General features: G+C 62.3%; 385 protein-coding genes, 1 tRNA gene, 4 pseudogenes and 1 riboswitch (1 of these 391 running past the window's edge). Of the genes and pseudogenes, 209 read left to right on the plus strand and 181 right to left on the minus strand.

The annotated features are described in order from the left end of the window. From AC1RQ5_RS08050 to AC1RQ5_RS08150, 21 genes are all read left to right on the plus strand, one after another. Window positions 1-175, plus strand: the final stretch of a protein-coding gene (locus AC1RQ5_RS08050; protein WP_493198120.1) for an ABC transporter ATP-binding protein. It extends 587 nt beyond the left edge of the window; 175 of the gene's 762 nt are visible here — the last part of the coding sequence; its start codon lies off the left edge, out of view; its stop codon occupies window positions 173-175. A 7-nt stretch (window positions 176-182) separates the two neighbouring features. Then, a complete protein-coding gene (locus AC1RQ5_RS08055; RefSeq protein ID WP_398480237.1) occupies window positions 183-899 on the plus strand; it encodes an ABC transporter ATP-binding protein in 717 nt (238 codons plus the stop codon). Window positions 900-926: 27 nt separating this feature from the next. Then, window positions 927-1,682 carry a 2-amino-5-chloromuconate deaminase CnbZ gene (cnbZ, locus tag AC1RQ5_RS08060; RefSeq protein ID WP_398480229.1) on the plus strand — a complete coding sequence of 252 codons (756 nt, stop codon included), beginning with the start codon at window positions 927-929 and terminating at the stop codon, window positions 1,680-1,682. 52 nt (window positions 1,683-1,734) lie between these two features. Next, on the plus strand, window positions 1,735-2,439 hold the full coding sequence (locus AC1RQ5_RS08065; protein ID WP_493198122.1) for a TetR/AcrR family transcriptional regulator: 705 nt from the start codon (window positions 1,735-1,737) through the stop codon (window positions 2,437-2,439). Between the two features lie 128 nt (window positions 2,440-2,567). Then, entirely contained in the window at window positions 2,568-3,050 is a 483-nt protein-coding gene (locus AC1RQ5_RS08070) for a DUF2852 domain-containing protein (protein WP_493198124.1), read from the plus strand. Window positions 3,051-3,615: 565 nt separating this feature from the next. Continuing rightward, a complete protein-coding gene (gene tolQ, locus AC1RQ5_RS08075; protein WP_398483919.1) occupies window positions 3,616-4,326 on the plus strand; it encodes a protein TolQ in 711 nt (236 codons plus the stop codon). 37 nt (window positions 4,327-4,363) lie between these two features. Continuing rightward, complete coding sequence (locus tag AC1RQ5_RS08080; RefSeq protein ID WP_398483917.1) at window positions 4,364-4,837, plus strand: biopolymer transporter ExbD; 474 nt, start codon at window positions 4,364-4,366, stop codon at window positions 4,835-4,837. Between the two features lie 40 nt (window positions 4,838-4,877). Continuing rightward, window positions 4,878-5,921 (plus strand): cell envelope integrity protein TolA, encoded by a 1,044-nt coding sequence (tolA, locus tag AC1RQ5_RS08085; protein WP_398483915.1) that lies wholly within the window; start codon window positions 4,878-4,880, stop codon window positions 5,919-5,921. A 47-nt stretch (window positions 5,922-5,968) separates the two neighbouring features. After that, entirely contained in the window at window positions 5,969-7,321 is a 1,353-nt protein-coding gene (gene tolB, locus AC1RQ5_RS08090; protein WP_398483921.1) for a Tol-Pal system beta propeller repeat protein TolB, read from the plus strand. A 185-nt stretch (window positions 7,322-7,506) separates the two neighbouring features. Then, on the plus strand, window positions 7,507-9,840 hold the full coding sequence (locus AC1RQ5_RS08095; RefSeq protein WP_398483913.1) for a putative bifunctional diguanylate cyclase/phosphodiesterase: 2,334 nt from the start codon (window positions 7,507-7,509) through the stop codon (window positions 9,838-9,840). 162 nt (window positions 9,841-10,002) lie between these two features. Continuing rightward, window positions 10,003-10,743, plus strand: a complete 741-nt coding sequence (locus AC1RQ5_RS08100) for an N-acyl amino acid synthase FeeM domain-containing protein (protein WP_398483911.1) — start codon at window positions 10,003-10,005, stop codon at window positions 10,741-10,743. Between the two features lie 278 nt (window positions 10,744-11,021). Continuing rightward, window positions 11,022-11,519, plus strand: coding sequence for a peptidoglycan-associated lipoprotein Pal (pal, locus tag AC1RQ5_RS08105; RefSeq protein ID WP_398483909.1), 498 nt, complete (start codon window positions 11,022-11,024; stop codon window positions 11,517-11,519). A 179-nt stretch (window positions 11,520-11,698) separates the two neighbouring features. Next, the gene (gene ybgF / locus AC1RQ5_RS08110) at window positions 11,699-12,709 is read left to right on the plus strand and encodes a tol-pal system protein YbgF (RefSeq protein ID WP_493198127.1); all 1,011 of its coding nucleotides are present in this window, start codon (window positions 11,699-11,701) and stop codon (window positions 12,707-12,709) included. 207 nt (window positions 12,710-12,916) lie between these two features. Further along, entirely contained in the window at window positions 12,917-13,957 is a 1,041-nt protein-coding gene (tilS, locus tag AC1RQ5_RS08115) for a tRNA lysidine(34) synthetase TilS (protein WP_493198128.1), read from the plus strand. A 196-nt stretch (window positions 13,958-14,153) separates the two neighbouring features. Next, window positions 14,154-16,070 carry an ATP-dependent zinc metalloprotease FtsH gene (ftsH, locus tag AC1RQ5_RS08120; protein ID WP_493198129.1) on the plus strand — a complete coding sequence of 639 codons (1,917 nt, stop codon included), beginning with the start codon at window positions 14,154-14,156 and terminating at the stop codon, window positions 16,068-16,070. A 205-nt stretch (window positions 16,071-16,275) separates the two neighbouring features. Beyond that, a complete protein-coding gene (locus AC1RQ5_RS08125; protein WP_493198130.1) occupies window positions 16,276-17,520 on the plus strand; it encodes a glycosyltransferase family 87 protein in 1,245 nt (414 codons plus the stop codon). Window positions 17,521-17,569: 49 nt separating this feature from the next. Next, window positions 17,570-17,790: riboswitch (cobalamin riboswitch) on the plus strand. A 118-nt stretch (window positions 17,791-17,908) separates the two neighbouring features. Beyond that, the gene (locus AC1RQ5_RS08130; RefSeq protein ID WP_493198132.1) at window positions 17,909-20,836 is read left to right on the plus strand and encodes a ribonucleoside-diphosphate reductase subunit alpha; all 2,928 of its coding nucleotides are present in this window, start codon (window positions 17,909-17,911) and stop codon (window positions 20,834-20,836) included. Window positions 20,837-20,992: 156 nt separating this feature from the next. After that, on the plus strand, window positions 20,993-22,117 hold the full coding sequence (locus AC1RQ5_RS08135; protein WP_493198133.1) for a ribonucleotide-diphosphate reductase subunit beta: 1,125 nt from the start codon (window positions 20,993-20,995) through the stop codon (window positions 22,115-22,117). A gap of 165 nt (window positions 22,118-22,282) precedes the next feature. Then, window positions 22,283-23,023, plus strand: coding sequence for an AzlC family ABC transporter permease (locus AC1RQ5_RS08140; RefSeq protein WP_493198135.1), 741 nt, complete (start codon window positions 22,283-22,285; stop codon window positions 23,021-23,023). Continuing rightward, window positions 23,020-23,337 carry an AzlD family protein gene (locus AC1RQ5_RS08145; RefSeq protein ID WP_493198137.1) on the plus strand — a complete coding sequence of 106 codons (318 nt, stop codon included), beginning with the start codon at window positions 23,020-23,022 and terminating at the stop codon, window positions 23,335-23,337. Before AC1RQ5_RS08140 ends, AC1RQ5_RS08145 begins: the two co-directional genes overlap by 4 nt. 173 nt (window positions 23,338-23,510) lie before the next feature. Beyond that, window positions 23,511-24,185: a TetR/AcrR family transcriptional regulator gene (locus AC1RQ5_RS08150; protein ID WP_398483746.1), complete on the plus strand. Its 675-nt coding sequence runs from the start codon at window positions 23,511-23,513 to the stop codon at window positions 24,183-24,185. Window positions 24,186-24,207: 22 nt separating this feature from the next. Here AC1RQ5_RS08150 and AC1RQ5_RS08155 read toward each other — a convergent pair whose 3' ends face one another. Then, window positions 24,208-24,603: a c-type cytochrome gene (locus AC1RQ5_RS08155; RefSeq protein ID WP_398483744.1), complete on the minus strand. Its 396-nt coding sequence runs from the start codon at window positions 24,601-24,603 to the stop codon at window positions 24,208-24,210. 183 nt (window positions 24,604-24,786) lie between these two features. On the opposite strand from AC1RQ5_RS08155, the gene AC1RQ5_RS08160 reads away from it, so the two are divergent. From AC1RQ5_RS08160 to AC1RQ5_RS08175, 4 genes are all read left to right on the plus strand, one after another. Continuing rightward, window positions 24,787-26,280, plus strand: a complete 1,494-nt coding sequence (locus tag AC1RQ5_RS08160) for an FAD-linked oxidase C-terminal domain-containing protein (RefSeq protein WP_493198138.1) — start codon at window positions 24,787-24,789, stop codon at window positions 26,278-26,280. A gap of 166 nt (window positions 26,281-26,446) precedes the next feature. Continuing rightward, a complete protein-coding gene (locus tag AC1RQ5_RS08165) occupies window positions 26,447-27,685 on the plus strand; it encodes an FAD-binding protein (protein ID WP_493198140.1) in 1,239 nt (412 codons plus the stop codon). Next, the gene (glcF, locus tag AC1RQ5_RS08170; RefSeq protein ID WP_493198142.1) at window positions 27,682-28,995 is read left to right on the plus strand and encodes a glycolate oxidase subunit GlcF; all 1,314 of its coding nucleotides are present in this window, start codon (window positions 27,682-27,684) and stop codon (window positions 28,993-28,995) included. The genes AC1RQ5_RS08165 and glcF overlap by 4 nt, the downstream gene beginning before the upstream one ends. Window positions 28,996-29,138: 143 nt before the next feature. After that, entirely contained in the window at window positions 29,139-29,828 is a 690-nt protein-coding gene (locus tag AC1RQ5_RS08175; RefSeq protein ID WP_493198143.1) for a hypothetical protein, read from the plus strand. Between the two features lie 309 nt (window positions 29,829-30,137). Here the strand turns inward: AC1RQ5_RS08175 and AC1RQ5_RS08180 are convergent, their stop codons facing one another. Genes AC1RQ5_RS08180 through AC1RQ5_RS08190 form a run of 3 tightly spaced genes read right to left on the minus strand, consistent with a single transcriptional unit; the run spans window position 30,138 to window position 32,280 of the window. Continuing rightward, window positions 30,138-31,127 carry a saccharopine dehydrogenase family protein gene (locus AC1RQ5_RS08180; protein WP_493198145.1) on the minus strand — a complete coding sequence of 330 codons (990 nt, stop codon included), beginning with the start codon at window positions 31,125-31,127 and terminating at the stop codon, window positions 30,138-30,140. Next, on the minus strand, window positions 31,124-31,525 hold the full coding sequence (locus tag AC1RQ5_RS08185; RefSeq protein ID WP_493198146.1) for a VOC family protein: 402 nt from the start codon (window positions 31,523-31,525) through the stop codon (window positions 31,124-31,126). Before AC1RQ5_RS08185 ends, AC1RQ5_RS08180 begins: the two co-directional genes overlap by 4 nt. 11 nt (window positions 31,526-31,536) lie before the next feature. Next, the gene (locus AC1RQ5_RS08190; protein ID WP_493198148.1) at window positions 31,537-32,280 is read right to left on the minus strand and encodes an SDR family NAD(P)-dependent oxidoreductase; all 744 of its coding nucleotides are present in this window, start codon (window positions 32,278-32,280) and stop codon (window positions 31,537-31,539) included. 131 nt (window positions 32,281-32,411) lie between these two features. On the opposite strand from AC1RQ5_RS08190, the gene AC1RQ5_RS08195 reads away from it, so the two are divergent. The 3 genes from AC1RQ5_RS08195 to AC1RQ5_RS08205 all read left to right on the plus strand — a co-directional run bounded on the left by AC1RQ5_RS08195 (window position 32,412) and on the right by AC1RQ5_RS08205 (window position 36,078). Then, window positions 32,412-33,287 (plus strand): AraC family transcriptional regulator, encoded by an 876-nt coding sequence (locus tag AC1RQ5_RS08195; RefSeq protein WP_493198150.1) that lies wholly within the window; start codon window positions 32,412-32,414, stop codon window positions 33,285-33,287. 334 nt (window positions 33,288-33,621) lie between these two features. Further along, window positions 33,622-34,635 carry a TorF family putative porin gene (locus AC1RQ5_RS08200; RefSeq protein WP_493198151.1) on the plus strand — a complete coding sequence of 338 codons (1,014 nt, stop codon included), beginning with the start codon at window positions 33,622-33,624 and terminating at the stop codon, window positions 34,633-34,635. A gap of 126 nt (window positions 34,636-34,761) precedes the next feature. After that, on the plus strand, window positions 34,762-36,078 hold the full coding sequence (locus tag AC1RQ5_RS08205) for a chloride channel protein (protein ID WP_493198153.1): 1,317 nt from the start codon (window positions 34,762-34,764) through the stop codon (window positions 36,076-36,078). Here AC1RQ5_RS08205 and AC1RQ5_RS08210 read toward each other — a convergent pair. Further along, window positions 36,075-37,805 carry an ABC transporter ATP-binding protein/permease gene (locus tag AC1RQ5_RS08210; RefSeq protein ID WP_493198155.1) on the minus strand — a complete coding sequence of 577 codons (1,731 nt, stop codon included), beginning with the start codon at window positions 37,803-37,805 and terminating at the stop codon, window positions 36,075-36,077. The genes AC1RQ5_RS08205 and AC1RQ5_RS08210 overlap by 4 nt on opposite strands. 279 nt (window positions 37,806-38,084) lie before the next feature. Here AC1RQ5_RS08210 and AC1RQ5_RS08215 point away from each other — a divergent pair, with 279 nt between their 5' ends. Next, the gene (locus AC1RQ5_RS08215) at window positions 38,085-39,758 is read left to right on the plus strand and encodes an L-lactate permease (RefSeq protein ID WP_398484472.1); all 1,674 of its coding nucleotides are present in this window, start codon (window positions 38,085-38,087) and stop codon (window positions 39,756-39,758) included. Between the two features lie 364 nt (window positions 39,759-40,122). Beyond that, window positions 40,123-40,527 (plus strand): META domain-containing protein, encoded by a 405-nt coding sequence (locus tag AC1RQ5_RS08220; RefSeq protein WP_493198156.1) that lies wholly within the window; start codon window positions 40,123-40,125, stop codon window positions 40,525-40,527. Window positions 40,528-40,680: 153 nt separating this feature from the next. Here the strand turns inward: AC1RQ5_RS08220 and AC1RQ5_RS08225 are convergent, their stop codons facing one another. From AC1RQ5_RS08225 to AC1RQ5_RS08235, 3 genes are all read right to left on the minus strand, one after another. Next, window positions 40,681-41,889 carry a hypothetical protein gene (locus AC1RQ5_RS08225; RefSeq protein ID WP_493198158.1) on the minus strand — a complete coding sequence of 403 codons (1,209 nt, stop codon included), beginning with the start codon at window positions 41,887-41,889 and terminating at the stop codon, window positions 40,681-40,683. 339 nt (window positions 41,890-42,228) lie between these two features. Continuing rightward, window positions 42,229-43,881, minus strand: a complete 1,653-nt coding sequence (groL, locus tag AC1RQ5_RS08230) for a chaperonin GroEL (RefSeq protein WP_493198159.1) — start codon at window positions 43,879-43,881, stop codon at window positions 42,229-42,231. Between the two features lie 172 nt (window positions 43,882-44,053). Beyond that, a complete protein-coding gene (locus AC1RQ5_RS08235; protein WP_398484553.1) occupies window positions 44,054-44,350 on the minus strand; it encodes a co-chaperone GroES in 297 nt (98 codons plus the stop codon). A gap of 322 nt (window positions 44,351-44,672) precedes the next feature. Here AC1RQ5_RS08235 and AC1RQ5_RS08240 point away from each other — a divergent pair, with 322 nt between their 5' ends. Further along, on the plus strand, window positions 44,673-45,209 hold the full coding sequence (locus AC1RQ5_RS08240) for a hypothetical protein (protein ID WP_398484551.1): 537 nt from the start codon (window positions 44,673-44,675) through the stop codon (window positions 45,207-45,209). A 167-nt stretch (window positions 45,210-45,376) separates the two neighbouring features. Here AC1RQ5_RS08240 and AC1RQ5_RS08245 read toward each other — a convergent pair whose 3' ends face one another. Further along, on the minus strand, window positions 45,377-46,159 hold the full coding sequence (locus AC1RQ5_RS08245; protein WP_398484557.1) for a protein phosphatase CheZ: 783 nt from the start codon (window positions 46,157-46,159) through the stop codon (window positions 45,377-45,379). 296 nt (window positions 46,160-46,455) lie between these two features. Here AC1RQ5_RS08245 and AC1RQ5_RS08250 point away from each other — a divergent pair, with 296 nt between their 5' ends. Next, window positions 46,456-47,262, plus strand: coding sequence for a L,D-transpeptidase (locus AC1RQ5_RS08250; protein WP_493198160.1), 807 nt, complete (start codon window positions 46,456-46,458; stop codon window positions 47,260-47,262). A gap of 261 nt (window positions 47,263-47,523) precedes the next feature. On the opposite strand, the gene AC1RQ5_RS08255 is transcribed toward AC1RQ5_RS08250, so the two are convergent. The 6 genes from AC1RQ5_RS08255 to AC1RQ5_RS08280 form a co-directional block, all read right to left on the minus strand. Then, window positions 47,524-48,378 carry a DUF2076 domain-containing protein gene (locus tag AC1RQ5_RS08255; protein WP_493198162.1) on the minus strand — a complete coding sequence of 285 codons (855 nt, stop codon included), beginning with the start codon at window positions 48,376-48,378 and terminating at the stop codon, window positions 47,524-47,526. 272 nt (window positions 48,379-48,650) lie between these two features. Next, window positions 48,651-49,493, minus strand: coding sequence for a ChbG/HpnK family deacetylase (locus tag AC1RQ5_RS08260; protein ID WP_493198164.1), 843 nt, complete (start codon window positions 49,491-49,493; stop codon window positions 48,651-48,653). Next, a complete protein-coding gene (locus AC1RQ5_RS08265; RefSeq protein WP_493203350.1) occupies window positions 49,490-50,563 on the minus strand; it encodes a glycosyltransferase family 2 protein in 1,074 nt (357 codons plus the stop codon). The genes AC1RQ5_RS08260 and AC1RQ5_RS08265 overlap by 4 nt, the downstream gene beginning before the upstream one ends. Before the next feature lie 196 nt (window positions 50,564-50,759). After that, window positions 50,760-51,734: an ATP phosphoribosyltransferase gene (hisG, locus tag AC1RQ5_RS08270; RefSeq protein ID WP_398477005.1), complete on the minus strand. Its 975-nt coding sequence runs from the start codon at window positions 51,732-51,734 to the stop codon at window positions 50,760-50,762. Then, on the minus strand, window positions 51,731-52,858 hold the full coding sequence (locus tag AC1RQ5_RS08275) for an ATP phosphoribosyltransferase regulatory subunit (RefSeq protein WP_493198167.1): 1,128 nt from the start codon (window positions 52,856-52,858) through the stop codon (window positions 51,731-51,733). The genes hisG and AC1RQ5_RS08275 overlap by 4 nt, the downstream gene beginning before the upstream one ends. 88 nt (window positions 52,859-52,946) lie before the next feature. After that, window positions 52,947-53,705, minus strand: coding sequence for a 16S rRNA (uracil(1498)-N(3))-methyltransferase (locus AC1RQ5_RS08280; RefSeq protein WP_493198169.1), 759 nt, complete (start codon window positions 53,703-53,705; stop codon window positions 52,947-52,949). A 202-nt stretch (window positions 53,706-53,907) separates the two neighbouring features. Here AC1RQ5_RS08280 and AC1RQ5_RS08285 point away from each other — a divergent pair, with 202 nt between their 5' ends. The 6 genes from AC1RQ5_RS08285 to AC1RQ5_RS08310 all read left to right on the plus strand — a co-directional run bounded on the left by AC1RQ5_RS08285 (window position 53,908) and on the right by AC1RQ5_RS08310 (window position 59,448). Beyond that, window positions 53,908-54,615, plus strand: coding sequence for a hypothetical protein (locus AC1RQ5_RS08285; protein ID WP_398477020.1), 708 nt, complete (start codon window positions 53,908-53,910; stop codon window positions 54,613-54,615). Continuing rightward, window positions 54,612-55,544, plus strand: a complete 933-nt coding sequence (gene ubiA / locus AC1RQ5_RS08290; protein WP_493198170.1) for a 4-hydroxybenzoate octaprenyltransferase — start codon at window positions 54,612-54,614, stop codon at window positions 55,542-55,544. Before AC1RQ5_RS08285 ends, ubiA begins: the two co-directional genes overlap by 4 nt. A 234-nt stretch (window positions 55,545-55,778) precedes the next feature. Further along, the gene (locus AC1RQ5_RS08295; RefSeq protein ID WP_398476996.1) at window positions 55,779-56,321 is read left to right on the plus strand and encodes a thiamine pyrophosphate-binding protein; all 543 of its coding nucleotides are present in this window, start codon (window positions 55,779-55,781) and stop codon (window positions 56,319-56,321) included. Then, a complete protein-coding gene (locus AC1RQ5_RS08300; protein WP_493198173.1) occupies window positions 56,309-56,905 on the plus strand; it encodes a thiamine pyrophosphate-dependent enzyme in 597 nt (198 codons plus the stop codon). Before AC1RQ5_RS08295 ends, AC1RQ5_RS08300 begins: the two co-directional genes overlap by 13 nt. 96 nt (window positions 56,906-57,001) lie before the next feature. Then, entirely contained in the window at window positions 57,002-57,994 is a 993-nt protein-coding gene (locus AC1RQ5_RS08305) for a Bug family tripartite tricarboxylate transporter substrate binding protein (protein ID WP_493198175.1), read from the plus strand. 17 nt (window positions 57,995-58,011) lie between these two features. Then, complete coding sequence (locus AC1RQ5_RS08310) at window positions 58,012-59,448, plus strand: FAD-binding oxidoreductase (RefSeq protein ID WP_493198177.1); 1,437 nt, start codon at window positions 58,012-58,014, stop codon at window positions 59,446-59,448. 141 nt (window positions 59,449-59,589) lie between these two features. Here the strand turns inward: AC1RQ5_RS08310 and AC1RQ5_RS08315 are convergent, their stop codons facing one another. Next, on the minus strand, window positions 59,590-60,117 hold the full coding sequence (locus AC1RQ5_RS08315) for a DUF6101 family protein (RefSeq protein ID WP_398476988.1): 528 nt from the start codon (window positions 60,115-60,117) through the stop codon (window positions 59,590-59,592). A 274-nt stretch (window positions 60,118-60,391) separates the two neighbouring features. Between AC1RQ5_RS08315 and AC1RQ5_RS08320 the strand changes: the two genes are divergently transcribed. From AC1RQ5_RS08320 to lpxK, 6 genes are read left to right on the plus strand one after another with little or no spacing between them, the layout of a single operon-like run. Next, entirely contained in the window at window positions 60,392-61,783 is a 1,392-nt protein-coding gene (locus AC1RQ5_RS08320; protein ID WP_493198179.1) for a TldD/PmbA family protein, read from the plus strand. A 34-nt stretch (window positions 61,784-61,817) separates the two neighbouring features. Continuing rightward, entirely contained in the window at window positions 61,818-62,570 is a 753-nt protein-coding gene (locus tag AC1RQ5_RS08325) for an inositol monophosphatase family protein (protein ID WP_493203353.1), read from the plus strand. A 59-nt stretch (window positions 62,571-62,629) separates the two neighbouring features. Then, entirely contained in the window at window positions 62,630-62,875 is a 246-nt protein-coding gene (locus tag AC1RQ5_RS08330; protein ID WP_398476984.1) for a DUF4170 domain-containing protein, read from the plus strand. Continuing rightward, window positions 62,872-63,585 (plus strand): lysophospholipid acyltransferase family protein, encoded by a 714-nt coding sequence (locus AC1RQ5_RS08335; protein ID WP_493198181.1) that lies wholly within the window; start codon window positions 62,872-62,874, stop codon window positions 63,583-63,585. The genes AC1RQ5_RS08330 and AC1RQ5_RS08335 overlap by 4 nt, the downstream gene beginning before the upstream one ends. Beyond that, window positions 63,545-64,882, plus strand: coding sequence for a 3-deoxy-D-manno-octulosonic acid transferase (locus AC1RQ5_RS08340; protein ID WP_493198183.1), 1,338 nt, complete (start codon window positions 63,545-63,547; stop codon window positions 64,880-64,882). Before AC1RQ5_RS08335 ends, AC1RQ5_RS08340 begins: the two co-directional genes overlap by 41 nt. Next, on the plus strand, window positions 64,875-65,882 hold the full coding sequence (gene lpxK / locus AC1RQ5_RS08345) for a tetraacyldisaccharide 4'-kinase (RefSeq protein ID WP_493198185.1): 1,008 nt from the start codon (window positions 64,875-64,877) through the stop codon (window positions 65,880-65,882). The genes AC1RQ5_RS08340 and lpxK overlap by 8 nt, the downstream gene beginning before the upstream one ends. 96 nt (window positions 65,883-65,978) lie before the next feature. Here the strand turns inward: lpxK and AC1RQ5_RS08350 are convergent, their stop codons facing one another. Together AC1RQ5_RS08350 and xseA are read right to left on the minus strand one after the other, a co-directional pair. Then, complete coding sequence (locus tag AC1RQ5_RS08350; protein ID WP_398476976.1) at window positions 65,979-66,197, minus strand: DUF2093 domain-containing protein; 219 nt, start codon at window positions 66,195-66,197, stop codon at window positions 65,979-65,981. 80 nt (window positions 66,198-66,277) lie between these two features. Then, window positions 66,278-67,882 (minus strand): exodeoxyribonuclease VII large subunit, encoded by a 1,605-nt coding sequence (xseA, locus tag AC1RQ5_RS08355; RefSeq protein ID WP_493198187.1) that lies wholly within the window; start codon window positions 67,880-67,882, stop codon window positions 66,278-66,280. Between the two features lie 82 nt (window positions 67,883-67,964). Between xseA and purD the strand changes: the two genes are divergently transcribed. Both purD and AC1RQ5_RS08365 read left to right on the plus strand, forming a co-directional pair. Next, window positions 67,965-69,248, plus strand: a complete 1,284-nt coding sequence (purD, locus tag AC1RQ5_RS08360; RefSeq protein WP_493198189.1) for a phosphoribosylamine--glycine ligase — start codon at window positions 67,965-67,967, stop codon at window positions 69,246-69,248. A gap of 70 nt (window positions 69,249-69,318) precedes the next feature. Then, window positions 69,319-69,573 (plus strand): DUF6894 family protein, encoded by a 255-nt coding sequence (locus tag AC1RQ5_RS08365; RefSeq protein WP_493198191.1) that lies wholly within the window; start codon window positions 69,319-69,321, stop codon window positions 69,571-69,573. Here AC1RQ5_RS08365 and AC1RQ5_RS08370 read toward each other — a convergent pair. Beyond that, a complete protein-coding gene (locus AC1RQ5_RS08370; protein WP_493198193.1) occupies window positions 69,544-69,990 on the minus strand; it encodes a nucleoside deaminase in 447 nt (148 codons plus the stop codon). The genes AC1RQ5_RS08365 and AC1RQ5_RS08370 overlap by 30 nt on opposite strands. Before the next feature lie 146 nt (window positions 69,991-70,136). Here AC1RQ5_RS08370 and AC1RQ5_RS08375 point away from each other — a divergent pair, with 146 nt between their 5' ends. The 3 genes from AC1RQ5_RS08375 (at window position 70,137) to AC1RQ5_RS08385 (ending at window position 73,358) form a co-directional block, all read left to right on the plus strand. Next, a complete protein-coding gene (locus tag AC1RQ5_RS08375) occupies window positions 70,137-72,308 on the plus strand; it encodes a pseudouridine synthase (RefSeq protein ID WP_493198195.1) in 2,172 nt (723 codons plus the stop codon). 3 nt (window positions 72,309-72,311) lie between these two features. Beyond that, the gene (gene rsmD, locus AC1RQ5_RS08380) at window positions 72,312-72,866 is read left to right on the plus strand and encodes a 16S rRNA (guanine(966)-N(2))-methyltransferase RsmD (RefSeq protein ID WP_493198197.1); all 555 of its coding nucleotides are present in this window, start codon (window positions 72,312-72,314) and stop codon (window positions 72,864-72,866) included. Between the two features lie 105 nt (window positions 72,867-72,971). Then, window positions 72,972-73,358: a VOC family protein gene (locus AC1RQ5_RS08385; protein WP_493198199.1), complete on the plus strand. Its 387-nt coding sequence runs from the start codon at window positions 72,972-72,974 to the stop codon at window positions 73,356-73,358. A 107-nt stretch (window positions 73,359-73,465) separates the two neighbouring features. On the opposite strand, the gene mutL is transcribed toward AC1RQ5_RS08385, so the two are convergent. From mutL to AC1RQ5_RS08440, 11 genes are all read right to left on the minus strand, one after another. Then, window positions 73,466-75,286 carry a DNA mismatch repair endonuclease MutL gene (gene mutL / locus AC1RQ5_RS08390; protein WP_493198201.1) on the minus strand — a complete coding sequence of 607 codons (1,821 nt, stop codon included), beginning with the start codon at window positions 75,284-75,286 and terminating at the stop codon, window positions 73,466-73,468. A 219-nt stretch (window positions 75,287-75,505) separates the two neighbouring features. Beyond that, entirely contained in the window at window positions 75,506-75,901 is a 396-nt protein-coding gene (locus AC1RQ5_RS08395; protein WP_493198202.1) for a VOC family protein, read from the minus strand. Window positions 75,902-75,935: 34 nt separating this feature from the next. Further along, window positions 75,936-76,352 (minus strand): alternative ribosome rescue aminoacyl-tRNA hydrolase ArfB, encoded by a 417-nt coding sequence (gene arfB, locus AC1RQ5_RS08400; RefSeq protein WP_398477015.1) that lies wholly within the window; start codon window positions 76,350-76,352, stop codon window positions 75,936-75,938. A 264-nt stretch (window positions 76,353-76,616) separates the two neighbouring features. Continuing rightward, a complete protein-coding gene (locus AC1RQ5_RS08405; protein ID WP_493198204.1) occupies window positions 76,617-77,522 on the minus strand; it encodes a ketopantoate reductase family protein in 906 nt (301 codons plus the stop codon). After that, window positions 77,522-78,883, minus strand: coding sequence for a M16 family metallopeptidase (locus AC1RQ5_RS08410; RefSeq protein ID WP_493203355.1), 1,362 nt, complete (start codon window positions 78,881-78,883; stop codon window positions 77,522-77,524). The genes AC1RQ5_RS08405 and AC1RQ5_RS08410 overlap by 1 nt, the downstream gene beginning before the upstream one ends. A gap of 2 nt (window positions 78,884-78,885) precedes the next feature. Then, window positions 78,886-80,271, minus strand: coding sequence for a M16 family metallopeptidase (locus tag AC1RQ5_RS08415; protein ID WP_493198206.1), 1,386 nt, complete (start codon window positions 80,269-80,271; stop codon window positions 78,886-78,888). A gap of 151 nt (window positions 80,272-80,422) precedes the next feature. Next, a complete protein-coding gene (locus AC1RQ5_RS08420; protein ID WP_398476952.1) occupies window positions 80,423-81,079 on the minus strand; it encodes a hypothetical protein in 657 nt (218 codons plus the stop codon). A 162-nt stretch (window positions 81,080-81,241) separates the two neighbouring features. Next, window positions 81,242-81,739 carry a signal peptidase II gene (gene lspA / locus AC1RQ5_RS08425; RefSeq protein ID WP_493198208.1) on the minus strand — a complete coding sequence of 166 codons (498 nt, stop codon included), beginning with the start codon at window positions 81,737-81,739 and terminating at the stop codon, window positions 81,242-81,244. A 163-nt stretch (window positions 81,740-81,902) separates the two neighbouring features. Then, entirely contained in the window at window positions 81,903-84,887 is a 2,985-nt protein-coding gene (gene ileS, locus AC1RQ5_RS08430) for an isoleucine--tRNA ligase (protein ID WP_493198210.1), read from the minus strand. Between the two features lie 314 nt (window positions 84,888-85,201). Beyond that, entirely contained in the window at window positions 85,202-85,777 is a 576-nt protein-coding gene (locus AC1RQ5_RS08435) for a sugar O-acetyltransferase (protein ID WP_493203357.1), read from the minus strand. After that, complete coding sequence (locus AC1RQ5_RS08440; protein WP_493198212.1) at window positions 85,774-86,745, minus strand: bifunctional riboflavin kinase/FAD synthetase; 972 nt, start codon at window positions 86,743-86,745, stop codon at window positions 85,774-85,776. The genes AC1RQ5_RS08435 and AC1RQ5_RS08440 overlap by 4 nt, the downstream gene beginning before the upstream one ends. 240 nt (window positions 86,746-86,985) lie before the next feature. Here AC1RQ5_RS08440 and AC1RQ5_RS08445 point away from each other — a divergent pair, with 240 nt between their 5' ends. Continuing rightward, on the plus strand, window positions 86,986-87,381 hold the full coding sequence (locus tag AC1RQ5_RS08445; protein ID WP_398467578.1) for a response regulator: 396 nt from the start codon (window positions 86,986-86,988) through the stop codon (window positions 87,379-87,381). A 196-nt stretch (window positions 87,382-87,577) separates the two neighbouring features. Here AC1RQ5_RS08445 and AC1RQ5_RS08450 read toward each other — a convergent pair whose 3' ends face one another. The 4 genes from AC1RQ5_RS08450 to AC1RQ5_RS08465 form a co-directional block, all read right to left on the minus strand. Beyond that, complete coding sequence (locus AC1RQ5_RS08450) at window positions 87,578-88,432, minus strand: TIGR01459 family HAD-type hydrolase (RefSeq protein WP_398476944.1); 855 nt, start codon at window positions 88,430-88,432, stop codon at window positions 87,578-87,580. Between the two features lie 15 nt (window positions 88,433-88,447). Then, window positions 88,448-89,905, minus strand: a complete 1,458-nt coding sequence (locus AC1RQ5_RS08455) for an EAL domain-containing protein (RefSeq protein WP_493198214.1) — start codon at window positions 89,903-89,905, stop codon at window positions 88,448-88,450. A 140-nt stretch (window positions 89,906-90,045) separates the two neighbouring features. Then, window positions 90,046-91,134 (minus strand): YihY/virulence factor BrkB family protein, encoded by a 1,089-nt coding sequence (locus AC1RQ5_RS08460; RefSeq protein WP_493198216.1) that lies wholly within the window; start codon window positions 91,132-91,134, stop codon window positions 90,046-90,048. Continuing rightward, entirely contained in the window at window positions 91,134-91,727 is a 594-nt protein-coding gene (locus AC1RQ5_RS08465) for a phage holin family protein (RefSeq protein ID WP_493198218.1), read from the minus strand. The genes AC1RQ5_RS08460 and AC1RQ5_RS08465 overlap by 1 nt, the downstream gene beginning before the upstream one ends. Before the next feature lie 148 nt (window positions 91,728-91,875). Between AC1RQ5_RS08465 and hisS the strand changes: the two genes are divergently transcribed. Beyond that, window positions 91,876-93,372, plus strand: a complete 1,497-nt coding sequence (gene hisS, locus AC1RQ5_RS08470; RefSeq protein ID WP_493198220.1) for a histidine--tRNA ligase — start codon at window positions 91,876-91,878, stop codon at window positions 93,370-93,372. Window positions 93,373-93,518: 146 nt separating this feature from the next. Further along, on the plus strand, window positions 93,519-93,734 hold the full coding sequence (locus AC1RQ5_RS08475; RefSeq protein WP_233024874.1) for a tautomerase family protein: 216 nt from the start codon (window positions 93,519-93,521) through the stop codon (window positions 93,732-93,734). A gap of 173 nt (window positions 93,735-93,907) precedes the next feature. Here the strand turns inward: AC1RQ5_RS08475 and AC1RQ5_RS08480 are convergent, their stop codons facing one another. From AC1RQ5_RS08480 to AC1RQ5_RS08490, 3 genes are all read right to left on the minus strand, one after another. Then, window positions 93,908-94,699 carry a thioesterase family protein gene (locus AC1RQ5_RS08480; protein ID WP_493198222.1) on the minus strand — a complete coding sequence of 264 codons (792 nt, stop codon included), beginning with the start codon at window positions 94,697-94,699 and terminating at the stop codon, window positions 93,908-93,910. A 185-nt stretch (window positions 94,700-94,884) separates the two neighbouring features. Beyond that, on the minus strand, window positions 94,885-95,409 hold the full coding sequence (locus tag AC1RQ5_RS08485) for a DUF3617 domain-containing protein (protein WP_493198224.1): 525 nt from the start codon (window positions 95,407-95,409) through the stop codon (window positions 94,885-94,887). A 202-nt stretch (window positions 95,410-95,611) separates the two neighbouring features. Next, complete coding sequence (locus AC1RQ5_RS08490; protein ID WP_493198226.1) at window positions 95,612-95,914, minus strand: hypothetical protein; 303 nt, start codon at window positions 95,912-95,914, stop codon at window positions 95,612-95,614. A gap of 170 nt (window positions 95,915-96,084) precedes the next feature. On the opposite strand from AC1RQ5_RS08490, the gene AC1RQ5_RS08495 reads away from it, so the two are divergent. From AC1RQ5_RS08495 to AC1RQ5_RS08510, 4 genes are all read left to right on the plus strand, one after another. Continuing rightward, window positions 96,085-96,549, plus strand: a complete 465-nt coding sequence (locus AC1RQ5_RS08495; RefSeq protein WP_493198228.1) for a hypothetical protein — start codon at window positions 96,085-96,087, stop codon at window positions 96,547-96,549. 116 nt (window positions 96,550-96,665) lie between these two features. Then, complete coding sequence (locus AC1RQ5_RS08500; RefSeq protein ID WP_398476924.1) at window positions 96,666-97,352, plus strand: ribonuclease T2 family protein; 687 nt, start codon at window positions 96,666-96,668, stop codon at window positions 97,350-97,352. 150 nt (window positions 97,353-97,502) lie between these two features. Continuing rightward, window positions 97,503-98,363, plus strand: a complete 861-nt coding sequence (locus AC1RQ5_RS08505; protein ID WP_398477009.1) for a 23S rRNA (adenine(2030)-N(6))-methyltransferase RlmJ — start codon at window positions 97,503-97,505, stop codon at window positions 98,361-98,363. Between the two features lie 247 nt (window positions 98,364-98,610). Then, complete coding sequence (locus tag AC1RQ5_RS08510; RefSeq protein WP_398476922.1) at window positions 98,611-98,826, plus strand: cold-shock protein; 216 nt, start codon at window positions 98,611-98,613, stop codon at window positions 98,824-98,826. 220 nt (window positions 98,827-99,046) lie between these two features. Here the strand turns inward: AC1RQ5_RS08510 and AC1RQ5_RS08515 are convergent, their stop codons facing one another. Further along, entirely contained in the window at window positions 99,047-99,676 is a 630-nt protein-coding gene (locus AC1RQ5_RS08515) for an outer membrane protein (RefSeq protein ID WP_493198231.1), read from the minus strand. 405 nt (window positions 99,677-100,081) lie between these two features. Between AC1RQ5_RS08515 and uvrC the strand changes: the two are divergent. From uvrC to AC1RQ5_RS08545, 6 genes and pseudogenes are all read left to right on the plus strand, one after another. After that, window positions 100,082-102,028, plus strand: a pseudogene (uvrC, locus tag AC1RQ5_RS08520) (excinuclease ABC subunit UvrC); the annotation flags it as partial. A 110-nt stretch (window positions 102,029-102,138) separates the two neighbouring features. Next, on the plus strand, window positions 102,139-102,750 hold the full coding sequence (pgsA, locus tag AC1RQ5_RS08525) for a CDP-diacylglycerol--glycerol-3-phosphate 3-phosphatidyltransferase (protein WP_398476918.1): 612 nt from the start codon (window positions 102,139-102,141) through the stop codon (window positions 102,748-102,750). Beyond that, a complete protein-coding gene (moaD, locus tag AC1RQ5_RS08530) occupies window positions 102,747-102,998 on the plus strand; it encodes a molybdopterin converting factor subunit 1 (protein ID WP_398476916.1) in 252 nt (83 codons plus the stop codon). The genes pgsA and moaD overlap by 4 nt, the downstream gene beginning before the upstream one ends. A 13-nt stretch (window positions 102,999-103,011) precedes the next feature. Beyond that, complete coding sequence (locus tag AC1RQ5_RS08535; protein ID WP_493198233.1) at window positions 103,012-103,473, plus strand: molybdenum cofactor biosynthesis protein MoaE; 462 nt, start codon at window positions 103,012-103,014, stop codon at window positions 103,471-103,473. Continuing rightward, window positions 103,473-104,522, plus strand: coding sequence for a 50S ribosomal protein L3 N(5)-glutamine methyltransferase (gene prmB, locus AC1RQ5_RS08540; protein WP_493198235.1), 1,050 nt, complete (start codon window positions 103,473-103,475; stop codon window positions 104,520-104,522). The genes AC1RQ5_RS08535 and prmB overlap by 1 nt, the downstream gene beginning before the upstream one ends. Before the next feature lie 168 nt (window positions 104,523-104,690). Next, the gene (locus AC1RQ5_RS08545) at window positions 104,691-106,088 is read left to right on the plus strand and encodes an MATE family efflux transporter (protein ID WP_493198237.1); all 1,398 of its coding nucleotides are present in this window, start codon (window positions 104,691-104,693) and stop codon (window positions 106,086-106,088) included. A gap of 159 nt (window positions 106,089-106,247) precedes the next feature. On the opposite strand, the gene AC1RQ5_RS08550 is transcribed toward AC1RQ5_RS08545, so the two are convergent. Next, a complete protein-coding gene (locus AC1RQ5_RS08550) occupies window positions 106,248-107,360 on the minus strand; it encodes a branched-chain amino acid aminotransferase (protein WP_493198238.1) in 1,113 nt (370 codons plus the stop codon). Between the two features lie 241 nt (window positions 107,361-107,601). On the opposite strand from AC1RQ5_RS08550, the gene AC1RQ5_RS08555 reads away from it, so the two are divergent. Genes AC1RQ5_RS08555 through AC1RQ5_RS08565 form a run of 3 tightly spaced genes read left to right on the plus strand, consistent with a single transcriptional unit; the run spans window position 107,602 to window position 110,247 of the window. Next, on the plus strand, window positions 107,602-108,138 hold the full coding sequence (locus AC1RQ5_RS08555; RefSeq protein WP_398476905.1) for a MarR family winged helix-turn-helix transcriptional regulator: 537 nt from the start codon (window positions 107,602-107,604) through the stop codon (window positions 108,136-108,138). Then, window positions 108,135-108,857 (plus strand): response regulator, encoded by a 723-nt coding sequence (locus AC1RQ5_RS08560; RefSeq protein ID WP_398476903.1) that lies wholly within the window; start codon window positions 108,135-108,137, stop codon window positions 108,855-108,857. The genes AC1RQ5_RS08555 and AC1RQ5_RS08560 overlap by 4 nt, the downstream gene beginning before the upstream one ends. 1 nt (window position 108,858) lies before the next feature. Then, a complete protein-coding gene (locus AC1RQ5_RS08565; RefSeq protein WP_398476901.1) occupies window positions 108,859-110,247 on the plus strand; it encodes an ATP-binding protein in 1,389 nt (462 codons plus the stop codon). A 140-nt stretch (window positions 110,248-110,387) separates the two neighbouring features. On the opposite strand, the gene proC is transcribed toward AC1RQ5_RS08565, so the two are convergent. The 3 genes from proC to AC1RQ5_RS08580 form a co-directional block, all read right to left on the minus strand. Further along, a complete protein-coding gene (gene proC, locus AC1RQ5_RS08570) occupies window positions 110,388-111,215 on the minus strand; it encodes a pyrroline-5-carboxylate reductase (RefSeq protein WP_493198241.1) in 828 nt (275 codons plus the stop codon). A gap of 68 nt (window positions 111,216-111,283) precedes the next feature. Beyond that, window positions 111,284-111,715, minus strand: coding sequence for a GNAT family N-acetyltransferase (locus tag AC1RQ5_RS08575; RefSeq protein ID WP_493198242.1), 432 nt, complete (start codon window positions 111,713-111,715; stop codon window positions 111,284-111,286). Continuing rightward, window positions 111,712-112,212 carry a type III secretion system chaperone family protein gene (locus AC1RQ5_RS08580; protein WP_493198243.1) on the minus strand — a complete coding sequence of 167 codons (501 nt, stop codon included), beginning with the start codon at window positions 112,210-112,212 and terminating at the stop codon, window positions 111,712-111,714. Before AC1RQ5_RS08580 ends, AC1RQ5_RS08575 begins: the two co-directional genes overlap by 4 nt. Window positions 112,213-112,579: 367 nt before the next feature. On the opposite strand from AC1RQ5_RS08580, the gene AC1RQ5_RS08585 reads away from it, so the two are divergent. Then, entirely contained in the window at window positions 112,580-113,083 is a 504-nt protein-coding gene (locus AC1RQ5_RS08585) for a 6,7-dimethyl-8-ribityllumazine synthase (RefSeq protein WP_493198245.1), read from the plus strand. Window positions 113,084-113,242: 159 nt separating this feature from the next. Here AC1RQ5_RS08585 and AC1RQ5_RS08590 read toward each other — a convergent pair whose 3' ends face one another. The 5 genes from AC1RQ5_RS08590 to lgt form a co-directional block, all read right to left on the minus strand. Further along, entirely contained in the window at window positions 113,243-114,196 is a 954-nt protein-coding gene (locus AC1RQ5_RS08590; protein WP_398476891.1) for a ribose-phosphate pyrophosphokinase, read from the minus strand. Between the two features lie 166 nt (window positions 114,197-114,362). Further along, on the minus strand, window positions 114,363-114,971 hold the full coding sequence (locus AC1RQ5_RS08595; protein WP_493198246.1) for a hypothetical protein: 609 nt from the start codon (window positions 114,969-114,971) through the stop codon (window positions 114,363-114,365). A gap of 187 nt (window positions 114,972-115,158) precedes the next feature. Then, window positions 115,159-115,929 carry a peptidoglycan editing factor PgeF gene (pgeF, locus tag AC1RQ5_RS08600; protein WP_493198248.1) on the minus strand — a complete coding sequence of 257 codons (771 nt, stop codon included), beginning with the start codon at window positions 115,927-115,929 and terminating at the stop codon, window positions 115,159-115,161. Beyond that, a complete protein-coding gene (locus AC1RQ5_RS08605; RefSeq protein ID WP_493203360.1) occupies window positions 115,926-117,041 on the minus strand; it encodes a class I SAM-dependent methyltransferase in 1,116 nt (371 codons plus the stop codon). The genes pgeF and AC1RQ5_RS08605 overlap by 4 nt, the downstream gene beginning before the upstream one ends. 2 nt (window positions 117,042-117,043) lie before the next feature. After that, complete coding sequence (gene lgt / locus AC1RQ5_RS08610; RefSeq protein WP_493198250.1) at window positions 117,044-117,889, minus strand: prolipoprotein diacylglyceryl transferase; 846 nt, start codon at window positions 117,887-117,889, stop codon at window positions 117,044-117,046. Window positions 117,890-118,064: 175 nt separating this feature from the next. Between lgt and AC1RQ5_RS08615 the strand changes: the two genes are divergently transcribed. From AC1RQ5_RS08615 to ychF, 6 genes are all read left to right on the plus strand, one after another. After that, a complete protein-coding gene (locus AC1RQ5_RS08615; RefSeq protein WP_398476881.1) occupies window positions 118,065-118,316 on the plus strand; it encodes an accessory factor UbiK family protein in 252 nt (83 codons plus the stop codon). A gap of 41 nt (window positions 118,317-118,357) precedes the next feature. Continuing rightward, entirely contained in the window at window positions 118,358-118,675 is a 318-nt protein-coding gene (locus AC1RQ5_RS08620; RefSeq protein WP_493198252.1) for a BrnT family toxin, read from the plus strand. Continuing rightward, on the plus strand, window positions 118,629-118,946 hold the full coding sequence (locus AC1RQ5_RS08625) for a BrnA antitoxin family protein (RefSeq protein WP_493198254.1): 318 nt from the start codon (window positions 118,629-118,631) through the stop codon (window positions 118,944-118,946). The genes AC1RQ5_RS08620 and AC1RQ5_RS08625 overlap by 47 nt, the downstream gene beginning before the upstream one ends. A gap of 156 nt (window positions 118,947-119,102) precedes the next feature. Next, window positions 119,103-119,810 carry a 50S ribosomal protein L25/general stress protein Ctc gene (locus tag AC1RQ5_RS08630; protein WP_398476875.1) on the plus strand — a complete coding sequence of 236 codons (708 nt, stop codon included), beginning with the start codon at window positions 119,103-119,105 and terminating at the stop codon, window positions 119,808-119,810. A 21-nt stretch (window positions 119,811-119,831) separates the two neighbouring features. After that, a complete protein-coding gene (gene pth / locus AC1RQ5_RS08635) occupies window positions 119,832-120,455 on the plus strand; it encodes an aminoacyl-tRNA hydrolase (RefSeq protein WP_398476873.1) in 624 nt (207 codons plus the stop codon). A 9-nt stretch (window positions 120,456-120,464) separates the two neighbouring features. Beyond that, the gene (gene ychF / locus AC1RQ5_RS08640) at window positions 120,465-121,562 is read left to right on the plus strand and encodes a redox-regulated ATPase YchF (RefSeq protein WP_493198256.1); all 1,098 of its coding nucleotides are present in this window, start codon (window positions 120,465-120,467) and stop codon (window positions 121,560-121,562) included. 176 nt (window positions 121,563-121,738) lie between these two features. On the opposite strand, the gene AC1RQ5_RS08645 is transcribed toward ychF, so the two are convergent. Next, window positions 121,739-122,038, minus strand: coding sequence for a DUF4282 domain-containing protein (locus tag AC1RQ5_RS08645; RefSeq protein ID WP_398476869.1), 300 nt, complete (start codon window positions 122,036-122,038; stop codon window positions 121,739-121,741). A gap of 159 nt (window positions 122,039-122,197) precedes the next feature. Here AC1RQ5_RS08645 and AC1RQ5_RS08650 point away from each other — a divergent pair, with 159 nt between their 5' ends. The 3 genes from AC1RQ5_RS08650 to AC1RQ5_RS08660 all read left to right on the plus strand — a co-directional run bounded on the left by AC1RQ5_RS08650 (window position 122,198) and on the right by AC1RQ5_RS08660 (window position 123,434). Then, the gene (locus tag AC1RQ5_RS08650; protein WP_493198258.1) at window positions 122,198-122,656 is read left to right on the plus strand and encodes a MaoC family dehydratase; all 459 of its coding nucleotides are present in this window, start codon (window positions 122,198-122,200) and stop codon (window positions 122,654-122,656) included. 1 nt (window position 122,657) lies between these two features. Next, complete coding sequence (locus tag AC1RQ5_RS08655) at window positions 122,658-123,140, plus strand: MaoC family dehydratase (RefSeq protein ID WP_493198259.1); 483 nt, start codon at window positions 122,658-122,660, stop codon at window positions 123,138-123,140. Between the two features lie 150 nt (window positions 123,141-123,290). Then, window positions 123,291-123,434 carry a hypothetical protein gene (locus AC1RQ5_RS08660; protein ID WP_398476862.1) on the plus strand — a complete coding sequence of 48 codons (144 nt, stop codon included), beginning with the start codon at window positions 123,291-123,293 and terminating at the stop codon, window positions 123,432-123,434. Between the two features lie 366 nt (window positions 123,435-123,800). Here AC1RQ5_RS08660 and AC1RQ5_RS08665 read toward each other — a convergent pair whose 3' ends face one another. The 4 genes from AC1RQ5_RS08665 to AC1RQ5_RS08680 form a co-directional block, all read right to left on the minus strand. Beyond that, window positions 123,801-124,250: a hypothetical protein gene (locus tag AC1RQ5_RS08665; protein WP_398476860.1), complete on the minus strand. Its 450-nt coding sequence runs from the start codon at window positions 124,248-124,250 to the stop codon at window positions 123,801-123,803. Between the two features lie 158 nt (window positions 124,251-124,408). Continuing rightward, the gene (locus AC1RQ5_RS08670; protein WP_493198260.1) at window positions 124,409-125,260 is read right to left on the minus strand and encodes a hypothetical protein; all 852 of its coding nucleotides are present in this window, start codon (window positions 125,258-125,260) and stop codon (window positions 124,409-124,411) included. A 156-nt stretch (window positions 125,261-125,416) separates the two neighbouring features. Then, window positions 125,417-125,848, minus strand: a complete 432-nt coding sequence (locus tag AC1RQ5_RS08675; RefSeq protein WP_493198261.1) for a nuclear transport factor 2 family protein — start codon at window positions 125,846-125,848, stop codon at window positions 125,417-125,419. Between the two features lie 174 nt (window positions 125,849-126,022). Beyond that, on the minus strand, window positions 126,023-126,298 hold the full coding sequence (locus AC1RQ5_RS08680) for a hypothetical protein (RefSeq protein ID WP_398476854.1): 276 nt from the start codon (window positions 126,296-126,298) through the stop codon (window positions 126,023-126,025). A 151-nt stretch (window positions 126,299-126,449) separates the two neighbouring features. Between AC1RQ5_RS08680 and AC1RQ5_RS08685 the strand changes: the two genes are divergently transcribed. Together AC1RQ5_RS08685 and AC1RQ5_RS08690 are read left to right on the plus strand one after the other, a co-directional pair. Further along, window positions 126,450-126,629 carry a hypothetical protein gene (locus tag AC1RQ5_RS08685; protein WP_398476852.1) on the plus strand — a complete coding sequence of 60 codons (180 nt, stop codon included), beginning with the start codon at window positions 126,450-126,452 and terminating at the stop codon, window positions 126,627-126,629. A 34-nt stretch (window positions 126,630-126,663) separates the two neighbouring features. Beyond that, window positions 126,664-126,969, plus strand: coding sequence for a (2Fe-2S) ferredoxin domain-containing protein (locus tag AC1RQ5_RS08690; RefSeq protein ID WP_493198263.1), 306 nt, complete (start codon window positions 126,664-126,666; stop codon window positions 126,967-126,969). 128 nt (window positions 126,970-127,097) lie between these two features. Here AC1RQ5_RS08690 and AC1RQ5_RS08695 read toward each other — a convergent pair whose 3' ends face one another. Beyond that, window positions 127,098-128,417 carry a dicarboxylate/amino acid:cation symporter gene (locus AC1RQ5_RS08695; RefSeq protein ID WP_398476848.1) on the minus strand — a complete coding sequence of 440 codons (1,320 nt, stop codon included), beginning with the start codon at window positions 128,415-128,417 and terminating at the stop codon, window positions 127,098-127,100. Between the two features lie 965 nt (window positions 128,418-129,382). Further along, the gene (locus AC1RQ5_RS08700; protein WP_493198265.1) at window positions 129,383-130,009 is read right to left on the minus strand and encodes a hypothetical protein; all 627 of its coding nucleotides are present in this window, start codon (window positions 130,007-130,009) and stop codon (window positions 129,383-129,385) included. Between the two features lie 291 nt (window positions 130,010-130,300). Here AC1RQ5_RS08700 and AC1RQ5_RS08705 point away from each other — a divergent pair, with 291 nt between their 5' ends. Beyond that, window positions 130,301-132,430 carry a response regulator gene (locus tag AC1RQ5_RS08705; RefSeq protein WP_493198267.1) on the plus strand — a complete coding sequence of 710 codons (2,130 nt, stop codon included), beginning with the start codon at window positions 130,301-130,303 and terminating at the stop codon, window positions 132,428-132,430. Between the two features lie 120 nt (window positions 132,431-132,550). On the opposite strand, the gene uvrB is transcribed toward AC1RQ5_RS08705, so the two are convergent. Continuing rightward, entirely contained in the window at window positions 132,551-135,463 is a 2,913-nt protein-coding gene (gene uvrB, locus AC1RQ5_RS08710; RefSeq protein ID WP_493198268.1) for an excinuclease ABC subunit UvrB, read from the minus strand. Between the two features lie 150 nt (window positions 135,464-135,613). Between uvrB and AC1RQ5_RS08715 the strand changes: the two genes are divergently transcribed. Continuing rightward, the gene (locus AC1RQ5_RS08715) at window positions 135,614-137,140 is read left to right on the plus strand and encodes a hypothetical protein (RefSeq protein ID WP_493198269.1); all 1,527 of its coding nucleotides are present in this window, start codon (window positions 135,614-135,616) and stop codon (window positions 137,138-137,140) included. Window positions 137,141-137,362: 222 nt separating this feature from the next. Next, window positions 137,363-139,660: a TonB-dependent siderophore receptor gene (locus tag AC1RQ5_RS08720; protein WP_493198270.1), complete on the plus strand. Its 2,298-nt coding sequence runs from the start codon at window positions 137,363-137,365 to the stop codon at window positions 139,658-139,660. A 27-nt stretch (window positions 139,661-139,687) separates the two neighbouring features. Here AC1RQ5_RS08720 and AC1RQ5_RS08725 read toward each other — a convergent pair whose 3' ends face one another. Beyond that, the gene (locus AC1RQ5_RS08725; RefSeq protein WP_493198272.1) at window positions 139,688-140,452 is read right to left on the minus strand and encodes an anti-sigma factor; all 765 of its coding nucleotides are present in this window, start codon (window positions 140,450-140,452) and stop codon (window positions 139,688-139,690) included. Beyond that, the gene (locus tag AC1RQ5_RS08730; protein ID WP_398479737.1) at window positions 140,449-141,027 is read right to left on the minus strand and encodes a sigma-70 family RNA polymerase sigma factor; all 579 of its coding nucleotides are present in this window, start codon (window positions 141,025-141,027) and stop codon (window positions 140,449-140,451) included. Before AC1RQ5_RS08730 ends, AC1RQ5_RS08725 begins: the two co-directional genes overlap by 4 nt. A 168-nt stretch (window positions 141,028-141,195) precedes the next feature. Here AC1RQ5_RS08730 and AC1RQ5_RS08735 point away from each other — a divergent pair, with 168 nt between their 5' ends. From AC1RQ5_RS08735 to AC1RQ5_RS08750, 4 genes are all read left to right on the plus strand, one after another. After that, complete coding sequence (locus AC1RQ5_RS08735) at window positions 141,196-141,969, plus strand: DUF4394 domain-containing protein (RefSeq protein WP_493198275.1); 774 nt, start codon at window positions 141,196-141,198, stop codon at window positions 141,967-141,969. 182 nt (window positions 141,970-142,151) lie between these two features. Then, on the plus strand, window positions 142,152-142,862 hold the full coding sequence (locus AC1RQ5_RS08740; RefSeq protein WP_398479741.1) for a glutathione S-transferase N-terminal domain-containing protein: 711 nt from the start codon (window positions 142,152-142,154) through the stop codon (window positions 142,860-142,862). Window positions 142,863-142,917: 55 nt separating this feature from the next. Next, window positions 142,918-143,613 (plus strand): glutathione S-transferase family protein, encoded by a 696-nt coding sequence (locus tag AC1RQ5_RS08745; protein ID WP_493198277.1) that lies wholly within the window; start codon window positions 142,918-142,920, stop codon window positions 143,611-143,613. A 99-nt stretch (window positions 143,614-143,712) separates the two neighbouring features. Further along, window positions 143,713-145,194, plus strand: coding sequence for a sensor domain-containing diguanylate cyclase (locus tag AC1RQ5_RS08750; protein WP_398479745.1), 1,482 nt, complete (start codon window positions 143,713-143,715; stop codon window positions 145,192-145,194). 62 nt (window positions 145,195-145,256) lie between these two features. Here the strand turns inward: AC1RQ5_RS08750 and hemN are convergent, their stop codons facing one another. The 3 genes from hemN to AC1RQ5_RS08765 all read right to left on the minus strand — a co-directional run bounded on the left by hemN (window position 145,257) and on the right by AC1RQ5_RS08765 (window position 149,151). Then, window positions 145,257-146,609 (minus strand): oxygen-independent coproporphyrinogen III oxidase, encoded by a 1,353-nt coding sequence (gene hemN, locus AC1RQ5_RS08755; protein ID WP_493198280.1) that lies wholly within the window; start codon window positions 146,607-146,609, stop codon window positions 145,257-145,259. Between the two features lie 82 nt (window positions 146,610-146,691). Further along, entirely contained in the window at window positions 146,692-148,692 is a 2,001-nt protein-coding gene (locus AC1RQ5_RS08760) for a lytic transglycosylase domain-containing protein (protein ID WP_493198282.1), read from the minus strand. Between the two features lie 234 nt (window positions 148,693-148,926). Next, window positions 148,927-149,151: a cysteine-rich CWC family protein gene (locus AC1RQ5_RS08765; protein WP_493198284.1), complete on the minus strand. Its 225-nt coding sequence runs from the start codon at window positions 149,149-149,151 to the stop codon at window positions 148,927-148,929. 122 nt (window positions 149,152-149,273) lie between these two features. Here AC1RQ5_RS08765 and AC1RQ5_RS08770 point away from each other — a divergent pair, with 122 nt between their 5' ends. Both AC1RQ5_RS08770 and AC1RQ5_RS08775 read left to right on the plus strand, forming a co-directional pair. Further along, entirely contained in the window at window positions 149,274-150,740 is a 1,467-nt protein-coding gene (locus AC1RQ5_RS08770) for a DUF1800 domain-containing protein (RefSeq protein ID WP_493198286.1), read from the plus strand. Continuing rightward, entirely contained in the window at window positions 150,737-151,960 is a 1,224-nt protein-coding gene (locus tag AC1RQ5_RS08775) for a DUF1501 domain-containing protein (protein WP_493198288.1), read from the plus strand. The genes AC1RQ5_RS08770 and AC1RQ5_RS08775 overlap by 4 nt, the downstream gene beginning before the upstream one ends. A 96-nt stretch (window positions 151,961-152,056) precedes the next feature. Here AC1RQ5_RS08775 and AC1RQ5_RS08780 read toward each other — a convergent pair whose 3' ends face one another. The 3 genes from AC1RQ5_RS08780 to AC1RQ5_RS08790 all read right to left on the minus strand — a co-directional run bounded on the left by AC1RQ5_RS08780 (window position 152,057) and on the right by AC1RQ5_RS08790 (window position 154,815). Next, entirely contained in the window at window positions 152,057-152,998 is a 942-nt protein-coding gene (locus AC1RQ5_RS08780) for an aldo/keto reductase (RefSeq protein WP_493198290.1), read from the minus strand. A gap of 168 nt (window positions 152,999-153,166) precedes the next feature. Next, on the minus strand, window positions 153,167-154,012 hold the full coding sequence (gene olsA / locus AC1RQ5_RS08785; RefSeq protein ID WP_493198292.1) for a lyso-ornithine lipid O-acyltransferase: 846 nt from the start codon (window positions 154,010-154,012) through the stop codon (window positions 153,167-153,169). Between the two features lie 209 nt (window positions 154,013-154,221). After that, window positions 154,222-154,815 (minus strand): PAS-domain containing protein, encoded by a 594-nt coding sequence (locus AC1RQ5_RS08790; RefSeq protein WP_493198294.1) that lies wholly within the window; start codon window positions 154,813-154,815, stop codon window positions 154,222-154,224. A 208-nt stretch (window positions 154,816-155,023) separates the two neighbouring features. On the opposite strand from AC1RQ5_RS08790, the gene AC1RQ5_RS08795 reads away from it, so the two are divergent. After that, complete coding sequence (locus AC1RQ5_RS08795) at window positions 155,024-155,377, plus strand: DMT family protein (protein WP_398479763.1); 354 nt, start codon at window positions 155,024-155,026, stop codon at window positions 155,375-155,377. Window positions 155,378-155,510: 133 nt separating this feature from the next. Here AC1RQ5_RS08795 and AC1RQ5_RS08800 read toward each other — a convergent pair whose 3' ends face one another. The 4 genes from AC1RQ5_RS08800 to AC1RQ5_RS08815 form a co-directional block, all read right to left on the minus strand. Beyond that, entirely contained in the window at window positions 155,511-156,674 is a 1,164-nt protein-coding gene (locus AC1RQ5_RS08800; RefSeq protein WP_493198296.1) for a PQQ-dependent sugar dehydrogenase, read from the minus strand. A gap of 102 nt (window positions 156,675-156,776) precedes the next feature. After that, window positions 156,777-156,950, minus strand: a complete 174-nt coding sequence (locus AC1RQ5_RS08805; protein WP_493198298.1) for a hypothetical protein — start codon at window positions 156,948-156,950, stop codon at window positions 156,777-156,779. A gap of 139 nt (window positions 156,951-157,089) precedes the next feature. Beyond that, window positions 157,090-157,743, minus strand: a complete 654-nt coding sequence (locus AC1RQ5_RS08810) for a glutathione S-transferase family protein (protein ID WP_398479767.1) — start codon at window positions 157,741-157,743, stop codon at window positions 157,090-157,092. Between the two features lie 174 nt (window positions 157,744-157,917). Continuing rightward, window positions 157,918-159,144: a glycosyltransferase family 87 protein gene (locus AC1RQ5_RS08815; RefSeq protein WP_493203362.1), complete on the minus strand. Its 1,227-nt coding sequence runs from the start codon at window positions 159,142-159,144 to the stop codon at window positions 157,918-157,920. Window positions 159,145-159,353: 209 nt separating this feature from the next. Between AC1RQ5_RS08815 and AC1RQ5_RS08820 the strand changes: the two genes are divergently transcribed. The 8 genes from AC1RQ5_RS08820 to AC1RQ5_RS08855 all read left to right on the plus strand — a co-directional run bounded on the left by AC1RQ5_RS08820 (window position 159,354) and on the right by AC1RQ5_RS08855 (window position 167,007). Then, entirely contained in the window at window positions 159,354-160,556 is a 1,203-nt protein-coding gene (locus AC1RQ5_RS08820; protein WP_398479769.1) for a pyridoxal phosphate-dependent aminotransferase, read from the plus strand. A gap of 118 nt (window positions 160,557-160,674) precedes the next feature. Further along, window positions 160,675-161,199: a DUF992 domain-containing protein gene (locus tag AC1RQ5_RS08825; protein ID WP_398479771.1), complete on the plus strand. Its 525-nt coding sequence runs from the start codon at window positions 160,675-160,677 to the stop codon at window positions 161,197-161,199. A gap of 191 nt (window positions 161,200-161,390) precedes the next feature. Beyond that, window positions 161,391-161,861 (plus strand): DUF992 domain-containing protein, encoded by a 471-nt coding sequence (locus AC1RQ5_RS08830; protein ID WP_493198300.1) that lies wholly within the window; start codon window positions 161,391-161,393, stop codon window positions 161,859-161,861. Window positions 161,862-162,089: 228 nt separating this feature from the next. Then, window positions 162,090-164,153 (plus strand): elongation factor G, encoded by a 2,064-nt coding sequence (locus AC1RQ5_RS08835; RefSeq protein WP_493198302.1) that lies wholly within the window; start codon window positions 162,090-162,092, stop codon window positions 164,151-164,153. A 31-nt stretch (window positions 164,154-164,184) separates the two neighbouring features. Further along, a complete protein-coding gene (locus tag AC1RQ5_RS08840) occupies window positions 164,185-164,691 on the plus strand; it encodes a P-loop NTPase family protein (RefSeq protein ID WP_493198304.1) in 507 nt (168 codons plus the stop codon). A gap of 32 nt (window positions 164,692-164,723) precedes the next feature. Next, window positions 164,724-165,374, plus strand: a complete 651-nt coding sequence (locus AC1RQ5_RS08845; protein WP_493198305.1) for a YoaK family protein — start codon at window positions 164,724-164,726, stop codon at window positions 165,372-165,374. A 65-nt stretch (window positions 165,375-165,439) separates the two neighbouring features. After that, a complete protein-coding gene (locus tag AC1RQ5_RS08850) occupies window positions 165,440-166,309 on the plus strand; it encodes a shikimate dehydrogenase (protein WP_398479781.1) in 870 nt (289 codons plus the stop codon). Between the two features lie 68 nt (window positions 166,310-166,377). Continuing rightward, window positions 166,378-167,007, plus strand: coding sequence for a hypothetical protein (locus AC1RQ5_RS08855; RefSeq protein WP_493198308.1), 630 nt, complete (start codon window positions 166,378-166,380; stop codon window positions 167,005-167,007). Window positions 167,008-167,082: 75 nt separating this feature from the next. Here AC1RQ5_RS08855 and AC1RQ5_RS08860 read toward each other — a convergent pair whose 3' ends face one another. Next, window positions 167,083-168,219 carry an alpha-hydroxy acid oxidase gene (locus tag AC1RQ5_RS08860; protein ID WP_493198310.1) on the minus strand — a complete coding sequence of 379 codons (1,137 nt, stop codon included), beginning with the start codon at window positions 168,217-168,219 and terminating at the stop codon, window positions 167,083-167,085. A gap of 112 nt (window positions 168,220-168,331) precedes the next feature. Here AC1RQ5_RS08860 and AC1RQ5_RS08865 point away from each other — a divergent pair, with 112 nt between their 5' ends. The 10 genes from AC1RQ5_RS08865 to AC1RQ5_RS08910 all read left to right on the plus strand — a co-directional run bounded on the left by AC1RQ5_RS08865 (window position 168,332) and on the right by AC1RQ5_RS08910 (window position 179,958). Beyond that, window positions 168,332-168,517 (plus strand): hypothetical protein, encoded by a 186-nt coding sequence (locus tag AC1RQ5_RS08865; RefSeq protein WP_493198312.1) that lies wholly within the window; start codon window positions 168,332-168,334, stop codon window positions 168,515-168,517. Between the two features lie 230 nt (window positions 168,518-168,747). Beyond that, window positions 168,748-170,094, plus strand: coding sequence for a phosphoglucosamine mutase (gene glmM / locus AC1RQ5_RS08870; RefSeq protein WP_493198314.1), 1,347 nt, complete (start codon window positions 168,748-168,750; stop codon window positions 170,092-170,094). Window positions 170,095-170,368: 274 nt separating this feature from the next. Continuing rightward, complete coding sequence (locus AC1RQ5_RS08875; protein ID WP_398479791.1) at window positions 170,369-171,208, plus strand: outer membrane protein; 840 nt, start codon at window positions 170,369-170,371, stop codon at window positions 171,206-171,208. Window positions 171,209-171,357: 149 nt separating this feature from the next. Continuing rightward, window positions 171,358-172,185, plus strand: a complete 828-nt coding sequence (locus tag AC1RQ5_RS08880) for an outer membrane protein (RefSeq protein WP_398479793.1) — start codon at window positions 171,358-171,360, stop codon at window positions 172,183-172,185. Window positions 172,186-172,280: 95 nt separating this feature from the next. After that, window positions 172,281-172,634: a hypothetical protein gene (locus AC1RQ5_RS08885; RefSeq protein ID WP_493198316.1), complete on the plus strand. Its 354-nt coding sequence runs from the start codon at window positions 172,281-172,283 to the stop codon at window positions 172,632-172,634. Window positions 172,635-172,877: 243 nt separating this feature from the next. Next, on the plus strand, window positions 172,878-173,114 hold the full coding sequence (locus AC1RQ5_RS08890) for a hypothetical protein (RefSeq protein WP_493198318.1): 237 nt from the start codon (window positions 172,878-172,880) through the stop codon (window positions 173,112-173,114). A gap of 120 nt (window positions 173,115-173,234) precedes the next feature. After that, entirely contained in the window at window positions 173,235-174,407 is a 1,173-nt protein-coding gene (locus AC1RQ5_RS08895; protein ID WP_398479799.1) for a phosphoserine transaminase, read from the plus strand. 116 nt (window positions 174,408-174,523) lie between these two features. Further along, window positions 174,524-176,113 (plus strand): phosphoglycerate dehydrogenase, encoded by a 1,590-nt coding sequence (gene serA, locus AC1RQ5_RS08900; RefSeq protein ID WP_493198320.1) that lies wholly within the window; start codon window positions 174,524-174,526, stop codon window positions 176,111-176,113. Between the two features lie 197 nt (window positions 176,114-176,310). Then, window positions 176,311-177,990 carry a methyl-accepting chemotaxis protein gene (locus AC1RQ5_RS08905; protein ID WP_493198322.1) on the plus strand — a complete coding sequence of 560 codons (1,680 nt, stop codon included), beginning with the start codon at window positions 176,311-176,313 and terminating at the stop codon, window positions 177,988-177,990. A gap of 279 nt (window positions 177,991-178,269) precedes the next feature. Continuing rightward, window positions 178,270-179,958 (plus strand): methyl-accepting chemotaxis protein, encoded by a 1,689-nt coding sequence (locus AC1RQ5_RS08910; RefSeq protein WP_493198324.1) that lies wholly within the window; start codon window positions 178,270-178,272, stop codon window positions 179,956-179,958. Window positions 179,959-180,065: 107 nt separating this feature from the next. Here the strand turns inward: AC1RQ5_RS08910 and AC1RQ5_RS08915 are convergent, their stop codons facing one another. The 5 genes and pseudogenes from AC1RQ5_RS08915 to AC1RQ5_RS08935 all read right to left on the minus strand — a co-directional run bounded on the left by AC1RQ5_RS08915 (window position 180,066) and on the right by AC1RQ5_RS08935 (window position 185,760). Further along, on the minus strand, window positions 180,066-181,421 hold the full coding sequence (locus AC1RQ5_RS08915) for an esterase-like activity of phytase family protein (protein ID WP_493198326.1): 1,356 nt from the start codon (window positions 181,419-181,421) through the stop codon (window positions 180,066-180,068). A 288-nt stretch (window positions 181,422-181,709) separates the two neighbouring features. Further along, window positions 181,710-181,999, minus strand: a pseudogene (locus tag AC1RQ5_RS08920) (GIY-YIG nuclease family protein). 139 nt (window positions 182,000-182,138) lie between these two features. Continuing rightward, window positions 182,139-183,047: a Bug family tripartite tricarboxylate transporter substrate binding protein gene (locus AC1RQ5_RS08925; protein WP_493203363.1), complete on the minus strand. Its 909-nt coding sequence runs from the start codon at window positions 183,045-183,047 to the stop codon at window positions 182,139-182,141. A gap of 210 nt (window positions 183,048-183,257) precedes the next feature. Then, entirely contained in the window at window positions 183,258-184,757 is a 1,500-nt protein-coding gene (locus AC1RQ5_RS08930; RefSeq protein WP_493198327.1) for a sensor histidine kinase, read from the minus strand. A gap of 94 nt (window positions 184,758-184,851) precedes the next feature. After that, window positions 184,852-185,760, minus strand: coding sequence for a DMT family transporter (locus AC1RQ5_RS08935; RefSeq protein WP_493203365.1), 909 nt, complete (start codon window positions 185,758-185,760; stop codon window positions 184,852-184,854). Window positions 185,761-186,126: 366 nt separating this feature from the next. On the opposite strand from AC1RQ5_RS08935, the gene AC1RQ5_RS08940 reads away from it, so the two are divergent. The 4 genes from AC1RQ5_RS08940 to AC1RQ5_RS08955 all read left to right on the plus strand — a co-directional run bounded on the left by AC1RQ5_RS08940 (window position 186,127) and on the right by AC1RQ5_RS08955 (window position 191,792). Beyond that, window positions 186,127-187,833 (plus strand): methyl-accepting chemotaxis protein, encoded by a 1,707-nt coding sequence (locus tag AC1RQ5_RS08940; protein ID WP_493198329.1) that lies wholly within the window; start codon window positions 186,127-186,129, stop codon window positions 187,831-187,833. A gap of 235 nt (window positions 187,834-188,068) precedes the next feature. Beyond that, window positions 188,069-190,321, plus strand: coding sequence for a TonB-dependent siderophore receptor (locus AC1RQ5_RS08945; RefSeq protein WP_493198331.1), 2,253 nt, complete (start codon window positions 188,069-188,071; stop codon window positions 190,319-190,321). A gap of 137 nt (window positions 190,322-190,458) precedes the next feature. Next, window positions 190,459-191,604 carry a PepSY-associated TM helix domain-containing protein gene (locus tag AC1RQ5_RS08950; protein ID WP_493198333.1) on the plus strand — a complete coding sequence of 382 codons (1,146 nt, stop codon included), beginning with the start codon at window positions 190,459-190,461 and terminating at the stop codon, window positions 191,602-191,604. Next, window positions 191,601-191,792, plus strand: a complete 192-nt coding sequence (locus tag AC1RQ5_RS08955) for a hypothetical protein (protein WP_398479453.1) — start codon at window positions 191,601-191,603, stop codon at window positions 191,790-191,792. Before AC1RQ5_RS08950 ends, AC1RQ5_RS08955 begins: the two co-directional genes overlap by 4 nt. 10 nt (window positions 191,793-191,802) lie before the next feature. On the opposite strand, the gene AC1RQ5_RS08960 is transcribed toward AC1RQ5_RS08955, so the two are convergent. The 4 genes from AC1RQ5_RS08960 to AC1RQ5_RS08975 form a co-directional block, all read right to left on the minus strand. Further along, on the minus strand, window positions 191,803-192,108 hold the full coding sequence (locus AC1RQ5_RS08960) for a DUF3551 domain-containing protein (RefSeq protein WP_493198335.1): 306 nt from the start codon (window positions 192,106-192,108) through the stop codon (window positions 191,803-191,805). 104 nt (window positions 192,109-192,212) lie between these two features. After that, entirely contained in the window at window positions 192,213-192,686 is a 474-nt protein-coding gene (ybaK, locus tag AC1RQ5_RS08965; RefSeq protein WP_493198337.1) for a Cys-tRNA(Pro) deacylase, read from the minus strand. 18 nt (window positions 192,687-192,704) lie between these two features. Then, window positions 192,705-193,229 (minus strand): carboxymuconolactone decarboxylase family protein, encoded by a 525-nt coding sequence (locus tag AC1RQ5_RS08970; protein WP_398479447.1) that lies wholly within the window; start codon window positions 193,227-193,229, stop codon window positions 192,705-192,707. Window positions 193,230-193,276: 47 nt separating this feature from the next. Next, window positions 193,277-193,939: a glutathione S-transferase family protein gene (locus AC1RQ5_RS08975; RefSeq protein ID WP_493198339.1), complete on the minus strand. Its 663-nt coding sequence runs from the start codon at window positions 193,937-193,939 to the stop codon at window positions 193,277-193,279. Between the two features lie 96 nt (window positions 193,940-194,035). Here AC1RQ5_RS08975 and AC1RQ5_RS08980 point away from each other — a divergent pair, with 96 nt between their 5' ends. Beyond that, on the plus strand, window positions 194,036-194,953 hold the full coding sequence (locus tag AC1RQ5_RS08980; RefSeq protein WP_493198341.1) for a PhzF family phenazine biosynthesis protein: 918 nt from the start codon (window positions 194,036-194,038) through the stop codon (window positions 194,951-194,953). A gap of 25 nt (window positions 194,954-194,978) precedes the next feature. On the opposite strand, the gene AC1RQ5_RS08985 is transcribed toward AC1RQ5_RS08980, so the two are convergent. After that, window positions 194,979-196,859 (minus strand): CHASE2 domain-containing protein, encoded by a 1,881-nt coding sequence (locus AC1RQ5_RS08985; RefSeq protein ID WP_493198343.1) that lies wholly within the window; start codon window positions 196,857-196,859, stop codon window positions 194,979-194,981. 5 nt (window positions 196,860-196,864) lie between these two features. Next, window positions 196,865-197,389, minus strand: coding sequence for a FecR domain-containing protein (locus tag AC1RQ5_RS08990; protein WP_493198345.1), 525 nt, complete (start codon window positions 197,387-197,389; stop codon window positions 196,865-196,867). Window positions 197,390-197,817: 428 nt separating this feature from the next. On the opposite strand from AC1RQ5_RS08990, the gene AC1RQ5_RS08995 reads away from it, so the two are divergent. The 3 genes from AC1RQ5_RS08995 to AC1RQ5_RS09005 all read left to right on the plus strand — a co-directional run bounded on the left by AC1RQ5_RS08995 (window position 197,818) and on the right by AC1RQ5_RS09005 (window position 201,789). Continuing rightward, complete coding sequence (locus AC1RQ5_RS08995; protein WP_493198347.1) at window positions 197,818-199,110, plus strand: adenylosuccinate synthase; 1,293 nt, start codon at window positions 197,818-197,820, stop codon at window positions 199,108-199,110. Window positions 199,111-199,164: 54 nt separating this feature from the next. Continuing rightward, complete coding sequence (locus tag AC1RQ5_RS09000) at window positions 199,165-200,691, plus strand: hypothetical protein (RefSeq protein WP_398479432.1); 1,527 nt, start codon at window positions 199,165-199,167, stop codon at window positions 200,689-200,691. Window positions 200,692-200,823: 132 nt separating this feature from the next. Beyond that, window positions 200,824-201,789: a VOC family protein gene (locus AC1RQ5_RS09005; protein WP_493198349.1), complete on the plus strand. Its 966-nt coding sequence runs from the start codon at window positions 200,824-200,826 to the stop codon at window positions 201,787-201,789. Window positions 201,790-201,814: 25 nt separating this feature from the next. Here the strand turns inward: AC1RQ5_RS09005 and AC1RQ5_RS09010 are convergent, their stop codons facing one another. After that, the gene (locus AC1RQ5_RS09010; RefSeq protein WP_398479428.1) at window positions 201,815-202,039 is read right to left on the minus strand and encodes a hypothetical protein; all 225 of its coding nucleotides are present in this window, start codon (window positions 202,037-202,039) and stop codon (window positions 201,815-201,817) included. A gap of 167 nt (window positions 202,040-202,206) precedes the next feature. Next, window positions 202,207-202,440, minus strand: a complete 234-nt coding sequence (locus AC1RQ5_RS09015; RefSeq protein ID WP_398479426.1) for a hypothetical protein — start codon at window positions 202,438-202,440, stop codon at window positions 202,207-202,209. A gap of 403 nt (window positions 202,441-202,843) precedes the next feature. Here AC1RQ5_RS09015 and AC1RQ5_RS09020 point away from each other — a divergent pair, with 403 nt between their 5' ends. Further along, complete coding sequence (locus AC1RQ5_RS09020) at window positions 202,844-204,055, plus strand: class I SAM-dependent DNA methyltransferase (protein ID WP_493198351.1); 1,212 nt, start codon at window positions 202,844-202,846, stop codon at window positions 204,053-204,055. Here the strand turns inward: AC1RQ5_RS09020 and AC1RQ5_RS09025 are convergent. The 3 genes from AC1RQ5_RS09025 to AC1RQ5_RS09035 all read right to left on the minus strand — a co-directional run bounded on the left by AC1RQ5_RS09025 (window position 204,052) and on the right by AC1RQ5_RS09035 (window position 206,663). Next, window positions 204,052-204,753: a DUF1045 domain-containing protein gene (locus AC1RQ5_RS09025; protein WP_493198353.1), complete on the minus strand. Its 702-nt coding sequence runs from the start codon at window positions 204,751-204,753 to the stop codon at window positions 204,052-204,054. The genes AC1RQ5_RS09020 and AC1RQ5_RS09025 overlap by 4 nt on opposite strands. A 78-nt stretch (window positions 204,754-204,831) precedes the next feature. Beyond that, the gene (locus tag AC1RQ5_RS09030; RefSeq protein ID WP_493198355.1) at window positions 204,832-206,016 is read right to left on the minus strand and encodes an alpha-D-ribose 1-methylphosphonate 5-triphosphate diphosphatase; all 1,185 of its coding nucleotides are present in this window, start codon (window positions 206,014-206,016) and stop codon (window positions 204,832-204,834) included. 2 nt (window positions 206,017-206,018) lie between these two features. Next, a complete protein-coding gene (locus AC1RQ5_RS09035) occupies window positions 206,019-206,663 on the minus strand; it encodes an LbetaH domain-containing protein (protein WP_493198357.1) in 645 nt (214 codons plus the stop codon). A gap of 186 nt (window positions 206,664-206,849) precedes the next feature. Here AC1RQ5_RS09035 and phnC point away from each other — a divergent pair, with 186 nt between their 5' ends. The 4 genes from phnC to phnE (AC1RQ5_RS09055) all read left to right on the plus strand — a co-directional run bounded on the left by phnC (window position 206,850) and on the right by phnE (AC1RQ5_RS09055) (window position 210,657). Then, window positions 206,850-207,665, plus strand: a complete 816-nt coding sequence (phnC, locus tag AC1RQ5_RS09040; protein ID WP_493198359.1) for a phosphonate ABC transporter ATP-binding protein — start codon at window positions 206,850-206,852, stop codon at window positions 207,663-207,665. Window positions 207,666-207,782: 117 nt separating this feature from the next. Next, the gene (gene phnD, locus AC1RQ5_RS09045; protein WP_398479413.1) at window positions 207,783-208,721 is read left to right on the plus strand and encodes a phosphonate ABC transporter substrate-binding protein; all 939 of its coding nucleotides are present in this window, start codon (window positions 207,783-207,785) and stop codon (window positions 208,719-208,721) included. A 206-nt stretch (window positions 208,722-208,927) separates the two neighbouring features. Next, window positions 208,928-209,812 carry a phosphonate ABC transporter, permease protein PhnE gene (gene phnE, locus AC1RQ5_RS09050; protein WP_493198361.1) on the plus strand — a complete coding sequence of 295 codons (885 nt, stop codon included), beginning with the start codon at window positions 208,928-208,930 and terminating at the stop codon, window positions 209,810-209,812. Then, window positions 209,809-210,657 (plus strand): phosphonate ABC transporter, permease protein PhnE, encoded by an 849-nt coding sequence (gene phnE / locus AC1RQ5_RS09055; protein WP_493198363.1) that lies wholly within the window; start codon window positions 209,809-209,811, stop codon window positions 210,655-210,657. Before phnE (AC1RQ5_RS09050) ends, phnE (AC1RQ5_RS09055) begins: the two co-directional genes overlap by 4 nt. Window positions 210,658-210,769: 112 nt before the next feature. On the opposite strand, the gene AC1RQ5_RS09060 is transcribed toward phnE (AC1RQ5_RS09055), so the two are convergent. Further along, complete coding sequence (locus AC1RQ5_RS09060; RefSeq protein ID WP_493198365.1) at window positions 210,770-211,414, minus strand: glutathione S-transferase C-terminal domain-containing protein; 645 nt, start codon at window positions 211,412-211,414, stop codon at window positions 210,770-210,772. A gap of 95 nt (window positions 211,415-211,509) precedes the next feature. Between AC1RQ5_RS09060 and AC1RQ5_RS09065 the strand changes: the two genes are divergently transcribed. The 7 genes from AC1RQ5_RS09065 to AC1RQ5_RS09095 all read left to right on the plus strand — a co-directional run bounded on the left by AC1RQ5_RS09065 (window position 211,510) and on the right by AC1RQ5_RS09095 (window position 216,623). After that, complete coding sequence (locus tag AC1RQ5_RS09065) at window positions 211,510-212,160, plus strand: TetR/AcrR family transcriptional regulator (RefSeq protein ID WP_493198366.1); 651 nt, start codon at window positions 211,510-211,512, stop codon at window positions 212,158-212,160. Between the two features lie 92 nt (window positions 212,161-212,252). Then, window positions 212,253-212,618, plus strand: a complete 366-nt coding sequence (locus AC1RQ5_RS09070) for a YciI family protein (protein ID WP_493198367.1) — start codon at window positions 212,253-212,255, stop codon at window positions 212,616-212,618. Beyond that, the gene (locus AC1RQ5_RS09075; protein ID WP_493198368.1) at window positions 212,615-213,883 is read left to right on the plus strand and encodes an RNA polymerase sigma factor; all 1,269 of its coding nucleotides are present in this window, start codon (window positions 212,615-212,617) and stop codon (window positions 213,881-213,883) included. Before AC1RQ5_RS09070 ends, AC1RQ5_RS09075 begins: the two co-directional genes overlap by 4 nt. A 111-nt stretch (window positions 213,884-213,994) precedes the next feature. Further along, on the plus strand, window positions 213,995-214,387 hold the full coding sequence (locus tag AC1RQ5_RS09080; protein WP_493198370.1) for a DoxX family protein: 393 nt from the start codon (window positions 213,995-213,997) through the stop codon (window positions 214,385-214,387). A 24-nt stretch (window positions 214,388-214,411) separates the two neighbouring features. Beyond that, entirely contained in the window at window positions 214,412-214,831 is a 420-nt protein-coding gene (locus tag AC1RQ5_RS09085; protein WP_398479397.1) for a VOC family protein, read from the plus strand. A 73-nt stretch (window positions 214,832-214,904) separates the two neighbouring features. After that, window positions 214,905-216,104 (plus strand): multidrug effflux MFS transporter, encoded by a 1,200-nt coding sequence (locus AC1RQ5_RS09090; RefSeq protein WP_493198372.1) that lies wholly within the window; start codon window positions 214,905-214,907, stop codon window positions 216,102-216,104. A gap of 45 nt (window positions 216,105-216,149) precedes the next feature. Then, window positions 216,150-216,623: an anthrone oxygenase family protein gene (locus tag AC1RQ5_RS09095; RefSeq protein ID WP_493198373.1), complete on the plus strand. Its 474-nt coding sequence runs from the start codon at window positions 216,150-216,152 to the stop codon at window positions 216,621-216,623. On the opposite strand, the gene AC1RQ5_RS09100 is transcribed toward AC1RQ5_RS09095, so the two are convergent. Beyond that, window positions 216,620-217,423 (minus strand): SDR family NAD(P)-dependent oxidoreductase, encoded by an 804-nt coding sequence (locus tag AC1RQ5_RS09100; protein ID WP_493198375.1) that lies wholly within the window; start codon window positions 217,421-217,423, stop codon window positions 216,620-216,622. The two genes, AC1RQ5_RS09095 and AC1RQ5_RS09100, sit on opposite strands and share 4 nt — an antisense overlap. A 157-nt stretch (window positions 217,424-217,580) precedes the next feature. Between AC1RQ5_RS09100 and AC1RQ5_RS09105 the strand changes: the two genes are divergently transcribed. Then, window positions 217,581-218,228, plus strand: coding sequence for a glutathione S-transferase family protein (locus tag AC1RQ5_RS09105; protein WP_493198376.1), 648 nt, complete (start codon window positions 217,581-217,583; stop codon window positions 218,226-218,228). Window positions 218,229-218,322: 94 nt separating this feature from the next. Beyond that, entirely contained in the window at window positions 218,323-218,736 is a 414-nt protein-coding gene (locus tag AC1RQ5_RS09110; protein ID WP_398479387.1) for a YciI family protein, read from the plus strand. A gap of 6 nt (window positions 218,737-218,742) precedes the next feature. On the opposite strand, the gene glgA is transcribed toward AC1RQ5_RS09110, so the two are convergent. The 5 genes from glgA to AC1RQ5_RS09135 form a co-directional block, all read right to left on the minus strand. Further along, complete coding sequence (gene glgA, locus AC1RQ5_RS09115) at window positions 218,743-220,161, minus strand: glycogen synthase GlgA (RefSeq protein WP_493198379.1); 1,419 nt, start codon at window positions 220,159-220,161, stop codon at window positions 218,743-218,745. A gap of 199 nt (window positions 220,162-220,360) precedes the next feature. After that, entirely contained in the window at window positions 220,361-221,752 is a 1,392-nt protein-coding gene (locus tag AC1RQ5_RS09120; RefSeq protein WP_398479383.1) for an MFS transporter, read from the minus strand. 201 nt (window positions 221,753-221,953) lie between these two features. Continuing rightward, a complete protein-coding gene (locus tag AC1RQ5_RS09125) occupies window positions 221,954-223,357 on the minus strand; it encodes an MATE family efflux transporter (RefSeq protein ID WP_493198380.1) in 1,404 nt (467 codons plus the stop codon). After that, window positions 223,354-223,857, minus strand: a complete 504-nt coding sequence (locus AC1RQ5_RS09130) for a winged helix-turn-helix transcriptional regulator (RefSeq protein ID WP_493198382.1) — start codon at window positions 223,855-223,857, stop codon at window positions 223,354-223,356. The genes AC1RQ5_RS09125 and AC1RQ5_RS09130 overlap by 4 nt, the downstream gene beginning before the upstream one ends. A gap of 500 nt (window positions 223,858-224,357) precedes the next feature. Next, window positions 224,358-225,920: an AMP-binding protein gene (locus AC1RQ5_RS09135; protein ID WP_493198383.1), complete on the minus strand. Its 1,563-nt coding sequence runs from the start codon at window positions 225,918-225,920 to the stop codon at window positions 224,358-224,360. A 186-nt stretch (window positions 225,921-226,106) separates the two neighbouring features. Here AC1RQ5_RS09135 and AC1RQ5_RS09140 point away from each other — a divergent pair, with 186 nt between their 5' ends. From AC1RQ5_RS09140 to AC1RQ5_RS09150, 3 genes are read left to right on the plus strand one after another with little or no spacing between them, the layout of a single operon-like run. Then, window positions 226,107-226,715 carry a LemA family protein gene (locus AC1RQ5_RS09140; protein WP_493198385.1) on the plus strand — a complete coding sequence of 203 codons (609 nt, stop codon included), beginning with the start codon at window positions 226,107-226,109 and terminating at the stop codon, window positions 226,713-226,715. Window positions 226,716-226,722: 7 nt separating this feature from the next. Then, window positions 226,723-227,604, plus strand: a complete 882-nt coding sequence (locus tag AC1RQ5_RS09145) for a TPM domain-containing protein (protein ID WP_493198387.1) — start codon at window positions 226,723-226,725, stop codon at window positions 227,602-227,604. Further along, window positions 227,604-228,101 carry a TPM domain-containing protein gene (locus AC1RQ5_RS09150; RefSeq protein WP_493198389.1) on the plus strand — a complete coding sequence of 166 codons (498 nt, stop codon included), beginning with the start codon at window positions 227,604-227,606 and terminating at the stop codon, window positions 228,099-228,101. The genes AC1RQ5_RS09145 and AC1RQ5_RS09150 overlap by 1 nt, the downstream gene beginning before the upstream one ends. A 3-nt stretch (window positions 228,102-228,104) precedes the next feature. Here AC1RQ5_RS09150 and AC1RQ5_RS09155 read toward each other — a convergent pair whose 3' ends face one another. Beyond that, complete coding sequence (locus tag AC1RQ5_RS09155; RefSeq protein WP_493198391.1) at window positions 228,105-228,716, minus strand: glutathione S-transferase family protein; 612 nt, start codon at window positions 228,714-228,716, stop codon at window positions 228,105-228,107. Window positions 228,717-228,886: 170 nt separating this feature from the next. On the opposite strand from AC1RQ5_RS09155, the gene AC1RQ5_RS09160 reads away from it, so the two are divergent. From AC1RQ5_RS09160 to AC1RQ5_RS09170, 3 genes are all read left to right on the plus strand, one after another. Continuing rightward, window positions 228,887-229,798, plus strand: coding sequence for a hypothetical protein (locus tag AC1RQ5_RS09160; RefSeq protein ID WP_493198393.1), 912 nt, complete (start codon window positions 228,887-228,889; stop codon window positions 229,796-229,798). Window positions 229,799-229,941: 143 nt separating this feature from the next. Further along, a complete protein-coding gene (locus AC1RQ5_RS09165) occupies window positions 229,942-231,438 on the plus strand; it encodes a hypothetical protein (protein WP_493198394.1) in 1,497 nt (498 codons plus the stop codon). A gap of 13 nt (window positions 231,439-231,451) precedes the next feature. Further along, window positions 231,452-231,610 carry a hypothetical protein gene (locus AC1RQ5_RS09170; protein WP_398481408.1) on the plus strand — a complete coding sequence of 53 codons (159 nt, stop codon included), beginning with the start codon at window positions 231,452-231,454 and terminating at the stop codon, window positions 231,608-231,610. A 240-nt stretch (window positions 231,611-231,850) separates the two neighbouring features. Here AC1RQ5_RS09170 and AC1RQ5_RS09175 read toward each other — a convergent pair whose 3' ends face one another. Together AC1RQ5_RS09175 and putA are read right to left on the minus strand one after the other, a co-directional pair. Then, entirely contained in the window at window positions 231,851-233,056 is a 1,206-nt protein-coding gene (locus tag AC1RQ5_RS09175) for a CaiB/BaiF CoA transferase family protein (protein WP_398481410.1), read from the minus strand. Window positions 233,057-233,313: 257 nt separating this feature from the next. Then, a complete protein-coding gene (gene putA / locus AC1RQ5_RS09180; RefSeq protein ID WP_493198397.1) occupies window positions 233,314-236,301 on the minus strand; it encodes a bifunctional proline dehydrogenase/L-glutamate gamma-semialdehyde dehydrogenase PutA in 2,988 nt (995 codons plus the stop codon). 99 nt (window positions 236,302-236,400) lie between these two features. On the opposite strand from putA, the gene AC1RQ5_RS09185 reads away from it, so the two are divergent. Continuing rightward, entirely contained in the window at window positions 236,401-237,033 is a 633-nt protein-coding gene (locus AC1RQ5_RS09185; protein ID WP_493198398.1) for a hypothetical protein, read from the plus strand. 176 nt (window positions 237,034-237,209) lie between these two features. On the opposite strand, the gene AC1RQ5_RS09190 is transcribed toward AC1RQ5_RS09185, so the two are convergent. The 4 genes and pseudogenes from AC1RQ5_RS09190 to AC1RQ5_RS09205 all read right to left on the minus strand — a co-directional run bounded on the left by AC1RQ5_RS09190 (window position 237,210) and on the right by AC1RQ5_RS09205 (window position 242,008). Next, complete coding sequence (locus tag AC1RQ5_RS09190; RefSeq protein WP_398481417.1) at window positions 237,210-237,410, minus strand: cold-shock protein; 201 nt, start codon at window positions 237,408-237,410, stop codon at window positions 237,210-237,212. A gap of 287 nt (window positions 237,411-237,697) precedes the next feature. After that, window positions 237,698-237,937: a hypothetical protein gene (locus AC1RQ5_RS09195; RefSeq protein WP_493198400.1), complete on the minus strand. Its 240-nt coding sequence runs from the start codon at window positions 237,935-237,937 to the stop codon at window positions 237,698-237,700. A gap of 127 nt (window positions 237,938-238,064) precedes the next feature. Then, a pseudogene (locus AC1RQ5_RS09200) lies at window positions 238,065-239,797 on the minus strand (adenylate/guanylate cyclase domain-containing protein). Between the two features lie 126 nt (window positions 239,798-239,923). Continuing rightward, entirely contained in the window at window positions 239,924-242,008 is a 2,085-nt protein-coding gene (locus AC1RQ5_RS09205; protein WP_493198402.1) for a methyl-accepting chemotaxis protein, read from the minus strand. Window positions 242,009-242,322: 314 nt separating this feature from the next. Between AC1RQ5_RS09205 and AC1RQ5_RS09210 the strand changes: the two genes are divergently transcribed. Next, window positions 242,323-243,918, plus strand: coding sequence for a glycosyltransferase family 39 protein (locus AC1RQ5_RS09210; protein WP_493198403.1), 1,596 nt, complete (start codon window positions 242,323-242,325; stop codon window positions 243,916-243,918). A gap of 58 nt (window positions 243,919-243,976) precedes the next feature. Here AC1RQ5_RS09210 and AC1RQ5_RS09215 read toward each other — a convergent pair whose 3' ends face one another. After that, window positions 243,977-245,005, minus strand: a complete 1,029-nt coding sequence (locus AC1RQ5_RS09215; RefSeq protein ID WP_493198405.1) for a YcjF family protein — start codon at window positions 245,003-245,005, stop codon at window positions 243,977-243,979. Beyond that, complete coding sequence (locus AC1RQ5_RS09220; RefSeq protein WP_493198407.1) at window positions 245,002-246,465, minus strand: YcjX family GTP-binding protein; 1,464 nt, start codon at window positions 246,463-246,465, stop codon at window positions 245,002-245,004. The genes AC1RQ5_RS09215 and AC1RQ5_RS09220 overlap by 4 nt, the downstream gene beginning before the upstream one ends. Before the next feature lie 240 nt (window positions 246,466-246,705). Between AC1RQ5_RS09220 and trhA the strand changes: the two genes are divergently transcribed. Beyond that, window positions 246,706-247,410, plus strand: a complete 705-nt coding sequence (gene trhA / locus AC1RQ5_RS09225; protein WP_493198408.1) for a PAQR family membrane homeostasis protein TrhA — start codon at window positions 246,706-246,708, stop codon at window positions 247,408-247,410. 31 nt (window positions 247,411-247,441) lie between these two features. Then, a complete protein-coding gene (locus tag AC1RQ5_RS09230) occupies window positions 247,442-248,236 on the plus strand; it encodes an SDR family oxidoreductase (RefSeq protein ID WP_493198409.1) in 795 nt (264 codons plus the stop codon). A gap of 237 nt (window positions 248,237-248,473) precedes the next feature. On the opposite strand, the gene AC1RQ5_RS09235 is transcribed toward AC1RQ5_RS09230, so the two are convergent. From AC1RQ5_RS09235 to AC1RQ5_RS09265, 7 genes are all read right to left on the minus strand, one after another. Next, on the minus strand, window positions 248,474-250,840 hold the full coding sequence (locus tag AC1RQ5_RS09235; RefSeq protein ID WP_493198410.1) for a molybdopterin guanine dinucleotide-containing S/N-oxide reductase: 2,367 nt from the start codon (window positions 250,838-250,840) through the stop codon (window positions 248,474-248,476). A 27-nt stretch (window positions 250,841-250,867) separates the two neighbouring features. Further along, window positions 250,868-252,478 (minus strand): benzoylformate decarboxylase, encoded by a 1,611-nt coding sequence (mdlC, locus tag AC1RQ5_RS09240; protein WP_493198412.1) that lies wholly within the window; start codon window positions 252,476-252,478, stop codon window positions 250,868-250,870. A gap of 269 nt (window positions 252,479-252,747) precedes the next feature. Next, a complete protein-coding gene (locus AC1RQ5_RS09245; protein ID WP_493198414.1) occupies window positions 252,748-253,146 on the minus strand; it encodes a hypothetical protein in 399 nt (132 codons plus the stop codon). Window positions 253,147-253,295: 149 nt separating this feature from the next. Continuing rightward, window positions 253,296-254,147: an HTD2 family dehydratase gene (locus AC1RQ5_RS09250; protein WP_493198416.1), complete on the minus strand. Its 852-nt coding sequence runs from the start codon at window positions 254,145-254,147 to the stop codon at window positions 253,296-253,298. Between the two features lie 24 nt (window positions 254,148-254,171). Then, window positions 254,172-255,269, minus strand: coding sequence for a CaiB/BaiF CoA transferase family protein (locus tag AC1RQ5_RS09255; RefSeq protein WP_493198418.1), 1,098 nt, complete (start codon window positions 255,267-255,269; stop codon window positions 254,172-254,174). Between the two features lie 193 nt (window positions 255,270-255,462). After that, window positions 255,463-256,638: an acyl-CoA dehydrogenase family protein gene (locus tag AC1RQ5_RS09260; RefSeq protein ID WP_493198420.1), complete on the minus strand. Its 1,176-nt coding sequence runs from the start codon at window positions 256,636-256,638 to the stop codon at window positions 255,463-255,465. 29 nt (window positions 256,639-256,667) lie between these two features. Next, on the minus strand, window positions 256,668-257,951 hold the full coding sequence (locus AC1RQ5_RS09265; protein WP_493198421.1) for a cytochrome P450: 1,284 nt from the start codon (window positions 257,949-257,951) through the stop codon (window positions 256,668-256,670). Window positions 257,952-258,172: 221 nt separating this feature from the next. Between AC1RQ5_RS09265 and AC1RQ5_RS09270 the strand changes: the two genes are divergently transcribed. From AC1RQ5_RS09270 to AC1RQ5_RS09280, 3 genes are all read left to right on the plus strand, one after another. Continuing rightward, window positions 258,173-259,345, plus strand: coding sequence for an isovaleryl-CoA dehydrogenase (locus AC1RQ5_RS09270; RefSeq protein ID WP_493198422.1), 1,173 nt, complete (start codon window positions 258,173-258,175; stop codon window positions 259,343-259,345). A 693-nt stretch (window positions 259,346-260,038) separates the two neighbouring features. Next, entirely contained in the window at window positions 260,039-260,857 is an 819-nt protein-coding gene (locus AC1RQ5_RS09275) for a lytic murein transglycosylase (protein WP_493198424.1), read from the plus strand. A 223-nt stretch (window positions 260,858-261,080) separates the two neighbouring features. After that, window positions 261,081-262,316 carry a GGDEF domain-containing protein gene (locus AC1RQ5_RS09280; protein ID WP_493198426.1) on the plus strand — a complete coding sequence of 412 codons (1,236 nt, stop codon included), beginning with the start codon at window positions 261,081-261,083 and terminating at the stop codon, window positions 262,314-262,316. A gap of 3 nt (window positions 262,317-262,319) precedes the next feature. Here the strand turns inward: AC1RQ5_RS09280 and AC1RQ5_RS09285 are convergent, their stop codons facing one another. Then, a complete protein-coding gene (locus AC1RQ5_RS09285; protein WP_398483507.1) occupies window positions 262,320-262,832 on the minus strand; it encodes a PAS domain-containing protein in 513 nt (170 codons plus the stop codon). 173 nt (window positions 262,833-263,005) lie between these two features. Between AC1RQ5_RS09285 and AC1RQ5_RS09290 the strand changes: the two genes are divergently transcribed. After that, the gene (locus AC1RQ5_RS09290) at window positions 263,006-263,527 is read left to right on the plus strand and encodes a DUF4112 domain-containing protein (protein ID WP_398483505.1); all 522 of its coding nucleotides are present in this window, start codon (window positions 263,006-263,008) and stop codon (window positions 263,525-263,527) included. A 41-nt stretch (window positions 263,528-263,568) separates the two neighbouring features. Here AC1RQ5_RS09290 and AC1RQ5_RS09295 read toward each other — a convergent pair whose 3' ends face one another. The 6 genes from AC1RQ5_RS09295 to AC1RQ5_RS09320 all read right to left on the minus strand — a co-directional run bounded on the left by AC1RQ5_RS09295 (window position 263,569) and on the right by AC1RQ5_RS09320 (window position 267,599). Next, window positions 263,569-263,847 (minus strand): hypothetical protein, encoded by a 279-nt coding sequence (locus AC1RQ5_RS09295; RefSeq protein WP_493198428.1) that lies wholly within the window; start codon window positions 263,845-263,847, stop codon window positions 263,569-263,571. A gap of 237 nt (window positions 263,848-264,084) precedes the next feature. Then, the gene (locus AC1RQ5_RS09300; RefSeq protein WP_398483501.1) at window positions 264,085-264,465 is read right to left on the minus strand and encodes a hypothetical protein; all 381 of its coding nucleotides are present in this window, start codon (window positions 264,463-264,465) and stop codon (window positions 264,085-264,087) included. A gap of 143 nt (window positions 264,466-264,608) precedes the next feature. Beyond that, window positions 264,609-265,022: a peptide-methionine (R)-S-oxide reductase MsrB gene (msrB, locus tag AC1RQ5_RS09305; protein ID WP_398483499.1), complete on the minus strand. Its 414-nt coding sequence runs from the start codon at window positions 265,020-265,022 to the stop codon at window positions 264,609-264,611. 42 nt (window positions 265,023-265,064) lie between these two features. Next, window positions 265,065-265,778 (minus strand): peptide-methionine (S)-S-oxide reductase MsrA, encoded by a 714-nt coding sequence (gene msrA, locus AC1RQ5_RS09310; RefSeq protein WP_493198430.1) that lies wholly within the window; start codon window positions 265,776-265,778, stop codon window positions 265,065-265,067. 204 nt (window positions 265,779-265,982) lie between these two features. Further along, a complete protein-coding gene (locus tag AC1RQ5_RS09315; protein WP_493198432.1) occupies window positions 265,983-266,378 on the minus strand; it encodes a BA14K family protein in 396 nt (131 codons plus the stop codon). Between the two features lie 111 nt (window positions 266,379-266,489). Then, window positions 266,490-267,599: an ATP-dependent DNA helicase gene (locus AC1RQ5_RS09320; RefSeq protein ID WP_493198433.1), complete on the minus strand. Its 1,110-nt coding sequence runs from the start codon at window positions 267,597-267,599 to the stop codon at window positions 266,490-266,492. Between the two features lie 164 nt (window positions 267,600-267,763). On the opposite strand from AC1RQ5_RS09320, the gene AC1RQ5_RS09325 reads away from it, so the two are divergent. After that, window positions 267,764-268,150: a DUF4345 domain-containing protein gene (locus AC1RQ5_RS09325; protein WP_493198435.1), complete on the plus strand. Its 387-nt coding sequence runs from the start codon at window positions 267,764-267,766 to the stop codon at window positions 268,148-268,150. 40 nt (window positions 268,151-268,190) lie between these two features. On the opposite strand, the gene thyX is transcribed toward AC1RQ5_RS09325, so the two are convergent. Both thyX and AC1RQ5_RS09335 read right to left on the minus strand, forming a co-directional pair. Next, complete coding sequence (thyX, locus tag AC1RQ5_RS09330; RefSeq protein ID WP_493198436.1) at window positions 268,191-268,994, minus strand: FAD-dependent thymidylate synthase; 804 nt, start codon at window positions 268,992-268,994, stop codon at window positions 268,191-268,193. 2 nt (window positions 268,995-268,996) lie between these two features. Then, entirely contained in the window at window positions 268,997-269,779 is a 783-nt protein-coding gene (locus tag AC1RQ5_RS09335; protein ID WP_493198438.1) for a dCTP deaminase, read from the minus strand. A gap of 112 nt (window positions 269,780-269,891) precedes the next feature. Here AC1RQ5_RS09335 and AC1RQ5_RS09340 point away from each other — a divergent pair, with 112 nt between their 5' ends. Beyond that, window positions 269,892-270,047, plus strand: coding sequence for a hypothetical protein (locus AC1RQ5_RS09340; RefSeq protein WP_493198440.1), 156 nt, complete (start codon window positions 269,892-269,894; stop codon window positions 270,045-270,047). Window positions 270,048-270,105: 58 nt separating this feature from the next. Here the strand turns inward: AC1RQ5_RS09340 and flbD are convergent, their stop codons facing one another. The 8 genes from flbD to AC1RQ5_RS09380 form a co-directional block, all read right to left on the minus strand. After that, window positions 270,106-271,491: a sigma-54-dependent transcriptional regulator FlbD gene (gene flbD, locus AC1RQ5_RS09345; RefSeq protein ID WP_398483486.1), complete on the minus strand. Its 1,386-nt coding sequence runs from the start codon at window positions 271,489-271,491 to the stop codon at window positions 270,106-270,108. Window positions 271,492-271,663: 172 nt separating this feature from the next. Beyond that, window positions 271,664-272,005, minus strand: a complete 342-nt coding sequence (fliN, locus tag AC1RQ5_RS09350; protein ID WP_398483484.1) for a flagellar motor switch protein FliN — start codon at window positions 272,003-272,005, stop codon at window positions 271,664-271,666. A gap of 19 nt (window positions 272,006-272,024) precedes the next feature. Continuing rightward, window positions 272,025-272,645 carry a FliH/SctL family protein gene (locus AC1RQ5_RS09355; protein WP_398483482.1) on the minus strand — a complete coding sequence of 207 codons (621 nt, stop codon included), beginning with the start codon at window positions 272,643-272,645 and terminating at the stop codon, window positions 272,025-272,027. Further along, window positions 272,645-273,736: a flagellar motor switch protein FliG gene (fliG, locus tag AC1RQ5_RS09360; RefSeq protein WP_493198443.1), complete on the minus strand. Its 1,092-nt coding sequence runs from the start codon at window positions 273,734-273,736 to the stop codon at window positions 272,645-272,647. Before fliG ends, AC1RQ5_RS09355 begins: the two co-directional genes overlap by 1 nt. 5 nt (window positions 273,737-273,741) lie before the next feature. Continuing rightward, the gene (fliF, locus tag AC1RQ5_RS09365) at window positions 273,742-275,358 is read right to left on the minus strand and encodes a flagellar basal-body MS-ring/collar protein FliF (protein ID WP_398480056.1); all 1,617 of its coding nucleotides are present in this window, start codon (window positions 275,356-275,358) and stop codon (window positions 273,742-273,744) included. Window positions 275,359-275,528: 170 nt separating this feature from the next. Next, window positions 275,529-275,804, minus strand: a complete 276-nt coding sequence (gene sciP / locus AC1RQ5_RS09370; RefSeq protein ID WP_002714638.1) for a CtrA inhibitor SciP — start codon at window positions 275,802-275,804, stop codon at window positions 275,529-275,531. Window positions 275,805-276,184: 380 nt separating this feature from the next. After that, window positions 276,185-276,910 carry a flagellar hook assembly protein FlgD gene (locus AC1RQ5_RS09375; RefSeq protein WP_398480054.1) on the minus strand — a complete coding sequence of 242 codons (726 nt, stop codon included), beginning with the start codon at window positions 276,908-276,910 and terminating at the stop codon, window positions 276,185-276,187. Between the two features lie 10 nt (window positions 276,911-276,920). Then, window positions 276,921-278,429, minus strand: a complete 1,509-nt coding sequence (locus AC1RQ5_RS09380; RefSeq protein WP_493198446.1) for a flagellar hook-length control protein FliK — start codon at window positions 278,427-278,429, stop codon at window positions 276,921-276,923. A 321-nt stretch (window positions 278,430-278,750) separates the two neighbouring features. Here AC1RQ5_RS09380 and mnmA point away from each other — a divergent pair, with 321 nt between their 5' ends. The 4 genes from mnmA to AC1RQ5_RS09400 all read left to right on the plus strand — a co-directional run bounded on the left by mnmA (window position 278,751) and on the right by AC1RQ5_RS09400 (window position 282,805). Further along, a complete protein-coding gene (gene mnmA / locus AC1RQ5_RS09385; RefSeq protein WP_398480050.1) occupies window positions 278,751-279,947 on the plus strand; it encodes a tRNA 2-thiouridine(34) synthase MnmA in 1,197 nt (398 codons plus the stop codon). Between the two features lie 17 nt (window positions 279,948-279,964). Then, the gene (locus tag AC1RQ5_RS09390) at window positions 279,965-280,603 is read left to right on the plus strand and encodes a class I SAM-dependent methyltransferase (RefSeq protein ID WP_493198448.1); all 639 of its coding nucleotides are present in this window, start codon (window positions 279,965-279,967) and stop codon (window positions 280,601-280,603) included. A gap of 232 nt (window positions 280,604-280,835) precedes the next feature. After that, window positions 280,836-281,201, plus strand: a complete 366-nt coding sequence (locus tag AC1RQ5_RS09395; protein WP_493198450.1) for a hypothetical protein — start codon at window positions 280,836-280,838, stop codon at window positions 281,199-281,201. A gap of 365 nt (window positions 281,202-281,566) precedes the next feature. Next, complete coding sequence (locus tag AC1RQ5_RS09400; RefSeq protein WP_493198452.1) at window positions 281,567-282,805, plus strand: glycosyltransferase; 1,239 nt, start codon at window positions 281,567-281,569, stop codon at window positions 282,803-282,805. A gap of 144 nt (window positions 282,806-282,949) precedes the next feature. Here AC1RQ5_RS09400 and AC1RQ5_RS09405 read toward each other — a convergent pair whose 3' ends face one another. After that, window positions 282,950-283,369 (minus strand): hypothetical protein, encoded by a 420-nt coding sequence (locus tag AC1RQ5_RS09405; protein ID WP_493198454.1) that lies wholly within the window; start codon window positions 283,367-283,369, stop codon window positions 282,950-282,952. 134 nt (window positions 283,370-283,503) lie between these two features. After that, entirely contained in the window at window positions 283,504-284,121 is a 618-nt protein-coding gene (locus AC1RQ5_RS09410; protein ID WP_493198456.1) for a TetR/AcrR family transcriptional regulator, read from the minus strand. Window positions 284,122-284,380: 259 nt separating this feature from the next. On the opposite strand from AC1RQ5_RS09410, the gene AC1RQ5_RS09415 reads away from it, so the two are divergent. From AC1RQ5_RS09415 to AC1RQ5_RS09450, 8 genes are all read left to right on the plus strand, one after another. Beyond that, entirely contained in the window at window positions 284,381-285,583 is a 1,203-nt protein-coding gene (locus tag AC1RQ5_RS09415; RefSeq protein WP_493198458.1) for an efflux RND transporter periplasmic adaptor subunit, read from the plus strand. A 6-nt stretch (window positions 285,584-285,589) separates the two neighbouring features. Further along, entirely contained in the window at window positions 285,590-288,739 is a 3,150-nt protein-coding gene (locus AC1RQ5_RS09420) for an efflux RND transporter permease subunit (RefSeq protein WP_493198459.1), read from the plus strand. 54 nt (window positions 288,740-288,793) lie between these two features. After that, a complete protein-coding gene (locus AC1RQ5_RS09425) occupies window positions 288,794-289,681 on the plus strand; it encodes a LysR family transcriptional regulator (protein WP_398480034.1) in 888 nt (295 codons plus the stop codon). 236 nt (window positions 289,682-289,917) lie between these two features. Then, window positions 289,918-290,913, plus strand: coding sequence for an NAD(P)H-dependent flavin oxidoreductase (locus tag AC1RQ5_RS09430; RefSeq protein WP_493198462.1), 996 nt, complete (start codon window positions 289,918-289,920; stop codon window positions 290,911-290,913). Next, window positions 290,913-291,896, plus strand: a complete 984-nt coding sequence (locus AC1RQ5_RS09435) for an NAD(P)H-dependent flavin oxidoreductase (RefSeq protein WP_493198464.1) — start codon at window positions 290,913-290,915, stop codon at window positions 291,894-291,896. Before AC1RQ5_RS09430 ends, AC1RQ5_RS09435 begins: the two co-directional genes overlap by 1 nt. Before the next feature lie 241 nt (window positions 291,897-292,137). Then, window positions 292,138-293,715, plus strand: a complete 1,578-nt coding sequence (gene ggt, locus AC1RQ5_RS09440) for a gamma-glutamyltransferase (RefSeq protein ID WP_493198466.1) — start codon at window positions 292,138-292,140, stop codon at window positions 293,713-293,715. Window positions 293,716-293,936: 221 nt separating this feature from the next. Beyond that, window positions 293,937-296,027, plus strand: coding sequence for a VTT domain-containing protein (locus AC1RQ5_RS09445; protein WP_493198468.1), 2,091 nt, complete (start codon window positions 293,937-293,939; stop codon window positions 296,025-296,027). Continuing rightward, window positions 296,024-296,782, plus strand: a complete 759-nt coding sequence (locus tag AC1RQ5_RS09450; RefSeq protein ID WP_493198470.1) for an endonuclease/exonuclease/phosphatase family protein — start codon at window positions 296,024-296,026, stop codon at window positions 296,780-296,782. The genes AC1RQ5_RS09445 and AC1RQ5_RS09450 overlap by 4 nt, the downstream gene beginning before the upstream one ends. On the opposite strand, the gene corA is transcribed toward AC1RQ5_RS09450, so the two are convergent. The 12 genes from corA to AC1RQ5_RS09510 all read right to left on the minus strand — a co-directional run bounded on the left by corA (window position 296,747) and on the right by AC1RQ5_RS09510 (window position 309,265). Next, complete coding sequence (corA, locus tag AC1RQ5_RS09455) at window positions 296,747-297,769, minus strand: magnesium/cobalt transporter CorA (protein WP_493198472.1); 1,023 nt, start codon at window positions 297,767-297,769, stop codon at window positions 296,747-296,749. The two genes, AC1RQ5_RS09450 and corA, sit on opposite strands and share 36 nt — an antisense overlap. Before the next feature lie 28 nt (window positions 297,770-297,797). Then, window positions 297,798-298,673 carry a Rossmann-fold NAD(P)-binding domain-containing protein gene (locus tag AC1RQ5_RS09460; protein ID WP_493198474.1) on the minus strand — a complete coding sequence of 292 codons (876 nt, stop codon included), beginning with the start codon at window positions 298,671-298,673 and terminating at the stop codon, window positions 297,798-297,800. A gap of 31 nt (window positions 298,674-298,704) precedes the next feature. Then, a complete protein-coding gene (locus AC1RQ5_RS09465) occupies window positions 298,705-299,871 on the minus strand; it encodes an alpha/beta hydrolase (protein ID WP_493198476.1) in 1,167 nt (388 codons plus the stop codon). A gap of 69 nt (window positions 299,872-299,940) precedes the next feature. Then, window positions 299,941-301,164 carry a class I SAM-dependent RNA methyltransferase gene (locus tag AC1RQ5_RS09470; protein ID WP_493198478.1) on the minus strand — a complete coding sequence of 408 codons (1,224 nt, stop codon included), beginning with the start codon at window positions 301,162-301,164 and terminating at the stop codon, window positions 299,941-299,943. Then, window positions 301,157-301,912: a TlyA family RNA methyltransferase gene (locus AC1RQ5_RS09475; RefSeq protein ID WP_493198480.1), complete on the minus strand. Its 756-nt coding sequence runs from the start codon at window positions 301,910-301,912 to the stop codon at window positions 301,157-301,159. The genes AC1RQ5_RS09470 and AC1RQ5_RS09475 overlap by 8 nt, the downstream gene beginning before the upstream one ends. A gap of 2 nt (window positions 301,913-301,914) precedes the next feature. Further along, entirely contained in the window at window positions 301,915-302,457 is a 543-nt protein-coding gene (locus AC1RQ5_RS09480) for a nucleoside 2-deoxyribosyltransferase (protein ID WP_493198482.1), read from the minus strand. A gap of 202 nt (window positions 302,458-302,659) precedes the next feature. Next, a complete protein-coding gene (gene dxs, locus AC1RQ5_RS09485; protein ID WP_398480009.1) occupies window positions 302,660-304,606 on the minus strand; it encodes a 1-deoxy-D-xylulose-5-phosphate synthase in 1,947 nt (648 codons plus the stop codon). Between the two features lie 314 nt (window positions 304,607-304,920). Further along, window positions 304,921-306,228 (minus strand): hypothetical protein, encoded by a 1,308-nt coding sequence (locus AC1RQ5_RS09490; protein WP_493198484.1) that lies wholly within the window; start codon window positions 306,226-306,228, stop codon window positions 304,921-304,923. 111 nt (window positions 306,229-306,339) lie between these two features. Continuing rightward, entirely contained in the window at window positions 306,340-306,591 is a 252-nt protein-coding gene (locus tag AC1RQ5_RS09495) for an exodeoxyribonuclease VII small subunit (RefSeq protein ID WP_398480005.1), read from the minus strand. 87 nt (window positions 306,592-306,678) lie between these two features. Beyond that, the gene (locus AC1RQ5_RS09500; RefSeq protein WP_398480003.1) at window positions 306,679-307,620 is read right to left on the minus strand and encodes a histone deacetylase family protein; all 942 of its coding nucleotides are present in this window, start codon (window positions 307,618-307,620) and stop codon (window positions 306,679-306,681) included. Window positions 307,621-307,725: 105 nt separating this feature from the next. Continuing rightward, complete coding sequence (locus tag AC1RQ5_RS09505; protein WP_398480001.1) at window positions 307,726-308,535, minus strand: DUF2927 domain-containing protein; 810 nt, start codon at window positions 308,533-308,535, stop codon at window positions 307,726-307,728. Window positions 308,536-308,650: 115 nt separating this feature from the next. Then, on the minus strand, window positions 308,651-309,265 hold the full coding sequence (locus tag AC1RQ5_RS09510; RefSeq protein ID WP_493198486.1) for a L,D-transpeptidase: 615 nt from the start codon (window positions 309,263-309,265) through the stop codon (window positions 308,651-308,653). Between the two features lie 254 nt (window positions 309,266-309,519). On the opposite strand from AC1RQ5_RS09510, the gene AC1RQ5_RS09515 reads away from it, so the two are divergent. After that, window positions 309,520-311,064: an acetolactate synthase large subunit gene (locus tag AC1RQ5_RS09515; protein ID WP_398479997.1), complete on the plus strand. Its 1,545-nt coding sequence runs from the start codon at window positions 309,520-309,522 to the stop codon at window positions 311,062-311,064. An 82-nt stretch (window positions 311,065-311,146) separates the two neighbouring features. Here the strand turns inward: AC1RQ5_RS09515 and AC1RQ5_RS09520 are convergent, their stop codons facing one another. Then, window positions 311,147-311,500 carry a hypothetical protein gene (locus tag AC1RQ5_RS09520; protein ID WP_493198488.1) on the minus strand — a complete coding sequence of 118 codons (354 nt, stop codon included), beginning with the start codon at window positions 311,498-311,500 and terminating at the stop codon, window positions 311,147-311,149. 234 nt (window positions 311,501-311,734) lie between these two features. Between AC1RQ5_RS09520 and AC1RQ5_RS09525 the strand changes: the two genes are divergently transcribed. From AC1RQ5_RS09525 to AC1RQ5_RS09555, 7 genes are all read left to right on the plus strand, one after another. Beyond that, window positions 311,735-311,965: a hypothetical protein gene (locus AC1RQ5_RS09525; RefSeq protein WP_493198490.1), complete on the plus strand. Its 231-nt coding sequence runs from the start codon at window positions 311,735-311,737 to the stop codon at window positions 311,963-311,965. Between the two features lie 172 nt (window positions 311,966-312,137). Further along, entirely contained in the window at window positions 312,138-313,724 is a 1,587-nt protein-coding gene (locus AC1RQ5_RS09530; protein WP_493198492.1) for an ABC transporter substrate-binding protein, read from the plus strand. 101 nt (window positions 313,725-313,825) lie between these two features. Next, complete coding sequence (locus AC1RQ5_RS09535) at window positions 313,826-315,412, plus strand: ABC transporter substrate-binding protein (RefSeq protein WP_398479989.1); 1,587 nt, start codon at window positions 313,826-313,828, stop codon at window positions 315,410-315,412. Window positions 315,413-315,501: 89 nt separating this feature from the next. Beyond that, window positions 315,502-317,088, plus strand: coding sequence for an ABC transporter substrate-binding protein (locus AC1RQ5_RS09540; RefSeq protein ID WP_493198494.1), 1,587 nt, complete (start codon window positions 315,502-315,504; stop codon window positions 317,086-317,088). Then, window positions 317,085-318,104: an ABC transporter permease gene (locus AC1RQ5_RS09545; protein WP_398484709.1), complete on the plus strand. Its 1,020-nt coding sequence runs from the start codon at window positions 317,085-317,087 to the stop codon at window positions 318,102-318,104. The genes AC1RQ5_RS09540 and AC1RQ5_RS09545 overlap by 4 nt, the downstream gene beginning before the upstream one ends. 13 nt (window positions 318,105-318,117) lie before the next feature. Further along, window positions 318,118-318,948, plus strand: coding sequence for an ABC transporter permease (locus AC1RQ5_RS09550; protein ID WP_398484711.1), 831 nt, complete (start codon window positions 318,118-318,120; stop codon window positions 318,946-318,948). 3 nt (window positions 318,949-318,951) lie between these two features. Next, complete coding sequence (locus tag AC1RQ5_RS09555; protein ID WP_398484713.1) at window positions 318,952-320,601, plus strand: dipeptide ABC transporter ATP-binding protein; 1,650 nt, start codon at window positions 318,952-318,954, stop codon at window positions 320,599-320,601. A gap of 37 nt (window positions 320,602-320,638) precedes the next feature. Here the strand turns inward: AC1RQ5_RS09555 and AC1RQ5_RS09560 are convergent, their stop codons facing one another. Next, complete coding sequence (locus tag AC1RQ5_RS09560; RefSeq protein ID WP_493198497.1) at window positions 320,639-321,619, minus strand: Bug family tripartite tricarboxylate transporter substrate binding protein; 981 nt, start codon at window positions 321,617-321,619, stop codon at window positions 320,639-320,641. A 267-nt stretch (window positions 321,620-321,886) separates the two neighbouring features. Here AC1RQ5_RS09560 and AC1RQ5_RS09565 point away from each other — a divergent pair, with 267 nt between their 5' ends. Next, window positions 321,887-323,401, plus strand: a complete 1,515-nt coding sequence (locus AC1RQ5_RS09565; RefSeq protein WP_493198499.1) for an acyl-CoA synthetase — start codon at window positions 321,887-321,889, stop codon at window positions 323,399-323,401. Window positions 323,402-323,499: 98 nt separating this feature from the next. Here the strand turns inward: AC1RQ5_RS09565 and AC1RQ5_RS09570 are convergent, their stop codons facing one another. Further along, window positions 323,500-324,984, minus strand: coding sequence for an aldehyde dehydrogenase family protein (locus tag AC1RQ5_RS09570; protein ID WP_398476172.1), 1,485 nt, complete (start codon window positions 324,982-324,984; stop codon window positions 323,500-323,502). 267 nt (window positions 324,985-325,251) lie between these two features. Between AC1RQ5_RS09570 and AC1RQ5_RS09575 the strand changes: the two genes are divergently transcribed. The 3 genes from AC1RQ5_RS09575 to AC1RQ5_RS09585 all read left to right on the plus strand — a co-directional run bounded on the left by AC1RQ5_RS09575 (window position 325,252) and on the right by AC1RQ5_RS09585 (window position 327,585). Beyond that, window positions 325,252-326,103, plus strand: a complete 852-nt coding sequence (locus tag AC1RQ5_RS09575) for an SDR family NAD(P)-dependent oxidoreductase (protein ID WP_493198501.1) — start codon at window positions 325,252-325,254, stop codon at window positions 326,101-326,103. A 19-nt stretch (window positions 326,104-326,122) separates the two neighbouring features. Then, window positions 326,123-327,103 carry an aldo/keto reductase gene (locus AC1RQ5_RS09580; protein WP_493198503.1) on the plus strand — a complete coding sequence of 327 codons (981 nt, stop codon included), beginning with the start codon at window positions 326,123-326,125 and terminating at the stop codon, window positions 327,101-327,103. Window positions 327,104-327,402: 299 nt separating this feature from the next. Then, entirely contained in the window at window positions 327,403-327,585 is a 183-nt protein-coding gene (locus AC1RQ5_RS09585; RefSeq protein WP_398476007.1) for a hypothetical protein, read from the plus strand. Window positions 327,586-327,591: 6 nt separating this feature from the next. Here the strand turns inward: AC1RQ5_RS09585 and AC1RQ5_RS09590 are convergent, their stop codons facing one another. The 3 genes from AC1RQ5_RS09590 to AC1RQ5_RS09600 form a co-directional block, all read right to left on the minus strand. Then, on the minus strand, window positions 327,592-329,253 hold the full coding sequence (locus tag AC1RQ5_RS09590; RefSeq protein WP_493198505.1) for an ATP-binding protein: 1,662 nt from the start codon (window positions 329,251-329,253) through the stop codon (window positions 327,592-327,594). A 32-nt stretch (window positions 329,254-329,285) separates the two neighbouring features. Beyond that, on the minus strand, window positions 329,286-331,859 hold the full coding sequence (locus AC1RQ5_RS09595) for an HWE histidine kinase domain-containing protein (protein ID WP_493198506.1): 2,574 nt from the start codon (window positions 331,857-331,859) through the stop codon (window positions 329,286-329,288). Between the two features lie 156 nt (window positions 331,860-332,015). After that, a complete protein-coding gene (locus AC1RQ5_RS09600; protein ID WP_493198508.1) occupies window positions 332,016-332,228 on the minus strand; it encodes a hypothetical protein in 213 nt (70 codons plus the stop codon). A 383-nt stretch (window positions 332,229-332,611) separates the two neighbouring features. Here AC1RQ5_RS09600 and AC1RQ5_RS09605 point away from each other — a divergent pair, with 383 nt between their 5' ends. After that, on the plus strand, window positions 332,612-333,313 hold the full coding sequence (locus tag AC1RQ5_RS09605) for a Crp/Fnr family transcriptional regulator (RefSeq protein WP_398476015.1): 702 nt from the start codon (window positions 332,612-332,614) through the stop codon (window positions 333,311-333,313). 128 nt (window positions 333,314-333,441) lie between these two features. Here the strand turns inward: AC1RQ5_RS09605 and AC1RQ5_RS09610 are convergent, their stop codons facing one another. Continuing rightward, complete coding sequence (locus AC1RQ5_RS09610; protein WP_493198510.1) at window positions 333,442-333,573, minus strand: hypothetical protein; 132 nt, start codon at window positions 333,571-333,573, stop codon at window positions 333,442-333,444. Between the two features lie 75 nt (window positions 333,574-333,648). Between AC1RQ5_RS09610 and AC1RQ5_RS09615 the strand changes: the two genes are divergently transcribed. Further along, complete coding sequence (locus tag AC1RQ5_RS09615) at window positions 333,649-333,891, plus strand: DUF6894 family protein (RefSeq protein WP_493198512.1); 243 nt, start codon at window positions 333,649-333,651, stop codon at window positions 333,889-333,891. A 27-nt stretch (window positions 333,892-333,918) separates the two neighbouring features. Here the strand turns inward: AC1RQ5_RS09615 and AC1RQ5_RS09620 are convergent, their stop codons facing one another. Further along, window positions 333,919-334,206, minus strand: coding sequence for a hypothetical protein (locus tag AC1RQ5_RS09620; protein WP_493198514.1), 288 nt, complete (start codon window positions 334,204-334,206; stop codon window positions 333,919-333,921). 776 nt (window positions 334,207-334,982) lie between these two features. Here AC1RQ5_RS09620 and AC1RQ5_RS09625 point away from each other — a divergent pair. Continuing rightward, window positions 334,983-335,183, plus strand: a complete 201-nt coding sequence (locus tag AC1RQ5_RS09625) for a hypothetical protein (RefSeq protein WP_493198516.1) — start codon at window positions 334,983-334,985, stop codon at window positions 335,181-335,183. A gap of 70 nt (window positions 335,184-335,253) precedes the next feature. On the opposite strand, the gene AC1RQ5_RS09630 is transcribed toward AC1RQ5_RS09625, so the two are convergent. Further along, the gene (locus AC1RQ5_RS09630) at window positions 335,254-335,379 is read right to left on the minus strand and encodes a hypothetical protein (protein WP_493198518.1); all 126 of its coding nucleotides are present in this window, start codon (window positions 335,377-335,379) and stop codon (window positions 335,254-335,256) included. Between the two features lie 321 nt (window positions 335,380-335,700). Between AC1RQ5_RS09630 and AC1RQ5_RS09635 the strand changes: the two genes are divergently transcribed. Beyond that, entirely contained in the window at window positions 335,701-336,978 is a 1,278-nt protein-coding gene (locus tag AC1RQ5_RS09635; RefSeq protein ID WP_493198520.1) for a tyrosine-type recombinase/integrase, read from the plus strand. A gap of 135 nt (window positions 336,979-337,113) precedes the next feature. Here AC1RQ5_RS09635 and AC1RQ5_RS09640 read toward each other — a convergent pair whose 3' ends face one another. Continuing rightward, window positions 337,114-337,428 (minus strand): hypothetical protein, encoded by a 315-nt coding sequence (locus AC1RQ5_RS09640; protein WP_493198522.1) that lies wholly within the window; start codon window positions 337,426-337,428, stop codon window positions 337,114-337,116. Between the two features lie 124 nt (window positions 337,429-337,552). Between AC1RQ5_RS09640 and AC1RQ5_RS09645 the strand changes: the two genes are divergently transcribed. Both AC1RQ5_RS09645 and AC1RQ5_RS09650 read left to right on the plus strand, forming a co-directional pair. Then, window positions 337,553-337,951, plus strand: coding sequence for a BLUF domain-containing protein (locus tag AC1RQ5_RS09645; protein ID WP_493198524.1), 399 nt, complete (start codon window positions 337,553-337,555; stop codon window positions 337,949-337,951). Window positions 337,952-338,420: 469 nt separating this feature from the next. Further along, a complete protein-coding gene (locus tag AC1RQ5_RS09650) occupies window positions 338,421-338,669 on the plus strand; it encodes a hypothetical protein (RefSeq protein WP_493198526.1) in 249 nt (82 codons plus the stop codon). Between the two features lie 315 nt (window positions 338,670-338,984). Here the strand turns inward: AC1RQ5_RS09650 and AC1RQ5_RS09655 are convergent, their stop codons facing one another. The 8 genes and pseudogenes from AC1RQ5_RS09655 to AC1RQ5_RS09690 form a co-directional block, all read right to left on the minus strand. Beyond that, the gene (locus tag AC1RQ5_RS09655; protein ID WP_493198528.1) at window positions 338,985-339,329 is read right to left on the minus strand and encodes a hypothetical protein; all 345 of its coding nucleotides are present in this window, start codon (window positions 339,327-339,329) and stop codon (window positions 338,985-338,987) included. A gap of 386 nt (window positions 339,330-339,715) precedes the next feature. Next, a complete protein-coding gene (locus AC1RQ5_RS09660) occupies window positions 339,716-339,910 on the minus strand; it encodes a hypothetical protein (protein ID WP_493198530.1) in 195 nt (64 codons plus the stop codon). Beyond that, entirely contained in the window at window positions 339,907-340,194 is a 288-nt protein-coding gene (locus AC1RQ5_RS09665) for a hypothetical protein (RefSeq protein ID WP_493198532.1), read from the minus strand. The genes AC1RQ5_RS09660 and AC1RQ5_RS09665 overlap by 4 nt, the downstream gene beginning before the upstream one ends. A gap of 1,652 nt (window positions 340,195-341,846) precedes the next feature. Further along, complete coding sequence (locus AC1RQ5_RS09670) at window positions 341,847-342,500, minus strand: outer membrane protein (RefSeq protein WP_493198534.1); 654 nt, start codon at window positions 342,498-342,500, stop codon at window positions 341,847-341,849. Window positions 342,501-342,685: 185 nt separating this feature from the next. Next, window positions 342,686-342,979, minus strand: a pseudogene (locus tag AC1RQ5_RS09675) (DNA cytosine methyltransferase); the annotation flags it as partial. Window positions 342,980-343,897: 918 nt separating this feature from the next. Beyond that, window positions 343,898-344,596, minus strand: coding sequence for a hypothetical protein (locus tag AC1RQ5_RS09680; RefSeq protein WP_493198536.1), 699 nt, complete (start codon window positions 344,594-344,596; stop codon window positions 343,898-343,900). A gap of 302 nt (window positions 344,597-344,898) precedes the next feature. Continuing rightward, window positions 344,899-345,036 (minus strand): hypothetical protein, encoded by a 138-nt coding sequence (locus AC1RQ5_RS09685; protein ID WP_493198538.1) that lies wholly within the window; start codon window positions 345,034-345,036, stop codon window positions 344,899-344,901. A gap of 67 nt (window positions 345,037-345,103) precedes the next feature. Next, entirely contained in the window at window positions 345,104-345,262 is a 159-nt protein-coding gene (locus tag AC1RQ5_RS09690) for a hypothetical protein (protein WP_493198540.1), read from the minus strand. Window positions 345,263-345,658: 396 nt separating this feature from the next. Between AC1RQ5_RS09690 and AC1RQ5_RS09695 the strand changes: the two genes are divergently transcribed. Further along, the gene (locus AC1RQ5_RS09695; protein WP_493198542.1) at window positions 345,659-345,946 is read left to right on the plus strand and encodes a hypothetical protein; all 288 of its coding nucleotides are present in this window, start codon (window positions 345,659-345,661) and stop codon (window positions 345,944-345,946) included. Here AC1RQ5_RS09695 and AC1RQ5_RS09700 read toward each other — a convergent pair. Beyond that, a complete protein-coding gene (locus AC1RQ5_RS09700) occupies window positions 345,943-346,149 on the minus strand; it encodes a hypothetical protein (RefSeq protein WP_493198544.1) in 207 nt (68 codons plus the stop codon). The genes AC1RQ5_RS09695 and AC1RQ5_RS09700 overlap by 4 nt on opposite strands. An 84-nt stretch (window positions 346,150-346,233) precedes the next feature. Here AC1RQ5_RS09700 and AC1RQ5_RS09705 point away from each other — a divergent pair, with 84 nt between their 5' ends. The 3 genes from AC1RQ5_RS09705 to AC1RQ5_RS09715 all read left to right on the plus strand — a co-directional run bounded on the left by AC1RQ5_RS09705 (window position 346,234) and on the right by AC1RQ5_RS09715 (window position 349,582). Further along, entirely contained in the window at window positions 346,234-346,446 is a 213-nt protein-coding gene (locus AC1RQ5_RS09705; protein WP_493198546.1) for a hypothetical protein, read from the plus strand. A gap of 271 nt (window positions 346,447-346,717) precedes the next feature. After that, window positions 346,718-349,123 carry a flagellin N-terminal helical domain-containing protein gene (locus AC1RQ5_RS09710; protein ID WP_493198548.1) on the plus strand — a complete coding sequence of 802 codons (2,406 nt, stop codon included), beginning with the start codon at window positions 346,718-346,720 and terminating at the stop codon, window positions 349,121-349,123. A gap of 102 nt (window positions 349,124-349,225) precedes the next feature. Further along, window positions 349,226-349,582, plus strand: a complete 357-nt coding sequence (locus AC1RQ5_RS09715; protein WP_493198550.1) for a flagellar biosynthesis repressor FlbT — start codon at window positions 349,226-349,228, stop codon at window positions 349,580-349,582. Window positions 349,583-349,820: 238 nt separating this feature from the next. Here AC1RQ5_RS09715 and AC1RQ5_RS09720 read toward each other — a convergent pair whose 3' ends face one another. Then, window positions 349,821-350,306 carry a MarR family winged helix-turn-helix transcriptional regulator gene (locus AC1RQ5_RS09720; protein ID WP_493198552.1) on the minus strand — a complete coding sequence of 162 codons (486 nt, stop codon included), beginning with the start codon at window positions 350,304-350,306 and terminating at the stop codon, window positions 349,821-349,823. A gap of 341 nt (window positions 350,307-350,647) precedes the next feature. Between AC1RQ5_RS09720 and AC1RQ5_RS09725 the strand changes: the two genes are divergently transcribed. The 3 genes from AC1RQ5_RS09725 (at window position 350,648) to AC1RQ5_RS09735 (ending at window position 353,558) form a co-directional block, all read left to right on the plus strand. Continuing rightward, a complete protein-coding gene (locus AC1RQ5_RS09725; RefSeq protein ID WP_493198554.1) occupies window positions 350,648-352,153 on the plus strand; it encodes a porin in 1,506 nt (501 codons plus the stop codon). An 885-nt stretch (window positions 352,154-353,038) separates the two neighbouring features. Further along, window positions 353,039-353,299 carry a ribbon-helix-helix domain-containing protein gene (locus AC1RQ5_RS09730; protein WP_493198556.1) on the plus strand — a complete coding sequence of 87 codons (261 nt, stop codon included), beginning with the start codon at window positions 353,039-353,041 and terminating at the stop codon, window positions 353,297-353,299. A gap of 16 nt (window positions 353,300-353,315) precedes the next feature. Next, a complete protein-coding gene (locus tag AC1RQ5_RS09735; protein WP_493198558.1) occupies window positions 353,316-353,558 on the plus strand; it encodes a ribbon-helix-helix domain-containing protein in 243 nt (80 codons plus the stop codon). 213 nt (window positions 353,559-353,771) lie between these two features. Here the strand turns inward: AC1RQ5_RS09735 and AC1RQ5_RS09740 are convergent, their stop codons facing one another. Beyond that, window positions 353,772-354,602 (minus strand): outer membrane protein, encoded by an 831-nt coding sequence (locus AC1RQ5_RS09740; protein ID WP_493198560.1) that lies wholly within the window; start codon window positions 354,600-354,602, stop codon window positions 353,772-353,774. Between the two features lie 1,148 nt (window positions 354,603-355,750). On the opposite strand from AC1RQ5_RS09740, the gene AC1RQ5_RS09745 reads away from it, so the two are divergent. Continuing rightward, window positions 355,751-355,996 carry a hypothetical protein gene (locus tag AC1RQ5_RS09745; RefSeq protein ID WP_493198562.1) on the plus strand — a complete coding sequence of 82 codons (246 nt, stop codon included), beginning with the start codon at window positions 355,751-355,753 and terminating at the stop codon, window positions 355,994-355,996. Window positions 355,997-355,998: 2 nt separating this feature from the next. Beyond that, window positions 355,999-356,241 carry a hypothetical protein gene (locus AC1RQ5_RS09750; RefSeq protein WP_493198564.1) on the plus strand — a complete coding sequence of 81 codons (243 nt, stop codon included), beginning with the start codon at window positions 355,999-356,001 and terminating at the stop codon, window positions 356,239-356,241. A gap of 372 nt (window positions 356,242-356,613) precedes the next feature. On the opposite strand, the gene AC1RQ5_RS09755 is transcribed toward AC1RQ5_RS09750, so the two are convergent. The 3 genes from AC1RQ5_RS09755 to AC1RQ5_RS09765 form a co-directional block, all read right to left on the minus strand. Continuing rightward, window positions 356,614-356,925, minus strand: coding sequence for a hypothetical protein (locus tag AC1RQ5_RS09755; protein WP_493198566.1), 312 nt, complete (start codon window positions 356,923-356,925; stop codon window positions 356,614-356,616). Between the two features lie 934 nt (window positions 356,926-357,859). Beyond that, the gene (locus AC1RQ5_RS09760) at window positions 357,860-358,267 is read right to left on the minus strand and encodes a VOC family protein (RefSeq protein WP_493198568.1); all 408 of its coding nucleotides are present in this window, start codon (window positions 358,265-358,267) and stop codon (window positions 357,860-357,862) included. A 93-nt stretch (window positions 358,268-358,360) separates the two neighbouring features. Continuing rightward, a complete protein-coding gene (locus AC1RQ5_RS09765) occupies window positions 358,361-358,741 on the minus strand; it encodes a GFA family protein (RefSeq protein WP_493198570.1) in 381 nt (126 codons plus the stop codon). A 165-nt stretch (window positions 358,742-358,906) separates the two neighbouring features. Between AC1RQ5_RS09765 and AC1RQ5_RS09770 the strand changes: the two genes are divergently transcribed. The 8 genes from AC1RQ5_RS09770 to AC1RQ5_RS09805 all read left to right on the plus strand — a co-directional run bounded on the left by AC1RQ5_RS09770 (window position 358,907) and on the right by AC1RQ5_RS09805 (window position 366,167). Beyond that, window positions 358,907-359,137: a cysteine rich repeat-containing protein gene (locus AC1RQ5_RS09770; protein ID WP_493198571.1), complete on the plus strand. Its 231-nt coding sequence runs from the start codon at window positions 358,907-358,909 to the stop codon at window positions 359,135-359,137. Between the two features lie 258 nt (window positions 359,138-359,395). Next, window positions 359,396-360,325 (plus strand): acyl-CoA desaturase, encoded by a 930-nt coding sequence (locus tag AC1RQ5_RS09775; RefSeq protein ID WP_493198573.1) that lies wholly within the window; start codon window positions 359,396-359,398, stop codon window positions 360,323-360,325. 692 nt (window positions 360,326-361,017) lie between these two features. Beyond that, window positions 361,018-361,329: a hypothetical protein gene (locus AC1RQ5_RS09780; protein ID WP_493198575.1), complete on the plus strand. Its 312-nt coding sequence runs from the start codon at window positions 361,018-361,020 to the stop codon at window positions 361,327-361,329. 227 nt (window positions 361,330-361,556) lie between these two features. Beyond that, complete coding sequence (locus AC1RQ5_RS09785) at window positions 361,557-361,985, plus strand: hypothetical protein (protein WP_493198577.1); 429 nt, start codon at window positions 361,557-361,559, stop codon at window positions 361,983-361,985. Window positions 361,986-361,992: 7 nt separating this feature from the next. Continuing rightward, window positions 361,993-364,089: an AAA family ATPase gene (locus AC1RQ5_RS09790; RefSeq protein WP_493198579.1), complete on the plus strand. Its 2,097-nt coding sequence runs from the start codon at window positions 361,993-361,995 to the stop codon at window positions 364,087-364,089. Between the two features lie 403 nt (window positions 364,090-364,492). After that, on the plus strand, window positions 364,493-365,092 hold the full coding sequence (locus AC1RQ5_RS09795; protein WP_493203367.1) for an HGGxSTG domain-containing protein: 600 nt from the start codon (window positions 364,493-364,495) through the stop codon (window positions 365,090-365,092). Further along, the gene (locus tag AC1RQ5_RS09800; protein ID WP_493198580.1) at window positions 365,089-365,442 is read left to right on the plus strand and encodes a hypothetical protein; all 354 of its coding nucleotides are present in this window, start codon (window positions 365,089-365,091) and stop codon (window positions 365,440-365,442) included. The genes AC1RQ5_RS09795 and AC1RQ5_RS09800 overlap by 4 nt, the downstream gene beginning before the upstream one ends. Window positions 365,443-365,525: 83 nt before the next feature. Beyond that, the gene (locus tag AC1RQ5_RS09805; protein ID WP_493198582.1) at window positions 365,526-366,167 is read left to right on the plus strand and encodes a recombinase family protein; all 642 of its coding nucleotides are present in this window, start codon (window positions 365,526-365,528) and stop codon (window positions 366,165-366,167) included. Window positions 366,168-366,222: 55 nt separating this feature from the next. On the opposite strand, the gene AC1RQ5_RS09810 is transcribed toward AC1RQ5_RS09805, so the two are convergent. Further along, entirely contained in the window at window positions 366,223-366,795 is a 573-nt protein-coding gene (locus AC1RQ5_RS09810) for a hypothetical protein (protein ID WP_493198584.1), read from the minus strand. A gap of 398 nt (window positions 366,796-367,193) precedes the next feature. Here AC1RQ5_RS09810 and AC1RQ5_RS09815 point away from each other — a divergent pair, with 398 nt between their 5' ends. From AC1RQ5_RS09815 to AC1RQ5_RS09845, 7 genes are all read left to right on the plus strand, one after another. Then, window positions 367,194-367,700 (plus strand): hypothetical protein, encoded by a 507-nt coding sequence (locus AC1RQ5_RS09815; RefSeq protein WP_493198585.1) that lies wholly within the window; start codon window positions 367,194-367,196, stop codon window positions 367,698-367,700. A gap of 153 nt (window positions 367,701-367,853) precedes the next feature. Continuing rightward, window positions 367,854-368,357 carry a hypothetical protein gene (locus AC1RQ5_RS09820; RefSeq protein WP_493198587.1) on the plus strand — a complete coding sequence of 168 codons (504 nt, stop codon included), beginning with the start codon at window positions 367,854-367,856 and terminating at the stop codon, window positions 368,355-368,357. Between the two features lie 117 nt (window positions 368,358-368,474). Further along, on the plus strand, window positions 368,475-371,492 hold the full coding sequence (locus AC1RQ5_RS09825) for a hypothetical protein (protein WP_493198589.1): 3,018 nt from the start codon (window positions 368,475-368,477) through the stop codon (window positions 371,490-371,492). A gap of 233 nt (window positions 371,493-371,725) precedes the next feature. Next, complete coding sequence (locus AC1RQ5_RS09830) at window positions 371,726-373,471, plus strand: hypothetical protein (RefSeq protein WP_493198590.1); 1,746 nt, start codon at window positions 371,726-371,728, stop codon at window positions 373,469-373,471. 56 nt (window positions 373,472-373,527) lie between these two features. Beyond that, window positions 373,528-373,800, plus strand: a complete 273-nt coding sequence (locus AC1RQ5_RS09835) for a hypothetical protein (RefSeq protein WP_493198592.1) — start codon at window positions 373,528-373,530, stop codon at window positions 373,798-373,800. 70 nt (window positions 373,801-373,870) lie between these two features. Beyond that, window positions 373,871-374,842, plus strand: a complete 972-nt coding sequence (locus AC1RQ5_RS09840; protein ID WP_493198593.1) for an AAA family ATPase — start codon at window positions 373,871-373,873, stop codon at window positions 374,840-374,842. 8 nt (window positions 374,843-374,850) lie between these two features. Further along, the gene (locus AC1RQ5_RS09845) at window positions 374,851-377,190 is read left to right on the plus strand and encodes a S8 family peptidase (RefSeq protein ID WP_493198595.1); all 2,340 of its coding nucleotides are present in this window, start codon (window positions 374,851-374,853) and stop codon (window positions 377,188-377,190) included. Window positions 377,191-377,216: 26 nt separating this feature from the next. Here AC1RQ5_RS09845 and AC1RQ5_RS09850 read toward each other — a convergent pair whose 3' ends face one another. The 7 genes from AC1RQ5_RS09850 to AC1RQ5_RS09880 form a co-directional block, all read right to left on the minus strand. Further along, on the minus strand, window positions 377,217-377,939 hold the full coding sequence (locus tag AC1RQ5_RS09850; RefSeq protein ID WP_493198596.1) for an SOS response-associated peptidase: 723 nt from the start codon (window positions 377,937-377,939) through the stop codon (window positions 377,217-377,219). 240 nt (window positions 377,940-378,179) lie between these two features. Further along, on the minus strand, window positions 378,180-378,362 hold the full coding sequence (locus AC1RQ5_RS09855) for a hypothetical protein (protein WP_493198598.1): 183 nt from the start codon (window positions 378,360-378,362) through the stop codon (window positions 378,180-378,182). Window positions 378,363-378,463: 101 nt separating this feature from the next. Next, window positions 378,464-378,910 (minus strand): hypothetical protein, encoded by a 447-nt coding sequence (locus AC1RQ5_RS09860; RefSeq protein WP_493198600.1) that lies wholly within the window; start codon window positions 378,908-378,910, stop codon window positions 378,464-378,466. Between the two features lie 9 nt (window positions 378,911-378,919). Further along, window positions 378,920-379,363: a hypothetical protein gene (locus AC1RQ5_RS09865; protein ID WP_493198602.1), complete on the minus strand. Its 444-nt coding sequence runs from the start codon at window positions 379,361-379,363 to the stop codon at window positions 378,920-378,922. 303 nt (window positions 379,364-379,666) lie between these two features. Then, window positions 379,667-379,741, minus strand: a tRNA-Val gene (locus AC1RQ5_RS09870). 165 nt (window positions 379,742-379,906) lie between these two features. Continuing rightward, window positions 379,907-381,166 carry a hypothetical protein gene (locus tag AC1RQ5_RS09875; RefSeq protein ID WP_493198604.1) on the minus strand — a complete coding sequence of 420 codons (1,260 nt, stop codon included), beginning with the start codon at window positions 381,164-381,166 and terminating at the stop codon, window positions 379,907-379,909. 106 nt (window positions 381,167-381,272) lie between these two features. After that, window positions 381,273-381,851 (minus strand): DUF1134 domain-containing protein, encoded by a 579-nt coding sequence (locus AC1RQ5_RS09880; protein ID WP_493198606.1) that lies wholly within the window; start codon window positions 381,849-381,851, stop codon window positions 381,273-381,275. Window positions 381,852-381,964: 113 nt separating this feature from the next. Between AC1RQ5_RS09880 and AC1RQ5_RS09885 the strand changes: the two genes are divergently transcribed. Further along, window positions 381,965-382,453, plus strand: a complete 489-nt coding sequence (locus AC1RQ5_RS09885) for a YHS domain-containing (seleno)protein (protein WP_493198607.1) — start codon at window positions 381,965-381,967, stop codon at window positions 382,451-382,453. Here the strand turns inward: AC1RQ5_RS09885 and cysQ are convergent. Beyond that, window positions 382,450-383,280, minus strand: a complete 831-nt coding sequence (gene cysQ, locus AC1RQ5_RS09890; protein ID WP_493198609.1) for a 3'(2'),5'-bisphosphate nucleotidase CysQ — start codon at window positions 383,278-383,280, stop codon at window positions 382,450-382,452. The two genes, AC1RQ5_RS09885 and cysQ, sit on opposite strands and share 4 nt — an antisense overlap. 154 nt (window positions 383,281-383,434) lie before the next feature. On the opposite strand from cysQ, the gene chpT reads away from it, so the two are divergent. The 6 genes from chpT to AC1RQ5_RS09920 all read left to right on the plus strand — a co-directional run bounded on the left by chpT (window position 383,435) and on the right by AC1RQ5_RS09920 (window position 390,151). Further along, a complete protein-coding gene (gene chpT / locus AC1RQ5_RS09895; protein ID WP_398476036.1) occupies window positions 383,435-384,082 on the plus strand; it encodes a histidine phosphotransferase ChpT in 648 nt (215 codons plus the stop codon). Between the two features lie 208 nt (window positions 384,083-384,290). Next, on the plus strand, window positions 384,291-387,023 hold the full coding sequence (locus tag AC1RQ5_RS09900; protein WP_493198611.1) for a hybrid sensor histidine kinase/response regulator: 2,733 nt from the start codon (window positions 384,291-384,293) through the stop codon (window positions 387,021-387,023). An 11-nt stretch (window positions 387,024-387,034) separates the two neighbouring features. Then, window positions 387,035-387,511 carry a chemotaxis protein CheW gene (locus tag AC1RQ5_RS09905; RefSeq protein WP_398476041.1) on the plus strand — a complete coding sequence of 159 codons (477 nt, stop codon included), beginning with the start codon at window positions 387,035-387,037 and terminating at the stop codon, window positions 387,509-387,511. 123 nt (window positions 387,512-387,634) lie between these two features. Next, window positions 387,635-388,000: a response regulator gene (locus AC1RQ5_RS09910; RefSeq protein ID WP_398476043.1), complete on the plus strand. Its 366-nt coding sequence runs from the start codon at window positions 387,635-387,637 to the stop codon at window positions 387,998-388,000. Between the two features lie 100 nt (window positions 388,001-388,100). Then, window positions 388,101-389,276 carry a protein-glutamate methylesterase/protein-glutamine glutaminase gene (locus tag AC1RQ5_RS09915; RefSeq protein ID WP_493198614.1) on the plus strand — a complete coding sequence of 392 codons (1,176 nt, stop codon included), beginning with the start codon at window positions 388,101-388,103 and terminating at the stop codon, window positions 389,274-389,276. Then, on the plus strand, window positions 389,273-390,151 hold the full coding sequence (locus AC1RQ5_RS09920) for a CheR family methyltransferase (RefSeq protein ID WP_398476046.1): 879 nt from the start codon (window positions 389,273-389,275) through the stop codon (window positions 390,149-390,151). The genes AC1RQ5_RS09915 and AC1RQ5_RS09920 overlap by 4 nt, the downstream gene beginning before the upstream one ends. A gap of 150 nt (window positions 390,152-390,301) precedes the next feature. Here AC1RQ5_RS09920 and AC1RQ5_RS09925 read toward each other — a convergent pair whose 3' ends face one another. From AC1RQ5_RS09925 to ctrA, 4 genes are all read right to left on the minus strand, one after another. Continuing rightward, window positions 390,302-391,459, minus strand: a complete 1,158-nt coding sequence (locus AC1RQ5_RS09925; protein WP_493198616.1) for a glutathionylspermidine synthase family protein — start codon at window positions 391,457-391,459, stop codon at window positions 390,302-390,304. Beyond that, window positions 391,459-391,881: a hypothetical protein gene (locus tag AC1RQ5_RS09930; protein WP_493198617.1), complete on the minus strand. Its 423-nt coding sequence runs from the start codon at window positions 391,879-391,881 to the stop codon at window positions 391,459-391,461. Before AC1RQ5_RS09930 ends, AC1RQ5_RS09925 begins: the two co-directional genes overlap by 1 nt. Further along, a complete protein-coding gene (locus tag AC1RQ5_RS09935) occupies window positions 391,878-392,288 on the minus strand; it encodes a DUF350 domain-containing protein (RefSeq protein ID WP_493198618.1) in 411 nt (136 codons plus the stop codon). Before AC1RQ5_RS09935 ends, AC1RQ5_RS09930 begins: the two co-directional genes overlap by 4 nt. Window positions 392,289-392,431: 143 nt before the next feature. Further along, complete coding sequence (gene ctrA, locus AC1RQ5_RS09940) at window positions 392,432-393,133, minus strand: response regulator transcription factor CtrA (RefSeq protein ID WP_068737116.1); 702 nt, start codon at window positions 393,131-393,133, stop codon at window positions 392,432-392,434. Between the two features lie 459 nt (window positions 393,134-393,592). On the opposite strand from ctrA, the gene fliI reads away from it, so the two are divergent. From fliI to AC1RQ5_RS09960, 4 genes are all read left to right on the plus strand, one after another. Continuing rightward, window positions 393,593-394,918 carry a flagellar protein export ATPase FliI gene (fliI, locus tag AC1RQ5_RS09945; RefSeq protein ID WP_398476055.1) on the plus strand — a complete coding sequence of 442 codons (1,326 nt, stop codon included), beginning with the start codon at window positions 393,593-393,595 and terminating at the stop codon, window positions 394,916-394,918. A gap of 109 nt (window positions 394,919-395,027) precedes the next feature. Beyond that, window positions 395,028-395,447: a flagellar export protein FliJ gene (fliJ, locus tag AC1RQ5_RS09950; RefSeq protein WP_211912366.1), complete on the plus strand. Its 420-nt coding sequence runs from the start codon at window positions 395,028-395,030 to the stop codon at window positions 395,445-395,447. 181 nt (window positions 395,448-395,628) lie between these two features. Continuing rightward, complete coding sequence (locus AC1RQ5_RS09955; RefSeq protein WP_398476058.1) at window positions 395,629-396,177, plus strand: sigma-70 family RNA polymerase sigma factor; 549 nt, start codon at window positions 395,629-395,631, stop codon at window positions 396,175-396,177. Next, entirely contained in the window at window positions 396,177-397,049 is an 873-nt protein-coding gene (locus AC1RQ5_RS09960; protein ID WP_493203369.1) for an anti-sigma factor, read from the plus strand. Before AC1RQ5_RS09955 ends, AC1RQ5_RS09960 begins: the two co-directional genes overlap by 1 nt. Window positions 397,050-397,349: 300 nt before the next feature. Here the strand turns inward: AC1RQ5_RS09960 and AC1RQ5_RS09965 are convergent, their stop codons facing one another. Then, window positions 397,350-397,550, minus strand: coding sequence for a hypothetical protein (locus AC1RQ5_RS09965; RefSeq protein ID WP_398476060.1), 201 nt, complete (start codon window positions 397,548-397,550; stop codon window positions 397,350-397,352). 491 nt (window positions 397,551-398,041) lie between these two features. Beyond that, the gene (gene flhA, locus AC1RQ5_RS09970; RefSeq protein ID WP_398476062.1) at window positions 398,042-400,192 is read right to left on the minus strand and encodes a flagellar biosynthesis protein FlhA; all 2,151 of its coding nucleotides are present in this window, start codon (window positions 400,190-400,192) and stop codon (window positions 398,042-398,044) included. A gap of 377 nt (window positions 400,193-400,569) precedes the next feature. On the opposite strand from flhA, the gene AC1RQ5_RS09975 reads away from it, so the two are divergent. Next, window positions 400,570-401,877: an MFS transporter gene (locus AC1RQ5_RS09975; protein WP_493198622.1), complete on the plus strand. Its 1,308-nt coding sequence runs from the start codon at window positions 400,570-400,572 to the stop codon at window positions 401,875-401,877. A gap of 3 nt (window positions 401,878-401,880) precedes the next feature. Here the strand turns inward: AC1RQ5_RS09975 and AC1RQ5_RS09980 are convergent, their stop codons facing one another. The 4 genes from AC1RQ5_RS09980 to AC1RQ5_RS09995 all read right to left on the minus strand — a co-directional run. After that, window positions 401,881-402,804 carry a cation diffusion facilitator family transporter gene (locus tag AC1RQ5_RS09980; RefSeq protein WP_493198624.1) on the minus strand — a complete coding sequence of 308 codons (924 nt, stop codon included), beginning with the start codon at window positions 402,802-402,804 and terminating at the stop codon, window positions 401,881-401,883. Between the two features lie 61 nt (window positions 402,805-402,865). Then, window positions 402,866-403,258 carry a hypothetical protein gene (locus tag AC1RQ5_RS09985; RefSeq protein WP_493198626.1) on the minus strand — a complete coding sequence of 131 codons (393 nt, stop codon included), beginning with the start codon at window positions 403,256-403,258 and terminating at the stop codon, window positions 402,866-402,868. A 205-nt stretch (window positions 403,259-403,463) separates the two neighbouring features. Next, a complete protein-coding gene (locus tag AC1RQ5_RS09990) occupies window positions 403,464-404,627 on the minus strand; it encodes an autotransporter outer membrane beta-barrel domain-containing protein (protein ID WP_493198628.1) in 1,164 nt (387 codons plus the stop codon). A gap of 17 nt (window positions 404,628-404,644) precedes the next feature. Further along, a partial coding sequence (locus AC1RQ5_RS09995; protein WP_493198629.1) for a hypothetical protein occupies window positions 404,645-404,876 on the minus strand: 232 nt, incomplete at its 5' end.

Consider the following 404,876-nt stretch of genomic DNA (forward strand, 5'->3'; position numbering starts at 1 on the left):
CGTGATGATCGAGCATCTGATGAAAGTGGTGCTGAATGTCTGCACGCGCATCGCGGTGCTGCATAACGGCCGGCTGATCGCCGACGGCGCGCCGCGCGACATCATCAAGGATCCCGCTGTCGTCGATGCCTATCTCGGCCAGCAATATGCACAACGGAATGCCGCCCGTGGCTGATCATCCGATGCTCGAACTCAAAGAGGTCTGCGCCGGATACGGCGAGATTCAGGTGCTGTGGGGCATCGACATGGTGGTGCGCTCCGGCGAGATCACCGCGCTGATCGGCTCCAACGGTGCCGGCAAGACCACGCTGATGCGCGCGCTGTCCGGCCTGATCAATCGGCAATCGGGCAGCTACGTCTCCGAAGGCGTCGATCTCTCGAACGCATCGGCCGCAGCAATCCTCGCCCATGGCATCGTCCACGTGCCCGAAGGCCGCCGCCTGTTCGGCGCCATGAGCATCGAGGATAATCTCCTGATGGGCGCCTATTCGCGCAAGGCGAGTAGCGTCGAACTCAAGCGCGACATCGATCGCGTCTACACGACATTTCCCAAGCTGCGCGAGCGTCGCAACCAGGCGGCCGCGACACTCTCGGGGGGCGAGCAACAGATGTGTGCCATCGGCCGCGGCCTGATGAGCGCGCCGCGCCTCTTGATGATCGATGAACTCTCGCTTGGTCTGTCGCCATTGCTGGTCGAGCAGCTCGTGGCAGCACTGCGCCAGTTGAATTCCGAGGGCATGTCCATCCTGCTGGTCGAGCAGGACGTCACCACCGCGCTCGATCTCTGCCATCACGCCTACATCATGGACATGGGCCGCATCGTGCGGGCCGGGCAGGGCGCCGAGCTTCTCGCCGATCCCATCATCCGCGACGCCTATCTCGGCGTTCTCGAAGACTGACCACCGTTTCATCCGAAAGAGGCCATCATGACCGCAACTGTCGAAGCTCCCAATAGCGGCTACCGCTACATGCCCGGCGTATTCCAGTATTCCTGCGGCGTCGGCGCGCTGCCGGGCTTCACGCTGGAGCGCGTCCGCTTCTCGAAAGTGGTGCCGCTGAAGGAGGGCTTTGCGAAGATCGCCGAGATCATCAAGGCCGCAGGCCGGCCGCTGACCTCCTTTGCAGCCTGCGAACTCCGCTCGCCCGCGCCCTTCACCGAGCAGGGGTTTATCGATTTCAACGAGATCTACATCAAGACGCTCGAAGACTGGGGCATCATGAAGGACCGCGTGAATCCGATCGCGCGCAGCAATGTCTGTCCGAAGATCGATCCGCCGTCGGCGCCGGGCTTCTACGCCTTCTCCTTCACGACCGTGGCACCGGATGCGCCGCCGTCCTTCGTCATCGCCGGCAGCGGCGAGGCGACCGAAGGCAAGGGCAATTATCGCGACCACACGGTGCGGTTCGGCGACACCAGCCCGTCCGGCATGCTGGAAAAGGCGAAGTTCGTGCTGAACGAGATGGAACGCCGGATGAGCGCCTTCTCCGGCGACTGGAGCCAGACCACGGGCGCCCAGCTTTATACGGTGCAGGACGTGTACCCGATCCTCGAAAGCGAGCTCGGCCGCCGCGGCGTGTTCCGCCACGGCCTGACCTGGCATTTCAACCGGCCGCCGATCGAAGGGCTGGAATATGAAATGGACTGCCGCTGCGTTCATAACGAACGCGTGGTCGAGGTCTGACGATCGTCTTTCCGGATGACCTTGTGATCCGGCTCATGTAAAAGCCCTTCACATGAGCTGGCACAAGGACCGTCGCGGCGAACGCGGCTATCACCACGGCAATCTGAAGGAGGCGCTGCTGCAGGCAGCGCTTGGGCTGATCGCCGAGAAGGGGCCGGCAGGCTTCACCTTTGCCGATGCCGCGCGCACGGCGGGCGTGAGTGCCGCCGCGCCATATCGCCATTTCCGCGACCGGGACGATCTGCTGGCTAATATCGCCCAGCGCGGCTTCGAGCAGTTCGAGCAGACGCTGGCGCAGGCCTGGGATGACGGCCGGCCGAACACGGTCACGGCCTTCGAGCGGTTGGGAAAGGCCTATCTCGCTTTCGCCCGCAATGAGCCCGCTTTCTATTCAGCCATGTTCGAGTCCGGCATTCCCGCGGATTCCAGCCCTGAATTGACGGCTGCCGGCGAACGCGCCTTTGGCGTCATCCGCGCCGCGGCCGAGCGTCTCGCAGCGCTTACGCCGCCTGGCGTGCCGCGTCCACCGGCGCTGATGATGGCGTTGCATATCTGGTCGATGTCCCACGGTATCGCCTCGCTGTTCGGCCGCGGCGATGCCGCGCGCCGCAAACTGCCGATGTCACCGGACGATCTGCTGGAAGCGGGTGCGCTGATTTATTTGCGCGGACTGGGTTTCCCGACCGACCAAAAGCCGTCCGAAAACGACAAAGCATCAGTGCCGAAATCCGGCCCCTGGGGCGCGGCGCCCAAATAGTCGCAGGCCACCTCTCGATTATGTGAGCGGCTGGCCCGGTGCCCGCCTTGACAAAAACGGGCCGTGCTTTACGTATGTAAATGTTATTTACATTCACAAGCGGCATGGTGCCGCTGATGGAGAGGAAGATGTCCGACACCGCAGATCTCAATCGCTGGGGCCGTCGCCCTTACGATGAGCGCGTGACCTATGGCCTTCGTTCGCCATGGAGCATCGTGCTGGTTGTTCTTGGTTTCATCGTCTGGTGGCCGATTGGCCTCGCACTTCTCTTCTTCAAACTCGGGAGCAGAAACATGGGTTGCTGGGATCGTCAGGGTCGTTTCGAACACAAGATGCAGCGGATGCAGGACAAGATGGAGCGCATGCGCGGCCGCATGGAGAGCCGCGGTTTTGGCGGCTTCGGCTTCGGCGAGCCGACCTCGGGCAACCGTGCCTTCGACGAATATCGCGTCGAAACGCTGCGCCGCCTCGAAGAGGAGCAGCATGAGTTCAAGAGCTTCCTCGAGCGCCTGCGTCATGCCAAGGACAAGGAAGAGTTCGACCAGTTCATGGCCCAGCACCGTCAGCGTCCGACCCCGCCGCCGGCGGACAACAACCAGCCGCAGGGCTGATGTAAGCAGGATCAACATACCGGAGCGGGGCAGTTCGCTGCCTGGTTCCCCTCGAGCCGCCCGCCTGTCCCCCACAGGCGGGCGGTTTCGTTTAAAAGCGCCTCGTGTTGAAATGGCGTGCGCTCCACGAACTCTCCCTCGTGGTGAGGAGGCGCGCAGCGCCGTCTCGAACCATGAGATGGCCGGGCTCTGAGCCTGCAGCCATGGTTCGAGACGCGCGCCAATGGGCGCGCTCCTCACCATGAGGGCAGGGGCTCAATCAAAAAAGGCTCCAGATGTCACGTGGTGTTCACGAACAAGCGAACGGAGCTTCATTTCTCTGCGAAACAGCCCGTGGTAACGCAACATTAACCATAGCCGGGCTCTGGTAAGAGCCGCAGAAATGCGCGCGAAGCCCTTGTTTTGACATGTTGGCAGGGAATTGAGGGCCCGGCCTCGGACGGGTCATCCATGCACTGAACAAGGATATGCCCAGGCGCTATCGCGCCCGGTTCAGCGCGTGACTGCATGATCGATTGGCGGGATGTCGGTCGACAGGGGAATTTGCGTTGAGAGGATACTACTCATGAATCCGGATGTCGCACAGTCAGCCATGCCGCTGGTGTCGACCGACGTGTCGCTGATCGCTCTGTTCCTGCAGGCGCACTGGATCGTCAAGGCTGTGATGCTCGGCCTGATCGGTTGCTCGGTCTGGGTCTGGGCCATCGCGATCGACAAGATTTTTCTCTATTCGCGTACCAAGCGCGCCATGGATCGGTTCGAGCAGGCCTTCTGGTCGGGCGAGTCCATTGAGGATCTCTATCGGGCGCTGTCCGCCAAGCCGACCCAGTCGATGGCCGCCTGTTTCGTCGCCGCCATGCGCGAGTGGAAGCGCTCCTTCGAGAGCCAGGCGCGGTCCTTCACCGGCCTGCAGATGCGCATCGACAAAGTGATGAACGTCTCCATCGCCCGCGAGGTCGAGCGGCTGGAGCGGCGGCTTCTGGTGCTGGCAACCGTCGGGTCCGCCGGTCCGTTCGTCGGCCTGTTCGGTACCGTCTGGGGCATCATGTCGAGCTTCCAGGCGATCGCTGCCTCGAAGAACACATCGCTTGCCGTGGTCGCGCCGGGCATCGCGGAAGCGCTGTTCGCCACCGCCATCGGCCTTATCGCCGCCATCCCGGCGACCATTTTCTACAACAAATTTACGGCAGAAGTGAACCGGCAGGCCCAGCGCCTGGAGGGATTTGCCGACGAGTTCTCGGCCATCCTGTCGCGCCAGATCGACGAGCGCGCTTGATGGATAGTGAATTGAACCTTGCGATGAGCGCCCGATCATGGGGATGAATGCAGCAGCAGGCGGTGGGGGCGGTGGCCGGCGGGGACGCCGGCGTGCTGCTGTCATGGCCGAAATCAACGTCACGCCGATGGTCGACGTGATGCTGGTGCTGATGATCATTTTCATGGTCTCGGCGCCGCTGATGACCTCGACCATCGATATCGATCTGCCCATCGCCAGCGGTGGCAAGTCGATGTCGCAGAACACGCCGCCGCTCACCGTTTCGGTGAAGCGTATCGGCGGCAGCTGCAATTCGGCCGTCGAAACCTATATCGGCGACGCCCTGGTGCCGCAGAGCGAACTGGCTGCGAAGATCACAGCACTCCGCACGACGCGTTCGGAAACGGATAACACCGTATTCCTGCGCGGCGATCGCGACGTTTGCTACACGGATATGATGAAGCTGCTCGGCACCGTGCGTGCCGCCGGTTTCAAGGCCAATATCGTGATCTTGCCGGAGCAGGGATCGTAAGATCGTGGAGCAGCAGGAGACAAGCAGGTTCAGGGATCTGATGGCGAGAGTCGACAAGACGCTCATCGCATCGATCATCCTGCATGCGCTGGTGTTCGGCTGGGGCCTGTTCACCTTCTCCTCCAAGGCGCTCGAAGTGATGCCCGAGGATTCCGTCGCCGTTGACGTGATCTCCGACGATCAACTGGCCAAGGCCATGGCTGGCGCCAAGACCGGCAAGAAGGACAACCCGAAGCCGAAGGTCGAGAAGATCGCCGAAGCCAAGCCGCCGGATGATGCGGTGGGCAAGATCGATGACAAGAAGGCGCCGGTGATTACCGAAGTCGCGCCGAAGGAACAGCCGAAGACCGAGGACAAGGCCGCTGCCGAAGCAGCAGCCAAGGCGGAGGCGGCTGCCAAGGCCGAGGCTGCAGCCAAAGCTGCGGCAGATGCCAAGGCCAAGGCGGAAGCGAAGGCCGCTGCTTTGGCCGAGGCCAAGGAGTTGGCTCAGGAAAAGGCCGAGGCCGACGCGAAGGCTGCTGCGGAAGCCAAAGCAAAGGCTGAAGCGCAGGCCAAGGCAAAAGCGGAAGCCAAGGCAAAGGCCGAGGCGAAAGCCAAGGCCGACGCGGAGGCTAAGGCCAAGGCGGAAGCAAAAGCTAAGGCCGAAGAGGCGAAGAAGGCCGAGCGGGTGTTCGACCAGTCGAAGATCGCAGCCTTGATTGACAAGCGCGATCCGACCCGGACGTCGGCGACGGGTTCCGACCTCAATCCGAACGAGGCGCTGGGGCTTGCCAAGGGCAATGCCGCGAGCAACGTCGCCACTTGGGGCGCGATGTTCAAGTCGCAGGTCGATCGCTGCTGGAAGAAGCCATATGGTGGCGTCGAGGCCCAGATGGTCGAGGCCGAATTCAGCATTCGGCTCAAGCAGGATGGCACTCTGGAAGCTACGCCGACGGCGATTGGACGCCCTTCGACGCCGTATCAGCGCGTCTATCAGGAGAGCGGCTTACGTGCGATCATCGATTGCCAGCCCTACAAGCTGCCGCCGCAATTCTTCAACGAGTGGAAGTCGTTCAACCCGTATTTCACCGAAAAAATCACGTGACCCGCGCATTGCAATTTGAAGCCCGCAACATGAAAAACCCGGTAGAGATGACCTCAGATAACGAATTTCGGGAGACACTGTTGCGCCCAAGCCGCCGCCAGATCCTCACGGGCATCGGATCGCTCGGCCTGCTCGCGGGCACCGGCGCGCGCTCAGCCTTCGGCCAGGCCCGCGTCACCATCACCGGCGGCGACGTCGCGCCGATGAAGATCGCGATCCCGACTTTCAACGCCGGTACGGGGTCCGACAACGAAGTCAGCAACGGCGTCTCCCAGGTCATCACCAACAACCTGAAGCGCAGCGGCTTGTTCGCGCCGATCGATCCGGCAGCCTTCGTCGAGAAGACCGTCAATATCGACGCGCCGCCGAACTTCCAGAACTGGAAGACCGTCAATGCGCAGGCGCTCGTCACCGGCCGCATGACGCGACAGGGCGACGGCCGCCTCAAGGCTGAATTCCGCCTGTGGGATGTGGCCACCGGCCAGCAGCTCGCCGGCCAGCAATATTTCACCTCGCCGGAATACTGGCGCCGCATCGCGCATATCATTTCCGATCAGATCTATGAGCGCCTGACCGGCGAAAAGGGCTATTTCGACAGCCGCGTCGTGTTCGTCGATGAAAGCGGGCCGAAGGAGCGCCGCGTCAAGCGTCTGGCGCTGATGGATCAGGACGGCGCCAATGTGCGCTACCTCACCCGTGGTGCCGATCTGGTGCTGACGCCGCGCTTCTCGCCGTCCACGCAAGAGATCACCTATATGGAGTTCGGCCAGGGCGATCCGCGCGTCTATCTGTTCAATATCGAGACCGGCCAGCGCGAGATCGTCGGCAACTTCCCCGGTATGTCGTTCTCGCCGCGCTTCTCGCCGGATGGCCAGCGCGTCATCATGAGCCTGCAGCAGGGCGGCAATTCCAACCTGTTCGTCATGGACCTGCGCTCAAAGTCCACCACGCGCCTCACCGATACCCCGGCGATCGATACCTCGCCGTCCTATTCGCCCGATGGCGCGCGCATCTGCTTCGAGTCAGATCGCGGCGGCAAGCAGCAGATCTATGTGATGGGCGCCACCGGTGGCGGCGCGCAGCGCATCTCGTTCGGCGAAGGCAGCTATTCGACGCCGGTCTGGTCGCCCCGCGGCGACTATATCGCCTTCACCAAGCAGGGCGGCGGCCAGTTCGCCATCGGCATCATGAAGCCGGATGGGTCGGGCGAGCGCATTCTCACCTCCGGCTATCACAATGAAGGCCCGACCTTCGCGCCGAACGGCCGTGTCATCATGTTCTTCCGCGATACCGGCGGTGGCCCGTCGCTCTATACGGTGGACGTCTCCGGCCGCAACGAGCTGAAGGTCCCGACCCCGGGCTTTGCCTCCGACCCCGCCTGGTCGCCCCTGTTATCGTAAAGGCTTTGTTGAAAGCCTTATGCGGATTGCCGGTGTTTACCGGCAATCTTTGCCCACTGCGCTGAATCTACAGGCAGATTCGCTGTTTATGCCGAGCCGTAAACAGTTCGCTAAGGATGTTCCCTCAGAAAGAGTTCATCAGGACCCGGTACCAATGTGCGCTGAAATGGACGCGCCAACTCCCGATGCAGCTCGCCGATCATAGCCGGACGAATAGCAAGTCGATGTCGCCGTCGATCTATACGGCGCTTGTCGACTCCCTGTTCGAAAATCCCATCCCGATGCTGGCCGGCGCCGTCTGTGCCGGCACTGGCGCCGTCATGACTGCGGTCAAGACCGGCAACCCCCTGCTGTGGCCATGCGCCGGGCTGATCATTCTCATCGGCGCGCTGCGCGCGTTGCAACTCAGCAAATACGAGAAGCGCGAAACCGCGCTGACGCCGGACGAGGCGGTCCAGTGGGAACGCAACTACATGATCGGCGGCTCGCTCTATGCGGCGTCGCTCGGCCTGTGGTGCTGGGTCGTGTTGCTCGGCAGCGACGATCCGGTCGCGCATATGCTCGGTACCGCCGTCACCGTCGCCTATATCGCTGCCGGTGCAGGCCGCACCTATGGACGTCCGAAGATCGCGCAGCTGCAGGTTCTGCTCGCCTGCGGACCGATGGCCGCGGCGCTGATCATCCATGGCGACTTCTATTATGTCGGCTTCGCCTTCCTGAATGTGCTCTTCTTCATCGGCCTACGCCGCATCACGCTGCGGCTGCACGACGTCTATGTGAAGGCCCTGCTGGCGACGGAACGGGTGGGCTCGATCGCCAGCCAGTTCGACACCGCGCTGAACAACATGCCGAACGGGCTCTGCATGTTCGGTCCGGACGGCCGCCTGGCCGTGCTCAACAACCGCTTCGCCGAGATGATGGAGATCACCGGCAATCTCGCCGTCCGCAGCGGCATCAGCATGCGCGAAATGGTCTCGCTCTGCGTCAATGCCGGCACCGTCTCGGCGGCGAGCGGAATGACCATCGTCGCCGAAATCGAAAGTTCGAAGGCGGCTGAGATCACCACGCTCGATCATGCCCATGATCTCGAGCGCGCGCTGTCGTGGAAATTCCAGCCGATGTCCGGCGGCGGCACCGTGGTGCTGCTCGAGGACATCACCGAGCGCCGCAATTCGGAAGCCCGCATCAGCCACATGGCGCGCTTCGACGAGCTGACCGGCCTGCCGAACCGCATGAGCTTCCGCAACGAGATCGGGCGCTTGCTGAAGATGGGCGACAGGGCGACCATGTCGGCGCTGCTGTTCGTCGATCTCGATCAGTTCAAGCAGGTCAATGACACGCTCGGCCATCCCTGCGGCGACCAGCTGCTCTGCATGGTGGCGGAACGTCTGCGCGAAATGCTGCGGGCGGACGATTTCGTCGCGCGTTTTGGCGGTGACGAATTCGTCGTGTTCCAGCGCAACATCAAGGCCAATCACGACGCGGCGGATCTCGCCATGCGAATCGTGGAGCGGCTCAGCGAGCGCTACGAAATCGACAATCACCAGGTCGAGATCGGCGCCAGCATCGGCATTGCGCTCACCGAACCGGGCGTCAGCGCCGACCATCTGCTCAAGAATGCCGACATGGCGCTTTATCGCGCCAAGGCATCCGGCCGCGGCACCTTCTGCTTCTTCCGCGACGAGATGGCCCAGACGGTCGAGGCGCGCCGCGTGCTTGAGCTCGATCTGCGCAAGGCGCTCGCCGACGAGGAATTCGAGATCTACTACCAGCCGCTGGTCAATCTGAAGTCCGGCCGTATCTCGACCTGCGAAGCGTTGCTGCGCTGGAATCATCCGGTGCGCGGCACGGTCTCGCCGGCAGATATCATTCCGATCGCGGAAGATATGGGCCTGATCGTCGATCTCGGCCGCTGGATCCTGCGCAAGGCCTGTATCGAGTGCATGAAGTGGCCGGACGCGGTCAGCGTCGCCGTGAACTTCTCGTCGCAGCAATTCCATCAGCGCGATGTGCTGAGCGAAGTGCGCTACGCACTGGAAGTGTCAGGCCTGCCGGCTCATCGCCTGGAAATCGAGATCACCGAATCGTCGCTGCTGCGCAACACGCAGTGGACCCACGACGCCCTGTCGCAGCTCCATGCGGCCGGGTGCCGGATTTCGCTCGACGATTTCGGCACCGGCTATTCCAGCCTCAGCTATCTGCATAACTTCCCGCTGCAGAAGGTGAAGATCGACCGCTCGTTCCTGGAAGGCATCGATACCCAGCGCCCGTTGACGCTGCTGCGCGGCGTCGCGCGCCTCAGCACCGATCTCGGTATGACTGTGGTGGTCGAGGGCATCGAAACCAACGAGCAGCTCGAACTGATCAGCGCCGACGGAACCATCAGCGAGGCCCAAGGCTATCTGTTCAGCCGCCCGGTGCCTGCCGCGCGCATCCGCCAGTTGCTGGACGCCTCGCATGGACGCCGCGTCGAGCAGGAACCCGAGCTGAACGCCGAGACCGCCCGCACCACGGCCTAAAATTCTCCAAGCACAGATAAAGCCGGCACGATTCATCTCATCTGCCGACCGTTGGTAAAAGGTTAACCAAGTTACGGCAGAACCTTTGACAACTTTTAAGAAAGCTTTAATCTTTACCTTACTCAAATACTGGTGGCGTTTCGTGCGCGTGGAGATGGAATGATGGCTGCGGCCGATCAAGTGACGGAAATTTCCTCGCGCCATCAAGATATTCTGGACAGGGTCGACTACCGCCTAGCCGAAACCGAGGCCGAAAAAGAAGCGATCTATAGCCTCCGCTACCGGGCCTATCTGCACGAAGGCGCCATCGAGCCGCGGACCGAGCGTCGGCTGAAGGACCGCTTCGACGACATGCCGAATTCCTGGACGTTCGGCATCTATATGGACGGCGAACTGGCGAGTTCGCTGCGCATCAGCGTCGGCTCCCCGGACAATCCGGACACTCCGGCGGTGGACGCCTTCGGCGATATGCTGCGTCCGCAGATCGAGGCGGGCAAGACCATCGTCGATCCCAACCGTTTCGTGGCCGATCCGTCCAACCGCACCAAGTTTCCAGAACTGCCATATCTGACGGTACGCCTTGGCTACGTCGCCTGCGCCTATTTCAATGCCGATATCGGCACCGCGACCGTTCGGGCCGAGCACCGGGCCTTTTATCGCCGCGTGTTCCTGCAGACGCCGCTCTGTGAGCCGCGGCCTTATCCGACGCTGGTGAAGCCGCTTTGCCTGATGGCGGCGGATTTCAACATGGTTCGCGAGAAGATCTTCGAGCGTTACCCGTATTTCCGCTCCAGCCAGTTCGAGCGGCGGGCGCTGTTCGAGCGCCAGAGCGAGCCGCTCGCGCCGGATCTGCACAGCTCCGAGTTCCAGCTCCGCCACGCCACGTCGGCGCATCAGCAGTAAACGACGCCTGCCACGGATCCGGTTGTCGACACCAGGCGGTCGCTACAGAGATGTGGCGGCCGTTTTTCGTGAATTCTCGCGAAAAATCAGACGCATCCGCTTTCGCTTCACCGTCGCGCCATATTTCCAAAGCATTAACCACGTCGGTGCTTTTTGGCGGCCTGTGGCTTTTGATCGGTTTTGGCAACACCTCGTCAAGGTTGACGGAACGTTCGCTTAACCAACGCCCTGTAGACCGAATGACAGTTGGTTAAAGCGTGAGCGTGGAGGCTCCGGGAATGGTTCAGCAAATGCGTATCCTCCAGGGATTGAAACTGGCTGCCGTGTTGGTTGTGGCGCTCTCGATGGGTGCCTGCGCCAACAAGAACGGTCTCGGCGGCGCCGATGGTGCGATGGCAGGTAATGCCGCGCCGGGCAGCCAGCAGGATTTCGTGGTCAATGTCGGCGACCGCGTGTTCTTCGAAAGCGATCAGACCGAATTGTCGCCGCAGGCCATGGCCACCCTCGACAAGCAGTCGCAGTGGCTGCAGCAGTACAACCGCTATTCCTTCACCATCGAAGGCCATGCGGACGAGCGCGGCACCCGTGAATACAACATCGCGCTTGGCGCCCGCCGCGCCCAGTCGGTGCGCAGCTATCTCGCCTCGCGCGGCATCGATCCCGGCCGCATGCGCACGATCTCCTACGGCAAGGAACGTCCGGTGGCGGTGTGTAACGACATCTCGTGCTGGTCGCAGAATCGCCGCGCGGTGACCGTGCTCAACGCCGGCGCGTAACGCTGCCGGATGTGATATCAATGACGGCGTCTGCCTGATCGGGCAGGCGCCGTTTTTGTGTCTGGTTATTTGTGTCTGTAGGCGGCTTTGTCGCTGCCCTCAGTCACAATTCTGGCGTAGTGCAGCACTCATCGTTTTGAGCGCCAATCAGGCGCGTTTCAGTCATCGCTCAGGCCAAGATGTCATTCAAATTCCAGTCGCTCGCCGGTGCCGCGTTTGTCGCTTCAATCCTTGCTTCGGCGTCGCCGGTCTCGGCGCAGTTCTGGGGACAGCAGCAGCAGGAACAGCGGCAGCCGCAGACCTATGGCCAGCAGGATGGCGGCGTCGATCCGGAAATGCGGATCGAGCAGCTCGAAAACCAGTTGCGCAAGCTGACCGGCCAGAACGAAGAGCTGCAATATCGCAACCGTCAGCTCGAGGATCAGCTGCGCCAGTTGCAGGCCGGCGGCGGTGCGCCGCCTGCCGGGGGCGCCCGTCCGAATATCGCCGCAGCGCCGGTCGCGCAGCCGGGCCCGCAGCAGATCGCGCCGCAGGGTGGTTACGCGCAACAGCCGCCGATCGCTGCTCCCGCTCCGATCGCACAGGACCCCGCGCCGGCGCCGCGTGGTGGCCGTCGCAACGATGCATTCGATCCGGGCGCCAATCCGAATGCGCCGGGCGTGCCGCGCGCGCTCGGCGGCGGACAGCAGCCGATGCAGGCCAATGCGCCGGCTGGCGTGCCCGGTGGGCGCGAAGCGGGCGAACCGCTGCCGCTTGGCAATGCCGGGCAGGGCGCCGCGCCGGCTCTGACCACGCTGCCGCCGGGGGCGACGCCCAAGGACGAATTCGATCTCGGCCTCGGCTATATGCAGCGCCGCGATTATGCGCTGGCCGAAGAAACCATGCGCAATTTCAGCCAGAAATATCCCAACGATCCGATGATCGCGGATTCGCAATACTGGCTCGGCGAAAGCTACTTCCAGCGCCAGAAATATCGCGATGCCGCCCAGTCCTTCCTCGGCGTCACCAGCAAATATGACACCTCAGCCAAGGCGCCGGATGCGCTGCTCCGCCTCGGCCAGTCGCTGGCCGCGCTGAAGGAAAAGGAAGCGGCCTGCGCTGCCTTCGGCGAAGTCGCCCGTAAATATCCGCGCGCCTCCACCGGCGTGAAGCAGGGCGTGGACCGCGAGCAAAAGCGCAACAAGTGCTAATGCTCGTTCTGCAGAGCTGAGGAGATGCGGCGGCGCTCGTTCACCTCTCCCCACCGGGGAGAGGTCGGCGCGCAGCGCCGGGTGAGGGGGCTTCCGCAAGCGACGTCATGCGTGGCGCCCCTCACCCGCCCGGCTTCGCCGGTCGACCTCTCCCCGGTGGGGAGAGGTGACGATCACCTGCTCTTTGGTGTCGCTGGATCGTGCTTGATGTCCGATGACGATCATCTCCCCATTTCTGCCCTTCAGGCGAAGCAGTTATTCGCCCCCTGGGCAAGCGCGCCGGCATTGGTTCTCGCCGTATCGGGCGGCCCGGATTCGGTCGCCCTGTTGTGGCTCGCCGCGCGCTGGCGGCGCAGCCTGAAGCGCGGTCCCGTGCTGACGGTCGTGACGGTCGATCACGGATTGCGCCCGGAATCGGCACGCGAGGCGCGCGACGTGAAGCGCCTCGCGGCGTCGCTCGATCTGCCGCATCGGACCCTGCGCTGGACCGGCGACAAGCCCAGGCGCGGAATTCCGGCCGCAGCGCGCACGGTGCGTTATGCGCTGCTCGCCGATGCCGCGCGAAAAGCGGGGGCTGCTCATGTGATGACGGCACATACGCGTGACGATCAGGCCGAGACCGTTTTGATGCGGATGGCCCGCGGCAGCGGCCTGGCCGGTCTTGGTGCCATGAGCGTGGAAACCGAGCGCAACGGCATCCGCATCGTGCGTCCGCTGCTGCAGGTGTCGAAATCCCAACTGATCGCGACGCTCGGCAAGGCGAGGCTTGGCTTCGTCGTCGATCCCACCAATGCAGATCCGAGCTTCACCCGGCCGCGGCTGCGGGCGCTGATGCCTGATCTTGCCGCCGAAGGCATGGATTCCCGCACTCTGCAGCGCCTTGCGACGCGGATGGCGCGCGCGGATGCCGCGCTCGACCTGATGACCGATGGGGCCGAGCGCTTTCTGGCCCTCCGCAATCCCGGCCGCTCGCCGGAGGCCATCGATGCGGAGGCGTTTCTGGGCCTTGCGGAAGAAATCCGGGTCCGCTTGTTGCTCCGCATGCTCAATGAGGTCGGCCATGAAGGGCCTGCCGAGCTTGGCAAGGTCGAAAGCCTGTCATTGGCCATGGAACAGGCGATGCAGCAGGGCGGAAACGGTATTCTGCTGAAACAAACCCTCGCTGGTGCGGTGATTTCGCTCACTCGCACGCGGCTGAAGATTGCGCCGGCGCCGCCGCGGCGCGTGGTTGCGCGCAATAGGCCTTAACCACCTGCGAAGATGAGGGCCGCCGCCGCCATCATTTCAACCGGAAATAGGCCTAGATGCGCTAAATAGTCCGTCCCAGTTCCCTTGGCATCGGCGCCGGTCGCACTTAAATTGCATCAGACTGACCCAGGGTGATCGCCTTGTGGCGTATCACGGGAAGAGAGCCGCGCATTTCAGCGGTGACGAAGGAAGATCGATGAACGCGAATCTGCGCAATTTCGCCCTCTGGGTCATTATCGTGCTGCTGTTGCTGGCGCTGTTCACGCTGTTCCAGAATCCGGGCCAGCGCGCTGCTTCGCAGGATATTCCGTTCTCGCAGCTCCTGACCGATATCGATCAGAACAAGGTGCGCGACGTCGTCATCCAGGGGCCGGAGATCAACGGCACCTATGTGAACGGCTCAACCTTCCACACCTACGCGCCGTCGGACCCGACGCTGATCAAGCGCCTGTATGACGCCAAGGTCTCCATCACCGCGAAGGCGCCCGGCGATAACGTGCCGTGGTTCGTCTCGCTGCTCGTCTCGTGGCTGCCCTTTATCGCGCTCATCGGCGTCTGGATCTTCCTGTCCCGGCAGATGCAGGGCGGCGCCGGCAAGGCCATGGGCTTCGGCAAGTCGCGGGCGAAGATGCTCACGGAGGCGCATGGCCGCGTGACGTTCGAAGACGTCGCCGGTGTCGATGAAGCCAAGCAGGACCTGCAGGAGATCGTCGAATTCCTGCGCGACCCCGGCAAATTCCAGCGCCTCGGCGGCCGCATTCCGCGCGGCGTGCTGCTGGTCGGCCCTCCCGGCACCGGTAAGACCCTGATCGCGCGTGCGGTCGCGGGCGAAGCCAATGTGCCGTTCTTCACCATTTCGGGTTCGGACTTCGTCGAAATGTTCGTCGGCGTCGGCGCCAGCCGCGTCCGCGACATGTTCGAGCAGGCCAAGAAGAACGCGCCCTGCATCATCTTCATCGACGAAATCGACGCCGTCGGTCGTCATCGCGGCGCCGGTCTTGGCGGCGGCAATGACGAGCGCGAACAGACCCTCAACCAGCTGCTGGTCGAGATGGACGGTTTCGAGGCGAATGAAGGCGTGATCCTGATCGCCGCCACCAACCGTCCCGACGTGCTGGATCCCGCATTGCTGCGTCCGGGCCGCTTCGACCGTCAGGTCGTGGTGCCGAATCCGGATGTCGTCGGTCGCGAGCAGATCCTCAAGGTCCATGTCCGCAAGGTGCCGCTGGCGCCGGATATCAACCTCAAGACCATCGCCCGCGGCACCCCCGGTTTCTCCGGCGCCGACCTGATGAACCTCGTCAACGAAGCCGCTCTGACCGCCGCGCGCCGCAACAAGCGCATGGTGACCCAGAGCGAGTTCGAAGAGGCCAAGGACAAGGTGATGATGGGTGCCGAGCGCAAGTCGCTGGTGATGTCCGAGGAAGAGAAGATGCTGACGGCCTATCACGAGGGCGGTCACGCCATCGTCGGCCTCAATGTCCCCGCCACCGACCCGATCCACAAGGCCACCATCATCCCGCGCGGCCGTGCGCTCGGCATGGTGATGCAGCTGCCGGAACGCGACAAGATGTCGATGTCGCTGGAGCAGATGACCTCGCGCCTCGCCATCATGATGGGCGGTCGCGTGGCTGAAGAACTGATCTTCGGCCGCAACAAGGTCACGTCTGGCGCTTCGTCGGATATCGATCAGGCGACCCGTCTGGCGCGCATGATGGTGACCCGCTGGGGTCTCTCGGAGGAGCTCGGCACGGTCTCCTATGGCGACAACAATGACGAGGTGTTCCTCGGCATGCAGATGAACCGCACCCAGGCCGTCTCCGAAGCCACCGCGCAGAAGATCGACCAGGAAGTCCGTCGCCTCGTCGAGGATGGCTACAAGGAAGCGACCCGCATTCTCACCGAGAAGCGCGGGGATCTCGAAACGCTGTCCAAGGGCCTGCTCGAATTCGAGACGCTGTCCGGCGACGAGATCAAGGACCTGCTCGACGGCAAGAAGCCGAATCGCGAGTCGGTGCTGGAGCCCTCCACCCCGCGTTCGTCCGCCGTGCCTCCCGCCGGCAAGCAGCGCCCGCGCCCGGACGGTGGCCTGGAGCCACAGCCGCAGGCATAAGCTTGCAGCGAACAGACATGCAAAACGCGGCCGAAAGGCCGCGTTTTTTGTCTGTAGGATGGGTTGAGCGAAGCGATACCCATCACCACAAGCACATGCGGTGATGGGTATGGCTTCGCTCAACCCATCCTACGTTCCCCACTTAAACCTTCCTCAAACTTCCCTCGGCAATGTCCCTCGCAACTTCACCCGTCGCGGGGACCGCATGACGCCGTTACATCTGACGCCCTCTGATCGCGGCCCGATTCCACCGGCGCTGGTGATGGTGTGCGCCATCCTCGCGATCCTGCAGATCGCGTTCTTCCCGCTCTATTACGGCCATGGCTGGATTGTCGAAGGCAACGGCCTTGGTGTGCCCACCGACTTCATCAATGTCTGGTCCGCCGGCCGCCTTGTGCTCGATGGCCATCCGGCCTCGGCCTATGACTGGGACATCCAGAAGCAGGTGCAGGTCGGCGTGCTCGGCCAGACCTATCCCGGCAATTTCGCCTGGCACTATCCGCCGCCATTCCTGTTCGTCGCGGCGCTACTTGCCAAGCTGCCTTATGCGGTCGCCTTTGCAGGCTGGGCGTGTATCAGCGTCGTGCCTTATCTCGCCGCCATGCGCGCGATCGTCGGGCGCCCGTTCGGCATGCTCCTGGCGCTCGCTTTCCCGGTCGTCTTCACCAATGTGCTGGTCGGACAGAACGGCTTTCTCACCGCATCCCTGATTGGCGGCATGCTGGTGTTGCTGCCGACACGGCCGATCCTGGCCGGCATTTGCCTCGGCTTGCTCAGCTACAAGCCGCAATATGGCGTGCTGTTTCCCCTGGTCCTGATCGCTGCTGCGCAATGGCGCGCTTTTGCCAGTGCTGCCGTCACGACGATCCTGCTCGCTGTCGCCTCATGGCTGGCCTTCGGCACTGAAAGCTGGGTCGCTTTCTTCAAATGGATGCCGATGTTCTCGCAGGCGTTCCTGGTCGAAGGTCGCGCACCGTTCGGCAAGATGCAGAGCATCTTTGCGCTCGTCCGCTATTTCGAGGGCGGCGAGACGCTGGCCTGGACGCTGCAATGGATTCTCGTGGCTGCTGTCGCGGTGTCGCTCGTCGGGCTGTGGCGTAGCCGCACGCGCTACGAATGGAAGGCCGCCGGGCTTGCCATTGGCGCCTTGCTCGCAACGCCCTATCTGTTCCTCTATGACGTGATGGTCTTGGCGATCGCGGTCGGCTTCCTCATTCGCGTCGGACTGTCCGAGGGCTTTCTCGGTCACGAATTGCCGGCACTCGGTCTCGCAGCGGTCATGCTGGTCAGCTACCAATTTATCGGGCCGGTGCCGACGGGATTCGGCGCCACATTGCTGGTCGCCGCCCTGATCGGCATTCGCATCCGTGAGTCCTGGCCCGCCAGGTCCGTTGCGGCCACGCAGCCGGACGCATCGGCAGTTGTCCACGGTACTAACAGCCTGATCTGATTTCTCGCCGGGAACAGCAAAGCGCGCTTGACACTTTGCCGCGGGTCACACCAAATGTAGGCGTCACGGTCCGCCATGTCGCAAGATTTGGTGGCTAAGAGGGAAGCCGGTGAGAGCTGCGCGTAACTGCGCTTGATTCCGGCACTGCCCCCGCAACTGTAAGCAGAGAGTTTGTTTCGATTGACGTCACTGGAGCTTCACCGCTCCGGGAAGGCGGAAACAAGCGCTTGATCTGCGAGTCAGGAGACCTGCCGCGACACCAGAAACGTCCATGGGCGGGGTGTCCCAGCGGTCGCTTGCAGGCTTTGCCGCGCGTTCGCTCGGCATCGTTGCTCGCACCTTCGGCCCCAGCCCCCTTTAGCTTGATGCATCACACGGGGTCCTGCCGATGCCTTCCACGTCCCACGCTCTCTCCAACGGCCATGATGCCGTGCTCGCCCACCCATCCGAATCGAATGTCGTGCCCGCGCACGCGCCGTCCATGCAGGTGATCCGCCGCAATGGCACGGTGTCGCCTTTCGATGCCGGCAAGATTTCGGTGGCCATGACCAAGGCGTTTCTCGCCGTCGAGGGCAACACGGCAGCGGCCTCGCGCCGTGTCCACGAAGCCGTCGAGCAGCTGACCGGCGAGGTTTTCGCCGCACTGACCCGCCGCATAGGCGAGGGCCGTACCTTCCATATCGAGGATGTGCAGGATCAGGTTGAACTGGCGCTGATGCGCAGCGAGCACCACAAGGTGGCGCGCGCTTATGTGCTGTATCGTGAGGAGCGGTCCCGCCGCCGCGCCGAAGAAGCTGCCGCCAAGCCCGCCGCCGTGCCGAGCGTGCCTGCGCTCCATGTCACGCTGTCAAACGGCACGCGCGTGCCTTTGGATGCCGCACGCCTGGCGCTGATCGTCAATGAAGCCTGCGCGGGCCTCGATGGCGTCGAGGCAGCACCCGTGCTCGAAGAGACCAAGCGCAATCTCTATGACGGCATCACGCTCGATGAACTCGCGCTGGCCGGCATCATGGCCGCCCGCACGCTGGTGGAGCAGGAGCCGAACTACACCTATGTCAGCGCCCGCCTGCTGCTCGACAAGCTGCGCACGGAAGTGCTGACCTACGTGCACGGCGTGCCAAGCGCGGCCTCGCAGGCCGATATGGCGTCGCGCTATGCGGACTATTTCGGCGCCTATGTGAAGGTCGGTATCGAAGCCGAACTGCTCGATCCCGAACTCGCACGCTTCGATCTGAAGAAGATCGCCGCAGCATTGAAGCCGGAACGCGATCTCCAGTTCCAGTTCCTCGGTCTGCAGACGCTCTATGACCGCTACTTCCTGCACGTACAGGGCAACCGCATCGAGCTGCCGCAGGCCTTCTTCATGCGCGTCGCCATGGGCCTCGCGCTGCGCGAGATCGACCGCGAAAACCGCGCCATCGAATTCTACAATCTGCTGTCGTCCTTCGATTTCATGGCCTCGACGCCGACGCTGTTCAATGCCGGCACCCAGCGCCCGCAGCTGTCGTCCTGCTTCCTCACCACGGTGCCGGACGATCTCGACGGCATTTTCAAGTCGGTGAAGGACAATGCGCTGCTGGCCAAATATTCCGGCGGCCTCGGCAATGACTGGACCCGCGTCCGCGGCCTCGGCGCCCACATCAAGGGTACCAATGGCGAGAGCCAGGGCGTGGTGCCATTCCTGAAAGTCGCCAACGACACGGCGATCGCCGTCAATCAGGGCGGCAAGCGCAAGGGCGCCGTCTGCGCCTATCTCGAAACCTGGCACGTGGACATCGAGGAATTCCTTGATCTGCGCAAGAACACCGGCGACGACCGCCGCCGCACCCATGACATGAACACCGCCAACTGGGTGCCGGACCTGTTCATGCAGCGCGTCGAGCAGGATGGCGATTGGACGCTGTTCTCGCCGGATGAAACGCCGGACCTGCACGATCTCTATGGCAAGCCCTTTGCCGAGCGTTACGCCGCCTATGAGGCCAAAGCCGCACGCGGCGAGATGCGCGTCTACAAGACGGTGCGCGCCACCGATCTGTGGCGCCGCATGCTCACCATGGTGTTCGAGACCGGCCATCCCTGGATCACCTTCAAGGACCCGTGCAACCTGCGCTCGCCGCAGCAGCATGCCGGCGTCATCCATTCATCGAATCTCTGCACCGAGATCACGCTCAACACGTCCGATGACGAAGTCGCCGTCTGCAATCTCGGCTCGGTCAACCTGCTGCATCACGTGACGGAGCAGGGCATCGATCACGCCCGCCTGCAGCGCACGGTGACCACGGCGATGCGCATGCTCGACAATGTCATCGACATCAATTTCTACACCATCCCGGAAGCGCGCCGCTCGAACCTCAAGCATCGCCCGGTCGGCCTCGGCCTGATGGGCCATCAGGACGCGCTGCATACGCTGGGCCTTGCGATGGCCTCGGATGCGGCCGTCGCATTCGCCGACACCAGCATGGAGGCGATCGCCTATCACGCCATCTCGGCCTCGGTGGATCTCGCCGCCGAGCGCGGCCGCTATCCGTCCTTCGACGGCTCGCTGTGGAGCCGCGGCATCCTGCCGATCGATTCCATCGACCTGGTGGCCGATGCCCGCGGTGGTCTGGAGATGGACCGCGCGCAGACACTCGACTGGACCGCATTGCGCGAGCGCGTGAAGACCACCGGCATGCGCAATTCCAACGTGATGGCGATCGCGCCGACGGCTACGATCTCGAACATTTGCGGCGTCGCGCAGTCGATCGAGCCGGCCTATCAGAACCTCTATGTGAAATCGAACATGTCGGGCGATTTCACCGTCGTGAACGCGTTCCTGGTGCGTGATCTCAAGAAGCGCGGGCTGTGGGATGAGGTGATGGTCTCGGATCTGAAATATTTCGACGGCAGCGTTGGATCCATCGACCGCGTGCCGAGCGATCTCAAGGCGCTCTATGCGACCTCGTTCGAGATCGACAGTGCGTGGCTGATCGAGGCGGCCTCGCGCCGGCAGAAGTGGATCGATCAGGCGCAGTCGCTCAATCTCTACATCGCCAATCCCTCGGGCAAGAAGCTGGATCAGCTCTATCGCCTGGCCTGGGCGCGCGGGTTGAAGACGACCTATTACCTGCGATCGCGCAGCGCGACCCATGTGGAGAAATCGACGCTGAAGGGCACTGACGGCAAGCTCAATGCGGTGTCCGCAGGCGTATCGGCAGCGCCGGTGAAAGCGAGCGCGACGCCGATTCTGGTGAAATCGTCGGATCTCACGGCACCCGAGCTCGATGTCGCGATGGCGTGCTCGATCGACAATCCCGAATGCGAGGCGTGCCAGTAAGGCGCACCCTCCGTCCCCTCACTCCGTCCCTCATCCTGAGGAGCCGCGCAGCGGCGTCTCGAAGGATGGCGCCAAGCTCCCATGGTTCGAGACGCCGGCCAAGCGGCCGGCTCCTCACCATGAGGGCTGAGATTGATCTTCGAAGGAACTATAAAAATGCTCGACTGGTCCGACACCGCCTCCGCTCCAAAAACCCCCGCCTTCATCCCGCTCCCCGAAGCGCCCACCGACGCCACCGGTCTCGGCACCATCGACCGCACCGGCGGCCGCGTCTCCGTCGATGAAAAGCGCATGATCAACTGCCGCGCCGACGTCAATCAGCTGCTGCCGCTGAAATACAAATGGGCCTGGGAGAAATATCTCGCCGGCTGCAACAATCACTGGATGCCCACCGAAGTCTCCATGCAGGCCGACATCGCGCTGTGGAAGTCGCGCGACGGCCTCACCGAGGACGAGCGTCGCGCCATCAAGCGCAATCTCGGCTTCTTCGCCGCGTCCGAGTCGCTCGTCGCCAACAACATCGTGCTGGCGATCTATCGCCACCTCACCAATCCCGAATGCCGGCAATATCTGCTGCGCCAGTCCTTCGAGGAGGCGGTGCATACGCATACGTTCCAGTACATCGTCGAGAGCCTCGGCCTCGACGAGGGCGAGCTGTTCAACATGTATCGCGAGGTGCCGTCGATCACCGACAAGGCGGCCTGGGCGCTGAAGCACACCCAGCATCTCGACGATCCCGACTTCAAGACCGGCACGCCCGAAAACGACCAGGCTTTTGTCCGTGACCTCGTGGCGTTCTACGTGATCTTCGAAGGCATGTGGTTCTATACCGGCTTTGCGCAGATCCTGTCGCTCGGCCGCCGCAACAAGATGGTGGGGATCGCCGAGCAGTATCAGTACATCCTGCGCGATGAATCGATTCACCTGAATTTCGGCATCGATGTCATCAACCAGATCAAGATCGAGAACCCGCATCTCTGGACCCGGCAGTTCCAGGACGAGATCCGCACCATGATCCGCGAAGCCGCGGAGCTCGAAGCCTCCTATGGCCGGGACACCATGCCGCGCGGCTTCCTCGGGCTGAATGCAGCGCTGTGCGAGACCTATATGCATTTCATCGCCAATCGCCGCTGCGCCCAGCTCGGCCTCGCGCCGGTGTTCAACGAGACGGAAAACCCGTTCCCGTGGATGTCGGAGGCGATGGACCTGAAGAAGGAGAAGAACTTCTTCGAGACCCGCGTGATCGAGTATCAAAACGGCGGTGCACTCAGCTGGGAATGAGCATGATCCCGAAAAGTGGAAGCCGGTTTTCGGACAGGATCATGCGCCACTACAAAGATCTCAGCCTTTCGTCTCACGCGCCGCTGCATGGCGCGCATGAGGCGGCGATGACTTGACCCGGTCGTGTGATGGCAGCACCCATGCTGCCAAAACACGGATCGCGCCATGCACGCCACCCATATCCCGAAAGCACCGGCCTACTGGTCACGCGCCGCCATTCTGCCCGGCATCGTGGCCATCGGCCCGATGTTGCCGGGTACGCTGGCTTTCGGCATGGCCTTCGGCGCGCTGTGTGCGCAGAAGAGTTTCTCGCTGGCCGAAGTGGTGGTGATGGCGGGCACCGTCTATGGCGGCCTGTCGCAGTTTGTTGCGGTGCAGTCGTGGCCAGGTGTGCTGACGCCCGGCGCCATCGCGACATTGGCACTGCTCACGCTCACGGTGAACATTCGCTTCTTCCTCATGAGCGCGACCCTGCGGCCGTGGTTCGGCACGCTGCCGGCCTGGCAGGCCTATCCGGCGATGCTGCTGGTTACCGATGGTGGCTGGCTCGCGGCCATGCGCTATCGCGATCACGGCGGTGCCGATGCGATGTTCTATCTCGGCGGCGGCGTCGTGCTGTATTTCACCTGGATGGTCGCGGCGGTGCCCGGCTTCCTGCTCGCCGAGCAACTCGCCGATCCCCGTAAATACGGCGTCGATCTGGTGATGCCCGCCTTCTATGCCGCCATGCTCGTGCCGGCCTGGAAGGGGCCCCGCCGTGCGATCCCGTGGGTCGTTTCCGGGGTCGTCGCACTCATCGTTCACTGGTTGGCTGCCGGCTGGTGGTTCATCATCGCTGGCGCATTGTCGGGGGCGATCACGGCCGGCTTCATGGATGAGCCCGAGACGCCGGGAGCAGCGGCGTGACTGACCTTTTACGCAGCGACGTGATGCTCGCTTTCGCCGTCATGACGGCGGTCACGGTGGCTTCCCGCCTCGGCGGCTACTGGCTGATGGGCTATGTGAATGTCACGCCCCGTGTCCGCCGCATGCTCGACGCGTTGCCCGGCTCGATCATCGTCGCCGCCGCATTGCCGGTGGCCGTAAATGGTGGCCCCGTCGTCATTTTCGCCATTCTGGCCGCCATGGCCGTCACCATCATCCGCCGCAACGATTTCATCGCCGTCATCGTCGGCATGGCTGTCGCGGCAGCGGCCCGCGCGCTGGGATTCGGCGGCTGAAAGCCCCCCGAAAAGTTGAATCCCGCTATGCGCAAAATGCCTTGTCAACGACTCTGAACTGGTGTTCATCTCTTCTCGCGGCCGAGCACTCGAATCCGCGCAAAACCTTGAACTCACGGTTTTTCCTTGATCGGCCTCGGGCCAGACAGGGATGCCGGACGCGGGACAAGCTCATGGTCTATCGACGTACCCAGCAGGTCGTGAAGCGGCTTGCGGCTCGGCGCAACGCCATTCTGGCGGCGGCGCGGGAGACCTGCGCCGAAGGCGGCATGGCGGCGGTGCAGATCGCGCCGGTGGCCGTCCGCGCCAATGTGGCCGCAGGCACGGTCTATCGCTATTTCCCGTCCAAGGCTGACCTGATCTCCGAACTGATCGCCGACGTGTCGCGGGACGAACTGACGGCGATCCGCCGCGCTGCCGATGCAGCGCCAGGGCCGTCCTCAGCACTGGCGGCGGCCGTCACCACGGTGGCCGTTCACGTCGTCTCCAACCGCAAGCTGGCCTGGGGCATCCTGGCCGAGCCGGTGGAAGTCGACGTCACTGAATCCCGACTCACCAGCCGTCGCGAGATCGCCGGCGAGATCGAAATGCGCATCGATGCCGCGATCCGCGCCGGCCATCTGCCGGCGCAGGACACGGCATTGGCCGCGGCCGCCTTGCTCGGCGCGCTGCATGAAGCGCTGGTCGGCCCCATGGCGCCCGACAGTTTCGATGATCCCAACAAGCTGCGCGACGCTGTGCAGACAGTCACGCTGCTGGCCCTGCGCGCCGTCGGCGTCATGGACGCGCGCGCCCGCGGCCTCGTGGTGCAGGCTGTGCTGCCCACCAAGATGGCGGCGACCGTCTGATCGCCGCCGCGCCTGATGGCGCTTATTGCTTGATTTTGCCGTCGGCGCCAAACTGCGCCAGGAATGCCCAGAGATCGTTGATCTCGGATTCCTTCTTGATCCCCGCAAAGGCCATCTTGGTGCCGGGGATCTTTGCCTTCGGATCCTTGATGTAATCCTTGAACGTCGCTTCATCCCAGGTGAGGCCGGAATTCTTGTTGGCGTCCGAATAGGAATAGCCGGCAGCGGCGCCGGCTTTGCGGCCGTTCAGCCCGTTCAGTTCGGGGCCGACCTTGTTCTTCGCATTTTCGCCCACCGCGTGGCAGGCCAGGCATTTGTTGAAGGAGGATTTGCCGGCGGCGACGTCCTGCGCGAGGGCAAATGAGGAGATGGCCGAGGCCGTGACGGCGATCAAGGCGCCGAATGTCAGTTTCGTCATGGATGGCTCTTCTTGTTGGCTTTCCGTCCACGATGTTCGCATACGCGTTGCAGGCTGCACAAGCGGATACCGCCCGGCATGGCCCTCATGCTTTCGTTACCTGTTCAAAGCCACGCGGACGTGATTGATTCCCCCCCAAGCGGACAGCGGTTTCATATCGCGGTTGCGAAAGGGAAACGCTCGATGACGATCATGATGCCGGCAAGGGATGAAGCCGTGCTCGCCAGACGCGATGCGATCATCGCGGCCTTGCGAAAGCTGGTGCCGGGCGAGGGCGTGATCTCCAGCGCCGCTGAAATGCTTCCCTACGAGTCCGATGGCTTCACCGCCTATCGGCAGCCGCCGATGGTTGTCGTCTTGCCGGATACGACGGAGCAGGTGTCCAAGGTTCTGAAGTATTGCCACGACAACGGCATCAAGGTGGTGCCGCGCGGTTCGGGCACCTCGCTCTCCGGTGGCGCATTGCCGCTGGCGGATGCGGTGCTGCTTGGCCTCGGCAAGTTCAAGCGCGTGCGCGAGATCGATTTCGATAACCGCGCTGTCGTCGTCGAGCCCGGCGTCACCAATCTCGCCATCAGCCAGGCGGTCGCGCATGCGGGCTTCTACTACGCGCCCGATCCGTCGTCGCAGATCGCCTGCTCCATCGGCGGCAATGTCGCGGAGAATTCCGGCGGCGTGCACAGTCTCAAATACGGCATGACGACGAACAATCTGCTCGGTTGCGAGATCGTGCTGATCAATGGCGAGGTCATCCGCATCGGCGGCAAGACGGCGGAGCCGTCGGGCTATGATCTGCTTGGTATCATCACCGGCTCCGAAGGCCTGCTCGGCGTGGTCACTGAAGTCACTGTCCGCATCCTGCAGAAGCCGGAGACGGCGCGTGCCTTGATGATCGGCTTTGCCGAAGTCGAAGCCGCCGGCCAATGCGTGGCCGATGTGATCGGCGCGGGCATCATTCCCGGCGGCATGGAGATGATGGATCGGCCCGCGATCCACGCGGCGGAAGCCTTCGTTCATGCCGGCTATCCCCTCGATGTCGATGCATTGCTGATCGTCGAACTCGATGGTCCCGCGGTCGAAGTGGACGAGCTCATCAAGCGCGTCGAGGCGATCGCGCTGAAATGCGGCTCGACGACGTGCCAGATTTCGGAGTCCGAGCAGCAGCGTCTGCTGTTCTGGTCCGGCCGCAAGGCGGCATTCCCGGCGGTGGGCCGCATCTCGCCGGACTATCTCTGCATGGACGGCACCATCCCGCGCGCCGCATTGCCGCTGGTGCTGCGCCGGATGAAGGAGATGTCGGCCAAATACGGCCTCGGCGTCGCCAACGTCTTCCATGCCGGCGACGGTAACCTGCATCCGCTCATCCTTTATGATGCGAACAAGGAGGATGAGATGGAGAAGGCCGAAGCTTTTGGCGCCGATATTCTGCGGCTGTGCGTCGAAGTCGGCGGCGTGCTCACCGGCGAACATGGCGTCGGCATCGAGAAGCGCGACCTGATGCCGGAAATGTTCAACGAGATCGATCTCAACCAGCAGCAGCGCATCAAATGCGCGTTCGATGCGCAGGGGCTGCTCAATCCCGGGAAGGTGTTCCCGACGCTGCATCGCTGTGCGGAGTTGGGTCGCGTGCATGTGCATGGCGGGAAACTGGCGTTTCCGGATTTGCCGCGGTTTTGATGATGGCTTGCTGTTCAACTCTTTCTGTCGTCACCCGGCTTGACCGGGTGACCCAGTACACACCGCCGCTGTTGAGTTTACTGGATCGCCCGGTCCTGGCGCGCTCGCGCGCGCGGCCGGGCGATGACAACAGAGTTTGTTGCTGCGCGATCTTTTCGAGGCCATCGTGGACACACTGAAAGTCAGAGACGCCGCCGACGTCGAGCAAGCCGTGCGTGCGGCCATTGCCAGCGAGCAACCGCTCGAAATCATCGGCCACGGCTCCAAGCGCAGCATCGGTCAACCGATCGCGACCAATGCGTTGCTCGATCTGTCCGCGCTCAATGCCGTCACATCCTACGAGCCGAACGAACTCATCCTCACCGTGCAGGCGGGCGCCCCATTCGCCGATGTGCTGTCACTGCTCGATACCAAGAACCAGCAATTCTCCTTCGAACCGATGAACACGTCGCGCCTGCTGGGCACGCCCGATGTCGGCACTGTCGGCGGGACCATCTCGGCCGGCCTCGCCGGTCCACGGCGTATCCAGGCCGGCGGCGCGCGCGATCATCTGCTTGGCGTGCATGCGGTGTCCGGCTTCGGCGAAAGCTTCAAGGCCGGCGGTCGCGTGGTGAAGAATGTCACCGGCTATGACGTCTGCAAGCTGATCACCGGCGCCTGGGGCACGCTCGCCGTCATGACCGAAGTGACGCTCAAGGTGATGCCGCGCGCGGAGGCCGAGCGCACGCTGATCCTGCGCGGGCTCGATGACATCGCGGCCAACAGGACGATGACCGCGGCACTTGGTTCGCCCTATGACATCTCCGGCGCCGCGCATCTGCCGGGCTCGGCCCTGCGCACCGTGCAGGGGCCGCTCGGCGAGATCGCGGCCGAGGATCAGTCGGCAACGCTGATCCGTCTCGAAGGCATCACCGCATCGGCATCCAGCCGTGCGGCGTCGCTGAGCACGCTGCTGCAGTCCTATGGCACAGCCGAGATCATCGAGGACAGCCAGTCTTCGGCACTCTGGGCCGACATCCGCGACGTCGTCCCCTTCGCTGCCAGCGGTCCGCGCGCCATGTGGCCGGTGTGGCGGATCGTCTGTCCGCCGGCCTCGGGCGGCAAGCTCGGGCAGGAGATCGCCAAACGCTCGCAGGGCGAGGTGGTCTATGACTGGGGCGGCGGCCTGATCTGGGCGGCGCTGCCGCCATCGGCCGACGCGCAGGCAGCGCAGCTGCGAAAACTCGTCGATGCCGCCGGTGGCCATGCGACGCTGATCCGCGCGTCCGAAGACATCCGCCGCGCCATCGATGTGTTTCATCCGCTGGCACCCGGCGTCGCCGCCCTCGGCGACCGCGTGCGCAAGAGCTTCGATCCAAAAAGCATTCTCAATCGCGGCCGGATGGCGCGGAGTTTCTCGACATGAAAACCGAATTCTCGCCGACCCAGCTGGCCGATCCCGATATCGCGGAGGCCGACAAGATCCTGCGCAAATGCGTGCATTGCGGTTTCTGCACGGCCACGTGCCCGACCTATGTGCTGCTCGGCGACGAGCTCGATAGTCCGCGCGGCCGCATCTATCTGATCAAGGAGATGCTGGAGAAGGACCAGAAGCCGACCCAAGAGGTGGTGAAACATATCGACCGCTGCCTGTCGTGCCTGGCCTGCATGACCACCTGTCCGTCCGGCGTGAACTACATGCATCTGGTCGATCAGGCGCGGGTCAAGATCGAGAAGGACTATGTGCGGCCGCTGCCCGAGCGGCTGCTGCGCGACGTGCTGGCCTTCGTGCTGCCGCGCCCGGCGCTGTTCCGTCTCAGCATGACGGCGGCCCGGCTGGCGCGCCCGCTCGCGGCGCTGCTGCCATCCACGCAAAACCAACCCAGCCCGAACATCTTCAGCCGCGTAAAGGCGATGCTGACCATGGCGCCGGCGCAATTGCCGCCGCCTGGCCCCGCCGGCGGCAGCGTATTCCCGGCCATCGGTCCCCGCCGTGCCCGCGTGGCACTGCTGCAGGGCTGCGCCCAGCAGGTATTGGCACCACGCATCAACGATGCCGCGATCCGGCTTTTGACCCGGCACGGCGTCGAGGTCGTGCTGGTGCGGGACGAACAATGCTGCGGTGCCCTGACGCATCATCTCGGGCGCGATGGCGATGCGCTGGCGCGGGCCAAAGCCAATATCGGCGTCTGGCTCGGCGAGGCCGATCGCGGCGGGCTCGATGCGATCCTGGTCACGGCGTCCGGTTGCGGAACCGTCATCAAGGACTACGGCTACATGCTGCGCGAGGATGCGGAATTCGCAGCCCCTGCCGCCAAAGTGTCATCGCTGGCCAAGGATATCAGCGAGTATGTGACAGCGCTCGACCTGCCGATACCTGAGCAGCAAAGCAATCTCGTCGTCGCCTATCACTCGGCCTGTTCGCTGCAGCATGGGCAAAAAATCACACAGGCCCCCAAAGAATTGCTTTCCAAGAATGGATTCGTGGTGAAAGATATCCCGGAGAGCCATTTGTGTTGCGGTTCGGCGGGGACTTACAATCTGCTCCAGCCTGATATCGCGAGCCGTTTGCGTGACCGGAAGGTCGCCAACATCGCGAGCATCAAGCCGGATGTCATCGCTGCCGGCAACATCGGCTGCATGGTCCAGATCGCCGGCGGGACGGATGTCCCGGTCGTACACACGATTGAGCTTCTCGATTGGGCGACGGGCGGTCCCAGGCCAGGATTGAACTGATCGATCCAATCCGACGAGAGATGGTTGTTGCGGACGCATCGCGCCCGTATCCGCTCGCGTTGATATCATTTGGTCTATGGCCCCGCCTGGCGCGGAGACGTGAACGCCGATCCTGATGGGTCGGTGGCAACAGGAGCACCACGATGGCTAAAGACAAGAAACCGAAGAAGGACAAGAAAGACAAAAAGAAGCTGAAAAAGCTCAAGCAGGCTGAGACGGCTGCGAAGAAGGTAGCCAAGAAGGCGTCGAAGAAGACCGCCAAGAAAGCTGCAAAGAAGGCGGCTCCCAAGAAATCCGTGACGAAGGCCGCTAAGAAAGCGCCGAAGAAAGCCGCCAAGAAGGTCGCGAAAAAGGCTGCCAAGAAGGCCGTGAAGAAGGCGGCTGCGAAAGCGCCGGCCAAGAAAACAGCCAAGAAAACGGTCAAGAAAGCTGCGCCGAAGAAGGCCGCCAAAACTCCGGTTGCGAAGACACCGGTAGCCAAGGCGCCTGTCGCCAAAGCGCCAGCCAAGAAGGCGCCGGTGAAGAAGGCCCCGAAGGCCAAGGTTACCGTCTCGAACGAATTGCTGACGAGTGCGGCGATCGCGCCGGTCGTGCTGGACGCTCCGGCGCCCGCAGCATTGCCGCCGAAGCCGCCGCGCAAGCCGCGCGCGCCGAAGCCGAAGGCCGAGCCGAAGCCGCTGGCACCGCAGCTGCCGCTTGCGGAAGACAGCAGCCCGAGCTGGACGCTGCCGAGCCCATCGCCGGCGTCCGAGCCGGAGCCCGATCCGGTGGAAGGACATTCGTCCGGCGAGACCCCTGCGGTCGAGTCCCCCGATCAGGACGAACCGAAGTAACGCTGGACCTTTAGGTCCGTGACAACAAAAGGCCGCAGCTCCGTCTGCGGCCTTTCTGGTTTTCGTGGCTCTAGGGTTTGACTGACACAGATGGAAAGCGAGCAACGACGCGCAGACACCTCTCCCCCGGTGCGAAGCTTTGCTTCGCTAGAGGGGAGAGGTCGCGCGCTTTTGCGCGCGGGTGAGGGGGCTCTTTGCTCTGGAGTGCGTGGCTCCCCTCACCCGCTCCGGCTTCGCCGGATCGACCTCTCCCCGGCGGGGAGAGGTGTCCGCGCGTCGCTGCTCAGTTCTATCGTCGTGGATCCAGCTCTATCCATCCACAATCCGCGTGTCCGCGATCGTCTCGGCAAATCCGCGGCCGAACAGGCCGGCGGGCGTCTGAAAGCCCGAGCGAGCGTCCCCGGCGAGGACGCGCCGAGCCGCCTCCGCAGCTGCGATGGCCGTAAACGTATAGCCGTTCACGGTGTCGAGCACCGAGCGCGTGATCGCGCCATCGGCGCCCACCACCTCGACAGCCGCCTGATATCGGTTGGCCGCACGCTCTTCCGCAGAGGGCCCATCGGGCAGGGCGGAAAGCGCGCCTTGCGGAAAGGCATTTCCGGAGACGTGGACGAAGCTCTCGACGTCGGGAATGGCAAGCGTGTGTCCGATCGTTATGAGATCGGGCAGGGTCACCGGGAAACAGGGCACGGCTCCCTGACCGTTGCCGAAATCGAAGAGCCGCGTGTCACCCGATGTCCGTTCGGACAGTTGATCTCCGATCCTGACCAATGTCTTCGTCGTGACGTTCTCGCTCGCACTGACCGCGGAGCCGCGTGACATTCCCCCGGTGACATGGAGTGCGATGCTCACCTTGCGCGGATGCCTGACACGGGCGCCGGCGTGGCTGGCGAGGCAGCCCAGCATCGCGACGCTTCCGCCGCTGCCTGGAAGCAGCATGACGCCGGCGGATGTCGCAGCTTCGTGCAGGCTCTCGGCCAGCTGATAGCTGTCCAGCTCCGCTGCGATGTCGAGATAGTGCACGCCGTTGCGGATCGCCGCCTGCATCAGCGGCCGGGCCGTTCGTGGAAACGGGCCGGCGCAGTTCAGGACGACCGCAACATCCGCAAGTGCCGCATCGATGACCGTGTCGTCATCGAGGGCGAACGTCCTGAATTCGGCATCAAGCCGATGCGCAAGTGCGGCGAGAGGTCCGGCGGAACGGCCTGCTACAATCAGTGGCAGCCTGCTTTGCCGGGCGTGCTCTGCCGCCATGCGCCCGGTGTAGCCGGTCGCGCCATAGATCATCACTTTCGTCATGGTTGGTGCTGCCAGTCCTTGTAGACGAATTCGAGACTATGCCCGTCGGGGTCGCTCACCTGGGCTGCGTAGTAGCGGGAGTCGTAATGAAGCTGGGCGCCGGGCGGATGGATCTCCGTGGCACCGGCAGCGAGCGCAGCCGCATGGGCGGCACGCACCATCGCTTCGGAACTGGCGACGAAGCCGACATGCACCGAGCCTTGCGAAGATGGGCCGGAGCGAAGCCAGAAGAACATGCGGCCATGGGCACCGAATCCCTTCAGGTCGGGGTGTCCGGGCGGACCGTCCTTGCCGTCGTAATCCACGCGCTGCGTGATCCCGAGCGGCGCGAGTATGCGCGTGTAGAAAGCGATCGATCGCGCGATATCGCCGACCGTGAGAAAGATGTGGTCCAGCATGTTGCCTCTCCTCAGATGATGTAGCCGCCGGCGACTTCGATGTTCTGCGCGTTGATCCAGCGATTGTCGTCGGACAGCAGGCTGGCGATCATGCAGCCGACATCGTCGGGTTCGCCGACGCGTCCGAGCGCGGTCTGGCCGGCCAGCATGGCCTCGAATTCGTCATTGAGGCCGCCGCCCAGTTCGGTCCTGATGGCGCCCGGTGCAATCGAATTTGCGCGGATGCGGCGGTCGCCGAACTCCTTGGCGAAATAGCGCGTCAGCACTTCGAGGCCGCCCTTGAAGGACGCATAGGGGGCAACGCCAGCCGTTGCGACGCGGCTCGTGGCGCTGGTCACATTGATGACATGACCGCCATCGGCCATCACCGGCAACAGGGCCTGGGTGAGAAAGAACGGGCCCTTGAGGTGGACCTTGAACAGGCCGTCGAACTGCTCTTCCGTGACGGTCTGGATCGGGCCGTAGATGCCATAGCCGGCATTATTGACCAGGAAGTCGAAATCACTGCGGCCCCAATTGGTCATCAGGGTCGCGCGAACCTCCTCCGCAAAGGCTGCAAAGCTTCCGCTGTCACCGACATCGAGCTTCAGCGCGACGGCCTTGCCACCCGTGCCCGCGATGGCGCTCACGATGTCGGCCGCGGCTGCGGGATTGTTGTTATAGGTGATGATGACGCCCATGCCGCGCCTGGCGCATTGGATGGCGGTGCTGGCTCCGAGACCGCGGCTGCCCCCGGTGATGATGACGATGCTCATGTTGTCTCTCCGTGACTGGATGATCATGAGTAGCCATGGACGCCGCGGGACCGCGCGCTCGATCCTCTCCCAATCTTGCCTATTCCTGCTTTGCGGTTGAGGTGCACGCGGGTGCGTGAAACAGTGGCGGGATGGAAGACCAACTGCGAAAACTGAGACAGCTGGCCGCGCGCGCCGAGAATCGACGCACCGACACCGGTGTTCCGCGCGTCGCCATGGTGCAGGGAGCGATTCCGGAACATCAGCTCGCAGCCGTCTACGAGCCCATGGTGAACCTGATCCTGACCGGATCGAAGACGATGTCGGTGGGAGACCGCACGTTCCGATACGATCCGGCGACCTATTTTGTCATGTCGGTCGATCTTCCCGCAGTGGGCGCCGTGCATTCCTCGGAGGCCGGCGATCCCTATCTCGCGATCAGCCTCACGCTGCAGCCGACGATCGTCGCCAATCTCCTGGCCGATCTGCCCAAACCTGCCGGAGGCGATCTGGACAGTTCCGGATTCTCGGTCGCGCCGGTGACGCCCGAACTGCTCGATGCGTGGCTACGCATGCTGCAGCTGATGGACCGGCCGGGGGAAATTCCCGCTCTCGCGCCGGCCTATGAGCGCGAGGTCCTGTTCCGCGTGCTGCAGGGGCCGCTCGGCTGGATGCTGCGCGATATCGCGACCCCGGATACGACGCTCTCCCGTGTCAACGTGGCGATCCAGTGGATCCGGGAGAATTTTGCCAGGCCGCTTCGCGTCGAGGCGCTGGCGGATATGGCGGCGCTCAGCGTCTCGACATTCCATCGTCACTTCAAGGCCGTGACGGCATTGAGCCCGTTGCAGTACCAGAAGCATGTGCGGCTGTTGCATGCGCGCACCCTGCTGATCGCCGGCGAGGGCAACGCGACGTCGATTGCGTTCGGTGTCGGCTACGAAAGCCCGACCCAATTCAGCCGTGAATATGCCCGCCAGTTCGGGCTGCCGCCGTCGAAGGACGCTGCGCGCATCAGGCACGCGTGAGTGCCCCTCCGTCCGCGACTCGATTCGGAAGAGGATTTCGATCGAGCAGCCAGATACCGAATTTTGGATCGGCTCGGGGCGGCTGCGGGAAAATGTCATTCCGCCCTGCGGTTGAAAACTACCTGGAAACCCTCAAAAAGCGTGCTGGTTTTGCAACACCGCGCTACAACCGCTCACGGAAACGTGCAATCGCCCAAATAGGCGGCATTTGCTCGTTTTTTCTCCTTCACCGTGTACCGCTTACGTCTCAAAGTTGCGTCAGGTTTACGGATTTCGCGGTTTCGCCGTCTTGTCGACACGAAGCTGCTCGGTTTCATAAGTGATGGGGAATGTCATGAAGAAGGTAATTGTTGCCGCTTCCGCGGTTATGGCGATGGGGATGACCACCGCTTCGGCAGCTGATCTGGGCGCCAAGATGTACAAGAAGGCGCCGCCGATCGTGGCTGCCTATGATCCCTGGGATGTCGCCTTCGGCGCCTCGATCACCAACAACTACCTGTTCCGCGGCGTGTCGCAGTCGAACAACAAGCCGTCGGTGACCGCTTACTTCGAGCCGCGCTTCAACGTGAACAAGGACCTGCAGCTCTACATCGGTACCTCGGCCTCGAGCATCTCCTTCACCAACCGCGCCGCTCTCGAAATCGACGGCTACTTCGGTATCCGCCCGACCTTCGGCGCGGCCGCCTTCGACTTCGGCTTCTGGTACTACGGTTATCCCGGCGGCGAGTGCATCGACGGCGTGGTCGGCGGCGGTGGCGTTTGCCCGGTCGGCTCGAATGCCGTTGGTCCGGCCTTCAACGTCATGAAGCGCGACGTGTCGTTCTACGAAGGCTATGCCAAGTTCAACTACACCTTCAACGACTACTTCACGATGGGCGTGTCGGACAACTACTCGCCGAACTTCCTGAACACCGGCGCATGGGGCAACTACGCTGCCGTGACCGCCAAGGCGATCGCGCCGAGCACCTGGTTCGGTTCGTCGGGCGTCGGCATGTACGCGTCGGGTGAGTTCGGTCGTCAGTGGCTGGGCACCTCGGATGCCTTCTACGGCACCGGCTTCACCAATCCGGGCTTCGCTGGTCCGTTCCCGGGCGGCATCAAGTATGCCGACTACAACACCTGGAACATCGGCATCGGCTTCACCTACAAGGTCTTCACCCTCGACCTGCGCTACTCGGACACCAACCTGTCCAAGGGTGATTGCAACGCCTTCACCTCGGACTTCACTGCTTCGGGCACCACCAACATCACCGCGATCAATCCGGGCGGCGCTGGTTCCAGCTGGTGCGGCGCGACCGGCATCGTCAAGCTGTCGGCTGACCTGACCGCGATGCAGAACCTGAAGTAAATCTTTCCGACCATCGGTTGGATGCGAACGGGCAGCGAGCAATCGCTGCCCGTTTTTCTTGGCGCAGATCTGCCCTCTCATTGCCGCCATTGCCGGGGAAGGTCAGACCTGCAACACCCCCGTGCAATGAAAACGCGCCGCTATCTCGCTCATTTCGGCCTGCGCTCCCGCCTCGCGCGCAAGCGCTGGACTCGCCACATGCTGTTCCTGGCGGGAGGGATTTGTGTCGGCCTCGCCGCCATCGCGATGGCCTGGCTTGCCGACCATGCCCAGCATCTGTTCGGCACATTGCTGATGCGATGGCCCTATGCCGGCCTGTTCGTGTCACCGATCGGCTTCGGCATCTGCATGTGGCTGGCCATCGCGGTCTTTCCCAACGCACAGGGCTCCGGCATACCGCAGGTCATCGCGGCCTTGCGGCTGCCGCAGCAGCGCCGCGGACCGCTGGTTTCGCTGCGCGTCGCCCTCGGCAAGGTCGTGGTCATGTCGCTCGGCCTGCTTTTCGGCGCCTCGACCGGGCGCGAGGGACCGACCGTCCAGGTCGGCGGCGCCATCATGGCAGCGCTGGGTCGCTTCGCGCCCTATCGCCAGCCGGGCTTCCTGCTCGCGGGATCTGCAGCCGGTGTCGCGGCGGCGTTCAACACACCGCTCGCGGGCATTGTTTTCGCCATCGAGGAGCTCAGCCGTTCCTTCGAGATGCGCAGCCTGAGTCTTGTCATCGGCGCCATCGTTGCCGCCGGCCTGACCTCATTCGCGCTGCTTGGCGAGTATCACTATTTCGGCTCGCCGTCCGCCGTGTTGCCGCTCGGTGCGGCGTGGGTCGTGGTGCCGGTCTGTGCGATCCTTTGCGGTGTGCTCGGCGGCGTCTTCAGTCGCATTCTGATCCGCTTCGCGCTGGGACTTCCCGGCCGCTTCGGCCGCGCCATCAAGACGCATCCGGTCATCTTCGCAGCCGCCTGCGGTCTCGGCGTCGCGCTATGCGGTCTGGCCAGCGGCATCCATGTCTACGGCACCGGTTATGAGCAAGCACGCGCCATCATCGATGACGGTCCGGCTGCCGTGGCCCATGGTTTTGGTGCCTGGAAATATGCGGCCACGATGCTGTCGGCGATCTCCGGCATACCCGGCGGCATCTTCGCGCCATCGCTGGCGATTGGCGCAGGTATCGCGTCGGATCTGGCGCCTCTGCTTCCACCGGTGCCGCTCGATGCGCTCGTTCTGATCGGCATGGTCTCGTATCTGACCGGCGTGGTGCGCGCGCCGATCACCGCTTTCGTCATCACATCGGAAATGACCAACAACCACGCCATGGTCATTCCGTTGATGGCTGCAGCGCTGATCGCCAACGGGGCATCGCAGCTTGTGCTCAGCGAGGGCCTCTATCATGCCCTCGCCAGGATTACGCTGGCGCGCTTTGCCGTCGATGAACCAAAGCCGTCCTAGCTGGTCGCCTCGGTCAGCGCGAAGCTCTCGCCGGCCTTCGCCAGCGTCACGTTGCGCTGATGGAATGCGTGCAGCGTGCCGCGATGGCCGATGGAGATCACCGTCGTATCCGGCAGCCGCGCTTCGATCAGCTGATACAGCGCCGCCTCCGATGGCTCGTCGAGCGAGGCGGTCGCTTCATCCAGGAACAGATAGTCCGGCCGGTGCAGCAATGCGCGGGCGACGCCGAGGCGTTGCTGCTCGCCGAGCGACAGCATCCGGTTCCAGTGCGCGTCCTCATCGAGCCGCCCGGCCAGCGCCGGCAGCCCGACAGCCGTGATCGCCTCGGTCATCGCTGCAGCATCGAACGCGTCATGCTGGCCGGGATAGGCGATCGCGTCTTGCAATGTCCCGACCGGGAAATACGGCCGCTGCGGCAGCATCATCAGCGACGCATCGGCGGGCAGGGCGACCTCGCCCTTGCCGAACGGCCAGATCCCCGCAATGGCGCGGAACAGCGTCGACTTGCCCGCACCCGACGGCCCCGTCAGCAGCGTGCGCTCACCCTTGCGGAAGCTGAAGCCTGCCGTCTGCAGCAAGGGCGCGCCGTTCGGCAGCGCCACGGTGAGATCGGACAGCGCAATGGTGCCATCGGCGCTCGCCGCCGTGTGGATGATATCAGGCTTGGTCACGAGCGCCTGGCCATTGGCGATCGCCTGCTCGAACCCGTCGAGACGCGCCACCACCGACTGCCATTCCGCCAGCGTGCGATAGGCGGTGACGAAAAACGACATCGCCTCCTGCACGCTGCTGAAGGCCGACGACGTCTGCGTCACGCTGCCAAGCTGCACCTTGCCGGCAAAGTAAGCCGGCCCGATCATGATATAGGGAAACAGCACCGCAGCCTGATTGTAGCTGCCGGTGAAAGCCGTGAGCTTCTTGGTGCGGTTCATCAGGTCGAGATAGTTGCGCACCACCAGCCCGAAGCGCGCCGACAGCCGTTGATGCTCCGCAGGCTCGCCCTTCAGCAGCGCGATCTGCTCGCCATTCTCGCGCGTGCGCACGAGGTTGAAGCGGAAGTCTGCCTCGAAGCGCTGCTGGCGAAAATTCAGCCCGACCAGCGGCCAGCCGATCAGATGCGTCAGCAAGGTGCCGACGATCGCATAGATCAGCGCGGCCCAGATCAGGTAGCCGGGAATGTTGAGGTCGATGCCGAACAGATGCAGCGGCGCTGCTGCCGACAGACCCCACAGGATCACCACAAAGGATCCGATGGTCACCACCGAACTGAGCAGGCCGACGCCGAGTGCCAGCGTCTGATCCACGAACAGCTGCGCATCTTCCTCGATGCGCTGGTCGGGATTGTCCGCAGTCTCGCCCTGCAATTGCATGCGATAGTGGTTGGCATTGGCGAGCCAGCCGGTGAGATAGTGTTCGGTCAGCCAGCGCCGCCAGCGGATGCGCAGCCACTGGTTCAAATAGAGCTGATACACCTGCACGACGACGGACATCGTCGCCAGCACGGCGAAGTAACCGAGCAGGTAGGTGAATGATGAGAGATCGCGCTCCTGCAGCGCGTTGAAGAAATCGCTGTTCCAGCGGTTCACCAGCACGGTGATGGCGACATAGCCGAGCTCCAGCGCAATCACCGCCGCCAGCAGGCCGCGCCCCGCCCATTTGTCCTCGGAATTGAAATAGGGCAGCGCGATCCGCCAGACGGCTTTGAGGGTGGAGCGGATATTGTTCACAGCAGATCTCCGGGAGAGGGGCGCTAAGCCCTTGAGGCGAGAGAAGTTTGAAGCGTTTAGACGAAAGTCGCTGACAAGATGACGTGCGACGCCTTGTCGCGAAACTGTGATTCACCCTAGCATGCGGTAAATGGGGGTGGAGGCTGCCGGCTGTCGCCCGATGCTGTCGGCTTTGGCCGATCACAGCCACCCCCGCAAGTGAACAATCAGCAAGTTGCCGATCCCTGCGGGGGGCGGTCGCACCACACGCTGCTAACAAGAACAACAGGGGAAACGGCCATGTGGAATCAGGTCTACAATCCATTCAACAATGCGACGCTGTCGACGCTGGTCGCCGCCATTCCCGTGGTCATCCTGCTGGTGCTGATCGCCACCAACAAGGTGAAGGCGCATATCGCCGCCGTCATCGCCTTGGTGCTGGCCAATCTCGTCGCGATCTATGCCTTCACGATGCCCGCCAATATGTCGATCCGCGCCTCGGCGCTCGGCATCGTCACCGGCTTCTTCCCGATCGGCTGGATCGTCCTCAACGTCATCTTCATGTATCGGCTCACCGTCGATAGCGGCCGCTTCGAGATCCTGCAGCGCGCCATTGGCGGTGTCACCAATGACCGCCGCCTGCAGATCCTGCTCATCGCCTTCTCGTTTGGTGCCTTCTTCGAAGGCGCCTCGGGCTTCGGCACACCCGTTGCCGTCACCGGCGCCGTGCTGATCGGTCTCGGCTTCTCGCCGCTGGCCGCCTCCGGCCTGTCGCTGATCGCGAACACCGCGCCCGTGGCTTACGGCGCATTGGGCACGCCGATCCAGGGCCTCGCCACCGTCACCGGTTTCGATCCGTTCATCCTCGGCGCCATGGTCGGCCGTCAGTTGCCGGTGTTCTCGATGATCGTGCCGTTCTGGGTGGTGTGGGCCTTTGCAGGCTGGAAGGGCATGAAGGAAGTCTGGCCGGCGATCCTGATTACTGCGTTGTCCTTCGCGATCCCGCAATTCGTGATCTCGAACTACATCAATCCCTGGATCGTCGATATCGGCGCCTCGCTGATCTCCATGGCCGCACTGATCCTGTTCCTGAAGGTCTGGCAACCGAAGACGATCTGGACCTCGGCGAAACTGCGCCAGCGCGACGACAGCGCCGCCACCGCACCGCCGGCCAAACCGTTCGACACCACGCCGCTCACCTCGGCGCAGGTCTGGAGCGCGCTGACGCCATGGATCATCCTCTGCGTCATCCTGCTGATCTGGGGCACCAACTGGTTCAAGGGGATCGTCAATCCGATCTTCACCTGGAATTATCCGGTGCCCGAGCTGCACAACATGATCAACAAGGTGCCCCCGGTGGCGGCCAAGCCGACGCCGGAAGGTGCCGTGTTCGCCTTCACCTATGTGTCCTTCACCGGCACCGGCATGCTGCTCGCCGCCATCATTTCCGGCTTCGTGATGGGCTTCTCGCCGATCAAGATGATCAAGGAATATGGCAGCACCATCAAGCTCTGCGCCTATTCGCTGATCACCATCTCGGCGATGCTGGCCATCGGCACGCTGACGCGCCTGTCCGGCGTCGATGCCACGCTCGGTCTCGCTTTCGCCGCCACCGGCGTGCTTTATCCGTTCTTCGGCACATTGCTCGGCTGGCTCGGCGTCGCGCTGACCGGTTCGGACACCGCATCGAATGTGCTGTTCGGCAATCTGCAGAAGATCACGTCGGAGCAGCTCGGTCTCAACCCGATCCTGATGAGCGCTGCAAACTCGTCCGGCGGCGTGATGGGCAAGATGATCGACGCGCAGTCCATCGTGGTGGCGTCCACCGCGACCAACTGGTTCGGCCACGAAGGCTCGATCCTGCGCTTCGTGTTCTGGCACTCCATCGTGCTGGCCTGCATGGTCGGCGGCTTCGTGATGCTGCAGGCCTACGTCTATCCGTTCACCGAAATGGTGATCGCCGCGCCGAAGTAGTTCTCAACCTCTCCCCGTTCTTTACGGGGAGAGGTCGCCGCGTCTTCGCGGCGGGTGAGGGGCATGGCACGCGCGTGCCTCATGCGCGCGCCATCGAATCTCTCCGATAAACTCTCAGAGCTTCCGACGTTCGTCGATCCGAGAGCTGTGTGCTCGGCACTTGCCGCGTGCCATGCCCCTCACCCGATCCGGCTTCGCTGCGCTTCGCCAGATCGACCTCTCCCCGCAAAAGAGCGGGGAGAGGTTAAGACCGCCGCGATTTTCTTCACCCCGCCACATTGTGTCCCGACCTTTCTGGTCAAGTCCCGCCGCCTCGCCTAGAACGCGCGAGGGCCGCTGACATCCATCCACGCCGGGACCTCACATGATTTCCAAGACGACATCTTTGCGCGCTTTCATGGCTGGCGCAGCACTCCTCATTTCGCTGCCGGCGCACGCCGCCGATGATTTTCCGTTCGGGATGGAAATGACGCTGGATGCGCAGCGCATGCCGGGTAACAAGCGCATCCCCAATCTCGAAATCGGCGATGCCGGCGAGGCGATGGTGGAGCTGTGGTGCAAGGGCGGGAAGGGGCAGTTCTCGATCGCCGGCAACACCGTGGTGTTCGTGCCGGGCGTGATGGCGACCCGCAGCTGCACCGATGCGCAGGTGGCGCTGGACGATCAGCTGCTGGCGGATCTCGGCGCGGCCACCAACTGGCAGCGCCGCGGGGATACGGTGACGTTCATCGGGCCGAAGTCGCTGCGGTTTCGGTTGAATACGAATTGAGAGGCATTCACATTCTGTCGTCGCCCGGCTTGACCGGGCGATCCAGTAGACACCATCAGTCGTGATTGAACAGATCCGTCGCCGTGTACTGGATCACCCGCTCCAAGCGCGCAATTGCGCGCCAGGGCGGGTGATGACAACGGAGAGTGTATCTCACTTCCACCCCGTCTTCTCCGCATCCCAGCGCTGCGCCTTGAATTCCGCCGCCACGGCCGCCACCGCGCCATTGTCGTCGCGCGGGTCGCTCTCTTCATCCGTGGCCGGCGTTTCCGCCAGTGCCAGCTTCGCGCCCGAGGCTTCATCCACCGTCGTCACCGACGGTGTCGAGATCCACAGAATGAGCTTGTCGGTCGTGCCCGGTTTGTCCGGCGACACCACGGCGCTGACCTCCACATTCTCCGTCAGCTCCAGCGCCGGCATCACCTGGCTCGGGCGCTTGAAGGTGAGCTTCAGCTTGCCGGTCTCGTCATCCCACGCGGTCGTGGCGACCTTTGCCGACATCGCCTTGGCGAGCACGGCAGACAGTGCATTCGCGACCTTGCTGCGATCGATCTTGTCGCCGCTCTTCCAGTCCGTCGCCGCAAAGCGCACGGTGCGCTCCATGTCGATGGCGCCTGCCGTCCAGCCGACAGTGACGACGCCGGGATAGGCCTTCGCCTTGGCCACGAAGTCCGCCGCGCGTTCCGGATCGACCGCGAGATTGATCACCTGTTCGCCGGCGCGCAGCGCGTCGCAGCTCACCGACAGGCTCGACAGGGAGACCTCGACATTCTGCCCGCGCAGCGAGCGCACGAAATCGAGCGCGGCTTCCAGCTTGATCTTCACCGCGATGGATTCCGGCGAGACTTCGCTGAAATCTTTTGGCGCGGCGGCGATGCTCTCATCGCTGCCCTGGTTCTCCTGGAATTCCTTCTCGCTCTGGTCGGCATTGTCCGCCGAGGTCAGGCTGGTGGTGGTCTGGCCGACGATCACCTGGCCCTTGAATTCGAATGTGTCGCCGGTGGGCCGGCGATTGATCTTCACGGTCACCGGCAGCTTGTCGATCTGCGTCTGCGTCGCGCCGGAAAGCGTCGTGCCGCTCACGGTGAGATTGGCAACGAAGCGATCCTTGCGGTCGCTGCCCTTCTCGGCGGGATAGCAGACATCCAGCGTTGCCGCGGTCACCGTCTTGCCCTGCCGCGTTTCCTTCAGGATCACGTCGGCATTGCCATCCATGAGGCCGTCGATGGAGGTGAAGTAGCGAATCTCGGGGCCGGCTGCCTGCGCTTTCGGCGCGGCCTTCATTTGCGCAGTGGCGACATTGATGGTGGCAACGGAGGCCGTTGCTGCGAGGCCGAGCAGGCCGAGGGAAAGCGCGCGCATGGAAATGCCTTTGGACGTGTCTGGAAACAGTGACGCGGAAGAATGATTCCGATCACCGGAGAATAGGCGCGGATTGAATCAGAACTATGCCAAAGGGGGAAGAGCCAGGATCGATGCTCTGTCTTCACCTCTCCCCGCCGGGGAGAGGTCGCCGCGCCTTCGCGGCGGGTGAGGGGGCTTCCACAAGCGGCGTCACCTGTGGCTCCCCCTCACCCGAAATCTGCGCTGCGCTCCGATTTCGACCTCTCCCCGGTGGGGAGAGGTGAAGCAAGCAAAGCAAAAAAGAAGGCCGCCCGGAGGCGGCCTTCGATGTCTTGGTGATGTCGGTGAGCGCCGGGCTTAGAAGCCCATGCCGCCCATACCGCCCATGCCACCCATACCGCCGCCGGCCGGCATCGCCGGGGCTGCTTCCTTCGGCAGCTCGGCGACCATGGCTTCGGTGGTGACGAGGAGGCCGGCAACCGAGGCGGCGTCCTGCAGTGCAGTGCGCACCACTTTGGCCGGATCGATGATGCCCTTGGCGACCATGTCGACATAGGTTTCGTTCTGGGCGTCGAAGCCGAAGGTCTCGGACTTCTCTTCCAGGATCTTGCCGACCACGATCGAGCCTTCAACACCGGCATTCTCGGCGATCTGGCGGATCGGAGCTTCCAGCGCCTTGAGCACGATGTTGATGCCGGCCTGCACGTCTGCGTTTGCATTCGTGATCTTGCCGACGGCCTTCTTGGCGCGCAGCAGAGCGGTGCCGCCGCCGGGGACGATGCCTTCCTGAACGGCCGCGCGCGTTGCGTTCAGCGCGTCATCCACGCGGTCCTTCTTTTCCTTCACTTCGACTTCGGTCGCGCCGCCGACCTTGATGATGGCAACGCCACCCGCAAGCTTGGCCAGACGCTCCTGCAGCTTCTCGCGGTCGTAGTCCGAGGTGGTTTCCTCGATCTGCGCCTTGATCTGGCCGACGCGGGCTTCGATCGCCGGCTTCTTGCCAGCGCCGCCGACGATGGTGGTGTTTTCCTTGTCGATCACGACCTTCTTGGCGCGGCCGAGCATGGCGAGCGTCACGCTCTCCAGCTTCATGCCGAGATCTTCCGACACCAGCTGGCCGCTGGTCAGGATCGCGATGTCTTCCAGCATGGCCTTGCGGCGGTCGCCGAAGCCCGGCGCCTTGACGGCCGCAACCTTGAGGCCGCCGCGGAGACGGTTCACGACGAGGGTGGCGAGGGCTTCGCCTTCGACGTCTTCCGAGATGATCAGCAGCGGCTTGGTCGACTGCACCACGGCTTCGAGCACCGGGAGCATCGCCTGCAGGCTGGAGACCTTCTTCTCGACCAGGAGAATGTAGGCATCCTCGAGCTCGGCGGTCATCTTCTCGGCATTGGTCACGAAGTAGGGCGACAGGTAGCCGCGATCGAACTTCATGCCTTCGACGATGTCGACTTCGGTCTCGAGCGACTTGTTCTCTTCGACGGTGATGACGCCTTCATTGCCGACCTTCTGCATCGCCTGGGCGATCATCTTGCCGATGGCGGCATCGCCATTGGCCGAGATGGTGCCGACCTGCGCGACTTCAGCCGAGGAGGCGACCGGCTTGGCGCGCTTCTCGATATCCTTGATGACGGCGGCGACGGCGATATCGATGCCGCGCTTCAGGTCCATCGGGTTCATGCCGGCGGCAACCGACTTCGCGCCTTCACGCACGATCGCCTGGGCGAGCACGGTGGAGGTGGTGGTGCCGTCGCCGGCATTGTCATTGGTCTTCGAGGCGACTTCGCGCAGCATCTGCGCGCCCATGTTCTCGAACTTGTCCTCGAGCTCGATCTCCTTGGCGACGGTGACGCCGTCCTTGGTGATGCGCGGGGCGCCGAACGACTTCTCGATCACGACATTGCGGCCCTTCGGACCGAGCGTGACCTTGACGGCGTTGGCGAGGATGTCGACGCCGCGCAGCATGCGGTCGCGTGCGTCGCCGGCGAATTTAACGTCTTTGGCTGCCATGTGAGATGACTCCTGAATGGGGAAACTGGAAGGTTGCGCTCTCACTGTCGTCGCCCGGCTTGACCGGGCGATCCAGTACACGGCGCCGCTGCGGTTCAATCACCGGCGACAGTGTCTACTGGACCACCCGCTTTCGCGGGTGGTGACAATCAGAGAGTGGGGAAAGTGAGCCTCAGCCCACCACGCCCATGATGTCCGACTCCTTCATGATGAGGAGTTCTTCGCCGTCGAGCTTGATCTCGGTGCCCGACCACTTGCCGAACAGGACCTTGTCGCCAACCTTGATGTCGATCGGGATCAGCTTGCCGGCTTCGTCGCGGCCGCCCGGGCCGACGGCGGTGACGAGACCCTCGGAGGGCTTTTCCTTGGCGCTGTCCGGGATGATGATGCCACCCTTGGACTTTTCTTCAGCGGTGATGCGCTTGACGACGACGCGGTCGTGCAGCGGGCGGAACTTGGTCTTGGCCATAGGGAAATCCTCTGGTTGGTTGTAGTGTACACGGCCTTGGCGAGGGCGCCTTAGCAATCCCGCGCCGAGAGTGCTAATCAGGCGGCTCGGAAATATGGCCGAACGCCGGATGAGTCAAGCAAGGCCCGCATCGGCCTCAGGCCTTAAGCCTCTGGCGAATAAAGAGGGTTAAGGCCTTGGTGAGGCCAATATGCAATGGTCTGGAAACCATGTCGGCATTACGCCGTAATGACAGTGCGGTCCGGTGAGATCGCTGTTTTGACAGGTATTTTACGCTTCGCTGCTTGGGACGGGCAGTCGGGGATGTTGTTCAGGGGATGATATGATCAAGTCACGCACCACCCGCCCGGTCGCCAAGCTGGCGGCCATTGCCGCCATGGCCCTGATGCTGGGTGCCTGTTCCACCGGCGGAGGCATGGGTGGCGGGTTTGGCGGCATGTTCGGCAGTTCGGAACCGCCGCCGCCGGCAGAACCCCCGCCGGCACCGGAACTGCCGGCCTCGATCCGCTCCGAGGAGATCGTCGGCCGCTGGGGCCTCGCCTCCTACATGAACCCGAACGACCGCGTCCGCACCGAAAACGCCGCCCGCGGCCAGTGCAAGAATCCCTATATCATCGGCGCCGGCGCCTCCGGCGGCGTCATGATGCATCTCGCCGACGAAGCCACCCCGCAGGAACTGCGCCTCAAGGGCTCGCCCAGCGGCAAGAACTATATCGGCCCGCCCGGTCCCGCCGCCGGTCCGCAGGACCGCGAGATCGTCTCCTTCGATGGCCGCATCCTGGTGACCAAGTTCATCGACAAGGATGCCGCCGTTCGTTACGGCAACATGGTCTATGTCCGCTGCGCGCCGCGGGCGTAAGCGCAGGATGTAGGATGGGTTGAGCGCAGCGATACCCATCACCACATGCGCCCGTCGTGATGGGTATCGCTGCGCTCAACCCATCCTACGAATGCCGCGCCCATTCATGGCGTCAACGCAAAACGCCGGGCCCTGGGCCCGGCGTTTTTTGTTTCGGCTCCGCGCCCTTAATTGAACAGCGCGTCGATATCGTCCTGCGAGGCGTGGCCGACATCGCCGTCGAGCTTCGGGCCGTTGAGCAGCTTGTCGTCGTCGCTGCGGTCATCGACCTTCGGCGGCGCATGCGCCTTGATCTCGTCGACGCCACCCCAGATGTCCATCATCGCGGTGATGCGATTTTCGATGAACTTCATGGTGGTCATCACCTTGCTGATGCGCTGGCCGGTGAGATCCTGGAAGTTACAGGCCTCGAAGATCGACACGACATTGTCGCTGATCTCTTCCAGCAGCTGCTTCTGCTGCTCGGGCGAATTCACCTTGCCGGCGGCCGCCGCGGCATTGTCGATGGCTTCGGCCGCAGCCAGGATCTGCTGGGTGGCTTCCTCGGTGCCGCCGACGACCGCGCCGAGTTCGCCATTGACCTTGGCCATTTCGTCGCCATCGAAGCTCTTGCCATGCAGGACAGCAATTTCCTGCTTGGTGCGGGTGATGGCGTCGTGGATCAGGTCGAGCTCGATCTTCAGCTTCTCGCACTGCTCGATCTGCGCGCGATAGGTCGCGAGCAAAGCCTGTGCTTCTTCGATCTGTTTCTGTGCGGCAGCGCCGACTTCTTCCGTCACGGCATTATGTCCCGATGCAGCGGCGGGGGCTGCCATCTGTGCGCGGATGGCGCGCAGTTCGGTCATGATTTCGCGATGCATCGGCATCGGCTCACCACCGTCATTCTCAGCAACGGGTGAAGGCGTGCCGAATACTTCTTCAATACGAAATCGCTTGCGACGAACAGACATCATGTCCCCCAACTCAACAAATATTCCAACTGTCTTATATCAACGAGTTTTAACGCGGAGTTCACGCGGAACATCTGGTTGTGTAGTTCGGATCACCGCGCGCGAACCACTGATTAACCATGGCCGCCCGGCATTCATGCAAAAGTAACGCTACGGACGAGAACCGCTGCCATTGGCGACGTGGTGAATCCAAACGGCGATTCCGTTTACCAAAGCGAGGCGATTTTAACCTTAACTCGCCGCGTGACAGGCGCCGCTCCGGTGAGGGCGCACGACGAAACAGTAAGAGTACGTCGATGTTCAGACAGTTGACCTGCGCGTTCCTCGCGAGCGCATCCTTTGTCGTTGTGAATGCAACTCCCGCGGCGGCGATCGATGCCGTCACGCCCTATGCCCAGCCCGAAGTCATCTATGGCGCGCCCGCACAGCGTCCTGCTCCGCAACGCGTCGCTTCGGCGCAGCGCGGCGGCAATATGGGCGGCGGCTTCATCGAATTCCTGTTCAGCGATGGCGCGCAAGGCTCGAACTATGGCCCGAGCTATCGGCAGTCGGATGAGCGATCCTATGATCCGCGCCGCCGCATGCTGCCGCCGATGGAGCCCGAGCAGCGCGCTGCCTATCAGCGCGACGAGCCGATCGATCCCGCGCGTCCGGCGATGGATCCGAAATTTCTGCCGCAGACCGTGGCCTATGACGGCAAGGAAGGCGCCGGCACCATCGTCGTCGATACGTCGAACAAGTTTCTCTATCTGGTGCAGGATGGCGGCAAGGCGATGCGCTACGGCATCGGCGTCGGCCGTCCCGGCTTCACCTGGCAGGGCGTGAAGACGATCACGGCCAAGAAGGAATGGCCGTCATGGACGCCGCCCAAGGAAATGCTGGCGCGCCGTCCGGACCTGCCGCGCTTCATGGAAGGCGGCGAGTCCAATCCGCTCGGGGCGCGTGCGATGTATCTGGGCTCGACGCTGTATCGCATCCATGGCTCGAACGAGCCGTGGACCATCGGCACCAACGTGTCGTCGGGCTGTTTCCGGATGCGGAACGAGGACGTGATCGATCTGTATGGCCGCGTGAATGTCGGCGCGAAAGTCGTGGTGATCTGAGGATAGACGCAAAAGGCTCCATCGTCCCATCTCCCGCTTGCGGGAGAGGGGCGCATATGAGCGCGTATGCGGATAATGCTCGGCCTGCATGGTTCGAGACGCCCGCTTTGCGGGCTCCTCACCATGAGGGTCTTCTACAGAGCTACACTCAACCCTCATCCTGAGGAGCGGCCTTCTTGGGCCGCGTCTCGAAGGATGGCCACAGGCTGCTCACGAAATCACATGCGCTAGCGCTGCCCGCAAAGAGCGGGCAGAGCCGCCTCACGCATAATCGCCGTCGTCCGAATCCATATCCATGTCGTCATAGTCGTTGCCATTGTCGGCATACTGGTCATGACCGGAATACTGGTCGCCGTCATTCTGCGGCTGATCGAAATTGCCGGCGCCCTGTTTGTTCGACGAGCCGATATCGTTCAGCCCGGCCTGATTGGAGAGGCTGTCATTGGAAGATGAATTTGAATCGCCGCCCCACGGGCTCTTGCCGCCGGCATTGGCCGCATCGGTGAGGCCCTGCTGATGGTTGCCGCCCATCATGCCTTTGATGCTGTTGAGCAGCAGCGAACCGCCGACCACGCCGGCCGCAGCCGCCGCCGCGGTGCCGAGAAACGATCCGCCACCGCCGGCCTGCGGAGCCTGCTGGCCCATTGGCGGCTGGCCGTAGCCACCCTGCGCAGGGCCGCCCTGACCATAGCCACCCTGCTGGCCATAACCGCCCTGACCGTAACCACCCTGCGGCTGGCCGATCACCTGGCCCGTATTCCAGGCCGCACGGCTGGGCTCGCTCGGGCGTACATTCGGCACCGAGCCGCGCGGAGCATTGGGATTCTGGCCCTGCGGGGCGCCGCCAAACAGCGCATCGCGCATGGAATCCAGGAAGCCGCCCTGCGGCGCCTGATCGGGTGCGCCGCCATGCTCCAGTTCCTGGATACGGTCATGGGCGCGCTTCAGCGCCTCGTCCTGCAGCAGCACGGTCTGCACCAGCGCGTAAAGCGCATTGGGGGCCTTGCGCTGGCCCTGGGCAATGGCGTCCGCCGCGTCGGGATCACGTGGTCCGCCTTCGACCTTGCTGAGCCGGTCAAAGAGTTCGTCAACCAGTTGGCGTTCTTGCGGTGTCATGGCGTCCTCTGTCCTCGCGCACGCATCCTTGGGGTGCGTGGAGGATGTAATGACGCTTTGTGTCGGCAATAGTGCCCGCCGGATTAAATTTAGTTATGCGACTTTTCACCTCTCCCCGCTTGCGGGGAGAGGTCGCCGTTCACATGCGAAGCATGTGGGCGGCGGGTGAGGGGGACTCTCCGCGAACTCCGTCGCCAGAGGAGAGTCCCCCTCATCCGTCCCGGCTTCGCTGCGCTACGCCGGGCCACCTTCTCCCCGCAGGCGGGGAGAAGCTAAGAGAGCGTCACCTTCGTCTCATCCAGCAACTGCACGAACGCGTCGCTCGCCAGATACGCATATTCGCGCTCGCGCTGGTCGGTGAACGGATCGAGATCGATCAGCACCTCATCCACATAGCCGGGATGACACATCACCAGTCCGCCATCGGGCAGGCCGTCGAGAAACCGCGCCATCAACGCGCCGAAGTCCGGCGCCCTGGTGAAATCATACGCCCCGGCAAAGCCCGGATTGAACGCCACGCCAAGCTTCGCCGCACGCTTGCGAAACGTCGCGCTCAGCGTATCCAGCAGCAGTGCCTTCGGTGCATCGAGCCGCTTCGAGAGCGGATGCACGCGGCCGGACTGCCGCACCCAGGCATCGGGCGCGCCGCGCTTCACCGCGCGCAAAAAGGGATCGCGCACCTGCGGAAAGGTCTGCACATGCTGATGGCCATCCACATAGGCGGGCGCCTGCCCGAACAGCGTAATGAACTTTGCGATCTGTGCCGACACTTCGCCCTCGATCATCTCGGCATCGAGCCGGCGCAGCGCGCCCGCACGCAGCATCTTGCCGAGCGGCAGAAACAGGCCGTCCAGCAGCGGACGATAATGCATGGTCAGCGGATGAAACGGCGCCGTCAGCGTCACATGCAGCCCGATGGCGCAATCGCGATTGAGTGCGACGGCGCCCTGCAGCGCGCTCACATCCTCGCGGGTGATCGCAGATCCCACCACCATCACCGATGTCGCATTCAGCCGCTGGCGCGCGATCAATTCGCGGATGCCGCGATTGACGCCGGGGCTCATGCCGTAATCGTCGGCGCAGAGCGTGATTTTTCGCAGGCTGCCGCCGCTCATTCGGCGGCGGTCCGATCAGGCGCAGGCGTAGCTGCGCCGCCCGACGTCGGCGTAGCCGCCGCCTCGGGAACTGCATGCTTCACACTATGCTCGGCGATGAAATAGACCGGGCGTCCTTTCAGCTCCGACAGGATCTTGCCGATATACTCGCCGAGCACGCCGATCATGATCAGCTGCACGCCGCCGATGGTCATGATGCCGACCATGAGCGAGGGATAGCCGGGCACCGACTTGCCATCGACCAGTGTCTCCCACAGGATCGAGATGCCGAACAGGAACGCGGCGCCCGCGAACAGCAAGCCGAACAGGCTGGCGAGGCGCAGCGGCGCGACGGAGAACGAGGTGAGGCCTTCGATCGACAGGCCGATCAGCGCCTTCGGATTGAACGACGACACGCCATGGGCACGCGCCTGCGGCTCGTAATCGACGCGCAACTGGCGGAAGCCGATCCAGGTGGCGAGGCCCTTGAAGAAGCGATTGCGCTCGGGCAGTTGCCGCAGTGCTGCCGCGGCGCGGGGCGAGAGCAGACGGAAATCGCCGGCATCTTCCGGAATCTTCGTGCGCGCGCCCCAATTGATCAGCGAATAGAAACCGCGCACCGCGAGGCGCAGCGGGAAACTCTCATTGTCGCGATGCGCCTTGGCCGTGAACACCACGTCATAGCCATCGACGATCCAGTGATGCACCAGCTTCTCGACGAATTCCGGCGGATGCTGGCCGTCGCCGTCCATGAACAGCACGGCGCCTTTCCTGCAATGATCGAGGCCGGCCATCAGGGCGGCTTCCTTGCCGAAATTGCGCGACAGCGAAATCACCTGCACGTCGATCTCGTCGGCGGGAAGCGTCTGCGCAATCTTCAGCGTGTCGTCGCGGCTGCCGTCATCGACATAGACCACCTCGCAAGCGAGGTCGTAACGCGCCTTCAGCGTGCGGGCGAGATCGACGAGCTTGTCATGCAGTGCGACAAGGCCCGGCGCTTCATTATAGCAGGGCACGACCAGTGACAGGCCCTTTGCGGCGGCTGTCTTGGAGTCCGTGGAGAGGTCGGAAACGTCGCTGCCCAGCATCATGAAGTCGGAGTCCCAATCAATCCAGTATGCCATCTACTCTGTCTGTCATCCCCGCGAAAGCGGGGATCCAGTAAACACGAACTGCAGTGATAGACTGCTCTTCCAGTGTTTACTGGATCGCCCGGTCAAGCCGGGCGATGACAACTGAATGTGTTGCCTCGCTTCACTCCGCGCAATGACGAGCTGCTGCTTCGTCTTACCGCAGAAACGCCTCGAGCTTCGCAAACAGCGGATTCTCGCGGTCCAGCACATAATCCAGCGATGCAACCGACACCGTATCCGCGCCATGATTGCGCAGGAAGCTGCCCAGCGCATAGATCTGCGCCGGCGGGCAATGCAGCGTCACCATGCCGGACGACGTCGGCCCGCCGAACGGCGACACCACACCGAAGCGATTATGCGCTTCATCAAGCAGCGCCTGGTTGCAGCCGGCAAAGCGCGTGCGCACTTCCTTGTATTTGCTGGCGCGCGCACGCGCGGCGATGTGATCGAGAATGACGCGCGCTGTTTCGCGCGCGGCGGGCGACCAGTCCGCGCTGCGCGAGGCGACGAGATTGGCCTGGCTGCGCAGCATCACGCCGTCATCGAGCACCTTGAGGCCATTGGCCGCCAGCGTCGCGCCAGTGGTGGTGATGTCGACGATCAGTTCCGCCGCACCGGTGGCCGGTGCGCCTTCGGTGGCGCCGGCGCTTTCGACAATGCGATAATCCACCACGCCATGCGCTGCGAAATAAGCGCGCGTGAGGTTGATGTATTTGGTGGCGACACGCATGCGGCGATTGTGCTGCTCGCGAAAACCGGTGGCGACGTCGTCGAGATCGGCCATGCTGCGCACGTCGATCCAGGCCTGCGGCACGGCGACAACGACATTGGCATTGCCGAAGCCGAGACCCTGGATAATCGCTACACGCTTGTCGGTATCGACGATGTTTTCGCGCAAGAGATCTTCGCCGGTGATGCCGAGATGCACGGCACCGCGCGACAGGTTCGCTGCGATCTCGCTCGCCGAGAGATACGCGATCTCCACATTGTCGAGGCCCGCAATCGAGCCGCGATAATCACGCGCACCGCCGGCCTTGGTCAGCGTCAGGCCGGCGCGGCTGAAGAAGGCTTCGGCATTTTCCTGCAGGCGTCCCTTGGACGGAACGGCGACGACGAAAGGAGTGCTCATGACGCGGCTCCCGCGCGGGTGGAGAACGCGTCGATCCAGATCGAGAAGCCGACGGCAGGAATGGGATTTGGTGCGCCGAGTTGCGACAGCAGGCGATCATAGCGCCCGCCCGCCACTAGCGGCGGTTCGACGCCGTCGCCGATGCCATGCAGTTCGAATTCGAAGCCGGTGTAGTAATCGAGCCCGCGGCCGAAGGCGGTGGCGAATTTGATCGCGGACGTATCGATGCCGCGCGCAGCCATGAAGCCGATGCGCTGTTCGAATTCATCGATGGCCGATGTGAGATCGAGCTTCGCATCGGACGCAAGCTTGCGCAGTTCAGCGACGGCTTGATCCGGCGTACCGGAGATCGCGAGGAAGCGCTTGATCAAGGCCAGCGCATCCTTCGGCAGTGCGCCGCCCTTGAGCGTCGACTGCTCGAGGAAGCGATCGGCGATTTCTGCGACCGAGCGACCGCCGAGATTGGTGGCGCCGGCAATCGACATCAGGTCGGTGACCAGCGCCAGCGCGGCCTTGCGGTCGGAGCCGGCGAGGGCGGCGAGTACGCCCTCATATTCGTTGCGCACCGGCGACTCGGCGAGTGTGAGCCGATCGAGATCTTCCGCCAGGTTCGCCTGACGGTTGAAATCCTTCACCAGGCGACGCTTCCAGACCGGGTAGAGATCCAGCGCATCGATCAAGGCCGCGAACAGCGCGACGTCGCCCGTCTTGATTTCGACGCTGGGCTGCCCCAATGCGGCCGCTGCATTCAGTGCCAGAACCAGCATTTCTGCGTCAGCAGCCGCGCGATCGGTGCGGCCGAAGGACTCGATCCCGGCCTGCTGGAATTCACTCGGTTTTCCATGACGATAGCGGAAAACCGGGCCGAGATAGCTGAACCCCGCGGGCTTTCCGGCTGCTTTGGAAGCAAGGTAATCGCGCGCCACCGGGATCGTCAGATCCGGCCGCAGGCACAATTCCTCGCCCGTGAGGTCCGTGGTCAGATACAGGCTCTTGCGGATGTCCTCGCCGGAGAGGTCGAGAAACGGCTCGGCCGGCTGTAAAATCGCCGGCGACGCATGGACATAGCCTGCCTCGGCAAACGAGTGCAGCAGGGTGTCCGTCCAGGCGGCGGGTTTGGTCATCTCGAAGTCCAGCGATTCCAAATGAGGGGCGATGGCGCAGCCCTTAGCATGGCGCTTGCGACGTTTCGACCACCTTTGGCTAAGTGACTTAACGGTTCCCGCGGGCCCAATCGCCCAAAACAGCCTGAATCACCGCCAAAGCCGCCACCGCCGCCGTATCCGCCCGCATAATCCTTGGTCCCAAAGCTAATCGGAGGATGCTCGGCTGCTTCAGCAGCAGCGCCCGTTCCTCCTCGGCAAAGCCACCTTCAGGGCCGATGATCACGTCAATTCCGCTCCCGGCGGCTTCCCGAGCCCCACCCAACGCTGCGATGGGATCAGCCACGTCCGCGGCCTCATCGCAGAAAACCAGCAGCCGCCGGCCGTCGCGCTGATCGAGAAACTTCTGCAAATTCAAAGGCTCAGCCACTTCGGCAATGCTCAAAATCCCGCATTGCTCGGCCGCCTCCACCACATTCGCCCGCATCCGCTCGGTATTCACCCGGCTGGTCTGCGTATGCCGCGTCACCACCGGCTGCAGTTTTGCGGAGCCCATCTCGATGGCCTTCTGCACCATGTAATCCAGCCGCGCATGCTTCAGCGGCGCGAAGGCGTAAGTGATATCAGGCAGTTGGTCCTGCGGGCGCATCTGCTTGAGAACCAACAGCTTGTCGGCCCGCTTGCCGGCCGCCACCGCAGCCTGCCACTCGCCGTCGCGGCCGTTGAACACCAGCACGGGATCGCCGGCTTCGAGGCGCAGCACATTACCGAGATAATTGCTCTGGCTGCGATCGAGGGCGATCGTCATGTCGATCGCAAGGCTTGCATCGACATAGAGGCGAGGGCTGCGGAAATCGGATTGCGGCATGGTTCAGGTCCCGTTCAGAGCCGGTGATTTAGCGTAGATGCGACGAAAAACCATGCGCTAACGCGACCCAGCGCCGCGCTAACGCCAAAATCCGGGCCTTATTGGTGGGTTGTTAAGGCTTGGCAGGAATCGTAGAAGTGCCTGAATTCAGGAGAGCTTCTGCTCCGTTTACGGGGCACATGCTGCCGGAGGAAAATCTGTGATCAGCCGTCGTTTCATTGCGCCACTCGCCGTGGCCGCCTTCGCCGTGCAAGTGGCCGGTGCCTTTGCGCAGGGCGCATTTCCCGCGCCATTGCCGAACCAGAGCGCCGCGCCTGCGAGTTCGTCGCCGTTTCCGCCCGTGAATGGCGCACCTGCGGCCGCATCGCCATTCCCGCCGGTGGGCGGCGCGCCCGTTGCGGCCGCGCCCAGTGCTTTTCCCTCGGGTGGCACAGCGCCGATCGGTGGTGGTGGCTTCGGCGCACCTCCGCCGCAACAGGCGGGTCCTCCCGGCGGCGACGACTGCATGAAGGGCTTTCTGCCGCTGCGTCAGGAAGCCGAAAAGCGCGGTGCCGCCATCAAGGCCGCGAGCGATCGCAAGGCGCCGCCGGATGAAGCCTGCAAACTGATCTCGGCCTTCTCGCAGAGCGAAGTGAAGATGCTCAGCTACATCAAGGCCAATGCCACCAAGTGCGGCATTCCCGACAATGTCGCCTCGCAGATGCAGGCCGGCCACAAGAACACCGAAGGCATGCGCCAGAAGGTCTGCGCGGTCGCACGCGGCGGGGGCGGTGGCGGCCCCGGCCCGGTTGCAGCGCCGCGCCTCAGCGACGTGCTCGGCTCGTCCGCGTCGCTGCCTGACGCATCCGCTGCACGCAAGAGCGGCGGCACCACCTTCGATACACTGAACGGCAACGTTCTCACCCGATGAGCGACGCGGCTGCCCGCGTTGCCGACGCGACCGCAAATAACTGGGTCGATCGCGTCGCGCCGCTCTGGACGCGTCCCTATCTGAGGCTGTCGCGATTCGATCGCCCGATCGGTTCGTGGCTGCTGCTGATGCCATGCTGGTGGTCGGCGGCGCTGGCCTCGGGGGCAGCGCAGGATCTCCATCAGTTGCCGAAGATGATCGCGCTGTTCTTCATCGGCGCCTTCGTCATGCGCGGCGCCGGCTGCACCTGGAATGACATCACCGATCGCGATCTCGATGCCAAAGTCGAGCGCACGCGTTCGCGGCCGATCCCTGCGGGTCAGGTAACGGCCAAGAAGGCGCTCGCCTGGCTGGTTCTACAGGCGCTGATCGGCCTCGTGGTGCTGCTGCAATTCAACAGTTTTGCGATCACGACAGGCATTGCCTCGCTGGTGATCGTCGCGGCCTATCCCTTCATGAAGCGCATCACTTATTGGCCGCAGAGCGTGCTCGGTCTCGCTTTCTCGTGGGGCGCGCTGATGGGCTTTGCCGTCGTGTTCGCTCGCATCGATGCGACGGCGTTGCTGCTTTATGCCGGTGCGATCTGCTGGGTGATCGCCTATGACACGATCTACGCCCATCAGGACACCGAAGACGACGCGCTGATCGGTATCAAATCGACGGCGCTGCTGTTCGGCGCGCGCACGCAAACCGCGCTGGTCATCTTCTATGGCCTGGCCGTGTCGCTGATCAGCGTCGCGTTGCGACTGTCTGATGCAGGCTGGCCGGCCTGGATCGGCCTGATTGTCTTTGCCGGACATCTCGCCTGGCAGATCACGCGCATCGATATCAAGGATTCCGCGCTGTGCCTGCGGTTGTTCAAGTCCAATCGCGATGCAGGCTTGCTGCTGTTTGCCGGTCTGTTGCTCGACGCGATTTTGCGGGCGTAGGATGGGTTGAGCGAAGCGATACCCATCACGGCCAGGCGCGTGCGGTGATGGGTATCGCTTCGCTCAACCCATCCTACAAAATCGAACCAACGCATTCCTGCATGCGGGATATCCGCAGCTCTGCTGCACTGCGCACAATAAATCTCGGCATACCTCGTCACACAAATCGACACGCGATGGATCGGCTCGTCTAGGTTACGCTCTGACAAGCGCAATCAACGAGCGGAGACTTGGATGAGCGATGCGGGGGAGGGGCCTGGCGCCCAGACCGGGTGGCGGCAGGATGTGTTCGACATCCTGAAGGCCGCAGACGTCAAGCACATCGTCTATGTGCCAGATGCCGGACACTCGACGGCGATACGCCTTGCCAACGAAGACAATGCCATCAACTCGGTCGTGCTCACCACTGAGGAAGAAGGCATCGGCTATCTCGCCGGTGCGTGGCTCGGCGGTGAGCGTGGCGCGCTGCTGATGCAGTCCAGCGGTGTCGGCAACTGCATCAACACACTCGCTCTGCAGACCTGCACGCGATTTCCGCTGCTGATGGTCGTGACCATGCGTGGTGACTGGGCCGAGTTCAACGGCTGGCAAAATCCCATGGGACAGGCGACCGAGCGTGCGCTCAATCTGATGGGCGTGCTGACCTGGCGTGCCGATGAACCGCAGGATGTCGCGCCGCTGCTGCGCGGCGCCGCCTCGATGGCGTTCAATGGGGATGCGGCCTGCGCCTTGCTGCTCGGACAGCGCCTGATCGGAGAGAAGCAATGGGTGAAGTGAATGCAGGCGGCGCGCTCGATCGCCGCGAGGTCGTGAAGACGTTGCTGGCCGGGCGCGAGAAGCTCCTGGTTGTCACAGGACTCGGCTCGCCGTCTTACGATGTGATGGCGGCCGGAGATCACGACAACAACTACTATCTCTGGGCGGCAATGGGCAGTGCTGCCATGGTCGGCCTGGGTCTTGCGACGGCGAAGCCGGGTCATTCCGTACTGGTCGTCACTGGCGACGGCGAGATGCTGATGGGCCTGGGCGCGCTGGCGACTATCGCGACGCGCCGGCCGGCCAATCTCACCATCGCCGTGCTGGACAACGGGCATTTCGGCGAAACCGGCATGCAGGTGAGCCATGCCGGCATGGGCGTCAATCTCGACAAGGTTGCCCAAGCCTGTGGCTTCGGCTGGACGAAGGAAATTCGTGACATGGCCGGTGTCGAGGACCTGCGCATGCGCCTGTCCGCGCGCGATGGCGTCAGGCTCGCCACCATCAAGGTGAAAGCGGAGAACCCGCCGCGCGTGCTGCCGCCGCGCGACGGCGTCTACGTCAAGAACCGTTTTCGTGCGGCGCTTGGCCACGCACCTCTTTGAACAAGACGAAGGGGCGCCGCGGCGCCCTTTTGCAAGATAACCGGCGGACATCGGATCAACCGATGCCGACCTTCAAAAACATCAGGGATGGAAACAATGACGACAGGACTCACGCGTCGACATTTCGGCACGACCGCCATCGCCGCGGCGGCCATGCTCTCGTTGCGACAGGGCGCATGGGCGCAGGAGGATCTCCCGAAAGGGCCGATCACCCTCGTCGTGCCCTTCGCGGCCGGCGGCGCGACCGATGTGGTGAGCCGTCATGTGGCGAAGAAGGTCTCTGAGCAGATCAACCAGACGATCATCATCGAGAATGTGACAGGCGCGGGTGGTGTCGTTGGTGCAACGCGCGTGGCAAAGGCCAAGCCCGATGGTCAAACGCTGCTGATGGGCACGATCTCGACCCACACCATCAATCCGCTGATGGCCAAGCAGTCGCCTTACGATCCCGTCGTCGATTTCACCGCGGTTTCGATGATCGTCACTGTGCCGAACGTTCTGCTGGTGCCCGCGCAGTCGAAAGCGACCAATGTCGCAGAACTGGTTGCCATGCTGAAGGCCGAGCCCGGCAAATACAGTTATGGTTCTTCGGGCGTCGGCACACCGCCGAATCTCTCGGGCGAACTGTTGAAGTCGATGGCCGGCGTGAAAATGGAGCATGTGCCCTATCGCGGCGGTGCGCCGGCGATGAACGATCTGATCGGTGGGCAGATCCCGATCCTGTTCGACGTCCTCAGCGGCGCGGCGCCTTTCATCAAGGCCGGAACGGCGCGGGCACTTGCCGTCACCACCAAGAAGCGCGCAGGCTCCTTCCCCGATATTCCTACAGTGGCGGAGTCGGGGTTGCCCGATTACGAGACCTATACATGGAATGCGATCTTTGGTCCGCCCGGCATGGCACCGGCGATGACGGAACGCTTGAGTGCCGAATTTCGCAAGGCCACGCTGGATCCCGACGTGAAGCAGCGGCTGATCGAGCTCAGTGGCGAGCCGGTGGGATCGGCACCGGCTGAACTCGCGGCGCAGGTCAAGGCCGAGATCGCCAAATGGGGGCCGGTGATCCAGGCCGCCGGCCTCAAGGCTGAATGACACGAAAGGATTTTTGCGTGCCTCTTCCGGAATCAGACCGCGCCGCTTTTCGTCGCGCATTGGCTGACATCATCGGCGAAAAATATGTGCGCACCGGCGTGGATGCAGAGCCTTATGAGCAGGACTGGCGTGCGCGCTATCGCGGCGATGCCGTGGCGGTCGTACTGCCCGGAAGTACGGAGGACGTGTCTGCGGTCGTTCGTCTCTGTGGTGAACGCGGCGTCGTCGTCGTGCCGCAGGCTGGCAATACCGGCCTGACCGGAGGGGCCATCGTGCCGGATGGTGTCGCAGGGCTGATCGTCAATGTGTCGCGGCTCAACAAGGTGCACCAGGTTGATCTGCTCAACAACACGATGACGGTGGGCGCCGGCTGTATTTTGGCGGACATGCGCGCGCTCGCCGATGAACATGACCGGCAGTTTCCGGTGCTGCTCGGCAGCGTCGGAAGTTGCGAGATCGGCGGGCTGCTCTCCACCAATGCCGGCGGCACCGGTGTGCTCCGCTACGGCAATATGCGAGAGCAGGTGCTAGGGCTCGAAGTGGTGTTGCCCGATGGCCGGATCTGGAACGGGCTGAAGGCGCTGCGCAAGGACAATACGGGCTACGATCTCAAGCAGCTCTTCGTTGGTGCAGAGGGAACGCTCGGAGTCGTGACCGCTGCAGTGCTGAAGCTCTATCCGAAGCTCGCCGTATCGGCGACGGCGATGGTGGCGCTGGAGCGCGTCGATCAGGCGATTGCACTGTTGCGCGAGTTGCAGCGCGTGACGGGCGGGCGCGTGGAAACATTCGAGCTGATGTCGCGCAGCCAGCTGCAGATCGTGTTGCGCCATGGCATGTCGAGCGGCAGTCCGATGGCGGAAGATGCGCCGTGGTATGTGCTGCTGGAACTGGCGGACAGTTCGCCGGACTGGAATGCAAATGAGAGCATGGAGATAGCGCTGGGCGCGGGGATGGAGAATGGCCTCATCCTCGATGCCGTCATCGCCAGCGATCAGGCCAAAGCCGAGCGTATCTGGACGCTGCGGCATACGATCTCGGAATCCAACAAGCGCGAAGGTTTTACGGTGTCGAACGATACCTCGGTGCCGGTGTCGGCCCTGCCGGAGTTTCTCGATCGCGTGACTCGGCGACTGGAGAGCAGCCTGCCGACAGCCCGGGTGGCGCATTGCGGCCATGTGGGCGACGGCAATGTCCATGTCATTGTTATCTTCCCCTATGGCATAGGCGACGCCGCGGTGCGCGAAGCAGCCGCACATGAGGCCAATACGATCGTGCATCAGGAAAGCGTCGCCTGCGGCGGCAGCATCAGCGCCGAGCATGGCATCGGCCGCATGCATATCGATCGCCTGCCGCTTTATACGTCGGAGGTCGAGATGGATCTGATGCGGCGGGTGAAGCTGGCGATTGATCCGGAGCGGATCATGAATCCGGGCAAGGTGTTGCGATTGCCGTAAGACGAGTTTGGCTTTCCACGAACTCACTTGTCATCCCCGCGAAAGCGGGGATCCAGTAAACGGCAGCGGTGCGGTTTTATTACTGAAGTCGGTGTCTACTGGATCGCCCGGTCAAGCCGGGCGATGACAGTGAGTGGCCGCTCAATCTCTTGCAATAATCTCGCGCTCGCCCTTGTAGCTGCCAGCCTCATTCAGCAACGCACCGACGCGCCGGCGCATCAAAAACCGCGGGCGACGCGCACGAATGGCATTGCGGCGACGGCGACGCTGGGCCGGCTCGATTGCTTTCTCTTCCGGCAATTGCGGAAGGGCAAAAATTTCGCTCCACATCGGCCAGGCCATCTCGATCTCCTCGATGTCCGAACTCACGAGCAGCGGGATCGACAAGGACGGATCGCGATGCTTCAAAACGAGCATCTTGCCGTCATCGAGCCCGCGCAACGCAACGCCCATGAAATCGCTGACGCGCACATTGATCGACATGCGCATGCCGCTGACGGCACGGTGCAGGACGACACGTTCGCGATGCAGTTCGACGCGCCGGACGCTGCCGTCGGCGCGGGTATCATGCGCCTCGAAACGAAGCGGAAGTGAGTGGGGATCGAGTCGCACATTGCTGCTCGATCCCAAGGTCGAGGCCGAAGCCTCAGCTGCTGTTTGATGCCCCACGGCTTTTTATCTCCCCGCCGGACTTATGCGTCCGGTCGATGGGAGGACCTTGGCAGAGCGGGTCCCGAATTGGCTTAAAAAGGCTGGTTAAGAGAATCCGACCCGAATCGCATGCTTGACGAAAGCCAAAAAGAGATGCTTGACGACTCCTTGCCGGCAGCGCGAAAATTCGACGCAACTGGTGCGGCAAATGCTTGAAATCCCTGCAAAACAGGCACATCTGTAGAGCTTCGCCGCAGCCGCCCGGACCGGGTCAAATTCAGGGATTTTGTTTGTGATCTCTTCACCAAACGCGACCGTTACCCGATCTGATAATTCCGACCTGCTCGATCAATCCGCATTGTCCAATCTGGCGCAGCGCCTCGTCGAGGCCGCGAAGCGCGCGGGTGCCGATGCGGCGGATGCGGTCGCGGTGCGCGGCGTCTCTCATGGCGTAGAGGTGCGCGACGGCAAGGTGGAAGCGTCGGAACGTTCCGAGGGTGATGATGTCGGCCTGCGCGTGTTCGTTGGCCGCCGGCAAGCGGTGATCTCGACCAATGACATGTCGGGCGACAATGCCGCGCAACTGGCCGAGCGCGCGGTGGCGATGGCGCGTGTGGCGCCGGACGACAAATATGTCGGCCTCGCCGATCCTGAATTGCTGGCGACAAATTTTCCTGATCTCGATGTGCTCGATCCCGTCGTACCGTCGGTGAGCGAACTCGAGCGTCGCGCGATCGAAGCGGAAGCTGCGGCACTTGAAGTGAAGGGCGTCACCAAGTCCGGCGGCGCATCCGCCTCGACGGGCATCGGCGGCATGGTGCTGGTGACATCGACCGGATTCCACGGTTCCTATCTGCGCTCCAGCCACGGCGTGTCCATGACCGCCATCGTCGGCGACGGCACCAAGATGGAGCGCGACTACGCATTCACGTCAGCGCTGCATGCATCCGACCTGGAAGCACCTGCAGCGGTCGGTAAACTCGCCGGTGAGCGCACGGTGGCGCGCGCCAATCCGCGCAAGGTCGCCACTTGCAAAGTGCCGGTGGTCTATGATCCCCGCGTGTCGAACTCGCTCGTCGGTCATGTGATCGGCGCTGCGAATGGCGCGTCTGTGGCGCGCAAGACGACGTTCCTGAAGGACAGTCTCGGCAAGCAGCTGTTCAACAGCAATATCCGCATCATCGATGATCCTCTGCGCGTGCGCGGCCTGCGTTCGCAGAGCTTTGACGCCGAGGGTGTTGCGACGGTGAAGCGTGCGCTGATCGATGACGGCGTGCTGACCACCTGGCTGCTCGATTGCGCCACGGCTCGCGAACTGGGACTGCAGACGACGGGCCATGCGCATCGCGGTGTGTCGTCCTCGCCGTCGCCGGGCGCGTATAACCTGCATATGGAAGCGGGTGATGTCTCGCCGGAAGATCTGATCGCCGACATCAAGGAAGGCTTTTACGTCACCGACCTGATCGGCTCCGGCGTCAATGGCGTCACCGGCGATTACAGCCGCGGCGCTGGCGGGTTCTGGATCGAGAACGGCAAGCTGACTTATGCGGTGAGCGAAATCACCATCGCGGGGCATCTGTTCGAAATGTTCAAGTCGCTGACACCGGCGAATGATCTCTCGTTCAAATACGGCGTCAACGCGCCGACCGTGCGCGTCGAGGGGCTGACGATTGCCGGGCGCTGACACATCCCATCAATTGGCGCGTGACTTCGCGCTGATGGAGGCGACCGTGCGCGAAGCCGGTACGCTCGGTCTGTCGATGTTCCGCACGGCCCTGCGGACATGGACCAAGGGCGAATCGTCACCGGTCTCGGAAGCTGACATTGCGGTCAACGACCTGATCGAGAGCAGGCTCCGCAGTGTCACGCCGGATTATGGCTGGCTGTCGGAGGAAAGCCTCGATGGCGATGCCCGGCTCGGCAAGCAACTGACATGGATCATCGATCCCATCGACGGCACCCGCAGCTATCTGGCCGGCCGCGAGGACTGGTGCGTTTGTGTCGCACTCGTGGAAGACAACCGGCCGATCATGGCCGCGGTCTATGCGCCGTCCACAGATGAATTTTTCCTGAGCCGGCTGGGGCAAGGCACCACCTGCAATGGTCGGCCGGTGCGGGCCACCACGGGCACCGAACTCGATTTCACGCGGATTGCCGGCCCGAAACCTCTGGTGGAGCGTCTGCCGCATCTGGAAGAGCTGGTGCTGCATCCGCGAATCGGGTCGCTAGCGCTGCGGTTGTGCTGGATCGCCAATGGTCGTCTCGATGCCGGCTTCGCCGGCGGGCAGAGCAAGGACTGGGATCTGGCGGCTGCGGATTTGATCGTGCATGAAGCGAATGGTAGAATGAGCGAGCTTTCGGGCGATCCCATTCTGTATAATCGCCGGGAAGTCACGCACGGGTTGCTGGTAGCAGCGGGGGCCGATCGTCATGCCCATATCGTTGAGCAGTTCCGGACCAACCGGGCGTAACCAGCCGCACCACCATTTTCTGGACATCTGATCGCAGCCGGCCGCTGAAGGAAAAACCTATGCCCGACACTCAACAGCAATTGCTTCATCTGGTCATCGGCGGCGAACTCACCGACCTGAAGGGCTTTACCTTCAAGGATCTCGATCAGGTCGATATTGTCGGTGTTTATCCGAACTATGCGTCCGCGCTGGTGGCCTGGCGGGCCAAGGCGCAGTCGACCGTCGATAACGCGCATATGCGCTACTTCATCGTCCATCTGCATCGGCTGCTCGATCCCGGCCAGGACGCGAAGTCCGGCACTTGAAACGTCTGCTGAGAAACACGCTGCGCAGCAGTGGGGTGCAACGAGCCGCGGGATTTCTCGCGGCCGAATTTTTGCGCCTGGTGTGGAAGACCAACACCTTCACGTTCGATCCCGTCGATGTCTATGACATCGTCGAGCCGGAGATGCCGGTCATCCTCGCCTTCTGGCATGGCCAGCATCTGATGACGCCCTTCATCAAGCAGAAGGACTATCGCGGCGCGGTGCTGATCTCCAAGCATCGCGATGGCGAGTTCAATGCTTTGGCGGCGGAGCGGCTCGGCATCACCACCGTGCGCGGCTCCGGCGATCACGGCGGCGCGTTCCATCGCAAGGGCGGCGTCGGCGCCTTCAAGGAAATGGTGCGGGTGCTGGAGAGCGGCGTCAATATGGCGCTGACCGCCGACGTGCCGAAGCGTTCGCGCATCGCCGGCCTCGGCATCATCATGCTGGCGCGCGAAAGCGGGCGGCCGATCATGCCGTTTGCGATGGCGACCAGTCGCTTCTACCAGCTCGATAACTGGGACCACACCACCATCAATCTGCCCTTCGGCCGCGGCGTGCTGGTGGGCGGAGAGCCGATCAGCGTGCCCGCCGATGCCGACAGTGCCATGATGGAAGAACTGCGCCAGCGGCTGGAAGCGACGCTGAACGACGCCACGCAACGGGCCTATGAAGCTGTCGGCCGCCCGGATGGCAACCGCCATGCCTGAGACCCTGCCGCTCACGCTGCGCGCCTATCGCCGCCTGTCGTTCGCGCTGACGCCGATGGTGCCGCTGCTGATCAAGCGGCGCCTGCGCAACGGCAAGGAGGATCCGCAGCGCGTGGATGAACGGCGCGGCATCGCCGCGATCGAGCGTCCGGCCGGGCCGCTGGTCTGGGTGCATGGTGCGAGCGTCGGCGAAGTGCTGGCGGCGGCGACATTGATCGAGCGGCTTCGCGCCGCTGGCATGCGCATTCTGCTGACATCGGGGACGGTGACTTCGGCAGGCATCATCGCCAAGCGATTTCCGCCCGATATCATCCATCAATATATCCCCTATGACTCGCCGCGCTATGTCGCGCGCTTCCTCGATCACTGGCATCCGAGCCTGGCGCTGTTCATCGAGAGCGACCTCTGGCCAAACCTGATCCTGTCTGCGGCGAAGCGGCGGGTGCCGATGGCGCTGATCAATGCGCGGATGTCGCAGCGCTCATTTCCACGCTGGCAGAAAATGTCGAAGACGATTGCCGCTTTGCTCGGCCGCTTCGAGATTTGCCTCGCGCAGTCTGACACCGATGCCGAGCGCTTCGGTGCGCTTGGTGCGCGCAGCGTGCTCGTCACCGGCAACCTGAAATTCGATGTTCAAGCACCGCCGGGCGATGCAGCCAGGCTGGAAGCGTTGAAGTCTGCGACGCGTGGGCGACCGATTGTCGTGGCGTCATCGACGCATCCCGGCGAAGAGGAGATCATCCTCGAAACGCACAAGGTGCTGGCTAACTTCTTCCCATCGCTACTCACGGTGATCGTGCCGCGCCATGCCCATCGCGGCGAAGCCATTGCGGACATGGTCAAGACAAGCGGCACCAGCGCCGCGCTGCGCTCGCGTGCGGAAATGCCCAACGCGACGACTGATGTCTATGTCGCTGACACCATGGGTGAGCTTGGCGTGTTCTATCGCCTCACGCCGGTCGTTTTCATGGGCGGCTCGCTGGTGCCGCATGGCGGGCAGAACCCGATCGAACCGGCCAAGCTCGGTGCGTCCATCGTGCATGGTCCTCACGTCTTCAATTTCACTGATGTCTATGAGGCGCTCGATCGCGCCGGCGGCGCGCGGCAGGCGAATTCCTCCGAGCAGCTCGTCAAGCAACTGGGCCAGATGCTTGGCGACGTCGCGGCGCGCGATGCGGCCATCGATGCTGCGGGGCAGGTGGTGACGCGCCTCGGCGGCGCGCTCGATCGTACGCTTCACGCGCTCGAGCCTTATCTCATGCAGTTGCGTTTCGAGATGGGCGGCCATCATGCGTGAGCCGGCGTTCTGGCAGCAGCGCGCGAGCTGGCTGTCACGCCTGCTGACGCCGCTTGGCGCCGTCTATGGCGAGATTGCCGCCGCGCGGATGATGCGGCAGGGAACGGTGGTCGGCATTCCCGTGATCTGCGTCGGCAACTATCACACCGGCGGTGCCGGCAAGACGCCGACGACTTTGGCGCTTGTGAAGCTGCTGCGCGAACTCGGCGAGACCCCGGTGGTGCTCAGCCGCGGCCATGGCGGCAAATTGCGCGGGCCGGTGAAGGTGGAGCCGGGCAGGCACAGCGCTGCCGATGTCGGCGACGAGCCGCTGATGATGGCGCGCGATACGCCGGTGGTGATTGCGCGCGATCGCGTTAACGGCGCGGCGCTGGCCCGCTCCACCGGCGCCAGCGTGATCGTTATGGATGACGGTTTCCAGAATCCGGCGATTGCCAAGGATCTGTCGCTGATCGTCATCGACGGCAATCGCGGCCTCGGCAATGGCCGCATCTTTCCGGCGGGGCCACTGCGCGCGCCGCTCGATCGCCAGATCCCGCGCACCGATGCGCTGGTGGTGATCGGCGATGGCATTGCGGCCACCGGCGTCGCCGCATTGGTGCATGGTCGCGGTGGCAAGGTCTTTACGGCGCGCTTGAAGCCGGACGCGACGTCGGTGCAGGCGCTACAGGGCAAGCGCGTACTCGCTTTCGCAGGGATCGGCGATCCCGGTCGCTTCTTCCGCACGCTGCGTCATGCAGGTGTGGATGTGGTCGTCGAGAAAGCGTTCGGCGATCATCATCCGTACACGACGCAAGAGATCGACGCGCTAGTCGTGCAGGCGGGAAGCGCGGGGCTGACATTGGTGACGACAGAGAAGGATCTGGTGAAGCTGCGCGGCATGCCGGCGGCAGCGGAGATTGTCGGCTTCGCCGTCGTACTCGATGTCGAGGATAAAGATGGGCTGCGCAGTTTGGTGCGCGAGAGCGTCAATCGGGCGAAGGCGGGGATCAAGCGCTGAGCCGTAGGGCGGATTAGCGAAGCGTCATCCGCCGGCCGAGTTTATGTGGCGAAGATCGGCGGATTGCGCCTTCGGCTCATCCGCCCTACGGTCGGACTACTTCACCTGTTCCGGATAATGCCGCTTCAGCACCGCCGTATGCGTGGCATAGGCTTCCTGCCGATCAACGCTCCAATATTTCAGCTCGTCCAGCGGGATGCGTTCGCCGGAAATGGCGCAGGTCACATAAGTGCCGGGCGCGATCACGCGAAAATCGCCGTCGAGATATTGCAGCTTGGCTTCGCCATTGCCGGATGGGCCGAATTTATTGAGCACGGCTGGTCTCCTGGATCGATGTCGTCATTTCAAAGCATAAATAGGGCCTCGGCGCCACGAATGGAAGCGCCACCCGTGGACTAGAACAGGTCGCCCTGATCCACCTTGGCCTTGCGCTTCGGTATTGCGGGCTTGGGGGCCGCCTTCGTTTCACGCAGTGTCGCTGGAATGTCGCCATCCGCCAAGACACCCACGCTGCCATCGGCAAATTCGATGGTTAGCCGGGCACCGGCATTGATGCCGGCCGCTGCATGCAGTGCCGCGCCCTGTTCGTCGCGCACCAGCGCAAAGCCACGGGCGAGCACGCTGCGATAGGAGAGGGCGGCGAGCAGCTTGTTCGAGGCCTCCACGCGCGCTTGCTGGCGCTGCAGCAGTGTCGTCAGTGCGCGGCGGGCGCGTTCGATCAGACGCAGCGTGCGTTCGCGATCCCTTGTGATCGCATTGCGCTGCGCCTGCGCATTGGCGGATTTCGACGTCTTGAGGCGCAATGCGAGATTGGCAAAACGGTCGCGGCGCTCGCGCAGCAGTGCGCGGGCCGCGAGTCTCAGGCGCTCGCCGTACACCGTCTCGCGCTGCGTTGCATGCGCGATCTGTGCGCGCAGCACGCGGAGCGTCAGGCCGGAACTGGCCTCGACGAAGCGGCGATGATGCGCATGGGTGTTCGCCTTCAGCGCGCGCGGCAGTGAGGCGCCGGCACCGTCGAGGCGCTGGCGCGGAATGGCAAGCAGGTCACCCGCATTCGGCAGAGCGCGTGCGGCAGCGCGCAGCTCGTTGCGGCGGGATTCCTGCGCGCGCTGCCAGCACAGCATCACGCGGCGTTCGAAGGTGCCGATCTCGACAAGCAGTTCCGCACGCACCGGCACTGCCATTTCGGCTGCCGCAGTCGGCGTTGGCGCGCGCTTGTCGGAAGCAAAGTCGATCAGCGTGATGTCGGTCTCGTGGCCCACGGCGGAGATCAGCGGGATCATGCTTTCGGCCGCAGCGCGCACCACGATTTCTTCGTTGAACGACCACAGGTCTTCCAGCGAGCCTCCGCCGCGGGCGACGATCAGGAGATCAGGTCGCGGAATCTTGCCGCCAGGCTCCAGCGCGTTGAAGCCGTGGATCGCGGCTGCGACCTGTTCCGCGGAGCCTTCACCCTGCACGCGCACGGGCCATACCAGCACATGCCGTGGGAAGCGGTCTTCGAGCCGATGCAGGATGTCGCGAATCACGGCGCCGGTCGGCGAGGTCACCACGCCGATCACTTCCGGCAGCCATGGCAGCAACTGCTTGCGCGCGTCGTCGAACAGGCCCTCAGCGCCGAGCTTGCGCTTGCGCTCCTCCATCAGCGCCATGAGCGCGCCGACGCCGGCCGGCTCCAGCGCCTCGATGACGATCTGGTACTTTGACGAGCCGGGATAGGTGGTCAGCTTCCCGGTCGCGATGACCTCGAGACCCTCTTGCGGCCGGAACCGCATCCGGCCGTGGACGCCCTTCCAGATCACGGCCTCGATCTTGGCGCTCTCGTCCTTGAGCGAGAAATAGCAGTGGCCGGAGGAGTGCGGACCGCGAAAGCCGGTGATCTCGCCACGCACCCGCACATTTCCATACGCATCCTCCACCGTCCGCTTCAGCGCCGAGGACAGCTCTGAGACGGTGAATTCGGTGGAATTCGTGAGGGGAGCAGCGGCAGTTTTAGGCATCGGGGTCTCGGGCTGTTGCGGCAGCGGATTAGCATGCTAAACGCTGGCAAAACCATCCAAAACCCGGCCAGGCAGTCATCCCATGAACATTCTTCTCATCGGTTCCGGTGGCCGCGAGCACGCGCTGGCATGGAAGCTGGCGGCGTCACCGTTACTGACGAAGCTCTGGTGCGCGCCCGGCAATGCCGGCATCGCGCAGGAAGCCGAATGCGTGGCGCTGGATGTCGCGGACCATGCGGCGGTAATCACATTCTGCCGTGACAACAAGGTCGATTTCGTCGTGGTCGGCCCGGAAGCGCCGCTGGCCGCCGGCATTGTCGACGATCTCGCCGCTGTCGGCATCAAGGCGTTCGGGCCAAGCAGGGCAGCAGCCCGACTCGAAGGCTCCAAGGGATTCACCAAGGATATCTGCAAGGCGAACAATATCCCGACCGCTGCCTATGAGCGCTTCAGCGATGCTGACAAGGCCAAGGCCTACATCCGCGCCCAGGGCGCACCGATCGTGATCAAGGCCGATGGTCTCGCGGCCGGCAAGGGCGTGGTGGTGGCGATGACGCTCGCTGAGGCCGAGGACGCCATCGACATGATGCTCGGCGGCGGGTTTGGCGCGGCTGGCGCGGAAGCCGTTGTCGAGGAATTCATGGTCGGCGAGGAGGCGTCGTTCTTCGTGCTGTGCGATGGCGAGAATGCGCTGCCGCTGGTGGCTGCGCAGGACCACAAGCGCGCTTATGACGGCGACAAGGGGCCGAATACCGGTGGCATGGGCGCCTATTCACCGGCACCGGTTTTCACGGATGCGATTCAGAAGCGCACCATGGACGAGATCATCCTGCCGACGCTGAAGGCCATGAAGGACATGGGTTGCCCCTATAAGGGCGTGCTGTTCGCGGGCCTCATGATCACCGACGAAGGCCCGAAACTGATCGAATACAATGCCCGTTTCGGCGATCCGGAGACCCAGGTGCTGATGGTCCGCCTGATGTCGGACCTGCTGCCGGCGCTGATCGCCTCGGCCGATGGCCAGCTGAAGAATTTCGACTTGCGCTGGTTCCCGGACCCGGCGCTGACGGTTGTCATGGCGGCCAAGGGCTATCCCGGCGATTACGACAAGGGCACCCGCATCGGCGGCATCGACCGCGCCGAGCAGATCGAGGGCGTCGAGGTGTTCCATGCCGGAACCAGGGCTTCCGGCGACTGGATCCTGGCCAATGGCGGTCGTGTGCTCAATGTCACGGCCTCCGCCAAAACGGTCGGGGAAGCCCAGCGCCGAGCTTACGAGGCCATTGGCCTGATTAACTGGCCGGAGGGCTTCTGCCGCCGCGATATCGGCTGGCAGGCCGTGGCGCGCGAGCGCAAGGGCAAGTGACGGTAGCCGGAGGTTCTGCCTTCTGCGGAACCAAAGGTTGTGTGCGGCGTTGAGGGCCAAGAGGTTCCTCATGGCGCATTATTATTTTGACCTGAAGAACGGCATGACTGAGCGCGATCACGCAGGGCGTGACCTCGATAACGACGCTCAGGCCATTGCAGAAGCCTATGCAATTGCTGATGAAATCTCATCTCGGCCACCAGCCAATCGCGAGCATGCGCGCCACGTTTGCGTTGTTCACGAAAATGGCCACGAGGTCATGCGCGTGCCGGTGATTACGCGGATGCAGCGAACGTCAGCGGCGGGCGCGAAAAAAATCTCGTAAAATCTTCGCAGATTCCATTTCGCCTACGGCGGAATAGACCTCCGGCGCGTGATGGCAGGCCGGGGAGGCGAAGAACCTGACCCCGGATTCGACGCCGCCGCCCTTGGGATCCGCTGCGCCATAATACAGCCGGCGGATGCGGGCGAATGAGATCGCCCCGGCGCACATGGTGCAGGGCTCCAGCGTGACATAGAGATCGCAATCCACCAGCCGCTCGCTGCCAAGCTGGGCGGCGGCCTGCCGGATCGCCAGCACTTCGGCATGCGCCGTAGGGTCTTTGTCGGTCAGAGTGCGATTGCCGGCGCTGGCAATCACCTCGCCGTTTCGCACGATCACGCAGCCGATAGGTACTTCCCCCGCCTGACCAGCGGTTTCGGCGGCTTTCAGGGCCAAATCCATGAAAGAAGGGGCGGTCAAAAGCTCGTTTCCTGCGCAAAACTCTGCTACGGAGTGGCCTTCAGCAAAAGCGGTCCTGTTTCGCCTTGATGCGTCGCCTGTCGGCGACCCTGCGAAACCGTCTCCGTGCTCAACCCAATTCAGCTTCCGCTGCAGCGAGACCTTTCATGCCCCGCGATAACGATAAAAACAACGGCCCCTCGCGCGGCCGGCCGCCCGGCGGCAAGGGCCCGGCCAAAGGTGGCCGTTCCGGCGCGGCCCGCGGCCCGGAGAAGAAATTCGCCAAGCGTGATGGCACCTACACGCCGCGCCCGCCGCGGGACGGTGATGGCGAGAAGCGCCCTTATGCCGGCAAGCGTGACGGTGAGCGCGCGCCGCGCCGTGACTTCGGCGATGCGCCGCGTCCGCGCTTCAATCGCGACGAGCGTCCCGCGCGCAGCGACGGCGATCGTCCGCGCGGCCCGCGCAAGGATTTTGGCGGCGGCGAAAAGCGCAGCTACGCGCCGCGCGGCGATCGCCCGGATTTCAAGCGCGATGATCGCGCACCGCGTGGTGACCGCGGTGATTCACGTCCGGCGGGCCGTTTCTCCGACAAGAAGTTTGGCGACAAGAAGCCCTATGCATCGCGCGATGGCGGCGGCGAGAAGCGCAGCTATGCACCGCGCGGTGATCGCCCGTTCAGCGCGCGTCCGCCGCGCGATGGTGATCGTCCCCGCGGTGACCGCCCGTTCGGCGACAGGAAGCCGCGTGATGGTGACGGCGAGAAGCGCGCTTACGCGCCGCGCGGCGATCGTCCGCAGGGTGATCGGCCGTTCAGCCCGCGTCCGTCGCGGGACGGCGACCGTCCACGTGGTGATCGGCCGTTTGGCGACAAGAAATTTTCGCGTGGCGCACCGGATCGCGGCGGTCCGCGCAAATCGTTCGGCAAGGATCGCGATTTCGAGCGCGGCCCCGACCGCAGCGACGAGAAGCCGTGGCAGAAGCGCGAAGGCGGCGATGACCGCAGCAGCCGTCCGGCGCGTGCGCCGCGCGATGGCGAGCGCAAGTTCGACCGGCCGAAATTCGACAAGCCGCGCTTTGAACGTTCGCGCGATGATCGCCCCGAGCGCAGCGGTGATGGCGAGCGTCCGCGTTTTGAACGCGCGCGCGAGGACCGTCCACAATTCGAGCGCTCGCGCGAGCCGCGTGGCCGGTCGGACTGGCAGGAGCGTCCCCGCCGTGGCAGCGAGGGCGACGAACGCCCGCGTCGCGAGAACGAGGACGACAGCCAGATCTTCCGTCAGCGTCCGGCTTTTGGTGGCCGCGGCGAATATCGCCCGCGCGATCCCGATGCGAAGAAGGCGCCGCGCAAGCCTGTCGAGAAGAAGGGCGCCGAACGTGTCGCCAAGGTCGTGGCGCGCGCCGGTCTCTGCTCGCGCCGCGATGCCGAGGAGTGGGTGACACAGGGCCGCGTGTCCGTGAATGGCCGCGTGATCAATTCGCCGGCGCTGGACGTGACCAGCAATGACGTGATCACCGTGGACGGCAAGCCGTTGCCGGCACGCGAGCGCACGCGGTTGTTCATGTATCACAAGCCACGTGGCCTGATGACGACCCATGCCGATCCGGAAGGCCGCCCGACGGTGTTCGATCATCTGCCGGAAGACCTGCCGCGCCTGATCTCCATCGGCCGTCTCGACTTCAACACCGAAGGCCTGTTGCTGCTCACCAATGACGGTGGTCTCGCCCGCACGCTGGAACTGCCCGACACCGGCTGGCTGCGCCGCTATCGCGTTCGCGCCCATGGCAATGTCACCCAGGCGCAGCTCGACGAGTTGAAGAACGGCGTCGAGGTCGATGGCGTGAAATACGGTGCCATCGATGCGACGCTGGAGCGCGACCAGGGCGCCAATGTGTGGCTGGTGTTTGCGATCCGCGAAGGCAAGAACCGCGAAGTGCGCAACATCTGCGCCCATCTCGGCCTTGAGGTAAATCGCCTGATCCGCATCTCCTACGGCCCGTTCCAGCTCGGCGAGCTGGAAGAGGGCGAGGTCGATGAGGTGAAGACGCGCGTGTTGCGCGAGCAGCTCGGCGAGAAGATCGCGGAAGCCGCCGGTGCCGATTTCGGCCGTCAGCTGCCGAGCAAGGGCGACACCTCGCTCGATCCGGTGATCGTCAAGAAGCCGGTGCTGAAGCGCTCGACGGTGGAGGACCGCAAGGGCCGCCGCGTCGTCGTGCAGCGATCCGGCTCCGAGGACACCCGTGCGCGCAAGGAAGCCGATGCCATGTTCGGCGGCCCGAAGAAGCCGCCGAAGCGCGGCTACAAGGGCAAGCGCGATATCAAGCCGCGGGACGCGTAGCCGATGCGCGTGATTGGTGGCCGGCTGAGGGGCCGCAACATTGCAGGCCCCTCGACGCAAGCGATCCGTCCGACGCAGGACCGGCTGCGTGAGTCGCTGTTCAATATCCTGATGCATGCCTACGAGAATCCGATGCTCGATGCGCGGGTGCTCGATCTCTATGCGGGCACCGGCGCGCTCGGCATCGAGGCGGTGTCGCGTGGCGCCAAGTTCACGCTGTTCGTGGATAATGGCTCCGAAGCGCGTGCGCTGCTGCGCGACAATGTCGAGAGCCTCGGCCTTGGCGGCGTCACCAAGGTCTATCGCCGCGATGCCAGCGATCCCGGCCCGGCGCATCCGGTGGAGCCGTTTGCGCTGGTGTTCATCGATCCGCCCTATCGCCAGAAACTCGCGGAGAAGTCGCTAGTCGCCTTGCGGGATGGCGGCTGGCTGGTGCCGGACGCGCTGGTGGTGGTGGAAGAGGCGAAGGATGCCGAGTTCTCAGCGCCCGAGGGCTATGAAGAGCTCGAGCGCCGCGCCTATGACGACACCGAGTTTACGTTTTTGAGATTCCGATGAGGCGTAGGATGGGTTGAGCGGAGCGAAAACCCATCGACCACATGCGTGAAAGATGATGGGTTATCGCTTCGCTCAACCCATCCTACAAAAAAGAGGAAATTTCCGATGACGCTCGCCTGCACCTGGGATCACGTCCATATCCGCACGCCCGATGTCGAAGCCACCGCACAGTGGTTTGCGGACAAGCTCGATGCCGAGATCCTGCGTGCGCCCGGCCGCGTCGATATCAAGCTCGGCGGCGCGTTGATCTTTCTGGCACCGGTCACACCGGAGATGGGCGTCAATCCGCCGCCGGTGACGCCGTATCAGGGCCTCGATCATTTCGGCCTGAAGGTGAAGGACATCGATGTGGTCGCCGCCGATCTCAAGGCCCGCGGTGTCGAGTTCACCAAGGAGCCGCATACGTTGAAGCCGGGCCTGCGCATCGCCTTCATCCGCGCGCCGCAGGGCGTGTCGATCGAGATCCTGGAACGCGATCCGAAATATACGTGAGATGAGACTTCTCAAACGTCATTGCGAGGAGCGCAGCGACGAAGCAATCCAGTCTTTCTTCACTTGGCTTTCTGGATTGCTTCGCTGCGCTCGCAATGACGGCGCATTTATCTCCGCCCGAACAGATTCTCGATATCGTTGAGCTTGAGCTCCACATAAGTCGGGCGGCCGTGATTGCACTGGCCGGAATTCGGCGTCTCTTCCATCTCGCGCAGCAGCGCGTTCATCTCTTCTGCGCGCAAACGCCGCCCGGAACGGATCGAGCCGTGGCAGGCCATGGTGGCTGCCACATGCATCAGGCGGCGCTCCAGCGGCAGCGCTTCGTCCCATTCGGCCATGTGCTCGGCGAGATCGCGCAACAGCGAAGCCGCATTTGTCTTGCCGAGCAGCGACGGCGTCTCGCGCACGGCGATGGCGCCGGGGCCGAATGAGTCGATCGCAAGCCCATAGCTCGCCAGCTCTTCGGCGCGCTCCACCAGCTTCTCGACGGTGGCTTCGTCCATCTCGACAATATCGGGGATCAGCAGGATCTGCCGCTGCACGCCATTCTTCGCGAGCGACGCCTTCAGCTTCTCATAGACGATGCGCTCATGGGCGGCATGCTGATCGACCACGATCATGCCATCGCGGGTCTGGGCGATGATGTAGTTCTCATGCACCTGCGCGCGCGCCGCACCCAGCGGTCGATCGAGCAGGTCCGCCTGCGGGGCTTCCTCGAACCGCACATCGGCGGTCGGCGTGCCGACATCGAAGGCGGCCTGTGGCGCTTCGGCAAACGCGGTCGCACCGCCGAACGCGGGCGCAGGCGCCACCGGATAGGACGGTGACCGTTGCCAGTCCCAATTGGCATTGCGCGACGTAAAGCCCGGCGCGCTGTTCGGCCGGAACGAGGACAGCACCGCACCGGCATCATTGTTCGCCGCCGTGCGCTTGCCCTCGCGCGCGAGGCCGTCCTTCAGCGCATGCACGATCAGCGCGCGCACGAGGCCGGCATTGCGGAAGCGCACCTCGGTCTTGGCGGGATGCACGTTGGCATCGACCTCCTGCGGGTCGAGGGTGACGAACAGCGCCAGCACCGGATGGCGGTCGCGCGGCAGATAATCGGAATAGGCGGCCCGCACCGCGCCGACGATCAGCTTGTCGCGCACCGGGCGGCCATTGACGAACAGATACTGGCCCAGTGCATTGGCCTTGGTGAGCGATGGTGAAGCAGCGAAGCCTTCGACCACCACACCTTCGCGTTCGCTGCGCACGGCAATCGCGCTGGCGCGAAACTCCGCGCCGAGAATATCGCCGAGCCGCGTGAGCTGGCCGGGCGCGCCGGGCAGCGCTGCGGCCCAGGTGATCGGTGCGCGCTCTTCACCGGACAGGGTGAAGGCGACATCGGGCCGCGCCATGGCAAGCCGGCGGACCACTTCGCGGATCGCCTCCGCTTCGGTGCGGTCGGTCTTGAGGAATTTCAGCCGCGCCGGTGTCGCATAGAAGAGATCGGCGACCTCAATGCGGGTGCCGTGGCCCAGTGCCGCCGGCATGATCGGTTCCTTGGTGCCGGCATCGACCGTGAGCGACCAGGCATGCGGCTCGCTGGCATGGCGCGTGGTGATGCCGAGCCGTGCCACCGAGCCGATGGACGGCAGCGCCTCACCACGAAAGCCGAGCGTGCGGATCGCCAGCAGATCCTCATCATCGAGTTTCGAGGTGGCGTGACGCTCCACGGCCAGACCGAGATCGGCATGGGTCATGCCATGGCCGTCATCGGTGATGGCGATCTTCCGCCGGCCGCCGCCATCGCTGAAGATCTCGATCCTTGAGGCGCCGGCATCGATGGCGTTCTCGACGAGTTCCTTGACCACGCTTGCCGGTCGCTCGACCACCTCGCCGGCGGCGATGCGGTTGACGATGGTTTCTGGCAATTGGCGAACGGGCATGGGTCTCGGCGCGCGGTGGATGAGTCGAGGATATGTAGGGAACTTAGGGCGCCATTCTAAGCCCCGTAAGGCGATGTGTCCCGATCGGATCGAAGCTGTCCCCGGCTGGATGAGCCGATTCGTAGGGCGGATGAGCCAAAGGCGTAATCCGCCGGCCGAATTCATGGTTGAAGCTCTGCGGCGGATGACGCTGCGCTAATCCGCCCTACGGCGGCGCACCTATGCGAATCGGCCGCCCTTTTCGATGACCTCGATCTTGTAGCCATCCGGGTCTGTGGCGAAGAAGAAGCGCGCCAGCGGCTTGCCGTCATGCTTGAGCTCGCGGAGCGGGCCGGGTGCGAGCTTCTCCTGCTCGAACCGCGCATGTTCCGCCGCCAAGTCATCCACCACCACGGCGAGATGGCCGTAACCATCGCCGAGCGCGTAAGGCTCGGTGCGGCCTTTGTTCACCGTCAGCTCCAACTCGAAGGGCGAGGAGGGGTGGCGCAGATAGATCAGCGTGAAGTCGTCGAAGGCCAGCCGTTCGGCAATCTCAAGTCCGAAAGCGCGCTTGTAGAAATCAAGTGAACGGGCTTCATCGATTACGCGAATCATGGAGTGAACGGGTTTGGCCATGGGGCAGTCCTTGTAGTCGTGGTGGCAGGTGGAATCAGTCGGTGAAGCGGCCGCTGCGGCCAGCCTTGACGTCGCCACGGCGCTTCTTGCCTTCCAGGCGGCGTTTCTTTGAACCGAGCGTCGGCTTGGTCGGCCGCCGCGGCGGCTCGCGATAGGCGGCTTCCTTGATCAGCTCCACCAGCCGTTCGATGGCATCGGCCTTGTTGCGCTCCTGGGTGCGAAAGCGCTGGGCGTGCATGACGATCACGCCGTCCTTGGTCATGCGCTGGCCGGCGAGGGTGCGCAGGCGGATCTCCATGTCCTCGGGGATCGTCAGCTTCTTGCTGTCGAAGCGCAATTGCGCGGCGGTGGAGACCTTGTTGACGTTCTGGCCGCCGGGGCCTGACGCGCGTACATAGACGATCTCGATATCGTCTTCCTCGATGGCGATGGCGCGGGTGATCCGGAGCAGCATGCTGGGTTCGTAGCATATCAATTGCTCGTCGTCCCGGCGAGCGCCTGGACCGTCGCATATGGCGTTTGAGCGATGGGGGATAGTGCTCGGCCTGCATGGTTCGAGACGCCCGCTTTGCGGGCTCCTCACCATGAGGATCTTCTACAGAGCCACGCTCGGCCCTCATCCTGAGGAGCGGCCGCTTGGCCGCGTCTCGAAGGATGGCTGCGGTGCGGTATGCTCCTCGCGATTCATATGCGGTAGCCCTGCGGCGAACGGAGCCTAGCGCCCCTGCCGCGACCCCGAGCGCTCCACCAGCTTCACCATCACCTGCAGCGCATGATTGGTCGGCGTGGGAATGCCGTGTTCGATTCCCTTGCGGACAATGAAGCCGTTGAGGAAGTCGATTTCCGAGGGCTTGCCACGGCCGAGATCCTGCGAGGTCGAGGATTGCTGGGCCGGCATCGACGCAGGGAGGCCGAGGGTCTTGTCGAGCAGGTCGCCCGGCAGCGACACGCCGCAGGCTTTCGCTACTGCAAGACATTCGGTGACGGCATTGGTCACGATCTGGCTGGCGCCCTCGACCTTGACCATCTCGCCATAGGCGATGCCCGCCACCGCGGATAGCGCGTTATAGGCGCAGTTATTGATGAGCTTCGACCATTGCACCGCATCGATATCATTGGCCACGGTGGTCGGCACATGGGCTTCGGAAAGGAGCCTGGCCAGTTCAGCGCTGTGCGGCCCGGCGCCGATGATCAGCTCGCCACGGCCATTGTGTTTCACATGACCCGGCCCGGGCATCTCGGTCGCGACATAGACGGCTGCAGCGATCACCGGCTGGCTCAAGATCTTGCGCAGGCGCTCGGGATTATCGACGCCGTTCTGCAGGCTGAGCACGATCGAGTCGGGATTGAGTATCGACTTGAGCGTCCTTGCGGTTTCGTCGGTGTCGCCGGATTTGACAGCGAACAACACCAGATCAGGCGGCGTCAGCTCTGCGATCTCCGTCACGGCCTTCGCCGGGATGAAGCCGGTGAAAGCCGCGCTCTCGAAATGGAGGCCATGCGCATTGATGGCCTCTGCATGGGCGCGACGTCCGACCAAAGTGACGTCATGGCCCGCGCGCAGCAGCATGGCGCCGTAATAGCAACCGACGGCGCCGGCACCGATGACGGCGACCTGCATCAGTTCGCTTTCGGCGCCGGAGCCACCGGCGCTGCGGCGGCCTGCGGCGCGCGGCCAACCACGACGCTGAGCAAGCCATCGGCCCAGAGCCGCTTGGCGGCTGCCTTGGCCTGATCCAGCGTCACTGCATCGACGATCGAATTACGCTTCTCGATATAATCGATCGGCAAGCGGTCGAGCTGATACTGCAGCAATGCGCTGGCGAGCTTCGACGAGGTATCGAGTGCCAGCATCTGCGAGCCCTTCAGATAGGACTTGGCTTCGTCCAGCTCCTTCTGGCTCGGGCCTTCGTCGGCAAGGCGCTTCACCTCGGCAGTCACCGTGTCGATGGTCTCGGTGGCGCGGTCGGCGCGGGTGGCGGTATTGCCGATCCACAGGCCGGAGCGCTGCATCCAGATCAGCGAACTCGAGACGCCATAAGCGAGGCCGCGCTTCTCGCGCACTTCGTGATACAGCCGCGAGGACAGCGTGCCGCCGCCGAGGATGTGATTGACGATATAGGCGGCCATGAAGGTGGGATCGTCACGCTTGAGGCCGGGGGTGCCGAACGTGATCACGGTCTGCGGCACGTCGAGCGTGACGAATTCTTTCTTCGGCGGCTTGGTGACGGTGACGTCGGGTATCGTCACAAGGTCGGCCTTGGCAGGCAGCGCGCCAAAGGTCTTGTCGAGGAGCTTGGCGAGCGCGTCCGGATCGATGTCGCCGACGACGGCGATCTTCAGCGTATCCTTGGCAACGATGCGGTTCTTGTAGGCCTTGATGTCATCGACGGAGATCTTCGGCACGTCGACCAGATTGCCGTTGGACGACCGGCTGTAGGGATGATCGCCGAACGCCACTTCCAGGAATTTGCGCGTCGCCAGCGCATTCGGATTCGTGGTTTCGCGGCGCAGGCCGGACAGGATCTGCGTGCGGATGCGCTCGATATCGGGCGCATCGAAACGCGGCGAGGTCAGAGCGAGACGGGCGAGATCGAAGGCTTCGTCGCGATTCTCCTTCAGCATGCGCAGCGAGCCGCGCAGATAATCGCGCTGGGCGTTGAAGCTCAACTCGATGGCGCGGCGCTCCATGCGTTCGCGGAATGCTGCGGAATCCAGATCCCCGGCCCCTTCATCCATCAGGCTGGCGACCATGTTGGCGGTGCCGGACTTGTCTTTCGGATCCTGCGCCGCGCCACCGCCAAAGGCATATTCCATGGCGATGACGGGGACGGTGGCATCCTGCACGAACTGCGCTTCGATGCCGCCCGGTGTGACCAGCCGCTGCACCTTGGCTGCGGCGAATGAGGGCGTTGTCATCAGCGCGACAAGCGAGACGGCGGTGGCGACGGCGATGCCGAGACGGCGTGCGTTAAAGATCATGCTCACGACCGCTTCTCCTCGCGCTTCGCCGTAGTATCTTTGATCAGGTAGCCGGTAACCGAGCGCTTCTTGTCGAGCCAGGTCTGTGCTGCGGCACGGACCTGTTCGGCGGTCACCGCCTTGATGCGGTCGGGCCAGCTGCGAATGTCCTCGACGCTGAGGCCGGTGGTGAGTGCTGCGCCATACCAGCGCGCCAGTGCGGCCTGGCTGTCCTGCGCGTAAACCGCTTCGGCGACGAGCTGCGTCTTGACGCGTTCGAGATCGGCGGCCGGCACCGGATTGGCGGCGACGTCGGCGATGACGGCATCGATGACCTTCTCGATGTCAGCGAATTCAGTGCCGGGCTTCGGCGAAGCCGAGATCATGAACTGTGCGCTGTCGAGGGCGGTGCCCTGATAGCCTGCACCGGCATTGACCGCGAGCTGCTTGTCGATGACGAGCGCACGATAGAGGTACGAATTCGGACCGCCGCCGATCAGTTGCGCCAGCACGTCGAGCGCCTGGCTTTCGCCGGCCGCGGCGGTGGTGGCCGAAGGGACAAAATAAGTGCGGCGCAGGTTGGTCTGCTCGACGCGCGGATCGGCGAGCGTCACCGTGCGCGGTGCAGCAGGTGTCGGCTCTTGCGGGCGGATGCGGCGCTCGGGGATCGCGGGCTGCGCCGGGATCACGCCATAGGTGCGCTCCACCATCGGGCGGATTTCCTGCGGATCGACATCACCGGCGATGATCAGCGTCGCGTTATTCGGGGCATAGAAGCGCTTGTAGAAAGCGAGCGCATCCTCGCGGTCGAGCTTCTCGATCTCCTGATGCCAGCCGATGATCGGGCGGCCATAGGGATGATTGAGATAGAGCGCGGCCATGATCTGTTCGCTCAGCCGTGCCTCGGGACTGTTAGCGACGCGCATATTGTATTCTTCCAGCACAACATCGCGCTCGGGCAGCACGTTTTCGTCTTTCAGCACAAGGCCGGTCATGCGGTCGGCCTCGAATTCCATCATGCGGCCGAGCTGGTCCTTGGTGACGCGCTGATAGTAACCGGTGTAGTCGGTGGAAGTGAAGGCGTTCTCCTCGCCGCCGACGCGCTGCACGGTCTGCGAGAATTCGCCGGCCGGATGTTTGGCCGTGCCCTTGAACATCAGATGTTCGAGGAAATGCGCGAGGCCGGATTTGCCGGGCGTCTCATCCGCGGAGCCGACCTTGTACCAGATCATCTGCGTGACCACCGGCGTGCGGTGATCCTCGATGACCACGACCTGCATGCCATTGTTGAGCTTGAAGGTGGTGGGCGGCTTCGGGCTGTCGGCCTGCGCTTGCGCTGCGAAACTGCCGGCGAGCAATAGAGCGGCGACGGTGGCAGAGCGCGCGGCACGGGCGAATGATGTTGTCATGGCTGGGCTAGCTGCTCCTTGGCGCAGGCGAGCAATCGCGCCGGCTGCAGTTGCAGCCGGCGCGATGCGATAAAACAGTCTTTGAAAAATGGCGAAGCGCGATGTGCGCTGCAAGTTAAGTCGCGGTAACGTGGCAACCGCGGCGCCGCGATCAATACTTACCCGTCATCGGGTTGATATTGTATTCGTTGCGCATGACTTCCTTCGGGCCGGTGCCATAGGCATAGCCCTGCGCCGGGGTCTGGTAGCCGACTGGCGGTTGGGTCAGCGAATCGCGCGTCGGTTCGCCTTCGAACTTGGCGACCTCGCCCTTGTTGCCGCCGAACATGTTCTTGAACATGCCGCTGGAGACACCAAGCTGCGACGGGCTCAGCACGATGTTCTTGTTGGGATCGCCGGGATGCGAGTTATCGACGCCCGAGGACGACACCCGCGCGCGCTTCGGCGCCATTTCGGACGGCGTGAGCGGACGCGAGGCTTCCAGCACTTCTTCCGGCCGACCACGCTGGGAAGCAGCGGCGGCTTCGCGCGCGCGCTTGACGTCCGGGTCCTTCGGCCAGTTGGCGACATTGGAGGTCTTGCTCGTAGCAGCCGGCTGCGGCAGGTCGATGCGCGGCGGAACCACCAGCGGCGAGCGCTCGCGATAGTCGATGCCGGAATTTTCCATATTGGTGCCGCCGAGGCCGGTCATGATCGACTTGATGGCCTTTTCCTCGAAGGTCAGGTTGTCATCGTCATCGTCGGCGGCATGGGCAATCGTCGCGGACATCGCAAGGCCGAGGCTGAGCGCGACTGTGGCCAGTCGCAAAGAGCGCTTCAGAGCGCCCGATGAAAGGTGCAGAGCCCAACCGGTCCCGGTCTCGCGCATCGTGTTCATCCTGTTCAAATCTCTGGCGGCAAATCTGTGCCAAAACGCCCAAACTGGCGCAGTTCCACCCGCATCGCCCATGGCCTCGCGTATCGGCTGGGATCAGGGCGCTTTTACGGCGGGTGCGCCGAAGAAGGAGTCATACAGCAAGGCCGCCACACCGGCAACGATGGCGACATCGGCAAGGTTAAACACGTACCAGTTGTAGGTCTTGCCGCCGAATTCGGCGTGAAGCAGCGCGAAATCGACCACGGCGCCATAGGCGAAGCGATCGATGGCATTGCCGATGGCGCCGCCGATGATCAGGCCGAGTGCAATTGTCGCAACGCGCGTCTGCGCGCGGACCATCCAGACGGTGAGGGCGATCACGGCCACGATCTTGAAGCCGATCAGGAGGATTTGGCCGGTCGGCCCGGAATCCGAAAACCAGCCGTAGCTGATGCCCGTGTTCCAGGCGAGGATCAGGTCGAAAAAGGGGAGTACCTTCACAAGTCCACGCCGGCCAAGATCGAAGCCGTGGAGCAGCCACAGCTTCGAGGCCTGATCGAGGATCAGGGTGCTAACGGCGACGATCAGGCCGGAACGGGCGGCGGGGGTCATTGGAGCACCGTCCGCTGATCCAAACGCGATGTCGTCCCCGCGAAAGCGGGGACCCATAGCCTCGGTCGGAAGTGTTTGGCTGAGTCGAAGGGCATGGCGACCTTAGAGCGCATCATGGAGTCGGAGGGTATGGGTCCCCGCCTTCGCGGGGACGACAACTGAGTTATCCGACTCCCAGCGCCTTCCATTCCCGCAACGCCTGCGCATCGCGCGGGGTCACGTCCGGATACTCCTTGTCCTCACCGACGGTCGGCAGGATTTTCCAGGACCGCGCACACTTGGTGCCGACGGCCTTCTCCACCACTACGGCAACGCCGGGGACGTCGCTCAGCGTAAATGCGCCGGCCGGTGCATCGCCATTGGTCAGCATCGCATTGGACGTGATGCAGATCTCGGCGAGATCGATATCGGCGAACAGCATGAAGACCGCCTTATCGCTGACATGCACCAGCGGCGACGCTTCCAGTGACGAACCGATATTCTTCGCAGCGCGCTCGACTTCCAGCGCGCCGGTGACGACGCGGCGGACATCGCGGATGGTCTCCCACTTCGCGGCGAGCGCGTCGTCCCTGAACTGCGCGAGCCCTTCCGGAAACACCGTCAGATGCACCGACGGCTCCGCATCCGGGCGATACATCCGCCAGGCTTCGTCCATGGTGAAGGAGAGGATCGGCGCCAGCCACTTCAGGATCGCATCACAGATCGTGTCGATCGCCGTCAGTGCCGCCTTGCGCGCGAGCGAGGAGGGCGCGTCGCAATACAGCGTATCCTTGCGGATATCGAAATAGAACGCCGACAATTCGGTGTTCATGAAAGTCGCGAGCGAGGCCACCACGGTCTTGTAGTCGAAGTCCTTATAGGCCTGCTGCACCTTGGTATCGATCTCGGCGAGCTGATGCAGCATCAGCCGCTCGAGCTCGGGCATGTCCTTGAACGCGACGGCATCGGTCTTGTCATAGTGATGCAGCGTGCCGAGCATCCAGCGCACGCTGTTGCGCAGCTTGCGATAGGTCTCGATGGTGTTCTTGATGATCTCCGGGCCGATGCGCTGGTCGTCGGCATAGTCCGTGGCGCAGACCCACAGGCGCAGGATGTCGGCGCCGGAATCCTTGATCACCTTCTGCGGCTCGATGGTGTTGCCGAGCGACTTCGACATTTTTCGCCCGTTCTCGTCGAGCGTAAAACCGTGGGTGAGCACGACGTCATAGGGCGCGCGGCCGCGCGTGCCGCAGCTCTCCAGCAGCGAAGAGTGGAACCAGCCGCGATGCTGGTCCGAGCCTTCGAGATACATCACGGTATCGGTGCCGCCATCGACCTTGCGCTTGATGCCGGCAAGACCCGGGAAGTGCACGGGGTCTTCCAGCACGAAGGCGTGGGTCGAGCCCGAGTCGAACCAGACGTCGCAGATATCGTCGACTTTCTTCCACGCTTCATTTGCCAGCGAGCCGAGGAAGCGCTCGCGCGCGCCCTCCGCATACCAGGCGTCAGCGCCTTCCTTTTCGAAAGCATCAGCGATGCGCTTGTTGACGTCGGCGTCCTGCAGGATCTCCGCCGAACCATCGCCGGTCTCGCGCACGAACACGGCGATTGGCACGCCCCAGGCGCGCTGGCGCGAGATCACCCAATCGGGCCGCCCCGAGATCATGCCGGTGATGCGGTTCTGGCCGGCGGCCGGCACCCATTGCGTGACCTTGATGGCGTCGAGCGAGCGGGCGCGCAGCGTATCGCCGGGCTTGGCCTTGCCGTCGTCCACGATGTCCTTGTCCATCGCGATGAACCATTGCGGCGTGTTGCGATAGATCACCGGCTTCTTCGAGCGCCAGGAATGCGGATACTGGTGCTTGAGACGTGCACGCGCCACCAGCGCGTTGCGCGCGATCAATTCCTTGATCACGGCCTCGTTGGCGTCGCCCTTCTCGCCCTTGTCGTTGAGCACGCGGGTGCCGGTGAAGCCCGGCGCCTGCTCGGTGAGCGCGCCGTTTTCATCGACGGTGTAGGGGATCGTGGTGGCGATGCCGCGTTCGGTGAGCTGGCGGCCATTCACCATCCAGATGTCGAAGTCGTCGCGGCCATGGCTGGGTGCGGTATGCACGAAGCCGGTGCCGGCATCGTCGGTGACATGATCGCCGTTGAGCAGCGGCACGATGAACTCATAGCCGCCGGCAAAACCCTTCAGCGGATGACGGCATTCGAGATCCTCGAGGATGTCGGAAGACAGCTCGCTGCTCTTCTTGAACGAGGTCACGCGCGCCTGCTTGAACACGCTCTCCGCCAGCGCATCGGCGAGGATCAGCAGATCGCCGGTCTTCAACCAGTTGTCCTCGGGCGCGTCGGTCACCTCATAGAGGCCGTAAGAGATCTTGGAGGAGAACGAGATCGCGCGGTTCGCAGGCAGCGTCCATGGCGTGGTGGTCCAGATGACGACCGATGCCTTGGCGAGGCGACCGAACTCCGCGGCGACCGGGAATTTCACCCACACCGCATCCGACGTGTAGTCCTCGTACTCGACTTCCGCTTCGGCCAACGCAGTCTTCTCGACCACGCTCCACATCACCGGCTTGGAGCCGCGATACAGCGTGCCATTGGCGGCGAACTTCATCAGTTCGCGCGCGATCTGCGCCTCGGCGAAGAAGTCCATGGTGGCGTAGCGGCCGGCCCAGTCGCCGACGATGCCGAGGCGCTTGAATTCCTCGCGCTGGATGTCGAGCCACTTGCCCGCATAGGCGCGGCATTCCTGGCGGAACGCGATCATCGCCGCGCCGTCCTTGAAGTTCGGCTTGGTCTTGCCCTTGGAGCGGTAGTTTTCTTCCTCGATCTTCCACTCGATCGGCAGGCCGTGGCAGTCCCAGCCCGGCACGTAGTTGGAATCGAAGCCCAGCATCTGCTGGCTCTTGGTCACCACATCCTTGAGGATCTTGTTGAGCGCATGCCCGATATGGATGTTGCCGTTGGCATAGGGCGGGCCGTCATGCAGCACGAATTTCGGCTTGCCCTTCGCGGTCTCGCGGAGCTTGCCGTAGAGGTCGATCTCCTTCCAGCGCTCCAGCATCTTGGGCTCGCTGGTCGGCAGACCGGCACGCATCGGGAACTCGGTCTGCGGCAGATACAGGGTCTTGGAATAGTCGTTGGTCGCGGGCTTATCGGACATGAGATGGGACTCGGGGGCTCTGGCTAGCTCGAATGGCGCAAATACGCGTCGAAAACGCGATGAAACAGGTCAGTCCCGGTCTTGCGCCGAGCAAAGCTCAGGCGGAAGCCGGGCCGATAATGCTTATGATGGGGCGCCGTGCAGACATCGGCCATTCCATAGCAGGGGGAACAGGGATCGCAAAGGGGGCGTCTCGGAACTCGCTTACCGTAGCCGTCACCCTGAGGTGCCGGCGCGAAGCGGAGGCCTCGAAGGGCGGCGGCGGGCACTCCCGAGCCTGTGTCCATCCTTCGAGGCTCGCGAGGGCTCGCACCTCAGGATGAGGCCGGAGATTTAGGCGGCAAAGTTTTGGCCGGATTACCCACCACGGTGGCTCCCTCTGGAACATCCCGGGTCACGACCGCCCCGGCACCAATCAGTGCCCCATCGCCGATCGTCACTCCCGGCAGGATGATCGCCCCACCGCCGATCCAGACATCGGCTCCGATGTGCACCGGCCGGCCGAATTCCAGCATCGTCCGCCTCGTGGCGGCGTCGCGCGGGTGATCCGCCGCCAGGATCTGGACGCCCGGCCCGATCTGGGTGCGGTCGCCGATGGTCACGCTCATGATATCGAGAATGACGCAGTTGAAATTCATGAAAACGCCGTCGCCGACGCTGATATTGTAGCCGTAGTCGATGAAGAACGGCGGACGGATCACGACGCCTTTGCCGACATGCTTGAACTGCTCGAGCAGCAGCGCGTGCCGCTCGGCATTGGTCGCATTCATGGTCGCATTGTAGCGCGCCATCCAGGCCTTGGCGGCGGCCTCGTCCGCGGCGATTTCGGCATTGCCGGCGGGATTGTAGAGTTCGCCGGCAAGCATCTTCTGTTTTTCGGTTTTGGTCAGGTCACGTCTCCCAGCTTCGGAAACGCATCCGGCGCAGCTGCCAAGGCAGCGCGCGCGTTCGCGCTGTCATTGTTCATCTGAACAATCAGCGCGTCGACTCCGTCGAATTTAAGTTCATCCCTGATGAAGGCGATGAACGCGACATCGAGCGTCTGCCCATACAGATCGCCCTTGAAGTCGAACAGGAACACTTCCAGCAGCGGCGCGCCGTTGTCGAAAGTCGGGCGGCGACCGAATGACGCCACGCCATCAAAGCGCTCGCTGCCGCGGCCGACGCGCACGGCATAGATCCCGTGGCGAAGCCCACAACTGGCCGGCAGGCGGATATTGGCGGTGGGATAGCCGAGGTCGCGGCCGAGCTTCTTGCCGTGGATCACTTCGCCGGTGATGAACCACGGTCCCTGCAACATCTCGGTTGCCTCAGCGATCTGGCCCTCGGCAAGCGCCATGCGGATGGCGGTGGACGACACCGGCCGTTCGTCGATGTCCACATGGGGCTGGATATCAACCTCGATGCCCAAACGCGGCATCTCGGTGGCGAGCAGGCTCGGGGAACCAGTGCGGCCCTTGCCGAAATGGAAATCGTAGCCGACCGCGATGCCGCTGATACCGAGGCGCGCAATGAGATCTTGGTGAATGAAATCATGCGCCGTGGTGCCGGCGCGGCCCTTGTCAAATGTCATCACGACAGCTCCGGCAAGGCCGGTTCCGGCTAGCAGCCGTAGCTTCGCAGCTTCGTCCGACAGCCGGAATTGCGGCGTGTTCGGGCTGAAAAACAGCCGCGGATGCGGCTCAAAGGTTACCGCCAGCGCGCGGGTCTTGTGCAGTTCCGCCATGCGCAGCGCCGCACCGATCACGGCGCGGTGGCCGAGATGCACGCCGTCGAAATTACCCATCGCCACCACGCATCCCCTCGGGATGTCGCTCGCGGCGGTGGTGTCGCGGATCACGGTAAAGCCAGACGTCATGATTGGATTCGTTGATGGTTTTCAATGCGTGCGGGACCGTGACGCGGCGATGGCAGGGGAGTCAAGCCAGAGGCAAGCTCCGCCGCGTATCGGTATTCCATTCGAATTTGACGGATTTACCGCCGCCTCCCGGTTAACGGGAAATTTAACCGATGCTGCTAAATCTCAACCCGGATCGGTTTGCCGTTCGGCGAACATCATTTTTTGCAATGCGCGTATCGTGCCTGAGGGGGACTGAAGATGGCGGTTGATTTGTCGATGTCGGTGCTGGTGGTGGATGATTACAACACCATGATCCGCATCATTCGCAATCTTCTGAAGCAGCTTGGCTTCGAACATATCGACGATGCCAGCGACGGGTCGATGGCGCTCGAGAAGATGCGCCAGAAGAAGTATGGCCTCGTGATCTCCGACTGGAACATGGAGCCGATGACCGGCTACGACCTGCTCAAGGAAGTCCGTGCCGACCCCAACCTGTCGCAGACCCCGTTCATCATGATCACGGCGGAATCGAAGACCGAAAACGTGATCGCCGCCAAGAAGGCCGGCGTGAACAACTACATCGTCAAGCCGTTCAACGCGGCGACGCTGAAGACCAAGATCGAAGCCGTGTTCCCGGACGCCGTGCCGGCGTAAGAACTGATTTCAGTCGAGAGAGTTTTGCGAATGCCCGGCCGATGTGCCGGGCATTTTTGCGTTTAAAGAGCTAGATCCGCTTGTCATCCCCGCGAAAGCGGGGATCCAGTACACACAGGCCTTTCAAAAGAAACGCTGACGTTCGTGTTTACTGGATCGCCCGGTCAAGCCGGGCGATGACAAAATGAGCCTTTGATCACCACTTCAACTCCCGCATCAGCGCCTTCGGCGGATGCCCGAACAATTCCTTCACCTCAGCCGCATTCATCTGCTCCACGCCGTCAAAATCTCCGGCATGGATGCCGCGGGTGACGAACAGCAGGTCGATGCCGTAGCCATGCGCGCCGGCGAGGTCCGTGCGCACGCTGTCGCCGATCGCCAGCACGCGGCCGAGCTCCGTGTCCTTGCCGCGGCTCGCCTTGGCCAGCGCCATCGCCCGGTCATAGATCGGCCGGTGCGGCTTGCCGTAGAAGATCACCTCGCCGCCCATCTCGCGATAGAGTTCGGCCACGGCACCGGCGCAGTAGATCAGCCGGTCGCCGCGCTCGACGATGATGTCCGGATTGGCGCACACCATGGTGAGCTTTTTCGACAGCGCCTGCTGCATCATGTCGCGGTAGTCTTCGGCGGTTTCGGTCTCGTCGTCGAACAGGCCGCTGCAGACGATGTAATCGCTCTCCGTGAGCGGCACGAGCTTCACATCCAGGCCGCGATGGATCGACGAGTCGCGATCGGGGCCGATCAGGTGCATGGCCTGGCCCGGCCGGTCGGCGACGAAATTGCGGGTCAGGTCGCCGGACGAGACGATGGCGTCATAGCAGTCGTCGGGCACGCCCAGCTTGCGCAGCTGCCGCTGCACCGAATCCGCCGGGCGCGGCGCATTGGTGATCAGCACAACGGTGCCGCCCTGGCCGCGGAACGTATGCAGCGCTGCGCAGGCATCCGGGAACGACTCCAGCCCGTTATGGACGACGCCCCAGATGTCGCTGAGAACGACATCAACCTGGCCGGTGAGGTCGCGCAGACGCTCGGCGAAACGCAAAGTGGTCATGGATTAAGGTGCCGATCAGTTCGGACCGGTGGCGCGGCGGGCCAAGGCAGCGAGGCCGCCATTGCGCGGCGGTTCGCCCCGTGGGGCGGCGCTGGCTGGCCGTGCCGGGCTCACGGTTCCCGTGGGAGCCTTGGCAGGCGAAGTTGCCGCGGCTCCGTTAGCAGCCGGGGTTTCCGGGCGCAACGGCCGCGGGGCTGCGAACAGGAAGCCCTGGCCGAAGCGGACGTCGAAATCGAGCAGGTCCACCACGGCGCGCTCGCCCTCGATGCGGTCGGCGATGAGGTCGATGCCGAAGCGGCCGAGCAGATCGGAGAGATCGCCGGCATGGATATCGGACAGCGAGGCCTGTTTCGGATCCAGCAGCAGCGCCGCCGGCACCTTGATGAAGCGGACGCCGCGCTCGGCCAGTTCGCGCGGCTCGATGCGCAGGTCGGTCACATGATCGATGGAGAAGCGGTAGCCGCGCTGGGACAAAGCGGCGAGGTGCTCGCTTTCCACCGCGCCGAGATGGCGGAACGTGCTGTGCTTGAATTCGAGGATGAAGGAGGGCGCCAGCGCGCGATTGGCATCGAGGAAATCGATGAACTGCGCGAAGGCCACCGGGTCCGACAATGTGGACTTGGCCACATTGCAGAACACGCCGACATCCTTGTTGCGCACCATCAGGCGGCGCAGCACCTGCATGCTGCGCAGGAGCACGCTGTGGTCGATCTCCTGCATCAGGCCGGCGGCTTCCGCCGGGCCGATGAAATCGTCGGCGACGATGATCAGGTCCTGCTCGTCGCGCAGCCGCGAAATGGCCTCGTAGAAGCGCACCTTGCGTTGCGGCAGCGTCACCACGGGCTGCAGATAGATGTCGATACGGTTCTCGTTGATGGCGCGGCGGATGGTGTTCGCGAACTGGATGTCGTCCTGCGATGGCGAGGTCACGGCCGGCTTGGCCGCAGGCGTCACTGTATCTTCGGCAACCTCGACCGCGAGCGGCATGGGGGGCGGCGTATTGATCACCTTCACCGGCGGATTCGGTGGCGCGATGGCTGTCGGCATCGGTTCTGGTGCCGGCGGGATCGCGGTCAGCATGTCTTCATGGGTGGCGACCGAATGGGCGAGCTGCCGCATCATCGAACCGAGTTCGCCGATCTCGCCCATCACCCCCTGGATGCGGTCCTGATGGGCCGTATTCGACGTGTTCAGCTTGGCTTCGAGCGCGGCAAGACGGCGACCATATTCGGCGACCTGGCGGGCGAGGTCGGTGGTGCCGCGGGAGAGGTCGGAGATCTGGCCCGAGGCCTCTGCGCGGTCTTTGATGCGCAGCGACACGGCATTGTAGAGGATCATGATGGTGAGCGCGGCGAGGCTGGCGATCGCCGCCTCCTGGCCGGAGACCTTCGCGACCATATGCAGCACGGCGCCGAGCGAAGCCGCGATCAGCACCATGCAGATGCCGACGAATATCGTAGAGATGCGAATCATGACGCGCGCGGCACCCTGGTCCAAATGTCCTTGTGCGGCAGGCGCGCTCGATGGCCGCCGCTAAATATTGGACCAGCTTACCATTATTGCTGATTCGGACACGAGGCCCCGCCGCCATGCCGCGGGTGCTTTTGCACCGCTTAAGTGCTGGCCCGGCCCAGCGTATCCGCCATGGTGGCGCCGCGGGCGCCCATCGGGCGGCCTGGGCCGACGGTGGTGTCCGTGGCGGTCTGATGCTCGATCTCGGCATTCAGCTCCGCCCCGCACAGCACGATGATGGCCGACATCCACATCCACATCATCAGGCCGATGGCCGCGCCGAGCGAGCCATAGGTGGCGTCGTAATTGCCGAAACTGGACAGGTACCAGGACAGTAGCAGCGAGCCGGCGAGCCACAGCACGGCGGCGGCGATGGTGCCGGTGCCCAGCCATTCCCACCGCGCGCCGGGCCGGCTGGGCCCGAACCGGTAGAGCAGGCCGAGGGCAAGGATCACCACCAGCAATAGCAGCGGCCAGCGGGCCAGGCTCACCAGCAGCTTGCTGTCCTGCGCGAGGCCGATGCTGTCCATCGCCAGCGGGAAAGCGACCACGGCGCTGATCATCAGCAGCAGGGCTGCGATGCCGCCGGCGGTGAAGGCGAGGGACAGCGCATTCAGCTTGATGAAACTGCGCTTTTCGCGCTCGTCATAGACGACGTTGAGCGCATCGATGACAGCCTTTACCCCGGCATTGGCGCTCCACAGCGCCAGCGCGATACCGAGCAGGAAGGTAAAACCGAGGCTGGCCGGCCCCTTGGCCAATACGCGCGCGATCTGGTCCTGCACGATCTGGAACGAGCCGGCGGGCAGCACCATGGCCAGGGTCTGCAGGTTGTCCGAAATGGTCGAGGTGTCCGCGAACAGGCCGTAGCAGGAGACCAGTGCTGTGATGGCGGGAAACACGGCGAGCAGGCCGTAGAACACGACGCCTGCGGCGATGGCGAGCAGGCGGTCCTCGTTGATCTGCTCATAGGTACGCCACAGGATGTCCGTCCAGCCGGCGCGGGGGATTTCGAGGGGGGTGGTGGAATCCCGGCCGCGACCGGGTTGCGCGAGCTCGACAGGAGCGGGCGGCGGTTGGCGATCGCGGCGCGATCGTCGTGGCGCCGTCAGGCTCTGCACAGCCAGCACCGTGGCCGTGGTGGCGGCGACCAGCCACAGGCTTTCGGCATCGATCCGGCGACGGCGCATCAGCTGTCTGCTTTGGCCTGCTTGCGCGGCGGGGTGATGTCCTTGGCGAGCTGGTGACGGCGGGTCAGCGCCCAGCCTGCCAGTGTCGCGGCCAGAAGGAGCCCTGCCTTGACCGGGCCATTACCGCCGGCCGTGGCCACGCGCGAGCGCGGCTGCGTGCTCGGCTTGAATTCGGCAGGCTGGTTCGCCCGCTGCGCAGGTGACCCAGATGGCCGTGCGGGGGTCGCATGGACGGCCACGCGCAGCCGGCTGCCCAGCGTGGGAAACTGCCGCGCCGGCTTTTTCAGCCGGGCGGCGGCTAATCCGGCGAAGATCGCAGCGAGCAGGAGCAACAATCCTCCCGTGACGCCAAAGGCCGGAAACAGCCCGTATTTGATCTCCACCCAGCGAAACAGCGCGGCAGCGCCCACCAGCAGCGTGGCGATCAGGAAAATTCCTGCGGCGGCATAGAGCCCGGCCGCGGTGGCATAGGACACGGCCATGCTCGTGCCCTGTTCGCTCCGGTCGCGCAGATAGGACGATGTCGCGCGTTTGACCTGATCGAGCTTGAGCGTCAGGCCGGTACGGGCGAGCGCGCTGACGAGCGGTGACATGGGGATGGCCTCGTTGCTGGCCCGGCCGATGCAGCCGGTATCCAAAAAGGAACTAGGACCAAAAAGGATGGTTCCGCCGCCTGCATGGCTGCCAATGCGTCGCATGCCGGTTCTTGCCGGTTCCTGCCCGCGCTGGTACCACGCGCCCATGGCTGACAAACCCAAAAAACCGCAAAAACTCCGCGCGCGCCTGCCGCGTGGCCTTGGCGACCGTGGCCCGGCAGACATCGCTGCCACGCGCCGCATGACCGACACCATCCGCGAGGTCTATGAGCGCTACGGCTTCGAGCCGGTCGAGACGCCGACCATGGAATTCACCGACGCGCTCGGCAAATTCCTGCCCGATCAGGACCGGCCGAATGAGGGCGTGTTCTCGTTCCAGGACGATGACGAGCAGTGGATCTCGCTACGTTACGATCTGACGGCGCCGCTCGCGCGCTATGTCGCCGAGCACTGGGACGCGCTGCCAAAACCATATCGCAGCTACCGCGCGGGTTACGTCTATCGCAACGAGAAGCCGGGTCCCGGCCGCTTCCGTCAGTTCATGCAGTTCGACGCCGATACGGTGGGCTCCGGCTCGCCGGCAGCGGATGCCGAGATGTGCATGATGGCAGCGGATGCGATGGAGAAGTTGGGCATTCCGCGCGGCTCTTATGTGGTGCGCGTGAACAATCGCAAAGTGCTCGACGGTGTGATGGAGAGCATCGGTCTTGGCGGTGACGATCAGGCCGGCCGTCGTCTTACGGTGCTGCGCGCCATCGACAAGATGGACAAGTTTCCCATCGACGAGATCAAGAAACTGCTCGGCCCCGGTCGTTGGGATGGCGGTGAGGAAGGCAAGGGCGACTTTACGAAGGGCGCCGGGCTTTCAGCAGACGATTCCGAAACGGTGTTGCGCAGTCTCGACGCGACGAGTGCGCCGACCGCAAAGCTCGATAGCTCCGAAGCCTACAAGCAGGGCCGGGCTGAACTCGACGAGATCGCAAAGCTGATCACCGCAGCCGGCTATGGCGAAGATCGCATCAAGATCGACCCCTCGGTTGTACGCGGTCTCGAATACTATACCGGCCCCGTCTACGAAGTTGAGCTCACGCTCGAGACCAAGGACGAGAAAGGGCGCCCGGTGCGCTTCGGCTCGGTCGGCGGCGGTGGTCGCTATGACGGCCTTGTCTCGCGCTTCCGCGGCGAGCCGGTGCCCGCCACCGGCTTCTCCATCGGCGTCTCGCGCCTGCAGGCCGCGCTGACGCTGCTCGGCAAGATCGACACCAAGCAGCAGCCCGGTCCCGTTGTCGTCACCGTGTTCGGCGGCGAGATCGCGGATTATCAGGCGATGGTCGCAAAACTGCGCAATGCCGGCATCCGCGCGGAGCTGTATCTCGGCAATCCCAAGCATGCGCTTGGTCAGCAGATGAAATATGCCGACAAGCGCAACTCACCGCTCGCGATCATCCAGGGTTCGGATGAGCGCGCCGCGGGCAAGCTGCAGATCAAGGACCTGATCGCCGGCGCCGGTCTCACCGAGATCAAGGATCGCGAGGAATATCTTGCGAAACAGGCCGAGGCGCAGATCGAGATCGCGGAAACGGATCTGGTCAGCGCCGTTCAGACGCTGCTTGCCAAGCATGGCGTGAGCTGGAGCGCGTAGGGCGGATGAGGCGACTTGTCCGCCATAGCTCGAAGAGCGACGGCGTAAGCCGTCATCCGCCGGCCGAGCTTGTGGGACGAAGGGCGGCGGATTACGCTTCGCTCATCCGCCCTACGATGAGCGTGAAATGAAAAAGGGAGACACCAATGCCTGAGATCACCGTGAGCATGGCCGCCGGCCGCACCGACGAGCAGAAGAAGGGCATGATGCTCGACATCACCCAGGCGCTGGTCAAAAATCTCGGCGTCGCCGCCGATGCCGTCACCATCCAGATCAACGAAGCGCCGCTACATCACAAGATGAAGGGCGGCAAGACGTTTGTGGAACGCGCCGCAGAAGCTGCAGCAGCGGCGAAGAAGTAGTTTTGGTCGTTGCGCTCTTGTGTGAGCGCCTGCATTCATCTCGAAATGTCATCCCTGCGAAAGCAGGGATCCAGTAGACACCAGCGTCTCGGCTTGAAGCGCTGGTGCTGGTGTTTACTGGATCGCCCGGTCAAGCCGGGCGACGACAGGTTGAGTGTCGTCGCTCGCCCCCATCACCCGAACACGGCGACATTCTGCCGGCTCGCCATGATCGGCGTGCCGCTGCGATTCCACAGCGTCATCGCCTGGCTCGAATAGCCACTCGCGATCTGCTCGGCCACGTTATGGATCAGCCACCAGCCATCGTCAGTCGCGATTTCGTCCGTCAGCATGTCGATCGCCCAGGTCATGGTGGAGATCGGCGACGGCGTTTTTGATCGCGCGGAGGCGGCCGGCGGTGGCGCATCGGCGAGCGCCAGCAATGCCACGAGCGATGGCGCGATGCCCGCCTCCTTGTGGCGCAGCCAGAGCGACATCTGCGGATCGTCGCTGCCGCTGAAGGGCGGCGAGCCCGAGACGAAACGCCCATCGATATGCTGCGCGAAGCTCAGGCTGGCCGGCGCGTTGCGGAAGAAGTTCGGGCAGGTGTCGGGATCCTTCAGCTCCGGCGTGCCAATGGCCACATGCTTGAATGCGGACTCGCGCGCGGCGCCAAAACAGAACATCGCGCGCGTCGCGAGGCCGGCTTCACCAATGAGATCGACGCTCGCGAACAAGGTCGATTTGCCCCGGCGCAATACGCTGGCCTTGAGCTGCAATGCGCCCGCGGCCGGGCCGATAAATGCAATCTGCGCCGAGCGCAGCGGCGGCACAGCACCGAATTCATTGAGTGCGGCCTGCATGCAGAGCGCAGAAGCGAGTCCGCCATAAACGGTGCGGCCCTGCAGCCAGTCGTCGCTGACGCTGACGGTCCAGCCGTCGCCGGCGCGCGCCATGCCGGCCATCAATGCGGTAAATTCAGTCATGCGTCGTTTCCCCGACCGTTCCTTGTTGGATGATTGCCATCATCTATAGCGGGGAATGCGGGGAGGGGGAATATGGCAGAGGTCGTAGGGCGGATGAGCGAAGCGTCATCCGCCGTTCTTCGCCACATACAGTCGGCAGGCGGATGACGGCTTCGCCTCATCCGCCCTACAAATCCGCAAGCCGCTTACTTCGGCTGCCCCGCGCGCATCTTCTGCATGTCCGAAATGTTCATCTTCATGCCGCCGGGCATCACGATATCGCCGGGCTTCTGGTCGGCCTTGCAGGCGCTGATCCATTTGGCCTGGATCGTGGTCACCATGTCCGGCGGCAGGTTGCCGCCGGTGGATTTGGCGGTGGTCTTCACCGTATAGGCAGAATTGAAATCACCGGTGGCGTCGATATGGCTGGTCACGGTGGCGTCGCCGATCGTGCAGACGCTGTCGCCGATATAGCTGTTGCCGGACTTCGTCATCTCCTGCCTGGAGCATTTCGCCGCGTCCGACGACATCCTGTTCATCTGCCGATCGACCGTCTCATCGGTGCATTGCTGCATCACCATCGGCGGTGTCACGGTCTTCGACACGCCGGTGATCTGCGTGGTCAATTCCCACAAGCCCGCTTTGCGGATCGGCATTTGAACGCTGTCGGCAAATGCCGGCGCGGTGCTGCACAAGAGGGTGAGAGCGATCAGGCTTGCGCGCTGAGTCATGGGATGCCTCCGATATCCTGTTGCGATGACGCATGGGACCGGCTTTACGGCATCCGATTATGTCTTTTGTGTTATCGCGCGTTTGTACGCGTTGTACTTGCAGGACTTGTAGGATGGGTTGAGCGTCAGCGATACCCATCACCGCAAGCGTCCGGCAGCGATGGGTATCGCTTCGCTCAACCCATCCTACAGCCGCGGAGTTTTAGTACTTCACGCTGAGCGGACGCTCGTTTGCGCCATAGGGCACCCAGCGGCAGGAGAACGAAAAGTAGCCGCCATATTCGTTCTGCGCGCCGAGGAATTTAACGACCTTGCCGTAGCGCGCACAGTGATCGATGGCGAGCGCACGAATGTCGGTCTGGTTGATCAGCGAGGTGGAGATGATGCCGCCGGTGTCGTTGCCCTTGAAGGAGGGCACCCATTGGGCCGAAGCACTGCTAACGGCCGCGCCGCTCATCGCTGCAGTCACGCCCATCGCCAAAATCGCCAGCCGAATCGTCCGCATCACCGTCTCCTTATTCTCGAAGCGGCACCTTAGAGCCCCAAGGCGACGGTGGAAAGAACGCGCGGCATGATCTGACGGAGTTGTGCGCAGGGTGTTGCAGCGGTGCACTTGACCCCGCACGGCCTTCGCGGCACGGTCCCGGAACCTTTTATCCAGCCGGCGGATTCCCCATGCGCACCCTCAACTCGATCCTGAAGAAAGCTGCTTTCGCCGCTGTCGCCGGCATGGCGTTGTTCAGCGCCGCGCCGAGCGCCCAGGCTGCCAACCTGCTCGAGATGAATTTCGGCCTGTTCGGACCGAATTACGAAGGCAAGGTCGGCTCCTGCGAATCCGCACTGTGGAAGATCACCTACCAGTTCAAGGACAAGGAAGCGGATTTCTGGAATTCCTCGCTGCAATTCACCGGCTTCACCCATGTGCGCGAGACCGCTTTCCGTCCGTGGGCCTCCGATAACATTCCGCGTCGTTTCTGCAGCGCCGATGCCACCTTCACCGATGGCAAGCAGCGCCAGGTGCATTATTCGATCATCGAGGACGGCGGCTTTGCCGGCTATGGCGATGGCGTCGAATGGTGCGTCACCGGCCTCGATCGCGACTGGGCCTATAATCCGAAGTGCCGCGCGGCGAAGTTCTGAGATTTCGTATTTGGCCCGGATGGCGCGGCCGTCCGGGCTATTTCTTTCGCACTATTGTTCTTGAATTGTTCTTGAGGCCTGACTAGGCTCGCGCCAGTACAGGGGTGGGGCGCGTCATGGTTCAGGCATTTCGGTCGGTCGTTTCGCTCGGCATTTTTCTGCTGATCGCACTGGTGGGCAGCAACGCGTCGGCGCAAGACCGGCGGCAAAATGCCCCCGGCGAATTCGACTTCTATGTCCTGTCGCTGTCCTGGTCGCCGTCCTTTTGCGAAGCGGCGCAGGAGCGCGGGAATTCCGGTCGCAATCAGCAGATGCAGTGCGGCGGGCGGCCCTATGCTTTCGTGGTGCATGGCCTCTGGCCGCAATATGACCGCGGCTTCCCGAACTATTGCGAGCGCCCGGCGCCGAGGTTGCCGCGCAATATCATGACCTCGATGCTGGACCTGATGCCGGCGCCGGGCCTGATCTTCAACGAATGGGACAAACACGGCACCTGTTCCGGCCTCGGCCCTCGCGCCTATTTTGAAACCACGCGCAAGGCGCGTGCGGGCGTGAAGATCCCGGATGAGTTCATCGACCTGCAACAGGCCAAGACCATCGCGCCCGAGGCGGTGGAAGAGGCCTTCATCAAGGTCAATCCCGGCCTCAGCCATTCCGCCATCGCCATCACTTGCGAGCGCAATCGCCTGCAGGAGGTGAGGATCTGCATGAGCAAGGATCTCCAGTTCCGCGCCTGCGAGGAAACCGACCGCCGCGCCTGCCGCCGCGACAAGGTCGTGATGCCGCCGGTCAGGGGCGGGTAGGTCTTTTCCTGTCGTTGCCCGGCTTGACCGGGCAACCCAGTAAACACCGGCAGAAGTGCTTGAGCCGCGCATTCGGTGTCTACTGGATCCCCCGCCTTCGCGGGGGATGACAAGTTGAGGGTTGGCGTGACATGGCGTACTCCATCTCCCATGAATTATCGCCACGCCTTCCATGCCGGCAATTTTGCCGACGTCATCAAGCATCTCGTGCTGGTCCGCATCCTGACCCATTTGCAGGAGAAGGCGACGCCGTTCCGGATCATCGACACCCATGCAGGGGCCGGCCGCTATGACCTCACCGGCGATGAGGCGACGCGCACGGTCGAATGGAGCACCGGCATCGCCCGCATGATGCAGTCGAGCTTCTCCGAGGCGGCCGAGAAACTGATTGCGCCCTATCTGGACATCGTCCGCTCCTTCAATCCCGACAGCGATCTCACCACCTATCCCGGCTCGCCGCTGATCGCCCGCGCCTTGATGCGCCCGCAGGATCGGATGGTGTGCTGCGAACTCGAGCCAACCGCGCGCAAGCAGCTCATCTCGGCGCTGCGCCATGACGAGCAGGCGCGCGTGGTGGATATCGATGGCTGGGTCGGCCTGCCCGCTTACGTGCCGCCGAATGAGCGCCGCGGCCTGGTGCTGATCGATCCGCCGTTCGAGGCGAAGGACGAGTTTTCGCGGTTGGCGACGGTGTTTGCGCAGGCTTATGCGAAATGGGCGACCGGCATTTACATGCTGTGGTATCCCGCCAAGAGTCGCCGCGGCACCGACGATCTCGCGCGCAGTGTTGCCGCGACCATTGCGTCATCGGCAACACCGGGCAAATGCCTCCGCCTCGAATTCAGTATCGCGCCGCAAACCGCCGATGGCCCGTTGACCTCCACAGGGCTCTTGATCGTCAATCCGCCGTGGAAACTACAGGACGAGTTGCGGGTGATCCTGCCGCAGCTGGAAAGGCCGCTCGGCGTTGGCGGCGTGGCGCGCTTCCGGCTCGAAAACGTCAAGGCCTAGCTACGTCCTCAACTACCCAAACGACAACTCTCAGGCCGCGTTTCCAAAAACGGTAGTCACCTCAATGGAACCGTACTAAGCTGGTTGCATGACTGGCTTTACGTTCCGCTTCCGCGAATGGTTGCGGCGGAGTGACGTGGCCCAAAAGACCATAATAAGAAACGGCCAAGTTTTCTGAGGGGTGAATGTCCGGTCGGTCGCGGTGCAAGTGCACCGCGGCGGAGCAATGCGGGGAGGGAGTTTCCCGATGGGCATGAGTGGTACGGTCAAGTTCTTCAATGGCGAGCGCGGCTACGGCTTCATCAAGCCGGATGATGGTGGACGCGATGTGTTCGTCCACATCACCGCCGTCGAGCGCGCGGGATTGAAGGATCTGACTGAGGGACAGCGGATCACATTCGAGGTCGAACCCGACAAGAAGGGCAAGGGCCCGAAAGCGGTCGACCTGGTGATAACAGGGTGAGGCGCGCAGCGCGTAGGATGGGTTGAGCGTAGGCGCGCAGCGCCGGAGCGACAACCCATCGGCGGAGACAGCCACATCGTAAGGCAGATGGGTTTTCGCTTCGCTCAACCCATCCTACGGTCGCGTGACGGCAAGAAAAATCCCGGCCGCAGAGCGGCCGGGAGTGGGTCGTCATGGTTTCTTCTAACTTGGAGCTTGCGCTCCGATCCGTGCGTTCGGATCAGAAGTGATAGTTCACGCCGATGCGGACGGTGCCGAAGGACAGAGCATTGTCCGTGGGCAGGGTACCGGTGAGCGTGTAGGTGTTCTTGGACAGATCGACATAGAGATATTCGATCTTGGCGGTCCAGTTCTGATAGATGCCGACTTCGGCGCCGACACCGGCGGTCCAGCCGACCGAGGTCTGCGACTGCTGCAGGCCGTTGGCTTCCGCCTCCAGGCTGCCGAATGCGAGACCGGCGGTGCCGTACAGCAGCACATTGTTGAAAGCATAACCGAGGCGGCCGCGCACGGTGCCGAACCACGGATTGGAGAATTTGTAGGTCGCGAAACGGTCATCGGCGCCGGTGGCAGAAATGTCGCCTTCGAGACCGAACACGACCGCGCCGCTCTGCATGTTGTAACCGGCGGTCGCGCCGCCGACGATGCCCTTCGGCTTGGTCGGGCTGTTGGAGACGCTGCCCCATTCATAGCCAAGGGTGGCACCCAGATACGGGCCAGCCCAGCTATAGGCGTTCAGCGGCTGCTGCACGGTGTACGGCGCGCGCGACCGGTAAGGCAGGTCCGCCGCCTGTGCCGCCGTCGTGCCAGCCACCATGACCGCGACTGCCGCGAACGCAAACTTGCTCATCTCAACTCTCCAACACGCGTTACTGCCGTACCCCAGCGGTGCGCTGCACAAAGGCTTAGGGTTACGAAATTCCATCATTTATCGAGACGATTTATCGAGAGTTTTAGATTAAGCGGGTCTTAACGCGTGTGGCCGGCGCTGTATTGGCGTTAAAAAAGTCTTACTTGGGGCAATCGGCGTGGTCGCAAGACTGCCGCAAGTCTGCCCCCGTGCTGCCGCACCAAATGCCGCCGCATGCTGGCAGCAGGCCGCCGTAACGCTTAGATTGGCGGCATGATTCAAGACCCCACCGATCCCCTGACGGCGCCGGATGAGGCGGTGACCGAGCCCGGTTCCACGCCTGCGGACAGGCTGCAGGTCCAGTCCGGCCTGCAGGCGCCGCCGGATGTGGAAGCCGATCCGGCAGAGGATGAGGACGAGGCAGCACTTCCCGACGAAGCCGAGGAAATCGCAGAAGAAATCGTCGAAGGCACGCTGGCTGTCGGCCGCGCGGCCATCGAGCAGGCCGTGCGCCTGGCGCCGACCTCGCCGGGCGTCTACCGCATGCTGAATGCGGCCCATGACGTGCTTTATGTGGGCAAGGCCAAGAACGTCAAAAAGCGCCTGTCGTCCTATGCGCGCCCGACCGGTCAGGTGATGCGCATCGCGCGGATGATTGCCGCGACGTCGGTGGTGGAGATCATTTCGACGGCGACGGAGACCGAGGCGCTGCTGCTCGAAGCAAACCTCATCAAGCAGCTTCGTCCGCGCTTCAATGTGCAGCTCCGCGACGACAAGTCGTTCCCTTATATCCTGATCACCGGAGATCACTGGGCGCCACAGATCGTCAAGCATCGTGGCGCGCAGTCGCGGCCCGGTCGCTATTTTGGTCCGTTCGCCTCGGTCGGCGCGGTGAACCGCACCATCACCGCCTTGCAGCGCGCGTTTCTCGTGCGCTCATGCACGGACTCGTTTTTCGAGAGCCGCACGCGGCCGTGCCTGCTCTACCAAATCCGCCGCTGCTCCGGTCCCTGCACCAACGAAGTCGATTTCCCCGGCTATACCGAGCTGGTGCGCGAGGCGACGGACTTCCTGTCGGGCAAGAGCCGCGCGGTGAAGAAGCTGCTCGCCGACGAGATGGAGAAGGCGTCGGAGGACCTCGCCTTCGAGACCGCGGCGCTCTATCGCGACCGTCTCGCCGCGCTTTCGGCCATCCAGTCGCAGCAGGGCATCAATCCGCGTACGGTGGAAGAGGCGGATGTGTTCGCCATCCATCAGGAGGGCGGCTATTCGTGCGTGGAAGTGTTCTTCTTCCGGACCGGCCAGAACTGGGGCAATCGCGCCTATTTCCCGAAGGCCGAAAAGTCCTTCACGGCGGAGGAAGTACTCGGCTCATTCCTGGCGCAGTTCTACGAGGACAAGCCGCCGCCGAAAATGGTGCTGCTGTCCCATGTCATCGAGGAAAGCGATCTGCTCGCCAGCGCGCTCAGCGTCAAGGCCGGGTTCAAGGTCGAGGTGATCACGCCGCAGCGCGGCGAGAAGAAGGAGCTGATCGTCCATGCGCAGACCAATGCGCGCGAAGCGCTCGGCCGCAAACTCGCCGATACCGCGACGCAGACGCGCCTGCTCGAAGGACTGGTGACGTCACTTCAACTACCGAAAGTGCCGCAGCGCATCGAGGTCTATGACAACAGCCACATCCAGGGCACCAATGCCGTGGGCGCGATGATCGTCGCCGGGCCGGATGGTTTCATCAAGAATCAGTATCGCAAGTTCAACATCAAGTCGGCCGAGACCACGCCGGGCGATGACTTCGCGATGATGAAGGAGGTGCTGCAGCGCCGGTTCAAGCGCCTGCTCACGCCGCCCGCGGAAGGCGAGGCGCCGAAGCGCAAGGATGACGATGTGCCGCTGTGGCCCGACCTTGTCATCATCGACGGTGGCCGCGGCCAGCTCAATGCGGTCAAGGAAATTTTCGACGAGCTGAAGCTGACAGATGTCACTTTGATGTCAGTGGCCAAGGGGCCGGATCGCAATGCCGGTCGTGAGACGCTGTTTTTGCCCGGCCGCGAGGCCATCAAGCTGGAGCCGCGCGATCCCGTCCTTTATTTCATCCAGCGGCTGCGCGACGAGGCGCACCGTTTCGTGATCGGTTCGCACCGCACCCTGCGCAAGAAGGACATCAGGGAGGCCGGCCTGCAGGAAATTCCGGGCATCGGCCCGACCCGCAAACGGGCGCTGCTGCATCACTTCGGTACCCTGAAAGAGATCGAGCGGGCGTCCGTCGGCGATCTCGGCAAGGTTCCGGGCATTTCGACCGAGAATGCGCGCAAGATTTTCGACTTCTTCCATCCCCAGCCGGGCGCCCGATAAGCATGGCGCTCTCCAGGACGTGGCATCTCGTACGCCCTGTTTTGAGGTAAACTCGCCTGCACCGCTTCGCACCGGTTGACCTTCGGGCACCGGCAGTATTGGTAAGACGCATGACAGTGACCACACGACGGGCCGCGACCAAGGCGATGACCCTGCCGAACATCCTGACCTATTCCCGGATTGCCGCCGTCCCGGTGGTGGTCGGCTGTATCTATTGGCAGTCGTCGATGGATGGGCCGCTCTGGCTGCGCTGGGTGGCTGTCGCCATTTTCATTGCGGCGGCAATCACCGATTTCCTCGATGGCTATTATGCCCGGATCTGGAATCAGCAGTCGTCCTTCGGCCGCATGCTGGATCCGATTGCCGACAAGCTGCTGGTGGCATCCTGCCTCTTGATGCTGGCCTCCGACGCCACCATCAACCGCTGGACGCTATGGGCGGCCATTGTGATCCTGTGTCGCGAGATTCTCGTCTCGGGTCTGCGCGAATATCTCGCAGGCCTGCGCGTCAGTGTCCCCGTGACGCAGCTGGCGAAATGGAAAACCGCGGCACAGCTTGTGGCGATCGGCTTCCTGCTCGCCGGCGAGGCGGGCGATGTGCTGTTCGGCTATGTGACCTTTACGGGCATCGTGCTGCTGTGGATCTCGGCGATCGTCACGCTCTATACCGGATATGACTATTTCCGCGCAGGCGTCCGCCACCTCTTCGAGGAGGATGCATGAAGCTGATGTATTTCGCCTGGGTCCGCGAGCGGATCGGCAAGGCCGAAGAAGTGATCGAGCCGCCGGCGACGGTAAGCACTGTTGGTGATCTGATCGCCTGGTTGTCGTCGCGCGGCGAGGAATATGCCCATGCCTTCGAGACGCCGAAGGTGATCCGTGCGGCGATCGACCATACCCATGTGCAGCCGGGCACGGCGATCGCCGGCGCGCGCGAGATTGCGTTCTTTCCGCCGATGACCGGCGGCTGATGCCGATGTCGTCATGACCGACAACGTCACCATCCGCATCCAGACCGCCGATTTCGACGTCAACAGCGAGATCGCTGCACTCACGGCCAGCCGCACCGATATCGGCGCGGTCGTGACGTTCAGCGGCATCTGCCGCGGCGGCGGCAGCGATGCGACGACGGCGCTGACGCTCGAACATTATCCGGGGATGGCCGAAGCCGAGATTGGCCGCCATGCGGCGGAGGCGATGACGCGCTGGCCGCTGACAGGGGTCACCGTCATCCATCGCACCGGTCGCATCCTGCCGGGCGAAAATATCATGGTGGTGCTGACCGCTTCGGCGCATCGCCAGGCGGCGTTTCAGGCCGCTGAGTTTCTGATGGACTACCTCAAGGCGCATGCTCCGTTCTGGAAGCGCGAGGAAACCGCCGGTGGCAGCGACTGGGTCGCTGCGAAAACCGACGATGACGACGCTGCGGCGCGCTGGGACAAATAATGGCTAGGAAGACTGTGCAGACCGTTGCGAAGAAGGCGAGCAAGACGCCTGCGAAGAAGACGACGGCAAAGGCCAAGACGAACGCCAAGGCTTCGGTGAAGAAGCTCGCTGCCGCAACGTTGCCAAAGGTCGGCGCAAGCGAACTGGTGACGCTGCTGGATTATGTGCGCTACGCCACCAGCCGCTTCATCGAGGCTAAGCTGGCTTTCGCGCATGGCACCACCGATCCCGTGTCGGAAGCGGCCTTCATCGTGTGCGAACTACTGCATCTGCATCCCGACCAGTTCGAGAGCTTTGCCATGGCGCGGGTGACCGTCGCCGAGGGCAAAAAGATCCTCGACGTGATCCATCGCCGCGTGACGACGCGGAAGCCGGCCGCTTACCTCGTCAACAAGATCTATATGCGCGGCCTGCCGTTCTATGTGGATGAGCGCACCATCGTGCCACGCTCTTTCATCGGCGAATTGCTCGATACGCATTTTGCCGGCGATGACGGCGAAGGCGCTTCGCTGATCGACGATCCCATGGAGGTCGAGAGCGTGCTCGATCTCTGCACCGGCTCTGGCTGCATCGCGATTCTGGCTGCGCAGTCATTCCCGAATGCCCAGGTCGATGCCGTCGATCTGTCGCCTGCAGCGCTCGCCGTCGCGATGCGCAATGTCATCGATTACGGGCTCGATGAGCGTCTCACGCTCTACAAGGGCGATCTGTTCGAGCCACTTGGCGACACCACCTATGACCTGATCATCACCAACCCGCCTTATGTCGATGCGCAGGGTATGGCCGATCTACCGGATGAATGTCTGGCCGAGCCGTCGATGGCCTTCGATGGCGGCTTCGATGGTTTGGATATCGTGCGAAAAATCATCGATCAGGCCGGCAATCACCTCAATCCGCATGGCGGCTTGCTGTGCGAGGTTGGCCGCGGGCGCGACAATGTCGACGCAGCGTTTCCGGATCTGCCGCTGATCTGGCTGGATACCGAAGACTCCGAAGGCGAGGTGTTCTGGATTTCGGCGGCTGCGCTGCAGGGGCGGGGCGGGGTCTAACATCGCGCTTGCGGCGCCCCTCACCCGCCGCGAAGACGCGGCGACCTCTCCCCGGTGGGGAGAGGTGAAAGCGACGGCGCTTCTTCTTACCTCTCCCCACCGGGGAGAGGTCGGATCGCTTTTTTGCGATCCGGGTGAGGGGGCTCTTCATTCAAGGTTTTTACACCCATGCTGCCCGCCGAGCAGAACACATCAGCACGTCACCTCTGGCTCGCCGAACTCCGCGCCACGCTTGCGCTTGGCTGGCCGCTGGTGCTGACCAATCTTGCGCAGATCGCGTTGACCACCATCGACGTGATCGTGCTCGGCCGCGTCAGCGCGGAGGCCCTTGCAGCATCCGCGCTTGGCGTGAACGTCTATTTCGCGATCCTGATTTTCGCGATCGGAATTGTCACTGCGACCTCGCCGATGATGGCCGAAGCGATCGGACGCAAACTGCATGCGGTGCGCGATGTGCGCCGCACATTCCGGCAGGGCCTATGGTCCGCCGTGATCATCGCGATCCCGGCCTGGATCGTATTGTGGCACACCGAGGATATTCTGCTGCTGTTCGGCCAGCAGGCGCAGGCGGCTGCCGATGCGCAACGCTTCATGCGCATGCTGCAATGGGGTTTTCTGCCGGCGCTCGGCTTCATCGTGCTGCGCTCCTTCGTGGCCGCTGTGCAGCGGCCGCTATGGGCGCTGCTGGTGACAGCGGTCGCGATCCTGTTCAATGCCGCGGCGAATTGGGTGCTGGTGTTCGGTCATCTCGGCTTTCCCGCAATGGGACTGGCAGGCTCGGGGCTTGCGACCACGCTGTCGAACACGTTCCTGTTCATCATCTTCGTCGCTGTGGTGCTGTGGCATCCGAAGTTTCGGCGCTATCGCCTGTTCGGCAATTTCTGGCGCGCCGACTGGCCGCGCCTTGCAAAATTGTGGCAGATCGGCCTGCCCATCGGCGCCACGCTCGCTTTCGAGATCACCGTGTTCAACGCTGCGGTGTTCCTGATGGGACAGTTCGGAACGGCAGCAATTGCAGCGCATGCGATTGCGATTCAGATCGCGTCGATCTCCTTCATGGTACCCATGGGATTGAGCCAGGCGGCCACCGTGCGTGTCGGCCTTGCCAGGGGCGCTGCCGATGGCGATGGCATCACGCGCGCTGGCTGGACGGCTTTCGTGCTGGCGGTTGGCTTCATGGCCTCGATGAGTTTGCTGCTGCTGGCGGTGCCGCGTGTGCTGATCGGCGCCTTTATCGATCTTGGCAATCCCGCCAATGCCGTCGTCATCGACACGGCGATGTCGTTCCTGTTTTGCGCGGCGGTGTTCCAGATCGCCGATGGCGCGCAGTCGGTGGGCGCCGGCATGCTGCGTGGCTTGCAGGATACGCGCGTGCCGATGATCATCGCCGGATTGGGCTATTGGGGCTTTGGCATGGGGTTGAGCTTGTTGTTCGCGTTCAAGCTCGGTTTTGGTGGCGTGGGAATCTGGATCGGGCTTGCGGCGGGGCTCGCAGTGGTCGCGCCGGTGATGCTGTGGCGCTGGACGCAGCGGGAGCGACTGGGGCTGGTGCCGAAGGGGCTCTGACTGTCATCTCCGCGAAAGCGGGGATCCAGTCAACACCTGCGTCACGGTTCTAGAACTGCTGCCAGTGTCTACTGGGTCACCCGGTCAAGCCGGGTGACGACAAGTGATGGCAGGAGCAAGCCCATTAAAAAAGCCGCAGCTGCCAGCTGCGGCTTTTATTTAGAACACCTTGCGGATCCAGTTTTGCGGATCCGGCGCGCGACCATACTGGATATCCACGAGCTGCTTGCGAAGACCCATGGCGACCTTGCCGGCTTCGCCGCCATTGATCAGGAATTCACCCGACGTGGTGCGCACCTTGCCGATCGGCGAGATCACTGCGGCCGTGCCGCAGGCAAAGGCTTCCTTGAGCTTGCCGCTGGTCGCATCGGCGCGCCACTGCTCGAGTGAATACAGCTCTTCACGCACGGTCACGCCGGCGGCCTTCGCGAGCGCGATGATGGAGTCGCGCGTGATGCCGGGCAGGATGGTGCCGAGCGGCGGCGTCGAGAGCGAGCCATCGTCGAACACGAAGAACACATTCATGCCGCCGAGCTCTTCGATATATTTGCGCTCGACCGCATCGAGGAACACGACCTGATCGCAGCCGTGATCCATCGCCTCCGCCTGCGCACGCAGGCTGGCCGCATAATTGCCGCCGCATTTCACGGCGCCGGTGCCGCCGACCGCTGCGCGGGTGTAGTTCTCCGACGCATAGATCGAGACCGGGGCCGGACCGCCCTTGAAGTACGAACCAACCGGCGAGGCAATGACGCCGAAGATGTATTCCGACGATGGCTTCACGCCGAGGAACGTCTCGTTCGCGATCATGAACGGGCGCAGATAGAGGCTGCCTTCACCGCCGGGGATCCAGGCGCGGTCGATGCGGACAAGCTGCTCGACGGCTTCGATGAAGACCGGCTCCGGCAGCGGCGCCATCGCCATGCGGGTGGCCGAATTCCAGAAGCGCTTGGCGTTCGCATCGGGGCGGAACAGGTTCACGCCGCCGTCTTCGCGGACATAGGCTTTCAGGCCCTCGAAGATTTCCTGGGCGTAGTGCAGGACGGCGGCGGCCGGATCGAGCTGGAAGTTCGAACGTGCCTCGACGCGTGCGCTGTGCCAGCCCTTGTCCTGGCTGTAGCGCACGGTCGCCATGTGATCGGTGAATACACGGCCGAAGCCGGGGTCCTTGAGCTTGGCCACGCGCTCCGCCTCGGGAACCGCGTGGTGGCTGTGGTGGATCTCGAAATCCAGCCAGATTGCGCCATCGACCTTGTCGAATGAAACGCCCATGGACCTTACTCCTGCTTGGCACCCGCCTTGCGTCGGCGACCGCGTGTGCTGTTCTACGTCGTGTCCGGATCGGCCGCAAAAGCTGATTTCGCCTGGCGGCCGGTTACCCCATGCTGGGCTATGGCCGTCTGCGGAAGTCCGGTATGGTTCTCAAATCGGACCTATATGGTCCAGCCCGGCAAAGTTATAAAATTTCGTCGGGATGGCCAAGTTTGTAAGATTGAACCCAAAATATGTCAATATGGCTGACGTAAATTTCAATGCTGCCATGTCGCGGCCGGTGGAGGCGCCCGAGCGGGCGGCTGCTGCACCGCTGCGCTGGGACATCATCGAGCTGCTGTTCTTCGCCTATCGCGATTTCGTCGGTGATCCCGACCATGTGCTGGACCAGTTCGGCTTCGGCCGGGCGCATCACCGGGTCGTGCATTTCGTGCACCGCTATCCCGGGCTGAAAGTGGCCGACCTGCTCGATGTCCTGCGCATCACCAAACAGTCGCTCGGGCGGGTGCTGAAGCAATTGCTGGACGAAGGCTATATCGTGCAGAAGTCTGGCGAGGTGGATCGTCGGCAGCGGCTTCTTTTCGCCACCGCCAAGGGCGAAGCTCTGGTGGCGCAGATGGCGGGACTGCAGACCACGCGCATCGAACGTGCATTAAAGGATTTTTCGCCGGGTGACGTCGCAGCGATCAAGCGCTTTCTCGGCGGCATGATCGATCGCGACGATCCGGACAAGGTGCTGCAGGTGATCCTCGGCACGGATAACGGGACCAACAGATGATACTCGCCCAGGCCGCCAAGAAGATTCCGGTGCAGCCGGCGGATGATGCGCCGCATCTGCTGCTGGTGGATGACGATCGCCGCATCCGCGATCTCCTCTCGCGCTTCCTCGCCAGCGAAGGCTATCGCGTCACGACCGCGCCCAGCGCGAAGGAAGCGCGGGCAAAACTGCTCGGGTTGCATTTCGACCTGCTGATTCTTGATGTGATGATGCCTGGCGAGACCGGCTTCGATCTCGCGCGCTTCATCCGCACCTCGTCGCATGTGCCGATCGTGATGCTGACCGCGCGCACCGAATCGAATGATCGCATCGAAGGCCTGCAGATCGGCGCCGACGATTATGTGTCGAAACCGTTCGAGCCGCGCGAGCTGGCTCTGCGCATCGCCAACATCCTGAAGCGCAGCGCGCCGGTGGTGGTCGAGCGCGCGGAGCAGCTGCAATTCGGGCCTTACATCTATCATCTCGCCCGCGGCGAGTTGCGGCAGGGCGAGGAGATCATCCATCTCACCGACCGCGAGCGCGACATGCTGCGGGTTCTCGCCGAGACGCCGGGCGAGACGGTGCCGCGTGGCGCACTGACCGGCGATGGTACGGTGAACGAGCGTGCGGTGGACGTGCAGATCAATCGCCTGCGTCGCAAGATCGAGGTCGATCCGGCCAATCCGCTGTTCCTGCAGGCCGTGCGCGGGATCGGCTATCGTCTGGTGGCATCGCCATAGCATGAGCAGCTTCGACACAGGCATGACCGTGTTGCGTTCCGCCTCCGAGCGGATGGCGTCGGCCAATCGCGTGATGGGCCGGCGCTTCAACGAGCTGATGCCGAAGGGCCTCTATGCCCGCGCGCTGCTGATCATGATCGTGCCGATGGTGATCCTGCAGTCGGTGGTGGCTTTCGTGTTCATGGAGCGCCACTGGAACACGGTGACGCGGCGACTGTCGGCTGTCGTAGTGCAGGACATTGCGGCGCTGATCGATGTCTACAAGACCTATCCGCAGGACAAGGATCGCACCCAGATCAAGGCCATTGCGCAGCAGCGCCTCGGCCTCGTGGTGGACTTCCTCCCGCTCGGCGACATGCCGCCGCCAGGGCCAAAGCCATTCTTCTCGCTGCTGGATCAGACACTGTCGGTGCAGATCGGCCGGCAGATCCCGCGGCCGTTCTGGATCGACACCGTCGGCCGATCGAATCTCGTCGAGATCCGCATTCAGCTCGACGATGCCGTGATGCGCATCTTTGCGCAGCGCAGTGCGGCCTATGCGTCGAATTCCGAAATCTTCCTGTTCTGGATGGTTGGCACGTCATCGATCCTGCTGATCGTCGCCATCCTGTTCCTGCGCAATCAGATCCGGCCGATCCTGAAACTCGCCGACGCGGCCGAAAGCTTCGGCAAGGGCCGCGAGGTACCCAACTTCCGGCCGCGTGGCGCGCGCGAGGTGCGGCGTGCGGCGAACTCCTTCATCGAGATGAAAGCGCGCATCGAACGCGCCATGGAGCAGCGCACGGCGATGCTCGCCGGTGTGTCGCACGATCTGCGCACGATCCTGACGCGCTTCAAGCTCGAACTGGCGCTGCTCGAGGACGGGCCGGAAGTGGAGGGCATGCGCAAGGACATCGACGAGATGCAGGCGATGCTCGAGGCCTATCTCGCCTTCGCGCGCGGCGACAGTGGCGAGCCGTCGCAGCCCACCGACATGTCCTCGGCGCTTGAAGAGCTGCGCAGCGACGCCGAGCGCAACGGCCACAAGGCGACGGTGACATTCCATGGCTTGCCGATCGTCACCGTGCGGCCGGCGGCGTTCAAGCGTTGTCTCGGCAATCTCGTCAACAATGCCGCGCGCCACGCCCATGACATCGCCATCACCGGTCATCGCGATCATCGTTATCTCACCGTGACCGTGGACGATGACGGACCGGGTATCCCGATGAACATGCGCGAGGAAGTGTTCAAGCCGTTCCTGCGGCTCGACGATGCGCGCAATCAGGACGAAGGCGGCACCGGCCTTGGCCTCGCCATCGCACGCGACATCGCGCGCTCCCATGGCGGTGATATCACGCTGGCGGATAGTCCGATGGGTGGGCTGAGAGCTGTGGTGCGGGTGCCGGTGTAACTATTGGTCGTCCCCGCGAAGGCGCGGACACCGTAGGCGTAGTCCAGGTTCGAGAAGAGCCAATCTGGCGTTGCCATGATCTCAGACGTCCGTGTGTATGGGTCCCCGCCTTCGCGGGGACGACACGGAGTATGTTGCGCTTACTTCGCGAGCTCTCGCGACCTCGCAGTTGCCGCTGCAATCGCCTTCGTCAGCAGTGGTTCGAAACCGTCCTCTGCCATCAGCACATTAAGCGCGGCCGCCGTCGTGCCGCCCGGCGAGGTCACGTTCTTGCGCAGGGTTGCCGCATCGAGGTCGGACTGGCGCAGCAATTCGCCCGAGCCGGAGACCGTCTCGCGCGCGAGTTTCATCGCGAGCTCCGGCGGCAATCCGGCCGCGATGCCGGCGCGGGCCATTTCTTCGGCCAGCAGGAATACATAGGCCGGTCCGGAGCCGGACACGGCGGTCACCGCGTCGATCAGGCTTTCATCCTCGACCCATTCAACTGAGCCCGTAGCACGCAGCAGCGCGTCGGTGAGATCGCGCTGGCCCGACGTGACGTCGCTTGCCGCAACAGCGACAGTGATACCGCGCCCAATCGCAGCCGGGGTGTTCGGCATCGCGCGCACGATCTTGCCGCCGCAGGCCTTCGCGATGCCGGCGATGGTGGTGCCTGCCATGATCGAGACGACCAGCGAGTCGCCGGCGATAGCACGTAGCGTCGGGCCAACTTCGGCGAACATCTGCGGCTTCACGGCGAGGATGAGGGCGGCGACCTTGCCGATCTCGTGCACGTCCGGGTTGAGACGCGCGCCCTTGGCGGTTAGCGCCTTGATCTCATCCGAGAGATAGGGATCAAGCACCACGACACGCTTGGGATCCAGCCCGCCAGCGAGCCAGCCCATCAACATTGCGCCGCCCATCTTGCCTGCGCCGGCGAGGATGATGTGGCCGTCGAGGGAGTGGAGGGCTGATGAATTGGTCGTCATGGTTGAGTCCCGGCTGTCTTGGAGGCGCAGGACATTAGCATCGGGTGCCTCGGGCGCAATGCAGCCGATCAGGCCAAACTCTTTTTCAGAAAATACCTTGGCCCGCCCTGCGGATAGTCCGGCAGTTCGCCGAACACTTCATAGCCCTGCTTTTCGTAGAAGCTGCGAGCCTGAAACCAGTAGGTATCGAGCCAGAGCCCGGTGCAACCGCGCTGTCGCGCGATGTCTTCCGCAAGCTTCAAGACCTTGGTGCCGATGTCCTGGCCGCGGAATTTTTCCGGCACCACGAACAGTTCGACGAAGCACCAATCATAGGCGGTCTTGCCCCAGATGCCGCCGGCGGGCTCGCCGGTCTCGGGATCGTGGATCAGGATCGACAGCGGTTGATAGTTGCTCGGCCCAACCGACTTTTCGTTATAGGCAAGCAGCGCATTCCAGACCGCGAGGCGCTCGGTCTCGCCGGGCGCGTCTGGAACAGTGATCTGTGGCGTCGCGCTCACGCTTCGCCTGCAGTATCGAACATCGCGGCGCTCATCGCTTGCTCGGCAGTCTTGCCGGCCCAGACGACGAACTGCATGGCCGGGTAATAGCGTTCGCAGGCATGGATCGCGGACACGAGCATGGACTCGCATTGCGCTGTCGTGGCGGTCATGCCGTCCGGCAGCGGGATCGCCTGCCGGTACATGATCATGCCGGATGCCATCCAGATATCAAAATGGCCGACCCACATCTGCTCGTTCACCGCAGCGATCAGGCGCTGTACTTCGCTGCGACGTGCGGCTGGAATCTTCATGTCGAAAGCGCAAGCCAGATGCAGCGCTTCGATTTCGCCCATCCAGGTGAAGGAGAGTTGATAGTCGGTCCAGTCGCCCTTGGAGACGATCGTGACTTCGTCTTCGCCCGAGCGCTCGAACGCCCAGTTGTGATCGGCAGCAATGTCCTCCACGACCGCGAGCGGATTGGCGCGTGAATCGATGGTGCCTTCGAGAAGTGACATGCGGTCGCGACCTTGCCTTGGGAGTCTGTGATGCAAACGACTGGCCGGGTACGCGAAATGTCGGAATGCCGTTGCGGGGCTTTAGACTTAAATCGTCCAGAACTTGCGAGACCGAAGTGATGTGATTTGCGGAATCCGCGCAACGCCGCCCTGACTCAGTCCACAGACAATGGCTCTTTCATCCACAGGTCATCACGTCGCAACGAGAACAAACCGGAATCGGATTCCCGGAATGCGAGTCTGGCGGAATCCGATGCGCGCAGGGAGAGTCCGGCGACGCGGTTCGGCCTCAATTATTAACGGCCGCCCGCCCTTGCTGGCGTCCAGGTGCTTCGGCATAGTTTGGCAACACACGGAAACAGCCATCATGACCGAAGCGTCCCAGCCCATCAGCCATCCAGTATTCGCCAAGCCGCAGCGCGTGGCCTTTGTACAATCGTCCTGGCATCGCGACATCGTCTCACCGTGTTGGGAATCCTTTCACGCCGAACTCGCCGCGCGCAACGTTGATGCCTCGCAGATCGACCTGTTCGAGGTGCCGGGCTCGTTCGAGATTCCGCTGCATGTGCAGGTGCTGGCAAAGACCCGGCGCTACACGGCCATCGTGGCGGCTGGGCTCGTCGTCGATCATGGCGTGCACAGCTATGTCGCCGATACGGTGATCCGTGCGTTGATGGATGTGCAACTCCGGACCGAGATCCCGGTGTTCTCCGCGGTGGTGACGCCGAATGATTTCCGTGAGACGGACGAAGGTGTCGCGTTCTTCCGCAAGCACTTTGCGCAGAAGGGGACCGAGGTCGCCGCAGCGTGCGCGGAGACCCTGTTCAGCCTCGAGCGGCTGCGCGGTCAGGTCGCGGCGGGGATTGTTTAGCTCTCTTCCCCTCTCCCCTTGTGGGAGAGGGTGCATCGAACGCGAAGCGTTCGAGACGGGTGAGGGGTAGCCGCAAGCTCCGAGCCCAGCATCGCCCCTCATCCGTCTTCGCTTCGCGAAGCCACCTTCTCCCACAAGTGGAGAAGGAAGATGCGGCGTTTAGTCGAACAGGCTCGACACCGACTCTTCCGCTGCCGTGCGCTCGATGGCTTCGCCGATCAGGCTCGCAATCGAGAGGGTGCGGATGTTCGGCGTGTTGATAACTGCCTCGGTGGGCTGGATCGAATCCGTGATCACGAGCTCCTTCAGCTTCGATCCGCCGATGCGCGCCGCGGCGCCGCCGGAGAGCACGCCGTGGGTGAGATAGGCGTAGACATCCTTGGCGCCATTGGCGAGCAAAGCGTCGGCCGCGTTCACCAGCGTACCGCCGGAGTCGACGATGTCGTCGATCAGAATGCAGGTATAGCCGGCGACGTCGCCGATCACGTTCATCACTTCGGACTCACCGGCGCGTTCGCGGCGCTTGTCGACGATTGCCAGTGGCGTGTTGATGCGCTTGGCGAGGCCGCGGGCGCGGACCACGCCGCCGACGTCGGGCGAAACCACCATCACCTTGGTGAGATCGAATTTCTCCTTGATGTCACGCACCATCACCGGCGAGGCAAAGAGATTATCGACGGGAATGTCGAAGAAGCCCTGGATCTGGCCGGCATGCAGGTCGAGCGTCATGACGCGATCGACACCCGCATGGGTGATCAGGTTGGCGACCAGCTTGGCCGAGATCGGCGAGCGCGATCCGACTTTGCGGTCCTGGCGGGCATAACCGAAATAGGGGATCACCGCAGTGATGCGGCGGGCTGATGCGCGACGCAGCGCGTCGGTGATGATCAGCAGCTCCATCAGGTGGTCATTGGTCGGGAACGACGTCGACTGCAGCACGAACACGTCGGAGCCGCGGACGTTCTCCTGAACCTCGACGAAAATCTCCATATCGGCGAAGCGCCGGACGCTGGCTTTGGTCAGCGGCAGCTTTAGCCAGTCGGCAATCTCCTTGGCGAGGGCTGGATTGGAATTGCCTGCGACGAGCTTGATGGATCCGTTTTTGCCCGACATCGACGCGTCTCCCCGCGGTTTGGTGGATACAACGTTCAGCATATCGGGTTACCCACAAGAACTAGTCTAGCTGAGCGAGGTGATATCGCGGGGATGTCACAGTTTGCAACCCGCAGATGACGGTTTTCCTGCGCAAAATCGGGTCGCTGCTTAACGCGCGCTAAAATCAGCGCACGTCCGCGAAGGCAGTGGCCTGCGACGGCAACTCATCGGTGCTGGCCATGGCTGGACCGCGTTGCACAGGAGCTGGCTCAGGCGCGCTTTCTCCGGGCGCTGTGCCGTTGATCATACCGCTGAGGCCGGTGAGGCCCGCCTGTGCGATTCGGCGCAAAGCGAGGTCGTCCGCCGTGCCCCAGGCGTCGCGGCTGCCGCCTTTGCCGGTGGCTTCTTCACCGCTGAGGCGGAAGGCGCGGTTCTGGTCGCGGTCATAGACGTCCCAGACCCAGGCAATGGAGGTGTTGTGCCCGCGGACCTGTGCCGACAGATAACTGCGGATCCGGAAGGCGGCGCTGTCCTTGCGCGAGACGATGGCCAGGCTGCGCAGCTTGGCTTCGCTGTCGAGGACGTTGACCATGCGCTCGAACACCTGCGGCGGCGGACCGTCGATGGATTCGAAGGCGACGGTCGGGCCGCTGGCGGGCGACATGCTGGCCTGGGCGTTCATCGGGCCGCCGCCGGAATTGCTGACGCAGCCCCCGAGGCCGAGCACGACACCGAGCAGCAGAACTGCCGGCAGCAGCTTCGATCGCGAGGCAGGAACGGCAGGAAATCGCATGCGAGAGCGTCCGACGTGAGGCGGCAGCGCGTCGGCTGCCGGACACAGGAGCGATATCGTTAAAATGCGTTAAGGTCTAGGGCGGGCGCGCCGCAGATCTTACCAAGGTGCATGCACCGATGCCGCGTTTCTTGCAATTTGCCTTAAATTTTAGAGGGTTACGCCAGCGGTAGAATGGCGGCTATGGTTAATCGCCGAGCACGATGGCGTGGATCTGGCGGCCGTAGTCGCCTTCCTTGCGATGGACAGTCCGGCGATACGAGAACAGTTGTTCGTTCGGATAGGTGTCGATTCCCGTGTCGTTGACCGCCGTGATGCCGGCGCGTTCAAGCCTCATGCGGATGAAGCCGGCGAGATCGAACATCGAATGATGCTCTTGCGCCGACGGGATGAAGAAGCGCGCGAAATCCGGATCAGCATCGACGAAGCGGGTGACGAACTCGGCGCCGACTTCATAGCTCGGCTGGCGGATCAGCGGGCCGATGGCAACGGTGATGTCGGGTTTGGTGGCGCCGAGCTTTTCCATCTCGGTAATGGTGTTTTCGAGCACGCCGGTGAAGGCGCCCTTCCAGCCGGCATGTGCTGCGCCGATCACCCGTGCTTTGGGATCGGCAAACAGGATCGGGCCGCAGTCTGCCGTCGTGACGCCAAGCGCGATGCCGGGTGTCGCCGTTACCATCGCATCGGCGCGCGGGCGCGTCTCGACAGTCCATGGCGTGGTTGCGACCGCAACGTCGGGCGAATGGATCTGATGCACCGTCAGGAAATGATCGATATCGACCCCGATGGCCTCGGCCATGCGCCGACGATTCTCGGCAACATCGGCTGGGTTGTCATCAGAGCCAAGTCCGCCATTGAGGCCGGCATAGATGCCTTTGGAAACTCCGCCATCGCGGGTGAAAAAGGCATGGCGCAGCTCGGGAAGCGCAGCGAGAGCAGGGGAGGTGAAGGTCTTCATGAAGGCATCTCCGGCGTATCGCTGAGTGCCACCAGCGTTTCGATTTTGGGATCGGAAATGCCGATCACCTTGAACATCGAGCCCATGCCGCCGCGGCCGCTATCGATCAGGCGCTTCAATGCGCTCGATACGGTGTCTGACACTTGCGGCGTGGCCTTGGCCATCAGCGTGAGCGCGCGCGTCTCGATGCCGAGGCGTTTGAGGAATTCGCCTTGCGTGACTGGTCCGTGAACGCGCGCGCCGACATCCTCGGCTGCGCGGGCCAGCGCCTGGAAGTCTACATGCGCGGTGATATCCGCATGGCCCGGATTCTTCAGTGGATCGGTGTAGCTGTGTTTTGCGACGGCCTGGAATGTATCGCCGGCATCGCTGCGCACATGGCCGTAATCGATGATGACGGCCGCGCCGCCATGGTCGCGCAATCGGCTGGCGATGGTCATCATCTCGCTGTCCGGCCGCCATTCGAAGATCGCGCCCGTCGGCGCTGCGCGCACCAGAGGTGGTAGGAGCAATTCGAACCGCGGGATCGGCTCGGCGGAAGCGCCGAAGATGAGTTGATTGTCCGCGCCGATATCGACGGTGCGCTCATGCCAGCCGCCGTCGCGCTTGATGGCCTGATGGATCGGCAGCACGTCGAAATATTCATTGGCGAAGATCACGCTCGGGCCGTCCGGCACGGTGGCGAGGCTGTCATGCCAGGTGAGATTCCGCAGCGCCGGCAGCGAGGCCTTTTGCTTCTCGCGCAGCACCGGATTGATTTCGACCAGATGCACATGGAGCGCCTGATACAGATCCGGCAGCACGCGTATGGCGCGCAGGGCATCGGACATCATGGTGCCACGGCCGGGGCCGAGTTCGATCAGGTGCAATTCCGATGGCGAGTCCATCTCGCGCCAGACCGAGGCTGCCCACAGGCCGAGCAATTCGCCGAACATCTGGCTGACTTCCGGCGACGTTGTAAAGTCGCCCTCACGGCCGAGCGGATCGCGCGCGATGTAGTAGCCATGGCGCGGATGCGTCAGACACAATTCCATATAACGCCACACCGGCATCGGGCCGGTGGCGCGGATCAGGCGCTTGATCTCGTCGAGCAGGGGCGAAGTGTCGGTCACGGTCATGCCTTACCCGGAGTGAGTTCAGTGCGGTCCGGCAGGCGCGAGGCGCGCACGATCAGCACGAGGCCAACGACGATCATCGGCACCGACAGCAACTGCCCCATGGTGACCTGGCCAATGACGAAACCGGTCGGTGCGTCGGGTTCGCGGAACAGTTCGCCGACAATTCGCGCGCAGCCATAGACGATGGTGAAGGCACCGAGGATCAGGCCCGGGCGTTTCAGCGCATTCATGCGGACCATTACCGCGAGGACGACGAACAGCAAAAGGCCTTCGAGGCCGGCTTCATAAAGCTGGCTCGGATGCCGCGGTTGCGGACCGGCATGCGGGAAGATGACGGCCCATGGCACGCTGTTGTCGGTGACGCGGCCCCAGAGCTCGCCATTGATGAAATTGGCGACGCGGCCAAGAAAAATGCCGATCGGCGCGACTGCGCAAGTGAGGTCGCCGAGCGACAGGATCGAGATGCGCTGCGACCAGGCGAAGGCCATGACGGCGACGACGCAGCCGAGATAGCCGCCATGAAAGGACATGCCGCCATTCCAGAGCTGGAAGATTTCCAGCGGGTGTGCGGCGTAATACGGGAAATTCCAGAACAGGACTTCGCCGGTGCGTCCGCCGATGATGATGCCGAGCGTCACCCAGAGAATGAAATCGTCGAACTGGATCAGCGAGACCGGCGCCGGGCCGCCCCAGAGCTTTTCGCGCTTGATCAGCGCGCGGGCATAGACCCAGCCCAGCACGATGCCGGCGATATAGGCCAGCGCATACCAGCGAATGACGATCGGGCCGATCGCAACGGCAACGGGATCGAAGTTTGGAAATTGGATCGCGAGGAATGGCATGGCGTGGGCTTACGGCTCCCGATCACGGCAGTAAAGCACAAGGCCATGACGAATTAAGGGATATTCGCGTTTGTGACTGTGGAAGCCAAGCGAGGCTTGAAGTAAATGCGCGGGATCGCCATTGTTTGCCGCGCCGCCCTGCGGCTCTTGAGTTTATCCGACCGGAGTTCTTGCCATGACCCAGACCAACAATCGGTTATTCGACGAGATCGGCCGCTTGATGAACGAAGCCGCCGGTGCCGCCCAGGGCGTCAAGCGCGAGGTGGATACGGTTGTCCGCACCCAGGCCGAGAAGATTCTCCGCGATCTGGATCTGGTGAAGCGCGAGGAATTCGAGGCGGTGAAGGATATGGCCCGTCTTGCCCGGGAAGAGAACGAGACGCTGAAGGCGCGGATCGCGGCGCTGGAGGCCAAGCTCGGCGGCTAATCGGCGCCTCAAGTCGATAATTTATGTAAATACGCTAATGCTTGACGGAAGTCATTTATGTATTTACGTTTATAGCTGTGAAGGTCACCCTCGACCCGCAAAAGCGCCTGAAAACGCTCCGGGAGCGAGGGATTGATTTCGCGGTCGATGCGGAGAAGGTGTTTACTGGCAACCACCGGACCGTCCGTGACGATAGATTTGACTACGGTGAAAAGCGGTATTCGACAATTGGTTGGCTAGGAAACCGGATGGCGGTGGTGATCTGGACACCGCGTCCCACTGGTCATCACATCATTTCGATGAGGTTTTGCCATGGGCGGGAAATCAAGAAGTTCAGCAAGCGCTTCGGCGAAATCTGAGGCTTCGACATCCGAGCCTTGGGTCGATCCGGATGATGGTCCGGAATGGACCGAGGAAATGTGGCAGCGTGCTGAAATCCGAGAGGGTGACAGGATCATTCGTCCCGGCCGCCCTCCGCTTGATGAACTCCTGAAGAAATCCACCGTCACCATTCGCCTCGATCCCGACGTAGTAGCGTCCTACAAGGCCCTCGGAACCGGTTGGCAGACCAAAATCAACGACGATCTCCGCAAAGCCCGCAAGCTCCGCCCCAAGCGCAAGACCGCCTGATCCCGGCCTTTTTGCCTGACATTTCCTTGTCATTTCGGCCCTTTGGCGCTACAAGCCCGGCACGTCCGCAGCCCCCGCACCCCTGGAGGCTTGCTGCAGCGTGACCAATGAGGCCGCCTAGCGGCCTTTAATTTTTCAAAAACAAGGACTTAGACAATGGCGACCGTGAAGGAATTCAAGGCGACCGCACGTCCGGTGAGCGGCAAGGGGGCCGCACGGGCAGAGCGACGCGCCGGCCGTATCCCGGCTGTGATCTATGGTGACAACAAGCCCCCGCTGGCGATCTCGGTGGACGACAAGGAACTGCGTCTGCGCATTCAGGCCGGCCGCTTCCTGACCACCATTTTCAACATCGATCTCGATGGCCAGAAGCACCGCGTGATTCCGCGCGACTATCACCTCGATCCGGTCAAGGATTTCCCGATCCACGTGGATTTCTTCCGTCTCGGCGAAGGCGCGACCATCCGCGTCAATGTCCCGCTGCACGTGAACGGCGCTGAAACCGCGCCGGGCGTGAAGCGCGGCGGCACGATCAACATCGTCGCTCACACGATCGAACTCGAAGCCGAAGCCGACAGCATTCCGCAGTTTCTGGAAGTTGACGTCTCGACCCTCGATATCGGTTCGTCGCTGCACATCACCGACATCAAGCTGCCGAAGGGCGTGAAGACGCTGGCGCGCGATGCCGACCTCACGCTGGTCACCATCGTGCCGCCGTCGGGCTACGGTGAAGAAGCTCCGGCTGCTGGTGCAGCGCCTGCCGCTGCTGCTCCGGCCGCTGGTGGCAAGGCTCCCGCCGCAGGTGCCAAGGCTCCGGCTGCTGGTGCCAAGGCTCCGGCCGCCGCTCCGGCGAAGAAGAAGTAAGCCAGCGCGGGAGACCGCGTCATGCGCCTCTTTGTTGGCCTCGGAAACCCTGGTGCGAAATACCAGGGCAACCGGCACAATATCGGGTTCATGGTTCTCGACGAGATCGCGCGGCGTCACGGTTTTGCACCGTGGCGCCGTCGCTTTCAGGGCGAGACATCGGAAGGCACGCTCGCTGGCGAGCGCGTCATTCTGCTGAAGCCCATGACCTTCATGAACGAATCCGGTCGCTCCGTGCAGGAGGCAGCCTCGTTCTTCAAGATTTCACTCGGCGACATCGCCGCGTTTCACGACGAACTCGAACTGCCTTTCGCCAAAGTGCGCGTGAAGGTCGGCGGCGGCATTGCCGGGCATAACGGCCTGCGCTCGATCTCCGCCCATGTCGGCAACGACTATCGCCGTGTTCGTCTCGGCATCGGACATCCCGGTGCCAAGGAGCTGGTGCATAATCACGTGCTGGGCGATTTCGCCAAGGCGGAACGCGCGCAGCTTGATGCGTTCAACGATGCGGTGTCCGACCATGTCGGACTGCTCATCGGCGGCAACGACTCGTCGTTCCAGAACAAGGTGCATCTGACGATGCAGGCCAAGGGTTTCACGTCGAAGGACGACAACGGCTCCGCTGAGAAGCCGTCGAAGAATTAGGACAGGGTCATGGGATTCAAATGCGGGATCGTCGGGCTGCCGAATGTCGGCAAATCGACGCTGTTCAATGCGCTCACCGAAACCGCTGCCGCGCAGGCGGCGAACTATCCGTTCTGCACCATCGAGCCGAATGTCGGTGAAGTCGCGGTGCCGGACAAACGGCTCGACAAGCTGTCCGAGATCGGCAAGTCGCAGCAGATTATCCCGACCCGCCTGACCTTCGTGGACATCGCCGGCCTCGTGAAAGGCGCGTCGAAGGGCGAAGGCCTCGGCAACCAGTTCCTCGCCACCATCCGCGAAGTGGATGCCGTCGCCCATGTGGTGCGCTGCTTCGTCGATGACGACATCACCCATGTGGAAGGCAAGATCGATCCGCTCGCCGATATCGAGATCATCGAGACCGAGCTGATGCTCGCCGACCTCGATTCCTGCGAAAAGCGCATCGACAACCTGACCAAGAAGGCCAAGGGCAACGACAAGGACGCCAAGGAGCAGCTTGAGCTCGTGCAGCGCGCATTGGTGCTGCTGCGCGACGGCAAGCCGACCCGCTTCCTGGAGCGCAAGCCTGAGGAAGAACGCGCATTCAGCATGCTTGGCCTGCTGACGTCGAAGCCCGTCCTCTATGTCTGCAATGTCGAGGAAGGTTCGGCCGGTGAGGGCAACGAGTATTCCAAGCGCGTGGCCGAACACGCCGCGAAGGAAGGTGCTGTTGCGGTCGCCATCTCGGCCAAGATCGAATCCGAAATCGCGACCCTGTCACGTGCCGAGCGCACCGAATTCCTCGAGACCCTCGGTCTCGAAGAAGCCGGCCTCGATCGCCTGATCCGCGCCGGCTACACGCTCTTGCAACTCATCACCTATTTCACGGTGGGCCCGAAGGAAGCGCGCGCCTGGACCATCACCAAGGGCACCAAGGCGCCGCAGGCTGCAGCGGTCATTCACACCGATTTCGAAAAGGGCTTCATCCGCGCCGAAACCATCGCCTATGACGACTATGTCAGGCTGAATGGCGAAGCCGGCGCCCGCGATGGCGGCAAGCTGCGGCTGGAAGGCAAGGAATATGTCGTCAATGATGGCGACGTGCTGCACTTCCGGTTCAATACGTAAGCTCTTGCCTTACACTCCGCCCTCATGGTGAGGAGGCGCGAAGCGCCGTCTCGACCATGAGTTGGCCTGGCTCGGAGCTCCGCCATCTCATGGTTCGAGACGCGCGCAAGATGCGCGCTCCTCACCATGAGGGATTGGGCGCGCGGCACGAAACAAGGGTTTCATCGCCGCCGCTACTACAAGCCCCGCTGCTCGCCCTGATCGCGGATCGCGCCCAGGTGCTCGTTGATCCGGAATACGATCAGCACGAACTCCGCGCTGATGCGCGCCGCGATGATGCCGACCACCACGCTGGCGAGGCTCGACAGCAGGATGATGAAGCCGCCGAACGGGCTGATCGCCATCGTCGCAAGCCCCGAAAAGATGCCGGAAATCCCGAACAGGATGATCAGGGCAATCACCAGCCAATAGAAGGTCTTGATGATGGTGGGCGTGATGAAGCGGTCCCACTGGAACAGGTCGCGGAATTCGAACATTTGGAAAATCTCCCCCGGCAGTCAACGTGACGTTCAATGTCGCTGGCGTCCAGAGCCTGTTCCCCTTCCCGTCAGTGACGGGCAAGCCATGCAAGCGACCGGGTTGAGATTGCCGCAAATAACGGCCACAATCAGGCTCCTTTGACGGCATTCCCCAACATGACCCTGACATTCGAAGACTTTCAGCCGGGCCATTTCGGCAGTTTCGGGCCGCGCCTGATCAGCCGCGATGAAATCATCGCCTATGCCAAAGAATACGATCCGCAGCCCATGCATCTCGATGAAGAGGCCGCCAAGGCCTCGATGCTGAAAGGGCTCGCAGGTTCAGGCTGGCATATATGCTCGCTGATGATGCGCATGATCTATGACGGCTTCCTGCATAAGACCACGTCTTTGGGATCGCCGGGGGTCACTGAGATGAAGTGGCTGATGCCGTTTCGGCCCGGCGACGAGCTGACGCTCGATGTCGAGGTGCTGGAAGCACGCGCCTCGCAGTCGCGTCCATCGATGGGCGTCGTGACCTTTCGCTGCAGCACGCGCAACGCGAAGGGACAGACGGTGTCCGACATGACCGTGCCGATCATGATCGGTCGCCGCGCGACTGCGGAGCAGGTGTGACATGCCTTTTCTCGACGACATGAAAGTCGGCCTCCGCCGCGAGCTCGGCACCTTCACCTTTACGGCCGAGAATATCAAAACCTTCGCGCGCGAATTCGATCCACAGCCGTTCCATCTCGATGAAGAAGCCGGCCGCAATTCCATCTTCGGCGGTCTTGCGGCATCCGGCTGGCATGTTGCATCGGTCTGCATGAAGCTGCTCGTTGCTGCGGGCGATCGTGCGCGTCAGGAGGCCGAAGCGCGGGGCGAGGAATTTGGAACAGGCGGACCTTCGCCCGGTTTCCGCGATCTGCGCTGGCTCAAACCGGTTCTCGCCGGCGATACATTGACCTATTCCAGTGAAGTCGTCTCGGCGCGCGCTACAGCATCGAAGCCTGGTTGGGGTATCGTTCAATCCAAGAATATTGCGGTCAATCAGCGGGGCGAGGAGGTCTACTCTTTCCTCGGCTCGGTATTTCTGCCACAGCGCAGCGACCGCAATTAACCCAATCCAATTTTGTCGGTGGAACCGACCCAACGTTAATGTGTTTTGAACTTTGTGAGCGTGATGTGCGACTCACGCTCAACGAATGCTTAGGCATCTCAGGCTCGCGCGAGCGAGACCGCCTAAGACGAGAGATCACTGGGGACTACAATGGCTGATCGCGCCGGATTGAAATTTGTCGGGTTCATCTTTGCGAGCATCACGCTTGCGGTGATGTTCGGGACCTGCATGGTTGTGAAGGGATATGCCGACGGCGCCTATACGCTGGATAACAGCGTGGCCGTTAGCGAGTAATTGCTTACGAGGCCCTCGCGCCAGATGCGCGAGCGGCAGACGAGATCGCCGAGCGATCGGCCGTGAAAATCAGCGGCTCCAGGCGAAGGCCATCAGGGCTACCGCTACCAACAGCAAACCTGAAAATCGGACGATGATGGTGCCCATTTTGGGCGCTGACGCGCGTGCCGGAATCGGCGCGGCGGTACTCGGACGAATCGTTTGCACGGATGTCTCCCCAGACCCCAGACAGTTTTTTCTGCCTGTATCCTTGGTCAGGGACAGGTCGTTAAAGTTCAATTGAAATTTTGTCGAAGAATCTGAAATTTCAATGAAAAACGCCGCCCTGGGCCAGGGCGGCGTTTGAAATCACTAGCTAATTACCGATCAGTCGTGGCGGAGGTTGTCCGCGGCGCGCTTCCACTGCGCGACATTGTCGGCAATCAGGCGGGTTGATTTCATGGCCGCCTGGCTCAGCTGCGCGTAGCCCGAGATCTCGCGCTGGACGCGCTGGCCTTCGGCATGAAGCAGATCGCGCAGGCTTTCCAGCTCACCGATCAGCTTCTCGATCTCGGCCAGCGAGGTGCCGGCGACGCGCTGGATCAGCGAATTGACGCTGTTCACGGTCGCCTCGGTCGAGGAATCGAGCGGAGCCGCTGCATCGGTGGTGGCAGCAGGCGTTTCGGCCGTCGCGCCATTCGCGCCGGGACGACGCAGATAGGCAATGTCATTGCGGACGAAGTCGCGGATCCCGGCTTCGACTTCGGAGACGGCAGCGAGGTTGCTGTCTTCGGCGGTGGCGGCGGTCTCAGTCTGCTCGGGGCGAGTCGCGTTCATAGGTTTTCTCCTGATCGACGCATGACGCGCGGACTGTCCCCCGCACGGCGTAACAACATTGTCATCTGCGCAGTCGATTCTGACAGGATAGCGGCCAATATGCGGCGAGTGGTCGTTCTTTGCCTGAAATTCGCGGATAAAGTGTACGCAAACTTAAGCTACCAGCTGTGCTTAAAGCCCGCGGTAAGACTCTTGTTCGTCACGCCGGTCGTTGTCTCGCTGAGCGAGCCGGTGACATTGATACCGCCGAACAGCTTCTGCTCGGCGCCGAACTTGCGCAGCCATTTGTCGTCGGTCGTCGCCAGCGTCTGGCCGGCAAGGAAACTGGTGCCGGTTTCCGAGATGTTGAAGCGCGCCAGCTGATCCGTCTCATAGCTGCGCGTCGGACGGCCGTTATAGCCGACCATCGGAATGCTGCCCTGCTGGATGACGTTGTAGCCACTCTGCAGCGTCAGCGAATATTGATTGCCGGCGAGCGGCACCGACTTGCTGATCGAGGTGCCGAACTTGGTCTGGTCCGAATACGGATCGACGCGCGCTTCGATGGCGGTCTTGTCCCAGATCGAACCGACACCGGGCGCTGTCATTGCTGCCCATGCGGTGCCGTTCGATGTTGCCTGCGTGCCATCGCCGAACTGGTTGCGGTAGGAATCCTGCATGCTGGTCGGCCCGCTTTGCCGCGCGACAGTCATGTCGGCGCCGATGCGCGTATCCCAGAATGGCAGCACCGATTGCTTGACCGAGACGGCGGACGCGCCGTTGCTGTCATTGGCCGTCCAGGACGAGCTTTGCTTGCCGACGATCAGCGAGGATTTGCGTTCGCGCAGCGAGCCTTTTGCTGTTGGCGAGTCATTGGCGCCGAGCGAACTCCAGTCGGGTTCCGCCGGATTTTTCTGCGCCATCGGCGACGTATCGACCGGTTCGATCTCGCCAGGCGGCGGCGCGAGATCGTGGGTTTCGACATCATTGATGCCGGCCCACGGATTTTGCGCGGTAGCCGGCGACGCCAAGACGCCTGCGCAAACCGTCGCAGCGAAGCAAAGTCGAAAAAAAGGAACCGTCATCGCAGCCATCATGCCCATGCCCAGCAGATCGCGTTGGTCCGCAGATCATACCGTCGCGACTGGCAAAATTATGGCATTGCAGCAATCAGCCGCAAATGACGATCACGCGATCTTCGGCAGATGGATTGCGCGGCCCAATGCCTGCTCGACCAGATCGAACGTATCGACGACAACGCGCATGCTTGTCAGCCGACCGCCGCGGAATTGCGCGAATTGTGCGAGACGCAGGCTGATCGGCCGATTGGTGTCGAGCGCCGTCAGCGAGAAGCGCATCATCGCCGAGCCGGAATCCTCGCTCAGCAACACGTTCTCGCGCTCATAGCGATGCACGCGCACATTCTGCGCGATCTGCCTGCAGACCTCGAGAACGGCAGCCTTGCCGTGCCGAGCGCCGAGAAATGGAAACATGTCGATCGGACCGAACACGGCCCACTCGATATTGTCGTCAATCATGGCGGCGAGATCGTCGAAATGCTGATCGTTGATCGCGCGGTGCAACGCGCGCGACAAACGCCAGAGGCAATGCTCTGTCATTTGATATGGATCCTGGATGGCTGAAACTCAAAAGCCCGGGCAGCAAAATGGGCCCGGCAAAGTCGTGTAATCAATTGAAGCTTAAAGTAATATAATTTCGCGTGCATTGCAATGAATATTTTTGCAATGCACAAATGCTGATTGACTCATCAATCGCGCCAATTGCTGGCGGCCCTAGCGGGGGAGGGTATCCCGCTCCCGATTCTGGAGATGTTCGACGCTGAGCTCCACGGGACGGGATGCAGCGATACCGAACAAGATGGCCCCGGCGACCGCGCCGAGCAAGGCGCCGATCGGCATGAAGGTGAAGAACACCAGCATGGCGCTATAGCCTTCGAAATTCGTGGTCTTGAAGAATTCGACCCAGGCGACACCGGCACCGATCCCAAGCGCGCCGCCGCCGAGCAGTCCGAGGACCAGGCCCAGCAGGATCAACAAGACAACTTTCATGCAAATTCCCCGACCACTCAAATTGCGTCAAATCAACGCGACTGAAGGTTCAAAGGTTCATCGCTTTTTGGCGGTGGCGATCACGGGAGCCAAATGTCGGAACGTGGCTCATCGCGCAGCGTTGATTCCGCGTTCACGAACGGAGGGTCTGATGACCAAACACATCCAGCCGGTGCCGCCAGAGAACCGCAGCGACAAGGGGCCGTGGAACGTGCCGAAGGTGCAACTCGACGACACCAAGGGCCATCGCGACGACGAGAAGCACAATATCCGCGAACAGGCCGCGCACGGCAATCTCGTGCAAAATACGTCCAACCGCCGCTCCGGGTGATCGCAATCGGGAGCCGGGCGTCTATATAGACGTGATGGCTCCCAAACCCGTCATTTCCGCAAGATTGCGCCGTGCGCCGCCGATCCTCGTCTGCAAGAAATGCCTCGGCCGCATCGATGACGGCAAGAAGCTGCGCAAGGCGCTGAAGTCGGATTCGAAAACCCGCAGCCGGAACCAGGATGTGAAGCCGCCGCGCGTGGTGATGACGAGCTGTCTCGGCATCTGCCCGAAGCGGGCGGTGGTCGTTGCAAGTGCGGCGACACTGCAGGACGGGAAGTATCTGTTGCTATCGGAGGCCGAGGCAAGCGGCGAGGCGATTGAAACGCTGATGCCGGATTGATTTGTCGTTCCCGCGAAGGCGGGGACCCAGAACCACCGTCGATGTATTTGAAACGGTGGCACTGATAGGTGAGTGCGATTAGATCGACAGCGTGTATGGGTCCCCGCCTTCGCGGGGACGACATGAGTTCATGCCGCCGGCTTCACCGGCTCTTCATCCAGCGGCACATGCTCCATTTCCTCGCCGAACGAAATCGGATGCGCCATCGCCTCGTGCAGCTTGTGGGCATCGAGTTCGCCCTCCCAGCGGCTGATCACGATGGTGGCGACACCATTGCCGATCAAGTTGGTCAGTGCGCGGCATTCGCTCATGAACTTGTCGATGCCGACGATGATCGCGAGCGACGTGATCGGGATATCGGGAATGATCGACAGCGTGGCCGCCAGCGTCACGAAGCCCGCACCCGTCACGCCCGAAGCGCCTTTCGAGGTGAGCATGGCGACGCCGAGGATCGCGGCCATCTGGCCATAGGAGAGATCCGTATTGGTCGCCTGCGCCAGGAACAGGATGGCCAGCGTCATATAGATATTGGTGCCGTCGAGATTGAAGCTGTAGCCGGTCGGGATCACCAGGCCGACCACGGGCTTCGATGCACCGAGCGCTTCCATCTTGGTGATCATGCGTGGCAGCACGGTCTCCGACGATGAGGTGCCGAGCACGATCAGCAATTCATCCTTGATATAGGCGATGAAGCGCAGGATCGAGAAGCCGAAGGCGCGCGCGATGCCGCCCAGCACCAGCAGCACGAACAGCAGCGATGCCGCATAGAAGGTGACGATGAGATAGCCGAGATTGACCAGCGCACCGAGGCCGAACGAGCCGATGGTGAAGGCCATCGCACCGAACGCGCCGATCGGCGCCAGCTGCACGATCATGCCGATGATGCGGAAGAACATTTTTCCGGCGAGGTCGATGCCATGCGCAATGGCTTCGCCGGGCTTGCCCATATGAGAGATCGCAAAGCCCGACAGGATCGCCACCAGCAGCACCTGCAGCAGATCGCCCTTGGCCAGCGAGTCGAAATAGGAGGTCGGGATGATTGCCATCAGATGGCTGACAAAGCTCTCTTCCTTGGCGCGCGTCACATAGCTTGCGACCGACTTCGCATCGAGCGTGGCGGGATCGATATTGAAGCCCGCGCCGGGCTGCAGGAAATGACCGACCAAGAGGCCGATCAGCAGCGCCACCGACGACACCACTTCGAAATAGAGCAGTGTCTTGCCGCCGATGCGGCCGACCTTGCTCATATCGCCGATGGAGGCGATGCCATGCACCACGGTGCAGAAGATCGCCGGTGCGATCATCATCTTGATGAGCGCAATGAAGCCATCGCCGAGCGGCTTCAGCGCCTTGCCGGCATTGGGATAGAAGTAACCGAGCGCCACGCCGATGATGATGGCGATGATCACCTGGATATAGAGGATCTTGTACCAGGGTTTTTTGGGCATCGTCGTTTCCATCCCACTAGAGGCGCTTGATGTCAGGCGCGTGCGTGCGGCCCGCTGCCTGCAACACTATCCGGTTTAACTGCGACGGAACATCGCAGCTTGTACAGGCCTATGATAAAAATCAGGCGCAGCCCCGCCATGTGCGATGCGCATGCGGGAGCCAACTGTGCAGGTGTCGCGGTGCCGCAAATGTGAGTTTGTCAGGCAAGGCGTGTCCGAACCTGTAGGATGGGTTGAGCGCAGCTGCGCAGCGCCGAAGCGATAACCCATCGGCGGAGCAACCCGCAGGCGACGGCCGATGGGTTTTCGCTGCGCTCAACCCATCCTACGGGCCGGCGTTTGCCGATCGACCATGTCAAACAGCCACGTCCTGGAAATTTCTTGCGCGCACGCGCCGTCCTTGTCGCGTCCGCGGCGCGAGGTGGAGGTCCCTGGTTTCCCCCTCGACAGGTGAGGGGAATGACGCGCCAAGAAGCGCAATTTGGGTAGTCCATGCGATGTGCTCGGGCTGAAACGTCAGCCTCCGCCCATCGCAACGCCTCTCGGCGCGCCATCACGGGACTTTTGGCTGGAGGACCATTCTTTTTATGCACCGGCGCGTCCCTTACTCCCTGCCGTAGCAGGTTTCGGTTTCGCTGATCCCGACGGATTTCTCCGCCGTTCGCCTGTGCCGTCTCAGCCGAACTATCGGCAGCCCCTCGTAATGGGGGCGGACGGTGACCCCCGGCCTCCCGAGTCCTGCTTGCGAGGCAGGCCGCGGGCTCCGTATCCTGCCCCACCGCTCAAGACGCCCTCGAGAAGCGCCCCTCGTGAACAGGACGGGAAGAGGTATATTATCCGTTAGGAATTATGTCAAGCGCCTGTCACTGCCGTGCACGCAGGCGATCAAGTCTTAATATCGCGCGACTGTCTGCATGGCTTCGTCGCTGCGCTTCTCGCAATGACGACCGTGTGAGAGCCATCGACTACTCGGCGTAACCGATGCTCCAACTCACCAGCACCGGCTTCACGGCCAGCAGCTTCGCGTCCGATGACGACAACTTCTTCTCGCCGATCAGTCCCGCATGTTTCTTCGCGTCCAGCGCCATGCCGGGCGAGAAGCGGAGCATCAGGCCGCAGCCGCCGGGGAGGCTGGCGAGCTTGCCTTTGAGATCGACGACATAGCCGCCATAGTCCCATTCGAATCCGTTCAGCCTGAACGGCTGGCCGTTGAGTTTAGCGACCTCGTCCAGCGTCATGCCGATGCGGATGCCTTCGGGGCCGGTCCAGGTCGAGGGCTTCTTCGCGCTCGCGGAGGAGAGACCGCTGCGCTTCTTGTCGTCGATCCATGTCACTTCGAGACGGCGCGACGGATCCGCGCGATAGAGCACGCTGGCTTCGAACGTCTCGCCCTCGGCGCCGTCAACTTTCTGGATCGCAACATTCGGCGCGCCAAAGGCCTGCTGCAGTTTGGCGTGCGAGGAATCTTTTGCGAAGGGGCCGCTGCAGGCGAGGGTGAGCGGCGCGGCGCTGGAGAGCGGTGCGGATTGCTGGGCATGTGCAGCGGTGGTGGCGAGCAGGAGCGCGGGCAAAGCGAGCAGGCGAAGCGACATCAGGGTTCCCCAAGATTGGTATCTGCATCTGTCGCGGAACTGGGCGTTTATGTTCAATTCCGAACAGCGACGCGCACTGGTTTCGGGCAGTGTCGCGCGTGACGCGGTTTCGCTGCGCATGGGGATCAGCGAGCGCCGCGGCGGGCGTTGCGGGTTCAGCCGCCGCCCGCCGTGGTCGTCGCGTGTCCGTGAATGGAACTGCGGGTTCCTGTGTCCTGTCGTGTAGCCAGCCTGTTGCCGGTAGCGTAACGTGACTGCACCGGCTGCGAGCCGATCGCTGCAAAGGACATCATGGACATCGACCATATCGCGCGCGCGCAATTGCTCGAAGGCATCGAGGCGCTGGCGGGAGCGCGCAGCATCGACGCCGTGGTCGACGTGCTGCGCCGCTATGCCCGCGATATCGCCGGGGCCGATGGCATCTGCGTGATCCTGCGCGATGGCGATCTCTGTCACTACGCCGCCGAGGATGCCACGGGGCCATTGTGGACCGGGCAGCGCTTTCCCATGGCCACCTGCGTGTCCGGCTGGGTGATGCTGAACCGGCAGGCGGCGATGATCCCCGACATCTATGTCGATGATCGCGTGCCGCATGATGCCTATCGGCCGACATTCGTGCGCAGCATGCTGATGACGCCGGTAGGATCGCCCGAGGTGACGGCGGTGATCGGCGCCTATTGGGCGGAAACGCTGACGCCGCAGCCGGCGACCATCGAACGGCTGGAGACCCTGGCGCGCGCCGCCGCCATCGCCTTCGAGAGCGCAAAGCTGCTCGACGCGCTCACGGTCAGCGAGCGCCGCTTCGAGGGCATCGCCGACAGCATCGACCAGATGATCTGGTCGACGCGGCCGGATGGTTTCCACGACTACTACAACAAGCGCTGGTACGACTACACGGGCATGCCATCGGGCTCGACCGATGGCGAAGCCTGGAACGGCATGTTCCATGCCGAGGATCAGGAGCGCGCCTGGGCGCGCTGGCGCCACAGTCTTGCGACCGGCGATGTCTATGAGATCGAGTACCGGCTGCGGCACTGGAGCGGCGAATATCGCTGGGTGCTCGGCCGCGCCTGGCCGGTGCGCGACGATCACGGCGTGATCACGCGCTGGTATGGCACCTGCACCGATATCAACGAGCTGCGCATGGCCCAGGACGATCTGCGCGAGCTCAATGCCTCGCTGGAAAGCCGCGTGGCGGAGCGCACCACCGAATTGCAGCGCCAGATCGACGAGCGCGAGCGGATGGAGACGACGCTGCGGCAGATGCAGCGGCTGGAAGCCGTGGGCCAGCTCACCTCGGGCGTGGCGCATGATTTCAACAATCTGCTCACGGTGATTCTCGGCAATCTCGAATTCCTGCAGCGCGACGCCGGCCAGACCGCCGATCCGAAATTCGGCCGCCGCGTCGCCAATATGAAGCAGGCGGCCGAGCGCGGCGCCAAGCTGACCGCGCAACTGCTCGCCTTCTCGCGCCGGCAGCGGCTGGAGGCGAAGCCGATCGATCTTAACGACACCGTGTCGAGCATGCAGGATCTGTTGCGATCCTCCATGGGCGGCAGTGTCGGCATCGAACTGGTGCTGCATCCGCAATTGTGGTCGGCGCTGGTGGACCAGACCCAGCTCGAACTCGTGATCCTCAACCTCGCCATCAATGCGCGCGACGCGATGCAGGTCGGCGGCGCGCTGGCGATCGAGACGGCCAATGCCACCGTCGGCCCGCCGCAGCGGCCGGAGGAGCCGGCGGCCGGCGATTACGTCGTGGTGTCGGTGGCCGATACCGGCAGCGGCATGTCCGAAGCGGTGCTGGCGCGGGCATTCGAGCCGTTCTTCACCACCAAGGAAGTCGGCAAGGGCTCCGGACTCGGCCTCGCGCAGGTGTACGGATTTGCAAAGCAGTCCGGCGGCGGCGTGCGGATCGAGACGCGGGTCGGCGAGGGCACGGTGGTGAAAGTCTATCTGCCGCGCGTCATCGACGCCTCGCCGGCGCTGGCTGTCGATGATGGCGCGATGCTGGACCTGGTGCCGGGCTCGACGCGCGTGCTGGTCATCGACGACGACAGCGCGGTGCGCGAGATCACGGTCTCACTGCTGCAGCAGATGGGCTGCAGCGTCGAGGACGCCGGCAGCGGCGGCGCCGGGCTCGATCTGCTCGCGCGCTCCGAGGCGGCATTCGATCTGGTGGTGCTGGACTTTGCGATGCCGGGGATGAACGGCGCGGAAGTGGCGCGCGAGATCGCGAAGGATTTTCCCGAGCTCCCGGTGCTGTTCGTGACCGGCTATGCGGATCTTACGGCGCTGCGTGAGGTCGGCGAGGATCGGATTGCGCAGAAGCCGTTCGATCACGCGGAGTTCGCCGCGAAGGTGAAACGGCTGCTGGGTGTGGAAGCGGGCGCGAGCAATGTGGTGGCGATGCGGCGGTAGATGCTGTCGTCCCCGCGAAGGCGGGGACCCATAGCCTCCGACGATGCAATCGAAACGGCAGAGCCTATTTCAACTATCTCGACAGCGTGTATGGATCCCCGCCTTCGCGGGGATGACAAACTACTTCTTCTTCCACCCGCCCCGTTGCCCCGGCGCGCCAGCCGTCGATCGCGGCGATGGCCCGAATTCCGGTCCCGACTCCCGCGAGTTCTTCGGCTGGAAGATCTTGCTCTCCATGCCCGGACCCATTTCATCCAGCGTCGGCTTGCGCGCCTTGCTGCTGAACTTGCCGCGCGCCTTGCCCTGGGCGGCCTTGTCGAGCTGGGCCGGCAGATTGGCGGCGCTGCCGTATTTCTTCTCGCCCTTGTAAGCACCGCCGCGTGCGGCGACGCCACGCTGCTTGATGGTGGGATCGTCCACGACAGCGAGCTCGGTGGCGCGCAGACGCTTCACCTCGTCGCGCAGGCGCGCGGCTTCCTCGAAGTTCAGGTCGGCCGCAGCCTCGCGCATGCGCACTTCGAGATCGGCCAGCACCGCCTCGAAATTGTGGCCGATGGCAATGGCATCATCGGCCATGCCACCACCGCCGATATCGACTAGCACGCGGTCGCCTTCATAGACCGAGCCGAGAATGTCGCCGATCGACTTCTTCACGCTTTCCGGCGTGATGCCATGAGCGGTGTTGTATTCGACCTGCTTCTCACGGCGGCGATCGGTCTCGGCAATGGCGCGCTGCATCGAGCCGGTCATCTGGTCGGCATAGAGAATGACGCGGCCATCGACGTTGCGCGCGGCGCGGCCGATGGTCTGGATCAGTGACGTTTCCGAACGCAGGAAACCTTCCTTGTCCGCGTCGAGGATCGCGACCAGCGCGCATTCGGGAATGTCGAGGCCTTCGCGCAACAGATTGATGCCGACCAACGCATCGAACGCGCCGAGGCGGAGATCGCGGATGATCTCGATGCGCTCGATGGTGTCGATGTCGCTGTGCATGTAGCGCACGCGAATGCCCTGTTCGTGCAGGAATTCGGTGAGGTCTTCGGCCATGCGTTTGGTCAGCACGGTAATCAGCGAGCGATAGCCCGCCGCGGAGGTGGCGCGGACTTCGCCGAGGAGATCGTCGACCTGCGTGCGCGCGGGACGGATATTGACGGGCGGATCGATCAGGCCGGTGGGACGGATGACCTGCTCGGCAAACACGCCGCCGCTTTCCTGCAGCTCCCAGCCCGACGGCGTCGCCGAGACGGCCACGGTCTGCGGGCGCATCATGTCCCACTCCTCGAAGCGGAGCGGGCGGTTGTCCATGCAGGAGGGCAGGCGGAAGCCGTATTCCGCCAGCGTTGCCTTGCGGCGGAAGTCGCCTTTGAACATGCCGCCGATCTGCGGCACGGTGACGTGGCTTTCGTCGGCGAAGACCAGCGCATTGTCCGGCACATATTCGAACAGGGTCGGCGGCGGCTCGCCGGGGCGGCGGCCGGTGAGATAGCGCGAATAGTTCTCGATGCCGGCGCAGGCGCCAGTGGCTTCCATCATTTCGAGATCGAAGGTGGTGCGCTGTTCGAGCCGCTGCGCTTCCAGCAGGCGGCCCTGATTGTTGAGCTGGTCGAGCCGCCACTTCAGCTCTTCCTTGATCGACTTCATCGCCTGGATCAGGGTCGGGCGCGGCGTCACGTAATGCGAATTCGCGTAGATCTTCACGAATTCCAGCTCGTCCTGCTTGTGGCCGGTGAGCGGGTCGAATTCCTCGATGCTCTCCACGGTGTCGCCGAACAGGTTCACGCGCCAGGCACGGTCTTCGTAATGCGCCGGGAAAATGTCGATGACATCGCCGCGCACCCGGAAGGTGCCGCGCGTAAAATCGTGCTGGGTGCGCTTGTATTGGAGCGCGACGAGGTCGGCGATCAGCTGGCGCTGGTCGATGCGCTCGTCCTTCTTCAGCGCGAAGGTCATGGCGGTGTAGGTCTCGACCGAGCCGATACCATAGATGCAGGACACCGAGGCCACGATGATGACGTCGTCGCGCTCCAGCAGCGCGCGCGTTGCCGAATGGCGCATGCGGTCGATCTGTTCGTTGATCGACGAATCCTTCTCGATATAGGTGTCGGTGCGGGGGACGTAGGCTTCGGGCTGGTAGTAGTCGTAGTAAGAGACGAAATATTCGACGGCGTTGTCAGGGAAGAAGTTCTTGAACTCGCCATAGAGCTGGGCGGCCAGCGTCTTGTTCGGCGCGAGGATGATCGCCGGGCGTTGCGTTGCCTCGATCACCTTGGCCATGGTGTAGGTCTTGCCGGAGCCGGTGACGCCGAGCAGTACCTGGGTGCGGTCGTTGCGGTCGATGCCCTCGACCAGTTCCTTGATGGCGGTGGGCTGGTCGCCCTTCGGCTCATATTGCGATTTCAGCTCGAAGCGCACGCCGCCTTCGGATTTCTCCGGGCGTGGCGGACGGTGTGGCGTCCAGACTTTCTGGTCCTTGAATTCCGGGCGGCCATCGCGCACCAGCGCTTCCAGCGCATCGGCGGTCGCCTGCACGCCGAGCGCTTCCATCTTGTTGCGTGGCGGGCGTGCCGTCAGCGCTTCAGCGTCTTCCTCCTCGGTGGTGAAGCCGAGCTGCTTGGCCAGTTCCGGATCCAGCGTCGGGATCGAGGCCGAGGTGTTGTAATTGGCCTGCGGCGCCTCCTCCAACCCCTTCTGCTCGCTCAGGCGTGGCGCATAGGGCGCGACCACGGGCTGCGGGAACGGTTGCAGCGGCGTCGGGCGCATGCCCTGATCGCCTTCGAATTTCTTCGGCGTTGATTTGCGGGCGCGATGAACCGCGGCCTCACCGCCGGAACGACGCTCGAAGGAATTGCTCGGCGGCGGCTGCAGGCCGGTGCCCGAGCCCATGCCGGCATCGCCGCGATTGATGGCGGGATTCAGCAGTTCCGCCAGCGCCGGTCCGATTGGTTTGACCTCGGGACGTCCGGCGCCCGGCTTCGCCTTGGGCGTCTTCGTTGATTTAGCGGGCTTTTTCGGAGTGTCGGGTTTCTTCGCCATGGCCGGAATATGGGATGGCAGAGGTGGCATGACCAGTGTCAGATCAAGATGCAATTTTAGATTGAATGATAGTTATCCTTCGTCTTTACTGGGGTCTTTCAGGGAGGTCGGGATGGCATTTTCGCCGACATGAGCCCGACATTTTTGGTCATGGCCGATTTTCAGATCACCAAGGCTCCGCCATTGCGTTTCGATGGCGATTTTCAGCTGAAGCCGAATGACGGCTACGAGCCCAGTGACGCCGAACGACAATATGTCCAGCGCGTCCGTGGCTTTCTCGATCGCCTTGCACTGGAAGACGGTGCCGACAGAGCGGCCAACTACCCAAAGCCGCCACTGACGGTTCGCATTGATGCGCGCAGGGCCGCTGCGGCGGCGCTCGAAGCCGACGCGGAGAAATTCGTCAGCGGCATGAATTCCGCGGGTGATGGATCACGTCTGGATGCGATTGCGACCGCCTATGATGCGACGGTTCCCAAATTCGGATCAGCCGATCCTGCCGTGCCGCGATTCGAGGGTGACTTCGACCTCATCGTCATTCCGGGCTATCAGCCCACCCAGGATGAGGCTGCGTTCTTCGATAGTATCAAGCGCGCGGGGCAGGAGTTCGCTGCGGACAAGCGTCTCGATCCCAATGGCGGGTTCACGCAGAACGTGATCAACGCCAGGGAAATACAGCGCAAGTCGAGTGCCGACGCCTTGCGGCGCCAAGTGGACACCTATTGGAGCAATCCGCTGTTGGCAAAGGATGCGGCTGAAAGCGTGATGCTCCTGCGCGGCCGCTATCAGGCGCGTCGCGACCGGCTTACACGCTTGCTGTTCAATGTCCGGCTGACGCCGGATGTCGATCAACCGATCGACGAGACGACGGAACGGGCCCTGGATATCAGCCTGTTCGGTGGTCTTGCGGCGCCACAGGACAAGCCTTCGGCGGAGAAGCAGGAACTCTACGTCCAAATTCACAAGACCAATACCGTCATCCGCACCGTGTGCGAACGTCTTCGCGAGCGCGCGCAGACGGGATTGCGTGCCCGGACTTTCGGTGCCGACAGCGGGGCGGAGCGGCGCGCGCGCATGCTGATGAACGAATTTCTCGTGAAGCTTCACGGCATCGCCGTTATCGGCCTTGAACTCGAATTTCCGGAGCTCGCGAAGCTGACCTTGGCCGAACTGCAGAATGAGTTCTACACGCTTGAAGCCGGCCGCATCAAAAACATGTATGTGCGCCGGCTGGGTCTATGGGCAGGTGCCGCGGCGCTATGCTTCATCGGCTACTATGTCTTTCTTCAGTCGCGAGCCGAAAGCTGGCCGTGGAGCTATGATCACAAAAGCTTTTTGCTTGCAGCATGCGGAGCCGCCATCGGGACGTGGGCATCGTTCTCGGTACGTCGGGACAAATTTGCGTTCGATGATCTCGTGATGGCCGAAGAAAACGCACTCGATCCTCCGCTGCGGATCGCATTCGTCACCGTGCTGACGATGGCCGCGTGCCTGCTATTCTGGAACAACGCGATCAATCTCGAAATCGGTGGCCTCAAGACTCATCCGGAGCACTTCAAGCTGGCCGGCTCGGTGGCGCTATTGATTGGCCTGTTTTGCGGGCTCTCGGAGCGCGCGCTGGCCACGGCGATCGCCGGCCGCGCGGCGTCCTTCGTGAAAGGCGTTGGCGGAGGCTGAACACGAAACAAAGGTGCGTCGGATTTGCGCTCGGACATTTCTGCGAAGGATATGTGCGCATCACTGTCGGACGAAATATCGGTGTCGAACCAAGTTGCAGGATTGTCGGGAGATAATTCGCGGTTGCTAATTCTGGACTAATTCCAGTTCACCAAGCTCTCTGGCCGCTTCTGGCATTTCAGGTGTCCAGATACTCTCTCTCGTTCTTGGGGAGAGTCTGGAATGCAATCGAAATTTGTGTGGGCTTTATCGACGACCGCATTGGTCGCCATCGGCGCGTCAGCTGTCGTCACCGCCGGCCATGCGCAAACAGCACCCGGGACGGTGCTGCCTGGCGTGACAGTGGATGCACCAGCGCCGCGGCGTGCTGCAACGACCGCGAGACCTCGGTCGCGCGATGCGCAAGGCCCGCAAAGCACAGCAAATCGTCGCCCGGCAACGCCGCCTGCGCCCGCGGCGGTACCGGCGCCCATGCTCGAGCGCGCCGATGGTCCGGTCTCCGGCAATGTCGCCACCCGTAGCGCGACCGGCAGCAAGACCAATGCGGCGATCATCGAGATTCCGCAGACCGTCAATGTGGTCACCGCCGACCAGATGCGCTCGCAGGGTGCGCTCAGCGTCAGCGAGGCACTGCGCTATACGCCGGGCGTCACCGTCGAGCCCTATGGCGCGTCGGGCGTCTATGACGTGTTCACGCTGATCCGTGGTTTCCGCGCCGATCTCTATCTCGACGGGTTGAAACTGCCGAAAGGCGTGGTCGACGGCCTGTCGAGCTCGGTTGTCGATCCCTGGATGCTGGAGCGCGTCGAGGTGCTGAAGGGACCGGCGTCGGGGCTGTATGGCGCGGGTTCGCCGGGTGGCATCATCAATATGGTGAGCAAGCAGCCGACGACGGAGCCGATCCGCGAAGTCGAATTGCAGGGCGGCAATTTCGGCCGCGTGCAGGGGGCGTTCGATCTCGGCGGTCCCATCGATGCGCAGAAGGAATTTCTGTATCGCGTCACCGGCGTGGTCGGCCGCGCCGATGCGCAGACCGATTTCACCAATAACGAGTATTACTGGGTCGCGCCGTCGCTCACCTGGCGGCCGAGCATGGATACCAAGTTCACGATCAGTGGCGGCTACAAGCATGACGAGGGCGTGTGGTCGTTCTTCAACTATCTGCCGGCGCAAGGCACCATCACGCCGATCAACGGTCGCAAGATCTCGACCGATCTCTTCACGGGCGAGCCGAGCTTCGATCGCCGCCGCTCCGACCAGGGCTGGATCGGCTATCATGTCGAGCACCGCCTGAACGACACCGTGACCCTGACGCAGAACCTGCGTTTCAACAGTTCCGAAAGCCACATTCGCGCGGCCGCCACCGGCCGCTTTCCGCCCGATGTGGATGGCAGCCTGACGCGACTGCCGATCGATGTGGCGTCCAACACCACGACCTTTGCGATCGACAACCGGGCGACCCTGAATTTCACCACCGGACCGCTGCAGCATGACGTGGCGGTCGGCATCGACTATCTGCGCGAGGACATCGACTACAAATTCAAGGCGAGCTTCGACACGCTGCCGCTCAATCCGTTCGCGCCGGTCTATGGATTGCCGGTCAGCACGCCGGACATGTTCGTGCAGAATTTCGCCTCGACGCTGGACCAGGTCGGCATCTATGCGCAGGATCGCATCCGGCTTGGCGGCTGGCTGCTGACGCTGGGCGGCCGGTTCGACAGCGCGACGTCGCAGATGCGCGATCGCGGCGATGGCACCACCGATCCGGTCCGGACCACGCAGAATGATACGGCTTTCACCGGCCGCGCGGGGCTGACCTATCTGTTCGATAATGGCGTCGCGCCCTATGTGAGCTATTCGACCTCGTTCCAGCCGGAAAGCGGCATCGACGGCGTCACCGGTGTCGCATTCCGGCCGAGCACCGGCCAGCAGATCGAGGGCGGCATCAAATATCAGCCCTTTGGCACCAAGACGATGCTGACCGCGGCCGTGTTCGACCTCACGCAGCAGAACCGGCTGACCACGGACACCAGTTTCCTGCAGCGGCAGATCGGCGAAGTGAATGTCCGCGGTGCCGAATTCGAGGCGAAGACGGAGATCGCGAAGAATCTCGATCTGATCGCATCCTATGCCTATCTCGAACCCTATATCACGCAGAGCGCAAATCCTGCCGAAGTCGGCTTCCGGCTGAGCACGATCCCGACCCATCAGGCCGCGATCTGGACGAACTATCTGTTCGACGGCGGCGCGCTGGCGGGCCTCAGCCTCGGCGGCGGCGTGCGTTACAATGGCAATACGACAGATACGGCCAATGTGGTGCCGGTACCGTCCTATACGCTGGTGGATGCCCGCATCGGTTATGATTTCGGCTATCGGACACCGCAGCTCAAGGGCGTTCGGTTGGCGCTCAATGTCAGCAACCTGTTCGACAAGACCTATGTCAGCCAGTGCGATGGCGAGCTGATGTGCACCTATGGTTCGCGGCGTCGGCTGCTGGCGACGCTGAGCTATCGCTGGTAGGACCGTCAGATGGCAAGAGAGAGGCGGTTAAAGCGCCCGCGCGGTATTGCCCTTGAACAGGATCGGCCCCGTCGGCCGGCCGATGGGTGAGCCGCCTTCCGGCTCCAGGGTGATCTCGAACAGCTGGTCCACCACTGTCTCTGGAAGCGTATCGAGGTCGAGTTGCAGTGTGCGCGACTGGCCGGTCAGCCCGATGGACTTTGGTCCGATCGCACGATCCCACAAGGTCCAGACCTGCAGCGTGCGGCCGGCGGGGACCTCGATGTTCTGCAGCGGGATCAGTTCGACACGGCCGTTGGAGAAAGCATTGACGATGGCGCCGGCCTCCTTGGTCGTGTCATTGACCAGCACGGCGACATAGACGGGCTTGCTCTGCGCCAGCGCGATCAGTTCGTTGCGGAGCTGCCGCGAGGTGCCGAGCGCGCCGATCAGGATCACGGCGAGCAGCAAAGCGGCGAAGGCGCTGCCGATGCCGGCGCCGCGCCAGAAGCGGATATTGTGCCACAGCGTGGCGCCACCAAGCGCGGCACGCGCGCCGGGCAGCGGGATGGCGGGTTTCACTTTGGTGGAGTCGGCGATGCGGCCCCACAGGTCCGAGCTTGGTTCGAGTGCCTCGGCTGTTGCGTCGAGATCGGAAAGGCGCTCGCGCCAGACATTTACGGCTTTGGCAAAGACGATGTCCGTCGTCATGCGCTGCTCGGCGGTGGCGAGCTCGGCGCCTTCCAGCAGGCCCATCACATAATCGGCAGCGAGATCGTCGTCGGGGCGCGCGGTGTCGTCGTGCATGCTCATCCCATGCACTCCTGCAGGGAGAACAGGCTGCGGCGCACCCAGCTCTTCACGGTGCCGAGTGGCACCTTCAATCGCCCGGCGAGTTCGCCATGGCTCATGCCATGTGCATAGGCCAGCACCACGACGTCGCGTCGCGGCCGGTCGATGCGTTCGAGGCATTTGCGCAATGCGGATGTCTCCGGCATCTGCGTCATGGTCGCCTCGCAATCGATATCGAGGGCGCTTTCGTCCGAGGCATCATAGCGATGTTCGTTGCGGTGGATGCTGAGCGCGCGGTTGCGCACCACCGCATAGAGCCAGCCGCGCGCCGCGCCGCGATGCGGATCGAACGAGGCAGCGCTGCGCCAGATCCGCACGAAGGCGTCGTGAACGGCTTCTTCGGCCAGATCCTGCCGGAACAGGATGCGCCGGGCGACGCCGATCATCCTTGGCGCTTCGCTGGCATAGATCATCTGCAAGGCGGCCCGATCGCCTGCGGCGCAGCGCGCCAGCGCGGCGGCGAGCTGCGCTTCGCGTGCGAACGCATCGTTCGCCTCGTCGCGCGGCACCTCGGTGATGGCTGCAGTCCCGGTCATGTTCATGCTCTTGCATAGTCACTCTACCGTGGCTGTGCGGCATTTGGATGCACCGGTCCCGGATTTATTCGCAAAAATTATTTTCGGGCGCGTGCATCCGTTTGGCCGGTGCCGCCGGTAGTCCTTGTATCGGTCCCACCGGGATCGCGGAAACACAGGGAACACGACATGACATTTCGTTCGCTTTTCGCCGCCTCCGCCGCATTGCTGATGACCACCGCCGCCGCCAATGCCGCGCAGGTGGCTGCCCTTGTCGGTGGCGACACCATCGCCACGGTCGATACCGCGCAGAAGAAGGCCACGGGGTCCGTCAAGGTCACCGGTATTTCCGGCGCACTGGTCGGCATCGATGTGCGTCCGGCCGATGGCCTGCTCTATGGCCTCGTCGATGACGGCACCGTGGTCACCATCGCCAAGGACGGCAAGGCGACCATGAAATCCAAGCTCGAAACCACGCTGGCCAAGGGCGTCACCGCCACCGTCGATTTCAACCCGGTCGCCGATCGTCTGCGCGTGATGGGCTCGGATGGTGTAAGCCTGCGCGCCAATGTGGATGACGGCAAGGTCACCAAGGATGGCGATCACAAATATGCGGAGACCGACATGTACAAGGGCGAGAAGCCGAATGTCATCGCCGGTGCCTACACCAATTCGGTGAAGGGCACCAAGGAGACCGCGCTGTTCAATATCGACGGCACCATCGGCGCGCTGGTCAAGCAGGCACCGCCGAATGACGGCATTCTCGGTGCTGTCGGCAAACTCGGCATCAAGCCGACGGCAGCCGCTTTCGACATCTGGTCGGATGGCACCAAGAACGAAGCCTGGCTGATGTCCGGCGATACGCTGTATTCCGTCGATCTGGCCACCGGCAAGGCGACTGAAGCTGCGAAGATTGCGGGTGTCACCGGCAAGGTGACCGATATCGCGATCCTGGGCATGTAACCGCCAATCGAGCTCTCCATGACAAAGAATGCCGCGCGAAGTTCTGCGCGGCATTCGCTCGTTGCAGGGCGGCCCTGCATGGGGTGGCAGCCCCGCGATTGACTTGCATCAGCGTTCTGGCGAACGTGTCCCATCCGCATCGCCAGCGGGACGTCAATCCTATTGATGAGCAGGACCGCCGCATGATCGATCTCTACTATTGGAGCACGCCGAACGGTCACAAGATCACAATCTTTCTCGAAGAGACGGGGCTGCCCTACAAGATCGTGCCGGTGCAGATCGGCAAGGGTGAACAGTTCAAGCCGGAATTTCTGGCGATCGCGCCGAACAACCGCATTCCGGCACTGGTCGATCATGAGCCGAAGGGCGGCAGCAAGCCGATCTCGATGTTCGAATCCGGTGCAATGCTGGTCTATCTTGCCGAGAAGACCGGCCAGTTCCTGTCCGCCGATCTCTATGCGCGCTATGACGCCATCCAGTGGGTGTTCTGGCAGATGGGCGGTCTCGGGCCGATGGCCGGGCAGAACCATCACTTCCGCAATTATGCGCAGGAGAAGATCACCTACGCGATCGATCGCTATGTGAACGAAACCAACCGCCTCTATGGCGTGCTCAACAAGCGCCTCGCCGATCGCGATTTCATCGCGGGGGAGTATTCGATCGCGGATATGGCGAGCTATCCGTGGATCGTGCCCTTCAAGAACCAGGGGCAGGATATCGACGATTTCCCGCATCTGAAGCACTGGCTGGAGCGCATCGCCCAGCGGCCGGCTGTGCAACGCGCTTATGCGCTGGCGAAAGAGGTCAATCCGAATTTCGGACAGCCGCCGGTCAGGACCGACGAGGAACGCAAGATCCTGTTCGGGCAGACGTCGAGCGTGGTGAAGAGCTGAGAGATCGCGGCCCATCATCGCTGCGTAAAGATGGCTAAGGCTTCGGAGGACATCAATGGCCCTGCAACTGTTCGAACTCGTCGGGACCGAGGACGATCGTCCCTTCAGCCCCTATTGCTGGCGGACGCGGATGGCGCTCGCGCATAAGGGGCTTGAGGCGACGTCGATTCCGTGGCGCTTCACCGAGAAGGACGCACTCGCTCGGCATCAATCGGAGAAGGTCCCCGTTCTGATCGACGGTGAGCGTGCGGTAAACGACTCTTGGATGATCGCCGCCTATCTCGAGGATGCCTATCCGGATCGTCCGTCGCTGTTCGGGGGTGACGGTGGCCGGGCGATGGGCCGGATGATCAATTGGTGGGGCGATGCCGTGGTCATTCCAGGTCTGGTCCCGCTCATCATTACGGACATTCACGCCCATCTGCGGCCGGCCGATCAGGCCTATTTCCGGCAATCGCGGGAAGCGCGTTTCAAGAAGACGCTGGAAGAGGTCGCAGCCACGCGCGAGCAGGATGTATTGACATTCCGCAAGTCGCTCGATCCGCTCCGTCTGACGCTGCGATCGCAGCCCTTCATCGGCGGCGAGCAGCCGAACTATGCCGATTACATCGTGTTCGGGCCATTTCAATGGGCTCGCGCGATTTCCAGGTTCCCATTGCTGCAGTCGGACGATCCCGTTTACGCCTGGCGCGAAAAGTTGCTCGATGCATTTAATGGCATGGCGCGGAAGTCGGCAGGTTACAACGTATAGGCTCAAAGCAGCGCTGCAGAGTGCATCGGTTGTTTTTTCGCGGGGGCAGTTGAACTAAATTACCGCTGAAATTCACGCGATTCTATTCGGCAGGATGCCATGACTTCTCAACCCATCGTCGATAGCGACGCCCTGATGTTCGACCTCGCCCCGGTCTCGCTATGGATCGAGGACTTCAGCGACGTGAAGGCGTTGTTCGAGCAGTGGCAGAATCAGGGCGTCGATGACATCGAGACATTCCTGCTCGCCAATCCCGAGCGGGTGCGGCAGTGCTCGCAATCGATCCGCATCCTCAAGGTCAACCAGAAGACGCTGTCGCTGTTCGGCGCACGCGATCTCAATCACCTGATGGTCAGCCTCAGCCTGGTGATGCGCGACGACACGTTCAAGAGCCATGTCTCCGAGCTGTCGCAGCTCTGGAGCGGCAAGACCTCGTTCTCCAGCCACACCGTGAACTACACGCTGCAGGGCGAGCGTCTCGACGTGCAGCTGCATGGTCGCGTGTTGCCGGGCTACGAAGACAGCTGGAAGCGCGTGATGATCTCCATCGAGGATGTCACCGAGCGCGAAAGCGCGCGGCGTCGCCTGGCGGTGAGCGAGAATTACGCGTTCGGCCTGTTCGCGCATTCGCCGGTGTCGCTGTGGGTCGAGGATTTCGGCGGCGTGAAGCGCCTGATCGACGAGGTGCGTGCGCAGGGCGTCGAGGATTTTCGCGTGTTCACCGATGTGCATGCGGAATTCGTCGAGCGATGCATGAGCGAAATCCGCGTGCTTGACGTCAATGCCCGCACGCTCGACCTGTTCGGCGCGCCGGACAAGCAGACGCTGTTGCTCAGCCTGTCCGATATCTTCCGCGATGAAATGGGACCGCATTTCCGCGAACAGCTCATCGATCTCTGGGAGGGGCGCCTGTTCCAGCAGCGCGAGGTCGTGAACTACGCGCTGGACGGCACCAAGCTGCATCTGCTGCTGCAATTTTCCGTGTTGCCCGGCCATGAGCGGGACTGGTCGCAGGTGCAGGTGGCGCTCACCGACATCACCGCGCGCAAGAAAGCCGAGGCCTATCTCGAATTCCTCGGCACCCATGACGTCCTGACGCGGATCTATAATCGCGCCTTCTTCGTCGATGAGCTCAATCGCATGGAGCGACGCCGCAAGAGCTCGCATCCCGTCACCATCATCATTGCCGATCTCAACGGGTTGAAGGCGGCCAATGATCAGAGGGGGCACAATGCCGGAGATGCGCTGCTGCGGCGCGCGGGCGAAGTGTTCACCTCGCTGGTGGAGAAGCCGGCGACGGTCGCCCGCGTCGGTGGCGACGAATTTGCCGTGATCCTGCCGCTCACCGATGCCACGGGTGGCGATACGGTGCTGGCGACGCTGGCGGAACTGATCGAGCTCAACAACCAGTATTACACGGACACGGCGCTCACGATGTCGGTGGGCATCGCCACCAGCGCCGACGATGAAAAACTGGAAGAGGTCGTGAAGCGCGCCGACATCCAGATGCTGCATGCCAAGCGTGGCTATTACGAGCAGCCCGGCCGCGATCGCCGCAGCCGCACCTCGCGCAATCTGTAGCTTTGTCTTTTGAGCATGATCTGATCCGAAAACCGGAAGCCACTTTTCGGGATCATGCTCTGTCAGACGGCGCGGCTATGCACCGCCGTCGATCGCGCCAGATGGGCATCGAAAGCGGATGCCACGCTGCGGACGAGGAATTCGGCGCCGCTGCTGACTGACAGCCGGTCGTCGAGAAGCATCACAGCGCCGTCCGCCACGAGCCTGTCGATCCGCGCGCGATCGATGATCGCCGAATGTGGATCCTTGCCGTGCAAACGGGAGACCTGCGGCAGATCCACCGCCATGTCGCACATGACGCGCTCGATGAGATCGGCGCGGAAGCGATCGTCTTTCGTCAGGAGGTAGCCTTTCACTGTTGAAAGCCGGCCTTCGGCAATGCGCGCGAGATAATCCCGCACCGGCACCGCATTCTGCACGAATCCGTCAGGCATGCGTCCGATGGCGCTGGCGCCGAGACCGATCAGTATGTTGGCGCTATCGTCGGTATAGCCCTGGAAATTGCGATGCAGACGTCCAGCCTGCTGGGCGATGGCAAGATTGTCTTCGGGCAATGCGAAGTGATCGAGGCCGATGCGCATATAGCCGGCATCGATCAGGGCTTCGGCAATGGCTTCGGATTGCAGGTGTCGCTCGGGACTATCAGGCAGCGTGTCGTCCGCGATCTTGCGCTGATGCTTCTTGAAGGAGGGGATATGCGCATAGCCAAACACCGAGAGGCGATCGGGCCGCAGCGCGATGCATTTGGCAACCGTGTCGAGGCATGAGTCCACGGTCTGCAGCGGCAGGCCGTAGAGCAGATCGAAGTTGATCCTGCCCATGCCGGCATCGCGCAGCGATTGGACGGCGGCGGCGGTCTGTTCAAAACTCTGCAAGCGGTTGATGGCGCGCTGCACGGCGGGATCAAAGCTCTGTATGCCCAGGCTGGCGCGGTTGACACCGCACTGTCCGAGCGCCTCGGTCATGTCAGCGGTGAGCGTGCGCGGATCGATCTCGACGGCGATCTCGGCGTCGGGCTGCACGGCATAGGAAAAACGCAGCGCGCCCATGAGATCAATGAAGGATCGCGGCGACATGATCGTCGGCGTGCCGCCGCCAAAGGCGATATGCGAGATCGGCTGCCGATGGCCGATGGTCTGTGCCACGATCTCGGCCTCGCGGCGCAAAGCGGCCGTGTAGATGGCGATCGGCTCGTCGCGCTTGGTGAGCGATGTGTGGCAGCCGCAATACCAGCACATGGCGCGGCAGAACGGGACATGCGCGTAAAGCGACGCCGGCTGCGAGGCCGGCAGTGCCGCCAGCCAGTTTGCGTAATGCGCCTCTGTGATCGACGGGGAGAAATGCGGCGCTGTTGGATAGCTCGTATAGCGCGGCAGCCGGTCCTGCCCGTAGGCTTTCGCCCAGTCTGATCGCATGGTGTTCGTCCTCTTGCTGAGGACAGCCTAGAACCGGTCGAAGGACGGGGCTTTGCGATATCTCAATTGCTCAGCCTGATGCCTATCCCTGTCGGCCCCGCATATGCGCCTCGATCGCCAGTTCAGGAGTGCCGAAGCGGGCACGATAGACCTGCAGGTTTTCCAGCACGCGTTGCACGTAATTGCGTGTTTCCGCATAAGGAATGCGCTCGACCCAATCGACGACATCGACATTGGGCCGACGCGGATCGCCGTAACGCTCGATCCACTGTCGCACGCGGCCGCGGCCGGCGTTGTAGCCGACGAAGGCGAGCACATGATTGCCGTCATAGTCGCTGAGCAGGTTGGCGATTTCCGCCGAGCCGAGTTGCAGATTATAGGCGGGATCGTTGTGCAGGCGGTCATTGCTGAAGGTGAAGCCCATGCGCCGCGCCAGCGTCTGGCCGGCGGCGGGTGTCACCTGCATATAGCCGGTGGCCAGCGCGCCGGAGGTGATGCGCGGATTGAAGGCGCTCTCGGTGCGGCTGATGGCATAGACCAGGCTTTTGTCGGTCTTTGCGCCGATCGGGGCAAAATCGGGCAGGCCGGTGGCGGGAAACGCGTAGCTGTCGAAAGCGAGCCCACGATTGAGCGCGGCGCGGCCGACGGACAGCATGGCGCCGGGATCACGGTGCTTTCGCGCGGAATCGCCCACCATGGCCAGCAAGGCGATGTCGTTGCTGCGCTGAAGATCGCCAACGAAGGGCACGACGAGGCGGCGGTTGCCGGACGCATAGAGAAGCTCGACGGCGCGCAAGAGCTCGCGACTGGCAGGCGTGGCGGGCTGAGACTGAGTGATCGTCGGCGGGCTGCGCAGCCGGGTATGGCGGCAACCGATCCTCGCACAAGCGAGCTGGCCGTAATAGGTGGTGCCGTGCTGGGCGGCGAGGGCGTAGTGCTGCTGCGCAGACGCGCGATTGCGGCCGGTGTCAGCAGCGCGGCCGAGCCAGTATTGCGCTCGTGCGAGCGCGGTGGGGCCGCTTGTGAGCGCCGGGATCTCGTTGAAGTGACGCGTCGCCGTCTGGTGATCGCGCAGGAAGCGCAGCGCGATCCAGCCCGCCATGAAAGCGCGATCGACGCGATAGGTTTCCTTCTCGGGTGCTGCATCATGCGCCAGGCGATAAGCGAGCTTCGCCTTGCCATCGTCCAGCAGCGAGCGCACGAGCGCGCGGCGTTCGACCCACCAGATGTCCGGGCTGTTGATCACGCTCTGATCGCGCGGCGCCGACAGCATGAGCTGCGCCGCCTCGCTGTCACGGCCGCTGCGGCGCAGCCACTGGATACGGGTGAACTGATAGGCGGCATCGCTGCGGACATTGGCGGGTACGGCGGTGAGCAGCGCGGCGGCGTTGGGCTTCTTGCCGATCACCGCGGCACGTGCCGACACGATGGCGACAGCGCCAGGACCGAGATGTTTTGCGGCGCGCATCGCGGTGCCGAAGTCATTGGCATAGAGCCGGCTATGCATGCGGGCAGCGTGATCAGCCTGAGTCAGCCGCGATCCGAACAGTTTCAGCACCTCGGCTTCAGTGCTGGTGGAGAAACCCTCGCTGCGCCAGGCCAGGCTCGCATGGCGCACGGCTCGGGCATCGCCGAGCGATGCAAGTGCGCGGGCCATGGCCAGTTGTCCAAGCGCGGTGCGTGGTTCGCGCCCGCTGAAGAAGGTGCGCACGGTGGTCGCGTCTGAACGCTCGATCCACAGCCGCGCTTCGGCGCGCCGCTGCATCAATGTCATGCCGGGCCAAACCGGATTGGCGTGGATGAAATTGGCGTAGCGCGAGAATTCGGTGCCGCCATCGGCGCGCAGGATCACCCATTCCGCCAGCTTGCGGCCGAGCGGATCGCGGATGTGGTCGCGCGCCGTCGTCGCCGCATCGAGCTTGCCGGCATTGGCGAGGCGCGTCGCTTCCGACACGGCTTTCAGATCGTCGCGCGACAGCAGATGTTGTGTGGCATGCGAGGTGCGCGCATCGGCGGCGAGGAAGATGCCGACAGCGATGGTCGCGAGAAGCGCGCGGCGAATGGAGACAGGCAGATTGATCACAGGGCTTTCCGATGCAGGCGGATGACATCCGCACGTCTGGCTTTCGCTCAACCTCGACGGAAAACCTTCATGAAATGCAAAGCATCCGACGCCGCAATGTCAGCCAAGATGGGGGATTTGTAATGTTGCGTCGTGGTTGGAAGATATGGCCGCGCGGCGCGTCATGACACGCAACATTTTGCGGTGGTCCCTGCGCGCGCAGCGTCGATATGTCCGATCACGGACGAGGCTGGATCACGCCGATGTGGCGCGCGCATGCGCGGCCGCGGCCTTGCGCAGGCAGTCGCGGCACAGGCAATCGCCGCCGGTGGTCGGCATCGGCAGTTTCGCTGGCTCTTCGGCACACCAGCAATTGCCGGAGAGGTCGCAGCCGAATTCGGTGCCGCAGGCCGAGCAGGTCAGGCTGCGGCTCAGCGCGGCATCGCCGGGCAAGCTGTCGGTTCCTGTCCGATTTGTCATGCAAACGGCCTCAATTTCCGTGCGATCTTCATGTGGCATTCATGTGCCGGAACCGCATATCCGGATCAGACCATCGCCGCCACGCCTGCATCATAGGGCGGCGATGCGCGAAGGAAACCCCGATGGCTCGCGACCCGCGAGGCGCGTTGATTGCGCTTAATCGTTTCGGCTTCGGCGCCCGTGGCGGGGCATCGGGCGATATCGTCAATGCCGCGTCCGATCCGCGCGGTTATGTGAAGGCGGAACTGGCGCGCCCGCAAGCCGCGATGCTGGAACTGCCGGGGCTGCAGGCCACGCCGGAACTGGCCCAGGCGATGTTTGCCTATCAACTGGAAGTGCGCACGGCGCGGGAAGCGGCTGCCAAGGCGGCTCCCGTCGAGGCGGAGAAGAAACCGGAAGCGCCGGCGATGACCGGCAACACGACCATGACGGTGCAGCCCGATGCGCCAAAGCCTCCGCCGGCACCGATGCCGCAGAATGTGGTGCAGAAGACGTATCGTGCCGAGGCGCTGGCCCGCATCCAGCGCGCAACGATTGCGGAAGGCGGCTTCGTCGAACGGCTCGTGGTGTTCTGGTCGAACCACTTCTGCATCTCGGCGAGCAAGGGCGAGCCGGCGCGGATGTGGGCGGGCTCGTTCGAGCGCGAGGCGATCCGGCCGCATGTGCTCGGCAAATTCGCCGATATGCTGCGTGCGGTGGAGCAGCATCCGGCGATGCTGTTCTTTCTCGACAACCAGCAATCCATCGGCCCGAATTCGCGCGCCGGCCAGAACCAGAAGCGCGGCCTCAATGAAAACCTCGCCCGCGAGATCATGGAGCTGCACACGCTGGGTGTCGGCGGCGGCTATACGCAGACCGATGTGACGTCGCTGGCGCGTATCATCACGGGGTGGACATATGTGGGCCGCGAAGGCCGTCTTGGTGCGCCCGGTACGTTTGCTTTCAATGCCAATGCTCATGAGCCGGGCGCGCAGCAATTGCTGGGCAAGACCTATGACGACACTGGCGTTGCGCAGGGCGAGTCGGCGCTTGCCGATATCGCGCGGCATCCATCGACGGCAAAATTCATCGCGCTCAAACTGGCGCAGCATTTCGTGGCGGATGCGCCGCCGCCTGCGCTCGTGGCGCGGCTGGAAAGCGTGTTCAGGAAGACCGATGGTGATCTGAAAGCGGTGGTTTTGGCTCTGCTGGACTCGAATGAGGCCTGGCAGGCGCCGGTCACGAAGCTGCGCACGCCCTATGAATATCTCATTGCCACCGGGCGATTGCTGGCGCGTATTCCCGAGGATCCCAATCGCTACTTTGCCGGCCTGCAGGCGCTGGGTCAGCCGCTGTGGACGCCGGCGGGGCCGAATGGTTTCCCGGACAGCAATGCCGCATGGGCCGTGCCGGAAGGCATGAAACTGCGGCTCGATCTGGCGGCACAGGTGTCGTCGCGGATTCCCGACAGCATGGATCCACGCGAATTGCTCGAGATCGTCGCAGGCGACGCGGCCTCCACCGAGACGCGCCAGACCGTCGCGCGCGCGGAGACGCGGCAGCAGGCGCTGGCGCTGTTGTTGATGTCGCCGGAATTCCAGAGGAGATGACGATGGAATGTTGTGAAAGCCGGACGCTTGCGCCGACGCGTCGCTCGTTGCTGCTCTCCGGCGCGGCCTTTGCGGCCTGGGCTTACTTGCCGAAATTCGCACGCGCGGCCGATGCGCGCGATCCACGGCTGATCGTTGTGATCCTGCGCGGCGCGCTGGATGGGCTCGCAACGGTCGCGCCCTTGGGCGATCCTGATTATGCGGGGCTGCACGGATCGATCGCGTTGCAGAAGGATGGCCAGAACGCCGCCATCGGGCTCGATGGTTTCTTCGGTCTGCATCCGGCGATGCCGGAATTTGCGCGGATGTATCGCGACAAGCAGGCGGTCATCGTGCATGCGGTGGCGACCTCCTATCGCGAGCGCTCGCATTTCGACGGGCAGGATGTGCTCGAAAGCGGCTATCCCGGTCCTGGTCGCGTGCAGTCCGGCTGGCTCAACCGCGCCATCGAGGCGCTGCCGCGTGGTGAACGCGTGACTTCCGGTCTCGCAGTCGGGCCGGCCACGCCGCTGGTGCTGCGCGGCGCGGCGCCGACGGTGGGCTGGTCGCCGGTCAATCTGCCCAATGCGGCGGATGATACGGCGATGCGGCTGCTGCAGCTCTATGGCGATCGCGACCCCGCTTTGGCTGCGGCACTGTCGCAGGGCTTGAAGCTCGACAAGCTTGCGGTTGGCACCGACATGAAGCCGAAGGGCGGCAACGGTGTCGATGCCATGAAGCAGGTGGCGCGCGGTGCTGCGAAGCTGATGGCGGCCGATGACGGACCGCGCGTGGCGGCTTTGGCCTTCGACGGCTGGGATACGCATGCGCAGGAGGGCGGGCCGGTCGGGCGCCTCGCGCAATTGCTGGGTGGGCTCGATGCGGCGCTGGCGGAATTCCAGAGCGGGTTAGGTGCGCATTGGCGCGATGCGGTGGTGGTGGTCGCGACGGAGTTCGGGCGGACCGCAAAGATCAACGGCACCGCCGGCACCGATCACGGCACGGGCACGATCGCGCTGCTGGCCGGTGGTGCTGTGAAGGGCGGGCGTGTGATTGCGGATTGGCCGGGGCTGGCGAATGGCCGACTGCATGATGGCCGCGACCTGGCAGCGACGACAGATTTACGCGGGGTGCTGAAAGGCGTGCTGCACGATCATCTCGGTCTTGGTGAGCGCGTGCTGGCGGAACGGGTGTTTCCGGATAGCGCGCTGGTGAAGCCGGTGAAGGGACTGGTCGGGTAGCCACCGGCCTCTCCCCGTCATTGCGAGGAGCGAAGCGACGCGGCAATCCAGTCTTTGGCAAAGAGCTGGATTGCTTCGCTTCGCTCGCAATGACGGCTAGCCCAACGTGATCTTGTCGATCTCCGCCATATCTTCCGCACTCAGCGTCCAGCTCGCCGCTTTCACATTCTGCTCGATCTGCTCCACCCGCGTTGCACCGGCAATGACGCTGGAGACCTGCGGCCGTGCGGCGAGCCAGGAGAAGGCGAGCTCCAGCAGCGTGTGGCCACGCTCCTGCGCGAAGGCGTCGAGCTTCACCGCCATCGCCTCGTTGCGCGGCGTTGCCGAGCGGTCACGCAGTGCCGGTGCCTTGGCGAAGCGGCTGTCGGCGGGTGGCTCGACGCCGGGCTTGTATTTGCCGGTGAGCAGGCCGTTGGCGAGCGGGAAGAACGGCAGCAGGCCGAGATTGTATTGCTGAGCTGCGGGCAGCAGGTCTTTCTCGATGCCGCGGACGACGAGGCTGTATTCGTCCTGGCTCGACACGAAGGACACGGTGCCGAGTTGCCGCGCGGTGAATTCGGCTTCGGCGATGCGCCAGGCCGGGAAATTTGAATGGCCGATATAGCGGACCTTGCCTTGGCGGACGAGGTCGTCGAGGGCGCGGAGCGTTTCCTCGATGGGCGTGCGGTCGTCGAAATCGTGCTGCTGATAAAGATCGATGTAATCGGTCTTCAGCCGCTTCAGGCTGGCTTCCACGGCGTCGACAATGTAGCGGCGCGAGGCGCCCTGTTTGGTGCCGTCAGTGCTCATGGGCTTGGCGTATTTGGTCGCCAGCACGATGTCCTTGCGACGGTCGCCCAGCACTTCACCGAGCACGGTCTCGGAGCCGCCCATGCCGGCATAGATGTCGGCGGTGTCGAACAGCGTGATGCCGAGATCAATCGCCTTGTGGATCACCTTGCGTGACGTTTCCAGATCCGTTCGCTGGCCAAAATTGTTGCAGCCGAGGCCGACGGCCGAGACGCGCAGGCCGGAGCGGCCGAGATTGCGGATTTCCATGGGAGTGCCCTGTGAACGAAGCGAGGGCGCGGACTATTGCGCGACATGGGCGATGCTGCAAGGCAGGTCGCAGCCGTAGGGCGGATCAGGCGAAGCCGTCATCCGCCGCGGAGTTTCTGCTATGAAGTCGGCCGGCGGATTGCGCTTCGCTAATCCGCCCTACGGCAATCACGCGATTGCCGGCGCCGCTTCTGCAACCGGTTCGGCCGCGGGCTGCACCGCTTTCTTCGGCGGGCCAGCGCGCAGCGCGGCCGTGGTCATTTGGCGCACGGCAGTCTCGGCGTGGCGTGCGATCTGCTTGCGGTCCGTGGTCATGTCGTAAGCCACCGCATCGCCCCAGGTGACGGTGACGTCGATGGCGCCGGAGGTGAGGATGCCGATCAGATGCGGCACCAGCTCGACATCGCCATACCAGGCGACACGCTGATTCAGCGCACGGCCCACGGGCAGGCCACCGAAGCCGACATAGGCGATGGACATCGGCTGCACCATGACCTTGTCGTCATGGGTGGATTCGCCAAGCGCGTGATGCACCGAGCCGACCAGCGCCGAGCGGAATGGCAGCACGCGGATGCCGTCGCTCGACGTGCCTTCGGCGAACAGCACCACGGCATCACCGGACACCATGCGGTCGCCGATCTCGCGCGCGGTGGCGCCGGTGGTCTGGCGGCGTTCGCGTTCGACGAAGATCGTGCGCTGCATCTTCGCCAGCCAGCCGAACAGCGGCCATTTGGCCACCTCGCTCTTGGCGACGAACACCACCGGTGTCCTGGCGCCGATGACGAGGATGTCGAGCCAGGAGGCGTGATTGGAGAGGATCAGCAGCGGCGCGGTCTTGCTGCGGGTGCCGACCTCATGGATGCGGATGCCGATCACCGCGCAGAGCACGGTGTGGAAAATATGCGGGATGACCTGCTGCAGGCGCCAGCGAAAGGCGATGCAGGCGAGCTGCAGCGGCGCCAGCACCAGGATCATCGTGAGCATCGAGACGGCGACGGCGACGAGACGGATCATGGGGCTCTTATACCGATGCGGACGCCGCAGGTAAAATCGGCAAAAAGAAGCGGTCCCGGTCAGCGCGGCAACTGACGGAGACCGCTGGGAAACAGCCTGTCGGCGACGGGGGGAAGCGACCGGCTGCAGGGAAAACCTAGCTGCGCCGGGTGACATCGCCATGACAGCGTTAACTATCCACAGGCTGCAACTTGGGCTAGGCCCCAGATTTACTCCGCCGCGTCTAATCGGCTGTCGAACACATCGCCGCCGCGCAGCGCGAGATAGTAGTCGCGGTCGGTCCTGGCGTCGTTATGGCGGATCAGGTCGGTGACCGGTGTGTAGCTCAGCATCCGCCCGCCATCGGGGAGCACGGTGCAGCTCAGGCGCAGCACGCGGCCGCTGGCAAGGCGCAGCGTTTCCGGGGCCGGATTGCCGCCGCGGATCTGCTCGATGCGGCGGGCGATGAAGTGATCGACCTCATCATCGGGGATCGTGTAAGCGCGCGTATCGCGCGCATGATACATCAAGGCGATCAGCGGCGGCTTGCTGTCGGCCTTGGCGTCGGGGAGCCCGAAATAATCGCGGAAAGCGCGGTTGATGAATTCGGCGCGGGTGTCGGCATTGAGCAGCACGATGCCGATATCGATGCGATCGAGGGCGGCGGTGAGGCGTTCGGCGGTGGCGTGTTGTTCAGCTGCGCGTTGGCGGGCCGCATGGCGCTTGCGATGCAGGCGGACGCCGAGCGTGATCCCCAGGGCCGCGATCACGATGATTGCGGTCTCTATTCCCGGATCGAGAAACATGCGCCAGTCGATCTGCATCGGGCTCACCCGTGTCCGTACAGAGGTATTAATCGCACAGTGACGCGTGGTTGCGTCTTGGCCCACAGTTTCCCGGTGCCATCGCTAAAGCGGTGTGGATGGCGGTGGCGGCATTTTCCCAATGTTCGGTTCAAATGCTATCGAAGCCGTGGGAACCGGCAGCGGCCGCCGGATGTTAGCGCCGCGCTTTGACAGGGATAATCACCGGATGCCGACTTTCATTTCGCCGCTGCTGCTGCCGATCCTGATGCTGCTGGCCTCGAACATCTTCATGACCTTCGCCTGGTATGGCCATCTGAAATTCAAGGAAGCATCGCTGCCGCTCATTATCATGATCAGCTGGGGCATCGCTTTCTTCGAATACTGGCTGGCGGTGCCGGCCAATCGCTGGGGCAGCGAGGTCTATAACGCCGCGCAGCTGAAGACGATGCAGGAGGTGATCACGCTGATCGTGTTTGCCGCGTTCTCGGTGCTGTATCTGAAGGAGCCGCTGGGGTGGAATCACGCGCTGGGCTTCGCGTTCATCGCGCTCGGGGCGTTTTTTATTTTTCACAAGTGGTGAGCTGTTGTAGCGTTCCGTATGTCGTCGCCCGGCTTGACCGGGCGATCCAGTAGACACAAGTGGGCATGATGATCACTCTTGCCAGTGTTTACTGGGTTACCCGCTTTCGCGGGTAACGACAGGACGAGCGGTGTCACTTCCCCGCTGGCGTAATCCGCAGCAGGCGACCCGCTGAACTATCTGTCAGCAGCCATAGCGCGCCATCCGGTCCTTGCCGGACATCGCGAATGCGCTCGTTTAGATTCTGCAGGATGCGCTCCTCTGACGTCACCGCATTGCCATTTAGTTGCAGCCGTACCAGGAACTGTCCTGCAAGGGCGCCGGTGAACAGGCTGCCGCGCCAGCGGGGAAACAGGTCGCCATTGTAGAAAGCCATGCCGGACGGCGCGATCGATGGCACCCAGTTCTTGATCGGCTGCTCCATGCCGGGCTTCGATGTGCTCTCGTGCAGTTTGGCGCCAGAATAGTCGATGCCGTAGCCGATCACCGGCCAGCCGTAATTCTTGCCCTTGCCGATGATGTTGACCTCGTCGCCGCCGCGCGGGCCGTGTTCGATTTCCCAAAGCTCGCTAGTCGCGGGATTGATAGCAAGGCTCTGCGGATTGCGGTGGCCGTAGCTCCAGATCTCCGGCTTGGCATCGCTGCGGCCGACGAACGGATTGTCCGGCGGCGTCGCGCCATCGGTGGTGATGCGGACGATCTTGCCGAGATGATTGGCGAGATTCTGTGCTTCATTGCGGCCGCTATAGTGCTCGCCGAGCGTGACAAAGAGATTGGTGTCGGCGGCCTGCACGATACGGCAGCCATAATGGTTACCAGTCGAGAGCGGGCCGTCCTGACGGAAGATCACTTTCAGATCGTCGAGCCGGGGTGCGGCGCCATCGACGAGTTTCGCGCGCGCCACAGCAGTGCGGCCGCCATTGCCGGCGCGTTCCGAGTAGCAGAAATAGATCGTGTTGTTCTGGGCAAAGCCCTTGTCGGTGATGACGTCGAGCAGGCCGCCCTGGCCGGTGGCCATGACGTCGGGCACGCTCTTCACAGCGGTCGACAATTGTCCCTGCGGGGAAACCACGCGCATGCGGCCCGGTCGCTCGGTAACCAAAATGCGGCCTTCGGGCAGGAAGGCGAGCGCCCATGGATAGGACAGGCCGGAGGCAGCCGTCTGCACGTCCAGCCGGCCGGCCGACGAGCCGAACGAGGTCGGTTCGCCGCGGCTGGTGGTGGCGATCAAAAATGTCGTCGTCACCACGATTGCAATCATCAGCGAGGTCGTGACCCAAACCACCGGCCGTTTCATCGGGCACTCTTCATCACACGGGCTCCATCACGGAGGCGTCGTTACGGTTTATGCTGCGATGCGTAACGGCATCGCGATGTGCTTTTGTGCTTGTTGCGACCGTCAGAGCGGCATCGCGGATACGCCGCGGGTCGATAGCATCGTGAGAGCGAGAATGACGCAAAGTGACAGGCAGCCGACCGCCAGCGATGCCGCGACGGCATTGATCAACCTGACAGATGCAACGGGCGCGGGGCGCACCTGAAAACCAACAACCCCGCGAAGCGACCGGATCATGGCCGTAAATCCTTCAAATCGCGAACGAATCATCCGCGTACTAAAATTTACTGCGGCGACGGGCGAGATTGCGGCGCGAAATGGGGCAACTGTGGCGGGAAAGTGGCATTTGAGCTTTTTATGCTCACGAATGCGCGAGTTATGCCCCTGCGATCACGTCCAGGGTATCATATTCCGTCGAGACCGGATGCCAATCCATAGTGACGAAGCCGGGCTGCTGCTCCACATGTCGTAGCCAGCGGCGGATTGACGGGAAGCTCGCCAGGTCGAAATCGCACTGCTCGGCCACGTGGGTGTAGGCATAGAGCGCGATGTCGGCGACGGTCAGCTGGTTGGCGGCGAAGAATTCGTGGGTCTTGAGGTGATTCTCCATCACCTGCAGCGCCGCATAGCCGCGCTCCATCCAGTCATCGAGGGCGTGGGTCTGCAGGTCGCGGCCGCCGCGCACCAAGCAGAGCCAGAAATAGGCGGCGCCGATATTGGGCTCCAACGCATGCTGTTCGAAGAACATCCACTGCATCGCCTCGGCGCGGTCCATGCGCGATTCCGGTGCCAGTGACGTGCCCACGGCAACATACCACAGGATGGCATTGGATTCTGCGAGATAGCGGCCTTCGGCAATCTCGAGCAGCGGCACCTGGCCGCTCGGATTCTTCGCGAGGAATTCCGGTGTCCGGCTCTCGCCGCGGAGAATATCGACTTCGACGGCGCGATACGGCGCATCGATGAACGCCAGCGCAAGGCGGACCTTGTAGCTGTTGCCGGAGCGCTGCATCGAATAGAGCTTGTACATTCGCCGGGGTCGATCTTTCGGGTGATGCGGGGCGACCTCAGCGTCGCATTGCGCCTAGACAATGATGCCCCGAGCGTCCGCTCGCAAGGGTCGGATACTGGAAAAAGTCGAAAACCACCAAGGACTTTCGACATCCGAAAAATTGAATCTGCCTAGCTTCGCGCGTGCGAAAGATCACGCTGTCGCGACTTTGTCGTGATGGTGCAATGCTCTTTGATCGATGGCGGCGCGCCTTACGATGATGACGTAGAGCGCGATCATCGTGAGCAGGCCGAGAGGCAGATGGATCGCGCCGGCAATGCTGCGCGTGAGCAGGGGCATGATCCAGGCAAGAGCCAGCATCGTGATCTCGTAAGGCCTGAAACCATGCTGGAGGCCGTGGCCGGCACAATAGGCGATGGCGATGGCCAGGACCATGAGATCGTAGTCGAGGACGTAAGGCGTGGCGAGCAGGCTGGCGATGGCGAGGGCCGATGCCTTCAATGCGAAAGCAGCATCGCTGCGCCACAGCCAGGCCAGGCTGATTGCGAGACCTGCAGCGAGCAGGCCTTGCGCGGCATAAGCGACCGAGAGGCCGGCGCCCCACATGCGCATCGCTGAGAAGATCGACTGGATCTTTGGCCAGCCGGTGCCGCCTTGTTCGAGGACGACATCGCGTGTGAACGCAGTGGACTCTGCGAAGGCGTGCCAGATGCCGGTGCCGAAGATGATCGTGCTGAGCGCGACGAGCGCGATCACGGTGAATGCGGCGCCGGCGATGCTGCGCCAATATCCGCCGGCCAGCAGTGCGAGCGGAATCAGTACGCCGAATTGCGGCTTGTAGGCGATGAGGCCGATCAGAATCCCCGCAAGCCATGGGCGTCGATCCAGCAACAGCAAGGCGCCGCCGAGCAGTGCGGTGGTCAGAAAGCCGTTATGCCCGTGGCCGAGATTGACGAAGACCGCAGGAAAGGCGGCTGCGACCAGCAATGTATCCCGCCGCGGCAGGATCGCGCCTATCGCAACGCAATAGGCGGCGAAGCTCGTGATCTGCCAGAGTGCCAGGCCCCAGAGATAGGGGACGAGGGCGACCAGGGCGGCGATGACAAGGAAGAAGGGCGGATAGTGCCATCCATAGAACGGCACATCACGGCCGCCAAAGACGGCGATTTCGGCGGCATGCTGCAAGGCCGGATCATACGCATCCGCGGCCTTGCCCTGCCAGACGAGTGTTCCGGCTGCATAGACATTCGAGAAGTCGGTGCCGAGCGGCTTGCCGTTGCGATCGATGGCGCCATCCGCAAGGGCGGCCCATGCGAGGATGGCCAATACACCCATGGCGAGCACGATCACGCTATAGATGCGGATGCGTTCCGAGGTCAGCCAGGTGCCGCTGATGATCTGTTGCCGGATACCGGACATTTTCACTCAAAATCGCCGATTGCGGCTGCGGGTTAACCTACCCCGCTCACTTTAAATTTCCCTGAAATTGCATGGCTTCCAGATGCGTTTGCAGCCCAACTGCCTTGCGATGCCAGGTCGCACGCACTAGGGTGCGCCGATCCCAAGCAGGATCGTAATTTTATCGCCGCGGACCGCGGGTCTCCGGCTGTTTCCCCAAGGAGAAGATGATGTCGTTCTTGTCTAGCGCTCTCGACCGCGTGAAGCCGTCCGCAACGATTGCGGTCACGGATAAAGCGCGTGCGCTGAAAGCCGCTGGTCGCAACGTCATCGGCCTTGGTTCGGGCGAGCCCGATTTCGACACCCCGGCGAACATCAAGCTGGCCGCCATTCACGCCATCGAGGCGGGCAAGACCAAGTACACCGCCGTGGACGGCATTCCCGAGCTGAAGGACGCGATCATCGCGAAGTTTCAGCGCGAGAACGGCGTCACCTACAAGCCGAACCAGATCATCGTCGGCACCGGCGGCAAGCAGGTGCTGTACAATGCGCTGATGGCGACGCTGAACCCCGGCGATGAAGTCATCATCCCGGCGCCGTACTGGGTGAGCTATCCGGAAATGGTGGCGCTCGCAGGCGGCACGCCGGTGTCGGTGACCTGCACCGCGGAATTCGGTTTCAAGCTGCAGGCCGCAGCCCTGGAAGCTGCGATCACGCCGAAGACCAAGTGGGTTATTCTCTGTTCGCCGTCGAACCCGACCGGTGCGGCCTACAAGAAGGCCGAACTGCAGGCGCTCACCGATGTGCTCGTGAAGCATCCTCACGTTTGGGTGATGACCGACGATATGTATGAGCACCTGGTCTATGACGACTTCGAGTTCACGACCGTCGCGCAGATCGAGCCGAAACTCTACGATCGCACCCTGACCGTGAACGGCGTGTCGAAGGCTTACTGCATGACCGGCTGGCGCATCGGTTATGCCGGCGGCCCGGCGAACCTGATCAAGGCGATGTCGACCATCCAGTCGCAGTCGACCTCGAACCCGTCGTCGATCGCGCAGTGGGCAGCCGTGGAAGCGCTCAATGGTCCGCAGGACTTCATCGCGAAGAACAATGCCGTGTTCAAGGAGCGCCGCGATCTCGTGGTGGCCATGCTGAACCAGGCTTCGGGCATCGAATGCCCGCGTCCGGAAGGCGCTTTCTATGTCTATCCGTCCTGCGCCGGCACCATCGGCAAGACTGCGCCTTCGGGCAAGGTCATTGCCAATGACGAAGACTTTGTGACGGAGTTGCTGGAAACCGAAGGCGTTGCGGTGGTGCAGGGATCGGCCTTCGGCCTCGGCCCGGCATTCCGTATCTCCTACGCGACCAAGACGTCGGACCTCGAAGATGCCTGCAATCGCATCCAGCGCTTCTGCGGAAATCTTCGGTAACCAAGAAGCTGCGAAACTTTTGACGATTTCGGGGCTTAATCGCGGAAGCGCCATGTTTTTGACACGGCGCTTCCATCACTGTCCCACGCTATCAAAATCCCCAAGGTGGAGTTCTACTATGCGACTTTCCAAGATGATCGGCCTTGCGGCCGTGGCGCTCTCGGCGTCGGTTGCGACCGCGAATGCCCAGCAGCCCGGCCAGGTGCAGGTTGGCGTGCTCGAATGCCGTGGTGGCCAGAACGTTGGTTACGTGCTGGGCTCGAACGCGCATTTGAACTGCGTTTTCCAGAGCGCCGGTGGCCGCGCTGAAGGTTATGTCGCCAACATCCGCCGCTTCGGCCTCGATCTCGGCTTCACCGACAACACCACCGTTCAGTGGGCGATCTACGCTCCGACCACCCGCGTGCCGCGCGGCGGTCTCGCCGGTCAGTACGGTGGTGTCGGCACCAACGCCTCGGTCGGCGTCGGCTTCGGCGGCAACTTCCTCGTCGGTGGCCCGAACAATCTGTACGGCCTGCAGCCGGTGTCGGTGCAGGGCCAGACCGGCCTGAACGTGGCTTCGGGCGTCGTCCAGCTGCAGCTGGAATCGACCGGCCCGCTCAGCGGTCACCGCTACAAGAAGCAGCGCCGCAACCGCAACTAAGCGATCGCGCTGACTAAATGACAAGGTTAACGAAAGGGCTCGCGCAAGCGGGCCCTTTTTGTTGGGCGTGTGGCAGGCGGCCCGCTGTCATTGAGCGGTATCATTGGATATGGATAGTTCGTTGACGCGGATGTGATCGGGTTTGCCGCGTCGTCGATCCAAGCATCACACCGTCATCCGGAGATCATTCGATGAGCCGCCTCTCACTCTTTCTCGGCCTTGCTGCCGCAACCGTTGTCACCTTCAGCGCGCAGGCGCAGCAGCCCGTACAGCTTGGCGTTCTCAACTGTCGTGGCGGTGCCAGCGTCGGCTTCATCGTCGGTTCGGTGACCAATCTCGGCTGCGTGCTGACCGGTACCGGCCGTGCCGATCAGCCTTATGTGGCAACCATCCGCAAGGTCGGCCTCGATATCGGTATCACGCAGGAAACGGCGCTGGCATGGGCTGTCTTCGCGCCGGTGAACTATTCGGGGCAGGGCGATATCTCCGGCAATTACGCGGGCGCGCAGGGCTCCGCGTCATTCGGCGTCGGTCTCGGCGCCAATGTGCTGGTTGGCGGCTCGCAGAACTCAATCGCATTGCAGCCGCTGAGCTTGCAGGGATCCACCGGCATCAATATCGCCGCCGGTCTCGAAAGCCTGGAGCTGCGTCCGGGGCGGTAAGTCGTTCTGTAGAAACGATGTAAGGGCGGGCAAAGGCGCTGTTGCGCCGTGCCCACCACAGTCGTCTGTGAATGCAAGGGCGGGCACGCTTCGCTTTGCCCACCCTACACGACGCCAATTCTGCCATCGCAGCGCAGCGACGTTTCCGTCTTGCCAAATTGCCGAACCGGGCGGAGCATCCTTGCGCCGACCCAATCACGGGCCGAGCTCCAGATCAGGAGGCGGCGTATGGGACAAGACCTGAGAAGTCCCCCAATCCCTTTTAAACCCAGCGGTCCACGATGTATTGCACTCGTGGGCCCTTTCCAGAGCGGAAAAACCACACTGCTGGAAGCGATCCTCGCGCGCACGGGAGCGATCCCGAAAGCCGGGAGTGTCGAAGCCGGTAACACCATCGGCGATGCGACACCCGAGGCACGCGCACACAAAATGGGTGTCGGTCTCACCACGGTGACGACGACATTCATGGGCGATGACTACACCTTCATCGATTGCCCCGGCTCGGTCGAATTCGCGCAGGACATGCGTGCGGCGCTACCGGCCGTGGATGCGGCGGTGGTGGTCTGCGAAGCCGATGAACGCAAGCTGCCGCAATTGCAGCTGATCCTGCGCGAGCTGGAAGAGCTGCACATTCCGCGCTTTCTGTTTCTCAACAAGATCGACCGCGCGCATCAGCGCGTGCGCGAGACGCTGGCGACGCTACAGCCGGCTTCGCGCGTGCCGCTGGTGCTACGGCAGATTCCGATCTGGAACGGGGATCTTGTCGCCGGTTTCGTCGATCTCGCGCTGGAGCGTGCTTTCGTCTATCGTGAGCACAAGGCGTCCGAAGTCGTGAATCTGGACGGCAACGACCTCGACCGCGAGAAGGAAGCGCGGTTCTCGATGCTGGAGAAGCTCGCCGATCACGACGATGCACTGATGGAGCAGTTGCTCGACGATATCGCGCCGCCGGCCGACGCTGTCTTCGACGATCTCGCGCGTGAATTGCGTGATGGGCTGATCTGTCCGGTGCTGATCGGCTCGGCGATCCGCGAGAATGGCGTGCTGCGCTTGATGAAGGCGCTGCGCCATGAGGCGCCGGGCGTCGCAGATACCGCGCGTCGCCTTGGTGTGCCTGCCGGCAAAGACGCGCTGGCCTACATCTTCAAGACCAGCCATTTGCAACATGGCGGCAAACTGTCTTACGCGCGCATTCTGCGGGGGCAGATCGATGATGGCGCAACCGTCATCGCATCATCAGGCGAAAGCGGTCGCCTCTCCGGCATCCTCGCGCTGACACATGGCGGCGACAAACGGGGGCACGCAAATACGGGTGACACGGTTGCGCTTGGCAAGCTCGATGTCGTCAAGACAGGCGAAGTCTGTGCGACCGGAAAAGCCGCACCCGATGCCCTGCAGCTCGGCGCTGCTCCGTCGCCTGTGCTGGCGATGGCGCTGGCATCGATCGACCGCAAGGACGATGTGAAGCTCGGTCAGGCCCTGTTGCGGCTGACCGAGGAGGATCCGTCACTCAACTCCATCAATGATGCACAGAGCCATGGCGTCGTGCTGTGGGGGCAGGGAGAGATGCATCTGCGCGTCGCCGTGGAGCGGCTGCGTGATCGCTTCGGCATCCATGTGAAATCGCAACCGCCTGCGATCGGCTATCGTGAAACCATTCGCAAGCCGGTTACCCATCGCGGCAAGCACAAGAAGCAGTCCGGCGGCCACGGCCAGTTCGGCGATGTGCTGCTGGAGATCGGCCCGCAAACCCGCGGCGAGGGCTTTGCGTTTCACGACAAGGTGGTTGGCGGCGCGGTGCCGCGCAACTATATCCCCGCCGTGGAGGAAGGGGTCGTCGATGGGCTCGCCCGCGGGCCGCTCGGCTTTCCCGTCGTGGACGTCAAGGTGACGTTGACCGATGGCGCCTATCACAGCGTCGACTCCTCCGATCAGGCTTTTCGCACGGCGGCGCGGATCGGTGTCAGCGAGGCCTTGCCGCATTGCCAGCCGGTGCTGCTGGAGCCCATCCATGCGGTGGAGATCGTGTGCCCGTCCGACGCGACGGCGAAGATCAACGCCATCCTGTCCGGCCGGCGCGGCCAGATCATCGGTTTCGACACCCGCGAGGGCTGGACGGGCTGGGACGTTGTGCGTGCCCAATTGCCCGAAGCGGAGATCGGCGATCTCATCGTCGAACTGCGCTCGGCGACGGCGGGAGCAGGGAGCTTCACCCGCAGTTTCGATCACATGGCGGAAGTGAACGGTCGCACTGCCGACCAGATCGTGGCGGCGCATCGCGTGGCGGCGTAGTATCGGCGCCATGGCGCTTGGACCGCGGGTTGTGATCATCGGCAATAGCGGCTCGGGCAAGACCACGCTGGCGCGTGAGCTTGCCCGACGCGAAAACATGCCGGTCACCGACCTCGACCGCGTGCACTGGCAGGACGACGTCACGGTGAAGCGCGATGAGCACGTTGCGGCGTCGATGGTGGCCGAACTTGCTGCTGAGCCACTTTGGGTGATCGAGGGCGTCTATGGCTGGCTCGCCGCAGTCGCGCTGCCATCTGCGACCACGTTGATCTGGCTCGATATGCCGTGGCAGGTCTGCCAAGACGGGCTGACCGAGCGAGGCCCATGGAAGGGCGCCGCGGACACCGACCATGCAGCCTTTCTCGACTGGGCCGAGGCCTATTGGCGGCGCACGACCTCGACGTCGTTTGCGGGCCACCAGTCGCTCTTCGATGGCTTTACGGGTACCAGATTGAGATTTCAGAGCCGCGCCGAGCAGGCGGACTTCCTCATGAATTCTGCTCAGAGCTCTTGCCCTTCCGCCTCCGCTTTTGAATAAATGCGGTAACGCGGTGGGGAAGTCGGGCGACCATGCTGACTGTGAAAAGTAATCTCGCGCTGGCCTGTGCCTTGAGCGCGCTGGCTGGCTATGTCGATGGCGTCGGTTTCATCCATCTCGGCGGGCTCTTTATTTCCTTCATGAGCGGCAATTCGACCCGGCTTGGTGTGATGGTTGCCGAGCTCAACTGGCCGAAGGCGTTGGAAGCGCTCAAGCTGATCGCGCTGTTCGTGGTCGGCGCCGGCCTCGGCAGCTTGGTCGGTCATGGCCGTGGCAGGCATCGCCAATGGATGCTGCTGGTCACTGAGACCCTGCTGCTCGGTGCAGGCGGGTTGGCCTATCAGCTGGGGGCGCCCGACATCACCATCATCGCCATCGTGCTGGCGATGGGTCTTGAGAATGCGATGTTTCAGGCCGATGGTGGCACCACGGGCATCGCGCTCACTTATATGACCGGCACGCTGGTTCGGATCGGACAACTCCTCGCTGCTGCGCTGCAAGGCGGATCGCCTTGGGCGTGGTTTCCAAACTTTTTGCTGTGGAGCGCAATGGTGACCGGAGCGGCGATCGGCACGGTCGCCTATCTGCATCTTAACCTGGGCGCCGTGTGGCTTGCCGCAAGTGCAGCATTGTTGATCGCGGTGATCGTCGCCCTTGCAGCGTGGCGCAAGCCTGCCCGATGATCGCCATCAGCCCCATGCATGATTCTCATGCGACGACCGCTTCCGGTTGAAGCGAAGGAAAGACCATGTCCGACGCTACCAAGCCCCGTGCTGCCTGCCTGATCGGTTGGCCGGCCGCGCATTCGCGCTCGCCGCTGATCCATCATCACTGGCTGCGCCATATGGGCATCGAGGGCGGCTACACAATCGAGTCCGTGCCGCCGGAAGAGGTGGCTGACTTCGTGATGAATCTGTCGCGGCGGGGCTATATCGGCGCCAATGTCACTATCCCGCACAAGGAGCGCGTGCTGAAGCTGACAGCGCCGGATCGCCGCGCGCGTGCCGTCGGTGCAGCGAACACGCTGTGGTACGATCACGGCACGCTGCGTGCGACCAATACCGATGTCGAAGGTTTCATCGACAATCTCGATCACTGTGCCCCTGAGTGGGACCACGCCGACGATGCGCTCGTGCTCGGTGCCGGCGGATCGTCGCGCGCTGTCGTGTTCGGCTTGCTCGAACGCGGCATCAAGCATGTCTATGTCGCCAATCGCAGCATCGAGCGCGCGCAGGAGCTTGCAAAGTTGTTCGGCGAGCGCGTCATTCCGCTGGCGTGGCACGCTGCAGCGAGCAAGCTTCCGCAAGCCGCGCTGCTGGTGAACACGACGTCGCTCGGCATGAAGGGGCAGCCGGACCTTGTCATTGATCTCGGTCTGCTGCCTGACAATGCTGTGGTTGCCGATCTCGTTTATGTGCCGCTGGAAACTCCACTGCTCGCAGCGGCGCGGGCGCGCGGGCTGCGCACGGCGGATGGTCTCGGCATGCTGCTCTATCAGGCAGTGCGCGGCTTTGAATTGTGGTTCGGGCAGCGGCCGGAAGTGACGCCGGAACTGCGTGCCGAAGTGGAGGCCGATCTCACGGCGGCCTATTTGGCTGATCGTCTCACAGTGACGTGAGGCGGGAATAGCGCTGATGGCGCAGGGTTTCCATCTGAAGGCAGGGACAGCTTTCAAGGAAACACAACATGGTTCATCTGATCTCGACCTCGGCCCGCATGCTGGCGGGCGCGGCGCTGGCGGCAACTCTCACTCTATCCAGCGCTTCCGCACAGCAGCCGCAGTCACTGCGCATTCGCGGGACCATCGAGAGCGTGGATGGCGCGATGCTGACCATCAAGGCGCGTGACGGCGCCGAGCGGAAAGTCCGGCTGTCGGACAAAGCGACGGTCACCGGCATCACCAAGGCGGCGCTGACCGACATCAAGTCCGGCGATTATATCGGCGTCACCGGCATGCCGCAGGCGGATGGCTCGCAGAAGGCGATCGCGATCCATATCTTCCCGGAAGCCATGCGCGGCACGGGCGAGGGCACGCGACCGTGGGATCTCAAGCCCAACAGCAGCATGACCAATGCCACCGTCGATCAGAAGGTCGAGGCCAAGGACGGCCAGATGCTGACGGTGAAATACAAGGACGGTGAGAAGAAGGTGACCGTTGCGCCCGACACGCCAATCGTCACCTTCGTACCGGGCAGCAAGGACGAGCTCAAGCCGGGCGCTCAGGTGATCATCATGGGCGCCGACAAGAAGTCCGATGGAACGTTTGAGACGGCGCGCGTGAATGTCGGGCGGGACGGTCTGACGCCGCCGATGTGAGATAAAGCACGACGCTCTCGTCATGGCCGGGCTCAACCCGGGCATGACGGAGTTTTCGGTGAGCTCGCGGAGTTACTACACCAGCACGTGCTTGTCGATTTCGGCGATGTTGTTCACGCCGCAGAGTCCCATCGTCACGCTGAGTTCGTTGCGCAGGATGTCCAGCGCCTTGGTCACGCCGGGGCTACCGTAAGCACCGAGGCCATAGATATAGGCCCGGCCGATCATGCAGGACTTGGCGCCGAGCGCGAGCGCGCGCATCACGTCCTGGCCGGAGCGGATACCTGAGTCGAACATCACTTCGATCTCCGAGCCGACTGCATCGACGATGCCGGGGAGCACCGAGATCGACGACGGTGCGCCGTCGAGCTGGCGGCCGCCATGGTTCGACACCACCATCGCCTGGGCACCGACCTTCACCGCCTCGCGGGCATCCTCGATGTCGTGGATGCCCTTGATCACGATCTTGCCGGGCCAGATGCTGCGGATCCAGTCAAGGTCCTTCCAGTTCAGCGTCGCGTCGAATTGCTGGGCGGTCCACTGCGACACCGATTCCAGATCGTCCGTGTTCTTCACGAAGCCGGCGATATTGCCGAAGTTGCGGCGCTTGGCCTGCAGCGTGCGCACCAGCCAGGAGGGATGGCTGATGAAGTCGATCATGTTCTTGAGATTGTAGATCTGCGGCGGCACCGAGAGGCCGTTCTTGATATCCTGATGGCGCTGGCCGATCACCTGCAGATCGACGGTCAGCACCAGGGCGCTGCACTTCGCCTTGATGGCGCGCTCGATCAGCTCCTTGATGAAGCCGCGGTCCTTCATCACATAGAGCTGAAACCAGAATGGCTTTTCGACATTCTCGGCGAGGTCCTCGATCGAATTGATCGACATGGTCGATAGCGTATAGGGGATGCCGAAAGCCTGGGCCGAGCGGCAGGCGTGAATTTCGCCGTCGCCATATTGCATGCCTGTGGAGCCGACCGGCGCGCAGATCAGCGGCATGGTCGCCTTCTCGCCGAGGATCGTCGTCGAGGTGTCGCGATTGGCGATATCGACGAGGATGCGCTGGCGGAATTTCAGCTTTTGCAGATCTTCGGTATTGGCGCGGAACGTGTCCTCGCTATAGGAGCCGTGATCGACGTAATCGAAGAAGGCCTTCGGCACGTTACGCTTATGTTCAAGACGAAGGTCTTCGATGCAGGTGATGTGCTTCATGAAAGCTCCCAGCCGTTCTTGCAATTTCTTGTTGGACGGTCATCTAGCATGGTTGGATGTTCCGCCACATCCTTCTTGTCATCATCATGTCGTCGAATCCCGAGGGACAGCCATGACGCGTTCGAAATCGCACGACAGCAGCAAGTCGCATGACAAGGCCGCGGCTGACGCCGAGAAGCAGCAATTGGAGCAGGCCCTTGAAGAGGGGCTGGAGGAGACTTTTCCTGGCTCGGATCCCGTCAGCGTGACCCAGCCGGCCCATTCAAAGGCGGATGGTCACATCAAGCGCAGTCGATAAGACCTCCGGTTCCGTTGCGCCGGATGGCCGATGAGCCGATTTAGCTTATTGTGATCAGTATGTTACCTATTGTTGACAATTGCCGGCGCCGGTAATGATTCATCACATTTCTTGAAGGGAATTTAGCCAGTGCGGGCTTATAAGTCCGTCACATATGAGGCGACGCGCGCGAGCGAGTCGCCTGGACGGAGAATTGGCGCCTGCGACGGGCAGGCGTGACGGGGGTTACCATGAGCCGCAAATATTTCGGAACGGATGGCATTCGCGGGCGTGCCAATGGGCTGATCACGCCGGAGCTGGCGCTGAAGGTGGGGCAGGCCGCCGGCATCGTGTTCCAGCGCGGCGATCATCGCCACCGGGTGGTGATCGGCAAGGATACACGCTTGTCCGGTTACATGATCGAGAATGCCATGGTGGCGGGTTTCACCTCGGTGGGCATGGATGTGCTGCTGGTCGGCCCGATGCCGACACCGGCGGTGGCGATGATCACGAAGTCGATGCGCGCCGATCTCGGTGTGATGATTTCGGCGTCGCACAATCTGTTCGAGGACAATGGCATCAAGCTGTTCGGCCCGCTCGGCTTCAAGCTCTCCGACGATGTCGAGAAGCAGATCGAGGAATTGCTCGACGACAATCTCGATCGCAAGCTGTCGCAGAGCGCCAGCCTCGGTCGCGCCCGCCGCATCGATGGCGTGCATGACCGCTATATCGAATTCGCCAAGCGCACGCTGCCGCGCGACATCAGCCTCGAAGGGCTGCGCGTCGTGGTCGATTGCGCCAATGGCGCGGCCTACAAGGTCGTGCCGGAAGCGCTGTGGGAACTGGGCGCCGACGTCATCTCCATTGGGGTCGAGCCGGATGGCTTCAACATCAACAAGGAATGCGGCTCGACCGCGCCGGAAGCGCTGAGCCGCAAGGTGCGCGAGATGCGCGCCGATATTGGTATCGCGCTGGACGGCGACGCCGATCGCGTGATCATCGTCGACGAGCGTGGCCATGTGGTGGACGGCGATCAGTTGCTCGCCGTCATCGCGCAGAGCTGGAAGGATGACGGGCGCCTCGCCAAGCCAGGCATCGTCTCCACCGTGATGTCCAATCTCGGTCTCGAACGCTTTCTGCAAGGCCATGGCATCGAACTGATCCGCACCGCGGTCGGCGATCGCTACGTGCTCGAACAGATGCTGCAGCATGGCTACAATGTCGGCGGCGAGCCCTCGGGCCATATCATCATGTCCGATTATGCGACGACGGGTGACGGTTTCGTCGCGGCGCTGCAGGTGCTGGCCGTGGTGCAGAAGCTTGGTCGCCCGGTGTCGGAAGTCTGCCACCTGTTCGATCCGCTGCCGCAGATCCTCAAGAATGTGCGCTATCGCAGTGGCAAGCCGCTCGACGATGCGGGAGTGAAGTCCACCATCGCCGCTGCCGAGCAGCGCCTCAACGGCCATGGCCGTTTGTTGATCCGTCCGTCGGGCACCGAGCCGGTGATCCGCGTGATGGGCGAGGGCGACGATCGCGAGATGGTGGAAGAGGTCGTCGATACGATCGTGCATGCATTGGGACATGCGGCGGCGGCCTGATCGCCAGCCACGTCTAGATAGTTAAGAGATCGAAAACGCCGCGCTCATGCGCGGCGTTTTTGCTTGTCTGGAACTACACAATCGTAAATCGGCGTTAGGAGTTTGGGCGCTCGCGTGGCGGATGATGAAGGTCGTGCATTTTACCGTCATCAATTATCAACCTTAATTGTTAGGGTTAAGTGCCGCTTAAGACATTGGTGTCATCGTCCGTTTGTGAGTTTCCGAGTGAGAGGCCTCGTTTGTTTGCCTCTCTGGCCCAACAAGGATGAAGCCAATGCGTAGCGTGAAATTTATTTTGGCCGCAGGTGCGGCTTCTCTGATGTCGACCGCTGTTTTCGCCGCCGACATGGCAATTGCTCCTCCGCCCCAGATGTACGCGCCCCCGCCGGTCGAAGATTTCGGTGGCTGGTATCTGCGCGGCGATATCGGGATGACCAACACCAACCTCAAGTCGCTCCACAGCGACCTCTATGGCACGCTGCCGGCGACCGCAGTTGTCCAGCGCAACGGGCAGGGCTTCGCTAGCGGCGTATCTTATGGCGTCGGTGTCGGCTATCAGTTCAACAATTGGTTCCGCGCTGATATCACCGGTGAGTATCGCGGCAAGGTCAAGTTCAGCGGCTCGGATTTCATCACCTACAATCCGGGTGGCTTCCAGAGCAACACGTTCGATGGCGGCTACAAGAGCTGGGTCGGCCTCGTGAACGCTTACGTCGATCTCGGCACCTGGTGGTGCGTGACACCGTTCGTCGGCGCCGGCGTCGGCTTCGCCAATGTGACCACAACCGGCATCATGGATACCAGTCTCGCCAACGGCGCGCCGGGTACCTATTTCGCCGATGGCGCGTCGAAGACCAACCTTGCCTGGGCTGCCCACGCTGGTCTGGCCTACAAGGTCAACAACAACTTCACGGTTGAACTGGCCTATCGCTATCTCAACATGGGCACCGCGGTTCACGGCGTCGGTCGTTCCTATGACGGCACCAATGCCGGTCAGTCGTCGTTCCAGTACCGCGACCTGACCTCGCAGGATGTTCGCCTCGGCGTGCGCTGGAATCTGGATGCTGCGCCGGCCTACGCGCCGCCGCCGCCGCCGCTGATCCGCAAGGGCTAAGCGTCCTTCGACGTCGCTTCGACTTAATACTGCTTAACGGCGCGGGATCATCCCGCGCCGTTTTGTTTTGCGTGGGCGGTATGATGGCAACCAACGGTTAAGGTTAACCGGGGATGATCAACTCAGTTGGTGAGTTGAGGAATTTCGTGATGCGTAGCTTTCTGATCGCCGTTGCCGCTCTCTGTTTCGGGCAGGCCGCGCAGGCCGCCGATCTCCCGTTCCTCCGAGGTTCGTTTCAGGATGAACCGGTTGCGCCGCGGCGCATGTGGGACGGTTTCTACATTGGTGCACAGGCCGGCTATGGCTCCGGCGATACCAAATTCGGCGGCTCCAATTCCGACCTGACGTCGAGCATCGTCGCCAACACGCTGGTTGGCAGCGAGACGGGCGTCACCTCATGGCCGCTCAGTTTCTCCAATCAGTCCGGACATTCCGAAGTGTATGGTGGGTTCGCGGGCTACAACTCGCAGTGGGACGATATCGTCATCGGCCTGGAGATGAGCTACGTTCACGGCAAGTTTGGTGGCACGTCGTCCGGTGAAATGGCGCGCTACAGCCTGCTCTCCGACAACAACTATCATTCGGTCACATCGCGCGCATCGAGCTCGATTGCTATCAGCGACATGGGTACGTTTCGCGCCCGTGCGGGCTATGCGTTCGGCAACTTCCTGCCCTATGCGTTCGGTGGCCTCGCGCTGGGCCAGGCCGATATTGTGCGTACCGCGTTTGTCGGCGATTTCGTTACCGCAGGGCCGGGGTCCACGACGCCAGCTAGTCTGCTGGGGCGCCAGCTCAGCCGCTCGCTCGAGGACGGCAAGTATAGTCACCTGATTTATGGCTACACCGCCGGTCTCGGTTTCGATATGGCGATCGTCGGCGGCTTGTTCCTGCGCGGCGAGTGGGAATATGTCCGCTTCACATCTCAGGTGGACACGTCGATCAACACCGTGCGGGCAGGCCTCGGCTACAAGTTCTGACGCTGGATGGCGCGCAGAGTTCACCATGCCGTGCGACACGGAACGCGGCATGGTCGGCGTCGTTGGCTCTTCGTCAATCATGATGGGAGCCATCCATGAGAATACGTCTTCCGCTCGCTCTATCTGCAACCGCTGCCGTTCTGGTCTGCGTAACCTCTGCCGCATCGGCGCAGGGAGTCGGCGTCAATGGCGGCACGGCTGGCTCGTCCAGCATCATCGATACCCCGGTCGCGCCACAGCCATCACCGGGCAGCGGTGGGGTATCGTCGGCGCCGGGCGCAGCGACGGTCTCTCCGGGAATCGGTACCACCGGAATGGGTGGTGGGCGCAGTCAGCCGGGTGCGCCGAACACCACGGTACCGGGCACCATCGGCACCGGCGCGTCACCGAGCGGTCTACCTGGGGATAATCCGAGCGCGCCGGGCTTCCCCGGCAAGGTTGGGCAATAGCGCAATCGTTCGTCTGGTGATCATCACGCAAGGGAAAACGAAAGAGCAGCAACGCAATTGCTGCTCTTTTCCGTGTGATCGTCCGCCTAACAAGGATGTCTCGCAGCAGTTGGTATCATGCGACGGCGCGGTTCTGTGATCCGGTTAATGCGACATAAACCAGCGCGGCCCTGACGGGGTTTGTTTCGGAACGGCCCGGACGTAGCGACGTATTTATCTACGTCTGGGGCGTTGGAATGAAGCATGAAAAATTACTCCATTGAGAAGGTCGGCGCCGACTATGTCGTGAAGGTCGATGACCAGAGCGTGATGAAAATGGGCAGCCGGCGCAGGGCTGCGCAGCTTGTCATCGAGGCTCAGGAATTGCTGGAGGAAGCGCCTTTGGCGCCGCCGGAGTCACCGTCCGACGAAGGTGAGGCCGGTACGGCATCCTGCACGCATGACGATACGTGCAGGGGATCAGCCGAGAGCGCTGTCTGAGCGCATCATCAATCACCCGTGAAGGCCCCGAAGTCGCTTGACGCTTCGGGGCCTTTCCCATATTTGCGGATGCGGGACACCTCCCCCCAACGGGAGGCTTACTATCTGGAAGGATAGACGATGACTGTAGCGAAGCCCGCTTCGCGGCCTGCCGTGCCGCATTTCTCTTCCGGCCCCTGCGCCAAGCGCCCCGGCTGGACCCCCGAAAAACTTAAGGACGCCGCTCTTGGCCGCTCGCATCGTGCGAAGATCGGCAAGAACAAGCTCAAGCTCGCGATCGATCTGACGCGCGACGTGCTTGAAGTGCCTGCCGACTATCGCATCGGTATCGTGCCGGCCTCGGACACGGGCGCCGTCGAGATGGCGCTGTGGTCGCTGCTCGGGCCGCGCCCGGTCACCACGATTGCATGGGAATCTTTTGGCGAGGGCTGGGTTTCGGACATCGTCAAGGAGCTCAAGCTCAAGGATGTCGTGAAGCTGCATGCCGGCTATGGCGAGATTCCTGATCTCTCCAAGGTCGATCAGAATTCGGACGTCGTCTTTACCTGGAACGGTACGACCTCGGGCGTGCGCGTGCCGAATGCGGACTGGATCAAGGCTGATCGCGAAGGCCTGACCATTTGCGACGCCACCTCGGCCGCTTTCGCGCAGCCGCTGGATTGGGCGAAGCTCGATGTCGTCACCTTCTCCTGGCAGAAGGCGCTGGGCGGCGAAGCCGCGCATGGCATGCTGGTTCTCTCGCCGCGCGCCGTGGCGCGTCTCGAGAGCTACACGCCGCCGTGGCCGCTGCCAAAAATCTTCCGCATGACCAAGGGCGGCAAGCTGAACGAAGGCATTTTTGTCGGCGAGACCATCAACACGCCATCGATGCTGTGCGTCGAGGACTATCTTGATGCGCTGGATTGGGCCAAGTCGGCCGGTGGACTCAAGGGGTTGATCGCGCGTGCCGATGCCAACACCAAGGTGCTGTCGGATTGGCAGAAGAAGACGCCGTGGGTGGATTTCCTCGCGGCTGATCCGGCGATCCGCTCCAACACCTCGGTGTGCATGAAGGTGGTCGATCCGGCCATCACCGCGCTCTCGCCCGATGCTCAGGCCGACTTCGCCAAGAAGCTGGTCGCACTGGTCGAGAAGGAAAATGCCGGCTTCGACTTCGCGCATTACCGCGATGCGCCGGCCGGTCTGCGCATCTGGTGCGGCGCGACCGTCGAGGCAAAGGACGTCGAGATCCTGACGCAGTGGATCGACTGGGCCTTTGCCGAGACCAAGGCGACGCTCGCCAAGGCGGCTTGAGAACTATCTAGCCTCCCACTCAACTGTCGTCCCCGCCTGCGCGGGGACGACGGTGGAGAGGGATATTGCTGCGTTTGTCGCGCCTATACCGGCTCCCATTTCGAGGATCACATCCCATGACCGCCCCCAAAGTTCTCATCTCCGACGCTCTCTCCCCCGCTGCCGTGCAGATCTTCAAGGATCGCGGAATCGATGTCGATTTCCAGCCGAACCTCGGCAAGGACAAGGACAAGCTCGCCGAGATCATCGGCAACTATGATGGCCTCGCTATCCGCTCCGCGACCAAGGCCACGGCAAAGATCATCGAGAAGGCGACGCGCCTGAAGGTGATCGGCCGCGCCGGCATCGGCGTGGATAATGTCGAGATCCCCGCGGCCACGGCCAAGGGCATCATCGTGATGAACACGCCGTTCGGCAATTCGATCACCACCGCCGAACACGCAATTACGCTGATGCTCTCGCTCGCCCGCGAAATCCCGCAGGCCGATGCCTCCACGCAAGCCGGCAAGTGGGAGAAGAACCGCTTCATGGGCGTCGAGATCACCGGCAAGACGCTGGGCGTGATCGGCTGCGGCAACATCGGCGCCATCGCCGCCGATCGCGCGCTCGGCCTGCGCATGAAGGTCATCGCCTTCGATCCGTTCCTGTCGCCGGAGCGCGCCAAGGATATCGGCGTCGAGAAGGTCGAGCTCGACGACCTGTTCAAGCGCGCCGACTTCATCACGCTGCACACGCCGCTGACCGAGAAGACCAAGAACATCATCGACGCCGCAGCCATCGCCAAGATGAAGAAGGGCGTGCGCATCATCAATTGCGCCCGCGGTGGTCTTGTCGATGAGCAGGCGCTGGCTGACGCACTGAACAGCGGCCAGGTCGCCGGTGCCGCCTTCGACGTCTTCGTCGAGGAGCCTGCCACCAAGAACGTGCTGTTCGGCCATCCCAATGTGATCTGCACGCCGCATCTGGGCGCATCCACCAATGAAGCGCAGGAGAATGTCGCGCTGCAGGTGGCCGAGCAGATGTCGGACTATCTGCTGTCCGGCGCGATCTCCAATGCGATCAACTTCCCGTCGATCACTGCTGAAGAAGCGCCGAAGCTGAAGCCTTTCATCGAACTCGCCGAAAAGCTCGGCTCGTTCGCCGGCCAGCTCACCGACAGCGACATCGCCAAGGTGACCATTACCTATGAGGGCGCGGTTGCCGAGATGAAGATCAAGGCGCTGACCTCCGCCGCCCTGTCGGGCCTGCTGCGTCCGATGCTGGGTGATATCAATGTCGTCTCGGCGCCCAGCGTGGCGAGCGCACGTGGCATGGTCGTGGACGAAGTCGTGCGTGCCGCGCAGAGCGACTATGAAAGCCTGATCAGCATCGCTGTCACCACCGACAGGCAGGAGCGCGCGGTGTCTGGCACGGTCTATGCCGATGGCAAGCCGCGTCTGGTCGATATCAAGGGCATCCGCGTCGATGCCGAGTTCGGCAAGTCGATGGTCTACATCACCAATGAAGACAAGCCGGGCTTCATCGGCGCCTTCGCCTCGCTGCTCGGCGATGCCAAGATCAATATCGCCACCTTCCATCTCGGTCGCCAGAGCCAAGGCGGCGACGCCATCGCGCTGGTGGAGGTGGACGGCGCGGTGCCGGCCGATGTGCTGGCCAAGGTGCAGGCCTTGCCGCAGGTGAAACAGGCCAAAACCCTGGCTTTCTAAGCGCCCCGACAAAGGCTGACGCTCAACAAAATCCCCGCCCGAAAGGCGGGGATTTTTCGTTTCACGGAAAAATTTCCCGTTTAGATCGGTGTCGGCCTTTCGTCTCGTCCGGCGGCTGTAACGATTTGGGAACACTACCCCGGTACGTTTGACCGAGGAATCAGCGACTGAAGTCGCGCGCCTGGGGGAATGAAACCGTGAAGCTCGCCAATATCCGTATCACCTACAAGCTGGTCGTCCTGGTGGCTGTCACCATGATCGGCCTTTGCGCCTCCGGGATCTTCGCGGCCCAGATGATGAAGCGCGAGATGCTCGATGCGCGCATGTTGCAGCTGAAATCGATCGTCGAGATCGGGACGAATGTTGCCGCCAACATTCAGAAGGATGTTGCGGCCGGCAAGCTGACCAAGGAAGCGGCCGCGGCAGAGCTGGTGCGTCACATCGAGCCGATGACCTATGACAACGGCAACTATCTCTTCATCTACACCATGGATGGCGATGTGGTTCATCTGCCTGGTTTCAAACCGGGATCGAACCGGCTGAACACGCTGGTCAATGGCGTGGCCATCACCAAGGAATTCCGCGATGGCGTCGCGGCCAAGGGCTCGCACGTCCTGACTTACGAATTCCAGAAGCCGAATGAAACGGTGCCGTCGCGCAAGATGGGCTATGCCGCGGCACTTCCAGGCTGGAACATGTTCATCGCCACCGGCGCCTATCTCGACGATCTCGACGCGCATCTGAAGCCGATCATCTGGGCGCTCGGGCTTGCGATGCTGGCAATCGCCGCAGTGGCGGGTGTGATCGCCTGGCTGATCGGCCGCAGCATCACCGCACCGCTCGGCGAACTCGGCGCACGCATGGAGACGCTCGCGAAGGGAGAGTTGGACGCCGACATTCCGGGCGTCAGCCGCGGCGACGAAGTCGGTGCGATGGCGAAGTCGGTTCAGGTGTTCAAGGACAACGCGCTGCGCATCCGCTCGCTCGAGCAGGTCGAGGCGGATGCGCAGGGACGCATCGCGGCCGAGCGTCGTGCCGCCATGGAAACACTCGCAACCGACTTCGAACGCAGCGTGACCGGCATTGTTCGTTCCGTGTCCACGGCGGCTGCCGGCATGCAGAGCACCGCGCAATCGATGACGGCGACGGCCGGCGATGCCAGCGCACGCGCCGCCACGGTCAGTGCCGCGTCCAACCGCTCGTCCGACAATGTCAGCACGGTCGCATCAGCCGCTGAAGAGCTGTCGGCCTCGGTGAGCGAAGTGCTGCGTCAGGTCGCTGCCTCCAGCGAGATCGCCAGCAAGGCCGTCAGCGATGCCGAACGCACCAATGCGACGGTGCAGATCCTGTCCAGTGGCGCCGAGAAGATCGGCGAAGTGGTGCAGCTCATTCACAGCATCGCGTCGCAAACCAATCTGCTGGCGCTCAATGCGACGATCGAAGCCGCACGTGCCGGCGAGTCCGGTCGCGGCTTTGCAGTCGTTGCCTCCGAAGTGAAGGCGCTGGCGAGCCAGACCGCCAAGGCGACCGAGGAAATCTCGGCACAGGTCGCGGCCATGCAGGCTTCCACCAGCGAGGCCGTCGCATCGATCGGCGCCATCACCGGCACCATCGCCCAGATGAGCCAGATCACCACCACGATCTCGGAAGCGGTGGAGCAGCAGGGCGCTGCGACGCAGGAGATCGCCCGCAACATCCAGTCGGTCTCGACAGGTGCCAGCGAGATCAGCAATCACATCGGGGGTGTCAGCAGTGCTGCCGAGGCGACCGGCTCGGCCGCTTCGCAGGTGCTGTCGAATGCCAAGGAACTGGAAGGGCAATCCGGCCTGCTGCGCGCAGCGGTCGATGATTTCCTCGCCAAGGTGCGCGCCGCTTAGGGGGCGGGAACGAATCAAAGGCCCTCGGACGAGGAGGGCTTTTCAGCGTTCGCAGGCATTTCACTTTTCCCGGACAGGCTTGGCCGTGCGTCCTATCGTAGCATCGGCCGGCCATAGACGAATGGCTTACTATCAAATCGGTCGCTAAATACCTTTTTTGTATATTTTAGTTGAGCGGCTGGTATCGCGCCACGGTTCGGCGGCCGCTCACTTCATGAACTAGAAACCACCCGCTGCAATGGTGACTACATATTTCAGCATCATTGCACGGGTGACTTCATGCCGCCTATCCGGCTTTCCATCGGCCTTCGTCTTTACAGCATCATCGGTCTGAGTTTCTGCGGGCTCGCAGGCCTCGCCTGGATGCAGCTCAGCACGCTCAGTGAATCGCTCAAGCAGCAGCGCCAGGGTGAACTGACCCATCTCACCGAACTCGCGCTCGGTATCGCGCAGGAAGAACATGCGTCGGTGCAGCGGGGCGGCGTCTCCGACGAAGCTGCGCGCAAAGCGGCCGCAGCCCGTATCGGAAAGCTGCGCTACGGCAATGGCGATTATTTCTGGATCAATGACATGCATCCGAAAATGGTGATGCACGCCATCAAGCCGGAGTTGAATGGCTCGGACCTGTCGGCCAACAAGGATCCGAACGGCAAGCGCCTGTTCGTCGAATTCACCGATGTGGTGAGGAAGCAGAAGGCCGGCTTTGTCGATTATCTCTGGCCCAAGCCCGGCAAGGACGCGCCGCAGCCAAAGCTCTCTTATGTTGTCGGCTTCGAGCCATGGGGCTGGGTGATCGGCACCGGCGTCTATATCGACGACCTGCAGGCGCAGGTGTGGGAGAGCACGCGATCGGTGGTGATCGCAGCGCTGGCCGTGATTGCCGTGCTCGGTGTACTGGCCTGGATGATCGGCCGTAGCATCACGCTGCCGCTCGGTCGTCTGGGAGCGCGGATGCGCGGTCTCGCCGACGGCGCACTCGATGAAGCCGTTCCGGAAATCGGGCGCCACGACGAGATCGGCGCGATGGCCGCGACGGTTCAGGTGTTCAAGGACAATGCATTGCGTATGCGCGGACTCGAAAAGGTCGAGGCGGAAGCGCAGGCGCGATCAGTGGCCGAGCGTCGTGCGGCGATGGATAGTCTCGCCGACGACTTCGAACGCAGCGTCAATGGCATCGTGCGCTCGGTTTCTGCGGCTGCCGCCGGTATGCAGGGCACGGCGCAATCCATGACCGCAAGCGCCAGCGATGCAAGTTCGCGCGCATCGACAGTGGGCGCGGCATCGGCGCGTTCGTCTGATAATGTCGGCACCGTTGCAGCCGCTGCAGAAGAGTTGTCGGCGTCGGTCAGCGAGGTGTTGCGTCAGGTCGCAGCATCGAGCGAGATCGCCAGCCGCGCTGTTGGCGATGCCGAGCGCACCAATGCCACGGTGCAGCAGCTCGCCAGCGGCGCCGAAAAGATCGGCGAGGTGGTGCAGCTCATTCACAGCATCGCGTCGCAGACCAATCTGCTTGCGCTGAACGCGACCATCGAAGCGGCGCGCGCGGGCGAATCCGGTCGCGGCTTTGCGGTCGTCGCATCGGAAGTGAAGGCATTGGCGAGCCAGACCGCCAAGGCGACGGAAGAGATCTCGGCCCAGGTTGCGGCGATGCAGGCATCGACCAGCGATGCCGTCAGCTCCATTAATGCCATCACCGGCACCATTGCGCAGATGAGCCAGATCACGACCACGATCTCATCCGCGGTGGAAGAGCAGGGCGCGGCGACGCAGGAAATCGCCCGCAACATCCAGTCGGTCGCCGCGGGCTCGAACGAGGTCAGCAAGCATATCGGCGGCGTCAGCGCGGCCGCGGAAGCGACCGGGCAGGCGGCGGGCACCGTGCTGAACAATGCAAAGGAGCTGGATGGTCAGTCCGGCATCCTGCGCAAGGCGGTGGATGAGTTCCTGGCAAAGGTGCGGGCGGCATAGTTGTCCTTCCCTCCCTCAAGCCGCGAAGCGGCGCAGGGGGGAGGGATAAGAAAAAGCCCTCCCTTGCGGGAGGGCTTTCGCGTTTCGGGAGAGTCTCCGGGATTTGCTTACTTCGCCTTCAGAAAGTCGGCAACTTCGAGCAGCACGAATTCGTTGTCGTCGGCCTTGTTCGGATCGCGGCTCGACGAGAACGGCAGGTTGTTGTCGTTGCCGACGATGATATGGGTCGCATCGACCTGATCGACATTCTCGATGGTGAAGAACGGGAAGGCCAGCACGCCGTCATTGAGCGGCTTCTTCGCCAGCTTGTTCGGGTCCTGGATCTTCAAGAGATCGATATAGCCAACCTTGCGGACGGGCTTGCCGACATTGCTGTCGTTCATCTCGATCTTGTAGACGCGCTTCAGCTTCGGCAGGTCCGGAAAGCAGTCGGTGCCGCGCTTGCCGTCGGCGCAGGCCTTGTCCTTGGTGCCTTCGCCGTCGTCACGCTCGATGATCAGGCCGTTGTCGGCGGTGATCATGTTGAAGTCGCCAATGGCATTGCCGTTGGCTTCGAACACATAGTGCCAGAACCGGCCGGTGAACTTCTGGGCGGCGACGTCGAATTCCAGGATGCGCGCGGCTTCCTTGCCGTCGACCTTTTCCCAGTCCTTCTTCTCGGCGTCCCAGATCGGGCCTTCGAGCAGGCCGTACAGGAACTTGCCGTCCTTCGACGCCGCAAAACCTTCATAGCCCTTGGAGCGCTTCAGGTTCACATTGGTGTAGCTGGCGCCCGGTGCGCCCGGCGAGGCGACCTGCCAGTGATCCGGCGAGCGAACCGGCTTGCCGTCGGCCACGGTGTCGAACACTTCAAGCACCTTGCCGGTCTTGTCGGCCTTGATGATGTAGGGGCCGAATTCTTCGCCGAGCCAGAAATTGTCGCCGACGATCTGGAAGCCTTCCGTGTCGACGTCCGAGCCGGTCAGATAGCGCTTCGCGGTGTCTTCATGGACGATGCGGAACGGCACCTTCTTGTCGGGATCGTGCAGGAATACGGTTTCCTGCTTCTCGATCTTGCCGCTCTTCCAGTCGATCTTGTGACGGTTGAGATAGATCATGTAGTCGGGCGAGTTGGCGCGCGAGCCGGCGCCATTGTCGGTCAGCACCCAGAACGAGCCGTCGGGCATGGTCTTGATGCCGGAATGGCCCTGCAGTGGCTGGCCCTGCATCGGGAGCATGATGCCGGTGTCGCGCTCCTTGGACTTGCCCATCACGCTGCCGAGCTTCTCGACGCGCTTGCCGGTGGTGTATTTGCCCGAGGTCTTCAGATCATTCGGCGCATCGGCGGGGGCCTCTACGGTCGAATTGGCCGGTAGCACGGCATGGCCGGCGAGCTTGGCGGGGAATTCACCTTCCGACTGCGCGAAAGCGGTGGAAGACAGCAAGATGAGGGAAGCGACGGAGCAAAGGAACGTGTTGCGCATGGTTTTGTCTCCTCAGGGTGATCACGCGCGGTGTTCTGAAGAGTGGCGGTTACGATCAGGCGACGGTTCCATGAAGGCGGGATGACAGCGGTGGAAATCCCTGCGGCATCCCGTCGCCGTGGCTGCGGGTTAGGCCGGTTGGGGGCTGTCTCATTGGTCGTCCCCGCGTAGGCGGGGACCCATAACCTCCGTCTTCTCATTCTATACTCAGCGCAAACGACTGTGCGCCTTCGCGCTGACCGTGGTTATGGGTCCCCGCCTGCGCGGGGACGACGGGAGAGAAGGGCGTCAATAGCCCTGCACCAGCAGCGGCGACAGATCACTCCATTCAGGATTATCAGCCTCGATCAGCCTGATCTTCCAGTCGCGATTCCACTTTTTTAGTTGTTTTCTCGCGCGATCGCATCGCCGGGACGGTCGTAGCCTTCGACATAGACGAGGCGAAACACCTTGTAGGCTTGCGCGAATTTAGAGCCTTTGCCGGTCTTGTGCTGCGCAAGGCGTCTGGCAGGATTGTTCGTTACACCGATATAGAGCGTGCCGTGTCGAGCGCTGGCGAGGATGTACACGTAATACACCACGGCCCCCTCCACAGTCGTCCCCGCGCAGGCGGGGACCCATAACCACGGTCAGTGCGACGGCGCTCGAAGGCGCGTGCGGGCATTCCTGGACAGGACGGAGGCTATGGGTCCCCGCCTGCGCGGGGACGACGCACCATTACTGCTTCTCGATGCCCGCGCCCTCGATCAGCTTCTGCCATACGACCAACTGATCTTTCAGGAACGCGTCGAACTCTTCCGGTGTTCCGGAGAAAGCTTCCATGCCACGGCCGGCGAGTTCCTTCTGGATGTCGGGGCGCTCGACGATCTTGCGGATCTCGGCATTGAGCTTGACGACGATGTCCTTCGGCAGATTGGCCGGGCCAAGATAGCCCTGCCACGAGGTGACGTCGAACCCCTTCACGCCGGCTTCGTCCATGGTCGGCAGATCGGGCATGATCTTTGAGCGGTACTTCGTCGTGACCGCCAGCGCCTTCAGCGATTTGGCGTTCACATGCGGCAGACCCGTGGGCACGTCGGTGAACATCATGCTGACGCGGCCGGCGATGACGTCGGTCATGGCCGGCGGCGAGCTCTTGTAGGGAACATGCAGCATGTCGATGCCGGCGAGCCGCGCGAAGGTCGCGCCCGAGACGATCGCCGACGAGCTGCCGCTGGCATAGGTGTATTTGCCGGGATTCTTCTTGGCGAGCGCGATCAGTTCTTCCACCGTGTTGGCGGGGATTTCCGGATTGATCACCAGCATGAAGGGCAGGTCGCCGGTGCGCGCGATCGGCGTGAAATCCTTGATGGGATCGTAATTCATCGTCTTGAGCAGATACGGATTGGCCGAATGCGTCGTGTTGGTCGTGACGAACAGCGTGTAGCCATCGGCCGGCGCGCGCGCCACGAAGCTGGCGGCAATGGAGCCGTTGGCGCCGGCCTTGTTGTCGATCACGGTGGTCGTGTTCAGCGCGGTGCCGAGTTCCTTGGCAATCAGGCGGGTGGTCGTGTCTGTTCCGCTGCCGGCGGCGAAGGGCAGTACCAATGTGATCGGTCGGTTCGGGTAATTGGCCGTCTGGGCCATCGCGCCGGTTGCCGCGCCGATCAGCGCAACGGTCATCGTGGTGCGCATGACGCTGCGAAACACTCGAAGTCCGGTCATTCCATTCCTCTCCTGATAACGACCTTGGTGGCCGAGATTGTTGCGAGCAACCTAGCCGAGCCGATCGATCGGAGAAAGAGAAAAGGGCGATTGTAGTTCAGCGCATATGCGCGCGTTCGGTTGCCGGACGTATCAGGCCAGCGCGCATTCGATCGTGTAGACGACACCGGTGGGGAGGAAGTCGGCAGTCGCGCTGCCACCAAGCTGGTCGCGCGCACCGCGTTCGATCAGGCGCGAGCCAAAGCCCTTGCGGGTCGGTGCCGTCACGCGCGGGCCTCCGGATTCGACCCAGGTCATCTGCAGCTTTGGCGGCGATGACTCGGGCAATTGCTTCCAGTCGATGGTGATCTTGCCGCTGTCGCTGGACAGTGCGCCGTATTTGGCGGCATTGGTCGCGATCTCGTGCAGGATCATCGACATCATCACCGCACGCGGCGGCGTCAGCGGCAGTTTGGGGCCGGAGATCGTGATGCGTGGTGTGTTCAGAACGGAATAGGGCTCAAGCACGCGGTTGACGACATCGTGCACTCCGGCACCGGCCCATTTCTCCTGGCTGAGTAGGTCATGCGCTCGCGCCAATGCGCCGAGCCGGCCGTCGAACGTCTCGCGCTCGCTTTTGGAGGCGCTGCGGAATGTCTGGCTGGCGATTGTCTGCAGCACGGCGAGGGTGTTCTTGACGCGGTGATTGAGCTCTTCGACCAGCAAGGCCTGCAGTGTCTCGCCGCGCGCGATGGCGCTTGCCATCCGGAGCGCAAAGGCCACGCCGACCAGCATCAGCAGAATGCCGATGGCAATGGTGATGGCGAGATTGTGTAGCAGCGGAAGGACCAGAGAACTCGTCGGGATGCCTGACGCAACCATCCATCCCGACATCGGCGAGCGCGCGACGGCCGTGATCAGCGGCACGCCTTCGAGCGAAATGGTCTGGAACGTCGCCTCTTGTGCCTTGAACATTTCGGCGAGCAGCGTCGGCGACGCCTTCTTGCCGACAGTCTCCTGCGGATTTGGCACCCGGGCGAAATTGGTGCCCTCCGCATCGAATATCGAAACGGCCCAATCGGCATTGGGGCGCTGCTTTTCGATCATGCTCTGGAACATCGCGGTCGGAAGCATGAAGGAGATGTCGTAGACGACATGGTTATCGATCGTGACCGGGATTTCCACGGTCAGGATTTGCCGGTTGATGCCCGAGCCGACAAAGACGTTCGAGAATACAGGCTTGCCGGTGTCGAATACTTTACGCACCACGTCCATATTGTTCCGTGGCGGCAGTGCGCTCACATCGGTCGTCGTCGTCGAGAACAATTGCCTGCCGTTGCGATCGGCAATGATCATGGCGCCACCGGGCGGATATTGCGCGAGGAAGCCGTCGGCGATCCGGCGGAAGCGCTCGAAATCTCCGCTACGCAGGGAACTGGTCAGTGATACGATGTGCAGGCTGCCGGTGATGCGCTGCATCTCCGCGTCGAGGACGATGCGCAGGCTGCGTGCGGTTTCGAGCACGCGCGTTGCGGCATCTTCACGGTCCTTCTCGTAGCCGCGATAGATGACGACGCTGACGAAGATGATGAGCGGGAGCGTGGAGCCTGCCACGAGCAAAGCCAAACGAACCGGCAATGACAGTTTTCGCACGGTGGGTCCGGAGCTCTCTCTTTGGCGAAGCGGCGTCGATATACTAATGTTATTCGCGAGCCGCCGCCATCCCCCGTTTCTGCGGTCCGATGCCTCAACGACGTGAGGCGATGATCACGCCGGAGATCACGAGCACATAGCCGGCCAGGTGAAATGCTTGCGGCTGTTCGCCGAGAAAGACGATCGCCATCGCCGAGCCGAATACGGGCATCAGGTGCAAAAACGGCGCCGCCCGGTTCGGGCCGATCAATGCGATTCCCCGATTGAAGAACAGATAGGCCAGCGCAGACGGGAAGATGACTGCATAAGCGAGCGCGAGCAACGTCACACGGTCGAAAAACAGCGGCGTACCGGAATTGAGCTCCCACAGGCTGGCCGGGACGCTCATCAGTGCGCCGAAACCGGTGGTTGCTGCGATCAGCGACATCGGATGCGTCACCGGTCGTTTGATCATCAGGGCCGAATAGATGCCGAACACCAGCAGGGCGCCGAACAGCATGGCGTCGCCCTTGTTGATCTCGATGCTGGCAAGTGCCGTCAGATCGCCGCGCAGGATGATGACGAATACGCCGGTCATCGACACCACGATCCCGAGCAACTGCGCCAAGGTCAGCCGGACGCCGAACAGGATCAGCGTCCATAGCGCCACGCAGAGCGGGCCGGAGGACTGGATCAGGAGGCCGTTCAGGGCCTGCGTGTATTGCAGTCCCCAGTAAGCAAGGGCCGTGTTGGCCGCAAAGCCGGTGAATGCCAGCACGAGGACCAGAGGCAGGTGCTTGCGGATGACAGGCCAGTCAGAGCGCAGCGGCACCCATGCGAATGGGAGCAGGAGGAAGAAGGCACCGATCCAGCGCACACAGGACAGCGTCACCGGAGGAACGTGACCGGCGACATAGCGGCCGAGCACGATATTGCCAGCCCAGAACAGCGAGGTCAGGCTGAGCAGGAGATAGGGCTGGTTGGCGAACCAGCTAAGGGGGGAATGCTTTGGCGTGGAGGACATCGGCCCGACGAGATCTGTCCATCCATAGGCGGGCAATTCGGCCACTGGCACAAGTGACGCGGGTGCTTGGCCACCATGCGTCGGTCTGGCTGGTTGAGGTACCTGTGTCGAAAAGGCGCGGACCGAGGCTCTCCTGCTCGGTATCCGAAAACCGCTGGAAAGCAAGATTGATACCATTATACCAATTTCGCTGGGCGAACTTTAACCGATTTCCAACGGCCGGCACCTACGACTGGACGGTGTAGAGCCAAACCTTTTTCAGCCGCAGGACCCCGCCATCCGATCGCGATGGCAGCACTATTGAGTGCGGGACCTGCCACCATTGCAGCGCCAGCCGAGGGGTTTGCGCGCGCGAGGAGATTGCAGATGTCAGTGCCCGCTTCCCAGCCAAAAGCCAATGGTCGCGGCTTCAGTCTCGGCCCCAAGATCATCATGATGTCGGTGGCCGGTATTCTCACCCTCGGCGTTTGCGTGACCTTCGTCGCGAAATACGTGCTCGAACAGGGCGCGACCAAGTCTGCGACCGAGCGTGTGGACACCAATATGCGTGTCGCATGGGATGTGCTGCGCGAGAGCGGCGACAAGTTCAGCATCGCCGACGGCAAGCTGCTCGCCGATGGCAAGCCACTGAACGGCAATTTCGCGGCCGTGGACAAGATCAAGACGCTGGTCGGCGGCACCGCCACGATCTTCATGAACGATACCCGCATCTCGACCAATGTGATGAAGGCCGACGGCACGCGTGCCATCGGCACCCAGCTCGCCAAGGGGCCGGCCTATGAGTCCGTGTTCGATCGCAAGACCGCGTTCCGCGGCGAAGTCGCGATCCTGGGCGAGCCCTATATGACCGTCTATGACCCGATCTTCGATGCCAGCCGCAACGTCATCGGCATTCTCTATGTCGGCATCAAGAAGGTCGATTTCCTTGAGACCGCGCAGGAGACTCTGTGGACCATCGTCTATGCGACGATCGCGGTGATGCTGGTGTCGATCGTGCTCAGCTACTTCATTGCGCGCAGCACCATCGTGCGTCCGCTGAAAGCCAGCATTGCGGCCATGAACACGCTCGCAAAGGGCGACCTCACGGTGGATGTTCCGGCGACGTCGCGCGGCGACGAAATCGGCGAGATCATCACGGCGCTTGCGGTGTTCAAGGCGAACGGCCTCGAAGTCGAGCGCATGAAGGCGGAGCAGGTGGCGATGGAGGCGCGTGCCGCCGAGCAGCGCAAGGCCGACATGATGAAGCTCGCAACCGAATTTGAGGGCGCTGTTGGTCAGATCGTCGAGACCGTGTCGTCTGCCTCGACCGAACTCGAAGCCTCGGCGGGAACGCTGAGTGCCACGTCGGACCATTCGCAGGTGCGCGCGACGGCCGTTGCCGGCGCATCCGAAGAGGCCGCGACCAATGTGCAGTCCGTCGCCGCTGCGACGGAAGAATTGTCGTCGTCGGTGCACGAGATCAGCCGCCAGGTGCAGAGTGCGGCGCGCATCGCCGGTGAAGCCGTCTCGCAGGCCGACAACACCAACAACCGTGTCAGTGAACTGGCCGCCGCCGCCGCCCGCATCGGTGACGTCGTCGAGCTGATCAATACGATTGCCGGGCAGACCAATCTGCTCGCGCTGAACGCCACCATCGAGGCAGCGCGTGCAGGTGAAGCCGGTCGCGGCTTTGCGGTCGTGGCTGCGGAAGTGAAGGCGCTTGCCGAGCAGACCGCCAAGGCGACCGGCGAAATCAGCCTGCAGGTTTCCGGTATCCAGAAGGCCACCGAAGACTCGGTGTCGGCGATCAAGGAGATCTCCACCACCATCGGCCAGATGTCGGAGATCGCTTCGGTGATTGCCGCTGCTGTCGAGGAACAGGGCGCCACGACCCAGGAGATTTCACGCAACGTGCAGCAAGCCGCGGAAGGCACGATGCAAGTGAGCGCGAATATCACCGACGTTCAGCGCGGTGTCGAGGAAGCGGGGTCCGCATCGTCGCATGTGCTGAGCGCCGCACAATCGCTGTCGGGCGAAAGCGCGCGCCTGAAGCGCGAGGTCGGCAATTTCCTGCGCTCGGTCCGCGCAGCTTAAGTCGATTTGTCGTGACGATGCCGTCGGCCCATATGCTGGCGGTATCGTTATGTTGCTTTCAAATAGCACTCGCGACATATCCATACACAGAGTGCGGCGCTTAGGTCACAGCTCTGCCGATTGTGACAATTTTGGAATGGTTCTATTGGCGGACTCGTGCGCGCCCGAATAACCCCGATGCCTGAAATAGCAGATCCAGTGATCGCAGGAGCGGCATGGATCACGGGGGCCCATCTTGAACATCATCCATTTCTCGCGACTTGCACTGTTGTCGTCGGCCGGCGCGCTCAGCATCTTGTCTTTCGATTTGGCGCATGCGCAGTCGAATACGGCGCAGAGCGGCGCGCAGAACCTGCCGCCCGTCGTGGTGAACCAGCCAGCCCAGCGCCGCCGCGCGGCCGCCCAGCGCGCGCCGCGCGCGGCCCGTACCGTGGTCGCGCCGCGTCCGGTCGCTCAGCCGCCACGCAGCAATGTTTTCGTGGAAAGCCCGCGTGGTCCGATTCAGGGCTATGTCGCCAATCGCTCGTCCACCGGCACCAAGACCAATACGCCGATCAACGAAACGCCGCAGTCCATCACCGTGATCGGCGCCGAGCAGATCCGCGATCAGGCGCCGCGCAAGTTCGACGACATCCTGCGCTACGCGCCCGGCGTGTTTTCCGCGACTTTCGGCGCTGACAATCGCAATGACTGGTTCATCATTCGCGGCTTCAAGTCCGATGATAACAGCATGTTCCTCGACGGCATGCAGCTGTTCTACACGTCCTATGCCAGCTGGAAGCTGCAGCCCTTCAACATGGAACGCGTCGAGGTTCTGCGCGGTCCGTCGGCGATTCTTTATGGTGGCTCGAGCCCGAGCGGCATCGTCAATGCAGTCAGCAAGCTGCCGCAGGCCGAGCCGATCCGTTACATCGAGACGGGTGTCGACAATTTCGGTAATGGCTATTTCGGTTTCGACATCAACACGCCGATCAAGCTGGCGCCGGGCAATGGCGAGCTCTACACGCGCATTGTCGGCCAGTTGCAGAATGGCGGCACGCAGACCGATTTCACGCCGAACAACAACTATTTCATCGCACCGTCGCTCACCTGGAAGCCGGATGCTGACACGACGCTGACAATTCTTGGCTCGGCGTCCTACAATGAAACACGCGCAGCGCAGTTCTTGCCGTATCTCGGCACGGTCACGAATGCCCCGTTCGGTCGCATCCCGACCAGCTTCTTTGGTGGTGAGCCGAATTTCGACAAGTTCAAGCGCGAGCAGGAGATGCTCGGCTATCAGTTCGAGCGCCATTTGTCGGACAACATCACCTTCCGTCAGAATGCGCGTTATGCCCATGTCGATGTGAACTATGCGGGCATCACCGGCGGCTATCCCTATGCCAATGCCACGACCGGTGACTTCCAGCGCTATCCGTTCGTGACGCGCGGAATTGCTGACCAGGCGCAGATGGACAACCAGCTCGAATATCGCTTCACCACTGGCATTCTGAGCCACACGGCGCTGTTCGGGCTCGATTTGAAGCACTATTCGATCGGCGATACGCAGGCATTTGGTGGGACGATCACGCCGATCAATGTGCTGAATCCGGTCTATACCGGCGCCGCCCCTCTGACGGCTGCACCCTATCGCGACACCACGCTGACCCAAAGGCAGGCTGGTGTCTATCTGCAGGACCAGATCAAGCTTGATCGCTTTACGCTGGTGCTCTCGGGCCGCAATGACTGGGTCGATACCAACGAGACTGCCTCGGGACTCTCGCGCGATGTCAGCAAGTTCAGTGGTCGTGCCGGCTTGATCTACAATTTCGATAACGGGCTTGCGCCTTACATCTCGTATGCGACCAGCTTCAATCCGGTCATCGGTCTCGACGGCTCTAACCAACTGCTGTTGCCTGAAACCGGCCAGCAGACGGAAGTCGGCGTCAAGTTCCAGCCAGTCGGCTTCAATGGTCACTTCGGCTTCGCCTATTTCGACCTGAAGCGTCAGAACGCACTGACCACGGATCCCGCCAATATCCTGATCCCCACCCAGAGTGGTGAAGTCACTTCGCGTGGTCTGGAACTCGAGGCCGTTGCCAATCTGGCACCGGGTTTCAAGGTGGTGGGCTCGTTCACGACCTACAATCTGTTCGTCAGCAAGGACTTCAACCCTGCGCTGATCGGCAAGACCCCGACCAACACGCCGCAGCAAATGGCATCGGGCTGGGCTGACTACACATTCCAGGATGGCGTCCTGCGTGGTTTCGGTTTTGGTGGTGGCGTGCGCTATGTCGGCGGTTCTTTCGCGGACCAGGCCAATACGCTGGTGGTGCCGTCGCGCGTGCTGGCCGATCTGTCGGTGCATTACGACTGGCAGAACTGGCGCTTTGCGGTCAACGCCAACAACGTTACGGACGAAATCTATGTGGCGAGCTGTGCTGCGGAAAATTCCTGCTTCTACGGTGATCGCCGCCGTGTCGTCGGCAGCATCGGCTACAAGTGGTAAGCTGACCTGACATTGGCGGCGGGACGCTCTGCTTACCGCTCTTCCCGCCGCTGTCGCGTTTCTGGTCAATCTCGTTTATGTCGTCTCCGGTCGTCGGAGGCGACATTTGCATTTTCTGCGCTTGAGGGAGCGATCCGTTGAAAGCACGAACGGCCCGCGTCTGGTCGGTGATCCACACCTGGACCAGTCTGATCTCAACCGTCTTTCTGCTGCTGCTCTGTCTCACGGGGCTGCCGCTGATCTTCCATCATGAGATCGACGACGTGCTCGGTTATTCGCCACAGCCGGATGTGCGCCCGGCCGGCGCGGCGAAGCTCAGCCTCGACGACATCGGCCGCGCTGCGCTGGCCGATCATCCCGGCAATGTCATGCTCTATATGGGCTGGGACAAGGACGAGCCGTGGATGGTTTCGACCTTCACCAACAAGACGGTGACGTCGGATCCGCAGACAACGGTGGTCAAGGCCCTCGATGCCTATACGGCCAAGCCCGTGGGCCTGCTCGGCACCGGCCCCATGCTCGTGATGCTGCGGCTGCATACCGATATGTATCTCGGCCTGCCCGGCAAATGGTTCATGGGGCTGATGGGCTTCGTGTTCATGGTCGCCATTGTGTCAGGCGTGGTGCTGTATTGGCCATTCACCCGGCGGCTGAATTTCGCAGCGATCCGAAAGCAGAAGTCACGGCGGGTCTGGTGGCTCGACTGGCACAACCTGCTGGGTGTCGTCACCGTCGTCTGGGCACTGGTCGTGGGTGGCACCGGCGTTCTCAACGCCTATGCCGAATTGCTGCTCGGCGTCTGGCAACGCAACGAACTCACCGCCATTGCCGCGCCCTATGCGGGGCAGCCGACACCGACGAAGCTGGCGTCTCTGGATGCCGTGGTCCGCAACGCCATGACGGCGACGCCGGGCATGGAGCCGGCCTTCATTGCATTTCCGGGAACGCCCTTCACGTCGACGCATCACTTCGCAGTGTTCCTGCGCGGCGACACGCCGCTGACGTCGCGGCTAGTGAAGCCGGTGCTGCTCGATGGCGAGACCGGAACAGTGTCCAGCACCAGCGACCTGCCACTTTATTTGAAAGCGGTGCTGGTCTCGCAACCGCTGCATTTCGGTGACTATGGCGGCATGCCGCTGAAGATCATCTGGGCGCTGCTGACCGTGTTCACGATGATCGTGCTTGGGAGCGGACTCTATCTCTATATCGCGCGCCGTCGGAAGCAGCGACGGCCGGCGCGTGTTGCTCCAAATGCAGCAGCCATCGCACAGGCCTCGTCATGAGCGAGCCGGTGTCCTCGCAGCGCCCGCCATGGCTGCGCGTATTCGGTGCGCCGATCGTGATCGGCGTGCTCTCGCTGGTGGGGCTCCTGTCGGCGCTGCTCGCCGGCGATCTCGGCCGCTATTTCTCGTGGTTCGGCGTCGGCCTGCCGATCGCCATCGCCGCCTGGGCTTATTGGCGAAAGGGCTAAGCCGCACTGTTTACCAGCGCGGAGTCCAGCCGTTATTGTTCCAGTCATTGTGCTGTTCGCGATACTGGCGCCCCTTGCGGCGCGACTCGCGCTGCTCTCCGAACGCGATGAACGGGTTACGCATGCAGTCGCCGCGCTGGCCGCTGACGGTGGCCATGCATTGCGGGTAGGACGTGAAGGCGCAGTCCGGATTGAATCCGGTGGCCGAGGTGCGCGAGCACCATGGATAGTCGCGGGCTTCGGCGGAGGTCACGCCAATGCTGCTGAGGCCGCCTGCGGCGACGAGAAATGCGGTAGCGGCGAGGATTGCGCGCATGTCGATGCTCCCTTCGAGGTTCGACGACAACAATGCGAAGCCTATATCGGTGTTCCCGGACCACCCAGCGGTTCATTGCCGCGATGCCAGCAGTGTGATGCGCTTCAATCCGTCAATGTGGCGGTCGTCGCATCCAGTGCGGTCCGTGCTACGTCCGGAGCGATCTCGATCTGCAGCCCGCGCTGGCCGCCATTCAGATAGACGGTGGTCTCGGCCAGTGCGGCCTGTTCAATTGCCGTGGGCACACGCTTCTTCTGCCCGAATGGGCTGATGCCGCCCACATGGTATCCAGTGATGCGCTCGGCGTCGGCCGGCTTCATCATCTTGGCTGACTTGCCGCGAAAAGCCGCGGCAAGCTTCTTCATGCTCACTTCCTTGTCCGACGGCACCACCACGCAAACCGGCTTGCCGTCGACATCCGCCATCAGCGTCTTGAGCATGCGTTGCGGCGCGATGCCGAGCGCTTCCGCCGCCTGCAGCCCGATGCTCTCGGCATCGGGATCGTAGTCATAGGTATGCAGCGTGAAGGTGGCACCCAGTTTTGTGAGGGTCTGGGTGGCGCGGGTGGACTTGGACATCGGAAGCTCGTTGAAAGATCACACGACCTCGGTGACCGGCTGCATGTCGATAGCAAAGGTTTCGAGAAATTTCGAGGTCATGATGTAGAAGCCGACAGACAGCTGCAACTCCACCAGCGCACCCGGCGTAAGCCTGGCTGCGATCGCCTGGAAGGTCGCGTCGGAGGGCCGGTGCAGTTTCACGATCTCGTCTGTGAAGGCGAGCGCCGCGCGTTGAGTATCGTCGAAGCAGGTTGCGCTTTCCCAGTCGTCGAGGGCTGCATTCTGCTCGTCGCTGACGCCGACATAACCGCCGATCCGCTTGTGTGCGGCCACTTCGTACGGAGCTTCGCAGAGGATGCCCGTGCGCGTGATCGCAAGTTCGCGGATCACGGGATCGAGCTCGCCTTTGTTACGGATCGCGCCGCCAAGCCGGCAATATTGCTCAAGATAGCTCGGCGAATGCGCCATCATGCGGAAGATGTTGGCATTGCGGTTCTTGCCGAGCAGTTCGCGCGTGCGTTCGCTGGCGGTTGCGGGATCGCTGTAGTCGATGCGGGCCATACTGGTTCCTCGGGTCTGTTTCTTGTTCTTGGTGCGTGGGCTGCGGATCAGTCGCGCGATCCGTCTTTTGCGTAATTCATCATCCGCTGACCCGGCAATAGCTCGTAGGCCGGTTTATAGCCCGGCAACTTCGCCATGCGGTCCAGCCATCCGCGGATGGCCGGATGGCTCACCGCGAAGTCGAAGCCGTGTTCGTCAGCAGGAAAATGCAGATAGGCCATCATCGAGATGTCGGCGACGCTCGGCTTGGCGCCGATCGCGAAGGCATTGCTTTGCAGATGGGTGTCGAGAATGCCGAGAAAATCGCCGAGCCGCCTGCGAAAATAGGTCTGCACATGCGGGTCGACAGTCGGCATGAACGCGCGCTGGAAGCGATAGGTTGCCATATAGCCGGTGAGCTTGTGGTTGTCCCAGAACAGCCAGCGCAGGATCTCGAACCGTTCCGCATCGCTGTCGCCGCCGAACTGGCCGAATTGTTGCGCGAGCTGCAGCAGGATCGGCGCCGTTTGCGTCAGCTTCTCGCCGTCCACTTCGAGCACCGGAATCTCGCCCATCGGATTGACCGCGGCGCGCCATTCCTTGCTCCGCGTCACGCCGCCGTTGAAGTCCGTCCATACCGGTTCGAACGATTGCCCACACAGCGTGAGCATCAGCGCGAGTTTGAAACTGTTTCCGGATTCCGGAAAATAGTGCAGGCGGTAGGTTGGCATCGCGCGTGTCCTTCCAGTGTTGGTATTTTCGCCTATGATCGCAGGTTCAGGCGCTGATTGCCAATCGCAGCTTTGCCGCCACGAAGAAGGTGTGCCATGTCCGACTATGTGACCGTCGATGTTTTCACCGATACGCCATTCGGCGGCAATCCGCTCGCAGTGTTTCTGGATGCACGGGGGATTGCTGAGGCTGACCTCCAGAAGATTGCGCGCGAATTCAATTACTCCGAAACGACGTTCGTCTTTCCGCCTGACGACCCCGCTCACACCGCACGCGTCCGCATCTTCACGCCGACGGATGAAATCCCGTTTGCGGGGCACCCGAATGTCGGCACGGCTTTTGTGCTGGGAGGTCGCGGCGAGATCTTCGGCAAGCCGGTTGGCGCGCAGATGATCTTTAAGGAGAAGGCCGGCCTCGTTCATCTCGATCTCATGCGGGAGGATGGCCGCACGGTCGGCGCGGGCTTTGTCGCGCCGCAAGCGCTGGCAATCGGCAAGGTGGTTGCATTGGATGCCATGGCGGCATGTCTGTCGCTTCAGCCCAGCGCCATTGTCGTCGATGCGCATGAGCCATGCATCGTATCGGTCGGCTTGCCATTTGCGGTCGCCGAACTGGCCGGTCTCGACGCGCTGGCTGCTGCAAGCCCCGATATGGCGGCATTCACGCTGGCTGGGCGCGCCTATTGGCACCGCGATGATCGCTTCGCCACCTTCGCTTATGTCCGGACGGGCAAGGGTATCGAGCATTTGCGTGCCCGGATGTTTGCGCCGCTCAGCAATATCCCGGAAGATCCCGCGACAGGCAGTGCCTGTGCGGCACTTGCGGCCTATCTCTGCAGCCTCGACACGCGGGCTGACATGACGGCAAACATTGTCATTGAGCAGGGGATCGAGATGGGGCGGCCGAGCAGGATCGAGATCGACGTCGAGAAGCGCGGCGGAGAGGTGGAGCGTGTCCGTATCGCAGGTCGCTGTGTTCCTCTCATGCAGGGACGTCTTGCGATTCCTGCTTAGCAAGATGCGCAGACGTGCATCCAGTCTAGGAGCGGCCCGTCTGTCCAGGTTCGCTTTGCCAGAACCATACGTTGACGCCTGTGCGCCGACCGCGGATTTTGACCAGAGTAGGCCCGGATAGTATGCCCGTGTTCCGGATGGACGAATGATCGCCGGCCTTGCAGAGCAGGCTGTCGGTCATGGCAACGTGGGCGCCATGGCTCGCGGCGACTTCCATCAGGCGGCTCGCGATATTCACGGTATCGCCGGTTGCGGTGATGTGCTGGTAGCTGTCGCCGCCGAGCCGCGAGGCGACGATCTCACCAAAATGCGCACCAATCTTGAAGCCGGTCTTGGCGGATATCGACGCGGGCAGCGTTTCGAGCCATCGCTCGGCGCCACGCGTCAGATCGATGCAGCACTGCACGGCGCGTGCAGCGTCGTCATCGGCCGGCTGTGGTAATCCGAACAGGATCATCGCCCCGTCGCCCATGAAGTTGATGACGAGACCGCCATGGGCGACCGTCACGTCGTCGATCAATGCGTGAAACGATTTGAGCATCTCGCGCATCATGTGCGGATCGGTGGTCTCGCTCAGGGTCGTGAAGCTGGACAGATCGATGAAGATGACCGCGGCGTCCTGATGACGTGGATGCAGCAGAAAATCTGGATAGGCCAGGATCCAGTCGCGCAGACGCGGCGCGTGGAATTGGCGCATCAATGCGCTACGGGCATCCAGATCGGCTGCGTGTTTTCGGCCGATCCAGATCTGCAGGGCGCCGAAGGCAATCGTCGGTGGTCCGGCGGCAACCAGCGGCAAGGCGGCACTCATCCAGATGCCATGGGCATAGGCGATGGTATTCAGTATCGCCCATAGCGACACGACCGCAACAATGGCCAGCAGTCCGGCGGCATTGCGCCGCCATGCCAGCAATGCGACGCACAACATGGCAAGTGCGATGGCAAAGCCGGCGTCGAACAGGCGGATGGTCGCGTTGCGGATCAGTGTGTCTTTTGCCAGCAGATGCGTGATCGCCGTCGATAGCACTTCGACACCTGGCATAGCCGGGTCGAATGGCGTCGAAAAAGTGTCTCCACCGCCCGTCACGGTGACACCGAGTACGACAACGCGGCCTTCGATGTCGGACGACGTGATATCCCCCGCCACTACGCGTGACGCACCGATGGTCCGGATGGTGCCGCGCGGGCCGTAATAGGACATCGGCAGCAGGTGGCCGACATCGGTCGGCACGCCACGGCCGGCCAACCTGAACGTGTTGTTGTCGATGACCAGTTCATCATCGGATGCCGCGCTGGCCACGCGCAACGGCATCGACAGCATGATCCGGTCGGCGGAGTGGATCAGCATGGGCATCGCGCGCGGCGCGCCGCTGCTATCGGTGTTGAGGTTGACGATGCCGACCTCGGCCTGATCGGCAAACTGCTTTCGCGGCATCAGAAAATCCGACGCAATCGGGAGTTCGGCGAATGGACCGCCGTCCTTGCTCCCAACCGCCTGCCGGGTTTCGTTGAACGTCGCAGCTGCAGCGATCACAGACTTGGTCGTGCCGAGTGCCCTCGCTAGCGCTTCATCGTCCTGTGCCGGTCCGGCATCGATGAGCAGGACATCGAGGGCGAGCACTTTCGGTTTGTATCTGGCAATCTCCTCGACAAGTCGCGCCAGCGTCGCGCGGGGCAACGGGTAATGGCCTTGCTCGCGCACGACCTGATCGTCGATGGCAATGATGGTGACGAGATCCGGCGGTGCCTTGGGGCCGCGGATCTGCGTGCGCAGGTCGGTGAAGGTGGCCTCGATGCGATCAATGAAGCCGATGTCAGTCGAACCGTGCCCGAGCGTGAGCGCTGCAGCCCAGAGGCCGGCCACAACGACCGTCACCGGTGTCCATAGCCCGTGGCCTTTGATCATCAGCGTCAACGTCCGAGACGAGCCATCAGCGCGGCCACGCGCGCATCTGGCCACCGGCGAACCACGAGCGGCGTAGCCGTAGTGTCGACATCGACGCCGTCTCCGGGTCTGAGGGTGACGCTGCCCGGTTGCGCAGGCCGGCGGACGCCGACGCGCCCGGCCTGGACGAAGACGGAGGTCTTGTTGCCCTCGGCATCTACGGCCCATTCTGTCCCCCGCACGGCGGCAATCGCCTGCGGGGTCAGCACTTCGAAGCGACGTCCGCCCTTTTGTTTGGGTACGTTGACCAGCACCGCCTTGCTCTGCAGATCGACGGCATCGACGCGGCCATTGCGGTCACGGTCCAGCAAGGTGAACTGCGCGCCGCTTTCCACCACGATGGTGATGCCGCCATTGCAGGTCAGGGTCTGAGTCAGGGCAGGTGACGGTGATGCGGTGCAGCCGAAATTAGCCGGTTGCGCCACAGCCTCCCCAAGGCACGCAATAACGGCTGCGAGGGTCACAATGGATGCCCGGGTGAAAACGTTCATGGGACGGCTCCTGAAAGATGATGCGTGTACGTGCATCGATGGCTTTCTCTCAACGTGCGCGAGAGTTTGGCGGCGGTAGCCATATAGGGTGTGTGTTTTGCAGTGCGATAGAGCGCATAAGCCAGATCAAGCCAGCTCACGCTTAAGTGAGAATGCGACCCATTCGCAATCTTGCCGGACGTCGCCAGAATGTCGCCGTATTCTCTGAAATTTTCAGGGGATATCAAAGGTTTGCCGACGCTTGACGTGAGCGTTTTTCCGGCCCTTGCGCTTGTCTTCACCGCCTTCTTCCTTTATTCCCGGTTTGCATCGCAGACAGCGTCTTCTGGCGCGTTTGGGCGGATGCCTGGGCGTGGTCCGGTAAACGGCAGACCGTTTTCCGCAGCGATCACGCTTTGACGCGTGTTTTTTCAGAGGACTAGCGCCAAATGGCCAATGTTGTCGTCGTCGGCGCCCAGTGGGGCGACGAGGGTAAGGGCAAGATCGTTGATTGGTTGTCGGATCAGGCGGACGTGGTTGCCCGCTATCAAGGCGGCCACAATGCCGGCCATACGCTGGTCATCGATGGCAAGACCTACAAGCTGGCGCTGCTGCCGTCGGGCGTCGTCCGTGGCGGCAAGCTGTCGGTGATCGGCAATGGCGTGGTGTTCGACCCGCAGGCCTTCGTCGATGAAGTCGCCAAGCTCAAGGGGCAGGGCGTCGATGTCGGCCCGCACAATCTGCGTGTTGCCGAGAACGTCACGCTGATCTTGCCGCTGCACCGCGAACTCGATGCGCTGCGCGAGAATGCCAGCAAGGCGACTGCGATCGGCACCACCCAGCGCGGCATCGGCCCGGCCTATGAAGACAAGGTTGGCCGCCGTGCCATCCGTCTGATGGATCTCGCCGATCTGCAGACACTGCCGCACAAGGTCGAGCGCCTGCTGACACATCACAATGCGCTGCGCCGCGGCCTCGGCCTCGATGAATTCAAGGCGGCCGATGTGGTCAAGGACCTGGCCTCCTTCGCACCGGCGCTGCTGCCCTATGCCGAAACCGTGTGGCAGCTGCTCGACAACAAGCGCCGCGAGGGCAAGCGCATCCTGTTCGAAGGCGCACAGGGCGCGCTGCTCGATGTCGATCACGGCACCTATCCCTATGTGACGTCGTCGAACACCGTCGCCGCCCAGGCTGCGACCGGCACTGGCATCGGTCCAGGTGCGGTCGGCTATGTGCTCGGCATCTGCAAGGCCTACACGACCCGCGTCGGCGCCGGTCCGTTCCCGACCGAGCTCGACAACGAGATCGGCGAAGAGATCGGTCGTCGCGGCAAGGAATTCGGTGTCAACACCGGCCGCAAACGCCGTTGTGGCTGGTTCGATGCGGTGCTGGTGCGCCAGACCGTCCGCACCTGCGGCATCAACGGCCTTGCCATGACCAAGCTCGATATTCTCGACGGCTTCGACACCATTCAGGTCTGCGTCGGCTACAAGCTCGACGGCAAGGAAATCGACCATCTGCCGGCGGGCGAGGGTGCCCAGCAGCGGATCGAGCCGATCTATGAGACGATCGAAGGCTGGAAAGAGCCCACCGCCAATGCGCGCTCCTGGGCTGATCTTCCGGCCCAGGCGATCAAATATGTCCGCCGCGTCGAGGAACTGGTCGGTTGCCCGATCGCTTTGCTCTCCACAAGTCCAGAGCGCGACGACACGATCTTGGTACAAAATCCGTTTGAGGCTTAACGAACTATTACCGGTTGGCTTTCAAATTGAGGGACCCCGCGAAACTGAGTCGAGATGGCTGACTACTATCCCCTGATTGCCCGTGCCATCGCCGGCCTGGACCCCAGTGCCCCCGGTGAGCAGCGCCGTGCCCTCTATGAACGCGCCCGCACGGCGCTGATTGCACAGTTGCGCAGCGTCGAGCCGCCGCTCTCGGAATCCGAGATCACCCGCGAGCGGCTGTCGCTCGAGGAAGCCGTCCGCAAGGTCGAATCTGAAGCGGCACAGCGCGCTCGTGAAGCCTCGCGGACCACGGATGCCAATCGGTCGCGGGCCGGCGATGCGTTCCGCACGGCCAGCCAGCGCCCCGGTTCGCCGCCGATCGAGCCGTCGCCGCGTGGCCGCCAGCCGATCACGCCGACACCGCCGCGTGCGCCGGATGAGGCGCGCCCGCCACGAACGCTGCGTGTCGATCCGCCGCCGATTCCGCGTGAGCAGGGGACCAGCCGTCCCGTGCCGCCGCGCCGTCCGGACCAGCCGGCTGCACCGCAAGCCCGCGACGATCGTGGCGATGCCGCGATGCGTGGTTTCCGCGACGTCACCGCCGATGTCGATGATCTCGGCCGCGCCGCGGCGCAGGCTAATCGTGCGGCACGTAAAACCTATGCCAATGTGCCGTCGCCGACGCCAGAATTCGACCGGCTCGAGCCGAGCATGGAAGATCGCGGTTCTGTCTTTGGTTATGACGAGCATATCGACCAGCAGGACACGGCCGAGCCCGTAGCTCCGCCCGCGCGCGGCAAGGATGCCAAGAAGCAGAAGGCACCAAAGCCGAAACGCGTCAGCGGTGGTTTCCCGTTCAAGACGCTTCTCATCCTCGGTCTTGTCCTGATCCTCATCGGCGGCGCGTTCGTGGCGGGCCCGCAGATCATGACCTTCGTGCGCGGTCTCGGCGGCAGCAGCAGCACGCCGGCGCCGACCAGCGAAAACAAGGACGGGGCGCTGGCGCCGCGGCCGAAGATCACCGATCGCGTCGGCCAGCCATCCGATCAGGTTGCGCCTGTGGCGCAGCGCGTGGTGCTCTATGACGAGGATCCGTCGGAGCCGAAGGGTAAGCAGTTCGTCGGTACGGTGGTGTGGCGCACCGAGCAGATCAAGGGCAGCGGCGGTCGCCCCGGCGATGTCGCCGTGCGCGCCGACATCGACATTCCCGAGCGCAAGTTCAAGATGACCATGTCGTTCCGCCGCAACAACGATTCCACGCTGCCGGCGAGCCACACGGCGGAGCTGACTTTCGTTCTGCCGCAGGACTTCAATGGCGGCGGCGTTGCCAATGTGCCGGGCATCCTGATGAAGTCCAATGAGCAGGCGCGCGGCACCCCGCTGGCCGGTCTCGCGGTGAAGGTCACCGATGGCTTCTTCCTGGTCGGCCTCAGCAATGTGGAAAGCGACAAGGTCCGCAACCTGCAGCTCCTGAAGGAGCGTTCCTGGTTTGACATTCCGCTGGTCTACACGAACCAGCGTCGTGCCATCATCGCCATCGAGAAGGGCTCGCCTGGCGAGCGTGCATTCAACGATGCATTTGCGGCCTGGGGCGAGTAGCCCCCGGCCGTCGTCGCCGACGCTCAATGATGCGCCGGGGGACGATGACAAAAATCCCCACGCCAACGTGACTTGACCCGGTTCCCCTGCATTTCTATCGACGATTATCCGTTCGACGCAGGAACAACCGCCATGACCACGCGCCGTCAGGTGCTGAAACTCGCCGCCTTCGCCGCCAGCAACGCAGCGTTGCTTGGCGCGGTACGAGCCGAAGGAGGCGTGGTCGGCCCCGTCGCCGCGCCGCTTCCTTTTGCGCAGCAGACACCGATGCGGGTTGGCGCCGCGGCGTTGCGGGTGCGCGATCTTGCCGCGATGCGCCGTTTCTACACGGATCTCCTGAAGCTCACGACCATCAGCGAAAACGCCAGTGAAGTCGTTCTCGGCGTCGATGGCGTAGCTTTGCTGCATCTGATCCACCGGCCCACGGCGCCACTCGCCGGGCCGAGCGGGGCCGGGCTCTATCACACGGCCTTCCTGATGCCGAGCCGGGCCGATTTCGCGCGTTGGCTGGTGCATGCCGCGCTGATGCGCTTGCCATTCACGGGCTTTGCCGATCATCACGTCAGCGAAGCCTCCTATCTCGACGATCCCGAAGGCAATGGCATCGAGGTCTATTCCGATCGGCCGACCTCGGCGTGGCTGTGGGTGGGCGACAGCGTGAGCATGGGCTCGGACCAGCTCGACATCGACGATATCGTGAAGCTGACGGACACCACGCGCGATCAATATGATGTCGCGCCCAAGGCGCTGCGCATCGGCCACATGCATCTGCGTGTCGGTGATGTCGCGCGCGCGCGTGCCTTCTATGAAGGGATCATTGGAATGGAGCGCACGCGTGAACGCGCAGGCGCAGCCTTTCTATCGTCAGGGCGCTATCACCATCATCTCGGGATCAATGTCTGGCAAAGCCAGGGCGCACACACGCGAAACGTCGCTGAGACCGGACTTGCCTGGTTCTCGCTCGCGGTTGCCGATGATACTTTGCTGGCCGATTGCAAACAGCGCCTGACAAAAGCGGGCATGACGAGCGAAGCCATATCGGCCGGGTTCGCCGTTGCCGATCCATGGGGCACGCAGGTTCGCTTGTTAAAAGCGTAGCCGAGCCGTCTCGACCGAGTGACCCCTATGCGTGTGGGCGGTCGAAATAGCGTGGCGCGTCGCGCCAGCCCTTGGCGGCGGCGTGCACAGCTTTCGCACGATAATCAAGTTCGAGATCCGCCAGCATGCTGCGCATGTCGAGGTCGCTCTCTTGTTGCGCCAACCGGCTGCAATCTTCCGCGCGGTCGCGCAGATAATTTTCAGACATGATCATCGTCGCCTCCATCATGTCCCCAAGAAAAGCCACCACGTAAAAAAGACCCCAAGTCGTTGGCTTGAGGTTAAAAGTCGCGGCTTAATTTGGCGAAGACGTGGCGGCGATGCCGCGAAGCTGTGGCGGTAGCCTTTTATGCGTTGCAAACACGCTGAAATCGCAAGCAGTTACCTTCCGTGGCCGTTCGCGGGCCAGGTTCAGGGCTACGGCGCGCCTGCAGCACCGGCCTGGACGGCATGATTCACCAGAGCGCCGGTGTCGGTGATTCCATCGGCGGCGTGGCGGACGATGATCTGCGCCATCATGGCCTTGGTCGCCGGGGTGCGGTGCTGCACGGCAATCTGCTCCACGGCGATGTCCAGCACCTGGCGCAGCACGGCAATACGCTGCGCGTCGAACGGCGGCGTCTGCGATTGTGTCGTCGGGTTGGTCGTCATGATGCACTCCATGATCGAGGTGTGCGGACTGTGTAGTGGCGGTTTAGGGCGCCTCTGAGTCAGCGTGATGAAAGGTGGATGACACGCTCTGACATTGTGTTGATGGTCGCGATTGAACGTATCGATGTTTTGTGAGGCGGGCGCCACTGGAATATCTCGAAACGTAAAATGCGATGCATTCCTGTGGCTGGGATGTCCGCACATGCATGCGTCTACGATGCGTGTCATGCGCATGCATGGGTCGAACGAATGGCGGATCAGGTTCAGGCAAGGCTGCGTGTCGGTTTGCGCTGCGCCATGTGGCATCGGAGCGTCTTTCCACGCAGTTGCAGCATGTCTAGATGAAGACGGTGTTCGATTCGAGGCGCGTTGGTCGTCTCTGACAATTTCGAGACGGCGTCCGATGGCAGAACTTCCCGACAATGGTGCAGCCGATGCACAGACATGGCTGAGCCGCGCCGCAGCAGCGGATGCAGCCGGCGATGTCGCAACGGCAGAGCGCGCTTATCGGCAAGCGCTCGCGCATGATGCCAACCTCATCGATGCCCGCTTCGGGCTGGGCGTGACCTATTTCAGGTCGGCGCGATATGGCGATGCTGCCAGAGAACTGCAAGCGGTCGTCTCGGCAGGGGCTGCCGATGCCGCAGTCGGCCTGTTGCTTGGCAAGTCGCTTTATATGGTCGGCCAGTTTTCAGGAAGCGCCGAAGCCTTCGGGCTTGCTTCGCGGTCCATGCCGCTGCAGGGCGATAGCTTGCGCTGCTACGCACGCGCACGAACCTACGCCATGATGATCGCCGGCAAGACCGAGGACGCGCTGGCCGACTATCCGGCCCACGCTGGCGTGGAAGCCGAGCCGATCGATGTCGTGATCCGCGATGGTTTCGGTCTGTTGAGCGCCTATGGCCATCGTGCTGCTGCCATATATCTCGGAGAGCTGCTGATCGCAGCTAAGCCCGGTGATGCGGTCCAGCGCCATCTCAACGATGCGGTCGCCGGTCGCGCCGTCGATCACGTGCCGCCCGCCTATGTGGCGGCGCATTTCGACGCATTTGCCGAAGGCTTTGACGACAAGCTGGTGAATGTGTTGGGCTATCGCGTGCCGGAGCGCATGGCCGCTTTGGTGCAGCGCCATTGCGCTTCATTCGATCATGCACTCGATCTCGGTTGCGGCACCGGCCTTGCCGGCGCCCATCTCAGGCCTCTCGCTGGCAAGCTCAGCGGCGTCGATCTCTCCGCACGAATGCTCGAACAGGCTGAGCGTCGCCGCATCTACGACACGCTTACCCATGCCGAAGCGCTAGCGCATCTCGGAGCTCATCCGGTTGAGTTCGATCTCGTCTTCGCGGCGGATACGTTGATCTATTTCGGCAAGCTCGATGCCATCATGTCCGCTGTGGCGCAGTCGCTGTCATCCGGCGGCATCTTTGCGGCGAGCGTCGAGAGCACATCCAACGGTTTCGCGCTGCTGCCATCCGGTCGCTTCGCCCATGCGGATGATTATGTCGCCCGCTGTGCCTATCCGCATTTCGAACTGCTGGAACGCGAGGCTGTCGATATCCGCCTTGAAGCCAACGCGCCTGCCAAAGGCGCGCTCTATGTCTGGCAACGGCGCTAGTCTTGCGTCAGCGCCACGTGGCTGATGATACGAAAGCGCGTGTCTTTGCCATCCTGTTTGAACAGCGCCACGCTGTCGATCTTCAACTCATCGATCCCGAGCTCGGCAAAGCGGTGCTGCAGCAATGCCAGCACGGCTGCGCCGCGTTCTTCCGTCAGCCGGCCGGTCAGGGTCATGTGGAAGCGGAAATCCTCGAACACATGAGGGTAACCCCAATCGTCGAGATGCTCGGTCTGGCGTGGTGTCAGTCCGTCCGGCTTGCGGCGGGCGCGATCTTCCGCGGTCATCGGGGCGCGAAACGGCTCGAAATGACGGACGCAGGCTTCAGCAAGTAAATCCAGATCGTCGTCCGTCTCGTCCGGCACAATGGCGGTGAAGCCGCTGATGGTGCGAACGACCGGGGCGATGATCGGAATCTCACGCGGCTCTTCCGCGAATTCGACGAGGGCCGCGAGCAGGTCCTCTTCGCTCTGGTCGCCCGCGAGCGAGAAGGGGGCCTTCAACGTGCCATGAAAACCGTATTTCCGGGGATCGGCCGTGATGCCGGCCCAATCCGGAAAATCGGCGACGACGGTCTTGGGATGATCGATGTCATGGCCGCTATAGGCATCGTAGCCCAGTGTTTCGGCGCCGAACCGCGTCAGCGCGCGGTCGGCGTCGGGTGCGAAATAGATCGCATATCTCGGATATTCGCTCATGGTCCCAGCATAAAGCATGATCCCGGAAAGTGGATACCGGTTTCCGGATAAGGTCATGCGCGTGAGGAAAACCTCGTCTCAGGCGGCAGCAACCGCCTTTTGTCGCAGGGGCGTCGCAGGTCGCAGCCGCTGCGCATCTGCGAGATGCACCAGTTTGCCATTGGCGATCACCGCGACAATGCGCGGCCGCAGCGCCACGCTGTCGTCGATCAGCAGGATGTCGGCGCGGCGGCCGGTCGCGATGTCACCGCGATCGGTGAGGCCTGCGGCCTGCGCGGGCGCTGCAGAAATCAGCGACCACGCCTGCGGCAGCGCAAGAATGCCGTCATGCACGAGGCGGAACGCTGCGAGCAATTGCGCGGGATAATAGTAGTCCGACGCCAGCACCGAGCACAGGCCCTTGGCGATCATGTCGGAGGCCTTGGTCCAGCCGGTATGGCTGCCACCGCGCACCACATTCGGGGCGCCATAAATGATGAAGTCGCCGGCTTCGGCTGACGCGATGGCGGTTTCCTCGTTGATGGGGAATTCCGCAATGCGGACACCGAGATCGCGGAAGCCGGCGCGCATCGCCGGGCTGTTGTCGTCATGGGACAGCGTCGCGATGCCAGCGGCATTGGCCGCTTCGGCAAGCCGCGCGATCGATGCCGGCACCTGATCTGCGCGCGAGAGCACGCGATTCACCAATTCATCGAAGGCTTCGCTGCTGAGGCCGGTGCGCTCCACCATCTTGGCGCGCTTCGCCGGCTTGGTGATCCCGGTCAGGTCCATATGGTCGTTGAAGGCGAGCAGATCGATGCGGCGATCCTTGATCCAGCCGATGATCTCATCTTCGGCATCGAGATTGAATGTCTCCTGCCGCAGATGAAAGCGCGTGTCTGCCGCCAGATGCGGACGCAACGTTTCGATCGCCGACAGCAGGCCCCGGGCATTCTCGGCACCACGCAGGCCGGGTTCCCAGGACCAGGTGGTGCCGTGAAAAACCGTGGTGATGCCATTGGTGATCGCCTGCTTGTCGCTGTCGATCAGCGCCACATCGACAGGGAAATCGACGCCGGGGCGTGGCATCAATTGTCGTTCGAAGGCGTCGCCATGGATATCGACAATGCCCGGCATGACAAGAAGACCGCGCGCATCGAGGCCCAGCGCGCCCTGCGCGGTGCCAGCAATATCCGCGATGCTGCTGCCCGAGATGGTGAGCGAGGTTTCGCCGATCTCCTGACCGAGCAGGGTCCGTCCACCTTCGATATAGATTTCTGTCATATTTAGCCCATCTGCTGCGGCGGTTTGACGCCCTTATATTTGCTCAAGAAGTCTTCCACCGACAAGCTGCGGAAATCCGGCAGCACCTGTCGCAATGTGTCGTGATCCCAGTCCCACCAGGCGAGGTCCATCAGGCCCTGTTCCACGGCTTCGGAAAAGCGGCGACGGATCGGTCGAGCCGGATTGCCGCCAACGATCGTATAGGCCGGGACGTCCTTGGTGACGATGGCGCCTGCCGCGATCACCGCGCCGGTGCCCACATGCCGACCCGGCAGCACGACGGCGCCATGGCCGATCCAGACATCGTGGCCGAGTGTGCAGTGGTGTTCGCGGCGCCATGCGAAAAAATCGGCATCGTCGGCCTCACCCGGAAAATAGGCGCTGGCGCGATAGGTGAAATGCGATTGCGACGCGCGCTGCATCGGGTGATTGCCGGGATTGATCCGGGTCAGGGACGCGATCGAGCAGAATTTTCCAATCGTTGCATAGGCGATCTGGGCCTCGTGCTCGACATAGGAGTAGTCGCCCATCGACACTTCATGCAGCACGGTGCGGGCGCCGACTTCATTGTAGCGGCCGAATGTTGCGTCCTTCAACTTCGCGCTCGGCTCGATCGCGGGATCGAGCGACAACATCTTTCCAACCATGACACATCCATGACCTGTAGCGGGCGCGCACGTCATCAGACCGTTTCGTGACAGTGACGTGACGCGTGAATGAAATTGCATCTGCGTGCGGTGCAGGGCTGCGGGTTGGGCATTGTGACAGTCGCGTCACATCGCTGTCATCCGCCAGCGATAGGCGTGCATGGTTTGTTAACGCTGGAGTTACACATGCTTGCAGTCGAAGGCCTGACGTGCCGTTTCGGTGCCAAGGCGGCGGTCGATAATGCCAATTTCGAGATCGCGCCGGGCTCCTTTGTCGGCGTGATCGGGCGTTCCGGTGCGGGCAAGTCGACTTTGCTGCGCATGGTCAATCGCCTGGCAGAACCGACATCCGGCCGGATCATGTTCGACGGCCTGGATGTGACCGCGCTGAAGGGCCGCGAATTGCGCCAATGGCGTGCGCGCTCGGCGATGATCTTCCAGCAGTTCAATCTCGTTGGCCGTCTCGATGTTCTCACCAATGTGCTGATGGGCCGCCTCGCCGATATGCCGCAGTGGCGTTCGCTGACCCAGATGTGGCCGGAGCAGGATCGGGCGCTGGCGATGTCAGCGCTCGAACAGTTCGACATGGCGCAATATGCCTCGCAGCGCGCCGATCAGCTGTCCGGTGGTCAGCAGCAGCGCGTTGCCATCGCCCGCGCGCTCGTTCAGCAGCCGGACCTTATTCTCGCCGACGAGCCTATTGCCTCGCTCGATCCGCGCAACACCCGCATCGTCATGGATGCGCTGCTGCGCATCAACAAGCATTTCGGCATCACCGTGATGTGCAACCTGCATTCGCTCGATCTGGCACGCACCTATTGCGATCGCCTGATCGGCATGTCCGCCGGCCGTGTCGTGTTCGACGGCGCGCCTGCCCAGCTCACCGAACATATCGCACGTGAACTCTACGATCTCGAAGCCGATGAGGTGATGGGATCGGCACCGGTGCATGTGCCGGCTGGTGCGCGCGTGCCTGAATACGGGGCCGCTGCCGTCGCCTGAATGAATTGCCGCGAGGATGTCAGCCTGACTGTCAGGCGAGAGATGTCATCGCGGCGATAGACGTTTCGTCTACCCATAAGAAACTCCGTCACCTCTCCAGATCGCGCAGGGATTGCCATGATCAATCGTCGCTCCATCGTGCTCGGCGCCGCCGTGCTCGCTTTCGCCGCCGGCTCCGCCTCGGCACAGGACTACAAGGCCAAATATCCGGAACTCACTTTTGCGATCATCCCGGCCGAGAACGCCTCGGGCGTGACCGAGCGTTGGGGGCCGTTCATCACCTATCTCTCGAAAGAGCTGGGCGTGAAGGTCAATCTGCGTATCGCAAATGACTATGCCGCCGTGATCGAAGGCCAGCGCTCGGGCAATATCCAGATCGCCAGCTATGGTTCGGCCTCGTTCGCACGCGCCCGTCTCACCGGTGTGAAGACCGACGCCTTCGCCAACGACATCAATATCGATGGCTCCACCGGCTACTACTCGGTGTTCTTCGTCAAGGCGACGAGCCCCTACAAGTCGATCGATCAGCTGAAGGGCAAGAATCTCGGCCTCGTTGATCCGAATTCGACCTCGGGCAACAATGTGCCGCGCTTTGAGCTGGACAAGATGGGCATCACCGATGCCGACACCTATTTCAGCAAGGTCGTCTTCACCGGCAGCCACGAAAACGCGCTGCTGGCACTGTCGCAGGGCACCGTCGATGTCGCTGCCAATCAGTGGACAAACGATGCCGACTCCACCCTGCAGCAGATGCTCCACAAGGGCATGCTGAAGAATGCCGACGGCACGCCGATGAAGAAGGACGACTTCCGCATCGTCCACAAGTCGGCCCCGATCATCAACGGCCCCTATGCCTATAGCTCGGACCTGCCGGAAGATTTGAAGGTCGCGATCCGCAAGGCGTTCGAGGAAGCCCCGACCAAGGACAAGGCTGCCTTTGATAAGCTGTCGGATGGCCAGAAGAAGGGCTTCCATGCAGCGACCACCAAGGATTGGGACGCGACCATCGACCTGATCAAGTTTGTGGACGCCCTGCGCAAGAAGAAGGCGTCGTAAGGCCCAACTTCCGACAGGAGCCGGATCGGGTATGATCCGGCTCCTTTTTTATAGTCCACTCCATGTCGTCTCCGCGAAGGCGGGGACCCATACACGCTGTGGATCTAGTCGGATCTCGATGATGGCGGCTTTGTCGCTTCTATGAAATCGACCGTGATGATGGATCCCCGCCTTCGCGGGGACGACGAGTTGAAAGCCCACACCAGATGTCCGCCGCCGTTTCCATTCTGCCGAGCCAGCAGCTTGCCGCGCTGAACGACGCCTATCGCAAGGCAGTGTCGCGTCGCCGGCTGCGCACGCTGCTGTCGGTCGTGGCCTGCGCTGTCGTGCTGTTCGTCGCGGCCATCGGCGCAGAAGTGAACGTTTCCACCTTCGTCGCCAAGATCGGAAATTTCTTCAGCTATTTCGATCGCATCTTCACGCTCGATAGCGGCGTGCGGGTGTGGAGGGATGTCGGCGAATGGTTCTGGGGGTGGGACAAGTGGCTGAAGCTGCTCGGCGAGACCGTGCTGATCAGCTTCGTCGGCACGATCGTCGGCGCGTTGCTTGCATTCGGCCTGAACTTCCTCGCCGCCGAGAATACCGCGCCGTCGCGCTGGCTGCGTTTCGTCGTCAAGCGCTTCATGGAATTCTGCCGTACGGTGCCGGACATCGTGTTCGCGCTGATCTTCGTCATCGCCTTCGGCCTGGGCCCGATGGCCGGCGTGCTGGCGATCGCGATCCACTGTGTCGGCGCGCTCGGCAAGCTGTATGGCGAGATCGTCGAGAATATCGACATGAAGCCGGTGGAAGGCATCCGCTCCACCGGTGCCAGCTGGATCGACTGCATGCGCTTCGCGGTGCTGCCGCAGGTCTCCGCAGGCTTTGCCAGCTACACGCTGCTGCGCTTCGAGATCAATGTGCGCGGCGCCTCGGTGATGGGCTTTGTCGGCGCCGGCGGCATCGGGCAGGAGCTCGTGGTCGCCGTGCGCAAGTTCTATTACTCGGATGTCAGTGCCATCCTGCTGATGATCATCGTCACCGTCTTCGTGATCGATATCGGCACCGGCTGGCTGCGTGGCCGCCTGTTCGGCAAGGAGACGCGGTCGTGAACCAGCAGCCTGATGTCAATACCAGCGAGCTGCGCGGCCGCTATCCTGACGTGTTCAATCGCCCGCTGAAATCGCGCGCAGCGGCACCGACGGTCATCATGGCTGCTTTGGCGCTGTTGATCTTCGGTCTTGTCGAACTTGATTTCTCGCCGGCGCGCATGCTGAACGGCATCCAGCAGCTTGGCTGGATCACCATGATGATGATCCCGCCCGATCCTGGCGCCTCGCTGCCCGCCTATCTGCAGGCGATGGGCGAGACGCTGTCGATCGCGGTGCTCGGCACTACACTCGCTGCCTTGCTCGCTTTGCCGGTCAGTCTCCTCGCTGCCCGCAATGTCATTCCATCCGCCTGGCTGCGTTTCCCGGTTCGGCGTTCCCTCGATACGATCCGCGGCGTCGATACGCTGATCTGGGCGCTGGTGTGGATCAATGTCGTCGGCCTTGGGCCCTTTGCCGGCGTGCTCGCCATCGCGGTGTCGGATTTCGGCGCGTTCGGCAAACTGTTCTCGGAGGCGATCGAGGGCGCGGACAAGAAGCAGGTCGAGGGCATCCGCGCCTCCGGCGGCAGCCCGCTGCATGAAATCCGTTTCGGCCTGATGCCGCAGGTGCTGCCGGTGATTGCCGGGCAGGTGTTGTACTTCATCGAGTCCAACACGCGCTCGGCCACCATCATCGGCATCGTCGGCGCCGGTGGCATCGGCCTGCAACTGGCCGAGCAGATCCGCGTGCTGGAATGGCAGAAAGTGTCGTTCCTGATCCTGATGATTCTGGTGGCGGTGGCGGCCATCGACTGGATCTCCAGCCGCCTCCGTTTCGCGATCATCGGGCGACGGGCTGTCGCGTAACTCCGTCATTGCGAGTGCAGCGAAGCAATCCAGAACAAAGAATCGGATTGCTTCGTCGCTACGCTAGGAGGAAAGCCGAAGGCTTTCCTTGACCTCGCAATGACGGCGCAGATTAAGCCGCCACTCGGTGCCTTGCCTGCTCGGCCTTGAACAGCTCAAACTCCTCGCCGACAGCACGCATCACGCTGGGTCGCTCGCGCATCTTTGCATGATACGCCTTGATCGCCGGCCACTGGTCGAGATCCAGCTGCGGGATCACCAGGGTCCAGTTCAGCACCGTGCTGAGATAGGCGTCCGCGACGCTGAAGCGGTCGAGCAGGAAGTCGCGCCCTGCGAGATGCTTGTCGAGATAATCGAGCTTCGAACATCCGTTCTCCAGCGCATAGGCTTTCGCCTCCGGCGGCGCCTTCTTCGAAAGCAGCGGCTGGAACAGCGACTTGTGCAGCTCGGTACCGATGAAGCACAGCCATTGCTGCAGCCGGGTGCGTTCGATGCCGGTGCCGGCTGCGATCGGCGAGTCCGGAAATCGCTCGGCCACATGCTGGAGGATCGCCGCGTTTTCGGTGAGGATCAGGCCGTCATCGGTGCGCAAGGTTGGCACCAGTCCGAGCGGATTGACGCCGCGGAAGTCGGATCCATCCTGCAACAGGGTCTTGCTGGGCGGATCGATCTCGAAAAAACGAGCCTCGGCACCGGCTTCGTAAAGCGCGATGCGGGTAGCCATCGAGCAGGCCATCGGCGAGAAATACAGGTCCATGGGTGCCTCCTTCGTTACAGCGAGTGAAATGCGCTGTCGGTTGATTTTCGTACCGTCTCGCATAATAATAAGACGGTCAAGGAATAAATTGCGAAATGGTACAAAAAAAGAAGCCGACCTCCGACGTGGCGGGCGAAAAGGGGGAGGGCAAGCGCCGCGGCCGTCCGCGCGCCTATGACCCCGACGTGGCCATCGGCCAGGCGCTCGACCTGTTCCGCCGCACCGGCTATGCCGCGACCTCGCTGGATGATCTCAGCGCCGCCACCGGCATGAACCGGCCGAGCCTCTATGGCGCTTTCGGCGACAAGCGCGCGCTCTACATCAAGAGCTACCAGCGCTATCGCGATGACTACACTGCGAAAGTGATCGCGCTGTTCCAGGCCGATATCGACATCCGCGAGCGCTTGCGCCGCTTCTATGCGGCCGCGCTCGATATCTACACCACAGGCGCCGATGACCCGCGCGGATGCTTCGCGGTGATGACGGTGGCGTCCGACGCCATTGCCGATCCGGAGATCCGCGCCTTGATGCTTTCAAGCTTCCAGGAACTCGACGACGCCTTTGCCTGGTGCTTCCGCACCGCGATCGCGCGCGGTGAGCTGCCGGAGACCGCCAATGTCGATGTGCTGGCAAAGATGGCCTCCGCCTTGCTGAACCTGTCGTCGATCCGCGCCCGCGCCGGCGTGTCTCGCGCGGACCTCGAGGCCACCCTGAAGGGCGCCATCGACCAGCTCTGTCCCGTCTGAACCAGGAACCCGCCTGCGCGTCACGCCACAATAATTTCAGCTAAGCTGTCGGCATCGCCTTGCGCTGCGCGTCTTCCAATCAAGGAGCACCCATGCTGTACGCCATTCTCTGCTACCACGATGAGGCCGTTGTCGGCGGCTGGTCCAAGGACGAGGACGATACGGTGATGGCCAGGCTCGCCGTCGTGCATGGCAAGCTGGCCGAGCAGGGCCGTCTCGGCCCGGTGGCCCGTCTGTTGCCGACCACGGCTGCCACCACGCTGCGCAAGGACGATCCGCCGGTAGTGCTGGACGGCCCCTTTGCCGAGACCAAGGAGCAACTGCTCGGCTTCTATGTGGTGGAAGCCGAGAACCTCGATGGCGCATTGGAAATCGCGCAGGACTTGGGCCGCGCCAATCCCGGCGGCGCCTATGAGATCCGCCCGATCGGCGTCTTCCACGGGACCTTTGCGCCATGACCGATGTCGCCTGGATCGATGCGGCCCTGACCTCGGCGCGTCCCCAGGCGCTCGGCGCGCTGTTGCGCTATTTTCGCGATCTCGACACGGCGGAGGAGGCCTATCAGAACGCCTGCCTGCGCGCGCTCAAGACCTGGCCACAGAACGGCCCGCCGCGCGATGCGGCGGCGTGGCTGATCATGGTCGGTCGCAACACTGCCATCGACGACCTCCGCCGCGGCAAGCGCCAGCAGCCGCTGCCGGACGACGATCACGCGATCTCCGATCTCGACGATGCCGAGAGCGAACTTGCCGACCGGCTCGACGGTTCGCACTATCGCGACGACATCCTGCGGCTGCTGTTCATCTGCTGCCATCCGCAATTGCCGGCGACGCAGCAGATCGCGCTGGCGCTGCGCATCGTCTCTGGCCTCACGGTCAAGCAGATCGCGCGCGCCTTTCTCGTCAGTGAAGCCGCGATGGAGCAGCGCATTACGCGCGCCAAATCTGCCATCGCCAAAAACAAGGTGCCGTTCGAAGCGCCGGGCGCGCCGGAGCGCAGCGAGCGCCTCGCCGCTGTGGCGGCGATGATCTATCTGGTCTTCAACGAAGGCTATTCCGCAGGCGGCGATAGCGCAGACCAGCGCGCGCCGTTCTGCGAGGAAGCGATCCGTCTCGCGCGCCTGCTCCTCAAGCTGTTTCCGGCCGAGCCGGAGATCATGGGCCTCGCCGCGTTGATGCTGCTGCAATATGCGCGCGTAGCTGCCCGCTTCGATGCTGATGGCACGGCGGTCTTGCTTGAAGATCAGGATCGTGCGCTGTGGAACGGCAAGATGATCGCCGAAGGCCTGGCGCTGATCGACAAGGCCATGCGCCATCGCCGCACCGGCGCCTATCAGATCCAGGCGGCTATTGCCGCGCTGCATGCGCGTGCTGCCAAGCCGGAGGATACGGATTGGGCGCAGATTGAATTGCTCTATGGCTCGCTGGAAATCCTGCAGCCGTCGCCTGTGATCACGCTCAATCGCTCGGTCGCCGTGTCGAAGGTGCATGGTCCGCAGGCCGCGCTGGACATGATCGCGCCGCTGGCATCGAAGCTCGCGAATTACTTCTACTTTTTCGGCGCGCAGGGCGCCTATCTGAACCAGCTCGGCCGTCATGATGACGCGCGCGAGAGCTTTAACCGGGCGATTGCGCTCGCGAACACGCCCGCCGAAGCCGATCATATCCGCCGGCATATCGATCGATTGGAGGAAGACAGCAAGGTCAAGGCTGCCGGCAAATAACCCGCTCCCGCAGGGTGAACCAACACCATCTACAGGAAAAAAGATCTCGCTGGATGTCGGGGCGCGTCGATCCCGTCCGTCCTTGGCAAGACATCGACATCAGGAAGTGCCATGCCCGTCTCTCCCGTTGCCCTGTGGTCTGGCCGCATTCTCAGCGGCCTCGTCATTCTCTTCCTCCTGATGGATGGCGGCATCAAGCTGGTGCCGATCAAGGAGGTCACCGAAACCCTGCAGCAGCTCGGCTATGGCGGCTCGGTCGGGCAGGCGCGGCTGCTCGGCGTCATTACGCTCGCTTGCGCGGTGCTGTATGCGTTTCCGCGTACCTCGGTGCTCGGCGCGATCCTGCTGACCGGATTGCTCGGTGGCGCCATGGCCACGCATTTGCGGGTGGACAGTCCGCTGTTCACGCATCTGTTGTTCGGCCTCTATATCGGTCTGATGGCCTGGGGCGGGCTCTATCTGCGCGATCCCGCCCTGCGGGCGCTGATGCCGATCCGGAACTAGACACTCAACCCAAGGAGACGATCCATGCAGATCAATCCCTATCTCCACTATGACGGCAATTGCGAAGAAGCCTTCAAGTTCTATGAGGCGGCGATCGGTGCGAAAATCGACGTCATCATGCATGTCGAGGGCTCGCCCGCTGCCGAGCACATGCCGCCTTCGATGGCGAAGAAGGTCCTGCATGCACAGCTGTCTATCGACGGCGAGGTGATCATGGCCTCTGATTGTCCGCCGGATTACTTCGAGAAGATGCAGGGCTTTTCTGTCTGCCTGCAAGCCCAGACCCCGGCTGAGGGTGAAAAGTGGTTCAACGCGCTGTCTGATGGCGGTGTCGCCAAGATGCCGTTCGCTGCCACGTTCTGGTCAAAGGGCTTTGGCATGTGCATCGACAAGTTCGGCGTGCCATGGATGATCAACACCGCGCAGGACTGTCCCGACCAGTGACGCTGTGCCGGCGTCTTCCCGCGACGAGCGGGGAGACGCCGCGCCCGTGTTTCCGAACTGAAAAGTAGCTGTCATGTCTCCGTTCGCCCGCAACGCCATCGTGCTCGGCCTGCTCTGTGCCGTCGGCCCGTTCGCCATCGATATGTATCTGCCGGCGCTGCCGGATATCGAAAGCGATCTCCGCGCCACCACATCGGCGACGCAACTGACGCTGACCAGCTATTTCATCGCTTTCGGCCTGTGCCAGATCGCCTATGGCCCGTTGTCGGATGTCTATGGCCGCAAGGCGCCGCTTTATGCGGGACTGGTTCTGTTCGTTGTCGGCTCGGTCGGCTGCGCGCTGTCGCCGGGTGTGGAATGGCTGATCGCTGCGCGCTTCGTGCAGGGGCTCGGTGCTGCCGCCATGGGCGTGATCCCCCGCGCCATCATCCGCGATCTGCACACGGGTGTCGAAGCGACCAGGCTGATGTCGCTCGTGATGCTGGTATTCTCGGTCTCGCCGATCCTCGCGCCGCTTGGCGGAAGCGCGATGATCGTGCCGTTCGGCTGGCGTGCAGTCTTCGTGGCCGTCACGGTCGCGGCACTGATCGCGACAGTCCTGTTGGCGACGATGCTGCCGGAAACGCGGCCTGTACATGAACGCATCAAGGGAGATGTCCGCAGCGTGCTCGGCCATTTCGGCACGCTGTTTCGTGACTGGCACTTTCTCGGGCTCACCTTTATCGGCGGCCTCGGCATGTCCAGCTTCTTCACCTTCCTGTCGATGTCGTCCTTCGTCTACATCAAGACCTATGGCATGAGCCTGGCGGAATACAGCGTCGCCTTCTCGATCAATGCAGTCGGCTTCATTGGCATGTCGCAGCTGGCCAGCCGGCTCGGCGGGCGTTTTGGCATGGCGCGTGTGGTGATGGGCGCCGTCGCTGCCTACGCGTTCTTCGCCGTATTGCTGCTGGCGTTGACGCTGGCCGGGTTCACCAGCCTGTGGGTGCTGATGCCGCTCTTGTTCATGTCCTTCGCCTTTCTCGGCCTGGTCATCCCGTCGACCATGGTGCTGTCGCTGGAGGAGCACGGTCCGATCGCCGGTAGCGCCAGCGCGCTCGGTGGCACGTTGCAGATGCTGACCGGCGGCGCCGTGATTGCGATCGCCGGCCTGTTCTTCAATGGCACGTCGCTGCCGATGGTGATCACGATCGCCCTTGCCGCGGTGGCCGCACTGGTCATCACCATGGCGACGCTGCGTCCGCGCGAACTTTCGCCGCAGCTCGCCGAGTAGGCGACACTGCTAGGCTGGACCGATCGGGGACGAGGGATGACGCGCATGACATTCGGCCTGACCTTTGCCGCAGCGATCGGATCGGGCCTGATGGCTGGATTGTTCTTCGTTTTCTCGGTGACGGTCATGAGCGCACTCGGCAAGCTGCCGGCCCCCACCGGCATCGCCGCGATGCAGTCGATCAATGCCACGATCCTCAGCCCGCTATTCCTTGCGGCCTTCATGGGCACCGCGCTGATCTGCGTCGTGCTGGCGATCGTCGCGATGCTGAATTGGTCCGGTCCCGCATCGGGCTGGCTGGTGACCGGCGCGCTGTTCTATGTCGCCGGCACGTTTCTCGTCACCATTATCTTCAATGTGCCGATGAACGACGCATTGGCGGCGGCGACTCCCGACAGCAGCGAGGCTGCCGGCCTGTGGGCGCGCTATCTCTCGGTCTGGACCGGCTGGAACCATGTGCGCACGGTTACATCGACCGCCGCACTTGGGACCTTCATTCTGGCGCTGCGCCAGCTTTAGCCGTTGATGCCTTCACGCCGCAGCGTGGGCAGGCCGATGCCGGTGGCGTCGAAGCCGCCATCCACAGCCAGCATCTGGCCGGTAATGTAGCTGGCGCGCGCGCTGCACAGAAAGAAGATGGCATCGGCCAGCTCATCCTCGCCGCCGTAGCGGTTCAGGGGAATGGCATCGTGATAATCGGCGCGGATCGCCGGCGTATGCACGGCCTTGGCCATCGCCGTCTCCACCGGGCCCGGCGCCACCGCATTGACGCGGATGCCGAGCAGCGCGAGTTCGACCGCGCATTGCTTGGTGAAGTGAATGATGCCGGCCTTGCTGGTGCCATAGGCCACGCGAAGCGTCGATGCGCGCAGCGCCGAGATCGACGCGATATTGACGATGGCGCCGCCGCCATGTTCGCGCATCAGGGGGGCAGCCGCCTTGGTGCAGAGAAACGGGCCGGTGAGATTGACCGCCATGATGCGTTCCCATTCATCCAGCGTCGTTTCCAGCACCGGCTTGAAGTTCGCGATCCCGGCATTGTTCACCAGCGCATCGAGCCGGCCGAACCGGGCCTGCGTGTCCGCAAAGGCCTTGGCAACGGCTTTCTCGTCGGAAACGTCGGCATGCAGTGCGAGCGTATGATCGGGATCGTTCAGCGCCGTCACTGCGGCGGCGAGCAACTCACCCTCGATGTCCAGCAGCGCGACGCGATAGCCCTCGCCGAGAAACCGCTTCGCCACCGCAAGCCCGATTCCGCGCGCTGCGCCGGTGACCAGTGCGACCTTGCGGGTGTTTTGCGTGCCGTCCGTCTTGACCATTGTCCGTCCCGATCCGTTTCGTCATGTTTGCCGGCGTGTTTAGGAGAGTAACGGGAGCGCGACAACCCGGATTTTTGTGGGGAAGAGGCCGCGATCTTTGTCGGTAAGCGGAAGTCTCGTTCGTCCTGAATAAAACCACCGGATCGGGAGACTGCCCTTGTCGCTCACCCTTCATTACCACCCACTGTCGTCCTATTGCTGGAAGGCGCTGATCGCGCTGTACGAGAACGGCACGCCGTTCACGCCGCACATGGTCAATCTCGGCGATCCCGACCAACGCGCGGCGTTGCTCGGGTTGTGGCCGATCGGCAAGTTTCCGGTTCTGCAGGACGATGCCCGCGGCGAGGTTGTGCCGGAGTCATCCATCGTCATCGAATATCTCGATCGTCATTATCCCGGCGTCATGCGCTTCATTCCGGATGGCGATCTCGGCCTGAAGACCCGGTTGCGCGACCGCTTCTTCGATCTGCACCTCCATGCGCACATGCAGACGATTATCGGCGACAGGCTTCGGCCGGCAGGTGCGAAAGACCCGCATGGTGTGACCGAAGCGGAAAGCAAGCTGCGCATCGCCCTGGATATGATCGAAAGCGATATGGCTGATCACCAGTGGGCCATGGGCGACGGTTTCACGCTCGCCGACTGTGCGGCTTTTCCGCCGCTGTTCTACAGCAACAAGGTGCTGCCGTTCGCGAAGACGCATCCCGGCGCATCCGCCTATCTCGGCCGCTTGCAGGCACGGCCGTCGGTGGCGCGTGTATTGAAGGAGGCAGAGCCTTATCTCCACATGTTCCCGCAGGAATGATGCGGCCATGACCCCCGACATAATTTCAATGGCGCTGTCGGGCAGTCACATCCTCGATCGTCATTTGGACAGTCAACGCTGAAGGGGAAGAACCATGCGTTTCATGGTGATCGTAAAGGCCAACAAGGACACCGAAGCCGGCGTGATGCCGTCGATGGAATTGCTCACGGCGATGGGCAACTTCAACGAGGAGATGGTCAAAGCCGGCGTGATGCAGGCGGGCGAAGGCGTGCATCCCACCAGCAAGGGCACGCGCATTCGTTTTGGCGGGGGCGAGCCTGCGGTGACGCACGGTCCGTTTCCATTGTCGGGCGACCTCCTCGCCGGCTTCTGGCTGATCGAGACGAAGACGCGTGACGAGGCCGTCGCCTGGATGAAACGGGCGCCGTTCGAGAGCGGCGCCGAGATCGAGATCCGCCAGATTTTCGCGCCGGAGGATTTTGGCGACGCGTTCACGCCCGAACTGCGCGAGCAGGAAGAACTGATGCGTCAACAACTCGAAAAGTAGTCGTCCTCAGGCGGCGAGCGACATTTTCCGATAGAGCGACGAATAGCTCGCCGCCGAAATATTCCACGAGAACGATTTGGCCATCGCGCTGCGGCGCATGGAGTTCAGCCGGTCCTGCGAGCCGAAAGTCGCGAAGGCGCGCAGGATACCGCCGAGGAAAGACTCGGTGGAGGGCTTGTTGAACAGGAAGCCGGTCTCGCCATCGATGATGGTCTCGGCGAGGCCGCCGGTCTGGTGGCCGATCGGCAGCGAGCCGAAGCGCTGCGCATACATCTGGCTGAGCCCACACGGCTCGAAGCGCGACGGCATCAGCGTGAAATCGCTGCCGGCAAAGATACGACGCGCTTCACGGTCGTTGAAGCCGATAGCCACGCCGATGGCATCGGGGCGGCGGCGATGCGCTTCCATCAGCGCATTCTCGATGGCCGGCTCGCCGGTCCCCGTCACCACGATCTGTCCGCCAGCGGACACAATGGCGTCGGCCGCAGCGAGTACGAGATCGACGCCCTTCTGATGGACGAGGCGGGCGACCAAACCAAAAATGGGCCCGCGCGAGAGTGCGAGCCCGAATTGCTGGCGGACACCGTCGGCATTGGCGCGTTTGGCTTCCCAGTCGCCGGCGCCGAACGGACGCATCAGCTCCGAGCAGAAGCGCGGATCCCAGCTCTCGTCGATGCCGTTGAGAATGCCCGTCAGTTGCGACGCGTTGGAACGTTTCCGCAGCAGGCCTTCGAGCCCGCAGCCGAGTTCCGGCGTGGTGATCTCGCGGGCATAGGTCTCGCTCACCGTGGTGAGATGCGTCGAGTAGTTCAGGCCGCCCTTGAGGAAGGACAGCTTGTCGTAGAATTCCAGCCCGTCAATGTGGAACGAGTCCTCCGGCGCGCCGATCCGGCGCAGCGCGGTTTTCGGAAACAGGCCCTGATAGGCCAGATTGTGGATGGTCAGGATGGTTGGGACCGGAACCTTGTTCCAGGCGAGATAGGCCGGCACCAGCGCGCCGGGCCAATCATTGGCATGAACGAGATCGGCGCCCCAGTTCGGATCGAGCTGCCCGGCAGCCAGCAGAGCGGCGGCCGAGGCGAAGCGCGCAAAACGGATATCGTTGTCCGGCCAGTCGCGGGCGCTTTCGTCGCCGTAAGGGTTGCCCGGGCGTTCATAGAGCTGCGGGCTGAGCAGCACATAGATCGGCATGCCGTCCCGGGTTGATGCGAGGCCGAGCGTGCAGGCGGGCATTTCGGCCAGCGCCGGGCATTCGCCGACGATCTGGATCGGCCCGCATTGGGAGATCACGTCGCGATAGCCGGGAAGGATGACGCGGACATCGCTCCAGTTGCGGAGTGCACGGGGAAGAGCAGCAGAAACGGCGGCAAGTCCGCCGACGCGGACATAGTCGTCGATCTCAGGCGTGACGAACAGAACCCTCAACGAAGCCCCTCGTGCCCCAGGCGACGTAAGTAAGTGGAAACTGATCCGATGCCTTTGGGTGCATCATACCTAATGGTTTTGGAACTCAGTTTTATTACTTGCGACGCAAATCAACTCTCTCTGCACTGCAGTATATCACATCACTTAATGTGGCATTGCAAAAGGGAAATGTGACGCGCGCGATTTGTCGCTCATATTTTTACGCATCGTTAGGCTGCTGCACCACCAGCCGCAGGAAACTCATCACGCAGCCGATCGCCGCGAAGCCGGCGCCGAGCGCCAGTGCCCAGGTCGCGCCGGCATGGCCGAACAGGCCGAAGCAGAAGGCGGCGAGCGCTGCGCCGGTACTCTGGCCCGTCAGCCGGGCGGTGGCGACGATGCCGCTGGCGCCGCCGCTGCGACCGGCGGGGGCGCTCGACATGATGGCCTTCATGTTCGGTGCCTGGAAGAAGCCGAAGCCGGCACCGCAGATCACCATCCGCCAGACGATATTGGGGATGCTCGGCTCCGTCGGCAGGGTTGCCAACAGCACCATGCCGATGCCGAGCAAAGCGAGCCCGATGCCACCGAGCAGGCCGGCGGGATAGTGATCGGATAGCCGACCGGCGATCGGCGCCATGATGCCGACCACCAGCGGCCAGGGCGTTAGGAAAAAGCCGGTCTCGACCGCCGAGCGATGCAGGACTTCCTCGAAATAGAAGGGCAGCGACACGAAAGCGAGGCCCTGGACCGAGAAGGAGCAGACGGCGGTTGCGGCTGACAATGCGAAGAGCGGCCGCCGGAACAGGTCGATGGGCAGCATCGGCGCAGGGTGGCCAGCCTGCCGGCGCAGCAGCAGCCAGCCGAACAGCAGGCCGGCGATGAGTTCGGCGACAACGATGGGCACGGAGGTGTGATGCGCAGCGCTGTCGATGCCGGTGATCAGCAGGCCGAGGCAGGCGATCGCCAGTGCCGATCCGACATAGTCGAAACTGTGCGTGGCGCGCGAGGTCTTCGGCAAGGTCTTCAGGCTGATGGCGAGCGCCGCGAGGCCGAAGGGCAGGTTGATCGCAAACAGCCATTCCCAGCTGGCCACCGAGAGGATCGCGGATGCGATGGTCGGTCCGAGGGTAAAGGAGGTCGCTACGATGAGCGCGTTATGCCCGAGCCCGCGGCCGAAATGGTGGGGCGGATAGACGGTGCGCACCAGCGCCGCATTGACGCTCATGGCCCCGGCGGCACCAAGCCCCTGCAGCACGCGAGCGATCAGCAGCGTCTCCAGTGACCAGGCCAGCGCGCAGGCGACCGAGGCGATGGTGAACAGGATCAGTCCGAACAGATAGATGCGCTGATGACCGATGATTTCGCCCAGCGCCCCGAACGGCAGCAAGGTGGCGACCATGGCGATCTGGTAGACATTGACCACCCAGATGACGTCGGCCGGGGTCGCCTTGAGCTGTGCGGCGATTGTGGGGAGCGCGACATTGGCGATGGCGGTATCGAGCGAGGCCATGGCCAGTGCGGTAAAGATCGCGACCCGCGCCCAGCGCTGCTGCTGCGGCGTCAGGCCGTCCGTCGGCTGAGGGGCCTGTGCCGCGATACCGTCTGCCATCTCTGGGAATTCCTGGATGCGGCCGCCATGGTGGCCGATCCCGGCTATCTAGGCCAGTTTGCCGCAGCCCTGCAGGCGTTCAACTGCATGAGGCATATGCGTGCTGTGCCGTAGGGCGGATGAGGCGAAGCCGTAATCCGCCGGCCGATTTGATTGTTGAAACTCCGCGGCGGATTACGCTTCGCTCATCCGCCCTACAGCCTAACTCGCCTTCTTGAACCACGTCCCCGTCGCCACGGCGGTGGCAATGATGCTGCCATAAACGACCAGAGCAAAGGCGAGACAGGCGAACAGCCAGGTCAACGACCCGGTCAGCCGCAGCGCCAGCCAGCCGCCGCCGATCGAGATCAGAAGCCGCAATACGCCGGCGAGCAGCGGGAACAGCATCTTGCCCGCGCCCTGGGAGGCGAAATACAGCGACAGGCCGAGGCCGAAGAAGCCATAGGCGGGACCGACGATGCGCAGATAGGTGCTGCCGGTTTCGATCATCTGCGGATCCGAGCCGAACAGGCCGAGCCAGGCAGCGGGCCAGATCGCGGCTATGAGCCCGACGCTCTCGGTGATCGCAAACACCATGGCGCCGCCGATCAGTGCTGCGCGCAGCGCGCGGTCTTCCTGTCCGGCACCGATATTGGTGCCGACGAGCGCGACCAGCGGTCCGCCGAAGCCGAAGGCCAGCGGCACCATCAAGAATTCCAGCCGCACGCCGGTGCCGAACCCGGCCACCGCATCGCCGCCGGCAAAGCCGCCGACCAGCGCGGTGGTGAGCAGCACCGTCAGGCTCGTCTGCAGCGAGATCACCGCGGCAATGGCGCCGACGCGCAGGATGTCAGCAGACAGATCCCAGCGCAGCCGCGCCCATTTGAAATGCACGATGCAGCGGCCTGACAGGATGTAGCCGCCGAGCACTGCGCCCACCGTAAAGGTCGAGAGCACCACCGCCCAGCCGCCGCCGGCAATGCCGAGGGCCGGGATCGGTCCCCAGCCGAAGATCAGCAGCGGCGACAGCGGGATCAGGATCACCACGCCGATACAGATCGACAGCGACGGCACCAGCATGTTGCCGGTGCCGCGGATGATGCTGGCAAAGCCGTTCATCAGCCAGACCAGCACGCTGCCGCCGAACACGACATTGGAATATTGCATGGCGGCATCCAGCGCGCCGCCGCTGACGCCCATCGACGAATAGATGGCGCGGCCAAAAATCAGGAACACCGCCGAGCCGATCAGGCCGAGCAGGATGTTGATGAAGGTGGCGTGCAGCACCAGCGCCTCGGCATCATCGGTGCGGCGCGCACCGAGCGCGCGGGCGATCGCCGAGGAAATGCCGCCGCCCATGGCGCCGGCCGACAGCATCTGCATCATCATGAAGCCGGGAAACACCGCGGCCATGCCGATCAGCGCATCGCTGCCGAGATGCGACACCCACCAGGTCTCGATCAGCCCTGTCGAAGCCTGTGCCAGCATCACCAGCAGATTGGGCCAGGCGAGTTTCACCAGCGTGGAGGCGATCGGCGCCTGCAGCAGCATGCGGGTGCGCGGATTCATCTCGGGAATAGGCGCCGGATGAGCGGCGGCGATCGCCTGCGGCGTTTCGAGTTTCATTGGAGTCCGTCCTTCTGTGGGCGCGGTTTGTTGTAACGCCGCAGCAGGCGCGCACTGGCGGCGGGGCCGGGGGCATTGGTGTGAGTGGCTTCGGTGATCGGCTTGCCGGTGCGGCGGTCGACCAGAATCGGTTCGGCGTGCTCGCCGGTTTCCTTGTCGATCAGGACCACGCTTTCGCCTTCGGGCGCGAAATGCCGGTTGCCCCAGCTCTGCAATGACCACAGCACAGAGCGGAAATCGCGGCCGCGCGGTGTGACGATATATTCGTAGCGCGGCGGCTTTTCGGAATAGAGCCGCTTCTCCAACAACCCGGCATCGACCAGCACCGCAAGGCGCCGGGTCAGCATATTCGGGGCAATGTTCAGGTTCTTCTGAAACTGGTCGAAGCGCGTCAGCCCATAGATGGCGTCGCGCATGATGAGGATGCTCCACCACTCGCCCACCCGCTCGAGGCTGCGGGCGACCGGGCATTCCATCTTGTTGAAGCTCTTGCGTTGCATGACGACGAAGATAGGCGGGTAACTATCATCATGCAAGTAACTTGGCCAAAAGCAGCCCGGATGGAGTTGCCGGCATTCGACGCCGGTAACTCAATCCGGGCTGAAGAAATCTACCAGTGACCGCCGGCCTGCATGCCGGCGACATAGAAAACGGCAAAGGTCAGCGCCATCGCGGCGCCGACAAGCAATTGCTCGCGAAGCGGAAGCTGGAACCAGGACATGATGACCCCAAGTGGACGACAATGATTTCCGGTAAAGCATCGGCTTGCGCTTGAAAAGTTAAAACGCGGTTCCAACGCCGCAGGGGCCTCAGGGCACGCTCGGCACAGCAACAATTCCGCCCTCATCCTGAAGAACCGCGTAGCGGCGTCTCGAAGGATGGCCGCACACGCGGAGGCCGGTCAACTCATGGTTCGCGACGGCGCCCAAGAGGCGCCTCCTCACCATGAGGACGGAGCAGGCGGCGAAGATGGACCCACGCACCGGAGTGCCCGACAGCGTCACCCCACCATCCGCTCCCGCCCGACCCAGAAGCTTGCGCGCAGCGCTTTCTTGTCGATCTTGCCGACACCGGTCATGGGCAGTTCCGTGACGAATTTCACATGTTTCGGCGCATGGGCCGAGCCCTTTTGCGCCTTCACGAGATTGATCAGTGCCTCCGCATTCGGCTGCGCCCCGTTGCGCGTCACAACGACAGCCGTGACGGCTTCGCCCCATTTGTCATCGGGAATGCCGACCACGGCGCACATGGCGACATCATCATGCGCGGTCAGCACATCCTCGATCTCGCGCGGAAAAATGTTGAAGCCGCCGGAGACGATCATGTCCTTCTTGCGATCGAGGATGAACATGTAGCCGCGCTCGTCCATTCGCGCGATGTCGCCGGTGTGCAGCCAGCCGTTCTTCAATGTCTCCGCCGTCTGTTCCGGCCGCTTCCAGTATTCCAGCATCACATGCGGTGCGCGGACGCAGATCTCGCCGGGCTCGCCACGCGCCACCTCATTGTCGTCATCGTCGAGAATGCGGACATCGCACATGGCGATCGGGAAGCCGCAGGACAGAAACAGGTCGGGCTGCTTCACATCATGGTCCGCCTTGCGCAGCACCGACATCGGATAACATTCGGTCTGCCCGTAAAGCTGCGAGAATACCGGTCCGATACGCTCGATGCCTTCCACCAGCCGGCTCGGCGACATCGGTGATGCGCCATACAGCACGAGATCGAGCGAGGCGAGATCGGTCTTCGACAACGCCGGATGATCGAGCAGCACATAGATCATGGTCGGCACGAACAGCGTGAAGTTGATGCGCTCGCGCTCGATCGTCTTCAGCACGGCTTCGGGATCGAAGCCTTTCAGCATATGCACCGTGCCGCCGCGCATCAGCGTGGGTAGCACTTTTGTGCCGGCCACGTGGCTGATCGGCGCCACGGTGAGATAGCTCGGCGTGTCCGGGATCTCGAAATCGGCGAGAATGGCATTGGCAAAGCCGGCTGTTTCGCGGTGTCGCCGTAGCGCGCCTTTGGATTTCCCGGTCGTGCCACCGGTGTAATTCAGCACCGCGATATCATCGACCTCGGCGAAGTCGCGTGCGGTGGCAGTGCCGTTCTTGTCGATCACGTCGAGCAGATCGATGCCGTAATCCGCGCGGCCGAGCGTGAACACATGTCGCAGGCCCTGCGCTTTGGCCGCCAGTTCGCCGCCGCGCGGACCGAAATTGGCGGCGTCGATCACCAGGATCTGCGCCTCGGAATCCTCGATCTGGTCGATCTGATCCTGCAACGATCCCAAAGGATGCAGCCAGGTGATGGCGCAGCGCGACAATTGTGCGGCGACGCCGGTGCACCATGTCTCTGCGCGGTTTGCCGTCAGCAGCGCGACCCTGGTGCCAGGCCTTGCATCGAGTGTCATGAACACACTCTGCAGCCGCCCGATCATCTCGGTGGCGCCGCGATAGGTGAGGGAGCCGCCGGGCCAGCTGAAGGCGATGCGATCCGGATAGCGCGCCAGTGCACGCAAGGTTTGCAAGCCCAAGGTCGGAAACGTGTTGAGCACGTTCGTCATCGCATTCTCCCTTATGTCCCGGCCTCTGCGGGCCGATGATGACGGGCAGGCTAGCAACGATTCCGGTGCGTGCAAATACAATCCGATGCGCGCAGCGCAGCATGTTGCGTGCGAACTTGTGGCGACTCCCGGAGTTTGCCTGTGCTAGAAACCCGCCGGGTGTTCGGTTCGTCACAGGAGACAAAGATGCGCAAGTTTTTAACCGTGCTGGTGGCAGTCGCGACCCTCGGCCTGTCCGGTTGCGGTTACAACCCGATCCAGACCAATGACGAACAGGTGAAATCGTCCTGGTCGGAGGTCGTGAACCAGTATCAGCGCCGCGCCGATCTCGTGCCCAATCTGGTCAACTCCGTGAAGGGCTTTGCACAGCAGGAGAAGGATGTGCTGCTCGGTGTCACCAATGCCCGCGCCAAGGTCGGCAGCGTGCAGGCGACAGCCGATGTGGTGAATGATCCCGGCGCCTTGCAGAAATTCCAGGCGGCGCAGGGCGAACTCTCCAGCGCGCTGTCGCGCTTGCTCGTCGTGACCGAGAATTATCCGCAGCTGAAATCCGACGCGCTGTTCAAGGACCTGATGTCGCAGCTCGAAGGCACCGAGAACCGCATCACCGTGGCGCGCAACCGCTATATCAAATCGGTGCAGGACTATAACGTCGGCGTGCGCACCTTCCCGAACAACCTGACGGCCATGCTGTTCGGCTACAAGGAGAAGGCAAATTTCTCCGTCGCCAATGAGAGCGAGATCTCCACGGCACCCAAGGTCGATTTCAATCCGACGCCTGCGCCGGCAAAGTAGTGACGCGATGAGGCTGATCCAGGCCGGCCTGCTGGCGCTGCTGCTGTTCTGCTGCGGCGCGCCTGCCTCTGCGGACGTCGCCGTGCCGGCGCTGACCGGCCGCGTGGTCGACCAGACCGGCACGCTGTCATCCAGTGATCAGGCGGAGCTCAGCCGCACCCTTGCGGACTTCGAGACGCGGAAAGGCAGCCAGATCGCGGTGCTGATCGTGCCGACCACCCAGCCGGAGAGCATCGAGCAGTTTTCCATCAGCGTCGCCGAGGCTTGGAAGATCGGCCGCAAGAAGGTCGATGACGGCGCCATTCTTCTGATCGCGAAGAACGACCGCAAATTGCGCATCGAAGTCGGCTACGGTCTCGAAGGCGCGCTCACCGATGCCACCACCAAGCGCATCATCGATGAAGTGATCGCACCACGCTTCAAGAGCGGCGACTTTGCCGGTGGCATTACCGCCGGTGCCGAGCGGATGATCAAGGTGATCGACGGCGAGCCGCTGCCGGCACCGGCTGCGAAATCCGAATGGAGCGGGAATTCGGATGTGTTCGAGCAGATGTTCGAATATGCGCCGTTCTTGCTGTTCGGTGCGGTGTTCTTCGGCAGTATTTTGCGGACAGTTCTCGGTCGCCTGTTGGGTTCGCTCGCCTTCGGCGGGCTGATCACGCTGGGCATGTGGGTGGTGCTCAGCAGTTTCCCCGTCGCGCTGTTACTCGGCGTGATCGCGTGCATTATTAGTTTGATTGGTGACGCGTTCGGATCGAGTGGTGGCGGCGGCTCGTCAAGGAGCAGCGGTAGCTCGTGGTCGTCCGGCAGTTCGAGCTCATCCAGCAGCGGCAGCTTCAGCGGCGGTGGCGGCAGCTTTGGTGGCGGCGGCGCCTCGGGGAGTTGGTGATGAGCCTCAAACGCATCGGCAAGCATCTGCTCAGCAATCGCGCCCGTGTCCGCAAGGCCTTTCCGCCGAAGGCGATGGCAGCGATTGAGCAGGCCATCAAGACGAGCGAGGCCACGCATGCCGGTCAAATTCGCTTCGTGGTCGAGGGGGCGCTGGATGGCGCCCCGCTATTCCGCAATCAGGCCGCGCGCGACCGCGCCATCGACGTGTTCTCGCAACTGCGCATCTGGGACACCGAACACAATAACGGCGTGCTGATCTATCTGCTGCTGGCCGATCGCGACGTCGAGATTGTGGTCGATCGCGGCATCGACAGACGCGTCGGCACGGCGGGCTGGGAAGCGATCTGCCAGATGATGGAAGTGCATTTCCACGCCGGCCGTTTCGAGCAGGGCGTCATCGCGGGGATCGCGGCGGTGAGCGAGCATCTCGTGCTGCATTTCCCGAAAGACGGTGCGGCGGTGAACGAACTCCCCGACGCGCCGGTGGTGCTGTAGCGCCTACGCCTTTACCGACTCGCGCTGACCCACGCGTTCGAACCACGCCGCGATCTTCGTGTTGCCGCGGTCCCAAGGCTGGCCGACCTTGTCGGCGAAATCGAGCCAGCAATAGAGCACGATATCCGCCATGGTGAAGCGGTGGCCCGCGATGAACGGCTTGCCGCCCATCTGGCCTTCCAGCCATTGCAGCCGATCTGTCACGATCTTCTTGAGCCCAGGTGCGGCTTCCGGCACGCAGACGATCCGCGTCTGGAACCGCTTCAGCCCCTCGGCGAAACGATAGCCGTTGGCGATGTGCTGGCAGATGTTCAGGTCGACACGCTGCCGCCACATCCGCGCTTCCGCACGCTCGGCTGGCGTGGTGCCGATCAGCGCCGGTTGCGGGTGTATCTCCTCGACATACTCGCAGATCGCCACGGTCTCGGAGAGGAAGCTGCCGTCGTCGAGTTCCAGCGTCGGCATCTGCCCGTGCGGATTGCGCGCCAGATGCGCAGCCTCCCGATTCTCGCCGGCGGCGAGATCGACGGTCTGGGCGGGCAGGGTGATGCCCTTTTCGGCCAGGAAGATGCGGACGACGCGCGGGTTCGGGCCAATGGAATCGTAGAGTTTCATGGCGTTTCCTGTGTGTTTTCGTTGGCTCCGTTGTGCGGTGGGCTAGCGGCAGGGTCAAGCCGAGCAACCGCCCGAAACAGAGGTGAAATTTTCGTAACCGGGCGCGCCAGTAAGACTTTGGCAAGCAATGAAAGTTACCAAAAGGTTGAACGATCCTGGAGACTTTTACCGTGAGCGAGCACAGCGCCGATTTCACCCCTGACGCAAATGACCGCAACAGGCATGTGGATTCGCCAAATCTGGTGCCCGGCCAGAGCGACGCAAACCGCGCCAGCGGTGCGCGGAAGGAAGCGCCGAAGCTCGGCGCCCCCGGCCGCATCAGCCTGATGGGGCCGACGCTGGATGGCGCGCAGCGCGACGAGCACAAGCGCGAGCGCTCCTGGGAAGACATGGTCAATTCCGAGCCGCGCATCGAGCACGAGCAGAAGAACAGCACCACGCGCATGCTGGCGATTGCCGCCATGATCGCGGTCGGCATCACTGTTGGTGCCGTGGGCGGCACGATGGCGACATCGGGCCTCGGCAAGCTGCTGGCGTCTGATGATGGCAAGTCGGCGACGCATGCGCTGGAAGAACACATCACCCGTCTCGAAAGCGAAGTCGCCGCGCTGAAGGCCGATGCTGACAAGGCCAACAAGGCGACCGCCACGGCGCGCGCCCGGTTCAATGATCGTCTCGACAAGCTGGAGAAGGCGCAGGCCGAGCCCAATGCCAAGATCGCCAAGCTGAACGAAGCCGTCGAGAAGCTGCGCACCGCGCCGCCGCCGGCACCGGCTCCTGTCGCTGCTGCTCCCGCGCCGACCCCGGCTCCCGTGGCGTCTGCGCCCGCCAAGGAAGTCACCGGCTCGATCAACAACACCCCGACCCCGGCGCCGAAGCCCGAAGTCGCCCGCCTGCCGACGGTAGATGGCTGGCGCATCGTCGATGTGGCCGCCGGCGGCGCCACCATCGAAGGCCGCCAGGGCATTTTCGAGGTTTATCCCGGCGATCCCGTCCCCGGCCTCGGCCGCGTCGATGCCGTCCGCAAGCAGGATGGCAAATGGACCGTGGTGACCAGCCGCGGCCTGATCGTCGCGCGTTGAAACCGTCGGGCGGATGAGGCGAAGCCGTCATCCGCCGTTCTTCGCCACATGCGCTGGGCCGGCAGATGACGCTTCGCTCATCCGCCCTACGTTCTTTGTCTGTTTTGCGCTAGCCTTGCATCCTGACCTGTCGGGATTGTGCCGTGCGCCTTCGTTCTCGCCTGCTTGCCGTGTTGCTTTGCCTCGTGTCGGTGGATGCGCGGGCGGAGGGCAGTGGTTTGGCGATTGCTGATGCGCAGGCGCTGCATGCGCTCGAAGCGTCGCGCTTCGGCCTCGCGCAGATGCTTGCGCCGGCTGCAATGCAGCCCATCGCCAATGACAAGCTGTTTTCGCTGCCGGGCATGGCGCCGATCCATGCAGCTTTGGACGTCGCCTTCACCCGTTATCTCGCCGATCATGGCGCGCGATCTCCACATGAGAGCATCGGCGTCGGCGCGGGGCACGATGTGCTGTTGTTCGACAGGGCGATGCTCACATCGCCGGACACGCGTTTCGCTCTGGCTGGCATCGTCAATCGCATGGACCGCGCCTATGTGGCGCCGGAGAGTTGCGGCGAGATCCGGCTGATCTATCGGCTGGTCCGCAGCAATGCCGGCACCACGCCGCCGCGCCTGCCGATGACGCTCAATCTCATGCTGCATGCGAATACAGCGGATGAGAGCATCACATGCGCCGATCTTGCCAGGCGCTGGCTCGCCGCATCGACCTTCACGGAAACAGGCCAGGCACTCGCGGATCGTTTGACCGCAGCTGATGGACCGCTGGCGGCAGTAAATGCCGCGCAGATCGATCGCATCGAGACCAATCTGCAGATCGGGCATCGACCGAAGTCGGAGGCACAGGATTTCCGCACTGACTATCTGCAAAAGGTGTTTCACGTCGATGCGGCGACAAAGCAGTTTCGCGAAGCGCCGATGGAGAACCAGATCGATCGTGATCGTTTGCTCGCTGATCCCTCGCTCGGCCGCGACTTTCGCGACTGGCTGCTGGCGCCCGACAATTTTCGCGCGCTCGACCGCGGTACGCTGCTGATCCCGGAAAAATTCCTGGCCACCACGTCGCTGGCCGCGACGCCGGTCGGCTTTGCGCCATCGGCCCTGCAGCCGGCTTTCGGCCTGATGGCGGATGACAAGGGCAAGGGCGTTTTCACGGAACGCGACGTTGTCACCGCATTGGAGCGCGCGGCGGCGCAAGGCGGTGCGCTGGACAATATCCGCTCGCCGGCCGGCTTTGCGCGGCGCCTCAGCGATATCACCTGCGGCGGGTGCCACCAGATCCGTGGCATCGGCGGCTTTCATTTCACCGGCGCGGACACGTCAGGCGGGCAGGTCGTGCAGGGTGTTGTTCCCGCATCGCCGCATTTCGTCGGCGACCAGCCGCGCCGTCGCGCCATCGTCATGTCCATGCGCGATGGGAAGGCACCGGATTTTTCGCGCGGATTCGCCGACCGGCCCCAGGCGCGTGGCAGCGCGGAGCTTGCCGGCACATCCGTGCTCGATGGCTGGGGCGCGACTTGCTATCGTCGGGATAAGGGACGCACGGATGCGAGCTTTGCGTCCTGGACCTGTGCCGATGGGCTGAGCTGCCAGCGCGTAAGTGGCAGCGCAGACTCACGCATCGGCATGTGTTTTGTGAAGTGATAAAGGCTGGGCGATGAACGAGACTGAGAAAGAGATCAAGGATCGCGACGCTGTCATCAATGAGAACGAGAGCAAGAAACAGACGGTGAGCGACATCCGCGTCAGCGTCTGGGCGGTGGCGATCGCGGTGCTGCTGGGGCTCGGGTTCTTTGGGTGGCTGCTGGCGAGGTGAGGTTCTTAACCTCTCCCCGCTCTTTGCGGGGAGAGGTCGTCCGGCGAAGCCGGGCGGGTGAGGGGCATGGTTTGGTCGCGCGACCGAGCGCGGTCCATCGGATCTCACCGATGTCTCGCATGTATCACTCAGAGAGATTCGAGATCGATAATCTGGGGCTGGTCGCGTGCCATGCCCCTCACCCGGCGCGAAGGCGCGCCGACCTCTCCCCGCAAAGAGCGGGGAGAGGTTAGGTAACCGCTACTGCACCGCGCCCGCGGCCCGCAGCTTCTCGATCTGATGATCATCATAGCCCATCTCGCGCAGGATCTCGTCGCTGTGCTGGCCGATGGAGGGCGGCAGGCGTGGCTTGCGCTTGGTCTCGCCGCCGATCCAGATCGGGCTGTTGATGGTGAGGATGTCCGAATTCTCGAACGGCACCAGCACATCATTGTCCTTCATCTGCTGATCGTGCGGGATATCGTCGAGGATGCCGACAAAGCCGAACACCAGGCCTTTGCCATCGAGGCGATTGCGCCAGTCGGCAAAGTCGCGTTTGGCGAACACTTCGTCGAGGATCTCGATCAGCGCCACTGAATTGGCATGGCGGTCGGGCTTGGTGATGAAGCGCGGATCATCGCGCAGGTCTTCGCGCTCGATGCAGGTGGTGAAGGCCGGCCACATCTTCTCTTCGGCCAGCAGCGACAGCATGATCCAGCGGCCGTCGCGGCACTTGTAGTGATTGGTCACGGCGTTGAGCGCTTCATGGCGTCCGCGGCGTTTCTCGAAGGTGGCGCCGCACAGCTTGGCCTGGGCCAGCACGCTCGACGACCACACGCCATTGGCCATCAGGTTGGATTTCACCTGGCAGCCCTTGCCGGTCTTCTCGCGCTTGTAGAGCGCGGAGACGATGGCGCCATACAGCGCCATGGCACAGGGATGATCGCCCATGCCGGCGATGGAGCGCGCCGGCACTGTATCGTCATCCGCGCGGACGAGATCCATCATGCCCGAGCGTGCCCACCAGGCGGTCGAGTCGAAGCCGGGCTTGTCGGCCTCGGCGCCCTTGTCGCCATAGCCGGTGAAGCAGGCATAGATCAGCCGGTCGTTCAGCGGCGCAATGTCCTCATAGGCGATCTTCAGGCGCTTGCGCACCGGCGGCGGGAAATTGGTGATGAACACATCGGCTTCGGCGATGAGCTTGGTGAGCACCTCGCGGCCTTCCGGCTTGGCAAGATCGAGCGCGAGGCTCTTCTTGTTGCGGCTCTCCATCATCCAGGCGTAGTTGTGTTCGCTCTTGGGATAGCCGGGGAGGTTGGGCAGGTTGCGGTAGGGATCGCCGGCGCCGGGCGGCTCGATCTTGATGACGTCGGCACCGAAGTCGGACAGCACGGTGGCGGCCGCCGGCGCCGCGATGAAGCTCGCGCAGTCCAGCACCTTCAGCCCCTTGAACAAACCGTCTTCCATCGCATCACTCCCGTCGCATTTTGTTGGTCTTGCCGCCTGCCGGAATTTAATTCCATGGCGACTCCGGCGGGGCATTTGAACCATCTTGCAGGGGTGATGCAACGGCCGGAAATGGGACGCTGTGCCGCTGTTGCGTGCTCCGTCCCTCATGGTGAGGAGGCGCGAAGCGCCGTCTCGAACCATGACATGGGAAGCGCGCGTGTTTTGCAGCCATCCTTCGAGACGCTGCTACGCGGCTCCTCAGGATGAGGGGGAGCTTAGTCGTTCGCTGTCATCAATGCTGCATTGCCACCGGCGGCAGCCGTATTGATGCTGACTGTCTGCTCGGTTGCGAAACGCGTGAGATAATGCGGGCCGCCGGCCTTCGGTCCGGTGCCGGAGAGGCCGAAGCCGCCGAACGGCTGCACGCCCACCACGGCGCCGATCATGTTGCGGTTTACATAGACATTCCCGATCGGCAGCCGCGCGATGGTCCGCTCGATCATGTCGTCGATACGCGAATGAATGCCAAGGGTGAGGCCGTAGCCGGTGGCGGCGATGTCGCTCAGCACCTTGTCGAAATCGGCCGCGCGATAGCGCACCACATGCAGCACCGGGCCGAACACCTCTTCGGTCAATTGTCGCGCGCTAATGAGTTCGAAGACATGCGGTGCGACGAAATTGCCGGACGGCGCGCTGCCGGCGTGATGCAGCCGCGCATTGTTCCTCATCAGCGCGATGTGAGCATCGATCCTGTCCTTGGCTTCGGCGTCAATAACGGGTCCGACATGCACTGAGGGATCACTGGGATCGCCGATCTTCAGCTCGCGCGCAGCGCCGACGATCATCTCGATCATGCGGTCCGCAACATCGTCCTGGACGAACAGCAGCCGCAGCGCCGAGCAGCGCTGGCCGGCGGAGCGGAATGCGGACATCACGACATCGTCGGCGACCTGTTCGGGCAGCGCCGTGGCATCGACGATCATCGCATTGATGCCGCCGGTCTCCGCGATCAGGGGCACGATCGGGCCGTCCTTGGCGGCGAGCGTGCGGTTGATCGCGCGTGCGACTTCCGTCGATCCGGTGAAGACGACACCGGCGATTGCAGGATGTGCGACCAGCGCAGCACCGATGCGGCCGTCACCTTGCACGAGATGCAGGGCGTGTGCTGGCACGCCCGCTTCATGCAGCAATGCAATAGCCATCGTCGCGATGGTCGGTGTCTGCTCGGCCGGCTTGGCGACCACGGCATTGCCGGCCATCAGTGCTGCGGCGATCTGGCCAAGAAAGATCGCGAGCGGAAAATTCCACGGCGAGATGGCGACGAAGACGCCGCGACCACGAAGCTGCAGCACATTGCTCTCGCCAGTCGGGCCGGGCATCACCTCGCCATTACCGAACAGGTTTCGGCCTTGCGCGGCATAGTAGCGGCAGAAGTCGGCAGCCTCGCGGACTTCGCCGAGGGCATCGTCGAGCGTTTTGCCGCCCTCGCTCTGCAGAAGCGCGATGAACGCGGCGCGACGTCCTTCGAGCAGATCGGCGGCGCGCTCAAGCAAGGCGGCACGCGCATCGGCAGGTCCTTGGCGCCATGGCAGGCAGCCCGCCATCGCATTTGCGATGGCCTCGTTCGCCTGAGCGTGTGATGCATCTGAGATGGTGCTGCTCGCCGGCTTGCTTGCCGCAACATCCGCCAGCAGCCGATCCAGCGCCTTGCGCTCACCGAACTCGACCCCTGACGAATTGATGCGCGCATTGCCGTAGAGATCGCGTGGCAGCGGAATTCTGGCGTGGCTCGCATGATCGGCGCTGCCGATCAGATCTGCCGGCCGCCGCAGCAATGTCGCCACAGGCACGGTCTCATCAGCAGCAACCGCAACGAAGGACGAGTTGGCGCCATTCTCCAGCAGCCGCCGGACGAGATAGGCGAGCAGGTCGCGATGGCTGCCCACCGGCGCATAGGTCCGCCATCGAATATCCGGGTGGTCCTTGCCGAGTTGGGCATAGAGCGCATCGCCCATGCCATGCAGGCGCTGGAATTCGTAACCGCCGCTGCGCTCGGCCAGTTCGAGAATGGTTGCCACTGTCAGCGCATTATGGGTGGCGAATTGCGGGAAGATGCGCGGCCGCAGCGCCAGCAGTTTTTGCGCGCAGGCGACATAGTTCAGGTCCGTCATCGCCTTGCGCGTAAAGACGGGATAGCCGTCGAGCCCGCGCTCCTGCGCGCGCTTGATCTCGGTGTCCCAATAGGCCCCCTTCACGAGGCGCACCATCAGCCTGCGATCATGTTGTCGCGCCAGTGCATCGATATGATCGATCACGGCCATGCAACGCTTCTGATAGGCTTGGATGGCGAGGCCAAAGCCCTCCCAGCCTTTGAGCGAGGCATCGGCGATGGTCGCGTCGATCACATCGAGCGACAGTTCGAGCCGGTCGGCTTCCTCGGCATCGACCGTAAAATTGAGATCGTGACCTTTCGCCTTCTGCGCCAGCGCGATCAGCTTCGGCACCAGTTCGGTCATCACGCGGCTGCGGCTTACGGCTTCATAGCGCGGGTGCAAGGCGGAAAGTTTCACCGAGATGCCCGGCCTGTCGGGCAGGGACTTGGAGCCCGCTGCACGACCGATGGCGTCGATGGCCGCCGCATAGGAGTCGTAATAGCGCTGCGCATCCTCGGCCGTGCGGGCGCCTTCGCCGAGCATGTCATAGGAATAGCGCGGCGCGCGCTCGCTGGCTTTGCCGGCACGCCTCAAGGCGTCGTCGATCGTCTCGCCCAGCACAAAATGGCTGCCCATCAGCCGCATGGCCTGGCGTGTCGCGGTGCGCACCGCGGGCAGGCCGATGCGCTTGGCGAGGCGGCCAAGCGTGCCTTGCGGTGTCTCGCCGGGCTGGATCGCGCGAGCGGAAAGACCAAGTGCCCAGGCGGAGGCATTGACGAGGAATGCGGTCGATTTTGTTTCGTGATGGATGAAGTCGCCGTCGGCGAGCTTGTCCTCGATGAAGGCGTCGGCGGTGCGCGCATCGGGCACACGCAACAGCGCCTCGGCCAGCACCATCAGTGCCAGGCCCTCTTTGGTGGAGAGCGCATATTCGCGCAGCATGTCCTCGACGCCGCCAAAGCTGTCGTCGCGGGCGCGGATCGCCGCGATCAGCCGTGTCGCGGTCGCGTCGATGCGGGCGTCCTGTTCCGGCGCCAGCCGCGCCGTGGCCAGCAGCTTTGCGGCGATGGCGGTATCGTCGGGCGCATAAGGCGCGGAGAAAGCGGACATCATGCACAGCCTTGCGATGGCAGGGATTCGGCGGCGCTTGGCATCATAGGAGCCCTCGGCTAGTTTCGGCAAAGGCTTCCAACGTGTGGTGACGGATTGATGTCGTTCGGAAATTTGCAACGTAGTGCGCTTGTCGCTGCCGCTCTGGTCGGCAGCATGCTCGCCGCGCCGGCCGATGCCGTCGAGATGTCGCGCGAGGTTGCCGATCTCTACTCATCGGTCTCGATCTATCCGCCTTCGGCCAGTTCCATGACGGTCTGCTACGGTTTTGTCTGCCGTCGTCGCCACATCTTTGACCTCTCGACGGCGGATCGCGCGGCGCTTGGCAAGATCATGGCGTCCGGTAAGGCATCGGCCGCAGCAGAGCGCGCGGCGGCGCAGAAGGCCGTGGTCTGGTTCGATCGTCGCCTGGGCCCTGTGCTCGGCACCGACAAGCGCGTCGCCAAGGCGGATATCCGTCACCGCGATGACGCGCATAACTACGATTGCTGGGACACGACGCGGAACGTCACCAGCCTGCTCTGGATCATGCAGAACTGGGGCATGCTGAAGCACCACACGGTCGGCAATCCGCATTATCGCGGCAATGCGCTGGCGCTGCAGACGCCGCATAACACGGCGGTGCTGCGCGACAAGGTGACAGGTACCGAGTGGGCGGTTGATATGTGGACCCAGGCCTATCTGCAGCCCCCGGCGGTGATGCCGGTCGCGCAATGGGTCAAGGAAGATTGAGGGCAGTTGTCATTGCGTGATGCGCTCAATGCGCAAAACGCCCTGCACATGGGAGGCTCGCTCAAGCCGCCCTGCCGAATGTATTTCACGATAAAGGCGTATCGACTTCGCGTCCATTGGCCAAACTGCGATCTCGCCGCTGCTGACCACTGTCCCCCAAATCACGCCGTCTCGGGTCAGACCTTCAGATTCTCGGCCGAGGTCTTGCCGCGGTTGGCGACTTCCTCGAATTCGATCGTCTGGCCTTCGTTCAGCGACTGCAGGCCAGCCTTCTGAACCGCAGAGATATGCACGAACACGTCCTTGCCACCGGCCGATGGCTGAATAAAGCCATAGCCCTTGGTTGCGTTGAACCACTTCACAGTACCTTTAGCCATCACACGTCGTCTCCGCGGGATCTCATGCCAGAACGAATGACCAATCCCCGCCAACAGGTCGATCCGACCCACGTAGCTTACGCGCGGGTACCGCAGCTTGACAGCACAAAGGGTAGGCGGCAATCGCGAATTTCGCGCGCAGTTTGAAATCAGTCGCGTGCTTTGGTCGCGTACGGGGCGGTTTGACGCAGTCCAGTGGCGTCATTGGTAGCAGTGTCGCGCCATACTGCACTGCACGACAAAGCCCCGGCGGGCAGCCGGGGCCTGTCTGTCGGGACTACAGATGATCAGTAGCAGACATTGACCGTGCGCCAGCGCAGGCCGTACGGGGTCATCACGCGGCGGGTGACGTAGCAGCCCGGACCGACGCCGACATAGCCGACACGGAAGCTGGGGCCATAGAAGCCGTGATGGTGGTGGTGATGGCCGTGCCAGCCCCAGCCATGGGCGGATGCTGCGGATGGCGCCAGGGCTGCCGCGCCGAGAGAAGCGGTTGCGACGAATGCGAGTGCGAGTTTGCGAAACATGGTCTTACTCCTTCAGTGGTGCGCGATGCGCTGGTTGCGGGATCGGTGAAGTGATCCGTCACCAGTTCGTCGCACCCCTTTCGGAGCGGGTTCGAAGCGCAGTTGCAGGAATTTTCTGAACACGTGTTCAGGCGGGGCGCGTTGTTTCGCCTGCGGGCAATGCGAGTAGCAATCTGGTATCAGCGACGGCGCGCACCTTGATCGGCGCCATGCGGCCGCGCACCGGCAGATCGTGCGGCGCCAGTGTCCCGGCATCGACGCCGGCGCTGATGAACACATCCTCCGACACGATGGCGGCGCAGGACAGGCTCTTGGTCATGTCCTGCAGGCGTGCTGCGACATTGACGGGATCGCCGAGGGCGGTGAACACCATATTGTCGCGATAGCCGATATCGCCGACGATGACTTCGCCGCCATGGATGCCGATGCCGAAACGCAACGGTTCCGGCAGGTCGTGCTGCAAAGCTTGATTCAATTCATCGATATTTTCGGCAATCTGCGCCGCGGCCTTGAGCGCCTGCCGGCAGGCGGTCTGCGGATCGCAATTCAGCCCGAACAGCGCCAGTTCGCCGTCGCCGATGAACTGGTTCGGCTTGCCGCCCGCGGCGACGACGGCCTGCGAGACGGCGGCGAGAAAGCGATTGACGATGAACACGGTGTCGTAGGGCAGGCGCTTTTCCGCCAGCATGGTGGAGCCGCGCATGTCCACGAACATGCAGACCAGATAGCGCTCCTGGCCAATCCGCGCCGGATGCGCCGCGTGTGCGTTGGCGCTCGATCCATGTGGGGCCAGCAATTGCACGAAAGCGAGATCGGCTGTCGGATGAAGCTGGCAGGCGAGGCGGATCGCCGGATCGCCATCGGTTCCGAGCCGGTTGAGCACGAAGCTCTCGCGCGCCGATGGTTCGGGCAGCACCGTGAGATCGCTCGTAATGCGGATACGGCAGGTGGAGCAACGTGCACGGCCGCCGCAGACGCTGGCATGCGGCACCTTGTGGCGCAGGCTGGCCTCCAGCACGCTGAGGCCAACGGGCACCCGCACGGTCCGTCCCCCCTCGTAAGCGAGGCCATGCCGACGCGCCGTTCGACCACGATGCGGATGCCGCGCGCCGCCAATACGCCGATCAGCAGCACGGCATAACCGATGAGCAGGGCGTCGGTGATGCTCGCCAGCATGTCCTGCTGTTGCGGTGTGCCGACCTGGCCGGGGCCGAGATTGGCGGCCTGCCACTCCGGCCTGGTGATGTTCGCAGCGACGAAGCGTTGCCCCTGGAAGATGCCGAGCAGCGCCAGTGTCGGCAGCATCACGGCCGCGGCGAGCAGCCACGGCGCTATGCTCCTGAACCAGGTCTTCAGCCGCAGCCAGAAATACAGGCCGATACAGCCATGGGTCCACGCTACCAGCACCACGGTGTACATCGCCCAGAGCCGCAGCGATGATCCGAGCCAGCTCGAGAACACCTGCGGATAGCTGCGGTCGATGTCGTAGATGTTTTCGCCGAGGCGCACCGCCACCACATGGGCGACGATCAGTGCGGGAATGCTGAGGCCGAGCACCAGCTGCAGCGGTTCGATGGTCCGCCACAGAAACTGGCGCCGCTCATACAGCGCCCAGACGCCGAGCGAGGCGTGGATCAGCGCGGATGTATAGAACAGCACCGCGACCGGAAAGAACTGCCAGATGCCCGCATGGATGACCACGCCGGCCTGCAGCGCGTCCATCGAGATATTGCCGAGCGCGTGATTGGTGAGATGGCTGACCAGATAGGTGAACAGCACCGTGCCGCAGGCCAGCCGGATCTGGCGCAGGCCGATGCCGCGAAACGAAATGGCGGCGCGTGAGTGCGGGAGCGTTGTCATGTCATCGGTCGGATCATGCTGTATCGCGATCCCGGCCGTTCGGGAAGGGCCAGGCAGCCGGCTGTCCCGTGATGTCCGGGGCCTGCGGTCACGCATGGCCCCCGGATGATCGGTGTCGTGCCGGGCTCAGGCGGCCCGGATATTGCCTAGGAACGAGTTCACCTGATTGCCGAGCTCGCGGGTCTGGATGCCAAGCGCTTCGGCGGCGGTGCGCACGTCGCGCGCCGCATGGCCGGTGGCATCCGCGCCGGCGGTGACGCTGACGATATTGTCGGACGCATCCCTGGTACCTTGGGCTGCCTGCTGGGTGCTGCGATTGATCTCCGACGTGGCAGCGCCCTGTTCCTCGACGGCGGCGGCGATGGCGGTGGCCACTTCGCTGACCTCGCCGATGGTGCCGCCGATCGCCTTGATGGCCTCGATGGCTTCATTGGCGACCTTCTGGACCGCAGCGATCTGCTGGGTGATCTCTTCGGTGGCTTTTGCGGTCTGGGTCGCCAGCGACTTCACCTCCGATGCAAAGCCCTTGCCGGCTTCGCCGGCGCGCGCGGCTTCGATGGTGGCGTTGAGCGCGAGCAAATTGGTCTGGCTGGCGATATCGCCGATCAGCCCGATCACTTCGCCGATCCGGTTTGCGGATGCGGCGAGGCCCTGCACGGTGCTGTCGGTCTGCTTGGCCTGGTCCACCGCATGGCCAGCGATCGCCGCGGCATGGGCGACCTGGCGGCTGATATCATTGATCGAGGTGCTGAGTTCTTCCGAAGCAGCCGCGACGCTCTGGACATTGGTCGAGGCCGTGCTCGAGGCCTGGGCGGCGAGGCGCGCCTGGCTGTTGGTCTGGCTCGACACGTCGGACATGCCTTCCGACGTCGTTTGCATCTGGCCGGAGGCGTCGCGCAAAGCGGCGAGCCGCTCATGCATCTGCTGCTCGAAGGTCTTGATATGCGCCTCGACCGCCTGCTGGCGCTGCGCTGCGCGGGAATCCTGCAAGCGTTGCTCGGCCTCGATGCGCTCCTTGTCGATGGCGTTCTGGCGGAATGTGCCGAGTGCGTCGGCGAGGGCGCCGATCTCGTCCTTGCGCTGGGGCAGCGAGAGATCGCTGGTGAGATCGCCGCCGGCGACTTTCAGCATGGCGTCGCGGATATGCCGGAGCGGCCGGATCACCCGGCTGCGCAGCGCGACCATGCTGCCGATGGCGAGCGCGATGGCGGCGATCAGCAGTGCGACTTGCAGGATCAACGTGCGCTGTGCCGCGGCCGACCGGTCGGTCGCGTGCTTCACCGCCATATCGAGGGTGCGATCGGCGACATCGACCACGGCGGACTGGCGCGAGGTAATCATCGGTCCCCACTGGCTGATGGTGATTTCAGGTTTGCCGTTGGTGAGCACAGCTTCCGTCACGCGGTCGCGCTGGTCGGTGAATTGCTTGTCGAACAGGCCCGTATCGGCCGCCTTCATTGCCGCAGTGAATTCGGGCGACATCTGCAATCCCATCAGCGAGGCCTGCAGCGCCTGCCATGCGGTCTCGATGCTGCCGACCAGCTTGGTATAGACCTTGAGCGGATTTGGCGGCAGCGGCTGGCCGCTCAGCGCATTGGCCGTGATCAGGCCGATCTCGCCGACCTGAAGTCGCACCAGCCATGCCATCTGCTTGATGGTCAGCAATTGATCGATCACGGCGTCATTTTGCTTGATGCTCGATGCCAGCTTGATGGAATCCTGGTCGAGCGTGGCGAGCACGGTCTCGCTGACATCCATATAGTCTTTCAGCGTTGCGAGCCGCCGCGCGGATTTGGCCATCCCCATTTGCGCCCAGGTGTCTTTCTCCAAAGCGTCCAGCTTCTCGGTGAGGCGGGTCAACTCGGCCAGCATCCGGTCGCGATCGGGGAGGTCGAGCTCGCGCAGGGTGGCGAGCGCGCCGCGCAGCGCCGTCATCTCCCGGTCGCGGTAGCCCTTGACGTTGGTGGCATCGGATGCGGCCATGATGACGTCGGCATTCATTCGGCGGGTGGTGTTGGTGCGGTCGATGCGCAGATTATGCATGGCGGTGAACATCTGGCCGGATGCGGTGGCGACCAGCGCCACCCGGTTGGCAATCCGCTGCTTGGTGAAGGAATCCCAGGCATTCATGCCGAGGAAAATCACGACACAGCTCGCCATGATGGCAACGACCGAGGTGAGCAGGGCCGTTACGGACAGATGTTTCAACATCGAAGCCTCACTTCATGGCGCACCGGGCGCACGGATTCAAACAGCTTGGAGGATCGGTCGATCTCCAAGTAGAGAGGGGCGGCATGGCGACGCCCGGTCGGACATGCTGCGTCGCAAAATTTCGTTAGGTGCTGATATTAAACGCGAAAAATTATCGATGCCTTACCATGGTACAGTCATCAGGCGAACAAAGTTGCGGTGCAGCAACTGTTCCGCCCGAAGTCTTGCGGGTTCCATTCAGGCTTGCGTGCGCCTATCGATCTCGGGGAAACACCGCCCGTGACAAGCTGCGTCCTGCACCACATCGGTCGGCCATGACGGACCACACCGTCTTTCGCCTGGATTCGACCCGCGATCCCGCCAGGCGCGGGCAGCTCTTGGCCTTGCTCGCACTTGTCGCTGCGATGACCGCGATGCGGCTGGTCTATGCCGGGGTGTTCGAGCTGCGCACCGACGAGGCCTATTACTGGACCTGGTCGAAGGAGAGCGTGCTGTCCTTCCTCGATCATCCGCCGATGATCGCCTGGTTCATCCGTTGCGGCACGGCGCTGTTCGGCGACACCGCGTTCGGCGTTCGCTTCGCGGGCATTGTCGCGATGGCGGTCACCCAATTGCTGCTAGCGGATATCGTCCGCCGCGTCACGCGGGACTGGCGCGCCGTGATCGTCACCGTGCTGATGACGGAAGCGGCTTTGTATTACGGGCTGCTGATGGCCAAGGTGGCGCCGGATGTGGCGATGATCCCGTTTGCCACGGCCATGCTGTGGTCGCTGGTGCGGCTGGCGGACAGCGATGACGGCCGCTGGTGGCTGGCCGCCGGACTGTTCGGCGGGCTCGCGCTGCTGTCGAAGCTCACGGTGGTCCTCACCGTGCCGGCCATCCTCGTCTTCATGCTGGTGCCGGATTGGCGGATGCGCTGGCTGACAAGCCCGTATCCGTGGCTCGCGGTGCTGATCGCACTGGCCGTGTCGTCGCCGGTGTTAATCTGGAATGCCGGGCATGACTGGGCGTCGTTCAAATTCCAGTTCGTCCGCGTGACAGCGCCGCATGATGTCTCGCTGAGCACGCTTGGCGAGTTCATCGGCCTGCAATTCGCGCAGGTCGGTTTTGTCCTGTTCCCGGTGCTGGTGTCGGCCTGCGTGCTGACGCTGTGGCGCGGTGCGCGGCACCGCGATCCGGTGTCGCTGCTGCTGTCGCTCGCCGTGCTGCTGCCGTTTGCCTATTTCCTGTGGCGGTCGCTGACGTTGCGCGTCGGCGATACCTGGCCGATGTTCATGTGGCCACCGGCCATGGCCGTGGCGGCGATCAATGTCACGCGCCTTGCGCAAGACGGCTGGTCGGCGAGGACAGTGCGCGACTCCTGGCGCTGGATCACGATTTCGATCGCCGTCGGCATTCCCTTCGTCCTACTCGCATTCCTTTATTCCGTGGCGGCGCCATGGAATCTGCTCGGCCGCAACGACCCGATCGGCACCGAGGCTGGCTATGACGGCCTGGCCGCGCGCGCGGAGCAGGAACTGCGCGCCACCGGCGCCACCTGGATCGCGACCACCAACTACCGCGTCTATGCGATGCTGCGCTGGCACCTGAAGGACAGCGTCCCGGTGATCCAGGTCAACGAACGCTCGCGCTTCCTCGGCTTCCGCGATCCCGGCATGAATGGCATCAAGGACCACACGGGCCTCTACATCGCGCAGCCTGACGAGGAATATCGTGCGCTGTTGTTGAGCGCGGGTGCAAAGCTGCAGCCGCTGGCCCAACTCAACACGCTCTGGCGCGGCACCCCGATGCGCGCGTTTCAAATCGACAAACTCACCGACTGGACGCCGGACCTCAATCCGCCGCCGGATACGCCCTTCTATCGGCCGCCGTCGCTGGCCCTTCTCGTAGGGTGGATGAGCGCAGCGTAATCCGCCGGCCGAGGTTATGTGGCGAAGAACGGCGGATGACGGCTTCGCCTGATCCGCCCTACGGCTCTTCAGCGTCTTTCTTCCGCACCAGATCCTTCGCGAGATCCGCCAGTTGCGGGCGCGGCAGGGCCGTGAAGGGCAGCGGCCTTGTGACGTCGATCGCCGCAAGCCCGAGCCTCGCCGTCAGCAATCCGTTCAGAATGCCTTCCCCCAGCCGCTGCGACAGCTTGGCTGCGATGCCGTGGCCGAGCACCTGCTGGATCATGCTGTCGCTCGCCGCCATGCCGCCGGTGATGGCGAGGTGGCTGACCACATGGCGCAGCAGGGTGATCATGCCGAGCGCGCCGGGGCGGCCGCCATAGAGCTTTGCCAGTTGCCGCACCAGACGGATCGCGGCGGCGAAGACGAACAGCATGTCCACCAGCGCGCGTGGCGAGATCGCTGTCACCACGGATACCCGTTGGGCCGCGACCGAGACGAGCCTTCGCGCCTCGATATCCAGCGGCGACATCAATTCGCGTTCGGCGAGGCGGATCAGATCGGCGCCGTCGATAATCTCGCCGGCATGCGCCTGCAGTGCCGTGCGCGCGCGGGCCAAGCGGGGATTGCTGTGCGCGAGCCTGAGCAGATCGGCCAGCACGGCGCGGCTCTCGGCGCGATCGTCGCTGGCGATCACCGCGAGCGCACGGATATGCAGCTTCTCGATGGTGGCCAGCCGGATCAGGCCGAGCGCCTCGCGGGCGATGATCACGACGAGCGCCAGCGACATCAGCGCAGCGAGGCCGAGGCCGAGATAGCCGAGCGCATCATTGATGGCGAACAGGTCGTCGATCAGGTGTTTGGCACCGAGCCCGAGGCCGAGCAGCACCAGGCCGCTGAGTGTCGTCCAGAATAGCGTGCCCCAGCCAAAACCGTTTCGCGCGGGGCGCAGCGGTTCGTCGATGGTTACAGGCAGTTGCGGCTCGGGCTCCGGCGTGATGCGGATGGCGCCGCGGGCGAGGCGGCCGATATCGTCGTCGCCATCCATCACGGTGACGTGGGGATCGTCGAGCCGGAACGTGGCCGGGCGGCGCGTACGGTCGGTCATTGCAGGCGGTCTCCGATCAGGAACTGGAGCGCGCGGTCGAGGCGGATATGAGGCAGCGCCGGCTCCTCGTCGCCGATACGCGGCAGCAATGGCGGACGGAATTTGAGGAAGCGATAGTCCGCCTTGTCGGCGCTGGCGCTGGACAGGCCCGTGAAGGCACCGCCGGCGAACAGGCCATCGAGATCGGTCGGCAGATCGCCGGGAAAGGTCGCGACTTCGGTTTCGCCGTCGAAGATCTCGCCATTGGCGGATTCGCCGGCGACCGGCGTGCCGAGGATCGAGGGAAGCTTGTCGCGGCCGCGCTGCACCAGTGCTTCCTTGGTCGCGCGCACGGCGGCGATGGCGACGACATCGACGGCGGCGCCCGACAGTTCCGAGCGCGCCAGCGCCTTCCGTGTGATCTGCCGCAGCACGTCCTCGAGCCTGTCATGGCTGAGATGATGCAGATGATCGGCCTTGGTCGCCGCGAACAGGATGCGATCGACGCGCGGGCGGAACAGCGTGCTCAGGATCGAGCTGCGGCCGATGCGAAAACTGTCGAGGATGCCGGCGAGTGCCGCTTCCAGATCGCGCAGCGCCTCCGGCCCGGCATTGAAGGCGGAGAGTGCATCGACCAGCACGATCTGCCGATCCAGCCGCGCAAAGTGATCGCGATAGAACGGGCGGACGACGACGTCCTTATAGGCCTCGTAGCGCCGCTTCATCATCGCCCACAGCGAGCCATCCGGCGCGCTGCCATCGGCGGCGACATCGAGCGGCGCAAAGGTGAGTGCGGGCGAGTCCGCGAGATTGCCCGGCATCAGGAAGCGGCCCGGCGGCAGCAGGCTCATGGCGAAACGTTCGTCGCGGCAGGCGCGCAGATAGTCTGTGAACAGTTTTGCCGCGGTGAGCGTGAACAGCTCGTTCTCCGGCGCGGTCGGCGCCAGCGTCGCCAGATGCGCGAGAAAGCCGGCCGCGATCGCCGCCCGCGGCCCCTGCCGCGACAATGCGAGGCTCTCCGCCGACCATTCCTCATAGCTCTTGTTGAGCAGCGGCAGGTCCAGCAGCCACTCGCCGGGATAGTCGACGATGTCCAGCGTCAGTGTCCGCTCGGCGCCGCTCTTGCGCTGATAGTCGATGACCAGGCGCAGCTCGCTGATGTCCGTCGTCGAGCTCGGCCAGCGCCGCTCATCGATCAGCGTGGCGAGATGCTGCTCATAGGCGAAACGCGGCACGGCGTCGTCGGGCTGCGGTGCGAGGCGCGCCTTGGCGATGCGGCCCGTCGCCAGCGATTCAAACACCGGGAATTTGCCGCCGCGCGTCAGTCCATGCACCAATGCCGTGATGAACACCGTCTTGCCGGCGCGTGACAGGCCTGTGACGCCAAGCCGCACGGTGGGATTGAACAGACCGTCGCCATAATCGAGCAATGCGCGCGCGGACAGCCGGGCTTCTTCGACGAGTTCGGACAGGCTGGCCATAATGCGCGTTGGTACTCCCGATGCGTTCGCGGACATGATGGAACGCGATCACAAGGTGGCGATTATCAGGCTGAAATCAAGTTGGCTCACGGCGTGTTACAGCTTCGTCATTCAGCTTTCATTGACCTTCCGCACTGCATCATCTATCGCGGAATTAACGGGGAATTCCAAAGAGAGTTCATCGGCGTGCTTGGGGCGAGCGCGTCATCTGCATCACCAGTCGACCGGCCAGCTTTCGTCATGACCGTATTCCGCCTCAAGCAGCTCACCGCCAATTCCGCTCATATGGTCGCCGGCGCCATCCGTTGGAACTATGACCGCGCCGAGCTGATCGCCGATGGCATTGTTCACGGCCTCGGCGTCACCGCAGGCCTAGTCGCGCTGACGGTGCTCATCGTGCTCACCGCGGTATTTGCGACCGCCACCGAGATCGTCACCGTGTCGATCTATGCCGCCGGCCTTTTGGCCATGCTCGGCTTCTCCGCCGCCTACAATATGTGGCCGGTGTCGCCGCGAAAGTGGTTTCTGCGCCGCTTCGATCACTCCGCCATCTATCTGCTGATCGCCGCCACCTACACGCCATTCCTGGCGCAAATGCAGAATGGCTGGATGGCCGCAGGATTGCTCGCATTCGTGTGGAGCGTCGCCATTGCGGGTATCGTCATCAAGCTGCGCTATCCCGGCCGCTTCGATCGTCTGGCCGTGCTGCTCTATCTCGCTCTGGGCTGGAGCGGCATGATGGCTTACGACTCCGTGTTCACGCCGCTGCCGCCGCTCACCATGTGGTTCGTCGCCGCTGGTGGCACGCTTTACACAGCCGGCGTGATCTTCCACGCCTGGCGCAGCCTGCGCTTCCAGAACGCGATCTGGCACGCATTTGTCCTGCTCGGAGCTGCGTGCCACTATACGGCCGTGCTCGACATGGTGCTGAGCACGGCGGCGTAAGCCGGCATAAGAAAATAACCGGGAGTGAAGCATGCAGGTGGACGGCAAGATCGTCGTCGTGACCGGCGGCGCCAACGGCATCGGCCAGGCGCTGTGCGAAACATTTCACAAGGCAGGCGCGAAGAAGGTTGTCGTCGTCGATCTCGATGGCGAGCGCGCCAGGGCCGTGGCCGATGGCATCGGCGGTGCGTCGTTCAGATGCGATGTCGGTCGCGAGGACGATATCAGGCATGTGATCGACGAGACCGAGCGGCAGTTCGGACCCATCGCGCTGTTCTGCTCCAATGCCGGCGTCGGCGGCGGTTTCGATCCGCTGAGCCCGAATGCGGGCGGCAATTCGGACGAGCCGTGGATGAAGAGCTGGGCGATCCATGTGATGGCCCATGTCTATGCCGCGCGCCATCTGGTGCCGTTGATGAAAGAACGCGGCGGCGGCTATTTCCTCAACACGATTTCCGCGGCGGGCCTGCTGTCGCAGGTCGGCAGTCCCGCTTATTCGACGACCAAACATGCGGCCGTCGGTTTTGCGGAGAGCCTCGCGATCGCGCATCGCGCGCATGGCATCAAGGTCTCGATCCTGTGCCCGCAGGGCGTCGACACCAATATGCTGAAGAATATCCCGAAGGGCCCGCAGTCGAATGATGGCAATCTGTCGCCCGAGCAGGTCGCGGCGGATGCGCTGGCGGGGATCGCGGCCGAAAGCTTCCTGATCCTGCCGCATGCGCAGGTGATCGACTACATGCGCAAGAAGACCGAGAACTACGACCGCTGGATCGGTGGCATGGCCAAGATCCAGGCGAAGATGCGGGACGAATTCGGGAAGTAGTGTCTTAACCTCTCCCCGTTCTTTACGGGGAGAGGTCGACCCGGCGTAGCCGGGGCGGGTGAGGGGCATGGCACGGCCGTGCCCCAATCGCGCGCCATCGGATCGCGCCTCTTTTAGAGTTCAAATGCGTTCGAGAGATTCGAGAGTGCGCGTCTGTCTTTGATCGCGTGCCATGCCCCTCACCCGCCGCGAAGACGCGGCGACCTCTCCCCGCAAAGAGCGGGGAGAGGTTAAGAGCTACTCCGCCGCTTCCATCCGCGGCGGCTGCGGCCGCTCCACCGGCACCGGCGGGTCAAAGGCCTGGATCGGCGGCAGGTTGCCGGTGAATTTCTCCACCTGCACCACCGTCAACTGCCCCGTGCAGCCCTGCGCCAGCCGCGAGGTGCCGACGTCGCGCGTCAGCACGTTCGGGTTGCCGTGGACACAGAGCGGCTTGTCCTCATTGATGTCTTCCGGATCGTAATAGGCACCGGTCGGCAACTGGATCACGCCGGCCATCACATCCTCGGTGACCACCACCGAAGCGAGGCACGCGCCGCGCTCGTTGAACAGCTTGATGATGTCGCCGTCCTTGATTCCGCGTGCGTCCGCATCCACCGGATTCATTCGCGCCACTTCGCGGCCGCGGCGTTTCTCGGCCGCACTATGGCCGCCGAAATCGAGCTGGCTGTGCAGCCGCGACGCCGGCTGGTTGGCGACCAGATGCAGCGGCGCCTCGGCGCTCGGCACGTCCACCGGCGGCAGCCAGGCGGGATGGCCGGGGCAGTCGTCATAGCCGAAGCCGGCGATGGTCTTGGAATAGATCTCGATCTTGCCGCTCGGCGTCGGCAGTGCCTTGCCAACGGGGTCGTCCAGAAAAGCGCGCAGCGTACCGCCATCCAGCGGTTGCTGCGGCAGCGTGATCTCGCCGTTCTGCCAGAACGTATCGAAGTCCACGGCGTCGTAGCCCTTGGCCCTCAGCCCGTCTTCGGTGGTCTTGTAGAGATGCTGCAGCCATTCGCGGATGCTGCGGCCCTCGGTGAATTCGGCGCCGCGGCCGAGCCGTTCGGCAAGCCCCGAGAAAATATCGAAGTCGTTGCGGGCTTCGCCAAACGGCTCGGCCATCTGGTGCATGGCCGTCACCAAGGGATCGGTCTGCGAGGAGCCGATGTCCTCGCGCTCCAGCGACATGGTGACCGGCAGCACGATATCCGCATGGCGCGCGGTCGCGGTCCAGGCAAGGTCGTGCACCACCAGCGTGTCGATCTGGCCAAAGGCCTGGCGCAGCCGGTTGATGTCCTGATGATGGTGGAACGGATTGCCGCCGGCCCAATAGACCAGCTTGATGTCCGGATAGGTCATCTTGCTGCCGTTGTAGTCGAACGGTCCGTTCGGATTGAGCAGCATGTCGGCGACGCGCGCCACCGGGATGAACTCGCTGACGCCGTTTTTGCCCTGCGGCAGGCCCGCGATCGGCGCGTCATTGTAGCGGCGGCCGTAATTGGCGATGGCGCCGAGCGCGTAGCCGAAGCCGCCACCGGGCAGGCCGATCTGGCCGAGCATCGCGGAGAGCACCGCGGCCATCCATACCGGCTGCTCGCCATGCCGCGCCCGCTGCAGCGAATGCGCGACAGTGAACAGCACGCGCTTGCCCGGCATGCGCCGCGCCAGCTTCAGGATCGTGTCGGCGGGCAGCTTCGTAATATCAGCAGCCCATGCGGCATCCTTCGGCTGGCCGTCGGTCTTGCCCAGCAGATAGGCCTCGAACTCGGCGAAGCCGGTCGCATATGTGTCGAGGAATGCGGTGTCGTGGCTGCCGTCGATCACCAGCGTATGTGCCAGCGCCAGCATCAGGGCAACATCGGTGCCGGGAATCGGCTTCAGCCATTCCTGGTTCTCGACTTCCTCGGGCAGGTCGGTCTTCAGCGGCGAAATCAGCACGAATGCGCCGCCGCGCTTGCCGACGGCGACCATGTCGCCATGTTCGGTGTGCTTGCTGATGCCGCCGCCGGCCACGCGGGAATTCTTGGTATTCATGCCGCCGAAGGCGACCACCAGATCGGTATGTTCGACGATCTCGTCCCAGCCGACATTGCGGCGGGTGACGTCTTCGTAATTGCCGAGGATATGCGGGATGATCACTGTGGATGCGCCGGCGGAATAGGAATTGACCGAGCGCACATAGCCGCCGAGTGCCACATTCAGGAAGCGATGGATCTGGCTCTGCGCGTGGTGGAAGCGCCCGGCGCTCGACCAGCCATAGGAACCGCCATAAATGCCCTTCGCGCCGTGCTTGTCCTTGACGCGCTTCAGCTCGCCGGCGAGCAGGTCGAGCACTTCGTCCCATTCCATCTCGACAAAGCCGTCGCGGCCGCGGCGGTCGCTCGGGCCGGGTCCGTGTTCGAGCCAGCCGCGGCGCACCATCGGCTTGGCAATGCGCGCCTTGTGGCGGAGCGCCTCGGGGAAATTCTGGATGATCGGATTCGGATCGGGATCGATTGGATGCGGCGAGATAACGAGCTTGTCGTCCACCCACTCGCCCGAAAAGGCGCCCCAATGCGAGGAGTGGGACATCTTGCCCGAGGGGCGGAGTTCGTTGGGCTTGCCGTCCTTCGCCTGCGTCATGCGTTCCGTTCCGTCATTCCACCGTCATCAATGCTTTTGTCCATAAAGCACGGGAACAGCCGAGTCGACGACCACCTCGACAAGGCTGACGCCCGCATGGTGCAAGCTATGCTTGAAAGCCTTTTCAAGTTCCGAACATGTGCTGACACGGGTGGCATGCGCGCCCATTCCTTCGGCAATTTTGACGAAATCCAATCCAGGCAGATCGAGCCCCGGAACATTTCTGACCTGCATTACCTGGCTGAACGAGCGCATCGCGCCGTAGCCGGAATTGTTGATGACGACCACGGTGATGGGCAGCTTGCGCTGGGCGGCCGTCCATAGCGCCTGGATCGAATACATCGCCGAGCCGTCCCCGATCAGGCACACCGTGCGGCGACCGGGATGCGCCAGCGCGATGCCGACAGAGGCGGGCAGCGACCAGCCAAGGCCGCCGGAGGACATCGTGTAGAACGAATTGGCACCGCGCATCGGCAGATATTTATGCATCGCCGGCCGGTGCGAGGGCGCCTCTTCCACCAGCATCGCGTCCGCCGGCATCGTCTGCGACAGTGTGTGCAGTAGATAGTCGATCGGGATCGGATCGGCGGGCACTGGCGCTGGCGGCAGCACGCGGCCCCTGGCGACGTGTCGCTGTGTGTCCGGCAGCAGATCGCGCAGCATGGTCAGCGCGGGCTTCATGGTCGCGATGATGCTGGTGCCGATCGGGACGACGGCGGCGGCATCGATGTCGTCGGTAATCTGGAAGATCGTCGCGCCGCCATCGAAGATCGCCGCATGGCCTTCCACATGGAAGGTGAAGGCCGGCGCACCGATCACCACCACGAGGTCGTAATCCTTCAGCGCATCCGAGAGCTGCGCCGGCGACGCATGCAGGAATCCGTGGAATTGCGGATGCCGTTCCGGAAAGCTGCAGCGTGCGGAGAACGGCGCAACCCACACTGCAGCTTTCGTCTGCTCTGCGACGGCGACCATCTCATCGACGCAACCGGCGCGATCCACGCCGGGGCCGACAATGAGGGCAGGGTTCCTGCTCCGGCCGAGCGCCTCAACGAGCTGGTGCATCGCCGCAGGCTCGGGCCCAAGCTCGCGGCTGACATGGCGCGCTTCGACGAGCTGCGCAGGATGCGCCCAGTCATCGATCGGCACCGACACGAATGTCGGCCCGCAGGGCGGCTGCATCGCCACATAGTAGGCGCGCGCGATGGCAGCGGGCACGTCCTCGGCACGTGCCGGCTCGACGCTGTATTTGACGTAGGGCCGCGGAAACTCCGATGCACGATCGGCATAGAGGAACGCCTGCAGCGGCAGGATGCTGCGTGCCTGCTGGCCGGCGGTGATCACCATCGGCGTCTGGTTGCGATGCGCGGTGTAGATATTGCCGAGCGCATGACCGACGCCGGCGGCGGAATGCAGATTGACGAAGCTCGCATTGCGCGTCGCCTGTGCATAGCCATCGGCCATGCCGATCACAGAAGCTTCCTGCAGGCCGAGCACATAGTCGATATCGTCGGGCCAGTCGGACAGGAAGGGCAGTTCAGTGGAGCCGGGATTGCCGAACACCTTTGTGATGCCGAAGCTGCGGATCAGATGCAGCGTGGCGTCTTTGACGGTGGTGGTTTTGGGGGCGCTGGCCAAGGCGGTTTCCTCACGATGCGGGCAGTTGTCTGCCGTGTCTTGTTGACTCATCAACGGCGGAAAACTGCGGTGTGTCAACCGTGAGAAGGCGCTCCGCTTCTCCCTCCCCCAAGCGGCGCAGCCGCGCAGCGGGGAGGGTGGCACGAGCGAAGCGAGTGACGGGTGGGGTGCTTCCACATCCACGACGTCACGTGGGGACCCCCACCCGACCGGCCCAAGAGGGCCGGCCACCCTCCCCGCAAGGGGGAGGGATATCCGAGCTCTATCGCTTACTTTCTTTGGTAGTCTGCGATCAGCTTCTCCAGCTGCTCGCGCTCTCCGTCCGCCTTCTCGCCGGGATCAAACAGCACATTGCGCAGCAGATAATATTCCGTCTCGTCCTCGATCCGCCCGCGCTTGATCACGCGCGCATAGGCTCGCGAATAGTGCCTGCGCAGTTCGGAGAGCGACGGAATGTCATGGAGCCGCAGCTCGCTGTCGAATTTGGCGACTTCCATCGGCGTGAATTGCAGCGACATGTCCATGCAGTCGCTCACGGCCTCGCGCAATCCATCGCGGGTTGATGCCTGCCTGTCGGACAACAGCTTTTCGGCAGGGCGATATTTCGCTGCGAAAAAGGACAGAAAGTCCTTCAGTCGCGTGTCGTCGATGTCAGCCTGGTCTTGCATGTCGGTCCCTTGCGCCATCACTCCACCCCTCATCCTGAGGAGCGCGCTTGCGCGCGTCTCGAAGGATGGCCGCAAACGCAGCGCCTGGCCAGCTCATGGTTCGAGACGGCGCTTCGCGCCTCCTCACCATGAGGGACGGTGTTTTCGACTTACCAGCTCGCCGTCGCCTTCATGGTCGGCGCGCCCTTGTCATTGGCGGTCCAGACGTCATAGCCATCGGCGGTCTCGTTCGCATTGACCGTGAAGTCGGCGCCATCGAACAGCGGCGACACGCCGCGATAGGCGAATGTCGCCGGCGCCTTGCCGCCCTTCAGCCTTGCCGCAAATTCCACCAGCAGCGATGCCTGCAGCGGGCCGTGGAAGACCAGGCCGGGATAGAACTCGACCTTGGTGACATAGTCGCGGTCGTAATGGATGCGGTGGCCGTTGAAGGTCAGCGCGGAGTAACGGAACAGCAGCACCGGATCGGCATAATGCGTTTCCTGATGTTTTCCTGTTGGCACGTCCTTCGGGGCCGGTGCCGGCGGCGCCATGCCGGTCGGCATGTCGCGATAGACGATGTCCTGGCGCTCGCGGATGGCGACGCCGCGCGGCGTGGTGATCACATGCTCCACATTCACGAAGCACAGCGTGCCAGTAGAGCCGGTCTTCACATTGACGTCGAGGATTTTGGACGACCGCGTCACCTCATCGCCGACACGCAGCGGTTCGATGAACTGCACTTCGCCACCAGCCCACATGCGGCGCGGCAGCGGCACCGGCGGCAGAAACCCGCCACGTGCGGGATGGCCGTCGCTGCCCAGCTTGTCCATGGCCGCCACCGGCTGCGCCAGGCACCAATGGGTGGTGAAGGGCGCGGCATCGCCTTGCTTCGGCGTGCCGATATCGAGAAACAGCGTGGCGCGAAGGCCCTTCACGAGCTGCGCGGTGATCACGTCGGATTGCGCGTCGGTGCGGCCGATCCACTGCTTGAGATGATCGATGTCGAGCTGTTCGGTCATGGTCGGCTCCTTACGTCTGCACGCTTACTTCTGGACCTGGCCGATGCCCGGCACCGCGCCGTAGCTGTCGCGATCGGCATCCATCCAGATCGCGCCGGGCGCGGGATAGGCCACGGGACCGTTCGGCGTGTCCACGGTGATCCGGCGCAGATGCGGGTGCTTTGAGAGATCCGCCATCGTGTTCACTTCGGCAAACGCAATGTCCGCATCGCTGAGGCGTTTCAGCAATTCCTCGCGGGTGAGCGAGGCAAAGATGTCGCCGACGACCTTGTCGGTGTAGTCGCGGTGCTGCACGCGGGTGACATTGTTGACCATCTGCGCATCGACCGCGAGATCGGCATTGCCCAGCACCTTGGCGCAAAGAATCTTCCATTCGCGCTCGCTCTGGATCGAGATCAGGATGCCCTTGCCTTCCTTGGAACTGAACACGCCGTAGGGCGCGATCGAGGGATGGGCGAGGCCCATGCGCTTTGGCTCCTTGCCGTTCTCGGCATTGAGCAGCGGCACGGTAAGCCAGTCGGCCATCACGTCGAACATGGAGATTCGGATATCGGCGCCTTCGCCGGACACGCTGCGTCCGATCAGCGCTTCGAGGATCGCCGCATGCGCGGCAGCGCCGGTAGCGACATCGACGATGGAGACGCCGACGCGCGACGGGCCTTCCGGGCCGCCGGTGATGGAGGCAAGCCCGCTCTCGGCCTGGATGAGCAGGTCATAGGCCTTGCGATGCGCATAGGGGCCGGTGTCGCCATAGCCGGTGATGGTGGCGCAGATCAGCCGCGGATAGTCTTTCCGCAAACGCTCCAGCGTGAAGCCGAGCTTGTCCATGGAGCCGGGCTTGAGATTCTGGATCAGCACGTCGGCGGTGGCGATCAGCTCTTCCAGTTGCTTGCGGCCTTCCGGTGTGGAGAGATCGACGACAGCGGAATCCTTGCCGCGGTTGAGCCAGACGAAATAGCTGCTCTGGCCCTTGGCGGCGCCGTCATAGCCGCGGGCGAAGTCGCCTTCGGGGCGTTCGATCTTGATCACATGGGCGCCGGCATCGGCCAGGCGCGAACTGCAGTAAGGCGCCGCCACGGCCTGTTCGACAGCGACGACGGTGAGGCCTTTGAGGGGGAGCATGATGTTCTCCGGAAATGAAAACCGAAACGACGAACGCATCAGCGACGCGCGGTCACCTCTCCCCACCGGGGAGAGGTCGGGCGGCGCAGCCGGCCGGGTGAGGGGGGCTTGCGCCAGAGCGTGTGATCCCCCTCACCCGCCGCGAAGACGCGGCGACCTCTCCCCGGAGGGGAGAGGTAATGAGGAGCTTGGATTAATACGAGCGCGGCATTCCGAGCACATGCTCGGCGACAAACGACAAAATCAAATTCGTCGAGATCGGCGCCACCTGATACAGTCGCGTTTCGCGGAACTTGCGCTCGACATCGTATTCCTCGGCGAAGCCGAAACCGCCATGGGTCTGGATACAGGCATTGGCCGCCTCGAACGACGCGTCGGCCGCGAGCATCTTGGCCATGTTGGCCTCGGCGCCGCATTCGAGGCCCGCTTCATACTTGCGCAGCGCTTCCTTCACCATCAGTTCGGCCGCGCGCATGTTCGCGTAGGCCTTGGCGATGGGAAACTGGATGCCCTGGTTCTGGCCGATCGGACGACCGAACACCTGGCGTTCCTTGGCATAGGCGCTCGCCTTGGCAATGAACCACTTGGCATCGCCGACGCATTCGCTCGCGATCAGGATGCGCTCGGCATTCATGCCGGAGAGGATGTAGCGAAAGCCCTTGCCCTCTTCGCCGATCAGGTTTTCCTTCGGCACCTTCATGTCGGTGAAGAACACTTCGGTGGTCGCATGATTCATCATCGTGCGGATCGGGCGGATCTCAAGGCCGTTCTGCTTGGCCTCCTTCATGTCCACCAGGAACACCGACAGGCCGTCGGTGCGCTTCGCCGCCTGGTCCTTCGGCGTGGTGCGGGCGAGCAGCACCATCAGGTCGGAATATTCGGCGCGGCTGGTCCAGATCTTCTGGCCGTTGACGATGTAGTCGCCGTTGTCGTCCTTCTTCGCCACCGTCTTCAGCGACGACGTGTCGGTGCCCGAGGTCGGCTCGGTGACGCCAAACGCCTGCAGGCGGACTTCACCGGTGGCGATCTTCGGCAGCCACTGCGCCTTCTGCGCGTCATTGCCATGACGCAGCACCGTGCCCATCGTGTACATCTGGGCGTGGCAGCCGCCGCCATTGCAGCCGGCGCGCTGGATCTCTTCGAGGATCGCCGCTGCCGCCGACAGCTTCAGGCCCGAGCCGCCATACTCTTCCGGGATCAGCACCGAGAGATAGCCGGCTTCCGTCAGTGCATCGACGAAGGCTTTCGGATAGGCCATCTCGCGATCGAGCTTGCGCCAGTATTCGCCGGGAAACTGCGCGCACAGTTTGGCAACGGCATCGCGGATGTCAGCAAATTCGTCCGCTTCAGCGGCAGCATGTTTCGTCAAGGAATTGGCTTCTCTTCTTGAGGGGAAAGTTATGTAATCCTGACCGGCAAAGACTCGTAGCCTTTGACGAAGCTCGAATACACGCGCTTGGGTTCCCCCACAACTTCGATGTTTTCGAACCGTTTCAGTATTTCCTCCCAAACGATCTTCAATTGCAACTCCGCCAGGCGCATGCCCACGCAGCGGTGTATGCCGAAACCGAATGACAGATGAATCTTCGGCCGCTTGCGGTCGATGATGAATTCGTTCGGCCGCTCGATCACCTCGTCGTCGCGATTGCCGGAGACATACCACATGACGACGCGGTCTCCCTTCTTGATATCCTTTCCGCCCAGATTGGTATCCTGCAATGCTGTCCGACGCATATGGGCCAACGGCGTCTGCCAGCGGATCACTTCCGGCACCATGGTTTCGATCAGCGCCGGATTGTCGCGCAGCTTCTGATACTGGTCGGGATGCTCGTTCAGCGCGAGCACCGAGCCGGTCATCGTGTTGCGGGTGGTATCGTTGCCGCCGACGATGAGCAGGATCATGTTGCCCATCAGGTTGTCGGGCGCCATGAAACGGGTGGCGTCGCTATGCGCCATCATGGAAATCAGGTCATTCCGCGGTTCGGAATTCACCCGCTCATTCCAGAGGTTCTGGAATGTGGCAAAACACTCGCCCATCTCGCGGCGGCGCTCTTCTTCCGAAGACACGATGCCGCTCTTGGGGAGTGCCGTGGCGACATCCGACCAGCGCGTCAGCTTGCGGCGTTGCTCGAACGGGAAGTCGAACAGGGTCGCCAGCATCTGCGTGGTGAGTTCGATCGAGACGCGATCGACCCAATCGAAGGTCTTATTGCGCGGCAGTCCGTCGAGCACCTTGGCTGTGCGGGTGCGGATCAGCTTTGCGAGGTCGTCGAGATGTTCGGGCGTGAACATCGGCGTCACGGTCTTGCGCTGCGGCGTGTGCTTCGGCTCGTCCATGGAGATGAAGCTCGGCCAGCTATAGCCTTCCGGCTCGTCGCGAATGGCGATGCCGCCGAGCTTGCTATCGGACGAGAAGATGCCGTGGCTGGTATCCACCTTCATGATGTCGTTATATTTGGTCACCGACCAATACGGTTCGATCGGCGAGTTGGCGCAGTAATGCACCGGCTCTTCCGCGCGCAGCCGCTCGAAGAACGGCCACAGCGTATCGGTGGCAAACAGTTTTGGTGCGCCGGGATGGAAGTCCTTGAGCGGCATCGAATAGGCCAGTTCGCGCGCGATGCGGTCGCGCGTGGCGCGGTCCTGGTCGAAGGTCTTGCTGAGATTCATCGTGCCGTGCATGGCTATCCCCGTTCGTTTCCCGCACTCGTTTTTTGCGCCGACATCGTGTTGCTTTCCGATGTCTTTATTGCGTCTAATTAGACGCTGGAACGCGGCATTGCGCAAGCCGGGCTACAACCTTTGGACGAGGCGAAAAGCTTGATCTGCCTTCGCTTTTGCTGTCTTCAATGAGACAAACGCGCGTCTATGCGCAAGAAACCGAACCGACCGGAGGCCGCCCGATGATCGCCAACGCCCAACGCATGTTCAATTTCGATCTCGGCGAAACCGCGGAGGCGATCCGCGAAACCGTACGAGATTTCGCCCAGAACGAGATCGCCCCGCGCGCCGACGCCATCGACAAGACCAACCAGTTTCCCATCGACCTGTGGCCGAAGCTCGGTGAACTCGGCCTGCACGGCATCACGGTGGAGGAAGAATATGGCGGGGCAGGGCTTGGCTATCTCGAACACGTCATCGCCATGGAGGAAGTGTCGCGCGCGTCTGCGTCGGTAGGCCTGTCCTATGGTGCGCATTCCAATCTCTGCATCAACCAGATGCGCCGCAACGGCAATGAGGCGCAGAAGCGCAAATATCTGCCGGGGCTGATCTCCGGCGCACATGTGGGCTCGCTGGCGATGTCCGAGCCCGGTGCCGGCAGTGACGTGGTGTCGATGAAGACCCGCGCCGACAAGAAGGGCGATCGCTACGTCCTCAATGGCAGCAAGATGTGGATCACCAATGGTCCCGTTGCCGAGACACTGATCGTCTATGCCAAGACCGATCCCGCTGGCGGCCCGCGCGGCATCACCGCCTTCATCATCGAGAAGGGGATGAAAGGTTTCTCGACCGCGCAAAAGCTCGACAAGCTCGGCATGCGTGGCTCGGACACGTGTGAACTGGTCTTTGAGGATTGCGAAGTGCCCGAGGAGAACGTGCTCGGCGCTGTCGGCAAGGGCGTCAATATCCTGATGTCCGGGCTCGATTATGAGCGCGCGGTGCTGTCCGGTGGTCCGCTCGGCATCATGCAGGCCTGCATGGATGTGGTGCTGCCCTATGTGCATGAGCGCAAGCAGTTCGGTGAGCCGATCGGCCACTTCCAACTCGTGCAGGGGAAGGTCGCGGACATGTATGTGACCATGAATGCCTCGCGTGCTTATGTTTACGCGGTGGCGAAAGCCTGCGACCGTGGCGAGACGACGCGCGAGGATGCGGCTGGTGCGATCCTCTATGCGGCCGAGCGCGCTACCCAATGCGCGCTGGATGCGATCCAGTTGCTCGGTGGCAACGGTTACATCAATGACTATCCGACCGGGCGTTTGCTGCGCGATGCCAAACTGTACGAGATCGGCGCGGGGACGAGCGAGATCAGGCGGATGCTGATCGGGCGGGAATTGTTTTCGAAGAGCGGCTAGGCGGCACTCCCTTGTCGTCACCCGGCTTGACCGGGTGACCCAGTCATCTCTCACCTTTAGGATCGAGCAGCGTCGCTTGTGTCTACTGGATCGCCCGCTTTCGCGGGCGATGACAATTGGAGTAAATTCGTTCTTATTTTGTTCTTGACAAAATTCCCATCTCGGCCAATATCCCTCCGTCTCGTTCGCGAGGGGCGCTCTCATGAGGCGTCTTTTGAGCGGAACGTAGATGCGGCGCCTGCGGGCAGGGGGACCACGCATCCTCTTGCACTCGGGTGGTCGAGGGTCACCGTCCGGGCCCAATACGGGGCCCTGCCGCTAGCGCGGCTGGACGTGGTGCGGGTGAAGGCAGGGAAACCTGTCGGATGGCTCTCTTGCGAGAGAGCGCCCAGTACCCGGAAGAACGGTCCTTCGGCTAGCAAGACGTCGCGGTGGCGCGCCGTAAGGCGTTGCGCGGCCGGCCAGCACTGGCGATCCAGTGCGCACCGATCGCGTCCAGTCTACCTAAGTGCGCCTTGCGGCGTGCCACCTCCCCTCATGTCTTCGAGGGGAAAACGGCTCACACCTCGGACGCTCCGGCGCCGCGAGAATGCCGCGCTATGGCATGGCAAAGAAACCATCGCCGTTGTTCCGACACATCCGTCATGCCACAGTCTCGCGCCATTCCAGGTCACCAACCGGGCAGGATTTTCCATGTCGTTTCGTCTCGCCGCCATTGCCGCTTTGTCGATTGCCTCAGTCGCCATTGCCACGCCGTCTTACGCCGCCAAATGCGGTGGCGACTTCCAGGGCTTCGTGTCCGCGATGTCGCAGGAAGCCGCGGCGGCCGGCGTCTCCCAGGGCGTGATCCAGCAGGCCTTTGCCGGCATCACCCAGGACCAGGCGGTGCTGAATTTCGATCGCCGCCAGCGCGGCACGTTCAACAAGACCTTCGAGCAATATGTCTCGACCCGCGTCGGCGCCGGCCGCATCAAGATGGGCCTGCAGATGATGCAGCGGCATGCGTCGCTGCTGTCGCGCATCGAACAGCGTTTCGGCGTGCCGCCGGAAATCGTCGTGGCGATCTGGGGTCTCGAATCCGATTTCGGCAAGGGTGATATCGGCAAGATGCCGGTGATCCGCACGTTGACGACCATGGCGCATGATTGCCGCCGCACTGAACTGTTCCAGGGCGAATTGCTGGCTGCGCTGAAGATCGTGCAGCGTGGCGACCTGCCGCTGAAGGATCTGGTCGGCGCCTATGCCGGCGAACTCGGCCAGACCCAGTTCCTGCCGTCGAGCTATATCAAATACGGCGTCGATTTCGACGGCAACGGCCATGTCGATCTCCGCCACTCGGTGCCGGATGTGCTGGCCTCGACTGCGAATCTCTTGAAGACCGCAGGCTTCAAGGGCGGCCAGCCCTATGGCGAAGGCACGCCGAATTTCGACGCCATGCGCGAATGGAACAGGGCGACGATCTATCGGAAAACCATCGGCTATTTCGCCGATCGCCTCGCGGCTGGGGGCTAACCCCAACCGCCCAGCGAACCCACCGGGTTCCCGTGGTTAAAGAAGACTTGCTGCTTCGCCTTCATCCTTTCAAAACCACGGTGTGGATTATCCCGCGCCGGTGAGATTCCGTTAAGCGTCGCGGCTGCAATTTGCGGCCTCGACGGGAACGACGGGTCAACGGGATGACAGCGATCAAACTCAGCGTGCGCAAGCGCGTCGCAAAGCCAATGGAGGCAACTCCATGCTGAGCGTACCGACGCTGTTCACGGTGTTCGACGTCAATTTCCTGGCGCTCGGCGTGGTGTGGGCCTATGTGGCGCGCAGCTATCCGAACCTGCATGCCGCGCGCTACTGGGCGGCTGCGGCGTTCATTGCAGCGGTCGGCATGGCCATCTCGCTGCTGCGTGTCCTCGTCGAGATCAATCCGCTCGTCCCGATCCTGCTCGGCAATGGCCTGCTGCTGCTCGCCACCAGCCTTGCTGTCATGGGCGTCAACCGCTTTTACGGCCTTCCGCCACGTTGGCGTCTCGAATTGTCGCTGGCTGGTCTCGGTGTCGTCGGCCTGGCGATCTTCACCGTCTGGCATGACAGTATCGCGATGCGCATCGCCATCTATGCGCTGGTGCAGTCGATCTCGGTGGCCGGCACGATCCCGCTGGCGCTGTCGCGGAGCAATGGTGGGCGCACTGCCGGCGGCTGGCTGTCTGCCACGCTTGCGGTCCTTGTGATCGTTGCTCACGCTGTCCGCTCGCTCTGTGGCTTGCTGGAATCCGGCGGCACGATCGGCTTCGTTGAATTGAACCAGGTGCAGGCCGTGCTGTTGCTGGTGCTGGTCTTCCTCACCATGTCGTGGAATTTCGGTTTTCTGGTGATGGCCATCGACAAGCTGCGCGACGAGGTGGCCGAGCTTGCGCTGGTGGACGATCTCACCGGCGTCGCCAATCGCCGCCATCTGGTGCAACGCCTCACCGAAGAATGCGCGCTGGCGCATCGCACGCAAAAGCCGTTCGCGCTGCTGGCCGTCGATCTCGATGGCTTCAAGGAGATCAATGACGGCCATGGCCATGCGGCCGGCGACGACTGCCTGCGGCATTTCACGCTGATGACGCAGAGCAAGCTGCGCCCCGGCGATCTCCTGGCGCGCTCCGGCGGCGACGAATTCTGCATCGTGCTGCCATCGACCACGCTGTCGGAAGCCGCAACCATCGCGCATCGCATTCTCGAGGCCTGCCGCGCAGATGCCGCGGCCTGCATGCCGGGCGAGGTGCAGATCGCAGCCTCCATCGGCGTCGCGCAGTGGCAGCCGCGGATCGGCCAGTATCCGGAACGGCTGATTGCCGCCGCCGACCAGGCGCTCTATGTGGCGAAGAATGACGGCAAGAACCGCCATGCCGTCTGCGACGTCGATGCGCCGTCGATGGTGCCGGAGATCGACATGGACATGATGATCGAGGCCGCGCGCGCCCGCACGGCCTGATCCTCAGTTCATATTCTTGTCGTGGGTGATGTCGATCAGCGCGCCGGGCAGTCGCACCGGGCGGCCATGGCGATCCAGTGTGCAGCTGCCACGCGCCAGCACCCAGTGAATGCGATCATTCCTGATCAGCCGGTACTCGCATTCGAAAATGCCGCCGAGCCGCATGGAGGATGCGACGGCCGCCTGCAGGCGCGCGATGTCATCGGGATGAATGGCGTTGAAATAGTTCACATTGGGCATGCCGCGCGCCGCGCGTTCCGGATCGACGCCGAAGAAATGCGCCGCGCCGGCATCGAGGTGATTGCGGTCGTTGCTGATGTCCCAGTCCCAGATGCCCGCGATCAGCTCCCGCGCTGCGAATTTTCGCACCATCGGCAGCTCGAACGCATCTTCTTCTGCAGTGGATTTATAGGCCTCGGCGGCAGCTAGGCGGAGAATATAGGACAGGAATTCGTGCTTACGCTCGCGCGCAAAGCTCGCGATATCCAGGCAAACGTCTCCCAACGGCCGCCGCATTGTTTCCTCACGTCCTGTGATGGTTTGAAGTTCCGTACCCGCCGTAAAATCATACAGCGATCGTCTGCCGTTTCAACGTTGGCCAACGGATATTTCTGGGTGTTTCTGTCTTGCAACCCATGCGCGACGCGATGTCGCTTGCGTCGCCCGTCCAACGCTCCCATGTGAATGTCATGTCAAACGAACGCGTTTTCACGAAGTCCAGGGGCCCGGCAGGCCAAGGTCCGATCATCGATCAGGACGGGCACGAGATCCGTCCGGAAGAGCTCGGCTTCGGCGGCAAGGGTTTCAACGGCCAGGCATTCCGGTTCGATCTCGGGCAGGGCGGCGCCAACCCGTTTCAGCCGCTGACCCGCGAACAGCGCGTGGCGCGGCTGGAAGCCATTTCGCAGTTGCTGGATGTCGCGTTTGTCGTGCCGGGCACCAAGATCCGCTACGGCATCGACGGCCTGATCGGCCTCATTCCGGTGGTGGGCGACATCATCACCACGGCGATCTCGCTGTGGCTGGTGCGCGAGGCGCGCGCGCTCGGTGCGCCCTGGCACATTACGGCGCGGATGCTGGGCAATGTCGCAATCGATGGGGCGGTCGGCATCGTGCCGTTTGTCGGCGATGCGTTCGACGTCATGTTCCGGGCCAATGTCCGCAACGTCAAAATGCTGCGGACCTGGCTGGACAAGCAGCCGAGACTGTAGGGTCGCAAACGGACCAGTCTCGGCGGCTCTTGCGGACTGGCTTACGCCGCGTCGGCGTCGCTGGTCTCTTCCGGGCGCGGACGGCGCTCGAGCGGGAAGTGCTCGCTTTCATACAGCGTGCGAATGCCGCGCTGGTCGAAGCGGGCTTCGTCGACCTGCAGATAGGCGCCATTCAGCGAGTCTGCCGGCAGCTGCTCCATCGCAAACTGAACTGCGGCTGCAGCCGTATCGAACCGGCGATAGGCAAAACCCGCGCGCTTCTTCTTGCGGATCGCAGCGGGAAAGAGTTCTGCGGAGGCATTGTAGCTGAAAGCTGCCATGGTGGGAGACCTCATCTGTTACGCAACGAAAGGGGCTGTCACTCGCGAGGCGGCCAAACCGGACGGCAACGGGCGGACAAGATGTCAGGACAGGACCACATATAAGCACGTTTCGCGGAAAAGCGACACCCGGAACTGCGCATGGCGTCACCGGCGCATCCAATGGTAATCGCGTAATAGGCGTGCATCCGCAGCAGGTTAGGAAAATACGGCCGGAAAAGGCGTTAAGCCTGTTGGCTATTGTCCGGTCATGTCCGGCAGCGGAACAATCTTGAGTGGCGTTGTATAAGGCTCGACACGCAACGCCTCGTTGGAGAGCAGGCCGATCTGGCGCAGCGGCGCCTGTTCCAGCGCACCCGCCTCGGCCTTGCGCACGCCATATTGCCAAGCGGTCAGCGTGCCCTTGTTGGCAAGATGCTTGGCGACGCCACCGGCATTCTTGGCTTCGAATGTGGAGAGTTGATCGTCATCGAGGCCGATGACGATCTCGTCCTTTGCGGTGATCACCTTGAACAGCGAGACCTTGGAGGTCGCCAGCGCGGGATGCGACACCACGCTTTCGAGGATGAGACCCGCAAGCGCGAGGCCAAGCAAAAGACGGTTTGAGCGGACGGACATTGGAGGCTTCTTATTCTTAACAGCGTGCATGCCGAAAAGGCATGTTCAAGTTAAAGGCAGTAACTGTAGTTCAGGACAGAAACGCCCCGCGTCACCGTTTAGGTCACGCGGGGCGAACATCTCGTTCAATGATGTCTACGTAATTACTTCGGCTGAAGTTTCAAGGCTGCAGAGTTGATGCAGTAACGCAAGCCCGTGGGTCCTGGACCATCGTTGAACACATGTCCGAGATGTCCATCGCACTTGGAACACAGCACTTCCGTGCGCATCATGCCATGGGTGGTGTCGACCTCTTCATCGACATGACTTTCGCGTGATGGCTGCGTGAAGCTCGGCCAGCCGCAGCCTGAATCGAATTTGGCATCCGATTCGAACAGTGTCTGCCCGCAGCCGGCGCAGGTATACGTGCCGGGCGTCTCGGTGAATTCGTATTCGCCGCTGAACGGCCGTTCCGTTGCCTTCTCGCGCAGGATGGCGAATTGCATCGGCGTCAGTTCGGCGCGCCATTCGGCTTCGCTCTTCACGACTTTACCAGCGGTAGTTTTGGTATCGGACATCATGCCTCCAGTTCCGCCGCGCGATCGAATATGACTGCCACGTCAGTTCGTGGCTTTGGCCGCATTCACCAGCGTCGGCTTCTCGCTATAATTCTCCGCGAAGATCTTCTTCAGGTTCTCGATCTTCGGCAGGTCGTTATAGACAATATAGGGCTGATTGGGGTGAAGCGTCAGGTAGTCCTGATGATAGGCCTCGGCGGGATAGAAGGCCTGCAGCATCCCCAATTTGGTAGCGATTGGCTTCTTGTAGACCTTTGCGGCATTGAGCTGCGCGATATAGGCCTCGGCGACCTTCTTCTGTTCAGGCGTGGTGGCGAAGATTTCCGAGCGATATTGCGTGCCCGAATCCGGGCCCTGGCGGTTCAGCTGGGTCGGATCATGGGCCACCGAGAAATAGATCTGCAGGATCTTGCCGTAGCTGATCTTCTTCGGGTCGTATTTGATCTCCACGGCCTCGGCATGGCCTGTGGTGCCGGTGCCGATCAGGTTGTAACTCGCAGTCGCTTTGCTGCCGCCGGAATAGCCTGATACGGCGCTAACGACGCCATTGGTGTGCTGGTAGACGCCCTGAACGCCCCAGAAACAACCACCCGCGATGACGGCGGTCTGCAAGCCGTCGGCCGCCTGAACATCCGCGGCGGGGGCTGGAATGATGACAGCTTCCTCGGAGGCAAAGGTCGGCGCGATCAGGGCCGTGGTGACGGCAAGGGCGCCGGCTGCGGCGGTGAGCGAAAGACGGCGGAACAGGGAGCGCATGGGCGGATCCTCTCAGGTGTCGCGTGCCGATATCGGCAGTCTAGCCCGGCGATGGCGGCTGGCAATGACCGGGCCGGGCGGTCATTCGAGATACGAAGACCTTGCCTGCCTGTTACAGTCAGCGTCACACGACTTCGTGAGCTGGCAAAAGAAAAGCCGCGAGACACGCATCTCGCGGCTTTTTCAGATCGAGGCCGTGATCGCTTACGGACAGGCGATACGCTGGCCGTTCTTGCTCAGATAGGTGCCCGAACCCGGGTCGTAGGAGCGGAAACGCTGCCCGCAATAGGCGTGATTCTGCTGTTGCTGCGCGGCCTGGGCCTGGCTGGCGGCGATGGCACCGCCGATGATGGCGCCTACGGCCAAGCCGCCAACAATGGCGCCGGTGCTCGGGCCGCGACGATATCCGCCGTGATAGCCGTGGTGATGATGGTGGCGGCGATAATACTGCACCTGCTCGACCTCGGGACCATTATTGCCGACGGCCGCCTGGCTGATCGCGCTCTGGGTCATCAAGGGCGCCGACACGGCGGGCGCCGCGAAGGAAACGGCGGTGACACCGCCGAGAACGACGGCGGCGGCGGACTTCATCAACTGCATTTCGACTCCTGCCTCGGATGTAAGGAAGGAACTAACGCCTTAGCAGCGTGACGGTTTCAGGGCAGCGGTATTTGGTTCCTGCGGCATTCCCGCGCATGCGCGGAATGGTGGTCACACCACGATGCTCAACCGCTTCGCCGCGCGGGTGATGCCCGTATAGAGCCAGCGCGCGCGGCTGTCCTGAAAGGCAAAGCTTTCGTCGAACAGCACCACATCGTCCCATTGCGAGCCCTGGCTCTTATGGACGGTCAGCACGTAGCCATAGTCGAATTCGTCATAGGGCTTGCGCATGTCCCAGGACAGGCCTTCGACGCCGCCGGTGAAGCAGTCGGCGCGCACCGAGACCTTCGTGACTTTCCCGCCAAAATCCTCGTCCGGCATGATGCGCATGGTGACGATGGCAGATTTCGACGTCGCCCGCGCGCGCACGCGCCACAGGCCGCCATTGAACAGCGCCTTCTTGCGGTTGTTGCGCAGGCAAACCAGCTTGTCGTCGGCGACGGGCAGGGGATCGGTGAGGCCGAGCTTCTCGCGCACCCGCACATTATAGGCGCGACGGGTGTTGTTACGGCCGACCAGCACCTGATCGGCGGCCATCACGCGGTCCGGATCCAGCGATTTGCGCGAGACGACTTCACTGTCGCCGAACGTGCCGAGCGCGAGCGGTCGGCCTTCGCGCACATCCATGGACATCCGCACGATCGGATCGTCCTCGGCCTGGCGATGCACCTCGGTGAGCATGGCATCGGGCTCGCTCTCGGTGAAGAAGCCGCCGCCCTGGATCGGCGGCAGCTGCGCGGGATCGCCCAGCACGAGCAGGGGGCAATCGAAGGAGAGCAGGTCGCGGCCGAGTTCGGCATCCACCATCGAACATTCGTCGACGATGATCAGCTTGGCCTTGGAAGCCGGCGCGTCGTCCCAGAGTTCGAAATTCGGCGTTTCCTCGCCGGTCTCGCGGGCGCGGTAAATCAGCGAATGAATGGTGGAAGCCTCGTGGCACCCCTTGTTGCGCATCACCAGAGCGGCCTTGCCGGTGAACGCGGCGTACTTCACCTCGCCATCGACGTCTTCGGCGATATGGCGCGCCAGCGTGGTCTTGCCGGTACCGGCGAAGCCGAACAGGCGGAACACCTGCGGTGTACCATTCTCGCCGGGCTTGGCCTTCAGCCAATCGCCCACGGCTTTCAGCGCGGCGTCCTGATGCGGGGTAAAACGGGTCATGGGATCTCGGGAAAAGCCGGCATAGCGGCGACTCGGAGGGTGAAGCTAACCATTCGGGCGGCTGGTGCAAGCGCATCGGTTCCGGCGGCAATATGCCTGCCATGACGGGTTGCCCGACGGCGTTTGATGTTCCAGTTATGGGAGAGGTCAACGAGGAGACGGCTTTGGAACGCAGACTGCTTCAAATCGCGCTGGCGATCGTCGGCCTGGTCGCCATCCTGTTCGGCGTCACCGGCCTGTTTTTCGGCACCAGCCTGTCGGGCGTCACCCTCGGCGTCACGATGGAAGGCTATGTGCGCTTCATCAAGGGCGTGCTGATCGCCGCCGGCTTGATCTATTGGTCGGCGATCCCGCGGCTGGAAGTGCGTGGCGAGCGGATTGGGGTTGTCAGTTTTCTGCTGGTGTTCGGCGCGGCCGGCCGGCTGCTGGCGGTGGTCGGCCATGGTTTTCCGACGGTGGGGCTGATGGTCAGCCTGATCGGCGAGCTCGTCGTGGTGCCGCTGATCTGGCTGTGGCATCGCCGCCTGGTACGGCACGGACCGCCAGCGTGAATTTCATCATCGTCTTGGAGAATGACAGCAACTTGGATGTCTAAGAGATTTTCTCTACCGATGGCCATCCGTCAGTCAGCTTCATTTGAACGAAGTCGGAGAACAAGCTCGGCGCCTCGCGCTGTAAGGTCGATAAAAGGAGCGCGCTGACCCGACGCATCTCGATATCGCCCTCAGTCGACCCACGCAATTCTAGAAAATGACGCCACGAGCGGGCGTTCGCTGTCACTGCGATAGCGGCTTCTGTGCAGTTAGGTAGGATGCTTCTCGCAAGAGATCGAATTGAGCGCAATTGTTCGCGTGAGTTGAGTTCTTTCGACACATTCTCGGAGCGACGCAAGAGGTCGCTATAAGCTTTACGTTGAGCGAGAACGTTTTGCTTCCATGCATCTAGCAGATCGGGGGCATTGATGATTTCGGCTGGAATGACGAACCGTGTCTTCTGATGATCGACATATTGCTGCGATAGCTGGCTAAAGGAAAATCCCACTCGGTGACGTACTAGCTGATGCGTAAAGGCGCGCGAGACGCCTACGAGAATGAAGGTCCAGGAGGCATGCTCCAAAACACTGCCGTGTCCTTGGCGGATGAGGTTTTTATTGTATTCGGAAGTTGTCTTTCCCGACGGGTTTCTGAACGACAGATAGCAGGTGCGTCCGGCGATCTCGACCAGCCTTTCGGCAGGTAGACCTGTGCTCTCGCCTCGCCCATCGCTTCCGAAATGCGCGTATATCTGGTCGATCTCGTCGGAGAGTACCGATCTAGCCAGAATAAAAAGCTCCGGAGAAGCGACGAAGATTCGCTCATCAATCTCTAGGCTCGGCCTCGCTACATCGTAGTTCATGTCTATTTTCTCTGCTCTAATCGTTCGAGCCGGACTTTGAATTCTTGTAGTGCGATTGACTTTTCTACGCCTTCGATCTTCACTTTGAGATCGTTCAACCCTCCAAGATAGTTCACGAAAAGCGTGACGATTGCTGCTGCAACAGCGGTGATGATCGGTGTCGTGACCTGTATGCTTCTTACGGCTTGGTTTGCGCTATCTTTAGCTCTCTTTTCTATGCTGAGGAAATCTTTTGACAGCTTCCGAAGCAAGGCGCTTTCAGAGATCGGAGATGGCTTTTGCTCCTTCCCAAGCTGATCGTACGCGAAGTCAGGTTGTTCGATTGAGAAAAATAGAAGCGTGCAGATAGGTTTACCTGCCGACAATTCAATGGGCTTTTTTCCCAAGTTAATGACCGTAAATTTAAGTCGTCCGGCAAAACCGGGGTCGATATGTCCGGGATTGGTCATCAACAAGCCATCGCGCGAAACTGCCGCTGGGGGAAAGCCGATCGCTGCGATTGTTCTCGGTAAGCTGAGATATTCTAACGTTTCAACTACCGCGGTTTCGCCTTGCGATAGCGATAGGCTAGATTCTTCGCGTGGTTTGCCATCGCTATCGTTTTCCTCGATCGGCACCAAAATTCGCCCGACACTGAGATCAAAAGAAGTGGGCTGAATTTTCGAGTCCCACTTGCCGATTTCTGGGTCTGTGGCGCTTGCGAGCGGGGGAGATCCGGTTCCCCGTCCTGACAAAGCGGAGCCGTGAATCAAATTCTTGATGTCTCGGTCTACGAGAAAAGCCATATTGTCTCCCCGATCAAACGACTTTACCCAGCGTAGCATGTAGATACATATACCGTTAGCCGTTTGAGGCTGCCGATACGTTGCTACCGAAAGTGCTGAGAGTTGGAAGTCGATGAAACGTTTCGGCGTCTGGGTAATCTATATTGTCGGCGCGCTGTCGGTTGGCTATCTCGCGCTGTTCGCCTATCAGATGTGGCGGAAGCCGGATCTGACGCCGGGCGATCCCATCAAGATTTTCCGCAAGCAGGATGCGCCAAGTTATTCGTGAGCCCTAAGGTGTCATTCCGGGTTCGCGCCTTCGGCGCGCCCCGGAATGACCCGTGTGGTTACGCCGCGCCCATCATTCCGCGATAATCGCCCGAACCAGCACCTGCCGGCGTGATCGGCAGGCCACCATCGGCATATTCGTTCAGCTTGTTGCGCAGCGTGCGGATCGAGATGCCCAGGATGTTGGCCGCATGCGTGCGGTTGCCGAGGCAATGCTTCAGCGTTTCCAGAATGAGATCGCGCTCCACATCCGCCACCGTGCGGCCGACCAGCGCGCGGGTCACCGTCTCGGCAGCCATGGTCGCATGCGCCACGGCGGGTGAGGTTTTTGCAAGATCAAGACGATCGCCATCCGGGGTCAGGATCGCGTCCGCACCGATCTCGTCGCCTGACGACATCAGCACAGCGCGGTGGATCGTGTTTTCCAGTTCGCGCACATTGCCCTGCCAGCGATTGCTGGTGAGCACGCGGCGCGCCTCGGCCGAGATCGGCCGCACGGGCACGCCATTGGCCTCGGCATATTTCTTGGCGAAATGTTGGGCGAGTTCGAGAATGTCGGCCGGACGATCGCGCAGCGCCGGGATCTTCAGATTGACGACGTTCAGACGGAACAGAAGATCCTCGCGGAAGGTGCCGGCCTTCACGGCATCCGAGAGATTGCGGTTCGACGTTGCGATGATGCGGATATCCACCGGCACAGGCTTGGTGCCGCCGACGCGATCGATCACGCGCTCCTGGATCGCGCGCAGCAGTTTTGATTGCAGCCGCACATCCATCTCCGAGATTTCGTCGAGCAGCAGCGTGCCGCCGGTGGCTTCCTCGAACTTGCCGATGCGACGCGCGATGGCGCCGGTGAAGGCGCCTTTCTCGTGGCCGAACAATTCGGATTCCAGCAGATGCTCGGGGATCGCCGCGCAGTTGATCGAGATGAACGGCTTCTTGGCGCGGTTGGAGCGGCTGTGCACATAGCGCGCCAGCACCTCCTTGCCGGTGCCGCTCTCGCCGGTCACCATCACCGAGGCGTCGGAGCCCGCAATCTGCTGCGCCAGCTTGACCACGCGGCCCATATTCTCGTCGCGGAAGATCAGGTCGCGGGAGTCATTGGCGACGGCAGCCAGGACGGCGGCGATCAGCTCCGGCTCCGGCGGCAGCGGGATGTATTCTTTGGCGCCGGCATGGATCGCGGCGACCGCGGCGCGCGCATCATTGGTGATGCCGCAGGCGACGATCGGCACATGGATGTGCTCGGCCTCGAGCCGCATCACCAGGTCGCGGATGTCGAGGGCGACATCCACCAGCATCAGGTCGGCGCCCTTGCCGGATCGCAGCACGTTCATGGCCTGGTCGAGGCCTTCGGCATGGACCACCGAGGCGCCGTTATCCATGGCGATCTTGGTCGCGGTGGTGAGCTGGCCCTTCAATGTACCGACGATGAGAAGCCGCATGGTGATCTCCTATGGTGTCTTTGTCGCGCAGTGCGCGTCGATCCGTATGTTGACACTGGACACGTCGCCGTCATTGCGAGCGCAGCGAAGCAATCCAGTTCTTTTCTTCATTTGGCTTTCTGGATTGCTTCGCTACGCTTGCAATGACGAATGCGGGGCGATCCAGTCGAACTCAATTCTCGGCCTTGATGATTTCGGTCATGGTGACGCCGAGCTTTTCCTCGACCAGCACCACTTCGCCGCGCGCCACCAGGCGGTTGTTCACATAGATGTCGATGGCCTCGCCGACGCGGCGGTCGAGTTCGAGCACGGTGCCGGGTCCAAGCTTCAGCAATTCACCCACATCCATCTTCGAACGCCCGAGCACGGCCGAAACCTGGACCGGCACGTCGAATACCGCCTCCAGATCGGCGGCGATGCGCGTGACATTTTCCTCATCGGCATAGCCGACATCACCGCCCACCATCGGATCGCCGGCATTGAGGTCGGGAAGCGGCACCTGCGGATCGCTCATGATTTAGTCCTCATAGCCTTCAAGCCGTATTGCGGGACGCCATATAGCGTCCGACGAGTTCGTTGATCTTGACATCGATGGAAGCGCGGTCGAGCACCATGCCGCCATCGGCCCATTCGATCTTGCAGTCGCCGTTCTCGATATCCGGCTCGGCGAGAATGACGAGGCGTCCGGCAAAGCCGCTCTGTTTCGCCTGCTTCTCGATGCGCTCTTTCGCTTCCTCATAGAGCGCGTCATTGATGCGGATCACGAGATGCGGCGTGGCGACGAGATGGCGGAAGCAGTCATGCACCAGCGCCATGATCTCGGTAAGCGGCTCACGTGCCACCAACTCGCTGCAGAGTTTTCGGGCGACCGCGACGGCAACGTCTACCGCCTCGGTTTCCATCTTGTTCTCGATGCCGCCGACGCTCTGCGCGACGGTCGTGGCCGCGATGCCGATCTGCTCCAGCGCCAGTGCCATGCGGCGATCCGCTTCGGCTTTCGCCTCACGCTGTGCGGCATCGAAACCGGCGCGATAGGCATGCGCTTCGGCCTGGGCGATCTTCTCGGCCATTTCCGCCGGCGTGATGACCGGTGCGCGCGAGCGATCGGGCGCTGCGAAGTCGGTATCGAACAGGAATTTTGCCGGTGCTGCCATTAGTACACCAGCTCGTCGTCGGCGCGGTTCTTGGTCAGCACGATTTCGCCCTTGGCCGCGAGATCCTTGGCGAGATTGACCAGCAACGCCTGTGCCTCATCCACGTCACGCAGGCGCACCGGGCCGAGCGCTGCCATGTCGTCGGTCAGCATCTTGGCGGCGCGCGACGACATATTGCCCATGAAGAAGGCACGGACTTCCTCATTCGCGCTCTTCAGCGCGATGCCGAGCTTGTCCTTGTCGATATTGCGCATCAGCGTCTGCGCCGAACCGGCATCGAGCTTGATCAGGTCGTCGAAGGTGAACATCAGCGCCTTGATGCGCTCGGCAGACTCGCGGTTCTCTTCTTCCAGCGAGGTGATGAAGCGCGTCTCGGTCTGGCGGTCGAAGTTGTTGAAGATTTCCGCCATCACTTCATGGGCGTCGCGGCGGCGGGTCTGCGACAGGTTGGACATGAACTCGACGCGCAGCGTCTGCTCGACGCGCTCGATCACTTCCTTCTGCACCGCTTCCATGCGCAGCATGCGGTTGATGACGTCGAGCGCCAGATCTTCCGGCAGGATGCCGAGCACGCGCGCGGCATGCTCCGACTTCAGCTTGGACAGCACCACGGCCACGGTCTGCGGATATTCATTCTTGAGGTAGTTGGCGAGGACCTCTTCCTGCACGTTGGAGAGCTTCTCCCACATGTTGCGGCCGGCGGGGCCGCGGATCTCTTCCATGATGCCGTTGACTCGATCGGCCGGCAGATACTGGGTCAGCAGTCGCTCGGTGGCATCATAGGTGCCCATCAGCGCGCCGGAGGCCGACATGCGCGACACGAATTCGAGCATCAGGTCTTCGACCGTATCCGGTTCGATCGTGCCGAGGCTGGACATGTGCGACGACAATTCGCGGACTTCGTCGTCATCGAGCAGCGACCACACCTTGCCGCCGTATTTTTCGCCTAGCGCCAGCATCAGGATGGCGGCGCGCTTGGGGCCACTCAGGGGCTTGGATGGCGCGCGGCCGGCCTGGCGCGCGGCAAGGCCGGCAACCACGCTCTGGATGTCGCTGCTGTTGTCGCCGGTAAGTGCGGGAACTTCTGCCATCGGGATTATGCCGGTTCCTGCAGCCACTGACGAACGATGGCGGCGGTTTCATTCGGATTGCGGTCTGCCAATTCACCCACGCGATGCACCGACTGTGCGTGCACCTGGCCCTGGATGGTGGCGACATCGATCATGTTGGCGCCGGTAGCAGCGACCAGGGTCGTTCCATCGGGGCCGACCGTGACATTGTCGGGCAGCGCCATCATGCCGGGCGGTGGGGTCAGCGCGGCAGGCGGCGTTTCCGGCGTGAGGATGCGGCGAACCAGCGGACGGACGACCATGAAGACCACGACGAGGCCGAGCAGCATCATCACGCCGAGCTCGATGACGTTCATCACGTCATCCTTGGTGAATTGCAGATTGCCGAGCAGGCCGGTCGGCTCCGCATTCGGGGTAACGGCGGGACCTTCGGCGAATTTCAGGTTGACCACTTCCACCTGGTCGCCGCGCTTCTGGTCGAAACCGATGGCAGAGCGGACGAGGGCGGCGATGCGGTCGAGTTCTTCCTTCGGGCGCTGGGTATAGACCTGCTCGCCCTTTTCGTTCTTGCTGTAGCTGCCGTCCACCAACACCGCGACCGAGATGCGATTGACCCGGCCGGCTTCGGTCACTTCGGTCTTGGTAACGCGAGAGATCTCGTAATTGTTGGTCTCTTCCGACTTCTTGCTCTGGTCCTTGGCGTTTGCGGTGCCCTGGGCCTGATTGCCGGGAAGCTCGTTATTGACCGTGACCTGCCCGTCGCGTTCGCCGGTGACCGACTGTTCTTCGCGGCTCTGGCTGGATCGCAGCACCCGGCCTTCCGGGTCGAACTTGTCGGACGTCTGGGTCACCTTGTTATAGTCGAAATCGGCGGTGAGCTGGACCCGTGCACGGCCCGAGCCGACCACCGAGGAGATGATGGACTCGACCTGGTTACGCATCCGCTTTTCGAAAGCGGTGCGGCGCTCGTCGCCGGCGGCGGTTTCGGCATTTGGATCGGCAGCGCCATCGGCAAGGAGCTGTCCGGCTTCATCGACGATCGAGACCCGGTTCGGCTTCAGCCCGTTGACGGCGGAGGCGACCACATGGCGGATCGCCCGAACCTGCTGCTGGTCGAGCGTGCCGCGGACGCGGACCACGATCGAGGCTGACGGCTCCGGCATGGAGCGTGAGAACAGCGGACGCTCGGGAAGGACCAGATGGACACGGGCTGACTGGACGCGATCAATCGCCCGGATGGTCCGGGCGAGTTCGCCTTCCAGCGCCCGCAAGTGATTGATGTTCTGAACGAAACTGGTGGTGCCGAGGGCGTCCGACTTGTCGAAGATCTCATAGCCGACGCCGCCGCCCTTGGGCAGGCCGCCTTCGGCCAGCTTCATGCGCAGGCGGGTGACCTTGTCCTTCGGCACCATGATGGCGGCACCGTCATTCTTGATCTCGAAGGGAATGGCCTGGCGTTCCAGATCCTTGATGATCGCCGAGGAGTCCTCGGTGGTCAGATCGGTGAACAGCGTCGTCATCTGCGGCGTGGTCACGCGCATGATGATGAAAGCGAAAAAGCCGATCAACGCGACCGTGACGGCAAACATGGCCGCCAGGCGCGCAGCGCCGAGACTTTTGAAGAAACTGATCAGACCCTGCACAATCGGCCCCTGAGATTCGGCCTCAGGGACCGACTGGGCAATTTTTGCCGATCTATGGTTTCCAGTTGGTTAACGTTGGTTAACGGATCGCCATATATTTGGTAGACGGCAAAAACCGGCTTCCCAGGGGAAAGCCGGTTTTCATCAAACTTGAACCGTTAAGGTTTTGTTTACTGACGATACTGCTGGATGCGGGTGGTCCGCAGCCCAGCCAGACCGTGCTGGTCGATGGAGAACTGCCAGGACAGGAACTCGTCCACGGTCAGCGTGTAACGGCTGCAGGCCTCTTCCAGAGAGAGAAGGCCACCGCGGACTGCGGCAACAACCTCGGCCTTGCGTCGGATCACCCAGCGCTTTGTTCCCGGCGCGGGTAGATCGGCAATTGTTAATGGGCTGCCGTCAGGCCCGATGACGTATTTGACCCTCGGGCGATGGGGTTCTGTCATGGCGTACTCACACTACTCTCAACCACTGAACTCACTGAAACAAACTACGCCCGCCGGCTTAAAATTTGCCTAAGCCCACAACTCCAATGCGAATAGACTTTGTGAAAGGGTTTGTTGACGATTTGAAAAGGGGCAGAGGCGCTACGGATGAGCGGCATACTCTCGCCAGCAAGATAGGTTGAGCGCAGCGATACCCTTCACCGCATGCGCCTGGCCGTGATGGGTATCGCTGCGCTCAACCCATCCTGCGAAGTGGGGCGTCTTTCATGTCGGCCCGTGGGCCGTGGAATGGACAGTGGCGCGCAACGCCGTGCCCACCATGTCTCACTCAGGCGCGTGATGATGGGCACGCTTCGCTTTGCCCACCTGACGAGGCGGTATCAGGTCGTCGGTGTTGTAGGCGTGGTCGGTGTCGTCGGCACAGTCGTCGGGCGCACCACGCGCTTGATCTTGTCGACGGTGTAGTTCGCGCCGTTGATCGACAGCAGCGCAGGGCTTGCCGACAGATCGACGGAGTCCACGATGCCTTGCACTTCCGTGGACACCGCGACGTCGCGGCCATTGTCGTCTTTGGCCGTGGCAGAGATCGTGTAGGCGCCTTCCGGATACTGCACGCCGTCATTGCCCTTGCCGTCCCAGACAAAGGTGCCCTGACCTTCTTTCAGCGAATACTTGCCGCTGTAAACCACGTTACCGGCCGAGTTGGCGATGCTGATCGTGGCCGTCGATGCCTTGTCGGCCAGCAGATTCCAGGTCGCCGAGGTCTTGAACTGTGCGGTCGAGCCATCGACGGCAACATTGTTGCCGACATAGACGAGGGCCTGCGTCGCTTGCGTGGCTTTCTCCATCTCCACCAGCGACTTCAGCTGGTCGTTCTGCTTGAGCTGCTGTTCGACGCCAGCGAATTGCACCAGCTGCTGGGTGAACTGGTTGGTGTCCAGCGGATCGAGCGGGTTCTGGTTCTGCAGCTGCGTGGTGAGCAGCGTCAGGAAGGTCTGGAAGTTATCGGCAATGCCCGTCGTGCTGCTGCTGCTCGTGCTGGAGCTCGAGGTTGCCGTCGACGTGCCGGAGACGACGGGGCTGGAGATCGTTGCATCAACTGCCATGGTTTACTCCTCAGATGCTGATATCGACGCCGCCATTGGCACCGTACATGCGGCCATAGCCGCGTGCTGCTGGAGCCATGGTGACGGTGTCGTCGTCATTGATGGTCAGGCGGTGCATGTGGCGACCGGACTGATCGCCGCTCTGCTGCTGCTGTTGTTGCTGCGAGGATTGATCGCGCAGCGAGAACTGCATGCCGCTGTCATTGGTCTTGAAGCCGGCCTGTTCGAGCGCGCGCTGCAGCTGCGGCGCATCCTGGCGCAGCATGGTCAGCGTTTCCGGCTTCTCGACCGTGAGATGCGAGGTGACATTGCCGTGCTTGTCCATTTCGATGCGAACATCGATACGGCCGAGTTCGCCGGGATCGAGCCGGATATCGAAGGACGTCTTGCCGGCCTTGGCCGATTGCGCGATCTCGACGGCAACGCCGGACAGCGGCACCGGCGGATTTGCCGCGACCTGCGGCTGCAGTTGCTGGGCGGCGGCGGCGTTGTTGGTCGCCTGCAGATGTGCCGGCTGCGGCTGTGGTGTCGCGCTTTGCAGGGTCTGATCGAACGAGGCTGGCTGTGCGGCCTGTTCGGTACGATGCGCGTGGGTCTGCTCGGCGGCGGGCTTTGCGTCGGTCGTCGCAGTGGCATTCGCATCCGGCTTCGGCGCGTTTGCTGCAGCCTGATCGGTCTTGGCGTCGGTCGCGAGTTTTGGCGCGACTGGGCCATCGGTTGGCGCTGCCGTGACCGAAGCGTCGGTCTTGCCGTCCTGCTTTGCGCCATCGGTCGATGTCGCGGTCTTGGTCGCTTCGCCGCCTTCGATCTTCTTCGTGCCTTTGGCGGCGCCCGGCGTTGCGCCCGCGATCATCGCGGCGAATGTCGCTTCGGCTTCCGCGGGGACGTCGGTCGGCAGGGCGCCGGTCTCGGGCGCGGCGACTTCTCCGGCATCGAGCTTGGCTTTCAAGGCGGCCGCAGCGGCGATAGCCAACGGCTGCGCGCTGCCGCCGGCTTCGGACGTGTCGGTGCCGACAGCGGCATCGGTGGCAGCTTGCGCGGAGAGCGTCACGGCGACCGGCACCATGTCGACCTTCACCGTCTGCGTGGCAGCGTCGGAAGTGGCGCCATCGGCGGCGCCGTCGTCGCTTGCGGCATCTTTGTGGCCGTCGGCGGAATCTGCTTTTGTATCAGCAGCTTGATCGGATTTGGCGGGCTGGCCATCCTGGCGCGCGGTTTTGCCGGTTTGCGGCGCATCCGTTGCGGCATCACTGCGGCGATCCTGCGGCGGTCCTGCGGCACGGTCATCGCGGCGGTCGGCGGCCTTGGGCCGGTCCGTCGCGGGGCGATCGTCGCGGCGGGACGGGACAGGGACATCCGGGCGGGCGGCTTGGGTGGGAACCGCGTCCGCGTTTGAGCTGTTCTGTTCGACCAGCGAACCGAAGTGATCCGACACGGATGTTCCCTCGTCGCGCCCGGATTTGGCGCGCGCGGACTGCAGCGAGAGGGCAGAGGCGATATCGGACGAGACGCTAACCACGGGCAGCCTTTCGAGAACGGTTCCAGCTCTCGTTCAGCAAGGACCGGGCCAGCGCTGTGCCAGCATCCATAATCTATATATTTCAATATGTTAGCCGCGACCCGTAGCCTGCTCCCGGCGTACTTTCACCCCTCCGTTTCTGCCCGGCGGCAAGATTTGCCGTTCGTATCCGGCCTGTCGCGATTGATTGAGCGCAACGCCCCCTATATTAAAGTGCACTATCCCAGCCATCGTCGGACCTCTGTAAGTTCCGGGATTGCCTCGTGTTTTCCGATCGCGTCGGTTCTTGTCCGGGGCGATCACAGCCCATGGCCTTGAACCATGCTCAACAGTCTCGATCTCGAAGGTCGTCCGGAGGACACCCGCGTCGTCGTCGCCATGTCCGGCGGCGTCGACTCGTCGGCCACGGCTGCGCTGTTGAAGTCGCAGGGTTATGACGTCGTCGGTATCACCCTGCAGCTCTACGATCACGGCGCGGCCATGCATCGCAAGGGCGCCTGCTGTGCCGGACGTGACATTCACGATGCGCGCGATGTGGCGGAGCGGATCGGGATTCCGCATTACGTGCTGGATTACGAGTCCAAGTTTCGCGAGCAGGTGATCGACAATTTCGCGGCGAGCTACGCGCTGGGCGAAACGCCGGTGCCGTGCATCGAATGCAATCGCTCGGTGAAGTTCAAGGATCTGCTGTCGACCGCGCGCGAGCTTGGTGCGCAGGCGCTGGCGACCGGGCATTATGTAGCGTCGCGGCATCTCGGCAACGGCTCGCGCAGCATGGTGTGCGCGGCGGATAGCGATCGCGACCAGAGCTATTTTCTGTTCGCCACCACGCAGGAGCAGCTTGATTACCTGCGCTTCCCGCTTGGCGATATGAGCAAGCCGCAGACGCGCGAGCTGGCGCGGCAGTTCGGATTATCGGTCGCCGACAAGCAGGACAGCCAGGACATCTGCTTCGTGCCCACCGGCCGCTATACCGACATCGTCGAGCGGCTGAAGCCTAATGCCATGGAGCCCGGCGATATCGTCGATACCGATGGCCATGTGATCGGCCGCCACAACGGCATTGCCAATTTCACCATCGGCCAGCGCCGCGGCCTCGGCATCGCGTCGTCGGCACCGCTTTATGTGATCCGCCTCGATGCGGAAGCGCGCCGTGTCGTGGTCGGCCCGCGCGAGGCCTTGCGCATGCACAAGATCGCGCTGCGCGACGTCAACTGGATCGGTGGCGGCCATATCGATGCGGCCATCGGCACCGGCCTCGAAATCTTCGTTCGCGTTCGATCGACCCGTCCGCCGCAGCCGGCCTGGCTGCGCAAGACCGAGATCGGCTACGAGGTCGAACTGGTCGGCGGCGAGGAGGGCGTGTCGCCCGGTCAGGCCTGCGTGTTCTACGACGCGCAATCGGGCCAGGCCCGCGTGCTCGGCGGCGGTTTCATCAAGAGCGCTGCGGCGAAAAGCTCTGTCGGTTCGGCTGCACGCAATGCTAATGTGCCCGACGTCGCAGCGATGCGCGTCTAGGGAGTTTGGGCAGGGGCATGGCTGGCGATATCGACCGCGCGGGGGTCGCGAAGGCTTACGGGCGCTGGGCGCCGGTCTACGACATGGTATTCGGCAAGGTGTTCGATGAAGGTCGTCGCTCGACCATCGCCGAAGCCGATCGCATTGGCGGCCGCGTGCTCGATGTCGGTATCGGCACCGGCCTCTCGCTGCTGGACTATGCGCGCACCACAAAGATCTGCGGTGTCGATATTTCCGAGCCGATGCTGCGCCGCGCCCATGAGCGCGTGCGCAAGCACAATCTGACCAATGTCGAGACGCTGGCGGTGATGGATGCGAAACATCTCGCCTTCCCGGACAATCATTTCGATGCGGTGGTGGCGCAATATGTGATCACCGCGGTACCGGACCCGGAAGCGACGCTGGATGATTTCATCCGCGTGCTGAAGCCGGGCGGCGAACTGATCCTCGTCAATCACATCGGTGCGGAAAGCGGTCCGCGCAAAATCTTCGAGCTGGCCTTTGCGCCCTTGGCGCGCCGGCTCGGCTGGCGCCCGGAATTCCCGTGGGCGCGGCTGGTGAACTGGGCCGGGACTCATGGCGGCGTGTCGCTCGCCGAGCGGCGCCCGATGGCGCCGATGGGGCATTTTTCGCTGATCCGTTACGTGAAGGGCTGATCTTCTTTCCCTCCCTCAAGCCGCGAGGCGGTGCAGCGGGCAGCGTGGATCGAAGCGAGCGTCCAGCGAGCTTCTAGACGGGTGGGTCTTTCCTCTCGTGACGTTCTGCCGTGGGATAGACCCCACCTGGCGCTTCGCGCCATCCTCCCCATTCGCCGCGCTCCGGGGAGGGAAACCACTCGCCTCGGCGTGATATTGCGGAACATCCGGCGTTGCCGGCTGTTTTCCCTGCATGAGCATTCATCGCACACTTATCGTCGCAGGCCTGATGATCGCCGGTTCGGGCGCAGCCATTGCGCAGGCACCACCGGCACCTGCCACGCCGCCCGCACAGACAGCGCCGCCGGCGGCCGACCGCCCCAATGCCAATTGCACGCCAACGCAAACCAATGCGCAGGGCAATATCACGGCTGACACGACTGGAAAGAGTTCGGAGAACCTCGGCGACAAGCTGGCGAAGTCGGATGGCGTGCTGTGTCCGCCGAGCAATATCGATCCGGCCATGCGTTCGCCAGCACCGAAATCCGATAACAGCACTACGCCGGTGATCCCGCCGCCGGGCAGTCCGGGCGGTGACCCAAGCGTCCGGCCTAAATAAGCCTTCCCCATTTGATGCGACGCAAGATGAACGCAGGCGTGAGCCGTCATGCCTGCGTTATTGCTGTTGAGCTATCTCAACGGCATGCATTTGGCCGCGTTGGGCGATGATGTTGCTGTTATTATTACTAGCGGCGAAATGCGCATATTTCGGTATTTAGCAACTGCATCTGGAAATGTTGACACAAAATCGGCGCGCGGTAGGTAGGCTTCCACGCGGCCGCGATGCGATCGTAAGAAGTATGAATCAAATTTTACGAATTGGTCGTGGCCCAATTAACGCAAGTTGTATCGGCTCGATTGTAGAACCTCGGCATTGGTCTATTTAAGGGCCAATCGCTTGTTCACGATCCGATTCGAGGCTCGATGCGCGTCGCTGTCGTACATGATTGGCTCTACACATTGGGCGGCGCCGAACAGGTGCTGCGCGAAGTCCTGCAATGCTATCCGGACGCCGAAGTGTTCGCGCTGTTCGATGCGCTGTCGCCGGAAGATCGCGACAAGATCGGTATCAAGAAGAAGACCCATACGAGCTTCCTGCAACGGATGCCGTTCATCAAGACCAAGCATCGCAGCTATCTGCCGCTGATGCCGATCGCGATCGAGCAGTTCGATCTGTCCGGCTATGATCTCGTGATCTCGTCGAGCTATGCGGTCGCCAAGGGTGTGATCACCGGGCCCAATCAGCTACATGTCTCCTATGTGCATTCGCCGATGCGCTACGCATGGGATCTGCAGCACGCCTATCTCAACGAAGGCGGTTACACCGCCGGCATCAAGAGCGCGCTCGCACGCGCATTGCTGCATCGGATCCGCATCTGGGATGTGCGCACGGCACACGGGCCGGACGCGATGCTCGCCAATTCTAACTTCATCGCCAAGCGTATCAAGAAGGTCTATGGCCGCGATGCCAAAGTGATCTATCCGCCGGTGACCTTGTCGTCGCTGCCGAAAAACCTGCCGGTCGGCGATCACTTCCTCGCGGCCAGCCGCCTTGTGCCTTACAAGAAGATCGAGGCGGTTATTCAAGCCTTTAATGCGATGCCGGATCAGAAGCTGATCGTGGCCGGCGACGGGCCTGAAGCCGAACGGCTGAAGGCGATGGCCGGGCCGAATGTCAGCTTTGCGGGCTTTGTCAGCGACGTGCGCCTGCGTGAATTGATGGCGACGGCGCGGGCCTTTGTGTTTGCGGCCGAAGAGGATTTCGGCATCATCGTCGTCGAGGCGCAATCGGAAGGCGCGCCGGTGCTGGCGCTCGGCCGCGGCGGGGCGCGCGAGACGGTGTCGGCTTCGCCGGAGCTACGGACGGGCATGTTCTTCGATGCCAATGAACCGGAAGCGATTGCCGAATGCGTGCGGGCCTTCATTGCACGCGAGCATGAGTTCTCGCGTGATGTGTGTCGCGCCCATGCGCAGAAATTCTCGGCGGAGCGTTTCCGTACCGAGCTCATGATCTTCGTGAACGACAATATGAAGGGCTTTACGGGCGAGCGACGGCGCGGCCGCGGCTCGACGCCGGACGGCAGCAATTTCAAGCGCCGCTGGAGCGATACGCAGGAAGGCGGCAGCGTGCCGGAAGGCGGCGATCGCCGGGCGCGGGGGTAGGGCTGTGCGACACGCGCTGTCATCGCCCGACTTGATCGGGCGATCCAGTATGCGGCAGTGGTCGTGCTGAGGCAAAAAGCCAGTGTTTACTGGATCACCCGCTTTCGCGGGTGATGACAGGCGGAGATTGCTCCGGCTGTAGCGCTACGCATCCGCTTTCAGCGCAGACTTGTACTCCGGAAACCGCGACACGAAGGTGTCCTTCAGCGCTTTGTAATGCGCGATGGTGCCGGTGAGGTCACGGATGCGGCGTTGGCCGTTCTGGATCTCGGTCTCGAACAGATCGAGATGATGGCTGTCGAGGCTCTCACGCGTCAGATATTCGTCGTCGCCATTGCCGAACGTCACGGCGGCGCGGGCCAGCACGTCATCCACGCGCCTGGTCAGGCCGGCCTGCTCGGCCTCGGCGCTGGACAACGCCTGGTCGATGGCGCTCATCACGGCATCCAGGCGCTCGCGATCGGTCTCGGCGTCGCGCTCCGGCGAGCGGGCGCGGAATTCGCGTTCGCCGACGATGCTGCGCAGATAGGTCTGGGCGCGTGAACGCAGGAATGTCTGGAACATGGCATGCCCGTCCGATCCCGCGCAGCGGCATGCTGCGCGATGGCGCAGTGTGCCCGGCCATGGTGAGCAATCGGTTAAGAAATTGGGGCAGGGGTGGGGCGATGTCGGATGGATATCGCTGCGCTCAACCCATCCTACGTGTTCGGCGATCCCTCACAGAACACCGCGATCACCACGTCGATCCGCTTGTTGATGGCGCGCCGGTTGACCTGATGGGATTCATCGACCATTGCGCGAAAATGGTCGTGGCTGAAGACGGCGCCGATCATCATTTCTGCGACGGTTCTCGCCGGCAGGTCTTCGAGCGTGGATTTGAGCTTGATGCGTTTGATGCAGTCGACAACGCCGTTGTCGCCGCTCTTGAAGATGACGTCGGTGAAGATACCGGCCAGCGCCGGTGATTGCTTCCGTTCCGCGACGATCAGGCGGTGCAGGGCGATCTCGTCGGAGCTGAAGACCACGTCGGCGATATAGCGCATGGCGTGCCGGAGTTCGTCGATGACCGGCATGTCCGGCCGGGAAGCGACGCCGAACTGAAACCGCTGCAAATTGTTCATGAGCATGGCTCGGAACAGGTCGCTCTTGCTGTCGAACAGCTTGTAAAGCGTCTTCTTCGACATGCCGGCAGCGCTGGCAATGTCGTCCATGGTGGTCGCGGCGAAGCCTTTTTCGCCAAAGGTCCTCTTGGCGATGGCCAGCAATTGCAGAATGCGCTCGTCAAACGGGTCCGCAGCCGGTTCGGGCGTTGTCACGCGCTGGTCATTTTGCTGCGGCAAAACGCGCCCGCGCGGTTTCCTTGCGCCTGCCGATGCAACCATTGAACATGAACTCCGTTATATGAGCCGCTTCACAAACGCTTGAGTGGCATTGCCTGCCAGGCGCTTGACTTCGCGGGAGGAAACTAGCAAGTTTCCTGAGCGGAAACCAGAGAGTTTCCCAAAATTTCTCACGGCCACTTCAATCGCGCGGGATTGCGCGGTGTCGTGCGCCGTTTTTGCATTGGTGATGGTAATGACATCTGGAATTGCTCGCCCGCTGGCTCTGATTGCCGTGTTCGCCCTGGCCGGATGCGGCAAGCCGGCATCGGAGGCGAAGGCGCCGCCGCCGCCGGAAGTCGGCGTGATGGCGCTGAAGCCGCAGGAGGCCGCGATCTCGACCCTGCTGCCAGGGCGTGTCGTCGCCTATCAGGTCTCGGAAGTGCGTCCGCAGGTCACCGGCATCCTGATGAAGCGCGTCTTCACCGAGGGTGCCGAGGTAAAGGAAGGCGAGCTGCTGTATCAGGTCGATCCCGTGCAGTATCAGGCGGCGCTGGAAAGCGCTGAGGCCACGGTTCTGAAGGCGCAGGCCAATCTCGCGCTGGTGCGGCTGGTCGCAGAGCGCAAGGCGCAGCTGCTCAAGACCAATGCGGCGAGCCAGCAGGATGTCGACAGCGCCATGGCCTCCTTCAAGCAGGGCGAGGCCGACCTCAAATCGGCGGAAGCCAATCGCGACACCGCAGCCATCGCGCTGGATCGCACCAAGGTGCTGGCGCCGATCTCGGGCCGTATCGGCAAGTCGACCATCACGCCGGGCGCGCTGGTGACGGCGAGCCAGGCCAATGCAATGACCACGATCCAGCAACTCGATCCCGTCTATGTCGATCTCGATCAGGCGACCTCGGAGATGGATCGTATTCGCAGCGAGATCGCCAGCGGGCGGCTGAAGCGGCCGGCCGGTGGTGTCGAGATCGAACTGGTGCTCGAGAACGGCAAGATCCATTCGCAGAAGGGCAAGTTCGGCTTTACCGATTCCAGCGTCAACGAAACCACGGGTTCGGTCTCGACGCGCGCGATCTTCGCCAATCCCGATCGCAATCTGCTGCCGGGGATGTATGTGCGCGCCCGCGTGATTGCCGGTGTCGATCCGAAGGCGATCCTGATCCCGCAGCGCGCGGTGACGCGCAATCCGCGCGGCGAGGCGATCGCGATGTTCGTCGACAAGGACGGCAAGGTCGAACAGCGCACGTTGAAGGTCGCGCAGGCGATCGGGCCGAACTGGCTGGTCGATGACGGGGCCAAGGATGGTGACCGCGTCATTCTCGACGGGCTGCAGAAAGCGAAGCCGGGCGTGGTCGCGAAGACCATCGACGTGACCGTGGATCCGAAGACCGGCCTGACCAAGACGCCGGGCAAGGAAGCCAATGCGGCCGGCTCTGCCGAGCCGCGCAAGGACTGATCGACCATGTCGCATTTCTTCATCAAGCGGCCCATCTTCGCGTGGGTGCTCGCGATCCTGATCATGTTCGGCGGATTGCTCGCGATCCTCGGCCTGCCCATCGCGCAATATCCGCAGATCGCGCCGACGGTGATCACCATCACCGCGACCTATCCCGGCGCCAACGCGCAGACGGCCGAGAACTCGGTGACCAAGGTCATCGAGCAGAACATGACCGGCGTCGACTATCTGCAATATATGTCGTCCTACTCGACCTCGACCGGTGTGGTGCAGATCTCGATCACCTTCACCAATGAGGCCAATCCCGACATTGCCCAGGTGCAGGTGCAGAACAAGCTGCAGTTGGCCACGCCGCTATTGCCGCAGGTGGTGCAGCAGCAGGGCATCAAGGTCGTCAAGTCGTCGTCGAGCTTCCTGATGGTGCTCGGCTTCGTCTCCGAAGACGGCTCGATGAATGCGAGCGACATCGCCGACTATGTGGCGAGCACCATCAACGAGCCGATCAGCCGCGTGTCGGGTGTCGGTCAGGTGCAGTTGTTCGGCGCCGAATATGCGATGCGCATCTGGCTCGATGCCGAGAAGCTGACCAAGTATAATCTGATGCCGGGTGACGTCACCCAGGCGATCCAGGCGCAGAACACGCAGGTGACTGCGGGCCAGCTTGGCGGCTTGCCGTCGGTAGCGGGGCAGCAGCTCAATGCGACGATCACCTCGCAGAGCCGCCTGCAGACCATCGAGCAGTTCCAGGACATCATCCTGCGCACCTCGACCTCCGGCCAGACCGTGCGGCTGAAGGATGTCGCGCGGGTCGAACTCGGCTCCAAGAGCTATGACGCGGTGGCGCGCTACAACACCAAGCCCGCAGCCGGCATGGGCATCTCGCTTGCCACCGGCGCCAATGCCGTGGCGACGTCGGAGGGCGTGAAGACGCGCATCAACCAGCTGACGGCGAACATGCCGGCCGGGCTGAAGGTGATCTATCCCTACGACACCACGCCCTTCGTGAAGCTTTCGATCGAGAAGGTCGTGCACACGCTGTTCGAAGCGGTGGTGCTGGTCTTCCTCGTGATGTTCCTGTTCCTGCAGAGCTGGCGTGCGACCATCATTCCGACCATTGCGGTGCCGGTGGTGCTGCTCGGCACGTTCGGCATTCTCTCCATCGCCGGCTACTCCATCAACACGCTGACCATGTTCGCCATGGTGCTGGCCATCGGCCTGCTGGTCGATGACGCCATCGTCGTGGTGGAAAATGTCGAGCGCGTGATGGAGGAAGAGGGCCTGGCGCCACGCGAGGCGACCGAGAAATCGATGCACGAAATCACCGGCGCGCTGGTGGGCATCGGCGTGGTGCTCTCGGCGGTGTTTGTGCCGATGGCGTTCTTCTCGGGCTCCGTTGGCATCATCTATCGGCAGTTTGCGCTGACCATCGTCTCGGCCATGGTGCTGTCGGTGCTGGTCGCGCTGATCCTGACGCCGGCGCTATGCGCCACGATCCTGAAGAAGCCGGAAAAGGGCCATCACGAAAAGCGCGGCTTCTTCGGCTGGTTCAACCGCAATTTCGACCGCGCTTCGAGCGGCTATCAGTCCACCACCGGCAGCCTCGTGAAGCGGCCGGCGGCGGCGCTGATTGCCTTTGCGGCCGTGGTCGCCGCCATGATCTTCCTGTTCGTGCGGCTGCCGTCGTCGTTCCTGCCGACCGAAGACCAGGGCACCATCATCACGCTGGTGCAGCTGCCCGTCGGTGCCACGGCCGGGCGCACGCTCGACGTCATCCAGCAGGTCGAGAAGCAGTATATGGAGAACGAGAAGGACACCGTGCAGGGCGTGTTCGCCGTGCAGGGCTTCTCTTTCGCAGGCCAGGGCCAGAATGTGGGCCTCGCTTTCGTCAGCCTGAAACCGTTTGCCGAACGCGAGGATCACGCCAAATCGGCGCAGCAGATTGCCGCGCGGGCGATGGGCGCGTTCTCCAAGATCCGCGACGCGATGGCGTTTGCGGTGCTGCCGCCGTCACTGCCGGGCTTCGGCAATGCTTCGGGCTTCGACTTCTATCTGCAGGATAGCGGCAATGCCGGCCATGAGGAGCTGCTGAAGACACGCAACCAGCTGCTCGGCGCGCTCGCCGGCGATCCGCGCATCTCGCAGCCGCGCCCGAACGGCCAGGACGATACGCCGCAATTCAATCTCGATATCGATCAGGCCAAGGCGACGGCGCTGGGGATCAATCTCACCGATCTCAACACCACGCTCTCGGCGGCGTGGGGTGGCTCCTATGTCAACGACTTCATCGATCGCGGCCGCGTCAAGCAGGTCTATGTGCAGGGCGACGCCGCCTATCGCATGGACACCAACGACATCGGCAAATGGTATGTGCGCAATTCGTCGGGCGGGATGGTGCCGTTCTCGGCCTTTGCCACCAGCCGCTGGAGCTTTGGCTCGCCGCGTCTGGAGCGCTACAACGGCGTCGCCGCCGTGCAGATCCAGGGCCAGCCCTCGCCGGGCACCAGTTCGGGCACCGCGATGCTCGCTGTCGACGAGCAGATGAAGAAACTGCCGGCCGGCTATACGCATGAATGGACGGGGCTGTCGTTCCAGGAGCGCCTCACCGGCAGCCAGACGCTGTATCTCTATGCGATCTCGGTGCTGATCGTGTTCCTGTGTCTCGCCGCTTTGTACGAGAGCTGGTCGATCCCGTTTGCGGTGATGCTGTCGGTGCCGATCGGTATTCTTGGCGCGCTCGGTGCTGCGACCTTGTTCGGCCAGAGCAACGACGTCTATTTCCAGGTCGGCTTGCTGACGACGATAGGCCTCGCGGCGAAGAATGCGATTCTGATCGTGGAATTCGCCATCGAGCAGCAACAGAAAGGCCTGTCGCTGATCGATGCGACCTTGCATGCGGCGCGCCAGCGTCTGCGGCCGATCCTGATGACCTCGATGGCCTTCGTGCTCGGCGTGCTGCCGCTGGCGCTGGCCACTGGCGCCGGCTCCGCGAGCCAGAACGCCATCGGCATCGGCGTGGCCGGCGGCATGGTGGCGGCGACGGTGCTCGGCGTGTTCTTCGTGCCGGTGCTCTATGTGCTGGTCCGAAAAATCTTCCCGGGCGGCGCGAAGTCGAGCGCGCCGCAGCAGGCGCATCCGGCGGCAACGCCGGCGGAGTGACCGCAGCCGAACTTGGGTGTACATCATCCCGAACGCATTGGTTCGGGATGAGACATGCAGGGGCTGGACTGGGATCTGCTGCGCACCTTCTCCGTGATTGCGGGGGAGGCGAGCCTGACGCGCGCGGGCGCACTGCTGAAAGTCAGCGCACAGACGGTGAGCCGGCGGCTCGCCGAGCTTGAAGCCTTTACCGGCGTTCGTCTGATCGCGCGTTCGCTCGAAGGCTATTCGCTGACGCCGGCGGGCGAGCGGCTCAGCCGGCAGCTCGAGAACATGCGGCTGGAAGCCGTGCGGATCGAATCCGTGATCGCCGAGATCCGCGACAAGCCTGTCGGCACCGTCCGGCTGTCGATCACCGAGGTGCTGTCCGGCCCTTGGTTGATGGGCACGGTGGCCGAGTTCAATCGTCGTTATCCCGACATCATGCTGGAAATCCGCGTCGATGGCTGGCCGGCCTCGGTGCGGCGGCGCGAGGCGGATATCGTGTTGCGGCTGTATGGGCCGGGCAACGAAAATCTGGTTGGCCGCAAGGTGGGCCGCCTCGGCGTCGGCGTGTTTGCCTCAAAAGCCTATGCACGCGCGCACGGTCTGCCGAAAACGCGCGAGGAATGGGAGGGCCACAGCTCCATCGGCCTCGTCGGCGAGGGGCCTTTGATGGAGTGGTTCGACAGCGTCTCGCGCCATTCGCGCCGCGTGCTGCAATGTTCTTCGAATACGGATCTGATGGCGGCGGCGCGCGCCGGGCTTGGCTTCGCGCCGCTGATGTGTATTTCCGGCGATGCCGACAAGTCGCTTGTGCGCGTGCTGCCGGAGAAGCTGCGCAGCTCCACGGAGATCTGGATGCTGTCGCATCCGGATCTGGTGGATGCGCCGCAGATCAGGGCCGTGCTGGATTTTATTGCGGAGCAGGCGAAGACGGATCAGGCGCGGTTATTGGGGTGACATACACACTCTGCCCTCATCCTGAGGAGCGCGCTCTTGCGCGCGTCTCGAAGGATGGCCGCAAGCTCCGCAGCGCATCAGCTCATGGTTCGAGACGGCGCAAGTGCGCCTCCTCACCATGAGGGATCGAGTTCAGATACACCAAATCTGGTCGATAGTATCTCCACATTTGGATGCCTCCTCTCCTGCATTTCCCGCTATCATCCTTCCCAATCAGAACCGGGATGGAAACCACAATGTCTTTGCCGTCGATCTTCCAGAATCGCCTCTCCGTGCCCGTGATGGGCTCGCCGCTGTTTCTTGTCTCCGGGCCGGAGCTTGTCATCGCGCAGTGCAAGGCCGGCATCGTCGGTTCGTTTCCAGCGCTCAACGCGCGGCCGGTGTCGGTGCTCGGCGAATGGCTCGACCGGATCGAGACTGAACTCGGCGAATATGCCGCGAAGAACCCGCATCTGCCGGTCGCGCCCTATGCGGTGAACCAGATCTGCCATCCCTCCAATGATCGCCTGCATGCGGACATGGAGATCTGCGTGAAGCACAGGGTGCCGGCGATCATCACCAGCCTGCAATTGCCGCAGTCGATCGTCGATGCCGCGCATTCCTATGGCGGCAAGGTGTTCCACGATGTCACCACCATCAAGCATGCGCGCCGCGCGGCTGACATGGGCGTCGATGGTCTCATTCTCGTCTGCGCCGGTGCGGGCGGCCATGCCGGCACGATTTCACCTTTCGCGCTGCTGCGCGAAGTGCGCCAGTGGTACAGCGGCACGATCCTGCTGTCGGGCTCCATCGCCGATGGCTATGGCATCGCCGCCGCCCAGATGATGGGCGCCGACATGGCCTATATGGGCACGCGCTTCATCGCCACGCAGGAAGCCAATGCGGCGGAGGGCTACAAGCAGGCGCTGATCGACTATGCGGCGAATGACATCGTCTACACCAATCTGATCACCGGCGTGCATGGCAACTATCTGGCACCGTCGCTGACCGCTGCAGGTCTCGATCCCGCCAATCTGCCGGTCTCCGACAAGTCGAAGATGAATTTTGGCTCCGGCGGCAATACCAAGGCGAAGGCGTGGAAGGACATCTGGGGCGCCGGCCAGGGTCTCGGCTCCATCAAGGATGCACCGGCCGTGGCCACAGTCGTCGCGCGGTTGCGCGATGAATATGATCAGGCGATCGCCGACTTCGGCGGCAAGCAGGTGGTCGCGAAATCCGCGGTCGCCGCCTGATGGCAGAGCGCCCTGGCAAAGAGGCTGCCTCGCGTTTTGCGACGGCCATTCGCCCGCGTCTGTCGGTGCCGCTGATTGCGGCGCCGATGTTTCGCGTATCGGGGCCGGATCTCGTGATCGCTGCCTGCAAGGCCGGCGTGATCGGCGCATTTCCTACCGCAAATTGTCGGAGCGGTGCGGAGTTCGCGGAGTGGCTGCAGCGTATCTCTGACGCGCTGGGGCCGGAGGACGCGCCTTACTGCCCGAACCTGATCATCCGCCGCGAGACGCTGCAGGAGGATGTCGCTGCGGTGATCCGCCAGGGCTGCGAACTCGTGATCACCAGCGTCGGCCCGCCCGATGCGGTAGTGCCGCCGCTGCATGAGGGCGGCTGCATGGTGTTTGCCGATGTCGCCTCGATCCGCCATGCGAAGAAGGCGATCGCGGCCGGTGTCGATGGGCTGATCCTGCTCACGGCGGGTGCTGGCGGGCAGACCGGCTGGGTCAATGGTTTCTCCTTTGCGCGCGCAGTGCGTGCGTTCTGGGATGGGCCGATGGTGCTGGCGGGCGGCGTCTCCGATGGCGAGGCGGTGTTTGCCGCGGAAGTGCTCGGTTGCGATCTCAGCTATATGGGCACCAAATTCATCGCCACAGACGAGAGCATGGCGGAGCCCGACTACAAGGCGATGCTGGTGTCGTCGGAACTGGACGACATCCTGCTGTCGCGGGCCTTCACCGGCCTCGAGACCAATACGCTGATCCCCTCGATCGTCGCCGCCGGGCTCGATCCGAAGAACCTGCCGACCGACATGACCAAGGAGCGGGCCGACGCGCTCTATGGGCGCAATGGCAGTTCCGGGGTGACGCGCTGGCGCGATACGTGGAGCGCGGGGCATTCGGTCTCGGGCGTTCACGCCATCGAGCCGGTGGCCACGCTGGTGGCCCGGACGAGGGATGAGTATGCAGCCGCGCGCGCGGCGACGCTGAAGCGGTTGACGGCGTAGGATGGGTTGAGCGAAGCGATACCCATCACCGCACGCTCCGGAGATTGTGGTGATGGGTACCACTCCGGCTGTGCCTCCGCTCAACCCATCCTACGGGCTTCTCTCACGGCCCGCGGGAATGCTGCTTTGCGATGCAACCGGTGTCCGAGATTTGTTCGTCACCCTGCATTCACAAATGGTCACGCCGGATGTATTGGGGGCGGAGATTGCTGGTATGCCACCAAACTGACGAGGATCCCTCATGCGTGACTTCATGGCCGTTGCCCGTTCCGTCGCCGTTGCCGAGCACGGAATGGCCGCAACCTCACATCCGCTGGCGACGCTCGCCGCGGTGGAGATGCTGAAGTCGGGCGGTAATGCCATCGACGCCGCGCTGGCGGCGGTGGCCGTGCAATGCGTCGCCGATCCCGCCATGACGGGCATCGGTGGCGACTGCTTTGCGCTGTATTCGCCCAAGGGCGGCGCGCCGATCGCGCTGAACGGTTCCGGCCGGACCCCGGCCAAGATCGATTCCGAGAAATATGCCGGCGGCGACGCCCGCGACATTCCCGAAACCTGCGTCGAGACCGTCACCGTGCCCGGCGCCATCGATGCCTGGTGCACGCTGAGCAAGGACCATGGCTCGAAGCCGCTGGCGGAGGTCTTCGCAGCCGCCATCGATGCCGCGGAAAACGGGTTTATCATCACCCCCCGCGTCGCGGCCGACTGGAGCAAATGGCGCCGCAAGCTGGAATTGCATCCGGATGCCACGGCGCAATATCTGCCGGGTGGCCATGCGCCGGCGGTGGGCGACAAGCGCGTCCAGCCGGCACTCGCCGCCACGCTGCGCCGTGTCGCGCGCGAGGGCCGCAACGGCTTCTACCAGGGCCAGGTGGCGGACGACATCATCACCACGCTGCGTGCCGTCGGCGGCGCCCATGAGGCGGATGATTTCGACGCGCAGCGCTCGGACTACGTGACGCCGATTGCGACCAGCTATCAGGGGCATGACGTCACCGAGATTCCGCCGAACGGACAGGGCCTCGCAGCGCTGATGATCCTGCGCATGCTGGCCGGCTTCAATATCAAGAGCCTGAGTGAAGCCGATCGCATCCATGTGCTGGCCGAAGCCACCAAGGCGGCCTATCGCACCCGCGACGCTTACTTCTGCGATCCGGCGGTGGCGAAGACCGATGTCGAACGTTTCCTGTCGGACAAGTTCATCGGCGATCTCCGCGCCAAGATCGACATGAAGAAGGCGTCGCCGGAAGAGGAATGGGATTCCGTGATCCACAAGGACACGGTCTATCTCACCGTGGTCGATCGTGACCTCAATGCGGTGTCGTTCATCAACTCGCTGTTCGGCCCGTTCGGCAGCGGCATCTATGCCAAGAAGTCCGGCGTGCTGTTGCATCACCGTGGCTGGAGTTTCCGCGCTAAGCCCGGCCATGTGAATTCGCTCGGACCGCGCAAGCGGCCGATGCACACGATCATTCCGGGCATGCTGATGAAGGACGGTCGCGCCGTGATGCCGTTCGGTGTGATGGGCGGCCACTATCAGGCCACCGGCCACGCGCAATACATCTCCAATGTGCTCGATCTCGGCATGGACATCCAGGAAGCCGCCGAAGCGTCGCGCTCGTTCGCGACCAACGGTGTGTTGCAGGTCGAAAACACGATCCCCGAAGCGGTGCGCAACGAACTCGCCGCCCGCGGCCACAAGCTGCAGATGATGGATGCCGGCATCGGCGGCGCCCAGGCGATCCAGATCGATTACAAGCGCGGCGTACTGCTCGGCGCCTCGGATCATCGCAAGGACGGCATGGCGCTCGGGTTCTGAGTGCGTAGGATGGGTTGAACGGAGGCGCATAGCGCCGCAGTGATACCCATCACCGGATGCTCCGGTGCATCTGGTGATGGGTATCGCTTCGCTCAACCCATCCTACAGGCTAAGTTCCCGCGGGAACTTTTCTGCACAAGCCTGCGTTTGGTTGGGTATCCCAATCACGCAGGCTTGTTGTTGTGCATTCCACGGCCATCCTCGACAAAGCGCGTCCGCAAATGGACAGCATCATCGCGGAAGGCCGGACGGTCTGGCGCCATGTGGCGTGCCGGCGCGCCACCGTGCTCAACGATGCCGCCAATTACTTTCTCGCCCTGCGCCGCTGCCTGATCGAGGCGGAGCATACTGTCTTTATCGTCGGCTGGGATGTGCATAGCCGCGCCATGCTGGTCGGACCCGAAGGTACGGCGGCTGATGGCTATCCCGATGAGTTTGGCCCCTTCCTGCATGCGTTGCTGGCCGAGCGCCCGGAGTTGCGCATCCATCTCCTGATCTGGAATTCGCCGGTGATCTATGCCGGTGAACGCGAATGGTTTCCCTCTGCCAAATTCAGCGTGCCGAACAGCGACCGGCTGATCTTCTGCTACGACGACTGCCTGCCGACTGGGTCGGCGCAGCATCAGAAGATCGCCGTGATCGATGACAGTATTGCCTTTTCCGGCGGGCTCGATCTCACGATCCGCCGCTGGGACAGCGATGAACATCGTGCGCACGATCCGAAGCGCGTCGATCCAGATGGCAAGCCTTATCCGCCCTTTCACGACGTGCAGATGATGGTAGATGGCGAGGCCGCGCGTTGCCTCGCCGAACTGGTACGAGACCGCTGGGCCTGCGCCAATTGCGGCGTGGCGTCGGATATCGGTGTGGAACGCCGTATCTGGCCTGAGGGATTTGCCGCCGATTTCGAGCGTGTGAAGATCGGTATCGCGCGCACCGAGCCTTATGCAAGGGGACGGCCGGCCATCAATGAAGTCGATCGGCTGTTCATGGCATCGATCGAAACCGCCGAGCGCATGATCTATATCGAGAACCAGTTTCTCAGCGCGGAGCATATCGCGCGCAAACTGGCCGAGCGGCTCAAGCAGAAGCCGGAGCTCGAAGTGCTGCTGATCGCGCCGAAGACGCATGCGTCCTGGATCGAGGCGCGGACCATGCGCAATGGCCGGCTCGAATTCATGAAGGTGTTCGATGATGCCGGCGTCGCCGATCGTGTGCGACTGCTGCATCCGCAGGTCACGGAAGGCGCCACCGTCGAGGCCGTGATGGTGCATGCCAAGGTGACCATCATCGACGATCACCTGCTGCGCATCGGCTCCGCCAATCTCAACAACCGCTCGATGGGCGCGGATTCCGAATGCGATCTCGTGATCGAGGCGAGCAATGATGCGGAATGCAACAAGGTCGCCGCGATCCGCAATCGCCATCTCGGCCACTTTTGCGGCGTGTCGGAGCAAGTGGTCGCCGATGAGCTGGAGCGCAGCGGATCGCTGATCGAGACAGCTGCGACTTTGCGTGACAACGGCCACAGCCTCCATCCGGTCGAGGACGGCATCCCTGACGCCAAGGAGATCGTGGATTTCGTCACACCCGTCGCCGATCCCCTGCGCCCGCTCGGCCTCGAGCGCGCGGCGCGGGCGACCGTGCCGACCTCGATCAAGCTGCTGACACTGGTCGGTGCCATCGGTGCGCTCGCGGCACTGTGGCGTTTCACGCCGCTCTATGATTTCACCAATGCCGATACTCTGCTGGAGACGCTGCACTCCATTGAAGGCTCTCCCTGGGCGCCGCTGGCGATCGTGGCGGGCTTCATCATTGGCGGCCTGGTGTTGTTTCCTGTCACAGTGATGATTGCCGTCACCGCCGCGGCACTGGGGCCGTGGATAGGGCTAGGCTCGGCGCTGGTCGGTACGCTGGCCAGCGCATCGCTGCTCTATACGGTCGGACGCATTGTCGGCATCAAGCCGGTGCAGCGCATGCTGGGGCCGCGACTGCGGCGGATCCAGAACAAGATCGTCGGCAACGGCATCATCGCGGTGGTGCTGATCCGCATGCTGCCGCTGGCGCCGTTCTCGCTGGTGAATATGGCCGCCGGCGCCAGCGGCGTGCGGTTTCGCGATTTCATCATCGGCACCGTGATCGGCATGGCGCCGGGCCTGATCGCCATGTCGGTGTTCGGGGCACAGATCGCGGATCTCCTGCGCCAGCCGTCATGGGCTGATGTGGCGCTGCTGCTGTTCGGCATCATGGTCTGGGTCGCGTTTTCCATCGGCGCGCAATTCGTGGTCACCTGGTGGAGCCGCCGCCGGTGATTGCGCCAAGCATCCGCATCATGACGTGGAACGTGCATGGCACCTTCGCGCTCAATCCGAAATTTGATTTGCCCGGCGTCATCGCGCTGATCCAGAAATGGTCGCCGGATGTGGTGGCGCTGCAGGAGATCGACTCGCGTGGCGGCGGCAGCAATCCGTTTCTTATTCTGCAGGAAGCGCTTGGCGGGCACAGTGTGGGCGTCAAATCCATCGTCACCACCGATGGCGACTATGGTCAGATGCTGATCAGCCGCTGGCCCTGGGCCGCGCCACCCGAAATCCATGACATCTCGTTCGGCGAGCATGAACCGCGCCGCGCCGTGGTGGCCGATGTCGCGACCAAAGGCGGCATCTTTCGCGTCATCGCCACGCATCTCGGCCTCAGCATCGGCGAACGCCGCCAGCAGACGCAAAAGCTGCTGACGCTGGCGCATGAGCCGACGCATCCGTCCGTGATCGTCGGCGATTTCAACGACTGGTTCTGGGTCAATTCGGTGCGCAAGTCGCTGGCGCGGCAGTTTCCAGCGCGCACGCGCCATCGCACCTTTCCGTCGCGCTGGCCGCTGATGCGGCTGGACCGGATCTATGGGCGCGACATCCAGATCGTTGGGAGCTTCACGGATCCGGACGCCAAAGCGATCTCGGATCATCTGCCGGTCATCGCCGATATCGTGCCAACCTTGCCGTTGCAGTTGGTGGCACCTCGCGAGAACGGCGCGCTAGAGCCATCCGTTGCGGCGGAAGCGCCAGTATAGGCCAGCGCAGATGGCGCCGATCACGCCCAGCACGACGAAATAGCCGTACTGCCATTTCAGCTCCGGCATGTTCTCGAAATTCATGCCGTAGATGCCGGCAAGGGCGGTGGGTACAGCGAGAATGGCGGCCCAGGCAGCGAGCTGACGGGTAACATCCGTCTGCTGTGACTGGCCCAGCATCAGGCTGGTCTCGAAGGCGAAGGCCAGCACCTCGCGCAGGCTGTTGATGTCTTCCTTGACGCGGTGGATGTGGTCGGTGACGTCGCGGAAAAGCGGCTGCATTTCGGGATCGATCTGCACGACTTCGGCATGCTCGATGCGATGGCAGACTTCGGTGAGCGGGGCTGCGGCATCGCGCAGGCGCAGCAGGTCGCGGCGCAAAGTGTAGAGCCGCTCGATCTGGTGCGATGCCAATGTGCGCTTCAGCAGGCTGTCTTCGAGCTGCTCGACTTCCGATCTGATCTGATCGATCACTGGCGCATATTCATCGACGATGAAATCAAGCACCGAATAGAGGATGAAGTCCTCGCCATTGGCGAGCGTGGTCGGGCAGGCCTCCGCGCGCTCGCGTACGGCGCGATAAGAACTGGATGCGCCGTGACGAACGGTCACGACGTAGCGCGGCCCGACGAACATATGCGTTTCGCCAAAGGCAATGCGGCCGTCGATCAATTGCGCGGTGCGGGCGACAACGAACAGCGCCTTGCCATATTGCTCGAGCTTGGGACGCTGATGCGCCTTCTGCGCGTCCTCGATGGCAAGGTGATGCAGATCGAATTGCTGCTGGATCTCATGCAGGAGGTCGTCGCCGGGTTCGAACAGGCCGATCCAGACCACATGGCCAGGCTTCGTCGTCCATTTCTTGGCATCCGCGATGCTGTCGAGATCCTTGACCTTGCGCCCCTTGGCATAGACGGCGGCGCCGACGATGCCTGGCTTGGGGTGGGATAGTTCGGGATGGGCGGTGACGGGGGTAATTTGATCCATGAGAGTGATCATGCCGCAATTGTTCAACTCAGGGCAACGGCCGGCCCTGGCTCTCGTTCCACAGGGCATCGAGGCCGCTGCGGTAATTCGGATATCGCAGGCTGACGCCGAGTCCGGTCTTCAGTCTTGCGTTGGAGATCCGGTTGCTTGAGGCATAGAAGCTGCGGGCCATCGGGGTAAGGTCGGCGGTGTCGAAATCCTGTTCGGGGGGCGGCGGAATATCCATCCGTCCGGCAGCGTAAGTCACCACGTCCTGCGGCGGTGCCGGTTCGTCGTCGCAGACATTCCAGACGCCGCCATGCGGATGCATCGCTGCCGCGGCGATCGCCTGCACGATGTCATCGACATGAATGCGGTTGAAGACCTGACCGGGTTTGACGATGCGATGGGCGCGGCCGCGGGCGAGATTGACGAAGGCGTTGCGGCCGGGGCCGTAGATACCGGCGAGACGGAGGATGTGCAGTCGATCGCCGCAGGTGCTCCGCCAGGCGGCCTCCGCGTGCGCGCGCAGGCCGCGCCGCGTGTCATCGCGGACCACGGTCGCGGCCTCGTCGATCCACGCGCCCGCATGATCGGCATAGACACCGACGCTGGAGAGATAGATCACGCGGGCCGTGCTGTCCGCCAGTCCGGCTCCAAAATGTACAAGAACGGGATCGCCATTCTTGTCGGGCGGTACCGAGACAAGGATCACATCGGCGCGCTCAAGCCGCTCGTGGATTTCCGGATCGGCACGCGTGCCATCGAACAAGAACGGGGCAAGGGGCTCACCGGCCAGAGCCGCATGGCTGTCCGCGCTACGCACGGTACCACTGATCTCCGCAAAGGCGGCGGCATGAGAACGGATGAAATGCAGGCAGCTATAGCCGATGCCGAACACAAACAGGCTTTTGCGCATCATCATCCGGAGAACTTATCCGTGCCGGTCGATCTGTTCAACGTGGTGCGCTGCCTGTTTCTTTGACAAAACCAAGCAGAAGCCGGCTGACTTCATCGGCTTGCTCCTGCTGCACCCAGTGGCCGGCGCCATCGATAAGGTGCACGGCGCGCATGTCCGTGCACGCCGATGTCTGCATGGTCTCGATGGCGCCGGGGCGCTGATAGATGCCCCAGTCCTGCAGACCGGAAATGAAGACGGACGGTACATCGATGGTGCGGCCGGAGAACAGTTCATAGTCGGCGTTGAACAGCCCTGTCGTGTTGCAGCGATACCATTGCAGGCCTCCCTGAAAACCCGTGCGGGCATATTCGGCGCTGTAGTATGCGAGTTCGCTGTCTGGCAACCATCTATTCACAGCAATGGCGTCGCGCGATGGCATTTCCTTCGCCACGGTCTCGGCCATCGTCTCGTTGAGATCCATGACGTAATAAGTCGGCAGTTTGGCGAGTTCACCGGCCGTCCAGCCCTGCAGCGGATAGGGCTTGTTGTCGGCCCAGTCTGCGCTCTTGTGATGATAATAAGCACGCAGGAAATCATGCACGCCCTGCGGCGCATGCTGCATGTGATCGTTGGCTTCGCGTGTCGCGTAGTACCATTGATAGTGCTTTCGAGGACGCGGCAGGGCCGCGAGATCGCGATGGACGGGGTCTTCGGGCTTCGGCGTTGTCGGCCTGTCAGCCGTATCGAAAGGGATCGATGGCGGACCGGAGAATGGGGCGCTCATCAGCGCGACCGAGCGAAACACATCCGGCCGCGTCAGTGCACACCAGGCAGCGACAGAGCTGCCGAAATCGTGACCGACGACGGCATCCACATGGCGATAGCCGAGCGCTGCGACGAGGCCGAGTGCATCGCGGACGAGATTGAGCAGGTTGAACGGACGCAGGTCGCCGTCGTAATCGGCGCTCCAGCCGGTGGTGCGGCCATAGCCGCGCTGATCGGGCGCGATGACATGATAGCCGGCAGCGGCCAGTTGCGGCATCACCTTGCGCCAGCTGTAAGCGAGTTCGGGGAAGCCGTGCAGCAGCAGCACGCAGGGGCGGCCGGCGCTCTCATGGCCGGCTTCCAGCACATGCATGCGCAGTCCGTTGATGCCGTCGATGAAACGCGAGCGAATGCCGGGTGGCAGAATGTCGGAGCTGATGGGATCGAGAGCTGTCACGTTGCCTCCTGTGCTGCTCTTGCGTGGCAGCGTCATTGCCACTCCAGCGCAGTGCGGACGAAAAGACAACTACCTCGTGAAGCGGGCCACCAATTCGATATGCGGGGTGTGGCGGAATTGATCGACAGGCGTGACGTTGCCGAGCTTGTAGCCGCCATCGATCAGAATGCGCGCATCGCGGGCGAAGGTCTGCACGTTGCACGAGACGGCAACGACCAGCGGCACCTTGCTGGCCGCGAGGCGCTCGGCCTGCGCCTGTGCGCCCGCGCGCGGCGGATCGAACACGACGGCGTCGATATCGCGTAGCTCCTGCGGGACGAGGGGGCGGCGGAACAGGTCGCGGGCCTCGGCCTTGATGGGCTTGAGACCCTTCGTGTCTTTGATGGCCTGTTGCAGCGAAGCGATGGCTTTTGCGTCGCTGTCCAGCGCATGCACCTTGGCTTTGGCGGCAAGCCGCAATGCGAAGGGGCCGATGCCGCAGAACAGGTCGAGGATCGTCTTGGCGCCCTTGCAGTGCTGCAGGACGAGTGCGGCGAGGGCGTCTTCGCCGGCTGCGGTGGCCTGCAGGAACGAGCCCGGTGGCAAGGCGACGCTTGCCGTGCCCATCGCGACCACCGGCGGTGCGCGCATCAGCACGAGTTCGCCATGCCGCGTTAGCCGGGCAAGTTTGTGCGCGGCCGAGAGGGCGGAGAGTTTTGAGATCAGTGCCGTGGAGATCGGTCCGCTTCCGCGGACGTCGATGTCGAGGCCGTTGTCGGCAGCCGTGACCTGAATGTCGAGGGGCTTGTCCATGGGCTTCAAGAGCTCGGCAATGGCGCGCGCGGCTTCGAGCGCGCCTGACAGCGCGGGATCGAGGATCGGGCAGGCATCGATAGCGACAATGGCGTGGCTTGCGGCTTCGGCGAAGCCGACCTGGGTCTCGCCATCCTTGGTGCGCGCATGCAGCGTGACGCGGCGGCGGCCGGCGCCGTGGGCATCGACCAGCGCATCAACGGGGCAGTCGATATTCGCCTGGTTCAAAGTGTCGATGACGATCTGGCGCTTCCAGGCCTGATAGGGCGTCGGTTGCCAGTGCTGGATGGCGCAGCCGCCGCAGCGGGTGAAATAGGTGCAGAACGGATCGATCCGATCCGGGCTTTGTTGTTCGATCCGTGTGAGGCGGCACTTGCCGTCGCGGCTTTCGGCCTCGACGACCTCGGCGGGGAGCGTGAACGGCACATAGGTTGGCGGACGATCACTGCTGACGCCATCGCCGCGATGGCCGACATGATCGATGGTGATGCGCTCAGCCACGCCGCGCACCCATGAAAAATTCGATATTGCCATCGCCGCCCTTGATCGAGGACGGGAACACCTCGATGTCGGTGCAGCCGAGTTCTTTGGCGAATGTGGTGATGTCGTCGCAGATGGCCTGATGCACGTCGGCATGTTTGATGATGCCGCGCTTGGAGTGCTTCCGATCGGCCTCGAATTGCGGCTTGATCAATGCCAGCAGGCTCATCGGTGCGGCCGCGAGGGAGAGGGCGACAGGGAGAACCGCTTTCAGCGAGATGAAGCTGACATCGATGACGACAACATCGGGCCGCGCGGGCAGGCGCTTGTTTTCGAAGTTGCGGATATCAGTCGCTTCCATCGACACGATCTTCGGATGGCCTTGCAGCGAATGATGCAACTGACTGGTGCCGACGTCGATGGAAAACACCATGCTGGCGCCATTGGCGAGCAGCACTTCGGTGAAGCCGCCGGTGGAAGCGCCGACATCGAGGCAGACGTGATCCTCGATCTCGATCGGGTAATGCTCGAGCGCGCCGGCCAGCTTGACGCCGCCGCGCGACACCCAGGGATGCGCAGGCTCGGCTTCGATCGTGGCGTCGGGCAGCAACAGCTCGGAGACCTTGGCGACCTGTTTGCCATTGGCAATCACGAGACCGGCCTCGATGGCGGCCTGGGCGCGGGCGCGGCTCTCGAAGATGCCGCGTTCGACGAGGAGTGTATCGGCGCGCTTCTTCGCCGCCGCAGGTGCAGTCTGGGATTTGGTCATGATCAGTAGGATGCAGCGAGTTTCAGGCAGGCTTCGAAACTGGTGAGGTCCTGCCACAGGTCGGATGGTGCCTCATGCGGAACGATCAGCGGCGAGCCGTAGAGATCGAGCGCGTGCATCATCATGAGATTGTCGGTGAGGCTGAAATTCTCGACGCTGAGGCCGTCTTTGTCGGTCAGGTGGCCATCGCTGTCGGTGATCTCGGTCAAGCGGCGGACGCGATCCACATAAGGTGCGGGATCATTGCTGTAGCCGAAACAGAGCTTGCCGTGGCCGGCCATGTAACCGAGTTCGAACACGGTGCCGGCATCGGCGCTGGGGCCGCGGAACGGGGTGAGATTGGCGATGACGATGTCGCAGCGATTCATCATCGCTTCGTTGCCATGGAATATCTGGCGTGAGGCATCGGTCGCGCTCACGTCCACATTGTTATCGAGCGGGAAGAAGCCGTGGGCGCCATAGCGCTTGCAGAGCGCAACCTTGCGCCGGCCGATCTCGGCGGCGTTGGGCAGGAAGACGTCGGGGCCAGCGAGATAAATGTTCATGAAGTCCCCGTCGTAATCGCGAAGCGGGCCGACTTTGACGCGTCAATTCAGACGAGAGCGAGGCAATCCGGATTTCGAACTGCCTCGTTTTATCTTCCGCTTGTCGTCACCCGGCTTGACCGGGTGACCCAGTCAACGCGGGGAGTGCGGTGTGTACTGGATCGCCCGGTCGGGCCGGGCGATGACAGTGAGAGTGTGTCGCTTACGCGAGCTTGACGGTCTCGGCGGCAAAATCCTTGCCGAGGGTCTCGAACACCTTCTTGACGATGCCCTTCGAGTCCAGGCCGGCCTGGGCATACATCGCTGCCGGGGTGTCGTGGTCCTGGAACGTATCGGGCAGCACCAGGGAGCGCATGCGCAGGCCACCGTCGAGCATGCCGTGCTCGGCCAGGGCATTCATCACATGCGAGCCGAAGCCGCCGATGGAGCCTTCCTCGATGGTGAGCAGGATCTCGTGCTCGCGGGCGAGCTTGAGCAGCAATTCGATATCGAGCGGCTTCATGAAGCGCGCGTCGGCGATCGTCGCCTGGAGACCATGCGCTGCAAGCTCGTCAGCGGCCTTCTCGCATTCGGCAAGACGGGTGCCGAACGAGAACAAGGCGACCTGCTTGCCCTGGCGGATGATGCGGCCCTTGCCGACTTCGAGCGGGACGCCGACATCTGGCATCTCGACGCCGCGGCCTTCGCCGCGCGGGTAGCGCAGTGCGCTCGGGCGATCGTTGATGGCGACCTGGGTGGCGACCATGTGGACCAGTTCGGCTTCATCGGAAGCCGCCATGATCACCATATTCGGCAGACAGCCGAGATAGGCATTGTCGAACGAACCGGCATGGGTTGCGCCGTCGGCGCCGACGAGGCCGGCCCGGTCGATGGCGAAGCGCACGGGCAGGTTCTGGATTGCCACGTCATGGACGATCTGGTCATAGCCGCGCTGCAGGAAGGTCGAGTAGATCGCGCAGAACGGCTTGTAGCCTTCGGTGGCAAGGCCTGCGGCGAACGTCACCGCATGCTGCTCGGCGATACCAACGTCGAAGGTGCGCTTCGGGAAGGCCTTGTTGAAGATGTCGACGCCGGTGCCCGACGGCATCGCCGCGGTGATGGCGACGATCTTCTCGTCCTTCTCGGCTTCCTTGACGAGGCTCTGGCCGAACACGTTCTGGTAGGCCGGGGCGTTCGGCTTGGACTTCGACTGGGTGCCGGTGGCCACGTCGAATTTCACGACCGCATGATATTTGTCGGCAGCAGCTTCGGCCGGACCATAGCCCTTGCCCTTCTGCGTGACGACGTGGACCAGGATCGGGCCGGTTTCCATGTCGCGCACGTTCTGCAGCACGGGCAGCAGGTGATCGAGGTTATGACCGTCGATCGGGCCCACATAATAGAAGCCGAGTTCTTCGAACAGCGTGCCGCCATTGACCATGAAGCCGCGCGAATATTCTTCGACGCGCTCGGCACGATCGGCGATCAGTTTTGGCAGATGCTTGCCTAACTGTTTCGCCGCATCGCGCAGGCCGCGATAGGTCTTGCCCGAATACATGCGCGACAGATAGGCCGACATGGCGCCGACCGGCGGCGCGATCGACATGTCATTGTCGTTGAGGATCACGATCAGGCGCGAATTCATCGCGCCGGCGTTGTTCATGGCTTCATAGGCCATGCCCGCCGACATCGAACCGTCACCGATGACTGCGATGACATTGTTCTTGCCGCCCGACAGATCGCGCGCCACGGCCATGCCGAGACCAGCGGAAATCGAGGTGGAGGAGTGCGCGGCGCCGAACGGATCGTATTCGCTCTCGCTGCGTTTGGTGAAGCCCGACAGGCCACCGGCGGTGCGCAAGGTGCGGATGCGGTCACGGCGACCGGTGAGGATTTTGTGCGGATAGGCCTGATGCCCGACGTCCCAGATGATGCGGTCGCGCGGCGTATCGAACACGTAATGAAGCGCGGTGGTCAGCTCGACCACGCCGAGGCCGGCGCCGAAATGGCCGCCGGTGACGGACACCGTGTCGATGGTCTCCTGACGCAGTTCGTCGGCGACCTGGCGCACCTTCTCGACCTTCAGCTTGCGCAGATCTTCCGGGGTCCGGATGGTATCGAGCAGCGGGGTCTTACTAAAATTGGTCACGGCACTATTCCAATTTGACATGTCCGGGATTGCGGTAGTGTCCAGTTCGTCGCGCGAAGGCGGCAGACGGTTCGGACCAATCGCATTCCCCGGAACCGGGAAGCTTGTTTCGAGGCCTTATAATGGGCTTCGATTTTTCGTCGTGGTATCTAGCATGCTTGAAAACTTCGTCATCCGAACATTTTCGTCAGATGGTTGAAGCGCTTATCACCGTTAACGACCGGCCCAGCGCCTGGTTGCCTACGGATGAACCTTGTCCCTTTACACCAAAGCCACCGCCAAAGCCAACCATGGTGGTTAGGCCGGGTTCCCGCCTGCACATTCGCGCGGGACATTCAGCCGATGCGGCGGACCGCCGGTGACGCACCGCCAGAGGCGCCGGAAACCGCGCTTCTTTGACCCAAATCAAGCTTCTTCCATGCATTTTCGCGGGTTGCGAGGTCGCCATCGACCAGTGCGAGGGTTGTAACCGGCTGCGCCATCCGCTCGCGCAATGGAACCGGGCCGCAGACGATCATGAAAAAATCGTAGGCATGCGGCCGCTCATTGGCCATCACGAACTGGAAGTGGACCCGGAAAAACTTCCAGCGGAAGCTATTGTAGTGCTCGGGACGCACGATCTCGCGGAATCGCACCGGTATGATGGTCGGGTTCCGCTTCGCGCTGCCGACATCGATGCCATGGCCGGCGACCGGGTCGAACGGATAGAAATTCATCACGTCCTTGCGGGACTGGCAGTCGATCCAGTCGATCGACGGCTCGGTGGCCAGCAGGCGTAGATTGTCGCGGAAGTCCTGCGCGCCCTTGTGGAAGCCGACGATCGGCATATTGCCGCCAAGGGTCAGCAAGACCACGCGGGGTCCGCGGCGCCCGAGATCGGGATCGAGCTTCAGGGCGCGGGCAAGGATTTCCGAGCCGAGGAACGAGCCCGAGCTGTGGCCGACCAGCACGATCTCCTGCGCGTCGGAGTTTTGCGCCACCTTCACCAGATGCTGCGCGAAGCGATCGATGCGGGCGTCCCATTCGGGCCGGTTTCCGTGGGCGAATTGCCAGGTGAAGATGGTGTCGGCCATCAAATAGAGCAGGTAGGTCCGCTCTTCCGTGTATTTCATCAGCGAGCCAAGCACGGCGATGAACACGGCGGCTGCGGCGCAGCCGACCAGGAGGCCGTGGACGCCAAGCCCCTTCAGCCCCCACGCCACCAGCCAGGCCGCTGCGGCCGACCAGATCGCTTCGTTGAGGAGCACGAAATGCGGCCAGCTGATGAAGGTGGCAAAGCGCCAATGGGCGCGCCAGAAGCGTCCCATGGTGCCGGAAAACACCAGCCCCCAATAGATCAGCATGCCGTGGATGGCGGTGCGCCAGATCGGGGCGGCGAGATCGCGCTGGATCAGGTCTTCCCAGCGCAGGAAATCGTAGTCGGTTTTGGTCTGCCAGCCGTCGCCGGTGGTTTCGATGGTCCAGCCGGCGGATTCGTGGGCGAATTCACCGGGGGCATGTTCCTTTGGGCGGCCGACCGTGGTGGTCAGGCCGTAAAGGCGCCCGAACTTGCGAAGCTCGGTACGGAACATACGGTAGTACTGCGCGAGGCCCCGTGGGTCGTATCCCTGCACATAGATGACATGACGGTGCTGGACGCGCACGCTGGTTCCCCGAACTGACAGCGGACTATAACAGGCCGCGCCGAGCGCCAAGCGCTAAAATCGACGCGCATACGCCGGTTATGGGTTGTGCCGTCGGGACAATGCGCCCGATTACTGGACGTCCAGCGGTTCTGTGCCGACGGGCTGACCGTTCGAATCTGTGGTGATCTTGTCGACGCGCGCTTCGGCCTGCCGCAGCAATTCGTCGCAACGGCGCTTGAGAGCCTCGCCACGTTCATAGATCGCGACCGATTCCTCGAGCGGCACCTTGCCCTCTTCGAGACGACGCACGATCGATTCCAGTTCTTCGATCGCGGTCTCGAAAGTCAGCTTCTTGACGTCAGCGTGGGTGTTCTCGGCCATTCGCTCTTCCGTGTGCGTTTGGGACGCATGATTCTATAGGGATGTTTGCGGGCGCAATGTGGCGGCCCGATTGCATTGCACGCAAGGTTAGACCGGTGCTTGCTTGCCCATCAGTTCGGTCACATGCGCCGCGACAGATTCCTGCAGGCCCTGCAGATCGTAGCCTCCCTCGAGCACTGACACAACGCGGCCGCCCGCGGTCTGATCGGCAAGGTCGAGCAGTTTTCGCGTCACCCAGCCGAAATCGGCGGCGTCGAGTTCGAGCGACGCCAGCGGGTCGCGGCGATGCGCGTCGAAGCCGGCAGAGATGATGATCAGCTCCGGCGAAAATTTCTGCAGCTGCGGCAAAATGAGATTATCGAAGGCCGCACGGAATTTTGCGCCGCCATCGCCATCGCGCAGCGGCGCATTGACGATATTGTCATGCTCGCCGCGCTCCTGCGTGGCGCCGGTGCCGGGAAACAGCGGCATCTGATGGGTCGAGCAATACATGACGGTCTTGTCGCCCCAGAAGATCTCCTGCGTGCCATTGCCGTGATGCACGTCGAAATCGACCACGGCGGTGCGGCCGATGCCATAGGTGCGCTGGGCATAGCGCGCAGCGATAGCAGCCTGATCGAAGAAGCAGAAGCCCATCGCCTTGTTGCTCTCGGCGTGATGGCCCGGCGGGCGCGTGGCGACGAAGGCGTTGGTGTGTTCGCCCTTCATGACCGCGTCGGTGGCTGCGATGGCACCGCCGACACCGCGCATCACGGCCTCCCATGTGCCGGGCGACAGCGACGTGTCGCCGTCGATATAAACGAGGCCGCTGGCGGGCGCGACATGCCTGAGCTCGTCGATATAGTGACTGTCGTGGCACAGGCTGACGTGATCAAGGCTGCCCTCCGGCGCATCGGCGCGCACCAGCGCGTCAAAGCGTGGGTCGCCAAGCGCCTGCGCCACGGCGCGCATCCGATCCGGCCGCTCGGGGTGGCCGGGCGGCGTCAGGTGATCGAATGAGGCCTTGTGGGAGAGCAGCAGTGTGGTCATGCAAATGATCCCGGCGCGGGAGATGTCTGTTGCGACAACCTAACGCGTCGGGGAGGGTTCCGATAGGTCTCTCGACCTATCTCGCACGCCTTGCGATGAGACGACCTAATCCGCCGGCAATTCATTGATCTTGCCGACCCAGACGCGGACATCTGCGAGGACTTGCGGCAGCACAGCGCGCACCTGCTGCACGGTCATGCCCGCCTTGATGCGGGGATCGTACAGGATGTTGAGCAGATACTGATCGTAAATGTCGAAGAAGCCCATCGAGACATTGTCGTTGAACATGGTCCACGGCACGGAATTGGTGTCGTTGATGGGGCCGAGCGACTGCAGCATCTCTTCATAGGCGCAGTCGTAGAAGGTGAAATCGCCGTTGTCCGTGGTCAGGATCACGTCGGAGCGTTCGATCTCGAACTGATCGTTCTTGCGGAAGCCGGACAGGCATTGCGGATCGAGCGAGGTGCGGATTTCGTTGGCGCGGTCCTCGCCGTAGAACGAAGCGAGGGTGGGGTAGAGGTCCCGGTCGCGCACCAGCTTGACCGTGACATTGGCTTCGTTGCCGTTCTCGACCATCGCGATGTTGAGATGCTGCACGCGTCGGCCGATATCGGCGACCACTTTGCCGATCTGCTTCTTGCGCGTTGCCGAGCCGCCGTCGGTGAAGACCCGCACCGGTATCTCATATTTGCGGATGCGATCGACACGCCCGGCCAGATGATATTCGGCGCCGAAGGCAGTCTTCAGAAAGCCGTCGATGATCTGGCTGTCGGTAAAGCTTTTCTTCTGGTGCTTCTGATGCGCGGCGATGATCGCAGGCTCGCTGGCGCCAGCAGGGATTGATACGAGCAGAGTGCCGGCCGCGATCAGGACGAGGCCAAGACGCTTGCCCGAATATGGAATTGGGGAGTGCATTTTGCGCAAGTTCGCGCACAAGGCGCAGCAGCGCAAGGGCTCTTTGGTCGCGCCCACGCAGAAGTGACGCAGGGAGTCGAAGGTCTCGCATGCGGCGAGACCTTCGGGGATCCGATCAGTTCTTGACGATGACCGTCGCGCCGACGGCGACGCGGTTATAGAGGTCGGTGACGTCTTCATTGGTCATGCGGAAGCAGCCCGAGGAGACAGCCTGGCCGATGGTCTCCGGCTCGTTGGAGCCGTGGATGCGGTATAGCGTCGAACCGAGATAGATGGCGCGGGCGCCGAGCGGATTGTCTGGACCGCCTTCCATGTGGCGCGGCAGGTCCGGCCGGCGGCGCAGCATCTGGGCCGGTGGGGTCCAGCTCGGCCATTCCTTCTTGGCGGTGACGCGGTGCACGCCGCCCCAGCGGAAACCGTCACGGCCGACGCCGATGCCGTATCGCAGTGCACTGCCGCCCGGCTGGACCAGATAGAGCCGGCGTTCGGCGGTGTTCACCACGATGGTGCCGGGGGCGTAATTGCTCTGGAAGCCAACGGTCTGGCGCGGAATTAAGCTCGCCCCATTGCCGCCGCCATTGCCGAAATTGGAGAAGAAGTTGGACAGCGAGGGGCCGTCATCAACGACGAAATCGGGCTGCGCCGGCTGATTGCGGACGCGGGCCTCAGCGGGCATGGCAACCGCGATCAGGGCGGCTGCGACGGACAGGGCGGCAACGATGCGCTTCATGGACTCCTCGCCAGATGGAATGAGCCGCAGACTGGCCACAATTCAAGCTGCTCCGCAACCCATAGCCTCTGAAGAAACGCCGCTTGTCGAGAACCGCTCGAAGTGCAGGGAGACGGCGGCGCAATCGCCTGACGGCGTTGGCCGCTTGCCACGCATGTCTTGCGACGAAGCGTTGCGCCTGCCCCCTTTGACGCGCTCCCCGAACAATGATTGATCAACTCCGCGATTTCGCAGAAAAAACTTGGAGCTGGATAATGAACGGTGCGGAGAGCCTGGTACGGACACTGGTGGCAGGCGGCGTGGACGTCTGCTTTGCCAATCCGGGAACGTCGGAAATGCATTTCGTTGCGGCGCTCGACCGTGTCGAAGGCATGCGCTGCGTGCTCGGCCTGTTCGAAGGCATCGTGACCGGTGCGGCGGATGGCTATTACCGCATGAAGGGCACCCCAGCCTCGACCCTGCTGCATCTCGGCCCCGGCCTCGCCAACGGCCTCGCCAACCTGCACAATGCCAAGAAGGCCAATTCGGGCATCGTCAACATTGTCGGCCAGCATGCCGTCTATCACATCGAGCATAATGCGCCGCTGACCTCGGACATCGAGGGTCTCGCCCGTCCGATGTCGCAGTGGGTGCGTACCTCGCCGAGCGCCAAGACCGTGGCCGCCGACGGCGCTGCCGCCATCGCCGCCGCCAGCGGTGCGCAGGCGCAGATCGCCACCCTGATCCTGCCGGCCGACACGGCCTGGAACGAAGCCGATGGCATTGCTCAGGTGCCGGCGCCGGAGCAGCGCGCCAACTTCCATGCCCCGGCTGTCGATGTCGCCGCCAAGCTTGCCAAGGAAGGCGAGACCACGCTGCTGCTGCTAACCGGCTCGGCGCTGACCGAGCAGGGCCTGGCACTTGCCGAGCAGATCGCCGGCAAGACGGGCTGCAAGGTGATCAGCCAGACCTACAATCCGCGCATGGCCCGTGGCCAGGGCCGCTTCTTCGTCGAGCGCGTGCCCTACGTGGTCGACTCGGCACTTCCGGTGCTGAAGAACTTCAAGAACATCGTCCTGATCGAAGCCAACGATCCGGTCGCCTTCTTCGCCTATCCGAACAAGCCGAGCGTGCTGAAGCCGGAAGGCTGCAACGTGCACCGCATGACCGCCAATGGCGAGAATTCGGTGGCGGCGCTCGAAGCGCTGGCCAGCGCCGTCGGCGCCAAGCCGTCGGACGTCAAGCCGCAGAAGCATGCCGAACTGGTCAAGCCGACCGGCGCGCTGAACCATGCGTCGATCGCTGCTGCCATCGCACTCGGCATTCCCGAGAACGGCATCGTCATCGACGAGTCGATCACCACCGGCCGCGGCTTCTTCGCCCCGACCGCTGCGGCCAAGCCGCATGACTGGCTGCAGAACATGGGCGGCTCGATCGGCTTCTCGACCCCGGTCGCGACCGGCGCTGCGGTGGCCTGCCCGGATCGCAAGGTGATCTGCATGGTCGGCGACGGCTCGGCCATGTATACGCCGCAGTCGCTGTGGACCCAGGCCCGCGAAAATCTTGACGTCACCACCGTCGTGTTCGCCAACCGCAACTATCAGATCCTAAAGGGCGAGTTCGACAATGTCGGCGCTGGCGCCATGGGCAGCCGTGCGCTCGACATGCTGACGCTCGATCGTCCGAATCTGGATTGGGTTTCTATGGCCAAGGGCATGGGTGTTCCCGGCGTTGCCGTGACCACCGCTGAGGAATTCAGCAAGGCGCTCGACAATGCCAATGCCTCGCAGGGCCCGAAGCTGATCGAAGTGATCATGTAAGCTTCGCGATCCCGCAGCAAACAAACGAAAGGCTCCGGAGCGATCCGGAGCCTTTCTATTTTAGCAGGGCGCGATTGCGTTCTTAGTTGCCGCCGCCGGCACCACCAGCACCGCCGCCTGCGCCACCGCCGCCACCCGAGGTGCGGCCTTCAGCGGAATTGTTGCCGCCCATCCCGGTCGTGCCGGTTGCTGCGTTGGAGCCGCCCATCGAGCTCGAGCTGTTACCTGCCTGCGAACCGGTGGCACTCGGCGCCATCTTGCTGCCGCTCCGCTCCGGCACGTCCACGGCGGTGCCGCGGCTATTGGTACCTGGCTGTGTCACGCCGGTGCCGGTGGAGTTCATCTGCGGAGCGTTTGGATTTGCGCCGCTCTGAGCGAAGGCTGCGGGCGCTGTCATCAGCATGGCGGCCGTTGCTGCAATCATCATCTTCTTCATAAGATCATTCCTCTGTTCGGTTTCTTCCCCTGCCTCGCCAACTGCGCCCTTCGCGACACGTTCCGACATTTCGGGACTTCGCATCGGTCTGTTTGTCGCAGCGCGATAGCTGGCCCGCGGAACTGGCGGCGAGAGGGCGTATAGCCGTCTCCGCCATAATTCGAACTCTGGTCACATGCGAAGTGAGGTGCGACCGCGGGCTGAAATCCGGCCGCGAAAGGAAAACTCACCGACGTGACCAGTGCTATCGAGGCGATCGTTGCCGCCTATGTTCAGACCAACCAGCTCGACGCCCTGCTCGATCTTCGCGCGCACCGCGAGCAGCTTGCTGCTTCGATCCGCGATCGCTCCGATTTCAACTTCGGCGTTCTGCTTGGGCAGCTCGAAGAGGACATCGATGCGATCATGACCGGTATTCGTCGCCTCCGCGCGACGGCCGATGCGCAGGCGGAAGACAACTCTTAGGCAGCGTCTGAGGCAGTCAGCTCAAATTCGAGCAATTCCACTGGGGCATGGCGGCCATTGCCAGCATCATTGCTGGCGATGATGCTGCGGCGCGAAATTTGCAAGTTCCTCCCCACTGGCCAGGGCGCACAACCGCGACGCTTTCCCTGGCGCCAATGCAAGGGAAGCGGGAATGAACAGACGTGAATTCGGGAAACTTCTTGGTCTGAGCGCCACGGCCCTGTCCGGTATTCCACTCGGGATTACCCGCGCTGTCGGCCAGACCAAGGGCGGCACGCTCAATACGATCATCCAGCCTGAACCGCCTATTCTCGTCACCGCGATCAACCAGCAGCAGCCGACACTCACGGTCGGCGGAAAACTCTATGAGAGCCTGCTGCGCTACGACTTCGACCTCAAGCCGCTTCCCGGCCTCGCCAAGTCCTGGGAGGTTTCGCCCGACGGGCTCGTCTATACGTTCAAGCTGTTTCCGGGCATCACCTTCCACGACGGCAAACCGCTGACCGCGGACGACGTCATCTTCACCATGACCAAGGTGCTGATGGAGACCCATGCGCGCGGCCGCGTCACCTTTGCGCGGATTGCGAAGGCCGAGGCACCGGACCCGCTCACCGTCGTGTTCACGCTGAAATCGCCCTTCGCGCCTTTCCTCACCTCGCTCGATTGCACCACGGCGCCGATCCTCCCCAAGCACATTTATGAGGGGACCGACTATCGCAAGAACCCGGCCAACGCGCAGGCGATCGGCTGTGGCCCGTTCAAGCTGAAGGAGTGGGTCAAGGGATCGCATATCCACTTCGTCCGGCACGAGGGGTATCACCGCCCCGGCGAGCCCTATCTGGATGAGATCATCTATCGCGCGATACCCGACGGCGCGTCGCGCGCCGTGGCGGTGGAGCAGGGCAAGGTGCAGCTGACGCAATGGGGCGACATCGAATTCTTCGAGGTGGCGCGGCTGTCCAAGCTGCCGAACTATCAGATGTCCACCAAGGGCTACGAATTCTTCGCGCCGCATCAATGGATCGAGCTCAACAACCGCATCAAGCCGATGGACGACAAGCGCTTTCGTCAGGCCATCGCCCATGCCATCGACCGCAAGGGGATGCTGCAGCGGATCTATTTCGGGCTTGGCAAGCTGGCGACCGGTCCGATCTCGTCGAAGACGCGGTTCTACGACAAGAACGTCAAGACCTATGACTATTCGATCGACAAGGCGAAGGCGCTGCTCGACGAGATGGGGCTGAAGCCGGGCCCGGACGGCAAGCGCGTGTCGCTCCGCTATCTGATCTCGCCAGTCAGCGAGGCGAATACGCGCGCCGCCGAATTCATTCGCCAATCGCTCGGCCGCGTCGGTATCGATGTGCAATTGCAGACCACGGACATTGCCGGCTGGGCCCAGAAGTTCGCCGAGTGGGACTACGATATGACCGCCAACCTGGTCTATCAGTTCGGCGATCCCGCGCTCGGCGTGGCGCGCACCTACATCTCGTCCAACATCAAGAAGGGCATCCTGTTCTCGAACACCGCCGGCTACTCCAATCCGGAGGTGGACCGCCTGTTCGAGGAAGCGGCGGTCGCGACGTCCGATGACAAGCGGCAGGAGCTTTACAGTCAGGTGCAAAAGATTCTGGTCGAGGACGTGCCGGTGGTCTGGACCTTTGAACAAGACTATCCGAACTTCATCGACAAGCGCCTGAAGAACGTATTGTCGACAGCCATCGGCGTGCACGAGACTTTCGGGGCGGTGCATTTCGGCTGAGCCGCCAAGCATCGAGAATGTCACTGTTGCGCAGCGATCGCGGTGCAGCATCTCAATTTACTGACTGTCTATCACTTTCGAGTATTGAATAGGGGATATAGATGAACCGACGTGAATTCGCGAAACTTCTCGGCCTCAGCGCCACCGCCCTTTCGGGCATTCCGCTCGGCGTCACCCGTGCCGTCGGGCAGACCAAAGGCGGCACGCTCAACACCATCATCCAGCCCGAGCCGCCGATCCTCGTCACTGCGCTTAACCAGCAGCAGCCGACGCTGACACTCGGCGGCAAGATCTATGAGAGCCTGCTGCGCTACGGCGCCGATCTCAAGCCGATGCCTGGTCTTGCGCAATCCTGGGAAATGTCGCCGGATGGTCTCACCTACACCTTCAAACTGTTTCCCGGCATCACCTTCCATGACGGCAAGCCACTGACATCGGAAGACGTGGTGTTCTCGGTGACCAAGGTGCTCACCGAGACCCATGCGCGTGCGCGCGGCACGTTCATGCGTATCGAAAAGGCGGAAGCGCCGGATCCGTTGACGGTGATCTTCAAGCTGAAGACGCCGTTCGCACCTTTTCTTGGCTCATTCGACTGCACCACGGCGCCGATCGTGCCGAAGCATATTTATGAAGGGACCGATTTCCGCAAGAACCCCGCCAATGCGCAGGCCATCGGCTGCGGTCCGTTCAAGCTCAAGGAGTGGGTGAAGGGATCGCATGTCCATCTCGTCAAGCATGAAGGTTATTACCGCAAGGGTGAGCCTCATCTCGACGAGATCATCTATCGGGTGATTCCGGACGGCGCGTCGCGTGCCGTCGCGCTCGAACAGGGCAAGGTGCAGCTGACGCAATGGACCGACGTTGAACTCTTCGATGTCGCGCGGTTGTCGAAGCTGCCCAATCTGGAGATGACGACAAAGGGCTACGAATTCTTCGCGCCGCATTTCTGGCTGGAGTTCAATCTGCGCGTGAAGCCGATGGACGACAAGCGCTTCCGCCAGGCGGTGATGTTTGCCATCGACCGCAAGGCGATGCTGCAGCGCGTGTTCTTCGGCCTCGGTAAGGTGGCCACCGGACCGGTGTCGTCGAAGACGCGGTTCTACGAGAAGGACGTCAAGCAGTACGACTACTCGCTCGACAAGGCGAAGGCGCTGCTTGACGAAATGGGGCTCAAGCCCGGTGCGGACGGCAAGCGTGTCACGCTGAAATATCTGGTGCCGCCCTATGGCGAGTTGTGGACACGCTGCGCCGAATATTTCAAGCAGTCGCTCGGTCGTGTCGGCATCGACTTGCAACTCGAAAATCACGACATGGCCGGTTGGGCAGAGCGTGTCAGCAACTGGAATTACGAGATGACGAGCAATCTGCTCTATCAGCTCGGCGATCCCGCTCTGGGTGTGGCGCGCAGCTATGTGTCGTCGAACATCCGAAAAGGTATCTTGTTCTCAAATGTCGCGGGCTATTCCAATCCTGAGGTAGACAGGCTATTCGAGGAAGCCGCCGTTGCGACATCCGACGCCAAACGCCAGGAACTCTACACGGCTGTGCAAAAAATCGTCGTAGAAGAAGTCCCGATCGCATGGATGGTCGAGCAAGACTTCCCGAACTTCATCGACAAGCGGTTGAAGAATGTCATCACGTCCGGCATCGGCGTGCATGAGACATTCGGAGCCGTCACACTCGGTTGAAATTGAAAGTCAGCATAGGGCGGCGATCGCCGGGCGTGCCAGATCTGATGGTACGCATCTGGCGATCGCTGTTGTGAAAAGGAAAGACTATGAATAGGCGTGAATTCGCGAAGATGATGGGCGTGAGTGCGGTGGCTCTTTCGGGCATTCCGTTGGGCATAACGCGCGCTGCCGGCCAGACCAAGGGCGGTACGCTCAACACCATCATCCAGCCGGAACCGCCGATTCTCGTCACCGCGCTGAACCAGCAGCAGCCGACGCTGGCGCTGGGCGGCAAGATCTATGAGAGCCTCCTGCGTTACAGCACGGACCTGAAGCCGATGCCGGGCCTCGCGCAGTCCTGGGAAGTCTCGCCGGATGGCCTGACCTATACGTTCAAGCTTTTTCCGAACATCACCTTCCATGACGGCAAGCCGCTGACCTCGGCAGACGTCGCGTTCTCCATGACCAAGATGCTGCCGGAAACGCATGCGCGTGCGCGTGCGATTTATACGCGCATCGAGAAGGCCGAGACGCCCGATCCGCTCACCGTGATCTTCAAGCTGAAGGCGCCATTCGCGCCGTTCCTCACCGCGCTCGATTGCACCACCGGCCCGATCGTGCCGAAGCACATCTATGATGGTTCGGACTATCGCAAGAACCCGGCCAATGCCCAGGCAATCGGCTCCGGCCCCTTCAAGCTGAAGGAATGGGTCAAGGGCTCGCACGTCCATCTCGTGCGCCACGAAGGCTACTACCGCAAGGACGAGCCGTATCTCGACGAAGTCATCTACCGCATCATTCCGGACGCCGCATCGCGCTCGGTGGCGCTGGAGCAGGGCAAGATCCAGCTCACGCAGTGGAACGACATCGAGTTCTACGATATCGCGCGGCTGTCGAAGCTGCCGACCTATGAGATGACCACCAAGGGCTACGAATATTTCGCCCCGCATCAGTGGCTGGAGCTCAATAATCGCGTCAAGCCGATGGATGACAAACGCTTCCGCCAGGCCATCGCGCATGCGCTCGACCTGAAGTCGATGGCGGCGCGCGTCTATTTCGGTCTGCCGAAGCAGGCGACCGGTCCGGTGTCGTCGAAGACCAAGTTTTACGAAAAGGACGTCAAGCGTTACGACTACTCGATCGAGAAGGCCAAGGCTCTGCTCGACGAGATGGGCCTGAAGCCCGGTCCGGACGGCAAGCGCGTTACGCTGAAATATCTGATCCCGCCTTATGGCGAGGTTTATCAGCGCGCCGGCGAATTCATCCGTCAGTCGCTCGGCCGCGCCGGTATCGAAATCCAGCTGGAAAACACCGACGTTGGCGGCTGGGCCGATAAGTTCAGCAACTGGGACTATGAGATGACGGGCAATCTCGTTTACCAGTTTGGCGATCCCGCCCTTGGCGTGTCGCGCACCTATATCTCGTCGAATATCAAAAAGGGGATCCTGTTCTCGAACACCGCGGGCTATTCCAATCCGGAAGTCGACCGACTGTTCGAGGAAGCGGCGTCCACCATCGACGAAGCCAAGCGTCAGGAACTGTACAGCAAGGTGCAGAAGATCCTGGTCGAAGACGTGCCGGTGGTCTGGATGTTCGAAGCCGCCTATCCGACCTTTATCGACAAGCGCCTGAAGAACGTCACGTCGACCGGCGTCGGCGTGCATGAATCCTTCAGCTCGGTGTATTTCGGATGAGCTCTGCCACACTCAACAGGGGTGGCCGCGCTGGCGCGGTCATCCTCGCCCTCGCAGGATGGGTCGTGAAATTCGTCGCGGTGGTGCTTGTCATCGCGACCTTTAACTTCATTCTCGTCCATGCTGCCCCCGGCGATCCCGCTCAGGTGATCGCCGGCCAGAGCGGTGCCTCCGACGAAAAATTGCTGGAACAGCTCCGGGCCGAATATGGCCTCGACAAACCTTATCCCGTGCAGCTCGCCACCTATCTCGGGCGCGTGCTGACCCTGGATCTCGGCTATTCCTATCGCCAGCAGCGCACGGTGTCGTCGCTGATCCTGGAGCGGCTGCCAGCCACGTTGTTGCTCACGGCGACAGCATTCATCCTGGCGTTGTTTGCAGGCATCTTTCTTGGCACGCTTGCCGGCATTCGCGCAGGCAAGTGGTCGGACACATTGCTCACGGTCGTCTCGCTGCTGCTTTATGCGACGCCGGTGTTCTGGCTCGGCCTGATGCTGGTGTTGCTGTTTGCCGTGCAGCTCGACTGGCTGCCAGCCTTTGGCTACGCCACGATCGGTGTGCAGCAGACCACGCTGCAGCGCATGCTCGATATCGGGATGCACATGATCCTTCCCGTGACCTCGCTGGCTGCCATTTATCTTGCGATTTACACCCGCCTGATGCGCTCGTCGGTGCTCGACGTCACCCATCAGGACTTCATCAAGACCGCCAAAGCCAAGGGCCTGAAGCAAGGCGCCATCATCATCCGCCACATCTTGCGCAATGCGATGCTGCCGATCGTGACGGTCGCCGGCATGCAGGCCGGCGCGCTGGTCGGCGGTGCTGTCGTGATCGAGACCGTGTTCGCATGGCCGGGTCTCGGCCGTCTCATCTATGATGCGCTGTTGCAACGCGACTATCCGGTGCTGCTCGGCGTGTTCCTGGTGATGTCGGTCATCGTGATCGCGCTCAATCTTCTGACCGATGCAATCTACCGGCTGATCGACCCGCGCGTCTCCGTGCGTGCGGCCTCGTGAACGGAAACTGGTGATGACGACTTTCAAAGCTTTTCTCCGTCACCCCACCGGGATGATCGGTCTGTTTATCCTGCTCTGCGTGGTCCTCCTTGCAGTGTCTGCGCCGTGGCTGTTCCCCGACGATCCCTGGGACATGGTCGGCGCGCCGTTCCAGCCGCCGCTCAGCGAAGGTCTCTGGCTCGGTTCGGACATGCTCGGCCGTGACGTTGCCGCAGGCATCGCCCATGGCGCGCGTATCTCGCTGATCATCGGTGTCGTCTCGACGCTGACCTCACTGATCATCGGCGTGACCATCGGCGCCACCGCGGGTTATTTCGGTGGCAAGGTCGATGAGGTCATGATGCGCCTCACCGAACTGTTCCAGACGATTCCGGGCTTCGTTCTCGCGATCCTGCTGGTGGCGACGCTGGGACCGAAGATCTCCAATCTGATCTTCGCCATCGGCATCGTCAGCTGGCCGCCGCTGGCGCGTCTGACGCGTGCGGAGTTCATGCGACTGCGCGGTCGCGAATTCGTCCAGGCCGCCGTGTGTCAGGGCCAGCGTGCAATCACTGTCGTGCTCGCCCGTATCCTGCCGAACGCAATCTCGCCGATCATCGTCACGGGCTCGCTGGCCGTTGCCAGTGCGATCCTGATCGAGAGCGCGCTGAGCTTCATGGGCCTTGGCGACCCCAATCTGATGTCTTGGGGCTTCATGATCGGTGCCGCGCGCACCGTGATCCGTCAGGCATGGTGGATGAGCGTGTTTCCCGGTCTCGCCATCCTGCTCACCGTGCTTGCCATCAATCTCGTGGGTGAAGGTCTCAACGACGTTCTGAACCCGCGCATCTCACGCAGGCGATAATCGATGACCGAAAATACGCTTCTCGCCATCGAGAATCTCGCCATCAGCCTGCCGTCGGGCGCGGACCGCGCCTTCGCAGTCGAGGGCGTGACCTTCAACGTCAACCGCAACGAGATCGTCTGCCTGGTCGGCGAGTCCGGTTCGGGCAAGTCGATGACAGCGCATGCGATCCTGCGTCTGCTGCCGGATCGCACCGGCATCGCACAGGGCAATGTCAAATTCGACGGGCAGGACATCGCCACGGTGGAGGAAGCCACCATGCGCAAGCTGCGTGGCGGCGCCATCTCGATGATCTTCCAGGAGCCGCTCAGCGCGCTCAATCCGCTGGCCCGCGTGGGCCAGCAGATCGCGGAGTCCATCGTCACGCACACGAAGCCGGCCTTGTCGAAGGAAGCCGTCGATGCCCGCGTGCAGGAGTTGATCAACGCCGTTGGTTTGCCGGACCCGAAGGCGCTTGCGCGCAGCTTCCCGTTCCAGCTCTCGGGCGGCCAGCGTCAGCGCATCATGATCGCCATGGCGATGGCCAACAATCCGCAACTGCTGCTGGCGGACGAGCCGACCACGGCACTCGACGTCACCACGCAGAAGCAGATTCTCGCGCTCGTGAAGAAGCTGCAGGCCGATCGCGGCATGGGCGTGCTGCTCATCACCCACGATTTCGGTGTTGTCGCCGATGTCGCTGACCGCGTCGTCGTGATGCGCAATGGTCGCGTCGTCGAGCAGGGTAGCGTCGATGAGGTGCTGCGCAATCCGAAGGACGACTATACCAAGAGCCTGATCGCTGCCGTTCCGGGCGGTCGCTCGCTGGCGGCGACTGATCGCAAGATCACCGGTGCGCCGATTCTTGATGCCGTCGGTCTCAACAAGACCTTCGTCACCAAGCAGGGCATGTTCCTGCCACCGCGTCGCACCGACGCCGTGCAGAACATCTCGCTGGCACTGAAGGCGCGTGAGACCGTGGCGATCGTCGGCGAGTCCGGGTCGGGTAAATCGACACTCGGTCGTCTCATCATGCGACTGGTTGAGCCGGACACAGGCTCGGTGAATTTCTCCGGGGCCGATCTGCTGGCTCAGCGCGGAGAAAGCCTGCGGCAGATGCGCCGCAAGATCCAGATCGTGTTCCAGGATCCTTATGCTGCCCTCGATCCTCGTCAGAAGGTCGGAGACGCGATTGCTGCTGGCCCGATCGCCTATGGCACGCCGGGCAAGCAGGCGATGGCGGATGCCAAGAAGCTGCTGGTCCGCGTCGGCCTGCAGGAGAGCGCGGCCGAGCGTTATCCGCACGAGTTCTCCGGCGGCCAACGCCAACGCATCTGCATCGCGCGTGCGCTTGCCCTGAAGCCGCTGGTGCTGGTGGCTGACGAAGCCGTCTCGGCGCTCGACGTGTCGGTGCAGGCGCAGGTGCTGAAACTCCTCGCCGACCTGCGCGAGGAGATGAACCTGGCGATGATCTTCATCACCCACGATCTCCGCGTCGCCGCCGAGATCGCCGACCGCATCGTGGTGATGCGTCGTGGCGAGATCGTCGAGCAAGGACCGACCCAGAAGATTTTTGAGGATCCCAGCGACGCCTATACCAAGGCCCTGCTGGATGCGATCCCCGGCCGCAGCCTGTTTGCGGGCCCAGGAAAGAAAGAAGCCGTGACTGCGTAAGCAGCCACGGCTCCATGATCTCGATCGAGAGGCCGGCTCAGTCCAGTTTGACGCCGGCCTCGGTGACGACCTTGCGCCAGCGCGCGACATCGGCCGACACCATCTTGCCGAATTCAGGACCGGCGACATCCGGTACGTCGGAGCCGTTGCGCTCCCAGGCATCCTTGATCGCTGACGACTGAAGCGCTGTCTTCAATTCCTTGGTCATGCGTTCGATGATGTCCGGCGGCGTGCCCTTCGGGGCAAACAGGCCGTACCAGGTGGCAACCTCATAATTGGCCAGCCCGGCTTCCGCGGCCGTCGGGATATCCGGGAAGGCCGGCACGCGCTTTGGTGCCGCAATGGCAAGAGCGCGCAGCTGTCCAGCCCGGATCGGCGCGGATGACGAGCCGAGCCCGTCGAACACGACCGGCACATGGCCTGCGATCAGGTCCTGCATCGCGGGGCCGGCGCCGCGATAGGGCACGTGCTGGATCTTTGTCTGGGTCAGGATCTTGAACAGTTCGGCGGCGAGATGGTGCGTGGTGCCGGCGCCGGCAGAGCCATAGGACAGCTTGTCAGGATTGGCTTTGGCGTAGGCGATGAACTCGGCCAGCGTCTTGGCCTGCACCTTGTCGGGATTGACCACGATCACCTGCGGCGGGCGCGACACCAGCGCCACCGGGATGAAGTCCTTCTCGATATCGTAATCGAGATTGGGATACAGCGACGGCGCAATCGCGTGATGCGCAGCACCCATGAAGAATGTGTAGCCATCCGGCGCTGCCTTGGCAGCCGCGGAAGCCCCGATGGTGCCGCCGGCGCCGGCGCGGTTGTCGATGATGACGCGCTTGCCGAGTTGCTGATCCAGCTGCGCGGCGAGGGGGCGTGCAAAGGCATCGGTGCCGCCGCCTGCAGCGAAGGGGATGATGAAGGTGATCTGCTTCTGCGGCCAGGCTTGAGCCTGTGCGCTGCTGCTGAGCGCTGAGACGCTCGCGAAAGCGGCGAGCATGGCAATGTGAACGGCTTTGATCCGCACGGTCGTCCTCCCGATTTTATGCGCCATTGACGCTTGGCTGCATGTTCGGCGAGTTTTCCCGCAGATGCAAGGTATCAGGAGGCGGTGCAACTTACACTTTAGGCGACGTGTCCCGACCAATCTGGATCGCATGCGGAGGGGCTAAACGAGACGTTTCGTCGCGCTGCCCCCTCCGAGTTTGGAAATCCGGTATCCCCAAATATGGCTCGACGCCCATATTCTCTTCGTGGCAAGGCAGCGGCAACAAGATCAATATGAGGGTGGATCATGATCATCAGCGGCGACCGCAGCATCAGCTATCCCGATATTATGCAGCGCATCGCCAAAGCGGCGACCGGTTTCAAGGCACTCGGTGCCGGCGAGGCTGCGCCTGTCGCAATGATGCTGCGCAACGATTTCGCGCTGTTCGAGACAGCCTTCGGTGCCGGCGCCATCGGCGCGCGGATCGTTCCCATCAACTGGCATCTGAAAGGCGAAGAAGTCGGCTACATCCTTGCCGATAGCGGGGCCAAGCTGCTCGTTTGCCATGCCGACCTGCTGCTACAGATCGCTGATGGGTTGCCGAAGGATCTCCCGGTCCTGATCGTGCGCACGCCGCCCGAGATTGCTGCTGCTTATGGCGTGGCAGAGGCGGCGACGGATGTTCCTGCTGGCGCGACCGACTTCGACCTATGGCGCGAGCAGCAGGTGCCGATCGACAATCCGCCCAAGCGCGCGCTGACCATGTTCTACACATCCGGCACCACCGGCCGCCCTAAAGGCGTCAAGCGCGGGGCCATGACGCCGGAGCAGGCCGCGGCATCCGAGCGCGTCGGCGCCATCGCGTATGGCCTCAAGCCGGACAACCAGATCGTACTCATGAACGGGCCGATGTATCACTCGGCGCCAAGCTCCTATGGCCTGATGGCCTTCCGCCATGGCAGCACCATCGTGCTGGAGCCGCGCTTCGATCCGGAAGACTTGTTGCAACTGGTCGAACAACATCGCGTCACCAATATGCATATGGTGCCGACGATGTTCGTGCGCCTGCTGCGGCTGCCAGACGATGTGAAGTCCCGCTACGATCTGTCCTCGTTGCGCAATGTCATCCATGGCGCGGCGCCATGCCCGGTGCATGTGAAGCAGGCGATGATCAAATGGTGGGGGCTGGTGATCAATGAGTATCTCGGCTCCACGGAGACCGGCGTGCCGATCTGGCATTCGTCGGAAGAAGCGCTGAAGAAGCCCGGCACCGTCGGCCGCACCATCGAAGGCGGCGTGGTACGCATCTATCGTCCGGACGGCACGCAATGTGATGTCGGCGAGCCCGGCGAGATCTATATGCGCCAGACCTCGGTGCCGGATTTCGACTATCAGGGGCGGCCGGAAGCGCGTGCCGAGGCTGGTCGCGACGGGCTCATCAGCGTCGGCGATGTCGGTTATCTCGATGAAGATGGCTATCTCTTCATGTGCGACCGCAAACGCGACATGGTGATCTCCGGCGGCGTCAATATCTATCCGGCCGAAATCGAGAGCACGCTGATCGGGATGGATGGAATCCGCGATTGCGCGGTGTTCGGCGTGCCGGATGATGAATTTGGCGAGCGTTTGGTGGGGTGCGTCGAGATCGAGGATGGCTTGACGATTTGCTCGGCGGATATCCAGGCCTATCTCAAGCAGCGCCTGGCGAATTTCAAGGTGCCGAAGGAAATCCACTTCCACGACGCGTTGCCGCGGGAATCCACGGGCAAGATTTTCAAGCGCAAGCTGCGCGATCAGTATGCGGCGAAGGCAGCTGCGTAGACTGCAGGGTGGGCAAAGGCACGCTCACGCCGTGTCCTCCCTACAGAAAAAGGGCGCGAGGCTGATTGCCTCGCGCCGTTTGTTTCAGGCCGATCGGATCAGGTGTTGATCCAGACCGACTTGATGTTGAGATATTCATCCACGTGATGAACGCCGGACTCGCGGCCATAGCCGCTCATCTTGTAGCCGCCGAATGGCACGGCCGGGTCCATCGCCTGATAGCAATTGATCCACACCGAGCCGGCCTGCAGGGATTTTGCGAGGCGATGCGCCTTGCTGACATCCTTGGTCCAGACGCCGCTGCCGAGGCCGAACATCGTGTTGTTCGCGCGCGTCACAAGGTCGTCCATGTCTTCGAAGGCAATAGCCGAAATCACCGGTCCGAAGATCTCTTCCTGTGCGATCTTCATGCCGTCCTGCACGTCGGCGAACACTGTCGGCTGCACGAAGAAGCCCTTGGCCAGATCACCATCGGTGAGGAGGCCACCACCAGCCAGTGCCTTCGCACCTTCGCCAGCACCGGTGGTCAGATAGCCACTGACGCGGTCGAATTGCTCCTTCGACACCAGCGGTCCGAGCTGGATCGAGGGATCGACGCCGTTGCCGACCTTCAGCGTCTTGGCGAATTCGGCGACCTTGCCGACAAATTCGTTGTAGATCTTCTTCTCGACGAAGAGGCGGGTGCCGGCGCTGCAGATCTGGCCGGAATTGGCGAACACCGCCATCGCTGCGCCCGGAACTGCGGCGTCGAGGTCGGCATCGGCAAACACGATGTTCGGCGACTTGCCGCCGAGTTCCAGCGACACGCGCTTGAGGTTACCGGCCGAGGCGCGGATGATCGACTGGCCGGTGAAGTGCGAACCGGTGAAGGCGACCTTGTTGACGTCCTGATGCGAGGCGAGTGCAGCGCCGGCAGTCTCGCCATAGCCTGGGACGACATTGATGACACCAGCCGGGAAGCCGGCTTCGAGCGCGAGCTCACCGAGGCGCAGCGAGGTCAGGGGCGCTTCTTCAGCGGGCTTCAGCACCACGGTGCAGCCGGTCGCGATCGCGGGGCCGATCTTCCAGACGCTGGCGCTCAGCGGCGAATTCCAAGGAATGATCGCACCGACGACGCCGACCGGCTCCTTTAGCGTGTAGGAGAAGATCTGGCCGGGCAGAGAGTTCTCGATGGTCTCGCCATAGATCAGCGTGGCCTGTCCGGCATAGAAACGCAGCATGCCGATGATGCGCTGCTTGCCTGCGAATGTGCGGCTGACCGGCGCGCCCATGTCGAGCGTGTCGAGCAGTGCGAGTTCATCGAAGTGCTTTTCGACGAGGTCGGCAAATTTCAGCAGCAGCGCTTGGCGCTCGAATGGCTTGGCCTTGCTCCACGGGCCTTCGAAGGCGCGGCGTGCGGCGGCAACTGCGAGATCGATATCCTTGGCATCGCCTTCGGCGACGGTGGCGAGCAGTGCGCCGGTAGCGGGATTATGCGTCTCGAACTTCTTGCCCGACTGCGCATCGACCCATTTGCCGTCGATCAGCATCTGCTTGTAGGAGCCGTTCGCATAGGGGTGCGAGGTGGCGGAGATTGGCTGCATCAAGCCCATGATGATCCTCCCGGAGCTTTTGAATTTTCTGCCGTTGTGGCGCGCGGAATATATCGTTTCCGCCAGATGGGTAAAGCTGCGGAACACCGGACGCACTGCATAGGAGGTCTACGCATGCAATTCATGACAGTGAATTCTCTCGCGGTGACGTGACACCGGATCGCACCGCCCTGTGTTATAGGATTAACCTGCTCCGATCGCGCGATCGGTGGCGATCCCTCTTAGACGATTTCCAATCCTGCATCCCTGGAGTGTGTCATGCCTCACGCCGCATTGTCCGCCGGCTCTGTCGCCGTCATCACTGGAGGGGCGTCGGGCATCGGCCTTGCTGCTGCACTGCAATTCGCGGGCCTTGGGCTGCGCATCTGCATCGCCGATCTCGGCGAGGATCGTCTCGCGGATGCAGCCGCGAAAATCATCGCGGTAGCGAAGGGCGGACGTGACGATGTGATGACGGCTGCTGTCGATGTCAGCGATCTCGCCGCAATGTCAAAACTGGCGGCCGATGTCCGGCAGCGCTTCGGCGGTTGCGATGTGCTCATGAACAACGCAGGCATCCAGGTCTCGACGTCGGCACTCGGTCCGCGCGATAACTGGGAGCGATTGATCGGCGTCAATCTGTGGGGCGTCGTCAATGGCTGCCAGGCCTTTGCGGCGAACATGATCGCCAGCATGAAGCCGGGCCTGATCATCAATACCGGCTCCAAGCAGGGCATCACCACGCCGCCCGGCAATCCCGCCTATAACGTCTCCAAGGCCGGGGTGAAGGCTTATACGGAAGCACTGGCGCACGAGCTGCGCAATACCGAGGGCTGCCAGGTCACCGCGCATCTGCTGATTCCGGGCTTCGTCTTTACCGGCCTGACTGCCGGTGATCGCAAGGAGAAGCCGGCTGCAGCGTGGACGCCGGAAGAGACTGTCGCATTCATGATGCAAAGCATCGAGGCCGGCGACTTCTACATCCTTTGCCCGGACAATGACGTGCCGCGCGCGCTCGACGAGCGGCGCATGTTGTGGGCGATCGGCGATGTCGTCGAGAATCGTCCGGCGCTGTCGCGTTGGCATCCCGATTATGCGGATGCTTTTGCCGAATTCGTGAAAACCAAATAATCAAACAGGGAGTGAACGCGTGGATTACGTCAAATTCGGAAATACCGGTCTCGAAGTGTCACGTCTGTGTCTGGGGGGCATGACCTATGGCATCTCCGATCGCGGGTCGCATGCCTGGACCCTGGACGAAGACAATAGCCGGCCGTTGATCAAGCAAGCCATCGAACTCGGCATCAATTTCTTCGACACCGCAAATGTCTATTCCGACGGCACGTCGGAAGAGATCGTCGGCCGTGCGCTGAAGGATTTTGCCAGGCGCGACGACGTGGTCATCGCCACCAAGGTCTTCAATCGCATGCGTCCGGGGCCGAACGGCGCTGGCTTGTCGCGCAAGGCGATCATGACCGAGATCGATCACAGCCTGCGCCGCCTCGGGACCGACTATGTCGATCTCTATCAGATCCATCGCCTCGACAAGAAAACGCCCATCGAAGAGACGATGGAAGCGCTGCATGATGTCGTGAAGGCCGGGAAGGCACGCTATATCGGCGCCTCCAGCATGTATGCGTGGCAGTTCGCCAAGGCGGTCTATACGTCGCGGCTGAATGGCTGGACGCAATTCATCAGCATGCAGAACCACGTCAATCTGCTCAACCGCGAGGAAGAGCGCGAGATGCTGCCGTTCTGCGCCGATCAGGGTATTGCCGTGATGCCATGGAGCCCGCTCGCCCGCGGCCGCCTGACCCGCGCCTGGGACGAGACCAGCGAGCGCCAGAACACCGACGAATTCGGCAAGGGGCTCTATGTCCAGGCCGAGCAGGCCGACCGCAAGATCGTCGAGCAGGTCGCCGCCGTCGCAAAGTCCCGCGGCGTCCCGCAGGCCCAGGTCGCCATGGCGTGGCTGCTGCAAAAGCCGGGCATCACGTCGCCGATCATCGGGGCGTCCAAGCCGGGGCATCTGACTGATGCCGTGGCGGCGCTGTCGCTCAAATTGACGAAGGACGAGATCGCTGCGTTGGAGACGCCTTACGTTCCGCACGCGGTTGCTGGCTTCGGTTAGCAAAAATATTTACCTCCGTGCCATCGGCGTCGGCGCGGAGGTATTAAATTAGTGCGGTGCGATGGTGGCGCTAAATCTCTGGTGGATATCGATTATTGCGACAACTGGGGCCGCGCGCCGGTTTCGGCGCGCTTGGGCGATCGCAGAAAGTCGGCTGTGGATTCTGTGACGCCGGAAAGAGGCCCTTAACCGGTAATCATGCACGTTAGCGATGCCGCCTAGGACTCCAGTATTAATTAATATTGATGCAAGACCTCCCCGATAATTGAAGCCATCTGAAAGTTTGGCAGGAGATTTTTGTGACCCAACTCGATTCCGAAATCGATGACCTCGTTGCCGCCTGCCACGGTGATACCCGCGGTGTTGTGGGCGCGCTCATCATGGTCAACCGTCAGCTGGAGACCGAACTGGCCGACTTGAAGGCGCAGCTCGTGGCCGCACGCGCCGCCGAAGCGCCGGTTGCCCACGCCGTCCTGCACTGATCGCTTTTAGCCCCGACTATCCTGCTGATCGCTGAGCAGCAGGCGGCTGACCCGCCGGACCAGATCGTCCACCGCAAAAGGCTTGGTCAGCACTTCCATACCGTGTTCGATATGGCCGTGATTGAGTACGGCATTCTCCGCATAACCCGTGATGAACAAGACTTGCAGGTTAGGTCGTAGCCGCCGCGCGGCTTCGGCAATCTGACGTCCATTCATGCCGCCGGGCAGCCCGACATCGGTGATCAGCAGATCGATCGACGCATCCGATTGCAGGAACTTCAGACCGGACGGCCCGTCGCCGGCTTCGAGGCACGCATGGCCGAGGTCCGATAGCGCATCAGTCACCAGCATCCGTACCGTTGGCTCGTCATCGATCACCAGCACGGTCTTGCCAGAGCCAGTCTCGATCCGTTCGGCATTCAACGTCTCGTTGGCGACATCCTCCTCGCCATGGAAGCGCGGGAGATAGATGCAGACCATCGTGCCCTGGCCGACTTCCGAATAGATCCGCACATAGCCGTGGCTCTGCCGCGCGAAGCCATAGACCATCGACAGGCCGAGACCAGTACCCTGGCCGATCGGCTTGGTCGTGAAGAACGGGTCGAACACCCGCTCGATATTGACCTTCTCAATGCCGATGCCGGTGTCGCTCACGCAGACGCTGATATATTGCCCGGCATCGATCCCGCGTTCGCGCGCATTGCGGTCGTCCAGCCAGCGATTACCGGTCTCGATGGTGATCTTGCCGCCGTCGGGCATCGCGTCGCGGGCATTAATACAGAGATTGAGCAGCGCGTTTTCGAGCTGATTGGCATCGACCAGCGTGGTCCACAGGCTGGCCGCGCCGATGGTCTCCACCTCGATCGCCGGGCCGACGGTGCGGCGGACGAGTTCGGCAAAGTCCGGCAGCAGACGATTGACCACCAGTGGCCGCGGGCTCAGGGTCTGCTGGCGCGAAAAGGCGAGCAGGCGATGGGTCAGCGCTGCCGCGCGGCGCGCCGCGCCTTGTCCGGCGGACAGATATTTCTCGACATCGCCGTGCCGGCCCTGGGCGAGCCGTGCATGAATCATCTCGAAGGCACCGGAGATGCCGGCGAGCAGATTGTTGAAGTCATGGGCGAGGCCACCGGTGAGCTGGCCGACGGCTTCCATCTTCTGTGCCTGCCGCAGCGCGCCTTCCACTTTCTCGCGCTCGGATAGCGCCTCGGCGATGCGCGTCTCCAGCGTCTCCTGAAGATGTTTCTGTGCTGCCTCAATGCGGACTCGATCGGTGATGTCCTTGAACAGGACTGCGACCTGACGGTCCTCGAAATTGCCGATGCGGAATGAGCTGACTTCGAGGTGGCGGCCGGTCGCGACCAGCTCGCGTTGAAAGCGGATGACGTTGCCGGTGCGCAGCACGCCGCCATAGAGCTCCACCCAGCCGTCAGCCTCGTCGCCAACCATCTGGCGGAGTTTCTGGCCGACGACATTTGGGATGCCGGTGTGCCGCGCGTAAGCCGCATTGGCCTCGATATGGATATAGTCGCTCAGCGGGCCGTGTGGGCCGTCAAAGAATTCGATGATGCAGAAGCCTTCATCCATGGCTTCAAACAGCAGGCGATAGCGATCGCGCGCTTCGGCAGCGGTTGCTTGGCCGGTATTGTCGTCCTGATCGGCAATACTCATCGTGGGAGTTTCTTAGAAGGTCAGGTGGGCCATCACATCTCGCCCTCGATGCCGAGCAATTCAGCGATCCCGCGGGCGAGATTTTCCATCGTATAGGGCTTTTGTACAACGATCCGGGAGCGATGATCCATCGGCAGTTTGGCCTGCTCGCCATAGCCGCTGGCGAACAGGAACGGGACGTTCATTTCCAGCAACCGGTCGGCGATACCAAAGCTGTTCTGATCGCCCAGATTGATGTCAAGAATGGCGATCGCCGGAGTCATTTGCCCGAGATTGTCGAGCGCGGCTTCGACCGTCGAGGATGTCGCGACCGTCTCGGCGCCAAGCCGGCTGATGATGTCCTCGGCGTCGAGCGCTATGATCAGGCTGTCTTCCACCAGCATGACGGTCTTGTCCATCAGCAGGTTTGGCACCGGTTTCGGAGCGTGGCCATGGGTCGGGCGCATCAGCTTGATCGCCGGGCCGGCATGGTTTTTGGGCTCCGAGACATGGCGCGCCGGAATGTTGAAGCGGGCGCTGAAGCCGCTCTCTTCATATTTCGCCTCCGCGGTGCCGCCGAGATCGTAAGGCACCGAGCGTTCGATGATCGTCGTGCCAAAACCCTTGCGCGTCGGAGCCTTCACGACGGGGCCACCAGATTCTTTCCACGTCAGAACGAGATCGCGATTGCGTTCGCGATGCCAGTCGATATTTACGTGACCATCCGTCGTGGACAGGCTGCCGTATTTCGTGGAGTTGGTAACGAGCTCATGGACGACCAATGCCATGGTGGAATAGGCTGACGGGTTCAGGAGCGTTGGTGGACCGCTCGCAATGATCGCTTCAGGTCGGTCGGCAAAGGCGGCTGCTTCCGCATCGATCAGCGCCTGCAGCGGCGCGGGACCCCAGTGATCATCGGTGATCTGATTATGCGCGCGTGCGAGAGCATGAATGCGGCCATCAACGACCTTCACGAATTGCTTCACGGCGTCTTCATCGGGTTGCGATTGCCGGATCAAGCCGCGGATGACGCCGAGGATGTTGCGGACGCGATGATTGAGTTCGGCAATCAACAGCTCCTGTCGCGCACTCGCCTGGTGGCGTTCCGCTGCGGCTTCGTCGGCAAGGCGTAGCACAACCTCGATCAGCGTCGCGCGTAGCGTTTCAGCAACGCGGATCTCCGATGTCGTGAATGGCCGCGAGCGTCCCTCGACCAGCTCCTTCCATTCTGCAAAGGATTCACGTGGCGTCAGACGCGGACCGTTGGGGCCATATTCGACAGGCTTGTGCGGATCGCCGGCCCAGCGCACCGAGCGGATCAGTTCGGATCGAAACAGCACCACGTAATCGCGCGGCGAGCGCGAGATCGGGATCGCCAGCATGCCGGCGACTTCTGACGAATATTCTTTGGCGCCGTCGACAAGCGAGGAGATGCAATCGGTGGCGAATACCTTTCCTGCTGCGGTGCCATTGAGTGCGCGCACGATGCGGCGGAAACCGTCGGTCGGCGGCGTGACGCCGGAAAAAGCGTAGCTGCCATTGATCCAGACGGCCACGCCTTCGGCCGGAATGGCATGGGTCAGAATGTCCGCGAGCCAGTCGGGATCCTTCAGCAGTGTCTCATCGGATGCGACTGCGCCGAGCAACTGATCGGAGATGTCACGTGCCCGCCGCTCATATTCGATCGCTTCGCGGCGCTCGCGGCTCTCGAGACGCATCGCAAACATCTGTGCGAAGAGCTCGGCAACTGCGCGTTTCTGGAACGCCGGACAGCGCGCCGAATAATGGTGGCAGGCGAACAGACCCCACAATTCGCCATCGACCACGATCGAGATCGACAGCGAGGCGCCGACGCCCATGTTCTTGAGATATTCGATGTGGATCGGTGATACCGAGCGCAGCACCGATAGCGACAGATCAAGCGGGCGATTGTCTTCATCAAGAGTCGGTACCACCGGCACCGGCTTCGCGTTTACATCGGTAATGATGCGCAGCAGATTGCGCTTGTACAGCGCGCGCGCCTGTTGCGGGATATCGCTGGCGGGATAATGCAAGCCCTTGAACGTACCGATGCCGGAGCGGCACGCTTCGCCGACGACTTCGCCAGAGCCTTCCGGGTCGAATTTGTAGACCATCACCCGGTCATAGCCGAGCAACCCGCGGATCTGGCGCGCGCCTTCGCGGAAGAAGGCGGTCATGTCCGGCGCCTGATCGAGGCGACTGACCATGGATCGCACCATGGCGGTCGTATCGCCGGGATTTCCGGCCGCGGGCTCGGCTTCGATGACGATCTGTCCGCCCGACATATGCAGCGCGACGTCGAATGGTGCGGCACCTTTGACCAACTCACAGCCAAACACGCGCTCGACGGCGTCCGCTCCGCGCAGCAGCGCGACGCGATTGCGCAGATCGTGAATGGCGATGGAAGGCAGGAAGTCGGCAAGGGGGTGGCCGATCATCTCCTCATGCGAGCGCGTGATGAAATCCCGAACATTTTCGGACGCGCGAGCGACGATCCAGTCGAAGCTGACTGCGATAAGAAAGCCGATCGGCTGGATAGCGCCGAGAATATGGATGGGTTCGCGATCGCAATTGGTGAGATCGACCTTGAAATCGTGTCTGTTCACTCGGGCCTGTTATCTGATGCCAGAAACTGAGACTCTAAACCGGCTCAAACGCCAGAACGGGCGAAAGGTTCCATGGCGGCAGGGCGCTGAGGCCGCAGGACGTCAGAGCGGTTTGCCGTTCGATCTCTGTCAGGCCGTGTGGCGATCGGGGGCGGCTTACTTTTCGTGGATGTTGATGGCGCGCAGCCCTGCTTTGGTCTCGCGGACACCCGGAAAACGACGTCCGAGCTGGCGGGCCATTTTCTGCACCGAGGCCGTATTGCGGTTCAGGGCGCCCGCGGCGCGAATCAGGGACGATCCTTGTTCGGCGAGTGCGATCAGGCGGCTGATGTCGTCATCGGTCCATTTACGTGTGATGGGGCGAGCCATGGTCCTTCCTTGCGGTGTCTTGGCCGGGAACGTTAGGACATGCGCGCTCCAGCGTCGGTCCGCTAGCTGACACAAGATAGCAGTGCGAATAGCGGCGCAGTGCGGCGACCCGATTGCTCCGCGATCTCACCTTGAAGATGGGGAATGGCACCTCCTGGTGACGTTTGCGACTGCTTGCCGCACAGCACAGGCAAATCCGCGGTCATTGCGTGGAACGCAAAGCTCCCTGACGGATTTTGAATCGGTAGTGTCGGGTACCGGACCGACATGGTCGGAACGGACAAGTATCCGTTGTTCCAGCTGAAGGACGGGGGACGAGAATGGTCAGTGCTCCCAACGGGTAATTCGACTGCGCTCCCTTCGGTCTGCTTACGGGAGCAATTATGAGACAGCACGATAACAGCCTCCTATCGCGTATGGAGACTGCGATATATGAGGAGCTGGCCAAGCATGCTGTCGTGGTCGAGCTGTCTCAGGGCGATGTGCTTGCCGAGGCGCACGATACCATCGAGAAAGTGTATTTCCCCCACGCAGGCATCATCTCTTGCGTGGTCGAGCTTGCCGGCGGCGGTGCCATCGAGACCGGCATGATTGGCCGCGATGGTCAGTTCGGCGCGGGCCTTGCGCTCGACGACAAGATCTCGCTCAATCATGTTGCGGTGCAGGTCGGTGGCCCGGCCTCGAGCTTCGATGCCAAGTTCATCGTCCATCTGGCGGAGAAGCATCCGGCCTTTCGCCGGATGATGATGTCCTACGAACATTTCCATCTGGCGCAGGTGCAGCAGACAGCTGCGTGCAATGCAGTGCATTCGGTGCAGGCGCGAACCTGCAAATGGCTGCTGCGCATGCGCGAGCTCGCGGGAGACGAACTCACCGTCACCCAGCAGTTCCTTGCGCAAATGATGGGCGTGCGGCGCACCAGCGTCACGGGCGTCGCCATCGAACTGCAGAAGGCCGGCATGATCTCCCATAGCCGCGGCCGTATTCAGATATTGGACGTCGAGAAGATCCGGCGCTGGGCCTGTGAATGCCATGAAGACGTGCGCCACCACTACGATCGTCTTTTTCCGCCGAATGTCGGCTAGCGGACCGACGGATATTGATGAGCTGCTAGACTGTGATCTGGTTCAATGCGCGAGCAACGATCATGGACCGGCGAACGATTTGCGAAGCGCAGGCTGCGATCTGCCGAGAGCAGGCAGATCGTGATGATTCAGATCGCGCATTCTGGCTGGCTGAAGCGCGGCGGTGGCAGGAACTGGCGGGTGAGCATGTGCGCGCCGCCGTGAGCGTCGGACGGATCGATCGCGCCATGGATGCGCAGATGCGGGATCGTGTAGGCCAAATGCGAGACGCCCGCCCTTTGCAGCGAAACTAGTTACCCACAAGTAGCTTGTCCCTCATTGAAAGAGCGGCAGCCATGGCAAAATACTTTCTCCATCTCGTCGATGGCGACGATGTGATTTGTGATGCGGAGGGCAGTGATCTTCCGGGCATCGCGGCTGCGCGTGAGCAAGCGTTACTTTCGGCGCGCGAAATTCTGGCCGAAGCCATCAAACTTGGTCAGCAGCGTATCCCGCGCTTCGTTGTCGCCGTCTCGGAAGGTGGAAACGAAGTGGCTGTGATCGATGTGAAAGCGATCCTGCCGTCAAGCTTGAAGTAGCGAAGACTTTCGCAAACCTGCGCGCAGCTAGAGCGGGGCGTATGACTCCGTAACCGCACGAATGCGCTGCATGGCCTGCTGGTAATAGGCTTCCCGCTCGATTTCGAGGAAACGTTGCCTGTTGCGAAATGCCTCGAGGCGCGATCGCATTTCCTGGCGCAGGTCAGTCTCCGTGGCGTAGCGCGGCACTCGGGGAGCAGCCATCGCCGTAGCGAATGTTGACGGACTGGCAGTCTCGGCGGGCTGCTCCGCAAGGCGCTGGACGAAAGCCAGCGTATCGGCAACCAGACGCTCCTGCTCGTTTTGCACAGTCATAGTCCCCACTCCGAATCTCGCGATCAATGTGAGAAGAGTGGGCAATCATGGGTAATGAAACCTCACTGAACATGCGTCGCGGAGTGATGACCTCATCAGATTTCGTGTTTGTGCGAACTGCGGATGCAGGCGAGCGGCGAAAACGCAAATTGATTGACGTAACGCAAGTCTCTTTCAAGCATGGCCGCGCATAGTATCCATGGCTCGGACCACGGCACGTTGATTGGCGCTGTCAGGCTGTCCGCGGAAGGAGGATGCGATGCCCAGGCATTTCGGTTTGAAGCAATCATCGGCAGTCGCGCAGTCGGTCTTACCGGCAATGTCACACATTGCGCTGGACCTGCGCGTATCGAAGGGTCTTTCTTTGGATGGTCCTCGGGTACCAGAGTGCTCTGCATCGCGACTGGACCTGCCGTCCTCGCCGACGAGCTGGCGGGGATCGTCTCGCCGACAGTCGATCTCCCTCGATTGAAGATCGGCGTGACGCGAGATTTCGTCGCGGCGTTTGTAAAAAGGTGCAAAGCACTTCTTCCAGACAGATGAAAGCCCCGTCGGGGGAACGGGGCTTCCAGTCTGGGGATTTGTGGGCGCTTGGGGGACCACCCACGCTCAGTAGACGCGCGGCTGCCGGAAAGGTTCAGCCCTGCGACGAAAAAGCTTCTCTGGCTGAGCGGTGGTGTCATTCAACTCTCGCCTGACGATGATTCCTGTCTCTGAAGCGATTAGCGAACTCGCAGCGCGATGAACCTTGGCGGCGAGCCGCAAGACCATTGATCATGGCCAATCTGTTCGCAGACGTTCTGATCTCGATCATTCGCGTCGTGATATGGCGTTGGGCCAGCGTGCTCGTAATCAAGCTACTCACCTGGCTCGATACGAAGATCCCAGGGCGTCGGATGAAGTTCGCGATCGGCGGCGCGCTTGGGCTCGTGGCTTTCATCCTGGTGCCGGTGTTGGCCGGTCTGTTCGGGCTTTGAAGCGGACGTCCCGCGCTCTCCGTTCGCATATAGACCGCCGCGCCAGGACAAGCCCGGCGCTGCGTTTGGGCTATTTCTTCTTCACGGCGGAGATGTTCAGAACTCCCTTGGTGGAGGCATTGGCAGCGATTTCCTTCGGCTTCACCTTCTTCGGCTTCTTGGTCTCACGATTGCCGCGCTGCTCACCCTTAGGCATGGCTTGGTCCTCCGGCCCAGAAACGGGCCAGTGATGACGCTAGCACGCTGGCTCGGAAAGCCGGCATGGCTTGATGACGCGTTGGCTCTGGCCCTCATGCGCGGCGCCGACGCCAGCGCGATGACCAATTGATTGTTCTCGGATGACTTGAATGGTGGGCGCACAAGGGATCGAACCTTGGACCTCTCCCGTGTGAAGAGCCGTTTGCGGCTTTGTTGGATGTCGGTGATGTCTATAACGTGTTGAAATCATTTACTTCACAATCATTGTCATCACGGGCATCATACCCCTCTGTGTGAGACTTTTGTGTGAGATGAAGTATTGGCAAGCGCGATCGATACCGCCGCAAAGCGGGGCAAACTGCCATTTAGAAAGAATCCTTACTGGCAAGGTGTAAGCGGGGGCCGGGGAGGGCTTTCACTTGGCTTCCGTCCATCAAATCGAGACGCCGGGACTTGGATCGCGAAGATTGTGATCGACGGCCATCGGTTCGAGGAGCGGATCGGGGCGGTTGGAAATGGCGAGACGCCTGGTGCTCTGACTTTCACTGCTGCTTTAGCCGCGGTCCTCGAATGGGGAAAACGCCAAGCGTCTGGCATTGAGGCGGGGCAACTGACGAGCGCGGTCGCCAAAATTCCCACGGTTCGGTTAGTGGTTGAAGAGTATGCAGACGCTCGGAAGGTGCGAGCCGGCAGATCGGGATCTGAGCGCTCCCTTAAGTTGCATGTCTTAAACGACAGAGAGTTTGCCGGAGTAAAAATCGCGAAGCTGGTTGCAGGGGACATTGAACGATGGAGGTCTCGGCTGCCGATTGAGCTCAAAGCGACCACAAAAAATCGGATGCTGAACGACCTTCGTGCGGCCCTTAATGCAGCTGCGGTAAAGCACCGTCGCACCCTGCCTGCGTTTACGGTGAGCGAGATTAAAGTTGGCACAAAGGCCGAAATTGCGGGAAGCGCGCCGCGACGTCAGCTCTTGACCGATAAGCAGGTTCGCGCTGCGGTGGACGTAGCGTTCGAAATTGATCAAGATTTTGGTGAGCTGGTTATTCTGGCCGCTAGCACTGGTGCACGTTTCTCGCAATTGACGCAGCTAGATGTAGTGGATCTGCAATTGGTCCAGCGACGTATAATGATGCCCAGCTCAAACAAGGGCAAGAACCGGGAGCCAGGAACAAAAGTTGCCATCCCGCTCTCAGCATCCGTACTTGATCGCTTCGCTTCAGGATTCGCAGACCGGTCTCTCGACGAGCCTCTGCTCCAGCGGTGGTGGCACAAAAAAGCTGGTGGACCAGGAAAATGGATCAAAGAACGGCGTGATCGCTGGAAGTATGCATTCGAAATCAATCAGCAGTGGGCCGAAGTGGTCACGCGAGCATCACTCCCAATTGGGACGGTGATGTATGCGCTTCGCCATAGCTCCATCGTCCGAGGCCTGCGGGCAGGCTTGCCGGTGCGCCTCGTCGCAGCATTGCACGACACCTCTGTGGAGATGATCGAGAAGCATTACGCTGCCTATATTGTAGACATGACGGAAGACCTGGCGCGAAGAGCCCTTATGTCTTTTGGCAATCAATCGCCGCTCGAGACTGGACAATAATCATCGGCTTCGCGCTGGCTCATCGCGAGAGAGTGGGCGCAATGGTCTTCCAAGCGGAAGCGATCGTTTAAATGAAGCTCGCAATCGCAGCCGATCATACGCTGTTGTAAGGTCTCCGCTGCGGGATCGATGTCATCAAAAAGCGCCGCGCTCACTGAAAGATCTATTTTCATCGCGTTGCACGCGTCTATCGGACGACACCATCATGACACTCTTCCAGTCGCCTGCCACCGCAGCAGCACTTCGTGAATCAAATCGCTCATGCAGAGTGAGGATCGAAGTGAGGGCGTCTCTTTCAGCGACCTGAACTTCGCGTGATGTGTCGGGGGTCAAAGGCTCGGAGATTAGACAACGAGCCAAGTGGCGCGCCTTTTCCAGGGAACTGATGTTAGCGGTTGCTAAGACAGATCGGCAGTAGCGGGCCTTTAGGTAGCTGATTTCGTCGCTCATTCGGGCTCAGCTACCACGTTCTGCAGATTCGCGAGCGAGTTTAGAGACGAGAAACCAAACACTAGCGTTGGCCTTGAACCCTTTCAAAAACCCGGAATTGAAATAGTACGAGGGGGAGAGATTCATGTTTCGTATTGTCTATGTTAGCACCGCTGTCGCCGCGTTTTCAGAAGAACAGCTCCGTCACCTTCTACGTGTGGCACGTTCGAATAATGATGCGTCAGGTGTGACTGGCATGCTCGTCTATTCGAGAGGTCAGTTTCTCCAGGCCCTTGAGGGCGAACCGGGACCTGTTATTAGCACGTTCGATCGCATATCGGCTGACGTCCGACATGCCGAATTGAGAACGCTGCAGCGGGGGAATCATGCTGATCAATGGTTTGCCAATTGGTCGATGGGGTTCCATTCCGTCCACCAAGCTACAACACACGTATCGGTGAGCGACCGAATCAATCTCGGCGTGTTGGACGAATTCTCGGCAGTCGATTTCCTTAGATCATGCAGTCGTAACCAAACCCTATAGCACTTGCGGTGAGCGGCTCGACGACTGAGCTGGGGGCCGTGCACGTCGAGCCTAACCTCGGGTAGTTGGGACGCCCCGCGGCTAATGAGCCAAGCAGCACGAGGGTTACTCGTTCCAAAGGCCCTACGCGCAACCCGATTCCCACGCGCTCCAGCCCGCCAATGGTGGTGGAGAGCACTCCGGTCTCGAAATTTCTGAATTACCAGTGCAGGTCTATGAAGTGGCTTCTTGTGATCATCATTGCGGCTGTGCGCAATTTGCCGAGCCCGAATCTTAGTGTTTAGTGTCGGCCCGATTGCTGAGCATCGCGCCAGGCTCGTGCGTGAGCCATGCACCGAAAGTGCGCCGCCGCTCGCGAAATCGAATGGGCGGGCCGGCCTGGGTCATCGTCGAATGAGTGATGATCGCAGGAACAAGACACACCAGCCGCTGTTCGAATGGCAGTGAAATAGCAAACAGGTCATACAAAATGAAAACGGTCCTCACTCTCGGCGTTGCTGCGGTCATCGCCACGGCTGCACTGGCGACACCAGCGTCGGCCAAAAAGATGAAACGACATAATATGCAAGGGATGAAAACCAGTCAGGGAGTGACTACGGGTCAAGGGCGCGGATACACCGGAGGCAACGCCGCTATTCGAGGCAACAACGGCAACTCAGGGCAAGGCTCCAACTCGCTCGGCAACATCAAAGGCGGCAACATCGGAGCCGGCAAGTAACGCAATATGGTCGATTTGACAGCCGTCCGGTGCTGCGCCGGTCGGCTCTTTGCGGATTTAATCGACTTTGACCAGCCGTAGGGCCCAGCTGTTCAGCAATGACGACGTTGCGATCACGGCTTCGGGCTGAGCCTCGAAAGAGAGCTTCATGTCCTAGGCTCGGCGCTATATAGCGCCGTTATTGTCCGTCGCTACCAGCCGCCGGTCGATCTTATCTGACTGAATATGGCAGCGCCGAGATGCCCAACTAGTTCGAGCAGAATATCGGGACACCGGGGCAGCAGCGGCCGGAGCTATCGAAGGACTGAAATTCCATCACCGAAGCCTCAAGGGTGATTGTTCCTCGGGGCTCACGTGGCGGTGTACGAAGTCTTCAAGCCATGGAGAGATGTCTTCGTAGGCTAGGTCGCAGCGCGCCTGTATTTCCTGGGCAATGTCTGCCGTGACGTCGCGCGACCAATTCTCTGTAACGTTCAGAGCGACTACGCAGAGCGGATCAGCGTACTCACCCACCATCAGATCTTTGATCACCGTTTCGAGATCGGTGGCGCCAATGCCGGCCTCGCGCCAAACACATCCCGAGGCGCTGCAATCAACTACCAGATATACGGTGTCGTGCACGCCTGCAGGTACAACGGATGGGCTCCAATCCGAACGCATGATACGCAACTCCGCTACTGAACGGCGGACTCAAGTGGAATGCGGCTGATTCGTTCCTGATTGGGCCGCCCGGTCGCGTTCCGTAAGTACGCGTCAGGCGCGCAATCGGCCTCTTGGATAACAGCGCCGGCCTCTGCTGCACCGCTCGTTGACGAATCCAAGCCGTGAGCAATGATCACAGCATGCGTTACGAGGTGCGAATGTTGGACACCGGCTGGGCCATCTAGGATTTGGGCACGAACACGCCTGCTGCTGTGAATGGACGTTGGCAGACCAGCTTGGCGCTCGATAGCGCAGAGTTCTTGTTAAGCTGTCTAAACAAGCGCGATCAGGTCATCCGGGCGACGATGGCGCGCGTCGAGCCGCTTGGCTCATAAGTCGCATCGTCACGTTGAAAATCTCTCGATTGGCCGGCGTCGTAATCGCGAAAGGCTTCGAACCAAAGCAGCGTCGTCGAGGATCGTCGTCAGACGCTTCAGCGCTTCTGTCTGGCTCAGCCCTTCGGCGGTCGCGCGGCTTGCCACCATCCTCGCCTCTTCAAGTGTGGCCAAAACCTGCTCCATGTCATGCGACTCGCTCATTGATCGCGCACCAGCTTTCGGCGGCCCCAGTGAGGGCCCTTTCGACTGGTGTCGTAGACAGCGTCCTGCGGATGTAACGCCTGCATCATGCCTACCTGAGCATGCATCAGCGGGCCGCGATCGTCGGCTGCTAATAGCAGTGCCTCAGTGGCCGTCTGCCAAGCAGGCAGGTCAGCTTGGGATTTCGGCAGCTTTTGAATAAGCATGCCCGCGTCCCGAAGCGTCACCAATGGCTTTAAGCCGGGCAGGGGAATAGGGGCAGGCAACGGGGTGTCCCAGGACATACGCAACTCCACTAACTCACGGCGGACTCAAGCGGATTGCCACTTGTTCGTTCCGAAGCGTCAACGAGAGACCCGACCGCCGACCGGCACATAGCGGCCCGATCTCAGCGAGATGCGCCAGCGCCGGTCTTCGTGGAACCCCCGCAGTTTGAGAGGCTTATGCCTCAAACATGGAGGGCCAGTTGGTGAAGACTGAGAGAAACGGGACCGTTATTCCCGGAGCGGATCGAGCAAATCCAATCGAGAGCAAGGAATGCCAAGCGAGTTTTGATTTGCAGCCTGATCCAGCCGCCCTGCGGGACCTCGCGGCGCGTTTTCGACAAGATGCCGAAACTGCGAGGGGCACTGGGGTGAAGGAGCATTTCGTCACATCCGCGGAAGAGGCTGTAGCTAGAGCGGAGGCCATTGAAGCATCTGCGCTGTGGACGGCACCAGCTTTTCGGTAACGGCTCGCTGTATGGACGTTTGCTACCAAAAGTTTATCGAAACCTGCCGCTCATCGTCCCGTAGCTCTTCCCATCATTTGGGAAAAGGCGCAAATGCCGCAATCGAATATTCTAGGGTGCCCCGAGCGGCCACCGTGTCCCAATTGCGGGACAAACATGATCACCATTGGCCGGAAGATGAGGCGAGACGGGTGGGAGTGGTGCTCCTACCAATGTCTCAGATGTCGGCATTCCGAGACGTCTCAGCCTAGGCGGTATGGAATTGCCCTCACAGCAGCCCAGACGAGGAACTCATGTGAAATGTAGAGTTTGATTCAAACGCCCGGCTTTGACCACGGGCGCGGAGACGGCCTCGCCTCCTGTGCCTCCAGCCAGGGAGCGGGGCCCGCCCAACTGTTCCCTTGCCGTTCTTACTTTCGCTGCGGCCGGCGGATGGCAAGCATCTTCGTCATGTCAACGGCCGTGTCCAATTGGTCAGCTTGAGCAACCAATCGATCGCGCTCTTCTCCTGCCGGCAACTCCGCGGCTCGCTGTCGCAATTGACGGGACTGCTCTGCCCATGTGTCTACGGTCGATTGCATAAGGCATCTCAGAGGTGAAGGCGAATAGTACAGGCCCATAGCAAGCCTGCGCCTCTGGGTCTGTCCGTTATCCGACACTCGACAGAGCTGCCCGCATGTTCGCTTAGGAGCGCTGTCTCGTCGTCAGTCCATTGTCGGGTGAGGAGTGAGCGCGGCATGTTCAGCGGGTAGGTGGGCGGAGGTCGCCGTTGAGCCAGCCTTCGGCTTGCTTCAGCGGACCCGGCTCAACAACCGTTTGAATATAGCCACATCGTGGGCACTCGTATGCGTGCACAACGAAGTCTGGCTTTCCCGTCATCGAGCGAATCCAGGCGGTTGGGGCTTCGCACTTAGAGCAGGGTGGTGTGCAGGTTTTTGGCATGGCGAAAAAGGTATCTGTCGTCGCAAATTTACGCACCTGCCTCGAAATTGCAAGATTGAGGCCCGAGGGCTCGCTCGACGGTCGCTTACCAGCGCGAAGGAGGCCTTTCGCGTTTGGCCGCAGAAATCATTGCAGCGGCCAGGACAAGAAAGATGATCAGCGTCATGAGTTCGTGAGTGTGGTCGTCCATCGCGCATCATTTTTAAGAAAAAGCCCGGCGCGAAGCCGGGCTTGTGTTGTTCCTGGAGAATAAGCTGGTCGAGCTTAGAACGCGCCGGCGCCGAAGTTGCCCCAGTTGAAGCGATAATTCAGACCGGCTTTGACGGTGTGCTCGTCGTTCCGGAAGCCACCAACTGCGAACGTGGGCGTCAGGAAGGTGGTCGTGCCGAAATCATAGTACTGATATTCGATCTTGCCCGACCAGTTGCGGTTGAACAGGTATTCGATACCGCCGCCCACGGTGTAGCCGTTGCGACCTGCGTCGCCGGTGAAACCATTGGTGAAGCGCGAGTCAGCCCAGGCGTAACCACCCTTCACGTAGAGCAAGGTAGGGCCCCATGCCGAGCCGAGACGGCCGGTAACCGAACCAAGACCACGGTTGGCAAAGCTGCTGCTGGTATCGAGGAAGCTATAGTTGGCTTCCAGACCGAAAACCCAATTGCCGCCGAACTGGGTATCCCAGCCGATTTGACCGCCGCCCATGAAACGACCGTCATTGCCGCCGCCGACCAGGTTGTCGGAATTGCCGCGGAAGGCGCCGCCGACGTGACCGCCGATGTAGAAGCCGGTCCAGTCATAAACAGCGGCAGGAGCGGCCATCGGGGCTTTGGTGTAGGGGCGAGCGGCCATGTCAGCAGCGAAAGCGGAAGAAGCGCTCAAAACCGCGACAGCGGCCGAAGCGAGAAGGTACTTTTTCATGATAGTCTCCGTTTGAATCACCGGAGGACCTTAGAAACATTCTCGCCTCGAAGGTGTCACTGCTTTGCCACATATGTGTACAAACACGTTCGCAAATCTGCGATGCAATTTTTTGGAACGAAGCTGCAAGTTGTCGCAAACCTTTCGGCTTATGCGCATGAAGCCTCATTGAAATTGCTGATAAATCACTTCTCCGGAGAGTGCTCCGCCGCGTGTGCGAGGATAGCAGCTCCGATCGCCCGTGCCATCAAGGGAGGCACGGCGTTACCCACCTGCTTGGCGCGAGATGAGTGACCTCCCGAGAACGCATATTCTCTTGGGAAAGTCTGGAGGCAGGCGGCCTCTCTAAGCGATATAGCGCGGTCCTGCGAAGGGTGTCCAAATCGTCCATTAGAATAGCTGATACAGCGAGTGGTCAGGCCGGCGGCAGGCTTGTCCCACGCCAAACGGCCGTAAACTTCAGAATGCCCTTCGTGATCCTTATGGCAATCTAACCAAACACGTTTAGGCCACGAGTCTCTGCCTCCACCCTCGGGTGACGTCTGCGTATGGGCTTCCCGTTCGGCGTCCGTTGACTAGGACCTCGTAGTCGCCAAGATTGCGCTCCGCCATCACCGTAACCTCAGACAACAAACATGGTGGATCATCATTTCGGATGCCCAAGGAACTGTTTTAGGTCAATGAGAAGGTCGATTGCGGCATCGACCGAAAGGGTAAAGCTCTGATCGTTGTCAGTAGTTATGATACGTAGACGGCCGCTACCGTCAGGCTGCTTCGCGACCTCAGTGTCGCGTACGATGGCGGGAGGCACGCGATCAGCATCGTCTTCTCGGGATCTTGCATGTCCGGTCCAAAACTCGCAAGCCTCAGGATCAGGTGTCGTTGGCCACATTCGGATGCAACGCGAGCTTTTCTGCCCGTAAGTCTGCGAGCACCATCTTTGCCGCCCCCGCCGTCAATGGGTCCGGATCAGACGACAGGCCGAGATAGTGGTCAATCTGCCGCTCAATTTCGACGCAGCGGCTACACATTCGCGCTGGTCGTTGAACGCAACGCACACTGTCGGGCAAACGAGGACGCATCATTCTCAACACGGCAAGCCATCTGCTCGAGTCGAAGTCGTTCGCTCGGCTCAGGGTGCTCTTCCGCCATCGTTCTGAGCTTACGCGCGTAGGCGTGAAAGTCATTCAATTCAGAAGCCGGGTCTAAGATCATCATGAAACTCCACCCTTGTTTTGTCGCCTTTCACGAAGAACGGTAAGGCGCTGTCCGGGTTGCACCGCCGTAGAAATATGTTTCCGAGTTGGGCCCGGAGGCGATCGTTGGAGCTGATGCAAACTTCGAGGATGACCAGGTCAAACGCTGTCGTTCGACAAAGGGTGGGACATCGAGACAAGTCAGCTGTGCGTTGAGGAGCCTGGTGGCGTGATAAGGCTCTCGCGAAGGGAACGCAGTCGGGTGCGCTCGAGCGCTTGAACGACTTCTGGCCCGGCGAACAGCTCATTCAAGCGCCCAACAGTCGCTGATGCGTCCGCCGACAGCTCGACGTGAGCTCGGAGAAGTCGCTGGGCGTCATCGAATGCGTGCACGATAATCTTCATGTCCTCGGACTCAGCCATATTCCCTCTCAAGATGTCGCTATCCCAATCAACTCCGAACCTAGCTTGTTCCAGCGCTAAAGAGATTGGGAACGAGCTGGGGAACAGCCAGTTGTCGATGGCAACAATGGAGCGCTTATGTCCCGGACAATCTTTGCACTTGCCGCCGCCGTCCTCGCGTTCAACGCTCCTGCATCCGCCCAAGGCGCCGGGACCGGTGGCACCCCTGAAGATCGAGCAGCCTGCCAACCAAGTGTTCAGCGTTTCTGCGCGCAGGCAATCCAAGGTGGCGACATGGCGGTGCTGGCCTGCCTTCAACAGAACCGCTCGCAGATCTCCAAGCCATGCCAAGAGGTCTTGGTGAAGTACGGCCAGTAGGCTCGGCGATGCAACACAGGAGGCATCGATAACCACGCGAACACCCAATGCACCGCCCCGCAGCTCCCGGAAGTTCATCGTCATTGCGGGTGTGATTGTCGTGATGATGATTGCCGCCATTTTTATTGGAATGAACGCGCAGCACGCCAAAGACATGCAGGATAAGCAATCCGGTCAAGTTAAGCCTCAGGATCTGCCCCTTACCGAAAAAGATTTGGGACGCGCACCTCCCGTTAAGTAGGCGCCGAAAACCGGAGGGTTAAAAGCGGGGCCGCCATCTGAGAAATAGGCGGCCCCGCACGCGCCAAGGCTTGAGTGGGGGAAAGCCAAGTCAGCGGGATTTCTATGTCGCCGATTGCGCGCTACTTCGCACGTCGCAATTTGTCACAGCCTGCCCTCTTCGCACTGATTATTCGGCGCGGCTAGCCGGCGAAACCACCTGCACGTAGCTGATCGATCATCTGCATCATCTCTGACTGCCGTTGGCGGTATATCTCAGTTTGCTGATCGTGGGGGAGGGTGTCGGTCAGCCAACGTATGGTGTACATCAGAAAAGTCATGTCGTGCCTCAAGGCAGCAAATTGAGCACGAGTCTCGCCAGCGAACCGAAGATTCACATCCACGACGTCAAAGGGGGAGGGCTCGAATTTGCTCTAACTGATCGGCTTGATGGCTATAGAATCGGGCCGCTTCCCGAAGTTTCTCGATAGTGACCGTGTCGAGCATGTTCTTGGCCAATCGCTCAGCGCGGCGCGATGCTGCTCGGAGGTGTTCGATCTCGCTCATGATGTCCCTCATAATTTCCTGGACAAGTTGAACTAAATCCGATCGTTCCAAGCATGGTTAACTATGGATAATGCTCGGTTAACGCAGGTGTTTTGCAGGGCAGGTTATCGACTAGCAGTCTTCGATAGCGAACTCTGGGCCGTAAGAGGCGAGCAATGTATTTTCTTTCCAAAGCTCGATGACACAGCCTGTCGCTAGCGTTCTGGCATAGGCCAGTGCGTCTTCTCGACTAAAGCTCTCTGGGACCGGACGGCGACATGCGATGTGAGACCCGCCGACGCTAAACACCTGATGCATGTACATTTCGAACCCATCGTTTTGCTCTAATCACAAAATCTGGCGGGCGGTGCTTAGTTCCGAGGTGTCGAGCAGATCGCAAGAGGTACATAATACATCGTGTATCTGGCCCTGTTAGGCCCGCGCGGCTGCGGGCCATGCGTGGAGGATTTGATCTTCTTCGGCAATCTTGCGCCGATCCCGCTCGGCAGCATCGCACCTGTGGCAGATAAACTGGCTCGCCACAGCCTCAAAATTCATCGCGTGTCGGCACTTAGGGCAACGGGGAAGGGGCATTCGCGCCACTCCAGAAATAGAAGATTGCTGAGAATGCAACTCTGTAATGCAGCGAGCTTTAAAGATTTGTTTAAATGGATGCGCAGGCGCTCGTTCTTCGAGATCGGCTAACGTAGCGCGGCGTGGCCGGCGTCTGTAACGACAATGTCGTCGCCCTTCATCCGTACCCAGGCGAGCTCGGCCAGCTTTACCAGCTTCTCGTCGCTTACGCGCATAAAATGATGTCGCTTCGCTAGGACGTCACGGAGTGCCCAACGATGTGCGATTTCGCCGATGATTTCTGCCACGTCCACCCCCAAACGAAAGTCAGTCATGACACCTTACTTTATAGCGGGATGGCGTCACTGAAGGAACTATGAACATCAGGGCGGGTTGGCGTTGTATCACGAGAGGCATCGATGACCACGCGAACACCTAATCCACCGCCGCGCAGCTCCCGGAAGTTCTTTGTCATTGCGGGTGCGATTGTCGTGATGATGATCGCGGCCATTTTCATTGGAATGAACGCGCAGCACGCGAAGGACATGCAGGATAAGCAAGCCGGTCAGGTCAAGCCTCAGGATCTGCCGCTTACCGAAAAAGATTTGGGACGAGCACCCCCCGTAAAGTAGACGCCGTCAATCGAATCCATGCCGACAACTGGAATAGCATCAAGCGATGGCCGTTTGAGAAATCGACGACCCAACGCGCCAAGGCCTGAGTGGGCAAAAGCCGAGCTAGCGCGGACTTTATATATTTATTAACCAATGGATTGTGATCGGCGACAATTGTTGGAACGAACTGCATTTTGATATTCGGTTTCATCACTTATTAGACTTTGCCGGCGATGTTGACGGGCAGCCAAAAGAATTTGGCGTAAGTTTTGAACAGAAGGTTTCAAACATGTCCGGTATTACACTCTCGTCCTCCGTCCGTCAGAACCTGCTCTCGCTGCAGTCGACCGCTGATCTGCTCTCCACCACGCAGAACCGCCTCGCGACCGGCAACAAGGTCAACTCGGCGCTCGACAATCCCACCAACTTCTTCACTGCCCAGTCGTTGAACAATCGCGCCAGCGACATCAACAACCTGCTCGATGGTATTGGCAACGGCGTCCAGATCATTCAGGCTGCCAACACCGGCATCACCTCGCTGCAGAAGCTCGTCGACTCCGCGAAGTCGATCGCCAACCAGGCTCTCCAGGCAACCGTCGGCTACACCAAGTCGGCCGCTTCCAGCGCGATCTCTGGCGCAACTGCTGACAACCTGCTCGCCACGACCGCTCAGGTCACGAGCTCGGTGACCTCCAGCACCGTCTACAACAACGCCACCCAGACCTTCGTTGCGACCGCTGGCGCTGCCGGTGCGGCTCAGCAGAACAACCGCACCTCGACCGGTGGTACGGTGACGGGCTCTAACGTTGTCGACAACCAGGGTACTCCGGCTGCGATCACTGCCGCCACGACGCTCGACGATCTGGCGACCGCCATCACCGCGGGCAGCTCGATCACCGTCAATGGCACGACGATCTCGATCACCACGGCCGGTACCGGTGCCCAGAGCGCCAACCAGGTTCGCGCTGACGACACCGTTGGGGACCTGTTGGCCGCGATCGACGCCGCTTCCGGCGGTACGTCGAGCATCAGCGGCACTGGCGCGATCACGCTGACCGCTGCCGCGGGCACGGCGTTGACCATCGGCAACGGTTCGGGCACGCCGCTCGCTTCGCTCGGCCTCACCACCGGCGGTAACTACAATGGCACGTCTCCGTCGGCAGTAACTGCCGCCACGACGCTCCGCGGCGCGGCTTCGAGCAGCTCGAATGCTCTCGGCACGGCATTCACGACCTCCGACACCATCGTTGCCAACGGCACCACGATCCGCTTCTACGACTCGGGCGCCGGTCAGTCGGCTGGTACCGCTGCGAACTCCACCTATGTCAACCTGCAGGGTGGTACGGTCGGCGACGTCCTTACGGCGATCAACACTGCAACCGGCGGCACGTCTGCGTTCAACGCAACGACCGGCGCGATCACGCTGACCACCGGTACGCTCGCCGACATCTCGCTGTCGGGCACCGGCGTCAACAAGCTCGGCCTGGGCACGACCTACGCTCAGAACCGCACGTCTTCGCCTGCGACCGCAGCGACGATCAGCGGCGCCACCACGCTGAAGGGCAATGTCGGCACCAACTCGCTTGCGACCGCCTTCACCACGGCTGACACGATCACAGTGAACAGCAAGACCATCGCCTTCTTCGATTCGTCGACGGGTGGTGCAGCCGGTTCTGCCGCAAACACCAGCTATCTGGATCTCGCGACGGCCACCGTTGGCAGCGTTCTGACCCAGATCGACGCCTATAGCGGCGGCACCGGTTCGGCCGTTGTGAGCGGCAAGACCACGCTGAACGCTGGCACCACGGCCGATCTGCAGATCGGTGGTACGGGCCTCGCCAAGCTCGGTCTGTCCGCAGGCACCACGGCTGCGAGCACCCCGGCCAACGCTGGTCTCACCGGCCAGACGCTGACCGTCGGCAAGACCGGTACCAACGGTGTCGATCTGTCGATCACCTTCGGCACCAACGATGCCGCTGGCGAAGTGTCGAACCTCGACGAGCTGAACAAGGTACTTGCAACGAACAACCTGCAGGCCTCTATCAGCACGACCGGTGTGATCAAGCTGACCACGACCAACGACGCTGCTTCGTTCACGATCGGTGCGATCGGTGGTTCCGCCACCAACACTGGCAACCTGTTCGCTGCTTCGACGGTCTCTTCGGCTCAGGCCGATGCGGCTTCGCAGGCAACGCGTGCAAGCTTCGTCGCCCAGTACAACCAGGTGATCGACAACATCCGCACCACTGCTCAGGACTCGTCGTTCAACGGCGTCAACCTGCTCAACGGTGACACGCTGTCGCTGACCTTCAACGAAACCGGCAAGTCGAAGCTCGACATCTCTGGCGTCAGCTTCGGTCCGGACGGTCTGGGCCTGTCGTCGCTGACCGCCGGCACCGACTTCATCGACAACAGCGCGACCAACAAGGTTCTGGCGTCGCTGACCTCGGCCAGCTCGAAGCTTCGTTCGCAAGCTTCGGCCTTCGGTTCGAACCTCTCGATCGTGCAGATGCGTCAGGACTTCTCGAAGAACCTGATCAACGTGCTGCAGACCGGTGCGTCGAACCTGACGCTCGCCGACACGAACGAGGAAGCGGCCAACAGCCAGGCACTTTCGACTCGCCAGTCGATCGCCGTGTCCTCGCTCGCGCTGGCTAACCAGTCGCAGCAGGGCGTGCTCCAGCTGCTCCGCTAAGCGCAGCTCAAGAACCGAAACAGAAGGCGGCGGGGGAAACCTCGCCGCTTTTGCGTTTTGTTAACCAAGTCTGGGCGTAAGTGGCTTAGGAGAAGACCAGCGATGCCGTTAAAAATGATCGTTGAACCGCAAGAGTGGCTGATGATCGGCGGCACCAGGGTCGTCAATATTCATCCGGAACAAGCCACTTTTTTCGTTGACGGCTCGGGACCAGTTTTACGCCAAGCTCACACGCTTTCTGAACAAAATGCCGACACCGCTGCAAAACGTGCGTATCTAGCTGTACAGCGTCTATATCTTGGAATGGCGACCGACATAGGCGAGTACCAAGCTGCAGCAAGCGCGCTTCTGCGAGAGGTTCCTTCGTCGAAGGAGGTCGTTCTAAAAGCAAACGTGCAACTGGCAAAAGGATCGGCTTATGGAGCGCTGCGCGAATACCGTAAACTGCTAGTCGGTTAGGGACTGTTACCACGATTCGTCGCAGTCGAACCTGGAGCTTCGACCTGCTCAGGCGTCATCTACTGTCAGTCCAAAAGCAGATAAGTCAATTCAGCGCTTGACCTGCTTTGTATCACTACCAGATGTTCTGCGCGCGCTCGCGCCGGCCAGTAGCGACAAGATCATAGATTAAGAGTTCTTCGTTAGTGCCGGTGATCGGCGCATTGCTGCCGTCGCACTAGGGAGGGCGCAGGCATGGTCAGTCATCAAGGGAGCGCCAGGCATCTAGCGCCAGAACGTGAGGCGCTTGGGCGAACCGCTTTTCCAGCATTTCTAGCGTTCCGAGGAAGGCCTCACCATCAGAATCGCTCATGCTGGCGAATATGAACTGGTTCAGCGCTTCGCGCCGCGCGTCGATGGAATTGAGACTTCCTCGTGCACGATCGGTGAGGGCCATTAACATGACCCGACCATCCTCGGGAGACTGACGCCGGGTCAGGAACTCGCTCTTTTCAAGGAGCTTTGTTTGCGCGGTGACAAAAGACGGGTCGACGCGGCAGCGTTTCGCTACCTCTGCGACCGGCACGCCGTCGCCGCGGTCCATTTCGGCAATCGCGGACAAAATGCTCCATTGCGGGACGCTCACACCGAGCGGTTTGGCCCAGAATGCCTGCGTCTCAAACAGCAACTTACCGATTGTTTCTAGCGAGCGCACGGCTGCTTTCGCGGTACCGGTCTCAATCATTGTGCCACCCGACTGTCACCCTTGAGCTGAGAGGGATTCGCGCATACCGGACGAATCTCAATTGATTCAGACTGTTATCGCGCTTGCTCACAGAAACGTGTGTTGCGAGTTTGCCACGGTTCTAAACTTCTGAGGAACTGAGGCGGCAAAGTGTTTTGATAATGTGAGCTGCTCATGCATTCTGTTTTCGGCGGCGGGGCGACCCGAGTCGTCCCGTTAAGGTGGTTCGCTTTAGTGCCTCGCGTTATGCGGGTTTCCGAAAGCGCGAAGCACTGTAGCGGAGGAAATGGGGAGTTGGGGGACTATCACCCTCCCTTTTGTGAAAACTTGGAGGTTTTAACATGACGAATCTGAAGAGCCTGATCCTCGGCTCGGCGGCCGGTCTGATCGCCATCGGCGGCGCCCAGGCAGCTGACCTTCCGGTCAAGGCCAAGGCTGTTGAATACGTGAAAGTCTGCTCGCTCTACGGCGCAGGCTTCTACTACATCCCGGGCACCGACACCTGCATCAAGATCGGCGGCGCAATCCGCTTGGACGTTGCCTTCAATGGCAGCACCTACGACGTTCCGTTCTGGCAGGGTGGTGCTGGTGGTTCGGGCGCTTACACGCAGAACTACTATTCGACCCGTGAGCGTATCAACCTGACCACGGATACCCGTACCGCCACCGAATACGGTGTGGTCCGTACCTACGCGAACATCCAGTTCGACTTCCTGCAGGATCGTGAATCGATCGCCGGTGGTTACACCGAAGTCGACTACGCGTTCATCCAGTTCGCCGGCTTCACCTTCGGTAAGGCCGTTTCGCAGTTCGACCCGCAGTGGGCGCTTGCCAAGCCGTACATCTCGTCGGGCTTCAACGCTGGTTCGAACAACGCGACCGGTATCCCGCAGCTCGCCTACACCGCTTCGTTCGGTAACGGCCTGTCGGCTACGATCTCGCTCGAAAACGCTTCGCCCTATCGTAACGCTGGCCTCTGGAACACCGACACGGTGCTCATCGCTCCGTTCGGCGCAACTGCACCAGGCTACGGCACTGTGTCGAACAACTTTGCTGGTAACGCCTACGGCGGCAACCACATTCCAGACGTTGTTGGTAACCTCCGCCTCGATCAGGCATGGGGCACCCTGCACTTCGGTGCTGCGATGCACACCATCACCCCGACCTTCTACGCTACGGCTGCTGGCGCTGCGGGTAACACCAGCCTCGGCCACGCTGATGACTCCTACGGCTTCGCTGTGACGGGTGCTGTTGAGTTCAAGAACCTGCCCACCGGCGCAGGCGACACCTTGAAGCTCGAAGCCACCTACGCCAAGGGCGCTGCCAAGTACGTCTTCGGTGGCACCACCGACACTACCGGTGCTGGCCGCTATGCCAAGGCTGACTCCAACAGCATCGGCTTCGGCTACGTGCTCGACGGCGTGTACCAGAACAACGGCCAGATCATCCAGAGCGAAGCCTGGCAGGTCAGTGCATTCTACGAGCACTACTGGAACCCCGCCTGGCGCACCTCGGTGTTCGGTAACTACAGCCACATCTCATACGGTGACGGTAGCGCTATCATGCTTGCTGCATTCCAGGCTGGCCGCACGAGCACTGGTGGCGTCCTGTCTCCTGGCACGACCGGCAACTTCGACCTTGGCCTGGCTCAGGTCGGTACCCGTACCGCCTGGACCCCGGTTCGTAACCTGACCCTGTCGGCTCAGTTCACCTACAGCCGTCTGGAACAGAACCTCAACGGCGCCTACACCGGTGCTGTGACCGGTCGCGCAACCCCGGTTGGCGGCTACACGCTGTCGAACCAGAACGCCTACAACGGTTCGGTGCAGATCCTGCGCTCGTTCTAATACCGACCGCCTCACGGCGATCGATATCTGAAGCAGAAATCCCCGGCGAGAAATCGCCGGGGATTTTTTGTGCGATGTTTGACTAACTAATATGTTGCACTAATCTTCGTCGGTCATATACTTGTCGGACTAAAGGCTGAGTTTTATCAGAAGAACCTCCAAGAGCTCCCGAGAATGCCCTCTCGGGAGCTTCTTCTTTTCTAGATTATTACACGGTGATGCGTTTGATCGACGAACCTCGCCTAGATTAGGTCGATCACGGCTTGGCGCTAGTTACAGCAACCGTCAGCGTAGTTTACCTAGGCGGCTAATTTCTTTTTTGTTCGGTGACACCCGACGATTTCATTTCGGCACGAACTTCCCGGGCTCCAGGAAGATGTTTGCCGAGCTGACGGGCTTTCTTCTGAACGGCGCTATTTCGGCTAAGGGCGGCTGCCACCCGCGTGAGCGTAGCTCCCCCGTCTGCTAGCTCGACCAAGCGAGCGAGCTCCTGTTCTGTCCATTTTCGCGTGATCGGCTTTCTTGGCATCGCTATGGGGAAGGCGGCCTCAGCTCGCCCTTGAGCCATCCTTCAACCTGCCTGAGCGGATCTTGCTCTACTACTGTGTGGATGTAGCCGCACTTTGGGCACTCGTAAGCATGGACGACGTGGCCAGGCGTTCCCGGCATCGAGCGTATCCAGGCGGTCGCAGCTTGGCACTTAGGGCAGGCAGGAGTACGAGACTTTGGCATGGGAGAGATTGTGACGTGACGATAATCAAAATTATGCTCAAGTTTTCCCCGGAATCAAGACGCTCCAAGAAGCACCCGCGATCGCATCACGCAAGCTGCCGAGGCGGTGGCCTCGAACAGGCAGCCTCGCGTGATTTTTGGAAGAGAGGCAACATGGAATACCGCGAGATTGGCATAGCGGGTCGCACGGTGAGTATCGGTCTCGAGCAAGAGTTTTGGGATTGCTTGGAGGAAATCGCTTTGGCATCCAATGTTTCTGCTGAGAACCTGTTCACGCAGGTGGCAGAGCAGCATCCGAACGGTGTGGAATCAGCGCTTCGCGTTTTTGCCTTGTCCTATGTTTTGGCAAGGGCGTCGGTGAGCGAGTTGACCACTGGGTTTCCTGCGTGCGAGCGTGCCTCAAAATACCATTGAGGGAGTGATGAGCGCTATGGCAAAACCTGCGTCGCCAGTGCGAAAGCGTTCCGTTATTCTGAACGGTCACAAAACAAGCGTCAGTTTAGAGAGCGAGTTTTGGGACGGACTCAAGGAGATCGCCGATTTGCATGACGTTCCACTCTGCGAACTTGCGTCGAAGATAGATCAAGAACGCGGCAACGGTAACTTATCGTCCGCACTTCGGCTCTATGTGCTGGCGCACTACATGGCGCGTCGCGATCTAATGAAGCCCTAGTCCAATATTTGGTTTTCGCCGGAAACGTAGGTTCGCGGACGATCGTCCGTTTTGTCGCATACACGATAGAGGGCGTCTAGAGTTATCCAACTAGCCTAAAAGGGGCGAAGCAGGTCAGTGCCCGACAGCCATCTCCTTGAGTGCGTGCGCTGATTGGTCAAAGCAAAAAACCCGGCCGTGAGGCCGGGCTTTCTTTTAGGCATTCTTCTCGCCTTACCAGCCCATGCCGCCGAACTTGTAGTTCAGGCCGGCGCGAACGATGTGACCGTCGTTCTTGAAGCTGGAGATATAGCCGCCAGCGCCGGCCACGCCCGGCAGGATCGGAACGGTGACGTCATTGGTGCCGAGATCGTAATAGAGATACTCGGCCTTGACGGTCCAGTTGCCAGTCCAGGCGTGTTCGATGCCGCCGCCGACGCTGTAGCCGGTCTTGGTGTTGCGCGTGCTGCCAGCGAACTGCGGGACATTCGCAGCGTTGTTGAAGACAGCAGAATTCTCGATCTGGCCGTAAGCGAGGCCACCGGTCGCGAAGATCAGCGTGCGATCCCAGGCATAACCGAGACGACCACGCACCGTGCCGAAGTAGTCCATCTTCGAGGACAGCGTGTTGTTCAGCGGCGAACCACCGGGTGCAGCGCCGTTGAACGGAGCGCCGGGAGGCAGGATGGTCACGAAGTTCGCGGTCGTGTTCACATCCGTATAGGAGATGTCTGCTTCCAGACCCCAGACCCATGGCGAGTTTGACTGCCAGTTCCAGCCGATCTGACCGCCGCCGATAAAGCCATCGCGATCGAGGCCGACCGATGCGGCACGTGCGCCGGCGCCGACATTGAGGACGTTGATGGGCAGAATGCCCGAGGTCTCGACATTGGTGCGATCGCCGAACGTGTAGCCGGCATGGACACCGGCATAGAAGCCCGACCAGTTATAGATCGGCGCAACCACTGGCGCGGCCTTGGTGTACATCCGCGGCGCCATATCGGCTGCAAAAGCCGGCCCGGCAAGCGCCATTGCCGCGACTGAGCTCAGAAGAATCTTCTTCATTAGGGTCCCCATATTCCAACGCCGTTGTGGCAGGAGAACCCTAGATGCGTCGCATGTTGTTTGATGTTGCCGATTTATCGCACCAGCATTCGGCATATTCGCAAATCGAAGTGCTTTGGTAACATGCGGTTGGTTTTCGACGCTATCGGTATGCAGGTGTCATGCGACATTACCGCGCGTTTCGAGAGCTTAGTCGGTCGCCAGGCTGAAGTCTTAGTTAGGTCTGAACGTGGCAAGTAGGTTACTGCCACGCCAGAGTTCGACAACGCAATCGACCGCCAACCTCCGTGCCGAGATCATCGCCTCGTGAGCATCGACTTCAGCAGGTAAGTCTAGTCGATTAGACACTTTTCCCGCGTCATCGAGTTCGTATATTCGATAGACGAACATGTGGGCCTCCGGCTATCGGAGATCCAGATCGCGGCTCTCCTCATGGTTTCGTGGGCAAAAACGGGCGGTCCTCGTCGTTCGACTAATAAGAAAGAGCAACGTCGTGCTGCATCGGACTGTCAAGTACGACATTCAAGAGGTCGAACCGGGCTTGTGGTTTTGGACGATCTATCAGGGCAACCGAGTCATTCGCGGCCCCGACCAGTTTCACAGCTATGCCGCGGCCGTCACGTCGTGCAGAAACGAGATTAACAACGGCATCGAAAGGTCGCGAAATCCGTTTACTGGCACCGTCCGTTAGTTGTTCGGCTCGAGATCACGTATTCTAGCTTTCATTGCGCGTACCCCTGGAAGACTCTTCCCGAGTTCGCGTGCTTTTCTCGCCACGGAGCTAGATGGCCTATTGAGAGCGGAAGATGCTCTGAGCAGGGACGCACCTGCGTCAGCCAAGGCAATTAGCTTGGCGACGTCCGAGTCAGTCCAGAATTTAGTAATAGACCGTTTCACCATGTGCTTCTGGTAACACGAATGGGACTACAACTGTGTCCGGTGCGCGACATAGTGTCTGCATCTAGTCGAATAGGGGGCCGGCCTATTCTTGGCCAACACTCCGGAGTTTTCGGACAAATCAGTTGAGCAAATGTCGCACAGTGTGAGAGGCCCGCAACCATTGTTGGCACCAGGCGGCACTTCATATTCGATTAAGAAAAGAAGCGCAGGGTTGTCTGATTGCAAAATAAAATACCATTGGGAAGAACATGCCGGAAGAGAAGATCAAGATTAGGTGCACTCGCTGCACGGCGACGTTCCGCGAGCGTGGTAGCCGAATCAAGAATGGCTTTCAATTGAATTGCCCGCAGTGCAATCGGCTGATCACCTTCGATACAACATCAGAAGACGTGAATGTTCGTAAGGCATTTCAGGCCGCCAAAGCCTTACGAATTGCGCAGGAGCTTGAGACCCGTTCGGTGGTCGCCTCCAATCCAGCCTTTGAGCGACGTTAGACATGTCTTCTGTCGCGCTGCGGCTGATCGTGCAGTCATATGTCCGCGTTGGTCGTCAAGACGCACTTGTGGCAATGCGTGACCAATGGGCAAGCCGCATTCGATCAATCGAAGATCGATCCGACTTCGATTACGAGATGCTGCTCCAGACACTGACGCAAGATCTCGAAGCCATCGAGGCTGGCTTGGCTCAGCTTGCTGGTGACGCCACCATATCATCGCGCGAGTCCACTTCCGCCTCCTAGTCGGTCGACTTAAGCCGTCGGAATTGCCAATCAACTCACCTTTTACATACCGCGCACGAGGTAACGGGTAATTCTCCGTTTTCGCCGCTATGGGCCACCTATCGTATCGATGCTGGGAACGATGGCGCCGTGCCGCAGTTGTTGCACCGGCGGCGGAACTGGAAACAGCAGTCACCAAAAAGGCCGCTCGGTTTAAATCCCGGGCGGCTTTTCATATGGGAGGATGAGCAGCTATGAAGAACGAGAACGGCGTGGAAGTGAAGTCGGCGGTCAAAGCCCGAGGCGCTGAGCGCGGGCCGACGGTGAGGAACGTGTTGGTGTGGAGCGTGGGACTTGTCGTTGTAGCTTTCGCCGTGATCCTTGTGTTTTTTTTCAGAACTTGAAGCACTGGAAGTGCTCGCCGCGGCTGTTGACCGGCATTATAGGCGAAGCGTTTATCGTCAGTTGCTTCGACATCGGCGAATTCAACGAATTTGATGCGTTCTGCAATGCCGGAGGCGGCGAAAAGTAAGCGGGAGCGGCCATGGACAAAGCGAGTCTGATCGCCAGCGTGGTGGCATTCTCAATTCGCATAGGTTCAGCAGAGGACGTCTCCTGAGTCGCCATCTTCGCCAACAAACTCTGCCGCTCAGGGCGATAGCTCGCCGTGACGAGCAGCGCGGCGCATGGAGCGCCGTCGAACAATTGAACTGGCGGCGCGGCGAACGCCAGAGCTGTCGTTGGAGAATCCGCAGTTGCGGGCTCGCCGGCCGCGGTAGCGGTGGCAGGTAATCAGTCGTAAAACGTCGAGTAAGACAAGACCAAAGCTGCGCGCAAATTTTGCCGACAGCAATCGTGGAAGTAGTTGTTGTGGCCTAATTTATCGCCGGGTGGCGCGCACCAGCCCGGCAGCGGCCAACTAAATCGCGACGCCTGTGATCCCCGCACAGATCAGTCCAGCCGGCGTCACGCGTGCGGTACCCTTGAGCACCAGACCGCCGAAGTGAAGCTCCCCTGATGCCCGCATTTCCTCGGGGTGGGTGGCAGTCTCAGGAGTCTTGAGCTCGGAAGCAATGCTTGGACTGCGACGCTTTCGACTTGGTCGCTTTGGTTCCTGCGCCATCTGCGTCAGCGCCTAGCGACATTCGAATACTGCCGAAAACTGCTCTTCCACTCGCCCGTTTTCATGCACACCGATTTATAATCGCTACATTTTGCGAGGCCCGCTGGCCCAAGGGGTTGTGATAGTCGCTGACATTCAGTGAACGTAGATGAACATGTTCTGCCAGACGAGGGGTCCGGCTCGGCGGCTTGGCGCGACGATGGAGCTTCGCGTTTGACAGTTCTGTGTCTCGGTCCCTTTTGTGGATTGGCTGCTCGATTTGGTTCAGTCGGCGCTTGCGCTGCACCTGAAAGAGACTTGTTTACCTGACCAAGATCACCGCCGACGGCACCAGGTTCGGCTAAAGCAGGTGAAGCTAAGAGGAAAGCAACAGCAGTTGCACAGAACAATATGCGCACCAGAAACACTCCCATACCCGTATCAATCTGAGCGCAACTAGCGGGCGAGAGCAAGTGTCTTTGGTTTGTCATAAGCCATCTGGCTCGAGGAGCGCTCTTTATTCGTAGGTGCGGTGACCTACGCTGATTTCTGGCAGACTGCCTCGACGTTGACCCCGTCTGGATCGATTACGAACGCTGCATAGTATGAAGGATGGTAATGGTGCCTAATGCCAGGCGGCCCGTTGTCTCGGCCGCCTTGTGCCATCGCAGCCTCATAGAAGGCATCAACTGAAGCTCTATTCCCAGCAGCAAAGGCGATGTGGACACCCAACTCGCACGATCCGAATGGCGCGGCGCAGCGGCTGTCGCTGGAAAGCCAAAAACTCGGCTTTTCCCCAACGCCATAGCCTATCCCGTGGTAGCCGCCGCTTTGATCGGCAGCGACCTCCATCACCACAGAGATGCCAAGCGGGGTGAGCGCTGCATCGTAAAATTGCCTTGCAGCTTCAAGATCGCGGGGGCTGATCGCCATATGGTCAATCATGTCCAACTCCTCCACGTCAGTTATCATCAAGGCGAATAGCACAACCGCCATGTACGAGAATTGATCTGAAACAAGGGAAAGATAGCGCTGCGCTCAATTGCCAGCAGGCAACGGACGATGCCGGCGTTCGGCAAAATACACTTCGGTGGGCGCGTCAAATGCGGGATCAGCGAAGGCACCGACAGCGATCGCCACAAATTCCGGACGAAGGTCCGCTTCCCAGAAGATCGTTCCTCCGCAGTTCTGACAGAACCCGAAGCGTACCTCTCGCCCGCTGTTTGCTTTGCGTGAAAATCGACGCAATCCGAACTTCGGCAAGCGAACCTGGCTTATCGGAAACCAGGCATGCACGCTGAAGGTGCTGCCGGTGCGTCGCTGGCAATCTAGACAATGGCACATAGCCACAACTGAAGGCTTTCCTGCACAGGTTACCGTCAGTTGGCCGCACGCACATTTGGCTTCTCTTAAGTCCATCGAACGCTCCGGTATTTCTTTCGCGCAACGCTGGCCATTGAAGGCTGGGCGTCACGACCTTAGGCCGGTGCAAAACACGAGAATATGGCGCCCCGACAGTTAGGACGCGCGCTAACGGAACGGGGAGGGCCATAGTCTGTTGTTGAGCGCAACATTGGAGCGTTTATGACACGGCTGATCTTTACGTTTGTCGCCCTCGTCGCGTTTTCACACGGGGCCGTCGCTCAGGGCTCCAGCGGAACTCCAGAAGATCAAGCTGCGTGTCGAGCTAGCGTAAAGCGGTTTTGCACTCAAGCCATTCAAGGGGGAGACATGATGGTTCTGTCATGCCTCCAGCAAAACCGCCCGCGCATTTCCAGGTCGTGTCAGCAGGTGCTGATCAAGTACGGGCAGTGAGCGGTAGCGCAGAAAAGCGCGGGCTCTCGATGGACGTCTGCCTCATAACGAACGTAGAAGGGGGTTAGCGAGCTTGCGCATTCGCTAGTCCGATACATCAGCGTGTAACGTACATACGATGTGCTTTCGACATAGGCGGAGTAGCCTGCCGCCTAGAACTGGAGCGACGTGTCAGATTCGCCATGCGACCCCTCGATCCGCGGCGCTCGGTCTTCTCAAAAGGGGGCCGATGCTCGTGTCGTTGCAGTATCTGCTTCAGTGTCGTCCACTGCATTTTCCAAACTCGCATTGCCCAAGGGTGTCAAGCCTTACTGCGTCGATTGGGTGAATACCGCGGTTATCGGCGGCTTCCACGCGTTGGCGCTGCTGGCACTGTTTCCGTTTTTCTTCGACTGGATCGCTGTATTTGTTGCGATCGTTTCCGCACGGCTGTTCGGTTTGCTTGGCATCAATGTCGGCTACCATCGATTACTCACCCATCGAGGATTCAAATGCCGAAAGTGGCTTGAGCATGCGCTTGTTATCTGCGCCATTTGCTGCGCTGAGGACACGCCCTCGCGCTGGGTCGCGGTGCATCGCCGCCATCATGAAAAGGCTGACGAGCGACCTGACCCGCATAGCCCGCTGGCGGGTTTTCTTTGGGCGCATATAGGCTGGCTGCTCGTGAAGAACCCAGACCTTTCGCGGCTCGGCATCTATGATCGCTATGCCCGCGACGTGTTGCGCGACCCATTCTATGTCGCGTTGGAGCGGAATTACAGCCAGCTCAGGATCCTGCTGATCCAGCTCAACCTTTTTTTCGCTGCGGGCTTGATAACCGGATGGTTGCAGTATGCCAGTTGGGAGGCATCTGTGGTGATAGCGATGAGCTTCGTTGTCTGGGGTGTCTTCGCTCGCACAGTTTTCGTCTGGCACCAGACCTGGGCCGTGAACTCCATCACGCATCTATGGGGCTACCGCAACTACTCCACCAGCGAAGATAGTCGCAATAACGTTTTCATCGGACTCTTGGCTCACGGCGAAGGTTGGCACAACAACCACCACGCCGACCAGCGCTCGGCGCGCCACGGACATCGCTGGTGGGAGTTGGACACGACCTATCTGGTCATCCGCTTGTTTGAAAAATTGGGATTGGCGTGGGACGTGGTGGAGCCGAAGGCCGAGCAGCATACCCGAGCTTTTAGGTGACCCAACGCTCTGCGCCCGTAGGAACAAGGCATTCATGTTGCAATTGCATGCTTGATATCAGGAGTGAGTCATGAAGCGACCATGGTGCAGTGCCTCAACAACCTTTCTTGGGTTCATCGCCGTTCTGATGATGTCAGACGTAGCTGCTGCTAGAGGCGGGGGCGGCGGAAATGTGATGAATTCGCCTGGCTATCAACGGCGGTTACAAGAGTCGCGTGGCTTCGTTACGTCGTATTCAAACGGTTATCCGGAACGTGGGGCGCTTTATCGCTATCGCCACCCGTCTTCGACTGTCCAAAAGCCCCGCGCTCGCTAGTGGGGCTTTGCCGCGGCCAAGGCGCGATAATTTTGACAGAGCACTAGTGGGCATTTCGGTTCTTTGGGTCCGAACGTAGCGAATAATCTTCGCATAGTGCGCGCTGCTCATCATTCGAGAGCCTTGGACGCCGTCATGGCGAGACAAGGATGCACGCGTAAGACCAACGACTGCCAAGAAAAATTGTCTTTAAGCGTATGCCGAAGGTATTCAAACGTATGTCGTTTCAATAACTTACATCTCTTTTCCTTGACAAAGCACGGCTACTCTCCGTATCCTCCTCTCATCGTCGCGCTTTGATAGTCGCCAAGTTTTACAGTCAGCATGCATTCCTGAAAGCGACGCGTCCCGAAACCCTTTTCAGGAGGGCGGCCCCTTGGCACGCAACGATCAACCACACCCAATTGTATCGTCGGCAACGACACTTGCGGGCTCTACGCCTTGGCGAGAGCGCGCGTTTCTCAGTCTGAAGATCGCTGCCGAGGTCTCCAGCGTCTCAATCGCGACGCTTTATCGCTTCTCGGATGCAGGACGGCTCAAGCTGAGAGATTTCGGCGGTCGCACTCTCGTCGATACGCAGAGCCTGATTGCGCTCATCAATTCGGCCAGAGACTGGACGCCTCGCGACCGCGGCAGCGAAGCTCGAGCGAAGCGCAAAGAAATTGCTCTTGCGGGGCTGCGATCGTGAGCATTTCTAAATCGAAGCGATCTCGCAAACGCGCGCGCCAACTCTCGAAGGCGGCTGGACCTGCCGTCGTTGGGCCTTGCGTTGCTGCGGTACGTCAAGCCTGCTCACCTCACCAAGATAACCTGGCCGGCCTAGCTCCGATTTTCGATTTTATTGGACGGCACTTAGACGAAGCACTGTCGCAGCCAATCTCGGATGGCCTGCTCTACGGGCAAGGAGGCCGCCTGGTGATTGTCGTTCGCGATAAGATCTGGCGCAACGGCATGTCCACCAGCATGAGCGAACACGACGTTCATCACCTCGCAAGGCAAGGCGCGGCTTGCCTGAACGAACTGGCGGTTTCCGCACCGATGTTGGCCGACGTCACTGCAAACACAGTCTCGATCCAGCTCTGGGGGCAGTGGAGCCGTCATGCATCCGAAAGCTTCCGAACTGGTGGTATCGCCTGGAATGGCATCGCAAGCGCCGCTCTAGGCGTTCTTCTTTCAGCTATGCCTGATGCGCTACGTGAGATGAGCTCGATCTTAGCGGCCGGCAAGACGCCAGTCCTCGCAGTCGCCCTGAGCACTGGCGGCGTCAAGCACAGCCTACGCGCGGTCGTTTTCACAATGCCGAGCTGGGCGCGAGCCTCCGGTGTTGTCGCTGGTCGTGCGTGAGGGCCGAATGAACCATTTTAAAAGACTGTGGGACCTCGGGTATCGTGAGTTGGTGCCTGTCATTCCACCTACCGCAGAGATCAGCGAACGGTCTTCGCTTTACAGCCGCGTCGGCACCAAACAGGACGGTCGCGGCAAGACGCCCGGTCTGCGAGGGTCCGATGGGCACTGGTACTCAGGCGACTGGCTAAACTGGACCGCTGACGACAGCCTTGATCGTTGGAATGCGATGGGTGCGGGCGTTGGCGTGAAGATGGGAAACGGCCTTCATCTAATCGATGTCGATACGATGAATTCGAATTTCGCCCAAATCGCGCTTCAGCTCGTCACCGAGCATTTCGGCGTCCTTTGTTGCAGGATGGGAAATCCGCCGAAAGCTGGCTACCTAATTCGGGTGTCAGGCCCGATGGACTACATGCGGATCGATTTCGGGCCCTTGATCGATGGCAAGCTCGAACGCTGTGAAATACTTGGCAAGGGAAAGCAGGCCGTCTTCGAGGGCATTCATCCGAAGACTATGGCGCCATACTACTGGCCGTTCGCGCTAAAGCCGTTCGCGGAGATACCTGTCTTCACACCGCAGCAGGTGAAGGCGTTCCTCGAAGAACTAGCGACGAGGCTGCCAGCGGCGTCCAAAGTGATCACCGAGGGCGGCGGCGCCGATATCAATCAGGCCAGTCTAAAGGGCGACCTCGAAACCGTCAGTAAAGCTGTCAGAGCCACCCCGAATACCAATAAGGTTTTCGGCGCTCGCGAGGACTATGTCAGCTACGGCTACGCGATCAAAGCTGCGCTGCCCGACAATCAGCACGAGGCCTTCGAGCTGTTCAGTGACTGGTGTTCAAGATGGGAGAACGGCGCCAACGATCCGGCGGTCGTGGCTTCGGAATGGGCGCGGATGAAGCCGCCGTTCCGGAGGGGAGCGTCGTGGCTTTTCGAAATAGCCGAGCGTGAAAACCCGGTCGAATTTAAGAATATAGATCGGTTCTTCGATGTGATCCCCGACGAAGAACCGCTGTTCACACAGTCGGCTGAGACGAAGCCGACGGATGTCTACCAAGTCATACGGATCGACGGTCTCGTCAACAGGCCACCCCTTCAATATCTTGTCGACCGGCATGTGCCGGAAGTCAGCGTCGGCATTATCTACGCAGCACCCGGCGCGGGTAAAACGTTTCTTGCTCTCGATATGGGACTGCATATCGCTTACGGGCTGCCGACATGGCACGGGGATGCAGTCAATGCGGGTGCTGATACGGTTGTAGTCTATATCGCTGCTGAGGGATCTTATGGCTTCCGCAACCGCATTCTGGCGTGGCTAAAGAAGAGAGGCCTTTCAAAGTTCAGCGAGAGGTTCGTCATGATCGAACAAACGATCAACTTCATGACCGTGTCAGATGTCGAGCGACTGTTGCGCACAATCAAATTATCGATCGGGGCGCGGCCTGTTCTGATCGTCGTTGACACCGTGTCGCAGGCCATTCCCGGTGCGAAAGAGAACGCGCAGGAGGATATGTCGCTTTTCATAAGTGCCTGCAACCGCGTCCGCGATACGTTTAAGTGTGCGGTGCTTGGCATCCATCACGCCGGAAAGGACGGCAATATTCGTGGCTCCACAGTGCTGAGTGGAGCAGCGGATTACGTGTTTAGGCTTGATCGCGAAAAAGGTGCCAGTGTCGGCCACCTCAGATGCGAAAAGCAGAAAGATGGGCCGGACGGCTGGTCTGAGCCTTACCGCTTCGATCTGGTCGGCCTTGAGGATGGCCACAGTTCGTGGGTGCCGGAGCGATGTGAACAGTCGATCGGTCCGGACAGGGCATTGACGCCTGCGTTGGCGACCGACGTCTTCACGGCCATGGCAACAGCATGGGACGAAGGCAAGCCGTGGGGAGCAACATACCATTCGCGTGAACGGCGAGCTTCTGCAGTAATGTCCCGGGTTTTCGATATCGAGCCCGGAAAGGCAGAACAGCTTCTTCGAACGTGGGCCGACGCTGGTGACATCGTCGTCGATATTCGCGACAAGAAGAAACGCCTTTCCGGCTATCGGGTAGTTCGCGCGATCAACCCTAGTGCCCCGCCACAGGAAGGGCTTTTCGGATGATGGCATCAAAAACGTATGCCGCTTTCGTCGGCAGAGCAACGCTGAGCAACCTTCATAAGTCATTGATTTTGTTTGGCAGAGCAATAGCGCTGAGCAAGCGGCTGAGCAATGGCGGAGATGCTGAGCATGGCTTGCAACATGTTGATAATGCGACACGTTTTTGGGCTGAGCAAGATTGGCTGAGCAGCGTAGCAACGCCCTATAAGAGAGGCGGCTTGCTCCGCTGCCTGCCCGCATCGCCGCTCTCTCTCGCAGGAAGGATGGATCGGTCAGCATCCATTGTATGTCTAGGCGGAGGCCATCGCTCAGGCATACGTTTTGACGGTAAGCGCTCCATGCTTGAGCGCGCGTGTCGGTCGATCGCAACCGGATTACCTCACCAGCGCATATCAGCGAGAGTGTCATGAGGGCGCCACGCTCCAAAAATTCGCGCCGTGACGCATGGCGGAAGGGGGCCGACTTCCGGCAGATCGCTCGTGCGTCAGCGCGCGCCAATCTGGCGACCTTCGCTAAGGCGCCTCGCTGCGGTGCTGCGCGTAAGCGGGACGGAGAGCCGTGCGTCAATCCAGCCATGACTAATGGCCGCTGCGCAATCCATGGCGGGAAGACACCTGGCGGCGATCAGTGGCATGTCATGCAGCCTGTTGATTGCTCGACGCCAAAAGGGCTTGCGAAATTCAACGCGAAGCTTCGCCGTCAAGAAACGTATGCCAAAGAGCGGGCTATCCGCCTTGCGGCCATGACGCCTGAGCAGCGCGCGCGACACGAGGCATGGCATCGGACGCACAAGCCGGGCTCGGGGGGCGCCAGGAGCGCCGAGGGCGTTCGAGCGCGCAATGATGCCGAGATCCGGCTTTTGCTCTCTGGCGAGGCTCCCCGCCGACCTGACAGCCCGGAAAAGACGAAACTCCTGGCCGAGCGCGCTGCAGTGCTCGCCGAGCTCGCTCGATTGAATGCACAGACCGACCAACCCGAAAATGATAAGGAAGGGATTTTCTCGTGAGCGATTTCGATGACGGCATGGACGATGTACCGGACGATCAGCTGCGTGACGAACTCAACCACCGCTTGCGGACGGTGGGCGCCGTTATCGCGTACCGAACCGCTGTGGCGCTTTGCGCAGATTCAAAGGCGTCAGCGGCTGCCAAGGCATCAGCGGTAAATTCGCTTTTCCGTGCAGGCGGCTTTTTCAATGCGCAAGAAGCTGGTGCCGGTGCCGGCAAAGATCTGCACGAAATGACAGCCGACGAATTGCGGGCCGCGTCGCGGAAAGCGCATACTGAGCTGGCTGCGTTGCGTCGGCGGGGCGACCCAGGTGCAGATCACGCTGGCAAGGGCGGCCTATTTGACTGAGTGAAACACACCCCTTGCTATGTTGCATTCGGTAAATGTAACATAGCAACGTTCGTTGCAGTGTTTCAGAGCAGGGGCTGATCATGAAAACCGCCATCGCGTACACCCGGGTTTCGACCGCGCAGCAGGGCAAATCGGGCCTTGGGCTCGAAGCGCAGCAATCCGCCCTAGTGCGGTTCGCGGAGGCGGAAGGCTATGACCTGATCCAGACGTTCGAAGAGGTCGAGACCGGGAAGGGCGCCGACGCGCTCGATCGTCGACCCCAGCTCGCAGCAGCGCTGAAAGCCGCTAGGCAGCACAAGGCGCCTATCATTGTCGCGAAGCTCGATCGGCTTAGCCGCGACGTCCATTTCATCAGTGGCCTCATGTCGCACCGAACGCCGTTCATCGTGGCCGAGCTCGGTGCTGACGCGGACCCCTTCATGCTGCACCTTTACGCCGCCCTTGCAGAAAAAGAACGCAGCATGATCTCGCGGCGCACCAAAGATGCACTGGCTGCCAAAAAGGCGCAGGGTGTGAAGTTGGGCGGCCTCAACGCAAAGGGCATCCAGAACCGTGACGCCGCCGCCGCGCGCGCTGCAGAGCTGCGTCCGATTTTTGAAGAGTTGGCTGGAATGTCAGCTCGGAAGATTGCGGCCACGCTCAATGAGCGGAAGATCGCCACGCCAAACGGCGGCCCTTGGCACGCCGTGACCGTGATCCGAGTGCAGAAGCGTCTCAACTAGTAAAATGGCCGCAGGCCGCCGCGCTATAATCTCTTCGGCCTGCGGATAACAGTTATCAAATGGAGTATTTCGCCAAGACCGCTTCGCGGTCGATTTCGAAGTGTTCAATCAAGCTACTGCACATGCGCCGACGAATTCCGTTTTTAATAAATGTTTCAAGCCAGACGAGTTCGAACTGAAGGCGTAATTGTGTTGCCGCCAGGGTCTGGCGCTCAGCCGGCAACACGCTGCGTTTGACCAGCTTCTTCTCGATCGCAGTCAGATCGCCTTTCACTTCGCGAAGATAGTCAGCCTCGAACTTGGCGTCATCGGCGCGCTTTTTCGAGGAAGTCTCTGTGTCGGTTTCGCCTGCCGTGGGCCAGTCCCGTACGATGCCAAGCCTTTCGATCGTAGACGTGCAGAGATTTCGTAGCCTCTTACTGTGTGCATGCAGCTCAAGTGTCACGATTTCCGCTCCATGAAACATGACGTCGTCTTCGCGAGCCCGCCGATATCGAGGTAAGGACGAAGCATCGCACGCGGCGCGCATCGCGCGTTCAATGTCAGCCAGTATCGATTTATACTGCTTCTGTTCGTAGCTTTGGATCTTTCTCAACTCATACTTTGTTGCGATTGAAGCGTTAGGCATCTTCATCCTCTCCCTATGTTAGAGAATGTTAGAGACACTTAGCCAAAGCGTGTCTGGCAACACATTTTTTAAGCGACAAAATGCCTATCTGCGAGATACAACAAAGCTTATAGAAAACTGCGACTTATCGCGTTGTATGTCTTGCGTCTGTCATCCAGTATTGAACTTGAGTTTGGCAGTAGATTGCGAAATCGAGCAAATCACTCACCGGCTGGTGGCTGGACCTACCCCCCGGGTACGGTTTGACTCCATATTCTGGAGCCACGTCGAGTGGCGCTATAAAAATTTTTTAGCGCGGTATCTCGGGGGCTTGCAGACAGGCGCTTGCCTCGCAAATTTCCCACCACTCAGGCTGAAATCGTCGTACCATCCAACTCTAATCTGAGGGGAGCGGGAGAATGGGGCAGCTTTCGGAGCATTTAGTTACTGCGGAGACGAGGCTGCGCGTGCTGAAAGCGTCGCCGAGCAGGGGCGTCGTTTTGAACTGCACGGACGACGTTCTGTTTACGCTCTTCTATGCCGATGATTCTACGCCTTTCGCGAACCCAAACGAAGCTATCGAAAGCGCCATCGGCTTCTACTGGGACGCTCTAGAGCGCGCGTCTCGCTTGTTCGACCCTCTTGAGTGGCGAGCATTGGCCGGCGTTCATTCGCCACTCTGCGAGGACCGATACTCGAACATGCCGGCGCGGTTGGCCGCAGAGGCCGTCGCGACAGCGCTCGACGGCGATCAGTGGAGCGACGGAGTGTTGGCCGTCAAATCGCTGTTGCCGAGAATTGCTGCTCTCTCAGACACCGATTTCTCGGCGGTGGCGAGAATTCTGCGCCTAATCCGCGCCAGTTCGACTGAAGATCCAATCGGCGCAGTCGCGCTTCGTCTACCTGCGCTGAATTCTGCAAGATAGCGGATTGGGCGTTTCAATTCGCCGAACACCAAGCTAAGGTCTCCGCACCCGCCAACAGTGGCCGTCGGGCAGCCACATACGAACGATGAGACGTGCAACCTCATCGATGGTCTTGCAAAGCGCTTACTCGGCGCAGCGATCCGAATGGCGGTTATGACTGAAGAAATCGAAGCTAGGTCTCGCGCTGAGCATTTCGCCCGCGAAGGGGAGGCCGCGTTCGCTCGCGCAAGTCAGAGCATCGATGTCGCATATAATGCGGTGCTAGGCCTTCGAGCGGTTTTGCAGCTTACGGAAGTTGAAGGCGCGCGCTCTCTGTCAAAAGAAGTCGTGTTCAGACTAACTCATAGTTCAATGCGAGCTATGCCTGTTTTGGCGCAATGGCTGCAAGAATTTGTGCCAATTGAGCGTATCAGTCTCGGCGTGACTGCGGCGGCAATGTTGACCGAGCTTTTTGGCGAGCCAAGCCCTGATGTCATGGCAACGCGGTCTTTGGACTTGGTCCTAGATCAGATCGACCATGTCGCGCTGCTCGCGGCGGAGTTGGATGTAATTGTCCGCCGCCACAGCATCGTCGCGCGTGGCGATGTCTTCAAGCGCGCAGTGATCATGCATCAATTCGGACAGTATGCCGACGTCACTGGCGACCCCCTCAATTAGTCGGAGCGCCTGGCGCGCGTCACCATATCGGAGACTGTCATGATCGAAGTCGAAGCACCGGACGGCAGCATTGTTGAATTTCCCAACGGCACCGATCGCGGCGTCATGGCCTCGGCCATGCAGAAGCGCTTCAGCGGGCCGGCGAACGCCAATCCAGTTCAGATCAAAGCCCCAGACGGGACCATTGTGCAGTTTCCAGACGGGACGAGCGACGACGTCATCAAGGGCGTTATGGCGAAGAACTATCCGGCGCCGACGTCTGATCTTAGAAGTCTAGGTGAGACGGCTAATCGCGAGCTCATGACGCATCCGGACGTCGCGTCGATGCGAAACACTGCGGATCTTGCAAAGCTTTCGCCTGTTCCCGCGGAAGCGCCGACATCCTGGATGGATACGCTGAAAAATGCAGTGACCGGCTCGTTGAAGCCTGCCGCGGCAAGTGAGGCTGAGCGTGATAGGAGCATGATCGCTGTGGTCAACGATCAGGGCGCATACTTGGCCCGCGGCGCGCGTAAGGGCGTCGCGAACATCGTCGGCCTGCCGGTCGATATCGTGAACGCCGTCATGGGTGTGGCCGGCGTGCCCGTGAGCCAAACGCCGTTCGGCGGATCGAAGTCGATCGACAACGCTCTCGGCGGCTTTGGCGCCATTCCGGAAGTTCGGGCGCCGAGCACGACATTTGAACGCGCGTTGACCCGCATCGGTGAAGAGGTCGGTGCGGCCGCGCTGCCTGTCGGCGCTGCGGTGCAGGCCGGCAAAATGGGCGCGCAAGCTGCTCGCGAATTGAGCCCATTGTTGCGAACCTTCGTCGAGCCTGCCGCCATCAACCCAGCGCGGTTCGTGCGTAAGGAGATGAACACGGCGCTCGCGGCTGGTGCCGGCGCCGCCGCCGCTGGCGAAGTCTCGCATCTGGCCGGCGCGAAGGAGGGGAGCGCCACTCACAACACGCTCGACATCCTGGGCGCACTCGGCGGCGCCGGTACTCTTGGCGCCGCGCGCGTGGTCGGAAAGCCGCTCGGCGATATTTCACAAGTTCTGACCGCTGGCAGGCGTGAGCGCTTCAGCAACGAAAATGTGGTGGACGCTGTTGTCGATCGGATTGCGAACAACACGCAGTTGCTGCCGCGCGAAATCGGAAAGCCGATCGACACGCAGCCGCTCGTTGACGCCATTACTGGCGCCAAGCGGGTCGATGCCACGATCCCAGGCTTCAAGGAGAGCATCGCGGACCGCACCGGCGACAGCGGCCTCGCAGCGCTCGAATATGGCCGTCAGTCAGGCCCGAACGCGGGCAAGTTCGTCGAGCGGCGCGCGGAGAACACGTCGGCGATCGACAACGCGATGGACCGTAACGCTCCGGACGGCAACCCGGCCGAACTGCGTAACGAGCTGAGCCTCGAACGCGATCGGCGGCTCGGCGATGCCGGCGTGCAAACCGCCAACGCCCAGGACAACTTCGAACGCGCCACGCAAGCTTTGCAGCCGGCCATGACGGGGGAGGGCCGCGGCGCCAATATCCGTCAGGCGCTCGAAGTCGCCAGCGAAGGGGCGCGCGATGTGCTGCGGCGGGCGTGGGAGCCGCTGAACAACAGCGGCGCTCAGGTTGACATGGCGCCGCTCGATCAGTCGTTCGGTCGTGTCCGGCAAGGGCTTTCGACCGCGGAGGCGCGGCGCTTCCAGCCCGGCGAGGCGGGTATCCCCGGCGAGCTCTCCGGACAGCGGCCGGTCGATCCGCCACGCCTCGACGCGGACGGTCAGCCCGTCACCGAAGCGATCACGCAGCCGATCAACGAAGTGACAGGCCTGCGCAGCGCGCTCACGGATGCGAGCCGCGAAGCCATGACGGCGGGCCGCACCAATGAGGCGCGTATCATCAATCAGCATGTCGAAGCGCTCGACAATTATCTCGACAATGCCGTGCCGCCCGAGTTGCGGCAGAGCTACGACCAGGCGCGCGCCGCGACCGTCGATTTCCACGATCGCTTCACGCGCCCGCAGACGGCCATTGCTCAGACGCTGGATCGTCAGCAGGGCATGTATCGGCAGCCGGACAGCGCCGTTGCGAGCAAGTTCGTGCAGGCCGATGAAGGCCGCATCGCTGATTTCCAAGCTCTTATGCGGGAGACTGGCCACGATGATAGGACTGTTACGGCTGTTCGAGATCAGATCCTTGCCGATGTGCGAGATCGGGGCCTGCTCGATCGCCCTGACCAGCTTCGTGAATACCTTGGCCGCTACAACACGGTCCTGTCAGATCCGCGCTTCAACGCCACGCGCGGAGAGCTCGACAATGCCGCGGGCCTTCGCCGTTCGCTTGATGACGCGCGAACTGCAGAAACCGCACTGACGCGTGATCTCGGCACCGCCGAGCGCGCCGGCACCGGCACTGTCGGGAAATACCTGCAGTATGGCGACGAGCGCGCGCAGGACGCCTTGAAGACCGTCCTGACTTCTAAGAAGCCCGGCGAGGCGATGGACGAACTGTTACGCTTCGTCAACGATGCGCCCGAGGCGGTTGCCGGCGCGCGAAAGGCGTTCTGGGATTTGATGAATGGCCCAGAGAAAAAGGGCGGCATCCGCGCCGGTGGCAATACGACACGCACGATGGACGGCGCCCAGCCTATTTCAGCCGAGGCGTTCAACCGATTTATTGAAAACCCCGTCAACAAGGCGGTTGCCGAACGTTTGTATCGCGACGAGCCTGAGCACATTGGCAATATTCAGAAAATTGCCGGCGAGCTTAAAAATGTCGATCTGCGGTCGCGCGGGAAGGCGCCGAACACGTCCGGCACGACGCAAGGCATCTCGAACGTCTTGACGCCCGAGACGATCCAGAGCCGGTTCTACGCCTACAAGCGCGGGCAGACGTCGCTCGGTTTCATGCTGACCGCTCTCGGCTCCGTGGCGGCCCGCCGCGCTGTGCGCGGGGCGCAGGGGGAGGCCATCGAAAAGCTGCTCGACAAGGCGCTGCTCGATCCGGATCTCGCTGCTGAATTGCTGAAGAACGGCAACCCGGCGAACCGGGCCGCCCTGGCGCGGACCGCGAAGGCCTATTTGCCGAACGAAGCATCGCACCTGGCCGAGCTACTGGCCGGCGAACCGGAAGACGAGACGAAAAAAGCCATCATGCGATAGGGCGCGGTGTTGGCGAGGCTGATGTCGGGAGGGATGGCCAACAAAGGCAGCGAATGCACCGCCACCCTAGAGCTCAAAATTGATCAAGCGACAGCGGAATCAGCAACAAGATTTCGTTGACGTTAGGCCTCTGACAGGCAACTATCAATCAGCACGATCTATCCGCGGATCTCGTGCGGCCGCTCATCTCAAGCGTAGGCGCATCTCATCGCGCCTGAGAGAGCTTTGCCGCCGTGCCATATCCCCAAATCTACGATGTTACTTTCAGCTATACAGGATTTCAGCAGTCTCAGGGCAACAACAGTTTCCCCGGCACGCAGCTGGATGCTGACCTCCAAGGCCTGAAAAGTTCGGTTTCCAGCCTCTCAACGTTCACGAAGAACGTGATCCGGTCGGACGGCGCGCTGAACAACGGGACCGTAACCTTCGACAGCCTCGCGCCTTCGCTGCAAACCGCGGGGCTTTCGCCGGCTGACGCGTGGGGCACCGCGATTACCTATTTGTCAGGAAAATCGGTCGTCCAGGATAGCGCGCTGTATCGGGCCGTTGTCGCGCACACCTCGGGCGTCTTCGCGACCGATCTCGCCGCCGGCAAGTGGATCCTCGTTGGTGAGCTTATCGCGGGGCCGGCGGGGGCTCCCGGCCCGACTTACAGTGGCGACAAAAGCATCGTTCTTACATCTGGTGCGTTCTCGCTGTCGGGCGATAATGACGCTCCAGATAACAATTGTTACTACGGGACGAACGACGTCGGCGCTAAGGGTTTTTATCCCGTGGCATCGTCTTCCGGCTACGCGAACGACTTTGTCGTCGCGAACTATCCTGGCGGCGATCCGTCAGGCGTCGGCGATAGCTCAGCAGCCGTGGCCGCGGCCATCGCAGATCTTCAGGCGGCAGGCTCGGGACGAATTCTATTCGGCCCCGGCTCGTTCCGCATGGATGCGAAAACTCTCATCGCCAACAACGATCCGAACATTCGCATGTCGATCGTCGGCGCGGGGCGAAATGCTACGCGGCTCGTTTTCAACGTGGCCACAGATTGGTGGTTCGATATCGGTCAGGCGCCCTCGGCAGTCACCTCGAATATCACATTCGAGAATATGACTTTCGTCGCCAATACAGCGCAGACAGCCGCGGGGGCGTTTCGCCTTCGAAAATCACGCTTCGTTCAGTTCCTGAACGTGAATGTCATCTCGCCATTCCGGTTGATGCAGCTCGGCAGTGACGCCGTCCCGAATGACTGCCTCGACATTATCGTCGACAACATGATCGCGCAGCCGGGCACATCGAACGTCCCGTTTTTCGATCTGAAATCAGGCGGCATCCTTGAAGTTCGCGGCGGCAAGTTCAACGGCGTCGGGCAGGCCGGCAATTATCTGTTCGGCCACTCGGATGCGAACTTCAATTGGGACGGCATCACGCTGAGCGATTTCACTGGCGAGCAGTGGAACAGGTTCATCTCGTCGACTGGCGCCGGCATTGCCAATCTGCGCTGTCAGGGCGTTATCGTCGACCGGCCGAAAGACTATTGGGTGCACGCCTATGCAGGCGTCGGCGGCATCAACAAGGATTGGATGTTCACCAATTGCATCATCGGCGGTGACCCTGGTTTGCCAGGTGTCATCGGCGCAAACGTGCAAAAAGGGAGTGGCGATGCTTTCAATTTTCAGTTCGTGAACAACCAGTTTACGGACCTGACGAGCACCGCAGTCTATGTCGGCACGGGCGTGCGCGGGTCTATCATCAATAGCAACATCTTCACCTCATGCGGCCGAGAAGGTCATTCCGTTATACGCGTCGATAGCACTGCAGAGACGACGGCGATCGGTAACATCATTCGTAAGCGGAACAGCAGCGACCCCGGTCCAAATTACTGCATGGAGTGGAGCGGCACCGGTGCAGTCGGTCAACGCATCGGATCGGGCAGCCAGAACTCCCTGTCAGGCTTCAACACTGCAGCCATCATTGGTACGCCCTGACAGGCTGCCAACCGCTCGAATGCCTCTCGGAGCCCGGGCAGACGTCGCTCGGCTTCATGTTGACCGCCCTTGGCTCCGTGGCGGCCCGTCGCGCTGTGCGCGGGGCGCAGGGGGAGGCCATCGAAAAGCTGCTCGACAAGGCGCTGCTCGATCCGGATCTCGACCTCGATCTGATCAAGATCGGCAACCCGGCGAACCGAGCAGCGCTGGTGCGCACAGCGAAGGCTGGCCTCCCGAGCGGCCCCACCAAAGGTTTGGCGCTACCGTCTTTCCTCGACGGCGCGCGTCAGGTAATCCGTTGTTTAAATCGCGCAGTAACCCCATCGTGAAACTCTGCTTTTAAGGTTATGATCACCCGGCAGGAGAGAGTGCAGCAGAGCCATGGCCCGCGGAGAGTTGATGAAAAAATTGCTGGCCAGTTACGGTCGGGACGATGAGTTCCGGGCCGTGGCGGAGCAAATTATCGACGAAGAGGAAAAGAAGAACAATCGCGTCTTGGCGCGCAGCCTGCGCAAGACCCTCGAAACGGGCCCGAGCCGGCCGGCTGGACCGAAGGCGCTCGCGCCCCTAATTCCGTTTCCGGAGGCGGCCGGGGAATTCGTCGAGCGCATTGAACCGCGCCATAGCCGAACCGACATCGTTCTCGGCGCCACGAACGTGCGCGTGCTGCTCGGCCTGGTCAAGGAGTTCCGCCGCGCAGATGAGATCCGCCGCCATGGCCTGAAGGTCCGCTCCAAGCTGCTGTTCTGCGGCCCGCCCGGATGCGGCAAGACGCTTTGCGCGGAGATCTTCGCCGCGGAGCTTGGTCTGCCACTTTTTCTCGTCAAGCTCGACCGGCTGATCTCGTCCTATCTGGGCGAGACGGCCAGCAATGTGCGCAAGACATTTGAATTCGCGCGCAAGCAACCTTGCGTGCTCTTCTTCGACGAATTCGATGCGCTGGCCCGCTCCCGTGACGACTCAAGCGAGCACAACGAGCTGCGCCGCGTCGTGAACAGCCTGCTCTTGTTCATCGACCATATCCAGCCGAAGGGCTTTTTGATCGCTGCTACGAACCTCGACCATTCGCTCGATCCGGCAGTCTGGCGCCGCTTCGACGAGGTCGTCTGGTTCGACAAGCCGGAGCGCGCCATGATCGCCCGCTTCTTGCGGCTCAAGTTCAAGAACGTCCCGACGGCGTTCGATCCGCAGGGGCATGCCGCAACGTTGGAGGGCTATTCCTACGCCGAGATCGAGCGGATCTGTAGCCAGGCGGTCAAGTCGATGATCGTCGATCGCCGCAAGCAGGTGCAAGCACGGGACTTCAATCGCGCCCTTGAAGATGAGGCGCGACGCCGGGCAGGACGGTCTCGTCTTGCGCCGCCGGGCTAGGGCGCGCCGTGGCCCGCTACGATCATCTCGAGCTCGTCCGTCTCCCCAAGCAGTTCGAGCGCCGCAAGCACGGCGGCGGCGGGCCGCCGCCGACGCGCGATCGCGACGAGCACACGACGAAACTGCGCGGCGAACTGGATGCGGCCACTTCGGAACAGCGACGTCGGCGCAAGCCCGAATTCGTCGATCCCTCGCTAATTCTGCGCGTGCAAATGTCGGGCCCGCTCCTAGAAGAGGATTGGCAACGGCTTGGGCTTACGGTCTTGTCCAGCGATCCGGATCGCACTCTCGTACTGTTCGCATCAAGTGAGGATATGCAGGATTTCCGTGCGCGCCTCGATGCCTACCAGGGCGGCCCGCTCGGCGGACAAAAGCACGCCCCTTACATCAACTTTGTCGCAGGCATCGACAGCATCGGTTCGGTCGAGCCCCGCGACCGGATCGGTTCTCGCTTACGTGAAGAGGGGGTCGCCGAGGTCGACGACTTCGCCGCGCAGGCATTTTACCTCGTCGACGTCGAACTTTGGGATCTTGGCGAGCGGCGCCTGCGCGAGCGGAAGATCGAAGAGGTGACCAGCTACGTCGAGGCGCGAGCCGGCGAGGTCTTCGATCGCTATGTCGGCCCTTCGATCAGCATGTTCCGAGCGCGCTTAACCGGCGATCTCGTTCGGACGTTGCTGACGATCGAAGAGATTGCCGCCATCGATCTGCCGCCGGCTCCGGACGTGACCACAGCGGAGGCGTTCGATCTGACACTCGCCGACGCCCCGGCGCTGAATGCGCTTGGCGACGACGCGCCTTTGATTGGTATCATCGATAGCGGCGTCAACGATCACCCATTTTTGGCGGACATTATCGCTGGTTCGATTGGTGTGCCCGCGAATTTAGGCACCGCCGACGTCTGGGGGCATGGGACCCGTGTCGCAGGGATCGCCGTATTCGGCGATCTGCGCGCGCAGCTCGATACGGGGGCTTTGCAGCGCGGCGCCCGCATCTGCGCAGCAAAAGTGGTGAACGACCGCGGGGATTTCGACGATCGCCGCTTGGTGCCGTCGCAGATGCGCGAGGCTATTTCGACGCTGAACCAGCGTTTCGGCTGTCGGGTATTCGTCATAGCGCTTGCCGATCGCAGGCGGGTGTTTGATGGCGGCAAGGTCGGCACATGGGCGGCGACGCTGGACGAGCTGGCGCGCGAGCTCAACATCGTCATCGTCCTGTCCTCCGGTAATCGCCATCCCCGCGGCGGCAACCGCCTCGAGCAGGCGGTCACCGAATATCCGAACTATCTGCTGGAAGACGGGAACCGGTTCTTCGAGCCCGCCGGCGCTTTGAACGTCATCACAGTTGGCGCGCTCGCGCACGGCGAAGGCCTTGATGCCGAACGGGCTGATGACGTGCGGGTGCGACCGATCACCCGCTTGCATGAGCCGTCGCCTTTCTCTCGGATTGGGCCCGGTCCTGGGGGCGCGACGAAGCCGGACGTTGTCGAGATCGGCGGTACGCTGTTTTTCGACCCAGTCGTCGCGCGGCTGCGCGGCGGGGAGGATATCGGCAGCGCCGGCGTGTTGACGCTGCATCACAGTTTCCTCGATCGGCTTTTCACGGCAGGATCGGGCACGTCCTATGCCGCTCCACGCGTTGCGTTCAGCGCAGCGCAGATTTTGACGCGCTTCCCGCAGGCGTCGGCTAATCTCGTGCGAGCGCTGATCGTCGGATCTGCGGAGGTGCCTGAGGCCGCGCGCGAGCGCCTTCAGCTCCTCGGCCCAGAAGCGACGCGGGCGGTTCTCGGTCATGGTCTCGTCGATCTCGAGCGCGCGGCGTTTTCCGACGACGCGCGGGTGACGCTCTACGCGGAGGACGAACTCGCTCTCGATCATTTCGCGGTCTATCGCATTCCGATCCCGGAAGCGTTCCAGGCTGGGAATGGCGAGCGCTGCGTCCGAGTGACCCTCGCCTTCGATCCACCAGTACGCCACACGCGCAACGACTATGCGGGCGTCGGCATGAGTTTCCGGCTCGTTCGCGGCTGCCAGCCCGATCTGATTTTTGATCATTACCGCAGGCGTGAGAAGGACGATGGTCCGTTCCCCGAACTCGCGGCGCGCTATAATTGCAACCTCTTTCCAGGCCCCCAGGCCCGGGAGAAAGGAACCGTTCAGTGCGCGACCGCGACGTTCAAGCGTGGCGTTGAGGAATATGGCGACGTCTATTATCTCGTCGTCCGCTGCGAGAGTGGATGGGCGACGCATATCGATCGCCAGCAATTCGCGCTCGTCGTCGAACTTCTCCATAAGGCAGAAGTTCACCTGTACGAACGGGTGCGGCAGCGGATCAGGGTGCAGGCCTAGCGCCGTCGAGCCTGTTAGCGCTCAGCTCACGACGGCTCGGCCCCGTCTTTCTTCGATCCGCGCGCGACGATCTGTAGAGACTGGTCCGGCAGCGGCCGCTGCAGCACTTTGGCTTCTTCCCATGGCGCGCGCATCCAGACGTCGACCTCCTCGGGCGTCGTCAGTATCACGGGCATCGCTTTGGGGTGAATGGCGCCGACCTCGGCGTTTGGCTCGGTGGTGAGGAAGGCGAAGATGTCGTTGGTGGTCTCACCCTCGCGGACCTTCCGCACGGACGTCCAGTTCGTCCATATGCCGGCGAAGCAGACCAGAGGCCGGCTCTCGTCGAGAGCGAACCAGATGTCGCCACCGGCAAGCTTGTTGAACTCCGAAAACGACGAGATCGGCACGACGCAACGGTTCTCGGCGCTCAGCCACCGCTTCCAGTGCTTGCTCGGGGTATTACGGATGTTGGTCGTCCCGCTGTCCGGCTCCATCCGCAGCAGCTCCTTGAAGTCGAACTGCTTACCCTTGGCCTCCAGCTTCGCCGCGCGCTTCACGGTGGCGTCCATGAGGGCTTTTGACGACGAAGGCATGCCCCAACGCGCCATAGCGAGCTCGCGGCCACCGTCGGCATTCCGGACGATCGGCGCCGAGTAGTCGGGGAAGATGCCAGGCATGGACGGCAGGTTACCAGCGATGTCGTTGGTGACGGCGAACAGCTGTCGGATGGCGGCCTGGTTCTTCGTCATCGAGTAGAGATTGCACATCGGCAAGGAGCACTCGGGTGGGGCGTCGGCGTCGCGAGCCTAGATGGCCGCGATGTCGCTCTCGAGGTCGCTGATAAGGCGTCCGATGCGCTCTTTCGAAGTGGGATCGAGTGTGGGGGTGACGAGCCTACGGGCCTGCTTAAGCCGCCGATAGAGCTCTTCCTTCCCATTCCCGCCGCTCACGTTCGCTACTCCGTTTTCGCTGCGGAGGTATACGAAACAAGGCGTTAATGGTTCGACCTACTTTTGAGTTTTAGCCGGCAGGACCGCGACCTTGCGGTCTAACAGCCAGACCTCTACCCCATCCTCGCCGACGAACTGGCCGGCGGCCTCAATCGCGGCCGCGTCGTCGGTCGCCGAGATGGTTTCCGAAGCTTTGAAGTGTCCGTCTGGACCGATGATGTAGGCGCGATAGTCGAGCATTGGCTTCTCTGCGGGCCGCCTCGGGGCCGGTGTGATGTGTTGATCATTAACATGGCCGCTCGCGCGGTAGGGGAACAATTTTTCCATCGCTGCTGTAAACCTTACTGGGGCGACAAATTTCGTATCTTCGGTGCGAGCTGCTGCAGCGTCGCCGCGGGTCGCTTGCCGGCGCTCTTGCACTTCTCGCAGCGAAGACGCGTCGCCAGATCGTGCACGCATGTGGTCGTCGGCGTCTTGAGCGCGGCCAGGTCGATGTCCCTCGGCGTCCTGCAGCGCGAGCACTCTATCTGCAGCCACGGGAAGCCGCCGTTGACGGCCTGGTCCACGGTCGGCGAGGGATCGATCGGCTCGCCGTCCGCCCACATGCGTTCGTTCCAGCTCTCGCAAGACAGCTTGTCAGCCTCACGGATCATCGCCTCGCCGCGAGCGCGCAGATCCTCGGACTGTCGGGCCAGCATCAGCGTGACGCCGCGCGCTTTGACGAGCTCCTTCCGTAGCGCCTTGCGGTCGCCGCCAGAGAGAGGAGTGGGGTGGTGCTTCGGCGACATCTCGGTTGCTCACGCCTTCACGATGTCCGGCCAGCAGCCGTCGTCGTCGCGGGATCCTGTGCGGCTCTGGCAGCCTTGTTCGAGCAGCTTCCGTCCAACGTCGTGCGTCGGCGCTTGGCCGCCGTAGAGCTTGATGGCGTCGCTGACGGTGACCTCGACGATGCGGAAGCAGCGCAGGCACTCGAAGCGGATAGCCTCGCGCCGGGCGTCTGCCAGGCGGCGTGGGTTCGATGACGGCGGCGGGCGGGTCGCCTCGGCGCGCGGGTCGGAGAGGATGCTGTCCCAGTAGGAGTCGGGCATCGGGTCGGCGGGGCCGACAGCGGGCGTCGGAGGCGGCGTGTCGTCGACGGGGAGACGGGTCTGGGCGGCGCGGGCCATGTTGCGGGCCGTCGCCTCGGCGCGGGCCTGCTTGTCGTTGGGGAAGCGCCACTCGGCCACGCGGCGACCTGCCATCTCAGGCATCCTCATTTCGCTATTTCGGACAATGGCGTCGCCCTATGAGGTGACCGCGGACAAAGGCATCCGGCCTATGTGATCCGCGCGGGCTGCGCTGTGAACGAATAGAGAACAATCGCCATGACGAGTCAACGCGATTTTTGCCGTCGTCGATAATTTGCAGACGAAGCTCGTCGCTGAACCGAACGACACCACTCGGCTCGCAAGAAAGTGAATTTAGACATGGCCGATCAAAAGGCGCCCATTGTGTGAGACGCATGTGTGGGACAAATCGACGAAAGCGCGAAAACCCTGTTAGAATGGTGGGCGCACAAGGGATCGAACCTTGGACCTCTCCCGTGTGAAGGGAACGCTCTCCCGCTGAGCTATGCGCCCGGACGTCGCGGCAGGTCCAGAACGGGTCCGGAAACCAAAAGGCCGGGCGGGAGCCCGGCGATGCGTGACGTCAGTGGCGCGATTTAGGGAATTGGGGGTGGGGGTGTCAAGCACGCCCTGCCGGTTGCGACCACATTGTTGCACTGACGGGCAAAACGGGCCGGTTCAGCCCGGCTGGCGGGCCCGCGACGCGTGGGATTGCAGCGCCCGGATACGGTCCGCGAGGGTGCTGTTGGGGGCAAAGCCGGCGTCATTGGCCGGGCGCGGCTGGCTGGCAGCTGGATCGGCGGCCAGAATGGCCTCGATCGGCGAATTCGGTCCTTCCAGCGCCATGGCCATTTTGGCGACTTCGGCGGCAATGTCGTTGATGCGCTCGCGCAGAAGGGCGTTTTCCATGCGCTCGGTGGCCCAGGCGCTCTCGGCTTGCTGATGGATGGTGTTGAGGTCGCGCTGCAGCTTGCTGCGCTCCTCGCGGGCAAGACGGAGTTCTTCCTCCGCGCCGGCTTTCTCCGCGCGAAGCTGCTCGACCAGCGGCGAGGACTTGCCGCCGGCATTGGCGGCGATCTCGACGCGCAGGTTGCGCGCCATCTGCTCGGTCGCCTCATGGGCCTGGCGCAGCTGCGCATTCTCGAAGTCGCGCTCGGCGAGCAGTTTGGTCTGTTCCAGCAATTGGGTCTCGAGCTGATCGACGCGGTTGCCGAGCAGCTCCGCTTCATGCACCTGGATCGCCAGCTGCTGATCGAGATCGGTGACGCGGTGATTGAGGCTCTCGACGCGGGCGCGCGCTTCGGCGAGGTCGCGCGTGGCAGACACGGACTCGCCGCGCTGCAGTTCGAGCTTGTGCTGGGTCGAGGTGAAATCCTGCTCGGCGAGGCCGAGGCGGCTGCGCAGCTCTTCTACTTGCGTGCGCACGGTGACCAGCTCGACCTGCCGGCCCTCGGCCGTCTGGGTGCGATCATTGAGTTCGGCCGTGATTCGCGCGAGTTCGGCCTGCTTGTCGGTCAGCGCCCGATCGGCGGCGGCCAGCGCTTCGGTCTTGGCGGCGAATTCGGTTTCAGTGGTGGCGAGTTTCTGCTTCACCGCGGTCTCGCGGTTTTCCAGATCGAAGATCGCAGCGGTTTTTTCGGTCAGCTCGACCTTCATCCGGTTGATGGCGTCGGTTTTCTTGCCGAGTTCGGCGAGCTGGTTGGTGGTCTTGCCCTTGAGCTGCTCGACGCTCATTTCCAGCCGCCGCGCCGACATGGCGAATTCGGCGCGCAGCTGGTCCTTGTCGGCTTGGATTTCCGCCATCGACAGTGGCGTTGCGGCTTCCAGGCGGCGGGTGGTGAGGCGCACGGCGCGGTTATGCACCAGCGGCATGATCAGTAGGCTGCACAAGATCGCGGCCAGAAAACCGATCGCCAGATACATGATCGGCTCTACCATGACATGCTCCCACGCGCTGAAAAGTCGCGGTTAACATGCCATGCGCGCGCAGGCAAAGACAGCGTAACGCTTCGTTAACCTTGATGCGCCGGCCCGTTCTGACGAATCAGAACGGGTTCCAGGTCGCTGACGGCGTGAATTTGAGATAGCCGATATTGGCCCCGAGGCGGAGCCCCAGGCCGGAGCGGATCGGCACCAGAACGATATTGTTGGCGGTCAGCGCCGTCATGCCGAAGCCGCCGACAATATAGGCGGAGCCATCGATGCCGCCGAAGCGCTGATAGATCGCCTGGGTCGCCGGCAGGTTATAAACCAGCGTCATCGTACGCGCGCCGTCGCCGCCCCAGTCGAAGCCGAGCGAGGGGCCCTGCCAGTAGACGCGCAGATCGCCGGCGTTCTTGGTGTAGAGCGTGCCTTCGCCATAGCGCAGGCCGGCAACGATGGCGCCGGAGCCTTCTTCGCCCAGGATGTAGCCGTTTGGCAGGCCCCATTGGCTGACGGCCTTTTCGATCACCGAAGCGAGGCCGCGCGACACATTGCCGAAGAAGCGGTGGCCGGCGCCAACCAGCTCTTCCGAGCGGTAGGTGTCGGGCGCCTCGCGGCCCCTCTGTTGGGCTAAGGCCGGTGTGGCGGCGAGTGTGATCGAGGCAAGCGCGAGCGCTGCCAGGCGTGATGCGAAGGTCATGAAAAGAACCCCTGGTATTCAATCTGAAGACCGCAGGCTTAACCTGATGCTGAGAAGCACCACGTTTAATCCGCGGTCAGTGTCCCCGAGTCTCCATAATATCGGTATGAACTATGACGGCACAACGGCGGGATTGGTGTGGGTTTGGCCGCGGAATTGCCTTGATCTGGCTGATTTCGAGCCTTTGCACCCCGATATGGGCCGGAACCAATGAGCGCGTGGTCACCGATCGCTACACCGGCCTGGCAATCGGCGGCTTCGATCCCGTCGCCTATTTCACCGAATCGAACGCGCTGGCAGGTCTGCCGGATTATGAACTGACCGAAGATGGCGCCGTCTGGCGGTTCCGCAACGAAGGCAATCGTGCGGAATTCGCCAAGCATCCCGAAGTCTATGGGCCGCAATTCGGTGGCTATGATCCCGTGGATATGGCGCGGGGCGTGACGATTGCGGGCAATCCGCGGTTCTGGCTGGTGGCCGGTCAGCGGCTCTATCTGTTCGGCCGCGAAGACACCCGCGCGGCTTTTGCTGCTGCGCCTGACAAATTCCTGCCGGTGGCGCGCAAACAGTGGCCGATCCTGCAGGAAACGCTGGCGCGTTAAGCCTGCGCTCCCCGCTCGCCCCAGGCGATGAATTCCGGGACGATGAAATCCTCACGCCGGCCGCCGAAATGCAGTGGCTGGCCGTGGCTGTCCCCCACATGGCCACCGGCAGCGACAACCACCGCATGGCCTGCCGCCACGTCCCATTCGCAGGTGGGTGACAGGCGCGGATAGATGTCGGCCTGGCCCTCGGCCACCCGGCAGAATTTCAGCGCCGAGCCAAATTCCTGACGCACAGCACCCGGCCGGCTGGCAATGAAGGCCTCGCTGCGGATATCGCCATGGGAGCGGCTGACCGCAGCGACCCAGGGCTGGCCCGCGGCAGGCATACGGCGTGCCCTGATGGCTGCCACTTTGCCGATGGAGAGGTCCGGCTTGATCTCCAGCCGTTGGGCGCCGCGCCCCACCAGGCCGCGCCAGATCAGTCCGAGCGCGGGAGCGCCGACAATGCCGAGCAGCGGCGCGCCATCGACGATCAGCGCGATATTGACGGTGAATTCCTGCCGCCCTGCGACGAACTCCTTGGTGCCGTCGAGGGGGTCGATCAGGAATAGTGCACCGGCATAAGGTGGCTGGGCGAGATGCAGCCGCTCCTCGGACAGCGTGGGGATGCCCGGAAACAACCGTGTCAGGCCCTCACAAATCACGCGGTCCGCAGCGAGGTCCGCCTGCGTCACCGGTGAGCCGTCGGACTTGTCATCCACTGTCATCGCGCTGCGGTTCACGGCGAGAATGGCGGCGCCAGCCTGTGCTGCGAGGTGTGTCAGCGGCTCCAGCAATGCGGCTGCACTGTCGATGTCCAGATGCGGAAGCGAATCGGCGGTCATGGCAAGCTTTCGTGTCTCGCTCGTAATTTTGGCTGTTTCCTCGCCCATTGAGGGCACAGGCCCGGCGGTGGCCGGCCTGATCTGTGCAGTGTATCAAACCAAAGAGCAAATGTTTGATTCGCCGTTCATTCGTGCGGCTTCAGGAGCCTACCTCATGTCTGATGCATCTACGCCCGGTCCGGCACCCGACGCACTCGAACTCGCAGCCCTGCTGTCGTCACGCGTCTGTCACGATCTGATCAGCCCGGTCGGCGCCATCGTCAACGGGCTCGAAGTGCTCGATGACAATCCCAAGCCCGAGGACAAGGAATTCGCGCTCGACCTCATCCGCAAGAGCGCAAAGACGGCCTCGGCGCGTCTGCAGTTCTGCCGTCTCGCTTTCGGTGCGGCCGGTTCGGCCGGTGCAGTGATCGACCTTGGCGATGCGCAGAACATGGCCCGCGGTCACCTGGAAGATAACAAGACCAAGATCGAGTGGAATCTGCCGCGCCTGCTGCTGCCGAAGAACAAGGTGAAGCTGCTGCTCAACATGCTGATCATTGCACAGCAGACGATTCCGCGCGGCGGCTTGCTCAAGGTCGATCCGATCGGCGAAGGCGAACCCACGGGCTTCCGTATCACCGCGACCGGTATGAATGCGCGCCTGCCGCAGAACATCGTCGACATGCTCACCGCCGAGCAGGTCGGCAATATCGATGCCCATGCCGTGCAGCCGTATTATACGCGCCTGCTCGCGCAAGGGACTGCACTGAAAATCACGATGGTGCTGGAGAACGAGGCGGCCGTGGTGACCGCGGCCTGATGACGCGGCGGCGCTGCTAACTTAACGAACTCTTTACGGGCTGCCCATTGAGGCGGCCCGTTTTCGTTGTTGTGGTTTGGTTCGAGCGGTGTCGTTCGGTCTTTCTCGGAATGCTCAACTAATATTAAACGCTTTGCGGCGAGAGTAGCACTACTTCGATAAGGGTCACGCGACGGCGCGGGCTCCGATTGTGTGAAGGCCTACTTTCATGGATGATCTCCTCCGCGAGTTTTTGACGGAAACCAACGAGAGCCTGGACACGGTTGATAATCAGCTGGTCCGCTTCGAACAGGATCCGAATAACGCGAAAATTCTCGATAATATTTTTCGTCTTGTTCATACGATTAAAGGTACTTGCGGCTTCCTCGGCCTGCCTCGTTTGGAGGCGCTGGCTCATGCCGCCGAAACGCTCATGGGTAAATTCCGCGATGGGATGCCCGTGACGGGAGAGGCGGTGACGCTGATCCTGACCACCATCGATCGCATCAAAGACATCCTCGGCCAGCTCGAGGCGACAGAAGCAGAACCGGAGGGGGTCGATGAAGACCTCATCGGTGAGCTTCATCACATGGTCGAAAAGGGCATGGAAGCGATGAACAACCCGGCTCCCGAACAGGCTGCGCCTGCACCCGTTGTCGACGCGCCGCTGGTTGTACAGGCCCTGGAGCGTGAACTGCGTCCGGGCGAAGTCTCGCTCGACGAACTGGAGCGCGCCTTCCAGGAAACCGAAACCGAACTCCATCCGGTCGTGGCCGCTCCGCCGGTGCCGCCAGCGCCAGCACCTGTGGTGGCAGCGGCTCCGGTGGCTGAGGTGAAGCCTGTCGCCAAGCCTGCAGCTGCGCCCGCCGCCAAGAAGAAGACCGCCGTCGAGGTCGATCATCCGGAAGGCGCCGACAAGGTTGCCAACCAGTCGATCCGCGTCAATGTCGATACGCTCGAACATCTGATGACCATGGTCTCGGAGCTGGTGCTGACCCGCAACCAGCTGCTCGAAATTTCGCGTCGTCACGAAGATACCGAATTCAAGGTGCCGCTGCAGCGTCTGTCCACGGTGACGGCCGAATTGCAGGACGGCGTCATGAAGACGCGCATGCAGCCGATCGGCAATGCCTGGCAGAAGCTGCCGCGCATCGTCCGCGATCTCGCCGGTGAACTCGGCAAGCAGATCGAGCTCGAAATGCACGGCGCCGACACCGAACTCGATCGCCAGGTGCTCGACCTCATCAAGGATCCGCTGACGCATATGGTGCGTAACTCGGCGGATCACGGTCTCGAAACCCCGGCCGAACGCGCTGCCGAAGGCAAGCCGGAGCAGGGCACGATCCGTCTGTCCGCCTATCATGAAGGCGGCCACATCCTGATCTGCATCGCCGATAACGGTCGCGGTCTCAACACCGAGCGGATCAAGGCGAAGGCGATCTCGAACGGTCTTGCGACCGAAGCCGACATCGAAAAGATGACGGAAGCGCAGATCCACAAGTTCATCTTCGCGCCGGGCTTCTCCACCGCTGCCGCTGTCACCAGCGTGTCGGGTCGCGGCGTCGGCATGGACGTGGTGCGTACCAATATCGATCAGATCGGCGGCACCATCGACATCAAGTCGGTGGCCGGCGAGGGCTCCAGCGTCACCATCAAGATCCCGCTGACGCTCGCTATCGTGTCTGCACTGATCGTTGAAGCCGGTGGCGATCGCTTCGCGATCCCGCAGCTCGCAGTGGTCGAACTGGTGCGTGCGCGCGCCAACTCCGAACATCGCATCGAGCGCATCAAGGACACTCCGGTGCTCCGCCTGCGCAACAAGCTGCTGCCGCTCATGCATCTAAAGAAGCTGCTGCATATCGATGACGGTTCGTCGGCCGATCCGGAGAACGGCTTCATTGTCGTCACGCAAGTCGGCAACCAGACCTTCGGTATCGTCGTGGACGGCGTCTTCCACACCGAAGAAATCGTCGTCAAGCCAATGTCCACGAAGCTGCGCCACATCAACATGTTCTCGGGCAACACCATTCTCGGTGACGGCGCCGTGATCATGATCGTCGATCCGAACGGTATCGCGCAGGAACTCGGCGCGCAGGCGTCGAACATGGGCGAGATCGCCGACGAGAACGCCGCGGCCCGCGCTCTGGGTGCCGAGCAGCTGACCTCGCTGCTGGTGTTCCGCGCCGGCTCGTCGCAGCCGAAGGCGGTGCCGCTCGGCCTCGTCACCCGTCTCGAAGAGATCGGCGTCGACAAGGTCGAACTGTCGAACGGCCGCTACATGGTCCAGTATCGCGATCAGCTGATGCCGCTGGTGCAGATGGAGAACGTCACCGTTCGCACATCCGGCACCCAGCCGATCCTGGTCTTCGCCGACGACGGTCGCTCCATGGGCCTCGTGGTCGATGAGATCGTCGATATCGTCGAAGAGCGCCTGCATATCGAAGTGGCTTCGGGCCGCGAAGGCATCCTCGGCTCGGCCGTGATCAAGGGCCTCGCCACCGAAGTCATCGATGTCGGTCACTTCCTGCCGATGGCTTTCTCGGATTGGTTCTCGCGCAAGGAAATGCGTGTCTCGGCATCCGCACAGTCGGTGCTGCTGGTCGATGACAGCGCCTTCTTCCGCAACATGCTGTCGCCGGTTCTGAAGGCGGCGGGCTACAAGGTCCGCACCGCCACCAACGCCCAGGAAGGTCTCACCGTCCTGCGCTCGGGTCAGGAATTCGATGTCATCCTCACCGATATCGAAATGCCCGACATGAACGGCTTCGAATTCGCCGAGACCATCCGCTCGGACCAGAAATACGGCCAGACGCCGATCATCGCGCTCTCTGCAATGATCTCGCCGGCCGCCATCGAGCGCGGCCGTCAGGCCGGCTTCCACGATTATGTCGCCAAGTTCGATCGACCCGGCCTGATTGCCGCGCTGAAGGAACAGACGACTGAAGTGCAGCAGGCGGCTTAAGGGGAATCGACATGACCACCACCAACGTGACCCACACCGCCGACGGCGCCGTTACCGAATACGTCACCACCATGATCGGGGGCCAGCTGTTCGGCATGCCGATCTCGCGTGTGCAGGACGTGTTCATGCCGGAGCGCCTGACCCGCGTGCCGCTGGCCTCCAGCGACGTCGCCGGCGTACTCAATCTGCGCGGCCGCATCGTTACTGCGATCGACATGCGCTCGCGTCTTGGCCTGCCGAAGAACACCGATGGAAAGCCGCCGATGGCGGTCGGCGTCGAGCTGCGCGGCGAATCCTACGGTCTGCTGATCGACTCCATCGGCGAAGTGTTGAAGCTTGCCGATGACAGCCGCGAAGTGAACCCCGTCAATCTCGATCCGCGCATGGCGAAGATGGCCGACGGCGTTCATCGCCTCGATGGCCAGCTGATGGTCGTGCTGGACGTTGATCGCGTGCTCGAAATTCCGACTGACAAGCTGGCCGCGTAAAGCATGATCCCGAAAAGCGGCTTCCGGTTTTCGGGGAAAGATCATGCATTAATAAAGATCAGCTATTGGACGATCCTGTCCGCGGAGGAAATGTCCCGTTAGGGACATGAAAGTGAGGCTCACATGAAGACATGTCTGGTTGTCGATGACTCCAGCGTCATCCGCAAGGTTGCTCGACGCATCCTCGAAGGTCTCGAATTCGAGATCACCGAAGCTGAGGACGGCGAGAAGGCGCTGGAAATGTGCAAGCACACGCTTCCCGATGCCGTGCTGCTCGACTGGAATATGCCCGTGATGGACGGCTACGAATTCCTGCGCAATCTGCGCCGGATGCCTGGCGGCGATGTGCCAAAGGTCGTGTTCTGCACCACCGAGAATGACGTCGCGCATATTGCACGCGCGCTGCATGCCGGTGCCAACGAATACATCATGAAGCCGTTCGACAAGGATATCGTCTCTGCGAAGTTCGCCGAAGTCGGCTTGATCTGATTTTTCGCGTCGGTACGGATTCAAGTACCGGCGCGATTCTTTTTAGTTAATGCCTTTATGATGAAGTGCATTTGTTGCGTTAGTTGCGTTTGGTGGGTTGATGAGTGTTGCTGTGATGAGTCCGGCTGCGGCCGAGTCGCGTTATGAGCCATTGCGTGTGATGGTGGTGGATGACTCCGTGGTCATTCGCGGCCTGATCTCGCGATGGATCGATGCTGAGCCGGATATGACGGTGGTCGGCTCGCTCCGAACCGGTCTCGATGCAGTCAACCAGGTCGAGCGCATCAGCCCGGACGTCGCCATCCTCGACATCGAAATGCCCGACCTCGACGGCATCTCCGCGCTGCCGCAGCTGCTGGCGAAGAAGCGCAACCTCGTCGTCATCATGGCATCGACGCTGACGCGCCGGAATGCCGAGATCAGCTTCAAGGCGATGTCGCTCGGCGCCGCCGACTACATTCCGAAGCCCGAAAGCACGCGTGAAATCTCCGCAGCCGATGTGTTCAAGCACGATCTGCTGCAGAAGATCCGCAGTCTCGGTGCGCGCGTTCGCCGCCTGAAGTCCGTGACCAGCCCATCGATCGCCCCGGCAACGCACGCTGCACCGGCTGCGCCCGCCGCGCGTCCCGCGCTGGCACCTGTCGCTGCTGCTGTGTCGTCGAAAGTGGCGACGCGTCCGTTCAGCCCGAGCATGCCGCGTGCGCTGTTGATCGGTTCATCCACCGGCGGTCCGCAGGCGCTCATGGCGCTGGTCGCCGAGATCGGTTCGGTCATCGATCGCGTGCCGGTGCTGATCACCCAGCACATGCCACCGACCTTCACCACCATTCTCGCCGAACATCTCGCCCGCGCCAGCAAGCGCCCGGCGCATGAGGGAATCGACGGCGAACTCGTCAAGCCCGGCACGATCTATCTCGCACCCGGCGGCAAGCATATGCGCGCTGCGAAGCAGGGCGCCAATATCGTCATCGCGCTCGATGACGGCCCGCCCGTGAATTTCTGTAAGCCCGCGGTAGATCCGCTGTTCACCTCGGGCATCGATGTCTGGCAGGGCGGCGTGCTCGCCGTGGTGCTGACCGGCATGGGCTCCGACGGCATGCGCGGTGGCAAGGAAGTCGTTGCTGCCGGGGGCAATGTGATTGCGCAGGATGAAGCCACCAGCGTTGTCTGGGGCATGCCCGGTGCGGCCGCCAATGCCGGCATCTGCTCCGCCATTCTGCCGCTTAATCAGATCGGCGCAAAAATTACCCGCCTGTTTTCTGGAGATCGTTCATGACCCCCGCCGATTACGATTTCCTCCGCAAGTTCCTGAAGGAAAAGTCCGGCCTGGATCTGTCGGCGGACAAGCAATATCTGGTCGAGAGCCGCCTGGTGCCGCTGGCCCGCAAGGCCAATCTCAACGGCATCGATGATCTCGTGCAGAAGATTAAGGGCGGCAACTCGCTGCTGGCCGGCGACGTGGTCGAGGCGATGACCACCAACGAGACCTTCTTCTTCCGCGACAAGATGCCGTTCGACCATCTGCGCGACGTGGTGCTGCCGGAGATGATCCAGGCGCGTAGCGCCCGCCGCAGTCTGCGCATCTGGTGCGCCGCTGCCTCGACGGGGCAGGAGCCTTACTCGATCGCCATGGTGATCAAGGAAATGAGCGCACAGCTCTCCGGCTGGCGTATCGAGATCATCGGCACCGACATCTCGCAGCAGGTGCTGGAGAAGTCGAAGGCCGGCATCTACACGCAGTTCGAAGTGCAGCGCGGGCTGCCGATCCAGCTGCTGGTAAAGTATTTCAAGCAGACCGGCGACCTCTGGCAGATCGCGCCCGAACTGCGCGCCATGATTCAGTACAAGCCGCTGAACCTGCTGACCGACTTCTCGCATATGGGCAAGTTCGACATCATCTTCTGCCGCAACGTGCTGATCTATTTCGATCAGGACATGAAGTCGCAGATCTTTGGTCGTCTCGCCAAATGCATGGAGCCCGATGGCTTCCTCGCGCTCGGCGCCGCCGAGACGGTGGTCGGTCTCACCGACGCTTTCAAGCCCCATGCCGACAAGCGTGGCCTGTATCGCCCGACCGCCATGCGCGCCGCGCCGTCGATCGTGCCGTCGATGGCCCCGGTGGGTCTGAAGACGGCGATGCCGGCGCGTTGAGCATGATGCGCTGACCTTTGAGGCTGTCGTCGCCCGGCTTGACCGGGCGATCCAGTAGACACGGGCGGCTGACGTTAATTACTCTGCATAGCGCTTACTGGACCACCCGCTTTCGCGGGTGGTGACAGATTGAGCTCACCCGATCTCACGTCACAAAATCGCATGCGGCACAAAGCGTGACGTATTGCCCGTGATCGGGTTCTCATCCTCGCGGATCGAGAGCCCGCACGGCACCTCGTCCACCAGCCAGCTGCCGATCACCGGATAGTTGCCGGAGAAATTCGGCAACGGCATCAACATCTGCCGGATATAGCCTTCCTCGCCATACGGCCCCGGCTGCTCATCGATGGCATTGCCGCCGCTCACCAGCGTCACATTTGCGCCTTCCCGCGAATAGAGCGGCTTGCGCACATAGGATGTGCCGAGTTCGCTGGCGGCTGCATCATCGTCGAAATAGGCCGGCAGCAGATTGGGGTGGTTGGGAAACATCGACCACAGCAGCGGCAGGATGCCTTTGTTGGAGAGGATCGCCTTCCATGGCGGCTCGATCCAGCGCGTTGATGCGCCCTTGAGCTTGCCGCCGAATGTTTCGCGGAACATCCACTCCCACGGATAGAGCTTGAACAGCAGCTCGATCGGCTGGTCCTTGAGATCGACGAAATGGCCGGCGTCGGTGTAGCCGATCTCGGTGATGTCGATCAGCTCCGGCGACAGGCCGCCCTGTTGCGCGACATCAGCGAGATACTGAACCGTGCCGCGATCCTCGGCGCTGTCCATGCCGGCCGCGAGATGCAGTCTCTTGCCGGCACCGATCTTGCGCCAGGCCTCGATCAGTTTTTCGTGCAGTGAATTGTATTGATCCGCGCGCTTCGGAATGATCTGCCGCGCGATCGCCTGTTCGAGCCATGTCCATTGAAACACAGCCGCTTCGAACAACGACGTTGGCGTATCTGCGTTGTATTCAAGCAGTTTCGCCGTGCCCTTGCCATCGAAGCAGAAGTCGAAGCGGCCATAGAGGCTCGGCTCGTTGCGCTGCCAGCTCGCCGCGATATAGGTCCAATAGGCTTTTGGAATCTTCAGGAGCTGCAGATAGCGCTCATCCTTCACAGCGCGTCCGACAAGCTCGCGGCACATGGCATTCAGCTCGGCCGTCGGTCCTTCGATCTGCTGCTCGATTTCGTCGAGCGTGAAGGCATAGTAAGCGCGCTCATCCCAATAGCGTTCGCCGGCATCGGTGTGGAAGGCGAAGCCCATACTGGCGGCGGTGTCCTGCCAGTCGTCGCGTTCGGTACAGGTGATCCGCTGCATCACCCACCGCCGGAGAAATGCGAGCCGAACGAGCCGAAGCCGCTGCGCGCCACATGATTGCTGCTCGATGATGCCGCCGAAAGACCGGAACTAGAGGATGAAGCACTACTGGCAAAATTACTGCGTCCGGACGACGAGCTGCTGCCCGAACTACCCCAGGACGAACCGCTGCCGGAATAGCTGTGCCCACTGGACGACGATGACGACCCGTTCCGCTGCACGCATTGCAGCCGCTCTTCCGATGTCATCGGCTGGGTCGTGTCGCATTTTTCGTGCGGCATCAGCGCATAGGCGCTGCCGCCGACGGCCATCGTGCCCATCAGCAGCAATGCGATATGATGCGACCTTTTCTGCGCCGGCTCCTCGACGGGCGGCCGCCGTGGATTGCGCTTCTTGAAGTTATCGATGCTCGCATTCGTCATGGCGAATACACCATGGAGGCGGCATTCAGCACGCCCGCCGCAAGCGAGGCGAGGCCGAGCCACAGGGCTGGCGCCATCTGTCCCTCGGCAATGCGATCGGACAGTTTCGGCACCGGGATGCGCAAAATGAAATAGACGGCGATCTGCACGATCAGCGCGATCACCGCCCAGATCAGGCAGTCGATCACATTGGCCGAATGCACGATCGCGCTGGCCACCGGCAGCACGAAGCCGAGCAGGCTCAATCCGAGCGCAATCGCGGCAGGCGCGCAGTCATTGCGGATGAGCGCGAATTCGTCATGCGAGGTCGCGCGCAGATAGACGAACAGATACAGCATCACGGCGACGATGCCGGTGCAGAAATAGACCAGGAAGGCCGGCAGCCCGGCCAGGGATTGCAGAACCATCACGCCCCCGAATGCATCTCACGCGACATCGTCCGATGCCATGCTTTGCATTCGTCGCGGCTGGTAGGGGGAGAGTTCATTACCACAAACAAAAACCCCGCCTTGCGGCGGGGTTTTCATGAGAACGTTCGGGGAGTGTCGGCTTACGCCGGGATGCGGATCTCTTCTTCGTGCGGCTCGCGGAGCACGTAACCGCGGCCCCACACCGTTTCGATGAAGTTGCGGCCTTCGGAAGCGTTGGCCAGCTTCTTGCGGAGCTTGCAGATGAAGACGTCGATGATCTTCAGTTCGGGCTCGTCCATGCCACCATAGAGGTGGTTCAGGAACATTTCCTTGGTGAGGGTGGTGCCCTTGCGGAGCGAGAGCAGCTCCAGCATCTGATATTCCTTGCCCGTCAGATGGACGCGCTGGCCGCCGACTTCCACCGTCTTGGTATCGAGATTGACCACCAGGTCGCCGGTCTGGATGACCGACTGGGCATGGCCCTTGGAGCGGCGCACGATCGCATGAATGCGGGCAACCAGCTCGTCCTTGTGGAAGGGCTTGGTCATGTAGTCGTCGGCGCCGACGCCGAGACCCTTGACCTTGTCTTCGATGCCGGCGAGGCCCGAGAGAATGAGGATCGGGGTCTTGATCTTCGACACCCGCAGCTGCTTGAGCACATCATAGCCGGACATGTCCGGGAGATTGAGATCGAGCAGGATAATATCGTAATCGTAGAGCTTGCCGAGATCGACGCCCTCTTCACCGAGATCCGTCGTGTAGACGTTGAAGCTCTCGGATTTGAGCATCAGCTCAATCGACTGCGCAACAGCGCTATCATCTTCAATTAGCAAAACGCGCATGCCAGTCCCCTTTAGTCGCCGCTGTGGGCGTCAGGTCGGCCGCCATACTTGCGGCACCAAAAAACGCCTACGAACAACTGATTCGGATCCTGACGGGATATGGTTAACAAATGCTGATTCTTCCGCGCAAGCTCTAATCGTGCAATTTTTGTCGAATCGCCGTAAGATATTGCGTCAAAGACTCTTTTCGTAACCGTGTCCGCTCAAGTTCCGCATAAGGAATCGAAGCTAACCGACCCCATCGATTCACGCCCTGCATTCTGCCGGCGCAAATGCTCTCAGTCATTCAAGACAGTGATCGAATGATTAACGATGCGGGTAAACACGGAGTTAAGGGGACGCCAGCAATAAGGCGAAACTTTAAAGCTTTCGCTACGAAGCGTTCACGTTGAAGGCGACCATAAGGCAGGGAAGGCCGATATTCCGTGAAAGCGCAGCTTCCGTGAAAGCCCAGATTCTTTGAAAGCACTTGCTGAACAACTCGCCGATATCGACGGCATTAATATCTACGGGCGCGTGGTCGGCGTGCGCGGTCTCATGGTGGAGATCGCCGGTCCCATCCATGCCATGTCGGTCGGCGCCCGCATCGTCATCGAGACCGGCACCAACCGCTTCATCCCGGCCGAGGTGATCGGCTTCTCCGGCGACAACGCCGTCGTGATGCCGTTCGCCGGGCTTGAGGGCGTGCGCCGTGGCTGCCGTGCCGTCATCGCCAATGCCGCCAGCATGGTGCGCCCGTCGATCGCCTGGCTCGGCCGCGTGGTCAATGCGATGGGGGAGCCCATCGATGGCAAGGGACCGCTGCCGCAGGGGCCGGCACCGATGCCCTACCGCGCCTCGCCGCCGCCGGCGCATTCGCGTAACCGCGTCGGTGCGCCGCTGGATCTCGGCGTGCGCTCGATGAATACCTTTCTCACCTGCTGCCGCGGCCAGCGCATGGGCATTTTCGCCGGTTCCGGTGTCGGCAAATCGGTGCTGCTGTCCATGCTGGCACGCAATGTCGATGCCGACGTCTCCGTGATCGGCCTGATCGGCGAACGCGGCCGCGAGGTGCAGGAGTTCCTTCAAGAGGATCTTGGCGAGGAGGGTCTGGCCCGCGCCGTGGTCGTGGTCGCAACGTCGGATGAGCCGGCGCTGATGCGCCGCCAGGCCGCCTATCTCACCATGTCGATTTCGGAATTCTTCCGCGACGAGGGCAAGGATGTCATGTGCATGATGGACTCGGTCACGCGCTTTGCCATGGCGCAGCGCGAGATCGGCCTGTCCGTTGGCGAGCCGCCCACCGCCAAGGGTTATACGCCCACCGTCTTTACAGAGCTTCCAAAGCTGCTGGAACGGGCAGGGCCGGGCACTGACGAAGGTTCCATCACGGCCATCTTCACGGTGCTGGTGGATGGCGACGACCACAACGAGCCCGTGGCCGACGCCGTGCGCGGCATTCTGGACGGCCATATCGTGATGCAGCGCGGCATTGCCGAGCGCGGCCGCTATCCCGCCATCAACATCCTCAAATCCGTTTCGCGCACCATGCCGCGCTCCTGCGATCCCGCTTACCTGCCGACCATCACCCGGGCCCGCCAGATCATGGCCACTTATTCCGACATGGAGGAACTCATCCGCCTCGGCGCCTATCGCGCCGGTTCCAGCCCGGAGGTGGACGAGGCGATCCAGCTGCACGAGCCGCTCGAGGCATTCCTGCGGCAGCGCAAGGACGAGGTGTGTGGATTGCTGGAAGGATACCAGCAACTGCACCAAATTGTTGGTACTTCAGCAACGGAACGCTAACTTTGTCGCGCCATCATGATCGCCAGACAAGGAATTCAGCCGGCCGCACCTGTTTGGGCGGCCGGCGTTGTCCCGCTGTGAGACAGGGACTTCTGGGGAGTATGAGTCGATGAAGTCACGTGACACACTGATCCGCCTGAAGAAATTTCAGGTCGACGAGAAGCGCCGCCGCGTTAATCAGATCGAAGGCATGATCGCCGACTTCCAGCGCATGTCGGTGGATCTGGAACGCGAGATCCAGACCGAGCAGGATCGCGCCGGTATCCAGGATCCCACCCATTTCGCCTATCCCACCTATGCCAAGGCCGCGATCCAGCGTCGCGAAAACCTGACCCGCTCGGCCGACGAATTGCGTGGCCAGCTCGAGGACGCCAAGGCACTGCTCGGCGAAGCCTTCGAAGAACTCAAGAAGGTCGAGCTGCTCGACGAGCGCGACCAGGCCCGTGCCCGCGAGGAGGAGAATGCCCGCGAGCAGGCCGACCTTGACAGCATCGGTCTGATGCGCGCCCGGATCGGCGCGGTCGCCTAAAACAGATCGCTTGATTGCAAAGCTTTCCAGCCCGGGCCGCAAGGTCCGGGTTTTTCGTGCGTGCCGTCCACAACGCGAACAGCGTCATGGCCTGCGCGCCGGTATTCATGTTACGAGTCGCGAATACCGCTGGGCGAACCCGATCGCGCAGCGAAAGGTAATTTGAGGTCGAGGAGACGGAATGCTGACGCCGGCAGAATTGGTTTGGCTGCTCGCCGCGGTCGCAAAGGGTGATGAAGCTGCATTCGAGCGGCTTTATACCGCTACACGCGCGAAACTGTTCGGCGTCGTGCTCCGTATCTTGCGCAGACAGGACCTCGCGGAGGAAGTGATCCAGGAGGTCTATATCAAGATCTGGAATAGCGCCGGCCAGTTCAATCCCGGTGTTGCCTCGCCGATCACATGGATGGCGTCCATCGCGCGCAATCGCGCGATCGATGTCGTGCGTAAGAAGGGCGAGACGTCGATAGAGGAAGAGCCGTCCGCCATGGATGTCGCCGCCGATACACCCGATCCGCTCGCGCGTCGCGAGATGACCGAAGAGTTGCGGCGTCTGCTCGAATGTGTCGGGCAGCTCGAACCGGAACGACAGAAACTCGTATTGCTCGCTTACTACAATGGCTGGAGCCGCGAACAGCTCGCGGTGAAATTCGAGAAGCCTGTGAACACCGTCAAAACGTGGCTGCGCCGGAGCATGTTGGACATCCGCGCATGTCTGGGACTCGCATGATGGACTATAGCGAAGACCATATCGCATTGGCTGCAGAATATGCGCTCGGCACACTGGACGCCGATGAGCGCGCGCAGGTCGAGCAGATGATGGCGGTCGACAAGGACTACGCCGTCGTCGTGGAGTCGTGGGAGCGTGCGCTCTCGGCGCTCAACCAGATGGTGGGCATGGTCGAGCCTGGGCCACAAGTCTGGGAGAATATCCGCAGCGCGATCGGTCTGTCCGGCGCGCAGCTATCGATGGTCCTGCCATCGGCGCCGGAGCCCGCTGCAGCGCCTGCTATCGAAGCGGCGCGCGAGCCATCGCCAGCCGACACTTCCAATGTCATCACGCTCACCCGCCGTGCGCAGCGCTGGCAGGGTTTGGCGACAGCGATGACGGCAATTGCCGCTGCTCTGATCGCTTTGGTCGGCGTGCAGGTGACGCGCCCCGATCTGCTTCCGGTCGCGCTGCGTCCGAAGGCAGAACAGGTTGCGCAGGCGCCCGTACAGACGCCGGTCCAGCTTGCTGCCGCACAGTCGCAATATGTCGCGCTGCTGCAGACCGACGCGTCGTCGCCGGCCTTCATTCTCACTGTCGATGCTGCGACCAAGAACTTTACGGTGCGCAAGGTCGGCGCCGAGCCGCAGGTCGGCAAGAGCTATGAATTGTGGATCGTGTCCGACAAATTCCAGGCGCCGCGTTCGCTCGGCGTGATCGGCAGCGATGAATTCACGACGCGTGCAGCGCTTGCGGCTTACGATCCGGACACGGTCCATCAGGCGACCTATGCTGTCACCGTCGAACCGGAAGGTGGTTCGCCGACCGGTTCTGCGACGGGCCCGATCGTGTTTACAGGCAAGCTGATCGAGACGGTGCCACCGCCGAAGTAATGTTTGGCGCCGTTACCAACTCCCCCTCATCCTGAGGAGCCGCGCAAAGCGCGGCGTCTCGAAGGATGGCGCCAAGCTCCAGCTTCACCGGCCCATGGTTCGAGACGGCGCTGCGCGCCTCCTCACCATGAGGGGCAGCGAGGCGAAAAGCCAACTACACAAACAGAAGTACAGACAAAAGAAAAACGCCCGTGGGGAGCGGGCGTTTTCCGTTTCGCAGTCCACTTGGGGGGAGTGGGATCTGCTGCGTTATCGCATGACGACCTTGGGGGACATCGGCATGCGAATTCGTAAAACTCGTTAGCGGACCATGCTGCTGTTCGAGGTCGCCGTCGTCACAGGGGCACCTGCTTTGATGACGCGCGCGGTCTGCGTGTAGCCTTGATCGGAATTCATGCGAGACGAGATACCCACACCGGCCACGAAGATACCGGCGATCAGGGCAACAACGACCACCTTGAGGTGGGTCATGCGGTCCGCGCTGTAAATCGAGTGGTTCATGAGACGCTCCTGCCGTCCGATGCCTGACTGCTCGTTGGTGTCGAGCTTTCGTCATCAGGTTCATCATCTGTGTGGCAAAGAACGTCAGTGCGAGGGCGTACGTTCCGGATTATCAATCACAAGACGGTGATATTCCGTGAGGCCTAGAGCCATTTTGGCCGTTTCAGGTCTGAAATTTACGAAATACTCATTTGTTTATAAGGCGATAGTCAGGATCGTCGCAGCTTGCGGGAGGCTTGCCGAAAAACATTACGAATTTGCAAGTCTCTTGTGTGTGACGAATTTGCACCGCCCCGCCGGCAGTGATTTGCAGGGACGGATCCGTGTTCCTGGGGCGATTTAACTTCGCCCCGCTTGCGGGAAGAGGTCGCCTGGAACATGCGCAGCATGTGGAAGGCGGGTGAGGGGGCTCTAGCTCTGCAGTGCGTGGAGAGCCCCCATCTGTCCCGGCTTCGCCGGCCCACCTTCTCCCCGCGAGCGGGGAGAAGGCACTAGACGCTGCCGACGGTCTTCAACCGGGCGCGGGGATGAATCTCGGCCTGCGACAGAACGGTGGTCTGTGAGCGGAACCGTTCCACCAAGGACCGCACGAACGGTCGGATACCGGCCGAAGTCACCAGCACCGGGGCTTCGCCTTCGCGGGCCGCCTGCTCAAAACTGTTGCGCACGGCGACCATAAATTCCGACAGGCGCGACGGCTGCATCGCGAGGCTGCGGTCTTCACCCTGTCCGATAATGGATTCCGCAAAAGCCTGTTCCCACTGCGCCGACAGCGCGATGAGCGGGAGATAGCCGGCATAGGAGGTGTTCTGCGCGCAGATCTGGCGGGAAAGGCGCGCGCGCACATGTTCGACGATGGTCGAGGGATTGCGCGAATAGGCCAGCGCGTCGGCAATGCCTTCGAGAATGGTCGACAGATCGCGCACCGAGATGCGTTCGGTGAGCAAGAGCTGCAGCACGCGCTGGATGCCGGAGACAGTGATGAGGCTGGGCACGATATCCTTGACCAGCTCGCCCTGTTCCTTCGGCAGATCCTTGAGCAGCTTCTGCACTTCGCCGTAGGAGAGCAGATCCGACATGTTGCCCTTGAGCAGCTCTGTCAGATGCGTGGACAGCACGGTAGCCGCATCGACGACGGTGTAGCCCTTCAACGAGGCTTCTTCCTTCAGCGCGGCATCGACCCAGGTGGCGGGCAGGCCGAAGGTCGGCTCCGTTGTGTGGATACCGGGCACGGTGACCTGCTGGCCGCCGGGATCCATGACCATGAACTGGTTCGGCCAGATGCGGCCGGTGCCGGATTCGACCTCCTTGATCTTGATGACATAGGTGTTGGCCTCGAGCTGGACATTGTCGAGGATGCGCACCGACGGCATCACAAAGCCCATCTCGACGGCCAGCGACTTGCGCAGCGCCTTGATCTGTTCGGTCAGGCGATCGGTGCCATCCGGGCCGTTGACCAATGGCAGCAGCGCGTAGCCGAGTTCGATCTTGAGGTCGTCGATCTTCAGCGAGGCGGAGATCGGCTCGTCCGCTGCAGCCTGGGCGGCCTGCGCGGCCGCAGCGGCGGCGGGGCTGCCGGGAGCAGGCACTGCTTGCTGCGAGTCGGTGGCCTTCTGCGACTTGTTACGCTTGCTGGCCGAGTAGGCGAGCCAGCCGGCACCGCCACCCAGGGCGAGGAACGGCAGCATCGGAATGCCCGGCAGCAGCGCCAGCGTCAGCATCACGCCGGCCGACATGCCGAGCGCCTGCGGATAACCCGAAAACTGCTTCAGCAGCGTCTTGTCGGCAGCACCCGTGATGCCGGCCTTGGAGACCAGCAAGCCCGCGGCGACCGAGACGATCAGCGCCGGCACCTGGGTCACCAGGCCGTCGCCGACCGTGAGCAGCGTGTAGGTGCGGCCGGCTTCGGAGAACGGCATGCCCTGCTGGGCGACGCCGATGATGATGCCGCCGATCACGTTGATGGCGGTGATGAGCAGGCCGGCGATGGCGTCGCCGCGGACGAATTTCGAGGCACCGTCCATGGCGCCGAAGAAGCCGCTTTCGTCTTCGAGGTCCTTGCGGCGCTTCTTGGCGGTGGCTTCGTCGATCAGGCCGGCGGAGAGATCGGCGTCGATGGCCATCTGCTTGCCGGGCATGGCGTCCAGCTGGAAGCGCGCGGCGACTTCGGCGATACGGCCCGAACCCTTGGTGATGACGATGAAGTTCACGATCACCAGGATGGCGAACACCACCACGCCGATGACGAAGTTGCCGCCCATCACGAAATGGCCGAACGCCTCGATGACGTGGCCGGCAGCGGCGGTGCCTTCGTGGCCATGCGACAGGATCAGGCGGGTCGAGGCGAGGTTCAGCGACAGCCGCAGCATGGTGGAGATCAGCAGCACGGTCGGGAACGACGAGAATTCCAGCGGCGTCTGGGTGAACAGCGCCGTCATCAGGATCAGCACCGACATGGTGATGGAGATCGCCAGGAACAGGTCCATGACGATCGCCGGCAGCGGCATGATCAGCACGACGAGGATGATCAGGACGCCGAGCGCCAGCGCGATATCGCCGCGCAGCACCGCGGTTTTAAGCCTGCCGAGATCGAAGCCGCCGCCTGGGGCTGTTGGGCCCTGGCTCACCGTCATGTCCGTCATCGTCAAAGCTTCCCCGCGCGCATGCCGGTCATGCGCGCCAAACGTATGCTTGGCAGCCGGAGGGCCGCCGATCCGCAAGTGAGGCACCGCACTGGCATCCACGGGCATTCCCCCGATCGGCTGACGAGACACGATTTCACTCGGCAATTTTTGCCGTGTGTATGGTTAGCAAAGGGTTAATTTTGGTTAACTGACGGTGAGTTAAGGCAGCGTGACGCAGCACAAGTGCTCCCTCTCCCGCTTGCGGGAGAGGGCCGGGGAGAGGGACCCCCACGTGACGTCGGAGTTTGCTCAAGCACCCTCTCCCTGTCCCTCTCCCGCACGCGGGAGGGGGGACACTGCGGCCAGTGCTCCATTCTCCACCCCGTCACTTTCGCATGCCTAATCCTTCAGCAGGCTGGCTTGACCCGGAAGGAACTGCCCTTCAGGTTGCCGCAGTGAATTCAGAAACGGCCCTCCCGGAAACGCCCGCCTTCCAGCCCGACTCGCGTCAGGCATGGACCCGCCTTGCCTTGGCACTCGTCGTAGGCTCGTTGGGCTCCGTCGGCATGTGGTCCGTCGTAGTGGTGCTCCCGGCCGTGCAGGCCGATTTCGGCGCCACGCGTGGCGCCGCGGCGCTGGCTTTCACGTTCACCATGGTCGGCTTCGGCATCGGCGGTATCATTGTCGGCCGGCTGACGGACCGTTTCGGCATCGTCGCGAGCATTGCGCTCGCCACCGTGCTGATGGCGATCGGCTATGTGCTGTCGTCCTTTGCAACGGCCCTCTGGCAATTCATCCTGCTGCATCTTCTGATCGGCGCCGGTTCATCTGCCACTTTCGCGCCATTGATGGCCGAAGCCTCGCACTGGTTCGAACGCCGCCGTGGCATCGCGGTCGCGCTGGCTGCGACGGGCAGCTATATCGGCGGCACTTTCTGGCCGCCGGTGGTGAGCTGGGGCATGCTTACTTTCGGCTGGCGCCCGACACAGATCGGCATTGCGGTCGTCACGACGGCTCTCACATTGGTGACACTCGCGGTATTGCGGTCGAAAATGGGCGCCAATGAGCGCCGCAGCCATGCCAATGCGCCGCCGCCGAAAGTCGATCTGCAGCTAAGTCACAATGCTTTGACAGCAATCCTTTTCATGGCTGGAATCGGCTGCTGCGTCGCCATGGCAATGCCGCAGGTGCATATCGTCGCTTACTGCAGCGACCTCGGCTATGGCGCCGCACGTGGCGCCGAGATGCTGTCGGTGATGCTGGCACTCGGCATCATCAGCCGCGTCGGCTCAGGCTTCCTCGCCGATCGCATCGGCGGGCTGCGTACGCTGCTGGTCGGTGCCATCGCGCAGGGCGTGGCACTGATGTTCTATCTGTTCTTCGACGGGCTGAGTTCCCTCTATATCATCTCGGCGATGTTCGGCCTGTTCCAGGGCGGCATCGTGCCGGCCTATGCGATCATCGTGCGCGAGGCGATGCCGGCCTCGCAGGCCGCGACGCGCGTCGGCATCGTCATTCTCGGCACCATCGCCGGCATGTCGCTGGGCGGCTGGCTGTCCGGCGTCATCTTCGATGCCACCGGCTCCTATCGGGCTGCCTTCATCAATGGCATCTGCTGGAATCTGTTCAACGTCGCGATCGTCACATGGCTGTTGATGCGAGCGCGCAAGCGGACGGCGATGACGCTACGCGCCGCCGCGTAAGCGCTACAGCCACGCTTCGTCGCTGGTGAACTCGATATTGAGCCAGTGGCTCGGCGGCACGGCGCCCAGCCGCTCCGCAATCTCCCGTCTAATGCCATCGAAGTAATCCACCTCGCGCGGCCCGAGATCGTCGGGCGCGAGAAACGTGATATCGACGAAACGTGCGCGACCCATCTTGGCGACATAGCTCGAAAAATTCTCGAAGCCATGGCGCTTCTGGATATCACGCGCGATCTCGCGCACTTCCTCATCCAGATCCACCGGCGCCACCTGGATGATATCCTTCACCGATCGCCAGCACGACCGCAGCGGCAGTGGCAGCAGCAGCACGCTGAGCGTCGCCAGCACGGCCGGATCGAGATAGGGCACGAGATGATCATAGCTCGTCCCATGCATCCGGGCCGCGACCCAGAAGCTGAGACCCAGCGCGACGCTGACGAGTCCCGATGCAAACCAGTTGCGCGCGTCCATCAGCAGCAGTTCTGAATTCAGCCGCTTCGCACGCGTCCCGACCAGATAGGCCATCACCAGCGCGATCAGTCCCGCGATGATGCCATAGGCGGCGCCGGGCCCGAACGACACCGAACGGCCGACGCTGAACAAGTCATTCAGCGCACCCAGCAGCGCATAGCCGCAGGATAGTGCCAGCACGACGCTGTTGAGGAGCACCAGCATCGGCTCGAACTGCCAGAAGCCGAACTGGAAGTAGCGAGTCGATCCCCGCGTCAGCAGCAGCGAGACGCCGACGGACAATCCGGTCATCGCCGCATCGATGACGGAATACACGCCATCGAACACAATCGATGACGAATTGATGACAAGTCCCACCGAGATACCGACGGCCGCGTCGAAGGCGGTGACGATGATGGAATAAACGAGGGCTTTGCGTTCCTCGCGGCTGTCGATGTCGTGCTGCAAGTCGGTCATGGTTTGGACGCAAGGAAGCCGCAAGAGAAATCGGAATTTGCGCTGGAAACAGCGCGTTTTGCTACGGCGTGAGGTCCTGTACCGGAGGCATTCCGACCGGTCCGTCAGGCGGCACAGATTCCCGAAGGCGCATTTCAGCACCAGCGCCGAACATGCATTCCATAGTCGGTTCTGCGATCGCCGTCATGGTGGTTTCGATCCGCGGCCACTTTTCTGCCTGCAGCCATGCGCGGTTCAGCGTCGGGACGCCCCGTTCGGTGACGCCATAGAGCAATGCGTCGAGCATTTCGACATCATCGACCTGATCGAACATCGCGTTGCGCACGCAATCGCACACGGCCTCCGGGCGTGCATAGCGCGGCGCCATGAAGGGGGCGCAGAGGCGAATGAATTCGCCGCGCGGATCCGGCATCAGCGACAATTGGCGGGGATCGGCGCGTGCGGGAGCCGTCACAAAACAGCTCAGCACGCTGCAAAGCAGGGCGCAGGTCGTGTAGGCGAAAAGGAAATGATATCGCGAAGTCACCAAGCACCAATCTGTCGGTGAAGCCGCGTGACTTTATCATGCTTCGCGCGCCTGCACACCCAGATCGACAGATGGCCTCGGCGTAGTGCGCCGAGGCCATCATTTCATCTGCAAGATCGCATATCACCTGTCACTACAGGATATGAGCACCGTGCAGATCGAGGAGGCCGTGGTCACCTGCCAGCGGTGCCGTGATCGTATCGGTGAGCGCAGCCACATCGAGCGGCGCGTTCACCGGAGCCGAGACGGTGTTGCCCGATGCGATATCGCCGCTCAGGATGCCGCCGGGAATTCCAGCGCCACCAAGCAATCCGCCGAGCAGGCCATTGCTGCCAAGCAGGTTGCCGGACAGGCCGTCCGTTCCTGCGCCGCCCAAGCTGGGAACGTCGAGGATGCCGCTGCCTGTCAGCACACCGAGATCTGCCAGCTGCGGCCCATCAGCACCGACATCGATCGCACTGATGCTCACGGCATGCGTCGGATCGGTATCGGGCGTCGATAGCAGATCGAGGCCCAACCCGTTTGGCGTCTGCGGCCCGACATCGAGATCGATCAGATGGCCCGTCGAAGATCCGTTGAGATCGCCGACAGTGCCGTTCAACAGCCCGCCCTCGGCAGTGAGAAGGCCGCCAGCCAACCCGCTGCCAAGGAGGTTGCCGAGCGGGTTGCCAGACCCGGTATCGACGATACCGGGCAGGCCAAGGCCGGAGGCCGGCGGCAGGCCGATATCGATCAGGTTCTGGCCGTCCCCGGTGTCGAGCACGTTCACATTGAGACCATCGGTGTCAGTCGCATCCTGCCCCGTCAGCGCATTCACTGATAGACCATTCCCGTCAGCACCGCTGGGGCTGATGCTCAGCAGGGAATTGAGATCGAGCGGATTGCCGGATCCTGGTTCACCCGTGCCGGGAAGGCCGATGCCGCCTGTGTTTGGAAGCAGGCCGATATCGAGCAGGTTCTCGCCGTTGCCGGTGCCGAGGACATTGAGATTGACACCGTGCATGTCGGAGGCATCGGCCGGCGCAAGGACGTTCACTGCCAGGCCTTGGCCATCACCTCCCGCATCGACCGAGAGCAGGGGACCGAGACCGAGTGCGTCGCCGGATCCGGGATCGCCGGTGCCAGGCAGGCCGATGCCACCGGTGTTCGGAAGCAGGCCGACATCGAGCAGGTTTTCACCAGTGCCATCGCCAAGCACATTCACATTGATGCCATGACTATCGGTCGCGTCCGGTGGTGTGAGGACATTGACCGAGAGGCCGTTGCCGTCTGCTCCGCCGAGACCAACCGTGAGCACGGGATCGATGCCGATCGTCAGGCCGCCAGTATCACCAGGAGGCGTTGATCCGTCGCCGCCACCCGAGCCTGGAGGTGTTGATCCATCACCACCGCCTGCGACAGGAGGTGTCGATCCGTCACCGCCGCCTGAGCCCGGAGGAGTTGATCCGTCGCCACCGCCCGAGCCTGGCGGTGTTGATCCATCACCACCGCCTGCGACAGGAGGTGTCGATCCGTCACCGCCGCCTGAGCCCGGAGGAGTTGATCC

The sequence above is a fragment of the Tardiphaga sp. GW821-FHT12E02 genome (assembly GCF_058807155.1).

What these genes read in the sequence shown, in the direction of transcription:
- AC1RQ5_RS08055 (WP_398480237.1), top strand. Translation starts at nt 183, where the DNA reads ATGCTCGAACTCAAAGAGGTCTGCGCCGGATACGGCGAGATTCAGGTG.
- cnbZ (WP_398480229.1), top strand. Translation starts at nt 927, where the DNA reads ATGACCGCAACTGTCGAAGCTCCCAATAGCGGCTACCGCTACATGCCC.
- AC1RQ5_RS08065 (WP_493198122.1), top strand. Translation starts at nt 1,735, where the DNA reads ATGAGCTGGCACAAGGACCGTCGCGGCGAACGCGGCTATCACCACGGC.
- AC1RQ5_RS08070 (WP_493198124.1), top strand. Translation starts at nt 2,568, where the DNA reads ATGTCCGACACCGCAGATCTCAATCGCTGGGGCCGTCGCCCTTACGAT.
- tolQ (WP_398483919.1), top strand. Translation starts at nt 3,616, where the DNA reads ATGAATCCGGATGTCGCACAGTCAGCCATGCCGCTGGTGTCGACCGAC.
- AC1RQ5_RS08080 (WP_398483917.1), top strand. Translation starts at nt 4,364, where the DNA reads ATGGGGATGAATGCAGCAGCAGGCGGTGGGGGCGGTGGCCGGCGGGGA.
- tolA (WP_398483915.1), top strand. Translation starts at nt 4,878, where the DNA reads ATGGCGAGAGTCGACAAGACGCTCATCGCATCGATCATCCTGCATGCG.
- tolB (WP_398483921.1), top strand. Translation starts at nt 5,969, where the DNA reads ATGACCTCAGATAACGAATTTCGGGAGACACTGTTGCGCCCAAGCCGC.
- AC1RQ5_RS08095 (WP_398483913.1), top strand. Translation starts at nt 7,507, where the DNA reads ATGCAGCTCGCCGATCATAGCCGGACGAATAGCAAGTCGATGTCGCCG.
- AC1RQ5_RS08100 (WP_398483911.1), top strand. Translation starts at nt 10,003, where the DNA reads ATGGCTGCGGCCGATCAAGTGACGGAAATTTCCTCGCGCCATCAAGAT.
- pal (WP_398483909.1), top strand. Translation starts at nt 11,022, where the DNA reads ATGGTTCAGCAAATGCGTATCCTCCAGGGATTGAAACTGGCTGCCGTG.
- ybgF (WP_493198127.1), top strand. Translation starts at nt 11,699, where the DNA reads ATGTCATTCAAATTCCAGTCGCTCGCCGGTGCCGCGTTTGTCGCTTCA.
- tilS (WP_493198128.1), top strand. Translation starts at nt 12,917, where the DNA reads ATGTCCGATGACGATCATCTCCCCATTTCTGCCCTTCAGGCGAAGCAG.
- ftsH (WP_493198129.1), top strand. Translation starts at nt 14,154, where the DNA reads ATGAACGCGAATCTGCGCAATTTCGCCCTCTGGGTCATTATCGTGCTG.
- AC1RQ5_RS08125 (WP_493198130.1), top strand. Translation starts at nt 16,276, where the DNA reads ATGACGCCGTTACATCTGACGCCCTCTGATCGCGGCCCGATTCCACCG.
- AC1RQ5_RS08130 (WP_493198132.1), top strand. Translation starts at nt 17,909, where the DNA reads ATGCCTTCCACGTCCCACGCTCTCTCCAACGGCCATGATGCCGTGCTC.
- AC1RQ5_RS08135 (WP_493198133.1), top strand. Translation starts at nt 20,993, where the DNA reads ATGCTCGACTGGTCCGACACCGCCTCCGCTCCAAAAACCCCCGCCTTC.
- AC1RQ5_RS08140 (WP_493198135.1), top strand. Translation starts at nt 22,283, where the DNA reads ATGCACGCCACCCATATCCCGAAAGCACCGGCCTACTGGTCACGCGCC.
- AC1RQ5_RS08150 (WP_398483746.1), top strand. Translation starts at nt 23,511, where the DNA reads ATGGTCTATCGACGTACCCAGCAGGTCGTGAAGCGGCTTGCGGCTCGG.
- AC1RQ5_RS08155 (WP_398483744.1), bottom strand. Translation starts at nt 24,603, where the DNA reads ATGACGAAACTGACATTCGGCGCCTTGATCGCCGTCACGGCCTCGGCC.
- AC1RQ5_RS08160 (WP_493198138.1), top strand. Translation starts at nt 24,787, where the DNA reads ATGACGATCATGATGCCGGCAAGGGATGAAGCCGTGCTCGCCAGACGC.
- glcF (WP_493198142.1), top strand. Translation starts at nt 27,682, where the DNA reads ATGAAAACCGAATTCTCGCCGACCCAGCTGGCCGATCCCGATATCGCG.
- AC1RQ5_RS08175 (WP_493198143.1), top strand. Translation starts at nt 29,139, where the DNA reads ATGGCTAAAGACAAGAAACCGAAGAAGGACAAGAAAGACAAAAAGAAG.
- AC1RQ5_RS08180 (WP_493198145.1), bottom strand. Translation starts at nt 31,127, where the DNA reads ATGACGAAAGTGATGATCTATGGCGCGACCGGCTACACCGGGCGCATG.
- AC1RQ5_RS08185 (WP_493198146.1), bottom strand. Translation starts at nt 31,525, where the DNA reads ATGCTGGACCACATCTTTCTCACGGTCGGCGATATCGCGCGATCGATC.
- AC1RQ5_RS08190 (WP_493198148.1), bottom strand. Translation starts at nt 32,280, where the DNA reads ATGAGCATCGTCATCATCACCGGGGGCAGCCGCGGTCTCGGAGCCAGC.
- AC1RQ5_RS08195 (WP_493198150.1), top strand. Translation starts at nt 32,412, where the DNA reads ATGGAAGACCAACTGCGAAAACTGAGACAGCTGGCCGCGCGCGCCGAG.
- AC1RQ5_RS08200 (WP_493198151.1), top strand. Translation starts at nt 33,622, where the DNA reads ATGAAGAAGGTAATTGTTGCCGCTTCCGCGGTTATGGCGATGGGGATG.
- AC1RQ5_RS08205 (WP_493198153.1), top strand. Translation starts at nt 34,762, where the DNA reads ATGAAAACGCGCCGCTATCTCGCTCATTTCGGCCTGCGCTCCCGCCTC.
- AC1RQ5_RS08215 (WP_398484472.1), top strand. Translation starts at nt 38,085, where the DNA reads ATGTGGAATCAGGTCTACAATCCATTCAACAATGCGACGCTGTCGACG.
- AC1RQ5_RS08220 (WP_493198156.1), top strand. Translation starts at nt 40,123, where the DNA reads ATGATTTCCAAGACGACATCTTTGCGCGCTTTCATGGCTGGCGCAGCA.
- AC1RQ5_RS08225 (WP_493198158.1), bottom strand. Translation starts at nt 41,889, where the DNA reads ATGCGCGCGCTTTCCCTCGGCCTGCTCGGCCTCGCAGCAACGGCCTCC.
- groL (WP_493198159.1), bottom strand. Translation starts at nt 43,881, where the DNA reads ATGGCAGCCAAAGACGTTAAATTCGCCGGCGACGCACGCGACCGCATG.
- AC1RQ5_RS08235 (WP_398484553.1), bottom strand. Translation starts at nt 44,350, where the DNA reads ATGGCCAAGACCAAGTTCCGCCCGCTGCACGACCGCGTCGTCGTCAAG.
- AC1RQ5_RS08240 (WP_398484551.1), top strand. Translation starts at nt 44,673, where the DNA reads ATGATCAAGTCACGCACCACCCGCCCGGTCGCCAAGCTGGCGGCCATT.
- AC1RQ5_RS08245 (WP_398484557.1), bottom strand. Translation starts at nt 46,159, where the DNA reads ATGTCTGTTCGTCGCAAGCGATTTCGTATTGAAGAAGTATTCGGCACG.
- AC1RQ5_RS08250 (WP_493198160.1), top strand. Translation starts at nt 46,456, where the DNA reads ATGTTCAGACAGTTGACCTGCGCGTTCCTCGCGAGCGCATCCTTTGTC.
- AC1RQ5_RS08255 (WP_493198162.1), bottom strand. Translation starts at nt 48,378, where the DNA reads ATGACACCGCAAGAACGCCAACTGGTTGACGAACTCTTTGACCGGCTC.
- AC1RQ5_RS08260 (WP_493198164.1), bottom strand. Translation starts at nt 49,493, where the DNA reads ATGAGCGGCGGCAGCCTGCGAAAAATCACGCTCTGCGCCGACGATTAC.
- AC1RQ5_RS08265 (WP_493203350.1), bottom strand. Translation starts at nt 50,563, where the DNA reads ATGATGCTGGGCAGCGACGTTTCCGACCTCTCCACGGACTCCAAGACA.
- hisG (WP_398477005.1), bottom strand. Translation starts at nt 51,734, where the DNA reads ATGAGCACTCCTTTCGTCGTCGCCGTTCCGTCCAAGGGACGCCTGCAG.
- AC1RQ5_RS08275 (WP_493198167.1), bottom strand. Translation starts at nt 52,858, where the DNA reads ATGACCAAACCCGCCGCCTGGACGGACACCCTGCTGCACTCGTTTGCC.
- AC1RQ5_RS08280 (WP_493198169.1), bottom strand. Translation starts at nt 53,705, where the DNA reads ATGCCGCAATCCGATTTCCGCAGCCCTCGCCTCTATGTCGATGCAAGC.
- ubiA (WP_493198170.1), top strand. Translation starts at nt 54,612, where the DNA reads ATGAGCGACGCGGCTGCCCGCGTTGCCGACGCGACCGCAAATAACTGG.
- AC1RQ5_RS08295 (WP_398476996.1), top strand. Translation starts at nt 55,779, where the DNA reads ATGAGCGATGCGGGGGAGGGGCCTGGCGCCCAGACCGGGTGGCGGCAG.
- AC1RQ5_RS08300 (WP_493198173.1), top strand. Translation starts at nt 56,309, where the DNA reads ATGGGTGAAGTGAATGCAGGCGGCGCGCTCGATCGCCGCGAGGTCGTG.
- AC1RQ5_RS08305 (WP_493198175.1), top strand. Translation starts at nt 57,002, where the DNA reads ATGACGACAGGACTCACGCGTCGACATTTCGGCACGACCGCCATCGCC.
- AC1RQ5_RS08325 (WP_493203353.1), top strand. Translation starts at nt 61,818, where the DNA reads ATGGAGGCGACCGTGCGCGAAGCCGGTACGCTCGGTCTGTCGATGTTC.
- AC1RQ5_RS08330 (WP_398476984.1), top strand. Translation starts at nt 62,630, where the DNA reads ATGCCCGACACTCAACAGCAATTGCTTCATCTGGTCATCGGCGGCGAA.
- AC1RQ5_RS08340 (WP_493198183.1), top strand. Translation starts at nt 63,545, where the DNA reads ATGAAGCTGTCGGCCGCCCGGATGGCAACCGCCATGCCTGAGACCCTG.
- lpxK (WP_493198185.1), top strand. Translation starts at nt 64,875, where the DNA reads ATGCGTGAGCCGGCGTTCTGGCAGCAGCGCGCGAGCTGGCTGTCACGC.
- xseA (WP_493198187.1), bottom strand. Translation starts at nt 67,882, where the DNA reads ATGCCTAAAACTGCCGCTGCTCCCCTCACGAATTCCACCGAATTCACC.
- purD (WP_493198189.1), top strand. Translation starts at nt 67,965, where the DNA reads ATGAACATTCTTCTCATCGGTTCCGGTGGCCGCGAGCACGCGCTGGCA.
- AC1RQ5_RS08365 (WP_493198191.1), top strand. Translation starts at nt 69,319, where the DNA reads ATGGCGCATTATTATTTTGACCTGAAGAACGGCATGACTGAGCGCGAT.
- AC1RQ5_RS08375 (WP_493198195.1), top strand. Translation starts at nt 70,137, where the DNA reads ATGCCCCGCGATAACGATAAAAACAACGGCCCCTCGCGCGGCCGGCCG.
- rsmD (WP_493198197.1), top strand. Translation starts at nt 72,312, where the DNA reads ATGCGCGTGATTGGTGGCCGGCTGAGGGGCCGCAACATTGCAGGCCCC.
- AC1RQ5_RS08385 (WP_493198199.1), top strand. Translation starts at nt 72,972, where the DNA reads ATGACGCTCGCCTGCACCTGGGATCACGTCCATATCCGCACGCCCGAT.
- mutL (WP_493198201.1), bottom strand. Translation starts at nt 75,286, where the DNA reads ATGCCCGTTCGCCAATTGCCAGAAACCATCGTCAACCGCATCGCCGCC.
- AC1RQ5_RS08395 (WP_493198202.1), bottom strand. Translation starts at nt 75,901, where the DNA reads ATGGCCAAACCCGTTCACTCCATGATTCGCGTAATCGATGAAGCCCGT.
- AC1RQ5_RS08405 (WP_493198204.1), bottom strand. Translation starts at nt 77,522, where the DNA reads ATGCAGGTCGCCGTCATCGGTGCCGGCGCCGTCGGTTGCTATTACGGC.
- AC1RQ5_RS08410 (WP_493203355.1), bottom strand. Translation starts at nt 78,883, where the DNA reads ATGATCTTTAACGCACGCCGTCTCGGCATCGCCGTCGCCACCGCCGTC.
- AC1RQ5_RS08415 (WP_493198206.1), bottom strand. Translation starts at nt 80,271, where the DNA reads ATGACAACATCATTCGCCCGTGCCGCGCGCTCTGCCACCGTCGCCGCT.
- lspA (WP_493198208.1), bottom strand. Translation starts at nt 81,739, where the DNA reads ATGACCCCCGCCGCCCGTTCCGGCCTGATCGTCGCCGTTAGCACCCTG.
- ileS (WP_493198210.1), bottom strand. Translation starts at nt 84,887, where the DNA reads ATGTCCGATAAGCCCGCGACCAACGACTATTCCAAGACCCTGTATCTG.
- AC1RQ5_RS08440 (WP_493198212.1), bottom strand. Translation starts at nt 86,745, where the DNA reads ATGACGTCTGGCTTTACCGTGATCCGCGACACCACCGCCGCGAGCGAC.
- AC1RQ5_RS08445 (WP_398467578.1), top strand. Translation starts at nt 86,986, where the DNA reads ATGGCGGTTGATTTGTCGATGTCGGTGCTGGTGGTGGATGATTACAAC.
- AC1RQ5_RS08450 (WP_398476944.1), bottom strand. Translation starts at nt 88,432, where the DNA reads ATGACCACTTTGCGTTTCGCCGAGCGTCTGCGCGACCTCACCGGCCAG.
- AC1RQ5_RS08455 (WP_493198214.1), bottom strand. Translation starts at nt 89,905, where the DNA reads ATGATTCGCATCTCTACGATATTCGTCGGCATCTGCATGGTGCTGATC.
- AC1RQ5_RS08460 (WP_493198216.1), bottom strand. Translation starts at nt 91,134, where the DNA reads ATGCGCCGTCGCCGGATCGATGCCGAAAGCCTGTGGCTGGTCGCCGCC.
- AC1RQ5_RS08465 (WP_493198218.1), bottom strand. Translation starts at nt 91,727, where the DNA reads ATGTCACCGCTCGTCAGCGCGCTCGCCCGTACCGGCCTGACGCTCAAG.
- hisS (WP_493198220.1), top strand. Translation starts at nt 91,876, where the DNA reads ATGGCTGACAAACCCAAAAAACCGCAAAAACTCCGCGCGCGCCTGCCG.
- AC1RQ5_RS08475 (WP_233024874.1), top strand. Translation starts at nt 93,519, where the DNA reads ATGCCTGAGATCACCGTGAGCATGGCCGCCGGCCGCACCGACGAGCAG.
- AC1RQ5_RS08480 (WP_493198222.1), bottom strand. Translation starts at nt 94,699, where the DNA reads ATGACTGAATTTACCGCATTGATGGCCGGCATGGCGCGCGCCGGCGAC.
- AC1RQ5_RS08485 (WP_493198224.1), bottom strand. Translation starts at nt 95,409, where the DNA reads ATGACTCAGCGCGCAAGCCTGATCGCTCTCACCCTCTTGTGCAGCACC.
- AC1RQ5_RS08490 (WP_493198226.1), bottom strand. Translation starts at nt 95,914, where the DNA reads ATGCGGACGATTCGGCTGGCGATTTTGGCGATGGGCGTGACTGCAGCG.
- AC1RQ5_RS08495 (WP_493198228.1), top strand. Translation starts at nt 96,085, where the DNA reads ATGCGCACCCTCAACTCGATCCTGAAGAAAGCTGCTTTCGCCGCTGTC.
- AC1RQ5_RS08500 (WP_398476924.1), top strand. Translation starts at nt 96,666, where the DNA reads ATGGTTCAGGCATTTCGGTCGGTCGTTTCGCTCGGCATTTTTCTGCTG.
- AC1RQ5_RS08505 (WP_398477009.1), top strand. Translation starts at nt 97,503, where the DNA reads ATGAATTATCGCCACGCCTTCCATGCCGGCAATTTTGCCGACGTCATC.
- AC1RQ5_RS08510 (WP_398476922.1), top strand. Translation starts at nt 98,611, where the DNA reads ATGGGCATGAGTGGTACGGTCAAGTTCTTCAATGGCGAGCGCGGCTAC.
- AC1RQ5_RS08515 (WP_493198231.1), bottom strand. Translation starts at nt 99,676, where the DNA reads ATGAGCAAGTTTGCGTTCGCGGCAGTCGCGGTCATGGTGGCTGGCACG.
- pgsA (WP_398476918.1), top strand. Translation starts at nt 102,139, where the DNA reads ATGACAGTGACCACACGACGGGCCGCGACCAAGGCGATGACCCTGCCG.
- moaD (WP_398476916.1), top strand. Translation starts at nt 102,747, where the DNA reads ATGAAGCTGATGTATTTCGCCTGGGTCCGCGAGCGGATCGGCAAGGCC.
- AC1RQ5_RS08535 (WP_493198233.1), top strand. Translation starts at nt 103,012, where the DNA reads ATGACCGACAACGTCACCATCCGCATCCAGACCGCCGATTTCGACGTC.
- prmB (WP_493198235.1), top strand. Translation starts at nt 103,473, where the DNA reads ATGGCTAGGAAGACTGTGCAGACCGTTGCGAAGAAGGCGAGCAAGACG.
- AC1RQ5_RS08545 (WP_493198237.1), top strand. Translation starts at nt 104,691, where the DNA reads ATGCTGCCCGCCGAGCAGAACACATCAGCACGTCACCTCTGGCTCGCC.
- AC1RQ5_RS08550 (WP_493198238.1), bottom strand. Translation starts at nt 107,360, where the DNA reads ATGGGCGTTTCATTCGACAAGGTCGATGGCGCAATCTGGCTGGATTTC.
- AC1RQ5_RS08555 (WP_398476905.1), top strand. Translation starts at nt 107,602, where the DNA reads ATGGCTGACGTAAATTTCAATGCTGCCATGTCGCGGCCGGTGGAGGCG.
- AC1RQ5_RS08560 (WP_398476903.1), top strand. Translation starts at nt 108,135, where the DNA reads ATGATACTCGCCCAGGCCGCCAAGAAGATTCCGGTGCAGCCGGCGGAT.
- AC1RQ5_RS08565 (WP_398476901.1), top strand. Translation starts at nt 108,859, where the DNA reads ATGAGCAGCTTCGACACAGGCATGACCGTGTTGCGTTCCGCCTCCGAG.
- proC (WP_493198241.1), bottom strand. Translation starts at nt 111,215, where the DNA reads ATGACGACCAATTCATCAGCCCTCCACTCCCTCGACGGCCACATCATC.
- AC1RQ5_RS08580 (WP_493198243.1), bottom strand. Translation starts at nt 112,212, where the DNA reads ATGTCACTTCTCGAAGGCACCATCGATTCACGCGCCAATCCGCTCGCG.
- AC1RQ5_RS08585 (WP_493198245.1), top strand. Translation starts at nt 112,580, where the DNA reads ATGACCGAAGCGTCCCAGCCCATCAGCCATCCAGTATTCGCCAAGCCG.
- AC1RQ5_RS08590 (WP_398476891.1), bottom strand. Translation starts at nt 114,196, where the DNA reads ATGTCGGGCAAAAACGGATCCATCAAGCTCGTCGCAGGCAATTCCAAT.
- AC1RQ5_RS08595 (WP_493198246.1), bottom strand. Translation starts at nt 114,971, where the DNA reads ATGCGATTTCCTGCCGTTCCTGCCTCGCGATCGAAGCTGCTGCCGGCA.
- pgeF (WP_493198248.1), bottom strand. Translation starts at nt 115,929, where the DNA reads ATGAAGACCTTCACCTCCCCTGCTCTCGCTGCGCTTCCCGAGCTGCGC.
- lgt (WP_493198250.1), bottom strand. Translation starts at nt 117,889, where the DNA reads ATGCCATTCCTCGCGATCCAATTTCCAAACTTCGATCCCGTTGCCGTT.
- AC1RQ5_RS08615 (WP_398476881.1), top strand. Translation starts at nt 118,065, where the DNA reads ATGACCCAGACCAACAATCGGTTATTCGACGAGATCGGCCGCTTGATG.
- AC1RQ5_RS08625 (WP_493198254.1), top strand. Translation starts at nt 118,629, where the DNA reads ATGGGCGGGAAATCAAGAAGTTCAGCAAGCGCTTCGGCGAAATCTGAG.
- AC1RQ5_RS08630 (WP_398476875.1), top strand. Translation starts at nt 119,103, where the DNA reads ATGGCGACCGTGAAGGAATTCAAGGCGACCGCACGTCCGGTGAGCGGC.
- pth (WP_398476873.1), top strand. Translation starts at nt 119,832, where the DNA reads ATGCGCCTCTTTGTTGGCCTCGGAAACCCTGGTGCGAAATACCAGGGC.
- ychF (WP_493198256.1), top strand. Translation starts at nt 120,465, where the DNA reads ATGGGATTCAAATGCGGGATCGTCGGGCTGCCGAATGTCGGCAAATCG.
- AC1RQ5_RS08645 (WP_398476869.1), bottom strand. Translation starts at nt 122,038, where the DNA reads ATGTTCGAATTCCGCGACCTGTTCCAGTGGGACCGCTTCATCACGCCC.
- AC1RQ5_RS08650 (WP_493198258.1), top strand. Translation starts at nt 122,198, where the DNA reads ATGACCCTGACATTCGAAGACTTTCAGCCGGGCCATTTCGGCAGTTTC.
- AC1RQ5_RS08655 (WP_493198259.1), top strand. Translation starts at nt 122,658, where the DNA reads ATGCCTTTTCTCGACGACATGAAAGTCGGCCTCCGCCGCGAGCTCGGC.
- AC1RQ5_RS08660 (WP_398476862.1), top strand. Translation starts at nt 123,291, where the DNA reads ATGGCTGATCGCGCCGGATTGAAATTTGTCGGGTTCATCTTTGCGAGC.
- AC1RQ5_RS08665 (WP_398476860.1), bottom strand. Translation starts at nt 124,250, where the DNA reads ATGAACGCGACTCGCCCCGAGCAGACTGAGACCGCCGCCACCGCCGAA.
- AC1RQ5_RS08675 (WP_493198261.1), bottom strand. Translation starts at nt 125,848, where the DNA reads ATGACAGAGCATTGCCTCTGGCGTTTGTCGCGCGCGTTGCACCGCGCG.
- AC1RQ5_RS08680 (WP_398476854.1), bottom strand. Translation starts at nt 126,298, where the DNA reads ATGAAAGTTGTCTTGTTGATCCTGCTGGGCCTGGTCCTCGGACTGCTC.
- AC1RQ5_RS08685 (WP_398476852.1), top strand. Translation starts at nt 126,450, where the DNA reads ATGACCAAACACATCCAGCCGGTGCCGCCAGAGAACCGCAGCGACAAG.
- AC1RQ5_RS08690 (WP_493198263.1), top strand. Translation starts at nt 126,664, where the DNA reads ATGGCTCCCAAACCCGTCATTTCCGCAAGATTGCGCCGTGCGCCGCCG.
- AC1RQ5_RS08695 (WP_398476848.1), bottom strand. Translation starts at nt 128,417, where the DNA reads ATGCCCAAAAAACCCTGGTACAAGATCCTCTATATCCAGGTGATCATC.
- AC1RQ5_RS08700 (WP_493198265.1), bottom strand. Translation starts at nt 130,009, where the DNA reads ATGTCGCTTCGCCTGCTCGCTTTGCCCGCGCTCCTGCTCGCCACCACC.
- AC1RQ5_RS08705 (WP_493198267.1), top strand. Translation starts at nt 130,301, where the DNA reads ATGGACATCGACCATATCGCGCGCGCGCAATTGCTCGAAGGCATCGAG.
- uvrB (WP_493198268.1), bottom strand. Translation starts at nt 135,463, where the DNA reads ATGGCGAAGAAACCCGACACTCCGAAAAAGCCCGCTAAATCAACGAAG.
- AC1RQ5_RS08715 (WP_493198269.1), top strand. Translation starts at nt 135,614, where the DNA reads ATGGCCGATTTTCAGATCACCAAGGCTCCGCCATTGCGTTTCGATGGC.
- AC1RQ5_RS08720 (WP_493198270.1), top strand. Translation starts at nt 137,363, where the DNA reads ATGCAATCGAAATTTGTGTGGGCTTTATCGACGACCGCATTGGTCGCC.
- AC1RQ5_RS08725 (WP_493198272.1), bottom strand. Translation starts at nt 140,452, where the DNA reads ATGAGCATGCACGACGACACCGCGCGCCCCGACGACGATCTCGCTGCC.
- AC1RQ5_RS08730 (WP_398479737.1), bottom strand. Translation starts at nt 141,027, where the DNA reads ATGACCGGGACTGCAGCCATCACCGAGGTGCCGCGCGACGAGGCGAAC.
- AC1RQ5_RS08735 (WP_493198275.1), top strand. Translation starts at nt 141,196, where the DNA reads ATGACATTTCGTTCGCTTTTCGCCGCCTCCGCCGCATTGCTGATGACC.
- AC1RQ5_RS08740 (WP_398479741.1), top strand. Translation starts at nt 142,152, where the DNA reads ATGATCGATCTCTACTATTGGAGCACGCCGAACGGTCACAAGATCACA.
- AC1RQ5_RS08745 (WP_493198277.1), top strand. Translation starts at nt 142,918, where the DNA reads ATGGCCCTGCAACTGTTCGAACTCGTCGGGACCGAGGACGATCGTCCC.
- AC1RQ5_RS08750 (WP_398479745.1), top strand. Translation starts at nt 143,713, where the DNA reads ATGACTTCTCAACCCATCGTCGATAGCGACGCCCTGATGTTCGACCTC.
- hemN (WP_493198280.1), bottom strand. Translation starts at nt 146,609, where the DNA reads ATGCGATCAGACTGGGCGAAAGCCTACGGGCAGGACCGGCTGCCGCGC.
- AC1RQ5_RS08765 (WP_493198284.1), bottom strand. Translation starts at nt 149,151, where the DNA reads ATGACAAATCGGACAGGAACCGACAGCTTGCCCGGCGATGCCGCGCTG.
- AC1RQ5_RS08770 (WP_493198286.1), top strand. Translation starts at nt 149,274, where the DNA reads ATGGCTCGCGACCCGCGAGGCGCGTTGATTGCGCTTAATCGTTTCGGC.
- AC1RQ5_RS08775 (WP_493198288.1), top strand. Translation starts at nt 150,737, where the DNA reads ATGACGATGGAATGTTGTGAAAGCCGGACGCTTGCGCCGACGCGTCGC.
- AC1RQ5_RS08780 (WP_493198290.1), bottom strand. Translation starts at nt 152,998, where the DNA reads ATGGAAATCCGCAATCTCGGCCGCTCCGGCCTGCGCGTCTCGGCCGTC.
- olsA (WP_493198292.1), bottom strand. Translation starts at nt 154,012, where the DNA reads ATGATCCGTCTCGTCGCCGTCGCCGTCTCGATGCTCACGATGATCCTG.
- AC1RQ5_RS08790 (WP_493198294.1), bottom strand. Translation starts at nt 154,815, where the DNA reads ATGCAGATCGACTGGCGCATGTTTCTCGATCCGGGAATAGAGACCGCA.
- AC1RQ5_RS08795 (WP_398479763.1), top strand. Translation starts at nt 155,024, where the DNA reads ATGCCGACTTTCATTTCGCCGCTGCTGCTGCCGATCCTGATGCTGCTG.
- AC1RQ5_RS08800 (WP_493198296.1), bottom strand. Translation starts at nt 156,674, where the DNA reads ATGAAACGGCCGGTGGTTTGGGTCACGACCTCGCTGATGATTGCAATC.
- AC1RQ5_RS08805 (WP_493198298.1), bottom strand. Translation starts at nt 156,950, where the DNA reads ATGATCCGGTCGCTTCGCGGGGTTGTTGGTTTTCAGGTGCGCCCCGCG.
- AC1RQ5_RS08810 (WP_398479767.1), bottom strand. Translation starts at nt 157,743, where the DNA reads ATGTACAAGCTCTATTCGATGCAGCGCTCCGGCAACAGCTACAAGGTC.
- AC1RQ5_RS08815 (WP_493203362.1), bottom strand. Translation starts at nt 159,144, where the DNA reads ATGTCCGGTATCCGGCAACAGATCATCAGCGGCACCTGGCTGACCTCG.
- AC1RQ5_RS08820 (WP_398479769.1), top strand. Translation starts at nt 159,354, where the DNA reads ATGTCGTTCTTGTCTAGCGCTCTCGACCGCGTGAAGCCGTCCGCAACG.
- AC1RQ5_RS08825 (WP_398479771.1), top strand. Translation starts at nt 160,675, where the DNA reads ATGCGACTTTCCAAGATGATCGGCCTTGCGGCCGTGGCGCTCTCGGCG.
- AC1RQ5_RS08830 (WP_493198300.1), top strand. Translation starts at nt 161,391, where the DNA reads ATGAGCCGCCTCTCACTCTTTCTCGGCCTTGCTGCCGCAACCGTTGTC.
- AC1RQ5_RS08835 (WP_493198302.1), top strand. Translation starts at nt 162,090, where the DNA reads ATGGGACAAGACCTGAGAAGTCCCCCAATCCCTTTTAAACCCAGCGGT.
- AC1RQ5_RS08845 (WP_493198305.1), top strand. Translation starts at nt 164,724, where the DNA reads ATGCTGACTGTGAAAAGTAATCTCGCGCTGGCCTGTGCCTTGAGCGCG.
- AC1RQ5_RS08850 (WP_398479781.1), top strand. Translation starts at nt 165,440, where the DNA reads ATGTCCGACGCTACCAAGCCCCGTGCTGCCTGCCTGATCGGTTGGCCG.
- AC1RQ5_RS08855 (WP_493198308.1), top strand. Translation starts at nt 166,378, where the DNA reads ATGGTTCATCTGATCTCGACCTCGGCCCGCATGCTGGCGGGCGCGGCG.
- AC1RQ5_RS08860 (WP_493198310.1), bottom strand. Translation starts at nt 168,219, where the DNA reads ATGAAGCACATCACCTGCATCGAAGACCTTCGTCTTGAACATAAGCGT.
- AC1RQ5_RS08865 (WP_493198312.1), top strand. Translation starts at nt 168,332, where the DNA reads ATGACGCGTTCGAAATCGCACGACAGCAGCAAGTCGCATGACAAGGCC.
- glmM (WP_493198314.1), top strand. Translation starts at nt 168,748, where the DNA reads ATGAGCCGCAAATATTTCGGAACGGATGGCATTCGCGGGCGTGCCAAT.
- AC1RQ5_RS08875 (WP_398479791.1), top strand. Translation starts at nt 170,369, where the DNA reads ATGCGTAGCGTGAAATTTATTTTGGCCGCAGGTGCGGCTTCTCTGATG.
- AC1RQ5_RS08880 (WP_398479793.1), top strand. Translation starts at nt 171,358, where the DNA reads ATGCGTAGCTTTCTGATCGCCGTTGCCGCTCTCTGTTTCGGGCAGGCC.
- AC1RQ5_RS08885 (WP_493198316.1), top strand. Translation starts at nt 172,281, where the DNA reads ATGAGAATACGTCTTCCGCTCGCTCTATCTGCAACCGCTGCCGTTCTG.
- AC1RQ5_RS08890 (WP_493198318.1), top strand. Translation starts at nt 172,878, where the DNA reads ATGAAAAATTACTCCATTGAGAAGGTCGGCGCCGACTATGTCGTGAAG.
- AC1RQ5_RS08895 (WP_398479799.1), top strand. Translation starts at nt 173,235, where the DNA reads ATGACTGTAGCGAAGCCCGCTTCGCGGCCTGCCGTGCCGCATTTCTCT.
- serA (WP_493198320.1), top strand. Translation starts at nt 174,524, where the DNA reads ATGACCGCCCCCAAAGTTCTCATCTCCGACGCTCTCTCCCCCGCTGCC.
- AC1RQ5_RS08910 (WP_493198324.1), top strand. Translation starts at nt 178,270, where the DNA reads ATGCCGCCTATCCGGCTTTCCATCGGCCTTCGTCTTTACAGCATCATC.
- AC1RQ5_RS08915 (WP_493198326.1), bottom strand. Translation starts at nt 181,421, where the DNA reads ATGCGCAACACGTTCCTTTGCTCCGTCGCTTCCCTCATCTTGCTGTCT.
- AC1RQ5_RS08925 (WP_493203363.1), bottom strand. Translation starts at nt 183,047, where the DNA reads ATGGCCCAGACGGCCAATTACCCGAACCGACCGATCACATTGGTACTG.
- AC1RQ5_RS08935 (WP_493203365.1), bottom strand. Translation starts at nt 185,760, where the DNA reads ATGTCCTCCACGCCAAAGCATTCCCCCCTTAGCTGGTTCGCCAACCAG.
- AC1RQ5_RS08940 (WP_493198329.1), top strand. Translation starts at nt 186,127, where the DNA reads ATGTCAGTGCCCGCTTCCCAGCCAAAAGCCAATGGTCGCGGCTTCAGT.
- AC1RQ5_RS08955 (WP_398479453.1), top strand. Translation starts at nt 191,601, where the DNA reads ATGAGCGAGCCGGTGTCCTCGCAGCGCCCGCCATGGCTGCGCGTATTC.
- AC1RQ5_RS08960 (WP_493198335.1), bottom strand. Translation starts at nt 192,108, where the DNA reads ATGCGCGCAATCCTCGCCGCTACCGCATTTCTCGTCGCCGCAGGCGGC.
- ybaK (WP_493198337.1), bottom strand. Translation starts at nt 192,686, where the DNA reads ATGTCCAAGTCCACCCGCGCCACCCAGACCCTCACAAAACTGGGTGCC.
- AC1RQ5_RS08970 (WP_398479447.1), bottom strand. Translation starts at nt 193,229, where the DNA reads ATGGCCCGCATCGACTACAGCGATCCCGCAACCGCCAGCGAACGCACG.
- AC1RQ5_RS08975 (WP_493198339.1), bottom strand. Translation starts at nt 193,939, where the DNA reads ATGCCAACCTACCGCCTGCACTATTTTCCGGAATCCGGAAACAGTTTC.
- AC1RQ5_RS08980 (WP_493198341.1), top strand. Translation starts at nt 194,036, where the DNA reads ATGTCCGACTATGTGACCGTCGATGTTTTCACCGATACGCCATTCGGC.
- AC1RQ5_RS08985 (WP_493198343.1), bottom strand. Translation starts at nt 196,859, where the DNA reads ATGATCAAAGGCCACGGGCTATGGACACCGGTGACGGTCGTTGTGGCC.
- AC1RQ5_RS08990 (WP_493198345.1), bottom strand. Translation starts at nt 197,389, where the DNA reads ATGAACGTTTTCACCCGGGCATCCATTGTGACCCTCGCAGCCGTTATT.
- AC1RQ5_RS08995 (WP_493198347.1), top strand. Translation starts at nt 197,818, where the DNA reads ATGGCCAATGTTGTCGTCGTCGGCGCCCAGTGGGGCGACGAGGGTAAG.
- AC1RQ5_RS09000 (WP_398479432.1), top strand. Translation starts at nt 199,165, where the DNA reads ATGGCTGACTACTATCCCCTGATTGCCCGTGCCATCGCCGGCCTGGAC.
- AC1RQ5_RS09005 (WP_493198349.1), top strand. Translation starts at nt 200,824, where the DNA reads ATGACCACGCGCCGTCAGGTGCTGAAACTCGCCGCCTTCGCCGCCAGC.
- AC1RQ5_RS09015 (WP_398479426.1), bottom strand. Translation starts at nt 202,440, where the DNA reads ATGACGACCAACCCGACGACACAATCGCAGACGCCGCCGTTCGACGCG.
- AC1RQ5_RS09020 (WP_493198351.1), top strand. Translation starts at nt 202,844, where the DNA reads ATGGCAGAACTTCCCGACAATGGTGCAGCCGATGCACAGACATGGCTG.
- AC1RQ5_RS09025 (WP_493198353.1), bottom strand. Translation starts at nt 204,753, where the DNA reads ATGAGCGAATATCCGAGATATGCGATCTATTTCGCACCCGACGCCGAC.
- AC1RQ5_RS09030 (WP_493198355.1), bottom strand. Translation starts at nt 206,016, where the DNA reads ATGACAGAAATCTATATCGAAGGTGGACGGACCCTGCTCGGTCAGGAG.
- AC1RQ5_RS09035 (WP_493198357.1), bottom strand. Translation starts at nt 206,663, where the DNA reads ATGGTTGGAAAGATGTTGTCGCTCGATCCCGCGATCGAGCCGAGCGCG.
- phnC (WP_493198359.1), top strand. Translation starts at nt 206,850, where the DNA reads ATGCTTGCAGTCGAAGGCCTGACGTGCCGTTTCGGTGCCAAGGCGGCG.
- phnD (WP_398479413.1), top strand. Translation starts at nt 207,783, where the DNA reads ATGATCAATCGTCGCTCCATCGTGCTCGGCGCCGCCGTGCTCGCTTTC.
- phnE (WP_493198361.1), top strand. Translation starts at nt 208,928, where the DNA reads ATGTCCGCCGCCGTTTCCATTCTGCCGAGCCAGCAGCTTGCCGCGCTG.
- AC1RQ5_RS09060 (WP_493198365.1), bottom strand. Translation starts at nt 211,414, where the DNA reads ATGGACCTGTATTTCTCGCCGATGGCCTGCTCGATGGCTACCCGCATC.
- AC1RQ5_RS09065 (WP_493198366.1), top strand. Translation starts at nt 211,510, where the DNA reads ATGGTACAAAAAAAGAAGCCGACCTCCGACGTGGCGGGCGAAAAGGGG.
- AC1RQ5_RS09070 (WP_493198367.1), top strand. Translation starts at nt 212,253, where the DNA reads ATGCTGTACGCCATTCTCTGCTACCACGATGAGGCCGTTGTCGGCGGC.
- AC1RQ5_RS09075 (WP_493198368.1), top strand. Translation starts at nt 212,615, where the DNA reads ATGACCGATGTCGCCTGGATCGATGCGGCCCTGACCTCGGCGCGTCCC.
- AC1RQ5_RS09080 (WP_493198370.1), top strand. Translation starts at nt 213,995, where the DNA reads ATGCCCGTCTCTCCCGTTGCCCTGTGGTCTGGCCGCATTCTCAGCGGC.
- AC1RQ5_RS09085 (WP_398479397.1), top strand. Translation starts at nt 214,412, where the DNA reads ATGCAGATCAATCCCTATCTCCACTATGACGGCAATTGCGAAGAAGCC.
- AC1RQ5_RS09090 (WP_493198372.1), top strand. Translation starts at nt 214,905, where the DNA reads ATGTCTCCGTTCGCCCGCAACGCCATCGTGCTCGGCCTGCTCTGTGCC.
- AC1RQ5_RS09095 (WP_493198373.1), top strand. Translation starts at nt 216,150, where the DNA reads ATGACATTCGGCCTGACCTTTGCCGCAGCGATCGGATCGGGCCTGATG.
- AC1RQ5_RS09100 (WP_493198375.1), bottom strand. Translation starts at nt 217,423, where the DNA reads ATGGTCAAGACGGACGGCACGCAAAACACCCGCAAGGTCGCACTGGTC.
- AC1RQ5_RS09110 (WP_398479387.1), top strand. Translation starts at nt 218,323, where the DNA reads ATGCGTTTCATGGTGATCGTAAAGGCCAACAAGGACACCGAAGCCGGC.
- AC1RQ5_RS09120 (WP_398479383.1), bottom strand. Translation starts at nt 221,752, where the DNA reads ATGGCAGACGGTATCGCGGCACAGGCCCCTCAGCCGACGGACGGCCTG.
- AC1RQ5_RS09125 (WP_493198380.1), bottom strand. Translation starts at nt 223,357, where the DNA reads ATGAAACTCGAAACGCCGCAGGCGATCGCCGCCGCTCATCCGGCGCCT.
- AC1RQ5_RS09130 (WP_493198382.1), bottom strand. Translation starts at nt 223,857, where the DNA reads ATGCAACGCAAGAGCTTCAACAAGATGGAATGCCCGGTCGCCCGCAGC.
- AC1RQ5_RS09135 (WP_493198383.1), bottom strand. Translation starts at nt 225,920, where the DNA reads ATGACGAACGTGCTCAACACGTTTCCGACCTTGGGCTTGCAAACCTTG.
- AC1RQ5_RS09140 (WP_493198385.1), top strand. Translation starts at nt 226,107, where the DNA reads ATGCGCAAGTTTTTAACCGTGCTGGTGGCAGTCGCGACCCTCGGCCTG.
- AC1RQ5_RS09145 (WP_493198387.1), top strand. Translation starts at nt 226,723, where the DNA reads ATGAGGCTGATCCAGGCCGGCCTGCTGGCGCTGCTGCTGTTCTGCTGC.
- AC1RQ5_RS09150 (WP_493198389.1), top strand. Translation starts at nt 227,604, where the DNA reads ATGAGCCTCAAACGCATCGGCAAGCATCTGCTCAGCAATCGCGCCCGT.
- AC1RQ5_RS09155 (WP_493198391.1), bottom strand. Translation starts at nt 228,716, where the DNA reads ATGAAACTCTACGATTCCATTGGCCCGAACCCGCGCGTCGTCCGCATC.
- AC1RQ5_RS09170 (WP_398481408.1), top strand. Translation starts at nt 231,452, where the DNA reads ATGAACGAGACTGAGAAAGAGATCAAGGATCGCGACGCTGTCATCAAT.
- AC1RQ5_RS09175 (WP_398481410.1), bottom strand. Translation starts at nt 233,056, where the DNA reads ATGGAAGACGGTTTGTTCAAGGGGCTGAAGGTGCTGGACTGCGCGAGC.
- putA (WP_493198397.1), bottom strand. Translation starts at nt 236,301, where the DNA reads ATGTCCGCTTTCTCCGCGCCTTATGCGCCCGACGATACCGCCATCGCC.
- AC1RQ5_RS09185 (WP_493198398.1), top strand. Translation starts at nt 236,401, where the DNA reads ATGTCGTTCGGAAATTTGCAACGTAGTGCGCTTGTCGCTGCCGCTCTG.
- AC1RQ5_RS09190 (WP_398481417.1), bottom strand. Translation starts at nt 237,410, where the DNA reads ATGGCTAAAGGTACTGTGAAGTGGTTCAACGCAACCAAGGGCTATGGC.
- AC1RQ5_RS09195 (WP_493198400.1), bottom strand. Translation starts at nt 237,937, where the DNA reads ATGTTTCGCAAACTCGCACTCGCATTCGTCGCAACCGCTTCTCTCGGC.
- AC1RQ5_RS09205 (WP_493198402.1), bottom strand. Translation starts at nt 242,008, where the DNA reads ATGTTGAAACATCTGTCCGTAACGGCCCTGCTCACCTCGGTCGTTGCC.
- AC1RQ5_RS09210 (WP_493198403.1), top strand. Translation starts at nt 242,323, where the DNA reads ATGACGGACCACACCGTCTTTCGCCTGGATTCGACCCGCGATCCCGCC.
- AC1RQ5_RS09215 (WP_493198405.1), bottom strand. Translation starts at nt 245,005, where the DNA reads ATGACCGACCGTACGCGCCGCCCGGCCACGTTCCGGCTCGACGATCCC.
- AC1RQ5_RS09220 (WP_493198407.1), bottom strand. Translation starts at nt 246,465, where the DNA reads ATGGCCAGCCTGTCCGAACTCGTCGAAGAAGCCCGGCTGTCCGCGCGC.
- trhA (WP_493198408.1), top strand. Translation starts at nt 246,706, where the DNA reads ATGACCGTATTCCGCCTCAAGCAGCTCACCGCCAATTCCGCTCATATG.
- AC1RQ5_RS09230 (WP_493198409.1), top strand. Translation starts at nt 247,442, where the DNA reads ATGCAGGTGGACGGCAAGATCGTCGTCGTGACCGGCGGCGCCAACGGC.
- AC1RQ5_RS09235 (WP_493198410.1), bottom strand. Translation starts at nt 250,840, where the DNA reads ATGACGCAGGCGAAGGACGGCAAGCCCAACGAACTCCGCCCCTCGGGC.
- AC1RQ5_RS09245 (WP_493198414.1), bottom strand. Translation starts at nt 253,146, where the DNA reads ATGCAAGACCAGGCTGACATCGACGACACGCGACTGAAGGACTTTCTG.
- AC1RQ5_RS09250 (WP_493198416.1), bottom strand. Translation starts at nt 254,147, where the DNA reads ATGACCGAACAGCTCGACATCGATCATCTCAAGCAGTGGATCGGCCGC.
- AC1RQ5_RS09255 (WP_493198418.1), bottom strand. Translation starts at nt 255,269, where the DNA reads ATGCTCCCCCTCAAAGGCCTCACCGTCGTCGCTGTCGAACAGGCCGTG.
- AC1RQ5_RS09265 (WP_493198421.1), bottom strand. Translation starts at nt 257,951, where the DNA reads ATGCACGGCACGATGAATCTCAGCAAGACCTTCGACCAGGACCGCGCC.
- AC1RQ5_RS09270 (WP_493198422.1), top strand. Translation starts at nt 258,173, where the DNA reads ATGATCGCCAACGCCCAACGCATGTTCAATTTCGATCTCGGCGAAACC.
- AC1RQ5_RS09275 (WP_493198424.1), top strand. Translation starts at nt 260,039, where the DNA reads ATGTCGTTTCGTCTCGCCGCCATTGCCGCTTTGTCGATTGCCTCAGTC.
- AC1RQ5_RS09280 (WP_493198426.1), top strand. Translation starts at nt 261,081, where the DNA reads ATGCTGAGCGTACCGACGCTGTTCACGGTGTTCGACGTCAATTTCCTG.
- AC1RQ5_RS09285 (WP_398483507.1), bottom strand. Translation starts at nt 262,832, where the DNA reads ATGCGGCGGCCGTTGGGAGACGTTTGCCTGGATATCGCGAGCTTTGCG.
- AC1RQ5_RS09290 (WP_398483505.1), top strand. Translation starts at nt 263,006, where the DNA reads ATGTCAAACGAACGCGTTTTCACGAAGTCCAGGGGCCCGGCAGGCCAA.
- AC1RQ5_RS09295 (WP_493198428.1), bottom strand. Translation starts at nt 263,847, where the DNA reads ATGGCAGCTTTCAGCTACAATGCCTCCGCAGAACTCTTTCCCGCTGCG.
- AC1RQ5_RS09300 (WP_398483501.1), bottom strand. Translation starts at nt 264,465, where the DNA reads ATGTCCGTCCGCTCAAACCGTCTTTTGCTTGGCCTCGCGCTTGCGGGT.
- msrB (WP_398483499.1), bottom strand. Translation starts at nt 265,022, where the DNA reads ATGTCCGATACCAAAACTACCGCTGGTAAAGTCGTGAAGAGCGAAGCC.
- msrA (WP_493198430.1), bottom strand. Translation starts at nt 265,778, where the DNA reads ATGCGCTCCCTGTTCCGCCGTCTTTCGCTCACCGCCGCAGCCGGCGCC.
- AC1RQ5_RS09315 (WP_493198432.1), bottom strand. Translation starts at nt 266,378, where the DNA reads ATGCAGTTGATGAAGTCCGCCGCCGCCGTCGTTCTCGGCGGTGTCACC.
- AC1RQ5_RS09320 (WP_493198433.1), bottom strand. Translation starts at nt 267,599, where the DNA reads ATGACCCGTTTTACCCCGCATCAGGACGCCGCGCTGAAAGCCGTGGGC.
- thyX (WP_493198436.1), bottom strand. Translation starts at nt 268,994, where the DNA reads ATGAACTACGATGTAGCGAGGCCGAGCCTAGAGATTGATGAGCGAATC.
- AC1RQ5_RS09335 (WP_493198438.1), bottom strand. Translation starts at nt 269,779, where the DNA reads ATGGCTTTTCTCGTAGACCGAGACATCAAGAATTTGATTCACGGCTCC.
- AC1RQ5_RS09340 (WP_493198440.1), top strand. Translation starts at nt 269,892, where the DNA reads ATGAAACGTTTCGGCGTCTGGGTAATCTATATTGTCGGCGCGCTGTCG.
- flbD (WP_398483486.1), bottom strand. Translation starts at nt 271,491, where the DNA reads ATGCGGCTTCTCATCGTCGGTACATTGAAGGGCCAGCTCACCACCGCG.
- fliN (WP_398483484.1), bottom strand. Translation starts at nt 272,005, where the DNA reads ATGAGCGATCCGCAGGTGCCGCTTCCCGACCTCAATGCCGGCGATCCG.
- AC1RQ5_RS09355 (WP_398483482.1), bottom strand. Translation starts at nt 272,645, where the DNA reads ATGGCAGCACCGGCAAAATTCCTGTTCGATACCGACTTCGCAGCGCCC.
- fliG (WP_493198443.1), bottom strand. Translation starts at nt 273,736, where the DNA reads ATGGCAGAAGTTCCCGCACTTACCGGCGACAACAGCAGCGACATCCAG.
- sciP (WP_002714638.1), bottom strand. Translation starts at nt 275,804, where the DNA reads ATGACAGAACCCCATCGCCCGAGGGTCAAATACGTCATCGGGCCTGAC.
- AC1RQ5_RS09375 (WP_398480054.1), bottom strand. Translation starts at nt 276,910, where the DNA reads ATGGCAGTTGATGCAACGATCTCCAGCCCCGTCGTCTCCGGCACGTCG.
- mnmA (WP_398480050.1), top strand. Translation starts at nt 278,751, where the DNA reads ATGCTCAACAGTCTCGATCTCGAAGGTCGTCCGGAGGACACCCGCGTC.
- AC1RQ5_RS09390 (WP_493198448.1), top strand. Translation starts at nt 279,965, where the DNA reads ATGGCTGGCGATATCGACCGCGCGGGGGTCGCGAAGGCTTACGGGCGC.
- AC1RQ5_RS09395 (WP_493198450.1), top strand. Translation starts at nt 280,836, where the DNA reads ATGAGCATTCATCGCACACTTATCGTCGCAGGCCTGATGATCGCCGGT.
- AC1RQ5_RS09400 (WP_493198452.1), top strand. Translation starts at nt 281,567, where the DNA reads ATGCGCGTCGCTGTCGTACATGATTGGCTCTACACATTGGGCGGCGCC.
- AC1RQ5_RS09405 (WP_493198454.1), bottom strand. Translation starts at nt 283,369, where the DNA reads ATGTTCCAGACATTCCTGCGTTCACGCGCCCAGACCTATCTGCGCAGC.
- AC1RQ5_RS09415 (WP_493198458.1), top strand. Translation starts at nt 284,381, where the DNA reads ATGACATCTGGAATTGCTCGCCCGCTGGCTCTGATTGCCGTGTTCGCC.
- AC1RQ5_RS09420 (WP_493198459.1), top strand. Translation starts at nt 285,590, where the DNA reads ATGTCGCATTTCTTCATCAAGCGGCCCATCTTCGCGTGGGTGCTCGCG.
- AC1RQ5_RS09425 (WP_398480034.1), top strand. Translation starts at nt 288,794, where the DNA reads ATGCAGGGGCTGGACTGGGATCTGCTGCGCACCTTCTCCGTGATTGCG.
- AC1RQ5_RS09430 (WP_493198462.1), top strand. Translation starts at nt 289,918, where the DNA reads ATGTCTTTGCCGTCGATCTTCCAGAATCGCCTCTCCGTGCCCGTGATG.
- AC1RQ5_RS09435 (WP_493198464.1), top strand. Translation starts at nt 290,913, where the DNA reads ATGGCAGAGCGCCCTGGCAAAGAGGCTGCCTCGCGTTTTGCGACGGCC.
- ggt (WP_493198466.1), top strand. Translation starts at nt 292,138, where the DNA reads ATGCGTGACTTCATGGCCGTTGCCCGTTCCGTCGCCGTTGCCGAGCAC.
- AC1RQ5_RS09445 (WP_493198468.1), top strand. Translation starts at nt 293,937, where the DNA reads ATGGACAGCATCATCGCGGAAGGCCGGACGGTCTGGCGCCATGTGGCG.
- corA (WP_493198472.1), bottom strand. Translation starts at nt 297,769, where the DNA reads ATGGATCAAATTACCCCCGTCACCGCCCATCCCGAACTATCCCACCCC.
- AC1RQ5_RS09460 (WP_493198474.1), bottom strand. Translation starts at nt 298,673, where the DNA reads ATGATGATGCGCAAAAGCCTGTTTGTGTTCGGCATCGGCTATAGCTGC.
- AC1RQ5_RS09475 (WP_493198480.1), bottom strand. Translation starts at nt 301,912, where the DNA reads ATGACCAAATCCCAGACTGCACCTGCGGCGGCGAAGAAGCGCGCCGAT.
- AC1RQ5_RS09480 (WP_493198482.1), bottom strand. Translation starts at nt 302,457, where the DNA reads ATGAACATTTATCTCGCTGGCCCCGACGTCTTCCTGCCCAACGCCGCC.
- dxs (WP_398480009.1), bottom strand. Translation starts at nt 304,606, where the DNA reads ATGTCAAATTGGAATAGTGCCGTGACCAATTTTAGTAAGACCCCGCTG.
- AC1RQ5_RS09495 (WP_398480005.1), bottom strand. Translation starts at nt 306,591, where the DNA reads ATGGCCGAGAACACCCACGCTGACGTCAAGAAGCTGACTTTCGAGACC.
- AC1RQ5_RS09500 (WP_398480003.1), bottom strand. Translation starts at nt 307,620, where the DNA reads ATGACCACACTGCTGCTCTCCCACAAGGCCTCATTCGATCACCTGACG.
- AC1RQ5_RS09505 (WP_398480001.1), bottom strand. Translation starts at nt 308,535, where the DNA reads ATGCACTCCCCAATTCCATATTCGGGCAAGCGTCTTGGCCTCGTCCTG.
- AC1RQ5_RS09510 (WP_493198486.1), bottom strand. Translation starts at nt 309,265, where the DNA reads ATGAAGCGCATCGTTGCCGCCCTGTCCGTCGCAGCCGCCCTGATCGCG.
- AC1RQ5_RS09515 (WP_398479997.1), top strand. Translation starts at nt 309,520, where the DNA reads ATGAACGGTGCGGAGAGCCTGGTACGGACACTGGTGGCAGGCGGCGTG.
- AC1RQ5_RS09520 (WP_493198488.1), bottom strand. Translation starts at nt 311,500, where the DNA reads ATGAAGAAGATGATGATTGCAGCAACGGCCGCCATGCTGATGACAGCG.
- AC1RQ5_RS09530 (WP_493198492.1), top strand. Translation starts at nt 312,138, where the DNA reads ATGAACAGACGTGAATTCGGGAAACTTCTTGGTCTGAGCGCCACGGCC.
- AC1RQ5_RS09535 (WP_398479989.1), top strand. Translation starts at nt 313,826, where the DNA reads ATGAACCGACGTGAATTCGCGAAACTTCTCGGCCTCAGCGCCACCGCC.
- AC1RQ5_RS09540 (WP_493198494.1), top strand. Translation starts at nt 315,502, where the DNA reads ATGAATAGGCGTGAATTCGCGAAGATGATGGGCGTGAGTGCGGTGGCT.
- AC1RQ5_RS09545 (WP_398484709.1), top strand. Translation starts at nt 317,085, where the DNA reads ATGAGCTCTGCCACACTCAACAGGGGTGGCCGCGCTGGCGCGGTCATC.
- AC1RQ5_RS09550 (WP_398484711.1), top strand. Translation starts at nt 318,118, where the DNA reads ATGACGACTTTCAAAGCTTTTCTCCGTCACCCCACCGGGATGATCGGT.
- AC1RQ5_RS09555 (WP_398484713.1), top strand. Translation starts at nt 318,952, where the DNA reads ATGACCGAAAATACGCTTCTCGCCATCGAGAATCTCGCCATCAGCCTG.
- AC1RQ5_RS09565 (WP_493198499.1), top strand. Translation starts at nt 321,887, where the DNA reads ATGATCATCAGCGGCGACCGCAGCATCAGCTATCCCGATATTATGCAG.
- AC1RQ5_RS09570 (WP_398476172.1), bottom strand. Translation starts at nt 324,984, where the DNA reads ATGCAGCCAATCTCCGCCACCTCGCACCCCTATGCGAACGGCTCCTAC.
- AC1RQ5_RS09575 (WP_493198501.1), top strand. Translation starts at nt 325,252, where the DNA reads ATGCCTCACGCCGCATTGTCCGCCGGCTCTGTCGCCGTCATCACTGGA.
- AC1RQ5_RS09590 (WP_493198505.1), bottom strand. Translation starts at nt 329,253, where the DNA reads ATGAGTATTGCCGATCAGGACGACAATACCGGCCAAGCAACCGCTGCC.
- AC1RQ5_RS09600 (WP_493198508.1), bottom strand. Translation starts at nt 332,228, where the DNA reads ATGGCTCGCCCCATCACACGTAAATGGACCGATGACGACATCAGCCGC.
- AC1RQ5_RS09605 (WP_398476015.1), top strand. Translation starts at nt 332,612, where the DNA reads ATGAGACAGCACGATAACAGCCTCCTATCGCGTATGGAGACTGCGATA.
- AC1RQ5_RS09615 (WP_493198512.1), top strand. Translation starts at nt 333,649, where the DNA reads ATGGCAAAATACTTTCTCCATCTCGTCGATGGCGACGATGTGATTTGT.
- AC1RQ5_RS09620 (WP_493198514.1), bottom strand. Translation starts at nt 334,206, where the DNA reads ATGACTGTGCAAAACGAGCAGGAGCGTCTGGTTGCCGATACGCTGGCT.
- AC1RQ5_RS09625 (WP_493198516.1), top strand. Translation starts at nt 334,983, where the DNA reads ATGGCCAATCTGTTCGCAGACGTTCTGATCTCGATCATTCGCGTCGTG.
- AC1RQ5_RS09630 (WP_493198518.1), bottom strand. Translation starts at nt 335,379, where the DNA reads ATGCCTAAGGGTGAGCAGCGCGGCAATCGTGAGACCAAGAAGCCGAAG.
- AC1RQ5_RS09640 (WP_493198522.1), bottom strand. Translation starts at nt 337,428, where the DNA reads ATGAGCGACGAAATCAGCTACCTAAAGGCCCGCTACTGCCGATCTGTC.
- AC1RQ5_RS09645 (WP_493198524.1), top strand. Translation starts at nt 337,553, where the DNA reads ATGTTTCGTATTGTCTATGTTAGCACCGCTGTCGCCGCGTTTTCAGAA.
- AC1RQ5_RS09650 (WP_493198526.1), top strand. Translation starts at nt 338,421, where the DNA reads ATGAAAACGGTCCTCACTCTCGGCGTTGCTGCGGTCATCGCCACGGCT.
- AC1RQ5_RS09655 (WP_493198528.1), bottom strand. Translation starts at nt 339,329, where the DNA reads ATGCGTTCGGATTGGAGCCCATCCGTTGTACCTGCAGGCGTGCACGAC.
- AC1RQ5_RS09660 (WP_493198530.1), bottom strand. Translation starts at nt 339,910, where the DNA reads ATGAGCGAGTCGCATGACATGGAGCAGGTTTTGGCCACACTTGAAGAG.
- AC1RQ5_RS09665 (WP_493198532.1), bottom strand. Translation starts at nt 340,194, where the DNA reads ATGTCCTGGGACACCCCGTTGCCTGCCCCTATTCCCCTGCCCGGCTTA.
- AC1RQ5_RS09670 (WP_493198534.1), bottom strand. Translation starts at nt 342,500, where the DNA reads ATGAAAAAGTACCTTCTCGCTTCGGCCGCTGTCGCGGTTTTGAGCGCT.
- AC1RQ5_RS09680 (WP_493198536.1), bottom strand. Translation starts at nt 344,596, where the DNA reads ATGGCGGCAATCATCATCACGACAATCACACCCGCAATGACGATGAAC.
- AC1RQ5_RS09685 (WP_493198538.1), bottom strand. Translation starts at nt 345,036, where the DNA reads ATGACTTTTCTGATGTACACCATACGTTGGCTGACCGACACCCTCCCC.
- AC1RQ5_RS09690 (WP_493198540.1), bottom strand. Translation starts at nt 345,262, where the DNA reads ATGAGCGAGATCGAACACCTCCGAGCAGCATCGCGCCGCGCTGAGCGA.
- AC1RQ5_RS09700 (WP_493198544.1), bottom strand. Translation starts at nt 346,149, where the DNA reads ATGACTGACTTTCGTTTGGGGGTGGACGTGGCAGAAATCATCGGCGAA.
- AC1RQ5_RS09705 (WP_493198546.1), top strand. Translation starts at nt 346,234, where the DNA reads ATGACCACGCGAACACCTAATCCACCGCCGCGCAGCTCCCGGAAGTTC.
- AC1RQ5_RS09710 (WP_493198548.1), top strand. Translation starts at nt 346,718, where the DNA reads ATGTCCGGTATTACACTCTCGTCCTCCGTCCGTCAGAACCTGCTCTCG.
- AC1RQ5_RS09715 (WP_493198550.1), top strand. Translation starts at nt 349,226, where the DNA reads ATGCCGTTAAAAATGATCGTTGAACCGCAAGAGTGGCTGATGATCGGC.
- AC1RQ5_RS09720 (WP_493198552.1), bottom strand. Translation starts at nt 350,306, where the DNA reads ATGATTGAGACCGGTACCGCGAAAGCAGCCGTGCGCTCGCTAGAAACA.
- AC1RQ5_RS09725 (WP_493198554.1), top strand. Translation starts at nt 350,648, where the DNA reads ATGACGAATCTGAAGAGCCTGATCCTCGGCTCGGCGGCCGGTCTGATC.
- AC1RQ5_RS09730 (WP_493198556.1), top strand. Translation starts at nt 353,039, where the DNA reads ATGGAATACCGCGAGATTGGCATAGCGGGTCGCACGGTGAGTATCGGT.
- AC1RQ5_RS09735 (WP_493198558.1), top strand. Translation starts at nt 353,316, where the DNA reads ATGGCAAAACCTGCGTCGCCAGTGCGAAAGCGTTCCGTTATTCTGAAC.
- AC1RQ5_RS09740 (WP_493198560.1), bottom strand. Translation starts at nt 354,602, where the DNA reads ATGAAGAAGATTCTTCTGAGCTCAGTCGCGGCAATGGCGCTTGCCGGG.
- AC1RQ5_RS09745 (WP_493198562.1), top strand. Translation starts at nt 355,751, where the DNA reads ATGCCGGAAGAGAAGATCAAGATTAGGTGCACTCGCTGCACGGCGACG.
- AC1RQ5_RS09750 (WP_493198564.1), top strand. Translation starts at nt 355,999, where the DNA reads ATGTCTTCTGTCGCGCTGCGGCTGATCGTGCAGTCATATGTCCGCGTT.
- AC1RQ5_RS09760 (WP_493198568.1), bottom strand. Translation starts at nt 358,267, where the DNA reads ATGATTGACCATATGGCGATCAGCCCCCGCGATCTTGAAGCTGCAAGG.
- AC1RQ5_RS09765 (WP_493198570.1), bottom strand. Translation starts at nt 358,741, where the DNA reads ATGGACTTAAGAGAAGCCAAATGTGCGTGCGGCCAACTGACGGTAACC.
- AC1RQ5_RS09770 (WP_493198571.1), top strand. Translation starts at nt 358,907, where the DNA reads ATGACACGGCTGATCTTTACGTTTGTCGCCCTCGTCGCGTTTTCACAC.
- AC1RQ5_RS09790 (WP_493198579.1), top strand. Translation starts at nt 361,993, where the DNA reads ATGAACCATTTTAAAAGACTGTGGGACCTCGGGTATCGTGAGTTGGTG.
- AC1RQ5_RS09795 (WP_493203367.1), top strand. Translation starts at nt 364,493, where the DNA reads ATGAGGGCGCCACGCTCCAAAAATTCGCGCCGTGACGCATGGCGGAAG.
- AC1RQ5_RS09805 (WP_493198582.1), top strand. Translation starts at nt 365,526, where the DNA reads ATGAAAACCGCCATCGCGTACACCCGGGTTTCGACCGCGCAGCAGGGC.
- AC1RQ5_RS09810 (WP_493198584.1), bottom strand. Translation starts at nt 366,795, where the DNA reads ATGCCTAACGCTTCAATCGCAACAAAGTATGAGTTGAGAAAGATCCAA.
- AC1RQ5_RS09815 (WP_493198585.1), top strand. Translation starts at nt 367,194, where the DNA reads ATGGGGCAGCTTTCGGAGCATTTAGTTACTGCGGAGACGAGGCTGCGC.
- AC1RQ5_RS09820 (WP_493198587.1), top strand. Translation starts at nt 367,854, where the DNA reads ATGACTGAAGAAATCGAAGCTAGGTCTCGCGCTGAGCATTTCGCCCGC.
- AC1RQ5_RS09825 (WP_493198589.1), top strand. Translation starts at nt 368,475, where the DNA reads ATGCAGAAGCGCTTCAGCGGGCCGGCGAACGCCAATCCAGTTCAGATC.
- AC1RQ5_RS09835 (WP_493198592.1), top strand. Translation starts at nt 373,528, where the DNA reads ATGTTGACCGCCCTTGGCTCCGTGGCGGCCCGTCGCGCTGTGCGCGGG.
- AC1RQ5_RS09840 (WP_493198593.1), top strand. Translation starts at nt 373,871, where the DNA reads ATGAAAAAATTGCTGGCCAGTTACGGTCGGGACGATGAGTTCCGGGCC.
- AC1RQ5_RS09850 (WP_493198596.1), bottom strand. Translation starts at nt 377,939, where the DNA reads ATGTGCAATCTCTACTCGATGACGAAGAACCAGGCCGCCATCCGACAG.
- AC1RQ5_RS09855 (WP_493198598.1), bottom strand. Translation starts at nt 378,362, where the DNA reads ATGCTCGACTATCGCGCCTACATCATCGGTCCAGACGGACACTTCAAA.
- AC1RQ5_RS09860 (WP_493198600.1), bottom strand. Translation starts at nt 378,910, where the DNA reads ATGTCGCCGAAGCACCACCCCACTCCTCTCTCTGGCGGCGACCGCAAG.
- AC1RQ5_RS09865 (WP_493198602.1), bottom strand. Translation starts at nt 379,363, where the DNA reads ATGGCAGGTCGCCGCGTGGCCGAGTGGCGCTTCCCCAACGACAAGCAG.
- AC1RQ5_RS09875 (WP_493198604.1), bottom strand. Translation starts at nt 381,166, where the DNA reads ATGGTAGAGCCGATCATGTATCTGGCGATCGGTTTTCTGGCCGCGATC.
- AC1RQ5_RS09880 (WP_493198606.1), bottom strand. Translation starts at nt 381,851, where the DNA reads ATGACCTTCGCATCACGCCTGGCAGCGCTCGCGCTTGCCTCGATCACA.
- AC1RQ5_RS09885 (WP_493198607.1), top strand. Translation starts at nt 381,965, where the DNA reads ATGACGGCACAACGGCGGGATTGGTGTGGGTTTGGCCGCGGAATTGCC.
- cysQ (WP_493198609.1), bottom strand. Translation starts at nt 383,280, where the DNA reads ATGACCGCCGATTCGCTTCCGCATCTGGACATCGACAGTGCAGCCGCA.
- chpT (WP_398476036.1), top strand. Translation starts at nt 383,435, where the DNA reads ATGTCTGATGCATCTACGCCCGGTCCGGCACCCGACGCACTCGAACTC.
- AC1RQ5_RS09900 (WP_493198611.1), top strand. Translation starts at nt 384,291, where the DNA reads ATGGATGATCTCCTCCGCGAGTTTTTGACGGAAACCAACGAGAGCCTG.
- AC1RQ5_RS09905 (WP_398476041.1), top strand. Translation starts at nt 387,035, where the DNA reads ATGACCACCACCAACGTGACCCACACCGCCGACGGCGCCGTTACCGAA.
- AC1RQ5_RS09910 (WP_398476043.1), top strand. Translation starts at nt 387,635, where the DNA reads ATGAAGACATGTCTGGTTGTCGATGACTCCAGCGTCATCCGCAAGGTT.
- AC1RQ5_RS09915 (WP_493198614.1), top strand. Translation starts at nt 388,101, where the DNA reads ATGAGTGTTGCTGTGATGAGTCCGGCTGCGGCCGAGTCGCGTTATGAG.
- AC1RQ5_RS09920 (WP_398476046.1), top strand. Translation starts at nt 389,273, where the DNA reads ATGACCCCCGCCGATTACGATTTCCTCCGCAAGTTCCTGAAGGAAAAG.
- AC1RQ5_RS09925 (WP_493198616.1), bottom strand. Translation starts at nt 391,459, where the DNA reads ATGCAGCGGATCACCTGTACCGAACGCGACGACTGGCAGGACACCGCC.
- AC1RQ5_RS09930 (WP_493198617.1), bottom strand. Translation starts at nt 391,881, where the DNA reads ATGACGAATGCGAGCATCGATAACTTCAAGAAGCGCAATCCACGGCGG.
- AC1RQ5_RS09935 (WP_493198618.1), bottom strand. Translation starts at nt 392,288, where the DNA reads ATGGTTCTGCAATCCCTGGCCGGGCTGCCGGCCTTCCTGGTCTATTTC.
- ctrA (WP_068737116.1), bottom strand. Translation starts at nt 393,133, where the DNA reads ATGCGCGTTTTGCTAATTGAAGATGATAGCGCTGTTGCGCAGTCGATT.
- fliJ (WP_211912366.1), top strand. Translation starts at nt 395,028, where the DNA reads ATGAAGTCACGTGACACACTGATCCGCCTGAAGAAATTTCAGGTCGAC.
- AC1RQ5_RS09955 (WP_398476058.1), top strand. Translation starts at nt 395,629, where the DNA reads ATGCTGACGCCGGCAGAATTGGTTTGGCTGCTCGCCGCGGTCGCAAAG.
- AC1RQ5_RS09960 (WP_493203369.1), top strand. Translation starts at nt 396,177, where the DNA reads ATGGACTATAGCGAAGACCATATCGCATTGGCTGCAGAATATGCGCTC.
- AC1RQ5_RS09965 (WP_398476060.1), bottom strand. Translation starts at nt 397,550, where the DNA reads ATGAACCACTCGATTTACAGCGCGGACCGCATGACCCACCTCAAGGTG.
- flhA (WP_398476062.1), bottom strand. Translation starts at nt 400,192, where the DNA reads ATGACGGACATGACGGTGAGCCAGGGCCCAACAGCCCCAGGCGGCGGC.
- AC1RQ5_RS09975 (WP_493198622.1), top strand. Translation starts at nt 400,570, where the DNA reads ATGCCTAATCCTTCAGCAGGCTGGCTTGACCCGGAAGGAACTGCCCTT.
- AC1RQ5_RS09980 (WP_493198624.1), bottom strand. Translation starts at nt 402,804, where the DNA reads ATGACCGACTTGCAGCACGACATCGACAGCCGCGAGGAACGCAAAGCC.